We start from the raw sequence: 425,863 nt of genomic DNA on the forward strand, positions 1-425,863 counted from the left end.
CCGGCGACGCCAGCACTTTCTTGATGGCATCCTGCTGGGCTACTGCCGCCGCTGTCGAAAGCTGCGCTGACCAGCCGGCCAGATCGCCAGCGGCCAGAGCGTACTCAAACGCCGCCTTCGCGTAAGGCCTTGCCACTGTGCTCAGTTCAGCCATGGTTTACCTCGCTTACAGTTGGGCGGCCAGTTTATCGAGCATATCTTTGTGCTTGGCTTCGTCGACAGACGCTTCCAGCACTTTCTCTGCGCCAGCCAGGGCCAGTGTGGCCACCTGCGAACGCAGCTGCTCTTTGGCGCGATTGACCTCTTGCTCTACTTCCGCTTGTGCAGCGGTTTTGATGCGGTCAGCTTCCGTTCGCGCCTGCTCTTTGGCTTCATCGACAATCTGATTGGCGCGTTTATTCGCCGATTCGATGATGCCCGCAGCCTCAGCTTTGGCTTCCTTCAAATGCTTGGAGGCCTTTTCCTGAGCCAGCTCCAGATCACGACCGGCGCGATCCGCGGCTTCCAATCCGTCAGCTATCTGCTTCTCGCGCTCATCCATCGCGGCTCGGATCGCCTTCCAGACGAAGGCGTAGCTGAACCAGATGAAAAACAAGAAGGCGATGGACTGGCCAATTAGGGTGAGATTAATGTTCACGCCGACACCTCTGTTTGACGGTTAAATGTAAGTACTGTCAAAAAGGTGTGCTTACGCCATTCCTGGCACAAGTACGAACAGTACGTACATGGCGATACCAACACCGATCATGGGTACCGCATCAAGCAGACCGGCGATCAGGAACATTTTGGTTTGCAGCATGGGAGCCAGTTCGGGCTGACGCGCAGAACCTTCCAGCAGTTTACCGCCCAGCAGAGCGAAACCGATGGCGGTACCCAGAGCACCAAAACCGATCATCAAAGAAACAGCAATCAAAGCCAAGCCCATGGTATTTCTCCTAAGTTGTGTAATTTAAAGCTAAAGTTAAACGTAAAGTGAATTAATGAAACTGGTCTTCTTCTTCAACCTGATGCGCCATCGCCATATAGACGATAGTCAGTACCATGAAGACGAAGGCCTGCAACACGATAACCAGAATGTGGAACACCGCCCACGCCCACTGCAGTACACCCGCGAACAGACCGAGCACCAGACCGGCACTGAACATGGTGGCAATCAGGATGAAGATCATCTCGCCGGCGTACAGGTTTCCGAACAGTCGCAGACCGAGAGAGATCGGTTTGGAGATCCAGGAAATAGTCTCCAGTGCGAAGTTAATCGGAATCAGAATCAGGTTGATGTACCACTTCTCAGCGTGGAAGGGGTGCAGCGTCAGTTCTTTGACGAAACCCATAAAACCCTTCTTGGCGATGGTGAAGTAAATCATCAAACCAAACACGGTAAAGGCCATACCAAGGGTTACATTGGGGTCGGTGGTCGGAACGACTTTAAAGAAGAAGTGGGGGTCGCCACTGATAATGGTCGCCAGGTGCGGCAGCCAGTCGACCGGCACCAGGTCCATCGTGTTCATCAGCAGAATCCAGACGAAAATGGTCAGGGCCATCGGCGCGATCATGGCGTTCTTGTGATGAAAGCTATCCTTGACCTGCTTATCGATAAAGTCGACAGCCATTTCGACAAAGTTCTGCATGCCGCGCGGCACGCCAGTGTGAATACGCTTGGCGACGCGGGCAAAAATCATGACGAACACGGCGCCGAGAAAAATGGACCAGAACATGGAATCCAGGTGAATGGCCATAAAGCCCATATCACTTGCTTCCTGTGAGGTGTGTGCCAGTGTCCAGGTATCCTGCGATAACACTTCGACCGAACCGTCAGCCTGGTGACGTTCATAACCTTCCGGCAACTTGCCATAGGTCAGGTTGGTCAAGTGGTGCTGGATATAACTGGTAGCGGTTAAGGTTTCCCCTGCCATCTCTCGCTCTCAATCTCAAAAGGTATCTTGGAAAGCCTGCGCGTCATATCTGACGGCTTTTCAAGGCACCCTTTTTAAGGTTATTGGTTAAACGTTTCCGTAACTGCTGCTATTTTGCGATGCGCCGATTGCCGATCCGCCAGGCAAACACCAGGTTAACCAGCATCATGCCGATAAAGCCTGCAAACACAGCACCCGCATTCAATGACGGCACACTGCTGAACACCACCGCAAACAGGCACACCGTCAACACAAATTTACCCGCTTCACCCCGCTTGAAGGACTGGGACACTGCCCTGGCCGCGCGTGCGCCCCGATGACGAAACGCCATCCGGGCAAAATAGGCATTGGGTAATACTGAGATCAGGCCGCCTATCAGGATAGATTTGGCCAAAACCGCATCTACCAGTAAAACTGTGGCCGAAGCCAGAACGAGCAATCCAGTCTGGATACCGAATATTTTCAGCAGCGGGGGGCGCGAAATGATGGCAGCCGTCGGCGGCTTAGCCCCCTGCTGTGCCATAAGTCTCCCCAAAAGCGTGCTTTAATTCCGATTTCCGGTGAGTTGTCACTCGTCCAAAAAGCGGGGCGAATTATAGGGCCAATATGGTCAAGTATCAACCGATCCGCCTGTTCGAGGGTGGACAAATTGTCCCACCCCCTGATTAGCGCCCGCTGTGAATACCAAAATAAAATCAAACACTTACCATTTAGCACAACATAGTGTGGTTTTCATGGGGCACACTACTAGATGAAGTACCACAATTAAACAGCGCTGTTTATTAGCCCCGTCTGCATTTCCAGTCTTTGCAGGGCAAGTACTGGGTGAAGCCACAGCCGATGTCACTTCAACACAGACTCAGGTCATAAACCGTGCGCTAGCATCGTCTTTTAAAGACTCTACTGCAAGCACTGCCGCACAGATGGATGAGATCCCCGGCCATAGCAGGAGGTGTCGCTGGTGGTTGCTGTCATTAGTCAGTAATGTAAAGGGCAACAACAATACAAGGGGGTTCCATGGAGCAACTCAGCGGTCAGGATGCAATGTTTCTCAGTGCGGAGATGAAAGGTCTTCCGCAACACATAGGGGGGCTAAGTATCTACGATCAGTCCACCGCCGAAGGGGGTATCGTGCGCTTCAAGCAGATTCTCTCCATGCTGGAAAGCCGTGTTCACCTCTCGCCCATATTCACCCGCAAGCTGGCCCACGTGCCCATGAAGCTCGACCGCCCCTATTGGGTGGAAGACGAACATTTTGATCTTGAATACCACGTCCGCCACATCGCGCTGCCCGAACCCGGCGACTGGCGCCAGCTCTGTATTCTGGTATCGCGCATCCACGCCCGGCCGCTGGATATGAACAAGCCGCTGTGGGAGATGTACATCATTGAAGGGCTGGACAATATCGAGGGCCTACCGAAGAACTGCTTTGCCATGCTGTTGAAGGCCCACCACGCGGCGATGGACGGCGCCACCGGCGCGATGCTCTTCCCCATCATGCACGATCTGACACCCGAAGTTCAGCAGCCTACCGACATTCCGCCTCGCGTCATCAAAAAAGCCACCGACTGGCAGTTGCTGAGCAAAGCCTATGTGAACAACCTTAAACGGCCACGGCGCGCCTTGAAACTGATCGGCAACGTATTGCCCGCTTACCGGCGCATTCGGGCGGGCCGTCGCCAGGGCAATTTTCGCTCGCTGGAAGACAAACAGAAAACCCGTTTTCAGGGCCGGATATCGCCCTATCGGGTAGTGGATTCGGTCAAGTTTGATTTTGAAGACGTGCGCGCCATCAAGAATACGGTGAAGGGAGCGACCGTGAATGATGCAATGCTGACCATCGTCTCCGGCGCCCTGCGCAAGTATCTGGCCGCCAAAAACGAGCTCCCTGAAAAAACCCTTGTTACTGGCTGTCCAATTGATGTGCGCAGCGACGCTGAACGCGCCGCCGGTGGCAATATGGTCGGTTTTATGACCGTGTCACTGTGCACCGATATCGACGACCCGAAAGCGCGACTGGAAACCATCGCCTCTGAATCCAAACAGAGTAAGTCCTACGCCGAAGCCCTCGGCCCACGGATTGCAATGGACGTCACCGATGTCATGCCCGGCGGCATGATGGCGCTGGCCATGCGCGCTGCCGTTGGTACGGGTCTGACCGAACGTGCGGTCATATTCAATACCGTGGTAACCAATGTTCCCGGGCCGCCCGTGCAGCTGTATTTCTGCGGCGCCGAACTGGTGGATGGCTTGAGTCTCGGGCCGCTTCTGCCCGGTGTTGGCTTGTTTCACGTGGTTTACAGTTCAGTTCAGAACAAGAAGGGGTCGATCGCGATTTCCTTTAATGCCTGCCGCGAACAGATGCCGGATCCGTCCTTTTATGCCCAGTGCATCGAGGAGTCGTTTGACGAGCTGAAAGCAGCGACGCTGAAAAAGTAGGTGTTTACGCGGGGCCTAACCGGGCCCCGCTGCAAAGATTCAGGAGCTGATTTTGCTGATAATGCCGTCGAGCTGGTCGAGGTTGTTGTATTTGATCACCAGCTTGCCGGCGCCTTTGGCGCTGTGCTGTACCTGTACCGGGGAGCCCAACTGCTCGGACAGATCGTCCTGCAGCTTCTTGATATCCGGGTCGAGCTTTTTCGGAGCAGTCTGGCTTGGGTTCTTCTGCTCATCCACCAGGCGCCGAACCAGCGCTTCGGTCTGACGTACCGACAGGCCGCGACCAACAATTTGTGAGGCGGCAGAGGCCTGCATATCCGGATTCAGTGACAGTAGGGCACGGGCATGGCCCATTTCCAGATCGCCGTGTTCCAGCATGCGTTGCACTTCTTCGCGCAGGTTGGTCAAGCGCAGCAGATTGGTGATGGTGGTTCGCGATTTACCGACTGCTTCAGCAACCTGCGCATGGGTCAGCTCAAATTCGCGCTGCAGACGCTGCATCGCCAGCGCCTCTTCCATGGGATTGAGGTCTTCGCGCTGAATGTTTTCAATCAGCGCCATGGCGACGGCGGCTTCATCTGGCACATCGCGGATCAACGCAGGAATGGTATCCAGGCCGGCGAGCTGGGTCGCACGCCAGCGCCGTTCCCCGGCAATGATCTCAAAGCGCTTGTCGCTGATCGGGCGCACCACAATCGGCTGCATCACGCCCTGGGATTTAATACTCTCTGCCAGTTCTTCCAGCGCTTCGGGCTGCATGTCCCGGCGCGGCTGGTACTTGCCGCGCTGAATCAGGTCAACCGGCAAATCGCGCAGTTCCCCGTCGGCCGGACGGCCGGGACGGGTTTCGCCGGCCCCCTGCAGGGGAACGCTCTCCGGCGGAGTCGTAGTGGCAGCCGCCTGACTGCCCAGCAGGGCGTCAAGTCCGCGCCCCAAACCTCGTTTCTTTGCCATTTATCCTTCAGACCGAATCAATTGCAGATCGGGCGTTTCACGCGTCTGCGGTTTATCTGCACGTCGGAGCATTTCACCAGCCAGCGCAATATAGGCCATGGCTCCTTTCGAATCCTTATCGTAGTGAATCACCGGCATACCGTGGCTCGGGGCCTCGGCCAGGCGCACATTGCGCGGAATCACGGTGCGGTAGACCTTGTCGCCAAAATGATTGTAGAGCTGGGCGGAGACATCGTTGGTCAGGCTGTTGCGCGGGTCGTACATGGTGCGCAGCAGTCCTTCAATTTCCAGCTCCGGGTTGATCAGTTGCTTGACCCGATTCACGGTATTGATCAGCGCGCTGAGCCCTTCCAGCGCATAGTACTCGCATTGCATGGGAATGATTACCCCATGCGAGGCCGCCAGCGCGTTAACCGTCAGCATGTTCAATGAGGGCGGGCAATCGATCAGAATAAAATCGTAATCATCCAGTATCGGCGCCAACCCTTCTCGCAGGCGAAATTCACGGCCAATTTCATTGATCAATTCTACTTCAGCGGCGGTCAGATCCTGGTTGGCTCCGAGCAGGTCGTAGCCCGCATCCAGTTTGCTCTGAATCGCATCGCGAGCATTACTTTCACCGAGCAGCACATCATAGACACTGCGCTCGAGGGCGTTTTTATCGACACCACTGCCCATGCTCGCATTGCCCTGAGGGTCGAGATCGATCAACAGCACCCGTCGCCGGGTGGCGACCAGTGACGCAGCAAGATTGACGCTGGTGGTGGTTTTACCGACCCCGCCTTTCTGATTGGTGATTGCAAAAATTTTGGCCATGCTGTCCCCGTTCAGGGCATCCCGTGTTCGTTTGTTATGAACCGCCTCTTTCGGGGAGGCCAATCTTTATCAGGTGGCGCTCACCGGCCAGATTCGGTACCACCAGCGCGTGGGAACCCTTGACGATATAGGGTTTTGGTAACTGACTCAACTCCTGCTCCGGGTATTGACCCTTCATGGCCAGTAACTCGCCGCCCACAGCCAACAACGGCCCGCAGTCGCGGGTCATGTCCGCGAGCGAAGCAAAGGCCCGGGACAGGATGCCGTCATAGACCGGCGCCAGTTCGCCCGACTCGATGCGTTTATGGTGCACTGTCACATTTGGCAGGGCCAGATCCGCCACAACCTGCACCAGAAAACGGGTTTTCTTGCCGTTGCTGTCGAGCAGTTCAAATAACTTGTCCGGATAGACGATGGCCAGGGGGATGCCCGGCAAGCCCGCGCCGGTACCCACATCCAGCAGTCGCTCGCCGCTGACAAAGGGCACGACCGCCAGTGAGTCGAGCAAATGCTTGGTGACCATTTCTTCGGGGTCGCGGATGGCGGTCAGGTTATAGGCCCGGTTCCATTTCACCAGCAGCGCCAGATAACGCATCAGCCGATCGCGCTGCTGCTCGCTCAGCTCCAGTGCCAGTGCCCGCAGGCCCCGCTCGAGAATGTCGCGCTCGGCCATCAGGCCGTTTTGCTGCTGCGATCGAGCAGGCCTCGTTTTTTCAGGTAAATCAGCAAGAGTGAAACAGCTGCCGGCGTCACGCCGGGAATGCGCGAAGCCTGGGCCAGGGTTTCCGGTCGGGCGCTGGACAGCTTTTGTTTGATCTCGTTCGACAGACCTTCCACCGTCTGATAGTCGAAATCCAGCGGCAGGCTTGTGTGCTCAAAGCGCCGCAAGCGCTCAATTTCCTCGGTCTGACGGTCGATATAGCCGGCGTACTTCACACCGATCTCGATCTGTTCCGCAACCTGTAAGTTAGCACTCACTTCTCCTTTGAGTCCCGCCACATCTGAGTAGCTTAGCTCAGGACGCTTGAGAAGATCGAGCAGATTGTGTTCACGACTGATCGGCGTCGGGATTTTGCTGTTCAGAATGTCAGCTTCCGGGGTATTGGGCTGAATCCAGGTGCTGGCCATGCGCTGACGTTCCCGCTCCACCGTTTCGCGCTTGTCGCAGTAAGCTGCCCAGCGCGCATCATCCACCAGTCCCAGTTCGCGGCCCTTTTCGGTCAGTCGGGAATCGGCGTTGTCCTCGCGCAGCAGCAAGCGGTATTCGGCGCGGGAGGTAAACATCCGATAGGGCTCCAGCGTGCCCATGGTAATCAGATCGTCGACCAACACTCCGATGTAGGCTTGATCGCGCTTGGGACACCAGGTGTCTTTATCGGCCGCTTTCAGGGCGGCGTTGAGTCCAGCCAGCAGGCCCTGGGCGCCCGCTTCTTCGTAACCGGTGGTGCCGTTGATCTGCCCGGCGAAAAAGAGGTTTTCAATGACCTTGGTTTCAAGGGAAGTTTTCAGATCCCGAGGGTCGAAATAGTCGTATTCAATAGCGTAGCCCGGGCGGGTGATATGGGCATTTTCAAAGCCCTTGATCGAGCGCACCAATTGCATTTGCACATCAAAAGGCAAGCTGGTGGAGATGCCGTTGGGATAGAGCTCGTGGGTATTCAGCCCCTCCGGCTCGATAAAAATCTGGTGGCTGCTTTTGTCCGCAAAGCGGTGAACTTTGTCTTCGATGGACGGGCAATAACGCGGGCCGACGCCTTCGATCACGCCGGTGTACATGGGCGAGCGGTCCAGCCCGCCCTGAATGATTTCGTGGGTGCGCTCGTTGGTGTGGGTAATCCAGCAGCAGGTCTGACGCGGGTGCATCTCGAGACTGCCGAGATAGGACATCACCGGCTCGGGCTGATCGCCCCACTGCTCCTGCAGACCTTCGAAATTCACCGACTTGGCGTCAATGCGCGGCGGGGTGCCAGTTTTCAGGCGATCGACGCGCAGGGGCAGTTCCCGCAGACGCGCGGCCAGGGCGATCGCCGGTGGGTCGCCGGCTCGGCCGCCGCTGTGATTATCCAGACCGATATGGATTTTGCCGCCCAGGAAAGTCCCGGTTGTCAGCACGACCGTTTTCGCCCGAAAGCGAATACCGGTGTTGGTGATCGCACCGCAAACCCGCTCACCCTCGACGATCAAGTCGTCAACGGCTTGCTGGAAAATCGACAGATTGGGCTGATTTTCCAGTATTTCGCGAATCGCCGCCTTGTACAGCGCCCGGTCAGCCTGGGCCCGAGTCGCACGGACTGCCGGGCCTTTGCGAGCGTTCAAAACCCGAAACTGGATCCCGCCGCGGTCTGTGGCCAGGGCCATGGCGCCGCCGAGGGCATCGATTTCCTTGACCAGGTGGCTTTTGCCAATGCCGCCGATGGCCGGATTGCAGGACATTTGGCCCAGCGTTTCGATGTTGTGGGTCAGCAGCAGGGTTTTAGCACCCATGCGCGCCGCCGCCAGGCACGCTTCGGTACCAGCGTGGCCGCCGCCGATGACGATAACGTCGAATTGCTCGGGGTAATCCACGGGAAATCCTGCTCTGAGCTGAAAGGGAGTGTGATTATACGGGGCGAATTTCGCACTGCAATAAGCTGGTGAAAATTTAATCAGGGCTGGTTTTTAAAAAAGTTATTAAATAAAAATCTTATTTATAAGAGAAAGTAAGAGAGATTATTGTTGTTGTAATTATTAGTTGACGTAAAAATGTGGATAACCTTTGTAAGTTGCTGTTTTATAAATATTTAAAGTGCCTAATAAGTGGGCGTACAAACCCCTTGTAAAGCTGTTCCCCGGATGGTGACAAGCCTTGAACGGTTTGGGGGTAAGTATTTGTACTGATTTTCCGTCCACAGGCTTAAAACTTATCCCCCAAGTTATGCACAGTCTTTCCCCGCGCTATGCGCCCTCAATTCACAGCAAAAAAGTTGAAAGTTAAAGGGGTTGTGGTGACTATTTGATCAGATTTAGGGGTTAAGAATCGTGACTGACGCTGAAACTGAAGCTGGTGGGGATGCAAAAGCCTGCTTACCGAAGGAGTCCGGGGTTGCCGTAAAGGCCTTTGCGGGGATAGAGAAAGGCTATTTGCCGATACAGAAACTGGAAAAGATTTTTCCAAGCAGGTCGTCGGGGGTAAACTCGCCGGTAATGGTGCTCAGAGCATTCTGGCTGAGGCGTAATTCTTCAGCCAGTAGCTCACCGGCGCGGTAAACCATCAGTTGCTCTCTTCCCTGATCAAAATGCTGCTTGGCGTCGAGCAAGGCATCAATATGGCGCTGCCGGGCCGTGAACTGGCTGTCGCTACCACCGTGATAGCCCATGCAATCTTTCAGATGCTCGCGCAAGCGATCAATACCCGCTTGCGCCTTGGCTGAAAGGTTCAGCGCATGACCGTCGTCGCGTTCACCTATCGACAAGCCGGACAGATCCGCCTTGTTGTGTATAACGGTTAGCTTGTCGCGGTGGCTTTGGAATTGAGCAAGCAGATCGTCGGCGCTGTGGGGGTCGGTGGAATCGATCACCAGCAGAATGCGGTCGGCGTCGTCGATAACTTGCCAGGCGCGGCGAATGCCTTCCTGCTCTACCTGATCGACGCTGTCGCGCAAACCGGCGGTATCGATGACATGCAGTGGCATACCTTCGATCAGAATGGTCTCACGAAGCACGTCGCGGGTGGTGCCGGCGATATCGGTGACAATGGCGGACTCGCGTCCAGCCAGCGCGTTAAGCAGACTGGATTTTCCGGCATTGGGTTTGCCGGCAATGGCTACCGTCATGCCTTCGCGCAAAAGCGCCCCCTGTTTTGCGCTGCTTAATAATTTTGTTAGATCTCTATCAAGGTTTTCCAGTCCGAGTCGAACGGTTTCGTCGCTGAGAAAATCCACTTCTTCTTCGGGAAAATCGATTGCCGCTTCCACATACATACGCAGATGAATCAAGGCTTCGACCAGATCTTGAACGCGACGGCTGAACTCTCCTTCCAGCGACCGAACCGCATTTTTGGCCGCCTGTTCTGAGGCGCTGTCGATCAAGTCGGCGATGGCTTCAGCCTGGGCCAGATCAATTTTGTCGTTGAGAAAAGCCCGCTCGGAAAACTCGCCGGGCTTTGCCAGACGTGCACCTAGGCGGACTATTTCTCGCAACAGCAATTGTAAAACCACGGGGCCGCCATGGCCCTGCAGTTCCAATACGTCTTCACCGGTAAAGGAATTCGGTCCTGGAAAGTAAAGGGCGAGGCCGCTGTCTATCGCCTCAATTGAAGTGTTAGATGTGGCGTAGAACTGCGAGAAGTGTGCATACCGCGGCTTAAGCGTTTTGTTATTAAGAATAGCCTGGGCGATGGCCAGACACTTGGGGCCGGAAATACGAATGACGCCGACGCCACCCCGCCCGGCCGGGGTGGCGATGGCGGCGATGGTGTCGGTGTGAACGTTCATTCAGCTTTTGGCTGCGTTTTTCTCAATACTGCGGGTGATTATGTACTGCTGAGCGATGGACAGCAGGTTGTTGACTACCCAATACAGCACCAGACCAGCCGGGAAGAACAGGAAGAAGAAGGTAAAGATCACCGGCAGCCACTGCATGACTTTGGCCTGCATAGGATCGGGCGGCGGCGGGTTGAGTTTCTGCTGAACAAACATGGAAGCGCCCATGATAATCGGCAGAATGAAGTAAGGATCCATCGCCGACAGGTCATTGATCCAGCCGAAGAACGGTGCGTGGCGCAGCTCGACACTTTCCATCAACACCCAGTACAGCGCAATAAAAACGGGCATCTGTACAAGAATGGGCAGACAGCCGCCAAGCGGATTGATCTTCTCTTTTTTGTAGAGCTCCATCATTGCCTGAGACTGTTTCTGGCGGTCGTCGGCGTGTCGCTCGCGAATCTCAAGCAGCTTGGGTTGTACCCGGCGCATATTGGCCATGGAGCGGAAGGCGGTGGCATTGAGCTGGAAGAAGACAATCTTTACCAGCAAGGTGACGCCGATAATGGCCAGCCCCCAGTTACCCACCAGTTTATGAATCTGGGTCAAGAGCCAGAACAGCGGTTGGGCGATCCACCACAGCCAGCCGTAGTCGACGCTCAACTCCAGCCCCTCGGATATTTCCTGCAGGGCGTACTGATCTTTCGGTCCGATATACAGGCGGGCGGTCATATGGCCGGTTGATTTGGGTTCTACCACCTGAGGTGCTGAGGTATAGCGGGCAATATTGTCGCCACTGCGGGTGACCGAGGTGGAGAAAAAATTCTGTTGCTCCGCGGGTGGAACCCAGGCGCTGAGGAAGTAATGCTGGATTATAGCGATCCAACCGCCCTGCATTTCCAGCTTGAGGGGTTTGTCGCGCATTTTGTCGAAGGCGAGTTTTTCAAAGCGCTCTTCCGATGTGCGATAGCCCACACCAAGAAAGGGCTGCATGCCCATCATGCCGCTGTCCTGGGTTGCCGGGTCTTCACTGTTGTCGCGCTTGAGCTGGGTAAACAGCACGCCCTGCCATTGTTCATCACTGCGATTGTCGATTTCGTAGTCCATTTCGACAAGGTAGGAGCCGCGCTTAAAGCGATAGTGTTTATAGATGGTGATATCGCGACTTTGACCATAGGCCAGGGTCACGGTCAGTTCGTCCTGGCCCTCGCTGAGCTGGTAACTGGCGTTTTCAGTGACAAAGGTGGGGCGACCGTCGCGGGTATCGGTGCCGTTTTTACCGATCAGACCGCTTTGGGCGATATATTCGCGCCGGCGATTCTGCTCGAGAATGACGAAGGGCTGGTCGGGGGTGTCAATTTCTGCGTGATGTTTTGGCAGTGCGGCATAAATAATATCGCCGCCCGAGAGATCTATGGTCAGCTCTAACACATCGGTGCTGACGCTGACGGTATCGCTGCCGTGGCTGGATATGAGTTCTGCATCCTGTTCAGCTGGGGCTGAGCTAACTTCCGGAATATCTTCCCCAGAGGATTGAGCCGCTGCTCTGGCCGTGACTTGGGTGGAATCGGCCTGGGCGCTGACGGCGGCAGGTTCCTGCTGGCGGAATGCGGCCCATTCCACAACTAGCATAAACGACAATACCGCGATCGCGGCGATCAGCAAGGTGCGTTGTATATCCATTATGACTGAGATGCCTGCGTTGAAGGTTTGATTTGGTTTTTCCCGGCAGGCACAGGGTCGTAGCCGCCGGGGTTAAAGGGGTGGCAGCGACAGAGCCGGCGGGTGGCCAGCCAGCCGCCGCGAAGACTGCCGTGATGCTCTATGGCTTCAAGAGCGTATTGGGAACAGCTGGGGTGAAAGCGACAGTGACTGGCCATCATTGGGCTGATGGTATAGCGGTAAAGTCGAATCAGGGCTGTCAGTATCAGTCGCATGACTTGGCTTCATCTTCCTGCTGCTGCCGGCGCGCCTGCTTTTCGACGCGGCGTTGAAGTTGCTTCCACAGTTGGTTGCAACTGTCGTGAAGCTGAGGGTTGTCTAGTGTATCCAATCCTCTGCGCGCAAGCACTACGATATCCAGGCCGGTGATGACCTGTTGCTGGCGGAAGCTCTCACGGATGATGCGTTTGACCCGATTGCGTTGCACCGCAAGGCGGACGTTCTTCTTGGCAATAACAAGACCAAGGCGGGCATGGGGGAGTTGATTGGGTACAGCGAGAAACAGGAGTTCCGGGGAGGAAACCTTCAGGCGGGCATTATCAAAGACTGATTTGAAATCCCGTGCGTTCAGCAACCGTGACGCTTTTCCAAAACCTGCGTTCGTCACGGTGCTGGATGACCATCGCGAATGCCCGATCAGGCAGCGAGACGCTTGCGACCTTTGGCGCGACGACGGGCCAGAACCTGACGGCCGTTTTTGGTGGCCATGCGGGCACGGAAACCGTGGGTGCGCTTGCGTTTCAGAACGCTGGGTTGAAAAGTTCTTTTCATGATTCTGCTCCAAAGCCGCTTTCGTGGGCTTTCCTGCTTCCTATATAAGAAGGAAGACTTGTGCCGTGTTCTGTCGGAGTGAAAACAAAGACACCGACGCTAAAATTAAGGATCGCGAATTCTAGTGAATATTGTCAGTAAAGGCAATGAATTTTTCGAGGGCTTTGATCATAGGAAACCGTCGATAGGGGCGAACGCGAGTCTGTCCTTTTGGTGGTATGTAAGTGCTCACAAAAGCGGTGTTGAACAGCTTATCCACAGCTCTGTACCCGAGTTATACACATTTGTTTCCTGTGAAATAAATATAAAATTATTACTTTTTCAAAAATAAGATAACTATTTGAAAAATATTGTATAAATTAAAAGTCAATGGGAAAAATTTTTTTATTTCCCTGTGGATAAAGCCCAAAAACACGCGTTAAAATAGCGTCCTTCGATGGGAGGTCGTCCCGATTTTGGGGATAACTGCCCTCGTGCGACATTCACAGCAATAACAATTACAACGATAACAAGGCAGGAGAAGTTTCAGTGCCGGAAGCCGCTTGGGAACAGTGTCTCAATTACTTGCAGAGCGAGTTGCCATCCCAACAGTTTAACACCTGGATTCGACCTTTGCGGGCCGTTGCCAATGGCAGTCAGCTGCAACTGCTAGCGCCTAACCGTTTTATTAAAGACTGGGTTGTTGATCGTTATCTGGACCGGATTTCTCAGATTGTCAGCGAGGTCAGCACTCAGCCCGGTTGTGATGTGGTGGTGGATATTGGCGCGCGCGCACCGATTCGCCCCATAGGAAGTCCGGCACCCAGTGCCACGCAGAGCGCTCCACGGGTCGAGCCTGCGCCCCGACCCGCAGCAGAACCGTCACCGCAGGCCTCAAGACCGGCGCGGGTGCGGCGGGTTGAAGTGGAGGGTGGTATTCGGCACCAGAGTTCACTGATAGAAAATCACACCTTTGACACCTTCGTAGAGGGTAAATCCAATCAGCTGGCGCGGGCGGCTGCCATGCAGGTGGCGGAAAATCCGGGTCAGGCCTACAACCCGGTCTTTCTCTACGGTGGGGTCGGTCTGGGCAAGACCCACCTCATGCATGCCGTGGGCAACGCCATGCTTAAACAAAAGCCGGATGCGAAAATTGTCTACCTGCATTCCGAGCGTTTTGTTGCTGATATGGTCAAGGCCCTGTCGCTCAATGCGATTAATGAGTTCAAGCGCTATTACCGCAGCGTCGACGCGCTGCTGATTGACGATATTCAGTTTTTTGCGAACAAAGATCGCTCCCAGGAAGAGTTTTTTCATACCTTTAACGCCCTGCTTGAAGGTGGTCAGCAAATGATTCTGACCTGTGATCGCTACCCGAAAGAAATCAATGGTCTGGAAGAGCGATTAAAGTCACGTTTTGGTTGGGGTCTGACGGTTGCCGTCGAACCGCCGGAGCTGGAAACCCGGGTGGCTATTCTGATGAAGAAGGCGGAGCAGGAAAAAATTGATCTGCCCCAGGATGCGGCCTTTTTTATTGGTCAGCGGGTGCGCTCCAATGTGCGCGAGCTGGAAGGCGCACTGAAACGAGTGATCGCCAGCGCCCGCTTTATGGCGCGCACGATTGATATACCCCTGATTCGAGAATCCTTGAAGGATCTGCTGGCCTTGCAGGACAAGCAGGTCAGTGTCGATAATATTCAGCGCACGGTTGCCGAATACTACAAAATCAAGGTGGCCGACCTGACCTCCAAGCGGCGCAGTCGCTCCGTGGCCCGGCCCCGACAGTTGGCGATGGCCTTGGCGAAGGAACTGACTAACCAGAGTCTGCCGGAAATTGGCGACAGTTTCGGAGGTCGTGACCATACGACGGTCTTGCACGCCTGCCGAAAAATCAAAGAGTTGCGCGAGACCAGTGCTGACATTCGCGAAGACTATCAGAACCTGCTGCGCTCTCTGACCACCTGACGCTTGCAGGGTACTGCTTTTATTGCATTTTTTAACCTCCTGGCATAGGACTTTGCGGTTTTGTGCCGTATGATTACTGTTGAAAAATGAATCAATAATTCCAATTGGGATCGCCTGCCGACTATGAAATTTACCATTGCCCGCGAGGCCTTGCTGAAACCCCTGAATCTGGTAGCTGGTGTAGTGGAACGCCGCCAGACACTGGCTATTCTGGCGAATGTACAACTGGTGCTTGAAGGCCAGGAGTTGTCGCTCACCGGGACCGACCTTGAAGTTGAGTTGATTGGCCGGGTTGAACTGCCTTCGCCGCCCGCCTCCGAGGGCGAAATTACTGTACCGGCCCGCAAGCTGGTGGATATCTGTAAGTCTCTGCCAGAGGGTTCCGAGCTGGAATTCTCGCTTGACGAAAACCGCTTGATTCTGAAATCCGGTCGCAGCCGCTTTACCCTATCAACTCTACCGGCCTCGGACTTTCCGAGTGTGGATCAAACCGAATCCGGGCAGAGCTTTACGGTCAAGCAAGGTGACATCAAGCGCCTGATTGAAAAAACCTCCTTTGCCATGGCGCAGCAGGATGTTCGTTACTACCTCAATGGCATGCTGTGGGAGCTGGCGGCAACGCACCTGCGGACTGTAGCCACTGATGGCCACCGCCTGGCCATGTGCACCCTGACAGCGGAGCTGGGAATTAGTCAGAACGCTCAGGTAATTGTGCCCCGCAAAGGCGTCAATGAGCTGGTTCGTCTGTTGATGGATGATGACCAGGACGCGGATATTCAGTTAAGCAACAACCATCTACGGGTGGTAACCCCCGGCTTTACCTTCACTTCAAAACTGATTGACGGCAAATTTCCGGACTATGAGCGCGTGCTGCCACGCAGCAGTACGAAAGAAGTTCTCGGTGATCGCGGCGTTTTGCGGCAGGCTTTTGGTCGAACCTCCATCCTGTCGAATGAAAAGTATCGGGGCATTCGCTTGTTGCTGACCAGTGGTGAGCTCAAAATTCAGGCAAACAACCCGGAACAGGAAGAAGCGGAAGAGATTATTGCGGTCGACTACGAGGGGCCGGACCTCGAAATCGGCTTCAATGTCAGTTACTTGATGGACGTACTGGCGGTTATGACCAGTGATAATGTCAAAATACTGCTCTCGGATTCCAATAGCAGCGCCTTGCTTGAAGAACCCGAAGCCAGCGAATGCAGTTATGTTGTTATGCCGATGCGCCTGTAAGGCGGATTGGCGATGAGGAGGGGTGGCACAGGCCACCCTTTTTTTCGCTAGATTATGCTCCTGCAACAGCTCCAGCTGTCTAATTTTCGCATTATTGAGTCGGCGCGCTTAAGTGATCTGGCATCCGTCAATCTGATAAGCGGTCGCAACGGCTCCGGTAAGACTTCCCTTCTTGAAGCAATCCACGTCCTAGGTCATGGTCGCTCCTTTCGTACTCGTAAGTGGCAGCGACTGGTTCGCTATGAACAAGCTGGTTTTTTAATTACAGGCGTGGGCACCAACAACCGGGGCGAGCAGCGAATTGGTATAGAAAGACGATTGGCTGACTCCTCTCCTAGCGTGAGGCTGAACGGGGAAAGTCTTCGGGCGACCAGTGAGCTCGCCGCCCTGCTACCGATACAAATTCTGGATAGTGCCGGCTTCTCGCTGTTGGAAGGGCCGCCGGAATATCGCCGGCAGTTGTTGGATTGGGCAGTGTTTCACGTGGAACCTTTTCGTTTTCTGCAGGCCTGGCGTCGCTATCAGAAGGCCCTGAAACAGCGTAATGCCTTGCTTCGAAGCAATCGAGTCGACAAACAAGCGCTTTCACCCTGGACTGATGAACTGGCGGTACAGGGTGAATTGATACACGAACTGCGCACTGCACAGTTGGAACGGCTGCTACCCCTGCTGGTGGAGATGCACGCGGCACTAAATAGCGGTGTATCGGTGCCGGTGGAGGTGGCGGTAGATTATTATCCCGGCTGGAACCGGGAGCGCAATCCGCTTCGGGCGAAGCTCGATATGGAAATCGATCGGGATATTGAGCTGGGCTATACCCGAGATGGCCCTCATCGCGCCGATTTACGTGTTCGCAGCGCGGGACAGTCTGTGGTCGAGGTCTTCTCGCGGGGCCAGTTAAAGTCCCTTGTGGCGGCTTTTCGGCTGTCACAGGCGAAGTTATTGCGCCAATATGGTATAAAGAGTGTCTTTCTGGTTGATGATCTGGCCGCGGAGCTCGACAGTGATCGGCGCGCGCGTTTTATCGACGAATTATTAAAATTGGACTGTCAGAGCTTTTTTACCGCGATCAATGCGTCGGACCTTAGCGCTAGCTTTGGTTCAACAAAGATAAAAATGTTTCACGTGGAACATGGTCGCGTTACCCCCCTACCCTGACCTGCCCTCCGGCTGGTGTTACGAGGATTAGTATGAGCGAAGGTAAACAATACGATTCATCGAGTATCAAGGTGCTGAAAGGCCTGGATGCGGTGCGTAAGCGTCCGGGCATGTACATCGGGGATACCGACGACGGCACAGGCTTGCACCACATGGTGTTTGAGGTTGTCGACAACTCGATCGACGAGGCACTGGCTGGTTACTGCAGCAAGATCGAAGTGGTGATTCATCCCGATGAGTCCATCACCGTGCGCGATAACGGCCGGGGAATCCCCACCGAGATTCACGAGGAAGGGGTATCTGCCGCTGAAGTCATCATGACGGTGCTGCACGCCGGGGGTAAGTTCGACGACAATACCTATAAGGTATCCGGCGGCCTGCATGGGGTTGGGGTCTCAGTAGTTAATGCCCTGTCCAAGAAGCTGGTGATGACTATCCGTCGCGGTGGCAAGGTTCACGAGCAAACCTATACCCACGGTGTGCCGGATGCACCGCTGGCCGTGGTGGGTGATGCCGACACCACCGGCACGGAAATGCGCTTCCACCCGTCTGAAGACACCTTTACCAATATTGAATTTCACTTCGACATCCTCGCCAAACGCCTGCGGGAGCTGGCTTTCCTCAATTCAGGGGTTAATATCGACCTGATCGACGAGCGCAGCGGCGAGAAAGAGAACTTCTGCTATGAAGGCGGACTGAAAGCCTTTGTTGAGTTCCTTAACCAGAACAAAAGCCCGATTAACAATGTCTTCCATTTCACCACTGAGGGTGAAGGCGGCATCTCGGTGGAGGTGGCGCTACAGTGGAATGACGGCTTCCAGGAAAACCTCTACTGCTACACAAACAATATCCCCCAGCGTGACGGCGGCACACACCTGGCGGGTTTCCGGGCTGGTCTGACCCGCAACCTGAACAACTACATCGAACAGGAAGGCCTGGCCAAGAAAGCCAAAATCAGTACCACCGGTGACGATGCCCGGGAGGGTCTGACCGCCATTGTCTCGGTGAAGGTGCCCGATCCCAAATTCTCATCCCAGACCAAAGACAAGCTGGTATCCAGCGAAGTGAAAACCGTGGTTGAACAGGCCATGAGCGACAAGTTCGGTGATTTCCTGCTGGAAAACCCCAACGAAGCCAAGGTGGTTGTGCAGAAAATGCTGGATGCCGCCCGGGCCCGTGAAGCGGCCCGCAAGGCCCGTGAAATGACCCGCCGCAAGGGTGCGTTGGATATCGCGGGCTTGCCTGGCAAGCTGGCGGATTGCCAGGAAAAAGATCCAGCACTTTCAGAGATTTACCTAGTGGAGGGTGACTCGGCAGGCGGCAGTGCCAAACAGGGCCGCGATCGTCGCACACAGGCGATCTTGCCGCTCAAAGGTAAAATTCTGAACGTAGAAAAGGCGCGGTTCGATAAAATGCTGTCCTCAGCCGAGGTGGGCACCATTGTCACCGCACTGGGTTGTGGTATTGGCAAGTCCGAATTCAACGTTGAGAAACTGCGCTACCACTACATTATTATCATGACGGATGCGGACGTCGACGGCTCCCACATCCGTACCCTCCTCCTGACCTTTTTCTTCCGTCAGATGCCGGAACTGATTGAGCAGGGTCATATTTTTATCGCCCAGCCGCCGCTCTACAAAATCGGCCGGGGCAAATCGCACACCTATCTGAAAGATGATGACGCGCTCAACGAGTACCTGACCAATTCCGCACTGGAAGACGCCGCCCTGTTCGTTCATCCGGACGCGCCGGGCATCAGCGGTGAGGCCTTGGAGCAGCTGGTACGCGACTATCGGGGCGTAGAAAAAGTCATCGACCGACTCAGCCGTGTCTACCCAGATATTGCGCTGTGGCAAATGCTGGACGCCCCCACCCTGACCCAGGAAGGCATGCAGGATCGCAGTGTGGTTGAAGAATGGTGCGCTGATCTGGAGCGACGTTTGGGCGAGACGGTTCTGGCCAAACACAACCGATACGCGGTGGTTGTAGACGAAGACAAAGAGCGCCATGATTTCCGTCCCCGGATAACCATCATCGCTCACGGAGTAAGTACTGACTACCTGCTGACAAGAGAGTTTATAGGGTCTTCCGAGTACGCGAAGATAAAATCACTGGGCGAGAAACTGTCCGGGCTGCTTGAGGAAGGAGCCTATGTTCAACGCGGCGAGCGCAAAGAGCCGGTGGACAATTTTGGCGACGCCCTAACCTGGCTGATGAAGCAGGCGGAGCGCGGCTACAACATTCAGCGCTATAAAGGTCTTGGTGAAATGAACCCGGACCAGCTCTGGGAAACCACTATGGATCCACAGGGGCGCCGCATGCTGCGGGTCACGATCGAAGACGCCATTGCGGCGGATCAGATCTTTACCACCCTGATGGGCGATGTGGTCGAGCCGCGTCGGGCCTTTATTGAAACCAACGCCCTGAACGTCGCCAACCTGGACGTTTAAGATAAACGGCGCCGGCTATCCAGCCGGCGTCAGGCATTCTTTTTTGCCCAACCTTAAACACCTCCGCCCTTCTGTATGCGTAAAAGTACGTGTAGCTATCCGGTTTGCCATCCTCTAGCCTCAGCTCATTGTGGATAGAAACTGCGGTGGTACCCTATGCTTGAAGCTCCTGCTCCCAGAGATGATGATGAGCGCGTAGCGGCGCTGCGAGCGTTGAACATTCTCGATACCGCATCAGAAGAACGCTTTGACCGCCTGACACGCTTGGCGACAAGATTATTTGAAGTGCCAATCGCCCTGGTCAGCCTGATTGACCATAACCGACAGTGGTTCAAATCCGTTCAGGGGCTTTCGGTTACCGAAACGCCGAGAAATATTTCCTTCTGCGGTCATGTGGTTTTTTGCCATGAGACGCTGGTGATAAAAGACGCTTCCAGAGATGCGCGCTTTGCGGACAACCCTCTCGTCACCGGTGCGCCCCACATCAGGTTCTATGCGGGGTATCCCTTGAAGGATATGAACGGCTATGTCATGGGTACCTTATGTATTATTGATTCTTCACCTCGCTCATTTTCCAAAGACGACCTGCAAAACCTGACTGATCTTGGGCAAATGGCTGAAAGGGAACTGAATGCCATACAGCTGGCGACCCACGACACCCTGACCGGCTTGTCAAATCGTCGGGGGCTGGAGGTGTTGGCGGAAAAGGCACTGAAATATTGCGTCCGACACAATGCGCCCACCAGCCTGGCCTTTATCGACCTGAACAAGTTCAAAGCGATTAACGACCAGTACGGCCATGCGGCCGGCGACAATGTGTTGAAAACCTTCTCGGCAATGATGCTTGAAAGGTTTCGCGACTCCGATATCTGTGCGCGGCTGGGGGGTGATGAATTCGTCGTACTGATGCTGGATGCCACAGAGCAGCAGGCGGCGCAGGCCATTGAAAATTTCCGAGAAGCTATCGCTGAAGCCGGCGACAAGGGGGTGTGGCCTTGTCCCATCACCTTTTCCAGCGGCGTCGTCCTCTACAATCCCTTCAGACACGCCTCTTTGCATCAGCTTTTGCAGGAAAGCGACAAGCTGATGTACCAGCAAAAAGCGAGGTCGTAGACCTTAAAAGTCATAAAGCGGTGTAGACGCAGCGAGCGGGCCTGCGCTGCGCTTGCGTTCCAGTTCTGCTTCTCTAGGGGGTCGCGGGGTGCCATGCAATCACGGTGAAATGGCACTACAATGTTGTCACCAATAACACCAACGGATCCTGACCGTGCTTGCTTTTTTACCTCACTGGCTGCGGGGCAGTCTCAGCCTTTTTCTGATCGCCCTATCGACACTGTTCTGGTTTATACCGCTGATTCTGCTTGCCTTTATCAAGCTGCTGATCCCGATTCACGGGGTGAGAGCGCTTTGTACACGACTGCTTATTGAAATCGCCACCCTATGGATTGGATTCAATAACCGTCTGCTGGATACCATGAACCGCATTGACTGGGATGTATCCGGCCTCGACCAACTCAGGCCCGATGACTGGTATCTGGTCACCTGCAACCACCAATCCTGGGCGGATATTCTCGTGGTACAGAAGGTGCTGCACCGGCGCACACCGATGCTCAAGTTTTTTCTGAAGCAGCAGTTGATCTGGGTGCCGGTTATCGGTGTGGCCTGGTGGGCGCTGGATTTTCCCTTTATGAAGCGCTACACCGCCGAGCAGATCGCGAAAAACCCCAGCCTGAAGGGCAAGGACCTGGAAACCACCCGCCGCGCCTGTGAGAAGTTTCAGTACACCCCGGTGGCCGTTTTCAATTTCATGGAAGGCACGCGCTTTACTCCGCAAAAACACGAAGCCCAGGATTCGCCCTACCGTCACCTGCTTAAGCCCAAGGCCGGCGGCACCGGCTTTGTGCTGGGGGCGATGGGCAAACAGCTGCATACGCTGCTGAATATTACCCTCCACTACCCCGGTCCAAGCTTCGGTTTCTGGGATCTTATCAGTGGCCGCATCAACCGCATCGTTGTGCGCATTGAAGCCCTGCCCATTCCTGAAGAATTGCGTGGGCGGAACTATCAGGAAGACGATAGCTACCGCTTCCAGGTGCAACAATGGGTCGGTGAGCTATGGCAAGAAAAAGACGCTCTACTTCAAGATTTACGGAATAACAATTAGCCTGTCAGTGGTGTAGGTTGTTACCGTGTTTCATCAATACATTGAGCTTACAACTTAAGCAGAAATTGATGAGGTGGTACCACGATGAATCCTGCACCGATTCCAGGAAGCGATCGTGAACGCGTTGATGCCTTGCATCGATTGAAGGTTTTGGATACGCCGGCCGAGGAGCGGTTTGACCGGTTGACGCGTCTGGCAAAAAAACTGTTTGATGTGCCCATTGCCTTGGTAAGTCTGGTGGATGAAAATCGCCAGTGGTTCAAATCCAGGGATGGGCTGGATGCCCCTGAAACACCAAGAGACATATCATTCTGCGGCCATGCGGTCTATGAAGATGATCTTCTGGTTATCAACGACGCCAGCCTCGATGAGCGATTTTGTGACAACCCTCTGGTCGTGGGCGGGCCCAATATCAGGTTCTACGCCGGCTACCCGCTGCGGGATCAGGACGGCCACGCATTGGGTACGTTGTGCCTGATCGACAGGCAGCCGCGCTATCTGGATGAGTACGATATGGAATCTCTTCAGGATCTGGCGGTCATGGCTGAGAACGAGCTGATCGCCACAAAAATGGCGACCGTCGATGACCTGACCGGGCTGTCCAATCGGCGTGGATTTGTCATGCTGGCCGAAAAAAGCCTGAAACTGGCGGAGCGCCAACAATATCCCTTGAGTCTGCTATTTTTAGACCTGAATAAATTCAAGCCGATAAACGACAAATTCGGGCATGCCGAAGGAGATCGGGTACTAACAGATTTTGCCGATATGCTGAAAAGTGAATTTAGAAGCTCGGATATATTTGCCCGTCTTGGTGGTGATGAATTTGTGGTGTTGTTGTCGGATACGAGTAAAGCGGGTGCGCAAGCGGGCGTTGAAAAATTCTCCAGGGCGGTGGCCAAGTACAACCGCACTTCCAGTAAACCCTACGAGATAGCCTTTTCTGCCGGGGTTGTTCAATACAGCCGATTTCGCCATGACAGCCTCGAAGCCCTGCTCGCCGATGGTGATGAGATGATGTATGCCGCGAAGAAACAAGGGCAAGTCAGCCGTTGAAAGACAAGGCTTTTGTCCTTGTGACTTTACCAGATTTCTTTGCGAGCTTTACTTCCAAATTCGCTATCGTCTGTCGTGGTTTAACGCGTAGTGCTTTTATTTCTTAAGGTTTTCCACGAGTATATTTTCAATACCCAGGCCATCGACTTTAGTTCAACCTGAATACTTCTTAAAATACCGCGAGCTCGCTCGATATTGATTTTAAGACCGTGTTTTAATCGGTCCGCTATCACACAGGCGTGTATAGCTCTCATTTCGGCGTCGATGATAACGTCGGCTGCGACTCCTGAAATCGCGACACAGGTATTGAAGGGATCACCGATACCTTAGCAGACCAGCAAGAAACAGCCCTTCTGTGTCTCCGGCAGTCGTGCCTGTCCGGGCCCCAAGGGTATACTGCGCAATCCTTTTATAGAGAGTGATCATGCGCAGTCAGCAAACTCACGTTCACGCCCGCGATATCAACTGGCGCGTGTTGCGCCAGCTCTGGCCCTACCTGTTTGAATTTCGCTCCCGCATAGCACTGGCCTTGCTCTGTCTGGTGGGTGCCAAGCTCGCGAGTGTCGGCCTGCCTTTTATTCTTAAACACCTGGTGGATGATCTGGACCGGGCCAGTTCGATGCTGGTCGCCCTGCCGTTGGGACTGCTATTGGCCTACGGCACGGTGCGCTTTGCCAATGTGCTGTTCGGCGAGCTGCGCGATACGCTGTTCGGGCGCGTGACGGAACGGGCAATGCGACGTATTGGCCTGAAGGCCTTTCAGCATCTGCATGCGCTCGATCTGGAGTTTCACCTTAACCGCCGCACCGGTGGTCTGTCGCGGGATATTGAGCGCGGCACCAACGGCATCAGTTTCCTGCTGCGTTTTATGGTCTTCAATATAGTACCCACCTTTATCGAGATTGGTCTGGTGGTGGTTCTGTTGTGGGTTAATTACAACATCTGGTTTGCCCTGATCGTGTTGCTCGCGGTGAGCTGCTATGTGGCGTTTTCGGTTTTTGCTACCGAATGGCGTACCCGCTATGTGCGCGAAGCCAATGAGGCCGAGTCGCGCACCAGCACCCGCGCCGTGGACAGTCTGCTGAATTTCGAAACGGTGAAATACTTCGGTAATGAAGGCTTTGAAGCACGCCACTACGATTCGGAGCTGGCAAGTTGGGAAACGGCCCGCCGCCGTAACCGCCTGAGTCTGTTTGCCCTGAACGGCGGTCAGGCCCTGATCATCGCCGCCAGCATGACCGCAGCGATGGTCTTGGCGGCGCAGCAGGTGCTGGCCGAGCAGATGACGCTGGGCGACTTTGTGCTGATCAACGCCTTTATGATGCAGATTTTCATGCCGCTCAATTTCCTCGGTTTTGTCTACCGGGAAATGAAGGGCGCAATGGCCAATATCGAGGCCTTGTTTGCTTTGCTTGCCCAGGTGCCGGCGATAAAGGATGCAGACGACGCCGCTGACTTGGTGGTCAGCGAGGGGCGTATCGACTTTGAGCAGGTCAGCTTTCACTATGACTCGCAGCGCCCCATCATCGAAAACCTGAGCTTTTCCGTAGCACCACGTCGCAAGCTGGCGATTGTCGGCAGCAGTGGTGCGGGCAAGTCTACGCTGTTCAAATTGCTGTTTCGGTTTTACGAGGTTTGCGGCGGACGGATTCTGATCGACGGTCAGGATATTCGCTCAGTGAGTCAGGCCTCTTTGCGTGCCGCTATTGGGGTCGTGCCCCAGGACAGTGTGCTGTTCAATATGAGTATTGGCGAGAATATTCGCTACGGCCGCGTGGATGCGAGCGATGAAGACGTATGGGAAGCGGTGCGCACTGCCCACCTGGAAAGTTTTATCAACAGCCTGCCGCAAGGGCTGGATACCCGCGTCGGCGAGCGCGGCTTGAAACTGTCGGGGGGTGAAAGGCAGCGGGTTGCGATTGCCCGTACCATCCTCAAGCGCCCCCCTATTCTGGTGTTTGATGAGGCCACTTCGTCACTGGACAGTCGCTCGGAGCGCAGCATTGTTGACGCTATGCGCGACATTGCCAGCGACCACACCAGCCTGGTGATTGCTCACCGCTTGTCGACTATTGTCGATGCCGATGAAATCGTTGTGCTTGATAAAGGCAGGTTGGTAGAGCGCGGTACCCATACTGAGCTGCTGATGCAGGGAGGGCAATACGCAGCGCTGTGGGCCCTGCAGCAGTCAGAGCGGCGGGAGTTGGAATAAACCCGCCGCTACCGGCACTGTGTTTTGCTGAAAGGCAGTTCAGCCGTTGGCCGCAAGCGCGGTGACATTGCTGGGTTCGGCGCTGACTTCTTCCAGTGCTTCCACCTTGCCCTTGCAGGCTTGCACCAGTAGTTCCTTGTTGCGGGCCAGCAGGATACCGAATTCTTCGGCTTCTTTCTCGTTGGCGCTGGGCACGTGTTTGTGCAGCAGTTCGGTAAGGTTTTCCGCCAGCTCCAGCATTTTGTCGTAGGCATCGGCGTCTTTTTTGCTATCAAACATTGCGTTATCCCGGTCGCACATCCACTTGGCAACAACAGCCATGGTCCGTCCTCTTGTCGGTCAGTTTCCATAACTGTATTTATATACAGTTTTTGTTGCAAGTGTTTTTTACGGGTTTTTCAGTGGCAGGGTCAGGATAAAGCGACTGCCACCGCAAGGATTCTGTTCGCAGCTCAGGCTGCCGCCAAGGCGCGCTGCGTTTTTGGCGCAGATGGCAAGGCCGAGGCCGGTGCCGCTGTATTCGTCTTTGCTGTGCAGCCGGGTGAAGGGTTGGAAGATATGTTCTCGGTATTGTTCTTCAATACCGATACCGTTGTCGGAAACGATGATGGCCACGCCCGCGTCATCTAGTCTGGTTGTGACTTCAACAAGGGGGCGCTCGTTATTGTTGTATTTAAGCGCGTTGCTGAGCAGGTTTTGAAGAATCTGACGCAACAACACAGGTTGGCTGTGTAGAGCAGGTAGGTCCTGTACATCGACATGGAAGGCATTAAGGGCCTTGCCTTTCTGCTCGGCAAGCATTCGGCACAGCTCGTCCAAAACGGCGTGTAGGTCTACCGGCTCGCTGGTTAGCTCGATCTTATCTGCACGCAGAAAATCGGTCAGCATTCGAATCAGCGCGCTGGCGTCATTAGCGGCGCGACCGATAAAGTCTAGATAGGTTGCTACGTCATCCTGACGACCTTCCTGCAGATCTTCTTTCAGCAGCTCACTAAAACTGTTGATCTGGTTAAGCGGAGCTCGCAGGTCGTGAGACAGGACGTGGGCGAATTGTTCAAGCTCGCGACGGCTTTCGTCCAGAGCCTGACGATAGAGAGCCTTGTCGATAGCGTTCTGAATAGCGTGCTCCAATACGGGGGTATTGAGCTGGTCTTTGGGCAGGTATTCATCGGCGCCCGCATGGATAGCGCGTGCCGCAAGCAGTTCGTCGCCGTAACCGGTAGTCAGTATGATGGGCAGGAAGGGCTCAAGCTCGCGTATCTGATTCAGGCCTTCAAGCGCCTCAGTGCCCGGCATCTGGTAATCGAGCAGAACCAGATCGGGGATCTCATGACGAAGGCCATTCAGGGCCTCGTCGAGTGATGCGGCTTCGGTAAACGTGGCGCCGAGAGAGTATTTGCCGATGGCTCTTTTCAGCGTTGCGCGATCGCCGCTATCGTCGTCTATCAGCAGGATTTTCATTCCACACCTTTTATCGGCTCGGTCTTGGGAAAGCGCACGACTCGCCAGTAACAGTCGAGCAGTTCTATCAGGTTTAGGAAGTCCTTTCCTGCGTTGTCTTTCAGCACGTAGCCGGCCACATTCAAATCATAGGCGGCAATCACGTCTTCGTCACGCGATGAGGTGGTCAAGACAAAAGCGATTGCGCGCTTGAGTCGCGGTTGCTCGCGAATATGTCGCAGAAACTCGATACCATCCATGCGCGGCATATTGATATCAACCAGCATCATAAAGGGCTCGCTCAAGGGCTTCTCGCCGTCTTTACCATCGATCAACTCCAGAGCTTCGACGCCGTCGATGGCGCGCACGATGGGGTTGACGACTTTGGCTTTGCGCAGGGCGCGCTGAATGGCTTTGGCATCGCCGTCGTCATCTTCCAGCAAGAGGATGGTTACGGCGTCATCGGTATTCATAGTCGCGGAACTCCTTTGACAGTTTTGGGCCAGATGATTGTGAACCGGCAACCTTTTCCGACCTGTGAATGTAACTCAATACGACCGCCGTAGAGGTCCACGTATTTTTTGACTACCGACAGCCCGATACCACTCCCTTCGACTTGGTCCCTGGGTCTGAGCGTGCGAAAAATCTCAAACACTTTGTCGTGGTAGCGAGACTCTATCCCCGGCCCATCGTCTTCGATGCAGAACTCGTAGTCATTTTTTAGCGCACGGACACTGATATTGATGCTTCCCTGGGGTTTGTCGTGATGTTTGATGGCATTGCCAATCAGGTTGTAGAGAATCTGCTGCAGCGGCATGCGCGGTGTTTCAACTTCGCCAAAACCCTCTGAAACCGTCACCGTAATATGCTCTGGTGGTGACAGCAGCGCCAGGATATTGTCGATCATCGCCTTGCCGTTAATCTTTTCCTGAAAGCTGGCATCAGTAACCCGACCGATGCGCGAGTACAGCAGCAGGTCATCCAGCAGGCGCTCCATGCGCTTCACCCGGCTGCGCAACAGGTCCATGTTTTCGCGATCTTCATCGCAGAGGTGCTCTTCAAGATCCTCCGCAAGCCACTCCGCCGCATTGTTGATAACACGCAGTGGCGCTTTGAGGTCATGAGATGCCAGATAGGCAAAGGACTCCAACTCCTCGTTGGTTGCTTTGAGTTTATTTTCCATACGTTTGAGTTCGGATATATCCCGAAACACCACTACTGCGCCGTGTACACCGCCCTGCTCATCGGTCATGGCCGACACGGTGTATTCCACCGGAAAGCAGTAACCTTGCTTGTGCCAGAACACCTCGTCGCGTTCGAAATGGCTGCCGCCTTCCTGCAACACGTGATAGATCTTGCACGACGCCTGCGGGTAGGGGCGACCGTCGGCGTGGGAGTGATGAATGATGCTGTGCTGTTTGTAGCCCACCATTTCCTCGGCACTGAAGCCGGTAATGCGCTCGGCGGCCTTATTGAGAAAGGTCGTTCGCCCCTCACTGTCCAGCCCGTAGATTCCCTCTCCCGCATTTTCCAGCAGCAACCGCAACTGGTGCCGACTCTCGCTGAGGCGGCGAGCGCCGACGGCTGTGCGCTCCAACAATTGGGAGGCGTACATCAGTAGTGTGGCAATGATCAGCCCGGCTACCAGCACCACATCCTGACGGTCCGTGGGCAGGCTGGCGTAGTAAGGCCGGGTCGGCCATACGGTGAGTTGCCAGGGAGTGCCTACGATCTCCAGGGACTGGGTGACCGCCCAGTAGCGGTGAAATTCCGAGCGTTGCGATGTGCTTTCAAACAGGTGCTGGTTATCGACCTTTATCTCGAGGTGAAAATGTCGCAGGTATTCAGGTGAAATCACGCCGGTAAGCAGCTCAGTGCCCTGGAAAACGGCAACCACAAAGGCACCGGTCTGCCGGTTGACGGGTGTGGACAACAGAAAGTAGTTGTTGTTTTCTGCCTGACCATTGGGATAGGACAGAATAAATTCCCTATCGTTTTGGCGGATCTCTTGCAGCGCTGTATTCAGTTTGTCAGGTTCATCGAGAATTGGCGTGGGCTCTTCGTTCCCCACCCACTCCAGGATATTGTGGTTTTCGTCGATGTAGCCAATAGCGACCTTGCCTTGGTGGTCGTCCACGTACCACCGTGCGTCTTTGCGCCAGAGGTCTAAATCCGGCTCACTTGAGCGAGATAGACGCTGGGCCATGCGTCGCAGCGAATAGGCCTGAGAGCGTATCGAATGCTGCAGGCTGCTGCCGGTCATCGCGGTTTCCTGCACCATGATTTCGCGAATTTGGGCTGACTCGTTTTTGGCCAGCGCAGCCCAGAGAACGATAGTTCCCGCAATGACAAGGGGCACCAGCGCACGAGTGAGAATCTGCATCCCACCATCAATTTCATCCGCTTGGCGCTGCTGGGCGGCAAGGCTAAGGCCGCCCAGCCCAAGCAGACTGAAGCAGAGCAGGCTCAGGGGAGCCATTCGCGCCAGGTTGCCCCAGCCGTAACTGCCCTGCGCTTGGTCAAAAATAGCCCACAGGCCACAGGCGACGATGGCGAGAAGCGCAAGGCATGTGGCTTGCAGCAACTTCGGGCCAGCGAGGTGGGTTTGTGTGCGTGTCTGCAATAACACCAGGGTGACATTGAGAAAGAAAAGTGCCACAGCCACGGTCGGTGCCAGATTCAGCGTTTCAATACTGGGCGGAGCCGCAAACAGGGAGTGAAACCAGAAGTCGATATTCCAGCGCGCCTTCGCAAGATACTGCAGCAGATGCACGCTTCCGATCAAAAGAGCTATTGTGGACGCAAGCCGGGCGGCTTTAGCGCGCTGAAACAGAAAGCCGAGTAGCGCCAGCCCGCTGAAAATTACAGCCATTGCGTTGTTGTAGTGCATGGCTGTTGTGCCCAAACCGAGTGAAACCAGGCGTGGGCTGTCCACGTGCCAGCCGATAACTACCACTAAACCGATAACTACCGAAAGGCCGGCGAAAAACATTGTCAACAGGTAGGGAGGCGAAGCGCTTCGCATGCATGTCCTTGTTTATCGCTTTAACAGGGTGTTGATTGTGAGGGGGGGTCAGTGCCGCGACGTTGAGCCCGGGAAAATGTTCTTTCCTCCGCGTGACCAATAGTGTTCGATAAACTTCAATTGTTCAATCAAACCCGCCGGCCCAACGTTTTTATCGATAAAACCGTCTGCGCCGAGCTCGTAGGCCAGATTGACGTCTTCGGGCGCAGATGACGAAGAGATAACTACCAGTGGCAGTTGGCTGCAAGCCTCCTGTTGCGAAATCAGCTCCAACGCTTTAAAGCCGTCGAGTTTGGGCATGTTCAGATCTATCAACACCACATCCGGAAAGGGCAGGCTGTTCTGGCCGTCGAGCTCAAGGGCGTTCACCAGATAACTCAGCAATTCTTCGCCATCGCTAACGACGGTGAGTTCGAAGGGAATATTGATGGTTTGCAGGGCCTTGCGCACCAGGACAGCATCGCCCAGCGAATCCTCCGCCAGGAGGATTTGCACTGTGCGCTGTTCGCGCTCTGTCAGTTCAGAGTGTTTTAGTTTAGGAGCCATAGCCACTGCGCGGGTCAAAGCTGAAAATGTGTGCAACACCGTCGAGTCAGATTGTTGCGTCCTCAATTCAGTATAGTTCAGCTCAGAAAAACTGCGCTCTGGCCTTGATTTTCGCCCCTTGGCTAACAGCTTTTGCGGTTTAGCCGGCATGCGCGCCGGTATGGGTGAGAACGTGTTCTGCAAAACCGTGGCCTGCCTCGGCGTAGAGATTGAAGGTGATACAGCCCGCCTCGCGAATTTCCTTCTCTTCATCGGGGTAGCGGGACACCACCGCGAGATCTCCACTAAAATTCTGTGTTTTCAGAAACTTAACCACCGACATATTTTCCTTGTGGTTGGTCAGGCTGACAAGAATCAGCTTGCGCCCGGCCAGGTTGGCCTTTTCCCAGAAATCCCGATCGTTGCCGTCGCCGTGCACGCAGTTAATGCCCTCGGCCTGCAGGGTCTCGACCTTGTCGGCACGCTCCTCAATGCAGACGACGTTGCCGGGAAAGCGCTCTACCAGATAGCGGTAGGCCCCTACCCCAACCCGGCCGGCGCCGACGATGACGATATCCCCCTCGCCCAGGTTTGCAATGGCCGTGTCGGTACTGCCGGGGCCGCGCTCATTGGCCTGCAACAGCGGCGCGAAATACTCGTAAATCTCCCGGGCCCGGTTGTTGAGTGGTGTCGCGATGAAAAAAGAAAGCGCCAGCGCCAGGGCGATGGTGGTTACCCAGGGAGTCTCTATGGCACCGCTTTCGGCAGCAAGCTGGGCGACGATCAGGCCAAACTCGCTGTAGGTTGCCAGCGACAGGCCCACCAGCATCGCCGTCCGGGCCCGCTGCCTCAGCCACAGCAGCAACACCACATAGACCACCGGCCGGATTACAACTAGCGCCCCCAGCAACAGCGCCGCCACCAGCATGTCGCCGCCGGGAAGCCCGTTAAAGCCAATTTGCAAAAAGAAGCCAATAAGGAATATATCCTTGAATTGCAAAAGGTTTTTGTACAGCTCGGAGCTTTTGCTGTGGCTGTTCAGGAGCATGCCGACCAGCAGTGCGCCGAGATCGCCTTTCATGTTTACCGATTCAAACAGGCCGGCACCGCCAAGCGCGACCAGAAAGCCGAACAGCACCAGCAATTCGCCGTGTCCGACCCAGCTCAGAAGCAGACCCAGCAAGGGGCGCAGCAGTGGCAGCGCCAGCAGGCCGAGAGCGTAAACTGTGGGAAATTTGCCGGAGGCTACCGCCAGATAACCGACCGCAAACAGATCCTGCACCACCAGAATGCCGATGGCGATGGCCGCGTGCAGGGCAAGTGCCTCCCCGCGGTCCTCCAGTGTTTTGGTGGTAAAGACCGTGCTCGAAAAAGACAGCGCAAAGGCCAGAGTCAAGCCCGCTTCGGTTGACAGCGCAAGCCCTGGCAGCAGTACACCGAGCACACTGAGCATGCCCCAGGTCAGTGGTATCACCAGCAGGGCTTGCAGGCTTGCGGTGCCCCATACTTGGGGCGCAATCAGCTCGCGCAGGTTCAGCTTCAGGCCGATGGTGAAGAGCAGCAGCGTAATGCCCAGATCGGCGATGATGGCAACCGCCTCGCCTTGCCCCAAACCCCAGGCGTGGGCAATAAAGCCGGCCAGCAGATAACCCAGCAGGGGCGGATATCCAAGGGCCCGAAAACCGAGGCCGGTACAAAAGGCGAGCAGTATCACCAGGGGTTCCAAGGGAGGCTCCTTAAGCGAGAGTCTACAAACTGAAAATGGGCAGTATAGAGGATCAGGCCAGTACCGCAGATACCTGCTGACGAAACCAGCGATGCCCCGGATCTCTGTCGAGAACGCGCGGCCAGTACATATACAGGGGTATCGGCTCAATGGCCAGCGGGAAGGGGTGGCAACGCACCGGATAGGCTTGCTCGTAAAGTGCGCCAAGGCGCTCGGGTACGGTGGCCAGAAAGTGGGTTTGCGCCACCACTATGGGCATGGACGCAAAGCTCTGCACGCTGGCGCGGACCTGCCGCTCCATACTCGACTGGCCGATGGCGTATTCCAGCGAGGTCTGCTTGCCGTGGCGACGGGACAGAATAACGTGTGGTTCATCCAGATAGCCCTTCAAGGTCAGACCGGTTTTGGCGCGTGGATGATTAGCTGCGGCCAGCACCACCAGTTTTTCGGTGCCGACTGGTGCCTGTAGCAACTGGGGGTGATCGTAGTTGACGTAGTCGAGCAGCAGGTCGGCCGTCAGATCCACCAGGGTCTTGACGGACTCGTTCTGCTGAATCGGCAGGGAGTCGATGCGCAGGCCAGGCGCGCTGTCGGCGAGCTGGTTCAGGAGTTGACCCAGCACCATGCTTTCGAACATGACTTCGCCGATCAGGGTGAAATGACGGTCGGCGCTGGCGGGATCAAAGGTCGGGGCGGCGGTCACCGCGCGGCGCACCAGCTGCAGAGCCTCGTGGATATCTCCTTGCAGCTGCCGTGCCCGTGGCGTCGGCTGCATGCCGCTGCGCTGGCGAATAAACAACGCGTCGTCGAAGGTAAGGCGCAGCCGCTGCAGGGCGGCGCTGACCGCAGGCTGGCTCATGCCGAGGGCGACTGCGGTCGCCGACAGCTTGCCGGTGTCCATCAGGCTGTCAAACACGGTCAGCAGATTCAGGTCGATAGAGCGTAAATTCAGGTTCATGGATAATAAACATATAAAACATTCAATTTACAAATATCACGGCTGCGCTAGGCTGGCAACACTGCCACTGGAGGTGCGACATGCCCGATATAACCATCAAACCCGAACATCTGGTGATTGTTTTCATCCTGTTTGCCATGCTCTGGGAGGTGTTCGCGGGTCGAACCCGTGACGGCCGCAAGACCCGGGAAGACTGGAATATGGCGCTGTTGACCGGTGCCGCAATGGTGGCGGTGCAACGTCCGGCGCTGGTGTTGGCCACGGCCTTTATTGGCGGTTTGCTGGTACCCCAGTGGCAGGGTGCATTGAGCGAGTTTGCCGCGGCAAATTTCTGGTGGGTTTTGCTGGCCTACATAGCGCTGGAAGAGTTGCTACACGGCGTCGGGCACTGGTTTGCCCACGCTCGGCGACCCAAAAGCAAGAACGCGCAGCGCCTGCAGACCCTGTTCAAGATGGGCCATCGTCCCCACCATCTGTCAGGTGGCAATGACGGCAAGGGTCAGCTCACGGTGACCCAGACTTTCGTCGAGCACTGGCTGTGGTGGTTTATCATGCCCAACTACTGGTTTCAGTTTTTTTGTGTCTATTTGGGGCTGACCGAAGTCTTTCTGGTGGGCACGGTGTTCAAGGGACTGTGGGCCGCCCACAACCATGTGAACTGGAATTACGACCTCTATTTTCTCAACCATCGCTGGGCCTGGGTGCGCAAGACCATGTACGGGCTGTGCCACATTCTGACCTTCCCGACCCAGCATCATCACCATCATGCGCGGGGCAAAAATTCCGGCAGCAATCTGTGCAACCTGTTGGCCATCTATGACTGGTTGATCTTCGATTCGCTGGTGATCGAAAAGGAAAAGCCCGCGATTTATGGCTGGAAGCAGTCGCCGGAAGAAGAGCGCAGTATCTGGTACCGGTTTTTTGCGACGGACCTGAAAAAGCTGGCCTGAGCTGTTTAGGGTTTGGCGACCTGCTCAAGCCGCTCGGTTAACAAGAGTATTGTTGATTCGGTTGACTGGTTTACTCCAGCTCAAATTCCACAAACACGGTTGAGCTGATTTTCACCTTCGCAGGTTTGAAGTCGTGGCTGGGCGGTTCGGGGGCATCCCCGCCCTTGGCGGCGTGAGCCATCGTTTCCTGCATACCGAAGTGGCGCTGAATATCCTGGCGCCCGATCTGGTGAACCCGCGCCACTTCCGCATCAAACTGGGCGGCGAGAAAGTCGGCTTGCTCTCTCGCCTTGCGGGCGGCATCGGCCAGCGCCTTTTGCTTCAACTCGTCGAGGTTGGAGACCTCGGGCTGGATGCGGTTGATTTCGGAGACGCCGCTGTCCACCAGCACCTGGAGTGCTTTGTTGTAGAGGCTGGTGTCGCGCAGCACCGCTTCAACATTGCGCTGCACACGGTGGCGACGGGTGCGGCTGCCGTCGTTGCGGTTGTAGTCTTCCTGAATGCTGACATCGAGGGCCGAGGAGGTGATGTCCTCTTCTTTTACCCCGAGCTTCATCAGTGCGCGCACCGAGGCACTGGCGTATTTATCCACTTCGGCCTTGGCCGCGGCGGGGTCGCTGTCGTGGAGGCTGGAAACGTTGTAGTGCAGGCGAATAATGTCGGGCAGCACTTCAAATTCGCCCTGACCTTCTACCGCGATAACCCGTGGTTCCGGGGGCACCAGTGGCGAGTCGTTGAGCTGACTCCACAGTACCAGAGCCAGCAGAAGAACGGTGACGATCAGGACAAACTGTCGCATGGCAACCTCACGAGTTTTAAACAGTGCAAAGCCGCCATTATGCCAAAGGCTTGGGCGCTATAACGCTAACGCTGAGAGGAAATATTGCCGCCGTCGACCACCAGTTCGGTGGCGGTGATGTAGCTTGCTTCATCGGATAGGAGAAAGCGTACCGCCTTGCCGATCTCCATCGGGTCGCCAATGCGGCCCAGCAGAATGCGGCGCTCGAATTCCTCTTTCAGACCGGGAGCATTGTCCACTGCCTGCTGAATCATGGGCGTGAGAATCTGGCCGGGTGAAACGCTGTTGATGCGAATACCGTCGCGTCCCAGATCGTCAGCCAGCGCCCGGTTTAGGGCCAGCATGCCACCCTTGGAGGCGCTGTAGCTAGGGTTCATGGCATTGCCCAGCGTGGCGTTGATCGAGGCGATGCCAACAATCGCCGAGCCGGGCAGGCTTTTCATATCGCCTCGCAGCGCCTGAGCCAGAAACACCTCGGCGCGCAGATTGATATTGAGCACACTGTCCCACAGCGCCGGGTCAAGCTGGTCGAGCATGCCGACACCGGCCACGCCAGCGGCGTGCACCAGCGCGCCTATGGGTCCGAGAGCGGCGCGGCTTTGCTCGACACCTGCCTGCAAGGCCCCGACATCGGCCACATCCACAAGCAAGCCTAAACAGGAAACGCCAGTGGATTTTTGCAGTTGTTCTGCGATGACAACAACACCCTCGCTGATATCCCACAGTGCCACTGGGCGGCCCGCCTCAGCCAGCGCCTGGGCACAGGCTTGGCCAATGCCGGAGGCGGCGCCAGTGACGATAGCGGGCGTGATGGGGCTGGTTGAAACGCTCATGGAGAATCCTCTGCTGACGGGGTGTGTGTAATCGAGTTAGCGGGCCTTCGGCTCTATTCTGGCGGCCTCGGACGATGATGGCTTGCTACACTAGTTTAGCGGTATTTTCGCTGTATATCCGATATACAACCTACATGTAGGTAGGTTATAAACTGACCGTATACAAGGTCAAGGCTGCCAGCCTTCCCGGTCACTGGAGGCGCGTGAGGGCGGGACGTAAGAACAAGAATAACTGTTTGTATATCAGAGAATTACTGAAATTTCACACCGTTCCAGGCTGATTAGTTGATTTGGACTAGTCTGAATGCCAGTTACCTCCCGGCTTCTGTGGCGATAGCTTACCTACCAACTGGTAGATCAATCTTTTCGGGAGAAGTTTATGAAACCTGCCCTGTTGAAACGCGCCGGCATAGGGCTGGCCGGTGCTTGTCTGGTGTCGGGCTCGGTTATGGCCAACAGGGTCGCGCTGGAAGAAGTGGTGGTCACGGCTCAGCGCAAAGCCGAATCACTGCAGGACGCACCGATTTCCATTGCCGCTTTTTCGTCCGATGCACTGGAGAAAAAGGGGATTTCCAATCTGGTTGATTTGCGCGCCAATGTCCCCAATCTGCAGCTCACTCCCCACCCCAACAGTGCGACCACGGCGCGGGTCTATATGCGAGGCGTGGGTAATAACGACGATCAGGTCACTCAGGATCCGAGTGTCGCCGTGTACATGGATGGTGTCTATTTGGCGCGCAACCTGGGTCTGGCTCAGGAAGTGGCGGATATCGAACGCATCGAGGTTCTGCGCGGCCCTCAGGGCACGCTATACGGCCGCAACGCCACCGGCGGCGCGATCAATGTGATTACCAAAGCCCCGACTCCGGAAGCGATCGAATTCATCCAGAAGTTCAGCGCCGGCAACTTTGACTATTTTCGCAGCAAAACCAGCCTGAACCTGCCGCTGGGCGAGCGATTGGCCGCCAAGCTGGCATACATGACCATGCAGAAAGACGGTTTTGTCGACAACGCCGGCAGCGGCGTCGACCGCTTTGGTGATCGCGATCGCGAGGCCTTGCGACTGGACCTTCTGTGGGACGTAAGCGCTGCGCTTGAAGTGCGCTACGCCTACGATGCCTCCCGCATTGAAGACACGCCGATGTTTGTCGAGCGTGTGCCGTTGCACCCGAAAGAGGCTAATCGCCCCGAGCGCGGCTCGGAATCGGTTCGCGGGCTGAAAGCCAATGACGTTACTCCGTCCGGTCACAGCCTGACTGCAAAGTGGTTGCTCACCGATTCGCTGGAGCTGAAGTACATTGGCGCCTACCGCGAACTGGAAAACTTCACCCACCAGAACTACCACGCCGGTGAGCGCGGTGACCACGCGACCTTTATCACCGAGTTTGATATCGAGCAGGATCAGACAACCCACGAACTGCAGCTGCTGGGTAACGCCCTGGATGACCGTCTGGATTACGTGGTTGGCGTGTACGGCTTCGCCGAAAGCGCCGACAGTTTTGACCTGACCGTGGTGCCGGAATTTGATATCGACCTTACCGGCGATGGTATCAACGATGCCCGCGCCACCATCAATGCCAAGCGCGATGTCACCATCGACAACAAAGCCTCCGCGATTTTCGGTCAGGCGACCTATACCCCGGAGTGGCTGGAAAGCCGCCTCCACCTGACTGTGGGTTGGCGCAGTTCGCGCGACAGTCGCGAAGCCACCCTGAGAAACGTCAATCACCTGAGCAATATCCAGCCTGCCGGCGGCCTACCCTTCCCCACGCCCACCGAGCTTGTATTGGCTGATCCGGAAGGCCGGGGCGATCGCGACTTCCGCGACAGCAGCCCGTCCTTTGTGGTGGCCTACGACCTGGCGGAAACGACTAACGTATACGCCAAGTGGGTAAACGGCTACAAAACCGGTGGCTACAACGTACGCGCCAGTACCGTGGAACGCTTCAACGCCGGTTTTGATGCCGAACATCTGGTGTCCACCGAACTGGGTTTGAAGGGCGAGTACCTCAATCGTCGGTTGCGATTGAACATGGCGGTGTTTGCCGCCGACTACGACGATATTCAGGTTAACGTGCAGACCGATCCCAACGACCCTACGGTTACCGACGTGTTGAACGCGGGTGAAGCGACTATCGAAGGGCTTGAACTGGACCTGACAGCCCTACTGGGCGAGGCCACCACGTTGACCTTCAGTTACGGCTACCTCGATACCGATTACGAAGTAGTGCGCGATGCGGAAGGCAAGGATGTAACCCCTGAGTTTCGATTCGTCAATGCGCCTAGCCACAGCGCAACCCTGGGCGTGGACTACACCTTTACCGGGATTCAGTTCGCCGATACCCGGTTGTCGGTTGACTACAGCTGGCAGGACGACAAGTTCACTGGCAGCAATATCAAGGATGGTCGTTACATCGTTAATGCCTACGGTCTTTGGAACGCGCGCTTTTCCATGGCCGATATCCGCGCCCTCGGCGGCGGTATCGATGTCGCACTGTGGGCACGCAATATCACGGATGAGGAATACTATATCGCCCATTTTAACGCGTTGTTCCCCTCCGCCGTATTCGGTGATCCGAAAACGTACGGACTGGATATTACTTACAACTTTTAGATCTTTTTACAAACAAAAAAAATGCCGGACTGACGCCAGTCCGGCATTTTAATTTTTAAAAATTTTCGTTTTTCATTTACGGCATGGAGTGAACAAACTCCTTCCACTTGCGCTGGAACTGAATCACAAAGCTCGGTGTAGCGGACCCAGTACCCGCCGATTTCAGTCTCGGGTGGCGAGCGATAACACGCTGCAGTGCCGGTACCTGATTGGCTTCAATATCGACAAACAACACATGCTTGCCAGATTTTATTTCATCGCGAAAGCGTTTGAAGTCGTGGTGCATTTCCTGAATGCCGAACAGCCCGCCTTCCCAGGTGCAGAATCCGAGCGCGACAATGGCCAGAAAAATAAAGGGCACCCACGTGACGGTTTCGGGCAAACCGCTGAGCCAGGCAATGGCCAAGACCAGTGCGGCGGCGGCCACACCGATCACTGCGCCGAGCTCCGTGCCGTAGACCACGTCTTTTTTCAGTACGGCCTCCATATTGTGCAGGTGTTCGTGTGTTTCAACACCGGTATCATCTTCGCTGTAGACATGAATCTGGGGACGGTCCATGCCTTCTGATTCGAGTTCCGCTTCTACGCGATCAAGCTCGTCCAGATCGTCACTGATAAAGTAGTGGCGTTCCATACACACCCTCCATTTCTACTGAGTCTCAGAAAATTACGAGACAGATTGTCTGTTAGATCAGACCTTCATATAACTTTACAACAACTGAAGGCGCTGGCTATGAACGATTAAAACTATAGAAAGCTTTTCTTAGACGCTTTACTTATTAGCAGAGAAGGCTGTCGAATCGTCCTCTAAGGTTATAAAAGAATGTAAAAATAATTTTTTAGTCTGTTTTCTTATTAAAGGAATAAAACACTGAACCTTTTTGCCCGCCTTATAGGAAATCTGCACAAACACTCTGTGCAACCTTCGATTTTCGTCTATAGTGAACTGAAGCTGGTTCAGGGACAGATTGGCTGACTCCACACGCCTCAAGCGCAGTACTGATATCAATGCATTCTTAATGGAAACAAGCAGCATTGAAGGCAGAAATAACAAAAGAGGTGACTTAAACGCGGGCCGGTGTGGTAGCGCGTTTGATTCCGGTGGAGACGGTCCTACGATAAAAATGATACCTGTCAGCATACCTCGCGGTAGTCTGTAAACCGGTATGCGGCGGGCCCAACGCCATAGGGAAGCGACATGGTTATAGCGCTGATTATACTGGGGCTGGTTGTCGTTACGATTCTCTTCCACCTGTTCAGTCCGTGGTGGCTCACCCCCATTGCGTCTAACTGGCAGTCGATTGATACCACCATTGAAATCTCTTTCTGGATAACGGGCGCCGTGTTTATTGCGGTTAATGTTTTTCTGGCGTGGGTGGTGTGGCGCTATCGAAAACACGGTGATAACAAGGCTCATTACGAGCCGGAAAACAAATCCCTGGAAAGCTGGCTGACCATAATCACCACCATCGGTGTGGTCGCGATGCTGACCCCGGGCCTGATTGCCTGGGGGAAAATTATTAATGCGCCGGAGGACGCACAGATTGCCGAGGCCATTGGCCAGCAGTGGCAGTGGACATTTCGTTTTCCCGGCGACGACGGAAAACTTGGTGGCGCCGATGCGCGCTTTGTTACGCCGGACAATCCCTTTGGTCTCGACCCGCAAGACCCCGACGGTCAGGACGATGTTCTGGTTAACAGCCAGCGCCTGCATCTACCGCTGAATCAATCGGTAAAACTCTATCTTCGCTCCAACGACGTGTTGCACAATTTTGCGGTGCCTCAGTTTCGCGTGAAAATGGATCTGGTACCCGGCACCGAAACCTACCAGTGGTTTGAGCCCACCCGCGAAGGCGAGTTCGATATTCTCTGCGAAGAATTGTGTGGTCTGGCTCACTACACCATGCGCGGCACGGTGGTGGTTGAAGCCGAAGAAAAGTTTGCGCAGTGGCTGGAGGGCTTCCCCACCTTCACTGAGACCCAGCTGACCAATAACGCAGACCTGGCCGCGGGCAAAAAACTTTACGCCAACTGCGCTGCCTGCCACGGTGTCGATGCGGCGGGCAACCAGCAACTCAACGCGCCCAACCTCAGTATTTTGAGTGCCGATTATATGGCGCGGCAACTGCGCTACTATCGCGAGGGCATTCGCGGCGCTCACCCGCAGGATGCTATCGGCAAGCAGATGGTGGGTATGGCGAATACTGTCAGCAAGCCCGAGGACGAGCGCAACCTGCTGGCCTATATCCAGTCACTGCCAGCGATTGCGTCGAGTCCAACACGCGAGGGTGGCAATGCCAAAGCCGGGGGCGCCGTATTTGAGGTCTGCGTGGCCTGTCACGGCGCCGAGGGTCAGGGTAAAGGCTTGTTAAGTGCACCGCGTCTCGCCGGCCAGGCCGACTGGTATTTGCACAGACAGCTCAAACTCTACAGCCTGGGTTGGCGCGGCAAGCACACCCACGATCAGTTCGGCACCCAGATGCGCTTTATGACGCGCACGATCCAGAATCCCGAACGCCTGGAGGATCTGCTGGCCTACATCGCTACGCTGGCACCGCAACCGTCTGACACCCTTTCCGTTTCTTCAACCGGGGATGACCGCCCATGAGTCACGTCGCCATTGCCGATCAGGAACCCCATCTGCATCACCCGAAAACCTTTATCGGTAAATACATCTGGAGTCAGGATCACAAGGTCATCGCTATTCAGTACGGCTGCACCGCGATCTTTGTGGGCCTGATTGCGCTGGCGCTGTCAGTGCTTATGCGCCTGCAGCTGGGCTACCCGGATCAGTTTGATTTCATCAACCCCAACAGTTATCTGCAGTTTGTCACCATGCACGGCATGATCATGGTGATCTATCTGCTAACCGCCCTGCTGCTCGGCGGTTTCGGGAATTATCTGATTCCCTTGATGGTGGGCACACGGGATATGGTCTTTCCCTATCTCAATATGCTCAGTTACTGGTTTTATCTCTTGTCGGTGATTGTGCTGCTGGCCAGTTTTTTTGCGCCGGGCGGGCCGACCGGGGCCGGCTGGACCCTGTACCCGCCGCAGGCGATTCTCGAAGGCACACCCGGTGTCGGCAGCGGCATTGTATTGATGCTGTTGTCACTGGCCATTTTTATTGTCGCCTTCACCATGGGTGGTTTGAATTACGTGACGACCGTTTTGCAGGCCCGCACCCGGGGTATGACCCTGATGCGAATGCCGCTGACCATCTGGGGTATTTTCACCGCAACTATTCTCGGGTTGTTTGCCTTTCCTGCGCTGTTGGTCAGCGCCATCATGATGCTGTTTGATACCCTCGCCGGCACCAGCTTTTTTATGCCGGCGATTGTGTCACTGGGTGAGCCGCTGGAACATGAGGGCGGCAGTCCTATTCTGTTTCAGCACCTGTTCTGGTTTTTCGGTCACCCGGAAGTGTACATCGTCGCCCTGCCCGCCTTCGGCATGATCAGCGATGTACTAAGCGTGCATGCGCGCAAAAACATTTTCGGTTACCGCATGATGGTCTGGGCCATCGTCATTATTGGCGGTTTGAGTTTTATCGTCTGGGCTCACCATATGTATGTGAGTGGCATGAACCCCTACTTCGGGTTTTTCTTTGCCACAACCACACTGATTATTGCCGTGCCCACGGCGATAAAAGTGTACAACTGGGTGCTGACGCTATGGCGGGGCAATATCCATTTAACGGTACCGATGTTGTTTGCCATCGGTTTTATTTTCACCTTTACCCACGGCGGCCTCAGCGGTCTGTTTTTGGGGAATGTGGTTATCGACCTGCCACTGTCTGACACTTTCTTCGTGGTGGCCCACTTTCATATGGTCATGGGTGTGTCGCCGATCATGGTGCTGTTTGCCGCCATCTATCACTGGTTCCCACTGATCAGCGGCAAGCAGCTGCACACGGGCATGGGTAAGATTCATTTCTGGGGAACCTTCCTCGGCACTTACGCCATTTATCTGCCCATGCACTACCTCGGTTTTCTTGGCGTGCCGCGCCGCTATTACGCATTGGGCGATTCATCCTTTATGCCGGACTCGGTACATTCCATGAACGAGGACATCACCATTGCGGCGATTATTGTGGCGTTGTTCCAGCTGGTGTTTATTTACAACGTCATCTGGACCCTGCGCAAAGGGCCGCGCTCGGAGCGCAACCCTTGGGGCGCCGCGTCACTGGAGTGGCAGACACCGGATGTTCCCCCTGGCCACGGCAACTGGGGTGATAAATTGCCAACAGTGTATCGCTGGGCTTACGACTACAGCGTACCCGGCGCGCGCAAGGATTTTATCCCCCAATGCACGCCCGAGGAAGACGTGGACTACGAGCCCGGCGGGCGCAAGAGTCATGAAACCTGAGCGAAAAAGAGCGGGAGAACGGGATGGCTTGGACGCAGATTTTTACTGACAAACCCTGGCTGCCGGAACCGGCCGGCGAAGTACCGCTGACTGACACCGGTCGGCCACCGGGTCTGATTGCACTGCGCATGTTGCTCGGTGCTATCACTATTCTGTTTATGCTGTTTTTCGTCACCTTTATCGAGCGTTCCCAGTTTCAGGATTTTCACGCTCTCGCCGGCGAGCCCTGGCAACCCTTCACGGATTCGCTGCGGCTTTGGATTAATACCGGCGTGCTGTTGCTGGCCAGTGTGACCCTGCACGGCGCGGCGAAAACCACCAATCGCAATCTTGCCGTGGGTCTGCTAGGCGGCAGCGCTTTTTTCGCCCTGCTGTTTGTGTTGTTGCAGGTATCCGTGTGGCAGTTTTTGTTGAACCTCGGCTACGGTCTTTCGGCCAATCCGGCCAACAGCTATTTTTATATGCTGACCGGGGTTCACGCGCTGCATATCGTCGGTGGCCTGGTGGCGCTCGGCTGGGTTTGTCAGCGCCTGCTGGCCGGCGCTGATACAGAGGTTGCGCTGCGCGCCTGTGCTACCTACTGGCACTATCTGTTTGTGCTCTGGCTGGTGCTGTTTTTCATGCTCACGCGCACGCCGGAAACCTACGCAATGATTGCCGCTTTCTGCGGACTGGGGTAAGCCAATGGCAACGACATCCTCGCAGGACATCACCTACTGGAAGCAGATGGTCAACGACTGGTCCGCCGACAAGGAGACTTTCAAGCTCTCCTGGGGCAAGTTGATGATGTGGATCTTCCTGCTCAGCGACACCTTTATTTTCAGTATTTTCCTGATCAGTTACATGAATGCGCGCATGGCCAGTACCGATCAATGGCCCCTGGCGAGCGAGGTTTTCGCCCTGCACGTGGGTGGCACCAGTGTGCCGCTACTGCTGATCGCGATCATGACCTTTATCCTGATTACCAGCAGCGGCACCATGGCCATGGCGGTGAACTGCGCCTATCAGGGCAAAAAAGCAGCGACTTTTAAATTGATGCTGGCCACCGCGCTGCTGGGTGCGAGTTTTGTCGGCATGCAGGCCTTTGAGTGGACCAAATTGATTGAAGAAGGCGTGCGCCCCTGGGCCAACCCTATGGGCGCGGCCCAGTTCGGCTCGGTGTTTTTTATGGTGACCGGTTTCCACGGCTTGCACGTCACCGCAGGGGTTATATATCTGGCGATTGTGGCGACCAAGGTCAAGCGCGGCCACTATGACAAAAAGGGCTTTCAGATTGTCGAAATAACCGGGCTCTACTGGCACTTTGTGGATCTGGTGTGGGTCTTTATTTTCGCCTTTTTCTATCTCTGGTAAGGAGCAGACCATGAGTGATGCAACGCAAACGGCTTCGACAGAGAGTCACGAAGGACAAGAGCACCCGATTGGTCTTTACTTCAAAGTCTGGACCTTGTTGTTTGTACTCAGCGCCATGTCTTATATGGTGGATTACATGGAACTTCAGGGCCTGCTCCGCTGGTCGCTGATTCTGTTGTTTATGTTTCTAAAGGCTGGATTGATCATCGCGGTGTTTATGCACTTTGCGTGGGAGCCGGGCACGCTTAAGGTTGCCCTGTTGCTACCGACACTGGCGATTGTGGTTTTTATTATCTTTATCGCTATAGAAGCAGATTACATCTATCTCAATCGGCTGGAGTTTTTGGCTGGCGGTAAATGAATAAGCGTCATCAACAAGGGCTGCTGCTCGGCGCTCTGCTGCTGGCACTGTCACTGGCAGGGGGGTTCTATTGGCTGGCACCGCAGCCGGCGGCCGTGCCGCCGATACAGGGTGCGGTGCTGCCCACACCGAAACCCTTACCTGACTTTACTTTGCAAAATCATCGCGGTGAAACGGTGACGGCCAACAGCTTTGGTGATGGCTGGCATCTGGTGAGCTACGGTTTCACTCAATGCCCGGATGTCTGCCCCACGCTGCTTGCGGACCTGGACCGCTTCCATGCGCTGGTGGATGAAAGCGGCCATTTCAAGGACCTCACCATCTGGTTTTACAGCATTGACCCCGCCCGCGACAGCGTCGAGGCTCTGGCCAAGTACGTGCCGTGGTTTGATGCGCGTTTTATCGGCTTGCGGGCCGATGATGCCGCTCAGGCGCAGCGCTTTGAGCAGGCCCTGGGCATGACGGCGACCATTAGCGGCACACGGGGCGAAGAAGATTACCAGGTAGCCCACGGCTTTCGCCTTTACCTGCTCGATGCACGGGGGCAGCTGCGGGCCGCGCTGGCCCCGACCCGCAATCGTGCGGGCCAGCAGTTTTATGAACCTCCGGTTTTGCTGGAGGACTATCTCGCTCTGCGGCGCTGGGCGCAGGAACAGAGCTGATTAGTCGGGCTGTCGGTCGCTGGCCCAGCTTTGCAGGGCCAGTGTCTGAACTTCTTTCACGGCCTCTTCTGGAATGCCGTCGAGCCGTGGCAGGTTCAATGGCTCGTCGTGAAAAATATACAGCCGCGAGGCCAGTTGCGCGAAGGGCAGGGATGATTCGCCGAAACGCTCTCCGCAATGGCGGGTAGACACCTCGACACCGCCGCCCCAGTTCTGACCACTGTCGTTATTGGGGTTGTAGAAATAGACCCGCATTTCCCCGTTCTGATCGAGCGCCACCCGCAGCAGGGTGATGGCGTGCCAGCCGACAAAGCGGCCGCCGCTGTCGGTTATCGCCAGACCGGCCGGCTGGGGGTGGATCACGGGCTGATTGCCGTTATACAGCGGGTGGTAACTGGCAAAGAAATGGCGCACAAAGCGATCGTAGTCCTTGAGCTTACCGGTATTGATATCCACCGCGATGGCAAAGGCGCGCCCTACCCACCAGCCGTGAAATTCCGGGTTCACCCAGCAGTGAAAGTCTTCTTCGCGGTTGGCACAGCGCCGCCCCATTTCGTTATAAATACGGTCCAGATGGGGCACCAGTACGGTGGAGGCCGGATCGTTGTCTATCGGCGGTGCCAGTGCGATGGGTAGTTCGGCGGAGTCGAGGGCCTGCCCTTCGAAGGTCATGATGATGCGATCGAACTGGGCTGCCTGTGCTATCAGGTGAAGCAGATAGTCTGGGGCATTGATAGACCACATCGAGATGGCGCGGGCGGACTGGCAGGTCGGGTTGTTGCCCTGCCCCACACCCAGAGGCTGGCCGAGCACGGCAATGGTGCCCGCCAGCAGAAATACGCGCGGCGACTGGCGGGGGCCGAACAGTGCCGCCAGCTGTTGTTCGCATGTCGCTGACAGGGACATATTGATCTGCCGCCACAGGGCCGGTGCCAGCGGCGGCTGGAACAGTATGCCCCGCTCCAGAAGCATCGTGAGGCTGTAGATGCACTGTGCCGTTTCCGGGTAGATCGCCTCGCGCATCAGAGTGAGGGTAAGCTCGTTATAGCAGCGCAGGCTGTCGAGGCCAGTAGTACTCAGGCCGAGGCACTCCGGGATCAGTTCCTCCCGCTGACTGTCCAGCAGCCAGCGCAGAAACCCGGCGTGGTAATCTGACACCAGACCCACGTCGTGCATTGCCCGCGCAAAGCCGCCGGCCTCCTGCAGCAGGCTTTGACTGTCCATGGCCTCAAGCCGCTCCCGATAAACCGCAAGGCCGGGGTCGTCGCGGCAGCCCTGAGTGGGCCCAAACAGGGCTGAGATCAGACGGTCGGCGCCGAGCCGGGTATCTCCCAGCGGCTGATCGCTCTGGGCCAGGCTGATGGCAATCTGGGTGATCATGGATTTCGCGCCTTCGACCTGGATGGGTCGCTCGCCCAGCAGGCGCCAGATTTCATCGCAGAGGCTGCCGAGAATATCTTCGTAGCCGATGTGGGAGGCGACAAACTGAAGCAGGTCGTCGACCACGTTTCCCAGTGGCCCGCCGCGCTGTGCCTCAGTCTTGCCCAGATTGAACACCCGGCCCACGTTGTGGGCCAGCACCTGGGTCAGATAGTGGCGCGCCTGCTCGCTGGAGAATCCGGGTTTCCAGTTCACCTCATTGGCGATGGCGAGTATCCGCAGCTGGTTTATGCACTCCAGGGTCGCCGTTGCCTGGTCGGCCTGCTCAAGGGTGTTGCGTACCAGTGCGGTGATCAGGGTGGCGGGCTTGTCCCAGTCGCTGTTGTGGAAAATTCCCGCCCGGTCGAGCGTGGGTGCCCAGCGATAAAGGCATTCGATACCGCCCTCGCAGCGCAGCAGCCGACCTGCGATGTCCAGCACATAGACGCCGTATTCGGCTTTGGCGATGGGGTTCGCCTGCTCCAGTTGAGCGGCCGCGTCGGCCAGCGTCGCTTCCAGCGAGGCTAGTGAGTTGCTTGCATTTTCGATTTCAGACATGGGTCGCTTCAGACATAGAAGTCCAAGTCTTCCTTGTATGTTACAGATGCCGTCTACGATACGGGTAGTCGCCAAAGAAAGAAACCTGTACGGAAATTACGGCATGTGGTGATGCGGTTTGCCTGTGGACGCGAGTTGTTTGCAGCAGTCAGCGCAAACGCTCACGGACAAAAGGCAGGTTCCCGGTGGCTAAGGGCTCAGGCCGCGTTAGAAATATTAGAACCGGGCGTGGACGCCGCATTTTCCGCAAGCCGGGTATGGGCTTCTATCCAGTCGCGTACGCGTGTATTCAGCTCCTTGCTCGAGGTGCCGGTGGACGCAATAGGCTCGCCAATATACACCGTGATCAGGCCCGGGTACTTGAGGAATTTTTTCGATGGCCAGTACTGCCCGGCGTTGTGGGCAACCGGCACAATGGGCGTGTTTGTATTGATCGCCAGACCAGCGCCGCTGCGGGCGTAGTTGCCGGTCTGGCCGGGTGGTGTGCGGGTGCCTTCGGGAAAGATCAATACCCGCCGGCCGTCGTTCAGGCGGCGGGTACCTTCATCCATAATGTAGCGCAGGGCCAGCTTGGGGTTGCTGCGGTCAATGGCAATAGGATCCACCAGTTTCAGGCCCCAGCCAAAAAACGGCAGTTTCAGCAGTTCCTGTTTCAGCACGATACCAATGGGGAAAAAGGTGTACTGCAGGAAAAAGGTCTCCCACTGGCTCTGGTGCTTGGCCATTACCACGTAATGTCCGTCCGGGATGTCGCCGATGACCCGGAATCTGACGCCGCAGGTTAGTCGAAGCCAGAGTAATACCCAGCGGTTCCAGGTAATCAGGTAACGGCCTCTGATCGACAGTGGCGCAAAGCGGAAAAACAGGATGCCGGTGGTACTGAACCAGCCGGTCAGGAGGCTGTAGCCCGCGTAAAACAGCAGAGTTCTGATAAACAATACAGGCTTGCACCGGAACAGGCTCATGAGATTGGGGTTTGCCTCAACAGGTCATCAACAAAGTCGGCGAGCTTATCAAACACCCGGGTATGAGACAGTGATGCGTGTTGCGACAATTGTGCTGCGCTCTTTTCGCCTTTGCCGGTTTTTACCAGTATGGGCTGACAGTCGCGTGCAACGGCCGCCTGTAAGTCCTTGATGGAATCGCCGACAAAGGGCGCGTTTTTTACTGATGTATTAAAAGCGGCTGCGGCCTGGTCGATCAAACCCGGTCGCGGTTTGCGACAATCGCAGTTCGCGTCCGGCAAATGCGGACAAAAGAAGATGCCGTTGACGGTACCGCCGGCGGTGCCGACCAGTGCGCACATTTTGCGGTGCATGGCTGTCAGTTCTGCCTCCGAGAAGTAACCGCGTCCGAGGCCGGACTGATTGGTGCAGACGCCAACTGTGTAACCAGCCTGACTGAGACGGGCAATGGCGTCGATGCTGCCCGGAATGGGGAGCCATTCGTCGGCGCTGCGGATGTAGTTATCCGAGTCCTCGTTGATCACACCATCGCGGTCGAGCAGCACCAGGCGCATCAGTTTTTTCCGGGCACCAGCAGGGAAATGTCGGCCACCTGCAAAAACAGTTCGCGCAAGTGACTGAGCAGGCTGAGACGATTTTTTTTCAGTGACGGGTCGTCGGCATTGACCATCACGTCATCAAAGAAGCTGTCGACCGGTTCGCGCAGACTGGCCAGCGATTTCAGTGCCGCTTCAAAATCACCTTTTTCCAGCAGGGGCTGAAAGGCGCCGCTGGCGGCCTGCAGGGAGGCGGCCAGACGTTTCTCGGCCTCTTCCTGCAGCAGAGACTCGTTTATTTCACCCGTGCTGAAACCCTCGGCTTTGGCGAGTATATTGGATACCCGTTTGTTGGCCGCCGCCAGTGCTTCGGCCTCGCCCAGGGCGGTGAAACTGTTCACGGCCTTGATGCGGCGGTCGATATCCAGCGGTGCGCTCAGATTCTTGGCGGTGACCGCCATAAAGACTTCGGCGGGAATGCCCTGCTCGTCATAGACGGCACGCAGCCGCTCGATCATGTAGACGAGTACGGTTTCGGTCAGTGCGTCATCGGCTTTGATTGCGCTGTGCTGCTTGGCAGCCAGGGTGATAAGTTCGCGCAGATCCAGCTCCAGGTGCTGTTCCAAGATGATGCGCAATACGCCCAGACAGGCGCGGCGCAGTGCAAAGGGGTCCTTGGAGCCGCTCGGCGGCTGGCCGATACCGAAGATGCCGGTAATGGTATCGAGGCGGTCGGCCAGCGCAATCACGCTGCCGGCCTGGGTGGTGGGCAGAGTGTCGCCGGCAAAGCGCGGTAGGTATTGCTCATTCATTGCCTTGGCGACGTCGGCCGGTTCACCGTCGTTGCTGGCGTAGTAGTAACCGGCTATCCCCTGCATGTCGGCAAACTCGTAAACCATATCGGTTACGAGATCGCTTTTGCAGAGCTGGGCGGCACGCTCTGCAAGTGTCACGTCGGCGCCGATTTTTTCTGCCAGCACTCGGCTCAATGCAGCGATGCGCTCGGTCTTGTCAAAGACAGTGCCGAGCTTTTCCTGAAAGACGATGGTTTTCAGTTTTTCCCGTCGATCAAACAGCGTAGTTTTACAATCGGTTTCAAAGAAAAAAGCGGCGTCGCTCAGGCGCGGGCGGATGACCTTTTCATTGCCCGCGATGACCTGCGCCGGGTCCGCACTTTCAATATTGGCGACTGTAATAAAATGCGGCATAAGATTACCGTTAGTGTCGACCACGTGAAAGTATTTCTGGTGTTCTTTCATGGAAGAGATCAGCGCCTCGGCGGGCACTTTGAGAAATCGCTCTTCAAAGCTCCCGGCTAGGGCAACCGGCCACTCCACCAGCGCGGTGACTTCATCCAGCAGGTCATCGGAAATGACCGCCTCGCCGCCGAGCTTTTTACCTTCCGCCGCCACTTGCTCGCGGATCATCTCGCGGCGTTTTTCGAAACTGGCGACGACTTTGCCTTCATCGCGTAGCAGACTTTCGTAGTCGCCAGCGCTGGCGATCGTTAGTGCGCGATTGGCGTGAAAGCGGTGGCCGCGAGTTGTATTGCCGGCAGTGAGATTCAGCGCTTTGCCATCCAGCGTGTCGCTGCCGTAAAGCGAGGTAATCCAATGCACCGGGCGCACAAACTCAGCGCGGCTGGCGCCCCAGCGCATACGCTTGGGAATGGGCAGGGCCGCGAGTGCCCTTTCAATCATGTCGAAAATCACGTCGACGGTCTTCGCGCCGGCCTGCTCGTTTTTCACGAACAGTTTGTCCTGTTTGCCATCGTTGGCGATATGGTTTTTCAGATCCTCGATCGCGAGGCCGTTTTTCTGGGCAAAGGCTTCGGCGGCGCGGGTGGGATTGTCATCTTTATCAAAGGCGACTTTGGCGGGTGGCCCCCAGGCTTCGATAGCCTGGCTGGGCGCCTGCTCACTGAGGCCGCGCAGCAGCACTGCCAGACGGCGTGGGCTGGCAAAGCGTTCGGCGTTCTCAAAACTCAGGGCCGCGTCTTTTAGCTGACTTTCAATGCTGTCGGCAAAGGCATCGCTGAGCCCCTTCAGGGCGACTGGTGGCAGCTCTTCGGTGCCAATTTCGATTAACAGATCCCGTGTGCTCATGACTTGCCCTCCTCTGCGGCCAACACCTCGGTGCGCAGATGCTCCGGTGCCAGCGGGAAGCCCAGCGCCTTGCGGGCGTCGAAGTAAGCCTGAGCCACGGCGCGGGCCAGGGTGCGCACTCGCAGAATAAAGCGCTGGCGCTCGGTGACGGAGATGGCGTGGCGGGCGTCGAGCAGGTTAAAGGCGTGGGAGGCCTTCATCACCATTTCGTAGGCGGGCAGTGGCAGGCCCTTTTCGATCAGGCGCTGGCTCTGGGCTTCGCAGTGATCGAATTGTTTGAACAGTTCGGCCACATCGGCTTCTTCAAAGTTGAAGCGGGACATCTCCACTTCGTTCTGGTGAAACACGTCACCATAGCTTACCGCCCCGTCCGGGCCATTGGTCCAGACCAGATCATAAATGCTGTCCACGCCCTGCAGGTACATCGCGATACGCTCGAGGCCATAGGTGATCTCGCCGGTCACCGGATAGCACTCCAGTCCGCCCACTTGCTGAAAATAGGTAAACTGGGTAACTTCCATGCCGTTTAGCCAGACTTCCCAGCCCAGGCCCCAGGCGCCCAGGGTAGGTGATTCCCAGTTGTCTTCGACAAAACGGATATCGTGGATGGCGGGATCGAGGCCCAGATGGCGCAGGGAATCCAGATAAATTTCCTGAATTTCCAGTGGCGAGGGCTTCATCACCACCTGAAACTGGTAGTAGTGCTGCAAGCGGTTGGGGTTTTCACCGTAGCGACCGTCGGTGGGGCGGCGGCAGGGCTGCACGTAGGCGCTGTTCCAGGTCTCCGGGCCAATGGCGCGCAGGAAGGTGCCGGGGTGAAAGGTGCCGGCGCCCACTTCCATATCCAGCGGCTGCAGAATCACACAGCCGCGCTCCGCCCAGAAATGTTGAAGCGCGAGAATCAGCCCCTGAAATGTACTGACGTCTGCCTTGGTCACGTAAAACCCACCTGTCTTTGCAAAAAGGCGGGAATTATAACGTCTGCCGGGCGCTTACGCGAAGGTGTTCACTGCTAACCGGGCTTAAGAGCTGTGCAGGTGCTGGTATTGGTCGGCCCAGCGGGTAAAGTGCTCGGCGGATATGGCGGGGGTGAAGAGATAGCCCTGGGCCATGTCGCAATGCACTTCTTTCAACAGCCGGCGCTGCTCCATGTGCTCGACACCCTCGCCGACCACTTTCATGTTCAGAGAGTGGGCCATGGTGACGATGGCCTGAATGAGCTGCCGGCTTTGCTCCGAGTGCTGGCAGTCGACCACAAAACTGCGATCGATTTTGAGTACATCAAAGGGGTACTGTTTGAGGTAGCTGAGTGAGGCGTAGCCGGTGCCAAAATCATCGAGGGCGAGGCGCACATTCATGTCCTTGAGGCGATAGAGGATGCTTTTGGTAAGACGGTCGTTGCCCATCAGCAGACGCTCGGTCACTTCCAGTTCCAGACATTGTGGGGGCAGCCCGGTTTTCTCCAGTGCGCGCTCCACCGCCGTCAAAATGTGGCCGTTTTCGAACTGCCGGGCGCAGACATTCACCGCCACCACAAACTCGCTGTCATGCTCCTGCCAGCGCATCGCGTGCATGCAGGCCTGTTCCAGCGCCCAATCGCCAATGGGCAGAATAAGCCCGGTTTCCTCGGCGATCTGTATGAAGTTTTCCGGCGGCGGGTTGTTAAGTTTGGCGTTGTGCCAGCGCAGCAGGGCTTCGGCGCCTACTAGCCGGTTGCAGCTGATATCGATGACGGGCTGGAAGGCGAGCGACAGCTCGTCCCGGGCGATGGCGTGGCGCAGGTGGGATTCGATGGCCAGACGGTTGGCGGCCCCATTGCCGGGTTTGTGTCGGTAGCGATAGAAACCATTACCACCCTGCTCGCGGGCGTAATACATGGCGGATTCTGCGCAGTGCATCAGCTCCGGGCCGGAGCTGGCGTCGTCGGGGAAAATCGCCAGTCCGAAGCTCCCGGTCAGGGTGATTTCACTGTCATCAATCATCAGCGGTTCGCTGATAGCGGACTTCAGTGCCAGCACGGTGCGCATCGTATTCTCGTCGCGTTGGTTCTGCAGAAGAATGAGAAACTTGTCGCCGCCCAGATTGCCGATCATGTCGCCTTCATACAATGTTTCGCGCAGACGGCCGGCGATCTGTTTCAGCACTCTGTCGCCAAAGCCGTGGCCCCGCGAGTCGTTGAGCAGCTTGAATCGGTCCAGGTTGAGGTAGATCAGAGCCAGGCCGGTTTCGCGGGATTTCGCGGCCAGGCAGGCCTGCTCGAGCTTTTTCAGACTGTAGCTACGATTGGGCAGGCCGGTCACGCCATCAAAGTGAGCGCTCATATACAGCCGCTGGGCCATAACTTTTTCGTCGCTGGCATCATCGATCAGGGCCAGTATGTAGAGCAGCTCGCCGTCGTCATCGAAAATGGGGCGGCAGGTGGTAATGGTATTGCGCCCCGCAGTGCCCGCTTTCTCGAAAAACACCTCTCCGTACCATTCGTCGCGGCGGCCTACCGCATCGGCGACCTCGTGAAAGACTTCGGTCGGCACACCGATGTTGTCCAGCTCGAGAAGATTCTTGCCTTGCAGATCGCGGGAGGCTATGCCGACCAGCTCGCCAAAGTTGCTGTTGGCGAAGGCAACCACGCCAGCGCCGTCAACAAACAGAATGGACTGAGGGCTTTTTTCCAGCCCGAACAGCAATTTTTTCAGTTCTCGTTTCAGGTAGCGGGTATTGGACTGGGATTCCTTCAGCTTGCGCAGCAGGAGCATTGCGACGATAAAAAGAGGAATGACGCTGAGCAAAAAGGCCGTGGTTGCATTGGCAAGCCATAGGGCCAGCCCGCCGACCAGCAGGGGCGCAATTACAGCAATAAGCCACGGCTGCTGGGGACGCACGCGTTCACTCCCTTGGCTGGTCGGCGGTTTGTGGCAGGGCGAATGCTTTTCGTTGCCAAGTTCATTAGCCAATACAATAACTTAATTCTGGTAGACGACCGGGATGGAATCAAGCTTTGTATTGTCTGGATGGTATCCAGAGCGCATTCTTAATGTACGCTGAGGCTCCCACATGACCGGGATCAGAGGGGCTAATACTCGTTGTATTTTTTTGCGCTTCCCCTCACCTTGTCGGCGGGGTATTTGGCTTCGTTCTTTTTGAATTTTTCGCTTACCGCGCTGCGGATATCAACGTCCAACTTGTCCGCCAGGCGAATCAGATAGAGCTGAATATCGGCGATTTCGTCGGTAACCGCTGCGAGCTGCTGCGCAGACAGTGCGCGCGACTGCTCTTCAGTCAGCCACTGAAAGCACTCGACCAGTTCGCTGGCCTCAACGCTGAGCGCCATCGCCAGATTTTTCGGCGAGTGAAACTGATCCCAGTCGCGCTCGGCGGCAAATTCCCTGAGCTTTAAGCGAAGCTGTTCCAGTTCAGTCATGGGGTGCCTCTGAGTTATCGCGGAGCCTGCCCGACAAACAGGGTTTCGTGGCGGTTGCCGTATTGCTGGTCGCCGGTGCGCCCGTATTCCTGGTAAAAGCGAAGTTGAAGGCTGGAGAATACCGCAAGCAGTTCACCGGGCTCCAGCAGGAAGTCCGGGTTGCCGGGGCCGCCAGCGGGTTTGTCGCGGTTGAAGGTCTGATAGAACAGCAATCCCCCGGGCCGCAGAGCCTGTGCCAATGCGGGCAGGCTGGGCCGGTGCAGAAAGCGACTGACCACAATCACATCGAAACTTGAAGGTTCAGGCGGCTCGGTTTCGGCGTCGCGCTGCAGGGTCGAGAGCGCGGTGGCCAAATTGAGCTGGCTGGCCGCAGCCCCCAGTTTCTCCAGGGCGCTGTCGGCAAGGTCCCAGGCTTGTACCTCGAGGCCGTATTCCGCCAGCAACAGGGCGTTGGCACCCAAGCCACAGGCCAGATCCAGCGCTCTGCCCTGTTCCGGTAGCAGCCCGGTATTGCGCCTGAGAACCTCACAAGCCTGTTTTACCGTGGGCAATTCGGCGCTGGCGTAGCGCGCGTTCCATTTGGCGCGCTGGGACATCAATGCTTCCAGAATGCCGGGGTAAACAGCACCAGCAAGGTGAAGATCTCAAGGCGGCCCAGCAGCATGGCGTAGCACAGCACCCACTTGGCGGCCTGGCTTACATCGCCGTAGTGAGCCGAGACATCACCCAAGCCAGGGCCGAGATTGTTAAGAGTGGCGGAGGTGGCAGAAAAGGCGGTGGTGTAGTCCAGGTTGCTGGCCATCAGCGCCAGCAGAATCAGCAGAAAGGAAAACATATAGACCGCGAAAAAACTCCACACGGCGCTGACGGTTTTTGCATCCACCCGCTTGTTGCCGACTTTGAGGGGAATAATGGCGTGTGGGTGGATAAGTTGCTTCAGTTCGCGAATGCCCTGCTTGGTAATCAGCATGACCCGCACTACCTTCATGCCGCCTGCCGTGGAGCCACCGCAGCCGCCCATAAACGACAGCAGGATAAGCATCACCGGCACAAAGGCAGGCCAGACCGCAAAGTCGGCCGCCGCAAAACCGGTGGTGGTGGCGATGGAAATGGTGTGGAACACCCCGAGCAAGACGCTTTCCTGGACGCTGTAGGTTTTGGTGTAGGCCAGATAGCCGACGATGATGGCACAGGCCACGCTCACCGCCAGCAAATAAAAGCGGGTTTCCGAGTCGCGCAGGTAGTGATAAAAACGGCGGCTGCGCCAGGCGAAAAAATGCACCCCGAAGTTGATGCCGGCCAGCAGCATAAACACCGAGGCAATCAGCAGAATCATCGGGTTGTCGAAAAAGCCCAGACTGGCATCGTGGGTGGAAAAGCCGCCGATAGCGACCGTGGAAAAGGCGTGGCAGAGGGCATCAAAACCGCTCATTCCCGCCAGCCAGTAGGCGACGGTGCAGGCAATGGTGAGGTAGAGATAGATAAGAAACAGGGCCTTGGCAGTACCGGTAATACGCGGCGTCAGTTTGCTGTCCTTGACCGGGCCGGGGGTTTCGGCGCGATAGAGCTGCATACCCCCAATGCCCAGAATCGGCAGAATGGCCACGGCAATAACAATGATACCGATGCCGCCCAGCCATTGCAGGAACTGGCGGTAAAAGAGGATGGAAACCGGCAGTTCGTCGAGGCCGGTGATCACCGTCGCTCCGGTGGTGGTGAGGCCGGAGATGGATTCAAACACCGCGTCGCTCAGCGGCAGGTTCAGGCCGTCCGCCAACAGGAAGGGCAGCGAGCCAAAACAGCCCAGTACCGTCCAGAACAGGGACACCACCAGAAAACCGTCGCGAATGTTGAGTTCGCTGCGGGCGCGCCGTACAAACAACCAGACAATGCCGCCGCTACCGAAACACAGCACAAAGGCAGTCAGGAAGGCGCTTGCCGCGCCATCGCCGGTCAGCAGCGCAATCACTGCCGGTATCAGCATGGTGCCGCTGAAGATCATCAACAGAATGCCGACAATGCGGGCAATCACGGCGAAATGCATGCTGTGGGCTCCGCCCTAGAAGAAAGTGAAACCGACCTGAAACAGGCGTTCCACTTCCTTGATTTTGTGTTTGTCGACGAGGAACAGGATCAGGTGATCCTCGGGCTCCACCACAATGTGGCTGTGGGCGATCAGAACATCTTCGCCGCGGGTGAGCGCGCCGATGGTCACGCCCTCGGGCAAATCGATTTCATCGAGGCGGCGGCCGACCACTTTTGAGGAGCGGCTGTCGCCGTGGGCGATGACCTCTAACGCTTCGGCTGCGCCGCGGCGCAGGGAGTGTACATTGGTGATGTCGCCGCGCCGCACATGGGCCAGCAGGCTGCCGATGGTAATCTGCTGGGGCGACAGGGCGATGTCGATTTCAATACCCTGCACTAGGTCCACATAGGCGGGGTTGGTGATCAGGGTGATGACCTTTTTCGCACCCATGCGCTTGGCCAGCAGCGAACTCATGATGTTCGCTTCATCGTCATTGGTCAGCGCGCAGAACACATCGATGTTGTCGATATTTTCCGAGGTCAGCAGCTCGTGGTCGGAGGCCTCGCCGTGCAGCACCACCGCCTTGCTCAGTTCTTCCGACAGGGCGCGGCAGCGCTGGTAGCTCTGTTCAATGATTTTGACTGAATACTTGCTTTCAATGGCGCGGGCCAGCCGCTCGCCGATGTTGCCGCCGCCGGCGATCATGATGCGCTTGTAGGACTCATCGAGGCGGCGCATTTCCGACATCACCGGCAGGATGTGATCCTTAGCCGCGATAAAGAACACTTCGTCGCCGGCTTCCACCACCGTGTCGGCCTTGGGGAGGATGGCCTCACCGCGCCGGAAAATGGCAGCGACCCGGGTATCCACCTTGGGCATGTGCTTGCGGATTTCCTGCAGTTCAACGCCCACCATCGGCCCACCGTAATAGGCCTTCACCGCCACCAGCTGTACCTTGCCGTCGGCAAAGTCGAGCACCTGCAGGGAGCCGGGGTATTCCAGCAGCCGCATGATGTAGCGGGTGACCAATTGTTCGGGGCTGATGATCACGTCGATGGGAATCGAGGTGTCGGCAAACAAGCCATCGTGAAGCAGGTAGGCGCGGGAGCGAATGCGGGAAATCTTGGTGGGGGTGCGGAACATGGAATAGGCGATCTGGCACGCCACCATATTGATTTCATCGCTGCTGGTCACGGCGATCAGCATATCGGCGTCATCGGCGCCCGCCCGGCGCAGCACATCCGGGTGAGAGGCGAGACCGGTCACGGTGCCGATATCGAGTTTATCCTGCAGCTGCTGCAGGCGGTCGCCGTCGCGATCGACGATGGTGATGTCGTTGTGTTCACTGGCGAGGTTGGCTGCCAGTGTGCCGCCGACCTGCCCTGCCCCCAGAATGATGATTTTCATCAGGAATCCTGACTCAATTTAGCCGCGATTGTAGGCGCATTGCCTGAACTTGTTAACCCGTGTCTCTGATTCGACTCAGTTTTCCGTCCAGGCCTTCTCTAATACAGCGTAGTAGAAACCATCGTGGCCGTCTGCCTGGGGCAGTAGCTGGCGACCAAGGGGTTGTTCCAGGCCCCAGTCGGCGGTAATGGGGCAATGCTTCGCATTGGGCTCTTCGTCGAGGAAGGCTTCGACTACACCGGTGTTTTCGGGGGGCAGTATCGAGCAGGTGGCGTATAGCAGGCGGCCGCCGGGCTTCAGGGTGGGCCACAGGGCTTTCAATAGCCGCAATTGGGTGGCGGCCAATGTGGCGATATCGGTGCTCAGGCGGTGCAGTTTGATATCCGGGTTGCGTCGCACCACGCCGCTGGCGCTGCAGGGGGCGTCGAGCAGAATCTGGTCGAACGTTTCGTTATCCCACCACTGCTCCGGACGGGCGGCATCGCCAGCGATCAGTTCGGCGCTGAAGTCGAGCCGCTCCAGATTGTCCTGCACCCGAAGCAGGCGGCTGTCGTCAATATCCAGGCAGGTGAGCGACAGCTCGCCGCCGGTGGTTTCCAGCAAATGGCCGCTTTTGCCGCCGGGTGCGGCGCAGGCGTCGAGAATACGCATGCCGGCTTGGGGCTGCAGCAGTTCGGCGCAGAGCTGGGCAGACTCGTCCTGCACGCTCGCCGCGCCGTCTTCGAAACCGGGCAGTTTGCTGACGTCGACCGGTTTGGCGAGACGGATACCGTTGGCGGCAAAAGCGCAGGGGCTGGCGGCCAACTCGGCGGCCGTCAGCTGCTCCAGGTAAGCGTCGCGGGTCTGGCGTGTCGCGTTGTTGCGCAGACACAGGGGGGGATGGCTGTTGTTGGCGGCAATAATGGCCTCGGCCTGTTCGGGCCAGGCCTCAATAATGGCTTGATGCAACCACTCCGGGTGGGCGCAGGCTTCGGCTTCGCTCAGGTTGGCCAGCAGGGTGTCGCGTTCGCGCTGAAAGCGGCGCAGTACGGCATTGGTCAGGCCCTTGGCCCAGTCTTTTTTCAGTTTGCGCACCGCGTTGACGGTGGTGTTGATGCAGGCGTGATCGGCAATGCGCATGTAGTCGAGCTGATAGACCCCGAGGCAGAGCAGCATGTGCAGGTCGAGATCTTTATCCTTCATCGGCTTTTTGATGCACTGGTTTACCACGGCGTCGAGCAGCGGGTAAAAGCGCAGGGTGCCGTAGCACAGCTCGCGCAGCAGGGGGCGCTGTTCGAATTTGACCTTCTGCTCCCAGCGCGGCAGTTCCCGCGACAGGGATTGGCCGTTAGCGACGGCTTGCAGGCAGCGGGCGGCCGCGGCGCGGACTTCAGGCATGGGTGTCTCCCAGTTGGGTGCCGGGAGCGAAGCGTTCAGCCCGGGCGTTGAGCATGTCCTGGGCCGACATGGCGCGGGCGCCGGGCAGCTGCAGTTCGGTTAACAGCAGTGAGCCCTTGCCGCAGGCGACGTGGATGCCGTTTTTGTCCGCGCGAAGAATTTCGCCGGGGCTGCCCTCGCCGGTGGTGACGCTGGCGCGCTGTATTTTCAGGCGCTCGCCATTGAGCTGGGTATAGCTGATGGGAAAGGGGTTAAAGGCGCGGATTTTTCGGCACAGAACCTCCGCATCTTCCGCCCAGTTGATAGCCGCCTCCTCTTTGAGGATTTTCGGGGCGTAGCAGCTCAGCGCGTCGTTCTGTTTCTCGCCGGGCAATTTTCCCGCCGCCAGTCGGCTTACCGCTTCGATCAGCGCCGGGCCGCCCTGCTCCGCCAGTTTGTCGTGCAGGCTGGCGGCGGTGTCGGTATCGGCAATCGGGCAATGGGTTTTGAGCAGCATGTCACCGGTATCGAGGCCCGCATCCATCTGCATAATGGTAATGCCGGTTTCCGCATCGCCTGCCTCAATGGCGCGCTGAATGGGCGCCGCGCCGCGCCAGCGCGGCAGCAGCGAGGCGTGGACATTGATGCAGCCCAGACGCGGAGCATCCAGCACCGCCTGCGGCAAAATCAGGCCGTAGGCCACCACAATCATCAGGTCGGCGCGGTGGCTTTGCAGTTCGGTAAGGGCGTCATCGGTTTTGAAATTCAGCGGTTGAAACACCGGCAGCTGGTGGGCCTGAGCCAGCTGCTTGACCGGGCTGGCCTGCAGTTTCTTGCCGCGCCCGGCGGGGCGGTCCGGCTGGCTGTAGACGGCGACAATCTCGTGCTGGCCGCTGTCGATCAGCGCCTGCAGGTGGCTGGCGGCGAAATCGGGGGTGCCCGCAAAAATCAGGCGCAGTGGTCGGTTCACGGAGTGTCCTTAGCTGTGGGCTGCCTCAGGAGGCAGCCCGGCGATGCTGTTTTTCCAGCTTGCTGCGAATGCGGTTGCGTTTCAGTGGAGAGAGGTAATCCACAAAGAGCTTGCCTTTGAGGTGGTCCATCTCGTGCTGGATGCACACGGCAAGCAGACCTTGCGGCTCTTCTTCAAAGCGCTGGCCGTCGCGGCCCAGTGCGGTAACGCGGATATGGGCCGGACGCTCGACGGTCTCGTAAAAGCCGGGTACCGACAGACAGCCCTCGTCGTAACTGCCAAGATCTTGATCCAGAACGGTAATTTCCGGGTTGATATAGACCCTCGGCTCGCTGCGATCTTCGCTGACGTCAATCACGATGACCTGCTCATGGACATCCACCTGGGTGGCCGCCAGGCCGATGCCGGGGGCGTCGTACATGGTGTCGAACATATTGTCGACCAGGGTGCGTATGCGTTCATCGACCTCTGCCACCGGCTTGGCTTCGGTGCGCAGGCGGGGATCGGGGAATTCGAGTATTTCCAGTATCATGCTCTTTCCGTCAGGGCTCGCATTCTGCGGTTTACAAGGTGTTTGTGACCGAGTTGTCGTGAAATTTTAACTGGTACTGCTAAGATTATGATCAACAAGCATAATTGACCCAATCTGTGCTAACGTAACAGCTGCGGCCCATTATACCACAGCGAACCCTGCAGACAGTGTGCTCAGGCGTGGTAAAACGGCGCGTTCAACAGAGTGTGGCAAGGCTTTCGCCACTCGAGGATAACAAGATGAAACGACTGCTGCTTGGTCTGGCGCTCACGATAAGCTTTTCTGCGGCTGTGCTGGCTGATGTTCTGGCATTGAAGGAAGATCACCCGCAAACCTATGTGGTTAAGCGCGGCGATACCCTGTGGAGTATCTCCAATATCTTTCTGGAAGACCCATGGCTCTGGCCGGAGCTGTGGCATTACAACCAGCAGGTGGACGACCCGCACCTGATTTATCCCGGCGATATCCTGTATCTGGTCTGGGTGGACGGCAAACCGCGGCTGGTAAAAAACATCGTCAAAAAGACCACGGTAAACCGCGATGTCAAACTGACGCCGCAGATGCGCATTTCCGATCTTACGGCGGCGATCCCGGCCATTTCCCTGGATGTAATCGGCCCGTTCCTGACTAACAGCCGGGTGGTGGACAAGGCCCTGCTGGAAAAAGCGCCCTATGTGCTGAGCGGGCGTGAAGGCCACATCGTGACCGGGGCGGGCGACACGCTCTATGCCCGGGGCAAGTTTGACGACGAAAACGTATACGGCATCTACCGCCAGGCTCAGGTGTTTACCGACCCCGATACCGGCGAGTTTCTGGGTATTCAGGCGCGCGATATCGGCACCGGCAAGCGCTTGTCGGTGGACGGCGATATTGCCACCCTGCAGGTGAACCGCAGCAACGAAGAAATTCGCCGCGGTGATCGTCTCCTGCCCCAGGAAGATCGCACCCTGAAGCCCCGCTTTGAACCCCGTGCGCCGGAACAGCCGGTGGAAGGCGAGATCATTGCCGTCGATGGTGGTGTCAGTCAGGTGGGCAGCATGGATGTGGTCATCCTCAATCGCGGGGAGCGCGACGGGCTCAAGTCCGGCGACGTGATGGCGATCTACCAGCGCGGCGTGCTGGTGCGCGACGATATCGCCAAGGAAGTTGTGCGCGTGCCCGACGTAGAGGCTGGCCTGCTGATGGTATTTCGCAGCTACGAAAAGGTCTCCTTTGCGGTGGTGCTGACCGCAACCCAGGCCCTGCGCGTTGGCGATAAGGTTAAAAACCCCACTTAATTGAACGGTTAACGCAGGCACAGGACGTGCCTGGAGAATCACATGGATGTGAGCGATACCCAGTCTGACCGCCAATGGCTGCTGCTTTCCCAGTGGCCAGGCCTTTCCCGCAAAGCCCTGCTGCAGATGATGCAGCAGGCGCCCTCACTCCCTGAACTGCTGTCACTCAATGATGCAAACTGCCTGGCATGTGGCGTTAGACCGGCCTGGCTGGCGGCCCGCGCGGCTTATCTCGGGGGTGACTGGGCCGTGGACACGCAGGTGGAGCCCCAGTGGCAGGCGCTGCAGGCCATTGGCGGGCAGATCATTGCCTATACAGACGACCGCTATCCCGCCCTGTTGCGGGAAATCCCCGACCCGCCGCCGCTCTTGTATGTGGCTGGGCGAGTTGAGCTGTTGGCGCAGCCGCAGTTGGCGGTGGTGGGCAGCCGCAATGCTTCACGCGCTGGCTTGGCGCTGGCCGAGGCCTTTGCTCGGGATATGGCCGCTCGCGGTCTGTGTATTACCAGCGGTCTGGCCTGGGGCGTTGATTCCAGCAGTCACCTGGGCGCGCTCAAATCTGGCGGCGACACCATCGCCGTGCTCGGCACCGGCATCGACGTGCCCTATCCCCGCCGCAACCTGGCGCTTTATCAGGAGATTCGTGAGCGCGGCCTGCTGGTCTCCGAGTTTCCACCGGGCGCGCCGCCGCGGCGCGAGCAGTTTCCCCAGCGAAACCGTGTGATCAGCGGGCTCAGTCTGGGTGTGCTGGTGGTGGAAGCGGCCCTGCGCAGCGGCTCCCTGATTACCGCCCGCTTTGCGCTGGAGCAGGGGCGCGAGGTTTTTGCCATTCCGGGTTCTATCCACAACCCGCTGGCGCGGGGCTGTCACCGGCTGATTCGCGAGGGCGCGGTCTTGGTTGAGGCGGCGCAGGACATCCTTGATGCCTGGGTCGGCTGGTTGCCGCCGGCTCTGGCTGCGCCGGAGGATCATCACAGGGAAGAACCGGCTCTCGAACCGGCCCAGCAGCGCTTGCTGCAGGCACTGGGTTTCGACCCTCAGCCCCTGGACAAGCTGGCCGATCACTGTCGGGTGGCAGTCGATGACTTGCTGCCCGAGTTGCTGGCGCTGGAGCTGGAGGGCTGGGTTGAGCAGCAGGGCGCCTGCTGGGTGCGTTGCCGGTAGCACACAGTATTTGGTCGGCCGAATACTGTGCAGATTGCGCACTCGGCTTGCGCTCTTACTGCGATTTCGTTGTCCTTTTACCCAAGGAAATTCTCACATTCAGGAGGCGCAATGGATACCGCAGTCAAACAGACACATATCTATCGGAAAGCCACCTGCCCTTGGGGTAAGAAAGCGGTTGATCTGCTGGAGCAGGAGAAAATAGCTTACACCGACCACACCTTTGACAGTCGCAACCAGGAGGCGCGATTCAAGGAAGAGGAAGGCGTAGAGACAACGCCGCAGGTCTATATGCACGGCCGCAGGATCGGCGGTTACGATGAGTTGGCTGCACACCTCAACAGTCACTCCACAGAAGAAGAACATGAGAGTACTCTGAAAGCCTACGCCCCGGTCATTGCGGTGTTTTCCACGGCGCTGCTGATGAGTCTGGCCAGCGCCTTGGGTGTGATGGGCTTTATGGGCTTTTCCCTGTGCCTGCTGGCCTGCCTTAAGCTGATGGACCTGCCCAGCTTTGTGGAGGGCTTTATGCAATACGATCTGCTGGCGCCGCGCCTTCCGGCCTATGCCTGGGCCTACCCCTTTCTGGAGTTGGGCGTAGGGCTTGCCCTGCTGGGCAGCTTGGTGCTGACCCCGGTTGCCTTTGTGGCCATCGCGGTCGGTCTGACAGGCGGCGTGTCGATAATCAAGGCCGTTTACATCGACCGCCAGGATCTGGATTGCGCCTGTGTGGGTGGCAATTACGATGTGCCGCTTGGTTTCGTCAGCTTTTCCGAAAACGCGGTGATGGCCGGTATGGGGCTGGCGATTCTGCTCGGGTTTCGCTAGTCCCTCCCGGCGGAGGTCGGACCCGACAAACTTGCATTGCGATGGCGCCTCCGGTATTTTCCGCGCTTTCTGCGGCACCGGCACCTGCTGGCTTAACTGGAGCTTTGAAAATGAGAGGATCCCGTGTTGCCATTCGCAGGGGCTCAGATTTCGGTCTGCCAGCCTCGCCTGAACGGTTGATCCATGTCCTCAGCTAAGGCCTTTCGCATTCGCCGCGCCGCCGATATTCTGTTGGGCGGTGGGCTGATAACGCACCCCACGGAAGCGGTCTGGGGGTTGGCCTGCCTGCCGAATTTTCCCGCGGCTACGGCGCGCCTGCTCGACCTGAAACAGCGCCACCCCGCCAAGGGCTTGATCCTTGTCGCTCACGACGCCGACTGCTTTGCACCCCTTATCGACCCCCTGCCTGTGGACGTTCGCGAACGAATGCTGGCGGCCTGGCCGGCCCCGGTCACTTTTGTGGTGCCGGACCCGGATGGTTGGGCGCCGCCCTGGGTGCGTGGTAGCCATGATTCCGTGGCAATTAGGGTTAGCGGGCACTCGCTTACGGCTGCCTTGAGCCGCGCCGTCGGCGGCCCGCTGATCAGTACCTCGGCCAACCCCTCCGGCGCCAATCCGGCGCGCACGGCACTCAAAGCTCGACAGTATTTCGGGGAACAACTGGATTACTATCTGGTCGGAGAGACCGGCGGCGCCAGTCGGCCAAGCCGCATTCTCAATGCCCTTACCGGCGAAGCCTTTCGGGAGTAAGCGTGGATATCGAGGCCGTCAAAGACTACCTGCTCAAGCTGCAGGATCGCATCTGCCGCGAACTGGAGGCGGTCGACGGCAAAGGCGTCTTTGTGGAAGACGCTTGGGAGCGCGGCCGCAGCCGAATACTCACCGACGGTGCGGTGATCGAAAAAGGCGGGGTCAATTTCTCCCACGTCACCGGCGACAATATGCCCGCCACCGCCTCTGCCCGCCGCCCGGAGCTGGCGGGGCGCTCCTATCAGGCCATGGGCGTATCGCTGGTGATTCACCCGGAAAACCCCTATGTCCCCACCAGCCATGCCAACGTCCGATTTTTTGTCGCCGAAAAGCCCGGTGAAGAGCCAGTGTGGTGGTTCGGCGGTGGTTTTGATTTGACCCCCTACTACCCCTTTGAAGAAGACTGTGTGCACTGGCATCAGACCGCCTTTGAGGCCTGCCAGCCCTTCGGCGACGAGGTCTATCCACGCCTTAAGCAGTGGTGCGACGAATATTTTTACTTAAAACATCGCGACGAAACCCGCGGGGTCGGCGGCCTGTTCTTCGATGATCTCGACGAGGGTGGCTTTGAGCACAGCTTTGGCCTGATGCGCAGCGTGGGCGATGCCTTTCTCAAGGCCTACCTGCCGATTGTCGAGCGCCGCAAGGCTTTAGCTTGGGGTGAGCGCGAGCGCAGCTTCCAGCTTTACCGCCGTGGCCGCTATGTGGAATTCAATCTGGTTTTTGACCGGGGCACCCATTTTGGCCTGCAAAGCGGCGGGCGCACGGAATCCATCCTGATGTCGCTGCCCCCGCTGGCGAGATGGGAGTACAATTGGCACCCCGAAGAGGGCAGCCCGGAGGCCGACCTCTACGACAACTATCTAAAGCCACGGAATTGGTTATAGGTTATACATGTCCAGTTCTGATCAGTACGCGGTTTTCGGCAACCCGATCCGCCACAGCAAGTCCCCGGAAATTCATGCCGCCTTTGCCGCCCAGAGTGGCCAGGACATGGTCTACCGCACCCACATGGTAGAGGATGGTCTGTTCGCCGAAAGCGCGCGCCGTTTTTTTGATAACGGCGGCAAGGGCTTGAACATAACCGTGCCCTGCAAGGTCGATGCCTTTCAGTTTGCCGACAGTCTGAGCGATCGGGCGCGCCGGGCCGGCGCCGTGAACACCCTGGCCAAGCAGGAAGACGGCACCATCTACGGTGACAACACCGACGGTGCCGGCATTGTGCGCGATATGCTGGAAAATCTGGCCTGGGAGATGGCCGACCGCCGAGTACTGATACTGGGCGCTGGTGGGGCGGTACGCGGCATACTTGGGCCTTTGCTGGTCCGCAACCCTCGCCATATCGTGGTAGCCAATCGCACGGTGGAAAAAGCCCGCAATCTGGCCCGCGAATTCAGCGAGCTGGGCGAAGTGCGCGGCTGCAGCTACGAAGGGCTGGCCGGCAGTCAGTTTGATCTGGTTATCAACGGCACCAGCGCCAGCATGATGGGCGACCTGCCGCCGCTGCCGCCGGAACTGCTCAGTGAAACCGCTTGCTGCTACGACATGATGTACTCCGCAGCCCCGACACCGTTTATGCGCTGGGCTGCCAGTGAGGCGGCCTGGGCGGTATCGGACGGGCTGGGCATGCTGGTCGAGCAGGCGGCAGAATCCTTTTGCATCTGGCGCGGCATTCGCCCCAACACGGCGCCGGTTATCGAGCAAATTCGCGCGTCACTCAACAAATCCACAGAATAAAGGAAGCCGGTTTTGCTGTTACAGGTTATCGGACTGATCGTCGGTCTTGTTGCGCTGGTCTGGAGTGCCGACAAATTTGTGCTCGGCGCTTCTGCCACGGCGCGCATTCTGGGGGTCTCTACTCTCGTAATCGGCATTCTGGTGGTGGGCATCGGTACCTCGGCCCCGGAAATGCTGGTCTCCGCAATTGCCGCCTATCAGGGCCAGGCCGGCCTTTCGGTCGGTAACGCGCTGGGTTCCAATATCACCAATATCGGCTTGGTGTTGGGTATCACGGCGCTGGTGGCCCCCTTGCATGTGCGCTCCAAAATCCTGTTCCGGGAAATCCCTCTGCTGATTCTGGTGATGCTGGCGGGCTGGCTGCTGCTGCGCGACGGTGAACTGAACGTGCTCGACGGCGCCCTGCTATTGTGTGGTTTTGCGCTGGTGATTCTGCGGCAGTTGTGGGAAGCCAAACACGGCATTGACGACCCGCTGGTAGGCGAGTTCGACGAAGTCCTTGAAAAGGAAATGGGCCTCGGCATGGCCCTGTTCTGGTTGGCGCTTGGTTTCGCGGTACTGCTGCTGTCGGCGCGGCTAATGGTCTGGGCGGCGGTGGATATTGCCCAGGCATTGGGCGTGAGCGAGCTTGTTATCGGTCTGACCATCGTGGCTATCGGTACCAGTCTGCCGGAGCTGGCGGCCTCAGTCGCTGCGGTGCGCAAGGGTGAACACGATATTGCGCTGGGCAATGTACTGGGTTCCAACCTGTTTAACCTCTTGGGGGTTATGGCGCTGCCGGGGGTGATTTCACCGGGGAAAGTTGATCCCGCCGTTTTGAGTCGGGATTATCCGATTATGATCGGGTTATCGGTGATGTTGTTTTTGGTGGCTTACAGCTTTAAGGGCAGTCGGCGGATTGAGCGTTGGGAAGGGGGTTTATTGGCCGGTTTGTATTTCGCCTATCTTGGGTTGTTGGCGTATACGGCTTGATGCTTTGAGGCATAGCGGTTTAGCTCTGATCGTTATTGTCGGATTGTTCGGGCATTGGTTTCGCCCTGCTGGGCGAGTTACTTCTTTTTCCTCGTCGAAAAAGAAGTAACCAAGAAAAAGGACGCCCCGTTCCGCAGTCGGTTTCCGCTGCGCTCCAACCGATCCCCTGTGCGCTTCGCAGCCGGCGGCGCGAGCGGAAACTCGCCCTATCGGGCTCAAACACCCGCTCGCTTGTGTCCGCCGGCTGCTGCAGTGCTCGGCTGCTCCAAGGGGAAATAACAGCCGCGCTCCGTAGCCCATTTTCGAGAATTACTTTGAAAGTTCGGTTATATGCCGATCTTTCAGCTTCGCGTAATTATTCGCGCTATAAGTAAAATACTCCCGCTCTTTCTCGCTTAAATCCCGTACCGGTTTTGCCGGGCTCCCTACGTACAACTTTCCGGATTCCAGTCGCTTGCCCGGCGGCACCAGACTGTTGGCGCCGAGAACCACCTCGTCCTCAATCACAGCTCCGTCCATGACTATACAGCCCATACCAATCAGCACCCGACTGCCAATGTCACAGCCGTGCAGGGTGACGCTGTGGGCCACGGTGACATCGTCGCCGATGGTGAGTGGATAGCCATCCGGATTAAACGGTCCGGCATGGGTGATATGCAAAATCGAGTTGTCCTGAATGCTGGTACGCGCGCCGATGCGGATGCGGTGCATATCGCCACGAATGGTGGTGTTGGGCCATACCGAGCTGTCTTCGCCCAGCGTCACATCACCAATGACCACCGCGCTGGGATCGATAAACACGCCTTTGGCGAGTTTCGGTGTGTGACCTTCGAAGCTTCGAATGTAGTCATCTGCCTGATAGCTCATGGGGCTTCCTGTATTGCATGGGAATGCTGCCATCTTAAAGGAATTAACGTCGTCTCGCGTTACAATGGTTCTTTTACCCCAACCACGACGAGGGCTTTATGTCGCTGTGTGAACTGCCGGATTTTTCCACCCTGGAGCTGGACAAAGTGCCGGCCCAGCTCGACAACCTGCTCGACGAGGCGCGGGCCGACATCGCGGCGCTGGAGACAGGTCAGCCGGTGCAACTGCTGGTGGGTTTGGAGGCCATTGACGACCGGATTGAAAAATTCTGGTCGGTGATCAGTCACCTCAACGGCGTGATGAACAGCCCGGAGCTGCGGGAGATTTACGCCCAGTGTCAGCCCAAACTGACCGCCTACAGCAATGAGGTGGGACAGAACCGGGCGCTCTATGAGCAGGCTCAGGGACTGGCGGACAGCGATGTTGCCCTGTCGCCGGAACAGCGCAAGGCCTTGACCAACCTGCTGCGCGATTTCCGTCTGGCCGGGGTGGCGCTTGAGGGTGAGGCGAAAGAACGCTTCAAGGCCATCAAGTTGCGCCTGAGCGAACTCTCTACCGAATTTCAAAACCAGTTGCTGGACGCGACTCAGGGCTGGTTCAAACACGTAACCGACAAAAGCGAGCTGGCCGGTGTGCCGGACTCTGCCCTTGAGGGCTACGGGGATGCGGCTAAGGCAAGGGATCTGGACGGCTACTGCATTTCGCTCGACGTGCCGGCCTATCTGCCGATAATGCAGTACGCCGAAAACCGCGAGCTGCGCCGGGAAATGTACGAGGCCTATACCACCCGCGCCTCGGATCAGGGTCCCAAAGCCGGGGAATGGGACAATGGCCCGGTGATGGTGGAGATCCTGCAACTGCGCGCCGAGCTGGCCGACATTCTGGGCTACGCCAATTACGCGGAGGTTTCGCTGGCGCCGAAAATGGCGGAGAGCCCGGATCAGGTTATCGCGTTTCTGCGCGAGCTGGCGGAGAAAAGTTTGCCCCGTGCCCGCGCCGAATTCGATGAGCTGAAAAACTTCGCGGCAAGCAAGGGCTGCGACAATCTGCAGGCCTGGGATGTGCCCTTCTATAGCGAGCAATTGCGCACCGAGCGCTATGCCATTTCCCAGGAAGAGCTGAAGCCCTACTTTCCGGTGGATACGGTGCAGGACGGTCTGTTCAAGGTGGTCGGTCAATTGTTTGGCATTAGCTTTGAGCGCGACTCGACAGCAGCGTTATGGCATGAAGATGCCCGCTGCTATCGACTGCAGCGCGACGGCGAGCATATTGCGACTGTGTACACGGATCTGTTTGCCCGGGCCAACAAGCGCGGTGGTGCCTGGATGGCCGATTTTTGCGGGCGCCGCGAAGTCGAGGGTGAGGTGCGTTTGCCGGTGGCTTTTGTGACCTGCAATTTTCCGCCGCCCACCAGCAGCCGCCCTTCCCTGCTCACGCACAACGATGTGACCACCCTCTTCCACGAGTTCGGCCATGCTCTGCATCACATGCTGACCGAGGTCAACGTGCTGGCCGTATCGGGAATCAATGGCGTGGCCTGGGATGCGGTGGAGCTACCCAGTCAGCTCTTGGAAAACTGGTGCTGGCAACCCGAGGTGGTGCCAATGATTTCGAGTCACTACGAATCCGGTGAGGCTTTGCCCGAGGCCATGCTGCAGAAATTGCTGGCGGCAAAAAATTTCCAGTCGGGCATGCAAATGGTGCGTCAGATTGAATTTTCGCTGTTCGACATGCTGCTCCACGTCGAGGCTCCGCCGAAAGAGGTTGCTGATATTCAGTCGAAAATCGATGCGGTGCGCGCCGAGGTGGCGGTCTATCCGGTGCCCGCTATAAATCGCTTCCAGCACGGCTTTGCCCATATTTTTGGCGGCGGCTATGCGGCGGGCTATTACAGCTACAAGTGGGCCGAGCTTCTATCGGCGGATGTTTTTTCCCGCTTTGCCGAAGAAGGCGTCATGAGTCGTGAGCTGGGACAGGAGTTTGTCGACAAACTGTTGTCGCGTGGCGGCGCCGAAGATCCGATGACCCTGTTCCGGGATTTTCGCGGGCGCGAGCCCCAGCTGGAACCGCTGTTGCGCGATGCCGGAATACTGGAGGATGCCGCATGAGTAGCCAGTATGGGCCGCGCCGTTTTATCGCCGGCGCGGTTTGCCCGAAATGTGCAGAAATGGACAAGACCGTGATGTACCGGGTGAACGATAACGAACAGGTGCGCGAATGTGTGCGCTGCGGATTCAAGGAAACTATTCGCGATGAAATGACGGCGGAGGAAGTTCAGACCCGGGTCAATCAGCCGCGAGTGGGAGAAAAGCCGCTGCCGCACGAGGATGAGGTGCAAGTGGTGAATCTGCTCGACCCCAAAGACGGTCGTTCGAGGCGGGACCACTGAGCGATTGCAAGTGCGATGGACGGATGTACTACAGCGCCAGAAAACCCGTTATCAGCAAGCCAATTGTGGCGATTAAACCCACCCCAAAACTGATGCTGCGCGCCAGTCTCAGATCTGCGTAGTAGCACAGCATATGGCCGGCGCGGGCGGCGACAAAGACCACCATCAAAGGGTTCACCCAGTCCGGGTCGGCGTTGACCAGAAAGCAGAAGGCGACAATCAGCAACAGCGTGGGCAGGTTTTCATTGCTGTTGCCATGGGCGCGCGCCGCACGAAACAGGAAGTCCTCCGGGCCGCTGTTTATCGGCTGGCCCGGCGGGTGCCGCCGCCGTATACCGGTGAAATCCAGTACCAGCACTTGCATCAACATCAACAGTGCCAGTACCCCCAAAGAGCCGACTGCCAGAGCGTAATTGAACATCAGGTTTTCCATTGAGGTCTCCCTTGGGCCAGTGCGTATTTTAGTGTGTGCAGCATTCTGACATCGTCGGCGCGGGCTTTTCGAGGAGCGATGCTGCATTCATGGCCCGAGTCGCTATACTGAGAGTGGGCATGAATTTATGGCACAGTTGAGTGAGGTTGTCATGGTGCGCGGCGTATTGCTTGATATCAGTGGTGTGCTCTATCAGGACGACGAGCCATTGCCCGGCGCGGTGGCGGCTGTGCAGAAACTACAGCAGGCGGGTATCGATTTTCGGCTGTTGACCAACACCTCGCGACGCACCGCCGAAGCAATCTACTATGACCTCAAGCGTATGGGCTTTGCCATCAGCGAGCGGCAGCTCTACACCGCGCCGCGCGCCATGCTCGACTACCTGCAAAAGCACAACCTGCGCCCCTACTGTCTGATGCACCCCAACCTGGATCCGGAGTTTGCCCGTCTCAACCACACCAATCCCAACGCGGTGGTGGTATGCGATGCCGGGGAACGCTTTGATTATAAGGGGCTCAACAAGGCGTTTCAGGTGCTGATGAATGACGATGCCAAGCTGCTGGCGATTGGCGAGAACCGCTATTTTCGCAGCCGAAATCGTCTGCAGCTGGACGCCGGGCCCTTTGTCAAAGCGCTGGAATATGCCAGTGGCAAGCAGGCGGTGGTGCTCGGTAAGCCGGCCCCGGCCTTTTTCGACAGTGCGCTGGCTTCACTCGGTCTGCCGGCGGACGAGGTGTTGATGATTGGCGACGATGTAGAGGCCGATGTTAACGGCGCCCTGCAGGCGGGTCTGCGGGCCTGTCTGGTCAAGACCGGCAAATACCTCGAGGGTGACGAATCCCGGGCCCCGGATGGCCTGCTCGCCGATGACCTGCTGCAGGCTGTGGAAGAATTTACCGTGACCGCCTGACACCAGGGCCCTAACGACGACCTATTCGGTCATTGACCTGAACGGTGCCTGTCGCCCTATGATGGCCTCTGTTTTTACGAGGAACATCGAATGCACGAAGTCGGCTTTGGCAAACTGGGGCTGCGCGACGCCGCGCTGGCGGCGCTGGCGATACTGGGCTGGTGGCTGTTTTCCCACTATTCGGCAGGCGTCGGGCCGCTGGCCGACTTCAGCGGCGTGGTGCTGGGAGCCGGGCTGGTATTCTGCGCCCACACCGCCCATGAGTGGGGGCATATCCTGGGTGCCTGGCTCGGGCGCAGCGCCATGCGTTCGGGCAGCAGCCTCAGCTCCTTTTCCAATTTTATCTACGACTCAAAAAAGAATAATCGCGGCCAGTTCCTGCTGATGTCGATCATGGGCTTTATTCCAACCGGCATCGCGGTATGGCTCTACTACACCCAGTTGCCAGTCGGCGAACTTGCCACCGATGTGGCGCGCGGCGGGGTGCTGATTCTGGTAGCGCTGGGGGTATTTCTGGAGTTGCCGCTGGTGATCTGGGCGTTGGTGCGCAAGGACTTGCCGCCGGTGGATCGCGGCGCTCCGGCCTGAGCGTCGTTTTCAGTGCCCCTGCTCTGGCTTCAGCAGGGCGCCGGCGCTTAAGGCCTCGTCCGTTTGAGGTAGGTATCACACTGCGAAACCACACTTGCAGCAAACAGACGCAAAAAATGGCTCATCTACCGTCAACAGGGCGTTTCGGGCGATCTCGCGTTGATGGCAAGACGCTGTACAAATTTGAAATTACTGCCAAACTGGTTACAGGGTCATAGCCCAATCGATTCAGAATAAAATAATAAGTGAGGTCGAAATGAACAAGCCGCTCTCCCTGGTGGTCGGCGCCGTGCTGATGACACTGGCAGGTAGTCCGCTGTTGGCGCAGCAAACTAATCCTGAAACCGAAAAGGCCCCCGCCGCTCGGAAAGCACAGGCGACGGCGCTGGAAGAAGTGATCGTCACCGCCCGCCGGCGGGCCGAGAATATCCAGGAAACCCCGATTGCGGTGACCGCCATCAGTGGCGAATCGCTGCGTGAACAGGGCATCGTCAATACCAGCGAGCTGACCAAAAGCGTACCCAGCCTGCAGATCAATGAAGGCCAGTCGAATCAGATTTATATCCGGGGTATAGGTGAGCGCTCGGGCTTCGCCAGGGTTGATCCGACGGTGGGTGTGTATTTGGACGACCTCTTTCTGCCGCGCACCGACGGCCAACTGCTCGATACCGTGGATGTGCGCAGTATTCAGGTTCTGCGCGGTCCCCAAGGCACTCTATTTGGCAAAAACACCACCGGTGGCGCACTGGTTCTGACGCTGGAAAAGCCTAACGACACCTACGAAGGTTATTTGGAAGGCGCGTTGGGAAATTATGCATCGCGTTCCCTGCGGGCCGCCGTCAATGTCCCGATCACGGATAATTTTTACGTACGTACCGCGATAACTTACGACAAGGATGACGGCTTCTTCGAGGACAAGTTTCAGGACAAGACCTACTCCTCTACCGACCGCAAGGCGCTGGTACTGCAAACGCGCTATGAAAGCGACTCAAGCCTGACGGTGGATACGCTGGCCTACCTCGGCAAAATTGATGAAGCCTTTCCCGCCGTTAACTGTGATGTGGCCAGTGAAAACGGTTTGTTTGCCGAGGGCCTTTATGTGATGTGGGCGGGCGACACCGACCCCAGCAACCCCACCGCCTACAAGAAGAACTGCGAGGCTAACTCGCGCACAAAGGGCAACGTCGGCGACCTGGAAACCAATATGGGGGCCAACCCCAACCTCAAGAAAAAACTGGATACTATTTTGCTGGGCGCCACTTTCCAGTGGGACTACAACGATGATGTCGCTATGAAAGTCGTTGTCGGCGCGCGCAAGGAAACCGAAGGGCCTATTCAATCCAGCGATAACGATGGCGGCCCGGAAAACTGGTCAGAGGCGGTGAATACCGACGATGGTGATCGCGACTCTTTCAGCCTGGAATATCAGGTAAATGGTACGGCGTTGGACAGCCGCTTGAGTTATACCGGCGGTTTGTTTTACATGCGTGAAACCAACTTTGAACCCTTTGCCTTGATCAGCAACTTTTCCGGCCTCGACGCGTTAACTCTGGGTGAGCTCGCCGCCGGCCGACTGCCGACTCGGCCTACTCCGGGTGGCACCGTTCCTTTTGTTGGCATACTCAGTGGCCCGCTGTCCATTTCTGAGTTCGACCTAGAGAACAACACCTTCGCAGCCTTCTTTCAGGGTTCTTACGATGTCACTGATAATTTCCAGGTCACGGCAGGTATTCGCTATACGGCAGAAAAGCGTGCGTCTGAATTGGCGCTCTATCAGGCTGATGTAGGCGCGATCGAGGACCGTGTTACCGGCGGTGTGTTTTTCTCACCGGCGACCGGCAGGCCCATCACCTTTGGCCCCGAAGCGGGCGGCTTTTTCCCCTGTACGGGCCCGACCGGCTGTAACTGGGTAGACGATCCCGTGCGTGTCTTCCAGAACCAGTTCCTGGACAACAATGGCGATGGCATTCCGGATATCCCCATGAGGGCTGAGCCCACCTTTGTCGATAAAGAAGAAAAGACCTTTTCCAAAGTAACGCCCATGGTTTCCGTATCCTACAACCTGCCCGGCGACTGGCTGGAAGAAACACTGTTTGACTCGATGATGGTTTACGGCACGGTGAGCAGTGGCTTTAAATCCGGCTTTTTCGAGCCGCGTTTGCTTGATGGACTGCAGCAGGTAGATGCGGAAGAAGTGCTGAACCGGGAGGTGGGCATCAAGATTGACGCGTTTGATCGCACTCTGCGATTTAATGCGGCCCTGTATCACATGGATTTTGACAATATGCAGTTGATACAGGTATCAACTGACTCTGGCGGCAATATAGCGGTAATCTTCCGAAACGCCGGTGAGTCCACCATCACCGGTGTGGAGATGGAGCTGACCTGGATGCCCTCCCCGATCGTGATGTTCAACGCTTCCTTCAGTAATAACGACTACGAGTTTCAGGAGTTCAAGGATAACGACCTGCTCAATGCGGTGGCGGGAAACTTTATCCCCGAGGATCGCACTGATGAAACCTTCCCGGCGGCTCCGGAAACCTCCGCGTCGGTTGGCGCACAGCTGATGATCCCGACCGATTTTGGCCTGATCATTCCGCGTATCGATGTAAGCTACAAAAGCGAAATCTTTTTCGGCCTCGACGAAGGTTCCTACAATCTTTACGAGCGTGAAGGTATTGGCGGCTCAGACGCCTATGCCCTGATTGATGCCCGCCTGTCCTGGCAGAACAACGACGGCGATATGACGGTGGCGGCTTTTGTGAAGAACGTGACCGATGAACGTTACGTGATAGGTACAGCGTCCGTGGCTGATTCGGTGAGCACCTTCAATCAGACCTATGGCGATCCACGCCGCTTTGGTGTGATGATTCGACAAACCTTCTGAGGCCGTTGTGATTTCGGGCGAGGCGACACGCGCCTCGCTGCCCATTGTTTAGGTCAGGCTATTTTTCTCGACAGTGTGCCGACGACCCTAGCATGTTTTTCCCGCTGAAAAGCGGCGTTTTTCCTCAAGGTTTGCGGCCTCCGCAGTGGTTACTGCAAGGTGTAGCAGTCCCGTCCGTTTTGTTTACTTTTATAGAGAAGCTGGTCCGCTTCGTGCAGCAGGTCCCCGGCGGTCAGTTGGGCGTCTGGCACTTTGCGGCGAGCGCCGATGCTGGCGCTGACATAGCGCCTTGCGGTACCGGTGTGGTGGTGGGGAATCTTCAAATCGCGAATGGCGATCAAAAGACCTTCGATCATTCGGCGGCTATTGTCTTCATTGACCCCATACCAGATCAGGGCAAACTCCTCTCCGCCTATCCGCGCAATGATATCGCTGGGCCGGCGTGACTGGCTGCGTAGCGCCGAGGCTATCTGCTTGAGGCAATGATCGCCTGCAGGATGACCGTAGTGGTCGTTATAAGCCTTGAAATGATCCAGGTCGAGCATCACCACGGTGATGGGTCGATGTTCCCGGCTGGCGAGCTTGAACAGGCGGCGATATTCCCGCTGGAAGGCGCGCTTGTTGAGTAGCCCCGTGAGACTGTCATCGCGGGAGAGCTGGTGCAAATAGTCTCGCCGAATCCAGGTCAAGCGGTTGTGCACTTCCACGACCCAGGAGCCTGCGGCGATAACAATGGTCATTAGAGTGAATGAGTAAATTCGCCCCAGGGTAGGGATTTCCCCGCGAAAACCGTTGAGTTCTGCGGCAACGGCGATCAGACAGATACCCGCCAATTGAGGGGTTTGTACTCGCCACCGCACACGGCACAGCAGCAACCCGATAAAGGGAGGTAGGGCAATCAATGCCATCGGAATCTCCAACCCCACCTTTAATCCGCTGTAGCGTTGAAATACCAGTAACAGGGAAATCAAGGTCATTCCAGCCGCACAGGCAAACTCGGAGTAGCGGCGTAGTGAAGGGCGGAGTGCAATAGTCGCGGCAATTATCGCAACGGGGAGTACGCCGAAGAACACCTGCTTTTGGCGTAGCTCAATATGGGCCTCGGGTATCGCTGGAAGTAAATGGTCGATGCCGGTGAGTATAAGCGCCAGCAGCGCCCCCGCGAGCATCGCTGTTACTCTGAAGTAAACGCGTGACTGGTCGTTATGACGCAGGAACCTTGTCTCATCGACGCCGCGGAAGCGCATACCATAGACTTCGCTCATGCGGCGCCGGGTCATGCGATTCACCGGCAGGCTTTCGCGCCCGTCGAGTGCCAGCAGTAAATGGCTAGAGCGCAGGTCAGGCATACTGCTCACTTGTGGCAATCACTGTGTGATTGCGCCCACTGGCTTTGGCTTCATAAAGTTTTCGATCTGCCAATTTTAGAATGTCAAAGCGATTGCGGTTGTCATCCGGTATCAGGTGAATGGAGCCAATGCTCAATGTTACGTGTTGCAGCTGATCGGGTCGGGCCTGATGAGGAATGGCAAGGTTTTCGATACTCTGCCGCACTTGCTGCAGCACGCGGATGTTCTGCTCCTCCGACAGCCCGTAAAATAGTAGCGCGAATTCTTCACCGCCGATTCGAGCCACGAAGCCTTCGTGGTGGTCGGCGACTTCTCGAAGTGTGCGGCCCAGTCTGGCTAGACAATGGTCGCCTTGCGAGTGGCCATAGTTGTCGTTGTAAGGTTTGAAATAATCGACGTCGGCCAGCGCTATGCTGATCGGACGATGCTCGCGCTGAGCGAGTGAAAACAGGCGTCGATAGAGGTTGCGAAATTCTCGCCGGGTCAGCGCACCGGTCAGCCCGTCGTGTTGGATCTTGTTGCGCAGATCTCGTGACTCAAGCCAGTTCAGTCGATTATTGGCTTCTACAATGTAGCAGCCCACCGCGCCGAGAATGAACATGATCACTGACATTTCAATCTCATAAACGGTGTTGGCCAGGGCCAGCTTGTCGTCTATGCGCAGACCCACGTGAATTTCGGTGAGTATGTTCAGGGTCAGTATTGCCAGGCACAGAGGCACAATGCGTACGGTGGGAATACTGGCAAAGAAAAACGCCGAGAGCATGGTGATGTCGGCCCAGCTTTGGGCGGTGAAGTAGCCCATTTCGTGGCCTAGGATTCGCTGGTACATCGCACTCGCGGCAACGCAGAAAATGGCGATGAGGGTAAGGGGTGTGGACAGGGGCGATAATTTGCGGACTAGGGAGGCGGCAATAGTAAGCACCAGCAGCGGCACGATCAGATAAAATTGTATGCCCCGCGCAATTTCCACAAACTCAGTCGGTGGGTGGAATAGCAGATAGTCCAGTGCTGGATAACACAGATAGATAATCAGTAGCAGTGAGCTCAGCAGCAGCCGGGCGCGCAGGCTCAGCGTGAACAAATCAACCCGATAGGCCGCCTCGAGCTCAGGGGCAAAACGCAAGCGCAGGTAGTGGCGCTTGCGAATATGCTGGCGATAGGCTGAGTGCTCGTCGTAGCTCAGCAGTTGGGGTGATTCCGAGGCGTGTTTGATCGTTCCGACTCAGTCAGTGTTTTTTTATAGGTGAGCCTAGAATAACCGATGGGTTAAAAATCAACCATCAGGGAAGTTGCTACCACCAGCGCTGGCGGCGCTGCAGATGTCCGAATGCTAAACCTAGGGACAGGCCTCGGGCCAGATTGAACAGGGTAAAGGCCAGCCACAGGCCGTGGCTGCCCAGTCCTTGACTCAACTGCCAGACTGGCAGGTAGACGCCGAGTACGCACAGCAGCATGGTGTATTGCATCCAGCGGGTTTGCAGGGCGCCGATGAAAATACCGTCGAGCAGATAGCTGGCTACCGAGATCAGGGGCAGTGCCACCAGCCAGGCAAAGTGCTCGTGAGCACTGGCGCGAACCTCCGGCAGATCGGTCATCAGGGCGATAATGGGGGTTTGCGCGAGCAGCAGCGCCAGAGAAAGCAGTGCTCCGGTCGCCAGACTCCACTGACCACAGGCCTTGCACACGGCCGTAAACTCATCGGCCCGGCGCCGGCCGGCGCTCTCCCCGACCAGCGCCTCGGCGGCGTGGGCAAAGCCATCGAGGCCGTGGGAGGTAAACAAGAGAAGGTTGAGCAGGATGGTATTGGCGGCCAGCACACTGGCGCCAAAGCCCGCGCTCTGGGCGGTGAAAAAGGCAAAGGCAAACAGCAGCGCGGCGGTGCGAACAAACAGGGCGCTGTTAGTTTGCAGTAGCTGGCGATAGTTGGCGCTCGCCAACATACGGCCGAGCTGCCGCCGGGCCAATCCGCGCAGAGCTGGTGCTACCGCCCAGAGCGCAATACCCGCACCGCAGTATTCGCTGATCACGCTGGCGTAGGCAGCGCCGTCGCTGTTGAGGCCGGCGCCCATGATCAGCAGGTAGTCCAGAACTATATTGAGGCCGTTAGTGGCGACCATGACCACCAGCGCCCAGCGCGCCCGCTGCTGGCCGATCAGCCAGCCCACCGCCACATAGGTCAGCAAGACGGCCGGCGCACTGAGTAGCCGGATATCCAGATAGCTGATGGCCAGTTCCCGCGCGCTGGGCGGGGTTTGCATGGCGCTGACCGCCAGTGGCGCGAGCCAGGGCCCGATCAGCAGAACCGCCAGGCCGAGCCCCAGTGCCAGCGAGGCCGACTGCAGCAGCACTTCCACCTGACTGTCCCGGTCAGCCGCACCCCAGGCCTGAGCTGAGGCGCCAGTAGTGCCCATGCGCAGAAAACCAAAGCCCCAGTAGAAGAAGGCGAGAATACTGCTGCCCACGGCCACCGCCGCCAGATAGGTGGGGCTTTCCAGATGCCCGAGAATGGCGGTGTCTACCAATCCGAGCAGGGGAACCGACAGATTGGATAGAATCAGTGGACCGGCAATACGCCATATTTTGTGGTGAAGGCTCAATGCGACCTCATTCAATGGTGGTTGCTGCACCAATCGGGACCGGGCGATACATTTTAGTGGCAGCCAGTGTGGCGCTGTCGCGCGAGAACGGTTTATAATTGCGTCGTTTTGCCGCACCCAAAGTGAACTTTGGGCGGTGCGCAGGCATACCCATGGCAGGGGAAGACACTCTCACTGCTGCCCGTATTTTGCAGGTAGCAGGGCATTTTGTACTTTCGTTTTAACAATCCACAAGAGATTGCAGCGGCTCCAGGGCCGTGTATTGCCATTGTTTTGCGCGCCGTCTGCAAGCTAGCGACGGGGAAATTATAAACCCTCTGTACATGGAGACACGGGAGAATGTATTCACAAGCGAAACGGCTGTCTCAGCTGGCGCTTAGTCCTGTGCTGTTGGCGCTGACTATGCTCAGCTCCGGTGCGTGGGCCTCTAATGGCCAGCGCTGGGAAACCAACATGACGACCAGCGTGACCGAAGTTGGCCAGAAAATCTATGACCTGCACATGCTCGTATTCTGGATATGTGTGGCCGTAGGTGTTGTGGTCTTTGGCTTCCTTTTTTACTCCGTATTTGCGTTTCGCAAATCCAAAGGCGCCAAGGCCTCCAGTTTCCACGAAAACACCACCGTGGAAATTGCCTGGACGATTGTTCCTTTCCTGATTCTCGTCGTTATGGCGTGGCCGGCAACGACCACCCTGATCGAGATCTACGACACTGACGATGCCGATATCGATATTCTGGTAACCGGCTATCAGTGGAAGTGGAAGTACGAGTACATCCTCCCCGAGGGTGACAATATCTCTTTCTTCTCCAACCTGCTGACCGACAAGAGCGAAATCTACAACACCGCTGAAAAAGGCTCCAACTACCTGCTGGAAGTTGATGAGCCGATGGTGATTCCTGTCGACAAGAAGGTGCGCTTCCTGATCACAGCCAACGATGTGCTCCACGCCTGGTGGGTGCCCGCGCTGGCGGTCAAGAAGGACGCGATTCCCGGCTTTATCAATGAGTCCTGGACCCGTGCCGAGGAAACCGGGGTTTACCGCGGCCAGTGTGCCGAGCTCTGTGGTCGTGACCACGGCTATATGCCCATCGTCGTCAATGTGGTTGAGCAAGGCGAATACGATCAGTGGCTGGCCGGCAAGCAGGCCGAAGCCGCCGAGATCAAAGAGCTGATGGCTCAGACTTTCTCCATGGACGAATTGATGCAGCGCGGCAAGGGTGTCTATACCCGTTCCTGCGTAGCCTGTCACGGTGCCAATGGTGAAGGTGGCGTGGGTAAACCCATCGCCGACAGCCCGATTGCGACCGGTGAAGTCGCTCAGCATATCAACGTCATGGTGAACGGCGTTGCCGGCACGGCGATGCAGGCCTTTGGTGGTCAGCTGAACGATGTCGAATTGGCGGCCGTTGTGACCTACACCCGTAATGCCTTTGGCAACAATATGGGTGACAAGGTCCAGCCGATTGATATTTACAACTTCAAGAAAGGTCAGTAGGAGGATTCACCATGGGTGCTCACGGACCTGCTAAAGGTTTAACCCGGTGGTTATTTACCACCAACCACAAGGACATCGGCACGATGTACCTGTGGTTCAGCTTTGCGATGTTCCTGTTGGGCGGTTCGTTCGCCATGATCATTCGCGCCGAGCTGTTCCAGCCAGGCCTGCAGATTGTAGAGCCTGAATTTTTTAACCAGATGACCACCATGCACGGCCTCGTGATGGTATTCGGTGCCATCATGCCGGCGTTTGTTGGTCTGGCGAACTGGATGATTCCGCTGATGATCGGTGCGCCCGATATGGCACTGCCGCGGATGAACAACTGGTCATTCTGGATCCTGCCTCCGGCCTTCGCGCTGCTGGCTTCTACCCTGTTTATGGAAGGCGGCGGCCCCAACTTCGGTTGGACCTTCTACGCCCCGCTGTCGACAACCTATGCCCCGCCCTCGGTGACTTATTTCATCTTCGGCGTTCACATCATGGGTCTGTCTTCCATCATGGGTGCGATCAACATCATCGCCACCATCGTCAACATGCGTGCGCCGGGCATGACCTACATGAAAATGCCCCTGTTCGTATGGACCTGGCTGATCACCGCCTTCCTGCTGGTTGCGGTTATGCCGGTATTGGCCGGTGCGGTTACGATGATGCTGATGGATATCCACTTCGGCACCAGCTTCTTCTCCGCCGCTGGTGGCGGTGACCCGGTTCTGTTCCAGCACGTGTTCTGGTTCTTCGGTCACCCCGAGGTTTACATCATCATCCTGCCCGGTTTTGGTGTGGTCTCCCAGATCATCCCGACCTTCTCGCGCAAGCCTCTGTTCGGTTACGACTCCATGGTTTACGCGACTGCGTCTATCGCCTTCCTGTCGTTTATCGTGTGGGCTCACCACATGTACACGGTAGGTATGCCGATCGCCGGTGAGCTGTTCTTTATGTACGCCACCATGCTGATTGCGGTACCGACAGCGGCCAAGGTGTTTAACTGGATCACCACAATGTTCAAGGGTTCACTGACCTTTGAAACGCCGATGCTGTTCTCGATCGCGTTTGTGTTTCTGTTCACTGTGGGTGGTTTCTCCGGTCTGATGCTGGCGATTGCTCCGGCTGACTTCCAGTATCACGACACCTACTTCGTTGTGGCTCACTTCCACTACACCATGGTAGCGGGTGCGATCTTCTCCATGTCTGCGGCTGTGTACTACTGGCTGCCGAAGTGGACCGGCAAGATGTACAACGAAACCATGGGTAAAACCCATTTCTGGGTATCGTTTGTCGGCTTTAACCTGACCTTCTTCCCGCAGCACTTTGTGGGCCTGGCGGGTATGCCGCGTCGTATCCCCGACTACAACCTGATGTTTGCCGACTTCAACATGATGTCGTCAATTGGTGCCTTCATTTATGGCGCCAGTCAGTTGCTCTTCCTGTTCAACGTGGTTCGCACCATTACCCACGGCGAGAAGATCGACGATCCTAAGGTTTGGGACGGTGCTCACGGTCTCGAATGGACAGTGCCGACGCCGGCGCCCTATCACACTTTCACTACCCCGCCGGACGTGAAAGAGGTTGAGGCACATGGCTGAACGCACTGACAAAGGTATTTTCTACACAGCCGCTAAACTGATGGCGGTCTGTGTAGCGATGTTTGCCTTTGTTTTTGTGGTGATGGTGCCCCTGTACAACGTGTTGTGCGATGTATTGGGCATTAATGGCAAAACCGGCGGTCGGTATCAGGTGACAGAAAACGTCATCGATACCAGCCGTACTGTGAAAGTGCAGTTTGTGGCGAATTTCAACGAGCAGATGCCGTGGGAATTCAAGCCCAACGTGACGGTGGTAAAAGTGCATCCGGGTGAGGCGACTAACATCACCTACTTTGCACGCAATACCCAACCGCGGGATATGATCGCACAGGCCATTCCCAGTGTTGTGCCCTCGCGGGCGGCGCAGTACTTTCACAAGACGGAATGCTTTTGCTTCAATCACCAGCCTCTGGTGGCGGGTGGCGAAGCGGATCTGGGGCTGCAGTTTATTGTCGACCCGGATCTGCCCAAGGACATACACACCATCACCCTGTCCTATACGATTTTTGATGTAACAGAAATGGCGCAGCCACAGAGCGACTCTGTCGCGGCGCGTTAAAACGAGTTTTCTCAAAAGAGAACGGAGATACAAAATGGCAAGTCAAGGCAACACGGCGCACGAAGTTTACTACGTGCCCGAGAGCAGCAAACTCGCTGTGTGTGCGACTATTGGCCTGGTGCTGACTATCTTCGGTGCTGCCAGCGGCATCAATGACCGCACCTTTGGCGACCCGAACGAGTCCACCAATTCCTGGTTTATTTTCTGGGTCGGTCTGGCCTTCTTTGCAGCCACCCTGTTTGTCTGGTTCAGTACCGCCATCAAGGAAAACATCGCGGGCAAAAACAGCGCCCAGCTGAAGCGTTCCTATGCGATTGGCATGCAGTGGTTCATCTTTTCCGAGGTGATGTTCTTCTTCGCCTTCTTCCTGGCCCTGTTCTACATCCGCTGGTTTGCGGGTCCCTGGCTGGGCGGCGAAGGCGACGCCGGGCGCTCCAACTTTCTGCTGTGGGGTGACTTCCAGTACGCCTGGCCGATGATGGAAACACCGCAGGATGCCATCGGCGGTGTCGCCAATCAGGTAATGGCGAACAATGGTGTGTTCAGCGGTCCTGAGCGCAGCATGGCCTTCCCCGGCTTTGGTGAAATCTTCAAGTGGCTGCCCTTCTACAACACGGTGATTCTGCTGACCTCTTCGGTCACGGTACACTGGGCTCACCACGCCCTGCTGCACGACAACCGCAAGAAATTTCACCAGTGGCTGACCGTTACGGTTCTGCTGGGTGTGGTCTTCGTTGGCCTGCAGTTGCTGGAATACTACGAAGCCTACGCGCACTACGGGCTGACGCTGGAAACCGGTGCTTACGGCACGACCTTCTTCATGCTGACCGGCTTCCACGGCTTCCACGTGGCGATGGGTATGATCATGCTGCTGATCCAGTTGTTGCGCAGCTACACCAAAGGCCACTTTACCAAAGACGACCATTTCGGCTTTGCCGCTTCAAGCTGGTACTGGCACTTTGTTGATGTGGTGTGGATCTTCCTGATGCTGGTGGTTTACATCTTCTAAGGAAGTAACCGGCAGGTAGTTTCGAGAGGCCCGGGCACGGAAGTGCTTGGGCCTTTGTTTGTGCGGGAGAGCTCAGAGGTAATTAAGTACTCCTGTCATTGCGCACCCAAAGCACTTCGTGGGGCATGCTAAGCAAAGCGAAGCAAACTCTTGAATGCGCTAGAGTTATGGGAGGTTGCTTCGTCGTTGCTCTCCTCGCAATGACGGAGCGATGGCATTAGACAAGAGGTTTAGTCCTCTACCGGCACCAACTTGTGCTGGTCCCAGGGCGCGCCGAATTCCAGCTGGCCGCTTTGAATGCCATAGGCAATCAGCCCGAGTAAACTGCCGGCCAGCACCACGCGTATACCCAGGGCATACCACTGGCGCCGTTTGCCGTCACCTTGGTCTTTTACCAGGAAGGCGAGGCCTGAAAACAGGCTGATAACGACGCCGATAAACAGGATGGCAATGGCAATTTTGAGCCCCATGGTGATAATACCCCCAGTTGAAAGCGGGCAGTATACACAATCGACTTCGGCGCTCCTACGACGCGGCGGTGGCCGATGATGCGCGAACTCTGGTCGAGCAACTGGCCGCTGGCGCTGTTGGTGTCCGCGGTGCTGCCGGTGTTGCTGGTGCTCGGGTTTTGGCAGCTGGAGCGTGCCGACAACAAACGCGATGTACTTGCGCGTCAGCAGGCACAGCAGGCTTTGCCGCCACTGATATTGAACAGCATGCGTGGCGATCTGCCGGAATTTCGCGCGGTCAGTGTGCGCGGTCGTTATGACACAGAGCGTTACTGGCTGCTGGAAAACCGTATCCATCAGGGGCGCTACGGCTTTGAAGTGATCAGCCCTTTTGTGCTCGCCAATGGCGAGACGGTATTGGTCCATCGGGGCTGGGTGCCGGGTGATCGAGGTCGCCGGGCATTGCCCGAGATTGAAACGCCGTCCGGTGAGCTGTCCCTGAGCGGTAAGATCGACAGCGGCAGCGCCAGTGGTTTCAGTCTCGGTGAAGAAGCGGCAACCGATACCTGGCCCAAGCGCCTGCAGTGGCTGACGACAGAGCGGGCCGAGCGCGAACTGGGCGCTGCCCTGCCCGACTTGTTGCTGCGTTTGGAGCGCGGTGAGGCGGGCATGTTTGAGCCCACCTACAGCGCGGTGAACATGCCGCCGGAAAAACACACCGGCTATGCCGTGCAATGGTTTGGCATGGCCGCCATCATCGTTATGCTGTTTGGCTGGCGATTGTGGCACCAATACAGATCCCAAGGAGATCGCAGTGAGCAATCCTGAAAACAGTTCACCCAAGTTGGTTTTTTCCCTGATCGTAGGCATCCCCCTGCTGGTGATAGCCCTGTCTACCGTGGTTTACCAGCTGGCCAATCGCGACATGCTGGCGCTGGGCACGGTCAACAATGGCACCTTGATTCAGCCGCCGCTGGACATCCAAACGCTGGAGCCGCGCTATCGAAACGGTGAGACAGTAGCCTTTAATCAGCCGGACTCTCTGTGGCAGTTTGTGGTTGTGGGCGACGGCTATTGTGAAAGCACCTGTGAAGCCATGCTTTACCTGACCCGCCAAACCCACACCGCACTCGGCAAAAAAATGGGTCGCGTGTCGCGGATGTATTTGAATACGTCCTCAGAATTCAGCCCGGCCTTTGAAAAACTGCTGATCGACGAGCATGAAAAACTCAGTTCAGCCTTTATCGACGCCGAGGCCTATCGCCAGTCGAAGTTGCCACTGGAAGACGAGACACGCGGCTTTTACGTGGTTGATCCGAAGGGTTGGATCATGATGTTCTACCAGCTGCCGGATCTTGAGCAGGATACGCTGACCAGTACCGGCAAGTTGGTGATCAAGGATATGAAGCGCCTGTTGCGCTAGCGCGTTTGTTGGGGGAGACAAGCATGAATCAGTCAAAGCCGGGCTATCGCCTGACGCTGTTGGCCTGCGCCCTAGCGGTGCTTGTGGTGGGGCTGGGTGCCTTTACCCGTTTAGTGGATGCCGGCCTCGGCTGCCCGGACTGGCCCACCTGCTATGGGCATGTGTTGTGGCCTGCGAGCGACGATGAAATTGCGGCCGCCAATGCCCATCCGGATTTTGTCGACACGCCGGTCGAATCCCACAAGACCTGGCCTGAACAGGTGCACCGTCTGTTTGCCTCAAGCCTTGGCCTGTTGGGCATTATTATTTTTGCCTTGAGCCTTAAACACCGGCCCGAAGAGCAGCCCTGGAAAGGCACCGTTGCCTTGCTTGCGGTGCTGTTTCTGGGCACCGTGGCGCGCATTGTCTATGGCGACGGTCTGGACCCTTATCTGTGGAAAATGGTGGCGGCCTACTTTGGCTGGCTTGCCTGGCTGGCGATTAAAACCGGCACCTCGTCCGGTCAGCCAGTGAAGCTCCCGGCCTTTATAGCGGGCTTCCTGATTTTGCAGGGCCTGTTCGGAATGTGGACGGTAACACTCAAACTGTGGCCCCAGGTGGTAACGGCTCACCTGCTTGGCGGCTTTACCGTGTTTGCCCTGTTGTGGCTGCTTGCGCTGCGCTTGCGCAACTCGCACTGGCAAATTCCGGCAGCGCAATTTGGTGCAGTAAAGGCCCTGAAGCCCTTTGCCTTGATCGCTCTGTTTGTGGTGGTCGCGCAGGTGGCGCTGGGCGGCTGGACCACATCAAACTACGCGGCGGTGGCCTGCCCGGATTTGCCCACCTGCCAGAACGAATGGTTGCCTGAGATGAATTTCGCCGCCGGTTTTGATGTCTTCCAGCATATCGGCCCCAATTATCTCGGCGGCACCATGGACAACGCGGCGCGGGTCGCCATTCATTTTTCCCACCGCATCGGCGCGATCGTAACCACCATCGTGCTGCTGATGCTGGCCTGGCGCCTGCGGCGCAGCGGTCTCGTGCCGCTGCAGACCATGTCGCTGGTTGTGGTGGCGGCGCTCGCCCTTCAAGTCGCACTGGGCTTGGGTAACATTCTGCTAAAATTCCCCCTCTGGGTGACGGTGTCCCATAATCTTGGCGGCGCCCTGTTATTGCTGACCCTGGTCACCCTCAATTACGGCCTGCGAACCGCAGAGCCCATGGAGCACGCATCGTGACTGACACCCCGGGCAAAAGCCGCGCTATCTGGCGCGACTACTATGAAATGTGCAAGCCCAATGTGGTTTACCTGATGCTGGTGACCGCCATGATCGGCATGTTTATGGCGGTGCCAGGCATGGTGCCCTGGGATGTTCTGCTTTACGGCAACCTCGGCATCGGTCTGTGCGCGGCCTCGGCGGCGGCGGTGAACCATCTGGTCGATCGGCGTATCGATCTGGTGATGTCCCGGACCAAGAATCGGCCGATGGCCCAGGGTCGGATCAAAACGCTGCACGCCTCCCTGTTTGCGCTGGTGCTGGGGGCTGTTGGCATGGCCCTGCTGATTGTCAAAATCAATCAACTCACCGCCTGGCTGACACTGGCCTCCTTGTTGGGTTACGCGGTGGTCTACACCCTCTGGCTCAAGCGCGCGACACCGCAGAACATTGTGATCGGCGGTTTGGCTGGCGCTGCCCCGCCCCTGCTCGGCTGGACGGCGGTGACCGGTGAAATCCACGGTCACGCCCTGCTGCTGGTGTTGATTATTTTTGCCTGGACGCCGCCCCACTTCTGGGCCCTCGCCATTGCTCGCAAGGATGAATATGCCAAGGTCGATATTCCCATGCTGCCGGTGACCCACGGCGTGAAGTACACCGCCCTGCAGATCCTGCTCTATACCCTGATTCTGTTTGCGGTTTCACTGATGCCCTTTGCCACCGGCATGAGCGGCTCACTCTACCTGTTAGGCGCCGTGGTTTTGGGAGCCGGTTTTATCTACTGGGCCATTGTTCTGATGCGCGGCAAAAACCCCAATGCGCCGATGGAAACCTTCAAATATTCCCTGATTTATCTGCTGGCGATTTTCGTCATCATGCTGGTGGACCACTACATGCTGCCGGCCATGACTATCTATGAATTGGGAGGTGAGCGTGGCCTATCCTGAGCCCTTTGAAGAAGTGTGCGGCGAGCGCAAGCGCGGCATCCAGATCACGGTCGTTACCATTGTGGTACTGGCCACCCTGTTTGTTGGCGGGTTTTTCTGGGCCTTCACCCGCGAGCGGGTGTTAAGCCAGGAAGAGCTGCAGGCCAACGGCGCCCTGTTGTTTGAGACTGCGCGCAAACTGCCCGCCTTTTCACTGGCTAACGACAAGGGTGAGGCGGTCGACGCGACCTGGTTTGAGGGTCAGTGGGATATCGTATTCTTCGGCTTTACCTTCTGTCCGGATGTCTGCCCCACCACCCTGGCGCTGCTGAAGCAGTACTACGAGCAACTGACGCCGGAACAGCGTGCAGATACCCGCATCGTGCTGGCCAGTGTCGATCCGGCACGGGATACCGTGAGCCAGCTCAGTCAGTACCTGTCCTTCTTTCACGAGGATTTTCGCGGTGTGACCGGCGAGTTTCTGGACGTTCATCGCTTTGCCACCGGTCTCGGAGCGCCGTTCAACAAGGTGCCGGGCGGTGGTGAGAATTATCTGGTGGATCACAGTGGCAATGTGGCGCTGATCAACCCGAACGGGCACTTCGTCGGTATTCTAAAAGCCCCTATCAGTGTTGAGCAGATCAATCGGGTAATGCCGACCTTTCGCGCGCTGCGCTGATTAGGAAATCCGTTCGATGACCCACTGCGCGTCGCCGCTGCGTTGGTCGGCCTCGCGCAATAGCTCGGTGGGGTCGTTGGCAAAGGGCCGGTAGCGTTCCCGCAGCAAATTGGCGGCTACCGATTCGCTGAGCTCAATAGCGTAACGCTCGATTTCAAGACCCCGTTCGGCCGCCGTGCCCGGCGTCTGGGACAAGCGGTCGCGCAGTTCCCGCTCCTTCGACGCCACCGCACTGATGACCTGAAGGGAACCGAGTTCAATGCGGTCGCGCATTTCGGTTTCACCTAACTCTTCTTTCAAAAAGATGGCGACATCGGTATAGAAGGCTTTCATCTCGCCGGTCATGTTCCTGGCGGTCTGGCTGTCCACCGAAAACCAGTGCAATTTCTGCAAAAAGCCCGCGTGATAACAGTAGGGTACGGTTTGTTTGAGGATATAGCTCCAGGCGCCGAGCATGCCCAGGATCAAATGATTCAGCTGTACGTCGATATCAGCGAGGGTGGCGCGGAAATTCCCAGCCCAGTCGTTGAAGGCCTGGGCTCGATAGACAAAGGCCGCATCGATAAGCGAGTCCTTATCTCCGTAGTAGTGCTGAATGGCGGCGCCGTTGCGGGTGCCCGCATCTTTCAGGATGGCCGCAACTCGCGCGCCATCCTTGCCAAAAAGCGAGGTCTGGCGCTCTACCGCCAGGATCATTCGCTCGGAGATAGGCAGGTGCTTGTAGTGACTGACAAAGGCCGTGGAGTTGCTATCAAGTTTGTTCAAGAAACCACTCCGGAGAGATCGCAATCAGGTCGCTGAAAACGCTAGAAAAGTCCGTGTCTACCGGCTCGTAGTGCTCCCGTAACAGGCTGGCGCTGAGCGATTCGGCGACACCGCTGGCAAAGCGGCTCAGCTCGGCGGCGGCGTCGGCTCGATTGAGCTCGTCCCGTTCAAACGCTTCACGCAGTTTGCGTTCGCGCTGGGTGAGCATGCCGGCGGTCAGCGGCGCCACCAGTTGCAGCCTTTCAAGGGCGGCGTCGCCACCCAACTGTTTGCTGAGCAGCGAATACAGTCCGGCAAAGGCGTTGCGCAAGGGCGCAAACCAAGGGTAGCGATCCTGGCTATTGATGCGGTCCGGTTTAAGGATTTCCAGCTGCTCTGCGCAGGCACAGTAATAGGCTGCCGGCAGGGTGTGATAAATAATCAGACAGCGGGGTGCAAAGATGGCAAACACGTAGTGCTGCAGACGCATGTGCTCGCCAACTTCTGCCGACCAGCGCTGGCTGATGATGTCTGCGTAACGATTGATGGCTTTGTAGCGGTAGAAAAAAACCGCGTCCTGCAGCCGGGCCATATCACCGTAGTGGTAGCGAATAGCAGAAATATTGGCAGAGCCAGCGTCTTTGACCACGCGTTGTATACGTGATCCAGGCAAGCTATGCAGAGCGATGTCTCTCTCCGCAGAGATCAGCAGGCGCTCCTTCAGTGCCAATTCGGGAAAGAGGTGTGCAGTCCTCTTTGATGCCAAGTGTGTTTTCGCCTGAGCAACGGATTATGATTTTTTAAGAGTCGGGAAGTTAATACTTACTCGCGCCTATTTCAAGTCGTTTTAAACTCGCCTGCGACTTCTGCCCACCGGCAACAACAGGAAAAATAACGCAGCGGCAAACACCACGATGCTCGGCCCGGCAGGCGTATCCAGTTGCCAGGCGCTGTAGAGGCCACCAAACACCGCGAGACAACCACAAGCAATAGCGCCCAGTGCTACCTGCTCCGGTGTTCGGCTCAGTCGACCGGCGGTTGCGGCCGGGATGATCAGCAGTGCACTGATCAGCAGCACCCCAACAATTTTCATGCCGACTGCGACCAGCAGTGCAATCAATACCATCTGCAATATCTCCAGCCGGGCAACCGGCAGCCCTTCCACCTGTGCCAGATCGCGGTGGGTGGCAATGGCGACCAGTGCATTCCAGCGCCACAGTATCAAGCCGGTGCAGAGCAGGGAGATGGCAGCCAGCAGACCCAAATCGCTGGCGCGCACCGCCAGAATATCGCCAAACAGGTAGGCATTGAGGTCGATAGCGCCGCTCTGGAGCGAAACAGAAACCAGGCCGAGGGCCAGAGACGTGTGCGCCGCGATCCCCAGCAGGCTGTCCAGATTGTTGCCCGATATCCGGTGCAGCGGGCCCAGCACCAGCGCCAGCACAACACACACGGCGATAACGGTGAATTCAACCTGGGTGTCGAGCAGCAAACCCAGCGCGACCCCAAGCAGCGCCGAATGGGCAAGGGTGTCACCGTAGTAGGCCATGCGCTGCCACAGAATAATGCTGCCCAGCGGTCCGGCGGGAATCACCAGCAGCAGGCCGGCAGTCAAGGCGTAAAGTAGCAGGTCAGTCATGTTGGCAGCCTTCATCGACAACGTCGCCGTGCATGGAGTGATCGTGATCGTGTTCGTGAACATAGGGGGCGAGCACGGGGGCTTCCTTGTCACCGAACAGGGTCAGATAACCCGGGTCGCTGCTGATGGATTGGGGGTGGCCGTGACAGCAGATATGCCGGTTCAGGCAGATAACCGAATCGGTTTGCGCCATGACCCAGTGCAGGTCGTGAGATACCACCAGCACGGCGCAGCCGAGCTGGTTGCGCAGCTCGGAAATTTTGGCGTAGAGCTCCTGCTGGCCGCTGATGTCGACCCCCTGGGCGGGTTCGTCCAGTACCAGCAGTTGGGGCTTGGCCAGCAGGGCGCGGGCCAGCAGAACGCGCTGGGTTTCACCACCGGACAGGCCGTGCATGGAATGGCCAAAGAGCTGGCTGGCTCCCGCCAATTCCAGCGATTCCCGACGCGCCCGGCTGCCGGCACCGGTCAGGGCCAGAAAGCGGTCGACGCTCAGCGGCAGGCCGGCGTTGAGCGTCAGTTTTTGCGGCATATAGCCGATGCGCAGGCCGCGTCGGCGCTTGATTCGCCCGGAGCTGGGTTGGCTCAAACCGAGCAGCAGGCTGACCAGGGTGGTTTTGCCGGCGCCATTGGGGCCAATCAGGCTGGTGATTTCCCCTGCGGTCAGCGACAGCGAAATCTCGTCGAGAATGGGTCGCTCACCAACGCTATAGGTCACTTTGTCGAGGGTTACCAAGGCGCTCATAAGGCTTTTTTCTGGCAGTTGGGGCAGTCGCCGACAATCTCGACATTGCTGTGCTGAATATTGAAGTCCTTGGCCTCGGCGCAACGCGCAACCGCCTCGCTTACCTTGCGGGAGGCGACCTCAACGGTGACCTGGCAGTGCCGGCAAATCAAAAACTGACTGTCGTGGGGTTGGCCCGGACTGTCGCAGCCGATGTAGGCGTTCAGTGAGGACAGGCGGTGCACCAGGCCTTGCTCCTGCAGAAAGTCCAGTGCCCGGTACACCGTGGGCGGTGCCGGATGGCCCTCGCCGTCTTCGGCCAGCAGTTCCAGAATGGCGTAGGCGCCCAGCGGGCGATGGCTTTGCCAGACCTTTGCCAACACGCGCTCGCGCAGGGTGGTCAGGCGGGCGCCCTGAGTTTTGCAGATCCGGCGCGCCGCCAGCAGAGCATCGTCGATGCAGCGGTGGTGATCGTGGCGCGCGTAGGCTGTAGGACTGGCCATCCTTTAGCTCCGAAGTGAAATAAAATGTTATAATATTGCAATTTGCGCGGGAGTTCACGAATTGAAGCGGCTTAAGTTTTTCTGGCTGGCGGTTATTCTGGGGTTGGTGCAGCCGGCCCTGGCGCGTGAGCCCCTGCTGATCGTGAGCAGCATCAAGCCCCTGCAGCTGCTGGTAACGGCCATTGGTGGTCGCGAAGTGGACAGTCAACTGCTTCTGCCTCCGGGCTTTTCGCCCCACGATGCCAGGCTGAAGCCCTCCCACTGGCAGTTGCTGGAGCGCGCCGATGTGGTGGTATGGGTTGGCCCCGAGCTGGAACAGTTTCTGGCCTCGGCGCTTGAGCGAAACCGCAAGGCCCTGGCACTTGGCCGGGTGGCTAGTGAGACGGCGCTGGCGAAAGACCCCCATGTCTGGCTGAGCGTCGATTATCTGGCCGATATGGCGCGGCTGGTGAGTGAGACGCTGGCGCGAAAACGGCCTCGATCCGAGGCCTTTTTCTATGCTCAGGCGGCGCGCTTGGTATCTGCTTTGCGGCAGGAGCATTTATCGTTAAAGCAGGGCTTTACCGCCGTCAAACCGCGCTATTTGCTGCCTCATCTGGGCTATACGCATTTCGAGCAGCAGTACGGCCTGGCGCCGGCGGCAGTGCTTGCGCCCCACGCCGAAAAGATGCCGGGTGCGGCCCATGTGGTCGAGTTGCGCAGCCGCCTGCTGGCGGGGGAGTTTGACTGCGTGTTTCGCGAGGCCCAGCACGAGAGCAAAATGATGTCGCGCCTGCTCGATGGCGTGCAGACACTTCAGATCGCGCTGGATCCGATGGGGGTGGATATTGCCAATGGGGAGACCGGCTACGTGGCGTACTACCGGCAGCTCGGAGCGGCGTTTACACAGTGTCCGCGACAGGCTGAGTAAAAGCCTTTTAAATCATTAAGTTGAGCAAAAACAATGGCGGCCATGCGAAGTCGCACGACCGCAGTGCTTTTATTTACTCTGACGCAGTCATCAGGTCGGCAATGCGGGCATCCAGCTCAGCGCCCAGCGAGGCGGATACCTCGTTCAGCGTGCGGTGCATGACCTTGCTGCTTTCCTCGGCCGTTACGGTTGCTTCTTCCTGAGCAACGACCGCTGAAGTTGCGTTGGTGTTGTAGGCCAGTACCAGCGACTCGTCGATACGAGCTTGCGAATCGGCGGCAGTCGCCAGCGTGCTGACAATCATCAGTGAGATTGCACTTGCAAGTCTTTTCATCGCTTGGTTCCTCCGTACAGGGCCCTATGCCCTTTATCAAATGCCTTGTTACATTTGATGTTACGTAAGGTAACACAGCTTGGATCGACTGTCCTCGTTAAATCGGTGTAATTTTGCGTTAAGCCGGTGCTATTTTGCATAAAGTGTTACTAGCACGGCGTCAAAGGTAACACATTTGTAATAAACCGCCTCTTCCGGGAGAGTGGTTGGGGCGCAATTTGCCGTCGTGCTAAACTTTCGCGCTCCCCCAATAACAGGCTTTACGCATCCATGACCACCCTAGATCCCGCCCTGGTACTGGTAGACGGCTCCTCCTATCTCTACCGCGCGTTTCACGCCCTGCCCATGTTGACCACCTCTACCGGGCGCAATTCCGGTGCGGCCAAGGGGGTGATCAACATGATTCGCCGCCTGAAAAAGGACTATCCCAAGGCGACTATTGCGGTGGTATTTGATGCCAAGGGCAAAACCTTCCGCGATGAGATCTACCCCGAATACAAGGCCAATCGGCCACCTATGCCTGAGGAATTGCGTGAGCAGATTGAGCCCATCCACGCCATTATCAAGGCCATGGGTTTGCCGCTGCTGGCGATTGAGGGGGTTGAGGCCGACGATGTCATCGGCACCCTGTCTGCTCAGGCGAGCCGCGCAGGCAAGTCAGTGCTGGTGTCCACGGGCGACAAGGACATGGCCCAGCTGGTGAACGAGCATGTGACGCTGGTGAATACCATGACCGATACGGTGATGGATCCGGCAGGTGTAAACGAAAAATTTGGTTTGCCACCGGAGCTGATCATCGATTATCTCGCCCTGATGGGCGACAAAGTCGACAATATTCCGGGAGTTCCCGGTGTTGGCGAGAAAACTGCCCTGGCCCTGTTGCAGAATCTCGGTGGCCTGCAGGATATTTATCAGAAGCTGGATCAGATTCCGGAGCTGCCCATTCGCGGCGCCAAAAAACTGCCGGACAAGCTGGCGGCGGAGCGGGACAAGGCGGAGCTGTCCTACCAGCTCGCTACCATCAAGCTGGATGTTGAATTGCCGCTGGCCTTCGATGAAATCGAGCCGGGTGCGGAAAACCCTGATGAGCTGCTGCACTGGTACCGGGAGCTGGAGTTCAATACCTGGATTGACGAGGTACTGGCTGGCGGTGAAACCGCGCCGGCCGAGCAGTTGCCGGTGGAATACGATGTGGTGCTGGACAAGGCCCTGTTTGAGCGCTGGCTGAAGCGCCTTGAAGCGGCGCCGCTGTTTGCCTTCGACACGGAAACCACCAGTCTGGATTATATGGCGGCGCGGGTGGTTGGCGTGTCCTTTGCCGTCGAAGCGGGCAAGGCGGCCTATGTGCCTTTCGGTCACGATTATCTCGGTGCCCCCGAGCAGCTGAGTGAAGAAGAGGTGCTGGGTGCCCTGAAGCCCCTGCTGGAAAACCCGGATAAACCGAAGGTGGGGCAGAACCTCAAATACGATGCCAATGTGCTGGTCAACCACGACATTGCCCTGCGCGGTATTGCCGAAGACACCATGCTGCAGTCGTACATTCTCGATGCGGCGGGCAATCGGCACGATATGGATTCGCTGGCCCTGAAATATCTGGGGGCCTCCACGGTTCACTACGAAGATATCGCCGGCAAGGGCGCCAAACAGCTCACCTTCAATCAGATAAAAGTCGAAGAAGCGGGCTATTACGCCGCCGAAGATGCAGATATCACGCTTAAGCTCCATGAAGCCCTGCGGCCGCAGGTGGCGGCTGAAAAAGAGCTGGATGATGTCTACCGGGCGATTGAGATGCCGCTGGTGCCGGTGCTCTCGCGCATGGAACGCTTTGGTGCCAAGGTCGATCGCGCCCTTTTAGACAAGCAGAGCCAGGAGCTGGCGGGCAAAATCGAGGCGATTCAAAAGCAGGCCTACGACGAAGCTGGTGGCCCCTTCAATCTTTCTTCGCCCAAGCAGCTCGGCGAAATCCTGTTTGAAAAGCTGGAGCTGCCGGTAGTAAAGAAGACGCCGAAAGGCGCGCCCTCAACCGCTGAAGAGGTGCTGGTGGAGCTAGCCCACGACTACAAACTGCCCCAGCTGATTCTGGATTACCGGGGTATGGCGAAGCTTAAATCCACCTACACCGACAAGCTGCCGCAGATGATCAGCCCGGCCACAGGGCGTATTCATACCTCTTATCATCAGGCGGTGGCTGCCACAGGGCGGCTGTCGTCAACGGACCCGAACCTGCAGAATATCCCCATTAAAACCCCCGAAGGCCGGCGAATTCGCCAGGCCTTTGTGGCGGAAAAAGGCTACAAGCTGGTGGCTGCCGACTACTCCCAGATTGAACTGCGCATCATGGCCCACCTGTCGGGTGACGAAGGCTTGATCAAGGCCTTTGCCGAGGGCAAGGACATCCATCGCGCCACCGCAGCCGAGGTCTTTGGCGTGGCGCTGGAAGATGTGGCTGACGAGCAGCGCCGCAACGCCAAGGCCATCAATTTTGGCCTGATTTACGGCATGTCGGCCTTTGGGTTGGCGCGTCAGCTTCATATTCCGCGCGGCGAAGCTCAGGACTACATTGAGCGCTATTTTGATCGCTATCCCGGCGTGGCCAGGTTTATGGAGGAGATCAAGGCCAGCGCCAAGGAAAAGGGCTACGTGGAAACCCTGTTCGGCCGCCGCCTCTACCTGCCGGATATCAAGGCCAGCAACGGTATGCGCCGTCAGGCCGCCGAACGTATCGCCATTAACGCGCCGATGCAGGGCACCGCTGCGGATATCATCAAACGGGCCATGATCGAGGTGGATGGCTGGCTGCAATCCAGCGATGTGGATGCGGCCATGATCATGCAGGTGCACGATGAGCTGATACTGGAGGTGGCCGAAGCCGAAGTGGACGCTGTGTCGAAAAAACTCGAGCAGCTGATGGCTGGAGCCGCGGAGCTGGCGGTGCCGCTGGAGGTAGGTCTGGGGGTTGGCGACAATTGGGGTGAAGCCCATTAATCTTGGCTGAAATCACGCGCAAGCTGCTGATAGTGTACGGCTTTTGGGAATATTCCCATTTCTGGAATTTCGGGAACTAAAGGCCGGGGAAAGCTTCTAAACTTGTACAGCAGCGAAATGCTGTTGGCCGACTTTCTCCATGAGTCGGTTTTCCCCAGAGAAGCTGATTGCCCGGTGCCCCCCCATGCACCGGGCCTTTTTATGGGCGACTATCGCTAAGCGTGTCTGGAACAGCAAACCCCGCAGGGATTCACTCCTCGCTGTCCTCTTCAAATTCCTCGTCCGGTTCGGTCGCATCCAGCCAGATATCCAGTTGTTCCTTCAGATCTTCCAGCCCGGTGCCTTTCAGGGCGGAAAACAGCTGTGTCTGCACCAGTGCGCCGTAGGCTTGTAAGTCCTTCCTAACTTGCAGCAGAGTGTTTTTGGCCTGGCCATTGCTGAACTTGTCGGCCTTGGTCAGTAGTACACGCACCGGCATGTCACAGTTGGCAGCCCACTGGATCATGGTCAGGTCAAAGGTCTGCAGCGGGTGACGGATATCCATCATCAGCACCAGGCCTCGCAGGCAGCGGCGCTCCGCCAGATACTGCTCCAGATGGCGCTCCCACTTCTTTTTGACTTCCGGGGGTACTTTGGCAAAACCGTAGCCGGGCAAATCCACCAGTCGCTGGGTTTCGCTGAGGCTGAAAAAGTTGATCAGCTGGGTGCGGCCGGGGGTTTTGGAGGTTCGGCACAGCTTTTTGTTGTCGGTGAGCCGGTTGATAGCGCTGGATTTGCCCGCATTGGAGCGGCCGGCAAAGGCCACCTCGGCGCCAATATCGTCGGGGCATTGTTTCAGGCTGGGGGCGCTCTGCAGAAAGCGGGCGCTGCGGTAGCTGATGGCCGGGATATCGTCCATGGAGGTCTCTTGTTGGAACGTCACTGATGAAAGGGGTATAGTGCGGCCGGCGCAGGGATGGTCTCCCCCCGCTGGCTTTGTGTATAATGCCGCAGTTTTTTTTCGCGGTCATCCTGCCCGGGTTTACTCCGCATTACAATCGTGAGCGATGTTATGAAGAAATCACTTTTGGCCCTTTCCCTTTCCGTGGGCCTGATGAGTCTGGTGCAGGCAGATGCGCTGGAAGACCGCTACAATCGCACTTGTGCAGTGTGTCATGCTGCGGGTGCTGCCGGCGCACCGCGCACTGGTGATGTCGCCGAGTGGGACAAGCGCCTGCAAGAAAAAGGTATGGATGCACTGGTGGCCAATGCCAAAAACGGTATCAAGGCGATGCCGCCCAAGGGCATGTGTTTTGACTGTTCGGACGAGGATTTCAAGGCCTTGATCGAATACATGGCAAAGCCCAAGTCGTAAAATCCCGAAAGAATCTGGAAATTATTGAGTAGGTACGATGAAAAAATCACTTCTGGTAATGCTGTCCACCCTGCTGCTCGCGGCGCCCTCCTTTGCTGGCGACGCTGCGAAAGGCAAGGCCAAGTCACAGTCCTGTGCCGCCTGTCATGGCGCCGACGGTAACAGTGCCGCACCGACCTTTCCGAAACTGGCGGGCCAGAATGAGAAATACCTGCTCAAGCAGATGAAGGACATCAAGTCCGGCGCCCGCCCGGTGCCGACCATGGCCGGTCAGCTGGACGGCATGAGCGAACAGGATATGGCGGATATCGCTGCCTACTACGCGAAGCAGCAAGGCACGGTTGGTCAGGCGAGCGAGAAACTGGCCGCCAAGGGCGAAGCCATTTATCGCGGCGGTATCGTTGAACGCGGCATCCCGGCCTGCAGCGGCTGCCACAGCCCCTCGGGCAAGGGCAACGCCTCGGCGGGCTTCCCTGCCCTGTCCGGTCAGCACGCGGCCTACACAGAAGCCCAGCTGAAAGCCTTCCGCGCAGCGGCTGATGGCGATGAGAGTGGTCGCATGAACGACGGCGAAGAAACCAAAACCATGCGCACGGTAGCTTTCCAGCTTAGCGACAGTGAAATCAAGGCGCTGGCAAACTACATTCAGGGCCTCTACTGATTTAGAGGCGCTGCTGAACTGAAAAAAGGCGGCGGTTGCCGCCTTTTTTGTCGGCCAGGCCCATTTTGCCGGAACCCTGACCGGATAAAATAATCAGAACAGAACGATTACCCAGGAGACTGAGAATGCTGACACGCCGATGGCTGATCGCCAGCCTGTTGACCCTGCTGCTGCCCGCTGCGGCCTGCGCCGAAGACTCTGCGTCGACCTTTGTTGAGGGCGAGCACTACGTTCGTCTGGATAACGAAGTCCGCACCGTGAACCCGAATAAAATCGAAGTCACTGAAGTGTTCTGGTACGGCTGCAGCCACTGCTTCCACTTCGAGCCGATGGTGCACGCCTGGTCGAAGAAGCAAGCCGATGACGTGGTCTTTGTTCAGTCCCCTGCGATGTGGAATCGGGTGATGGAAACTCACGCCCGCGCGTTCTACACCGCCAAAGCGCTGGACGTGCTGGACAAGGTTCACCAGCCGATCTTCAATGCTATCAACATGGAGCGCAATATGCTGCGCGACGCGGATGCTTTGGCGGAGCTGTTTGCCCAGCACGGCGTTGATCGCGAGAAGTTCATGAAGGTGTTCAACTCATTCTCGATTGATAGTCAGGTGCGCCAGGCCGACGCCCGCGCCCGCGGCTACGGTATTCAGGGCACGCCGGAAATGGTCGTTAACGGCAAATTCCGGGTCAGCACCCGCACTGCCGGCAGTCAGCGCAATATGCTGAATGTGGTCGATTATCTTGTAGAGCAGGAGCGCAAAGCCGCTCAGTGAGCTCTTCTCTCCCAAGCGCACCGGCCTGGATGACCGATGCGCTGCGATATATCCCGGAGTCGCGCAGCGTTGATGTCGAAGGTTGCGCCATTCACTACCTGTGCTGGAACCCGAAGGCTACGGACAAACCGCCCCTGCTGCTGGCACATGGCTTTTGCGCCCACGCGCACTGGTGGGATGTCACCGTGCCGGCCCTGCTTGAGCATTATCGGGTGGTGGCGCTGGACTTCAGTGGCATGGGCGACAGTGGTCACCGCGAACACTACTCTCACCCCCAGTATTGTCGCGAGATCGTTGCGGTGATCGAGGCGGAAAACCTGACGCCAGTCAATCTGGTGGGGCACAGCTTTGGCGGTCTGGTAAGCATTCAGACCACCGCGCGCTTTCCGGACAAGGTCCAGAGCCTGACCGTTATTGATTCCCGCATCAGCCTGCCGCGAAACGGCGACGAGACGCCCTCGCGCGGTGCCTCGGAGCTGCGCTCAAAACGGGTCTACCCCACGCTTGAGCAGGCGATGGCGCGCTTTCGCCTGATTCCTGAGGAGAACTGCACCGATCCTGCCCTGTTCGCTCATGTGGCCCGTGGCTCGCTGCGCGAACAGGACGGCGGCTGGGTTTGGAAGTTTGACGACCGCATCACTCAGACCCTTGAGCCGGTGGAGGTGCCTGAAGCCGACTTGCTGCCGAAGATTACCTGCCCTACCGCGTTTATTTTTGGCGAGCACAGCATTGTCGCACCGCGTGAAATGGCCGAGAAAACCGTGGCCTACATGGCGAACGGCAGAGCCCCCATCGAAATTGCCGATGCCCACCACCACGTCCTGCTGGATCAGCCGCTGGTGATGCGGGAAGCCCTTGTTACGCTGCTGGCCGAGCTGCGCGCCGGGAAGTCGGGCAAGGACTGAATTTTTCGGGTTAAAATGGCGCTTTCAGCGTCAACAGGGAACCCGAGACCATGCAACAATGGATAGTCCGCAGCAGTTTTCTGCTCGTCTGCAGCCTGTTGGCCGCCTGTAACGATTCCAGTTCCTCGTCATCGCCCTCTTCTGTTCCCGCAACCGACTCGGCCGCGCCCCAGCTTATTCCTCTCGATCAGCAGCTCGCTGCCTGTACGCGCGACAACCCGGCGCTGATTCCACCGGACGCAACCCAGGGCACAGCGCCAGATGGCTATGTGGCCGATGTCAGTGGTGACTTTGCCCTGGATCTTGCGGGCGAAGGCATTACGGTCGCAGCCCCGGCGGGCCAGTGCGCGGACAATCAAGACTTCCGCTTTGGTACAGGCATCGGTGATATCACTGGGGTGATCGCCAATACCGGCGGCATGGGTTGGGAAGATCCGGAGCAGGTGCTGAGCGGTATACACCAGCGCCAGTACGCACGAGCTTACGCTATTGAAAGCCCCTGCAACGGCAAGCGCGTGCTGTTTGTTTCCACCGACACCGGCATGATCTTTGGCTCCGTGCGTCAGGGTGTGCTGGCGGAGATTGCCGCCGATACTGCGCTTAGCCAGCGCTACGGTGCAGACAATCTGATGCTGTCGGCCACCCATACCCATTCCGGCCCGGCGGGCTATTCCCACCACGAGGCCTTTAACCTGTTTCACTTTGGCTTCGATCAGGAAAGCCTCGATGTGATTGTGCGCGGGGTGGTGGATGCCATTCGCAAAGCCGACGCCAACCTGCAGGCCAATCCCGAGCCAGCGCCGATATCCTTGGCTAGCGGTGAACTGCTCAACACCAATATCAACCGCTCCCTGCCCGCCTTTGAACGCAACCCGGAAAGCGAACGGCTGGAATTTGTCGACGGTGCGGGCCAGCCGGTTGAGGTGGACAAGCGCGCGGTGCAGCTGAATTTTGTGCGCAAAAACGACCGTGCCGTGGGCCTGATTAACTGGTTTGGGGTGCACCCGACGGTGATTGGCTCCTACGAGCAATATGTCAGCCCGGATAACAAGGGCTTCGCCTCCCTCCTCCTTGAGCGCATGCTGGGAACTGATTATGCAGCGGCAGCCGGCAATGACACCTTTGTTGCCGCTTTCGCCCAGACTGACGAGGGCGATGCCTCGCCCAATATTTTCATCAAGCAATTGCCCCACCCCAACCCCTCGCGCGGTGGTGGCGAGGACGACTTTGATTCGGCGGCGATTTCCGGTCTGAAGCAGGCGGCGAAGGCGCTGGAGCTGGGGGCGAATGGTCGTATTCTTCGCGGCGGGGTCGATTACCGCTTCTTTCATGTGAAAATGGATGAGGTCATTGTCGAAACCTATGAAGGCCCTGCCCTGCCTGCGGCCTGGGATTCGGACGACAAGCGCACCTGTGATCCGGCCTTGGGCGTATCCTTTGGCGCAGGCGCCGAGGATGGGCCGGGGGTCACTGCTGAAGGTGCCAGCTGTGAAGACCCGGACGCGGCTCAGGCGGCGGCCGATGATTTTGTCGCGGGCAGTGACGGCAAAATTCCTCCCAACTTGTTGGCTACCACCGTGCTGTGTAATGTCGGCCAACTGCCTGGTGCAGACCTGTCCTGCCACGCGGAAAAGCCCATCCTGTTTGCCATTGGCGAGCCGCTTAATGCCGAACCGAGCATTCTCCCCTTTCAGTTATTCCGCATCGGCAACCTGGCTATTCTCGGCGTGCCCTTCGAAGTGACGACCATGGCAGCAAGGCGCCTGCAGAAAACCTTGCTGAAGGTGCTGGCGCAGGACGGTGTGGATACGCTGGTGGTGGCCGGTCTGGTGAATGACTATGTGCACTACCTCACGACCCGAGAAGAGTATTCAGCACAGCAGTATGAAGGTGCGTCGACAATATTTGGCGCCTGGCAACTGGCCGCTGTGCAGCAGGAAAGCAAGAAACTGGCGACGGCCATGGTGGCCGGGGTGGCGGTTGACTCTGGCCCGGCCTACGTGGACGGCACGCCAGTGGTGACGCGCTCGCCCTACTCGCCATCCGACGACAATGGCGGTGGTGCTTATGGTGATGTGATTACGGATGTGGCACCGAGCGTTGCACGCGGTCAAAGCGTAACGGCGGTTTTTCAGGCGGGTCATCCGCGCAATGTGACCATCGCAGGCTCGGTCTTGCCCTTTGCAGTAGTTGAGCAGCAACAGAGCGACGGCAGTTGGCAGGTGGTACGCGACGACAATGCGCCGGAACTGTTTTTTACCTGGCGCAGTGACAGTCAGCAAGCCGGAAACCCCAATGATGCGCCGGTAACCGGGCCCTCGGAGGGTGAAGTACGCTGGGAGGTGCCGTTGGATAGTGCGCCGGGCATGTATCGCCTGCGCCATAACGGTATTGCCAAGGAATCGGCGTCGGCGGATGAAATCCCCTACAGCGGTGTGTCATCGACCTTTGTCATTAGCGGGCCGGCCCAGAACTGTGCTTCGGTAACGCCCTATTCTGCGCCCTGAGCAACGGTCGGGCTCAGGCGGGTAAAGCTTGTGACGGAGCTGAGGTCTCCGCCAGTTCTATGGCTTTTGCGCAAACCTGATTGTTGAACAGACGCTCGCGCCAGCCGCGGGTGTTGAAGGCTTGCCAGCTTTCGGCTCGCTGTTGCAGACGGTCAGCCAACAGATACAGCACAGCCGGGTTGTGAGTCAGGCCTATATGGCTGCCGGGAACTCGAATATTTTCACTTTGCGAATGCTTTTGATCGACACAGTAGTGCCAGTGCACAATGCCGTCGCTCTCGGTGTAGATGCTAGTACAGGGCACAGCCGGAGTTTTCTGCCACAGAGCGGCTTTGGCCACCATCGGGTCTTCAGCGCCGCGATTTAGCAACTGAAAGGCCTGGCTGACCAGCCCTTGCACAGCGTCAGACCGGCGCTCCGATACCGGAATGCCGAAAGGTGAGCCCAAGGTGATTACCTGGCGAATGTGGTCACCGTTCTCGGCGGCCAGCGCCCGGGCGTAAATCCCCCCCAGACTCCAGCCAATGATCGTGATTTTCTGCTGACGCTGCAGCACAATCTCTTTCAGGTGGCGCCGCAGGAGCACAAGTTTGTTATGGTGCAATCCGGTATTGAGACCCTGCTGCCAGGCGTGAACATCGTAGCCGAGCCGGGACAGGGAATTGCGCAGGGAGGCGGTAAAGGCATCGCTGGTCAGGAAAGCGGGAATCACCAGTACCGGGTGGCCGTCACCGCGTGGCAGGAGACGTTCAAAAGGCTTGCTCGACACGTGGGCCAGAGCCTCAACAGCAAAACGGCTTTCCAGTATCGTATGCAGAGCCTTGGGCTTTTTCTCGAACATCGGTTTTCTCCCTGACGCTAATGTCAGTGATAAATACGCTTTGAAAATATCGAGTTACCGCGAATATTGCAAAAAGATTAACGCACAAAAGGCGTACGAAACTTAGTTTGGGGGTCGCACGGAGTGCTTTTACCTTTCTAAGTGATTGTTTTTAAATTAAATAAAAATAAAGTAGGTAGTTTCCGGGGGCGCCTCCGAGACAGCGAAAGGAGTATGTAATATTGAGCCAGCTTGAGGGGGTTATGGCCTCTGATTGGTCGTCTTGGCTGGAAGACGGCCAATCAACGGTGGTGCTGGTGGATCACGATGGTGAAGCCATCGATCTGAGACGGCGCATTGCCGAGGCTCAAGGGCGAGCCTGGCTGGAAAACCTGCGGGTACTGCCCAAGGCCCAGTGGTGGGTTGAGCTCTGGGACAGCAGCTTTCCCGAGCTGCAGGTGCTCAGGCCGGTGCAGGTGTTGGCCTTGGCCGAAGCCTGCATCGACGGCAGTGACTATCTGGCGGAGTCGGTGATTGGCGTGCAAGGTATTGCCCGCCAGTTTGTCGATGCCTTCGAGCTGGCCGAGCGCTATGGGCTGTCCACAGAAGCTAAGCCCTTTGCAACCAATGAGCAGCAGGCGTTCTGCGACTGGCGCGAGCGGCTGCGGCTGCGGCTGGTGGAGCAGGGCGCGCTGACCGGCGGGCAGCTGGTTGCTGCATTGGGTGAGCGCATCGACGAACTGGAGTTGCCGGCGCGGCTGGTGCTAAGCCACCAGCTGGAGTTGACTCCGACGGAGCAGACCTTACTGAACAATCTGCGGGAGGCGGGCGTCGCTACCTACCAGCTGCCACCCTTTGCCAGTTCCAAAGAGACTCTCAGCTGCCATCAGGCGAGCTTTGCCGGCTTGCAAGAGGAAGTGCAGGCTGCGGCTCAATGGGTGGCGAATCGACCAGCCGAGCAGGCGCAGCCCCGGCTGGCGCTGGTCGCCACCGATGTCAGTCGCTACGAAGCCCCCTTGCAGCGAGCCCTGGAGCGCTATGTCTATCCGGCCAGCCTGTTTCCGGCCGGCCACGATCAGGCCTTGAGCGAACCCTGGCGGGTGGGCACTGGCCGTCTGTCGGCCTACCCGATTATTGCCAGTGCGCTGGATGCTCTGCAGATCGCCCAGGGCGAAGTGCCACTGGAGCAGCTCAGCCGCTTGCTGCGCAGCCCCTTTGTGGTCCAAGCCGCTGAGCAGGCCGGAGCCAGGGCGGAGCTCGACTGGTGCTGGCGCGAATACCTTGGCAATCGCAGCACCCTGGTGCGGGCACTGGGCCTGGCTGCACAGCGCGGCTTTGATGCGGCCACCGAAGCCCTGCTGGGCCTGCAAAAGATGGCAGCCAGTCACACCGGCCGTGCCCAGCCCTCGGTCTGGGTGGCGCGTTTTGATGCGGAGCTGCTGGCCCTCGGCTGGCCGAACCGGGAAGCGGGCGACCCGGTGGTGGATCAGTGCCGACAGGGCTTTTCCCAGGTAATGGATACCCTGCGGGCCCTCGACCGGCAACTGGGGGCCATCAGCCGCAGCGATGCGCTGCGCTGGTTGCAACATGTACTGCAGGGCAAGCGCTTTGAGCTGCGACGCGACGAGGCGCCGCCCCTGCAGTTGCTGAGCCTGGAAGAGGCGAGTGGCCAGCAGTTTGACGCCATCTGGGTGCTGGGCTTGAGCGATTCGGCGCTGCCACAGGCGGTGCCGCCGTCACCCTTTCTGTCGCGCGAGGAGCTGGTCGCGGCGGGCGTACCGCGTGCCGATCACAGTGATGCCCTGAAGCGCGATATTGCCCTGCTGGAAACGGTGCTGGGCAGTGCACCGGAATGGGTGATTTCTTATCCGCGCCAGAGCGATGATGCGGTGGTGCAGACCCCCTGTACGCTGCTCGACTGGCATTATCCCGTACTGCCTGAATCCGACTTGGGCGAAGCCTTTACAGTAGCCGCCGAACTGGAGTTGCCAGCGGAGGAGCGCGTGCGGCCCGTCTCGCCGCGTGAAAGAACATCGCTGCGCGGCGGCACCGGCCTGTTCAAGGCCTATGCGATCAGTCCCTTTTTTGCCTTCCTGAAATACCGCCTCGGTTTGCAGGCCATGCCCGAGCCGGTGGAAGGGCTTGATCCCAAAACCCAGGGCAACTGGATCCACCGGGTTTTGGAATTATTCTGGCGCGATATCCGCGAGAGTGCCGCGTTGCATGCAATGACTAACGCGCAAATAGAGGCGCAATTGTCTGCAGCTATCGACCGTGCGATGAGCGAGCACAGTGGCCACGGTGAACAACTGCGGCGTATCGAAAAACGCCGCCTCCTGTCGCTGCTGCAGGAATGGCTGGCCTTTGAACAAAGTCGCAGTGAGGCATTTGCTGTCACCCATGTGGAGGCAGCGGGGCAGGTGGATGCCTTTGGCTTGCCCCTGCGGATGAAGATAGACCGGGTGGACAGTATTGACGGCAAGACCGTGGTGATGGATTACAAAACCGGTGCGCTGAGTGCCAATCAGCTCAATGCGGATAATTTACTGGAGCCGCAACTACCGCTTTATGCCTTGCTCGGCGAAGACATCGTCGGCGAAAAAATAGAGGGCGTGGTGCTGGCGCAAATTCACCCGAGTAGCGGTATGGCCGTGCATATGCGCTCGAGTTGGAGTGCCAATCTGGTGCCGCGCAATGTGCAAAATCCGGTCGACAGTCCGGAAAAATGGCAGGCCGAATGCGATGCCTGGCGGCGTGTGCTTAGCGAGTATGCCCGCGGTTTTCTGGCCGGCGAAGCGGGGCACAATGCCTTGTGCAAAGACAGCGACTTTGCCTACGATCCCTATGTTCCCGTGCTGGCGCGAGCTGGGGAGGTGAGCGATGACTGAGTTGCGTATACCCGACCAGGCGCACCGCGACCAGGCCATCGCCCCCAGCCAGTCCGTCTTGCTGCGGGCGCCGGCGGGTTCCGGCAAAACCGGCGTGTTGTTGCTGCGTTTTCTGAATTGTCTGCTGACGGCGGAGCAGCCGGAGGCGGTGGTGGCGATCACCTTCACCCGCAAAGCAGCCGCCGAAATTCGCGAGCGCATCGTACACGCGTTAAACCTGAGTGACAGCGGCAACGAGGGCTACGAGGGCCAGCTCGCCGCGCTGGCGGCCCGGGTGCGCGAGCGCGACCAGCAGCGCGGCTGGCAGTTATTACAGAATCCCTCGCGGCTGCGTATTTCTACCTTTGACAGTTTCTGTGCGCGCATCGCGCGCCGATTGCCGCTGCTGTCCGGGCTGGGACAGATTGCCACCACTGACGATCCGGAGGCCCTCTACCGGGAGGCCATATTCAACCTGTTTGGCCGCCTGGAAGGTGGCGACGCGGAGCTCAGCGAAGCGCTGGGCAATGTGCTCAATTACGCGAATAACCGTCTTGAACAGCTCTTGCCGCTCTTGTCGAACCTGCTGGCGAAGCGCGATCAGTGGGTCGAAGGTATCGTCGCCGGCCGCCTCGAGGCAATGGAAGAGGCCATCGCTGAGGTGGTCATGGGCGAATATCGCCGGCTTGCCAGCGCTCTGTCAGCCTACAATCTGCAGACTGTGATCGAGGCGCTGCGCGAGCATTCCGCGCTTGAGGAAAGCCTGGCCTGGGCGGCCGACCTGCAGGACCTGGCTGAGCCATTGCCCGAGCACCTCGAACTGCACAGCCAGCTGGCCAGCCTGTTGCTCACCGGCAGCGGCACACTGCGGAAAAAGGTCGATGCCAAACTCGGTTTCCCGCCAAAGCAGGCCGCAACCGAAACTCTGAAAGCCTGGCTCAAAGCGGCTCACGACAGCGGTGATGTCGATGATCTAACAGAAGCTTTATGTCGCTTGGCGGAGCTGCCTGCGCCGGGCCTGCCCGAGGCCTCGAAAGCGCTGATCGGCGATCTGGTGCTGGTGCTAAAAAATTTGCTGGCAGAACTGCATCTGGTGTTTAACAGCAAGGGCATGCTGGATTTTCCGGAAGTGGCCTTCCGCGCGATTGGTGCGCTGCGGCCGCTGCCGGAAACCGAGGGGGTCTACGGTGACGCCCTGTTACAGGAAGACCGCATTCAGCACATGCTGGTCGATGAGATGCAGGACACCTCGGTCAATCAGATCGTGTTGCTGCAGTACCTGATGCAGGGTTGGGAACCCGGCGATGGCCGCAGCCTGTTTCTGTGCGGTGATCTGCAGCAGTCCATCTATCTGTTTCGCGGTGCGCTGGTGGGAGAGTTTGAGCGTCTACTGGAGCTCGGCCACTTTAACGGCCACCCCCTGCGGCAACTCCAGTTGGAGGCCAATTTCCGCTCTGCACCGACCCTGGTCAATTGGGTGAACGCGGCATTCACAGCCGTGTTTGCCGGCGGCTATACCCCCGCCATTGCCCAGCGCGAGGAAAGGGGTGCAGTCGCGGTGCACCCGCAAATCGGTGACAGGAATGATGCGCGTCCAGCGGAAGCGGAGCAGGTGGTGGCGCTGGTGCAGCAGGTTCAGGCGGAGCGCCCCGAGGGCTCAATTGCCATACTGGTGCGCAGCCGCAGCCACCTGCAGGCGATCGTGCCCGCGCTCAAGGCGGCAGGCATTGCCTTTGCCGGTCAGGATATCGACAAACTCGCGAGTCAGCCGGCAGTGGCGGATTATCTGGCGTTGCTCAGAGCCTGGTGGCATCGAGCCGATAGGGCCAGCTGGGTAGGGTTACTGCGGGCTCCCTTTGTAGGTTTGAGCTGGGACGATTGCTGGGTGCTGGCCAATGCCGCGCCCGATCAGCTGCTCAGTGATCTGGTTACCGATTTCGAAGGCCATCAAGAGCTGTTTCAGGGCGAATTTTCACTCAGCGCCGATGCCCGGCAGCGCTTGCAGAGACTGGCCCAGGTGTGGTCTGACATTTCAGGTCAGGCGCGTTCGGTAGACTGCCGCTGGGCGGTGCCGGCCCTGTGGCACAGCCTGGGAGGACCCGCCTGTGTGGATGCCGTCGAGCGCCGCAATATCGATCGGGTGCAGGCCCTGCTGGTGGCGCAGGCTCCGGCCGGGGTGATCAACGACTGGCAGGAGTTTGCCCGGGCACTGGACAAACTCTACGCGGAGTCGGCGCCGGCGCGGCTCGAGATCATGACCATTCACAAATCAAAAGGCCTGGAATTCGATACCGTGATATTGCCCGGTCTCGGTGAAACCGGACGCAGCGGTGAAAGTCCACTGTTTCACTGGCGGCGCATGCAGGACGAGTTGGTGATCGCACCGCGAGCGCCGCGCGGCGGCGATGCCGGGGCCGAGCGGTTTTACAACTATCTGAAAGCGCAGCAGAAGCGCGACAGCGACCGGGAACTCGATCGCTTGCTCTACGTGGCCCTGACGCGGGCGCGTTGTCAGCTGCATTTGCTGGGCCGGGCGAAGGCCGACAGCAAAGGCAAGTTAAGTGTTTCTGACGGTTCGCTTTTGGCGCGATTGTGGCCGCAGGTGCAAACCCTGTTTGACGCGGCTGATCCCCTGCCGGAGCAAGTCAGTGAGGTGAGCCTGCAGGTACCACGGGCTCCGCGGCTGAGTGCTGCGCCCCAGCTGAGGATTCACCGGCAATGGCAGGGCCCGCAGGAATCTGAAACCCCCGTCGACCGACTGGCCCGGCAGGAGCGCCAGGCAGTACTGGAAGCCAATATTGAGGAACGCTGTGTCGGTCTGGTCTATCACGAACTGATGCGCCGACTGGCGGTGCGTAGCGAAGCACCGGAACGCCTGTACCGCGCGATCCCGACCCGCCTGCGCCACTACTGTCATCCGGAGAGCGGCCTGAGTGACAGTGTCGACACGGTGCGCCTGCTGGTAGACAACACGCTTTCCTGCGAGCGGGGCCGATGGATTCTGGCTCACTATAAAACCAGCGGCGCTGAGCAGGCGCTGCGCCGACAATTGGGGGAGGGCTGGCAGAAGCTGATTGTGGACCGCTTTTTCGTCGATGGCGAAACCTGCTGGATTATCGACTACAAAACCGCCCGCGGCAGCGGCGAGGCCTTCCTCGAGGCACAGCGTGAGCGTTATGGCGAAAAGATGCAGATTTATCGCCAAGTGCTGAGCGAAGCCCTGTCTATAGATACGGTAAGGGCGGGTCTCTATTTTCCGGCTTGCCAGGCTTTGGTGGAGTGTTAGCGACGCCAATAAAATTTATTAAAAGCAGGTAAAACAAGGTCTTGCTATTGTTTAGCCGGGATCTTTCAGAATGGCTGCGTGGACTTAACGCAAACCATCAATTATTCTGAAATGACTATCTAGGCCCAACGCTCTGGCGTGTTCTGTCCTTGGCAGAGACCGCGAATCAACCGTTAGGGCCTGCCATTAATTAAAAGATTCGCCTCTCGGGGATTCATCATGAAAAGTCGGATTAACCAACTGGTGCCAGCGATGTCGCTGGTGCTGGGGCTCTCCGTTCTCACCGCCTGCGCGCCCGCGCCGGTCGTTACCGTTACTGACGAACAGATCAACGCAGCCCAGGATGCGGGCGAACTGGAGCGGTTGTACCGCGACACGGCACAGCAGCTAGCGACCTTTGACCGACAGTCGCGGCCTCAGGATTTTGCCCGGCTTGACGCGATTGGCAAGCAGCTGGCGAGCGTCAAGGCCGCACAGGTACGAGCGCGTATGCAGCGGTTTGCGTTGTCAGAAGATTTGATTCCGATGAATATTTTGGCTGAGGCAGCGTCCGACGCAGAACAGATACGCGGCTGGAATGCAGCGATCGGTGACGCTCTGAGCGAGGAGATCAGCCTGGCACGGAAAGCATCGCAAGCGGCATTTGATGAGGCGCTGAATCGCCAGGCGGCTTTGCCCGACGATGCCCATCGCGAACGCCTTGCGGTGTTGCAACAGCTGGCCGCCGTGAGCGGCGATCCCAGCTATGAGAATCAGCGCATGGCACTGGTGCAGTCACTTGCCCAGCAGGCCGCCGCAGCTAAGGAAGCAGAAAATCTGGAACAGGCCAAGGAGCTGCTGGACGCCCTGCCCGATAGCGCCAATACCCGCCAACAGCGAGCCGAAGTGGATCGCCGTCTGTTTGAAAAACGCTTCAACAAGGCCTTGGCCGACAACCGTCCCGACGAGGCCTACCAGCATTTTGCGGCTCTGGCTGCCGCGCCAAACTGGAACGATATCAAGCCGGATATGCGCGAAATCGGGCAGGTGATGATCGACTATTTTTCGGCTCTCGGCAGTGATGCCACCGGTAAAGGGCAGCTGGCGGATGCCAAACGTTGGCTGCTGCAGGCCAGCCACATGGCTGGTGCGCTGGGACTGGACGCGCCGCGCGAAGCCTTCAAACCCTTTGTCGACAAGGTTAAGGCCTTGGCCGACAAGGCTCGGAAGAGCGGCAAGCGCCCGGCCCAGGAATTGGGTCTGTTGTATCTGGTGGACCAGCTGCAGCCGGGGCGGGGCGACGTGACCGGGCGTATCAATGAGCTGCAAAATGAGATTGCCGCGATCGCGCCCCGTGAGGTCAGTACTACCGCCTTTCGCGACCCCTCCGGTGATTACAAGTTTGGTGACAAGATTGCCGCGGGCATTACCCAGTACCTGTTCAAATCCATTCCCCAGGACGTGCGCATCATCGAGCGCGAGCAGTACGAGGCGATCAAGCGCGAGCAGGATCTGCGCGGTGCCAGCAGCCTGACCTCAGTGGATTACCTGATTACCGGCTCGGTGCTCGAAGCCAAAGTGGAAGATACTCAGCAGAAGAACCGGCGCACCATGCGGGTGGTTACCGAAACCGGCACCCGGCCCAACCCGGCCTATCTGGAATGGCTGAAGCTGACCGAATCACAGCAGGATCGGATCAAGGCACCTGCGGAAACTGAAAACTATGAAACCCGGGAAGATGTCAGCATCAATGTCACCATCCACCGCAAGGTGGGGATATTCTCGGTCAGCTATCGTCTCATTGACGCCCACTCGGGCAAGGTGATTTTCCCCGATTCGGTGACCGAGAGCATCGAGTTTTCCGATGAAAGTACCGAGGGTGTACAGCTGGGTGATTTCACACTGGATTTCAAACTGGCGGACCTGCCCTCGGATGTGGAAATCCTCAACGAACTGGCGGCCAAAATCAGTGAGGAGATTGGCGGCAAGCTGACAGAGCGCCTCAGTCGGCAGGAGGAGGCCTATGCTTCATTGGCTACGGCAGCAGCCAGCGAGGGTCACTATCTCAAGGCGACCGAGCTGATGGCGCGCGCCGAGGCGATTGCTCTGCGCAAGGGACTCGACGCCAGCGAACTGCGCGAACATCTGATTAATCACGCGGTGGCGGATTCACTGGGACTGCCGGCACCGCGTGAGCTGGTGGCACCAACGATTCCGGCCATAGAAAAACCGGTACTGAACACCCGCCCCGCTCAGCCTCAGCCCGCTGCGGAGTAGTCCTACTCAGCGGCGTCTGGCGACTCGTTTTTCCGGGCCACGGTCTGTGGCCCGCGCTCAATCCTGGCCAGGCCCTCGCGAGCCGCCCGGTTGCCTGCATCAAGGTCCAGGGCCTGTCGGTAGAGCCGGGCCGCTTCCAAGTGCTTACCTTCCTCCTCGGCCGTGCGTGCGCCTCCCAGCAGGCCGGTCACCCGTAATTGAGTTCCCAGATCCAGCAGTTTCTGCTCGCGCTGGATGTTGTCGGCCTCGGCCCGGGCCAGTTTTGTCTCGAGCTCGTTGAGGCCGGTGGCGCTCGGTGCCAGTTGCCGGGCGCGCTCAGCATAGAGGCGGGCGGAATCCGTGTCGCGTCGTTTCAGCTTTTGCTCGCCCAGCTCAACATAGCGTTCCGCGACGCGGTCGAGCCCGGCTCGGGCGGCGGGGTTATCGGGTCTAAGCTTGAGTACGCGCTGAAACCACAGTACGGCATTATCATTTTCCGGTGTCATCAACTGGTCGGCGGCTAGCGCTTCGCCGGCGCGCTGCAGCCAGCGGGCGACATCGCTGTCGGGGTCACTTTGCGGGGCCGGAGGCGCCGATGCTGTCACGGCCGGGCGGGATGTGTCGCCTGCCGGTTGCAGAAAATAGGCGCCGGCGGCCAGCGCCAGCGCAGCGAGACCGGCGCCGGCCCAGAGGAATTTCTTGCTGCTGTGGGCTGTATCCTGCTTGGGTATCGGAGCGGCGGTAGGTTGGGATTGGCCCAGATTGGCCGCGGGTGAGCGGGCGGGTTGAGGCGCACTGACCAGAGTGGCTTCGTCGGGGCTTTGAATGGGCGCGTGAAGCTGGCGGACTATGTGGCTTGAGGGCGGCAGGGTGCGTTCCATCTCGGCAATTTCCTGAGCCAGGCTATCGCCGCTGGTCGGTCGGTCGTGGGGTTCCTTGGCCAACAGTCTTTCCACCAGAGGCTGGTATTCGGCCAGGTCGTCGGGCAGGGGCGGCGGAGGTTCGCTGACGTGTTTGATGCCGAGGGCAATGGCATCTTCAGCCTGAAACGGCGGCACCCCAGCCAGCATTTCGTAGAGCACGATACCCAGGCTGTAGAGGTCGGAGGCGCCTTCCAGAGCCATGCCGCGCGCCTGCTCCGGGCTCATGTAACGCGGGGTGCCTACCATGGTACCGAGCTGGGTAAGTTGGGTTTCCGCGTCGTAATTGCGGGCAATGCCGAAGTCGGTGAGGATGGCGCGGCCGTCGCGGGCAAACAGAATATTGCCGGGTTTAATGTCCCGGTGGATGATGCCGCATTCATGGGCGCGGCCCAGCGCACTGGCCATTTCCCGGGTGATGCGTAGGGCGTCGGCCGGCGACAGTCCTTCGCGCAGCCGGTCTTTCAGGTCACCCCCGGTGTGAAATTCCATCGAAAAATAGTAGTTGCCTTCGTGCACATCCACGTCGTACACGGTGACAATGTTGGGGTGTGAGGTTCTTGCCAGGGTGCGCGCTTCGCGCAGAAAGCGGGTCTGAAAGGATTCGTCATCGCCGAGGGCGGCGGACATGACTTTCAGGGCGACTTCGCGGCCGAATTTTTCGTGCTCTGCCAGGTAGACGATGGCCATGCCACCGCGCCCCAGTTCCCTGATGATTTTATAGCCGGGGATATTCACTGCGCACCGCTGTCCTGCTGCCTGAACAGCCTTGAGTATAGCGGCAGAGGCTGGTGAGTCCTAGCGCGGCTAGCGGCGCCGGCCAATTGATTCGAGCAGGACCGTGAAGCGGCTGATGTCCCGGTCGAAGCGCTTGGAAGTCTGGGCTTTTTCGCGCTCGCGAATGGCAATCAGGTCTTCCACATCGGCGATCTGGGATTTGAGAGTAGCGATGGTGTCTTTCTGGGTCTGGCTGACGTCCTGATTGCGGCGCTCCATCTCCGCCGCCCGGGCTTCTTCGCGTTCAACCTGGGTTTTCAGGTAGTTCAGGTTGCCCTTGAGGATGGATATGCGGATCTGGATATCGCCGAGGGCGCGTTTTTTCGCGTCTTCAATATCGTCCACGCTGCTGTAGCGCAGCAGCAGCGACTCATCCCAGCGCTGCTGGGCCGCTTCTTCTTCCTGTCGCAGGCGTTCGGCTTCCACTTCGTCCGCGGGCAGGGCGGGATCAACGGATTTCACCAGACGGCCATCGGGGCGGATGATTTCATAACCGCGGCTGGCGGCAGAGGGGGGCAGGTTGTCGTTTAATACCACCTGGCCCTTGTCATCCAGATAGCGGTAGAGGACTCTTTCGGCCTGAACGCTGCCGGCTGCCAGCGTGGCAAGCAGCAGGATAGATGAGGCGCGGCGTAAACGGGGGCAAGTCAGCATGGTCTAGGGTCAGACACCGTATTGTTGGCGATAGCGCTCGATAGCAGTCAGGTTAGCAGCTCCCACCGGGTTTGTGCGCAGGTAGTCCACAATATCGGAAAGTTTCACAATGCTCAGTACGGGAAAACCGTAGGTCTGCTCCACCTCCTGAATGGCCGAGATCTCACCCTTGCCACGCTCCTGGCGATCGAGACCGACGATGACGCCGGCTACCTCGGCGCCGGCGCCGCGGATGATGTCGACGGATTCCCGAATCGCAGTGCCTGCGGTGATGACATCGTCAATGATGAGGACCTTTCCGCTCAGCGGGGCCCCGACCAGTACGCCACCCTCGCCGTGGTCTTTGGCTTCCTTGCGATTGTAGGCGTAGGGCAGGTCGCGGTCGTGCTGGTCGGCGAGGGCGCAGCTGGTGGCGGCGGCGAGCACGATACCCTTGTAGGCCGGACCGTAGAGCACCTGAAAGTCCGGGGCTTGGGCAGCGATGGCGGCAGCGTAGCAGCGCGACAGAGTGGCCAGTGCGGCACCCTGGTAAAACTTGCCTGCGTTGAAGAAATAGGGGCTGGTACGACCGGATTTGAGGGTAAACTCCCCGAAAGTAAGGGCCTTTGCAGCAATTGCCTGCTCAATAAATTGTTGTTGGTAAAGTTCCATAGTAACCTTTTGCCCGAAGTTCATAATCGCAGAAATGGCGGATTACCGGACAGACCGGCCAAGCTGCGCTAAACTGCATATTGTAGCAGCCTCCTGTAGGCAATAATAAATGGCTGCTTCTGACTCTGCTCCGCCGCAGCGCGAGCAATTTTTCTGACCGAGAGCTTTTTTGGATTATCAATGAGAATAATCAGCTTTTGTGCCAATGGCATTGAAGACGCCCTTGAACGCGGGTTTTTCGACTGGATTGCGGAACAGGATGCAGACATTGTCTGCATTCAGAATATAGGCATTCAGGAATACAAGCTCCGCGATCCAAAGTTCTTCCCCTCAGAATACAACGCTTATTTCTTCGATGCGGCTGAGCCCAATACCAACGGCGTGGCAATTTATACCCGGCGTCTGCCCAAGGCCATTATGTATGGGCTGGGTTTTACCGACTTTGATATGGAAGGCCGCTATATTCAGGCCGACTTTGAAGAGCTGAGTGTCGGCTGTCTGTTGGCTCCCTCGGCCTACCCCAAAGACGCCAAGGCGCAGGCGCGCAAGGGCGAATTTTTTGATCTTTTTTATAACCATCTGAACAAGATTCGCAACAAGCGGCGCGAGTTTGTGATCTGCGGTAACTGGAATATGGTGCACCGCAATATTGATGTGAAGAACCCCGAGGCGGCGCAGGGTTTGTCCGGTTTTCTCGGCGAAGAACAGCAGTGGATGGAACGCCTCTTCCACGAGTTGGGCTACATCGATGCCTTCCGCATGGTCAATCGCGATGCCGACGAGTTCACTTGGTGGCCGGACGGCGACCAGAGCGGTGATGGCTGGCGAGTGGATTACCAGATCGTCTCAAGCCGCTTCAAGCCCTACATCGAGTACGGGGTGGTTTACAAAAACCAGCAGTTTGGCGATCACGCGCCGCTGGTGATGGACTACGACTACGAGTTGCCGGAAGCGGAGTTCTAGATCCTACTAAGTGATAAGCAGGGCGCCATCAGGCGCCCTTTTTTGTGCTCGTTTGTGGGCTAATCAAAGCGCAAACTGCGCCGTGGTATAGCCTGCCATCAACTCGCCCACCACGGGGAAAATCACTTCCGCCTGCGCCGGGTGCACTGAGTAGGCTTTAAAGGCCTCCTCGCTTTCAAATTCCGCGACAATGCCAAAGTGGTAGTTGCCTTCCAGCAGCTGCAGATCCATGCCGCATTTGAAACTTTTGATGCCGGGAATCAATTCGGGCAGCTTGTTGTAGGCGTCTATCACCTTTTGCTGGGTTGTGGCATCCAGTTCGTTTTTAAAATTGATCAGGCACAGGTGCTGTATCATGGTGACTCCTTTGTCGTATTGGTCTTATTTGACGTAGATTGTGGCCTGGGTAATGCGATTGTCTTTGACGGTATAAATGCCGCACAACTTAAGTGTTAGCTTCTCGCCCTTCTTTAATGACGCGCCCATAAAATCGGGCACATCCTCGCGCGCTGTGAAGACATCTGTAATTTCGACAGCTGCGCGATTGCCGTCAATGAGAATGCTCTCCGCCGTCATCCGGTCTTCAAAGCTTGCGATAAGATAGCGATAGGTTTGCAGGATGGCGTCGCGGCCGTGGCTTGTTCCCTGCGCGCTGGTAAGTACCACATCATCGGCGTAGAACGCTGCAAGTGCTTCCGGGTTTTCGCTGTTGTAGGTGCGGTAGTAGTCTGCAAAAAATGCCTTGGTCAGGGCCATGTTAATCCTCCAATGCAAACGCGATCAGGGCATCGCCGGGTGCGGAGCCCAGCGGGCCGTGGCCGCCGGCAGCGATTACCACGTACTGTTTGCTGTCTTTGTTCAGGCGATAGGTCATGGGGGTGGCGTGGGCGGCGTAGGGCATTTCCTGTTCCCAAAGCAGCTCGCCGCTATCGCTGTCGAAAGCGCGGAAGTAGTGATCCAGCGTGGCGCCGATAAAGATCAAACCGCCCGCCGTTTGAATGGAGCCGCCGGTGTTGGGCGTGCCCCAGGGGAAGAACTTGCCTAAACCAAAGGGCGCCAGCTTGTTCAGGTTGCCGAGTGCCCGCTCCCAGATAATCTCGCCGCTATTCAGATCAATCGACACCAGCTTGCCCCAGGGTGGCTCAACGCAAGGCTTCATGTCTGGCCATTCAGTGGCAAACACGCTGCGCGTAACGGCATAAGGCGAGCCGCGCTGCGGTGCCAGGCCCACCAGATCGCCGCCAGAGACATCGGAGACTTCGTCCTGCGGCACCACCTTCATCGTAAAAGGCGCAATCTGCAGGTTGACGACCATGCGCTGCTTTACCGGATCGACGGAGACCGAGCCCCAGTTGGTACCACCGCCGAGGCCGGGGTAGGCGAGAGTGCCCTGAAAGGAGGGCGGCGTGAAGATGCCTTCGTAGCGCAGGCTGTTAAAAAACTCGCGGCAGTATTGTTTATCCCAGGGGGTGATGCCCCAGATTTCGTTTTCGCTCAAGCTGGCCGGATGCAGGGGTTTGGGTTTCACAGGAAAGGGCTGGGTTTTTGATGTGAATTCACCGGGTATGTCGGTCTGCGGCACCGGGCGTTCTTCGACCGGGAACAGGGGTTCGCCGGTTTCTCGGTTCAATAGAAAGATGTGGCCCATTTTGGTGGCGGCGATAACAGCCGGAGTCTGCCCGCGAAAATCAAAGGCAACTGGCTGGGCGGCCATGTCGTAGTCCCAGACGTCGTGATGCACGGTTTGGAAATTCCAGGCGGCCTTGCCGGTATCGGCATTCAAGGCAACTACCGAGCTGCCGTAGTAGTCGAGGTCACCGCGCTCTTCACCGGCGTAGTGATCCGGGGAGGGGTTGCCAGTGGGCACAAACACCAGATTGCGCGCTTCGTCGCCCGACAGTAGACCCCAGGCGTTGGGGGTGCCGCGGGTCAGGGTTTTACCCTGCTTGATGTCGGCGGCGGTGACGGAAGTCTGCGTGGGGGGGACCGGATCCCAGGCCCAGAGCAGCTCACCGGAGCGGGCGTCAAAGGCGCGAATAGCGCCGCTGGGGGCATCGACCCTCTGGCCGTCCTGCACGTAGGCCCCGGTAATCACCTTGTCACCCATAACCAGCGGCGGTGAGGTCAGGTAGTACTCGGCGGTAGTGAGGTCGCCCAAACCCTGCGTGAGATCGACAGCGCCGCTGTCACCAAAGTCTTCGCAGGGTTTGCCGGTGTCGGCGTCGAGGGCAATCAGGCGTGCGTCCAGCGTGCCCAGATAAATACGCTTCTGGCACTGTTCTGCTGGCTGCCCCTCCCAGTAGCTGACCCCTCGACAGGCCGGCGTGTAAACTCCGGTCAGATCCACCTCGGGGTCGTGCATCCAGTTTTCCTCCCCACTTTCCGGGTTGAGGGAGATCACCCGATTGAAGGGAGTGCACAAGTACATGGACTGGTTGACCACCAGTGGGGTCACCTGCAACGCAGTGGCGCCGTGGCTTTCGCCGCCGCTGGAAAAGTCCTTGAGGCGGTAAGTCCAGGCCGGCTTCAGGTGGGACACATTGTCGCGGTTAATCTGGGTGAGCGCCGAATAGCGCTGGCCGCTGTTGTTCTGACCAACCACGGGCCAGTCGGCGGTGGCGCCGGAAAAATCCACAGTGGGTTTAGAGCAGCCAATCAAAGCGAGCGCGGCTGCGCTCGCGAACACAATTTTTCGCATTGTTATTCTCGGTTTTTCAGATGCGGCATCACAACGCGGGAAAAGCTTTCCAGTTGCTGCCAGCCGTAGGTTGGATCTTGTCCGGCAATGAGCGGGTGCAGACAGAGCTGGGCGTTGTCGCCGAGCCTGTCGAGATAGTCTGCCACCTCATCGGGCTTGATGATCGGGTAAAGCCCGGTTTCCCGCAGCGGTGCGGCGTCAGTCATTTCCAGATACTGGCCCTGCATCGCCGACGAGGCCTGCCATTTACCGTAACTGTTGCACTCGAACAGGATGTGAGGTGCCATGCGCTTCCACTCCGCGTCCGGGTCGTCGCTCACCACAAAAAAGCCGCTGCCGAGTTCCATAAAAGGAATCGCCTCTTTGCCCAGACGTTCGCGCTCGGCATTGAATTCCTCAAACAGGGCGCGGTTTTCGGTATAGAAGTAGTCGACCATACGGGCGGCACGGCGCGCGGCCGGTTTGCTGGAGCCGCCCATCCACAGCGGCGGGTGGGGGCGTTGCACTGGGCGCGGTGTTACTTGTACCGGGCGACCTTCATAGGTGAACGGCTCGCCGGTCCAGGCCTGTTTGAGTGCGTTGATCTTGCTCTCCATCAACACGCCGCGATCTTTCAGCTCAACGCCAAACATCGCAAACTCTTCCGGCACATAGCCCGCGCCCACCACAACTTCAAGCCGGCCCTTGCTGATGATATCCAGCACTGCCAGATCTTCAGCGACGCGGATGGGGTCGTGAAAAGGAAGAATAATCAGCGCCATACGCAGCCGGATGCGTTTGGTGCGCGCTGCCATCGCCGAGGCTAACACGATAGGTGAGGGGAGATAGCCGTCTTCGCAACCGTGATGCTCGCTGATCTGAATGCAGTCAAAACCCTGCTCGTCGGCCCACTCGGCCATGTCGAGGGCGGCGTCATAAAGTGCGCGCTGATCGGCCCCGAAATCCGGATTGCGCATATCAAAACGGAGCAGAAGCTGAGGCATAAACTTTCCTTAAATGCTTACTCTTCAGTGACAGTGATGGCGGCATTCGGGCAGAACTTTTCAGCCTTTAATACCTTTTCACGCTCTTCAATGCTGATATCACTCTTGATGACGACCGCCTGCGGATAGGGCGCATCGCTTTCCTGTAGCTCGAATACCTCACCGGCCTCGGCCTGACAGACGCCGTGACCCTGACACAGATCCAGATCGATTTTGATACAAAGTTTGCCCATCGTGTTCTGTCCTTTTGCTTACACGTCCTTCCGTCGCTTGTAGCGCAGTGTACAGGGATCGCTCGGCCGCAGAATCAACGCCGGCATGATTTCCTGATACTGTTCCGGCGGCATCGTCAGCTCAAACTCAAAGTGGCGCAGCAGTTCGCAGAAAATCGCTTTGACCTGCAGCAGGGCAAAGGCATTGCCCACGCACTTGCGGCGACCACCGCCAAAGGGAATGGCAGCAAAAACATTTTTTGGCGCCGGGCGTTTCGGATCGAAGCGCTCGGGCTCGGGAAAATGTTCCGGCAGTTTGTGCGCCACCCAGGGGCAGAGCATCACGTTTTTGCCGGGCTCAATGACGTAGTCTTTATAGTGGAAGGGTTTCATCACCCGGCGGGAAATGGCATTGAGCGGCGGGTGCAGACGCAAGGCCTCGCGGATAAAACCTTCCAGCAGCGGGATTTCGCGCAAGGCGTTAAAGCTGAGCTCCTGGCCGCCCTCAAACAGTTTGTCGATTTCGCCCACCAGTTCCGCGTGATACTGAGGGTGGCGAACGATTTCCAGCAGGGTCCACGCCGAGGTATTCGAGCTGGTGTGGTGACCGGCAAACATAAACCAGATCACCAAGCCGGTAATTTCGTGCTCACTTAGTTTGCGACCGTCTTCATACTCGGCAGTCATGTAAATGTTGAGCATATCGTCCAGCGGCGCCTCGCCTTTGGCTTCGGCATCGCGGCGGCGGTGAATTTCTTCGGTGATCAGTTCCTGCAGCCGCTCGCGGGCCTGATCGCGTTTTTTAAAGGTATCTTTTTGCTGATTCGGATCGAGCAGGGCCGAGGGGTCGATACCATTTTCAAGATCGCGATAGAGATCGGCAAACTCGTCGGTCAAGCGGTAGCGAAACACCGAGCCCAGCAGGCAGTGGGTTGACGTGCGCAGGGTCAGATCGGTAAAGGCCTCGTAGAAATCCATCTCGCCTTCATCGCCCCAATCCTTGGTGAAGTCGATGACTTCCTGGGCGACGGTACCGGCGTAGCTGGCCATTTTGTCGTGCTTCAGGCCCTGATACTGAATTTTCAGTTGCTGTCGTTCAATGTGCGGTTCGGCGCCGTACTGTACGCCCTCGCCGAAGACCGGCACCATCATCTGATAGGCTTCCGAGGCACTGAGCTGATCGTCCGGCGCACGGAAAAAGGCTTCGTGGGCCTCCGGACCAATCATCAGTACCGTGGGCAGGCCGCCCATATCAAACTCGCCCACTTCGCCGCATTCCTCATGGACCCGTTTCATAAAATCCAACGGCGTGGTGATGAACTCCATGTAATGACCGCCCTCGGCGGCGGCACCGCTGGCCTGCGGAATGGCTTTACCTTCGGCTTGTGTTTGTGTGCTCATGATTCACCTCTTCAGGAGTTGCTGGCAGCTTTCTTTTGTTTATCTGCCATTTCCTGTTCGTGTTGGGCAATCGCGGTGTTGATGCCACCCACGTATTCTTCCATAAAGCGGTCGGCGTTTTCTGCCGCCCAATTGAGTGAGGCCGGGCGGTTGTCGTTGCTGTGCTGGAAGTGGGGCATGACTTCGCGGGCGAACAGTTCGTAGGATTTTTTGGTCGCGTCGAAGTCTGCGGCATTGTGTGCCAGCGCCAGAAAAGTTTCAAAGCCGCCGGACTGGTCCTGCAGTTTCTTGATGTGATTGACCAGTGTTTCGGGTGTGCCAACCACGCCAACGCCGAAGGCACCCAGACCACCGGTCGTCCAGATCTCAATCGCTTCTTCAAAGGATTTAGCTTCCGGGAAGGCGCTGCCGCCGAACTTTTTGAAGTAGCGCATCATGTCCATCAGGCCGTATTCCAGATCCTTGTAAGCCTGCTCTTCCGTTTCGGCGATATGGAAGGGCGTCACGATACGCCAGTTGCGGCGGTCAACCTGCTTGCCGTGTTCGGCGGCTTTTTCTTCACAGATATCCCAGTGATTGGCCAGCTGTTTGAAGCCCTCCGGGCTGGAGGCGGCCACCGAAATCATGCCGAGACCGTGTTCACCGGCGGTGCGCGCGCCGGTGGGGCTGATGGCTGAAGCCACGGCCATATCCAGGGGGGCCTGATAGGGCAGGATCTGACAGCGGGCTTCGTTCAGGGTGAACCAGTCGGTTTGCATGGTCACGGTTTCACCGTTGAGCAGTTTTACCAGTGCGGTCAGGGATTCATTCATGCGACGGCGCAGGTCTTTCGGGTTGATGCCCATCATATAGGCATCGGCTACCAGTTGGCCGGGGCCCACGCCAAAGGTCAGACGACCACGCACTTGATGGTCGAGCTGGCAAATACGATCGGCCAGTACCAGAGGATGGTGGTAGGACAGGGAGCTGACGCCGGTTGCTAAGCGGATATTGCGCGTGCGCTCGGCGACGGTGGCGATAAATACTTCTGGTGAGGCGATGCATTCATAGGCGCCGCTGTGGTGCTCACCAATCCAGGCTTCGTCGTAGGCGAGCTTGTCCAGCCATTGAATCAGCTCCATATCGCGCTCAATGGCGAGCGTCGGGTTGACAATGTCTTTGTGGAAAGGTGCGAAAAAGGCACCGAATTTCATGCGCTTGGGTTTATAAGTCATAACCTGGCCTCTGCTTTTCGATACGGGACGAGCCTTGATAATGAGCTCACTATAAAAACAAAACATTTCTATAGCAATGTTTTTGTGAGGAATAATTCTCGCTCAGTGAAAAGCTTGACGAGGACTCAGATCGTCGCTAGCCTGCAAAAACATTTCTGGTGAAATGTAATGGCATCAAATAAAAGCGCCGCACAATAATACAAAGGCACTATCAACAAGGCGCTATTGGAAGGGAGAATGGCGGCAACGCGCGACAGTCAGCGCGGGGGCTCGCCAATCACGACGGCGGATAAAACAATGGCTTATAAAAATAAGGCCTTGGGCTTTGCAGGGGGGCTGTGTCTGCTTCCTGTTGCTGTCTCGTTGCAGGCTCAGAGCGGGGAATCCGAGACAGCGGCTCAGTCGGCAGCAACCAAGGTTTCTCTGGAAGAAGTCTACGTGACCGCGCGGCGGCGCGAAGAGAGCCTGCAGGAGACACCGGTGGCAGTCAGCGCTCTCGGCGCCGATGCTCTGGCCGAGGCCGGGGTATCGTCCATTACCGACCTGCAGCAACTTGTACCGGGCCTGCAGTTTGGTGAGAGCGGTTCTAAAACCCCCGCGATTTTCATTCGCGGTATCGGCCAGCGCGAGGGTTCGGCCGTGCTTGACCCCGGTGTTGGGGTTTATCTGAACGGCATCTTTCTGGCGCGTCAGGATACCCAACTGCTCGATACCGTTGATACGCAGTCGATACAGGTATTGCGCGGCCCGCAGGGCACCCTGTTCGGCAAGAACAATACCGGTGGCGCGATGCTGGTAAGTACCCGAGCGGCCAACCTGTTTGAGCCTGAGTTCGGGGCAACCGTCAAGGCGGGCAATTTCGGTCGGCAGGATGTAAAGCTCTACGGCAATATTCCGCTGGTCGAAGACAAGATGGCGACCCGCTTTGGCATCAGCAGCAAGCGTTTTGACGGAGATATTGAAAATTTTGACGGCGAAACTTATGGCGACGAAGACCGCCTGGCGCTGTCGCTGCGCACGCAGTGGCAGGTGTCGGAGCAGTTCGGAATGGATCTGTTTGCCTACTGGAGCAAGCAGAGTGAGCGCAGTACCGCGCTCACCTGTATTCTGCAGAACCCGGAAGCCAATATCGTTCAGTTGATCTATCCCGCGCGGCCGGCCTTCAGCGATTCCTGCGCGGTGAGTGAGCGCGCCGCCGATGACCACGAGGTCACCATCAACAGCGGCGACAGTATTGTCGCGATGCAGAGCACGATGCTAGCCCTGACCCTGACCTGGGACTTTTTTGACTACGAAATAAAAAGTATCAGCGCCTGGAGTCATCAGGACGACATTGAACGCAATGACGATCAGGACGGAACCTCGACCCAGATTATCAACAACGGCACCCGGGCATTGAACAGTGTGCTGCGAGCCGATGGCAAAGAGACTCGCGACGAAACCCGCGACCAGTTCAGTCAGGAGCTGCAGATTGTCGGTTCGGCTTTCGACGATCGGGTGAGCTATACCGTGGGCGCTTTTGCTTCGCTTGAGCGAATTGACGACAACCCCTTTGCTCAGGTTATCGGGCCCAAGGGCCTGGCCGGTATCGATCCTTCAACTATCAGCGACGCAGTGTTTCCCGGGCTGCCTTCGCTGGGTGATGGTTTTGTTTTTCCGCTGACGACGCTGTTTGGCGGTTTCAGCTCGCTGGAAAACAAAAGTTGGGCGCTGTTTTCCCAGTTTACCTGGAGCATAACGGACACCGTGCAGCTCACCATGGGTGGGCGCTATACCTTTGAAGAGCGTGAGCGCGCCCTGACGTTGGTGGATATCGACGAGCAGACCTACGGCCAGCGCATCGGTGCCGCCTACATTGATCAGGCCGGCTTCTACAGCCCCATTACCCGGGCCCAGTTCGATCAGATCGGCCGCAATTTGCCGGATCTGCCGGTCGATGTGCGCGAAGATGCCGACGTGCGCAGTGAAGAGTGGACCAACTTTACTCCCGCCGTCACGCTCTCGGTGCAGGCCAGCGAAGACTGGCTGGATGCGATGAAGCTCGACAGCGCGCTCTGGTATGCCACCTACAGTGAAGGCTTCAAGGCCGGTGGTTTTGAACCGCGTGGTCCGGAGCTGGTGGCCTTTGACCCGGAGGAAGTGGTGAACTACGAGCTTGGCGTCAAGCTGGATAGTCTGGATTCCACCCTGCGTTTTAACGCGGCCGTGTATGCCATGGACTACACCGACATTCACGTGCGCGTGGCGGAGCAGGGCGAGCGCATCAGCGATATCTTCCTGTTTTTGACCAACGCCGGTGAGGCCACCATTCAGGGGGTGGAAATGGAAACCACCTTCCTGTTGGGCAATTGGGTGTTCAATGCCAGCGCCAACTATACCGATGCCAGCTATGACGAATACACCGCGACCATCGTGACCCCGGGTCAGGGCGAGTCGGTGGTGGATCGCAGTGCCGAGCCCTTTGCGCTGGTACCGGAAACCTCCTATTCGTTTACCGCGCAATACAACTGGATGTCGCCGGTCGGTCTGATCGTGCCGCGGCTGTCCCTCTACCACCGCGACGAACTGTTTACCGGGATTGATTATCTGGCGGTGGAATACGACTCATCGACGGTCGATGCCTTGACGCTGGTCAATGCGCGCCTGAACTACTTTCCGAGTGAAAAGCTGCGGGTGTCGGCCTATGTCGACAACCTGACCGATGAGGATTATTTCAAAAGCGGTTTTGCAGTCAGCGCCTTGCTCGGTGCGGCGACTCTGGTGCAGGGCACGGCCCGTACCTTTGGGATGGAGTTTTCCTACGACTTTTGAGTTTGGAGAGACTTCTGGATGCTGACCTGTGTCGGCGTGCTAGAGGACCGGCATCGCCCACCTTCCAGCGCGTGATGTCGGATAGCGGTTCCCTGCGTGCGGGCGGGGAACCGTTTTTTTTGGCTGTCGGTTTATTTAACCGCGCTTGGGACCGCCGTTGCTGCCAGGCCAGCGCGAACCGGAAATAGTGTCGGCAAAAGGCATAAAGCCTTCCGGATCGAGTTTGCCTGCCAGCTTGATTTCCCGGTCGAGGAAGATGGGCCACCACAGGTGGGCGGACACCTGCTCGCGCATGGGCAGACGGCTTGCCAGCGGATCCCAGGGGCTGTCCCGCAGTACCAGCTCACCCTCGACTTCTTCCTGCCAGGCGGTGCCGTATTTGCTGCGAACATGCACCACGTGGGGCGGGAAGTCGTAGCCAGCGGCAGGGTCGGTTGAGACACCCGTGGCGCGGGAATACTTGAGCCACCACTCGTGCTGCTCGAATTCATCCTTGGGTATGTTCTCGCCCTTCGATACGCCCTTGAACTCAACAAAGGTATAACCCTGGTGGATGCAGCGCGCACTTACGCTCGGGCCGAGGCGGAAGTATTCGGTGGTGCAGGGATACTTCGGCTGGCCGTTGGTTTCCTGGCTGATGAAAATGGCCGACTCCTGATCGATGCCATAGCCCAGCGTGTATTCGCCGGCCACGCCGTTGTAGTTGGCATTCACCGAGGTCACGATGCCGTACTCGGGCTCGTCGGGTACCGGAAAGTTGTAAATGGTCAGGTTAACGTGCGGGTCGGCGCCGGGCTCGATGCCGGGTGGCAGCAGTGCGGCGATCTTGTCGGGGTCGGTGCGGTAGACAATTTTCAGCATCGGCCAGTTGATGATATCGCCCGGATTGCCCTGGGGTTGGTTGCTCATCGGTGCTTCTCCACTGTTATGGTTGGAATGTCGGTTTGAAGGATTACGCCTCTGCGGCGACGGGATAAAACTGGCGAACCCACTTGCGGTAGGTCACCAGCGTGTGATCTTCCTTGCAGAACAGGGGCCGGCGGCGGTGAACCTTGTTGGCCCAGATCGGGTAGTCCTGCTTGATGCCATCGAGAATGCCGCGAATCACTTCGTCGCCGGCAAGGTCTTCGATTTCACGCCGCACCGACAGCGACCAGCGCAGCAGGGTGGTGTGTGCGTCAATTGGCTGGGCGCTGTTGTAGACGATCATTTCCGCTTCCGGTGCGTAGCTGGTGCGCACCAGTGCCAGCCCCGGTTGATGCAGGGTGACATTAAGCATGTGCGGGCGCGCGGTATGGCGGGCATCGGCGCGCAAGTAAAGGCGTCGGCCGTCGTCGTCGATAGTCACCTCCGAAGCAGGTGTCTCCAGCTGGCGGTGCACATACTGAAAATGCACCGGGTCGCAGGTGTTTTCAGCGATGTCCTGAATGTGGGCCGGTACCTCGAACTCGGCCATGCGCGCCGGCGTCCACTGCTCGTCGTCGAGCTCGCTGATGCGCGGCAATTCGTATTGGGGCGCGGTATTTTCCGGGTGATACCACATATAGATTTCGCCGTTGGCTTCGTCGGTTGGCCACATGCGAATCCGGGCCCGGTCCGGGATCTCGTCGCAGTAGGGAATTTCTACACACTTGCCGCTGTTATCAAAGCGCCAGCCGTGGAAGGGGCAGGCCAGGGTCTCGCCGACAACGCGTCCTTCCACGCCGAGGTGGGCGCCCAGGTGTGGGCAGAAAGCGTCCTGCACTACCGCGACGCCGGAGCGGCTGCGGTACAGGGCCAGCTCGCGCTCAAAGGCGTAAACCCGCTTGACCTCGCCCACTTGCAGTTCGTGGCTGCGCGCCACTGAATACCAACCCATGGGAAAGTCGTCCGGGGTTGTGGCGGTTTTGGATTCACAGACGGGAATGCGCTCTGCCATGCGGTAACCTCTTGGTGGCGAGTAATTTACGTTATTGAACTTACACACGTGTGTACAAATTAGTAAAGCGAATCCGTGGCCGCAAGACCGTTACGCAAATTTAACGAAGCGCTTGCAGGTTCATACGCCCGATAGCAATAGTTTGCTGCGCCGGGCTATCTCCGGGCGCCAGTTGTGGAATAATGGTCGACCAACAAAAACGACAATAGAGGTTGTACGATGGCTGTATCCCAAGAATTTTCTGCTGATGTCGATGCCCTCTATGGGCTGCTCACTGATCCTGACTTTCTGGTTGAGCGCAGTGTTGCGCTGGGCGAAGACTGCGATGCCGAGGTTGAGGAGTATGAGGACGAGACCGTAATCACTCTGAAGCGGAAAGTGACCCGGGAATTGCCCGCCTTTCTCGCCAAGATGTTCAATCCGGTGCAGACCATCACCATGACCGAAACCTGGCGCCCGGACGGCGATGCCTGGGAAGGGGATTTCGTGATGACGGTGGAAGGTCAGCCGGTCACTATTCGCGGTGAGTTCTCCCTCAAGCCATCGAAAAAGGGTTCGGTCTACACGGTCAGCCACAGCTGCAAGGCCAAGATCCCGCTGGTCGGCGGCAAGGTGGAGAAGTTTGTGCTTTCGCAAACCTCGGACGGGGCCAAGGATGAGCTGAACTTTGCCGCTGCCCGTCTCGGCTGATCGAGGAAAATAAACCAAACCGTCGGCGACTCCGTAAGGGCTGGTATTGACCTGTGGGTATTGCGGTCTATACTGGTTATGCATACAGTCAAGGAGTCGCCGTGCTGCTCAATCTACCCCTCGCACTATTGGATCTGGAAACCACCGGTGGAAATCCGGTGCGCGACCGGATCACCGAGGTTGGCCTGTGCCTCTGGCACGACGATGGCAGCGAGTGGTACTGGGAATCCCTGGTAAACCCCTACACGGCAATCCCCGAATTTATCCGTCAGATTACCGGTATTTCGCAAGGTATGGTGGCGGATGCCCCAGGCTTTGAAGATCTGTCCGCCGAACTGTTTCGCTACCTCGAGGACAGCGTGTTGGTGGCGCATAACGCCCGCTTCGACAGCGCTTTTTTGCGACGCGCCTTTGAGGCCTGCGGCTTCCGCTACCGACCTCGGGTACTGTGCACGCTGCGCCTGGCGCGCCGGCTTTATCCCGATTGGCCCAGTCATAGCCTCGATAATATCTGCCGTCAGATCGGCTACCGCCGCGACGTGAGTCACCGGGCCATGGCTGATGTGGTGGCCATGAAGGCCTTTCTTGAATACGCCATTGAGGATTGCGGCAAGGCGGCGGTCGAGGCCGCCGCCCGCCAACAGTGGCAACTGCCCTCCCTGCCGGTTCATCTGTCGCGAGCGGATATTGACCGCATTCCCGATGAGCCGGGTGTCTACCGCTTTTACGGTGAGAGCGACGGCCTGCTCTATGTCGGCAAGAGCACCAAACTGCGCTCGCGAGTGCTGTCGCACTTTAACGGCGATCACAGCAGTGCCAAGGAGATGAAGCTGGCCCAGCTGGTGCGCAGCATCGACTGGGAAACCACCGCCGGAGAGCTGGGAGCCCTGTTGCGCGAAAACGAGCAGATCAAGCAGCTGGGGCCGGTGTTCAATCGGCGCCAGCGGCGGCAGCGCTCGCTCTGGTATTTCCGGCTGGAGCCGGTTGAGGGCTATCTGCAGCCGGATCTATCCGAGCAGGCGCTGGAGGGCGGCTGGCGCGTCAGCGACACGGTGTACGGCTTGTACAAAACTCGCAAACAGGCTCGCGATGCCCTGCTCAAGCTGGCAACCGAACACCGTCTTTGCCAGCGCCGTCTGGGTCTGGAAAAAGGCCGCGGTGCTTGCTTCGGCTACCAGTTGAAGCGCTGCGCCGGCGCCTGTGTGGGCGAGGAGTCGCATACCACTTACAACTTGCGGTTGCAGGAAGCGCTTGCCAGAAAACGCCTGTTGCCCTGGCCCTATGGGGAGCCGGTTGTCGCCATTGAAGAGCGCGGTGAGCAGCGGGATTTTCACCTGATCGACTATTGGGCTTACCTCGGAACTGTGAATTTTGCCGAGCAGGTAGTACCAATTTTTACGGAGAAAGCCCGGCGCTTTGATTGGGACAGTTATAAACTGTTAATTCGCTACCTGCCTGCAACGCGGGTATTGCCGCTATCCAGCTTTGGGAGACTGAGTGATGAGTTTGCGTGAAAAAATGCTGTCGGATTCGGGTATTCCGGGCTTGCTGCCCAGGGTCGATGAAATCACAAACACTCTGTGTGAGTGGACGGGTTCGGAAGCCCAGGCGTATCAGTGGTATGTCGAGCACCCGATAGCGTCCCTCTGTAATAAAACCGCAGAACAGCTGGTTCAAGAAAAGGACCTGACCCTGGTGCTCGACTTTTTACGTCGCTCGGAGCAGACGACGCACTGACGCTATTCTCTTCAGCCGTCTTTCAGAAAGCGCAGCAGGGCATTCCAGCTGGCCTTGTCGGCCGCTGCATCATAGGCCACTGGCAGACCGGTTTCCTTGCCCTTGGCGGTGGCGCCGGGGTTGGTAAAGCTGTGCAGCACGCCGGGAAAACTCAGTAGTTCCAGTTGCGCGCCAGCCTGGCCCATCTCGGTGACAAAATCGCCCACCTGTTTCGGTGGAACCATCGGATCCGCGCCACCGGTGGCCACCAGTACCTTCGCTTTTATCGCGCCCTCTTCGGCGGGCTGTTCAGTGCCCAATGAGCCGTGAAAGCTGGCGACGCCGGCCAGATCATTGCCCATGCGCGCCTGATTCAGGACCACCGCACCGCCAAAGCAATAGCCGATGGCGAAGACCTGCTCAACCTTTTTCAGTTTCAGCAATTCTGCCTTGGCGGCATTAAAGCGGGCGTTCATTTTTTCCGGCTCAGCCAGTGCGGCCTGCATGAAGGCGGTAGCGTCCTCGGGATGGCTGGCCACCTTGCCGTGACCGTACATATCCACGGCGATTGCGGCGTAGCCTTCCTCCGCCAGCTGGCGCGCGCGGCCTCGGGCGTAGTCATTCAGCCCCCACCACTCGTGTATCACGATAACGCCGCTGCGAGCCTTGCTGCCTCGCGGGGTATAGAGCACGGCGCTGCCAAGACCGTTGGCAAATTCAATCGCCTGTTCTTTGGGGGCGGCATTCAGCGCGCTGGCACAGGCCGCGGCGAGAAGGACAAAGACAAAGCGCAAACGTTTCATGGTGGGAAGCTCCTGAAAAAACGGAAGCCCCATTCTAACCAGTGGGCTGATTAGTGCCAGTCTTGGGTGGTGCGCTTCTACTGGGCCTGTTCCAGTTCTTCCTGGGCCTGTAGCCAGGCCTCTTCACAGCGTTCCAGGGATTGGCGCAGGTCGCCCTGCTGCTTGAGCAGTTCCTGCAGGCGGCTCTTGCTGGCGGCTTCATAGAGACTGCTGTCGGCGAGGGTTTCTTCCAGTGTCGACAGCTGCTGCTGGGCTTTTTCCATATCCGCTTCCAGGGTTTTGATCTGCTTGCGCAGAGGAGCCTGCCGGGCGCGGGCGGCAGCGGCGTCCTGCCGGGCCTGCTTTTTGTCCTGCGCTTTGGCGGTCGAGGATGCCTCTTGGGTTTCGGTGCCGGTGTCGGCGGCGCGGCTCAGCAGCCAGTGACGATAGTCGTCCAGATCGCCGTCGTAGGGCATGGCGCGGCCGGCGTGGACCAGCAACAGGTCGTCTACCGTGTTGCGCAGCAGGTGGCGATCGTGCGACACCACGATCAGCGCGCCCTCAAAGCCCTGCAGGGCGACCGTCAGGGCCTGGCACATCTCCAGATCGAGGTGGTTGGTGGGTTCGTCGAGCAGTAAGAGGTTGGGTTTTTGCCAGACAATGATGGCCAGTGCCAGGCGCGCCTTTTCGCCGCCGGAAAAGTGTCGGCAGCTGCCGCTGGCCATGTCTCCGCGAATATTGAAACTGCCCAGAAAGTTGAGGATCTCCTGCTCCCGGGCCTTCGGTGCCAGCCGCTGCAGCTGGGTTGCCGGGCTGGCATCCAGATCCAGGCTTTCCAGTTGGTGCTGGCTGAAATAACCCAGCGCCAGATGTTCGCCGCAGGTGCGCTGGCCCGCCAGCAGGGGCTGCACTCCGCCGAGGGTTTTGAGCAGGGTCGATTTACCCGCGCCATTGGCCCCCAGCAAACCAATGCGGCTGCCGGGGTGAACACTCAGTTTGATGTCCCGCAGTATGGCTGTGTCGCCATAGCCCAGTGTCGCCTGGGTCAGGGTCAGCAGCGGGTCGGACATCTTTTCAGGCAGGGGAAACGTAAAGCTGAAGGGCGAGTCCACATGGGCCGGGGCAATCTGGGTCATGCGCTCCAGCGCCTTGATCCGGCTCTGGGCCTGACGCGCCTTGGTGGCCTTGGCCTTGAAGCGGCGAATGAAATTTTCCATATGGGCAATTTCGGCTTGCTGCTTCTCGTAGGCCGACTGCTGCTGGGCCAGTTTTTCCGCCCGCTGGCGCTCGAAGGCTGAGTAGTTACCGCGGTAGTGAGTAAGCGAGTGCTCGCTCAGGTGCGCGACCTGGTTGCAGGTGGCATCGATGAAATCCCGGTCGTGGGAGATCAGCAGCAGAGTGCCGCCGTAGGCCTGCAGCCACTGTTCCAGCCACAGGGTGGCGTCCATATCCAGGTGGTTGGTAGGCTCATCCAGCAGCAGCAGATCGGAGGGGCGCATCAGGGCCTGGGCCAGGTTCAGGCGAATCCGCCAGCCGCCGGAGAACTCGTGCACCGGGCTTTGCAGTTGTTCTGGTTTGAAACCCAAACCCAGCAGCAATTGCTCGGCCTGGCTGGGAATGGCGTAGGCGTTCAGGGCGTCGAGCTGGCCGTGCAGCTCCGCCAGTCGCATGTCGTCTTGGCAGGTTGCCAGCTCGGCTTCGACCTTGCGAAAGGCGTCGTGACCGTCAATTACATAGTCGACGGCGGCGCGGCTGCTGGCGGAGACTTCCTGAGCCATATGGGCGATGCGCCAGTTCGCGGGAATTCGTACACTGCCGTGATCCGGTTCAAGCTCGCCGCGCAGCAGAGCAAACAAACTCGACTTGCCGCTGCCATTGGCGCCGATCAGCGCGACGCGATCACCGTCATGCAGGCGTAAGTCGGCGTTTTCTAGTAAAGTTTTACCGCCGCGTAGTAAGCTTAACTGTTCGAATTCAATCATGGGCGGCGATTATAACGGAGGTGGTGTGACCGACAATGCCCTTTGGCAATTTAGCTTGCTGGTTTATTCCCAACCGCGAGTGCACAGGCTCTGTCAGCTTCTGCAGGACGAATACGGCGCGGATGTAAATCTGCTGCTGTCCGCCTGCTGGCTGGCCAAGCGAGGTATTGTCTGGACGCCGCAGCAAGTCGCCGACATGGTCGCGAAAAGCCGCGAATTCCGTGAAAACTACCTGTTTGAAGCGCGCGCACTGCGTCGCAAGCTCAAACACTCTGCACCGCCCAGCGTGTATCAGGAGGCGCAGCGCTTCGAAATGGCAGTGGAGCGCTGGCAGCAGGATGAAATCTACGATTACTGGCTGAAAGCCTCTGCAGCACCGAAGAAGCAGTCCTTTTCCCTCTGCGCACAAACGAACCTGCATCGCTACTTCGACCAGCTGGAGCTCGCCTGGAACGGGCAAATGAGTGAGCTGGTCGAGGCGGTGGCAGCGACGCCGCCCGCCGAGGGCGATTGATAAGGGCCTGCGTTACTCCACGTCGAAGATCGACGCCACCTTATCTGATTTGGCCTTGGGCTGACTGATGGTATCCGGCAGCACGGTCGCCTTGCGCCGGGGTGGCGGTGGTGGCGGCTCCGGCTCCCGGCGAACAGGCGCGGGTGCGGCTTTCTTGGTCTCGGCAGGCTTGGCTGTGGCCGCTTTCTTCTCCGCCGATTTTTTCTTGGCGGCAGCGGGTTTGGCGTCAGTTTGTGGTGCTGGCACTTCGGTTTTAGCCGCAAGAGCCGCTTTTTTGGCCTCAGCGGGCGCCGATTTTTTGCCTGCAGGCGCAGAGCTTTTCGTTTTGGCAGGCTGTTTTTTGACTGTTGGGGCTTTTTTGGCCGCCGGTGCACTCTTGGCTGCAGCCGCCTTTTTGGCCGCAGGCGCTTTCTTCGCAGCGGCTTTCCCGCTTGCCTTGGCGGGCGCTTTTTTGGCGGCTTTCGGTTTTGGCAGGTTTTTGAGTGCGGCCTGTTCCGCCGCTTTCGCCGCGTTTTCAGCGGCAATATCGGCTTTTACCTGCTCGACTGCGGTTTTTGCCGCTTCCAGTGCGCTTTCGGCCTCAGCCAGCGCCTTTTCGGCCCGCTTTACAGCTGCGCCGGCGCTTTTTTCCTGGGCCGGGGTTTTTGCGGCACGGAGCTTCTGATTGGCCGCTTTCAAGGCCTCTTTCTGCTTTTTAGCGGCAGTTGTCGCCTTTTCGGCGGCATCTTTAGCCTTTTTGAGCTGCTGTTCCTGTGTGTTGAGCAGCTTGTCGCGCAAAGCAGCCAGCTTGTTTTCCAGAGCTTCCACGCTGCCCGCCTTCTTATTATTGCCTGGCATGCTTCTTAACCTTTCGAAAATGTTCAAAAAAACACCAGTTCCATTATACAAACTTGAGACGCTATATCTATTGTCGGTTGCCTAAAGTGTGGCAGACTGTCGTTTTTGCAGCGCCCACTGCGGGTGCAAAATTCTGTTAAGAGTAGACGAGAAGGTACTGGAATGAAAAGAAAAGTCTTCGCCGTTATGTCAATGGCTGCAATTGTGGCCGCCTGTGACGGCGCCAAGAACCCCTCAGAAGCAAAGCTGGATTCAGAAATGGAGAAGGTCAGCTACAGTTTTGGGGTCGATCTCGGCAAGCGTATCGGTGAGAACATGGAGTTGGATGTGGCCGCCTTCAGCGCCGGTGTCAGTGACGGCATCGAGGGCGGTGAGCTGCAGATGTCCGAAGAGGACATGATGGCGACGCTGCAGGGTTATCAGCAGAAGAAAATGGCTGAGATGCAGGCGGAAGCTGAGCAGGAGGCCACCGAGAATCAACAGGCATCTGAGGCTTTTCTGGCGGCAAATGCCGAGAAGGACGGGGTTGTCGTTCTCGACAGCGGGCTGCAATACAAGGTGCTTGAAGCCGGTGAGGGCGCCAAGCCCACAGCTGATGATACGGTGGAAGTTCACTATCGCGGCACCCTGATCGACGGCACCGAGTTTGACAGCTCTTACGCCCGTGGCGAGAGCATCACCTTCCCGGTGGGCGGCGTTATCGCTGGCTGGACCGAAGCCCTGCAACTGATGCCGGTAGGCAGCAAGTGGGAGCTCTACATTCCCTCTGATCTGGCCTATGGCCCCGGCGGCACTCAGGGCGTGATTGGTCCCAATCAGGCTCTGGTGTTTGAAGTCGAACTGCTCGGCATTGAAGAAGACGGTGGCGAAGAAGGCTGATCGACTGCGTCAGGCGTCTGGAGCCAGACGTCTGACGCAAATCCTCAATTCGCTGTTCTGCGAATACTAAAGTTATACAGACTGAAGCTTCCATCATTTACTGCCAGCGTGGCGGTGACTGATGCCTCGCCGTTGTCAAAGCGCGCCGGAAAGCTGTAGCTGAGGCGCTGTTCCTCCCCAAATACCGACAGGGCCGCGGTCAGCGTAGAAAACTGTGGTGTATCCATCGACTTGAAGCGTCCTAGCGCCTTGTATTCATCGACTACCTGATACAGCTGCTCATTGCTGACAGCGGCTTGCGCGGCGGGCGTCAGGTGGCTGCGCAGGGCCTCGGGCTGCCAGCTGGATATGTCGGTGAGGGCATCTTCCAGATAAAGCCGCGCCGCAGCGGAGTGCTTTTCATCCTGCTCGCTGGCGTAGAAGTAGAGCGCGGCAAATACCAGCAGGCACAGGCCAACGAAGGCGTGTAGGGGTCTCAGCATGCTCAGATAACACCAATACTGTGCAGGAAGACGACCAGAATGCCCAGCGGGGCAATGTAGCGAAGGGCAAAGTGCCAGAGTGCGAAGTTGCGGTCGTTTTCAAAGCCCACCTCTGCCTTAACCCGGTCGCGGGACAGCACAAAGCCGACAAAAATCGCAATCATCAGGCCGCCCAGAGGCAGAATGTAATTGGCGGTGATGTGGTCGAGGGCATTGAAAAAATCGCCGGAGTAGATGCAGGCGATACCGCCCAGCCAGCCGATGCCGGCTGCCAGCATGGTGCCGACCTTGCGGTGCACGCCATGGCCTTCCAGCCAGGCGACGCCCGGCTCGATCAGGGAAATGGAGGAGCTGAGTGCGGCGATGCTGACCAATATGAAAAACACGCTGCCAAAAATAATGCCGCCTGGCATCTGGCCGAAGGCAATGGGTAGTGAGACAAACATCAGGCCGGGCCCGGAGCTGGGTTCCAGGCTGTTGGCGAACACCAGCGGAAAAATCGCCATACCGGCGACCAGCGCGATGCCGGTATCCAGCGCACCAATCAGCATGACGGTTTTGCCGATGGAGTGCTCCCCCGGCATATAGGCGCCGTAGGCCATGATGGCGCCCATGCCTAGGCTAAGGGTAAAAAAGGCATGACCCAGAGCCACCAATACCGCTTCGGTGGACAGTTTCGAGAAATCCGGCGTGAACATAAAGGACAGGCTGGCGTCGACCTCGCCCACCGACCAGCTGTAAATCAGCAGGCCTAGCAAAAACAGCATCAGCAACGGCATCAGGATTTCAACGGCGCGGCCGATACCGCGGGTAACCCCAGCGGCAATGACGCCGCCGGTAAACACCACAAACAGGCTCTGCCAGAACCACTGGCGGTTGAAGCTGTCGGTAAGCGCACCGAAGTTGGATTCAATGGTCTCGGCGCTCTGCCCTTGATAGACCCCGGACAGGCTCTGCCAGCTGTAATCCAGTGCCCAGCCGGCCACCACACTGTAAAACATCAGAATCATCAGGCCACCTACTACACCGCCGAGGCCGACAATCCCCCACGCTTTTGAGGCGCCCGCCTGCGCGCTAAGATCCAGCATGGCGTCCACGGGGTTGGCGCGGCCCGCCCGCCCGGCCATGATTTCGGCAATCATCACCGGAATGCCAACCGCCAGAATGCAGGCCAGGTAAACAATAACAAACGCGCCGCCGCCGTATTCGCCGGTGATGTAGGGGAACTTCCAGATATTGCCGAGGCCAACCGCAGAGCCGGTGGCGGCGAGAATAAAAGTCCAGCGTTTGGTCCAGTTGGCGGTGATGTTATGTGTCATAAAGGCGGCTTATTGTTAGATTGAGGAGATTGTAGCGGTATTGATGAGTGAAACCCAAGGCAGTTGAACGTTTTATAGGCTATAATGCGCGCCGCTCAAAACGGGCGGGCCGGTGACAACCCTCCGATGACCCCAATTTTTTAGCGAGGCCAAGACGGTCTCGTGCACTCCCAGAGAATCCCAATGATCGAAAAGTTACGCAATATCGCGATTATCGCCCACGTTGACCACGGCAAAACCACCCTGGTTGATAAACTCCTCAGCCAGTCCGGAACCCTGGATCGCCGCAGCGAAGGTGCCGAGCGCATCATGGACTCCAACGACCAGGAGCGCGAGCGCGGTATTACCATTCTCGCCAAAAACACTGCCATCAACTGGAACGGCTACCGGATCAATATCGTGGACACCCCTGGGCACGCCGACTTCGGCGGTGAAGTAGAGCGCGTACTGTCGATGGTCGACAGCGTACTGCTGCTGGTCGATGCGGTGGACGGCCCCATGCCACAAACCCGCTTTGTCACCCAGAAGGCCTTCGAGCGTGGTTTGAAGCCGATCGTCGTAGTCAACAAAATCGACCGCCCCGGCGCCCGCCCGCACTGGGTTATCGATCAGGTCTTTGATCTGTTTGATCGTCTCGGTGCTACTGACGAGCAGCTGGACTTCCCCATTGTCTACGCCTCCGCCCTGAACGGCTACGCTGGCCCTGAAGCCGACGAGCTGGCCGACGACATGACGCCTCTGTTCAAAATGATTGTCGACAAGGTGAGCCCGCCGGAAGTAGACGCCGACGCGCCGCTGCAAATGCAGATCTCGGCGCTGGATTACTCCAGCTATGTGGGCGTTATCGGTGTCGGCCGGATTACCCGCGGCACGCTCAAGCCGAGCCAGCCGCTGGTGGTCGTGGACAAGGACGGCAAAACTCGCAAGGGTCGCGTCCTTACCGTGATGGGCTACCTCGGCCTGGAGCGGGTGGAAGTGCAGGAAGCCAAGGCCGGCGAAATCGTCTGTATTACCGGTATTGAAGGCCTGAGTATTTCCGACACGCTGTGCGCGCCCGAGGCCGTCGAACCCCTGCCGGCACTGACCGTTGATGAGCCCACAGTAAGCATGACCTTCCAGGTCAACGACTCACCTTTTGCGGGCAAGGAAGGCAAGTACGTTACCTCGCGCAATATTGCCGAGCGTCTACAGCAGGAGCTGATCCACAACGTGGCCCTGCGCGTGCGTCAGGGTGACAGCCCGGACAAGTTTATCGTGTCCGGTCGCGGCGAGCTGCACTTGTCAGTGCTGATTGAAAACATGCGTCGCGAAGGCTTTGAGCTGGGCGTATCCCGTCCGGAAGTGGTGCAGCGCGAAGTGAACGGCGAAATTCAGGAGCCCTTCGAGCAGGTCGTGATTGACGTCGAAGAACAGCACCAGGGCGCGGTGATGGAAGAGCTCGGTCTGCGCAAGGCCGAACTCACCAATATGGAGCCGGACGGCAAGGGCCGGGTCAAGCTCGAATTTATTGCGCCTTCGCGCGGACTGATCGGCTTTCGCTCCCACTTTCTGACCCTGACCTCCGGTTCGGGCATTATGACCAGCATTTTCGACCACTACGGCCCGGTCAAAATGGGTGACGTTGGCAAGCGCATCAATGGTGTGCTGGTGTCGATGGTGCAGGGCAAAACCCTGAGCTACGGCCTGTTTAACCTGCAGGATCGAGGGCGCCTGTTCAAGGGCCACGGCGAAGAGGTCTATGAAGGGCAGATTATCGGCCTGCATTCGCGCGGCAACGACTTAGTGGTCAACCCCACCAAGGCCAAGCAGCTGACGAACGTCCGCGCCTCCGGTACCGACGACGCGCTGACCCTGTCACCGCCGGTGCGCCACACCCTGGAGCAGGCGCTGGAATTTATCGAAGACGATGAGCTGGTGGAAGTGACCCCGCTGAGCATTCGTCTGCGCAAGAAGCTCTTGAAAGAGCACGAGCGCAAGCGGGCTGGAAACGCGAAGGGCTAATAGGGTGAGCGTCGGACGTCGAAAGCCTGACGTCTGGCGCAAACCTTCGCCGTGTCAAACGCCCGGCCAGTGCGCAAAGCCCGCCTGCTTGAGCTAAGCTGTAAGCTGTGACTGCAGTGAGGTTGCCGTGCTCCCCCTATTTCCGGAAATCAAACCCTACAAGACCTCGCGCTTTGCGGTAACGCCACCGCACGAGTTGCATGTCGAAGAGTGCGGCAACCCGGACGGTGTGCCGGTACTGTTTCTGCACGGCGGCCCGGGCGCAGGCTGCGGCCACAACAGCCGTCGGTTTTACGATCCCAAGGCCTACCGCATCATCCTGTTTGATCAGCGCGGTGCGGGCCAGTCTGAGCCTCACGCCTGTACCGACGACAACACCCTCGCCGATCTTATCAGCGATATCGAGGCCCTGCTGGATAAGCTGGCAGTTGAGCGCTGCATTCTGTTCGGTGGTTCCTGGGGCGCGACGCTGGCGCTGGCCTTTGCCCAGGCCAAACCCGAGCGGGTGCGCGGCATGATTCTGCGTGGTGTGTTTCTCTGTCGCCAGCGCGATATTGACTGGTTCTATCGCGAAGGGGCCAGCCGGGTTTTTCCCGATGCCTGGCAGTTGCTGCTGCGGGTGGCGCCCGATCCGGACGACATCATTGGCGGCTTTCACAGTGCGCTTCAGTCCAGCAACGATATCCAACGTATGGCGGCGGCCCGTGCCTGGGCGGCCTGGGAGACCCACTGCTCGACCTTTCGGGTACACAAGCACGATACCCGTACGGATGTGGAAGAGCGCAATGCCTTGGCCATGGCGCGACTCGAAACTCACTACTTTATGCATCGGGGTTTTCTCGACGAGAACCAGTTGCTTGAACAGGCCGACAGGCTGCAGGGTATTCCCGGCATTATCGTCCACGGTCGCTACGATATGGTGTGCCCGCTGGATAACGCCACTGCCCTGCACGAGCGCTGGCCGGAAAGTGAATTGCGGATTATCCGCGAGGGCGGCCATTCACCCTTTGAGCCGGCCATGGCCGATGCGCTTGTTCACGCCACCAACGATATGCTGGAATGGCTGACCAACAAATCCGCCTGAGATAGAGTCCCCAGTGAAAGTTCTGATCCAGCGCGTGCAAAGCGCCAGTGTCACCGTGAATGACGACATCGTCGGCAGCATTGATCAGGGCATGTTGGTGTTCGTCGGTATTGAGCGCGACGACACCCCGGCCCTGCTCGAGAGAGTTGCCGAGCGCCTGCTTAATTACCGTCTGTTTGCCGATGCCGAAGGCCGCATGAACGCCTCCCTGCGCGATATCGACGGTGGCCTGCTGTTGGTGTCCCAGTTCACCCTTGCCGCTGATACCCGAAAAGGTCTGCGTCCGGGATTTTCCACTGCGGCCAAGCCAACCGATGCGCAGCTGCTTTACAACGCGCTGCTCGATACCCTTGGTAGCAAGCATCACACCGTGGCCGCCGGTCGTTTTGGGGCGGATATGCAGGTGGCGCTGGTGAATGACGGCCCGGTCACCTTTCTGCTGGAATTCCAGTGAATGGCTTGCGGCATCGCTCCGCGCTTGTGCTAGTCTAGATTCAGGCAATAGCCCGTTAAGTGGTTCGGGTTTTGTCGATCAATTATTCACTGGTGGAGACGAAAGATGAAAAAAATTCTAATGGCATCCGTACTGGCAACAGCGTCTGCGAGCAGCTTCGCGGTTGTGCCCGGCGGCGACAGCTGCGGCTGGGGCAATATGCTGTTTGAAGGGCAATCCGGGTTGCCGATTCATGTTGTGGCTTCAATCACCAATGGCACTTCCGGCAACAATACGCTGGGCATGACTTCCGGCACCAATGGCTGCTCGGCCGACGGTACGCTGACCTACGGCGGTAAGTCGATGATCAACCTCGGCGCGATTCTTGACGAATTCAGCGAAGACGTGGCGCGCGGTGACGGTGAAGCATTGACCGCCGTTGCGGTGTCGATGGGTGTTGAAGGCGGCGACCGCAGTCACTTCAAAACGCTGATGCACAATAACTTTGAAACCCTGTTTCCGAGCGATGTGGTAAACGCCGAACAGGTTATGGCCTCCATGCTTGAACTGATGCGCACCGACGCGCAGCTTGCCAAGTACGTCGCCTGATCCTACCGGGTGCAGCGCTGCTGCACCCCGCTTTCCCGATGAAGAACGAATCACGCCGGAGTGCACTCAGCGGTGACGGGTTTTCCTTGTGCCTGTTGCTTGCTTGGCTGTTGTGTCTGCCCGCCGGGCAGGTTCTAGCTAAGCCAGATTTGGATCTTGTGGCAGCTGACCCCCAGTGGCTGGCCTTGTTGCATTTCGGCCGCTCAGGCAGAGACTACAATCGCAGCAGTTACGTCGACGATCCGGCTTTTTTTCTCGCCGCAGACGGTGCCCGCAACCCCGCCGCTGAACTGACCGCCAGCCTGTCGGCACTGGCGGAGCAACCCGCGCTGCGCTGCCGTTTTATTGCGCGCTTTCAATGGCTGCGCGCACGGGGTTTGCTGAATGGTGCGAGCGCACAACACTGCACAGAGTATTGGCAGTGGCGCGAGCAGATTAATGCCGGACAGGCGGCGCTGGTATTTGCCTCCAGCTATCTGAACAGTCCCTCGTCCATGTACGGGCATACCTTCCTGCGGCTCGATCCGAAGGGCTATCGCGCGGATTCGGCGCTGCTGTCTTACGCCGTCAACTACGCGGCACTGGTGCCTGAGCAGGACGGCAGTCTCCTGTTCGCCTGGCGCGGCATGAGCGGCGGCTATCCGGGGCATTTCAGCCTCCAGCCCTATGTGGAAAAGCTGCAGGAATACTCGCGACTGGAAAACCGGGATGTGTGGGAGTACGAGCTGAATCTGAATGACGTCGAGCTGGATCGCCTGCTTGCCCACCTCTGGGAATTACAGAACATCAATTTTGATTACTACTTCATGGATGAAAACTGCTCGTTTCGCCTGCTGGAATTGCTGGAAGTTGCCCGACCGGGCCTGAATCTGACTGGTGACTTTCCCCTGCACGCGATTCCGGTGGATACGGTGCGCAGCGTGCGCGACGCCGGTTTGGTCGGCGATATCACCTACCGCCCCTCGCGCCAGCGCGAACTCGACAGTTTGCTGCAAGTCCTCAGCCCTGAGCAACGCAGCGTTGTGCTGCGGCTTGCGGATACGGCTGGCGCTGAGGATTCGGCCGTGTTTCAGCAGCGTCCTGAAGCCGAGCAATACCGGCTGTTGCTGGCGGCTTATCGACTGCTGCGCTACCGCCATGACCGGGAGGCGCGAGACAGTGGAGTCGCGCGCCGCAGTTTTGCCCTGCTGCGGGCAATCAACGCGCTGCCGCGAACGGCAAAGCCGGATACCGACACCCCGCGTCCGCCACAGCCGGATAAGGGGCACGGCACCGCATTGGCAGCATTGGCCTTCGGGCAGTGGGATAGTCGGCACTATGGTGAGCTGAATCTGAAGCTGACCTATCACGATCTGCTCGACCCGATTGCCGGCTATCCACCGGACGCTTCGCTGAACATGCTCAGCGCAACGCTGCGCCGGGCTGAGGGCGAATCGCTGCAGCTCCAGCGTCTGGCGCTGGTTGATATCCGATCGCTCGCACCCCGCAATCGTTTTTTCCGTCCGGTTAGCTGGCAGGCGCGAGGCGGGCTTGAACGCGACGAGTGGTCGGAGGCCTATCTGGCGCCCTTTGCCGAAGGTGGTGCCGGTGGTACCTGGCGTGTGCTGGGGGGGCGCGCCTCAGTGTTGGCGAGTCTGCGCGCCGAGTACAATGAAGACTTCGACCACAACTGGCAGCTGGCGCCGGGCCTGGGTTTGCGCTGGGGGCTTCAGCAGCGACGCTTTGCGCTTGAAGTGGATGCCAGTCACTACCGTTTTACGGATGGCATAGAGCGCAACCGTGTCAGTATTGGTGCACAGCTGCATGTCGGTAAACAGCAGGGTTTGCGGCTGGTGGCCGCGCGACTCGGTGAAGAAGGAGAGTGGGGTGAACAGTTCAGCCTGCAATGGCGTCGCTATTTCTAAGGGTTTACTTTCAGGGTTTGCTAAATCCCTGGTCCTGCTGGGGCTCTGCCTATGGCTGAGCGGCTGTGCGGCCCTGTTGTTTCACCCCATGAAAAAACTGGTGGCCACGCCCGCCGACGCGGGGGTGGCCTATGAAGATGTATGGCTTGTGGACGGCGGTCCCCGGCTGCACGGCTGGTGGCTGCCCGCGCAAGGTGGGGCGCGGGCGACAGTCTATTTCCTGCACGGCAACGCCGAAAATATCAGTACCCATATGCACAGCGTGCTGTGGTTGCCCGAGCAGGGCTACAACGTTTTCCTGCTGGACTATCGCGGCTACGGACGCTCGGAGGGGGCGCCGGAACTGCCCGGCGTGATTGCTGATGTCAGGCGCGGTTATCACTGGTTGCGCTCCCGGAGTGAGCTGCCGGTAGTCGTGCTCGGGCAGAGTATCGGCGGCGCCGTCGCCGGTTATGCCATGGCGACCGAGGCCGACAAACCCAATGCGCTGGTGCTCGATGCGGCCGTGGCCTCCTTCCCGCGCATTGCCCGTGAAGTTGCGCAGCGTCAGTGGCTGACCTGGCCCTTGGCCGGCCTGGCAGCGGCGTTGATGCCTTCGGACTACGATCTGGACGCGGTCATCGGCCAGCTGGCGGGCGTACCGCAGCTGTATTTGCACAGCCCCGACGATGGGGTGGTCCCGCCCAGCCACACGCAAACCCTCTATGCGCTCGCGGCTGAGCCCAAGCAGCAGCTCACCACTCACGGCCCGCATATTGCCACCTTCGCCTTTCCCGCCTACCGCCAAGCGCTGCTCGAGTTTATTGAAACGCTGGCCGTGCAGGTGAAATAGAATTGTTGTCCGGCGCACCTGCAGGGTGTGACCTGTCGCCGGTTTTAGACACTCAGCCAGGCAAAGTGTGAAAATGTCACAGCGCTGTTGGGGGCTGCGCGCCTATGCTCCGCCCGTTGTAGTGCGGGTGTGAATCATGACAATGCGAACACTTCTGAGAGATAAGCAGGCCTGCCTGGCCTGTGTTGAAGGCTCACCGGCTGCGGTTGCAGTTCACAATAAACCCGAATGGCTTTCGCTGTTTGCCGACTGTGCGGTGGTGGAAGATCCGGTGGGTTCCAGGCCACAAATCAACTTGGCTGACGACAGCGGTCAGAGCCCCTTGAGCCAGTTCTACGAAACCTTTATTGCTGCTAACGATATTCGCTTTGATGTCGATTACGACGTAGTTTGCGCCGGCGCCGTGGTGCGTGATCTCGACATCGAGATTCGCATGTCCGAAAAGGTAAAGGTGCGAGTGCCCATGCATCTGCTTTACGAACTGACCACCGAGAACGGTGAAGTGCGCATCAAGCGGTTGGCTGCCCACTGGGAACTGAAACCCATGCTGCGCCAGCAGATGCAGTACGGGCTCGCCAGCGCGGTGGCGGGGGTGTCATCTTTCTGGCGCATGTTGCGGCATATGGGGCTGTCGGGCCTGTCGGGTTTTCTGCAGGCGCGGGAAACCGTCGGCGAGGCCGGCAAGGCAAAGGTCGAGGCCTTTGTCAGCGCCTTTAATCAGAAGCAGAATCGCGCACTGGAGCGGCTTTTTACCGACGACGGTCTGCTGGCGTGGCCCTATGGCCACGATGCCCGGGTTGCATTTTGGGCGATGCCGCCGGGGACCCTGCGGGTTGAAAAGTTGCTGTCGGCGGGACGCGTCACCACAGCTACGGTTTACTACAAAGAGGGAGAGGTGGAGAAGCGCGGCGTCGCCATTTTCCACTTTGACCGCCGCAATCTGCTGATCCGCAATGCCCAGCTCTATATGGAACTGGGCGACTGAGCGCAGGATCTGCGTCAGTGCTGGTGACCGCCGGGGCCGTGGGCGTGGCCGTGAGACACTTCCTCGGCGCTGGCTTCGCGCACATCGACAATCTCGATATCAAAATGCAGGTTCTTGCCCGCCAAGGGATGGTTGGTATCGACGTCGACTGAAAACTTGCCCACCTTGATAACCCTTGCTTGACGCACGCCCTGATCATCGCGAAAGCGGACAATCTGCCCCGGCTTGATTTTGCCCTCGTGCTTCAGGTATTTCGCAGGGATGCGCTGCTCTTGACCTTCCTGTCGCTCGCCGTAGGCCTGGGCGGCGCTCAGATCCACCGATACCGTGTCGCCGACACTGTGACCGGCCAGCGCTTTTTCCAGTGCGGGCAGAATATTGCGGGCGCCGTGCAGGTAAAGAGAGGGCTCGCCCTGATAGCTGTTTTCCAGCTCAGCGCCGCCTTGCTCCGCGAGACGATAGTGGAACGAGACAACGCGGTGTTTTTCAATTTTCATGGTGCTTTCCTCAGCGCGGCAATGCCCATTACGGGCGGAGTGGCGAACAGGCGCGTATACTAATCGCGGCCTGCGCAAATTCCAATTTTTGATTGCCGGAGCCACTGGCAGAGGATGAAGGTATGGGAGAGGTGCTTGCGTTTCGTCCTGGCGGGAAAAAGCCGGGGACGGGTAAGTCAACGCTGTGTCGTGAAGGCCATCATCGCTGGAAAGTAGAAACCAAAAGTCGGTTTGATGTGAAGCAGGGCAAGCTGGTTACGGTGTATCGGTGTGAGCGCTGCGGCCGGAAGAAAACGACAGCGCATTGAATGCTTGCTGACTCGAGCGGCTCAGTCGTCCTTGATCTGTCGTGCGATGCTGTCGAGTACGTTGGTCACGGTTTCAGAGCCGTCTACGCTGTTTATTACCACGGCGATATCGCGCATGTGTTCAATCAGCACCTGCTTGATTGGCAGGCCGTGACTGCGGGCCGATTCTCGCAACAGCATAAAGGCTTCGCTGCTGATATCGTCAATGATTTCCTGGCGTGACACCTGACGGAACTCGTGTAGCTGCACAACATTGCTTGGCGTTGGCATTGCTGAACCCCTCTGGCTGGTTTAGTGGCCAATATTCTGAATGGGTACCAAGTCTATGGTGCTGAGGGGGCGTTGGAACTAAGGGGAAGTGCCTATCCGTACGCAGGGGCGCTGGTCTGACCAGCGCGACAGGCTAGGGTTGAGCGGCTAAGTAGTCGGGTCGCCGTTGATTTGCTTGGCGATTTCTTGCAGCACCCGAGCGGACTCATCCTGTCCTTCGACAGCCTTGATCACCAGCGCGATGCCCAGCAAATGTTCCAGCAATACATCGCGCATGGGCAGCTTGTTTTCCTGCGCCTGCTCGCGTAGAAACATAAAGGCCTGAGCGCTGATATCATCAAGCGCAGCCTGCCGAGATGCACTCTGGAAGTTTTTAAGGCTGACAATATTTCCATTTTTCTGCATCATCTGCACCCTCCGGGGGGTGAACTCGTCACTGTTAACTTGAAGACGCAGTATAGGAGTGAGGCTGTTGCTGGAAAGTAGGTAAATACCCGTAACTTAAGTGAAATCACTTATAAAACAGGCGCATAAGTACGCCGGGCAAAACCGATAATCTGGAAGTAATTAATGGAAAATCAAACAACTATCGCCGATGACGGCGTGGAACAGCTGCCGTTGAAGGCCTATACCGAGAAGGCCTACCTGGACTATTCCATGTACGTCATTCTCGATCGGGCTCTGCCCAATATTGCCGACGGCCTGAAACCGGTGCAGCGTCGTATCGTTTACGCCATGAGCGAGCTGGGCCTGAAAGCGACCGCCAAGTTCAAGAAATCGGCGCGTACCGTGGGTGATGTGATCGGTAAGTTTCATCCCCACGGTGATTCCGCCGCCTACGAAGCCATGGTGCTCATGGCCCAGAACTTTTCCTACCGCTATCCGCTGGTGGACGGCCAGGGCAACTGGGGTTCGCCGGACGATCCGAAGTCTTTTGCGGCGATGCGTTATACCGAATCGCGCTTGACCGCCTACGCCGATGTGCTGCTCTCGGAGCTTGGGCAGGGCACCGTCGACTGGACGCCGAATTTTGACGGCACCATGGATGAGCCTGCCGTGCTGCCGGCGCGAGTGCCCAATGTGCTGCTCAACGGCACCACGGGTATTGCGGTGGGCATGGCGACCGACATTCCGCCGCACAATCTTCTGGAGGTGGTGAACGCCACCATTGCCCTGCTCGACAACAGCAAGGCCAGCGTTGCCGATCTGTGCGAACACATTCAAGGGCCGGATTTCCCCACCGGCGCGGAGCTGATTACCCCGCGCAGTGATATCGTGAAGATGTATGAGACCGGGCGCGGCAGTCTGCGGATGCGCGCCACCTGGCAGCGTGAAGACGGTGATGTCATTGTTACCGCCCTGCCTTATCAGGCCTCGGGGTCGAAGGTGCTGGAGCAGATAGCCCAGCAGATGCAGGCGAAAAAACTGCCCATGGTGGCTGACCTGCGCGATGAGTCCGACCACGAGAACCCGACCCGGCTGGTAATTATTCCGCGCTCCAACCGGGTGGATGTGGAGGCGATGATGAACCACCTGTTCGCCACCACCGATCTGGAAAAGACCTACCGGGTAAACCTCAACGTGATCGGCATCGATGGCAGGCCACAGGTCAAGTCGCTGACCAAACTGCTGGGCGAATGGCTGGAGTTTCGCACTGAAACCACCCGTCGCCGACTGCAGTACCGCCTCGACAAGGTGCTGGCCCGGCTGCATATCCTGGACGGCTTGCTGACCGCCTACCTCAATATCGATGAGGTCATTGCGATTATCCGCACTGAGGACAAACCCAAGCCGGTGCTGATGGAGCGTTTCGGGCTGAGCGATACCCAGGCCGAAGCCATCCTTGAATTGAAGTTGCGCCATCTGGCCAAGCTCGAGGAAATGAAAATCCGTGGCGAGCAGGACGAGCTGGCGGCGGAGCGCGACAACCTCGAGGCGACCCTCGGTTCGCCGCGCAAACTGAAAAACCTGATTCGCAAAGAGCTGAAAGCCGTTGCCGAGCAATACGGTGACGAGCGCCGCTCACCGCTGGTGTCCCGCGAGGAAGCGCGGGCCTTCTCGGAAGAGGAACTGATGACGGTTGATCCGGTCACGGTGGTACTGTCAGAAAAAGGCTGGATTCGCGCGGCCAAGGGTCATGATGTCGACCCCGAGGGGCTGAGCTACAAATCTGGTGACAAGTTCAAGCTCGCCGCCAAGGGGCGCAGCAATCAGCCAGTGGTCATCTTTGACAACAGTGGCCGTGCCTACACCGTGGCTGCGCACACTCTGCCTTCGGCGCGGGGCCAGGGCGAGCCGGTAACCGGGCGCCTGAATGCGCCCTCCGGCGCGGTGTTTAACGGCATGCTGATGGGCAGCGCGGATCAGCGTGTGCTGCTGGCCTCTGATGCGGGCTATGGTTTTGTCGCCAAGTTGGGCGATTTGCAGAGCAAAAACAAGGCGGGCAAGGCGGTGCTGACCCTGCCCAAGGGCGCTCAGGTATTGAACCCCGCGCCTCTCGATGGCGAGCACGGCCATGTGGTCGCGGTCACGACCGAAGGCCGCATGCTGGTGTTCCCGCTCTCTGATTTGCCGGAAATGGCTCGCGGCAAGGGCAATAAAATGATCGGTATTCCCTCGGCGCGGGTGGCGGCGCGTGAGGAGTACATGGTGGCAGTGGCCGTGATTAACGAGTCAGATGTGCTGCGAGTGTTTTCCGGCAAGCGCTATCTCAACCTGAAGTTTTCTGAGCTGGAGCACTATCTCGGTGAGCGTGGCCGCCGCGGTCACAAACTGCCGCGCGGCTTTCAGAAAGTGGATGGCTTGTTGATTAACCCGGAGTAAGTCAGCACCTCGCTGCTCAATCGCCGTTTAGCTGGGCTTCCAGTTTGCGCTGCTGACTGTCGAGCAGGTTCTGGTAGCGCGCCTCGATTTTTATGCCCGAGCCGTCTTCGCTGGCCCAGCCGGGGAGCTGCTCTTTCAGATCAAGCGGCAGCTGATGGCGAATGCCCTTGCCGTCGACGGCGCTCAGGCTGTCCGCCAGAGCGGCTTCCGTGGCTTCGAGTTGCAGGCGGGTGCCGCGGCTGCGCACCACGCCAAGGGTCGGGCGGGCGCCGAGCTTGGCATCGAGCTGTTGGATCAAGTGAGCGCAGCACAGGGCGCGCAGCAGGGCGGAGTCACCCCCCTCCAGCGCTTCAAAACGCAGCGTCAGACCGTCGCGTCGATAAACTTTCAGCGCACCGTGGTAGAGATTGCACAGGGCCAGCGCCGCGCTGTGGCTGCGGGTGAGACGGCGTTCCAGTTCGGCGCGACCCCATTGTTGGGTCAGGCGCGAATAGCTGCTCCAGTAAACCTGTACCACAATCCACTCAACTTCCCGGCTTTCCATCGGCGGCACCCTCAGTGGCGGGTCGCTTAGGGTTGCCAGCAGATCACCCAGGCTATCGCGGCCAGCGTAGGGTAGTTTGCCGGGCTGTTCACTGGGCCATAACAGATGGCTTCTGGCGCGCTGCAGTAGCGCATCAATGTGTCGACCCAGCATCAAAATCAGCGCTGCCGCCAGGGCTGCCAGGATGGCGGCGAGAATCAGCAGTTGGGCGTTCAGGTTGAGTTGTTGCGAGCGAGTGGGCGTCGGGTCCAGCGCCAGGGTGACGCTGCCGGCGATATCGTTGCCGAGCAGCACCGGTGCTGAGTAGTGGCGCCAGTCGCTGCCATCGCGGCCGATTTCGACCAGTACGCTACCTTCGCTGTCGCTGATGCTGGCGTAGGCCAGCAGCGGGTTGTCGCGGTGCTGATTCAGCATGTTCAGCAGGGCAACCCGGTCGTTTCGCAGCAGCCCCGGCTGAGCCTGAAAGGCGACCTGACGCACCCACTGGTTGGCAAACAGCTGATACTGCTCGTTCATGACCTGGGCGTTACCGCGCGCGCTGGCCAGCAGTAGCAGGCTGCTGTGCAGGACAAGCACCAGGGTCAGCAGCAGCGCGCACTTGGCGGGCAGCGAAAGCCGCAGCAGGGCGTTGCAGGCTTGTCTTATAAGCTGTGGAATTTTGTCAGGCATGTTGTCGGCTGTTATTTGACTGGCGCCAGTATACCGGACTTGTCGGTCGATGGTGTGAACAGCCCGCTGCCGCTACAATAGCGGCCTTAAATGACTACTGTGCGTTGCCATGTCGGCGCACCAGAGCTGACAGGGGTTGTGGGTGAACGAAATCATTCTGATCAATATCGCCGGTGATGACCGCGCCGGGGTTACCAGTTCCATCACCAGCATTCTCGGTGCGCACAACGTCAATATTCTCGATATTGGTCAGGCGGTTATTCACGACACGCTGTCCCTGGGGCTGTTGATTGAAGTGCCTGACAGTGCCGAGTCGTCGTCGGTGCTCAAGGATATTCTGTTCCGCACGCACGAGCTGGGCTTTCAGGTGCGTTTCTCGCCGGTCACTGCTGAGAGTTACGAACAGTGGGTTGCCGGACAGGGTAAGCAGCGCCACATACTGACTCTATTGGCGCGCAAGATTACTGCCGACCACCTGGCCCGGGTAACGGCCATTGTCGCTGGCTATGGCTTGAATATAGACCGCATCGATCGCCTGTCCGGGCGGGTGCCACTGGACGGCGTCAGCGAGCAGAGCAAAGCCTCGGTGGAAATTTCGGTGCGCGGCAGTCTCGATGACAAATCCACCTTCCGTAATTCCATCATGCAGCTCGCCAGTGAGCTGGATATCGATATCGCCTACCAGGAAGACAATATGTACCGGCGCACGCGCCGGCTGGTGTGCTTCGATATGGATTCAACCCTGATAGAGGCGGAAGTGATTGACGAGCTGGCTGCGGCCGCCGGTGTTGGCGAGCAGGTGGCGGCGATAACCGAGTCGGCGATGCGCGGTGAAATTGAATTCGCTGAAAGTTTCCGCCGCCGGGTGGCGCTGCTCGAAGGGCTGGATGCCGGCGTGCTGGAGAGTATCGCTGCCCGCTTACCCCTGACCGAGGGCGCCGAGCGTCTGGTGACTACCTTGAAACAGCTCGGTTACAAAACCGCGATTCTGTCGGGTGGTTTCACCTACTTCGGCAATTATCTTAAACAGCAGCTCGGCATTGACTATGTCTATGCCAACGACCTGGAAATCGACAATGGTCGGGTTACGGGCAAGGTGTCGGGCCGGATAGTGGACGGCGAGCGCAAGGCGGAATTGCTGAAGGAGCTGGCCGACCGCGAAGGGATTAATCTGGAACAGGTGATTGCGGTGGGTGATGGCGCCAACGACTTGCCGATGCTCAGTATCGCCGGGCTGGGGATTGCCTTTCGCGCCAAGCCCATCGTGCGCGAAAACGCCAAGCAGTCCATCAGCACCCTCGGCCTTGACGGCATACTTTATCTGTTAGGCATCAGCGACCGGCACACGGAGCACTGAGGCCAGTCGTTCAGTCGTCGCCGAAATCGTAGTCCAGTTCGGTGCTCGGCGAGTGCACATAACTGCCCTGCACGTAGTCCGGTTTCAATTGCCACAGCGTGGCCAGGGTTGCCGCGCTGTCCACGTCCGGCACGATGACTTTGGTGCCCGCCTCGTGGAGGCTGGTAATCGCGCTTTCCAGTGTTTTGCTCTCTTTCGGGTTGACCGCCAGTTTGGTCAGCGCCGGCTGGAGAAGGCGAATGGTCTGCAGATCGTCGTTGGCGGCTGAGTCAGAGCGCAGCGCCAGGCCGGCACCCAGCTGGCGCAGTTTCTCACCGAAGGTCTGGGCGGGCTTTACAAGCTTAGCCGCCGCAGAGGCCTGAAACTGCATGACGAGAGTTGCTGGAGAGAGCTCGGCAGCTTTCATGGCCACGTTCAGCCAGCTGATCAGGTTGCGATCGCGAAACACGTTGCAGCTCAGGTTAATCACCAGACTGATCGGCTTGCCGGTCAGTTTGCTGCGGGTGAGCTGTTTGGTGGCCTCGACAATGATCCAGCGATCCAGTTCGGTACTCTTGGCCTGTTTTTCGAAGGCGCGGAGCAACTGTTCGCCGCTGATCTCGTCGGCCCCCTGATCTTTGAGCGACAGAGACACCTCGTAGTAATGGCGATCTTCGTCCGCCAGGCTGACCACAGGTTGGTAAAGGAGTTGCAGCCGGTTGTCGGCCTTGGCATCCTCGAACAGGGTTAGCGGGTCGCTCTTCTGGTCGAGCTGTTGTTTGGCGCGGACAAACATTGCCGCGCCATTGCCCATGCCATTGTCCCCGGTTTCCTCGCGGATTTGATCACAGACGCCGATCAGGTTGTCGAGCAGCTCGAGAGCGCCTGACATCCGGGTTTTGGTAATCGGCAGGACGCCGATGCTCAGGCTATAGCTGATGCTGAGCTTGTCTAGCGTCACCACGCGGTCAGTGGCGCGGGCGCAGACTTTTTGCGCCTGTTTGAGCGCGTCAGCGGCGCTGATATTGCTGAGAATAATAGCGATCAAGTCGCCATCTATGCGCCCGTAACTAGCTTTGGGAAAGTGAGATAGCAGCAGGTCGGCTATATCGCCGGCCAGTGTTACGCAGCCGCCAATGCCAATCTCGGTACGCAGCTGCATATAACGATCAATGCCGACCAGCAGCAGTGCGCCATCATTGCCACCGACCAAGCCGTGCGCCGCCACATCCTCCAGCTGCTGCACAAAACGAATGGAAGAGGCGAAGCCGGTTGAGTAATCAATGGTGCCAGCGCTGTTGGTTGTGCTCTCGCCTGCTTCGTCGCGCAGGGTGATCTGAATGCAATCTTCGCCGTCCAGTGTCGAGGGGGACAGCTTCATACCGGTTTCCGCTTCTTCACCGTTCTGCCGCTGTACGGTAACGCTGACCCGGGCACCTTCTTTTGCAGTGGTATTGCGCAGTGCGGCTTTGAGTCGGTCCTGGTCCTGCTCGGAAATCAGGTCGACAACGGGTTGGAAATCCAGCTCGTCGGGATCGTCGAAGCCAAAAAATTTCGCGAACAGGCGGTTGCTGCTGATCACCATGCCATCGGACACATAGGCGATGGCCTCGTCCGACTGGGACAGAATCTGTTCGCTGCGGGTTTCAGCGGCTTTGAGTTCTTCTTCGGTGGACTTCAGGTTGCGGCGGGTATACAGGGCCCAGAATTCGCGGAGGCAGCTGCGGCTAATGCGGTCAATTTTGTCAGGCGCCAGCACATCCGCAATCTGATGATCGGGCATCAGGGTTTCACTGTTGCTGAGCACGATCACAGGCAAGTCGAGCTGTTGGCTGGCTATAGCTTCAAGGCAGTGGCTGAGTTCAATCGCTGACTCCGCCTCGTCAAACAGAACGAGATCGGGTTTGTCGTCTCGAATCGCACTGCCCATACGGCCCATCTCGTCGACGGCGGTATGGCGGCAGATATAGCCCAGCCGGTGGAAGGCAGAGGTCAGCGCGGCGGCGCGGTTGGCATCGATACCGAAGTGCAGTGTCGTGAGCGTATTACTGTTCATTACTGCTGGTTGCTACTCCATACATCCGACCGCGGATTCGTACTCGTTGGCGCGCCGTGCACCGTACCGCTTGTCGAGGAACAAGCCCTAAAGACTAGCACCTTCCTGATGCCTTTATGCGGAACCCGGTCAAAAAGAGGTTGGTATGACTACAAATCTTTCCAGAGGGTGTCGAACTCCGGTTTGTTTTTATCCTGCCTGCGACGCGCTGCCGAATTACTGCTGTCGCCCACGGCGCTGAGCGAATCCGCATCGCTGCTGTCAGTTTTGGCCATGGTCGAGAACAGGTACGTTCCCAGTCCCAGAGTCTGCACGACACAAGCCTGTAGTTTGATCCGGTAGGTCTGCCCCGGCCGTTTCAGCTCGAGGGCGTCTCCTTCGCGGAAGGCCGACTTTTGTAACAGAATTCGCTCGGGTAAGCCAGTGTCCCGATCCGGCGGCAGCATCAGTGCGCGCTGGTATTCCCCGACCGCCAGGCCGGTGCGGACCAGCCGGGCGCTGTAGGTGTCGGCGACCCGGGCCAGCACTTCCACGCCGAGTTGGCTTTCAGAGTTGCCGACCTGTTTGACCCAGCGAATCACCCCAACGCTCCAATTCCGGTCGCTGCGCTCGCGAAGCCCAACCACATCGCCCGCGTAGATTTTGACCGCTTCATCGGCAGGCCAGTTAATGCAGTAGCCGCGTTCGCTGGCGTTGACCATTCGAGTTTTGTAGAAGCGATGGTTGCGGGTGCTGGGCGCAACCCCCTGCTTGCCGCCGACGGGTTCGAAATCGATGCTCTTTGCCAATATCGCCGGCGGTATATAGCCGCGCTGATCCTTGTCGACGATATCGTGCTGATCGGCGCTGGCCCAGGCGTCTCGGTCCGCGTCAAAACGCTTGCGCAGGCTGTAATCGCGCTCCTCCTCAAAGGCGGCATCGGGTGCCTGTTGCTGGCTCTCGTCCTTCATGAATTCACTGAAGGGTTCTTCGCCGGCAACGTAGAAGTGGGTAGAAAACAGGCCCAGCGATACCAGTAGATCGTCGTTGCGCTCCACCCGCACCGACTTGCGCTGCTGCATCATGCTCCAGGCCGTGTGCAGGTGTTGCAGCAGGGTTGGACTGAGCTCGTCGGCAGGCTTCTGTGCTTTCAGATCCTTCTGCGCTTTGCCGCGTTTTTCCGTGACATCATCCAGCTCCTGCTCCAGCTTTTTACACAGCGCCTGAGCGTCAATGCCCAGCCAGCCGCGGGTATCCTCGCAGAGTTCGCGATAGACTGGGGGGGCGTCGCGGGTGGGCTTGAACAGAAAGACGCATTGCTCAAACTGATCGCCTCGCACCCGTGCGTCGCGGCTCCAGCGGCTCAGGTGCGAAAATACCTGAGCCTGGCTGGCCTGACGCAGCTGGTGGGGCCTGGCGCTAAACAGCAGCATGGGGCGCAGGTAACACTGTTCCAGTGTACTGTCGCCCCACTGTTCGTCGTTGACGGACTCGCGCGACATCTTGTGCTTCAAGGCCTGATAAAACAGCTCGTGAATGGTTTTCCAGAAACCCGCTTCTTCGTTTCGGTACAGCTGGAAGTTGCGCAGCAAGACCAGACTGTGTTCCGTAATAGCGCGGTGAAAGGCCAACGCCAGCTGGTCTTTTGGTCGGCGCAGGCGGTGCATGGCGAGGAACTGATTGGCGCAAAGGCTGTAGCCGATTGCCATCTGCTTGTTCAGAGTGTCGGCGAGTTGCGCAACTTTACGGGCCCGCTTTGGCAGCACCACCGGTTGATTGAGGAAGTGCTTTTCGAGACCGCGATTAGCTACGTGGGTGGAGTGGCGTAGTTGCTCAAGAATCAACAGCCGCCCTTTGGGGCTGCAATTAACCCGGTTCAGTTCTACCAGTGCCAGGTAAAGCTGGCGCGTGGTTTCACCCAGATTGGCGGTGGGCAAGCTGCGCAGCCAGTCGGCAACTGCGTTCGGGCTGAGCTCGAACAAACTGTGTCGTTCCAGGTTCTGCCTCGGCAGGGGGACGTGTATCTCACTGTAATTTGCTGCGCTCATGGCATAGCCCTGCCCGAGTGCTGCCTCGGGTCTCGTTAGTTGCTCTCTCTACCGGGCCGTCGTGACAGGCTCAGGCAAGAGGTGCTTTGTATGGGATATCCGGGTCTTCGCGCACCAATCGTGGTACGAGATAGCCCGGTAATGTTTCCAGCAGCGCTTGATGCAGGTATCGCGCCTTGTCGTCGCCCAATTCAAAATGGGCAGCGCCCGCTACCCGGTCAAGTTGATGCAAATAGTAGGGTAACACGCCGGCGTAAAAAAGCCTCCTGCTGAGAGATTCCAGTATTCGGGTGTCGTCATTGACGCCCTTGAGCAGCACAGTTTGATTCAGCAGGGTGACGCCGGCTGAGCGCAGGTGACTCAAGGCGCCCTTCAGTTCATTGCCGATCTCGGCGGGGTGGTTGCTGTGAATAACAAACACCAGATTCTTATCGATGGCTTTAAGTGAGTCTATGAATGGGGGGCTGATGCGCGCCGGCAGCACCACCGGCAGACGGCTGTGAAAGCGCAGGGTGGTCACGTGATCGATGTCGTTGATGGCGCTCAGCAGACTGTCCAGTCGCCGGTCATTGAGTGCCAGCGGGTCGCCACCGCTGAGGATGACTTCCTGAATGTCGGAGCGTTGCCGTATGTAGTCCAGCGCCTGTTCCCAGTCGGCCTGGGAGGGGGTATTTTCGTCGTAGGGGAAATGGCGCCGGAAACAGTAGCGACAGTGTACCGCGCAGGCGGGGCTGGCAATCAGCAGTACCCGGCCGTGGTACTTGTGGATCAGGCCGGGCACCGGGTTGGTGTCGCGTTCGCGCAGCGGGTCTTCGCTGTAGCCGGGCGTCCTGTCACTCTCGATCGCCAGCGGCAGCACCTGCAGCAGCAGCGGGTCGAACCAGTCGCCGGGCTGCATCAGACTGGCAAAGGCCCGGGGAACCCGCAGCGGAAAAGGCGACCGGGGCTCCAGCAGGTAGGGCGCCTGCGCCGGGTCGAGGTCGAGGGCGGCAAGCAGGGCGGGTACATCGCGAAACGCGCCGGCAAGCTGTTCCTGCCAGGTTTCGGTCTGCCCCTTTTCTGACTGACATTGTGGCTGGCTAAGCGGTATCATTGGCGCCTTTCGAAAATATCGTGTTTTGAGGAAAGTTATGGCGACCTATTCTACCAACGAATTCCGTTCCGGGCTGAAAGTCATGTTGGAGGGCGACCCCTGCTCCATTCTGGATAACGAATTTGTCAAACCGGGGAAGGGTCAGGCCTTTAACCGGGTAAAACTGCGCAACCTGAAAACCGGTCGTGTCTGGGAGCGCACGTTCAAGTCCGGCGAGTCCCTGGAAGGCGCGGATGTGATGGACACTGAGATGGAGTATCTCTACAACGACGGTGAGTTCTTTCATTTCATGGAGCCGGAAACATTTGAACAGCACCAGGCCGACGCGGCGACCGTCGGTGATGCTGCGCAGTGGCTGAAAGAGCAGGACATCGCCACCGTGACCCTCTACAACGGCGCGCCGCTGGCTGTGGCCCCGCCCAACTTTGTCGAGTTGGAAATTGTCGAGACCGACCCGGGCCTCAAGGGCGATACCGCCCAGGGCGGCACCAAACCCGCCAAGTTGAGCACTGGTGCGGTGGTGAAAGTACCGCTGTTTCTGAGTGAAGGTGAAGTGGTTCGAGTGGATACCCGTACCGGCGAGTACCAGAACCGCGCCAAGTCTTGAGCGACTGGCAACCCAGTGCAGCGCTGACGGCGCTGCAAGCCCGTGCCGCCCTGTTAAAGGTGGTCCGGGGCTTTTTCAATCAGCGCGGCGTGATGGAAGTCGATACGCCGCTGCTGGCTTCGGCGCCCGTTACCGACCCCGCGATTGAGGCTTACTCCCTGCAGCAGGCCGAGCTCTATCTGCAAACCTCCCCCGAATACGCCATGAAGCGCTTGCTGGCAGCCGGCAGCGGTCCGATCTACCAGATCTGCAAGGCCTTTCGCCAGGGCGAAAGCGGTCGCCGGCACAACCCCGAATTCACCATGCTGGAGTGGTATCGGCCCGGTTTTGCGCTGGTGGACTTGATGGCGGAAGTGGGCGAGCTGCTGTGCCTGGTGTTGGGTGACCGGCCAGTGCGCAGTTACGGCTTTGCCGATCTGTTTGCCCGTGAGTTTGGGCTCGACCTTTTTAGCGCAGACAGCAGCGAGCTCTGCCAGCTGGCGGAAAAACGTCACGGCATTCCGGCTTCGTCACTGGATCGCGACGAGGCGATCAACCTGCTGTTCAGTCACGATATTGAACCGGCCCTGGGGCGGGGCGAGTACAGTCTGGTGCGAGATTTTCCTGCTTCGCAGGCGGCTCTGGCGCGGCTCGGGCGCGATCCACAGGGGCGTGAAGTGGCCCTGCGTTTTGAAGCCTTTGTGGACGGGGTGGAGCTGGCCAATGGCTACGATGAGCTGTTGGACGCCGATGAACAGCGGGCGCGTTTCAGTGCGGATCTTGAACAACGCCGCCAGCGCGGTCAGGTGACGCCGCCGGCAGACGAAAATCTGCTGGCGGCGCTGGCGCACGGCTTGCCGGAATGCGCGGGTGTGGCCCTGGGGCTGGACCGCCTGTTGATGCTGCAGCTGGGCACCAGCAGCATGTCGGAGGTGTTGGCTTTTCCGATTGATCGCGCCTGATGCTCGGGGCGCGCTCAGGACAGGGTAGCCAGTGCCTCTCCCATCCGGGTTTGGGTGCCCGCGTCAAAGCCCGGCAGCCATTCCATCACTTCATCGCCAAACAGCAGAATCACGGTTGAGCCCAGTTTGAAGCGGCCCAGCTCGTCGCCCTTTTTCAGCTCGACGGTCTGCTGCTGATCAAAGCGGCGGCTCTGCACCGTTTTCGGCGGCGGGGCTATTTGCCCGGCCCAGACCGTTTCAATGCCTGCCACGATCATGGCGCCCACCAGAATCACGGCCATGGGGCCGGCGGTTGTTTCAAATAAGCAGACCAGTCGCTCATTGCGGGCAAACAGCCGGTCCACGTTCTCGGCCGTAGTCTGATTGACCGAAAACAGTTGGCCGGGAATGTAGTGGGTGGCAATCAGCTTGCCGTCCATGGGCATGTGCACCCGGTGATAGTCCTTGGGTGACAGATAGACGGTGGCAAAGCGCCCGTTTTTGAAGGGCAGGGCGTCTTCGTTGTTGCCGCCGAGCAGGGTGTAGAGGCTGTAGTCGTGGCCTTTGGCCTGAAAAATACGGCCTTCCTCGATTTTGCCGAGCTGGCTGATGGCGCCATCGGCGGGGCAGGCGATTTCTTTTTCACCGCCGCAAATGCTGCGGGCGTCCGGCTTGAGGGCGCGGGTAAAAAATTCATTGAAACTGCGATAGACCCGCGGATCTTCTTCCTCGGCCTCGCTCATGTTTACGCCGTAGTGGCTGATAAAGCGCTCTATCAGCAGGTTTTTCAGCCAGAAGATACGCGCTTCGGCCAGCTGCCCCACCAGTCGTGAGATCAGGTGCTGGGGCAGCAGGTACTGCACAATAATGAACAGGGTTTTCAATGCTTTCATCCTTAATGTCAGGTCTCGCCTGGGTTGCGTGCTCAGGGATTGGCGCCGGTATTGATCGGGGTGTCTTCGCGATTGCCCCATTCTGACCAGGAACCGTGATAGCCCTTGATCTTGTCGTAACCCAGTATTTTCATCGCCAGATAACTCAAACCGGAGCGGTGATGGGTCTGACAGTGCGTAATCACGGTTTTATCCTTGCTCAGCCCCAGTTTGTCGAGTCGTTGCTGCAGATCCTGCAAATCGATCAGCCGCAATTGCCGCTCACGATCCATCAGTTCCAGCCAGTCGATGTTGATGGCACCGGGAATGTGGCCACCGCGCTGGGCAACGACTTTTTCGCCCCGGTATTCTTCGGGGGAGCGGGCGTCCCAGATGGCCTGATCGTCATCGTCGATGGCATCCAGCACGTCCACCGCCTCGGCAATAAAGTCCTCGTGCCATTCGCCAACAAACTCGCTGGGCGCGGTGGTCGGAAGCTCTGTAGTGACCGGCAGACCCGCCGCCAGCCAGGCGTGGAGGCCGCCGTTAACGCAGCTGTAATTGCGGTGTCCCAGCACGTCCAGCGTCCAGATCAGTCGTCCGGCCCAGCCGCCGCCCTCATCGTCGTAAACCACAACATGCTTGCTGGCATTGAGACCGGCCGCCGAGAACAAGGCATCGAGCCGTTTCTTTTCGGGGATCTTGCCCACCGCGGGCTTCGTGCCGGCCTGCAGCTCCGCCGGCGGAATGTGCACCGCGCCGGGGATGTGGTGGGTTTTGTAGCTGTCCGCAGAGCAGACATCAATGATCAGCAGCTCGTCGTTGCCGAGCTCGGCGGCCAGCGTTTCGGGTTCAATCAGCAGTTCCAGTTCTGCCATGCAAATTCTCCTGTGTGGACGGCGCATTCTACCGTTGTTGGATGCTCGCGTCAGGACACTGTAATGGCAAAGCGCCGGGGCTGTTCACCCCTCGATTTCGGCAATAATTTGGCGGTAGCTCTGCAGCCGCGCCGGGTTGATATCGCCGCGTTCCAGGGCGGCGCGCAATCCGCAGTCGGGCTCGCTTTCGTGGCGACAGTCGCGAAAACGGCACTGGTCTATAAACGGCTGGAATTCGCGAAAGCCTCGCTCTACTGCAGCGCGGTCGAGGTTTTGCACGCCGAATTCGCGAATGCCCGGCGAGTCGATCAGGTCGCCGCCGTCGGGAAAGTGGAACAGTCGAGCGGTGGTTGTGGTATGTCGGCCCTTGTCGGCGGCGTGGGACAGCTCGCCCACGGCCGTGTTGGCTTCCGGCAACAGAGCGTTCACCAGCGACGACTTGCCTACACCTGACTGGCCCACAAAGATGCTGATCGCATCGCGCAGTGCGGCCTTGAGCTCGGTCAGGCCCTCGGCGTTTTTGCTGGAGACTCGCAGCAAGCGATAGCCCGTCTGCTCATAGGTTTGCAGCATGGCTTGGGTGTCGGCATCGAGGGGGATATCGGCCTTGTTCTGCACGATCAGCGCGTCGAGCCCGTGGGCTTCGGCGGCAACAAGATAGCGGTCGATCAGGTTGGCGTACGCCGGCGGCTGGGCTGCGACCACTATCAGCATCTGGTCGATATTGGCGGCGATGGACTTGGGTTGACCGTTGAAATCCGGCCGGCTCAGCAGTGAGCGCCGCTCCTCGATGGCCACAATCACACCGGCTTCCGGGCCCTGTTGCCAGATTACCCTGTCGCCGGCCACCGGATTGTCGAGGTTGGCGCGCAGATGACAGCGGGTGATCAGTCCTTCGTCGTTTTCCACGTTGATCTGGCGGCCGAAGCTTTCAATGACCTGGCCGACCTGTTCCGGGCCGAGGGAATCGCTGTCTATGGTGTCGGCGTCGCGCGCGCGCTGGGAGCGCTGGCGATGCTGGGCCTGAATTCTGCGTTGCTGTTGTTTGTTGATTCTGCGCTTAGCCATGCATCCGCCGCATTGGTGATTGCGGCTATTATCGCGCAGGGCTTTTGCTACAATCCAGCTAATACGAAACTACGGTGATGTTATGGCGAATGAAAACAACCTGATTTGGATCGATCTGGAGATGACCGGGCTGGACACCCTGAACGATCACATCATAGAAATCGCCACCATTGTTACCGATGCCCAGCTCAATACCCTGGCCGAAGGGCCGGTGATGGCCATTCATCAGCCGGATTCCGTCATGAACGGCATGGACGAATGGAACACGCGGCAGCACGGCAAGTCCGGCCTGACCGAGCGGGTGCGCAACAGTCAGTACAGTGCGCGCGAGGCGGAAGAAATGACCATCGCCTTTCTGAAAAACTATGTGCCCGAAGGGGTATCCCCCATGTGCGGCAACAGCATCTGTCAGGACCGCCGGTTTATGGCGCGGGAAATGCCACGCCTGGAAGCCTACTTTCACTACCGCAATCTCGACGTCAGCACGGTCAAGGAATTGGCCCGCCGCTGGAAGCCGGAGGTTCTTGAGGGAGTGAAAAAGGATGGCTCCCACCTGGCGATGGATGATATTCGCGATTCCATCAATGAGCTCAAGCACTACCGCGAGCATTTTATCCGGCTCTAATCCCGACTGGCGAGGCGTCTGAGGTTTAGGCTATGGCAGTGCAGCGGTTCGTTTGCTGCGCTGCTGACTTATCGCCCAGCCAATATGTTCGTCGACCAGTTCGTTGATGCTGCCCAGTCTGCCATCTAACGCTTTGATTATGGTGTCATCATATGGCGCGTTTCCCAGCGCCACCGCGATATTGCGCAGCCACCGGGCATAGCCGATACGTCTGATCGCAGAGCCTTGCGTATTGCGATCAAACTCGGCTTCAGTCCAGGCAAACAGGGACAAGAGGTCAGCCTGATCCAGTTTGTGGCGGGGTGAGAAATCCACCTCTGCGGTCGGCTCGGCAAACTTGTTCCAGGGGCAGACCAGCTGGCAGTCGTCGCAACCGAAAATGCGGTTGCCCATCAGTGGTCGTAGCGCTTCCGGTATAGGGCCGTGCAATTCAATGGTGAGGTAGGAAATGCAGCGCCGCGCATCCACCTGAAAGGGCGCGACAATAGCGCCGGTGGGGCAGTCGTCGAGACAGGCGGTGCAGCTTCCGCAGTGCAGGCTTTCCTGCGGCGGGTCGGTGGGCAGCGGTAAATCCGTGTAAATCTCACCGAGAAAAAACCAGGAGCCGGCCTTGGGGTTGATCAGCATCGAGTTCTTGCCGATCCAGCCAAGGCCGGCTTTCTCGGCAAAACCGCGCTCCAGCACCGGCGCGCTGTCGACAAAGGCGCGGCAGTGTTCGCCGCCCGCTTCGCGCAAACGCTCTGCAATGGTGGCCAGACGCTTGCGAATCAGTTTGTGGTAATCGCGGCCTAGCGCATAGCGTGACACATAGGCCTGGTCCGGCTGCTGCAGTCGTTCGGCGGTGTGTTGCTCGTCGGGGAAATAGTCCATCCGAAAGCTGATCACCCGCACCGTGTCGGGCACCAGCTCATCGGGCTTGTTGCGCAGGCCTTCGCGTTCCGCCATGTACGCCATATCGCCGTGAAAGCCCTTGGCGAGCCACTGCTTTAATTTATCCGCATGCTGACTGATGTCGGCGTCGGTAATGCCCACCTGTTGAAAGCCCAGCTCAGCACCCCAGCGTTTGATGTCGCTGGCCAGTCGGCTCAAATCAGTTTGTGGAATCGTGGACATGGGGCTCGTTGCGGAAAAGGCGCATGCGTTAAGATAGCGCCTATTCTGCCAGATTGGGGTTCACCATGCTGCGTTGCACTGACAATTTGCCGCTGTCGCTTTATACCGCAGCGCAGACGCGGGCGCTTGATGCCCGCATTATCAATGATGGCGGTGTGCCCGGTATTCAGTTGATGCTGCGGGCAAGCCGCGCATTGTTCTCCACACTGGAAACGACCTGGCCGGACTGCGACAGGCTGCAGGTGTTTTGCGGCAAGGGTAACAACGCCGGCGATGCCTACCTGCTGGCGACGCTGGCGGTCGAGCGCGGCTATCAGGTGCAGTTGTGGCAGGTAGGAGAAGCTCCTGGTAGCGGGGATGCACTATTGGCCCGGCAGCGGGCCGAGGCCGCCGGCGTCGTAGCCCGGCCCTGGCAGGGCGAGCAGCCCACTGAAGGGGTTATTGTCGATGGCCTGCTGGGCACAGGTTTGCGCGGTGAAGTACGGCCGGGGTTTGCCGAGGCCGTTGATGCCATCAATGCCAGCGCTTTACCGGTGCTTTCGGTGGATGTGCCTTCCGGGCTTTGCTCGGACAGTGGCCGACGGCTGGGTGTTGCCGTGCGCGCAGCGGTCACCGTCAGTTTTATCGCCTTAAAGCGCGGCCTGTTTACGGCCGATGCGGCCGATCATGTGGGGCATCTCTATTTCAGTGATCTGGATGCACCGGATGTAAGCTTTAGCGAAAAACCTGAGGCGCAGCGGCTGGAGCTGGAGCGGGCGCTTGCGGCCTTGCCCGAGCGCGCCCGGAGCGCCCACAAGGGGCACTTCGGTCATGTGTTGGTGGTCGGTGGCGACGACGGCATGGCCGGCGCGGCAGTGCTTGCCGCCAGCGCCGCAGCGCGCAGCGGCGCGGGATTGATCAGCTGCGCCACCCGCAGTGCCCATTTGCCGGGCCTGTTGGCCTGTCGGCCAGAGGTTATGGGGCACGGTGTGGAGTCGGTCAGTGCGCTGGCACCTCTTTTGGAAAAAGCCTCGGTGGTGGTGATTGGCCCGGGCTTAGGGCGGCAGCGCTGGGGTCGCTCGTTACTCAAGGCAGTATTGGCGACTTCATTGCCGGCGGTGTTGGACGCCGATGCGCTTAACCTGCTCGGAAGCGCATCGGCGTTGCAACGCAGCGCGCCGACGCTACTTACGCCTCACCCGGGTGAGGCGTCTCGCCTGCTCGATTGCACGACCGGAGATATTTACGCAGACCGCTTCGCCGCTGCGCGCAAGTTGCGGGAGTTGACCGGGGCGACGATTCTACTGAAAGGCGCCGGCAGCATTATCGCCGATGAAGAAGGGCTGGCGGTCTGCAACTACGGCAATCCGGGTATGGCCAGCGGTGGTATGGGCGATGTGCTCAGCGGTGTACTCGGTGCTTTGTTGGCCCAGGGCTTGAGCGCCAGTGCGGCGATGCGATTGGGGGTGTGCGCCCACGGCGCGGCGGCGGACAGGGCCGCGCTAAAGAGTGAGCGTGGTTTGCTGGCGAGTGATGTGATTGAAGAATTGCGGAGTGTGTTGAACGGGTGAATCAGTTTCTTGAGGGAGAGGCGGCGACCGTTGCCGCCGGTGAGCAGTTGGGGGTAATTGCAGAACCCGGCAGCGTGTGGTTTCTGGAGGGCGATCTCGGTGCGGGAAAAACCACCTTCTGTCGCGGTTTTCTGCGGGCCTTTGGTTATTCAGGTGCGGTTAAAAGTCCGACCTATACGCTGGTGGAACCTTATGAGCTGGAGCGCGGTCTGATCTATCACTTTGACCTCTACCGCCTCGGTGATCCGGAAGAGTTGGAGTACATGGGAATACGCGATTATTTTTCGGCCGCCAGCATTTGTTTGATTGAGTGGCCGCAGCGCGGGCGCGGTTTTTTGCCAGCGCCTGATATAAGGGTTAGGATTGAAGCCAGCGGTGCTGGCCGCACGCTGCAACTGGCGTCGGCTACGGCACTGGGTGAGCAGATGATACAACGCGCTCAGGCGGACTGAAGTCATAATGAAAACAATGCACGGCCTGCTGGTTCTGTTGCTGACGCTGCTGATAAGTGCGGCGGGTTTCGCCGCCGAAGTCAAAGATGTCCGCCTGTGGCGGGCGCCGGATCACACCCGGGTGGTGTTTGATCTGAGTGGCCCAGCTGAATACCAGGTGTTTCAACTGAATAATCCCGAGCGGCTAGTGGTCGACATCAGCCGCACCCGTCTCAAGCAATTGCCCGCCGACCTCAAATTTGATGACAGCCCGATCAGTCGCATGCGCCACGGTGTGCGCGAAGGTAAAGATCTGCGGGTGGTGTTTGATCTCAGTCGCGAGGTGAAAATCGGCAGCTTTATGCTGGCGGCCAGCGGCGATCTGCACGACCGTCTGGTGATCGATTTTCACGACAAGCAAAGCGCCGCACGTACCGTTAAAAAGGCGGTGGATATCACCAGCGGCCGGCGGCCGGTGATCATCGCCATCGATGCCGGTCACGGCGGTGAAGACCCCGGTGCGATCGGTCCGGGCCGTCTCTACGAGAAAAAGGTGGTGCTGGAAATTTCGAAAGAGCTGCAGCGCCTGTTTAACAGCACCAAAGGATACAAGGCCGAGCTGGTGCGCACTGGCGACTACTACGTCGGTTTGCGTCAGCGCCGGGATATCGCCCGTAAAATGCAGGCCGATCTGTTTATCTCGGTGCACGCTGATGCCTTCAAAACGCCTCACGCTTCGGGCAGCTCGGTCTACGCTTTGTCCCAACGCGGTGCCACCAGTGCCTCGGCGGCATTTCTGGCCCAGCGCGAGAACGATTCGGATCTGGTGGGTGGTGTGAGCCTGTCGGACAAGGACGATATTCTCGCCGGTGTACTGACCGACCTGTCGATGACGGCGAGTATGGATGCCAGCCTGCGCATCGGCGCCAATGTACTTAATGGCATGGGCCGAATGACCAAGCTGCACAGCAAGCGGGTGGAGCAGGCCGCCTTTGCGGTGTTGAAATCGCCGGATATCCCCTCAATTCTGGTGGAAACGGGTTTTATCTCCAATCCGGGTGAAGCCCGCAAACTGGCCACAAGCAGTTACCGTAAGCAGATGGCGCAGGCTATTTTCAGCGGTGTGGACAGCCATTTTCGCCGCAGCCCACCGCCGGATACCTATCTGGCGGCGCTCAAGCGCGGCGAGGTGAAACCGCGTGAGTACACCATTGCCAGCGGTGATACACTGTCGGAAATTGCCGCCCGTTTTGATGTCTCGGTGGCGCAACTTCAACGCGAAAACAAACTGGCCAGCACCGGTATCCGGATCGGCCAGACACTGATTATTCCAGAATCCTGATGCCTCGAATTCAATTACTCAATCCCCGGCTCGCCAACCAGATCGCCGCCGGGGAGGTGGTCGAACGCCCCGCTTCTGTCGTCAAAGAACTGTTGGAAAACAGCCTGGACGCCGGTGCCACCCGGGTCGACCTCGATGTGGAAGCGGGCGGGGTCAAGCTGATCCGCATTCGCGACAACGGCAGCGGCATCGACAAGGACGACCTGCCACTGGCGATGAGCCGGCATGCCACCAGCAAGATCCGCGAGCTGGAAGATCTGGAAAAGGTGATCAGTCTCGGGTTTCGCGGCGAGGCGCTGGCCAGTATCAGCTCGGTGGCGCGCTTGACCCTGACCTCGGCCACGGACACTTCCAACAGCGGCTGGCAGGTGAGCTGTGAGGGGCGCGAAATGCAGGCCTCCCTCAAACCCGCGCCCCACCCCTGTGGTACCACGGTTGAAATGCGCGACCTGTTTTTCAATACGCCCGCCCGCCGCAAATTTCTGCGCACCGAAAAAACCGAATTCAATCATCTGGAAGAAGTGGTCAAGCGTCTGGCGCTCAGCCGCTACGATGTGGCCTTTCACCTGCGCCACAACAACCGGGTGGTGCACAGCCTGCCGCCTGCGGCCAATCAGCTGGAGCAGGAGCGCCGGCTCAGTCGGGTCTGTGGCCCCGCCTTTCTCGAAAACGCTCTGCATATCGAAACCGAAGCGGCCGGTCTCAAACTGTGGGGCTGGGTGGCGCTGCCCACTTTTTCCCGCAGCCAGGCGGATATGCAGCACTTTTTTGTCAACGGCCGCATGATTCGCGACAAGCTGATTGCCCACGCCATCCGTCAAGCCTATCGCGATGTACTGTTTCACGGTCGGCACCCGGCTTTTGTGCTTTATCTCGAGCTCGACCCGTCGATTGTGGATGTGAATGTTCACCCGACCAAGCACGAAGTGCGCTTCCGCGACGGTCGCACCGTGCACGATTTTATTTTCCGCAGCCTGCACCGTCTGCTGGCGGAGGTGCGCCCGGATGATCAGCTGAACAACGCGCGGCTGGAAAGCCAGTCGCAGCCCGCCGAGATTGCGCCGCAGCAGGCGCCGATGAGTTTTCGCCCCAGTCAGTTTGAGAGCCGGGTGAGTGAAACAGAAGTGCGCGAGCAGTTGCAGGGCTATACCGCCCTGCAGTCGCGACCCGCCACGCCTCCGGCCTTTCAGCCATCGGCGGCCGCCGATTTTGCCGCGCCCCAGCAGAATGGCGAGGCGGAGATTCCGCCGCTGGGTTATGCGCTGGCCCAGTTAAAGGGCGTTTATATTCTTGCGGAAAACGAGCACGGTCTGGTGCTGGTGGATATTCACGCGGCCCACGAACGCATCACCTACGAACGCATGAAAACTGCCCGTGACACTCAGGCGATTCGCAGTCAGCCCCTGCTGGTGCCGATGACGCTGGCGGTCAGTGAGCGTGAGGCGGCCTGCGCCGAACATTCCAGCGAGATGTTCGGCGAGCTGGGTATGCGGGTCGAGCGGGCGGGTGAGGAAAGTCTGGTGGTGCGCGAACTGCCGGTGTTGCTGGCCAACAGCGACGTCGAGCAGCTGGTGCGCGATGTGCTGTCGGATTTTATGGAATACGGCAGCTCCGATCGCATGCTGGCCCATATCGATGAGATTCTCGCCACCATGGCCTGCCACGGTTCGGTGCGCGCCAATCGCAGGCTCACCATTCCCGAAATGAACGCGCTGCTGCGGGACATGGAAGCCACCGAGCGCAGCGGTCAGTGCAATCATGGCCGCCCCACCTGGGTGCAGGTATCTCTGCCCGAGCTGGATAAGTGGTTCCTGCGTGGCCGCTGAGTCGGTAATTGCTAACGCGTTGCCACCAGCTATTTTTCTGATGGGCCCTACGGCCTCCGGCAAAACCCGGCTGGCCTTTGAGCTCTGTGAGCGGCTGAACGCCGAAATCATCAGCGTCGACTCGGCTTTGGTTTATCGCGGGCTGGACATCGGCAGCGCCAAGCCAACCGCCGAAGAGCTTGCCCGTTACCCCCATGCCTTAGTGGATATCCGCGATCCCGCAGCCCCCTATACCGCCGCCGACTTTCGCCGCGACGCGTTGGCGGCTATGGCCGACATCACCGCGCGCGGTAAGCTGCCCTTGTTGGTCGGCGGTACCATGCTCTATTTCAAGACCCTGCTGGAGGGTCTGGTGGAGCTGCCGCCGATTGACCCCGCTGTCAGAGCGGGCATCGAAAAGGAGGCGGAGCGCAAAGGCTGGCCGGCACTGCACGCGAAGCTGGCCGAGGGCGACCCCAAAGCGGCCGCCGCTGTTCACCCCAACCATTCGCAGCGCATCTGCCGGGCGCTGGAAGTGCTGCGCGGTACCGGTAAACCCATCAGCGCCTGGCGGGCGGAGCAGGGTGAAGCCGACCTGCCCTATCGGATTGCGCAGATCGCGATCGGGCCTGAGGATCGGGCCGTGCTGCATCGCCGTATAGAGCAGCGTCTGACGCAGATGTTTGCGGCGGGTTTTATCGACGAAGTGAAAAAACTGCACCGGCGCGGCGATCTTCACGGGAACCTTCCGGCTATTCGTGCGGTCGGATACCGGCAAGTTTGGGATTATCTGGAAGGTGAGCTCGACGAGGCGGAAATGCGAAGCCGCGCCCTGTTCGCCACCCGGCAGCTGGCCAAGCGCCAGTATACCTGGCTGCGCAAATGGCAGGATTTACACTGGATAGTGTGGAATGATGACAAAATCAGTCTCTTGCCCGACGTTTTGGCCCTGCTCGCTGATGTTGATTTCCCAGTGGATGGGCTATACTAGGGCCTAAACTTCAAGTAAAACCGCAGCCAGGTCTTATTTGATCACGCTTGCGGGAGGCGTGGGCGCCCGAGAACAGTTGTTCGGTCTCCATTCGGGTACGTCACCGCCTGTCGCTTTTACTGGCCATTGGCCAATCAAGGAGGCTACACCATGTCAAAAGGGCATAGCTTACAAGACCCTTACCTTAATATTCTGCGTAAGGAACGAGTGCCTGTATCCATTTATCTGGTTAACGGCATCAAACTTCAGGGCCAGATCGAGTCCTTCGACCAATTTGTCGTGTTGCTTAAAAACACGGTCAGCCAGATGGTGTACAAACACGCCATTTCTACCGTCGTGCCCTCGCGGGTCGTCCGGCTGCCCATGCAGCATCCGCCGGAAGACGATGAGACCTGAGTTCCTCTCGTTTCTCGGTTCTGACATTACATCACTGAACTCCTTTATCGGTCGCCGGTGCCTGCGGGTATCCGGCGGCTGTGTTGTGGGAGAACCCCTTGCTATTTGAGCGTCCCGATACCGGTGAGCGCGCGGTGCTGGTACACATCGATTTCAGCGGTGTGACCGAGCGCGAAGATCCGGGCGAATTTATGCAGCTGGTCACCTCGGCCGGCGGTGAGCCAGTTTATTTTGTGCGCGGTCAGCGTCCCATGCCGCACGCCAAGACCTTTGTCGGCTCCGGCAAGCTGGAGGAAATCCGCCAGCTGGTGGTGGAACATGAGGCGGAGCTGGTGCTGTTTAACCACTCGCTGAGCCCCAGTCAGGAGCGCAATATCGAGAAGGAATTGCAGTGCCGAGTGCTGGATCGCACCGGTCTGATTCTCGATATATTCGCCCAACGGGCCCGCACCCACGAGGGTAAGCTGCAGGTGGAGCTGGCTCAGCTGGAGCATATGTCGACTCGCCTGATTCGCGGCTGGACTCACCTGGAGCGGCAAAAAGGCGGTATCGGTCTGCGCGGCCCGGGTGAAACCCAGCTCGAGAGCGACCGCCGCCTGTTGCGTGGGCGCATCAAAAGTATTCAGGCGCGGCTGGAAAAGGTGCGCAAACAGCGCGACCAGTCCCGCCGGGCACGGAAGCGGGCCGAAATCCCTACGCTCTCCTTTGTTGGCTATACCAACGCCGGCAAGTCGACCCTGTTTAATTCCCTGACCGCGTCCCATGTGTACGCGGCGGACCAGCTGTTTGCGACTCTCGATCCGACTTTGCGCCGCCTGCAGGTGGCCGATGTGGGGCCGGTGGTGGTGGCGGACACGGTCGGATTTATCCGCCATTTGCCGCATAAGCTGGTAGAGTCCTTCCGCGCCACCCTGGAAGAGGCGGTCAGCTCGGATTTGCTGGTGCATGTGATTGACTGCGCCGACGAAGAGCGCGACGACCACAATCGCCAGGTACACGAAGTGCTGGCGGAAATCGGCGCCGATGAGCTGCCGATGCTGGAGGTCTACAACAAAATCGACCTTATCGGTCAGCCGCCGCGCATAGAGCGCGACAGCGAGGGTCGTCCGGTAAGGGTGTGGCTGTCAGCGCGGCGCGCCAAGGGGCTGGATTTGTTGATGGAGGCCCTCAGCGAGCGCCTGGCCGGCGATGTGGTGGATACCGATGTGGTGTTGCCGCCGGAAAAATCTCGGCTGCGCTCACGACTGTTCGCCTTGGGCGGTGTTCAGCAGGAAGAATACAACGAGCAGGGCTGCACGCTGCATATCCGTATGCCGAAGGCAGATTTGATGCGTTTGCTCGCACAGGAAGGCGAAAAACTGGAAAACCTGCGCGCGCACTGATAATCGCTCCGGTCGGAACCGACTTTGGTTAGACCGGGGCCCAAAGTTTGATAGACTTCGAGTCGCTTTTAGCGACGACAATAGGCTGGTTTAGGAGAATGGCATGGCCTGGAATGAACCGGGTGGCAATAACAACGACCCGTGGGGCGGTAACAATCAGGGGCCTCCGGACCTTGATGAAGCGCTGAAAAAATTCAAAGAACAACTCGGCGGCATTTTTGGCGGCAGCGGTGGTGGTCAGGGCGGTTCTCCGTCCGGCTTCGGCGCAGGTTCGGCCGGTGTCATTCTCGCCATCGCGGCCTTCATCTGGGCCGTCTTCGGCTTTTATCAGGTGGACGAGCAGGAAAAAGCCGTGGTCCTGCGTTTGGGTGTCTACCATGTGACCCATTCTGCCGGCCTGCACTGGAGCCCGCCGCTGATTGATGTTGTTGAAAAGGTCAATGTGACCAAGGTGCGTCAGGCTGAGCACCGCGCGTCCATGCTGACTGAAGACGAAAACATCGTCGACGTGCCCATGTCGGTGCAGTACACCGTATCTGACCCCGCACACTTCCTGCTGAAGGTTCGCAACCCCGAGCACAGCCTGGAGCAGGCGATGGAAAGTGCCCTGCGTCACGTGGTGGGCAGTTCATCGATGGATGACGTCATCACCGCCGGCCGTGAAAAAATGGCCGTGGACGTGAAGCAGCGTCTGCAGAATTATCTGGATAACTACCAGACCGGCATTCTGGTGTCGGAAGTGAACATCCGCGAGTCGCGGGCGCCTGCCCAGGTGCAGGATGCCTTTGACGACGTTACCCGCGCCAAGGAAGACAAGGCTCGCCTGAAAAACGAAGCGGAAGCCTATGCCAATACCATCATCCCGGAAGCCCGCGGTCAGGCTCAGCGCCAGCTGGAAGAAGCCAACGCCTACCGCGATCAGGTGGTCGCCCGGGCCGAGGGTGAAGCAGCCCGTTTTACCAAACTGCTGGCTGAGTACAAAAAGGCGCCGGACGTCACACGCCGCCGTCTGTATATCGAAGCCATGCAGGACGTGTACAGCAACAGCACCAAGGTGATGGTAGACGTGAAAGGCGGCAACAACATGCTCTATCTGCCGCTGGATCGTATCGTCAAAGGCGGTAGCGGGGGCAGTGTCAGCAACATAGACGAGCTCGATATCGAGGAGCTGACCAATCGTGTGGTCGAGCAGCTGCGTCGCGAAACCCAGTCACGCCGTCGGGAGGGCCGCTAATCATGAATAATCGTGGATTGGGTGTATTGATCCTGATTGGTCTGGCCATCATTCTCGGCTCCCAGACCCTCTATGTCATCAAGGAAACCGAGCGTGGTGTACTGCTCAAGTTCGGTGAAGTGGCTGTACCTGATATTGAGAAAGGTCTCCATTTCAAAGTGCCGCTGATGCATGCCGTGCGCAAGTTTGATCGGCGTATCCTGACCCTGGACTCCTCTCCGGAGCGATTCCTGACGGTTGAGAAAAAACCGCTGGACGTGGATTTCTACGCCAAGTGGCGGGTTATCGACACCTTCAAGTTCTACACCGCGACTAACGGTGAAGAGGCGCGCGCCCACCGCCTGCTGGCACAGCGTATCAACGACGGCCTGCGTAACCAGTTCGGTGAGCGCACCGTGCACGAAGTGGTGTCCGGTGAGCGAGACCTGCTGATGGTGGAGCTGACCCACAAGCTGAACCAGATTGCTACCACCGAGTTTGGTATCGAGGTGGTGGATATCCGGGTCAAGCGTATCGATCTGCCTGAGCAGGTGAGCCAGTCGGTGTTTGACCGGATGAAATCCGAGCGTGAACGTGAGGCCCGCGAGCACCGCTCCACCGGTCGCGAGCAGGCTGAATTCATTCGCGCCGCCGCCGATCGCGAGCGCACGGTTATCGCGGCTAACGCCTACCGGGATGCCGAGCGCATTCGCGGTGACGGTGATGCCCGCGCTGCCGAGATCTACGCTCAGGCCTATTCGCGCGATGCGGAGTTTTACAACTTCGTGCGCAGCCTCGCCGCCTATCGCGATTCCTTCAAGGGTAAGGACGATATTCTGGTGGTGGATTCCGAGGGTGAATTCTTCAAGTACCTGAAGGAAGACAAGGCTAGCCAGCGCTAACATCGGCGCTGGATCATGTTACAATCGCGCAACCGGGCAGTGCTTACCGTTTTACGGTGAAGGACTGCGCGGTTTTTTTGTGTGTGCGTGTTTGAGTGCGTACTTGAGTGAGTGGTACTGAGTCATGTGGCAGGAGCTGGCAGTCGCCCTGAGTCTGGTGATGATTATCGAAGGCCTGTTGCCTTTCATTGCCCCCGGCCGCTGGCGTGAAGTGATCCTCAATGTTGCACACAGCAATGACCGACAGATTCGCATCATAGGGCTGATCAGCATGCTTTCCGGGCTGGCCCTTTTGTACTGGGTAAGATAGGACAACTATGACCATTGCCGACCGCTGGTTGCTGCCCGATGGGGTAGAGGAATTGCTGCCGAAGGATGCGGCCAAGGTTGAGCACCTGCGGCGTCAGCTGCTCGATCTGTATCAGAGCTGGGGCTATGAGCTGGTGATCCCGCCGCTGCTCGAATACACCGAATCCCTGCTAGTGGGCCTGGGCAGCGATATTGACCTGCAAACCTTCCGGGTAACGGATCAACTGACGGGCCGCATGATGGGCCTGCGTGCCGACATCACACCCCAGGCTGCCCGCATCGACGCCCACAGCCTCGGTCGCGACGGCGTAACCCGCCTGTGCTATGCCGGCAGCGTACTGCACACCCGCCCAAAGTCTCCGCTGGCTTCGCGTTCTCCAATTCAGCTGGGCGCAGAGCTCTACGGTGACTCCAGTACCGACAGCGATCTGGAAATTGTCTGCCTGATGCTGCAGACCCTCACCGTGGCAGGTGTTCAGAATTTGACCCTCGACCTGGGGCATGTGGGTATCTACGAATCCGTGGTATCCGGCCTTGATGAGGCCACAGAGCAGCGCTACTTCTCCATTCTGCAGCGCAAGGCGGCGGCGGAGCTGAGCAGCCTGCTCAATGAGCTGCCGTTGGATGACAAGATCAAGCAGGCTCTGGCCGGTCTGGCGGAATTACACGGCAACGACGATGTGCTCGCTCGGGGCCGCGAATTGCTCAAGGCCTACCCGCGGGCGGTTGCCGCCATCGGCGCGCTGGAAGAGCTGGCGGCCCAGGTGCGCGAGCGCTTCCCGGGCGTTGCCCTGTATTTTGATCTGGCGGAACTGCGCGGATATCACTACCATACCGGCGCCGTGTTTTCGGCCCTGTCCAGCGACTGCGATCGGGCGCTGGCCTCCGGTGGGCGCTACGATGATATCGGCCGCGTTTTTGGCCGGGCTCGTCCGGCCACTGGCTTCAGCATTGACTTGAAAGCCCTGCTGGCGCTGCTGCCGGATTGCCGTGCCGCAGCGTCCATACTGGCGCCGAACAGCAAGGACGCCGACCTCTGGCACAAGGTGCAGTCGCTGCGCAGCAGCGGCGAGCAGGTGGTATTTGCCCTGCCGGGTGACACACAGGTACCGGTTTGCGATCGCGAGCTGGTGTTCAAAGACGGCGACTGGCACGTTGTGCCGCGCTGATGACTTAACTCCGTTATTTTCGAGATAGATTCAATGAACAAAAACGTCGTGGTGCTCGGTACCCAGTGGGGCGATGAGGGCAAGGGCAAGATTGTTGACCTGCTGACCGATCAGGCTGCTGTCGTAGTGCGCTTTCAGGGTGGTCACAACGCCGGCCACACACTGGTGATTGGCGGCGAGAAAACCGTTCTCCATTTGATCCCGTCCGGTGTGCTGCGCGAAGGTGTGATCTGCCTGATCGGCAACGGTGTGGTGTTGTCGCCCGAGGCCTTGCTGAAAGAGATTGGCGAGCTCGAAGCCAAAAACGTGCCGGTGCGCGAGCGCCTTCGGCTGAGCCCGGCCTGCCCGCTGATTCTGCCCTACCATGTGGCCCTGGATCAGGCCCGCGAAATCCGCAAGGGTGAGGCCAAAATCGGCACGACCGGTCGCGGCATCGGCCCGGCCTACGAAGACAAGGTGGCGCGTCGCGGCTTGCGGTTGGGCGACCTGATGCACCCGGAGCGTTTTGCCGTCAAGCTGAAAGAGGTTATGGATTACCATAACTTTGTGCTGACCAACTACTTTCAGGTTGAAGCGGTGGACTACCAGAAGACACTGGATGAAGCCCTGCAAATGGCCGAACAGTTGCTGCCGATGGTGGCCGATGTGACCAAGATGCTGCACGACTACCGCATCGCGGGTCGCAAGATCATGTTTGAAGGCGCCCAGGGTTCACTGCTGGATATCGACCACGGTACCTACCCCTTTGTGACCTCCTCCAACACGACAGCCGGCGGTACTGCCACGGGCAGTGGTTTTGGCCCCCTGTACCTGGACTATGTGCTGGGCATTACCAAGGCCTACACCACCCGCGTCGGTTCCGGCCCCTTCCCCACCGAACTGTTTGACGACGTCGGCAAGCATCTGGCGGCCAAGGGCCATGAGTTTGGCGCCACCACGGGTCGCGCCCGACGCTGTGGCTGGTTTGACGCGGTTGCCCTGCGCCAGTCGGTGCTGATCAACAGCATTTCCGGCATCTGTCTGACCAAGCTGGACGTGCTCGATGGGCTGGACAGCGTGCGGGTGTGCACCGGCTATCGCAATGCCGCCGGTGAAGCTATTCCTGCGCCGATCGACTGCGACGACTACGGTACGTTGGAGCCGATCTACGAAGACCTGCGCGGCTGGAGCGAGTCCACCCTCGGTGCCAAAACTCTGGATGAGCTGCCGCAGGCGGCGCGCGATTACATCACGCGCATTGAGGAGCTGGTTGGCGTGCCCATCGATATCATCTCCACCGGCCCTGACCGGGTGGAAACCATCGTCCTGCGCCACCCCTTCGGCTGATCTCACCCGGGCGTCAAGCTGGCGCCCAACCCCTCCATCTTTTCGCGCTATCTCTACGTACTATTGCCTACATTCAAAGACTTGCGGCAATAACACATCGCTGTTTAACTGAGCAATAGTAAGCTGCATTACCGCGCACCGGACTTGCGCGCCAGGAGTCGAGATGGAATTCATGCCCGACAACACCCGCCAATGGCTATACCGCTGCGCTGTGGTTGGCGGCGGCTATGTGGTGTTGTCCGTCCTCTGCGTGCTGATCGCCTGGCAGCTGCCCGAGGTCAATGTGCCAATCTGGGCCCCGGCGGGTTTTGCCTTCGCCGCGCTGCTGATCTGGGGCTACCGCTGTTGGCCGGGGGTGTGGCTCGGCGCCTGGTTGGCGGAACAGATATTCAATCAAAGCCTCAATCCCAGCGTCCTGGATATCTTGCTACCGACAGCGGCCACCCTCCAGGCCCTGCTCGGGGTATGGCTGGTCCGCCGGGTCAGCCGCAAAGTCGGTAGACCCCAAAGCGCGTGGCGTGTTGCTCTCTGGATAGCCTGCGCCGCACCTCTGCCCTGCGCCCTGTTTTCCGTGGCTGGCATTGTAACTGCCGGCGATTTCAGTACCTTTTCGGCGCAAACGGTCGGATCGGCCATGCTCGGCTGGTGGTCCGGCAACAGCCTGGGCGTTATGCTTGTGGCGCCACTGATCGTCTTTCTATGGCCGGGCCAGCCCTTCCAGCGTCTGGATATTGCCAAACCCGTTGTGCTGACACTCAGCTTTACCACACTTGCCATCCTGGGCAGCCACTACTGGCTCAGCACCGCCCAACTTCAATCCGCGCGTGCATTGGCCCGAGAGAAACTGAGTCATGTGCTGCCAGAGACTGGCGTCCTGTCGACCGATTGGAAGCATCAGCTCGCCTTTGTCGAGCGCTTTCTGGAATCTTCCGAACACGTTACCCATGATGAGCTGGTTGACTTCACCAGCATACTGCAAGGTTCATCGCTTTTATCCTACATCGATATTGTCGGCAACGTGCCGGCCCTCGATGAGCCGGATGGCCTGCGCCCGCTGACCCTAAGCGAAAGCGGTGATCTGGTCCCAATGGAAGGCGTGGCCCGTTACCCCATCCTGGCGTCTATAGCTCTGTCCGGCGACAGCGAAACCCTCGTCTACAGCCGGCAGCTTAGCCGCGAAGTGCTCGGCTTCGATCACTGGTCCCGTCCGGCCCGCCGGCGCGCGATGCAGCGTGTTAAAGAGACCGGCAGGCCCCAGTTGGCCCGCGACACCGTCTACCGTTTTCTGGCGGACGGCAGCTCCGGCAGCACCCAGGGCTATCTCGCTTTTCAGCCGGTCTACGGTCGAGGCGCTAGCGCCAACACCGTGGTGGGTTTTGTGGTGGGGGTTTCCACGCTAAGCGATTTTTTCAGCGCCATAACGGAGGCGGCCCGCCGAGAGGAAATCCATCTGCGAATTGTAGACAGTATCGGCGGTGATACCCTAATCGAGACCGCCCCCGCCGAGCGTTGGCCCGAGCATTTGTTGATTGAGCAGGTGCTCGATGTGGACGATCTCGGTTGGCTTGTCCAGGCGGCTCCGCTGAACTTTATCGCCTTTGACCGGGACGACAGCTATCGCCACGCGCTGATATTCACCTCCGTTGTTTTCGCTTTTATCATGCTTTTTTCTGTATTGACCACCAGCGGCGAGGCCCTGCGTCTGCGCGACGAGGTCAATCGCAAAACCGCCGCCCTGCGTCAGAAAGTAGGCCAATTGCGGCAGGCCCGGGACGATGCTGAGTCTGCCAATCAGGCCAAATCCCTGTTTCTGGCCACCGTCAGCCACGAAATTCGCACCCCCATGAACGGTGTGCTGGGCATGGTCGATGTGCTCAAGGGCACTGCCTTGAGTCGCTATCAGCGCGATATGCTGGCCACGGTCGAGCGTTCGGGCAAGCTGCTGCTCCGCCTGATTGACGATATTCTCGACTTCTCCAAAATCGAGGCGGATCGGCTGGAGCTGGAGTTGTCGCCCTTCGACCCGGCGCTGATGATCCAGGGGGTCGTGGATTCAATGACCGAAACCGCCTACCGCAAAAACGTGACGATACAGGTGCAGTGCGTCGATACCGCGTCGCACCAGATCATCGGTGATGAAACCCGCATCCGCCAAATCCTGTTCAATCTGCTGGGCAACGCCGTTAAATTCAGCCAGAAGCGTGGCGATGACCGCGGCAGGGTGGTGGTGCGCTACCGGGTGGCTGACGCGCCCTCGCCGACGCTTGAAATAACCGTTATTGACAACGGCATCGGGGTCCAGCCCGATGCCCGGGACAAGCTTTTCACTCCCTTTACCCAGGCTGAATCTTCGACCACTCGCCAGTTTGGTGGCACCGGTCTGGGCCTGGCCATCTGCAAACGCCTGGTCGATCTTATGGGCGGTGAGATTGGTTTTGACAGTGAACCTGGCCGGGGTAGCCGCTTTAAGGTCGCGATTCCCACCCGCATCGAGCAGGCGGTGCAGCGTTCCCTGGTGGTCAGCCGCTGGCGGCAGGCGGTGATTGTGGACAGCCCCGACATTCCGGCTGCGGTGTTGCACGCCTGGTTCAGAGAGGCCGGTCTGTCCGCTGAAATCCAGCCCGACCTCGCTGCTGCGGGGACTCGCATGGCGGGCCTGCGTGAGGCCTGCCTGGTCTACGATTGCGGCAACGAAGAACCGGACCTGCAGGCCTTTCGCCGCCATCTGCCCTCGGGACTGCTGCCCTGCACCATTGCCATTACCCGCGGCCGTCGGCGTTGGCCGCGCCGCCATCGCAGCGGTCTGATCACCCTAGACCAGCTGACTCGGGAAGCTTTTGTCGAGGCCCTGCGCCTGCTCGATATGGAAACCGGTGAGTTCTGCGCGATCGCTCACATAGAGGATTCACTACAGCCGCGGCGACCCGACCGGCCGCTGGACAACCCCCGTGACTACTACTGCCTGTTGATAGGGGAGCCCAGCGCCGCCTTGGCCAGCAGCCTAAATGCGCTACGAGAGAAGAAACAGCTCGAAGTGGTCACTGCAGCGGACTGGCCTCAGGCTCGGGATATACTGCAGCGCGACCGGCGCCGTGCGGTGGTGATCGAGGACTGTGGCGATGATGAGCTGTCGCTGGATGCTCTGCGCAGCCGCTATATCGAATTCGACCACGTCAAAAATCTGGTGATTACCCGCGGACGCCGCAAGCAGCCGCGCTACGACATGCAGGACGCCATCAGCATCGATCTGGAGGCTATCGGCCCCGAAACTCTGACTGAAGGTGTGAGGCTCGCATCGGCCATGCTCAGCGAGCGGCTCAACAATACGCTGAACCCGGACTCCGATGACCCAAAGGATAGCGAGACCGAAAATTGCCGGGTGCTGGTGGTGGAGGACGATGCTACCAATCGCCGGGTTATCCAGGCTCAGCTGACCCAGCACGGCATCTGCGCCCACTACTCCGAAAACGGTGCGGAGGGGCTTGCCCGCTGGCGCGTGCAGCGCTACCCACTGGTGATTACCGATATTCATATGCCGCAAATGGATGGCTACGAAATGGCCCGTCGCATTCGTGCAGAAGAGGATGCAGGGAAGCCTACTCGCATTATCGTGCTGTCCGCCAATGCCGCACGTGATGAAAAGGCTCGGGCAGCGGCTCAGGGTGTGGACGCCTATCTGGTCAAGCCCACCGCTGGGCAGCGCCTGCTGGACACTATTCGGCAGTTGGCGTCGGAGTTGGTGCCGGATACGCGTCCGCAGGCGCAACGCCGCCAGGCTGAGAATTCGGATGCGGGCAGCGAGATTGATCTGGCCGTTCAGCGGCAGGTGATAGGCGATGATCCTGAATTACTTCAGGAGCTGGCACTGGACTACCTGAGCTCGTCCCGAGCGCAGTTGGAAGAGCTCGGGCGGCTGATCGATCAGGGCGATCTGGCTACGGCGGCGGAGACCGCGCACAAGCTCAAGTCCTCCTCGCGAGCAATTGGAGCCAGCGGTCTCGGCGACCAGTTGGAACATTTTGAGCAGGCGGTGGCCGCAATGAGCGGCAGTGCTGCCGTTGCCGCCCTTGCGGAACTCAAGGCGCGCCACCAGCGGGTAGTAAATGCCCTGCTAAAGCAGCTGGGCCTGCCCCAAACCTGAGGTGACTATGAACGAAGTCTGGGTAATCGACGACGATCCATTTGCCGCCAAGCTGACCCAAAAACAGTTCGCCGCCTGCCTGCCGGATAGCCTCGTTTCGGCCCATACCGACCCCCTGGACAGTTCGCGGCGCCTTGCCAAGGATCGCGGCCGCAATATCGAGCTGGTGGTACTGGATCTGCGCATGCCGACAATGGACGGCATCACCTTTGTTCGCCACCTCGCCGATATCAGTTACCGGGGAAAAGTCATCTTCTGCAGTGGCCAAAATGACCAGATGCTGTCCGCCGCTCAACAGATCGCTGAAAACCAGGGTCTCTACGTGCTGGGCAGTCTGGCCAAGCCCGCTAGTCTGGAGGCCGTAAATGCCTTGCTGAAACGGGGACGACGCAAAGCGCCGCGCCCGACCGCCACTGTCAGTCGCGACGATATTGTTCAGGCGATTAGTCGCGGCGAGTTCGTCAACCACTACCAGCCCAAGGTGGCGCTGAGCGATGGCCGTTTTCACTCGGTGGAGGTGCTGGCGCGCTGGGCAAAAGGCACTAAAACCCTTGGCCCCGCCGCCTTTGTGCCGGTGGCTGAGCAGGAGGGGCTGATTGAATCGCTCACCCACGGCGTGATCGATCGGGCCTTTGCCGACTTGGCGCTCTGGTCCAGGCAGGGGCTCACCCCACAGCTGTCGATCAACTTTTCGACGGCGGGGCTCAATGACCTGAACCTGCCCGAACAGTTGCTGGGCTACTGCGAGCGAGCCGGCATAGAGCCGGAAAACATCACTCTGGAGCTGACCGAGAGCAAGATTCTCGATCCGGCATCGCGCGGCCTCGATATTCTCAGCCGGCTGCGCCTGCAGGGCTTTAACCTGTCCATCGACGATTTTGGTACCGGCTACTCGTCTCTGTCGCAGTTGCGCCAGATCCCCTTCAATGAACTCAAGATCGACCGTTCTTTTGTTACCGGCGTGAGCGAGCGCAGTTCCCTGCAGGCCATTGTTAACAGCAGTGTGCGCCTGGCCACCGAACTCGATATGACGATCGTTGCAGAGGGGGTGGAGAGCAAGGCCGACTGGGACTACGTGGCTAACGCCGGCTGTCACCTGGCCCAGGGTTTTTACATCGCCAAGCCCATGCCTGGTCAGGCGATACCGGTATGGGCTGAGCTGTGGCGGGAAAAAACACAAGGTTGAGCGCCGGCTTGCGTGGGCGCCGCGGCCGGCATAGGCTGGCTATACCGCAATAACAAAAAGGCAGTTTGTAATGATAAGCACTCTTGATCCCATACTCGGCCCCGTCATCGCGCTCGTCCTCTGGACCTGTTTCATGCAGACCTGGATGGCGCTCACCCGCCTTCCTTATATGGCTAAAAACCGTATTCACCCGCAGAAGGGGGAGCGCACGGCCGAACTCGGCAAGCTTTTGCCGAAAGAAATTCAGTGGAAGGCGGATAACTACAATCACCTGATGGAACACCCCACCATTTTTTATGCCACGGCGGTGGTCTGGGCGTTGATCGGAACAGCGGGCACGCTGATTGTTAGCGTCGCCTGGGTTTATGTGGGGCTGCGCGTGGCGCACAGCCTGGTTCAGGCAACGGTCAATCGGGTGATGCCGCGTCTGACCATATTCGCGATCAGCTCGCTGGCGGTGCTGTGGATGGCCGTTCACGCAGCGCTGGTGGTGCTTTGATAGCTCAGGGCAGGGGGGTAACACTGAGGCCGTACTGCCTCATGACGCCGTAGGCGGGCAGTTCGGTGTCGAGCACGATGTGCCCTTCGAGGTCCCGGGTTTTGACGTTGAAATCCTCTCCGTGGGCATCCGGGAAGTTGCACAGCACCGCGTCAAAGGCGGCACTGGCGAGGCAACTTTCCGGCGTATCCGTGCGCAGGGCAACGAGATATTCCCCTTCCGGTGAAGGTTGCGAGGACGGCGCGCCATGTTTGCGGCAGATTGTCAGACGAAGTTTTATGCTCATGGGAAGGTTCGTATGGCTGACCCCCGACAATAAACTTCAGTCGGAATAGCGCCATGCGTAGTTTCCACAATGGACTTACATTTCTGACAGTTCCAGCCAGCGCTCCATGGCCTCGTCGAGTTCCGCCTGCCGCGCAGAAACCTGTCCCCAGTGGGCGGTGATCTGTTCCGGCGACAGGTCGGCAAAGTCGCTCTGCTGAGAGCGTTCGCTCATCGCTTCAATCTCGGCTTCCAGTTCCGCTATTCGGTCCGGCAGGCTGTCGAGTTCGCGCTGCAGTTTGTAGCTCAGTTTCTTTTTGGCGGGCTTGTTGTCCGGCACCGCTGCCTGCGATGTGGGCTTGCTGGGCCCGCCGTTGCCGCCTGTGCCGGGAGTAAAGGCCGCTTTGAGGCGGGCCGGCGGGATGTCGCTGTAGCCGCCGACAAAATTGTCGATCCGGCCACTGCCTTCAAACCGTAGACAGGCGCTGGCGACATTGTCGACAAAGGCCCGGTCGTGACTGACCAGCAGTACGGTGCCGTCAAACTCGGTCAGCAGTTCTTCCAGCAGCTCCAGGGTTTCCATATCCAGGTCATTGGTCGGTTCATCCAAGACCAGAATATTGGCGGGCTGACTGAACAGCAGGGCGAGAATCACGCGGGCGCGTTCGCCCCCTGACAGCACCCGAATCTGGGAGCGGGCGCGCTCGGCGGTAAACAGGAAGTCGCCCAGGTAACTGATGATGTGTTTCTGCTTGCCGTTGATGATCAGACTTTCACGGCCCTGGCCGACCACGTCCACCACCGATTTGTTGTCGTCCAGCACCGAGCGCATCTGGTCGAAATAGGCGATCTGTTGCTTGCTGCCCTGGCGCACGCTGCCGGAATTGGGCTCCAGTTCGCCGACGATCAGGCGCAGCAGGGTCGTCTTGCCGACCCCGTTGGGACCGATCAGCGCCAGCTTGTCGCCGCGACTGACGGTCAGGTCGAGCCGGTCGATCAGCAGTTTGTCACCGTAACCGTGGCTGACAGACTTGAGCTCTGCCACCAGCTTGCCGCTGCGCTCGCCCTGATCCAGATTGAGGCGGGCATTGCCCTGCACATTGCGGCGCTGGGCGTATTCTTCACGCAGCCGTTTAAGCGCGCGAACGCGGCCTTCGTTGCGGGTGCGTCGGGCCTTGATGCCGGTGCGAATCCAGCGTTCTTCTTCGGCCAGGCGTTTGTCGAACAGGGCGTTCTGCTCCTGTTCGATGCGCAGATCTTCTTCGAGGCGGCGGCTGTACTCGTCGAAATTGCCCGGGTAACTGCGCAGGTGGCCGCGATCGAGCAGCACAATGCGGGTGGCGAGTTTGTTGATCAAGGCGCGGTCGTGGGTGATAAACAGCACGCAGCCCTCAAAGCCCAGTACCGCCTGTTCCAGCCATTCGATGGCGGCGATATCCAGATGGTTGGTGGGTTCGTCCAGCAGCAGAATGTCGGGTTGTGCGACCAGCGCGCGAGCGAGGGCGACCCGGCGACGCCAGCCGCCGGAGAGCTCGCTCAGGGTCTGCTGTCCATCCAGCTGCAGGCGGCTCAGGGTGTGCTCGATGCGCTGGTGGAACTCCCAGCCGCCTTCGGCTTCCAGTTGCTCCTGCACTTTGGCCAGTTCGGTCATATTGCCTTCTGCCGCCAGCGATTCGTAGCGCGCCAGCAGCTTTCCGGCGTTTTCCAGGCCTTCGGCGACCGCCTGAAACACGGTGGTGCCCGGCGTGGCGTCTATCGGCGCCTGGGGCATGCTGGCCACTTTAACCCCTTGATCCAGTTGGATTTCCCCGCCGTCAGGCAGCAGTTCGCCGGCGATGATTGAGAGCAGGGTGGACTTGCCGGAGCCGTTGCGACCGACCAGACAGACCCGCTCGCCTGGGTCCAGTTGCAGGTCGGCTTTGTCCAGCAGTATCTGCTGACCTATGGCAAATTCGAGGCTTTTGGCGCTGAGTAATGGCATATCACTTCGAGGTGGTGGTCTGGGCAGCGCGCAGTGTGCCTGTAAAGCGCCCGGCAATAAAGCCCGATAGAGGGTAAGTAGATACCGCGATAGTGGTATTGCTGCTATCGCGTAGACTGAAATCCTCAAAACTCCGAGGGTTCGCTGAAATTGATGGTCACTATCGCACGAGCATTGCTGCTGCTTGCTCTGGCTTCTGCGAGTCTGGCGAATGAGCGAGTCGTGCTGCAGCTTAAATGGGAGCCCCAATTCCAGTTTGCGGGCTATTACGCTGCGCTGTGGCAGGGCTATTACGCGGCCGCAGGACTGGAGGTAGAGATTGTCCCGGTGGTGGATGAGGCCGGTCGCTTTCGCAACGTCAAGCAGGAACTACTGGAAGGTCGCGCTGATTTTGCCATTGGTGGCAGCGATATTCTCGTGGGTCGCGATCAGGGTCATCCGCTGGTTGTTCTGGCACCTATTTTTCAGCGCAGCCCCGGCGCCCTGGTTACACTAGCGGATCTCCAGCTGCGCTCGTTGCGCGATCTCTCCGGACTGCGCATCGCAGTCAATCCCAACGATTTTATCGCCAGGGAACTGCAGGCGCTGATCGCGGCCCGGGTAAACCGGGCAGAGCCCCCCGTATTGGTTTCAGAACCGCTGACACTGAAAACCTTGCAGTCGGGCAAGGCCGATGTACTGCTGACCTACGGAATCTCTGCAGAGTATGAGGCGAAGGAGGCCGGTCTTGAGGTCCATAGCTTGGCTATCTCTGACATTGAGCCGGCGTTTTTTGGCGACACCCTGTATACCCACCAACGAGTGATCAACCGCTCGCCCGACCGGGTTCGCCGCTTTCTTGAGGCGAGTCTTCAGGGCTGGCACTACGCGATGACCCATAAGGAGGAAATGATTGAGCGCATTGCTGCTTTGCCGCGCCAATTCAATCCCTTTGAGTCGCTGGAGGGATACAACCGCTTTTTCGCCGATAACACCAACAGCCTGCTTTACTACCCCCATATCCCCCTGGGTTTTAATGAGCCGCAGCGCTGGCGGCAAATGCACCGGCTGCTGAGCGATGCGGGCCTGCTGCAAGCTGAATACCCCGGCAGCGAACTGCACTTCCGGATAGATCGGCCGGACACTGCGCCAAAGACCCCCTGGCTTGCGCTGGTTCTGCTTGGCGGCGGCCTTGTGCTGGCGGTATTGCTGATTCGTTTGCCAGGCCGTTATTCCCTTCCGCTCGCTGCGGCAGGCATCGTTATTGCCCTGGCTTACGCGCTGGAGGTGCAGTTAAAGGAGCGTCATCAAGACCTGCAACATAAAGATGTCTGGTCTCAGCTGGCCAGTATCCGGGTGCAGCTTGAGGGCAGGATCAACGGCCAGTTCGCCCTGCTTCGGGGTGTGGTCGGTTTGATTGCCTCAGAGCCCGACCTTGATCAGAAACGCTTTTCCGAATTTGTGGGTGGCCTGATTGATCAGGACCCGCTGCTGGTGAACGTTGCCGCAGCGCCGAATCTGGTGGTGCGTCATGTTTATCCACTGGCGGGGAATGAAAAAGCCGTCGGCCTGGACTATAGAACGAATGCCGAGCAACTGCCGATGGTTGAGCTGGCCCGGGATCTGCGACGCATGATCGTCGCTGGGCCACTAGAGCTGGTGCAGGGTGGACGGGCGATTATCGGAAGAGCGCCGGTTTACCTTTCGAAGCCTGGAGCAGACAGCTTCTGGGGCATTGTCTCGGCGCCGGTGGATTTTGACCGCTTGATCGATGATGTCGGCTTGAATGCCCCCAACCTGGGTTTGGAGATAGCCATACGTCACGGCCGCCTGGCCTGGGCTGTGAATAGCGAGCCGCTGATTTACGGTGATATTGATGTATTCGACCGTGAGCCAGTCAGTATGCAAGTCTCGCTGGGTGCGGTGGAGTGGGAAATTGCCGCACTGCCCAAGGGCGGGTGGCGTGACTTGCCGACCTCGCTGGCCTGGTACTGGCCGACGGCACTGGGTCTTGCTTTGACGCTGGGGCTGGCACTCTATCTCGCTCTGCGTCAGTTCAGCGCGCGACTACAGATAAGCAATGAGTTCAAGCGCAATGAAGGCTTACTGCGCAGGGTGAGTCAAAGCGCCGATGTCGGTGGCTGGGAAATCGATTTGCGCAGCGGTTGCGAATACGTGACCGACGAAGTGTACCTCTTGCACGGTACAACGCCCGACGCAGGCAAAGGCGCCTCTCCAACACGCTGGTTCAACTTTTACGATGATGCAAGCCGCAACCTGATCCGTGCCCGAATTCGCGAGGCGATCGATACCGGCGAAATTCAGGACTTTGAGGTCATGGTTGAGCGCGATGACGGCTCACCGGTATGGCTCCGCCATATTGTTGAACCCGCGCGCAGCGATGGTCGCATTACCCATTTGCATGGTGTGGTGCAGGATATCTCCCCGATCCGTCAGGCGGACAAAACCATTCAATACCATGCAACTACAGATCCGGTCACGGGTCTGCCCAATCGCCTCCAGTTCAGCCAGCGCCTTGCGGCGGCGCTGGCATCGCCGCGCGGTTATGCCTACAGGATTGCGGTGCTGTTTATTGACCTCGATCACTTTAAAGATATCAACGATTCGCTGGGGCACGGAGTGGGCGACCAGTTACTGAAGTCGCTGGGTCAGCGCTTCAGCGCCATGCTGCGCGACGAGGATGTCGTTGCTCGTTTAGGCGGTGATGAGTTTACCGTCATGTTACCCGGCATCACTGATGCAGACTCCTGTACCCGTGTCGCTCAGGAAATTATCGCCCTGGCTCAGGAACCGATCATCATTGATGAGCACGAGGTTCATATTACCGCCAGCGTTGGCATCAGCCTGTTTCCGCAGGACGCCAGCGATGTTGAAACGCTATTGCGACACGCAGACCAGGCGATGTACGCGGCGAAAGCGGCCGGGCGCAACACAGCACGTTATTTCACGGCCTCCATGCAGGAAGATGTAGATCGACGTCACAAGTTGCATATGCAGCTTGCCACTGCGCTGAAGGAGCGCGAGCTATCCGTTTTTTACCAGCCCATTGTCGATGTTCGCAGTGGTGAGATTGTGAAGTGCGAAGCGCTTGCGCGCTGGGGTGATATTTCGCCGCAGGAATTTATATCGCTGGCCGAGGATACCGGCCTGATTGGCGAGCTGGGTGAGTTCGTTATGCTGCGGGCCTGTGAAGACGTTGCCGCCATTAATGCGGAAACCGGCCGGACCATCAGCATGGCCTTCAACAAATCCACCCGGGAGTTTGTTGAAGAATCACGAACCCACAGCTCGGTGCTCGAGCAGCTCAGAGAGCAGGAACTGTTCCCGAATATCACGGTTGAAATAACCGAAAATCTTTTGATGCAGGAAAGCAGTGAGACAATTGATCATCTGATGGAATTGCGCAAAGCCGGTCTTAAAATTGCGATAGATGATTTCGGCACAGGCTATTCATCGCTCAGTTACCTGCAGAAATTCCCGGTCGATATTGTCAAGATCGATAAGTCCTTTATCTGTGACATTGAAGGCAACGGCGATGCCCGCTCGCTGGTTAGGGCCATTATCTCAATGGCGCAGAGTCTGCGACTTAATGTGGTGGCCGAAGGCGTGGAAACTGCCGGTCAGCTCGCGATACTGCGCCAACTTAACTGTGACTATGTGCAGGGTTATTACTACTCACCGCCGTTGCCCAGGGACAAATTCATTCAGTATCTCCGTAATTACAATCGCTTTTCTGCCTGAGGTTTTCTGGCCGATTGGGCGACCTCCTGACCATCAGTCAAACTAATAAGTACGAATAAATCTAATCAATTTAAGTAATAGTTCAAAAAGCCGTATGCTGTCCTCTCTATTCGTAGCGAGAGCTTTTCATGGCAGAAATTCTGATGGTGCGGCACGGTCAGGCGGCCTTTGGCACCGATAACTACGATCGGCTCACCGAGCTGGGCTGGGAGCAATCGCGTATTCTCGGCGAGCATTTTGCGGCGACCGAGCCGCAGTTCGATGCGGTGTATACCGGCACCCTGCGCCGTCACCGGGAAACTCTTGGAGGGATTCAGCAGGCCCTGCCGGCGCTGCCGTCGGCGGTGGAGCTTGCCGGGCTTAACGAGTTTGATTTTCACGCGCTGGTGGTGGCTTATCGCAGTCAGTGTCTTGGTGGAGAGGGTGAGCTGGATATTACCGACGCGCGAACCTTCTACGGCTGTCTGCGCGAGGCATTGCTGGCCTGGAATCGCAATGAATTGGATGGGCTGACCGAAGACTGGGGCGGTTTTGAAACGCGGGTGCGTGGTACGCTGGCAGAGATTGCCGCAACTCGCGGGCGGGTATTGGTGGTCAGTTCCGGTGGCCCGATCAGCGCCGTGGTGCGCGAGGTGCTGTCGCTGGGCGTGGAGCAGATGGTCAATCTCAATCTGCAGGCCATCAATACCGGTATCACCCGCTATTTCGGCAATCGCAAACACTGGCGGCTTAATATGTTTAACGCGGTGCCGCATCTGGAGCCCAGTGAGCTCCGTCATTTGATTACTTATACCTGAGGGGCTTTTGATTTTTTCATCGTTGCTATGCTGTGCAATGGCGTGGATGGTGAATCAATCAGCGCTTCTCCTATCTGATCGGGAACACGACCATGGATTTCACACCTTCAGCAAAGTCCCAGCAACTCCTGCAAACACTCGAACGGTTTTTTGACGAACACATTTACCCTAACGAGGCGGAGTACGCCCGCCAACTACACGACGCTGAGAATCGTTTTGCGGCCCTGCCGCTGATGGATGAGTTGAAAACTAAAGCGAGAGCAGCCGGCCTGTGGAATCTGTTTGTGCCGCCGTCGCACGCGGAGTATTGCGACCACGGTGGTCTCAGCTTCAGTGACTACGCGCCGCTGGCGGAAGTGATGGGCCGGGTGCAGTGGAGCCCTGAAGTGTTCAACTGCAACGCGCCCGATACCGGCAATATGGAAGTGCTGATGAATTTCGGCACAGAAGCCCAGAAAGACAGATGGCTGACACCGCTGCTCAATGGCGAGATTCGGTCGTCCTACGCGATGACTGAGCCGCAGGTGGCCTCCAGTGATGCAACCAACATTGAGCTGCGCATTGGGCGCGACGGTAACGAGTGGGTGCTGAACGGTCACAAGTGGTTTATCACCGGCGCCATGTACGAGCGCACAAAAATCTTTATTGTGATGGGTAAGTCCGATCCGGATAACCCCAACCGCCATCAGCAGCAAACTCAGGTACTGGTGCCCAAGGGCACAGCCGGCCTTGAGATTATCCGGCCGCTGACCACGCTGGGCTATGACGATGCACCGATTGGTCACGCAGAGCTGGTGTTCAACAATGTGCGGGTGCCGGAGGAAAATGTCCTGCTCGGTGAGGGGCGCGGTTTCGAAATCGCGCAAAGCCGTTTGGGTCCCGGTCGAATGCATCACTGCATGCGTCTGATCGGCGCCGCCCAGCGCGCGCTGGAGCTGGCCTGTCAGCGTGCGGTTTCCCGCACGACCTTTGGCCGGCCGTTGAGCAAGCATCAATCGGTGCGCGAAGATATTTCGAAAAGTTTTTCGGAAGTAGAGATGGCCCGCTTGCTGGTGCTGAAAACCTGCGACAAGATAGATCGGGAAGGGGTTGCCGATTCCATCGATATGATTGCTGCTACCAAAACCACCGTGCCGCTGTTGGTACAGAATCTGATCGATCGCTGCATGCAGCTGCACGGCGCCGGTGGCCTGACCGAGGATTATTTTATGGCCGAAGCGTTTAACTATGCGCGCTGGTGTCGACAGGCCGACGGCCCGGATCAGGTGCACCAGATGGCGCTGGGCAAGAAAATTATTGAACGTTACAGCGCATAGGACATCGTCATGACCAAGCTGGAACTCGATACCGCAAAACTTGAACACTACCTGACGGAGCATCTTCCCGAGTTTGAAGGCCCTTTAACGGCTGAAAAATTTTCCGGTGGTCAGTCCAACCCGACTTATCTGCTCACCAGTGCCAGTGGTCGCTATGTGCTGCGCCGCAAGCCGCCGGGTGAACTGCTGAAATCTGCCCACGCGGTCGACCGGGAGTTCAGGGTCATGAGCGCGCTGGCGTCTACGGCCGTTCCCGTGCCACACATGCGCGTGCTGTGCGAGGACGACAGTATTATCGGCTCCATGTTTTACGTGATGGATTTTGTCGAAGGGCGCATTTTCTGGAATGCGGCATTGCCGGAGCAGACTAACATTGAGCGCAGCGCCATTTACGATGCCATGAACCGGGTACTTGTAGATCTGCACACTGTGGATGTTGATTCGGTTGGGCTGTCTGACTACGGCAAACCCGGCAATTATTTTGAGCGCCAGATTTCGCGCTGGACCAAGCAGTACCGTGCCAGTGAAACCGAAACCATTCCCGCCATGGAAACACTGATGCAGTGGCTTGAGCAGAACAAGCCGGACGACGACGGTCTGGTGTGTATCAACCACGGTGACTTCCGTCTGGACAACATGATGTTTCACCCCTCAGAAAATCGGGTGGTGGCGCTGCTCGATTGGGAGCTCTCTACCCTCGGTCACCCCTATGCCGACCTTGCCTATCAATGTATGCAATGGCGCATTCCCACCGACGCCGCGATTCCGGGCTTGGGCGGCCTGGATCGTGAGGCACTGGGCCTACCGAGCGAGGCGGCTTATGTGCAGCGTTACTGTGAGCGTCGCGGTGTTAGCGGAATCGATAACTGGACCTTTTATATCGCCTTTGCCTTTTTCCGCTTGAGTGCCATTTTGCAGGGTATTCAAAAACGGGCGCTGGACGGCAACGCCTCCAGTGACAAGGCTCAGGCTTACGGGGCGCTGGCGCGACCGTTGGCCGAACTGGGTGTAGAGACCATCGAAAATGGCTAGGGCATCTCAATACCGGAGCGTTTTCGCGCGCCACCACGGCCCTTGTAGTAGGCTTTGGCTGTCTGACTGAGCAGAGGGCGTAAAGTGCAGCGCGGTTTTACCCTGATGGAAATGCTGGTGGTGCTGGCGATCATTGCCATACTGGCCACAATGATGGTGCCCAGTCAGGGGCATCGCAATATCCAGACGCAAGTGGTAGAAAGCGTTGAGCTGGTCGGTGGCTACAAGGCCGCCATTGAAGCCTACTTTCGCGCCGCGGGATCTTTTCCCGCAGACAATGAGCAGGCGGGCATGCCGGCGCCGGAACTGCTGATGGGCAATTACCTGCTGCGGGTAGAGGTGGTCGATGGTGCCATGCACCTGACGATGGGGAACAAATTTCCAAAGTCACTGCAGGGCAGCGTTGTCAGTTTGCGCCCCCTGCTTGTCGAGGGCTCGCCGTCGAGCCCGATCTCCTGGGTGTGCGGCTACGACGAAGTGCCGGAGGGCATGAAGGCGACGGCCGATAATCGCACCAATCTGGAAATCAAATACCTGCCGCTGCGTTGTCGCTGAAAGCAAAAGTTCAGCGCCCTATACGTGCGCAGGCTTAGTCGGTGTTCAGTGTAAAAGCGTCGGCATCCAGCATGGCGGGAAACTTCTCGCGAAACGCCATCAGCGCGTCTTTATCCAATGTCGCTCTCAGCGACTCCGGTTCATGGGGGCGGCCGCTGGCCAGGGGCTGACCCTTGAAATCGATAATGGCACTGTCGCCACTGTAGGGGATGCCGTTGCCGTCTTCGCCCACCCGGTTTACACCAATCACAAAACTCAGGTTTTCGATGGCGCGCGCGGTCAGCAGTGACGACCAGGCGTGTCGCCTGGGCTCCGGCCAGTTGGCCACATAGATCAATACATCGTAGTCGTCGCGGTTGCGGCTGAATACCGGAAAGCGCAGGTCGTAGCACACCTGCAGACAAAAGCGCAGGCCGCGAAACTCGACAATCTTTCTGCTTTTACCGGGGTGATAGTGGTTGTGCTCGCCGGCCATGCGAAACAGGTGGCGCTTGTCGTAATAAGTGTAGTCCTCGGGTGTTACCCAGTACATGCGGTTTACATACCGCGCACCGTCGTTGACGGCGACAGAGCCGGTAATGGCGCAGTCGTGCTTTTCCGCCAGTGCCTGCATCCATGGCAAGGTCGGCCCGTCGGCGGGTTCGGTAATGGCCTCGGCCTGCATGGAGAAACCCGAGGTAAACATTTCGGGCAGAACGATGAGATCGGCATCGCCGTTGTCGGCGATCAGGCCGCTGAAATAGTCGCGGTTCTTTTGGGCGTCCTGCCAGTACAGAACCGATTGCAGGGCGGCTACTTTCATAGGGCTTTCAACCTGTTGGCGGCGTCTATCAGGGTTTGTTCGCGCTTGGCAAAGCAGAAGCGCACGATGCGGCTCTCCGGCGGGGTTTCGTAAAACACCGACAGCGGGATTGCGGCTACGCCGTGTTCGCGGGTCAGGCGCTGGCAGTAATCCAGGTCGTTTTCATCGCTGAGTTCACTGTAGTCGGCCAGCACAAAATAAGTGCCCGCGCTGGACAGAAGCTTGAAGCGAGAGCCCTGCATGGCCTCTACAAAACAATCGCGTTTTTGCTGGTAAAAATCAGCCAGCTCGTGAACCGTGGCACGCTGCTCGACCAGCATATCAGCCACCGCATACTGGGCCGGCGTAAAGCTGGTAAAGGTGACGAACTGATGCACCTTGCGGAACTCTTCGCTGAGCGCAGCGGGGGCAACGCAGTAGCCCAGTTTCCAGCCGGTGACATGGAAGGTTTTGCCGAAGGATGACACCACAAAACTGCGCGCCGCCAGCGCCGGGTAACGGTGCGCGCTGTTGCGATCGCGCTCGAACACAATGTGCTCGTAGACTTCGTCGCTGATCACCAGCAGGTTGTGTTTTTCGGCAATGCGCTCCAGTTCGCGCCAGTCCTTGTCGGTAAACGCGGTGGCCGTCGGGTTGTGGGGGCTGTTGACCATGATCAGCCGGGTAGTGGGCTTGATGCTGTCTTCAATCTGTTGCCAGTCGGGCTGGTAATGCGGGGGCAGCAGTGCCAGTCGGGTGCAGTTACCCCCGGCCAGGGTAATGGCCGGCTCGTAGCTGTCGTAGGCCGGGTCCAGCAGGATCACATTGTCGCCGGGCCGGATTACGGCCTGCACGGCGACAAACAGCGCTTCGGTGGCGCCGGAGGTGAGAGTGACCTCCGAGTCGGGGTTGATCTGGCGGCCGTAGCATTCCCGTACAAGATCGCCGATGGCCTCGCGCAGCTCCGGAATGCCGTTCATGGGCGCATACTGATTGCGACCGCTGATGGCGTGATGATTCAGCCGTTCCAGCAGATACTTGCTGGCGGCAAAATCGGGGAAGCCCTGAGACAGGTTGATGGCGCCGTGCTCATTGGCCAGCGCCGACATGACGGAGAAAATGGTGGTGCCCACGTGGGGCAGTTTGCTGTTGATGGTCATAGCCTGTCGCTGATTCAGAGTCTGGGTGCATTTTGCGTGAGGCGGGATACATCGTCCAGTTCTGCTATAGTGGCTGAACGCCCCTTGACGGTGTCACAACAACCCCGCGAGCGCGGGAAAATAACAGCTAAAAACAAGGAGACGTGCATGCTTGCGCCCATGATGGAAAGTCCGTTACTGATTTCCGGTCTGCTGGAGTTTGGCGTAGTCAGCCATCCCGACGCGGAAATTGTCAGCCGCAAGGTTGAAGATGGCAGTATTCACCGAACCACCCAGAAAGAGGCGGCCAAGCGCACCCGCCAGCTCGCCAATGCCTTGCTGAACTGGGGGGTAAAACCCGGCGACCGAATCGCAACGCTGGCCTGGAATACCTGGCGTCACTACGAGGTGTATTACGCCACGGCGGGCATCGGCAGCATTTGCCACACCATTAACCCCCGACTGTTCCCGGAGCAGCTCGAGTATATTTTCAATCACGCCGAAGACCGCATGCTGTTTATCGACGTGAACCTGATGCCCATTATCGAGCCCTTGATCGATAAATTGCCTCATCTGCAGGCGGTTGTGGTGATGTGTGACAAGGCGCATATGCCGGACAGCAAGATCGACAAGCTGATCTGCTACGAAGACTTTATTGCGGCCCACAGCGAAGACTTTGCCTGGCCCCAGTTTGACGAGAGTACGCCCTGCTCGCTGTGTTACACCTCGGGTACCACCGGTAACCCGAAGGGTGTTCTGTACACCCACCGCTCCACGGTGTTGCACGCGATGGCCAGCCTGCACGCGCAGGTACTCGATATCAGCTCCGACAGCGTCATACTGCCGGTGGTGCCGATGTTCCACGTCAACGCCTGGGGCTTGCCTTACGCGGTGACCATCACCGGTGCCAAGCTCGTCTTTCCCGGCGCTGCAATGGACGGCGCCAGCCTGTGGGAGCTGATCGAAGCCGAATCGCCCACGCTGCTGGCGGGTGTGCCCACCATCTGGCTGGGGCTGCTGAACCACCTCGACAGCATCAACAAAACGCTGGATAGCGTCGAGCGGGTTATCGTTGGCGGCTCGGCCGCACCGCTGTCCATGATCAAGGCCTTTGATGAAAAACATGACGCCTTCCTGCTGCACGCCTGGGGCATGACAGAGATGTCGCCCATCGGCACGGTGAATGCGCCCACCAAAAAACTGCTGAGCCTGCCCAAAGAAGAGCGCTATAAAAAGCAGCTTAAACAGGGCAAGCCCGTCTACGGCGTTGAGATGAAAATTATCGACGACGAGGGCAATGAGCTGCCGCGCGATGGCAAGGCCTATGGTCGCCTGATGGTGCGTGGCCCCTGGATCGTTAACAGCTATTACAAAAGTGGCAAGCTGGCGACCGAAGACGGCTGGTTTGATACCGGCGACGTGGCCACCCTCGACGCCGACAACATGATGCAGATCGTTGACCGCAGCAAGGACGTGATCAAATCCGGCGGCGAATGGATCAGCTCCATTGATCTGGAAAACGTTGCCGTGGGTCATCCGGCTGTTGCGGAGGCCTGCGTTATCGGCATCCCCCATGAAAAGTGGCAGGAGCGGCCGCTGCTGCTGGTGGTGCTGAAAGACGGCGCCAGCGCAACCAAGGACGAGATTATCGACTTTCTCAAACCCCAGCTTGCCAGTTTCTGGGTGCCGGACGATGTGGTATTCCGCGGTGAACTGCCGCATACCGCTACCGGCAAATTGCTGAAAGTGCCGCTGCGTGAAGAATACGCAGAGCACTATACGAAGTCCTAGCACGGCAATGAGCGAGCGCAGCAACATCACCTTGATCGGCATGCCGGGGGCCGGGAAAAGCACCCTCGGCGTGTTGCTGGCCAAGGCGCTCGCCAAAGGCTTTGTCGACACGGATGTACTGATCCAGCAGCAGGAACACTGCACTCTGCAGGCCTATCAGGAGAGACACGGCCTCGACCGCTTCCAGGCACTGGAGGCCGAGGTTCTCATCAAGCTGGATGTAAGCAACTGCGTGATCGCCACCGGCGGCAGCGCGGTTTATTCGGAACAGGCCATGCGTGCTTTGGCCGCACACTCGCGGATCGTTTTTATTGATGTGCCGCTCGACGTACTGAATGCGCGCATCAACAATATGGAGAGTCGCGGCATTGTGCAAAAGCCCGGGCAGGATTTTGCCACGCTCTACCGCGAACGCTGGCCTCTGTATGAACAGGCGGCCGAGATTCGGATTGAAGCGGATCACCACGTCATGGATGCTGTACTTGCCCTGATACTCGACCGGCTTCAACGCGAACCAATTTGAGCTATCCTGACAAGGACGCCAACCGGATACCACCATGTCTGAAACGCCCTATGTACTCACCTTCAAATGCCCCGACCAGCTCGGCATACTCGCCCGCGTATCAAGCCTGATGTATCAACGCGGCGCCTTTATTACGGAGGTGGCGCAGTATTCAGACCCCTACACCAGCGCGTTTTTCTCCCGCATGGTGTTTGACGACCGCAGCCTGACCTGCGACATGCAGGACTTTGTCGACGAACTTAAAGCGCTGGCCCAAACCCTGGATATGGATTACCGGCTGCGCCCGATATCGCAAAAGCCGCGCATACTGCTGGCGGTGTCGAAAGACGATCACTGCCTGAACGTGCTGCTGACCAAGTGGCGTTCGGGCGCACTACCGGCCGACATTGTTGGCGTGTTTTCCAACCATCAAGACTGCAGAGGTCTGGTGGAGTGGTACGGCATACCGTTCCATCATCTGCCGGTAACGCCGGACACAAAGCCGGAGCAGGAGGCAAAAATTGTCGAGCTGATGGAAAAAGAAAACGTCGAGCTGCTGGTGCTGGCCCGCTACATGCAAATACTGTCAGACGACTTATGCGCCAAACTCGAAGGACGTGCGATTAATATCCATCACTCCTTTCTGCCCAGCTTCAAAGGCGCACGCCCCTACCACCAGGCCCACAGCCGCGGCGTAAAAGTGGTGGGCGCCACTGCACACTATGTAACGGCCAAACTGGATGAAGGTCCCATCATCGTTCAGGAAGTCAAACCGGTTAACCACACCTTTACCATCGAGCAGCTTGTCCATCTTGGGCACGACATCGAAGCGACCGCGCTGTCCCATGCAGTTCGTTTGCACTGTGAAGAGCGGGTTGTTTTGAATGGTGATAAGACTGTTATTCTCCAGTAGATAAGCATTGAGTATTCGTAACTAGTGGTGCTAGTTTGCAAATACTCGAACTGTGCTGGAGAGCGGGCTTGCGGGTACTTCCATTAAGCCGGCCGCCCGCTAATTATTATGAGGCCGCAGGCATCATCAAAAGGCTTTAATGGTCATATGAAAGAACTCATACAAATCATATATATAAGCTCATCAAAAGAACTTTTAGATGAAGGTCAACTTTGTGATTTTTCTTCTACTTTTAGTAGAAGCAATGAAGAGCATGGAATTACTGGCTTACTTTTATATAAAGACGGCAGTTTTATGCAAGTCATTGAAGGTGAAAAGCTAAACATCGAGCAACTGTATTTCAATATTGAAAAAGACACCAGGCATTCGGGCGTGGTGCAGCTTATTAAAGAATCAATTGCTCAGCGTCAGTTCCCTGAGTGGTCAATGGCAGTCAAGCATATACCACCAGAAAAAAACCCAGAGTTCTCTGATTTCTTTGTTTCAAATAGTCCTAGCGCCACTTTAGGTCATATGGCTAAAACTCTTCTGAAGAGCTTTAAAAGCTTATAAAAATACCCATTAACCAAGCGCTGCAACACGGACACTTGAGGCGAAAGGGAGCGGAGGGATTAAAAATCCACCAGTCGTATGAATTTGCAAGTGGGCAGAGCAACACGTAACTCACAAAGATGTCGATTGATTTATTACCCAAGCCCCTTCTGATATAAAACTAAAAAATCGAACCGGAAGTAAATCCCTGAGAGTGAGCCGAACGACAAGGAGACTGCTATGAGCATGCAAAACAATAACGAAGTTGTGATTAAGGATATAAAAATGCCTTTTATGTCTATGGTCGTTTTTATGGTCAAGTGGGTGATCGCGTCAATCCCCGCGATGCTCATCCTGTCTGTCATTGCCGGTATTTTCGCTACAGTTTTCGGCACCTTGGTGTCACCCTAGTACGAAGGGAAGAGGAGTCCGAGGAATGACGAATCCACCAAGGTCAATGTTTGAGACTCGAAAGGGGACGGAGGGATTAAAAAACCATCGAAATCCATGTTTGTGAGTTGTGTCCTCTCGGTTTCGCGCCCTGTTGTTTAAAATCCTTTTCGATAGCTTTTACCTGATCGAGTGCCGAGGCTAATAATAAACATACGCACTATGAGTCGACGGCATTTTACTTGCTGGTCAGTGACCAAAGGTCATTTTTATGCTTGCCGGCACGTCAGCGCGCTCGTTAAAGAACCTGAATCCATCAACTAGGAATAATAAGAATGAATAATATGCATGCGATCCGCTCGCTCATGGCCGGAGCCCTGTTTTCGCTCTGCAGCCTTTTTGCCAGCACAGCGCTGGCGCAGGATGCTGAGCCGGCGTTTGCCTCCGGCACCTTTCATTTCTTCGATATTATTGTGCCGCAGCCCAAAGAGGTTATTCAGAAACTGCTGCCGCCGGGCTATACCCTGGGGGATGCACCCAATGTCCTGACCAAGGGTGAAAAAAACCATGTGCTGTTGGTCTCTCTCGGTCAGGTGATTGAAAGCACGATGTACGACAGCGTGCCCCTTCCCAGTTTTTATGACGTGAAGCTATCCATCCCCTATGTGAAAGCAGAGGGCATTCAGGGCCTCGTTGTGTATGACATCGCCTATTTCTTTGAAAACCCGGCGATGTGCTTCGGTGTGTTCGCCGAGTGCCAGCCATCGACGGTCAGCATGTCCTACGGCGAAAGCGGTGAGTTTAGTGTGCGACGGCAGCTGCAGGACGTTTTTAGCTTGCCCGTTGTTCAAGGCAGCTACCAGCTTGATTCCGAAAACGCCTCTACGGCGCTGACCACGGCCGTAGACACCTACGTCAACACCCAGCTGATGCTGGGCTCTTCACCGCTGTCCTGCAATACCATACCTACCTCGGCTTACCCCTCTTGCCTGGCCCGTGAAGACCGCTTTAGCGAAGCCAGCACGGGGCCGCGCACCTACCGGGTCAACCTGAAGTTAAAGCTGGCCGAATTTGGCTGCCAAACCGAGGGATTGCCCGAGGTGTTGGAGGTGGGCAACGTGATCGCGCTGGAAGGCATCATGCCCTTTCGTGCAGGTACCCCTCAGACTTGCCCCCCAGAATAAATCCAATCCCTTTGGTCAGTCGTTAAACTATTGAACGCGTGGTGTCTGTTATGAATTTTATAAGCTGGGCCGACTTCGAAAAGGTGGAGCTAAGAGTCGGAACTATTCTGTCTGCCGAGGAGTTTCCGGAAGCCAGAAAGCCGGCCTATATCCTGAAGGTGGATTTCGGTGAAGCAATCGGTATCCGAAAATCGAGCGCCCAGATCACTGACCTCTACGGCGTGGAGGAGTTAATCGGCAAGCAGGTAGTTGCGGTTGTGAATTTTCCGCCAAAGCAGATAGGCCCCATTAGATCCGAGTGCCTGGTAACCGGCTTCTACAACAGTGATGGCAAGGTGGTTTTGGCTGTGCCCGATAGAGATATCGAGGATGGTGCGCGATTGGCGTGAGCACTTAAACCGGAAAAGCTATTGCATCTGCAATAGGTGTGGTCGGCCAGGAGTTGGTGTATGGCCCGGCGGCGACTGTCGGCTCCATGCTACCATGAGTCCATCAGTCACTTGGGGGGAGCGAGCATGAGCGAAGGTATTATCAAGGCAGCGGACGACTTCTGGAACATTCGCGGCGACTTCAAGATTGGCGGCATCCTCAATATCGGCACCCAATGCTCGCTGGTGCGTTTGCATAACGACCGCTTTGTGCTGCTCGACGCCTATGCCTTGAGCGGTGATATCAAGGCCGCCGTTGATGAAGCGACGGATAATGGCGCGTTGCTTGACGCGATTATCAATCTCCATCCCTTTCATACGGTGCACGTGGAAGCGGCCCACGCTATGTACCCGAAGGCTAAACTGTTTGGTACGCGGCGGCATGTGAATAAGTTTCCCAATCTGCCGTGGCAGAACATGCTGGTCGACTCTGAGGAATTTGCAGCCGCTTACGCGGAGGACTTCTCCTTTGCTATCCCCGCGGGTGTCGATTTCATCTCCAGTAACGAGAACCTGCATTTTTCCTCGGTGCTGGCCTATCACAAGGCATCAAGAACGATACATGTGGATGACACTTTGATGTACCTGCCCTTGCCGGGGCTGATCGGCAAGCTGCGAGCGCCGAAGCTGTCCTTTCACCCGACACTCTTTCTCACGCTTGAGGCGCGCAGCGGCGCGGCGGCTGAGTTTCGGGCCTGGGCGCAACAGCTGGCGCAGAGCTGCAGCGATGCGGAAAACCTGTGTGCGGCGCACTCTGCGGCTATCGTGCAGGGTAACAACTTGTCGCAACAGGTTCTGGACGCATTGGGCCGCGTTGAAAAGATTCTCCGTAAACACGAGAAGAAGTTTGGCTGAGTCGTGATCCCGCTGATTTTTGACCCGATCTACAGCCAGCTGGACTTGCCCGAGCGACACCGCTTTCCTATTGATAAATATCGCACCCTGCGCGATCTGCTGTTAAGTCTCGGCGCTGTGCCAACCCAGTTTCTGCGGCCCAAGGCTTTGCGGCCTGAGTCTCTCGAAGGCGCCTTGTGTGCCGATTACATTGGCCGCTTTGTCAGCGGTGAACTGGATCGGCAGGCCATGCGCCGCATAGGTTTCCCCTGGTCCGAGCAGCTGGTCAAGCGCACCTTTGCGGCGGTGGGGGGCACCATCCTCGCGGGTGTGTTGTCGCTGGAGCGCGGGCGGGCGATTAATCTGACCGGTGGTTATCACCACGCCTTTTATGACTACGGTGCCGGTTTTTGCATCGTGAATGATCTGTACCTGTCGGCCCTTAATCTGATTCAGAACCACGGCGTCGAGCGCGTTCTGATAGTTGATTGCGATGTGCATCAGGGCGACGGTACCGCCAGTCTGGCGAGTGGGCGGGACGATATTTTCACGGTCTCTCTGCACGGTGAAAAAAATTTCCCCTTTCGCAAACAACACTCGGATCTGGATGTGGCCCTGCCACAGGGTACAGGTGACGATGAATATCTCGGCGCGGTCGAAGCGGCTTTGGAGCAGGCCTTGTCTGTATTCCGGCCTGATGCCGTGATCTATGACGCCGGGGCCGATGTGCATGCGGACGATGACCTCGGCCATTTTGAGCTCAGCACACAGGGCATTTATCAGCGCGACCGGTTGGTGCTTGAGCGCTGCGCGTTGCTGGGTCTGCCGGTGTCGGCGGTCATCGGCGGGGGTTACCAGCGCGATATGGCCGCCTTGAGCAACGTGCACTTGCAGCTGTTTCGCGCCGCCGGCGTGGTGGGCTGACGCTCAGCGCAGTGTTTGTTTTGAGGCTGAAACGCCGACGCGAGCCTCGCGTCCCGGCGACCACCTCGGTATGATCCTCTCCTTTTAGTTATCGACCGACCCATGACCTCTTCCCGCCGTGAACTCAAAGCTCTGCTGGCGCTCGCCCTACCCATTCTCGGTGGGCAGCTGGCGCAGACCGCTAACGGGTTTGTGGATACGGTGATGGCGGGACGGGTCAGCGCCAATGACCTGGCCGCCGTGGCGGTGGGTGCCAGTGTCTGGGTGCCGCTGTATCTGTTTATGACCGGCGTGTTGATGAGCGTGACGCCGATTCTGTCGCGTCATCTGGGTGGTGAGCGACTGGAGCGCATCAATCCGCTGGCGCAGCAGGCCCTGTGGTTGTCGCTGGGGCTGGGTATGCTGGGTTTTCTGGTGCTGCGCAGCATGGGGCCGGTGCTTGTGGTGATGGAGGTGGATACCGCCATTCGCCCACTGGTGGATGACTACCTCAAAGCCCTTAGCTGGGGTATGCCCGGCGCGGCCCTGTGGCTGGCGCTGCGCAGTTACACCGAGGCCATGTCGCACACGCGTCCGGTGTTGTGGATCAGCGTGATCGGGCTGGCCGTGAACATTCCCTGCAATTACGTGCTGATCTACGGTAAGTTGGGTTTTCCGGAAATGGGCGGCGTCGGTTGCGGCTGGGCGACCTCGCTGGTGCTTTGGCTGATGGCATTGTTGATGGCCGGCTATGTGGCGGTACACCGGGTTTATCAGGGCGCGCGGCTGCAGCTGCGCGAGCGCCACCTGGAGTGGCGCAATCTGTTTTATATGCTGCGCCTCGGTTTGCCGGTGGGGTTGTCGATCTTTTTTGAAGTAAGCATCTTTTCAGTGATTGCTCTGCTGATCAGTCGCCTAGGTGCCGAGACGGTGGCGGGGCATCAGATTGCCCTGAATTTTACCGCGTTGATTTTCATGGTGCCTTTGAGTTTTGCACTGGCCACCACCGTGCGCGTGGGAAGGGCGAGGGGGCGGGAAGATCAGGCGGCGCTGCGTGAGGCGATTGGGACGTCCATGCGGGTGAGTCTTGGTATTGGATTGTTTGCGTCGATCGCGCTGCTATTGGGTCGCCATCATATCCCCCTGATCTATACCGATAACAGCGGCGTGCAGACCCTGGCGGCCTACCTGCTGATTTTTGCGGCGCTGTATCAGGTGTCGGATGCGATACAGGTGTGGGCCAGTGGCTGTCTGCGCGGATTTGAAGATACCGCCTGGCCGATGGTGCTGACGCTATTATCTTACTGGGGGCTGGGATTGCCACTGGGTTATGTGCTGGGCTTGACCGATCTGCTGGTGCCCGCCATGGGCCCCGCCGGATTCTGGATTGGTCTGGTGGCGGGCCTCAGTGGCGCGGCGCTATTGCTCGGCGTGCGCCTGATCTGGCGGATGCGACAACCCTTGAGTGTAAGAGCCTTGTGATACCCAATCAGGTCCCGCAAAAGGTTTGTGAGACCGCTTCGTCAGGCTGTGCCGGGCGCGCGTAGTCAAGGTGGTCGACGTTGTCTGCAAAGGGTTTTTGCAGCAGCGCATTCAGGCGGTGAAAGGGTGCAAAGTCGCCCTGATTGGCCGCGCGAATGGCTTCTTCTACCCGGTGGTTGCGGGGAATAAACAGGGGGTTGCTGCCTAGCATGGTATCGGCGCGCTCGGCTTTGTTCTGCTGGCTGCTGTCGATGCGCTGCTGCCAGCGCTCAAGCCAGTCGGAAAAGGCGGGCGTAAAATCCCACAGCGCTTTGACAGTGTCGGTGCCGGCGGCGCGTTCAGCAAGGCGCCGAAAGGCCAGGGTAAAGTCAGCGCGCTCTTGCTTCAGCAGGTCGAAAAAGTCGGTCGCCAGGGCTTCGTCTTCGTCGCGGTAATCTCCCAAGCCAAACTTGCGGACCAGAATGTTCTGGTAGGCCTGAACGTGCACATCGGGGTAGCGGTTCACTTCAGCCTGGGCAATTTTGACGGCTTCGTCTTCGTCATCGTGCAACAGGGGCAGCAACGCCTGCGCCAGGCCGGCAAGATTCCAGTGGCCGATGTGGGGCTGGTTGCCGTAGGCATAACGGCCGCCGTGATCGATGGAGCTGAACACGGTGGCGGGATCAAAGGCTTCCATAAAGGCGCAGGGACCGTAGTCGATAGTCTCACCGCAGAGCAACATGTTGTCGGTATTCATGACCCCGTGAATAAACCCGAGCCCTTGCCACTGGGCGATCAACTTCGCCTGCCGTTCGATAATGCAGCGCAACAACGCCTGAATTGGGGTGTCAGAGTCGCGGCAGTCGGGATAGTGGCGCTCGATAACGTGGTCGCAAAGGGCGCGCAGGCCATCGGTATCCTTGCGCGAGGCAAAGTACTGCGCAGTGCCGACGCGAATGTGGCTGCTGGCGACACGGGTGAGAATGGCGCCCGGCAAAGCTTCTTCCCGATAAACCGGTTCGCCGGTTGTGACGGCAGCGAGGGCGCGGGTGGTGGGCACGCCGAGAGCGTGCATGGCCTCGCTCAGAATATACTCACGCACCACCGGCCCAAGTGGCGATTTACCGTCGCCGCCGCGCGAATAGGGTGTACGACCTGAGCCCTTGAGTTGTATGTCGTAGCGCTGCTGGTTCTGCGCAATAACTTCGCCGATGAGCAGGGCGCGACCGTCGCCGAGTTGCGGGTTCCAGGAACCGAACTGAAAACCGGCGTAGACGGTGGCGATCGGGTCGGCAGAGTCGGGGAAAGCGCGACCGCTGAGCATGTCGAGTCCGGCGGGGGATTGCAGCCAGTCGCTGTCCAGATTCAGAAAACGCGCCAGCTCGGTGTTAACCGCAATCAACTCGGGTTGGGGCACGTGTTCAGCGCCCTGACGATGGTAAAAGTGCGCCGGGAGCGCGGCGTAGGTGTTCTGAAAAACGGGTGCGTTTGGCATAAGAATTCATGTAGCTGATTAAGGCTATCACTCTACCATCAGACGCGACTCCCTTGCGAAGCTGCAGAGCACACCGCAGAATGGGGCGCGCTTCTTTTCTCAAGAAATCACAAAAATTCTAAAAAACAGGCGATAAATTAATGACCTTGCTTTCTTCCGACCACCATATCGCGATTCTGGCCCTGTTGCTGGTGATTGTTGCGCTGGGCATGGCGATGGAAAAACGCCCTCGCATCGGCCAGTTCGGGGTGTTGTTTATCATTCTGTTTCCGGCGTTGCTCAGTGCGCTGAACGTGATGCCGCGGGCGGCGACGGTTTACAGCATTGTGGTGCAGGAATTTGTGCCCCTGTCGTTGCCGATGCTCCTGTTTCAGGCGGATTTGCGCCGTATCTGGCGTGAATCCGGGCGGGTAATCATCGCTTTTCTCGGTGCGGCGATGGCGACGGTCGTGGGCGCGTTGATTGCACTGCCGCTGGTGAATCTGGGGGCTGAAGAAGGTGTGTGGGCTGGCATTCTCACGGCCGGTTTTATTGGTGGCAGTGCCAACGCCGGCTCGGTGGCGGTGGCGATGAATAAAGCCAGCGACCCGATGATGGGCGTGGCGGTCGCCTCGGTGTTTGCGGTGGCGGTCCCCTTTCTGGCCTTGCTGCTGACCTTGCCCAACATGCCGAAGCTGTGGCGCTGGTTCAGTCCGGAGCCGCTGACGCATGTATCCCTGCCTGGAGCGACTGGCAGTGTCAGCAGTCGCGGTATCAGTGCGCTGAGTCTGGCAGCCTCGCTGGCCCTCAGTGCCGCCATTGTCGCGGCAAGTGATTACACTGCGCAGTGGTTGAATTACGGCCCGGCCAAGTTCCTGATGATTACCCTGCTGAGTGTGGTTTTTGCCACTCTGCTGCCACGACAGGCGGCGCGTTTGAATGGCCATTACGAGCTGGGCCAGATTCTGATTTACTGTTTTTTTGCGGTGATCGGGGTGCAGATCAATTTTGTGCTGGCGTTGACCGAGGGCCTGCAGATCATGCTGTTTACCGCCATTCTGCTGACGGTGCATCTGGTGTTACTGGCAGTGTTTGGGCGCCTGCTGAAACTGAACGGCGCAGAGCTGGCGGTGGCTTCAAACGCCTGTATTCTCAGCCCGCCGACCGCGGCGGCCATGGCCGTCGCGAGGGGCTGGCATGCTCTGGTCACGCCCGCGCTGCTGTGCGGGGTGTTTGGCTATGCCATTGCCAATTTGGTGGGCATTACGCTGGCTGAGCTGCTCTGATTTTTCGCCTTCTTCCTCCGGGAGAGGGCTTAGTCCTCCAGATCATCCCCGCCCATGCCCAGTTCCTTGATCTTGCGGGTCAGGGTGTTGCGGCCCCAGCCCAGCAGGTTTGACGCATCCCGGCGCCGGCCCTGGGTGTAGTTGAGGGCGGCTTCAATCATGATGCGTTCAAACTGAGGAACAGCGCGATCGAGCAGACGGTCGCGACCGAGCAGCAGTTCCTGATCGGCCCAGTGACGCAGATTGTCCTGCCAGTGGACGCTGGGAACACCGGGTGCGGTTTCGGCATCTTTTGCCGGTTGTTCCAGCATTTCTGGTGGCAGGTCATTGATATGAATGTCGCGACCGGAGGCCATGACGGTCAGCCAGCGACAGGTGTTTTCAAGCTGCCGCACGTTACCCGGCCAGGGCAGTTTGGTGATGTACTCTTCTGCTTCCGGGCGCAGCCGTTTCGGCTCTACATTCAGCTCGGTGGCGGCCTGCTTGAAGAAGTGCTTGGCGAGCATGTGAATATCTTCGCGGCGCTCGGCCAGGCGCGGAATGTGTATGCGGATAACGTTCAGGCGGTGAAATAAATCCTCGCGAAACTTGTGGGCCTGCACCAGTTTTTCCAGATCCTGGTGGGTGGCGGCAATGATGCGCACATCCACTTTTACCGAAGTGTGACCGCCTACCCGGTAAAATTCGCCGTCAGCTAACACGCGCAGTAAGCGGGTCTGGGTTTCGGCCGGCATGTCACCGATTTCATCGAGAAACAGGGTGCCGCCATTGGCCTGCTCAAAGCGGCCCCGGCGCTGGGAGCCGGCTCCCGTAAAGGCGCCTTTTTCATGGCCGAACAGTTCTGACTCCATCAGGTCGCGGGGAATGGCGGCCATATTCAGGGCGATAAAGGGTTTGTCGGCGCGAGGGCTGTGGCGATGCAGGGCGTGAGCCACCAGCTCCTTGCCGGTGCCGGATTCGCCGTTGATCAGCACGGTGATGTTGGAGTGAGCGAGGCGACCGATGGCGCGAAAGACTTCCTGCATGGCCGGCGCTTCGCCGATGATCTCCGGCGTTTCATAGTTGTCGGCGGCCGGTGCAGCGTTTTTGCGTTTGTTGGTGTGCTCCAGCGCACGCTGGATGGTTGCCACCACTTCGTCCACATCAAAGGGTTTGGGCAGGTATTCAAAGGCGCCGCCCTGGTAGGAGGCCACGGCGCTGTCCAGGTCCGAGTGGGCGGTGGTGATGATGACAGGCAGGCCGTGGTAGTTCTCGGTGATTTTGGTGAGCAGCCCCAGCCCGTCGATGCCGGGCATGCGGATGTCGCTGATGATGGCGTCAGGGGTGCCGGTATCCAGTTGGGTCAGCAGTTCGTCACCGCTCTCAAAGGACTGGGTGTCAATATTGGCCTGGTTCAAAGCTTTTTCCAGTACCCAGCGGATGGATCGGTCGTCGTCTGCTATCCAGACGGTGTGCGGCTTGCTCATGCGGCTAACTCCAGAGGTATGTTGAGCGTAAACACGGTATTGCCGGGTTCGCTCGAGCATTCAATCAGTCCACGGTGGCGGTTGATGATGGACTGGGAAATGGACAGGCCCAGGCCGGTGCCTTCGGGGCGACCACTGACCATGGGCAGGAAGATGGCTTCGCGCACGCTGTCGGCGATACCGGGGCCGTTGTCGATCACATCCACGCGGCAGACCAGCTTGTAACGGTGAGAGCCGATGGTGAACTGGCGCATGGTGCGGGTGCGCAATACGATGCGCGGATCTTCAATACTGAGGTTCTGCTGTTGCAGGGCCTGAACGGCATTGCGCACGATGTTCAGCGTCGCCTGGATCAGCTGTTCGCGATCGGCAATCAGCTCGGGAATACTGGGGTCATAGTCGCGCACGATCTTTACGCTAACGCCGCCTTCCGCCTCAACCAGATGGCGCACCCGCTCCAGCACTTCGTGAATGTTGGTGGGCTCCATTTTCAGACTTTGATTGGGGCCGAGCATGTTATCCACCAGATTGCGCAGGCGGTCCGCCTCTTCAATGATGATGTTGGTGTAGTCGTTAAGGCTGTCGTCGGGCAGCTCACGCGCCAGCAATTGCGCGGCACCGCGCAGGCCGCCGAGGGGATTTTTGATTTCATGGGCCAGGCCGCGAATCAATACCCGGGCGTGCTCCTGGCTGGAGAACAGACCTTCTTCACGGCTGATGCGCAGCAGTCTGTCCAGCGGCTGAAGTTCGATGATCAGGGATTTTCGCCCTGAGGTCTCGTAGACCGGGGTGACCGCAAAATCGACGGTGATTTTCTCGCCGGTCTGCAGGGACAGCTGGGCCTCGCGCTTGGTGTAAGCGTTAAAGTTATTGATCGCGTCGAGCAGGTTGATCATCGCATCTTCGGGTTCAAAGAACAGCTTGGTGACCGAGTGGCCTGTCATGCGCAGGCGTGACACTGCCAGCAGGGCTTCTGCCGCCGGGTTGAGGTAACTCACCGTCAGGTTCGGCTCCACCAGAATGATGGCCGTTTTCAGGTTGTCGAGAATGCGGTGGTGAAGATTATCCGGTGCCATGCGGGTGCTTGAACTCCTTTCTATCTTAGTCCTGAAAGCAATTTCCGGGCCATCGAGTCGAGGGTGAGCCCGGTGGGCAGCGCGCAGCAGCGTGGGTCTGCAGCGGCGGGTGACGATGGGGGGTCACTAAAACGAGGCGTTGCACTCTCCAGTATAGCGCAGGCGCACCTAAATGGTGCAAAGGGGTCGGCTTACCGGCTCCCGGGCCACTGGGCGGTGATGCTGGTGATGTCGGATTGCCCCAGAACCTTGCCGTCGCGATCCAGTACCCGGGCACTGATCTGGTGCCCGCCGGGAGTGAGGCGCTCTATCCGGGTTTGATAGCTGGAGCCTGCGCCGAGGCTTTCACCATTGTGCAGGAATTCCAGCTGATGCTTGGGCAGCAGCGGCGGGTTAACGGTTGCGCTGACATTGGTTCCGCGCAGGCCGTTGGCGATAAAGTCGCCGTCGGCAGGGTGGGTGATGGCCACTTCATAGCCGGAGCTGTAGGTGTCGGCTTTCTTCTTCTCGGGCCGGGCCGTGGGTTTTACGGCCGGTGCGCGGTTGGGCTCCTTCACCTCTACCTGCTCAGCGCCCCGGCTGGGCTGGTCGCTGAATACCGTCTGGCCCTGCTCATCGGTGGAGCGATAAATGACGGTGCCGCCGTTCTTCTTGTCCGCGTCGGCAAGGGCCGCGCCGGCTGCTATTGTCGCCAGCAGAATCAGGGCGGGCAGTCGGTTCTGGGTTCTGGCTGGCATGTGTGTTGGTGTCATTGTTTTATAGTCATCCGACAGTAGGTAGCCGTCAAGCGGAGATAGTGCAATTTGTGAGAGGCAAAAAAAAGCCCGGCACGAGGCCGGGCTTTCGGTGAGCGTTTGCGATTAAACGCTGTAGTACATGTCGAACTCGACCGGGTGAGTGGTCATGTTCAGGCGCTCGACTTCGCCAGCTTTCAGACCGATGTAGGCATCGATCATGTCGTCGTCGAATACGCCGCCGGCAGTCAGGAACTCGCGGTCTGCGTCCAGAGCCTGCAGAGCCTGTTCCAGTGAAGAGGCAACGGTCGGGATTTCCGCAGCTTCTTCGGCGGGCAGGTCGTACAGATCCTTGTCAGCAGCGTCGCCGGGGTGGATCTTGTTCTGGATGCCGTCCAGGCCAGCCATCAGGAAGGCAGCGAACATCAGGTACGGGTTGGCAGACGGATCGCCAAAGCGCACTTCGATGCGGCGTGCTTTCGGGTTGGCAACGTAAGGGATACGGATAGAAGCTGAGCGGTTGCGGGCAGAGTAGGCCAGCATGACCGGGGCTTCAAAGCCGGGTACCAGACGCTTGTAGGAGTTGGTAGATGAGTTGGCAAAGGCGTTCAGGGCACGAGCGTGCTTGATGATACCGCCGATGTAGTACAGGGCAGTTTCAGACAGGCCGCCGTAAGCGTCACCGGCAAACAGGTTCTTGCCGTCTTTGCTCAGAGACATGTGGCAGTGCATGCCGCTACCGTTGTCGCCAACCAGAGGCTTGGGCATGAAAGTCGCAGTTTTGCCGTAAGCGTGGGCTACGTTGTGTACGCAGTACTTCAGGATCTGTACTTCGTCAGCTTTCTTCACGGCAGAGTTGGGGCCAACACCGATTTCACACTGACCGGCTGTGCCGACTTCGTGGTGGTGTACTTCGATATCCAGACCCATGGCTTCCATTGCATCGCACATGGCGGCGCGCAGGTCATGCAGGCTGTCGACCGGTGGTACGGGGAAGTAACCGCCTTTAACGCCAGGACGGTGACCGAAGTTGCCGTCTTCAAATACCTTGTTGGAAGACCAGGCGGCTTCATCAGAGCTGATGGCGTAGCCTGCACCGCTGATGTCTGCGTGCCATTTAACGTCGTCAAATACGAAGAATTCGGGCTCCGGGCCAAACAGTGCGCCATCGGCGACGCCGGTAGACTTCAGGTACTCTTCGGCGCGGGCAGCGATGGAGCGCGGGTCGCGGTTGTAGCCCTGCATGGTTGAAGGCTCAACGATGTTACAGCGCACGATAACGGTGGGGTCATCGGTGAAGGGGTCGATAACAGAGGCAGAATCGTCCGGCATGAGGATCATGTCGGATTCATTGATGCCTTTCCAGCCAGAGATGGAGGAGCCGTCGAACATCTTGCCTTCTTCGAAGAAAGAGTCATCAATCTCCTTGACTGGCAGAGTTACGTGCTGCTCTTTACCTTTGGTGTCGGTAAAGCGCAGGTCGACCCATTTGGCTTCATTGTCTTTGATAAGTTTCAGAGTATGCTCTGACATTCGGGTAGTCCTCCAATAAAGAGTCTGGTTGTCTCGGCCGGGCCGAAAGTGGGCGATTATATGCCGTTCGTTCAGGGGCGCATAGCATCCCCGATTGTGGGTTCACTTAAAGCAAAAGCTGTGCCAGATGGTAATGGCCTGTCGTTGCCGAATTTTGGGAGCTTTTGCGGCTTTGCGCTTAAAAAAGGGGCGTTAGATGTTTGCTTTGCACTATAACGGTGCATGTTCGCCCTTATATGGTGCGCTTTGCGATCCTGTTTGGTGCGCCCACTGCGAGCCAATGTGGCTGTGTCGCTGGTGTATACTAGCGTCTTTTCCTCTGCATATCCGCCAAGTCTGGGCTGCCATGAAGTTTATCGTCAAGTTTTTCCCCGAAATCACTATCAAAAGCCGTCCGGTTCGCAAGCAGTTCGTCAAACAACTGCATACCAACCTCAAGCGCCTGCTGCAGCCCCTGGACCCTGAAGTGCAGATACTGCGGGAGTGGGACAAGATGGTGGTGAGTACCGCGAGGCAGGAGCCGGAAACACTGGCGGCCTTCGTGGAGGTGCTCCGCAATACGCCGGGCATTGCCTACTTTATGGATGTAGCGGAATACCCCCTGGTGGATATCGATGATATCTATCAGAAGACTCTGGCGCTCTGGGGTGACAGGCTGGCGGGCAGGCGCTTCAGCGTGCGCTGCAAGCGCGGCGGCAAGCACGAATTTCAGTCGCTGGATGTGGAGCGCTATGTCGGCGGCGGTTTGAATCAGAACACAGACGCGGCGGGAGTGGATCTCAGTAATCCAGAGGTCGTTGTGCGAATAGAGGTGCGCGACGACAAGGTGTTTGTGGTTAACCAGCGCTACCCCGGCCTGGGCGGTTTTCCGCTCGGCAGTCTCGATCCGGTGCTGTCGCTGATCTCCGGGGGCTTTGATTCTCCGGTGGCCAGCTACCTGATGATGAAGCGCGGTCTGCGCACGCATTTCTGTTTTTTCAATCTGGGCGGCCGTGATCACGAGATCGGGGTCAAGGAAGTGGCCCTCTATTTGTGGATGAAGTACGGTGCCTCGCATCGCGTTAAATTCGTCACCGTGCCCTTTGAGGGGGTGGTGGGTGAGATTCTGAAGAATGTCGATAACTCGCAGATGGGCGTGGTGCTCAAGCGCATGATGCTGCGCGCTGCGGAAAAGGTCGCGGATGAATTAAATGTGCAGGCGCTGGTCACCGGTGAAGCGATTGCCCAGGTGTCGAGCCAGACCCTGACCAACCTGTCGGTCATTGACGCGGTAACCGACAAGCTTGTGCTGCGACCCCTGATTGCCGCCGATAAGGGCGACATTATTCGCACCGCGGCTGAAATCGGCACCGAAGAATTCGCGGCTAATATGCCGGAGTACTGCGGCGTGATTTCGGTCAAGCCAACCACCAAGGCGCGGCCGGAGCGCATTGCTGCCCAGGAGGCCAACTTCGATTTTGCGGTGCTGGAAGCCGCACTGGAGAGCGCGAGCTACACCACTATCGACCAGTTGGCCAACGAGGAGCTGGAGCGCATCGATGTGGAGGTGCTGCCGGTGCCGCTGCCGGATGCGATTGTGCTGGATGTTCGTCATCCGGACGAGGTTGAGCGCTCACCGCTGAAACTGGCTGGTGTCAAAGTGCAAAACATGCCGTTTTACGAGCTGCACAGTCAGGCATCGACTCTGAATAATGAAAAGACCTACCTCTTGTATTGCGACAAGGGCGTAATGAGTCGCCTGCATGCGGCCCATCTGGTGGAGCAGGGCTTTGCCAATATCAAGGTTTATCGCCCTGCCGGCTGACCGGAATTTTTTGGTACTAATTTACAATTCTTGAGAAGGAGTCCGCTAACCACGGGCTTATTTCGCAGGGCTATCCTCTCCATTCACTCTGCCTATTGGTGACGGTGATCACATTGGGATTCACTTGCTGCACCAACATTGTGCGCACGATGTTCTGGTAAACCCGAAACATAATAAGTTCAAACAAAAAAAGAAGAGGGAATCATTATGCGATACCTGTCCGCGTTGCGCGGAGTGGTTGGGGCGGCGCTGTTTTCAGTGGCCTCTCAATCCTTCGCTGCCGACTGTCTGATCTTCGTGCACGGCAAACAGACCGACACCAACACCTACACCAGTTACAGTGCCGCCAGAAATTACTGGGTTAACGGCAGTGACGATTTTATTAAAACCGCGACTAAAAATTTCACCACCGACTATTACGTGGTTGGCTACAACGGCACTCGACCCTACTGGGAATCCCAGTCTGCCGGTGAGGTCGCCAACGAAATTGTAGCCGCCACCAACGGTACGCCTGATGCGGGCGGCAATGGCTGTAGTAAAACTTACGCGCAGGGCGGCACCTTCTGGATTGTGGCGCACAGCATGGGTAGCACCATCACCGATTACATCCTCGGCAACAATGACCCCTCTGACCCGAACTACAACTACAACGGTCCCTACGATACCGTGGCTCAGCGCGTCAGTCTGGCCATGACCCTTGGTGGTGCCCACCGGGGCTCCGAGGGTGCCGATGCGGTTTGTGGTCAGTCCAGCGGCGGCTGTAACTGGTTTGCGGGCTGGATTCAGGATTGTGACGATGCCACCTACTGGCTGCGCAGTTCTAACGATGTGCAAGTGCGCACCTACTCCAGCGCGCCCGCCAAAAACATATACCTGACCGGTGGCTACGAAGCGATCTTCGGTGCCAGTGCCTGCCTGACCGGTGAAGACGACGGCGTGGTGCAATATGCATCCATTTTTGCCTGCGACGGCAGCGCCAGCGCCAGCTACAACAATAGCAATGCGTGCGGCAACAGCTACAAGCAGGAAGTATCGGGTTTCCGCAATCTCGATGGTTCTCACGAAAACCACGGCGATGAGCGAGATGACAGCGACTCCGATACCCGTCGTCAGATCCCCGACGGTATCTGGACCTGCAGTGGCAGCCCCTGCTCGCCCAATACGGTGGTGCAGAGCTCCATGACCAGCGCCAAATTCATCAGCATTCTGTACTGATTCACTGCAAAGGAGACGTAAAATGAATAAGTTTTCAAAAATTGCAGTGCTGTCCGTGCTGCCCTTCATATCTTCGGTGGCCAGTGCCGCTGATGCGCCCAAGCTGGGGCAGCAGGCAGCTGCGGAATATCTGACCCTGTCCAAGTATCCCGAGTGGACACTGCCCGTGCCAGCCGGTGCCCCTAACCCGATTTTGTCCGAGCGCGAGCCCGATGTGGTGACTCGGCCCGGCCCGAACGGCGCAGGCCCGGCGCTGTCGGTGTGGGCGGGTGAGATTCGCTATCAGCGCGGAGACACTGTCGAATTGTTTGCTCAGCTGGAAAATCGTGCGAGCAACGATGCGGATATTCTGACCACGCCTTCAGCAAATGCAAAAGGCCCCTGGGCGGTAAGCGGCGAAGTGGTTAATCAGAGCGGCGATACCTTGGCTAGCCTGACTTTTGCAGACGACGGCAAGGGTTCTGACGAAACCGCCGGTGACGGTATTTACTCGGCGTCCTATACGCTGGGTGAGATCGGTCAGCCGGCGGTGGGTCAGGCTACCAGCCTGGGCTTTCGGGTAACGGCGGAAAACGATGCACAGGAACAGCGTATCGCCATGAACGGTTTCCAGTACAGCCACCCGGCAGCCACGTTGACGGGTAAGTTCACGGACCGCATTGTTGATGGCAACCTGGTGATCGCTGCGCAGGTGGATGTGGTAAAAGCCGGGCGTGTGCATCTGTCGGGCGTTATTAACAATCCGCTGGGTGAGTCGCTGGTGATAGCGCAGACCTCCGCGGTGCTGGGCGAGGGTGAGCAGTGGATTGAGCTGCCAGTTTATGGCTTGCCGCTGCGTGAAGCCGGTGTGGCGGGAGCGCTCTCCTTGGGAGCCGTTACCCTGACGACCACACACGGAATGCCAAATGCTCTGGGTGAAGTCTTGGTGGATGCGCATTCGACGAAGGCGGTCTTGCCTACGGCGTTTACGGATAAGCCGTTTGGACGCGAGGCTTTGCTGGAGGCTGCGGCAAGGTTGAATGCCATAGCGCAGTAAGTTCTAAACTTTTGCTGAATAGGCTCCCGTTTGGGGGCCTTTTTTTTGTTTATGGGTTCTACAGAGCGATGTTGGTGGTTCTCAATAAGTCACGTCTATAGTCAACGAAACCACTGCAGTGCTAGCGGAATAAACACAGCGCTGTAGCTGCCGGTCAGGCAGAGGGCGAGGCTGGAAAAGGCGCCGGCGACGGGGCTGCGCTCGAAAGCGCGGGCGGTGCCGATGGCGTGCGCGCTTAAGCCCAGACAAAAGCCCCAGATGCGGTCGTCGTCAATGCGACACAGCTTCATCGTTAGGTTGACGAACACGATACCGACGATGCCGGTGAGAATGACGGCGCTGGCGGTGATGGTGGCCAGCCCTCCCACGCTTTCGCTGATACCGATGGCAATGGGCGTGGTGACGGATTTTGCGCTCAGCGACAGCAATGTCGTTTCACTGCCACCGAGATACCAGGCGATGGCGACCGCAGACAGGCAGGCGAAGGCGGCGCCGGCTATCAGGGTGAGCAGCAATGGCCCGGCCATTTTGCGGATCAGGTGCCATTGCTGATAGAGCGGGATGGCAAGCGCGACGGTGGCGGGGCCTAGCCAGAAGGTCAGCCAGTAGGCGGCGTCGCTGAAGCGGTGGTAGTCAATGTCGAGCAGGACAAGCAGTGCGGCGACGAGCAGGGCGCCGCTGATGGTCGGGTGAAGCCACACCAGTCGGTTACTTTTTTCGTAGAGCCACAGCGCAAGCTGGTAGGCAGCGAGTACGGCAGTAATTGCAAACAGCGGTGAGGTAAGAAGCTCAGTCATGCTGCCTCACCATCAACTTCATCAGTAAGGCGCAGAAAACGAGTGTCAGTATCGTGCCTGCCACAATGGCACCGGCAAAGGCGAGCCATTGGTCGTTAAAATTTTCGCCGAGAAAGAAAATGCCGGCGGACGGTAAAATCAGTAGCAGGGGTAAAAAACCGATCAGGGTTTTGCTGGACTGTTCCAGCTCGCCGGAGAGCTGGCCGCGAATCAGCAATGTTATAAAAAGCAGCAGCAGTCCAACCACTGCGCCGGGAATAAACAGGCCGGTCAGCTGCACAATGGCCTCACCGAGCAGGTGAAACAGCAGCAGGGTGATCAGGCCGGAGAGTTTCATCGCGCGCGCAGGGAAGCCAGTGCGGTAAGGGTAAGAATCACAAACCAGATCAGTGACCAGGTCGGCATGCTTTGACCGAGAAAGGTCCACTGCACTTCGGCGCAGTTGCCGTCGCCCATCATCAGCGTGGTGAAGGCTTCACTCAATGGCAGGGTGTCGAGAATGTATTCTAGGCTCGGGCCGCAGGCCGGCACCTGATCTTCCGGCAGGTGCTGCAGCCAGACCTGGCGTCCGGCGACGCCGGCCCCGAGGGCGCTGGCCAGCGTCATCAGGCCAACGTAAATGCGGCGTCCGGTGGTGGCTGGATTATGCAGGGCGGCTAGCAGGGCAATAACGCCGGTACAGGCGAAGAAAAAACGCTGGGTCATACACAGGGCGCAGGGGATCAGCCCCTGGAAATGTTCGGTGTAGAGGGCGTAGCCCAGCAGGCCGGCGCAGGCCAGGGCGATAAAAAAGTAAAGCTGTCGGGCGCTGAAAGGCATTGTTTATCCCCGTCGCACAGTATCCATCAGTTCGGGATAAAGGCGCATAAAGTGTTGTTCTATAGCGGGCAAGTTGTCCGCCAGTATCTCGGCGCTGTGTTCGAGCGGGTTGCTGCGCTGCAGGCGCAGGCCGATGCGCGCCAGCATGTTGGTCACAGTCTGCCAGTGATGCATGCTACCCAGCACATCATAGCGTTGCAGGCGCTGGGCTTGCTGCTTTGCTTTGGGTGGCAATATCCCGGTTGAGTCAGTCAGTGTGGCGTAAACCTGCCCGGTAAAGTCCGGCAGCGGCTGTGTGCAAAAGTTCCCCCACTGCCGACTGAGGCAATAGTCGAAACAGACGTCCAGCATAATGCCGCCATAGCGCCGATAGTCTGCCGGAAGCTGTTCCAGCAGTGCAATGACTTCCGGGTGGCTATCGGTCAGGGCGTCTATGCGGCGATGCAGGGCGATGCCCGCTTCCAAGCCGTTTCGCCATTCGCCGCGCAATGGACCTTTTACAAAATCGCCGAGCAGGGCGCCGACCAGCAGCTCGTGTTCCGGGTGTTCGCTGGTTTCAGCGACGACGGCGGCCAAATGAAAATGGGCCAGATAGTTCACAGCGCCTCGTACTGGTCGTAGTAATTACTCAGATACTCATCGAAGCTGAGTGTGTCGCTCTGTTCTATTGCGCGCTGGTCTTCCACTGACGCGGCGCTGATGCGGGCGGCATCAGCACACTGCTGCTGGCTGAGTGCGGGTTCGGCAAAATAGGCCCGGTGCGCCTCGGCTTGTTCCATCATATAGGCGTAGTAGGACAGATTGCGGCTGCGCAAGGTATCCAGCATTTTTGCTGAGGGCGTACTGTCCGGCTGAGCAAGGCTTTTCCGCCAGTCGGCCAGCACCTGACGATAGTCAGAGCCCGTTTTATTCGAGATGCCCTTGTCGAAGGCGTTGGCGACCGTTTCCATGTCGTCAAAAATCTGTGCAGCCCAATCGTTGAGGGATATCGTCTCGCCGTTATTTTGCAGTGTCAGGCCCGGCTCACGGCCCCGTTCGACCACGCGCAGCAGGTTGGCGCCGATTTCGGTGTAGACCTGATCGTTGCAGGCGGGGCTGTCGCTGAGCAGGCAGTGCATCAGAAATACATCGAGGAACTGAATCTGCTCTCGGGTAATGCCGAAGGGGCTGTCCGGGTTTACATCCACACAGCGCACTTCGATGTACTCCACGCCGCCACGCTTGAGCGCGCCCAGCGGAATTTCACCTGACTCGGTAACCCGTTTGGGGCGAATGGGGCTGTAAAACTCGTTTTCAATCTGCAGCAGGCCGCCGGACAGTTGCTCGCTGCTGGGTATGCGGGCGTAGTCCGGGTGGGGTGTGCGAATGGCCTGCTTGAGCGTTTCGATATAGTTGTCTAGCGAGTTATAGCAAATGCGCAGTGAGCTCTGTGCCGCGCTCTGATAACCGAAGTCACCCATGCGCAGCGAGGTGCCGTAGGGATGATAGAGCGTGCCGCCATTGAGGGATTCAAGCTGGTGCTCCTTGCCGTCGAGAAAGCAGCGGCACACCGCCGGCGCGGCGCCAAACAAGTAGATCAGTAGCCAGGACAGGCGCCGAAAATTGCGAATCAGGCCAAAGTAGCGCTCGGTGATGAAATCCTGTGTCACTTCCTGGCCGTTGGCGTCAGCCAGCCACTGCCACAGCTCGTCAGGTACGGAAAAGTTGTAGTGAATGCCGGAGATGGTTTGCATGCGCCGCCCGTATCGCTGCCCCAGACCCAGTCGATACAGGGTTTTCATGCGCGCTACGTTGGAGCTGCCGTAGAGGGCCACCGGAATCTCGTCGTCGGGGCCCAGCAGACAGGGCATGCTGCCCGGCCACAGCATTTCGTCGCCCAGGTTGGCATAGGTCCAGCGGTGAATGCTGTCGAGCTGATTGAGGGTGGCGTCGATATCCGTGCTGACCGGGGTGATGAATTCCAGCAGAGCTTCAGAGAAATCGGTGGTGATCTCCGGGTGGGTAAGGGCCGAACCCAGTGCCGCCGGGTGCGGTGTCTTCGCCAGCTCACCGTCGGCATTGATGCGCAGGCTTTCCTTTTCAATGCCGCGTCGGATTCGACTCAGTGTGGTGGCATTGGCGTTCAATGCGGCCAGTATCTCTGGTGCTGTGCGGGTCAATGCAATGTCCTCGATGACGCGGCAGGCAAGTGTAATCGTCGCTTATCGGCGGGACAAGTTGCAAATCGGCAGAGCTTTTGTGCGGCGCGCTGCACTCAAAAGTTTGCTAGGGTAAGCCCTCGTTATTTTTAACCTGCAATTCAGCCGGAGGCGCGAACGCATGAGTGACCAGCCAAGTTATGTCCCCCCCCGTGTATGGACCTGGGATACCGAAAGCGGTGGCGCCTTCGCCAGCATCAATCGGCCAATCGCCGGACCAACCCACGACAAGGAGCTGCCGGTGGGCGAGCACCCACTGCAACTGTACTCGCTGGGCACACCCAACGGCGTCAAGGTCACCATCATGCTGGAAGAGCTGTTGGCACAGGGGCATGCGGGCGCGGAGTACGATGCCTGGCTGATCAATATTCTCGAGGGTGATCAGTTCGGCAGCGGCTTTACCGCTATTAATCCCAATTCAAAGATTCCGGCGCTGGAAGATCGCAGTGGCGCCGAGCCGGTAAGGGTGTTCGAGTCCGGCGCGATCCTGATGTACCTGGCGGAGAAGTTTGATGCCTTTTTGCCAGACTCACTGCCCCTGCGATCGGAGACACTGTCCTGGCTTTTCTGGCAGATGGGTTCAACACCCTTTCTCGGCGGTGGTTTTGGCCACTTTTACGCCTATGCGCCCGAGAAAATGGAGTATCCCATCAACCGCTTTGCCATGGAGGTCAAACGGCAGCTGGACGTGCTGGATCGGAATCTGGCGGAGCGTCCCTATCTGGCGGGCGAAGAGTACACCATCGCCGATATGGCAACCTACCCCTGGTACGGTGGGCTGGTGGAGGGCAAGCTCTACGAGGCGGGCGAATTTCTCGACGTTGAGTCCTATACCCATGTGCGACGCTGGTCAGCGGAGATTGGCGAGCGGCCGGCAGTCAAGCGCGGTCGCCGGGTAAACCGGGTTTGGGGTGATGAAGACCGGCAGGCAAAAGAACGCCACAGTGCGGCGGATCTGGATTGATGTGCGCAGGTGAATAAATGGTCATGGCGAGCGTCGGGAAATTCCCAATAATGCCGTGAGTGCTACTGCGCCGACAAAACAAAAACGCGTCTGTTAAACGGCTGGTCTTTTAAACAGAACGCGCCTATGGGATGAAATAATGCAACTCAGCGATATCGATATTTATAACCCCGATAACTATGTGGCGGCCGTGCCCCATGATCAGTTCAAACGGCTGCGCGATGAAGCGCCGGTGTACTGGCATGAACACCCGGATGGCGGCGGCTACTGGGTGATCAGCCGCTACGAGGATGTGCGCGCGGTCTCCCGCGATCACGCAACGTTTTCCGCCCAGCGCGGTTTTGTGATGGTGGACGAATTGCCGCCGGAGATTCTCCCTATGGCCCAGGGGCAGTTGCTGGGGATGGATCCGCCCAACCACGGGCCCATACGGCGGGCGGTGATAGAGCGCTTTACCTCAAAAATGCTTGCTCAGATGGAACCGATGGTGCGCGAAATTGCCCGCGAATCGCTGCTGGGCGCGCGTGAATTGTCCAAAGAGCAGGGCGAATGCAATTTCGTGTTTGATGCGGCGGGCAACCTGCCGACCGCGGTGATCTGCAGCCTGATGGGGGTGCCGAAGGATATGTGGGGGCAGATCCGTCACTGGTCCGACATGCAGACCTCGGCCGGTGATCCGGATCTGGGTGCCACGCCGGAAGAAACCCAGCAGATCAGCATGGAAATGGGCATGTACGGCTATCAGCTGGCCACCGAACGTCAGAACAGTGATGCTGACGATCTGATTTCACTGCTGATTAACGTCGAGGTAGATGGTCACAAGGTGACGGCGGAAGAATTTGCCTCGCTGTTTATCCAGATTACCGTGGCGGGCAATGAAACCACCCGCTCAATGATTGCCAGCGGTATGTACGAACTGCTCAAGCGCCCGGAGCTTTATCGCAAGCTGGAGGACAATCCGGAGCTGCTGCCCGGTGCGGTGGAGGAAATGCTGCGGTGGTCCACGCCCCTGCACTACTTTCGGCGCACGGCCACTCGCGATACCGAACTGCGCGGTCAGCAGATAAAGGAAAATGACCGGGTGGTGATGCTGTATTCCTCAGCCAATTTTGATGAGCGAGTGTTCGATAATCCGCTGGAGTTCAATATCGAGCGCAGCCCGAACCCGCATCTGGCCTTTGGCCACGGCATTCATCTGTGTCTGGGGGCGAACCTGGCACGTCTGGAGGCGAAAATTTTCTTTGAGGAGTTCTTCAAGCTGTTCGCGGGGGCAGAGTTGAGCGGTGAACCAAAGCGTATCCGCTCGAATCTTGTCAACGGCTTCAAGTTCCTGCCGGTCAAATTGCAGGCCCGTTAACCGACCTCTTGCAGTGGCTTGGCCCCGGCTTCCGGCAGGCCGAGCTTCTTGCGGATCTTTTCTGCCCACTGTTTCTGGGCCGTTTCGCGGGAGGGGTAGAGCTCGATGCCGGTAAGGTATTCCGCTCCTTCCTGGCGCGACCACTTCACCTCGCCGACCAGGGTCAGCGGGTATTCTTCGCCGTTGTCGACAAAGACGCGCAGGATGCGGTTGGGCTCCAGGGCCTCGCGGGTTGCAATCTGCATGCCCTTGGCAGAGATATCCAGAGTTCGCGCCAGCGCCAGTTTGGCAGGGGAGAGCGAACCGGGCTGTGCCGCCTCGGTTTCTACAAAAACCAGCGATTCGTCATTGATTCGCGCGTCCTGTCGCCGTTCAGAATCCATAATTATTTCCGCCCCGGATCGCGTTGCAAGCCGTTAACTATAACTTAGAAAAAGCCGGGTGTGAACTTATCCGGCTTTGGAGGGCTGGCTGTGATTTAGGGTGGTTGAGTGGCGAAGGGTGGTCGTTACAGATGTATTGAGGCGGCCGCACCGGCTGCCATTGTGGCCGGCTGCCGAGCTGCCTCAGTTTATCTGGAGCCCGCTCCGGGTGCGGTTCAGCAGCAATTTGCTTAAGCGGTTTTGCCAGAGGAGATAATCCGTCCCGAGCCGGTCTTCCAGATGCAGGCCAAAGAGGTAGTGACCGGATCCGTCAGGTACACGCCAGCGCACGTTGCCGAAGAGGGTCAAGTCATCGCCGGACTCAAGGTGAAAACGAAGGCGAAAGCGCTCAAAGTCTTCCAGGGGCGCATCGCACCGGATCATCAGCCCGTGCTTTGAGATATTGGTGATCTCGCAGGCTTCACGGCTGGCCAGGATTTTAAAGCCGCTGCCGTCCTGATAGATGTCCAGGCAATCGGCATCGCGCGTGGTGTAACGCGGTTCGCTGCGATTGTCCGATGTTTTGTGACCAGCACTTTCTGCCATTGTGTACGCTACAGTCTGCGGAGCTTACAGTTTAACTTGCGGCGCCGGGCCGTTAACCCGTACTTGTACTTAGGGAGTAGGGACGGGAGAGCATCACCGTAGAACCGTCAGCAAACGGTCCAGAAGCCGCTCGAGCTTGGCCAGAGAGGTGCACTCAGCGACAAAGTGGCAAGCGCTCTGGTAGCGGCGTATTTCCGAGTCGCCCGTATTCCAGTGCCCACGGGGCTCGGGGTTGAACCACAGCAAGTACTTACTTTTATTGTAGAGCTCGCGCAGCTCATTGAGGCCCGGGTCGGCGCTGTTGGCGCGGCCGTCACCCAGAATGATCAGGGTGGTGTTGCGGTCAATATTTGCGCCAAAATCGCTCACGAATTGCTTGAAGCTGTTGCCGTAGTCGCTGCTGCCCCGCCCCCATTTCTGGTTTACTATTTCAACCGCCTGCTCGGGCGGGTGGCGATCGAACAGCTCGGTCACCTCGTAAGTCTGGCTGGTGAATACAAAACTGCGAATGCGCGGCATGACATCGGTCAGGCTGTAGAGGAACAACAGCAGAAAGCGGGCATAGGTGGACACCGAGCCGCTGACGTCGCACAGCACGTAGAGCTTGGGTTGGTCTTTGCGTTTCTGCTTCCAGTAGGTGTGGAAGGGCACGCCGCCATAGGCCAGATTGCGGCGCAGGGTCTTGGCCATGTCGAGTTTGCCGCGCCGGTCTACCCGGCGGCGCTGGCGATGGCGGGTGGCGAGCTTCTTCGCCAGCGCCCGAATCAGGGTGGGCAGCTGTTTGAGATGGTAGCCTTCCAGCGCGGACAGTTTGGTGTTGCGCAGCATCTGCTGCTGGATGGCGCGGCCTGCGGCGTTGGCGTTGAGCAGCAGCTGATGCTCAACCGCATCCCGCGCCGCCATGTCCAGCTCGTGGCGCTGTTGTTCCAGCCATTCAATCGGGCCTTCCAGCTCATCGCTGTCGATGGCCTTCAGGGCCTCAATGGCCTTGTCGAACTGACCAGTGCCTGCGGCTTCGGCCAGCCGGCGCCGAAAAATACCTTTCTGGGTATTGAAGCGGATCGTTTCGAGACTCACGCCCTCGGCAGCTTCCTCGATGGCCATTGCCACAGCATCCGGAGTGCCTTCTATCGCGGCCTGTACCATCGGGGCGCTCAGTGCATTCTGCACCGCGGCCTCGCCCGCAACACTTTCCGGCAGTTCAAAACTCTGCGGGTGGCTGGATTCCTGCCCGCTCTGTTGCTGCTGGCTGTGGCGCTCGCCCTTGCTTAAAAAGTAGAGATCAAAACAACGGTGAAAGGTCGCTTTCTCGTCACGGGTTTTGGTCAGCGCTGCGGCCAGAGCATTGCGCAGCAGCTCCCGGTTGCTGTAACCAATCACATCGGCGGTGTGCAGGGCGTCCAGCGTTTCGCTGGTGGAGATGCGAACATCGTGCTGTCGCAGGGTATTGATAAAACCGAGCAGGGTCTGTTCCATCGGGCGCTACCTTTTCAGCAGCTCGCGGATTTCCGGCGTAACCAGCTGAATGTCTTCTTCAAATTTAAGAATGACATTCAAGGTGCTCTGTACCAGCTCCTGCGACAGGGAGGTGGCGTGCAGCAACAGCAGCGCTCTGGCCCAGTCCAGGGTTTCGCTCACGGCAGGGGCTTTTTTCAGATCCAGCTCGCGTACCTGCTGAATAAAGGCCACCAGTTGCTCGCTGAGTGATTCGGGAATGTCCGGCACCCGGGTCTGCACGATGCGGGTTTCCAGTGCGCGGCTGGGAAAATCGATGTACAGATGCAGGCAGCGGCGCTTGAGCGCGTCGCTGAGGTCGCGGGTGTTGTTGCTGGTCAGCACCACGATGGGTTTGGTGGTGGCCTGGATGGTGCCGATCTCGGGAATGGACACCTGAAAGTCGGACAGAATTTCCAGCAGCAATGACTCGAATTCGTAGTCGGCCTTGTCTATCTCGTCGATCAGGAGCACGGCGCCTTCTTTCTGGCGCAGGGCCTTGAGCAGGGGGCGGGGTTCCAGAAACTCGTCGGAATAGAAGATATCGCCGAAGCTTTTCAAGCGCTCGACGGATTCCGCTAGGCCCTTGGCGCCCTGCAGAATGTCGTGGAGCTGTTCTTTCAATACCTGGCTGTAGAGCAGCTGTTTGGAATACTTCCAGTCGTACAGTGCTTTGCTTTCATCCAGGCCTTCATAGCATTGCAGCCGCACCAGCGGCAGCATGCTGAAGGTGGCCGTGGCTTTGGCCAGCTCGGTTTTGCCGACCCCGGGTGGGCCTTCCACCAGAATGGGGCGTTGCAGTTGCTGGGCCAGAAAAACGGTGGTGGCGATCGCCTCGCTGGCAATATAGCCCGCGTCGGCAAAACCCTCGATAAGGGCCTTCACGGCCTGGCTGGCCGGAGAATCCTGCACGGTCGTGCTCCTTCTACTAAATCCTGTCGTTGAGGGGCTTACTGTTTACAGAGCTTTTCAAGCACGGCCCAGTGCTCGGGGTAGCGATTACGCATGCCCTCGGCATGGGCCATGTCGTGATCATCAAAGTCAAAGCCGGGGCTTACTGCTTCGGAGATCAGGCCGAAGTCGCCACAGAGTAATTGAGAGGCCTTCCAGAATCCACCGGGTACCGTGAGCTGGAGCTGTTGCCCTTCATCGAGCTTCGGCCCCAGCGTGATCTGCAGCAGTTTGCCTTCCGGGCTCAGCAGGGTGTAGCGCAGCGGGTCACCGGCCTGCCAATAGTGGATGATGTCGGAGCGGTTGCGGTGCAGATGGCCGATAGGCTGGTCGTCGGTGAGCAGGTAGAAAATGCTGCTCATCAGGCGCCGCCCCAGGTGCGTGTGCGAGCTCTCGTAGGTGCGGCGGTAATAGCCGCCCTCCGGGTGGGGCGCCAGCTGTAGTTTTTCGATAAGGCTGCGCTTATCCACCGGTCATATTCATAAAGCGGACGATCTGTGGTTCATCGTCGTTCAATTCGAAATAGTGCCGCTCGGGCTTGATGGCCATCGCGCCGCGAATGGTCTGCTGCAACCGTTCGGCGTCGCCCGGGTGCTGGTCGAGCACCTCTTTCAGGTCGACCGAATGCTCGTTGCCCAGGCACAGCAGCAGCCTGCCTTCCACGGTAACCCGAACGCGGTTGCAGAGGTGGCAGAAGTTGTGGCTGTGGGGAGAGATAAAGCCGACCCGGATAGGGCTGTCTACCATGCGGTAGTAGTCTGAGGGGCCGCCCGTGGATTCGTGGCTGTTGCTGAGCGGATAGCGGGTTTCGATGATCTCGCGCAGCTGGTCGCTGGAGCAGAAGCTCAGGGCGCGGCTGTGTTCGTCAATCAAGCCCAGCGGCATTTCTTCGATAAAAGAAATATCGACGCCCTTGCGGCGGGCGAAATCGACCAGATCCAGCACTTCGTCGTCATTGCGGCCTTTAAGAATGACCGCATTGAGTTTGATGCGCGAAAACCCCGCGTCGATGGCGGCGTCGATGCCGCGCAGCACCTTAGTCAGATCGCCGGTACGGGTGAGTTGGCGAAAGCGCTCTTCATTCAGGCTGTCGATGCTGATATTGACGCCGGTCAGGCCCGCAGCTTTCAGAGCTGGTGCGTATTTGTCCAGCTGGGCGCCATTGGTGGTGAGGTGAAGCTCCTTCAGGCCGTCAAGGGCGCCGAGGCGCTCCACCAGCGACAATACGTTATTGCGCACCAGCGGTTCGCCACCGGTCAGGCGGATTTTTTTGACGCCGAGATCGACAAAGGCCTTGCCCACATCAAACAGTTGTTCCAGAGAAAGAATCTGGTTGCGAGGCAGGAAGGTCATGTCTTCCGCCATACAGTATACGCAGCGAAAATCGCAGCGGTCGGTAACGGACAGCCGGACGTAGTCTATCTGGCGATCAAATCGATCAATTAGCGCGTGCGTAGTCATAATCCTTGAATACTACCATACCGGGTTAACGCTGCGGCTCCTGCGCTACCGCCAACAATGGCTCTGTCAGTGGCAGTTGGTCGGCGGGCACCGGCCTGCTGAACAGGTAGCCCTGAAAGTAATGGCAGCCCATGGCTTCCAGCTTTTGCCGCTGCTCGTCTTGCTCCACGCCTTCCGCCAGCACTTTCATGTCCAGTGAACGGCCAATGTCCAGCAGAACCTTGAGCAGATCGTCACCGCGAGCTGTGCCGACCTGATCGACAAAGGATTTGTCGATCTTGAGCGTATCGACCGGTAGCCGTCCGAGGTAGGACAGGGAAGAAAAACCGGTGCCGAAATCATCGATGGCGATGGTCACCCCGGCTTTTCGCAGCAGGGGTAGATCGACCAGCGCCGTATTGGCCTCCTCGATAATGCCGGATTCGGTCAGTTCCAGCGACAGGCTGGTGGGGGAAACGTCGAAGGCCCTGAGCGTGTCCAGTACGGACTGTGCGTAGCGGTAGGTCTGCAATTGCAAAGGGCTCACGTTGACAGAGACTCTGCCGATAAAGCTCCCGCGCTGCTGCCAACTTTTCAGGTCCCGGCAGGCCTGTTCCAGCACCCACTGGCCGATTGGTCTTATCAGGCCGCGCCGTTCTGCCAGCGGAATAAAGGTCGCCGGGGAAATCCAGCCGTGTTCAGGGTGCTGCCAGCGCAACAGGGCTTCGGCGCCAATCAGGTGGCCTGCACTGTCGACCTGTGGCTGGTAGTGCATTGTCAGCTGCCGGTCGGGCAAGGCCCTGTCAAGATCACGCTCCAGCGTCAGCCGGAAGCGGACCTCCTCGGCAAACTGGCGGTTGTAAGGCGCGATCTGGTTGCCGCCGCGGGAAACTGCCTGCTCGAGCGCCAGCTCGGCGTGATAAAGCGCGTCTTGCGCATTGCTCTCTTCCCGCAGCGGGACCAGCGCCATGCTGTAGGTCAGGTCCAATTTCTGCGGGCCGAGATAAAAGGGCCTGGTCAGCAGGTCAGAGGGGCTGAGTGACTCTGCGGAGTTATCAATATAGCGCTGAAGTTCGCGGGTCAGGACGGCAAACTGCGACTCGGAAATCCGGGCCGCGAGCTGGTCTGGCGCCTCTTTGTCCTGCAGGCGCTTGGCCACTTGCAGCAGCAGCTGGTCGCTGTGGGCTTCGCCGAAGGTTTGTTTCAACTCCCTGAAGTAATCAATCTGTATCAGCAGCAGTTGCCCGTCCGGATACTCTGTAGGGTACCACTCAAGCTGCTTTTTCAGGTTTCGGATATTGGCTAGTTTGGTCAGCTCGTCGTTGAGAGCCAGCATCCGCGCCTGTCGCTCTGCGGCGGTGCGCGAGGACATTTCCTGGCTTAGTGACTGGTTCTTCTCCACCAGTTCGGCCACGGTCTCTTCGTGGTCTCGGGCAAAAAGGATGGCCATTATTACGAACAGCCAGATAAAGGTAACGCCGCCTGGAAGTACGGGTACGCTCTGCAGGCCGAAAAAATAATGCAGTAGCTGGGAGATGCAGGAGTAGACCAGCAACAGCAAAAAGCTGCTGAACAGCTTTGCAGCCAGGGGATCGTGATGGCGCATGACGTTGACGCAGAAAAAGCACCAGGCTGCTCCGATAAGGCCAATCAGCTGAAAAACAGCCGACCCTGGCCGGTAATCAAAGCCATAGGGTATCGGTCCATCCGGACCCATTGGCCACAGGCGCGCGACGAAAAAACCAGCGTCCAGCGTCAGGCTGTACAAGCCGAGCAGGCCCGTAACGACGCAATAGAGCAGGATAAAGCGCAGTGCCAAGCCGCGGACGGGAATGTCGGCATAGCGCAGCATCAGCCAGCTAAGCGCTGCCAGATAAGCGAAAGCAGAGAGGCTCTGGAGACGAACACTGAGCTTTGCGGCTTCCAGGCTGGTGGCCATGGTGAAAATAGTGCTGCTGAGCAGAAAAGCACAGATGGCGACGCAGAGTGCCGCGTAGGCACCGTAGATATGCCGATTAGGGCCAAGCCTGCTCAGCCAGATTGACTGTATGGCGGTATACAGGGCGATAACGCTGGTAGAGAAGTACAGATACGGAAGAAACATTAGGGTATATAACGGCTTATCAGGCAATGTTTGATGTTTTAACAGAAGCGGGCTCCGTCCGACAGGGAATGTTGAGAAAAATCTGGATGCGACCTCTGGGCAGGCCTGTATTGATGGGCTCCATAGATTCCGCCGAACCATTGCCGAATGAATCAGTGCTGTCTTAAGCTGTCAGTCGCTAAATAAAAACACGCCCAATATGACTATTGCCGCCCTCGCCGCCTTGATTGTTATGGCCCAGCTAGCCCTGCTGGTGGCAATGCTGCTGATGATTGCCGAGCCCGCCATGCGCACCGCCAACCGCTTGCTGGCGCTGATTCTGCTGGTTATCGGCGGTAATCTGCTGCTTTTTTTCTGGAAGGAGACCGGCACCACACCGTTTCCTGGCTACTACCGCCGGGTGATATACACCGTGTGCTTTGCCATTGCGCCGCTGCTGCTGCTCTATACCCGGGCCATGGTGCAACCGGCTTTTCGCCTGTGCAGCCGCGACATGCTGCACTTTGTGCCGGTGGCCATTGTGCTGGGCTTGAGTTTGTCTCTGCTGCGCGACCCGGAAGCGGGGATGGCGATTGCCACAGACGACAGCCCTTATCTGGTCTGGCTGACCAGTGTGCTGACGGTGCTCGGCAGTGTTTGGGGGCTGGGCTATGTGCTGGCTAGTCTGCGAGAGGTGAAACACTATCAGCGCGGGCTGCGCGACCGCTTTGCCAGCCTGGAGGCGGTCAGCCTGCGCTGGCTGCGCCGGATCCTCTATCTGTTCGGCGCCATGAATCTGGTGCTCGCGCCTGTGGCCCTGCTGCGTGTGGAAGTGGGCGGCCAGTTGCACCCGGTGCTCTACGTCATCCTGCCAACCAGTATTATCCTGCTGAATTACGTGGCTATTGCCGGCTTTCGCCGCGCCCAGTTGTTTTATGCCCTGCCGGAATTGGCCTCCCTGCTCAATGAACAGCTGGATGCGGTCGAGCCGCCGGTTGACGAGCCCGACGCGGGCAGCCGCACCAAGTACGCTCGCTCGGGCCTGGACGAATCCGCCTGCCGGCAGTTGTGGGCTGAGGTCAGCCGCATTATGCGTGAGGACAAGCCCTACCTCGACGACAGCCTGCAGCTGGCAAAGCTGGCCAAGGCGGTGGGGATCAGCACCCAGGAGCTGTCACAGGTGCTTAGCACCTGCGCCGGGCAGAATTTCTACGACTACGTGAACGGTTACCGGGTGCGCGAAGTACAGGCGCTGATGGCGGATCCGGCTTACCGCGAAGCCTCGCTGCTGCATCTGGCGGAGGAGGCGGGTTTTCGCAGCAAATCCACCTTCAATAAATACTTCAAAGCCAGTGTCGGGATGACGCCGGGCGAATATCGCGCCCGCCTTGAGACCCCGAAAACAGCCTGAAAACCGTTGCGGTGAGGTCGGCCCGGTCGGCGAGGTCGCCTTGCGCACCAAGCCTGAGGCAGATTAGTGCTCAATCTGACACTGAGTGAGGAATAGACTGTGATCGAAAGTATTCTCGCCTGGGGCGCTGATTTCATCATCGCCCTCCAGCAATTCACCTTCTGGCCCTGGGATGGCCTGCTGCGCTTTTTCACCTGGCTCGGCGGTATGGGTTACCTGTTTACGGTGCCGCTGGTGCTGTGGTGTATCGACCGCAATCTGGGGCTCAAGCTACTGCTGATGGTGACGCTGACCATGTATCTGAATACGGTGGTCAAAGAGTGGTTCGCCCTGCCGCGCCCCTTCGAGGTGGATGCACGCATTGTGTCCGACGGCGAGATGGGTTTCAGTTTTCCCAGCGGGCACGCCCAGCTGGTGGCGGTGTTCTGGGGGCTGCTGGCAATGCACGTGGGCAAGCGCTGGTTCACCGGTGTCTGCCTGGCAGTGATTTTTCTGACCGGACTGTCGCGCTCGTATCTGGGGGTTCACTACCCGACCGATGTAGCCGTGGGCTGGCTGTTTGGCGGCCTGACCCTGTGGGCCTGGCATCTTTGGGGGCCTGCCCTGATGAGCTGGCCGGCACAGCGTAAAGCGATTGCCTTGCTGGTGGCAGTGTCGCTGATGACCGCATTGGCGCTGCTGCTCGGCTCAAGCGCAATGGTCTATGGCAGCCTCGGTATGGGACTGGTGGCGGGTTTCTGTGGGTTGAAAATTCAGGATAACCCGGCGGCGATGGGTCTGGTGAAGCGCGGCCTGCGCTACGCTGTCGGTACTGCCGTGATGTTTGTCCTGCTGGCGGTATTGCCGAAAGTGGCGGGGTGGGGTCAGTTGCCGTCCGCGGTTGACGGCTTTGTGCTGATGGCTGTTTTCGGGGCGGTGATTGCCGGTTTGCTACCGTGGTTTTTTCAGCGAATGCGTTTGTAGCTCAAAGCGCAGTTGTGCATCAGTAGCGGTATATCGCAGATTTGGGTGGAAGGCCGTACAGCCTGATTGTAACGGTGCTATTAACCCGGCCCAGCGGCCCCACACCGTCTCCGAGACCGGCCGCAAGCCTCTCCGTGAAAGGGGTGTCGCTGCGGAACTCGCACAGAGTGCTCAGACAGTCCTCGCGAAACACACCCCTTTCACGGAGAGGCTTAAGCGCGTCCTGAAGGGGCTCGGAGACGGTGTGGAACCACTAAGCCTGTTTCGGTGGACACTGAAAACCTGCTTACTTGGTACTAGCACCCAAGTAAGGGGGATGCCCGATTCACTGGCTCGACAGCCTAAATGCTTCAGGGCTCTTTAGTGACTCTGCGGTTTTATTGACAGTGAACGCCCTTCCACTCTATTTATTTGCTGAGAACTAAAAAGGCAGCTCTCTGAATGGAGCTGCCTTTTCTTTTTGTGTTTTCCCTTTTTTCAGTATTGGTAACCGAGGCTGACGCCCACCGTGCGCGGTGAGTTGGGCCCGAGACTGGTAATAACCCCGTCAACACCCAAGCCGAGCGGCACCGGCCGGAAGAACAGTTGGTCTTCATCTTCCAGGCTATCTACAAAGGCGTCCACCGTGAATGCGCCGCCGGGGCTGATCCAGCTCAGACGGATATCAGTGTTGGTGTAGCTGGCGAGTCGGTCCACATCGTCGCGGTTGTAGTGGCGCAGAAAGTAGTCGTCGGTCCAGGTGGTTTTCAGCACCGCTCGCAGCGAGCCCCATTCGCCGAGGGGGCGCTGGTAGTTCAACAGCAGCGAGGCCTTGTAACGCGGCGTGTCTTGCAGGTCATTGCCGGACAGATCCTGCTCGCCCTCGGGGCAGCCCGGGTCGGACAGGCTGGGAAAGGCCGGGTCTGAGGAACAGAAATCGTCAAAGGTACCTTTCAAATAGCCCAGTGAAATGATGCTGTAGAGGTTTTCGGTGGCGGCCACAGTCATGTCGACCTCCAGTCCTGACAAACTGGCGCTGGCGGCATTTTCGGTGACGGTGGTCGTGTCGCGCACCTGCTGTACCTGCAGGTTGCTGTAGTCGTAGGCAAAGGCGACGGCGTTGAACTGCAAACGACCCTCAAAGAAGCGGTTTTTGCTGCCCACTTCAAAGGCGTTGAGCTGTTCCGCCTCCACTTCGTTCAGACTGCCGTCATCCATGACTTCGCCAAAGCCGTTTTTGTAGCCGCGGGCCACTTTGGCGTAAACCATATGCTCGTCGCTCAGGAACCACTTGGCGCCGAACTCGCCGGTGGGCTCCTCAAATTCCACTTCAAAGCCCGTGCTGCCACCGGAAAGGCTGGCGGCTTGAGTGCGGTTGGCACGATTCGGCAGTACCAGGGCGACGTCGTTGACCTCGAACAGCTCCTGCCGGTCGCGGTTGCTGCGCAGGCCGCCGAAGATTTCGATATCCGGCAGGTCGCTCTGCCAATGTTTGAGTCGCAGGGTGCTGTTGACGTAGGCCGCTTCGCTGGTGACGGTCTCCTCGCCGTGGGGGGTGGAAACATCGAGATCAAAGATATTGCCGCCGGTGGGCAGGGGCAGACCTAGCACACTATCGGCCAGATCGATCTTGGCTTTTACGAAGTTAAGGGCGGTCAGACGGCTTTCCTGTCTGGCCCGGAACAGGCCGAAGATCCAGTTGACGGCGGAATCATTCTGGGAGGTAAAGCGCATTTCCTGAATCAAGGCGTCGTCACGCTCCCGGCGCAGTACGTCGACAATGGTGGCTTCCGTGCCGTCGACATCGAGGGGGCGGAAGGCGTGATCTGCGCTTTTGCCGAACAGCAGGGTTATGTCCACGTTGCCCAGCAGCGGCAAATCATCCAGCGCCCACACTACCTCGGCGTCGAGTCGTTCCACATCAATCTGGTAGTCGCGGTAATCGCGCTCGCCAAACAGCTGTCTGGCCTGCTCGCTGAAAATCATCCGGTGGGCGAGGGCTCTGACCAGGGTGCGATCCTGGGGCAGAGGCTCTGCCCCGAACTCCTCCAGTGACCCATTGTTGCGGGTCAGGGTGGTGGCGCTGGAGATGCGGTACTGGTCGCGTTGAAAGTATTTGTAACGCAGGTTGAGCTGCAGCGTTTCGGTGGGCTGGGACTGCAGCCACAGCCGCACCATCTGGTCGTCCTTGGTGTCGCCGTGGAAGCGATCCTTCTCGGCCAGCAGGTTGGTGACCAGGCCGTCGCGGCGGTGATCGCTCATAGCCAGGCGGGCGTTGAGCCAGTTGTTCGGCAGCAGGGGGGTATTGATGGCAGCGCGCAGCCGGCGTTCACTGAGGCTGGCGGCGCGGGTGTCGAGTTTGAATTCGACGGCGTCCACGGGTGGATTCCAGCGCAGGTTGAGGGCGCCGGCGGTGGCATTGCGGCCATACACGGTGCCGGAGGGGCCGCGCAGCAATTCAATGGCGGCCAGATCGTAGTAATTGCCGCCCACATTATTGTTGGGGATAAACAGACCATTCTCGTGGAAGGCCACCGGCGGCACACCGATCAGGTCGACGCCGATGCCGCGTATGGTCATGTTTTCGCGGCCGCGGGTCACTACGCCCGGGGTCATTTCGGCCAGGTTAAAGGGGTCCTCGATATTGGCCGCTTCGAGCATGTCGGCGTCAAGCGCGGTGACGGAAGCGCCCACATCCTGAAGTGATTCTTCGCGCTTGTTGACGGTGACCAGCACCTCTTCAATATACAGGCCGCCACGGGTCGTTTCGGCCAGCAGCGTGGGGCAGGAGGCGGTAAGGCAGAGCGCCGCCAGGGTGATCCTTTTCAGCATGGAATTCTCCCGGTTCTTGTTATTTGGGAGCTTCACACTAAGGCCGGGACTGGTGCACGGCGACCTTGCCGACCGGGACGCACTGGAAAACCGGTGAAGGACACCGTAAAAACCGTTAAGGTAGGCCCTTCTTTTCAGCGAGACCGGAGCGACATGTTAACCCTGCTGGTTGCCTATTTTTGCCTGGCCATTGGTTTTTCCTTTCTATGTTCCCTCTGGGAGGCGGTGCTGCTAAGCATTACCCCGGCCTACGCCCAGATCAAATTCCAGGAAGGGGCGGGCATCGGTCGCCAGCTCAAGAGTTTCAAGGACAATATCGACCGGCCCTTGGCGGCCATCTTGACCCTGAATACCGTGGCGCACACCGCTGGCGCCATCGGTGTTGGCCAGCAGGCGACTCTGCTGTGGGCCGAGACCAACCCGATGATAACCGGGGTGGTGATTCCGGTGGCGCTGACGCTGGCGATTCTGATCCTCTCGGAAATCATTCCCAAAACCCTCGGCGCCAATTACTGGAAAGAGCTGGCACCGTTTACCGTGTACTCCCTGAAGGTGGTGATCACGATACTGCTGCCGCTGGTCTGGCTAAGCCAGCAGCTCACCGGCATTCTGCGTAAGGATAAAAGCCGCAGTGTGTTTTCCCGGCGCGACTTTCTCATGCTGGCGGAGATCGGTGAAAAGGAAGGGGTCATCGAGAAGAACGAATCTGCCTTTATTGCCAACCTGCTGCGCTTCAAGAATATTCGCGCCAAGGATGTGATGACTCCGCGCACCGTGGTTAAAGTGGCTCCCATGAGCCTGACGCTGCAGGAATTCCACGAGCGGGAAGGCAATATTGTGTTTTCCCGGATTCCGATCCATGAGGAGGGAAACAAGGATAAGGTGGTTGGCTACTTCCTGAAAGACGAGCTGCTGGTGGAACTGGTGGACAGTCACGGCGACAAGCTGCTTAAGGATCTCAAGCGGGAGATCATCACCATTCACGAGTCCTGCCCGCTGCCGGATATATTCAGCCGTTTTCTGGAGCAGCAGGAGCATATCGCACTGGTGGTGGATGAGTACGGCGGCACCGCCGGCATTGTCACCATGGAGGATGTGATTGAAACGCTGATCGGCATGGAAATTGTTGATGAAATGGACAGTGTCGACGATATGCAGAAGCTGGCCCGTGAGCGCTGGATGCGCAGAGCCCGGCAGATGGGCCTCAATGTCGACCCGGAAGCGGCGGTCGAGCCCCCTAGCCCAGCGCCGCCCGAGTCAACCCAACCAGACTGATCAGCAGCAGGGCGCTGCCGAGAAAACGCATAAACACCGCCGCATCGGTTTGCAGCATGTGGCGGTGAAAACGCAGTCCGATCAAGTGGCCGATAAAGGCGCAGGGCAGCAACCACAGATGGTGGATGAGCTGCAGGTCGACCTCAAAATAAATAAAGGCCGCCATCTTGATCGCCACCAGCACCAGCCAGAGCGCAAACAGGGTGTCCCGCAGTTGTTCCCGGGCCACATGCTGAGCGGCCACCGCAATTATCAGGGGCGCGCCAATCAATGAGGTGCCACTGATATAGCCGCCGAGCAGCAGAAACGCCGTATCCACCACCTTGCTGTTGCTTTTGAAGGGACGGTTAAAGATATAGGACAGGGAATACACGGCCACGATGGTGAAAATCACCCCGCTCATCACGTTTGACGGCAGCGTCACCAGCCCAAGTACCCCGATCAGTTTCGGAATCAGCATGACCAACAATAGATAGCGCAAGTAGGGCCAGTTGACGGTGCCCCTACCGCTGTCGGGTTTGCGGTTGTTCTGAATGATGGTGATGGAGGCGAACACCAGCAGGTGCACGGAGATCAGCGGCAGAAACACCAGCGCGTCGTTATGCACCAACAACAGAAACGGCAGTGACAGCACGGCGCCACCAAAGCCGAGACCGGATCGGACAAAGCCGCTCCAGATAAAGATCAGGCCGATCAGAAGGTATTGGTAGGGGAGGAGATTTTCCATGGATTACGGTGACGGAGCGCCCTCACCCCGACCCTCTCCCAGAGGGAGAGGGGGCGCCCGGTTCAGGCTGGAGAGTTCCCTCTCCCCTAGGGAGAGGGCCAGGGTGAGGGTGCGGCAGCAAAAGCCTTAGCCCAACAGCGGCGGCAATTCCTTCTGCAGGGCCATTTTCTGCTTGATGCCGTCACCGGTCAGGGCAAAGCCCTGCAGCTGACCGCTCTTGTCGCGGAAGGTGGCGACTACGTTGTTGCCGTCTTCCTGAATGTCCCAGTCACCTTCCATATCGCGCGGCGGCGGATTTACCGTTACCGGGCAGGCTGGCGTCTTGATGGTTACCGGCATGGCGGGGTAGCTGACCTCGGTCGCGTCCCCGGCCAGGGTTTTACCCAGCGCACGGGCCTGGGCCATCAGTGGCGCTACGTACACCAGCACGTGGCCGTCCACTTCCACACAGTCGCCCATGGCGTAAACATTCTTGGCGCTGGTTTCCAGCAGGCGGTTGGTGGTGATACCGCGGTTGACCTGAATGCCGGCATCGGCGGCCAGCTGGGTGCGCGGGCGCACGCCAACGGCAGAAACGACTAGATCGCAGTCAATGGTGTCACCGGTGCTCAAGGTCACTTTCAAGCCGACATCGCCAGCCTTGTTCACTTCCGTGACCAGCGGGCCGAAGTGGAACCTGGCGCCTTTTTCTTCCAGCGCGCGCTGTACCGCGCGACCGGCGGGTTCCGGCAGCAGGGTAGGCAGACAGTAGGTCAGCGGGTCAACCGCTTCTACTGAAAAGCCGCCATTGAGCAGGTCGTTGGTGAACTCGCAGCCGATCAGGCCGGCGCCGATGATGCACACCTTCTTCACATCATTTTTCTTGATGGCGGTGCGGTAGTCGTCGTAGTCCAGCAGGTCGTTGACCGAGTAAACGTACTCCAGCGCGTCACCCTTGATCGGCGGGGTGATGGTGTCAGCGCCGAGGGCCAGCACCAGCTTGCCGTAGTGGATCTGGGTTTCGGCATCGCCCAGCTTGATGGTCTGGTTTTCGGTGTCGATGCTGGTGACGTGGGTCATGGTCCAGACGCTGGCTTTGAGCTGCTTGCCCATGGTGCCGGCATCGGCTTGGGCCAGATCGTCCGCGGTGGTGTCTTTTGTGTAGCCGGTGGACAGCATCGGCTTGGAGTAGGAGCGACCATCGTCTGCCGTGATCATGATCACGGGCGTATCCTGATCGTGCTTGCGGAATTCGCGCACCAGACCATAGCCTGCCAGGCCGGTTCCGAGTACAACGATAGGAGCTTTGGATTCGTCGGTGGTCTCTTCCTCGTGGTGAGGCGCGGCGGCCGGTTCACTGGTTTCGATCAGCTCGAAATCTTCCTTGCCGACACCGCAGTCGGGGCACAGCCAGTCATCGGGGATATCTTCCCATTTGGTGCCCGGTGCAATACCGGAATCCGGATCACCGGTCTCTTCGTCGTAGACCCAGCCGCAGACAATACATTCCCACTTACTCATTGCTTATCCTTCCTCGTCGTCAGTGTGTGGCCCTTGCAGTTTGTGAGGGAATCACGCATTCTGCCGCCACTTTTACAGGGCACTTCTTGTGCGTCCCGGCAAGGTTTATCGCCGGTCGTGAGTGCCTGATATCAGGGTTTTCAGTATTCAGGGAGCCGGTTATTGTACGCTGTTCGCCACTATCGATACCAGCCTGACGAGCCGCAGTGGCGGGATCACCGGCGGCTGACCAGTGTGCAGTTGCCCCAGCAAATCCGACCCTGGTTGTTGGACCGCGGCTCGCTGACCGCCCGGCTGGTAAGGGCTGGCGGCGGAGACTTCCGGGTGCAGGTGCTGGAACAGGCCTGGCAGCGGCCGCGTTTAACCGAGCGGCGCCTACTTGAAATGGGTGACCGTGAACAGGGGATTATCCGCGAGGTTTTGCTGCTCTGCCGCGGCGAACCCTGGGTTTATGCCCGCAGTGTGCTGCCCGCGCAAAGCCTGGAAGGGCGGCTTCGTCACCTGCGCAAGCTGCGCGACTCGGCGCTGGGGGCGCTGCTGTTCAGTGACCCGGGCATGCGCCGCGCGCCCTACGAGGTCGCCGCTATCGATGGCGACTCCGAACTTATTCCTTCAGCCCAGCGAGTCGATGCCACCCTGTGGGGGCGCCGCTCCTGCTTTTACCTCAGCGGTTTGCCGATTATGGTCAGCGAAATCTTCCTGCCGGCTTTTCGGCCGGACGCTTGAATCACGGAGGCCGGCTTTATATGGTGGTTCCGATGTTACAAGAGCCATTGCAATGCAGGTAGATATCGCCGCTCTGCGGCAACGTTTGTCCCCTTATGTTCGCCTGATGCGCTTCGATCGCCCGATTGGCACCTATCTGGTGCTGTGGCCGACCCTATGGGCCCTATGGCTGGCGGCCGAGGGTGTGCCGCCCCTGTCTACACTGGCCATTTTTGTGGCGGGCGTCGTGCTGATGCGAGCGGCGGGCTGTGTGATCAACGACTTTGCCGACCGGAAGATTGACGGTCATGTGGAGCGCACCAAGGCCCGGCCGCTGGCAACCGGTGAGTTGCAATCCCGCGAGGCATTGCAGCTTTTTATCGGCTTGTGCGCGCTCTCTTTTGTGCTGGTGCTGTTTACCAACCGGCTGACCGTCTATCTGTCGTTTGGCGCGGTGGCGCTGGCGGCGACCTATCCCTTTATGAAGCGTTACACGCATTTTCCCCAGGTGGTTTTGGGTGCCGCCTTCGCCTGGAGCGTACCGATGAGTTTTGCCGCGGTGCAGAACACGGTGCCCGCCGAGGCCTGGCTGGTCTATCTGGCCGTGGTGATCTGGACAGTGGCCTACGACACCTTTTACGCCATGGTGGATCGCGAGGACGATCTCAAGATCGGCGTAAAATCCACCGCCATCTACTTCGGGGATGAAGACCGGTTGATGACAGGCATGCTGCAGGCCAGCGTGGTGTTTATTCTGATCTTAATGGGGTCGCGCTTTGGTCTGGGCTTTATCTATTTTGTCGGCGTGGCGGTTGCGGCAGGTCTGTTTGTCTATCAGCAGAAGCTGATTCGCCACCGGCAGCGTGAGCAGTGCTTTCAGGCCTTTCTGAACAATAACTATGTGGGCATGGCGCTGTTTGCGGCCATTGCCGCCCACTATCTGTTAGCCAGGGTATGACCGGGTTTCGCTTTGTCGATTCCATTGAGGCGGTGGCGTCGGCGAACTGGGATGCGGCGCTCGCCAGCGATTACCCCTTTTTGAAGCATGCGTTTCTGGCGGCGCTGGAAAGCAGTGGTGCCGCTACCCGGGAAAGCGGTTGGCAACCCCGGCATCTGTTGATTGAGCGCGACGGCACTTTGATCGGGCACATGCCTCTCTATCTCAAGTACCACAGCTACGGCGAGTATGTGTTTGACTGGTCCTGGGCCGAAGCCTGGCACCGCAATGGTCTGGAGTACTACCCGAAGCTGCTGTCTGCGATACCCTTTACCCCGGCGACCGGGCCGCGTCTTTCGCTGCTGCCGGATTACGATACCGCTGAAGTGCGTGAGGCGGCAGGTCGCTTTCTGTGCGAACAGGCTGAAGAAAGCGCCTCATCCCTGCATGTGCTTTTTACCCGCAAGGATGAAGATGGCCATTGGCAGCGGGCGGGCTTGTCGCGCCGCCTCGCGCCGCAATATCACTGGTTCAATCGAGACTATCAAAGCTTTGATGATTTTCTCGCTACCTTCAGCTCGCGCAAGCGCAAAAGCCTGCGCCGGGAGCGCCGGCTGGTGGCTGAGGCCGGAGTCACCCTGCGCCGTATAGAAGGGCCGGACATTAGCGCCCGACACTGGCAACACTTTTACCACTGCTACCAGATGACCTACGCCAAACGCAGTGGTCATGGGGGCTACCTGAACCAGGCTTTTTTTGAGAGCCTGGGCCAAGCAATGCCGAACCATCTGATGATGGTACTGGCCGAGCGCGACGGCGAGCCCATCGCCTGCGCCCTGAACTTCCATGATGGCGAGACCCTCTACGGCCGCTACTGGGGCTGTCTTCGCGAGGTTGAATGCCTGCACTTTGAGGCCTGCTACTACCAGGGCATTGAATACTGCATTGAGCGGGGGCTGCGCCGCTTTGATCCCGGCGCTCAGGGTGAGCACAAAATTCAGCGCGGCTTCGAACCGATGGAAACCCGCTCGCGCCACTGGATTGTCGACCCGCGCTTTCGCGCGGCGGTGGACCGCTTTCTGCAGGACGAAACGCCCGCGATCGAGCGCTATCTGCACGACGCCCGCCAGCTGCTGCCCTTCAAAAAACAAATGCCGGATTGATTCAGAAGCTTGAACCGAGCGCCTTGCGCGGCCTGCAGTGCTGTGCCAGTTTGAAGGACATAGCCATTTTTATGGGAGCCAGGCATGAGCTGGATCGACAATAGCTGCAGTAGCTTTGAGGAGGTGTTCTCCCTGCGGGATAACCTGTACCGGGATTATCAGTCCTTCGCTCAGGTGTTTGTCAGCGAAGGCCTGCTGGACGGGCGGCTGATGCAGCTCTGCCAGCAGCGCTGTGAACAGCTGCACCGCAGCGGCCATAGTGTTAGCGGTTTGGACAAAGACCTGCTTGAGGCCTTGCCCCAGTGGTACAACAGCCCCCTGTTTTCGCCGCTGGAAAAGGCGGCTTTGCAGCTGGCCGAGTGCTTTTGTCTGGACCCGCACAGCATCAGCGACGCGATGACCGACGCGGTTATCGCCCACAGCAGCGACGCGGGGCTGGTGGCCCTGCTGGAGTATCTCGCCCTCTGCGACGGTTTTGCCCGCTTCCGGGTATTGCTGGTGACGGAGGAGGCAGCATGAGCCAGTCGCGTGTGCGCCTGCCAGAGGCCGCAGGTGATGACCCGATCAGTGGCAGTGCGCTGGCCTTACAGCCCGAAGCACTGGCAGCCTTTAACCGGCTTTACGGTACCCTGTGGAGTCGCGGGGTGCTGGATCATCCCAGCAAGGAAACCGCGCGCCTGCGCAATGCCCGCAAAACCAATTGCGTATTCTGCAAGAATGTCCGCTTCGCTAAAGCGAAAGAAGCGGGTTTGAGCGAGGAGCAGGTCGAACAAATACGGGACGACTACGCCAATAGTGATTTATCGCCCCGCCAGAAACTGATACTGCGCTACACCGATATTTTCCTCACCGACCCCCATGGGCTTGACGATAGCCTGAAAAAGGAACTGAAGGCTGAATTCAGCCCGCCGGAACTGGTTGAGCTGACCGCGGGGCTTGCCCTGTTTATGGGCTTTTCTAAAATCGCCGTGTCGCTCGGGGGGATGCCCGAGTCGCTGCCGACTTTTGAGATGCCGACACCGGAATAAGCTTTCAGGCGTCTTCCGCCTGTTCCGTTTGGGCCTGTTTAAGTATGCGTTCCGCTATCATCAGGCAGGCAATAGGGATCAGGAAGCTGACACTGAAGCGGATAAGCAATAGCCAGCCGCTGATCGACCATTCACCCTCGGTGGCTGACAGCGCAATCAGGATCAGCGGGCCGAACACGAATACTGCGGTGGGTACATAGCGCCACAGATAGTATTCGCGGCTGGCCGAGATTTTCTGGTCAGCGCGGCGGTAGCAATAAAGGGTGATCAGTACCGTGCCCACGCCTACGGCTATGCTGTAAAACGTGCTTAACATGCCGCTCATGACTGTCAGTACGGCCCCCAGCAGGAGGCTGAGCAGGGCGGTGTTGGTCAGTGCTCGCAGAATCCGGATTTGCCGTACTGTCATCAGAGATACCCCATGTTTGGCAGCGATTAGCTATAGAGTAGTCGATAAAAAGCGCCAAGGTGTGCGCTATATCCGCCCAAAGTGTGCGTTTTGCGGGGTCTGCAGAATTGAAAAAAATGATGGATAATGCGATGGTATGCGCAACAAAAACAACAGCTTCCTTAACTTAGGGGTTTCCAATGAATACGTCAACTCAGCGCATGCGCGCTTTGGTTGCAGGGGCAGTACTCGTCAGTACGGCGCTTCCGGCATTGGCCGAGAATAACTGGTACATCAGTGCCGAGTACAGCCAACAGCGCCTTTTTTCCGGTGACGACAAGGTTTATCAGTCTTCTGTGGACAGCTCGGGTCTATGCTTGGGTGCGTTTACGCCTCCCGAGCTTGGAAATTGCGGTGCGCCAAGTACCTTTGACGATCGGGAGCACAACTACGACGACGACAATGGTTATGCCTTGTCGGTGGGGTATGACTTTGCAGGGCCGATCAGGGTGGATGTAACCGCCAAGTACATGCGCAATGACGCGGATTATGTGCGGATCGAAGGTGGTCCCCGTCAGGATGTTAACTTCAGGCAGGCTGCCAACGCGTTGCTGACCAACCTGTGGTTTGACTTCAACCGGGACGGTATTGTTCAGCCCTATGTCGGCCTTGGGGTCGGTGCGGCAAAGATGAAGCTCAGTGGCGAGAACGTAAATGATCTCGATGACACCACCCTGTTTGCGCAGGCGGGTCTGGGTGCCAATTTCGCGGTAACCGACTCTTTCATGATCGACTTTGGGGCTCGTTACTTCGAGGCAGACAAGCCCGAGTACCGCAACTTTACGGCTGAATATCATGGCGCGAGCGTGGTACTCGGCGTTCGTTATAATTTTGCCGGCGAAGACAGCGCCAGTGGCGATTCTGACGGTGACGGCGTTATCAACAGTAAGGATCGTTGCCCAGGCACTCCCCGCGGTGAGTCGGTCAATGCATTTGGCTGTGCCGACGGTGATGGCGATGGTGTAGCTGATAATATGGATCGCTGCCCCGATACCCCGCCGGGCACGCCGGTTAATGAATCCGGTTGCTCTGATCTTGATGGTGACGGCGTCATTGATGAGCGCGATCTGTGTCCGGGTACGCCGGCAGGTACCGTGGTCGATGCCAATGGCTGCTCTGATAGCGACGGTGACGGCATCAGCGATCGCGTCGATGCCTGCCCCAATTCGGCGCCTGGCCGCCCCGTCATGTCAAACGGCTGCGGTATCGAGCAAAGTGTCACTCTGGAAGGCGTTAATTTTGGATTCAACAGTTCAGAACTGGAGCCCAATGCGCGACGCATTCTGGATTTGGTGGCCAAGTCGCTCAAGGAATCCCCCGGGTTTGTCGTAGAAATCCAGGGGCATACCGACAACAAGGGAAGTGATGCCTACAACCTGATTCTGTCGCAGGACCGCGCCAATGAGGTTAAAGCCTATCTGGTTAGCCTGGGTGTGGAACCCGATTCGGTAATTGCTCGCGGCTACGGTGAGCGCGAGCCGGTTGCCGATAATGGCAGCGCCGAAGGGCGTGAACTCAACCGCCGGGTCGAGATGAAGGTGATTAAAGAGGGCTAAGGTTTTAGTTAGTTCTTTCTGAGAAGGCCCTCTTTGGAGGGCCTTTTTTATGGGTGGTTGAAACTGGTTGTGCAGGTGGTTTTTGAGTGCGGGCCCAGCCCTGCTGGGCGAAACCGTGGCTAAAAATCACCGTCAGAAAAAATAGAGAGCTATCTACCTTTAACAAACTCCAACAAGCGATTATTCGCCGGCATTGTGTGATCCTCCCGCAAACGCATCCCCGCTCCATCAGCCAGGGACAAAATCGCCTCGATATCCCGAATACCACTGCCCGGATCACGCGCTTTCAACCATTGATCGAAACGCGCATTACTGTCACTGGTATAACGCCCCTCGTAATTAAAGGGACCGTAGAGACAAAACACGCCATCCTGCTCCAGCACCTTTCGCATGCCTGTAAACAGCGCCTCCACTCCAGACCAATGCATGATGTGTACAGTGTTGGCCGAGAACACAGCCGGCGTGCTGGTGATCGGCCACGGTTGGTAGACATCCAGCTCCAGCGGTCGCTTGAGGTTGCCAAGTCCGGCGTCCTCGCGCCAGGCGGAGATGCCATCCAGATACTCGCGTTGATCGCTCGGCTGCCACACCAGATGAGGCAGATTCGCGGCGAAGTGCGCCGCGTGCTGGCCGGTGCCGCTGCCGATTTCCAGAACCGATGACACCTCGGCAAAAGCCTCGCGCAATACCGTGAGAATCGGCTGTTTGTTGTTTTCGCAGGCCTGGGAAAAGGGTTTATTCAGAGGTGCCATAAATTAGTGCTTGCCAGTGATTGTCGGAACTGTCTATAAAGGAGCGATAATGGAATTTATCGCAAGAACCATAAAGCAAAGCCCAAGGATGTGTCACGTGTTAGTCAGTAATATCGAAATCATTCCCGGAAAACGCATTGCAAAGCACCTCGGTCTGGTGCAGGGCAATACCGTGCGTACCAAGCACGTCGGTCGCGATTTGATGGCGGGCCTGAAGAATATTTTTGGTGGTGAGCTCAAGGGTTACACCGAACTGCTCAACGATGCGCGGGAGGAGGCCATTCAGCGCATGACCCAGCAGGCGGAAGCGATGGGCGCCAATGCGGTGATCAATGTGCGCTTTTCAACGTCGTCCGTGGCGGCCGGGGCGGCGGAGCTCTTTGCCTATGGCACTGCAGTGATTCTGGAGTAAGCGCGTGATTGATCTGATCGTCTTTCTGACGCTGCTTGCGCTGGGCTATATTTTCGGCCGCATTGCTGAAACCCGTCACTTTAAATCCATCCAGCAGCGCGAGGCCGAGTTGGCTGATGTGCTGGCCTTCAGTGAGCGCCTGCCACCGCCCTCGGATGAGCCGCGCCGGATAGCGCTGGTGGGCGGCAATGTTGTGATCTCGGTAGACTATTTCAAAGTGATTGCGGCGGGCCTGCGCAGTATTTTTGGCGGCCGGGTGCGCGCCTTCGAAAGCCTTACCGAACGCGCCCGTCGTGAAGCACTGCTGCGAATGAAGCAGGAAGCGCGCAACCTGGGTGCCCAGATGGTGGTGAACGTGAAGCTGGAAACGGCTTCAATCTCAAAGGGCAACAAGGGCCAGGTGGGGGCCGTCGAAGTCTACGCCTACGGCACGGCTTTGATCGCATCGCCGCCTTGATGAGCCACTGTAGCCGTGACTGAATACGAAAATCGCCCGGTGCCGGAAGGCATCAATTACAGCCGGGAAAACCCGCTCAAGGAATTTTTGCTGCTCTGCGCGGCGCTTCTGGGTGCCTTGGCGGTGCTGTTGTTTTCGCTCTCGCTGGCGGCGCAGAAACTGGCGCCGCTGATTCCCTTCTCTATGGAAAATCGGCTGGTCGCGCAGTTTGCGTCGTCGTTGCCGGCACGCTCTGAAACTGAGCGCGCAGAGCGGATTGATGACTACCTGAATCAGCTCGCCGCTGCGTTGTTAGCGCAGCGGGAGCTGCCCGAAGGCCTGGAGCTCAAACTCTACTATTCTGACTCGCCCATGATTAACGCCTTCGCCACGCTGGGTGGTCGGGTCTATGTGATGAATGGCCTGCTGCGGGAAATGGATAGCGAGAACGCGCTGGCGATGGTGGTGGCGCACGAGCTGGCGCATATTCTCAATCGCGATCCCATCGTCGCCATGGGGCGGGGTGTCACCGTGTCGTTGGCGCTGGCGAGCCTGAGCGGGCTTGGCAACACCGGCGCCGCTGACTGGCTGATTCAGCAGTTGGGTATGGCGACGATCTCGGGTTTTACGCGTGAGCAGGAACGGGCTGCGGACGCAATGGCCCTTGAAATGCTGCAGGCTCACTACGGCAATGTGCAGGGGGCGGAGCGTATTTTTGCCCTGATGGACGGGCAGCGGGCTGAGCCGCCGGAGCTGTTCAGCACTCACCCGCTCAGTCGTAAGCGGATTGCGGTGGTGCGCGAGTTTGCAAGGCAGCACCCACAACACGGCGACCTGGTGCCGCTGCCGAATTTTATGGGAGAAGAGGTGGAATGAATTGCTGGTTGATGAAGTCGGAGCCTGACGCCTTCAGTATTGATGACCTGGCGGCGCGACCGGGCAAGCTTGAGCACTGGGACGGGGTCCGCAACTACCAGGCACGCAATTTCATGCGCGAGATGAAGAAGGGCGACAAGGTGCTGTTCTATCATTCCAGTTGTCCCGAGCCCGGCGTGGTGGGGGTGGCGAAGGTAGTGAAAGAAGCCTACCCGGATTTCACGGCCTTTGATCCTGAGTCGAAGTATTTCGATCCCAAATCATCGCCGGACAAGCCGCGCTGGTTTATGGTGGATATTCAGTTTCAGAAAAAACTGAAGCGGACCATCACTCTGGCCGAGTTAAAACAGAATCCGCGTTTGGAAGGAATGCAGTTACTCCGCAAGGGCAACCGCCTTTCGGTGATGCCCGTGGCGGAGTCGGAGTTTGACACTATTCTGGCGATGCTGTGATCAGCCGATCTCTTCGCGGGTGAAGACCAACTCGCTGGCGCTGGACAGTTCAGGCTGGTAGGCGTAGCCCTCTGCATCAAATCCCTTCAGCGCTTCCACCGATTTAACCCGGTTTTTAATGATGTAGGCACTCATCAGACCGCGCGCTTTTTTGGCGTAGAAGCTGATGATCTTGTACTGACCGTTTTTCTTATCCTTGAAGACCGGCGTGACTATCTCCGCGTCCAGCTGCTGCTTTTTGATCGCCTTGAAGTATTCATTAGAGGCGAGGTTGATCAGGGTGTCGGCTTTGACGGTCTTGAGCGATTGGTTCACCGCTTCGGTAATTTTAGTGTCCCAGAAGCTGTAGAGATCCTTGCCCTGACTGTTCGCAAAGCGGGTGCCCATTTCCAGGCGGTAGGGCTGGATCAGGTCGAGCGGGCGCAACAGACCATAGAGGCCCGAGAGGATGCGCAGGTGCTTCTGGGCAAAATCAAAGTCGCGCTTGCCAAAGTTCTCGGCGCTCAGTCCCTGATAAACGTCGCCTTTAAAGGCGAGCACAGCAGGGCGCGCATTGTCGGGCTTGAAGGGCGTTTTCCAGTTCATAAAGCGGTTGTGGTTGAGTTCGCCCAGAGCCGGGCTGATTTTCATCAGGCTGGAAATATCTTCTGGTGACAGCTCTCGCAGCTCCTTGATCAGCTGGCGCGACTCCTTCAGGAAATCGGGCTGGCTGAAGTCGTCAGTGACCAGTGGGGAGTCAAAATCCAGGGTTTTGGCGGGCGAAATAACCGTCAACATTGTCTGTGCCTGTGCAAGCCGTGTAGAAAATATTCACTACGCTATAATGCCCGGTCTCGATGTCAGCCGGTGCAGCGCATGCGAATAATAACAGCCCTGTCGTCAACTCTCGACGCCTACAGCGAATCCGTCGGCAAACTGCTGGCCTGGTTGTTGCCGCTGTTGATGATCAATACCTGTCTGGTGGTGTTTTTGCGCTATGGCCTTGAGCAGGGCTCCACCTACCTTCAAGAACTGTCCACCTACCTGCATGCGACCGTGTTCATGCTGGGGGCCGGGTACACGCTGAAACGCGATGCTCACGTCAGAGTGGATGTGCTCTACCGGCGTTTCAGTGCCCGCCGTCAGGCCTGGGTGAATGCCATGGGCACGTTGGTGTTTCTGTTACCGCTGTGTGGCTATGTATTGATCAGCAGCTGGGAGTTTGTGTATCACGCCTGGCTGATCCGCGAGGGCTCGGCCGAGCCCGGCGGGATCCCTGCCGTTTATCTGTTGAAAGCGCTGGTGCCACTGATGGCAGTCAATCTGGCGCTGCAGGGGGTTTCGGAGTTTTGCAAGTCACTCGCGACGCTGTTGGGAGACTCTGCTCATGCTTGAGGCGGTAATCGAGTGGATTCCCCTGATCATGTTCGCGGCGATCTGCCTGGTGCTGATGCTGGGCTACCCGGTGGCCTTCTCGCTGGCGGGCACCGCCATGCTGTTTGCAGGCGTCGGCATTATCGCCGGCTGGTTTGACCCCAACTATCTGTCGGCCCTGCCCTCGAGGCTGTTTGGCACCATCAACAATATAACGCTGATGGCGGTGCCGCTGTTTGTGTTGATGGGCGTATTGCTGGAGCGCAGCCGTATTGCCGAAGAGCTGTTGGATACCATGGCCAAACTGTTCGGGCGCATGCCCGGCGGGCTCGGGATCTCGGTCATTCTGGTGGGTGCGCTGCTGGCGGCAAGTACCGGCATTGTCGGCGCGACGGTGGTAACCATGGGCTTGCTATCCCTGCCCACCATGCTGCGTCGCGGTTACTCGCCCTCGATCGCCAGCGGCACGATCTGTGCCACCGGCACGCTGGGGCAGATTATTCCCCCTTCGATTGCGCTGGTGCTGCTGGGCGATACCTTGTCTACCGCCTACCAGCAGGCGCAGTTGCAGATGAATGTGATCAACCAGGAAACTGTGTCGGTGGGTGACCTGTTTATGGGGGCGCTGGTGCCGGGTGTGCTGCTGGTGCTGCTTTACCTGCTCTATATTATCTTCATTGCCCTGCGCGATCCGGACGGTGTACCGCCAGCAAAGGACATTGGTGAAGTCTCGACCGGACGCCTGCTCGCCAACCTGCTGCCCCCGGTGGGGCTGATTGTGACAGTGCTGGGCTCGATCCTTATTGGTGCGGCCACGCCCACCGAAGCGGCGGCAGTGGGTGCACTGGGCGCGGCGCTGTTGGCCAAACTGAAAGGCGAGTTGTCGCTGCGTCGCCTGCGTGAGGTGGGACAATCGACGCTGGAAGTCACCTGCATGGTGTTTATGATCCTGATTGGGGCGGCGGTGTTCTCGCTGGTGTTTCGGGGCTACGGCGGCGACGAGCTGATTCAGTCGCTGTTTGCACAGTTGGACGGCGGCGTCGGCACGGCGGTATTTGTGGTGATGCTGGCCATCTTCCTGTTGGGCTTTATTCTCGACTTTATCGAAATCACCTTTGTGGTGGTGCCTATTGTCGGCCCGATTCTGCTGGCCATGGGCGTAGATCCGGTATGGCTGGGTATCATGATTGCCCTGAACCTGCAGACCTCCTTTCTCACGCCGCCCTTCGGCTTTGCCTTGTTTTACCTGCGCGGCGTGGCGCCGGAGTCGGTGCGCACCACGGACCTCTATCGGGGCGTTGCCCCCTTTATTGTGCTGCAGCTGCTGATGCTGGGCATGCTCGCGCTGTGGCCTGAGCTGGCAACGGCCTTGCCGGAGTGGGTGCGCTCGCTGCGGTGATTGTCGACCTGTAGAAAAAGGCACAAGCTTTGCTTGCCGGTATAGGCAGGCCGCAATTGACAGGGGGCGGGGAAGCACATACCGTTCCCTCCAACCACAAGAAAGCACTCTGGACGGAAGGATGCACCGATGCGTGACATAGACGATACCCCATTGCCCAGCGGTGAGCTGGCGCTGCAAACGCTGGCGATGCCCGCTGATACCAATCCCAGTGGTGATATTTTTGGGGGGTGGCTCATGTCACAGATGGATCTGGCGGGCTCCATTACCGCCTCGCGTCGCGCCCAGGGACGAACAGCCACCGTCGCCGTGACCGGGATGGCTTTTCTGACGCCGGTCAAGGTGGGCTCGGTGGTGAGCTGCTACACCGACATCGTTGAAGTGGGGCGCAGCTCCATTCGCATCAATGTTGAAGTGTGGATCAACCCGCACAAGGAACCGGTAAAAGTCACCGAGGGCGAATTCGTGTTTGTGGCTATCGATGATCGGGGGCGCACCCGCGCGGTGCCCGACGAAGAGTAAGCGCCAAGCCCAGGGCCATGCGTAATTGCCCGGTAATGACACGGGCGGCCCGGGTGTAGTCTTATAGCGCTCTCGAATAGATAACAATAAGGAATCGCGATGAGTTTGAAAGGCAAGGTTGCTGTAGTTACCGGTGCCACCAGTGGTATAGGTTCGGCCACGGCCGAAGCGATGGCGGCTCAGGGCGCCGAACTGTTTATCGTTTGTCGCAGCGCCGATAAGGGCAAGGCGCTGCTCGACGCTATCCGGCAGAAAACCGGCAATAGCGATCTGCATATGATTGTCGCCGACCTCAGTGTGCAGGCGGATGTGCGTCGGGCGGCCGAAGAATTCCTGAACACCGGCAAGCCGCTACACCTGCTGATCAACAACGCCGGTGTCATTTACACCGAGCGCAAACTCACTGCCGATGGTCTGGAAGAGACTTTTGCGGTGAATCATCTGGCTTATTTTCTGTTCACCGAGCTGCTGCGTGAGCGCATTGTGGAAAGTGCGCCGGCGCGCATTGTCAGTGTGTCCTCCGGCGCCCATGCCTTCTGCAAAGAAATTTACTTCGACGATTTGAACTTCGAAAAACGGCCTTACAAAACCTTTGAGGTTTATGGCCACTCCAAGCTGGCAAATATTTTGTGGACCCGTGAGCTGGCCCGTCAGCTGGAAGGCACCGGGGTAACCGCAAATTGCGTTCACCCGGGAGCAGTGCGCTCCGGGCTGGGCAAGTCCAACGGGCTGCTGGGGAAGGTCATGACAGCGCTGGTTGCCCCGTTTTTCCAGTCGCCGGAAAAGGGCGCCTCGACCTCAATCTATCTGGCGACCTCGCCTGAGGTTGAAGGTGTCAGTGGAAAATACTTCGCCAAGTGCAAGCCGCTGGAGCCCAAGCCTTGGGCGAAGGATGATGCGGCAGCGAAGAAACTGTGGGATGTAAGTCGAGAGTTGGTTGGTCTCGACTAGTGTTCAAGATGTCGCGGGCCAAGCCCGCGCAACATCAGATTTCAATCTGCGCAATCGCCCAGCCTTCCAGAAACGGCCCAACAATTTTCTCCAGCAGCTCGGCGTGTGCCGGGCTGGCCACGTACTCGTCCAGATCTGCTTTATTGTCGAAGTCCAGCATCAGCACATAGTCGTAGTTGCCGGGATAAAACTGCTTGTCCGGGCCGTGGGCGATATTGCGAATGGTGTTGATTTGCTCGGGCAGCGCCGCGTAAGCCGCATTAAAGGTGGTCAGCTGGTCTTCGCTGAGGGTCTGGTTCCATTTCAGTAAAACAAAGTGACGAATCATAGTTATCCCTGTGATTACTCTTCAAGATCGCGGGTATTAATATACGCCTGCTCGGAAATGCGGTGGTAGTTAGCGGCGCCATCGAGAAACTTTTTCCAGCTCTGGTACACTTTTTTGGCCGTCGGATCGCTTTCCGTCACTTCCGCGTAATAGTCATAGGCCGCCTTGCGCAGATGCCGCAGCACATCGTCCGGCAGTTTTTTCACCTGAATGTTGTGCTTGTCCAGCAGGCGGTTCAGGGCAGCGTTGTTGCGCGCCGTGTACTCGTCCAGCATGTCCTGATTGGCGTAGCGCGCCGCCACCTCGACAATGCGCTGCAGATCTTTCGGCAGAGCCTCAAAGGCTTTTCTGTTGACGGTAATTTCCAGGGTCGGGCCGGGCTCGTGCCAGCCGGGATAGTAGTAGTAGCGTGCCACCTCGTGCAGGCCCAGCGCCATATCGTTGTAGGGCGCAACCCATTCGGTCGCGTCGATCACGCCGGTTTGCAGTGAGGTGTAGAGTTCGCCGCCGGGCAGGGTGACAGCGGTGCCGCCGGCGCGGGTGAAGACTTCGCCGCCCACACCGGGGATGCGCATCTTCAGGCCCTTGATGTCGTCGACCGAATTGATCTCCTTGTTAAACCAGCCCGCCATCTGCACGCCGGTGTTGCCACCGGCCAGGGGAATCACGTTGAAGGGGGCGTACACTTCGCGCCACAGTTCGAGGCCGCCGCCATAGTGCAGCCAGCCATTCATTTCCTGCGCTGTCATGCCGAAGGGAACGGAGGTAAAAAACGGCGCTGCCGGCATTTTGCCTTTCCAGTAATAGGCGGCGCTGTGTCCCATCTCCACATTGCCCAGCGATACCGCATCAAACACCCCCAGTGGCGGCACCAGCTCGCCGCCGCCGTAGACTTTGATCAGAAGGCGGCCGCCGCTCATTTCCTTCACTGCTTTAGCGAAATTTTCGGGCGCGGTGCCAAGGCCGGGATAATTTTTCGGCCAGCTGGTTACCAGCTTCCAGTGATAAACCTTCTGGTCCCCGGCCGCGGTAAGGGTATCGCTGCTGAAATCTTCCGCCTGCTCGCCAACGTAGAGCCAGAACAGGCTTACCAGAGCGGCGACAAGGATGAGGATGATAGCGGTCTGTTTATTATTGGAACTCATGGTCTCTCGCTTGCTGTTATGACGCTTAAGGATGCGGTGTCACATCAAAGGACTTCCAGTTTGGCATACTGCAGCACCAGCCATTTGCTGCCCTCGTTTTCAAAATTCACCTGTACCCGGGTGCTGGCACCCTGACCCTCAAAGTTGAGGATGGTGCCCTCACCGAAAATGCTGTGCAAGACACGCTGGCCCAGGGACAGGCCGCTGTCCTCGTCAGTGCTGTGCATGCTGGTGTTGCCAAAGCTGACCGGTCGGGAGATCTGGGTGTTACCGCGCACTTCGCTCATCAGGTCGCGCGGGATCTCTGCCAGAAAACAGGATGGCGAGTTGTAGTTGTCCTGACCGTGCAGGCGACGGGTTTCGGCGTAGGTGAGGTAGAGCTGTTGCTCCGCACGGGTAATGCCGACGTAGCACAGGCGGCGCTCTTCCTCGAGGCTCTGCTCTTCCATCGACATGCGGTGGGGAAAGAGATTCTGTTCCATGCCGGCAATAAACACCACCGGGAATTCCAGCCCCTTGGCGGAGTGCAGGGTCATCATCTGAACACTGTCTTCGTATTCGTCGGCCTGTTGTTCGCCGGCATCCAGCGCAGCCTGATCGAGAAAGGCGCGCAGCAGTGGCACATCTTCATCGTCGGTTTCAAAACCACGCGCGGCGCTGACCAGTTCCTGCAGGTTTTCTACTCGCGCCTGGCCTTTCTCACCTTTTTCTTTTTTGTGGAATTCAATCAGGCCGGAGGCTTCGATAGCGTGATCCACCTGTTCATCCAACGGCAGCTCGGCAATGCTCTGTTCGATATTGCCAATCAGGTCGACAAAGCCCTGCAGTGCGCCGCTGGCTCTTGCTGGCAGCACCTTTTCACGCAAACAGAACTGGGCGGCGGCCCACAGCGAGCAGCCTTGTTCGCGGGCGATCAGCCGCAATTGCTCAACCGTGCGCGCGCCAATACCGCGAGTCGGGGTATTGATGATGCGTTCCAGTGCGGCGTCGTCATCCCTGTGCATGCTCAGGCGAAGGTAGGCCAGAGCATTACGGATTTCCAGGCGGTCGTAAAAGCGCTGGCCACCGTAGATGCGGTAGGGCAATCCGGCGCGGATCAGGTTTTCTTCCAGCACCCGGGATTGGGCATTACTGCGGTAGAGAATGGCGGTGTCGCTACGGGCAAAATCGCCGCCACTGGTCAGGCTGTCGATGCGCTCTGTAATAAAGCGCGCCTCATCCTGCTCGTTAAAGCCGGCGTAGACCTGAATGGGGTCGCCTTCTTCGCCCTGGCTCCAGAGTTCCTTGCCGAGGCGGTCACGGTTGTTGGCGATCACAGCGTTGGCAGCTTTCAGAATGGTCTGGGTTGAACGGTAGTTCTGTTCCAGTCGGATGGTGTCGACGTCGGCAAAATCTTTGGAGAACTGCTGGATATTCTCAATGCGCGCGCCGCGCCAGCCGTAAATACTCTGGTCGTCATCGCCAACCGCCGTGATCGGCACCTGTTTGCCGGCCAGCACGCGCAGCCAGGCGTATTGAATGGTGTTGGTATCCTGAAACTCGTCCACCAGAATATGGCGGAAGCGGCTCTGGTAGTGGCCCAGCAGCGCCGGATGATTGAGCCAGATTTCGTGGGCGCGCAGCAGCAGCTCGGCGAAGTCGACGACGCCTTGCTGCTGGCAGATTTCCTCATAGCGGCGGTATACCCGCAGCATGGTGGTCACAAACAGGTCGTGGCCGAAGTCTTCAATGTGCCGGGAGCGTTTGCCTTCGTCTTTCTGGCCGTTGATAAACCACTGCGACTGGCGCGGTGGCCAGCGGCTTTCGTCCAGCTCCAGCTCCCGGTGGATGCGTTTGAGCAGACGCAGCTGATCGTCGCTGTCCAGAATTTGGAAGTTGTCCGGCAGGCCGGCATCCTTGGCGTGGGCTTTCAGCAAGCGATGGGCGAGCCCGTGGAAGGTACCCACCCACATGCCGGCGTGGCTGTAACCGAGCAGCTCTTCGATACGGCCGCGCATTTCCCGGGCTGCCTTGTTGGTAAAGGTGACCGCGAGAATACTGTGGGGTGAGTAGCCTTCGGCCTGAATCAGCCAGGCGATGCGGTGCACCAATACCCGGGTTTTACCACTGCCGGCGCCGGCCAGCACCAGAGCATTGCCCGGCGGTGCGGCGACAGCCTGGCGCTGGGCATCGTTGAGGTGATTGAGAATATGAGATACGTCCATGGGGCGGCATTCTAGCGTGAATTGAGGGCGCGCGCTCGGACGTCTCGATCCGAATAAGCTACAATCTGCCCGAAAAGGAGCCGCCTCGCATGAAGCCCCGCAATATCATTCGCGCCATCGAAAATGGCCGCCACGAGCTGCGCAAATCCGAGCGCAAGGTGGCGGACTTTGTGCTCGCTCGGGCCGAGGACGTGATTCATATGCGGATTGTGGATCTGGCGCAGGAATCCAATGTCAGTGAGCCGACGGTGGTGCGCTTCTGTCGCGCCATTGGCTGCGACGGTTTTCAGTCCTTCAAGCTGGCCCTGGCTCAGCACGTGGCTCACAGCCCGCGCTATCAGCACTATCGCTTCACCGAGCAGGACTCAGCCTTCGACTATACCTTTAAGGTCTTCGACGCGACCATGGAAACCCTCAAGCGGGTGCGCGACAACATCGATGTGAAGGCCATTGAGCAGGCAGTAGATGCGCTGTGTTCGGCTAATCGGGTGGAGTTTTACGGCTTTGGCGCGTCGAGCGCGGTTGCCACCGATGCCCAGCACAAGTTCTTCCGCCTGCAGATTTCGTCCAGCGCCTATTCTGACCCCCATCTGCAGGCCATGTCGGCCATGTCGCTGCGTCGTGGAGATGTGGTAGTGGCCATTTCCCAGTCCGGGCGGACTCAGGCGCTGATTGATGCCATTCATCTGGTGAGGGAAACCGGTGCCACGGTGATTGGGCTGGCGCCGAGTGCCACGCCGGTGGCGGATGCCTGTGATGTGGCCATTTTCATTGACGTGGAAGAGGACAATGAAAACTATACGCCGCTGCCCTCGCGCATTGCCCATATGGCGGTGATCGATATTCTGGCGGTGGGTGTGTCCCGGGCCAAGGGCCCGTCGGTGCGCGAGCACTTGGCCACCCTGAATCGCGGGCTGCAATCCTTGCGCGTATCCCGCGACTGAGGCGGCGTCGTCAGACAGTTGCAACTGTCTGGGGGCTGGGCTAACGTGCTTCGATATTTGACGATTTCCTGTTAAGGGGGAAACTGAATGAAACTGGTAACGGCGGTAATCAAGCCTTTTAAACTCGACGATGTGCGCGCGGCTCTGTCCGACGTGGGTGTCCAGGGCATCACTGCCACGGAAGTGAAAGGCTTTGGTCGACAGAAGGGGCATACCGAGCTCTATCGCGGCGCCGAGTACGTGGTGGACTTTCTGCCAAAGGTTAAACTCGAAATTGCGGTTTCTGACGGTGAAGTTGAGCGGGTTATCGAGGCGATTGCAAAATCCGCCAACACCGGAAAGATCGGCGACGGCAAAATTTTTGTCAGTGCGCTGGAGCAGGTCATTCGCATTCGGACCGGCGAAACCGGCGAAGAAGCTATCTAGTCTTTCCCCCTCGGCCTGTCTGTTCTGGCGGGCCGCATTGCACTCTCCTTGTTCAGCACTGTTTGTACCTTGATATAAGCACCTCCTCGAATAGAACAAAAAATACTAGCCGGCGCGCTATTTCCCTATTGTGTTTTGCGTTGTTAAAAGGCAATTTGCGCGGAAAAGCTTCATGTGGTGGTGTGGGCAATAAGAGAGGTTTGCATCATGGGTAGTAGCCGAAGAGACCGGTCGTTTGACGACGACTTTACCGACAGTGTTGAAGAGCCGTGGGATAGCACTGACGACAATCATACACTGACGGCGCGTGAGCGTATTCGTCGTCAGCTGGCCGCTGATGTTGAGGCGTTTTTATCTCAGGGCGGTCAGATACAGCGCCTGGATACAACGGCTCACGCCGAGAACTACGCGGAAAAAGTCGGCGATAACGATCTTTTTTAGGCGAAGGGGTTAGCGGCTTTGCTGATCCAGATTCTGGATCAGTTCCGGCACCGTGCGCCAGTCTGAAAAGGCTGGTCCGGTTGCCGAATGTTTTCCGGTAATACAGGCCTGCAGTGTCAGCATGCCCAGTGCCATCGCCGGTTCGATATCGTGGAACGGATCGTCGCCGATATGCAGGGCTTGTTCGGCGCTGACGCCGCCCTTCTCTAAGGCCGCTTCGAAAATCTCCGGAGCGGGTTTACTGATTTTTAAATCCTCTGCCCGAAACGCTGCCGAGAAATAGCGTCCAATCGGCATGCGTGTCACATCGGCATTGCCGTTGGTAACCGCGATCAGCTGATAGCGATCGGCCAATTGAGCGAGGGCCTGTTCGGCGTGGGGAAACAGATCGACATTCTGGCGGGCACTCAGAAAAACCTCGAAAGCCTGTTCCGCCAGTGAGCGCGCTCGCGCTTCATCAAAGCCTTCCTCCTGTAACTGACAGTGCAGGCTGTCGCGGCGCCAGCGGCTGATGTCGTGCTGCAGCTCCGGGTGGCGCTTAAGGTGTTCCAGCCGGTAAGCCCTGAGGTCTTCACTACCCAGTTTGGTAAACAGAGCGGGCTCCTGTTGCCGCAGGAAATTGTGGTACACCACTTCGGCGCGGCCAATCACGTCGTCCACTGGCCAGAGGGTATCGTCCAGATCGAAGGTAATCAGCTTGATGCTCATGTGGATTCTTTTTTGCGCCGGGCGGCCCGGGGGTGCGATTTGTCGTATACCTTGGACAGGTGTTGAAAATCCAGGTGGGTATAAACCTGGGTAGTGGAGAGGTTGGCGTGGCCGAGCAGCTCCTGCACTGCGCGCAGATCGCTGCTGGACTCCAGCAGGTGGCTGGCGAAGGAATGGCGCAGCATATGCGGATGTACCGGTTGGTAGAGCCCCTGTTTTTGACCGAGCAGCTTGAGTCGCGACTGAATGCTACGGGTGCTCAGACGCTGGCCGCGCTGGCTGAGAAACAGCGCGGTTTCGCCGCTGTCAGGGCAATGCAGGTGGCGGGCTTTCAGCCATTGCCGGAGGGCTTTCAGTGCCATGCGGCCAACTGGGACGGTGCGGGTCTTGCTGCCCTTACCGGTGACGGTGATCAGGGCTTCCTGAAAGCGGATGTCGTCGGTATTGAGGGTGGCGAGCTCGGTAAGTCGCAAGCCGGACGAGTAAAACAATTCGGCGATCGCCTGGTCGCGCAACCCCAGCCAGCTGTCTTCCGGGCTGGCGAGCATCTGCTCCATGTCCTCCGGGCTGAGTGCCTTGGGCAGACGTTTGGGTGACTTGGGGGCCTGAATGCCAACAGCAGGATTGTTTTCGCACGCGCCGATGCGTACCTGATAGTTGAAGTAGGTGCGCAGGGCGGAGAGCTGGCGCTGCAGGCTGCGGCCGCCGGTGCCGCCGGCGCGGCGCTGGCTGATAAAGTGACGGATGGCCGCCATGTCGATGTCGCCGGGGCGGGTGAAGCCCTGACTGTCACAAAAGCCCAGAAACTGTTCCAGGTCGCGACGGTAGCCGCTAAGGGTGTGCGGGCTCAAACGGCGGGCAGATTGCAGGTAGTCCAGAAACTCGCTGACACTCGTTGCTAGCGGCATGTCACGCTTTTAACAGCCGCGGCAGGCAGCGGTTGATCACTTCGGCTATGTAGCCTAAAAACAGGGTGTCCATGCTGCTCTGGAAGTGTTGCGGGTCGCGACTGCCAATGGCGATGACGCCCAGCGGTCGGTCCCGGTGCAGGGGGACAACGGCCGCGGAGCCCACTTTGTCGGCGTTGCGTTCACCGAACAGAAACTGGATTTCCGTATCGCGCAGATTGCCGCAGATGGCTTTGTTGTTTTTCAGAATGCTGCCGATGTAGTTGCTGGCTTCCGACTCGGTGGTAACCCGCAGTCGCGAATTGCTGACCACCGGGTTGCCGAACACGATCAGGCTGGCGGCATCGATCTGGAAGTTCTCGGTCAGATGCTGGCAGAAAACGTTGGAGAGTTCGTCGGCGCGGCGGGCGTCCACCAGCGCCAGAATCAGGGCTTTGGTCTTTTCAAACAGCACGTCGTTGCGCTGGGCATTTTCCAGCAGGTTGCTCAGCCGGGTGCGCATTTCCATATTGCGCTCGCGCAGCAGGCCCACCTGACGTTCGGTCAGCGACACCGCTTTGCCGCTGTCCTGAGAGAGCTTCAGCTCGGCCAGCAGGTCTTCGTGCTTCAGGAAAAAACCGGGGTGATTGCGCAGATAGCGTGCGACATCGTCTTCATTCAGGCTGTCTTTTTTCTTGTCGGTCGATGTATCCACGTCGCGAGTACCTGTCCCCTGGATGTTATAGATTATATGCGCACCTGGCCTTCAAAGACGGTGGTGGCTGGCCCGGTCATGATAACGGGATGCCCCTCCCCCTGCCAGCTCAGCGTCAGCTCGCCCCCTTTCAGTTCGGCGGTGGCAGTGTTGTCGAGCAGGCCGCGCTGTACGCCGGCGACCATGGCCGCGCAGGCGCCGCTGCCGCAGGCGAGGGTTTCACCGACCCCGCGCTCAAACACACGCAGGCGAAAACGCTGCCGGTCCAGCACCTGCATAAAACCGACATTTACCCTTTTAGGAAAGCGCGGGTGAGACTCCAGTTTCGGGCCCAGAGTTTCCACTGGCGCGCTATCCGTATCCTCCACCTGCAGCACCACGTGGGGATTGCCCATCGAGATGGCGCTGACGGTATAGGTCTGGCCGTCGGCCTCAAGCGCGTAGGTGCTAGCGCGCTGATCGGCATTGAAGGGAATATCGGCGGGCTCCAGAATGGGGGCCCCCATATCCACTTTTACCTGCTTGTGTTCGTCGATTTCGAGACTGATGACACCGTTGCAGGTTTCCACCCGGATCGGGTTATTGCCGGTAAGTTTTTTGTCGCGCACAAAGCGGGCAAAGCAGCGGGCGCCGTTGCCGCACTGCTCAACTTCACTGCCTTCGGCGTTGAAGATCCGGTAGCGAAAGTCCACGTCCGGGCGCTGGGGCGGCTCAACCACCAGCAGCTGATCGCAACCAACCCCAAAATGGCGATCGGCGATTTTGCGAACGTGGTGGGGTTTGAGATTGAAGCGCTGGGTGATCAGGTCGACGACGACAAAGTCGTTCCCGAGCCCATGCATTTTGGTAAATCTGAGCAGCATATCCGGCACCTGTGCGCCTCGCCGAAGGCGCGTCAAAGGGGTGATGCCGGCACTGCTGTCAGAGAGTGTCTCTCAGGGGAGCAGCTGTTCACCCAGCATCAGGTCGGCGAGTGATTCCCGCGCCCGGATCAGATGAACCTGGTCGTCATCGACCATGACCTCTGCGGCGCGTCCACGGCTATTGTAATTGGAACTCATGGTAAATCCATAGGCGCCGGCAGAAGCCAGGGCCAGCAGATCCCCTTCGGCCAGCGCCAGCTCGCGATCTTTGGCGAGGAAATCGCCGGTTTCGCATACAGGGCCAACCACGTCGTAGGCCTTGGTCTCGCCATTTCGCGTTTTGACTGGCAGCAGATCCATCCACGCGCTGTAGAGGGCGGGGCGCAGCATGTCGTTCATGGCGGCGTCGACAATGGCGAAGTTTTTATGCTCGTTGTGCTTAAGGTATTCCACTTTGGTCAGCAGCATACCGGCGTTGGCGACCAGTGAGCGGCCCGGCTCGAACAGCAACTTCAGTTTGCGATCGCCCAGGCGCTCGCGCACAGCCCCGATATAGGCGGCCGGGGTCGGTGGGGTTTCGTCGCGGTATTTCACGCCGAGGCCGCCTCCCAAATCGAGGTGGCTGATGGTGATACCCAGCTCCGCCAGTTCGTCGATCAGCAGCAGCACCCGGTCGAGTGCATCGAGAAAGGGGCTGACATCGGTAAGCTGGGAACCGATATGGCAATCCACACCAATCACGTTGATGTGCTCCAGATCGCGGGCGCGAGTGTAGACCTGCGGCGCCTCTTTGATATCAATGCCAAATTTGTTGTCGCGCAGCCCGGTGGAGATATAGGGGTGGGTCTGGGCGTCCACATCCGGATTAACCCGGATGGAGACCGGGGCCTGCATGTTCAGCTCGCCGGCGACGCGATCCAGGCGCTCAAGCTCGGAGGCGGATTCCACATTAAAGCAGCCGATACCGGCTTTGAGAGCTTCGGCCATTTCCTCGGCGGTTTTGCCTACGCCGGAAAACACCACCCGGCTGGCCTCGCCGCCGGCGGCCAGTACCCTTGCCAGCTCACCGGCAGAGACAATATCAAAGCCCGCACCGAGGCGGGCCAGCACATTCAGCACACCGATATTGGAATTGGCCTTGACCGCATAGCAGACCTGATGGGGTATACCCTCCAGTGCCTCGGTGTAATTGCGATAGGCGGTTTCGATATGCCCGCGCGAATAGACGTAGGTGGGGCTGCCATAGCGCTCGGCGATGGTACTCAGCGCCACATTTTCGGCAAACAGCTCGCCGCTTTGGTAGTGAAAGTCAGCGCTCATCGGGCCTGCTCCTGGGGGTTCTCGGCGGAGTTGGCAGCGGGTTCGTCGGGCAGACGCAGCGGGCCTTTCTGTCCGCAGCCTGCCAGCAGAAACAGGGCGAAAAAGAGACTCATTGTGCGCAGTGTCAGAGCATGTGCCATCGGGAAAGTCGCCGCCAAGGTGAAAAGGGCGGCATTATACCGGAAACGCCGGCAGTTGCCTGCCCGCGGCGATTGCTGAACAATAGCGACCTTTCGCGAATTTGGAGCAGGCATGAAGCGCATTCTGGTAACCGGCGGCGCCGGCTATATCGGCAGTCACACGGTCGTCGAGCTGCTAACCGCAGGCTGTGAGGTGACCATCGTTGACAACCTCAGCAACAGTCACCGGGTTGTGTTGGAGCGCATTGCGACCATCAGTGGTCAGGCGCCGGATTTTATCGAGGGTGATATTCGCGATCAGGCTTTGCTGGAGGGTGCCCTGAAACATTCCGCTGCCGAGGCCGTGATTCAATTTGCCGGTCTCAAGGCCGTGGGTGAAAGTGTCGAGCTGCCGCTGAAATACTACGACAATAACGTGAACGGCACCTTGGTGCTGTGCGCCGCCATGCAGGCGGTGGGCGTTAAAAACCTGATTTTCAGTTCGTCGGCCACCGTTTACGGCTCCGAGGCGGCAGTGCCCTATCGGGAGGACATGCCGCTGGGCCGGGCGACCAACCCTTACGGTGCCTCAAAGGCGATGATCGAGCGGGTGCTTGAAGATCAGTGCATAGCCGACGGTGAGTGGTCGGTGGCGGCGCTGCGTTATTTCAACCCCATCGGCGCCCACGTTTCTGGCTTGATCGGCGAAGACCCGCAGGGAATCCCGAACAATCTGATGCCCTTTATCAGTAAAGTGGCTGTGGGGCAGCTGCCGGAACTGGCGATTTTTGGCGATGACTACGATACCCCGGATGGCACCTGCATCCGCGATTACCTGCATGTGGCGGATCTGGCTGACGGCCACGTGAAGGCCTTGGGCGCACTGGCAAAACCGGGTTACCACGTGTTTAACCTCGGCACCGGTCGCGGCTACTCTGTGAAGGAAATGGTGGAGACCTTTCAGCGAGTGACGGGACAGGCTGTTCCGCACCGCTACGCACCGCGCCGGGAAGGGGATCTGGCCGCCGTGTGGGCCGACGCCGATAAGGCGAAGCGGGAGCTGGGCTGGTCGGCGGATACGCCGTTGGAGAAGATGATGGAAGATACCTGGCGCTGGCAGAGTGCTAATCCGCAGGGGTATTTAACGTCGGACGTTTAGCGTCCGACGCAACAGGCCTTACCCGCTCCCCCATCAGATAAATCCCTTTCAACAGGTTCAGCGCCTCAAACAGCTGGTTGTCGTCTTCCGCCAGCGAGTTGCCTTTACCGTTTTTCTTGCGGCTGCTGCTGGTGCTCTCTTTGCCGTCGTCACGGGTCAGGTGACCGTGCAAATCTGCTTCAGTCACTTCGCCGTTTTTCTCCAGCGTTTGAATGCGAGCTCGCTCCAAGACAATGTCAGGGGTTATGCCCTGGGCCTGGATGGAGCGTCCGCTGGGGGTGAAGTAACGAGCGGTGGTGATCTTGATCGCCCGGTCGCGACTCAGCGGCAGCACCGTTTGTACCGAACCTTTGCCAAAGCTCTGGGTGCCGACGATCAGGGCGCGTTTGTGATCCTGCAGGGCTCCGGCGACGATTTCCGAGGCGGAGGCAGAGCCGCCATTGATCAGTACGACCAGCGGGGTTTCATCCGCGGGCTCGGTGGCGCTGGCTTCAAAAATGGTTTTGGAGCTGGGGATGCGGCCTTCGGTGTAGACGATCGTTCCTTCGTTGAGAAAGATATCGGCCAACTCGATTGACGATTGCAGCAGACCACCGGGGTTGTTGCGCAAATCCAGCACGATGCCCTTGAGGGGTTGGTTGCTGCGCTTGAGTTTGTCCAGTTCGCGCCGGAAGTCGTTGGCGGTTTTGGTCTGGAACTGGGCAACGCGGATATAGCCGAAACCCGGTTCGAGGGTTTTCGAGCGGACACTGGCCACGGTGATAATGTCGCGGGTCAGGGTGATATCAAAGGGGGCGTTGATGCCTTCGCGCACAATGGTCAGGACAATTTTGGTGCCCTTGGGGCCGCGCATCGCATCCACCGCTTCCTGCAGGCTCATGCCTTTTACCGGTTTGTCATCCAGCTCGATAATCAGGTCGCCGCTGCGAATATCCGCTTTTTTGGCCGGGCTGTCGTCGATGGGGGCAATCACTTTGACAAAGCCGTTCTCCATGCCCACCTCCAAACCGAGGCCGCCAAACTCGCCGGTGGTGTTGGTCTGCAGGTGGTCGTAGGAGCTGGCGTCCAGGTAAGCGGAGTGCGGGTCGAGCCCGGCGAGCAGACCGCGAATGGCGTCTTCGAGCAGCTCGCGATCCTCAACTTCGTCCACGTAGGCGCTGCGCACCTGATTGAATACATCGGCAAACAGGCGCAGGTCTTCCAGCGGCAGTTCGCCCTGTTCGTCTGTGTTGTCGTTGGCGTAAACGGCACAGGATAGAAGGCAGGCGGCAAGGGCAGTCGAAATCAGTCGCTTCATCGGTTCGGTTTACTCTGAAACTTTGCAGGCATTGTACATAGATGTTGTGGGAGACCCTAGGGTAGAGGGTCTCCTAACCCCGGCACCACGCCGAGGGATTGGTCGGGCGCCCGTTCTTGCGAATTTCAAAATACAGGGCGGTTTCGCTGCGCCCGCCGCTGTTACCCACGGTGGCAATGGTGTCGCCGGCCTTGACCCAGTCGCCGGTATCGAACAACAGCGACTCGTTGTGGCCGTAGAGGCTCATGTAGCCGCCGCCGTGATCGACAATGATCAGCAGACCTGCGCCGCGCAGCCAATCGGAAAAGACCACCCGGCCGTGGTGAATGGCTTTGACCGGGCTGCCTTTGGCGGAGGCGATGACGACACCATTCCAGTTCATGCTGGAACCGTCGCGGCTGCTGCCGAAACGGTGCAGCTGTTTGCCGGCAGTCGGCCAGGCCATTTTGCCGCGCCGGGTATGAAAAGGGTTGTAGCTCTCCGGCAGGCTGATGTTGGTGACTTCTTCCTCAATGGCCTGCAGCAGTTTCAGCAGGTCGTCCTGCTCGGCGCGCATGGCATGCAGTTTCTGGTCGCGGCTGCTGATCTGTGCGTCGAGTGCGGCGACCGTCGCAGCCCGTTCGCGCTGTTTGTCAGCCAGTGCGTTGCGCTGGGCGGCCAGTTGCGCGCGGCTGTTTTCCAGGGCTTCGGTTTCCCGCTGGATTGCAGGCTCAAGGGCGCTGATCTCTTTCAGGGTGCTGCGATATGACTCGATTTCTTCGGCTCGGGCTTTGTTGAAGTAGTCGTAGTACACCAGCGCCCGGCTGAGGGTGTCCGGGGATTCCTGATTCAGCAGCATTTTCAGCTTTTTTTCCTGGCCGAGCTGATAGGCCGCCAGTATCTGCTGCTCGATCAGCTGCTCCTGTTGCTCGCGCTGGCGATTGAGGCTTCGTTTCCGGGTGTCCAGTTCGTCGAGTTTCTGCTTCTGGCGGTCGAGATCGCGCTGGGTGTTGCGCAGCTGGCGCTGCAGTTCTCCCAGTTTTGTTTCGATGGTGCGCAGTGCCTTTTGCTCGCTGCTGCGTTTTTCGCGCTGGCTGTTGAGTTCGCGTTGAACGGCCGTGATCCGGTTCTTCAGGTTCTTGAGCTGTTCGCGCTTGTCGGCGTCGGCGAATGCCTCCGACTGCCCGCCAAGGGCAATCAGCAGCGCGAGGGCGAGGCGTCGCGCCAGCACCGGATCAGGCTTCTTCGACGAGAGAGTGGCCGGTCATTTCGGGCGGCTGTTCCAGCCCCATGAGCGCCAGCATGGTCGGTGCCACGTCCGGCAGGCGGCCGGGTTTCAGCGACAGTTGGCGCGGACCGACATAGACAAAGGGCACCAGCTCGGTGGTGTGCTGGGTGTGGGGCTGTTTGGCCTTGTAGTCCAGCATCTGCTCGCAGTTGCCGTGATCGGCGGTAATCAGGCAATCCCCGCCCACTTCCAGCACGGCTTCGGTGACCCGGCGCAGGCTTTCGTCGATCGCCTCGGCGGCCTTGATGGCAGCGTCAAACACACCGGTGTGGCCGACCATGTCGCCGTTGGCGTAGTTCACAATGATCGCGTCGTAGTTGCCGCTTTTGATGGCCTCGACCAGTTTGTCAGTCACTTCCGGTGCGCTCATCTCGGGCTTGAGGTCGTAGGTGGCCACATCCGGTGAGGGCACCAGAATGCGCTCCTCCCCTTCGTACAACTCCTCGCGACCGCCGCTGAAGAAAAAGGTGACGTGTGCATATTTCTCGGTTTCGGCGATGCGCAGCTGGGTCTTACCCTGAGACGCCAACAGCTCGCCAAAGGTGTTGTGCAGGTCGTCATTGGGGAACGCTACGCGGGTGTTCAGGTTGGAGGAATACTCGGTGGTAGCCACAAAATCGGCCAGCTTCGGCGTTGCCTTGCGGGCAAAGCCGTCGAAGTCGGCGTCGGTAAAGGCGCGGGTAATCTCCCGGGCCCGGTCGGCGCGGAAGTTCATAAACAGAATGGCGTCACCGTCGTCGATTTTTACCGCTTGTTCACCCTCGGGCACGATCAGGGTGGGTTTGACGAATTCGTCGTCTTCATCGCGCTGATAAGCGGCCTGCAGGCCTTCTAGAGCAGAGTTGGCCCGGTAGGGCGCTTCGCCGAGCGTCAGCATGTCATAGGCGGCCTGTACCCGATCCCAGCGATTGTCGCGATCCATGGCGTAGTAACGACCTACCAGGCTGGCGATGCGGCCCTTGCCGAGTTCGGCAAACTTGGCGTCCAGGCGCTGGAGCGAGGCTTCGGCGCTGCGCGGCGGGGTGTCGCGACCGTCGAGAAAGGCGTGGACGTAAACCCTGGTGGCGCCCTGTGCGACCGCCAGCTCGGCGGCGGCGAGAATATGATTTTCGTGGCTGTGCACACCGCCCGGCGACAGCAGGCCAAAAATGTGCACGGCCTTGTCGTGGCTAACTGCCTGCTCGACAGCATTGACGTAGACATCGTTGCGAAAAAAGTCGCCGTCTTCGATGGCCTTGTCGATCTTGGTGATGTTCTGGTACATGATCCGACCTGCGCCGAGGCTCATGTGGCCCACTTCGGAATTGCCCATCTGACCATCGGGGAGGCCGACATCCAGACCGGAGCCGGAAATCAGATTGCGGGGCCGCTCCGCCCAGAGTTTGTCCCAGGTGGGCGTGTTGGCGTGGTAGATCGCGTTGTCTTCAGGCGCTTCGCGGTGGCCCCAGCCATCGAGAATAACCAGTACCATGGGCTTTTTTGCAGTCATGTAAGTCCAGTTTGTCACAGTGGTTGCAAGAGGGCGCTTATTGTAGCGGCTCTTCCGGGCGGTCGCTATGTAGCCAGGTCACGCCATAGCCGCCCGGCTTGTGTATAATCGCGGCTTTGCCGAATTTGAGGGTTTTACCGGGCATGGAGACTTTTATTCTCTTTCTGGGGCAGCAGTGGATGCTGGTGGGCGCACTGCTGGTGTGCGTAATGATGCTGGTGTTTCACGATTCCAAGCGCGCCGGGGCGAGCCTGAGTCCACAGGCGGCGGTCAAGCTGATCAATCAGGAAGACGCGCTGGTGGTGGATTTGCGCGAGGCCAAGGACTTCAAGGCCGGGCATATCGTCAACGCGATCAATATTCCCTACAACAGCTTCGACAAGCGCAAGGCCGAACTGGCCAAATACAAGGACAAACCCCTGATTCTGGTCTGCCGGCTGGGGCAGCACTCCGGCGCCATCGGCAAAAAGCTGGCCGCCGACGGCTTCAGCGGTGTGCGCAGGATGAAAGGCGGCATGATGGAATGGCAGGCCCAGCAGCTGCCGTTGGTTAAGGACTGAACAATGAGCCGTGCAAAGATATACACCACCCGGTTCTGCCCCTACTGTGTCCACGCCAAGCAGGTGTTGAAGAGCAAGGGCGCAGATTTCGAAGAAATTGCGGTGGATGGCGACCGCGCCATGCGCGCCCGGCTGGTTGAAATGAGCGGTGGCAGCACCACCGTGCCCCAGATCTGGATTGGCGAAACCTATGTTGGCGGCTGCGATGAGCTGGTGGCGCTAGATAGAAGTGGTCGGCTCGACGCGATGCTGGCTGGCTGAATTAAGACGTTTAACGAGAATACATAATAGGATTTTTCATGGCTGACACTCCCCAAACTTTTGCCCTGCAGCGCATTTACCTCAAAGACAGCTCGCTGGAATCACCGGCCAGCCCGATGGTGTTCACCAAGGCCTGGAAGCCCAAGTTCAAGGTCGACCTGAATACCCGCAGCCAGCATATTGCCGAAAAAAGTCATGAGGTTGTCCTTACGGTGACCCTGACCGCCGAGCTGGACGACGAAAAAGTCCTGTTGATTGAAGTGCAGCAGGCGGGCCTGTTTGCCATCGAAGGCATTGAAGGCGACAACCTGAAGCAGGTGCTGGGCATTGCCTGCCCCAATCTGCTCTTTCCCTATGCGCGCGAAGCGGTGGATTCTCTGGCCCTGAAAGGCGGCTTCCCGGCGGTGGGTCTGCAGCCGGTCAATTTTGAAGCCCTGTTCCGCGAGGCGCAGAAACAGGCCCAGGCTCAAGCCCAAACAGCGCCCGCTGCCTCAGACGCCAAGCACTGAAAAAGCGGCGCTGGCTTCACTCAGGCGCCGCCCTCGAAATCCAGCTGTCGCCAGGCTTCATAGATAAAGATGCTGACGGCGTTGGACAGATTCAGGCTGCGGCTATCACTGCGCATGGGTAGCCGCAGAATCTGCTGCGTATCAAGCGCCGCCAGAAAGTCAGGCGGCAGGCCCCGGCTTTCCGGGCCAAACACCAGACAATCCCCCTTTTTGAATGCGGCTTCGCTGTGAAATCGCTGGCCCTTGGTTGAGCAGGCGAACACCCGCTGCGGCCTTTCGCTTTGCAGATACTCCTCCCAGTCGGTGTGGGTTTTGACTTGCGCCCACTCGTGGTAATCCAGCCCGGCTCGGCGCAGGCGTTTGTCGTCGAGCACAAAACCCAGTGGCTTAATCAGATGCAGGCGCATGCCGGTGTTGGCGCAGAGGCGGATGATATTGCCGGTGTTGGGAGGTATTTCAGGCTGATACAGCACGATGTCGAGCATCAGTCGCGGGCTCCAAAGATCTCGGTACCGATGCGGACAATGGTTGCGCCTTCGGCGATGGCGGCTGGGAAATCCCGTGACATGCCCATCGACAGGGTATCCATTTCCGGGTATTTCGCTGCCAGCTGTTCAAAACAGGTGCGTACTCTGGCAAAGACGGCGCGCTGCTCACTGAAGTCGTCGCGCGGGGCGGGAATGGCCATCAGACCGCGCAACTCAATATTGGGCAGGGCGGCGACGGCGGCAGCCAGTGCCTCCAGTTGTTCAGGCTGTGCCCCGGCCTTTTGCGGCTCGCGATCAATGTTGACCTGCAGGCAGACGTTCAGCGGGGGCCGTTCGGCCGGCCGCTGACGACTGAGTCGTTGCGCAAGCTTTAAGCGATCCACGGTGTGCACCCAGTCAAACTGTTCGGCGACGGTGCGGCTTTTGTTGGACTGGATCGGGCCGATGCAATGCCAGCAGATGGGCTCGCCAGCCAGTTCACGCTGTTTGCTGTCCGCTTCCTGGATATAGTTTTCACCGATGTCAGTAATGCCACTCGCTAAAGCGGCGCGAATGGCGGCCGCCGGGCGGGTTTTGCTGACCGCCATCAGGCGCACAGACTGTGGGCTGCGTCCGCTTTCTTGTGCGCAGGTGCGGATACGCTGTAACAGCTCTGCTATATTGCCCTTAATGGAAGCTTCGTCGATCATTGGGTTCCGTTCTGTTAAGAGGGCTGGTGAACGTGGGTGAATAACAGCCGCGCCAGCCAATCACGATTCAGGTGTATAACAATAGCAGGCTAACAAGCCTGCGCTCTGCCGTAGGGAAAGTCATGGATATTACAGAATTACTGGCCTTCAGCGCCAAGCAAAACGCGTCGGACTTGCACCTTTCCGCTGGATTGCCCCCCATGATCCGGGTAGACGGAGATGTGCGCCGCATTAACTTGCCGCCGCTGGAGCACAAGGATGTTCACGGTCTGATCTACGAGATCATGAGTGACAAGCAGCGCCGTGACTTTGAGGAGTTTCTGGAGACCGACTTCTCCTTTGAGGTGCCGGGGGTTGCGCGCTTCCGGGTAAATGCCTTCAACCAGAATCGCGGTGCCGGCGCCGTATTTAGAACCATCCCCTCCAAAGTGCTGACCATGGACGAGCTGGGGATGGGCGATGTGTTCAAGAAAATCTCAAGCTATGCGCGCGGTATTGTGCTGGTGACGGGGCCGACCGGCTCCGGTAAGTCGACCACACTGGCGGCGATGATGGACTACATCAATGACAATCGTTTTGAGCACATTCTCACCATCGAAGACCCTATCGAATTTGTGCACGAGTCTAAAAAATGCCTGATCAACCAGCGTGAGGTACACCGCGACACCCACGGCTTCAACGAGGCGCTGCGCTCGGCCTTGCGGGAAGACCCGGACATCATCCTGGTGGGCGAGATGCGAGATCTGGAAACCATTCGTCTGGCCCTGACGGCGGCTGAAACCGGGCACCTTGTCTTTGGCACCCTGCACACCACCTCGGCGGCAAAAACCATTGACCGGGTGGTGGATGTATTCCCCGCCGAGGAAAAATCCATTGTGCGCTCCATGCTGTCGGAATCCCTGCAGGCGGTTATTTCCCAGACCCTGCTCAAGAAGCAGGGTGGCGGTCGGGTGGCGGCCCACGAAATTATGCTGGGTACCGCGGCGATTCGTAACCTGATTCGCGAAGACAAGGTGGCACAGATGTACTCGTCGATTCAGACCGGCGGTGATTTGGGTATGCAGACCATGGATCAGTGCCTGGAAGGCCTGCTGCAGCGCAAGATCATCACACGCGATGCGGCGAAATCGAAAGCGCGCTTCCCCGAAAACTTCTGATCTGATCGCTGAGGAACTACCGTGGCCATCGACAAAATGCTCAAGATCATGTCTGACAAAGGTGCGTCAGACCTGTTCATCACGGCGGGCGTGCCGCCGTCAATCAAACTGCACGGCAAAATGACGCCGATTTCTACCCAGTCGCTGTCGCCGGATCAGGCTCGGGAGCTCGTGCTAGGGGTGATGAATGAGGGGCAGCGGCGGGAGTTTTCCGAGCGCCGAGAGTGCAACTTTGCCATCAGCGCACGTGGCGTTGGTCGCTTTCGGGTGAGTGCCTTTCAGCAGCGCAACTTTGCCGGCATGGTGCTGCGACGGATCGAGACCAAAATTCCCGAGGTGGATGATTTGGGGCTGCCGGAAGTCGTCAAGGATCTGGCGATGACCAAGCGCGGCCTGATTATTTTTGTCGGCGCGACCGGTACCGGTAAGTCGACGTCGCTGGCGGCGATGATCGGCCACCGAAATCGCAATTCGAAGGGGCATATAATCTCGATTGAGGATCCGATCGAATTTATTCACAAGCACGAGGGCTGTATCGTCACCCAGCGCGAAGTGGGTATTGATACCGAGTCCTTTGAGGTGGCCTTGAAAAACACCTTAAGGCAGGCGCCGGATGTAATTCTGATTGGCGAGGTGCGCACCCGGGAAACCATGGAGCATGCGCTGGCCTTTGCCGAAACCGGCCATCTTTGTCTCTGCACCCTGCACGCCAACAATGCTAACCAGGCGCTGGACCGTATTCTGCACTTTTTCCCGGCCGAGCGGCATGGCCAGCTGTGGATGGACTTATCTCTTAACCTGAAGGCGATGATCGCCCAGCAGCTGATCCCGACACCGGATGGCGAAGGTCGTCGCGCCTGTATCGAGGTTTTGCTGAATACGCCGCTGGCGTCCGACCTGATTCGCAAGGGCGAAGTCCATGAGCTGAAGAGCCTGATGGCGCGCTCTACCGAGCAGGGGATGCAGACCTTCGATCAGGCCCTGTTTGAACTCTACAAGGAAGGGCAGATTACCTACCAGGATGCACTGGCCCACGCTGACTCACCCAATGACCTGCGTCTGATGATCAAGATGGGAGGGGCCGATGCCGAGGATCTCGATGAGATGTCGAACAAGCTGACCATGGTGGACGATGACGACGGCCCCGCTGGTCACGGCGGCATGCGTCGCCGCTAGATTCAGCCCTGACTGCGCAGCCAGGATTCCAGAATCAGTTGCGCGCTGAGGCTGTCGACGCCCTCGCGCTTGAACTGTTTGCTGTGGCGCTGTTCCAGAATTTCTCCCTTGGCTTCAAAGGAGCTCAGGCGCTCATCCCAGTGAACAACCGGCAGGCCAAAGCGGCCGTGAATGCGGTTGGCGAACTTGCGGGCGCGGGCGCTGAGCTCCGATTCGCTGTCATCCATGTTTAATGGCAGGCCGACCACCACGGTCGCCGGCTTCCATTCTTCCAGCAGCTTGCCCAGTTCGTCCCAGTCGGGAATGCCGTCGCGGGCCCGCAGTGCCGGCAGCGGCGTAGCGGTGCCGGTCAGGGTCTGGCCCGCGGCGCAGCCAATCCAGCGCGTGCCAAAATCAAAGGCGATTACCGTTTGAGTCTTCACGCGTGTCCGCTGTAGGGCGCCAGTTGGCCGAGATCGATACCCAGCTTCATCAGGGCTGCGTCCAGCTTTTTATGGTGGGGCGTGTCAAACAACAGGCCGGGGTCGGCGGGCACGGTGAGCCAGACATTCTCTTCCAGTTCGTCCTCCAGCTGGCCGGGGGCCCAGCCGGCATAACCCAGTGCAATCAGTACGCGGCTGGGGCCGCTGCCACCGGCAATGTCGGTGAGGATGTCGGCGGAGGTGGTCAGCAGAATATCGCTGCTGAGCTCGATGGAGTCCTGCCAGCGTCGCTGCGGGTCGTTGCCGTGCAGCACGAAGCCGCGCTCGGTGTGCAGTGGGCCGCCGGCCAATACCGGCTCTTTGCGCGGGTGGCTGCTGTTGGCCAGTGACAGTTGCGCCAGAATTTCGTCGACCCTTACGTCCATGGGGTGGTTGATTACCAGTCCCATGGCACCGTCGCAATCATGCTCACATATGTAGGTCACACTGCCGGCAAAAAAGCCGCCTACCAACTGCGGGGTGGCCAGCAGCAGGTGATTTTTGAGACTGTCGAGGTTTGGGCTCATAGTTGTGATTATGAGCCTGTGCTCGCGGAACACAAGGCTCATATTCTCACACACGCACCGATCAGCTCTCCGAGGTCAGTGTGCTCTGCTCAAAGCGCCAGGTGCGGATGATTTCCAGTACATCCACTTCCCTTCTCAGGTCGGCCGGGAAAGGAGCGAAGGGGGAGGCGAGGCGGACAATGCGCAGGGCAGCGCTGTCCAGCAGCGGGTGGCCGGATTTCTGCAGAATTTCAATTTCCTTCACGCTGCCGTCGGGGTAGAGGGAGACCATCAGGCGCAGCGAACCTTCGAGCCCGAGCCGTTTGGCCTGCTCGGGGTAGTTGTTGTTGCCGATGGTTTCCACCTCGGTGCGCCAGTTGTGCAGGTACTCGGCCTCAATTGCGCGCTTGGTCGAGGAGGAGGTCAGAGTGCGCACCCGGGGGCGTTTAGCGTAAGCCTGGCGCTGCAGGTCGAGTTTCGCCTGCAGGCTGGCGATCTCGCGGCTCAGCCGGGTGCTTTCGGCGGGGCCGTCGATAATTTCCGGTACCTGCTCCTTCTCTTTGTCGGCCTGGGCTGTCTGCTGCTCGGCCTGGGCGCTGGTGCTGAGCAGTTTCTGGTTGTCAGCTGCCAGTTTGCGCTTGGCCAGGGTTAGGGTTTCCGGCGAAGAGTGCAGGGTGTCGCGCATGGGCCGCTGCTTGTCGGTGGTGAGCAGGGCCTTCTCTTCCAGTGTGCCGCTGCCCTGCTGATCCTGCTGGGCGAGAAAGTCGGCGTCGGGGTTGGGCTCGGACTTGTGTTTGGCGAGGGTGATCTCCAGGCGCGGGGCCGAGCGCTGGCGCAGTTCCTCGGTGAAACCGACGCCGAGTATGACGGACGCATGCAGGGCGGCCGCCAGGCAGAAGAAAAACCCGAGCTTGTCAGTTGGGGTGGGGGCAGTTTCTGCCACGGCACTCATCTTATTGCTTTAATCTCGCTGCAGTCTTGCTTCAATGACATCCATCAGCCGGTCGGCTATGCCGGTATTATATGCCCGGTCGATTTCGCGGATACAAGTGGGGCTGGTCACATTAATTTCGGTGAGGTAGTCGCCGATGATATCGAGTCCCACAAAGATCAGCCCTTTCTCGCGCAGGGTGGGGGCGACCTGAGTAGCGATCCAGCGGTCTCGCTCGCTCAGGGGCTGGGCCCGCCCGGTGCCGCCGGCGGCCAGGTTGCCGCGGGTTTCGCCACTGGCTGGAATGCGCGCCAGACAGTAGTCGACGGGTTCGCCGTCGATCAGCAGTATCCGCTTGTCGCCGTCGCGAATTTCGGGGAGATAGCGCTGAGCCATGATCGTTTCCTGACCGTGGTGGGTCAGGGTTTCGATAATGACGCCCAGATTGGGGTCATTGGGTCCAATCCTGAAGATTGAGGCGCCGCCCATGCCGTCCAGCGGCTTGAAAATAACGTCACCGTGCTCGGCGTGAAAAGCGCGCAGGCGTTTGGCGTTGCGGGTAACCACCTGTGGCGGGATGCATTGGGGAAACTGGGCGGCAAACAGTTTTTCGTTGCAGTCGCGCAGGCTCTGGGGGCGGTTGACTACCAACGCGCCCTGTTTTTCCGCAATCTCCAGTATGTGGGTGGCGTAGAGGAATTCGTTGTCGAAGGGCGGGTCCTTGCGCATGAGAATGACGTCGAGTGAGCCCAGCAGGCAGTCTTCCGTCTCGCCCAGTTCGTAGTAATGATCAGGGTTTTCAAAGACTTGCAATTGCTTCGCCGATCCGTAGGCTTTGCCGTCGGCGACGTAGAGGGCGTCGGGGGTAAGGTAGTGCAATTGCCAGCCGCGGGCGCTGGCGGCCCAGAGCATGGCCAGGGTGGAATCTTTCTTGTAGTGGATGCGGTCGATGGGGTCCATCACCACGCCAAGTTTAATCGTCATTGTCTCAATCGCCTGCCGTCAGCAAGGGGTGTCGGGTCGGTGGGCTAACTTACGGCCTCCATGGCTGGCTGGCAAGTCATATTGCCGGGTGGCGGCTGACACAGGCCTGTAGCATACAAGCGATAAACTGTTGGCTGCCCTCAAGTTATGGATTAAAGCTGAAATCCGTGTTAAACAGGAAAGCTGGCTGGAACAATAATAAGGCTCGTCGCCCAATGCGGGCGCGGGGCCCTGTGTCAAGGTGACTCAATGGAAGCAAATTTCGAAAACCTGAAAGTTATGGTAATCGACGACAGTAAAACCATTCGTCGTACCGCGGAAACCTTGCTCAGCAAGGTCGGTTGTGCGGTAATTACTGCCACAGATGGATTTGATGCTTTGGCAAAGATTGCCGATTCAAAACCAGACATCATATTTGTTGATATCATGATGCCCCGGCTGGACGGTTACCAGACCTGTGCGCTGATCAAAAACAATACTGAGTTCAAGAAAACGCCGGTGATTATGCTGTCCAGTAAGGATGGTCTTTTCGACAAGGCGAAGGGGCGCATTGTCGGTTCTGATCAGTATCTGACCAAGCCTTTCAGCAAGAACGAATTGCTGGAAGCGATACAGTCCCACGTGGCTGCGGCATAAGAATAATAATTCTGTCTATGGAGAAGTAAAATGGCTCGAGTGTTGATTGTCGATGACTCGCCGACGGAGACCTACAAAATTTCCCAGATGCTCAGCAAGCACGGTTACGAAGTGCTGACGGCTGAATCGGGGGAGCAGGGCATTGAGCTGGCCCGCTCTGAAAAACCCGATGTTGTGCTGATGGATATTGTCATGCCCGGCATGAATGGTTTTCAGGCTACCCGTCAGCTGAGCAACGATGCTGCCACCAGCGCCATACCGGTGATTATTGTCACCACCAAGGATCAGGAAACCGATCGTTTGTGGGGTAAGCGCCAAGGCGCCAAAGGCTATCTGACCAAGCCGGTGGATGACAGCACACTGGTCAAGACTATCAAGTCGGTAATGACCGCCTGAGCGCTTGGATTTCAACATGCAGTTGCCTGAAGAACCCTTTGCCCAGCTAGTTGCCCTGGCCAACCACAGTGTTGCGGTAGCCCCTGGCCTGCCCCAGCAGTACGACATTGTACCGGAGTGGACGGGCATTTCCTTTGAGCTGGGCGGTGTCCGCCTGGTCGCCCCGATGGGGCAGGTCACCGAAATTCTCACTTTGCCACCTTATACCCGGCTGCCCTCCGTTCAGGACTGGGTACGCGGCGTTGCCAATGTTCGCGGCCGACTGCTGCCACTGATGGATATGGAGGCCTTTCTGGGTGGCGCGCTGGATCGCACCCGCAAGTCCCATCGCGTACTGGTGCTGGAAATGGGGGAGTTCTACAGCGGCCTGATCGTCAGCAGTGTTCGCGGTATGGAAACCTTTCCGGTTGATCAATACAGCCCCGATATGCCTGAGGGTATACCGGACGTGCTCAAACCCTACATCGACGGTGCCTACGCTCAGGAAGAGGGTTTGCGAGCGGTATTCAGTCCTGAAAAACTGATTCAGGACGACAGATTTTATAACGTGGCGGCCTGAGGGCCGTTGTTGGGGAAACATAAAAGCAACAAAGCTAGAGTCTATACGGCCTGGAGTCCGGATAATGAAATTAAGTAAAGACAGTGGCGTGTCGCGCTTGCGCGGGAATCGCTCCATCAGTCTGTTTATTGTGCTGATGCTGATCGGCTTTATCGGGGCGGGTGTCAATGCGTACTTCGTTCTGCGCGATGCCAGTTTTGATCAACGTTACCTGGAGCTGGCGGGTGATCTGCGATTGTATACCCAGCAGATTGAGACCAGCTCGCGGGAGGCCGCGGCCGGTGACGCAGAAGCTTTTGAGGCTTTGGCCGAAGCCCACGATCGTTTTGAGGCGGCACAGACGGTGCTTGAGCGTGGCAGTAACGACCTGCCTTCTCCGCGCGAACTGCTCAGTGGCGAGCTGGCGGCGGTGGACAGCGTCTGGGAGCGGGTCAGTGAGGCGGTCCAGACCATTGTTACCAACAAAGAGCGGATTATCTTTCTGCACGAAGTTGCCCTGACTCTGAACGAGTCGATTCCTGTACTCCAGCAGGAATACAACAACGTCGTGGAGATTCTGCTCGACCGCAATGCACCCGCTGACCAGGTGGCAGTAGCCCAGCGCCAGTCCTGGCTGGCAGAGCGGATTGCGCGGAACGTCGACCGCATGCTTGAAGGTGGTCAGGATGCACCGATCGCCGCCGACCAGTTTAATATCGATGCGAGTACCTTTGGTACAGTTCTGCGCGGCATGATTGAAGGCAACCCCGCGATGCAGGTCAGCCGGGTGCGCGACCCCGAAGCCCAGCAGAGTCTGCAGGAAATCAGCCAGCTATTTGAGTTTGTTGCCAGCTCGGTTGACGATATTTTCCAGGCTTCCCCCAGCTTGCTGGAAGCGACCACTGCGGCGGAGTCCATCATCGTGGATGCGCCGAAAGTGCAGGAAGCGACCAACCAGTTGTCCACGGCTATCGACAACCTCGAGGACAAGCGGCTGTGGTCGACGACCACCATTCTCGGCTTTGTGATTCTGATCCCCATCTCGCTGGCCCTGCTGGGTATCCAGTCGTTCCGCAACACCCAGGAGCGCCTGCAGGAAACAGCTCAGACCAACGAGCGAAACCAGAACGCGATCCTGCGTCTGCTCGATGAACTGGCCGACCTTGCGGACGGTGACCTGACGACCACGGCGACGGTATCGGAAGATTTTACCGGCGCCATCGCCGACTCTATCAACTACACCATCGACCAGCTGCGGGTGCTGGTTTCGCAGATTAACGACACGGCGCTGCGGGTATCCACCGCCGCCCAGAACTCTCAGCAGACAGCCCTGACCCTGGCCGAGGCCTCCGAGAACCAAGCGCAGGAAATTGCCGGTGCATCGGCGGCGGTGAACGAGATGGCGGTGACCATCGACCAGGTATCTTCAAACGCGGTTGAATCGGCGGCGGTTGCGAAGCGCTCGGTATCGATCGCGAATACCGGCGCGGAGATGGTACAGAACACCATCAAGGGCATGGACAATATCCGCGAGCAGATTCAGGAAACCTCGAAGCGGATCAAGCGACTGGGTGAATCGTCCCAGGAGATCGGGGATATCGTATCGTTGATTAACGACATCGCCGACCAGACCAACATCCTCGCACTGAATGCCGCGATCCAGGCCTCTATGGCTGGTGATGCGGGTCGAGGCTTCGCGGTTGTTGCGGACGAGGTACAGCGCCTTGCGGAACGTTCCTCTGGTGCAACCAAGCAGATTGAAGCACTGGTTAAAACCATCCAGTCGGATACCAACGAAGCGGTTATCTCGATGGAGCAGACCACCACGGAAGTGGTGCGCGGTGCTCGCCTGGCCCAGGACGCCGGTGCGGCGCTGGAAGAGATCGAGAAGGTATCCCAGGAACTGGCGGAATTGATCCAGAACATCTCGAACGCGGCGCGGCAGCAGGCGGCATCCGCCGGCCATATTTCCAACACGATGCATGTTATCCAGGAAATTACCTCGCAGACGTCGGCGGGCACCACAGAAACCGCGCGCTCGATTGGTAACCTCTCCGAGATGACCGACGAATTGCGCCGCTCGGTGGCGGGTTTCAAGCTGCCACAGCAGGAGTCTGCGCTATCTACTGAAGAAGAACAGGACGGTATTGCTGAGGAAGCCTGACACCAGATGCTGTCCGGGTGAGCGTAATGTGGTCGCAGAACAACATGGCTGAGGTGAGGCAGGAACAACTGGGGCGATGGCAGGCCGTGCTTGAGGCGCAGACTGGCATCAACCTCAAGCAACACCAGCATATTCTGACGAAAGGGCTCAAACCCTGGCTGCAGGACATGAGCGAGGCGGAGGCCGAGGACGCGCTTAAGCAGCTGGAAGAAAATCCCTGGCACGGCCTGGGAGGGTGGCTGATTGACCATCTTGCGGTTAAGGAAACACGGTTTTACCGCACGCCGTCAGCCTATCGGATTCTCGCCCGCTACCTGCAAAAGCGCTTGGATCTTGCCGCCAAAAATGGCGACAAACTGGTTCTGGATATGTGGAGTGCGGGCTGCTCCACGGGCGAAGAGGCCTATACCATGGCCATGATCGCAAGCAACCTGATAGAGACGGCGAGCCAGCAGGCCTATTTTGGTGTTATCGGCAGCGATGTCAGCAACGCCGCCGTGAAAGTTGCCCGGCAGGGAACCTACCATGTTCGGCGGGTGCAGGAACTGCCGGAAACACTGCGCGAGCGCTACATGCAGGTGGGGCAGGGGCTGAATTATCAGGTGGTGCCGAAACTGGCTTCCAGGGTGTGCTTTATCCAGTCCAACTTGCTGGACCCGAAAAGCACTCCGCGCTCTGCGATGGACGTCATTTTCTGTCAGAACGTAATGGTGTATTTCCGGTCCTGGCGTCAGCGTCAGGTGCTTGACAGTCTGGTTAGCCGGCTGAAGCCGGGAGGGATTCTGTTGATCGGGCCCAGTGAAGGGGCGGGTTGGAGTCATCCCGATCTGGTCCGCAGGGGGGGCGACAATGTGCAACTGTTTGAGCGCCGCCGCGACGGCAAAACATAAGATGAGAATACAATGACTGAACGTCGCGATTACGTAGGCCTGGATTGGGTCGCCGGTGAGATTGCGGAGTCGCTGCAGGCGGCCAAGACTGCCCTGCAGTCCTATATGGACGACCCCAATGACAGCACCCGGCTGCATTTCTGTCTGGCCCATATTCACCAGGTGCAGGGTAGCCTGCAGATGGTGGAGTTTTTCGGTATTGCCCTGCTGGCCGACGAAATGGAGCGGCTGGTCAATGCGGTGCTCGACCGCAAGATTCCCGATTCCCTGCTCAGTGATGCTCTGCAGGCGCTTAAACGCTCGCTGGATGAGATGCCCCGCTATCTTGAAAAAGTGCAGCAGGCGCACCGCGAGTTTCCGGCGGAACTGATTCTGGCATTGAATGAATTGCGCGCCGTGTGCGGCGAGCCGCTGATGTCTACCAGCCGCGTATTTTCGCCCGACCTGGCTAACGGTACTCGTCCCAGTGAGGAACCCTTGCAACTGGGCGAGGCGGAGTTCCTGGATGTGGCAAAAAAGCTGCGCCAGATGTATCAGGTTGCCCTGTTGGGCTACTACCGTGGGCACGAGCAGCGCAAGAACCTCAACTACATGGCCAAGGTTTGCGCAAGAGCGGCCAAAATCTGTCGCGGCTACCCCGTGCAGGACATGTGGGTTGTCTGCATTGCCCTGCTCGAAGGTCTGCTCAACAACTCCATCTACAGTGGTTTTGCCGTGCGCAGTCTGTTGCGTCGCATCGACCGGGAGATTCGGCTGTTTGTCGAGGCTGGCCCGGCGGTGCTGGGGCGACCGCTGCCTGAAGCGCTACTGCGTGACATGCTGTTCTATGTTGCCAACAGCAAGGCGACGTCGAACTATATCCGCGATGTCAAAAAGCGCTACAACACCAGCGCCAGCTTGCCTGCGCTCGACAGCGGTGACAGCCACGAGGCGCTTGCCGGTGTTCGCGGTGCCCTCGCCACGGAGCTAAACCAGATTGCTGGCCGCCTCGAGGGTGGTGACTTCACTGCAGATACCCGTCTGCAGCTCGGGCAGCTGGTTCAAACCTCGGCGGTGCTGGGCCTGACCCAGGAATACCAGAAACTAAACTCCCTGCTACAACGGACTCCGGACGATATTGGCGCAGATGCCGCACTGGCGACAGAGCTGCGTCAGGTGGCGGACGCCCTGGGGGAGAGTCCGTCACAGACAGGCGCTGTCGGGCTGTTCAACGACAGCGAAGAAGCCCAGCAGCAGCTGGACCGAGCCTATCTGGCGGTGGTGCGGGAGTCGCGCAATGGCCTGGAACTGGCCAAAGAGGCGGTCGTTAATTTTGTTGCCAACCAGTGGCAGGCCGACTACCTGAAAGAATTGCCCGAGCTGCTGGGCAGCATCAGTGGCAGTCTGCTGTTGGCGGAACTGCACCGTGCCGCACGCGTACTGGAGGCCTGTCGCGCCTTTGTCAGCGAGCAGTTGCTGGAAGATCCGCACACGCCGGATTGGCAGACTCTGGATGCACTGGCTGATGCCCTGACATCGGTGGACTATTATCTCGAGCGCTGCGCCAGCGATTTCAGTCACACCGACGCCGAGGTGCTGGTGCTTGCCGAGCGCTGTGTGGGGCAGCTGGGTTATCCGGTGGAAGGCGGGGGTGATAAAGCACCTGTTCAGGACGGCGAGAAAGATAGAGCGGAGCCGGCACCGGAACATGAGCCTTTCCCGGAGTCGTCAGCAGTCGCTGACAACGTAGTCGACATGGCTGCGGCGACTGAGCCAGAGCCAGACCCTGCCGCTGAATCGGCGCCGGCAGCTGACGGGCTTGGTGAAGAAGAGCAGCCTGCGGTCGACGACGAACTGGTGGAAATTTTTGTCGAGGAAGCCGAGGAGGTGCTGGACACCCTGCGTGAATTCCGCCCCGCCCTTGACGACACGCCCGAAGACGAAGAGGCGCTGGCCGAGCTTCGGCGTGGTTTCCACACCCTGAAAGGCAGCGGCCGCATGGTGCAGGCCACACAGATTGGTGAGCTGGCCTGGACCGTGGAGAATCTTCTGAATCGCGTGGTTGAAGGGCGTTTCAGTCTGGATGCGGCGCGACTGAATCTGATTGATCAGGTGATGGCGCTGCTGCCCTCCATGATTGACGCGTTCAAGGTCGGCAAGACAATCGACGCCGAGCAGGTCAAGCGTCTCGCCGGCCAGGCCGAAGCCCTGGCGGCGGAGCAATCACCCGACCTGTCGGCCTTTACCGAGGCCGAACCTGAGCTCGCATCCACTACCAGCCCCGACAGCGACGATACCCTGTCGGAGATTTTCGTGTCAGAGGCGCGCATTCACCTGCAGATGCTGGAAAACTTTCTGGCCCGCGCCGAAGCTCCGATTGAAGTGCCTGACGGCGTCCAACGTTCACTGCACACCCTTAAGGGTGCGGCCAATATGGCAGAGATGCAGGACATTGCCCGGCTGATCTCGCCATTGGAAAGCTACATCAAAGAGATGCGTGCCCTGCGCCATGTGGCTGATGTCGACGCCCTGATGCTGCTACGCGACGCCAGTGGTGCCGCCGCTGTGGCCATCGATCGCATTGAACTGGGCGAGCCCGAGCAGGTGTCCAATCTCGATGTGCTGCTGCAGCGTATCAGCAGTCTGCACCAGCGGCTCTTGCTCAATGCTCAGGACGATGAGAGCAAAGACAGCGAGCAGCAGCTGGCGCCGGGCGAGCTGGACGGTTTTCTCGTTTCCACCGGCGAAACCCTGGCTGCGGTCGAGCACACGCTGGCCAACTACGCCGACGCTGCCAGCCTGCACCGACTGGCGGAAACCTGTGGCCAGATTGCCCGGCGCGCCGAAAGTATTTCAAACCTGGACGCGATCGCCGAGCTGGCCGATGCCTTGGCCGAGGTGATGAAGGCCGCACGCGGACCGGTGCCTGAAGAGGCTATACAGCTCTGTCAGGCGGGCGCTGAAGCTCTGGACGGCATGCTTAATCAGCTGGCGGCGGAGCAGAAGCCTCAGGAAGATGCGGAGTTGTTGGAGCGCCTGCGCGCCTTTGATTACGACACCACCCTGGCTGCGGATGCCGAGCAGCTGGGTGCCAGTGATGACGATATTCCCCTGGTTGAAGATGCCATCGTCATTGATGAGCCGCCGCTACAGTCCGGCGAATCAAAGAACCAGGAACAAGCGGCGGCCGAAAACGCAGCGGCTGACGATGCGGTGGCGGAACAAAGCGCCGAGGGTGAAGCGAAGGCAGCGGTCGAGGAAATCACTCTGGCTGAACCCGCCTTTGAAGAAGATGATGTTGACCCGGAAGTGGCTGCAATCTTCCTGGAGGAGGCCGACGAGCTGCTGGAGGGGGTGGATGAGTCCATCAACGCCTGGTCGGAGAGCGACGGCAGTCAGAGCGATCTGAACAACCTGCTGCGGCACCTGCACACCATCAAGGGCGGCGCCCGTATGGCCGGGCTCAGTTCGCTGGGCACGTACACACACGAATTTGAAAGCTTTGTCGAAGCGGCGGTCGACAGCGGCGAATCCCACAGTGATCATTTTCTACCGCGTCTGCACGCCTTTCAGGATAATCTGGTGGCGGGGCTGGCTGCGGTACGCCGCGGTGAAGCCTTTAAGGCGGCAGTGCCTGGCCGGGGTGAGCCGCCGGTTCTGAAGCAGGCTTTGCCGCCATCTTCGGCCTCTCCGGAAGAGGCGTTGAAAGCCAGCCAGCTGGAAAACGAAGTGGTGTCAATCTTCCTCGAAGAGGCGGATGACCTGATTGAAGCAATTGATGACGCCATCCAGTATTGGACCGGCGATCGTGACAATGCCGAGTATCTGGAGTTGCTGCAACGCCATTTGCACAACTTCAAGGGGGGCGCGCGTCGTGCCGGGCTGGTCGGGCTTGGCGATATCAGTCACGAATTTGAAACCTATATCGCGCAGACCACCGAGCGCGATGATGGTTTCCTCGCCCAGATGCTGTCCTATCAGGACCGGATGGGCGAAGGGCTGGAAGCGGTGCGCAAAGGCAACCGCAACTGGGTCAGTGAGCCCCTGTTGCCGTCGTTGCCAATCGACAGCGAAGAGCCGCCCACGCAGGTAAAGGCAAACGACGAGCAGTCGCCCTTCAAATCATCGAGCGATCGAACCGCACCGGCGACCATGGAGGCCCAGGCACCTCAGGAAATGATCAAGGTCTCCGCCCAGTTGATGGAGAACCTGGTCAACCTGGCGGGTGAAACCTCTATCTCCCGGGGCCGAGCCGAGGAGCAGGTAGTCGAGCTGGCGGGCTCCCTGGATGAAATGGCGATGACAGTAGAGCGCCTGCAGGAACAGGTGCGGCGTCTCGATATTGAAACCGAGGCCCAGATTCTGTTCCGCCAGGAGCAGGTGGAAAGTGAAGGCCAGGACGGTTTCGACCCCCTCGAATTTGACCGCTACTCCCAATTGCAGCAACTGTCGCGCTCGCTGATGGAGTCGTCCTCGGATCTGCTGGATATCCGCAATACTTTAGGTGAGCGCACCCGGGATATGGAAACCCTGCTGCTGCAGCAGGGGCGCATCAACACTGAACTGCAGGAAGGGCTCATGCGTTCGCGCATGGTGCACTTTACCCGCATGATCCCGCGGCTGCGGCGCATTGTGCGCCAGGTCAGTCTTGAGGTCGGCAAGCGGGTTGAATTCAAAGTATTCAATGCGGAAGGCGAACTCGATCGCCAGGTGCTGGAGCGCATCATTCCGCCGCTTGAGCACATGCTGCGCAACGCGGTGGACCACGGTATTGAAAGCGCAGACCAACGTCGGGCGGCGGGCAAATCGCCGGTGGGCAATATCAGTATGCGTTTCGGCCGCGAAGGCGGCGATGTGCTGATCGTTTTGAACGACGATGGCGGCGGCATCAACTTTGAGGCGGTGCGGGCCAAGGCGGTCCAGCAGGGTTTGATCGGTGAAAACGATCCGGTCACCGAAGAGCAGTTAAGTGATTTCCTGTTTGAAGCAGGCTTTTCGACTGCCTCGGAGGTTACCCAGATTTCCGGGCGCGGCGTTGGTATGGACGTGGTCTACAGCGAGATCAAGCAGCTCGGCGGCAGTATTCAGGTTGAGTCGACGCGCGGACAGGGGACCCGTTTTACCATCCGTCTGCCCTTTACCGTTTCGGTTAACCGGGCCCTGATGGTGAGTGTCGGGGGCGATGTTTTTGCTATTCCAATCAATACCGTTGAAGGGGTGGTGCGGGTCAGCCCCTACGAACTGGAAGTGTATTACCAGGAAGATGCGCCGCCTTTCGAGTACGCAAAGCAGGATTATATGCTGCGCTATCTGGGCGGCCTGCTGCGCACCCAGATCACCCCGCACCTGGAAGGCCAGAGCGAGCCGCGACCAGTGCTGCTGGCGCGGGGTACCGACCGTCCGATCGCGGTGCAGGTCGACAGTATTCTGGGCTCGCGGGAGATCGTGGTGAAGGCGCTGGGGCCGCAATTCAGCCATGTGCACGGCCTGTCCGGTGCCACGGTGCTCGGTGACGGCAGCGTGGTTGTGATCGTCGATATTCCAGCACTGGTGCGGGCGGAAGTGCAGCGCGGTCGCGATGCGATGCTGGAACACAAACCGCAGCAAGCAGAGCAACGCAACCCGTTGGTGATGGTGGTGGATGACTCGGTGACCGTGCGCAAGGTAACTTCGCGCCTGCTGGAGCGGCAGGGTTTTGACGTACTGCTGGCCAAAGACGGTGTCGATGCGGTGACTCAGCTGCAAATCGCGGACGATCTGCCCGATGTTATTCTGCTGGATATCGAAATGCCGCGTATGGACGGTTTTGAGGTGGCGAGCCGCGTGCGTCACACCAGTCGGCTGCAGGATATTCCGATCGTGATGATTACCTCGCGCACCGGTGACAAGCACCGGGAGCGCGCTCACCAGCTGGGGGTCAATCGCTACCTCGGCAAACCCTTCCAGGAAATCACCCTGCTGCAGACCATTGGTGAGGTGCTGGGAGAGACTTCTCTATCTTGAGGTGCCCGGAGCTGATAGGCCAAGGAGGTAGCCGATGACCCAGCTGGCGCTGGTGGTCGACGATCCGAGGCAGCGGAGCTGGCTGGAAAATCAGTTGGTGAAGGCCTCGCACTATGTGCTGCTCAGCTGCGGCGCCGATGAGCTGGAGGTGCTGCACGGGCGTCTCGGCGAAAAGCCACAGATCTGGCTGGTACTGGTGGCCGAAGCCCAGATTGAACGGGCCTTGGATTACATCAGCGAGGTCTCGGAAGCGCCGACACTGGTGCTGGATGGCTGGCCCGATCAACGCGAACAGTTGGTTCACTGGCAAGCCCAGTTGCTGGGCAAACTTGATGCGGCACTGGTGCCGACGGTGAATCCGGCGGTGGTCGAATTGCGTCAGGTCTGGCTGCTGGGCGCCTCGCTGGGAGGCCCGCAGGCGGTGACTGAGTTTCTGTCCGCCGTGCCGGCGTCGCTTCCGGTCGGCTTTGTGTACGTGCAGCATATTGAAGAGGCCTTTGATAAGGCACTGTCGACTAATCTGTTGCGCAATACGCCGCACGATATCGCCATGTTTACCGGCGAGTCGCGCTTGCAGGCGGGTCGGGTTCTGATTATTGCGCCGGAAACCAAGCCCCGCTTTTTGCCCTTCGGGCGGGTGATCCCATCGTCGAAAGGTTGGCGCGGTAGTTACCGACCCTGCATCGACGAGGTGGCCGAGGGCCTGGCGCGACAGTATCGGCAGCAACTGGGCCTGATTGTGTTCAGTGGCACCTGCAACGATGGCGAACAGGCGGCCCGCCAAGTGCACGCCGTGGGCGGCCGGGTCTGGACGCAGGCAATATCGAGCTGTGCAAGTGATACTATGCCGGAGGCGGCGAATCGCACCGGGGTGGTCAGTGTCAGTGGCACGCCGGCAGAGCTTGCGGCAACCTTGACCAGCCGCCTGCGCAAAGAAAACGCTGAGCGGGGATAAGCGCTGCAGCGGCAATGAAATAAAAACCGACGAGGCGAGAAGGCTTAAACAATGGAACAGGACGTCAAGCAACTGCAGTTTACCGATACGGTGCCGGTGCTGATGTTGCCCTCGCAACGCAAACACCTGCTGCTGCCCAACGTTAACGTGGCGGAGTTTGTGCCGGCGTCGTTGCTGCAGCTGGTGGCCGACGGGCCGCCCTGGCTGCTGGGCATGATGGAGTGGCGCGGCCAGAGTATTCCGCTGATTTCCTTTGAGAAACTTAACGGTGATCCAGTGCAGGAGCAGGATGCAGGCAGTGGTCAGGTGGCCATACTTAACGGCATCAGTGGCCGGGCCGGACTACCTTTCTACGGGATTCGCTGCTACGGCATTCCTCGGCAGGCGCGTATTGCCAAGGAAGACCTCAGGACCGATGATCATGCCGAGCCCGGTCGCGTAGAGTTGTCGCAGGTGAAACTGGCGGGTGACGCCGCTGTCATTCCAGATCTGGAGATTATTGAAGCGCAGATTTCGCGGGTGCTTATGAATTGATGAATCACTGAGCGCGCAGCCGCGGCTCAGTCGCCAAAATCACCCCAGCAGTATTGCAGAATGCTGATCGCTGCCAGCGGCGCGGTTTCCGTGCGCAGAACGCGGGGCCCGAGTTGCAGGGCCTGAAAGCCTTGAGCCAAGGCCTGAGTAATTTCATCGTCTTCAAGTCCGCCCTCCGGACCGACCAGCAAAGCCGCGCTGCTGGCGCTCTGTCCCCGCTTCAATCCACCCTCATGGGCGGGCGACAGTACCCACTTCTGCTCGGTGTCCACCGACGTCAGCCAGTCTGAAAGGGCCTGCGGTTCTGCCAGTATTGGTAGGCGATTGCGGCCACACTGTTCGCAGGCACTGACAATAACCTGCTGCCAGTGCCGCTGTTTCTTCTGCGCCCGTTCGCGATTGAGTTTTACATCCACCCGCTGGGTCTGCAGGGGGGTGATGGCCGACACGCCCAATTCCGTCGCTTTCTGCAAAACCCAGTCGAAGCGATCGCCCTTTGACAGCGCGATACCGAGGTGAATGGCGAAGGGGGATTCGAGGGACTGCTTGTCGCAGCCATCGATCTGCACCCGCGCCTTTTTTTTGTCGGCGCTGACAATGTGGGCCGGGTAGCGACAGCCGTCGCCGTTGAACAGTACCAGTCTGTCGCCATCCCCAAGGCGCAAAACCTGACACACATGGCGCGAGGCGCTGTCGTCAAGCTGCAGTTCCAGGCCGATTGCCAGTGGCTGTTCGGTATGAATTCTCGGTATGCGCATCAGAGAGCTTTGGAAAACACCTTGGAGTTGCGCTGGAAATTGTAGAGCTGCTGTTTGCCGGGTGGCAGCGCATCAATGCTGCTCGGCACAAAGCCCTGCTCCTGAAACCAGTGTGCGGTGCGGGTGGTCAGCACAAATACAGAGCTCAGCCCCATCTGCCGAGCCTGCTTTTCCAGCGAGCGCAACAAGCGTTCGCCGCGATCACTGCGGCGGTAATCCGGGTGGGTGGCGACGCAGGCAATTTCGCCACTGCTCTGGTCCGGGTAGGGGTAGAGAGCGGCGCAGGCAATGACCACGCCGTCGCGTTTGATCACTCGAAAACAGTGAATCTCGGTTTCCAGTACCTCGCGGGAGCGCTTTACCAGAATTCCGTCCTGCTCCAGCGGTGCGATGATTTCGAGAATACCGCCAACATCGTCGATGGTGGCGGTGGCCAGTTCTTCGTAGTCGTCGCTGGAGATCAGCGTGCCGGCCCCGTCGCGGGTGTAGAGCTCTTCGAGCAGGGCACCGTCCTCGGTATAGCCGATCAGGTGGCAGCGGGGCACACCGCGTTCTGCTGCGCGCACCACCGTATGAAGACCGCAGGGGTTTTCCACCCTGCCCAGCAGGCTGCGCGCTTCGCTAAGCTCGCACTCGCGAATCAGTTCTCCGGCATCGATCGCGCCGGCCATGTCATCAAACACGATAAGTTTATCGGCGCGGATCGACGCGGCGGTTTCCACGACTACGTCTTCCAGCGTTACATTGAAAATCTCGCCGGTAGGTGAATAGCCGAGCGGTGAAATCAGCACTACATTGTCTTGGGCGAGCTGGCGCTGAATGGCTTCCACGTCGATTCGACGCACCTGACCCGTGTGCTCCAGATCGACCCCGTCGATCACGCCGATGGGGCGGGCCGTCACGTAATTACCGGACACAACCCGGATGGCGGCGCCATGCATGGGTGAGTTGGCTACCCCCATCGACAGCAGGGCTTCGATATGGGCGCGTACCGAACCGGCTGCATCGCAGACGCAGGCCAGCGTGCCCGAATCCGTAATGCGCAAATCCTGATGAAAGCGGCTTTCGATGCCGCGCTGCTGGACTCGCGCCTCTATTTGCGGACGGGCACCGTGAATCAGCACCAGATTGACGCCGAGACTGTTCAGCAGGGCTATATCGTGAATGATATTGTCAAAATTCGGATGCGCGATGGCCTCGCCACTAATCATCAGGACGAAGGTTTTGCCTCGGTGCGCGTTGATGTAAGGCGCTGAATTGCGGAACCACTTGATGTAGGGGGTATCGTCGGCCATAGCTATCCCTTGTTTCCAGCTATTTTGCGCACAGTAACAAGGGGATACAAGCGGTTTTTAAATGTCCTCTAGGAAGCTGCCAGGCTGAGTTGAACCGGCAGCGCATTCAGTGCGGCATTGCCGGACAGGGCATCGAGCGACTGCTCATCGGTCAGGTCATTGACGCTGACGCCGGCGTGCTCCTGCGCGACGCGAAGATGCACCCCTTCGCGCTGGTGTCCCCAGCCGTGGGGCATGCTGACCACGCCAGGCATGATTTGCTCGGTAATTTCGGCGGGCACTACTACGGAGCCGACCCGCGAAGTAATGCGCAGGTTCTGGCCATCGTTCAGTCCCATGCGGGCCGCATCGCGCGGATGGATCTGGGCGGTGCAGCGCGGTTTGCCCTTCACCAGACGCTGGCTGTTGTGCAGCCAAGAGTTGTTGCTGCGCACATGACGCCGCCCTATCAGTAGCATCTGCTCGCTGTCACCGCTGTCGGCTAACAGATTCTGCAGGCGTTTCAGGTCCTGCAGGAAGAAGTCGGTGTGCAGGTGAATGCGTTTGTCGCGATGGGCCAAACCTGCGGGAAGCTGGGGCTGAAGGGGGCCGAGGTCTATGCCGTGAGGTTTGGTCCGGAGTTGTTTCAGGCTGAGTTTATAAGGGCCGCGTTTAAGCAGCGCATTGAGCAGGCGCTTGGGCGTCAGAAAGCGGCGGCTGATCTGGTTGAATTTCTGCTTCAGATTGCGGGCCGGCGCCAGCCTATCCGCCAGCGCTAGAAAAATTTCCCAGTCGTGGTAGCTGCCTTCGGGTTTCTCAAACAGGGCGTCGGCATAACGCGTGCTGTTGCGCACCGCCAGCAGGTGGAAGATGACATCGTAGTGCTCGCGTTCCAATGGGCTTACCGGCGGCAGAATGATATCTGCGTGACGGGTGGTTTCATTCAAATAGAAGTCGATACAGACCATAAAGTCGAGCTGGTCAAAGGCCTTGTCGAGTTGCCGACCGTTGGGCGTCGACAGCACCGGGTTGCCGGCCACCGTCAGCAGGGCGCGAATCTGGCCCTCGCCTGGGGTAAGGATCTCCTCGGCCAAGGCAGCGACCGGGTACTCGCCAGAAAAGGAGGGCAACTGCCGGACCCGGCTGCGGCTGCGGTCAAAATTGCCGGGGCCGGTTACTGACAGAGTGTCCACGGCCGGGCGGGCAAACATCAGACCGCCGGTTTCGTCCAGTCGCCCGCAGAGCAGATTGAACAGCATGATCAAATACTGGCTCAGGGTGCCGAAGGGCTGCACCGAGACCCCCATGCGGCCGTAGGCGACCGCGTGTTTTGCGGCGCTGAACTCGCTGACCAGGCGGCGAATTTCCAGCGCGCTGATGCCGGTGGCCTGAGCGACGGCTTCGGGGCTGAAGGGTGCGAATTGCGCTTCCAGGCCGTCGAGACCGTCGGTCGATTCGTGCAGGCGGTGTGCCTCGACTTTACCGCTGGCGTAGAGTTCGTGAATCATTGCCGCAAGCAGCAGGGCGTCCGTGCCGGGCCGGATAAATAAATGCTCGCTGGCAACCTCGGCAGTTTCGCTGCGGCGCGGGTCGATGACAACAATTTTGCCGCCGCGCTCGCGAATGGCTTTCAATCGGTGGCGCACATCCGGCACGGTCATGATGCTGCCATTGGAGGCCATGGGGTTGGCGCCGAACACCAGAAAATAATCACAGTGATCGATATCGGGTACCGGGATTTTGAGCTGATGGCCGAACAGCTTGTGAGCGATCAGGTGGTGGGGCAGCTGATCGACCGAGGTTGCAGAAAATCGGTTGCGGGTTTTCAGGGCGTGCAGCAGATGGCGGCTGAACAGCATGGAGCCGGTGTTGTGCACGTTGGGGTTGCCCAGATAGACGCCGACGCTGTCATGGCCGTGGGCGTGTTGCACTGCACCAAGGCGTTGAGCCACTTCATCAAGGGCCTCATCCCAGTCAATGGGCTGCCAGTGGCCATCCACTTTTTTCAGGGGCTGGCGCAGGCGATCCGGGTCTTCATGGATGTCTTTGAGGGCGACCGCTTTGGGGCAGATATGGCCGCGACTGAAGGGATCCTTCTTGTCGCCCTTGATACTGAGAATCTGCACGCCGTCGTGTTCAATTTCGAGACCGCATATCGCTTCACACAGATTGCAGGTACGGTGGTGTATAGTAGAGGTCATCGAATGTTTTCCCTGAATATATGGGCTCAGTCTAGCCTGATCCCGCGCCGACCCGCAATTGAGAATGCCTGACGCCAGCCCCCCAAGCCTTTCGGCCAAGCCGACGACCGAGCAGTGGAATGCCCAGCTTAACAAGATGCTGGATACACACTTTGCTGCGGCCCGCGAGCGGGTGCCCGAGGTGTGCGCCCGGCATTTTCATTCTCTCGCCGGAGTGACCCGACGGCACTGGCAGCATCGCCGGGATATTCCCCGTGATCTGGCGACCATCCCGCGCTTTACCTGGCGCGCCCTGCGCCGGCTGGGTGGGCGCAGGGTGCTAGTCCAGCATCACTACAGCGCCAAGGAACTGGCGCTGGCGGGTGTGGTTGCCAATGAGCTGCTGCAGCTGGCGGTGCTGGAAGAGGTCTTGTTGCGCCATCTGGGGCAGCACCCGGAACTCGATCCCGGCAAGCAGCGGGAAGTGGAAGCCCTGCTGCAGCGCTATTCTCCTGCCGAGTTGGAGCTGCGGGTGCGCGAGGCGGTGGCAAGGCTGGCGATAGATCACGAAGGCAGTCGTGATGTGCTGCTGTTTATTACTCTCGGAGTGGCCGGGCGCCTGATCAGCGACAAGATCGCCTTCGGCAGTGCCGGGGTGCTCGGCGCGACTGCAGCCAGTTCGTTTTATCTATCCCAGCAGTCTTACCTGTCTGCCCTGTGGGCCAAGTGGTTCGGCTTGCCGGGTTGGGTTTCGATAACTGGCGGTGCGCTGGGCTTTGCCGCGCTGATTCTGTTGACGCCGGTAGTGGCTCCGCTGGTGGAGTGTGGCATCAACCGCTTTCGCGCCGAGCGAACCCTGCAGCGTCTGATTGATGAGGTCCAGCTGCAGCTTCAGTCACCGGGTACGGATGGCTATACCTTGGCGGCGTATGCGGGCACCTATGTGCAGTTGTTACCGGATCTGCTGCATATTCTGCGCAGCCTGCGCTAGTACTGGGTCAGGGTTGGTTGGTAAGGCCCTTTGCCGCCAGCGCTTCTCGCAGGGTTTCCACTCGTTCGCGATTGACCTCGAAATCGTAGTAGCCGATGCGAGCGGATGAGCGAACATCGACACGGCCACTGCCGGGGTCGAGCAGCATTTCCAGATCGTCGGTATAGACGCCCCAGGGGCTGGTGACTTCCGCGTGAACATAGCGCTCATCGCGGGTGACAATGCGGGTGCGCGGCATGGCGGCGAGCGTGGCGATTGCCTTGTTCCAGTGGGCGTCGAAAGGCTGTTGCAACTGGAAGGGCGCCACCTGACGCTCGGCATCGGCGCTTATGCTGCTGACACAGCGAGGCCAGCTCGGGCAGGGCGTCAGTTGGCCCATTACCAGCCCGGTGCTGTTCTCGCCGAACTGGGCACAGCCGGTGATGAAGCAGGCTAGGCTTAGCAGGATGGGACGTAGGATTGTGCGCACAGGAACTCTCCGTCGCGGTACAGGACTATGTCCTTAACGTACGCAGGCGTGAGGGGATCAGTTTATTTCCAGTTGCCGCAGTTTGTGCAGGGCCTCTTCCAGTTTGTCGTTGACGCGTTTGACGCTATCGCGGTCCGCCTTGCTGGCTTCACCGCCACCGTTAATCAATTCGTAGGTATTGTTGAGGGCGACCATAATGGCAATACGCTCCAGGCCAATCACCTTGCCGCTGGAGCGGATTTCGCGCATCTGCTTGTCGAGGCGGGCGGCGGCCTGATGCAAGCCTGCTTCCTGATCAGGTGGACAGGCAACCTGGAATTCCTTGTCCATAATGCGCACGATAACGGTGTTCTGGCTCATGATTCCTGCTCCAGGGCGCGCAAGCGCTGAATCATCGATTCAACCTTGCTGCGAGCGATATTGGTTTTTTCCAGCAGGGATTCGCGCTCGCGCTGCCAGGCCTCGGTATTGGCCTTGAGTGTCTGGTTTTCGCGGTTCAATTGCTCGCAGAGCTGAATCAGCTCGTCGATTTTTCGTTCAACCGACTTGATTGATAGATCTGGCATAAACTTCCCCTGCGAGCGTTCTGGCTGGTAAGCAAATACTTTCTAGTCTAGAGCCGTGAGCGGGGGTGGTCAATTGTCCAAATAGTGCAGTATTTCAAACGCCTGCATTTATCAGTTCACAAACTTCTGAAAATTTCGAAAAGCGCGCGAGCGGCCCAATGATCGATTTTACGGAAGGGGCCAGTTACTATGCGCTGCTATTTGGAAAAGCTCAGGGGGAGCATTGGCGCAATGGCTACCGCACTACCCAATCACGATGAAATTGCAGATGTATTCGTTCGTCTCGGCGCCTTGTACCCGCCCTCAGAGCTGCACGGCTTTTTTGTCGGGCAGCTGGTGGTTGGCGAGCGCATCGATGAAAGCCGACTGCGTGAGCAGGCGGCGCAGCTGCTGGACATCGAAGCCATCGCAGACCAGGACTGGGCCGAGTTGATGCGCCTGTATCAGGTGACCGTAGAGCAGCTCAATGCCGATATTGGTGCCCTGACTCTATTTCTGCCGGAAGAGGATATTGATCTTGATCAGCGGGTCAGTGCCGTGGGCAGCTGGTGTCAGGGCTTTTTGACCGGCTTTGCCATGGCCGGCAAGGAACGCGAAAAGAACCAGGGCGCACAGAACTACAGTGATGCGGTGGGCGAAATCCTCACCGATGTGGCCGCCATTTCCCAGGCAGGCCTTGAGAGTGAGCAGACCAATGAGGCGGAGAAGCAGTACAACGAGCTGGTGAAGTACCTGGAAATGGCAGCGGTTTCGGTATTTGTTGAATGCTGTACCCAGTCTCGCCGCCCCGGCGAGCACGCCGCGCCGAAGCAGTTGCACTGAGCGGTGCAATACGGAAGAGGGTGCAGAGGTGCCGGCTTCACTTTTTTGCTAACCTGCTTCACTTCGGCAGTCAGTAGTTCAGTACGAGAGATGGAATGAAGGTGACCAAGCAGGAGTTTGCCCGTCGTCGCAGCAATCTGATGGCGGTGATGGAACCGAACAGTATCGCGATTATTCCCGGCGCGGTGGAGAAAGTTCGCAGCCGCGATACCGAATATCCCTTCCGCCAGGACAGCGACTTTTACTATCTCAGCGGCTTTGTCGAGCCCGATGCGGTGATGGTGTTGCTACCTGGCCGCGAGCACGGTGAGTTTGTTATGTTCTGCCGCGACCGCGATCCTGCGATGGAGCTCTGGACCGGCTACCGTCAGGGGCCGGAAGGTGTCTGTGCCAACTTTGGCGCCGACGACGCCTTTCCGGTCGGCGATATCGATGACATCCTGCCGGGCCTGCTGGAAGGACGCGAGCGAGTCTACTATTCCATGGGGCGGCACGCGGATTTCGACGCCCACCTGATGCAGTGGGTCAATGCCATCCGCGCCAAGGCGCGCACCGGCGCCCATCCTCCGGGCGAATTCATCGACCTCGATCACTTCCTGCACGACATGCGCCTGTACAAAAGTGCTGCCGAGCAGCGGGTCATGAAAAAGGCCGGTGAGATCAGTGCCGGCGCCCATGTCCGCGCCATGCAAAGCTGCAAACCGGGCATGTTCGAATACCAGCTTGAGGCGGAAATCCTGCATGAATTTGCGATGCACGGCGCGCGCTTTCCCGCTTACAACACCATTGTCGGGTCAGGCAGTAATGGCTGCGTACTGCACTACGTGGAGAACGCCAGCCAGATTCGCGACGGTGACCTGATTCTGATTGACGCAGGCTGCGAGCTGGAGGGCTATGCGGCTGATATCACCCGCACCTTTCCCGCCAGCGGCCGCTTCAGCAAGGAACAGCGTCTGCTGTATGACGTGGTGCTCAACGCGCAAGAGGCCGCTATTGCGGCCGTCAAGCCCGATAATCACTGGAACCAGCCTCACGACGAAACGGTGCGGGTGATTACCGAAGGTCTGGTTGAGCTGGGTCTGCTCAAGGGTGAGGTCGACAGTCTCATTGAGAGCGAAGCCTACCGGGATTTTTATATGCATCGGGCGGGCCACTGGCTGGGGCTGGATGTTCACGATGTGGGTGACTACAAGGTGGGTGACGAGTGGCGCTTGCTGGAGCCAGGCATGGCTCTGACGGTCGAGCCCGGCATCTACGTGGCACCAAATAACGACAAGGTTGAGGCGCGCTGGCGCGGTATTGGTATTCGCATCGAAGACGACGTTGTGGTCACCAAAGACGGCTGTGAGGTACTGACCAGCGATGTGCCGAAAACCGCCGATGAGATCGAAGCCCTGATGGCCGAGGCAAGTTGAATGTCACCGCGCGCCGACTACGATGTGGTTATCGCCGGTGGCGGCATGGTCGGAGCCAGTCTCGCGCTGGCCCTGAGCGATTACAGTCAGGGCCGCTTGTCGGTGCTGCTGGTAGAGAGTTTTCCTTTCCCCAAGGCCGGAACGGCTCCGGTCTATAGGCCAAGTTTTGACGCCCGCTCCACCGCACTGTCCTTCGGCAGCCGGCAGATACTGGAGAGCATCGGCGTCTGGGATGACCTGGCTGAACACGTTACCGCCATTGACAGGATTCATGTGTCCGATCGCGGTCACATCGGCAGCAGTTTACTGACGGCCTCGGAGCAGGCTTGGCCGGCACTGGGTTATGTGGTGGAAAACGCCTGGCTAGGCAGCGTGCTGCTTAACCGGCTGCACACCGCTGACGGGGTGACCTGCCTGTCGCCGGCCAGTGTCAGCAAGGTGGAGCACAGTGGTGGTCAGGCCGAACTGACCGTTGAGCCTAAAAATGGGGAACCTCAGCGTATTCGCTGTGGTTTGCTGGCGGTTGCCGATGGTGCTCAATCGGGTTTGCGTGCGGCGCTGGGTATTGCGAGTCAGACGGTCGACTATAGTCAGTCGGCCTTGATCGCCAATGTCACCTTTGAAAACCCGCATCAGGGTATTGCCTACGAGCGCTTTACCGATCAGGGGCCGCTAGCTTTACTGCCTTTGTCAGACAGTGAAGATGGCCAGGCGCGCGCGGCGCTGGTCTGGACCCTTTCACCCGAGGATGCAGAGCGTTTGCAGGCAGCTCCGGAAACAGAATTTTTAGATCGCCTGCAGGAACGCTTTGGTTATCGTCAGGGGCGTTTTTTACGATGCGGCGAGAGAGTTTTGTTTCCGCTGCAGCTGGTTGAGGCCGAAGAGCAGGTGCGGCCGAATGTGGTGGTTGTCGGCAATGCGGCTCACGCCCTGCACCCGGTGGCCGGGCAAGGTTTCAATCTGGCGCTGCGGGATGTCGCGCGGTTGGCGGAACACTTGGTGGCGCTGGACACTGGTCAGCTCGGCGAGCTGAGTCAGTTGCGGGCTTACCTCGGTAGGCAAAAAGACGATCAGATCAGCACCGTTCAGTTTTCTCATCAACTGCCGCGGCTGTTTGCGCAAGCGAACCCGCTGTTCAGTCTGGGGCGAAATCTCGGGTTGCTGGCGCTGGATGTGCTGCCGGTATTCAAGCGTCGCTTTGTGGAACAGGCGGCGGGGCTGGCGCCCGGCAATGCCCGGGGAAGCCGACGTATACCAGGACAAAGTTTATGAGCCGTAGTCGACACTACGATATCGTGATTGTGGGCGGCGGGCTGGCGGGCCTGGCCATGGCTGCCGGTCTGGCGGATCTGCCATTGCGGGTCGCGCTGGTCGAAGCCGGCCCGGTCAGTGCCGAATGGCCTGAACCCGGCGAAGGCGTGGACAGCTACGACCCGCGAGTCAGTGCCATTACCCTGGCCAGTCAGCAGCTTCTTTCCCAGGTCGGGGCCTGGGAGGCAATCGTCAGTGCCAGAATTTGCCACTATACCGATATGCAGGTGTGGGATGCGGAAGGAACCGGCGAGGTGCACTTTCAAGCCGACGAGGTCAACGCGGACAATCTAGGTCATATTGTTGAAAACCGGCTGGTGCTGGCGGCGCTGGCCGATCAGGTACACAACGCCACCAATATCCGGCTGTACGACAACGCGCCGGTTGCCGGCATGAGCTACGGCGGCGCCCAGGCGACACTGACACTTGAAAGCGGCGACAGCCTGGAGGCGGACCTGCTGGTGGCCGCCGATGGCGCCAACTCGCGTGTGCGGCAGTGGGCGGATTTTGCAACGCGCGAGTGGAGCTACAAGCAAAAGGCACTGGTGACCACCGTAAAAATGTCGGCCAGCCATGCATACACCGCCTGGCAGCGGTTTTTACCAACCGGCCCGCTGGCTTTTCTGCCGCTGGGTGCCACGGACGCGCCGGATCGCTACTGCTCCATTGTCTGGTCCGCCGACACGGCTTATGCAGAGCAGCTGATGGCGCTGGATAACGAGGCCTTCAAAAAGGCCCTGTGCGAAGCCTTTGAAGGACGTCTGGGTGAGGTCGAGGCGGCCAGCCGCCGCTTCAGTTTTCCCCTGCAGCAGCGCCACGCGGTTGACTATGTAAAGCCCGGCATCGCGCTGGTCGGCGATGCGGCCCACAGCATTCATCCACTGGCGGGGCAGGGAATCAATCTCGGCTTCAAGGACGTGGCGGCCCTGCAGGAAGAGATCCGCCGGGCACTGGCGCGCGACGAAGCGCTGGGGTCGCTGGCGGTACTGCAGCGCTATCAGCGTCGCCGCAAGGGCGACAATCTGGCGGCCATGGCTGCGATGGATGGCTTCAAGCGACTGTTTGGTGAAACCGCGCTGCCGGTGCGCTGGCTGCGCAATACCGGCATGAAGCTAGTGAATCAGGCGGCACCGCTCAAGCGTCAGCTAATCCGCAAGGCGATGGGCTTCTAAGGCGGCATTCGTCGTCGCGAGGATCTTTTAGGCGCACTGCCATGCCAGAAAGGTTGCTTCGCTGTGCTCGCAATGACAGCGGTTCTGAATTAATTGCCTTCCCTGATTTTTGGGATTCATTTTAATTTTACTGCCAGGGGCGTGCCGGCCATTGTTATCTGAAATGATAATAATTATCATTCTGTGCATTCTTGATTCCCGTATCTTAATTCCAAGGAGATGTTCATGCGTTCCCTGCTAGTGTTTGGGTTGGTGTTGCTGCTGGCCGGCTGCGGCGAGGGCCCGGCGAGTCAAAAGGCCGATGAGGGGCTGGTGGTTTACACCGCGCGTAAGGAGCATCTGGTCAAACCGCTGTTTGATCGCTTTACCGCGCAGACCGGTATTCCCATTCGCTACGTTACCGATGCGGCCGGGCCCCTGCTGGCGCGTTTGCAGGCCGAGGGCGAGCGCAGCCGCGCGGATCTGCTGATTACGGTTGACGCGGGTAACCTGTGGCAGGCCGCCGAAGCCGGTGTGCTGCAACCCGTAGACTCGGAGGTGCTCGCAACCAATATCCCGGCAGCCCTGCGCGATGCGGACAATCGCTGGTTCGGGCTGAGCATCCGCGCCCGCACCATTATCTATTCCACCGAGCGGGTAAACCCCTTGGAGCTGAGTACCTATGCGGCGCTGGCGGACGACAAATGGGCGGGGCGGCTGTGCCTGCGCACCGCCAAGAAGGTCTACAACCAGTCGCTGGTTGCCACCATGATTGCCGCCCGGGGGCAGGACGAAACCGAGCAGGTGGTCAGCGGCTGGGTCAACAATCTGGCGGTGCCGCCCTTTTCCAACGACAACAAAGTGGTGGAGGCGATTGCCGCCGGACAGTGCGATGTGGGCATAGTGAACACCTACTATCTGGCGCGCATGGTCGCCGACGATCCCGACTTGCCGGTCACCATGTTCTGGCCCAACCAGCAGGGTGAGGGCGCTGACGGTCGCGGTGTGCACCTCAACATTTCCGGAGTAGGCATCACCCGGGCCAGCCAGCACGTCGCCGAGGCCAAACACTTGATTGAGTGGTTGTCTGGTGCCGACGCCCAGCTGCAGCTGGCGCTGCTCAACCAGGAGTATCCGGTCAATCCTTCGGTCAGCCTGCCCGAGCCGCTTATGCGCTGGGGCGAATTCAAGGGCGATGATATTCCAATAGCCGAAGCCGGGCGCCTGCAGGGCGAAGCCATTCGGTTGATGGATCGGGCCGGTTACCGCTAAACAATGTCCTCCGCCCAGGCCGCGAGCCTGATCAGCGCGGGCCAGAAGAGTCTGCGCCCGCTGTCCCGCATTGCGGCCTCCGCCGCCGTGCTGGCGGTACTCGCCCCGATTTTGGTGGTTGTGTTCAGTTGGGGCTCGGATCAGACTGAAATCTGGCAACACCTTATTGCCACCCAGCTTTCGGGGCTGCTGCGCAATACGCTGGTGCTGTCCCTTGGGGTCGGCCTGTGCGTGTCGCTGTTGGGTATCAGTCTGGCCTGGCTGGTGGTTATGTGCGATTTCCCCGGCCGCGCCAAATTTGAGTGGCTGCTGATGCTGCCGATGGCGGTGCCGGCTTACGTGCTCGCCTTTGTGGTGCTGGGGCTGTTTGATTTCAGCGGGCCATTGCAGGGCTTTTTATCCCGTGAGCTGGGTTTGCCGCTGGTGGATGTGCGCCATGAGGCAGTCGTTATTCTGGTGCTGTCGCTGGTGCTCTACCCCTACGTATACATGCTGGCGCGCAGTGCTTTTCTGTCCCAGAGCAGTGACACCATTGAAGCGGCGCGCAGTCTGGGCAGCGGTGCCTGGGGCGCGTTTTTCCGGGTGGCGTTGCCGATGGCGCGGCCGGCCATTATCGCCGGTGTTTCACTGGCGATTATGGAAACCCTGGCCGACTTTGGCACCGTCGCCGTCTTCAACTACGACACCTTTACCACCGCCATCTACAAAGCCTGGTTCGGTTTTTTCAGCTTGCAGGCGGCGGCGCAGCTGGCGTCCCTGCTGCTCTTGTTTGTCGCACTGACCTTGTTTGCGGAAAAGCGCCTGCGCGGTCGCCGTCGCTACGTGCAGGGTGGCAAGCTGCACCATCATTTTCGGCACCCCCTGTCACGCCCTCTCGGTTGGTGTGTCACCGCTTACTGTCTGTTGGTGCTGACGGTGGCGTTTTTCCTGCCGCTGGGGCAGATGCTGCTTTGGGCCTTTGAGCTCGGGCTTGAGCAGCTCGATGCGCGCTTTCTGGCTCTGCTCTGGCACTCCCTGTCACTGGCCTTGCAGGCGGCGGTGATTACCGTGGCCATTGCCGCCTTGCTGGCCTTCAGCCGCTGGCGGGCACCGCCAAGGCAGCGGGCCTTTTTCGACCTGGCCCAGCTCGGCTACGCGCTGCCCGGTTCGGTGCTGGCGGTGGGGGTGGTGATTTCTTTTACCGCTCTGGAGCAGCAGCTGCTGTTCCCGGTTCAGAGCTGGCTGGGGCTGGAAAATCGTTCGCTGCTGGTTGGTACCGTGTTGGCCCTGTTGGCGGCTTACGGGATTCGCTTTCTGGCAGTGGCCAGCGGCCCTATTGATGCCGCTCTGCTTCGCATCAAGCCCTCAATACCCGATGCGGCCCGCAACCTGGGCGCCCGGCCGACGGAAGTTTTGCGTCGGATCTACTTGCCGATGCTGCGCCCCGGTTTGCTGACCGCAGCGATTCTGGTGTTTGTGGATGTGATCAAGGAAATGCCAGCAACCCTGCTGCTGCGTCCCTATGGCTGGGATACTCTCGCCGTTCGCATCTATGAAATGACCTCGGAAGGTGAGTGGCAGCGCGCCGCCCTGCCGGCCCTGACCATCGTTCTGCTCGGTCTGATCCCGGTGATTATCAGTATCAAGCGCACCTTGAAATAGCGGGCATTCCAGCCGCTTGTTTGTATTTGGCGAAAGCGGCGTTAGAATGCGCTTTTTGCCAGCAGTGGGAAGATCACATGAGCAATTCGCCCAGCGAACTGAAATACGCCAGCAGCCATGAGTGGGCGCGGCTGGAAGCCGACGGCACCATTACCGTGGGGATTACTGATCACGCACAGGAAGCTTTGGGTGATGTGGTTTTTGTAGAGCTACCCGAGGTCGGTACCAGCTACAGCGCCGGTGAGGAAATCGGCGTGGTGGAATCCGTCAAGGCGGCGTCTGATATCTATGCGCCGGTCAGCGGCGAGGTTATTGCGATCAACGAAGCGCTGGAAGAATCCCCCGAGGTGATCAACGACTCGCCCTATGACGACGGCTGGTTTTTCAAACTGCAGCCCGCCGAGCTGGGCGAGCTGGATAACCTGATGGACGCAGAAGCCTACGACAACGAGTGCGAAGATTAAGTTGGGCAAGCAGTATGACGAAGCCGGCCACTGTGCCGGCTTTTTTATGCCCGCAATAAGCTGCCGGGCGGGGTTGACCAAAATGTGATGGTTGCAGTGAGCATTTGCGGCCACCCTGTTGTTAAAAAATGACAGCAAACAGGGCGAGAGGTAGGCGATGAAGCCGGAAAAGCGGTGTCTGCTGCTGGTTGTGTAAGCCGCCTGTACGCTCTCTTGCTGCTCCTCTTGGCCCTGTTTCGCGGAAGTTGTTTGTCTAGGCAGGTGCAGTTCGCTGGTTTAAGAGTCTAGTCCCGCAGTGAGATAACGCGCCAGTTCTGGCGCAGGGCTTCCTTGAGCAGGGTTTCGTCCGGGTCGACTGCTACCGGCTTGTCCACCAGGCGCAGCAGGGGCAGGTCATTGTGAGAGTCTGAATAAAATGTACTGCCCGCCAGCTTCAAGCCCTGTTCCTGCAGGCGCTGTTTCAGCAGTGTCACTTTGCCTTCCTGAAAACAGGGTGTTCCCACCACATTGCCGGTATAGCGCCCGTCGATGACTTCCGGCTCTGAGCCGATAATGTCGGGAATGCCGAGGCTTTCGGCGATGGGACGGGTGATAAAGGTATTGGTGGCGGTCATGATCATGCAGTGATCGCCGGCCGCTTTGTGTTCGGCGATCAGGGCATCCGCCTTGGGCAGGCGCATGGGGGCAATGTAGTTGGCCATGAAGTCGCGGTGCAGGGCTTCCAGCTCGTCGGGGCTGAAACGCGTCAGCGGCTCCAGCGCAAAGCGCAGGTAGGCGTGAATATCGAGGCCGCCATCCTGATACTGTTGATAGAAGCGATCGTTGGCCTCGCGAAAGGCGTCGCTATCCACCAGTTGGCGGTCTACCAGAAATTCCCCCCAAGCGTGATCGCTGTCGCCGCCGAGCAGGGTGTTGTCGAGATCAAAAATTGCTAATGCCACGTCGTGTCTGCCACGGTTTTTTGAGGAGGCGATAGCATAGCGATAGCTGGCGCGCATTTCACGGCCTTTGCGCCTGTGATTTCTGACGATTCCCAGCACCGGGGAATTGTGGAACAATGAATTGCGTGCGACAGTAACAAAAGTGTTTCACTAACAACATATTACGAAACAAACGGCGAGAGTAATGGAGTGATAGACGCGGAAGGATTCAGGCCCAATGTCGGCATGGTTCTGGCGAATGGCCAGGGCCAGGTGCTGTGGGCGCGTCGTGCCGGTCAGAATGCCTGGCAGTTTCCCCAGGGCGGGATCAAGCAGGGTGAGAGCCCTGAGCAGGCGCTGTATCGGGAATTGGCGGAGGAAGTTGGCCTCCAGCCGGAGCACGTCAGGGTCGTCGGTGCTACGCGCGGCTGGCTGCGTTATCGCCTGCCGCAACGCTTAGTGCGTCGTAACAGTAGTGGACCCGTGTGCATTGGCCAGAAGCAGAAGTGGTTCCTGCTCGAGTTTCTCGGCGCAGACGATGATGTGAATCTTGGCGGTGACCCTGCCCGACCGGAATTTGATGCCTGGGATTGGGTTAGTTACTGGTATCCGGTCAATCAGGTGGTGACCTTTAAGCGGGATGTCTATCGGCGCGCGATGAAAGAGCTTTGCGCGCGCCACAGTCGCCTTGTTAGTGAAGGCGAGCGGAGTGCGGGCAAATGATGCTTGATGCCCTGCGCCGAATTGTGCAGGCGGTCAACGCCGCCGACGACCTGCAATCTGCGCTGGATATCATGGTGCAGCGCATCGCTCAGGTGATGGGCGTTGAGGTGTGCACGGTCTACCTCAAGGATTTTGAATCCGGCCGTCTGGTGATGATGGCAAACCAAGGCTTTAACCCCAAACTGGTGGGCGTTGTCAGTCTCGCTGAAGACGAAGGCTTGGTAGGCGTTGTGGCTAGGCGTGAAGAGCCGCTGAATCTGGATAACGCGGAAAAACACCCCAGTTACTTTTATCTCGAAGGCATTGGCGAGGAGTTGTATCACTCCTTTCTGGGGGTGCCTATAATTCACCAGCGGCGCCTGCAGGGTGTGCTGGTTGTACAGCAGAAGGACAGTCGGCGCTTCGATGAGGACGAAGAGGCCTTTCTGGTCACCATGTCCGCCCAGCTCGCCGGGGTTATCGCCCACGCCAAGGCCACCGGCGCCATTGGCGGCAAGAATCGCCAGCGCGACCCCTCGCGCAGTGCGGAATTTACCGGTATTCCCGGTGCGCCTGGCATTGCCATGGGTACCGCAGTGCTGGTTATTCCGGAGGCGGATCTGTACGCCGTGCCGAGCCGCCCTTGCGAGGATATAGACACCGAAGTTGCCTTCTTTTTTCAATGCCTGCAGGCGGTGCGCGAAGACATCACCGCCATCAAAGACCGCCTGCAGGACAAGCTCGCGAAAGAAGAGCAGGCGCTGTTCGATGTCTATCTCAGCATGCTCGACGACCGCGCGCTGGGCCTGGAAATTGAAGGCCGTATCCGCGAAGGAGAGTGGGCGCAGGGCGCGCTAGCGCAAGTGGTGATCTCCCATATCCGCACCTTTGAAAGTATGGAAGATGCCTACCTCAAAGAGCGGGCCACCGACGTCAAGGATCTGGGGCGGCGGGTGCTGGCCTACCTGCAGACCGCCAATACCCGCGATATTGAATACCCCGAGCGCACCATTCTTGTCGGCGAGGAGTTGACCGCATCCATCATGGCCGAAGTGCCCCGGGAGAAACTGGCGGGGCTGGTCAGTGTTCGCGGGTCGAGCAACTCTCACGTGGCGATTCTGGCGCGAGCCATGGGAGTGCCCACCATTATGGGGGCGGTCGACCTGCCCTTTACCCAGGTGGAAGGCGCCCAGCTGGTGCTGGACGGCTACAACGGCATAGTTCACTACAATCCGGCGAAAGAACTCTATGCCCGCTTTGAGGCGATATACGCCGAACAGCAGGAGCTGAGCAAGGGACTGGAAAGCCTGCGCAACGAGCCCAGCGAAACTCTCGATGGGCGACGGCTGCCGCTGTGGGTGAACACCGGCTTGATGGCTGATGTGGCTCGCTCGATCGATCATGGCGCCGAAGGCGTCGGCCTGTATCGCACGGAGATACCCTTTCTGTTGCGCGAGCGTTTTCCCAGTGAAGAAGAGCAGCGGGTGATTTACCGCGAGCAGTTGCAGGCCTTTTCACCTCTGCCGGTCACCATGCGCACGCTGGATATCGGCGGTGACAAATCCCTGCCCTATTTCCCGATTGAAGAAGAAAACCCCTTTCTCGGCTGGCGCGGCATTCGCGTGACCCTCGACCACCCGGAGATTTTCCTGGTGCAGGTGCGGGCCATGCTGAAGGCCAGTGTGGGGATGGACAATCTGCGCATCATGCTGCCGATGATCAGCAACGTGCCCGAACTGGAAGAAGCGCTGGAGCTGATCTATCGCGCCCACGATGAGCTGGTTGATGAGGGTGTGAATGCCAAGTTGCCGCCGATCGGCGTCATGGTGGAAGTGCCGGCAGCGGTCTATCAGGCTCGCGAAATGGCGCGGCGGGTCGACTTTCTGTCAGTCGGTTCCAACGACCTTACACAGTATTTGCTGGCGGTAGATCGCAATAATGCTCGGGTGGCCGACCTTTACCATTCACTGCATCCGGCGGTTCTGAGGGCGCTTAATGATGTGGCCCAGGCTGCGCAGGCAGAAGGTAAACCGGTAGGGATTTGCGGCGAGCTCGCGGGTGACCCGGGGGCAGCGATTCTTCTGCTGGCGATGGGTTACGACATGCTGTCGATGAACGCGAGCAGCCTGCTCAAGGTGAAATCTGTCATTCGCAGTCAGACTTTGGCGGGGGCCAAAACGCTGTTAGAGCAGGCGCTGGCCCAGGAATCCTCTGTGGACGTTAAAGAGCTGGTCCGCGATGCCATGATTGCAGCCGGGGTAGACAAAATGCTGCAGCCGGCGATGGGCGAAAAACTGCGCCCGAAGCGTTAGTCGGCACAGCCACGCTGCGTGTTAACTGCTCTGTTTCTCCTGCGTTTCGAAGCGGTTGAAGACGTAGCTCAGCACTTTGCCGGGTTTGCCGGTTTCATCATAGGGCTGTTCGCAAAAGGTCACATTGCCGAGTGTGTCGATCAGTACAATTGTAGTGGTGCGGGTGCCGTAGCCGTGCTCGCCGAGGTCGACAAAAAACGCGGATAGTGCGCGATCGCGGTCACTGCCTGAGGCGAGTGTGGCCTCGCGATTTGCCAGAAGCTCGATCAGGCGCTCGGGTGTCGGTGTTGTGTGCAGGCACTTGGCCATTTCTGCGCGGGCAACCTCTACCTTGCGCTCGTCGGTATCCAAGCGCGAGTTGCCGATCACGTGAATGCCGGGCGACAGCGGTTTGTGGTCAGCGTGGTCGTCGGCGGTATAGGCCAGCGCGTCGCCGTCAAAAATCAGCAGATTGAAAGGGTTATAAAGGCTACGCTCGGGGTTGATCCGGGTGAGGAAACTTGCGCATGATTCATCGCTAAGCAGGTAGCGGGCGACCAGTTCGCCGCGGGAGCGGCCTTGGGCTGGCAGTTCACCACCGCGATAGTTGGTGACCGCGGCCAGATGCCCCTGGCGATTGACGCCGAGCCAGGTGCCTCCTTTTTCCATGTCGCGACCGCCGAGTACGCTTGGCGAATCTTTCCAGAAATGGGCGGCAATACTGGGCCGCTGAAAAAACTCATCGCGGTTGGCTGCAAAAATCAGCGGGAATTTGGGATGGCTTTTCCAGGCGGCAATAATCAGGCACATAGTCAAAAATTATTAGGCTGGGGGTGAAGGTATGATAGCAGGCTATTTGCGGCCGGGGACAAGCGCGGTTGTGTATTTACCTGTTTTTCCTGAAAGTTTGCGTACACCATGGTATTAGTCAGTTACCTGCTGGTAGGGGCTGTGGCGGGCCTGACAGCCGGTCTGTTCGGTGTCGGCGGCGGCCTGATCATCGTACCGGCGCTGATTTACAGTTTCACGCTGCTGGATTTTCCGGTGGCAACGCTGACCCAGTTGGCCATCGGTACCTCGCTGGCAACGATCGTGTTCACCTCCATCAGCTCGGTGCGGGCGCACCACCTCTACGGCAACGTTGACTGGCCCCTGTTCTGGAAGCTGGCACCGGCCATTGCCGTGGGCGTCGTGCTGGGGGTGCATACGGCTGCGGGGATGGCGGGCAAGCTGCTGCAAATCCTGTTTGGTGGTTTTGCCTTGCTGATAGCGCTGCAGATGGGCTTGAATTTCCGGCCGCCACCCGGTCGGATCGTACCCGGCAGGGTAGGCCTGTCGATCGCGGGTTCGGTGATCGGCTATGTGTCCGCGCTGTTCGGCATTGGCGGTGGCTCGCTCACCGTGCCCTATCTCAGCTGGTCTAATGTGCGCATGCAGAAAGCGGTCGGGGTATCGGCGGCCTGCGGGCTGCCCATTGCGCTGGTCGGCTTTGCCACTAACATCTGGGCGGGCTGGGGGCGTGACGGTCTGCCTGCCTACAGTACTGGTTTCGTTTACTGGCCGGCCTTTATCGGGATTGTATTTACCAGTACCCTGTTTGCCCGTGTCGGGGCGCGTCTCGCGCAGCGTTTGCCGGAGCGGTATTTGAAACGGGTCTTCGCCGTATTCCTCGGCATAATTGGCCTTCAGTTTATTCTCGGGAATTTGTAAATGCTCACTCACCCAGGTTTCGATCCGGTCGCGGTGCAACTCGGCCCGATTGCCATCCACTGGTATGGTCTGATGTATCTCGTCGGATTCGCGGCTGCCTGGTGGCTGGCCCGCCAGCGCAGTGCCCAGCCCTGGCGTCGGGTATCCCGCGAGCAGGTGGACGACATCATTTTTTACGGCGCGCTCGGAGTCGTGCTCGGCGGTCGCCTGGGCTATGTGCTGTTCTACGGCTTTGATCGCCTTCTGGCTGACCCACTGTGGCTGTTCCGGGTGAACGAGGGTGGCATGGCCTTTCACGGTGGCCTGATCGGGGTGATTGTGGCGCAGTGGTGGTATGCCCGCAGCCAGAAGCTGCGGTTTGGCGAGCTGATGGATTTTGTGGCGCCGCTGGTGCCGATCGGTCTTGGGCTGGGACGCTTGGGCAATTTCATCGGCCAGGAACTGTGGGGGCGCGTCAGCGACGTGCCCTGGGCGATGGTGTTTCCGCGTGACCCGTCGCAGTTGCCGCGGCATCCCTCCCAGCTTTATCAGTTTGCCCTCGAAGGCGTAATATTGTTCGCCATTGTATTCTGGTTCTCGCGCAAGCCCCGGCCCGAATGGTCTGTGGGGGCAGTCTTCGTCCTGTTCTATGGCCTGTTCCGTTTTCTGGTCGAATTTGTGCGCGAGCCGGACGCCCATCTCGGTTTTGTGGCCTTCGGCTGGCTCACCCGGGGGCAGGTATTGTCCCTGCCGATGATTCTGGTTGGCGCGGGTGTCCTGGTGTGGGCCTATCGCCACAACGGGGGCTCAGGGGCTCCGCAAGCAGCGACCGGCGCAAAAAAGCGCGCGGTAAAGAACAAGGGAAAAGCATGAAACAGTATCTGGATCTGATGCAGGATGTGATCGACAACGGCCTGGACAAGTCCGATCGCACCGGGGTCGGGACGCGTTCGGTGTTTGGTCGTCAGCTGCGCTTTGATCTGCAACAGGGGTTCCCCCTGCTGACCACCAAGAAAGTGCATCTGCGCAGTGTTATTTATGAATTGATCTGGTTTCTCAAGGGCAGCTGTGACAACAACTGGCTGAAAGAGCGCGGCGTGAGTATCTGGGACGAATGGGCGCTGGAAAACGGCGATCTCGGCCCGATTTACGGCAAGCAGTGGCGCAGCTGGGCCTGTCCCGATGGCTCAACGGTTGATCAGATCAGCGAACTGATCCGGATGATCAAGACCAAGCCCGATTCCCGGCGCCTGATTGTGAGCGGCTGGAATCCGGCGGATTTGCCCGATGAATCCCTGAGCCCTCAGGAGAATGCGCGCAACGGCAAGGCGGCCTTGCCCCCCTGCCACACCCTGTTTCAGTTCTACGTCGCCGAGGGGCGTCTGTCCTGTCAGCTTTACCAGCGCAGCGCGGATCTGTTTCTGGGCGTGCCCTTCAATATCGCGAGCTATTCCATGCTGACCCATATGGTGGCGCAGCAGTGTGATCTCGATGTCGGTGAGTTTGTCCACACCTTTGGCGATTGCCATCTCTACCTGAATCATTTGACCGACGATATTGTCTATGAGCAGCTGAGGCGCAAGCCAGGGCCTTTGCCCAGCCTGCGGTTCGCGCGCCGGCCGGATTCCATCTTTGACTACGAGTTTGAAGACTTTATTTTTGATAATTACCAGCCGCAGCCGGCCATCAAGGCACCGATCGCGATATGAGCAGTATTCGTCTGGCCATGATCGCCGCTATGTCCCGCAATCGGGTGATTGGCCGCGATAACGCCCTGCCTTGGCATATTTCTGCGGACCTCAAACATTTCAAACGTACCACCTTGGGCAAACCTGTGGTGATGGGGCGCAAGACCTTTGAATCCATTGGCCGTCCCCTGCCGGGGCGCACCAATATAGTCGTGACCCGGCAGAAGGATTACAGCCCGGATGGTGTTCGGGTGGCCACCAGCACGGCATCTGCGCTGTCGCTCGCCGATGAAGTAGCTGCTGCGGACGGCGCGGATGAGGTTATGGTCATTGGTGGTGAGCAGCTTTACCGCTCGCTGCTGCCACATGCGGAACGGCTCTACCTGACTGAGGTGGATGCCGAGGTTGAGGGGGACGCGTTCTTTCCCGAGCTGGATGCCTGTTGGGAGCTTGCTAGCGAGGAATCCGGAGAAGAAAATGACTGGCGCTTCCGCTTTGTGGAGTATCGGCGTCGCGTCTGAGTCGCAGGGAATTCGTTAGGCAATTGTTCACAAAAGCCTTGGAAAAGGTGTTACCGCGAAAAAACCTTTGGTTTTCCTCAACTAAAATCAGGGGGTAAAAGCACTTTCGCGTGAATTATTTGTGACCGGTGGCATCGGTACTTGGTTAATAAGTGAGCAAAAGCCGTGAGTTTTGCTCGAAAAATGGCCGCACTGTTACACAGATTAATGCAAGTGTTACCGAAAATAGGTCTTTTCGTAACCTGTTTACACGTTGAGAGGGTGGTGGTGAAACTCTCTGGCCGTTCCAGTTAGATCGTTGATTCTTAAGAAAGCTCGTGATTAAAATGTGGTCCGCTGTGACAAATTACAGGTTTGTAACTTGCAGCTCATTTGAGAATAAAACGGTCTGCTTTACACACATGTCCCTAATAGGAAAAGCAATCCCCATGAATATGCATCGATTGAAATCAGTCGCGCTGGCAGTGTCGCTATCCATGCTGACTCTGTCTGGCGCACAAGTTCATGCTGCATCGTCTGATGAAGAAACAGGCGAAGAGGCAGCGGCCGCGCCGCCAGCGCCGAAAACCACCGTCAAGGAGGTTCTTTCGGTAGGTCACGATAAAAATGAAGCGGCGCGCAAGTCTCAGGTTCGCATCGACAAGATCGCTGCCGAGACCCGTGACCTGCTCGCAGACTACAAGACCGTCATGAAGCAGGTAGATGGCCTCAAGGTCTACAACGCACGCCTTGAGAAGCAGATCACCAATCAGATCCGCCGCATCAAAGAGCTCGAGAAGTCCATCGAAGAGGCGACGGTTATCCAGCGCCAGATGATGCCAACCATCATCAAGATGATCGACGGTCTGGAAGAGTTCGTGCGTCTTGACGTGCCCTTTCACGCAGAAGAGCGCGAGCAGCGTATTGAATTCCTGCGCAACAACCTGGATCGCTCTGACGTCTCCATTGCGGAGAAATTCCGTCAGGTGCTCGAAGCTTACAAAATCGAAACCGAATACGGCCGCAAGATCGATACCTACGCCGGTAAGGCTCAGGTCGACGGTGTAGAGCGTGATGTTAATTTCCTGCGAATTGGTCGTATCGCGCTGCTGTATCAAACAACAGATACAGAGTCTTCCGGCATGTGGAATAACAACACACGCAAGTTTGAGCCTCTGGGCAACGAGTACAAAAGTGCCATCCTGAAAGGGCTGCGTATTGCTCGCAAACAGGCTTCTATCGATATCATGAAACTGCCGATTCCTGCTCCGGAGGATGTTCAGTAATGAAAAAGACAATGTTGAAATCTGCATTGATCGCTCTGGGCAGTGCGCTGGCAATCGTTTCCGCGCCTGTCGTTGCTCAGGAGGCGAAATCCCTTGACGAACTGCTGCGCTACGTTGAGCAGGGCCGCGTCAAGGAAGCTAAAGAAAACCGCGCTCGTGAAGAGCGATTCAAGGCTGCCCGCTACCAGCAGAAAGAAATGCTGGACGAAGCCCGCGACATGCTCAAGAAAGAAGAAGAGCGTTCGTCTGTGCTGGAAGGCAAGTTTGAAGAGCTGGAGCTGGTACTGACCGACAAACAGCGTCAATTGAAAGAGCGTCTGGGTACCTTGACCGAGCTGTTTGGTCACCTGACCTCTACTGCGGGCGATCTGCGCTCCAACTACCAGAACTCTCTGGTTAGCGTGCAATTCCCCGGTCGTGAAGAGTTTGTTAACAAGCTGATCGAAAAAATGTCTGGCGCCGAACAGCTGCCCAGCATCAGTGAAATCGAGAAAATGTGGCACGCTCTGATGGTTGAAATGACCGAGTCGGGCAAAGTGGTGCGTTTCGAAACTGATGTGACCAGCGCCTCCGGTGAAACCGAGAAGCAGAAAGTTACGCGCGTCGGCACCTTCAATATCGTCAACGGCGACGGTAAATACCTGAAGTACGAGCCGGAAAATGGCAGCCTGCAAGTTCTGCCGCGTCAGCCGAGCGGTCCCTATCTGGGTTGGGCGGAAGATCTGGCCAATGCCAGCGAAGGCTACCATGCCTTTGGTGTTGACCCGACTGGCCCGACTGGAGGTACCTTCCTGGCGGCTCTGATCGACAGCCCGACACTGCTGGAGCGTTGGGAGCAAGGTGGCGTGGTTGGTAAGATCATTACCGCAGTCGGTGTGATCGCCTTCATCATCGCAATTTGGCGCTTGATTGTTCTGAGTCTGACCAGCGCGAAAGTAAGCGCTCAGCTCAAATCCGGCAAGGCCAATGACAACAACCCGCTGGGCCGCGTTCTGAAAGTACACGAAGACAACCCGAACATGGATTCCGAAACACTGGAGCTCAAGTTGTCCGAGGCTGTGCTGAAAGAACTGCCGAACCTCGAGAAGTCTCTGAACCTGCTCAAGATCATCGCCGCGGTTGCACCGCTGCTGGGTCTGCTGGGTACGGTTACCGGTATGATCATTACCTTCCAGGCTATCACTATCTTCGGTGCAGGTGATCCGAAAGCCATGGCCGGTGGTATCTCCGGTGCACTGGTAACGACGGTTCTGGGTCTGTGTGTTGCGATTCCGACGGTTCTGCTGCACACCATCGTCAGCGGCCGATCCAAGAAGATTATCCACATCCTGGAAGAGCAGAGCACAGGTCTTGTTGCTCAGCACACCGAGGGTAAACAGGGAGCATAATCCATGTATCAGCTGTACGAATGGGCAGACATCATTCGGCGCTTCATGGATGCCGGTGGCGATGTACTTTGGTTGATCGCCGCCGTGACCTTCCTGATGTGGACCCTGCTTTTTGAGCGCTTCTGGTACTTCCGGTTCGGTCTGAAACAGGATGTTGATCAAGTCATGCAGGTTTGGGAATCCCGCAGTGAACGCAAGTCGTGGAACGCTCACGCCATTCGTGAACTGCTGATCTCCCAGGTGAGTATCAAGATCAGAGACTCACTGCCGTTGATTCAGACCCTGGTGGCCTTGTGTCCACTGCTGGGTCTGCTGGGAACGGTGACCGGGATGATCGAAGTATTCAACATCATGGCTGTAACCGGCGGTGGCGATGCCAAGTCCATGGCGGGTGGTGTTTCCAAGGCGACGATTCCGACAATGGCCGGAATGGTAGCAGCGCTGTCAGGTGTATTCGGTAATACCTATATAACCCGAATCGCCGAGCGCGAAAGTGAACTGCTGAAAGACCACCTGACCACAGATCATTAAGAGAATCCAACATGCGCAGAATGAGAAGAGCTGGAGCTGAAGAAAACGCTTCCGAAATTGACCTGACGCCAATGCTTGACGTGGTCTTTATCATGTTGATTTTCTTCATTGTAACCGCGTCCTTTATCAAGGAAGCGGGCATTGAGGTGAATCGGCCGGAAGCTTCGACAGCCAACAAGAAAGAAAACGTCAATATCCTGGTGGCGGTTAACGCGACTAACGAGATCTGGATTGACAAGCGACGCGTGGACAAGCGCTCCGTGCGTTCAGTGATCGAGCGTATGCACGCTGAAAACCCCAAGGGTGCGGTTGTCGTGCAGGCAGATAAAGCCTCTAACACTGAAACCGTGACTGCGGTAATTGACGCAGCGCGGGCAGCGGGTGTTTACGACGTATCACTGGCCACTGAAGATGATTAAAGGCTTATGAATAGACTCAGACTACTCATAGGCGCTGCGTTTGGTTTTGTCGTAACCGCTGCCTTGTTTGTGCTGATGCCGACACTGATCGAAACAGCCGACAAGAGTCTGGACGAAAAGCCAGCTCACCGCATCGCCGACATTGACATGCCGGATCGCGATATTGAAACCAATATCGATCGCAAGCCGGACAAGCCGCCGGAGCCCGAGCAGCCGCCGCCGGATATGGAACAGCCGGAAATGGAAGACGTGAATCCTGATGTGGAGGCGGTCAATATGACGCCGAGCCAGCAGATTTCACTGACCAATGCGGCGGGTGGCCTGTCGGCCTCTGACGGTGAGTACCTGCCGATCGTTAAGGTTGCGCCTATCTATCCCCGTCGGGCACAAAGCCGCGGTGTAGAAGGCTACTGTACCGTTGAGTACACCGTGACCAAGTCGGGTACTACACGAGATATCGTGCCGGTTGATTGTTCGCCGCCTGGCTATTTCGAGCGCGCCTCGGTGAAAGCTGCGGAGAAATTCAAGTACAAGCCGCGGGTTGTGGATGGCGATCCTATCGAAGTGCCCGGTATCCAGAACCGCTTTACCTACGAGTTGGACAAATGAAGACTGATAGCATGATACAGAGCAAACCTGGTAGCCCTGTTCAGTCTGTCGGTCGCTGGTTGACAGCGGCCGCACTGGGGGTGGCCGTCACTATGTCGGTGCCCCTGGTCACGACCACGGTTGCCCCAGTGCTGGGTGAAACCGCTCTGGGCAAGGTTCAGGCGCAGGAAAAGAAAAAACAGCAGACCCGGCGAACGCCAGCGATTCGAGCCAAGGTGTTCGAAAAACTGAATGAAGCCCAAGAGCTGGCGGAAGAGAAGAAGTACAACGAAGCCCTTGGTAAGTTGAATGAGCTTCGTGACAAGGAAGGCCGTGGCGCATTAAACAGCTACGAAATGGCTAACCTGTACAACTTGTATGCCTTCATCTACTTCACCAAGGAAGACTACGACAAGGCGCTGGGTGCCTACGAACAGGTCATCAAGCAGGAAGATATCCCCTATGCAATGGAGGTGAACACCAAGTTCACCATTGCTCAGCTGTACTTTGTTAAGGAAGACTGGAAGAAGGGTGTTAACACGCTGCTGGACTGGTTCAAACTGAAAGAAGAGCTGGGTGAGCCTGTGGGTGCGAATGCTCACGCACTGTTGAGTCAGGGCTATTACCAGTTGGGTGATCAGCGCAAGTCCCTGAAGCATGTAGAAATCGCAATTGATGACTACAAGCAGAAAGGCAAGGTGCCAAAGGAACAGTGGTGGGGCCTGCAGCGTTATCTGTATTTCGAGAAGAACGACATCAAAAAAGTAGTCGAGATTCTGGAAGAAACGCTGAAGTACTACCAGAAGAAGGCCTACTGGCAGCAGCTGGCAGCGATGTACGGTGAGCTCAAGCGTGAGAAAGACATGGTTTCAGCCATGGAAACAGCTTACGTGCAGGACCTGCTCGACAAAGAGAAAGAGCTGATCAACATGGCCTATCTCTTCCTGTCTATCGAAGTGCCGTATAAAGCGGGCAAGGTTATAGACAAGGGTATCAAGGCGAAGCAGATCGAAGCGACCTCCAAAAATCTGGAGTTGCTGGCTAACTCCTGGCGTCAGGCGCAGGAAATCAAACGCGCGATCCCGGAGATGCGCGAAGCCGCACGAAAGTCAGACGACGGCGAATTGTGGGCGCGTCTGGGCAATATCTACCTGGATAACGATGAGTTTGAAAAAGCGGCTGAAGCTGTGCGCAATGGCCTCAAAAAGGGCGGTGTTAAACGCCCGGACACGGCGCAACTGGTTTTGGGTATGGCAGAGTTCAATCTGAAAAACTACGAGGAAGCCCGCAAGGCCTTCCGCGAAGCCAAGAAAAACGAGCGCTCCAAGGTCTATGCCGAGCAGTGGATCCAGTTTATGGACCGCGAACTGGCTAGAGAAAAAGCGCTGGCCAAAGAAGCTTAATCTCTTTAGCCAAGCAATAAAAAAGGCGCCTGATGGCGCCTTTTTTATTGCTTGGCCTTTGTGATGCCTGCCGAGCAGGAGGCGCTAGCCTCCAACCTGCGACAGATCACGCACAGCGCCTCGGTCGGCGCTGGTGGCCATCAGCGCATAGGCCTTAAGCGCGGTAGAGACCTTGCGAGGGCGGGGTTTAACTGGCTTCCAGGCCGCGCCACCTTTTGCTTCCATGGCCTTGCGGCGCAGGGCGAGCTCTTCGTCACTTAGGGCGACATTGATGCTGCGATTGGGTATGTCGATCTTGATAATGTCACCCTGCTCCACCAGACCGATAGCGCCGCCCGACGCCGCCTCGGGCGAGACGTGGCCAATCGAAAGGCCAGAGGTGCCCCCGGAAAAACGACCGTCTGTCAGCAGGGCGCAAACCTTGCCGAGCCCTTTGGACTTGATGTAGCTGGTGGGATAGAGCATTTCCTGCATGCCGGGGCCGCCTTTTGGGCCTTCATAGCGGACAACAACAACATCGCCTGCTTTGACCCGGTCGTTGAGCACATCGTCCACGGCATCTTCCTGGCTCTCGCAGATGTGGGCTGGGCCTTCAAACACCAGAATGCTCTCGTCCACGCCCGAGGTCTTAACCACGCAGCCATTTTCCGCGATATTGCCGAACAGAACCGCAAGGCCGCCTTCAAGAGAAAAGGCGTTGTCGATGGAACGGATGCAGCCGTTGGCGCGATCGCGATCCAGGCTTGGCCAGCGAGTGCTCTGGCTGAAAGCCTCCTGGGTCGGAATGCCCGCAGGCCCGGCTTTGAAAAAGGTTTTTACGGCATCGTCCTGGGTGGTGACGATATCCCACTTAGCCAGGCCCTCGGCCATGGTCGGGCTGTGCACCGTAGGGCAGTCACCGTGCAGCAGGCCGGCACGGTGCAGTTCGGACAGGATGGCCGGTACGCCGCCTGCGCGGTGAACGTCTTCCATGTGATAGTTCTGGGTGTTCGGCGCTACTTTGCACAGCTGTGGGACTCTGCGGGAAAGGCGGTCAATATCCTGCATGGTAAATTCCAGCTCCGCCTCTTGAGCGGCAGCCAGCAAATGCAGGATGGTATTGGTCGAACCGCCCATGGCGATATCCAGACTCATCGCATTTTCGAAAGCTTTGTAGCCGCCAATGTTACGGGGCAGTACCGAAGCGTCGTTATCGCGATAGAAGCGCATGGCGAGATCTACGATTCGGCGGCCGGCCTCCAGGAACAGCTCCCGGCGATCGGCGTGGGTGGCCAGTAGCGAACCGTTGCCGGGCAGGGACAGGCCAAGCGCTTCGGTCAGACAGTTCATGGAGTTGGCGGTAAACATGCCCGAGCAGGAGCCGCACGTCGGGCAGGCGGAGCGCTCGTATTCTTCCACGACTTCATCACTGACACTGCTGTCGGCGGCGATGACCATGGCGTCTACCAGATCGAGACCGTGGTCGGCGAGTTTGGTTTTGCCCGCTTCCATCGGCCCGCCGGAGACAAAAATAGCAGGGATATTGAGGCGCATCGCTGCGTTGAGCATTCCGGGTGTGATCTTGTCGCAGTTGGAAATGCACACCAGCGCGTCGGCGCAGTGAGCGTTCACCATGTATTCCACAGAGTCGGCGATCAGATCACGGGAAGGCAGGCTGTAGAGCATGCCGTCGTGCCCCATGGCGATCCCGTCGTCTACGGCTATGGTGTTGAATTCCTTGGCGACGCCGCCGGCTCGCTCTATCTCGCGGGCGACCAGCTGGCCCATATCCTTGAGGTGAACATGGCCGGGTACAAACTGGGTGAAGGAATTGGCAACCGCGATAATCGGCTTTTTAAAATCTTCGTCTTTCATCCCTGTGGCACGCCAGAGTGCACGCGCGCCAGCCATATTGCGTCCAGCGGTAGAGGTTTTTGACCGGAAATCAGCCATGGGCTTACTACACCTGTGTTACGTGAAATTTAAGGGCGCACAGTTTAGCACAGCGCCCACATCAGGGTAGGAAGCGGGCAACCACATCGTCCAGATAGCGACGCCCGATATCGGAGCAGGTAAAGCGCTCTCCGCGCTCTTCTAACAGGCCGTCTTCGTAGAGGCCGTGCACCGTAGGCAGGATGTCGATGAAGGACAGGCCGGTGCGGGATTCGAACTGGGCGGGGCTGAAACCTTCGTGCAGACGCAGGGTGTTCATGGCGAACTCAAAGGCGCGATCCTCGCGCAGCACCTGATGCTGTTGGGCTGTGCGCGAACCCGTGCGCTGCAGATAGTGATCCGGCAGTCGGGTCTTCTGGTAGCGCAGAATTTCATTTCCCAGGGTGATTTTGCCGTGGGCACCGGCGCCAAGCGCAAGGTAATCGCCGAAGCGCCAGTAGTTAAGATTGTGGCGGCTTTCTTCGCCGGGCGCCGAGTAGGCTGAAACTTCGTAGGGGTTGAGTCCAGCGGCCGCAATGGTGGCCAGTCCCTGAGCCTGAATGTCTGCCAGAATCTCTTCCGACGGCAGCTCCGGCGGCGCTTTGTGAAAGTGAGTGTTGGGCTCGATGGTGAGCTGATACCAGGACAGGTGGCTGACTCCCAGTTTAAGGGCTGTTTTTATATCGCTGACCGCATCACTGGCGCTCTGGCCTGGAAGGCCGTGCATCAAATCGATATTGATACGGTCGAAGCCCGCGTCGCGGGCCGTGTGCAAGGCGGCCACGGCATTGGCGCTGTTGTGAATGCGCCCAAGCTTTTCCAGCTGACTATTTTGGAAGTTTTGTACACCGATCGACAGGCGGTTAATGCCCGCCGTGCGATAGCCTTTAAAGCGTTCCTGCTCCACCGTTCCGGGGTTGGCTTCTAGGGTGATCTCACAGTTGGGGCTAAAGTGGAGCTGCTTTCGCAGTGCGTCGAACAGCCTTTGATAGGCTTCGCCCGAGAACAGGCTGGGTGTTCCGCCGCCGATAAAAACAGACTCTATAGTGCGATCCTGGGCGAGATGCAGGTCGTGGCTCATGTCCTCCAGCAGCGCACTGATGTACGGGTCTTCGGGCAGCTCTTTGCTGCCCTCATGAGAATTGAAGTCACAGTAAGGACATTTGCGCACGCACCAGGGAACGTGGATGTAGAGAGATAGGGGCGGTGGTGCAAGCGTGGTTGTTGGGGCGGTCAGATGTCGGGCGCCTGATGTCTCACGCGGTCTGGAGCGAGACTGTTTTTCGGGCATATTTTCCATTGATATTGCCGCCTGCTTGCGAAGTGGGTGTGGGAGCTTTTACGTCCGACCAAGCCTAGTTTCACTCAAGCCCAAGGCCTCCCACATCTCATCAACTCGCTGCTTCACCGCGTCATCCATCACAATCGGTCGGCCCCATTCCCGGTCGGTTTCGCCGGGCCATTTGTTGGTGGCGTCCATACCCATTTTGGAGCCTAGGCCAGAAACCGGCGAGGCAAAATCCAGATAATCGATTGGCGTACTTTCTACCAGTACGGTGTCGCGAGCCGGATCCATGCGCGTGGTCATGGCCCAGATCACGTCCTTCCAGTCCCGGGCGTTAACGTCATCGTCGGTCACTATCACAAACTTGGTGTACATAAACTGGCGCAGAAAAGACCAGACACCGAACATCACTCGCTTGGCGTGGCCGGGGTATTGCTTCTTCATGGTGACCACGGCCATACGATAGGAACAGCCCTCCGGCGGCAGATAGAAATCCGTAATCTCGGGGAACTGCCGTTTGATGATGGGCACAAACACTTCGTTTAAGGCAAGCCCGAGCACCGCGGGTTCATCCGGCGGCCGGCCGGTGTAGGTGCTGTGATAAATGGGGTTGTTGCGATGGGTAATGTGCGTAACCGTGAACACCGGGAAGCGCTCGACTTCATTGTAGTAACCGGTGTGATCACCAAAGGGGCCTTCGTCGGCCATGTCATCGGGCGCGATATAGCCTTCCAGGATAATCTCCGCGCTGGCGGGAACCTGAAGGTCATTGCTCAGCGACTTTACGACCTCGGTCTTGCCGCCGCGCAGGAGTCCGGCAAAGCCGTATTCGCTGATGCTGTCCGGCACAGGGGTGACGGCGCCGAGCACGGTGGCGGGGTCAGCGCCGAGCGCGACCGAGACCGGATAGTTTTCGCCGGGGTGCAGGGCTTTGAACTCCTGAAAGTCCAGCGCACCGCCGCGATGAGACAACCAGCGCATGATCAGTCGGTTGCGACCGATAAGTTGCATGCGATAAATGCCGAGATTTTGCCGCTCTTTGTTGGGGCCGCGGGTAATAACCAGGGGCCAGGTCACCAGCGGGGCAGCATCTTCGGGCCAGCAGGTTTGAATCGGGATTTTATAAAGGTCGACCGCCTCGCCTTCGAGCACCACGTCCTGACAGGGCGCGCTGCGCAACTGCTTGGGCGCCATGTTCAACACCTGTTTGAAAATCGGTGCCTTGTTCCAGGCATCGCGCAGGCCTTTGGGCGGATCGGGCTGGCGCAGAAAGGCGAGTACTTCGCCGACTTCACTCAGCGCCTCAATAGACTCCTGTCCCATCCCGAGCGCCACGCGTTTCTCCGTACCGAACAGGTTGGCCAGCACCGGCATGTCGTAGCCAATCGGGTTTTCAAACAGGAGGGCGGGGCCGCCAGCGCGCAATACGCGGTCACAGATCTCCGTCATTTCCAGTTTTGGATCGACGGGGTGAGTGATGCGCTTCAGTTCGCCAACGGATTCGAGGTGCGTGATGAATTCTCTGAGATCGCTGTATTTCATAGGCGTCAGACGTCAGACGTCAGACGTCCGACGAAAACTGCATCAGACGCCTGCAACCCGACCTTACTTCCTCTTCATCGAGTCGAAGAACTCGCTATTGGTCTTGGTATCTTTCAGCTTGTCCAGCAGGAACTCCACCGCCGGGCTGTCTTCCATGCCGTGCAGCAGCTTGCGCAGAATCCACATGCGTTGCAGTTCATCTTCGCCGGTCAATAGCTCTTCGCGGCGGGTGCCGGAGCGGCGGATATTGATCGCCGGATAGACGCGTTTCTCGGCAATCTTGCGGTCCAGGTGGAGCTCCATGTTACCGGTGCCCTTGAACTCTTCGTAGATAACCTCGTCCATTTTCGAGCCGGTGTCGATCAGTGCGGTGGCGATAATTGAAAGGCTGCCACCTTCTTCGACATTACGGGCCGCACCGAAGAAGCGCTTGGGGCGTTCCAGTGCGTGGGCGTCAACACCGCCGGTCAGTACCTTGCCGGAGCTGGGCACGATGGTGTTGTAGGCGCGGGCAAGACGAGTGATGGAGTCGAGCAGAATGACCACGTCGCGCTTGTGCTCGACCAGTCGCTTGGCTTTCTCGATAACCATTTCCGCAACCTGCACGTGGCGCGAGGGCGGTTCGTCAAAGGTTGAGGCGACCACTTCAGCGCCCTTGATGCCCACAGAGCGTTGCATCTCGGTCACTTCTTCCGGGCGCTCGTCAATCAGCAGAACAATGACGTAGCACTCGGGATTATTGCGGATAATGGCATTGGCCATATTCTGCAGCATCAGCGTCTTACCGGCTTTCGGCGGTGCGACGATCAGGCCGCGCTGACCTTTACCGATCGGTGCGCATAAATCGATGATGCGGCCAGTCAAATCCTCGGTGGAGCCGTTGCCGGCCTCCAGAATCAGGCGCTCGTTCGGGAACAGCGGTGTCAGGTTTTCGAACAAGACCTTGTTTTTGGATTGCTCGGGGCCGGTGAAGTTAACATCGCTGACCTTGAGCAGGGCGAAGTAGCGCTCGCCTTCTTTTGGAGGGCGAATCTTGCCGGCGATGGTGTCGCCTGTGCGCAGATTGAAGCGACGAATCTGGCTGGGAGAGACATAGATGTCGTCGGGGCCAGCCAGATAGGAACAGTCTGCACTGCGCAGAAAGCCAAATCCGTCCTGGAGTATTTCCAGTACGCCGTCGCCGTAGATGTCCTCGCCACTTTTCGCGTGACGCTTCAGAATCGAGAAAATGATGTCTTGTTTGCGGGAGCGGGCGACATTATCCAGGCCAATCTCGTTGGCAATCTCTAATAGTTCTTGGGTGGATTTGGTCTTTAAATCGGTAAGGTTCATAAGTTGGTTTAGAAGTGATTATCGGGAATAGTTGGAATGATTGCGGAGCACACGCCGGGTGTGAACGCAGAGTTCGCTGATCTATAAAGAAGGATTTAGGGAAGCGTTACAGCAATCTAGCACTTGGGTGCCGGAGCGTCCAGCCCTGTCTGCACTATAACCCTGCCTGCCGGGGATGGCAAGCAGGGTTGTGCGGGGCAAAATTACAGTGCGGAGTCGATGAATTCCGCGAGTTGGCTTTTGGAGATGGCGCCAACCTTGGTGGCTTCGGCGTTACCGCCCTTGAATATCATCAGGGTGGGGATGCCGCGCACGCTGAATTTGGCAGGCGTGTCAGAGTTGGCATCTACGTCAATCTTGCACACTTTTACCTTGCCGGCGTATTCCGTGGCGATTTCATCAAGAATGGGGGCGATCATTTTGCAGGGGCCGCACCACTCTGCCCAGAAATCTACCAGCACGGGCAGATCGGCCGACAGGACTTCCGAATCGAAACTGCTGTCGGTGACGTGAGTAATATTGTCACTCATGAGAGTTCTCCAAAGGTGTCAAAGTTGAATGTCTGAAATTACAGGGTGGCGATAATAGCATAGACCCTTTTGCCGTGCGAAAGACGCAAATGCTCTATGCTTACAACCCGCGCTTACAAGCACAGAGGCCTAGCTCCCCAACGCCCGCAGGCAGGCGGCGGCGTTCTCGCGCAGATGGTCGGGGTTGATGGTGCCGACAATGGCGCTGGTGACGCCGGGGTGCGAAAGCGCGAAGCTCATGGCTGCCTGGGCCGGATCCTGTTCGCTGATCAGATGACCGCTGCCCAGAGCCTTCTTCAATATAGCCGCCTTGCCGTGGCGTGCACAGTAATCCAGCACCGGGGATTCCTCCTGATGCGCGGGGTTGTAAGTGACCATCACCGCATCGCACAGCTCGGCGGCCAGTAGGCCGCCGGTGACGGTTTTGGTCGACATGCCGATGGCGCGTATCAGGCCTTCCTGCTTGCACTGCTGCAATGCTTCCAGCGCCCCTTCGTGCTGCAGGATGTGCTCGTCACGGCCATCCGAATGGATCAGCACAATATCAATATAGTCTGTTTTCAAACGATCGAGGCTGCGCTCAATACTCTGGCGAGTGTGGCGGTGGCTGAAGTCAAAATGGGACTCGCCACTGAGATTGTCGAATTCCTCGCCGACCTTGGAGCAGATAACCCAGTGCTCGCGCTGGCCCTGCAGTAGAGTGCCCAGGCGCTGTTCGCTGTTGCCGTAGGCAGGGGCGGTATCGATCAGGTTGATGCCCAGATCGCGCGCCAGCGCAATCAGATTGGCGGCGGCCTTGTCGTCGGGGATCGTGAAATGTTCGGGGTATTTGACGCCCTTGTCCCGGCCCAATTTGACCGTGCCCAGCCCCAGCGGGCTGACCATCAGCTCGCTGCTGCCAAATCGGCGCTGGCTAAGAGTCTCCATGTCGGCTCCTTAAAACAGGGTGTCCCAGCAGGGTGTTGCAATAACCGGTTTTTCCAGCGACTGCAATGCAGCCGGCGCCTCGGTGCTGGCTCCGGCCGGCAGCGGCGCAAGCTGCTCGCAGGCCTGATTGGCCATATCCGGGGTCAGCGTGAGTTTGGTCGGCCAGCACACCAGCAGATTATCGCAGGCGCGCTCGGCGTAGGCCTTGTCGGGTTTGATCAACTGGCTCTGTTTGGGTTCGGCGCGATCGACTGGCAGCGTGGCCCATTCGGTCTGCCCAAAGTCTATCCACGGGAACAGTTCGAACAGCTCGCGTCGGGCCTTGTCGATCAATGCCTCGGCGCTCATGCCCACACCTTCGGTGGCCAGATCGCCGCCCATATACCAGCACATACGCCCGTCGCTGCAGCGGTGACTGGAGATGGTCAGGCGCGGTGAGGGGTTGCTGCCCATGCAGTGGGCATAGAGCGCAGAGTCAAAGTCGTGTTTGACCAGCACCTGCTGCAGCGGGCGGCGCTGCATGGCGGGTTGCTCGAGATCGAGCTGGGCTAACAGGGATTCATTGCCGGCGCCGGCGGCGAAAATGAAATTGTCGGCGGCAAGCTTCATCCCGTTGTCCCATTGCAGGTGGGTGACCTGCCGGTCATTGCGCTGCAATCTGGCCCGGGACCAGTCAATCTTGAAAATGCGGTCGCGGTGGGGGGCGGACAGGGTTTCTATCAGCGAGGGTACATCGAGTACCAGGTCCGCCAGACGGTAGAGCGAGCCTTTAAAGGCGGGGTTATCAAAGGCGGGCGGGCGATCGTCGGGTTTGACGTTATCCACGCGCCCGCGCAGCATTTTGCTGGCGAAAAAAGAGGACAGGCGAGAGGTCAGCGAACGGGTAGACCAGAGATAAAAATGCCGGCTTAGTACATTGCAGGCGCGGATATCCACATCGCCCTGGCCTTCCAGGCAGCGGGCCCAGTGCCCGGGCATGGCGGCAATGGCCTCCGACTCGCCGGTCAGGGCGCCGCCCAACGCGTATTTGATACCGCCGTGAATCATGCCTTGTGAGGCCATGGTCTGTGAGCTGCCCAGCGCACTTTGTTCAAAGAGCACCGCATTGCGGCCTTCGGCAACCAGGCGATTCAGCAGCCACAGGCCGGCGATGCCGCCGCCGACGATGATAGTGTCCACCTGTGGGTGAGAGTCTGTCATGGGTTCTCCTTCAAGAGCCGCAGTATAGCAAAGAGCTTCACATGTTTCGGGCTGCTCGCTATGCTTGGCCCCACAATTCCTGCCTGATTTCTGTGATGCCGCTGCTTCTTTATACCTGCCTGTTCTACCTCATCACGCCGCTGCTGGTGCTGCGACTGTGGCAGCGTTCGCTGAAGGCCCCGGCTTACCGGCACCGTATTGCCGAGCGCTTCGGTTTTTTTGCCGCGCCTGATCTGAGCGACAGTATCTGGGTACATGCGGTGTCGGTGGGGGAAGTGATTGCCGCTGTGCCGATGATACGCGAGCTGCAGCAGCGTTACCCCGAGCGGCCCCTGGTTGTTACCACCATGACTCCCACCGGCTCCGAGCGAGTGCAGGCCATGCTCGGAGACAGCGTTTTTCATGTGTATGCCCCCTACGATACGCCCGGCGCCATTAATCGGTTTTTGCGGCGAGTGTCGCCGGCCCTGCTGGTTATTATGGAAACCGAAATCTGGCCGAATATGGTGTGTTGTTCGCGTAAGGCGGGTGTGGACGTGGTGCTGGCGAATGCCCGCCTGTCAGAGAAATCCGCCCGCGGCTACGGCCGCCTGCCAGCATTGACGCGGCGGGTATTTTCATCAATTTCGCAGGTGGTGGCGCAGCACCGCAAGGATGCCGAGCGCTTTCAGGCGCTGGGGGTGCCATCGGCGCAGCTAAGCGTGTCGGGCAGTGTGAAGTTTGATGTCACGGTTTCTGAGGCGTTGCGCGAGCAGGCGCGGCAGGAACGGCAGAAACTGGGCTTGGCAGCGCGGCCGGTGTGGTTGTGTGCCAGCACCCATGAGGGCGAAGAAAGCCTGATCTTGCAGGCCTTTTCCGCGATTCAGAAAAGCTTGCCGGAGGCGGCTCTCTTGATCGCGCCGCGCCACCCGGAGCGCTTCGATCTGGTCGCAGAGCAGATTGCGGCAGATGGATGGACGCTGCGGCGACGCAGTGCCGGCGATACGGCCGCCGGCGCCGACGTGCTGCTGCTCGATACCATGGGTGAGTTGATGCTGCTGTTTGGTTGCGCCGATGTGGCCACCGTGGGCGGCAGTCTGATCGAGCGTGGAGGGCACAACAGCCTTGAACCGGCGGCCTGGGGTCTGCCACTAGTCAACGGTCCCAGCGATTACAATTTCGCGGCAATTTCTGAACTGCTGCAGGGCGCTGGTGCGTTGACCCTCGCCGACTCTGCGGAGGCGCTTGTCAACGAGGTGCAGCCGCTATTGACGGATGAAGCGCTGAGGCGGCAGCGCGGCACGCTGGCCAAGGCTGTCATCGACGAAAATCGCGGGGCGCTGGAACGCTTGCTCGCGGTAATCGACAAACAGCTGCCATAAAAAAAGCGCTGCCTAGACAGCGCTTTTCTACCTCTATAGTCTTTATATGTTCTGCTTTTTAGCCTCGTCGGCCACAAGCCACTTGTCCAGATTATAAATGTCCTGGGGGCTCAATGTGCCGGCCTGCTGCTTCAGTTTCAGCATGTTCAGCACATAGTCGAAGCGGGCATTGGCGTAATCGCGAATCGCCGCGTACAGCGAGCGCTGTGATTGCAGTACATCCACGATATTGCGTGTTCCCACCTCGTAGCCGGCCTTGGTTGCATCCAGTGCGCTCTGGGCTGACACGATATTCTGTTTGCGGGCCTTTATGCGTTGTACGTCGGTGCTGACGGTTAGGTGCAGGGAACGGGTTTGCTGGACTATCTGGCGCTGCGTGTTGATCTTTTGCTGCAGCGAGGCGTTGTACTGCTCGTAGGCCTGGCGGCGCGATGCGCTGACACCGCCGCCGGAGAATATGGGAATATTCAGGTCGAACTGGATGGCGCTGGTTTCCGTAGTGTCGTTGGTGGTGAAACTGCCGGCGGCTGCGCTGTACTCGTTGTCCGCATCGCTGTCCTGGTAGCTGAGGCTGCCCGTCACGGAAGGCAGGTGCTCCCACTTTTTCGATTCGGCCGTTTTATGGCTGGACTGCATGCGGTAAATGGCCGCCTTGAGTTTGTGATTGTTCTCAAGCGCAAAGTTTACCCACTCGGCGCGGTCTTCAGGCGTGGGGTTAGTCACCGGAAATTGCTCGCTAAGGCGCATGATTTCTGAGTGACTGCGGCCGGTCAGCACAGACATGGCTTCATAGGCGGTACCCAGATTGGCTTCAAAGGTCAGCCGCTGGGCGACAGTGTTATCGAAAACGGCGCGCGCTTCGTGAACGTCGGTAATGGCAATCAGGCCAACATCAAAGCGCTGCTGGGTCTGTTCCAGCTGGCGTTTGGCGGCGCGTTCTTCAGCGCGGGCGGCCTCCAGATTTTCGTAGGCGCGCAAAACGTTGAAGTAACTCTGAGCGACACGAATAACCAGATCCTGCTGGTCTGCCGCCAGCTGTGCCTCGGCCTGCTTGCTGACCAGCTTGCCCGCCTTGAATGAGAACCAGCTCGGCAGATCAAAAATATTCTGATTCAGTGACAAGGAGTAGGCCGTTGTATCGGTGTCGAGTTCCAGGTTTATGGGCGTTGTAGTGCCGCGCGTCGGATTGGGGCCCTGCTCGATCTCGCTGTCACTCTGGGTATAACGCGCATTGCCGCTGACTTGCGGCAAAAGGGCTGAGCGCGCAATTTTCTCGGTTTCCAGATTGGCCCGGTAGGTGGCTTCCGCCGCCTTAAGGGTGGCGTCGTTTTTCAGTGCGAGTTCGTAAATCTCGCTCAGGCTGCCGCCAAAACTGAAGGAGCTGCTAAGGCCGATCAGTCCGGCCAGCGCCAGTGGTAGTGCGCGTCGTGTCATGCGGAGATCCATCCCATCTACACTCAAATTTGGCAGCGAGTTTAGCAAATTGGCCCCGAAAGCCCCATCCGTATTCACATTAATTAAGTATTTTTAAGTATGGCTGCAGCGGGTATGATGAGCCTTTGACGGGCAATGCGGCCTGTCAGTAACGGCAGGAAATAGCGGTATTACACGTGGCAAAACCCGTTTATAACGTCGATCTTTCAGCGCATCTGGCTGAGTGCGAACTCAACTTTGTGCGTCTGTGCAGATTGCTTCCGCGCATGGAGGCGGGCGATGAGCGCGTGTTTGGTCTCGGTGAGGGGCTGCAGGTGCGCATTGCCGTCAGCGAGCGCACGCCCTATACCAGCCTGTTGCAGATCGGGCAGGAGCATGCGGCGCTGACTGATCTTAATAATGAAATGACCGTGCGTGTCTATCACGACGCGGGTGTGGCCGAAGTGGCCAGTTTTGCCGGTTGCTATCGAGTGCTGGGGAAAAACGACTACCCCAATCGCCGTATGCACCAGCGCGATGAAAAGCAGCAGTGGAACCGCTTTCTTGGTGAATGGCTGCAACATTGCCTGGAGCAAGGGCGAAGTTTGGGCAATCCTACCGCTCTGCTGACACTTTAAGCCCTCCGCCTTGTGAAAAATGCGACAAGGTAGCTGGTGCTCTTTCCTTGAGTATGTCTCAATCGCGATAATGTGTAACGCGACGCCGTGCCATTGTCAGGAGTGAAACTGAGCGGGCCTATGGAGCCAATTCGGATACTACAACTCAGTGATACCCATCTTGGTCAGACACCGGGCTATGAGCTGCTGGGCATGGATACCGATCACAGCATGATGCAGGTGCTGCGTCTGGCTGAAAGCCTGTCCGAGCCGGATATCTACCTCTTCAGTGGTGACATCTCCAACAACGGTTACGCCGAGGCCTATGAGCGTCTTTATTGGGTGATGGATGGGCGTAGCAATGCGGTCTGGCTGCCGGGTAACCATGACAGTGTGGAAGCGATGAAGGCCACCTGTGGCGGGGGTTGGTACCGGCCGCGGCTGGATCTGGGCGACTGGCAACTGATTTCCCTCGATTCTTCGGTGCCTCATACCCCGCGCGGCACGCTGGCGCAATCCCAGCTGGATTTTCTCCGCGAGCATCTGGACGCGAACCCGAACAAGCACACACTGGTCGCTTTGCACCACCACGTGCTGCCGGTCGGCTGTGATTGGCTGGACGAACAGCTGCTGAGTAATCAGGCCGAATTTCTGGAGCTGGTATCCGCCTACCCGCAGGTCAAGGCGGTGACCTCAGGACATGTGCATCAGGCGCGCGATGTGGAATATCTCGGCACGCGTTTTTTGACCTCGCCGTCCACCTGCATTCAGTTTGCTCAGCACAGCGCCGACTTTCTGGTCAGCAGTGAGGCGCCGGGGCTGCGCTGGCTGGAGCTCTACCCCGACGGGCGTATTGAGACCGGCATTCAGCGTGTCGCCGATGTGCATTTTCAAATTGATCTGGCCGCCAAGGGTTATTGATTGTCTTCAGCGATACTCTACATACACGGTTTTATCTCTTCTCCCCAATCCATTAAAGCGCAGCAGAGCCGGGCCTATGCCCAGGCGCTGGGCATTGAGTGCGCAGTGCCCGGTTTGCCAAATACCCCGGGGGCTACTCTTGCCTGTGTTGAGCGGGAGTTGCAGGGGCTCTTGGCCCGGCACACTCGGGTCGGACTGATTGGCAGTTCCCTGGGCGGTTTTTTCTCGACGGTGCTGGCAGAAAAATACGCCGTGCCGGCGGTACTGATTAATCCGGCGGTGCGCCCCCAGCATCTGATCGCTCACTACGTCGGTGATAATTTCAATCCCTATACCGAAGAGCATTTCCAGATTACACCCGCGCATACCCGCGAACTGGCCGATATGGAACCGCTCAGTGTGACGCCAGAGCGTTACTGGGTACTGCTGCAGAGCGGGGATGAGACGCTGGACTACCGGGACGCGCAAAGCTACTACAGTGCGTGTAGAATGACCGTCGAACAGGGTGGGGATCACTCGTTTACGACCTATGAATCCTATCTGCCCGATATCGTCACGTTTCTCCAATTGACGGAAAAATAACAGTTTATGAGCGACTATACCGCTGAATCCATTGAGGTTCTCACGGGGCTGGAGCCAGTGCGCAAACGCCCTGGCATGTACACCGACACCACCCGCCCCAACCACCTGGCTCAGGAAATCATCGATAACAGTGTCGATGAGGCGCTGGCTGGTCACGCCAGTGAAATCACCGTGACCCTGTATAAAGACGGCACCCTGAGCTGTGTCGACAACGGCCGGGGCATGCCGGTAGATATGCACAAGGTGCAGGGCAAATCGGGGGTGGAAGTCATCATGACCACCCTCCATGCAGGAGGTAAATTCTCTAACAAGAACTACCAGTTCTCTGGCGGTCTGCACGGTGTTGGCATATCGGTAGTGAATGCACTCTCGTCCTGGCTGGAAGTGACCATTCGTCGCGACGGGCAGGTTTACCGGATGGCCTTTGAAGACGGAGAAAAGGCCTCAGAGCTCGAAGTCATCGACACCTGCGGCAAGCGCAATACCGGCACCGAGGTGCGTTTCTCGCCGAACCCCAAGTATTTTGATTCCGCCAAGTTTTCTATTCCGCGCCTGAAACACGTGCTGCGGGCCAAGGCTGTGCTGTGTTCGGGCCTCAAAGTCATTTTCAAAGATGAAACCGGCGATGCCAGCGAAGAGTGGTATTACGAAGACGGTCTGACCGATTACCTGCTGAGCAGCACCCGCGGCTGGGAAACCTTGCCCCAGGAGCCTTTTGTCGGCTCCTTCACCAGTCACAACGAAGCGGTGGACTGGGCCGTGCAGTGGTTGCCGGAAGGCGGCGAGCCCACCACCGAGTCCTACGTCAACCTGATTCCCACGGCTCAGGGTGGCACCCACGTTAACGGTCTGCGCACGGGTCTGCTGGAGGCCATGCGCGAGTTCTGCGAATTTCGCAATTTGCTGCCACGCGGCGTCAAGCTGACCCCGGAAGATATTTGGGACCGCTGTTGCTATGTGCTGTCGTCCAAGCTGGAAGATCCGCAGTTCTCCGGCCAGACCAAGGAGCGGCTGAGCTCGCGTGAAGCGGCGCCCTTTGTATCGGGTGTGGCCAAAGACGCCTTCAGTTTGTGGCTGAACCAGCATACCGGCGAAGCGGAAAAACTGGCTGAGCTTTGCATCTCCAACGCACAGACCCGGATGCGCAAGGCCAAGAAGGTAGTGCGCAAGAAGGTCACCTCCGGCCCGGCGTTGCCCGGCAAGCTGGCGGACTGCTCCGGCGATGATCCGGCGCGCGGTGAATTGTTTCTGGTTGAGGGTGACTCGGCGGGGGGCAGCGCCAAGCAGGGTCGCAACCGGGAGTTTCAGGCGATACTGCCGCTGCGCGGTAAAATCCTGAACACTTGGGAAGTGGACTCCCAGGAAATTCTCGCTTCTCAAGAAGTGCACGATATTTCGGTTGCCATTGGGGTCGATCCCGCGTCCGACGATCTGACTGGGCTGCGCTATGGCAAGGTCTGTATTCTCGCGGATGCGGATTCCGACGGCGCCCATATTGCTACCCTGATCTGCGCCCTCTTTGTACGCCACTTCAAACCGCTGGTGCAGGCCGGTCATGTGTATATCGCCATGCCGCCGCTGTATCGGGTGGATATCGGCAAGGAAACACACTACGCCCTGGACAAGAGCGAACGTCAGGGTATCCTCGATCGGCTTGAGGCCGAAGGCAAGCGCGGCAAGATTCAGGTAACCCGCTTTAAAGGTTTGGGTGAGATGAACCCCCTGCAGCTGCGCGAAACCGTTATGGATCCGGATACCCGCCGCCTGGTTCGCCTGACCATTGAAGCCGGCGATGACACCGCGCCCCTGATGGATATGCTGCTGGCCAAGAAGCGTTCGCCGGATCGCAAGGCCTGGCTCGAATCCAAAGGTGATCTGGCGGAAGTGGTTGGCTAGACGATCCGCAATAAAAAACGCCCACCTAATGGTGGGCGTTTTTGTTTCTAGTACGATCTTTTAAGGTTTTCTCAGGGGTACTTGGCGGTAAACGTCAGGCCGACCAATTTGTCGGGGCCAGCGATAAAGGTCGGCAAGCCAAAGCTGTCGCCGGTATTACCCGCGTCGAGCAGGTAGTCCTTGTCTTCCAGGTTTTTGCCGTAGAGTTCGACCACATAGTTGCCGCCCATGGATTCATAGCGCAGGGACAGATCCCAGATGCCATAGCTCGGCTGGAATTCGTCCTGAGTGTCGTCAAATTCCTGCAGATCCGGGCGGTCGTTGTCGTCGTCAAAGAAGATTTCGGACTTGTAGGTATACGACGGCGTGACCGAAAACAGGCCAAAGTCCGTGGGGAAGCTCAGGGTGGCGCCGATCGCTACGCTGTGGTCCGGGCTCAAACGGAATTTGTTGCCACCAAATTTCTGAGGGTTGCCGTCTTCGTCGGTGCTTTTGAAGCGACCGAAATTGTAACCGTAACTGAAAAAGGTCTGCAGATTGTCGAGCGGCTGTGCGTCGACTTGCAGTTCCAGTCCGTGTGAGGTCGCCGAACCTGCGTTAAGCACGATAACGGCAGCTTCGCCGGGCGCGAACAGTGTGGTCTGGAAGTTGGTGTACTCGTAGTAAAACACCGAGCCGCTGATGTTGATGCGATTGTCCAGCAGGCTGTAAAAACCGCCGATTTCGTAGGAGTCCACTTCCTCTGCATCCAGCGTTTCCGCTTCAACAAAATCTTCGTCCTCGGGGGTATTGAAAGCTATAACTTCCGGGCGGCGACCGCGCGAGTAGCTCACCCAGGCATTCAGGTCTTCAGTGAAGTGGTAGGAGGCTACGGTGCGCCAGGACCAGCCTTCAAAGGTGTCGCTGGCACTGACCAGTTCGCCACCCGGTGAGGCGGCTATAAACAGGGTATTGCCGGGGTCGTTGGGTAGCGGAATGGGGCCAGGTGCCGGGCTGCCCAGAGTACGGCCAAAGTAGGAGGTTTTCTTATCGTCCTTGGTCCAGCGTACGCCGGCGGTCAGCTCGAGTTTTTCGGTTACGTGGAAGGTGGCGTCGGCAAACAGATCAACCGATTTTGTGTCGCTGCGGTTGGCGAACTCCTCTTCATACAGTTCACCTGAGGGCGGGAGCGTGGGTTCGCTGCCGCGGCCGGAGGCGAGGAATTCGAGAAAGAAGGGCAGACCCTGCTGTTTGTCCGTTGCGACTGGTGCGTACTGCTCACCTTCTTCCTCCAGGTAGTTGGCGCCGAAGAAGGCGGACAGCTGACCGCCTGCATCGTAGTTGAAGCGCAGTTCCTGGCTGAACTGTTCGCCCGTCGCCAGTTCTGAGGCAATAAGAATGTCGTATTGTGAGCCGTCGCCGTCGAAGACCTCGTCAGAATCAAATTCGCGCGTGCCGGAGATCGATGTGACCGACCAGTTGTCATTGATATCCCACACCAGAATGCTGGTCAGGCTATCGAGCTCGCGTTCCAAGCCTAGATCAACGCCACTCCGGTAGCCGCCAAAGCTCTTCAGTGCCGCACCGGTGAAGGGGCTGGTGTCACCCCCGGGAGGCGCAAAGCGGTTGTTCTTGAAACCGGTACCCGGCGGTGTGTCTTTTTGGTGGTTGGCAATCAGGTCAAGCCGCAGTGAATCCGTGATATCCGCGTGCAGTGAGACGCGGTAGGCGCGCACGTCGGCGCCATTAAAACCTTCACCGCCGAGCAGGTTTTCCACATAGGGGTCGCGTTTTTTATCGACAAAGGCAACGCGCCCGGCAAGACGATCATTAATGATCGCGCCACCCAGATGACCGCTGACTTCCTGATACTCAGTATCGCGAACACTTTCACCGTAACCGATCTTGATCTGCGCCTCGGTTTCGTAATCGGCTTTGCGCTGGATCACGTTGATGCCGCCAATCAGGGCGGCGCGGCCAAACAGGGTGCTCTGGGGGCCTTTGACAACCTCAACCCGTTCCAGATCATGCAATTCAAAAAACGAGCCGCGTGAGCGGGAAGAAGGAACGCCATCCTGAAACACGGCGATACGCGGCTCGATATTGGATTCACCGCTGTCGGAGGTAATGCCGCGAATGACGAAGGCCGGGTTGTTTGCGCTCTGTTCCTGAACTTCCAGACCGGGGATAAAGTTGGCCAGTTCATCAAACTGCTGGATATTGAGTTGGGCCAGTCGGTCGCCGCTCATGGCGTTGATGTTGATAGGCACATCCTTCAGCGATTGCTCCCGCTTCTGAGCAGTCACAATAACTTCTTCGATTTGGGCCTGCAGTGGCAGAATGGTAAGTCCCAGCAGTGCGGCTGCACCGCAGCGGCGCAGTGCGCAGGTGCGAGGTTTGGAGCTCTTCATATCCCGGATATCCCGTTATTGTTGTGGGCCGTCGCGGCCGGTTTATGTTTATAGCGCAGCTGACCCTTGCATGCTTCGGGGAGCTGGCGGATGAATCTGGGCGAGTGTAAGCAGTGAATATGACATTTCTGTAACGGCGCGACAAGCGCGAGGTCGTCCGGCGTGTGATGCTGGCTATAAATCCGGTGTATGGGGCTGTTTTGTAGGAAGGGAGGGTGTCCGCCAGTGATGCTGTCCCCGGATTTGTCGATTCAGTAAACTGTCGGCTTCTCTTTTTGAGGAATAAAACATGTCACTGGAAATATTGCAGGCAAAAGACGCTATTCGCGATCTCGTGCTGCGTTACTGCCGAGCCATTGACCGACGCGACTACGCGGCGCTGCCGGCCCTCTATCACGACGATGCGACTGATGATCATTCGCCCATGTATTGCGGCAGCGCTGCCGGTTATCTCGAGTGGCTGCCCTCAATGCTGGAGACCATGACAGTAACCTCGCATATGGTGCAGAACCACCTGATTGCGGTGGAGGGGGATCGTGCCGAGGGCGAGGTAGTGATGATTTCTTATCATCTGACCAAAGATGAAAGCGGACAGGATGTGGAAATCATTATTGGCGGGCGCTATCTGGATCGCTATGAGCGACGCGCTGGAGAATGGCGTTTTGCCCATCGCAAGATCGTGATGGACTGGAATCAGATTCAGCCATCAAGCTGCCAGTGGGATTCGCCGTTGGTGGCAGGAACACCGGTTGGCGCGCGCTGCAGTGAAGACCCCGCGGGCTTGTTTTTTGACTTGCTGCGTTTTACCGAGGAAAGCTGATGGTGGCAGAACTCTCAATTATCACCCTCGCTCAGGCCATACAACAGTCGGTTGCGCCGGTGTTTTTGTTGGCGGGCATTGGTGGCATTCTGAATGTGTTGACCGGTCGCCTGGCGAGAATCATCGATCGCAGCCGCTCACTGTATCAGCGTCTGGAACATGTGACCGATGAGCGCGAAGAAGGTATTCGCGAGGAACTGAGAACACTGACCCGGCGCGGTCGGGTGGTGCATCGAGCGATTGGTTTCAGTACCGGCAGTGCGTTGCTGGTCTGTCTGGTGATTGCGATGCTGTTTATCAATGCGGTGATGGGCTGGCACAGCGATACGCCCATCGCGGTACTGTTTATTCTGGCCATGGTGTTTCTGATTATCTCGCTGACCGGCTTTCTGCGTGAAATCCAGCTGGCCACACGAGTGATGTTGAATGGGCCTTAAGCGTGCCGATATCTTGCTTGTTGAGCTCGGTCTGGCTGAATCTCGGGCACAGGCCCAGCGCTGGATCGGCGAGGGCAAGGTCGAAGCCGGCGGGCAGCCGGTAGTGAAAGCCAGTCAGAAGTTTCCAGACGATACAGTATTCAGCGTGCGCCGCGATGAGCAAGACCGTTTTGTATCGCGCGGCGGACTGAAGCTGGCGGCGGCGCTGGAGCGCCAGCTATTTCCGATTCAGGGCGTTGCGCTGGACGTGGGTGCGTCTACTGGCGGTTTTACCGACTGCCTGTTGCAGGCGGGAATTGGTGAAGTGGTATGTGTCGATGTCGGGCACGACCAGCTCGCGGAGCGTATTCGCAGCGACGGGCGTGTGCATAACTACGAAGGAATAAACGCTCGCGAGTTACCGCAAGACTTGTTGCAGCATGCACCTGAGGGTTTTGATCTGGTGGTGATGGATGTGTCCTTTATTTCCCAGACCCTGATTCTTCCAGGCCTGCCGGCATTGATGAAGCCCGGCGGCTGGCTGGTCAGTCTGGTGAAACCCCAGTTTGAGGTTGGCCGTGAGTTTATCGGCAAGGGCGGGCTGGTGCGTGATACCTCCCGCTACGCGGTGGTGGAGCAAAACGTAAAAGGCTGTGCCAATGAATCCGGCCTTGAGGTGGCTGCCTTTTTTGACAGCCCGATCGAAGGTGGTGACGGCAACCGAGAGTTTATTATGGTTGCCACAAAACGTTAGGGTTTGATGTCGTCAGTATATCGGGGGCTCATCCACATCGCTCGGCGGATACTTTTCGGTATCCGGTTCGTGCTGCTCATGAAAGGCTTCCAGTCGCGAGTGAACCCGATCAATCTGCGTGCTGTAGCGCGCAATGTGAAACAACGCCTCACCCTCGTGTACCAGTGGCAGAAAGGTCCGGCCGATAATAATCCCCGCGCTGGGTGCCCGTATCTCATCGCTCTTGCTGCCGAAAGGATCAGAGACCAGCGCTATCACATCGCCTTTTTCTACTTTAGCGCCATTAGGGACTAACGCGCGCAAAATGCCGCTTTCAGAGGCCCGCACCCAGTAGGATTCTTCGGAAATAATCGGGAATGGCTTCATTCGCTTGCTGCGTGACGCAGGCAGCATGCCGATATGACGCATCACGTTGATTACACCGTTTACCCCGGCGCGAATGGCAACCTCATCGAAACGCAGGGCCTCCCCCGCCTCGTAAGTGATGACTGGAATATCTATATCCGCTGCTACCTCTCGCAATGAGCCGTCGCGAACCCGGGAGTGCAGCACGGCCGGCACACCAAAGATTTTTGCCATGCCGGCGGTGGCGGGGTTGTTCATATCCGCTCGAATCTGCGGCAAATTGCCCCGGTGTCTTGCGCCTGTATGCAGGTCGATGCCGTGAGTGCAGTGGGTGACAATCTCATTCATAAAGGTATGGGCAACGCGACCGGCCAGGGAGCCTTTGCTGGAGCCCGGGAAAGAGCGGTTCAGGTCGCGCCCGTCCGGCAGGTAGCGCGAGTTGTTCAGGAAACCGTGCACATTGACGATGGGAATAGCCAACAGAGTGCCGCGCAGGTTTTTCATCGCCGGGTGTTGCAGCAGGCGGCGCACAATTTCCACACCGTTGATTTCGTCGCCGTGAATGGCGGCGCTGACAAACAGCGTCGGGCCGCTGCGTTTGCCGCGAACGGCCTGCACTTCGATAGACAGGTCATTGTGGGTGTACAAGCGGGCAACGGGGAGGCGGATTAACTCGCCGCTGCCGGGAGTGATATCAAATTTGTCTGCCACTTTAGCCCTTTCCGCGGGTGCGGGTTTTCGAGGGACCGGCGTTGCTCTCGATAAAGCCGATTATCGCGCTGGCGACATCTTTGCCGGTAGCTGTCTCAATACCTTCAAGGCCGGGGGATGAATTCACTTCCATTACCAGTGGCCCGCGTGAAGATCGCAGCAGATCGACACCGGCCACATTCAGTCCCATAATTTTGGCTGCCTTGACGGCAGTGGCCCGCTCGGCGGGTGTCAGTTTGGTCAGCTGGGCAACGCCGCCGCGATGTAGGTTAGAACGGAAGTCGCCGTCCTGTGCGGTGCGCTGCATGGCCGCGACCACGCGGTTGCCGATGACCAGGCAGCGCACATCGGAGCCGCCAGCCTCCTTGATGAATTCCTGTACCAGAAAGTCGGCTTTCAGTTCGCGGAAGGCTTCAATCACCGATTCTGCCGCTTTCGCCGTTTCTGCCAGCACAACGCCTTTACCCTGAGTGCCCGACAACAGCTTGACCACAAGGGGCGTGCCGTTGACAAGTTTGATCAGCTCTTTGGTGTTGTGCACGTCGTGCGCAAAACTGGTTCGCGGCATGCCGACTTTTTTGCGCGACATCAGTTGCAGTGAGCGCAGCTTGTCGCGTGAGCGCACCAGCGCCACGGATTCCACCAGACTGTAGCAGCCGGTCATTTCGAACTGACGGATAACCGCCTGGCCGTACTGGGTGATGGAGGCGCCAATGCGCGGAATCACGGCGTCATAGCCCGAAATTTTTTCACCCTTGTACCAGATGGAAGGCTCGTCGGAACTGAGCTCCATATAACATTTCAGCGTATCGAGAACGTGCACCTCGTGGCCCCGCGCTTTGGCGGCCTCAACCAAGCGGCTGGTGGAATACAGCTTGCGGTTGCGCGACAGGATTCCTATTTTCATTGCAGCTCCTTATTCTTCGCTGGTGGTGACTTCGGGGGGCGTACTCAAGCAGTAGGAGCGGGCCGGGTCGACTACGTAGCGACCTTTTAACGCGGTGCGTCCAATCAGCATGCGAAACAACATAGACGAGCGATTGAAGAGCGACAACTCGGCCAGAAAAGAATCGTTGCCTATTCTAAACTCAGTTTCAACAATATACCGCATGCTTTTGTGGCCGCCGGAGTCGGTGATACTGCGGTAGTCCTTGACCCTGGCCTCGCAGCCGACCACGCGTTCATCGCTGTGCTGGTCGGGGTGAATGGTAAAGCGCACCCAAGTCTCATTGTTACGCGTAAACTCTTCGATATCGTAGGCGTGAATGGATGAGCTGCGCGCTCCGGTATCAATCTTTGCCTTGATCTTGCCGAGGCTGAGTTCGGGCAGTTCCACCCACTCGCGCCAGCCGATGATTTCCTTGTTCACACTTACCTCTGATTTGATACTGTTCGCTGAGGATAGCGGTAAGGCTCTGTAATTCAAAGGTATTTTGTTTTAAACGGGATATGAGCCCAAAGTGAAGGCAAAAAAAAGCACCCAAGAGGGTGCTAAAGGGGGTTCGCTTGTGCTTAAGACCGTGGATGGACTATGGGTATAGATTAGGCTGTGAACGGTTGGGCTTATATTCGTAGTTATACCTATTCGGGGAGATCGCCCTTGATTGGTCCTATTTGAAGGTTAACAGGGCCTCGCGTCTATCCGTAAAATCCCGTGTGGTGTCGGGCAGGCGGATGGCCTGCTGCACAGTGCCCTCGGTATAGGTGTGGCAGGCGCCGGGAATGTAGGGCAGTTCGTCGCCCCGTGTGCCAGCCATGGCGCGGGCGTCGTAGCGACGGGCCGACGATACAAAGTAGCCCTTGTGCAGGACAAACGCGGCTTCGCGCAGATCGCCGCTGAACAGCTCGTTGGCCCAAGCGGCAAAGCCTTTGAAGAAGGGGCGCCCGGCGTAGGGCTCCGGCCCCAGTATCTGCCACTCTTTTGTGATAAAACGCAGTTTTTCCTCGCCGTTACACCACACCACAGCCTCGGCGGGGGAACCGTCGATTTCGTCATCTACCTGCACGTCATACAGGCGCTCGGCGTCCTCCCGACCTGCATGGCTGATTGCCAGCACACTGAGGTCGAACAGGTGGGTGCAGTTGCTGAAGGGGCTGACCTGGCTGTTGATCTCTTTGGCGTCACTGCCCACCGCAATACCTTTCAGAGCCTTGATCGGCTCAGCGGCACCGGCGCAGGTGTTGTAGGGGATGCGCAGGGTTTCGGCTTCCACCTCCGTGACTGTGGCCCCATCGTGATGCAGGGTGACGCGAAAACCGTGGCAGTCATCTTCCAGCGCGGCGACAACGCGTCCGGGCTGGTTGCTCAAGTGGATCCGGCGTCGGAAGCAGCCTGAGCCGTAGTTGGGGTTGACGGGAAATTCTCCCGCCAGGCTGGTGTCATAGTGCTGGTCAGCCATGAAAACTCGCTGGTTGATTAGGTTGGCTGCATCCTAACACTGCCGGGGGTGGTGATTTGCTTACGCTGGGTTAAGATTCGCTCATATTAAAAACACGGAGCGTATCGGCATGGCAATTCGTATTTTACTCCTGGTTCTGGCGGTGGGCTGGACCCCTTACGGCATGTATTGCCTGGCCTTTCCCGAATTTCTCGGCCCCATCGCGGGGGTCGAGGCGACGACGGCAACCGCTGTCGCCGAGCTGCGTGCCATGTACGGGGGGTTGCAAATTGCCGTGGGTCTCTCTGCTCTCGTCGGATTTTTGCGCAGCGACTATATTGAAAAGGCCCTGTGGGTGCAGGTGGTCGCGGTGGGCGGTATCGGCAGCGGTCGTCTGGTCGGCGTGCTGGCCGGTGGCGATTTAAGCGGCTACACCCTTGGCGCCTTGATTTTCGAATGGGTGACCTTAGCCCTGTGCGTGGCGGCGCTGCGCACCCTGCCGCGAGCCGCTTAAGCGCGGTCGCCTTGAGAAAAAGGAGTTGTCGTGAGCGAATTTGAACAGGTTGCCGCACTGATCTCACTGAGTATGGGGGTAGCCTGGGCATCGGGCCTGAATCTCTATGCCGCCATGCTGGTGCTCGGCTTTGCCGGCAGTACCGGGAATATGGATCTGCCGCCAGGCTTGCAGGTGCTGCAGGACCCGATGGTCATGATGGCGGCGGGTCTGATGTACGGCGTGGAGTTTTTTGCTGATAAAACGCCGGGCGTGGATACTGCCTGGGATTCCCTGCATACCTTTATCCGCATTCCGGCCGGGGCCCTTCTGGCGGCGGGCAGCGTCGGCGATATAACGCCGGCCCTGCAGGTCGCGGCCGGTGTGCTCGGCGGTTCCCTGACCACGGTCACGCATGCGGCCAAGGCCAGCTCTCGGGTGCTTATCAACACGTCACCCGAGCCCTTTACCAACTGGGGAGCTTCGATTGGCGAGGATGTGGCCGTATTTGCAGGCCTGTGGACGGCGCTGAACCATCCGGTACTGTTTCTAGTGCTGCTGGCGCTATTTATTTTGCTGCTTATCTGGATGCTGCCGAAACTGTGGCGCGGCGCCATGCTGGTGCTGCGCAAGCTGGGGCAGTGGTTGGGGGTGGTCGACAAGTCGTCACCGGCAGCAGAGGTCGGTACCGATGACCCGGTCGCCAAGCTGCAGCGTCTGCAGGAGCTCAAGCAAAGCGGGGCGCTGACCGAGGAGGAGTTCGAGATCGCCAAGGCACGGGTGCTGGGTACCGGTGTCAAACCGGAAGCGGGGCCGGCGGAAGGCGGTTAAAGGGAGCGTCGCCGGTTAGATGGGAAAGAAGGCCGGCCAGATCAGCGCATCTAGCACGGCGGTCTGCAGGCAGAAAAACGCGTAGCCTGCCAGCGCAAGCTTGAACAGCGCCCCGCGCTGCACCGCGTGGCGATAGACCTGCAGGCCAATCAACAGGGATGAGATACCGGTCGTCAGCAGCACGGCGCGAATGCACCACCACAAGTCCTGATTCGGTGCCTCCAGCAGGGCAAAGCTCAGGGGCATCCACAGCGCCGAGCAGAACAACACCGCCCCAAAGAGCATATTAAGCTGCTCAAACAGCAGGCCGCCGTTACCCGTGCGCGTGTCTGCCGGTACCTGACTCAGCAGGTAGGCAAAGACGAGCAGGTAACCGCTCGCCGCCAGAAACATATTGCCGCTATACACGCCAATCAGACCTTCAGGAACCTCTCCCCAGAGCGCGCCGACTGCATCCGGGTAAGCGTTAAAACCGTAGACGTAGCTGCCCAGCACGGCGCTGCCGCCGAGTACGTTTATCAGAATAAAAAGCGCCTTGTGGCCCATGGGTCTCTCCCGTGATGTTGCGTTGTGATACGCGCCGAGCCCCCGGATCAGATCACTGGGGCAGGGTGTCCATCAGCAGGATCGAGCTGGCAATTGCCAGGGTCAGCCAGGTGCCGAGGGTGCCGATAAAGCGTGGCAGGGTGGCGCCGGCTGAGCTGGTCAGGCCAACCGCATGCAGTACCCGCGACAGAACCAGGGCAATGCCGAGCGCGTGCACCACTGTCGCGCTGTTGTCATTCAGTTCCACTAGCAAAATCAGCACCAGAATCATTGGCGTGTATTCGACAAAGTTGGCCTGAACCCGAATCAGTCGCTGTAATTCCTCGTTGCCGCCATCGCCGAGGCCGACCTTGTGAACGCGGCGGCCGTTAACCACGCGGGACGACAGAGCCAGTAGCAGAATGCCGCAGAGACCGGCGTAGAGGGGAGTAATCATGAGCAGTCCTTATTATTGAGAGTAGTAGTTTTGTGCCCGAGTTTACCCTTCCCGGCACAGGTCCAGCCAGCGCTGGATGCCGGCGCTGCGGTACTTCTGCTTGTGCAGCACAAAATAAAAGTGCCGCCGGAAATCCTTGGGCGCGGTGGTCAGTGGCACCAGGCGGCCCCGGCGGAAGGCGTCTTCCAGCGTGATGGCCGACAGGCAGCCCAGCCCCAGGTCGGCTTCCACGGCGCGCTTGATGGCTTCGGTGTGCTGCAGTTCCAGCGCGATCTGCATCTGCGGCAGCAGGCCGTGCATGGCCCGGTCAAAGGCCTGGCGGGTGCCTGAGCCGCGTTCGCGCAGAATCCAGGGCTGCGCCAGCAGTTCGGCGTCGCTGACCTGTGAGCGTTGTGCCAACGGGTTGTCGGGGCTGCAGAATACCACCAGCTCATCGTCCCGCCAGGGCATGATGTCCAGGTCCGGGTGGTGGTAATCCCCCTCGATCAGGCCTATATCCAGCTCAAAATCCAGCACCTTGCTGGTAATGGCTTCGGTGTTGGCCACCTCCAGATGGACCCGGGCGCCGGGCTGCTGGGCCATGTAGCGGGCGACGATACCCACCGCCAGATAGTTGCCGATGGTCAGGGTGGCGCCCACCTTGATCTGGCCGATATCCGTGTGCTGTGCCAGTGCCTGCTCAAAGGCCTTGGCCTGTTCCAGCAGGCTCTCGGCTTCGGGCCGCAGAGCTCTGCCCAACTCATTGATCTGCAAGCGCTTTCCCACCCGATCAAACAGTTGAACGTCAAATTGCTGCTCCAGCTCTTTGAGTGCGCCGCTGGCGGCAGACTGGCTCATGGCGAGGTGGCCCGCAGCCCGGGTGATGTTTTCGTAGTGGGCGGCGGCGAGAAAGACCTCCAGCTGGCGCAGGGTGTAACGCATAATCGGTTTTTCAGTTAAGTGATATATGAATAACCCATTTTACCGATGTTGGGTGGCGCGTCTATAGTGGCCTCCACATTTGGCGTATGAGAGACGGATCGCAATGACCAGCCTTGTAACAGAACGGGTAACCAATATTCATCACTGGAACGACACGCTGTTCAGCTTCAAGACCAGCCGTGACACCGGTCTGCGTTTTGAAAACGGGCACTTCGTCATGATTGGTCTGCCGGTGGAGGGCAAGCCCCTGCTGCGCGCCTACAGTATCGTCAGCGCCAATTACGATGAGGAGCTGGAGTTTCTCAGCATCAAGGTGCCGGATGGCCCGTTGACCTCGCGGCTGCAGAATATTCAGGTGGGTGACGAAATTTTCGTCAGCCGCAAACCCACCGGCACGCTGGTGGCCGACCATCTGTTGCCGGGTCGCAACCTGTATCTGTTTTCTACCGGCACCGGCCTGGCGCCCTTTATGAGTATCGTTAAAGACCCGGAGGTCTACGAGCGCTTTGACAAGATCATTCTGTGTCACGGGGTGCGCTACGCCAGCGAACTGGCCTATGCCGATTACCTGACCCATGAGTTGCCGGAAAATGAGTTTTTTGGTGATGAGGTAAAGCAGAAGCTTATCTACTACCCCACGGTAACGCGCGAGCGTTTTCGCAATCAGGGGCGGCTGACGGATCTGCTGCAAAGCGGGCGGCTGTTTGCCGACGTGGGCTTGCCGGAACCCGACCAGGAGAATGACCGTTTTATGCTCTGCGGCAGCCCGTCCATGTTGAAGGATATGACGGCCCTGCTCGACGAGCGCGGTTTTCGCGAGTCTCGCAACGGCTACCTCGGCCACTATGTGATTGAACGGGCCTTCGTAGAAAAGTAAGGGTAGAGAAGTAATTCGGATCTTGGGCGGTTACGGCGCGCGGCTGTAATCGCCCTTTTTTGTTTTGTCACACGCAAGTGGTAGGCTAGCCCCCCATTATTTATTCTTATTCATGTCCGGGCTTGGGAGAAGCGTGTGAAACGTCTGTTACTGATTGTGGTCCTGGTGATTGTCGTCGCTGGTCTGCTGCTCACTTTCACCAAGCGTCCGGAGCCGCTCGACGAATCGCTGGAAAGCGCCGGTCGCTTGCAGAACGGCCCCTACGCGGTCTCCAGCTTTGACGTAACGCTGGAAGACACTACTCGCCCCAGTCAGCCCCACGGGGAATTTGACGGCGCGGATTCACGCACCTTGAAAACCCGTATCTGGTATCCGAGCGATCTGTTGCGCGAAGGTCGTCCGGCCAGTGACCCGCTGCCGCTGCTGATATACAGCCACGGCTTTATGTCCATGCGGACCGGTGGTGCCTACATGGCCGAACACATGGCGAGCAAGGGCTATGTGGTGGCTTCAATGGATTACCCCTTAACCAACTTTGATGCGCCCGATGAACCCTATGTTGTGGACGTGGTCAATCAGCCGGGTGATATCACCTTTCTGCTGGATCAACTGATGAGCTGGCACAGTGACGCCGGCAATCTGTTTGAGGGCGCCATCGATGAGTCTCGCATTGGTCTGTTCGGGTTGTCCCTCGGTGGCATGACAACCACCATGACCGCCTTTCACCCGCGCCTGCACGACCCGCGCGTCGATGCCGCGGTATCCATTGCTGGACCGAGTTTCACCTTTACCGAGCGTTTTTACAGCCAGCGCCGTATGCCTTACATGATGATCGCTTCAGAGATCGACGCGCTGGTGGACTACAAGGCTAACGCTTTGCCCACGCTGCAGGTTCCGGGTGCCATTCTGGTGACGGTAGACGGCGCTTCGCATACCGGCTTTGCCGATATGGCGCGCTTTCTGCGCTGGATGAAAAACCCCGACAAGATCGGCTGTGATCAGGTGAAGTCCAATATCGAAAGCAGTAATGAAGAGACCTGGTTTGACAAGATCGGCTCGCCGGATGAGGGTGTAGAGCCACGTGAACCGCCGCCTCTGTGTGAAATGAACCCCCTCCCAAAAGCGATGAACCCAATACGCCAGCACTGGATTACCCAGTTGGCGGTGGCGAGCTTTTTTGAAGGTCACTTCTCAAATGACGCAAGTGTTCGTCGCGATAGTTTAAATTTCCTGACCCAAACCTTGCCAGCAGAGATTGCCGAGGTGAGTGTCGCGATCAATAATAACTGACTCCCGTATTGTCGGGTGCTTAATAACTAAAACGCCACAATAACAAGGAACCTGCTATGACTACTGCACTCTGGTGCTTGATGATTACTGCCCTGATCCCGACCGTACTCTCCTTCATTGGCGGCTATGCTCGCCACAAGGAGCTGGGCAGCGCCGACAACAAAAACCCGCGTCAGCAATATGCTCAGTCGACTGGTTTGGCCGCTCGTGTATTTGCCGCCCAACAGAATGCGTGGGAAGGCCTGATTCTGTTTACTGCTGCACTGGTCGCTGCGTTTGTCTCCGGTGTGCCGCAGGAGCAATTGGCCACTGTTTCCATTGCGTTTGTCGTTGCTCGTGTATTGCATGCGGTGTTCTATATGGCGGATCGTGACATCCTGCGCTCGCTGTCCTATCTGGTCGCACTTGGCAGTGTGATCTGCATTTTCATCATGGGTGCGTAACAAACTGCGGTGTTCAGCATGATAAAACAGTACGCAGCGTGGGGCCGGGCATTATTGCTCGGCTTCGTTTTTTCAGGGGCTGTTCAGGCTTCCACTTACACCGCCTTTCAGCTGGATGCGTCAAACGTGGACGCTGTGCCGCGAAGCGGTCCGGACGCTATTGCTGGGCGCGGCGACTGGTGGCTGAGCGACGGTCGCCTGTGTGCGGCGGTCAGTGATGTCGACCACGACAGTGGCATTGTTGCCGGCGGCGGTACCCTGATCGATTTTGGCTTTTGCGATCGCGCCGATGATCAGTGGTCCTATTCCAATCTGTTAACCGGTCTGGCCAAGGAAAAGGCAATCCGCGCGCAGCGGATTGAAAGCAGCGCGCGCAAGAGCCGCGCCGAGGTCGTTGTACGTGGCGAAGAGGCCGGCCTGCGCCAGACCATTCGCTATGTGCTGGACCGCAAGGATCTCGATGCGCTGTCCATGTGGATTGACGTGGAGCGGGTGGCGCCGGGGCGCCCGGTCAGGATGAGTGGCCTGCTGACTCTTTACCCCCACCGTTCGCTGTCCCCGTTTACCCTGTCGACCAGTAACTCCGCCTACAGCCTGGGTTTCGATCACCCCTACATCGATCGCCACAATGTATTTTCACTGGTGGCGGGCATGATGCCGGCAGACTGGAGTGTGCTGGTCGGGAGTCATGTTGCGAAAGAACCGCTGAGTTACGGCGTACAACTGGCCTCCGCCTACCTGACTGACACCGAAGGTGTTGATCACGCGCTGCCCACCTTCCTGATTGCTCTGCCGGAATACAGCATGCACGGCTGGATGACCCGTCCACTGTGGTGGGGCAGTGAAAAGCCCGGTATGTGGCAGATGATGCAAAGCCAGCTGATGGATTTGAAAGTCGGTGAGCGCATGGTGGTTCACTTTCGGGTGGTGCCGGGCAAACAGGCGGACGTCGCCGCCATTACGGACAAGCTTTATCAAGGGGCGGTACTGGAAGGCAGTGTGAACGCGGCGCCAGTGGCGCTGGCCCTGTTCAACGAGCAGGGCCACCCCGTCAGCCACCGTCGCATTACCGAGCCGGGGCGTTTTTCCCTGCGCCTGCCCAAGGGCTTGCAGCGTGTTTCGCTGACTGCGCGCAGCCCCTGGGGTGAAACACTGACCCAGACACACAACCTGAGTGACGGCCCGGACATGGGGGCGCTGCAGTTTACGCAACGCAGTGAGCTGCGTCTGCCGCGCGGCGAGACCATGAAGCTGACATTCCACGGTCTGGATGGCACACCGTCACCGCGCATTGGCGCCGGTCTGCTCGACTTTCGCGAAAATGGTCTGCCCGTGGCGCACTCGCTGGTGAGTCAGACGGTCTCACTGGCGGGTATCGATTCCGACCCTGAGTCGGTGTTTCTGCCGCCGGGCAAGTACGAGGTATTCGCCAGCCGGGGGTTGGAATACGACGTCAGTCGGACGCAAATCGTTGTGCGCCCCGGTGAGGTCTCCAGTCTGACAATCGAGCCCCCTGCGCGGGTGTACGAAAGCGAATGGGCGAGTGCGGACTTTCATGTGCACGCCGAAGGCAGTTTTGATTCCAGCTTGCCGCTGCTGGAACAGCTACGCAGCTTTGCCGCGCAGGATGCGGACATCATGGTGCTGACCGAGCACAACCGCATCGTCGATGGTCAGGCGGTGCTGGCCGATAGCGGTTTGCAGGAGCGAATACATCTGGTCACCGGTTCGGAGTTGACCGGCATGGCGCGCACGGAGACCGTGCCTACCTCTATCGGTCACAGCAATATCTTTCCGGTGGCTGAGCGCAGTGATCTCTTTGCCGGCGGGGTGCCGCGGGTTGAGGATCGCCGCCTGCACAGCCTGATTGCAGAAACACGATACCGCTATCCAGAAGCACTGTTTCAGCTGAATCATCCGCGCTCCACAGACAGCCTCGACGACGACCTGGCCTTCTTCGGTCACCTGTCGCAGGGCTCAGTCTTCGAGCCATCGCTGCCATTAAAGCACTCGCGTAACCGAAGCCTGCTGGAAACGGGCCCGGAGGGCTTTCGCGATATTGATTTCGATGCCATGGAGATCTTCAATGGCGACAAGGTCGTCGCCTATCGGGAGATCCGTCGTGACTGGCTGGCCCTGCTGAATCAGGGCTACCCCATTCGCGCCACCGGCAACAGCGACTCCCACGAGCTCGCCGAGCCGATAGGTATTCCGCGCAACTACCTCGACGTGCCCAAGCGCGGTCCCGGACGCAATGACAAGGCCGTGGTCGATGCCGTCAGGCGCGGTGCTCTTTATCTGACCAGTGGTCCCCTGCTCAGCATTACGCAGGATGGGGAATCCATTATTGGTGCCAATCTGCAAGGTGCGGAGCAGCAGATCACAATTCGTATCGATGCCGCGCCCTGGGTTGCGGTTGAAGATCTCAATATCTATGTAAACGGTCGCTTGCGGCACACCCGAAAAGTTAGTGCCGGTGACGTTTATTCAGAGACGATTCATCTTCGCCGTGATAGCGTGGTCGTTGTCGAAGTAATGGGGCCGGCGACACCGGTTTATGGCAAGCTGTTACCGGGGCTTGAGCCCATTGCACTGGCAAACCCGATTTATGTGGATGTCGACGGTGATGGCCGCTGGCAGCCACCCGGCATTTAGCCGGACGAGATCAGGAACAAGGCAAAAAATTCGGCAATAGTACGCAGAATGCGCAGGCGACAGTTTTTACACTCGCATTCTGTTCTCACTATCTGTGATTATTAACCACATTTATAAGTAAGGGGTGTTCTTCAATGAAATCTACATGGCTAGTACGCGTTGCAAGTATTGCACTGGCGTTGGTGGTGGCGGGCTGTACCATCGACCCGTATACCGGTGAAAAGAAAACCAGCAACACGGCTAAAGGTGCCGGTATTGGTGCCCTGGCAGGCGCTGCCATCGGTGCCGCTACGGCAGGTAAAGACAAGAACAAGGCCATCAAACAGGGCGCGCTGGCCGGTGCCGCCGTGGGCGCGGGTGCCGGTTACTACATGGACACTCAGGAAGCCAAGCTGCGTCAGCAGCTCGAAGCCACTGGCGTTCGGGTTGAGCGTATCGGTGATACCATCAAGCTGATCATGCCCGGCAACATCACCTTTGATACCAGCAGCTCTTCACTGAAACCCTCGTTTACCGATGTGCTGAACAGTGTGGTCGCTGTCGTCAAGGAATACGACAAAACGCTGCTGCAGATCAATGGTTACACCGACTCTACCGGCAGCTTCGAGTACAACCAGAACCTGTCTGAGCAGCGCGCGGAAAGTGTCGCCCGGTTCTTCCTGAACAGTGGCGTTGCCGCCAGTCGCGTGCGCACCGCCGGCATGGGCCCGCGTGATCCTATCGCCAGCAATGATACTGCTGCAGGTCGCGCCCAGAACCGCCGCGTTGAACTGAGCCTGATCCCGACCGGTCAGTAACATGCCCGTTGTGGATGTCATCAAACCGCTCGCCAAGGCGAGCGGTTTTTTTGTGCTCGCCTTTGCCCTGCTGGTAAGCGGTTGTGCCTGGATGCGCGATGCCGCCAAGCCGGAAGTCAGCCTGACCTCACTGTCGCTGGAACCGCGTCAGGGCTTTGCACAAACCCTTAACGTGGGCGTTCGGGTGCGCAACCCCAACCCCTTTGAACTCAACATGAAACGCTTGAACTACCGGATTTTTCTGGAGGACAGCGAGCTGGCCTTTGGGCGTCGGGATGAGAAGCTGACGGTGCCCGCCAACGACAGCGTCAACCTGATGGTGCCGGTGGAGCTGAACCTGCTCAGTGGTTTGAGCCTGGCGGAGAAATGGTTGCGCAATCCCAAAGACGCGCTCGACTACCGACTGGAAGTGGATGCGGATGTAGCCAACTTCGGACTGGGCCTGATGCAGATTCGCAAAGAGTCCAGCATCAGGCTGAGCCCTGAGCGCTAGTTTTAGCGCTCATCCTTCCTCAGGCCGTTTTGCGACGGCCTTTCTTTTTGCTGTTATTTTCCAGATCGCTATGAATGGCCAGCAGCTGTTGCGTCAGCTTGTGGGACTGGGCCATGTAGATCAGTGGCGTCTGGCGAGTGCGCGACTCTTTCATTTTGACCGAGGCACTGAGGAAGGTCTCAAACAGGGGCAGACCCTGATCCGTCAGTTCTTCGGTCAGTTGCTGGGGCAGTGAGGCCTGGGCTTGGAACTGATTGACCACAATGCCCTCCAGCTCCAGTTTGGGGTTGTGGTCTTCCTTGATCTCCGCCACGGTATCCAGCAGGCCCATCAGGGCGCCGGAAGAAAAACTGTCGCAGTCAAAGGGAATCAGCAGCGAATCACAGGCGATCAGCGCCGAACGGCTGTAGAAATTCAGCGCCGGAGGTGTGTCGATGTAGATGTGCTCGTATTCGTCGCAGAGATTATCCAGTGCGTCGCGCAGTTTGTAGATCTTGTGGCGCGATTCCAGATCCCGCTCGATGCTCGCCAACTCAGGGCTGGAGGGCATCAGAAACAGGTTTTCGAATTCGGTATTGTAGATGAAGTCGCGGGGCTCTTTGCCTTTGCCAAAGAAAGACAGCTTCTGCCGGAAAAAGTCTGCTGCATTGTCCTTCAGCTCGCGAAATTGCGTGCCTATCAGGTATTCGCTGCTGTTGCCCTGCACGTCCAGATCGACCACCAGGGTTTTGTAGCCCTTCCAGGCACTGATCGCAGCCAGGTTGCAGGTAATGCTGGTCTTGCCAACGCCACCCTTCTGGTTGAATACGACTCGCTTCATTGACGGCCTCAATACTTACTTGGTCAAAAGCGCAATCCTACCAGTGTGCGGTGGCGTTCTCCATCGCAGCGTGGGGCTCAGGCGGAGGATTTCTTCATCCACTGGCCACTGTGCAGTACACCAAACAGCAGTACCAGCAGGTAGCCCTGAGCGGCGGGCACCTTGGGGTCGGCCTGAATGTGTTTGCGAAACACGATGCATTCAATGGCGTGGGCCACCAGCAGGGCTATGGCGATACCGGTAATCCACGGCGCGGCGCTGCCAAAGGGGGTGATCAGATTAACAACGGCGGCAATCCAGAAGGCAAGGGTGCCGATTTTCCCGAGAGTATTTCCCATGTGTAAGTCCTTGTTATGTTTTTGATTGGCCCAAAACCGCGGGGCTGGCTTGTTATGCGGGGAGCCATGGTAAACAATAATGCGCCGCTGCCCAATACTGGAGGCACCATGTTGCTCGCATCAGTTCAAATACCCGCCCTCACCTGCCTGCTGAGTGTTGTCCTGCTGCTGGTATTTGAGCGCCAGGGCGTGCGCCGCGCCGAATGGTTGTTCAAACCGCTGGCGGCACTGGCCTTTATCTGGGCCGGGCTGGCCAGTGGGGCCCTCGATAGCGGTTACGGCCAATGGGTTCTGGCGGGGCTGGTATTGTGTATGGCAGGCGATGTTCTGCTGATACCGCCCGGCCAGGGGCCGGCTTTCCTGGCCGGTATGGTGGCCTTTCTGCTGGGCCATCTGGCTTACGCGATCGCCTTCCTTCAGCTGCCGCTCGATGGGCTGACGCTATTGGGTGCAGTGGTCGCGATGACGCTGGTGGCTGCGGTTGTGCTGCGCTGGCTGTGGCCCTACCTGAATCGCCAGTTTCAGGTGGCGGTGGTGGCTTACATTGTGGTGATCTCGGCCATGGTCTGTCTGGCCGTGGCGACCGGAGAAGGCTGGATCATTGTCGGGGCCGTCGCCTTTGCGGTGTCGGATCTGGCGGTAGCGCGCAATCGCTTTGTGGCCCCCGGCTTTATCAATCGTTTGTGGGGCCTGCCCCTGTATTTTGTTTCCCAGTTGCTGATCGCCGCCACCGTCACGCTGATCTGAGGTTTGGAGTTGTTATGTACACGGGTATTGTGGCCGGGGCTTTTCAACTGGTCGGGCTGGAGAAAAAGCCGGGGCTGAGTCAGCTCATTGTCGAACTCAATGACGCGCTGGTTGAGGGGCTGACCATCGGTGCCAGCGTCGGTTTGAATGGGGTGTGCATGACCGTCACGGTGATCGACGACGTTCGGGTGCATTTCGACGCCATGCAGGAAACCCTGTCATTGACCACCCTGGGAGACTTGCGAGAAGGCGATTGGCTGAATGTCGAGCGCTCGGCTACCCAGGGCGCGGAAATTGGCGGCCACCTGATTTCCGGGCATGTGGATGGCACCGCGGAACTGGTGGCGCTGGACCGGCCGGAGAACAACTGCACTATGACCTTCCGCTTACCGCCCGAGCTGCTGAAATACGTCTTTAAAAAAGGTTTTATCGGCTTGCACGGCTGCAGCCTGACGGTCGCGGATATCGATAAAAGCGCGGCGACTTTTTCGGTTTGTCTGATCCCGGAAACCCTGCGCGTGACCAACCTGTCGAACTTGAACGTGGGTGAGCGGGTGAATATCGAGGTGGATCGTCAGACTCAGGTAATTGTAGACACGGTAGAGCGGGTGCTGGCCGAGCGCGCCGCCTCTACGCTGGCTTAACGCCCCGATATTGTCCCTTCCCGCCGTGGGTCGGCGCCCCCTTCCAGACCTTTATCGCCAATCCAGATGGCGTGCAGGCCCGAGGTCTGATCGCGCAATCGGACACTGTGTCCCAGTGCTTCAAGCTTGCCGGGAATACTCGGATTGATCCGCCCCTTCTCCAGTTCGATACCGCGCCCCATGGCGATCACATGGGGCGCCGCAACCGCTTCAGCCACCGGCTGCCGGTTTTCCAGAATGTCCCAGATCGAGCGGGCCACATAATTGATAATGCGCGAGCCGCCGGGCGAGCCGATCACCAGTCGCGGCTGCTGCTGTTCGAACACGATGGTTGGCGCCATGGAAGAGCGCGGTCGCTTGCCACCCTGCGGGCGATTGGCAATCAGGCCCCGGGCATTTTCCGGCTCAAAGGAAAAGTCGGTGAGCTGGTTGTTGAGCAGAAAGCCACCGACAAAGACCCGCGAGCCAAAGGCGGTTTCAATGCTGCTGGTCATGCTGACGATATTGCCTTGGGCATCGACGATGGACAGGTGGGTGGTTGATGGCAGCTCTGGCGAGTGACTGCTGACGAGGCGAGTATTGCCAGCGCCCGGCGGTTTGCCGACAGGGGCGTCGCGCATGCGCGCACCCGGCTGAATCAGATTGCTGCGCTGTTTCAGGTAAGCGGCCTCAACCAGACCTTGCGTGGGCACGGCAACAAAATCCGGATCGGCGATATAGTGATTGCGATCGGCAAAAGCCAGCCGGGAGGCCTCGGCAAAGTGGTGCCATTGCTGGGCCTGGCTGTCAGATCTGCTGGTGACATGCTGCAGGGTGCCGAGAATCGCACCCACAGTGGTGCCGCCTGAAGAGGGCGGCGGCATGCCGCAGATCCTATACTGACGAAAGGGGCTGCACACCGCCTGTCTCTCAATGGCTCGGTAATCGGCCAGATCCTGCTCGCTTAGCAGTCCCGTGTGATTGGGATCGTTCTGCACCGCCGCCACCATGGCTTTGGCGAGTTTGCCCCGGTAGAAAGCCTCGCTACCCTGGCGCGCAATCAGACGCAGGCTGCCGGCATAGTCCGGGTTGCGCAGGCGGGTGCCTGCGGCTTTGGGTGTTTTGCCGTCCGCCTCAAAAAAGTAGGCGGTAATGGCCGGGTTAACCGCGACTTTGGGCATTTTTTCCAGCAGGGTATGAAGCCGGGGCGAAATCACAAAGCCGCTGTCGGCCAGTGCAATGGCCGGTTGAAACAGGGTTTTCCAGGGCAGCTTGCCGTGGCGCTGGTGCAGACTTTCAAGCAGCGCAATGACCCCGGGCGTGCCGACCGAATGGCCGCCAATAACGGCTTCGAAAAAGGACATCGCCTTGCCGTCCTTGAGAAAGTGCTCATCGCCCAAGGCGGCAGGCGCGGTTTCGCGGCCGTCCCAGGCGCTTAAGGTCTGCTGTTCGGCGTCCCAGTGCAGGGCAAAGGCGCCGCCGCCAATGCCCGAGGATTGAGGCTCCACGAGCCCCAGCACCAGCTGGGCGGCGATAGCCGCATCGACTGCGCTACCGCCTTTGGCGAGGATATCGCGGGCGGCATTGGTGGCGTAGGGGTTGGCAGTCACCGCCATAAACTCGGAGGCCGTCGCCTGCGTGACGCCGGAAAAGCCTGACGCGGCTTCCGGCACAATATCGGTTTTGGGTTCTGCTGTGTTATCGGGGAGTTTGGCCGAGCAGGCCAGTAGCAGGGAGGTGATAGCAATAAGCAGAATTCGCATGGCGCGGCTCCATTGGCAACGGCCCATTGGAAGAGGGGGCTACAACTGCTGAATAGCGATGTATTTGGCGTTTAGTTCTTCTTTGCTTTCCACGTGATTGGGGTCGACGGGGATGCAGTCCACCGGGCAGACGGTCACGCACTGTGGCTCATCAAAGTGGCCGACGCACTCAGTGCAAAAATCCGGATCAATCTCGTAGATTTCCTCGCCCATGTAAATGGCATTGTTCGGACACACCGGTTCGCATACGTCGCAGTTGATGCATTCGTCGGTGATAAGCAGGGCCATAATTAACCGAACTTGCCGTTCAGGGCGTCCAGCACATGAGGGGGAACAAAGCGCGACACATCGCCGCCCATGGCGGCGACCTCACGCAGCAGTGAGGACGAGACGTGAGACAGGCCTTCGCCAGGCGTCAGAAACAGCGTTTCTACCTGCGGGTTCATGGCTCGGTTCATGCGAGCGAGCTGCAGTTCGTACTCGTAGTCGGCAACCGCGCGCACGCCGCGCAGGAAGGTGTAGCACTCGAGCTTTTCGGCCAGATCGATGGTCAGTCCGGTAAAGCTTACGTATTCCATGCCAGGGATGTCAGCAAAACATTTGCGGCAAAGTTCAATGCGGTCTTCAAGCGAAAACAGGGGGTTTTTCTTCTCGCTCTGTGCCACCGCAATGATGATGCGATCGAACAGTTTGCTGGCACGGCGTACCAGATCAACGTGGCCCAAGGTAATCGGGTCGAAGGTACCAGGGTAGATAATTCCCGCCATAATTTGCGTGTCTGCTGCTCTATTCGAAGGCGGGCAATGGTAGCACGGGCGCGCGCCCAGCCAAAATCAGCGCTTCTGGCAGCTGGGGCAGAATACGGTAGCGCGCTGGCCCAGGCGGATTTCCTTGAGCAGGGTGTCGCAGCGCAGGCAGTGCAGGCCGCCGCGGCCGTAGACCGACAGCTCCTGTTTGAAATAGCCGGGTTTGCCGTCACCGCCGAGAAAGTCTTTCAGGGTGGTGCCACCCTGGGCGATGGCTTCGCTCAGCACCAGCTTGATTTCGGTGGCGAGCTTTTCATAGCGAGGGCGCGACACTTTGCCCGCGGCCAGCTTCGGGTGAATACCGGCGCGGAACAGGGCTTCGTTGGCGTAGATATTGCCCACGCCAACTACGATGCGCCCGTCCATAATGAAGGTTTTCACCGCACTGCTGCGCTTGCGTGAGCGCTGGTACAGCAGCTCGCCCGTGAAATCGTCAGACAGGGGCTCGGGGCCCAGATGATCGAGCAGGGCGTGGCCGCTGCTCTCGGGCAGCAGCCAGTGAACCGAGCCAAAGCGGCGCGGATCGGTGTAGCGCAGGGCCTGACCGTTGGTCAGCTCCCAGTCGATATGGTCATGCACCCCGGCGGGGGTTCCCGCCGGTACAAAGTAAAGCCGCCCCGACATGCCCAGATGCACCATCAGCCTGCCGCGATCGGTTTCCACCAGCAGGTATTTCGCGCGGCGACTCACACCGCTTACCGTGGCGGAGGCTATCTGCGCGGGCAGGGCATCATCCACCGGCCAGCGCAGACGCGGATCGCGAATGATCATGCGGCTGATCTGCTGGTTGCGCAGGGGGGCTTCAATCCCCCGGCGCACGGTTTCGACTTCGGGTAACTCGGGCATGGTGGTTTAGGACAGCAGTTTGGCCAGGCGCTCCACTTCCTTGATGTCGGCTGTGGCGGGCACCAGCTGGATTTCTTCGGCTCCCAATGCCTCGATGGCCTTGATGCCTTCGACAATTGCTTCGGGAGTGTGCATTTTCATAGTCTTGGCGACCGAGCGAGCCTCGTCTTCCCCGAAGATTTTCAGGTAGTCGAAGACATAGTTCTGCAGCGCCTGATCGGCACCGTCGGCCAGAGAATACCAGAAGCCGCCCATCAAATAAGGCTTTGTGCTGCGACCGGATTCGGCCCAGGCATCGGTGGCCGAGTCGAAGAAGTGCTTGATCAGATCGGCGTTGCCGTCCATTGCAAAGCCGTAGAGGCCGTCCGCCCACTTGGAGACTCGTTTGATGCTCTTCGGTCCCATCGAGCCGGCCAGGATCGGCGGGCCACCCGCTTGCACCGGTTCGGGGCCGACGATGTCCGCGCCTTCAAAGGGCGGCTCGCCCGACCAGATGCGCTTCATCTCGGCAATCTGGTCATCCATACGCTGAAAGCGGTTTTTAAAAGAGGCACCGACAGCCTTGTAATCGTCCTCGCGTCCGCCGACACCAACGGTAACGGTGACGCGGCCGTCGGAAATCACATCCAGGGTTGCAAGCTCCTTGGCCGCCCAGACCGCGTTGTGCATGGGCAGAACATAGAGCGAGGGCACGATGCGAACCCGTTCGGTAACCGCAGCGGCTGCGGCCAGAAAGTTGCGCATTTCATAGGTATAACCGGTAATGCGCTCGCCACAGGAAAGGCTGTCAAAGGGGCCATCGTCGATGGCGCGACACCAGTCCAGCAGGGTTTTGCGGTCAATGCCGCGCTTCATATAGGGAATGCAGATACCGATCTTCATGACTCACCTCACTTGCAAGAGAACGCGCATTGTAGGCAGGCTCGGCCCTTGGGCCAGCGTGTCAGACAAAAAGCTGTGAAAAAGTATGACTCATTGTACCCTGCCAGAGTGAATCATTGCTTCAGTCACTGTCCGGGGCTTTCTATACTCTCCGATACCTACAGTTCAGTGAGCTGACGCGGCACAAGGAGAACGTTGATGCTTGATGGATTGATCTACGCCTTTCTGTTCGACGGCGAGGGCGGTGCAAAAGAATTGCAGGCTGACGAGATTGCCAGCTGGCAGCCGGAGCAGGGCCTGATGTGGCTGCACTTCGACTACAGTAAACCCGATGTGCAGCGCTGGATCAGCGAAGAAAGCGGACTCGATCCGGTTACCGTCTCGGCACTGCTGGCCGAAGACACCCGGCCGCGTGCCTCGGTTACGGGTAAATCGCTGTTGATGTCATTGCGCGGCGTGAACCTGAACCCCGGCGCCGACCCCGAAGACATGGTCTCCATCCGCCTGTGGAGCGATGGTCAGCGCATCGTGTCCTCTCGCCGCCGGCGGCTCCTGTCGATGGACGATATCGTCGGCCAGATTCGCAGTGGTAACGGACCCCGCACGGCTGCTGAATTTATCACTGTGCTGGCCGCCCGACTGACCGCGCGGATGCACGATGCTATTGAAGAACTGGAAGATGATGTCGCCGAATTGGAAGAGGCGGTGCTCACTGAAAGCCGCCAGGCCATGCGCACAGAACTGTCGGCCATGCGGCGGGAGCTGATTGCGCTCAGACGTTATATCGCTCCCCAGCGAGAAGCGCTGAGCCGTATCCAGCTTGAAGCGCCCGGCTGGTTCGATGACCTGCAAAAACTTCGCATGCGCGAATTGGCTGACCGGCTGATGCTTTACGTTGAAATACTCGACAGCGTGCGCGAGCGCGCCGGGGTGGCGCAGGAAGAGCTGGTTAACCAGATGTCAGAAGAAGCCAACCGGCGCATGTATGTATTGTCGATTGTGGCAGCCATCTTTCTGCCACTGGGCTTCTTTACCGGTCTGCTGGGGATCAATGTCGGTGGGATGCCGGGTGCGGATAGCGGTTGGGCGTTTTGGGCAGTGTGTGCGATTTGTGTGACGGTGGTGGTGTGGGAGGTGTTGTTGTTTCGGAAGAAACGGTGGTTGTAGTTTCTTCGATTTAGCCGGGACTAACTACAGGGTGCCGTAATCTCCCCCTTGGAGCAGCCGAGCACTGCAGCATACGGCGGAAACAAGCGAGCGGGTGTCTGAGGCTGATAGGGCCCTGAAATTTTGAAAGTAAGCCGCTCGCGCCGCCGGCTGCGAAGCGCACAGGGGATCGGTTGGAGCGCAGCGGAAACCGACTGCGGAACGGGGTGTCCTTCTTTGGGTTACCTTTCTTGGACAAGCAAGACAAGTTGTTTACAACTTGGGCGCCGGTAGCGGCGACCCGAAGGGCTTTAGCAAAGGTAACTCGCCGATAGGCGAAACAATCTGGCACAGAATAATTTTTATCGATAAGGTTTAGCAATGGTTTCGCCCTGCTGGGCGAGTCACTTCTTTTGCTTGTCCAAAAGAAGTAACCAAGAAAAGGACACCCCCGTTCCGGCGCCCTTCGGGTTCCCTGCGATGCTCAGTTTGCATCGGTCGCTGCGCAACTCGACCTTCGCGGCTATCGCCGCTACGGGACTCGAACAGTGCTCGCTCTGGCCCGATGCAAACTTGCGCTTCTCGGCGCCTCCAAGGGGGAAGGTGTGTGCCACCCTGAGAGTATGACTAGAGCTAAGCGAAGCGTTTAAACCTTTGGATAAAGCGTTTCCACACCACTGGGCCTGCCCAGTAACAACACATCCGCCGCCCGCTTGGCAAAAATCCCGTTGGTTACCACACCCACAATATTGTTAATCGCTTCTTCAATTTTGCGCGGTGTTGCAATCGGGAAGTTGTACACATCAATAATGATATTACCGTTGTCGGTTACCACACCCTCGCGGTAAACCGGGTCGCCGCCCAGCTTCACAATTTCACGACCTACGTGGCTGCGCGCCATCGGCAGCACTTCAATCGGCAGGGGGAAGGCGCCGAGTTGATCTACCAGTTTGCTTTCGTCGGCGATGCAGATAAAACGCTGGGCCACGGCGGCGACAATTTTCTCGCGGGTGAGTGCGGCGCCACCGCCTTTGATCAGTTCCAGGGCGTGGTTGGATTCGTCCGCGCCATCGACATAAACCGCAATGCTGTCGACCGAGTTCAACTCGAAGACTTCAATGCCGTGTTTTTTCAGGCGCTCGGCGGAGGCTTCGGAGCTGGCGACGGTGCCTTTGATGTCATCGCGAAAGGCGGCCAGCTGGTCAATAAAACAGTTGGCGGTAGAGCCGGTGCCAATGCCGATGATTTCGCCGTCGAGAATGGCCTGCTTTACTTCTTCGATGGCAGCGGCGGCTACCGCTTGCTTGAGTTCGTCCTGGGTCATGGGGGCACCTGCGCGGGTAAAGCGCGCATTATAAAAGCTCAGGCCCCGGGTAGCGAGCCTGTTAGGGTTCACGGTAGACTGCGCCTTTCGTTATGCGCTTTAACAAGTAAGGAAACACTGTGCCCCAGCAATACATCAAAAAGATTCTCGAAGCCAAAGTCTACGACGTGGCGATCGAGACACCGATTGACGAGGCCCGGCAGCTGTCCGCGCGTATCGGCAACCGGGTATTGCTGAAGCGCGAAGATTTGCAGCCGGTGTTTTCCTTCAAATTGCGAGGCGCCTACAACAAGATGGCGAGCCTGTCTGAGGAAGAGCTGGCCCGAGGTGTGGTAGCTGCCTCGGCCGGCAATCACGCGCAGGGTCTGGCCTTGGCCGCGAGCAAAATGGGTGTGAAGGCGACCATCGTCATGCCCCGCACCACGCCCCTGATCAAGGTGAATGCGGTCAAATCACGCGGCGGCAAGGTGATTCTGCACGGTGACGCCTACGATGAAGCCTCTGCCTATGCCAAAAAGCTGACTGCGGAAAAGGGGATGACTTACGTTCACCCCTACGACGACCCGGAAGTGATTGCCGGGCAGGGCACCATCGGTATGGAAATCCTGCGTCAGCACACCGGCCCGCTGGATGCGGTGTTTGTGCCGGTCGGCGGCGGTGGTCTGGCGGCGGGTGTGGCTGCCTACATCAAATACGTGCGCCCGGATGTGAAAGTTATCGCCGTTGAGCCGGAAGACGCGGCCTGTTTGAAGGCGGCGCTGGAAGCCAACCGTCGGGTCACACTGAAAGAAGTCGGCCTGTTTGCCGACGGTGTGGCCGTGGCCCAGATCGGCAAGGAAACCTTCCGGGTGCTGAAGAAAACCATCGATGGCGTTATCACTGCCAGCACCGATGAAATCTGCGCCGCCATCAAGGACATCTTTGACGATACCCGCTCTATTGCCGAACCGGCCGGTGCGCTGGCACTGGCGGGGCTGAAAAAATACGTCGAGCAGAACAACTGCGAGGGGCAGACCCTGCTGGCCATCGACAGTGGTGCCAACACCAATTTTGACCGCTTGCGCTATATTTCCGAGCGCACCGAAATTGGCGAGCGCCGCGAAGCCATCCTCAGCGTTCAGATTCCGGAAAAGCCCGGCAGCTTCAAGCGCTTCTGTTCTGCGCTGGGCAAGCGCAATATCACCGAATTCAACTATCGCTACAGTGACAGCAAAGACGCCCAGATTTTTGTGGGGGTGCAGATTTCACCGGAAAATAATGACCGGGAAGATCTGGTGCGCGAGCTGAAAGACCTCGGTTACCCGGTGTGGGATATGACCGATAACGAGATGGCGAAGCTGCACATTCGTTATATGGTGGGTGGCCACGCGCCGGGCAGTGTAACCAATGAACGGCTGTATCGTTTTGAGTTTCCCGAGCGGCCTGGTGCGCTGATGAAGTTTCTCAAGAACCTGCCCCAGGACTGGAATATCTCACTGTTCCACTACCGAAACCACGGTTCGGCCTATGGTCGGGTGCTGGTGGGTATGCAGATAGACGACAAGGATCGGCGCAAGGTGGGTGAGTTTCTCGACCAGCTGCACTATCCGTATCAGGAAGAAACTGATAATCCGGCCTATTTGCAGTTTTTGAGCTAGCGCCAAATATTATGTCTAGTCATTTTGCCGGCTAGCAGCAAACCTCCCTCACCCTGACCGCTCTCCCAGCGGGAGAGGGGACCTGCCATCCAGCTTTATACGCCCCCTCTCCCTCTGGGAGAGGGCTGGGGTGAGGGAAAGCCGGCCAGGGAATCAGTGAATAAAATCCACTCACCTGAGTTTACCAAATGCCGGTATTACGGCTTGGCGGCCACCACCAGATCGCTTTGCTGCAGGCGCGCGCTGATCGAACGATAAACCCCTTCACCATCCAGCCCGCAGGCAGCCAGCATGGCACTGTGATTCCCGTGGTCGGTAAATTCATCGGGCAGGCCGAGGTTCAGCACCGGGTTGCTGCGTGAGGCGCTGTGCAGGAATTCGTTGACGGCACTGCCTGCACCGCCGGCAATGGCGTTTTCTTCCAGCGTAACAATCAGATCGTGACTGTCAGCCAGTTGCAGAATCAATTCTTCATCCAGGGGTTTCACAAAACGCATATCCGCCACACTGGCGTCCAGCTGCTCGGCGGCGTCCATCGCAGCCGGCAGCAGTGTGCCGAAGTTGAGAATGGCAACGCTTCGGCCGTCGCGCTTCATCACGCCTTTGCCAATTGGCAGTTCGCGCATTTCCCGCTCTATCAAAGCGCCGGGGCCGGTGCCGCGTGGATAGCGGATGGCCGCCGGGCCATTGTGGCAGTAGCCGGTGTAGAGCAGTTGGCGGGTTTCGTTTTCGTCCGACGGCGCCATGATCAGCATGTTCGGCACGCAGCGCAGAAAGCTCAGATCAAAGGCGCCGGCGTGGGTCGGGCCGTCTTCGCCGACCAGACCGGCGCGGTCAATGCCGAAGGTCACGTCGAGATTCTGCAGGGCAATGTCGTGAATCAGCTGATCGTAACCGCGTTGTAAAAACGTGGAGTAGATAGCGACTACCGGCTTGAGGCCTTCACAGGCCATGCCTGCCGCCAGCGTCAGGGCGTGTTGCTCGGCAATGGCGACGTCGTAATAGCGGTCGGTAAAGCGCTCGGAAAATTCCACCATGCCCGAGCCTTCGCACATGGCCGGGGTAATGCCCACCAGGCGCTGGTCGATGGTGGCGGTGTCGCACAGCCAGTCACCAAATACCGCCTGATATTTCGGGCCCTTGGGCTTGCTCACCGGTTTGGGCTGGGCGGGCTTGGGCTCGATCTTGGTAATGGCGTGGTAGCCGATAGGGTCTTTCTCGGCGGGCTCAAAGCCCTTGCCCTTGCGCGTAATGATGTGCAGCAGCTGCGGGCCATCGAGGTCGCGCATATTGCGAATGGTGGGCACCAGCACATCGAGGTCGTGGCCGTCGATGGGGCCGATATAGTTAAAGCCCAGCTCCTCAAACAGCGTGGCCGGGGCCACCATGCCCTTCATGTATTCTTCCAGCCGGGCCACCAGATCTTTCGGGTTGCCGGGCAGCTTGGCGAGAATTTCCTTACCGCCGTCGCGAATGTTGTTGTAAACCTTGGACGCCCAGATTTTCGAGAAGTAGGTGTTCAGCCCGCCCTCGTTTTTGGAAATGGACATCTGGTTGTCGTTCAGCACCACCAGCATATTGGCCCGGCAGTGGGCCGCGTGGTTTATGGCCTCAAAGGCCATGCCGGCGGTCATGGCGCCGTCGCCAATCACCGCAACCGTGCGCCGGTCTTCGCCCTTCTGGCGGGCGGCCAGCGCCATCCCCAGCGCGGCGCTGATGCTGGTGCTGGAATGGCCCACGCCAAAGGTGTCGTACTCACTTTCGGCCCGCTTGGGAAAGCCTGCCAGGCCATCGGCCATACGCATAGTGTGCATCTGCTCGCGGCGGCCGGTAATAATCTTGTGGGGGTAGCACTGGTGGCCCACATCCCACACCAAGCGGTCTTTGGGGGTGTTGTAGACATAGTGCAGGGCCAGTGTCAGCTCGACAACGCCCAGCCCGGCACCAAAATGACCGCCCGTGCGCCCTACGGTATACAGCAGGTACTCGCGCAGCTCCCGTGCCAGCGAGGTTAGGACTTCCTCGCTCTGTCCTCGCAGATCGGCAGGCGAAGTAATGCGATCCAGCAGGGGCGTGTTGGGGCGCTGTAGGGGAATTTCTTTAAACATGAGCACCGTTATGCGGTCTAGAATCGGGTCGTGAACGCGTAGAAAGCTGCGTGGCCGCTATTGTAACTGAAAGTTCATCTTGAGTGTCCCCGGCGGGCGTTCAATGCTCGCGCTGAACAATAAAGCGAGCCAGCTCGCGCAGCCGCAGGGCCTGCTCGTTAAAGCCCTCCAGGGCAGCCATGGCCTCCTCGTAAAGGGCCTGGGCGCGCTGCTTGGCGCCCTCCATACCCAGCAAGGCCGGGTAGGTGGGCTTGTTGCGGGCCAGATCAGAGCCCTGAGTTTTGCCGAGGGTCTCGGTGCTGGCCTCAATATCCAGAATATCGTCCTGCACCTGAAAGGCGAGGCCAATAGCGCGGCCATACTGGTCCAGTTTGCGCAGCCGCTCATCGTCGGCGCCAGCATACTGGGCCCCGAGCCGCACGGCGGCGCGCAGCAGGGCGCCGGTTTTGAGCTGATGCATGGCTTCCAGGGTTTCCAGCGTGGGCGACTGGTTCACGGCGCCCAGATCAATGGCCTGGCCGCCGACCATACCGCGAGGGCCGGCCGCCGCTACCAGCGTTTTAATCAGGGCCAGGCGCCGCTGGTCGGCCAAGTTAGGCACTGAAGTCAGCAATTCCACCGCAATACTCTGCAGTCCGTCACCGGCGAGAATGGCGGTGGCTTCATCAAAGGCAATATGGCAGGTGGGCTTGCCGCGGCGCAGGGCATCGTCGTCCATGGCGGGCAAGTCGTCGTGTACCAGCGAGTAGGCGTGAATGCATTCTACGGCGGCGGCTACGTGATCGAGCGCTTCGTCGTTTTCGAAACCGGGCTTGATGGCGTGGGTCGCGGCATACACCAGCACCGGGCGTACCCGTTTGCCACCGTTAAGAGTGCTGTAATGGATGGACTCAAACAGCTTGTGCAGATGCGGTGCGGCGTGCTCGGAATACTCGGAGGCCGCCTGGCCGATCAGCCGGGGCAGGGCATCGTCAATGCGCTGCTGGCACTCACGCAGGTAGTCGGGAAAGGGGCGGCTCATGTGTTGGCGTTACGCGTCGGTATCCATGTCGTCGAGGTGCAGTTCACCCTGTTGCTCGGTGAGTTTCTGAACCTTCAGTTCGGCGGCGCTCAGCGCGGATTGTGCTTCGCGGCTGAGTTTCATGCCGTTTTCAAAGGCTTCCAGCGAAGCTTCAAGGCTCAGTTCGCCGGACTCCATGCGTTCGACAATGGCCTCCAGTTCGGCGAGTGACTCTTCAAAACTCTGCTTTTTGGCTTTAGCCATTGGGCGCCTCATCGCGTAATTATTTGTCGCGAGTTTACCATAGCCAGCGGCGCTGCCGTGCAGAATCTGGCGAAGGGTGTAAACTGCCGCAATCACTTTACAAGGGGAGATTTCCAGTGGGAGATAAAGCTATTGCTCTGGTCACCGGGGCGTCATCAGGGCTTGGCGCCGAGTTTTGCCGTCAACTGGCACCGCGCTGCCGCAAGATGATTCTGGTAGGGCGTCGCGTTGAGCAGCTCAGCGAAGTGGCTGAGTCTCTGCAATCGCAAGGCCTTGAAACGGTGGTGATTGCCGAAGACCTCACTACCGAGCTGGGGCTGACCGAGGTTGTCGAGAAAATCCGCCAGCAGGGGCCGGTGACTATATTGGTTAACAATGCGGGCTTTGGTACCTATGGCTCCTTTGTCGATACCGACTTTGACCTGCAGCAGAAAATGGTGGATCTGCACATTTCGGCCACTCTGCGGCTGACACGCGCCGTCATCCCCTTTATGAAAGAAGCCGGCGGTGGCTCAATTATTAACCTGTCCTCGCTCGGCGCCTTCTTTCCGATGAAGGACTGCGGTGTATATGCTGCGAGTAAACTTTTCCTGAACAGTTTCTCAGAGTCGCTGCAGCAAGAGCTGGAGCCCGACAATATTCGCGTTCAGGCCTTGTGCCCCGGTTTTACTCATACCGACTTTCATGCCCGCGATGAATTTTCCGACTTTGACAAGTCGAAGACCCCTACCGAAATGTGGATGACGCCGGCAGAGGTGGTGAGTGAAAGCCTGGAGTCGCTTGATAAAGGCGGAGAAGTGGTTTTTGTGGCTGGCGAGCAGAATCGGGCGTTGGTTCAGTCGAAGTAAGCCGGTTAACTGAAGCGGGTGCTGTTGCGCCCGCTACAAATTGAACTTGTAGTCCGCCTTTACGGCAGTATCGATCGCCTTGGCTACCGCTGCCCGACTGAGCTTTCCGCTTGCAGCGTTTCTGGCAATTTGCTCCCCAAATTTTATTTTCTGCGGCTCCGGCCAGTGTGCCGGTTGCCAGGCCTTGCTGCGTTTGAAAGCTTTGGCGCAGTGAAAGAAACACTCCTTCACATCGACCTTTATCACCAGTAAGGCAGGCTTGCCGTTTGCAGACAGCTCGCCGCAAATATCTTTGTCTTCATACAAGGCCGCACTGCCATTCACGCGCAGGGTTTCTTCGGTGCCGGGCATAACAAACAGCAAGCCGATACGCCCCGTGTGCAGGATATTGCTGAGCCCGTGCAGCAGCTTGTTGCCGGGGCGCTCCGGAATCAGCAGGGTATTGTCGTCCACAATGCGCACAAAGCCGGGCTGGTCACCCTTGGGTGAGACGGTGACATCTTCATCGCCACCGGTCGCCATAAAGACTAAAGCACTTTGTTCAATAAAGCTGCGAGCCTCTGGCGTCAGTGCCGGTGAAATCTTTTGCTGTGTCAGAGAGTGGGGGTCTCCCAGCAGGTTGCGCAATTGCTCCAGCGATTCAATACGTTTCATGTTTTTAGCGTTGTCCGGATGTGTATTGGACACCTTACTGCACAACGACTTGCTGCGCTATTCACCCGGCGGGATCAAGCGCCGGGCACCACGAACATTTCGAACAAACAGACTTAGTTGAGCTGTTTGCGGATTTCGATGCCATACATGCGTGGTTCACCAATCGCCTGAGTGAACGTCCCTATAGAATCGCCGGTGGCTACGGCACCGATAAAGTAGCGTTCATCGGTCAGGTTTTTGATATAGGCCGCCACATTCAGGTCGCCCTCGTTATTCTGCCAATTCAGACGGAAATCGACCAGGGTACGGCTGGGCGCGTAAACAGCGTCGCGGTTGGTATCGCGCACTTCCCAGCTGCCATCGTCAAAGCCCAGGTAAACTTCGTCCTTATAGCTGAAGTCCAGTCTTGGTGAGAAAAGCCCCCACGTCGTCGGCAGCGTATACTGAATGCCGAAGGACGCAGAAACCTCCGGAGAGACCGGAAACGTTTCATCCGAACGATCTATCGAAACCTGCCTCCCCTCAATGGCGAGTGCCGCCAAATCCTGATCCATAAACTCTTCAAACTTGTAATTATTGTTGCTGTAGCTAAAGTTCAGCATCCAGTTGGGCGAGGGTAGCCAGGTAATTTCCAGCTCCCCGCCTTCGATCATGGATTCGCCTGCGTTATCCGTGGTCACGACCAGCGAGCTGGCCGAATCGACATCCACGGTAATCAGCTGCATATCCTCAAAAATCATGGAATACAGGGCGAGGTTGATTCGCAGCGAACGTTGCAAGGCATCTATTTTGAAACCGATCTCACGATTTTCCAGCAGCTCGGGTTTTACCGCGATCAGCCCGTCAACACCGCTGGGTTCCAGAAACCCGGATTTAAAACCATTGCTCCAGGTGCCATAAACCAACATGGAGTTGATGAAGCCATCGCCGAGCAACTCCGGCGGCACAAACCAGGACAGAGACGCCATCGGCGTGAACGCGCGAAAAGTTTCTTCGCGTTCGTCTTCCCGGCCCGGTAGCAGTGGGGTATTAATAAAACCATTGGCAGCGTTGCGGGAGCCGAGTATCCGGTTGGCAATGCCTACAGGGTCCTGCGCCCAAACACCGGAGAACTGCATAATGGCAAGGGAGTTTCTCGCCTGGTCGCCGCCTCCGGGCAATGTGCCCAGTATGGGCAGCGTTGCATTGTCCACCGGGGTAAAGCGCGGGTCGGCCATCTGAATCATGGCAGCGACTTTTGCGTTGTCGGCACTAAAGGTGGTCAGAGTAGAATCCCGTTCTTCCTCTGTGTAGCGGCCGCCAAAGCTGAACTCCAGATTCTCGGTAATATGCCAGGTGGCCTGGGCAAATATTGCCGCCGTTTGTCCGTCGATATCGAAATCCTGAACCGTGTTCAACGGCAGAATCGCGCCGAGGATCGGTCGGTTGGCATCCGAGCCCGGTGGTGGCCTGTTAGGTTGCTGCCCTGCCAGAATGGATGTGAGCACCGAAGCATCCAGCCCCACCAGCGCATCGCCAGTCATAAAGCGTTCGGATTTGTATTCGTCCTGCCAGAATAAACCTGCGGTGTACTCAATAGCTGCGTCAAACAACTCGCCATTGAGCTGGAACTCAAAGGTGTAGGAGTCCTGGTCGGCGCCACCGAGTGTATAGCCCACCTGAAATTCTCCCGGGCCACCTTCGTCACTCTGGGTTTGAGGGCCTCGCTTGTAGGCATTGCGCACGCCAAGGATGGTCTTCAGGCTGTGGGTTTCGTTTATCTCCCAGTTGAGTGTTGCGCCCATCATCAGGTTGTTGATGTACTTGTTGAACTGTGCGGTACTGCCTTGGTTGGTCGTCAGGTCTGGCAAATTGTCCGCGTTATTGGCCTCACAGTTGTCGCGATAAGCGGACAGGTTTTCGATACTGGTGTCACCGGGCCACGCCAGATAAAGACCTTCTATAAACAGTGCTTCCTCGTTAACAATATCGCAGTTATACGAAGGGTAGCGCTCCCGGATCTTCCCGAAAAAAGCAAAGGTATCCAGTGTCAGGCTGTCGCTCATCAGCCAGTTGGTTTGCAGAATGCCGGACATGCGATCCACAGACTGGTTGTCATTGCCGGACAAGTCTTCCAGATAGCCGTCGCGTTGATTGATGTTAAATGCTACCCGGGTGCTGAAGCGATCCGTCACCGGAAAACTGTAGCCAGCGCGAATCCGCTGGGCGTTGTAGTTGCCCAGTGCGCCTTCCACATAGCCGCCGCGCTCTTCTCCCGGTTTCTCCAGGGTAAATACCAGCGCACCGCCCGTATTGTTTTTGCCGAACAGCGTGCCCTGGGGGCCGCGCAATACTTGAACGCTCTCGATATCCACCGTATCCAGTAATTGCCCATCAGCGCGTGGGATAAAAATGCCGTCGAGATAAACACTCACCGAAGGATCCTGGCGCGCCAGCCCCGAACGCTGACCAATACCGCGGATAAAAATCTGCGCGGTGGTACCGTTGTTGATCTGCAGGCTGGGTACGGACTTGGCCAGCTCATCCGTATTGACGATGCCTCGATCGCGCAGATCGGCGCCTGTGATCGCCGTGACCGCAACCGGCGTTTCCTGAATGTTCTCCGCCCGCTTGCGAGCCGTCACCACCACTTCCTCCAGCATGCCTGATCCGGATTGGGCGAGGGCCGCAGGCGGTAGCAGGTTCAGCAGCGCGATGACCAGCGTTAGCTTTCTTGTCATGAGGAACTCCAATAGAACTTATTGTTATAGTAAAAATTGCAGTATTTGATTCCGGGCGCTGCAGCAGAGGCTTGTCGTCAGGCTGGACTGCTTCAGCCCTGCGCTTGAGATTTCGCTGGCACTGCAAAAAACGCCGGCCCCAGTATTCTGGGGCGAGGTAGAATGCCGTTTTCGAGTGCTTCGCCAGAGCGCTATTCGGGTCAGCGCCGGGAAGCCTGAGCAGGCTATTCTTTTGGTCTCGAATCCTGTTGTTGGTTATGGGTTATCGTGAAACGAGCCATTATTCGCTCAAACCCTACCAGAAAGAGACCAGCCGGTAAGCCATTCGCTCATTAATTATTATATATATTCAATTACCGCCTTCCGGCGAATACCAGATAGGAGACGTCCAGGCGCGCTCCTGAATCACCGGGCGATGCGTGTCAGCACAGCAGGCTTCCATACCTGCGGGTATAGAGGCCTTGCTGCTGCAATCTACCCGGTTCGCCACACAAATATACTGGCTCCAGCGACAGCTGGGGTTTTCAACGACGCGTGCGTAGTAGTAGGCCCGCTGGCTGGAGTCGAATTCCGGATCTTTCCAGACCTCGCACAGCTGTTTGTAGCCATCCCCCTCGCGCTTGCATGACTTGAGGTCGACACTCGCCCCATTGTCGGGGCTTCCAGCTACCACATGAACCTTCTGATGCTTGTTGCCGTCCTGATCGATCCAGCCCTTGATAATCTGAATCTGCTGTAAGGGTGTGCCGTGACTGACAGGCGTGCCGGAGTCCATGGCGGCAGAAACGAGAAAGGCCGGCTCGGTATCATCGCTCAGCGGGGGGATTACACTGCCCATGGGGACGCCATTTTCGTAGGCCTCGGCAACGTAGTTAGCAGAGTCGCAGAGGTTTTGATCGAGATTTTCCGCCGCAAAAAAGCGCACCACCATGCGCGGGCCACTGGTGCCGTAAGTCTCCCGGCGACGCATCGCAGAGAATATGGCATCCCTGGAATTCTCTTCTGCCCACACCACCGCAAGACCACCTGGGTTGTACTCAATGTCATCCGGCAGACCGCGCATGGTTGCTTCACTGGCCGGCGCGCCCGCGCCACCGTGGCCGAGGTAGTTGTCCTCGGCTACGCCACCGGCGGCTCCAATATGCGTATCCGTGCTGGCGATAAAGCCAAATTGAAAGGGGTTTATGCCGGCCTCCTGCTCTACTACCAGACCATCGTTAAGTACATCTCTTAGAAATCCATCCGTTGGTTTGGGTGGTCTCTGCAGTAAGCTGAAGAATTTACCGGCAAACCTGCTGTACGGCAGCTGCTCAAAGGCGCACAGCTCGTCTTCGGTTTGTCCCGCGTCAAAAAAGCATTCCGAGCTTCCTTTATGCTGCATAACTTCTACGATCGGCTCGTACTGCTGTCTTTTGCGGAGTATCTCCGGTTCTACGAGGTTCCCGTCCAAATCAGCGACAGAAAACATCTTTCCCGCGCTGAGATTGGAATTGTGGGGGATGATCAGGGCGTCACAGCCGTCTTGCCGCTCAAGGCATTCTTTGTCGAGCCCCGACCACAGCGCTTCGGCTGAGGGGTAATCGACAAAACTTAAGGGCTGGTCTGGAACAGACGCATTACGGAAAATCACATTGCGGTGAAGATTTGCCATATCGCCGGCCCCGAGCCCCGTCCACTCATAGCCGACAAAAGACGTAAACTCGCAGTTCTCTGAGCGGTCGTAGGCCTCCTCAGCCGCATTTTGCATTGCTTGCCAGGGGCCGCTCGCCGCGTCCCGGCACAGGCTGCCATCTTTGCCGCAAAAACCCAATCGCCCCGAGCGCGAACCGGCCTTGAAGTTAAACATAAAGAAAGCCGCGCGCGGGTACTTGCGGTACAGCTTGCATTGCCAGGCAGAGTACCCCTCCATGCCGGGGGAATTACAGATTGCCGTTTCGCCAAATAATTCAGCGTGGTCAGTGACGACGGCAAAGTCCAGCGGCCGATTGAGCTTCAGTTTCCGGAGCGGCTTGCCTGCTTCGTCCCAAGGCTGCACTCCCAGCGTTTTACCTTGGGCAAAGTCGTAGGCCTGTTTGGGGGTGGTGCGGGTATCCTGAGTGCTGGCGTCAAGGGAGTAGCGAGTATGAATATGCGTATCGCCAAATAACGGCATTTTAAGTGGGTTGTGATTCAGGCAGGGCGATCGGCTTTCGGTGTTTTCATACGGCGCATCGCCCAGAGATAGCTGAGGCAAAAACGCCATAGCTAATGACATACAAACCACCGCGAGCTTTATCCGCATACCGTATCACCACAACCAGAGCACATTGACGTTTCTTATTTGGATTAAAGGCCGTAATCAAGCTGGTCGGCCCTGCCAATATTGCCGCTAGTGTCTACCAATTGGGATTACACGGAGATGACGGATAGTTCACCAAGCGAGGATAGATAAAGCACGGTAGTGCCAGGGCCCTAGTCGCTCGGCACCGGAGAAACCACGGGAATCAGGATTTCATTGCGGCGGAGAAACCAGGGCATAAAAGGCGGGTCGTACCTCGCCCAATGTGGCTCTCCGGCAGGCGTCAGCCCCTGCGTAGCGATCCAATTTTGAAGTTGTTCGAGGTGCTTGCGATAGTTCTTCTCGCTCCAGAAGCCTGAATATCGCACCGCTGCCACATGCCTTGCGGGAACCTCACGAATACTGATGCGGGGATCAAGTGGAGCTGGTGTGTTTTCCAAAGTGAATGACGCAGGGAGCATAAAACTAACGACCCAGTTGCCGTCCTGCTCCTGCTGTCCTACCGGCGATGTCATTGCGATTTTCTGACCGGCGGGTTCTTGCCCAACAGGTGATGTCATCGACACTTCCTGTTCTTGCTTGTTGTTGCCTCGTATATATCTGAAAAGCCGCTGAAAGGCTGCATTTCCGGCCTCCTCAAATTGCTCGTCAACGATGGTTTCGGCAAGAATGTGAGGCTCGTACTTTCTCAGCTCGAATTTGCCATCCTCTCGAAGTACCGTGTACTTGGCCTCTTCAACCGCCATGGTGTTCCCCGACAAGAGCAGCGCACATAAAGTGAAGTAACTGACTAGCAACCGATGGGATAGCGTGATCTTGCCAGGCTTGAATTGCAACATGCCGATACCTTTTGGGGTGATCACCTTACGTTTTATGACACGCAGAACGAAAATGCGACAAAAATTTGCCAGGCGGCACTTTAGCTTGCCTGGAGCGGCGGGTCGATTCAGGATGTATAACAACAATAACTACAGGTAGACAGTCATGAAAAATACCGGCCAGTGCTTTGCAAAGCGTTTAGGTGTTTTACCGTTAATTTCCGCACTGCTGGTCCTTGCCGCGTGCTCGCCCGCGGGTATCGGAGAAAAGCCGGGGTCGCCCCGGGATGCGCTGCCGGCGCATATCACCGAGCTGACGGAACTGGGCGTCGGGGTGCGTCCGGCCTGGTCTGGCGATGGCAGCCGCTTTCTATACTTGGACGCGCTGGTCGGCGATGTCTACGAATACGATCTGGCGAGCGGCTCATCGCAGCGATTGACGGCGCACTTCAAACATCACGGCTTTGCCCGCGCGCATTACCTGGCCAACGGCGATCTACTGCTGTGCGGCCCGAGCAAGGTGGATCCGGAAGATCCTGAAGAAGGGCGCTGGGATACAGACTTCTGGTATCTGCACCGCAGTCTGGAAAAGCCCGCCGTGTCACTTGGCGAGCCTTGTTTCGAGGGCCCGGCGGTGGCGAGAGACAGTATGCACTTCGCCTGGACGCGCACCGACTATCCGGAAGTTTCCCCGCTGACCGCCAAATCTGAACTGTGGCTGGGCGAAATCGAACTCAGTGGCGAGCAGCCGCGCATCGTCAATGAGCGCAAACTGGTCGACCGCAGTGACTTTTACTACTTTGCGATGCTGGAACCGCAGGACTTCCGCGGCCCCGACGAGAGCGAACTGCTCTTCACGGCCTATGCCTATCGCGGTGGCGAGGTAATGGGTGTCGATCTTGAAAACGGCCAGCTCCGAAATTACTCGAATAGCTGGTGGTACGAAGAGGTAGAAGGGGTATCTCCCGGTGGGAGCTATACGACGGTCGAGCGCGAATTTACGCTCAGTCTGAAGCCCAAAGGTCTGATTGATATCTGGGCGCTGCGGCTGGATGGCAGCGGAGCATTTACCCGGCTGACCCACTTCAGCGACTTCAACGGCTTTGGCGCCAACAACCCCGTGATCAGCCCGGATTGCCGGCACATGCTATTTGCGATTCGCCAGGTCGGTGGCCCCGAGGGCAATAGCGATGGCCTGTTTCTATACGACCTGAAAGCCTCGCCCCTTACACCGGTGGATATGTGCGCTATGCAGGAGAAAGCGAAGTTGGTGCAAGAGTAGGGTCTCTTCACAATAGGGGGGGAGGGAATAAATTTCGTACAACATGGCTTTTGGTGGATTTTTAATCCCTCCGGCCCCTTTTACTCTGTCAATTGTGGGCTGCTCGTATCAAACCTACCAAGGTGGTAGTTAATTGTCGGGTAGCGTCTCCGGGCGAAGGAATGGGAGCATATGCGCTATATAGTCGGCCTTGCCAAGCTCAATCTTTTCCTTGCGCAATATGGCATAAGCTATCATTACGTGAAAATAAAACTGGGAGAGTGTCCAGTCTCGGGCATACTGCTCGGTTGTAAGATCGAGAATCATGCCATTGGGCAGCGCGTGGGTCAGTGGTTTCCCGCTATGGGCATCTAGCTCGTTAGGCGACAGGGCGTTGAGTAGCGACAGTGTTTCTTCAATGCGAGTCTGCGCGTCCGCCAGTGAACCGGGTTCATCGTTAGCGTTCCGACCCTCGTCGAGGAGCTGATTTATAGACTCGGGGAAATTCTCTCCCTTCAATCGGTAGACCGCTTCATAGGCTTGCACACAGGAAAAGCGTATTTGCGTTGCCAGCGGGTACATATCCTCAGCCAGTCGAGCGCTCAGCAACGTGTCGGCGTTCGGCGATTGCTTCTCCGCCTTCTTAAGCCAACCGGAAAGGGAGGTCAGAAGTTGTGTATATGTCGGTACAATAAGCTCAGTGGGCGTCATGAATTGTTGCCTTCTTTTGATTAAGGGGTTTTGGGATCAATGGGGTCAGAGTCATAGATCGCTGACCGATGATGTGCCGATCAAGCACACTGACCCCATTGATCTCTAATCCCGACTGCGGGCTACCATCTCGCTTATCATTTCACCAGAAAACAACGATTTAGAAAGGTACTGTTGCTGCCCCTGCTTGGCAACCAAAATAAGTCCCAGGTCGGTTTCAATCACTCGCTCGATATCTGCCCACAATAAGCTTGTTTGAGTGTAGGGGTTCTGAGTTTGGATGCCGCGTTCGTCAATGGTCAATTTAACTTGAGTGTTAAAGCTTCTTCCCCAGGCCTGCCTTGCCAGCCACCAGGCGCGTCGAAATCGAGTATGGAGCAGCTCCAGTAAAGCCAGGCCAATCAACATGACACCAAGATACTTGGGTTGCTCGGTATGGCCGAGTAAACCCACGCCAGCCGCTAACAATAAGGCCGGGAATAGATAATTTGGTTTGGCGTTCTTCCCATAGGGTAAAGACTGATCAAAACACTCGGCGAGGTAATCTCTAGATAAGGTAAACTGGGTGTTATAAGGCAACATTGAAACCATTTATTCTCTATTTGGTTCGTTCGGTGTGGCTCTTTAGTCGAGGTGGCACAAAAGGGGGCGCACAAAAGGGGACGGAGGGAATAAATTTTGTGCAGCATAGCTCTTGGTGGATTTTTAATCCCTCCGTCCCCTTTTAGGGTCGCAGCATCGCTTTTGGTTGATATTTAATCGCTCCGTCCCCATTCGCTCTTACTCAGTCGGGTCCACATCTGAATCATCTATTTCTTCTGGAGATACCTCTATTAGACCTTTCGAATTCACACCTGATAGATTTTCAGCAATTGCATGCAAATAGGTTGCTCTAGTAGATAAAAATGAATCGTAGTCATCATTAAGTGCGGCATCGAGAGCTGCTTCTGGTACTAAATTGCTTTCCAATCGTTCTACTAGCGCCTCTCTACCATCAGATTCGATTATCTTATTCAAGTAGTCACTGGGTGCGCTAGCAGAGATCGCGATATTAGATTTAGACGTTAAAAGTATAATATTACCTGGAACATTACTTCTCGATGCTTTAACACCATTTTTACTCAAATAAGCTTGCGGGAAAAAATGGTGGAACTCCTTATCATTTGACCAAGCTAAAGACTTGTCTATATCTATCCGCTGTCCGGTGACGATATCCAGCGGATTCTTCGTTGTAAACATTAAAGCAATCATTTTTGAGATCGCACTATTTGCACGAAACGGCTTCGCTGCCCATAAAGACGCAGTAGGTACTGACGCAGTTACATCAATTGACGTAGAAGAGCCAGCAGCAAAGTCCCTGATTGCTTTTGCATCAGTAGCCATTTGACCACTATCCCACCCACTAAAGTAACCAGATAAAGTGGTCAGCCAAAACCACCTTTTCAATTCAGCACGTTGACTAGCATCTGGATTAGGCAGGGCTCTAAAAAATTCGATTAAGACTGCAAACTGATTAGCATAGGGTAAAGCCTCAGCGCGAGGAGCCCCTACTTCTGTGCTCAAAAAATCTACGGCCAATTGTGCGGCGCTTTTTATCTGCTCTGCACAGGTATGAAGCGTGTCAGGTTCTAAATGCCTTAAAGAATCAATACTCCCGGAGGAAAAGTCACTTCCACTGGCAGCACCCAGACACCGTAAGAAAGTTTTATTTTCGAAAGAGTGAAACTTTTTTTCCTCAAGGGAGGTTTTAATGGACTCGATGGTTTTCCCTAGGTCAAACTCTGGGCTCCACGTTGCAGCTCGCATCAAATCATAAATGGTAAGCCTAGTACCGGTAGAGTTAATCCTCTCAAAAACCGGAGCAACGTCATTAATAGACATATCACCTAGAGTGACTAGAGGTAGCTGGTAATCTTTAAACCTATTAAATAATAAATCTGCAACGCTTCTTAGGTCTGAATCATCAATAACTGATATTTTTCGAAAATATTCAGCAGGATCGGATAGGCGGCGTATAGGTATTTGGTGGGCAGGAAGTTCATCAATGTGATCGATATGGCTGAATTTTTCGTTTCGCAAATCGAAAATGACATTCCAGATGCTTTTCGGGTCACCTGGTTCCCAATGCAAGCACCCGCAGATAGTTGATAACCTTTGCTGTCCATCAAGCAAATAATTAACTGGGTAATTCTGACTTCGCTCACCAACCTCTAGATCGGCGATTGACCGCTTACTTGCAAGTTCCTGCCTAGATTCCCATAAAAGAGCGCTGCCGATGGGGTAGTTTCTATATATTGAATCCAATAGCTCCAATATTTGCTTTCTCTTCCAGACAAATGGCCGCTGAAACTCTGGAAGAATAATATCTCCTACCAAAACTCTATTGGCCAGCTGTTCAATCCTTTCTGCCGTTGGCTTTGGATCTTTTGCAGTTATCTTTTTTGACATTTCTATTCCCTATTCGAAAGCCTTGATAATCTCGATTTCGTATAACGCCGCCAGCAGGGCAGGCAAACCCAGAGGGAGGCCGCGGGTTTGACTTCCCTCTGGCTGGCATTGTTATATTTTCCCCTTCGTGGGTGTTTTTTTACTGCCTGCACGTTTCTTTACCGATGCTTTTTTTGCTTTTCTCTTTTTTGTAGGCGCTTTCTTGGTAGGAGATCTCATTGTAGGTCGGCTAGCATCCGACTTTCCTTCGATCTTGGCCATAATCCTATCTAGAGCTGCTTGAGTGCTATATCGCACTCTTTTCCCGCCCCCACCTCTTGGGCCGTCATCGACTTTAATAAATGGGGAAAGGTCAATCGTAATCTTGTGAGTTTGTTGGGCTTTGGCCTTTGTCCCGATATCAAAGACAACAAACTTTGCGCCAGCCTTAGCTTCAACATCTAAACCAAAGCTTACCTCAAGGCTTACACCATCGAGATAGAAAAAGGGATCTTCGTCGTTAATTGCCTCTCGAAGGTCTTCTTTAACCTCATGTATGAAGTCCTTAAGGCTAATTTTACCCTTCATATATGAGCCCCTTTAAAAATCTAACGCCGCCAAAAAGCGTATATTTGTTGTAGAACCACGGGCGAAACGAAAAATACGTAGCAGTGCTTGGCCTTGTTAACTGCCATGCATACACCCGAAGCTATTCCAATATTTTGTAAGGTTAACTTCCTGGCCCTTGTTTTTGTATTTCCATGTTTTTTCAGATTCATCGGGGTAAATAAATATATTGAGGATATTCTCATTTCCCTGTTTGGACACAATGCTGCCGGATTCGATCATTGACTGCAGATCAAGAGAGGGTATTACTAGATAATTTTTTGCCTTTCCCATCATCTTTCTTCGAGGAAGAACGTAGAGCACAAAAACATAGTACGTATTTTCGTGGTAGATCATTTTCGACTTGTGCAGATCAAACCAGAAATAGCTTTCTTTTTGAAATTTAGACGTTTTTACTTGAATCTGGGTAGATCGATTATTCTTTACCGCGATGAAATCAATGCCTTTATCTTTCATTGGCAAGTAAATAGCATATCCGACCGACTCAAACTCTGATATTGCCTGCAACTCTCCGATGTGCCCTATGCCTGACATAATCTCCTCGAGCAGTTAACGGCCTGCTAATGAAGTCTGCGGCCTCATAATAATTAATAGCTGGCGGCCATTGTAATATCTTAGAGTGGTGTCCATTGCTCTGTTCAAGCCTTTGAAACCAATTGAGTTTTCTTATAATTGGGTTTTATAGCACAGAATAAGCTGGCGGCCACTATATGCGGCCTCTACTTTCCGGCTCTCAAAATTTCGTAAAGTAATCTGTTCTTGGCGAGGGGGGTGCATCCAGCTCACGGGGGAGCGGCTAAGCAGCTTCCGTTTCCGACGAAATCCATACTTCCTGATCCTGCGCGTCCAGCGTCAGCAGTTTGACCGGCCGCTTCCATACCAGTGCGATGTAGTGCAGCACCTTGCGTGCCCGTTCGATTTCCAAACCGCGCCCGTCAATGCCGCTTTCATGGCGCAGCAGCAGTGACCCGTCTTTTTGCAGTTCGTCGACGACAACACGTGGTGCGCCGAAGTTGAATTTGGGAGCGAGGATATTTTCGTGCAGATCGTCGAGGCTGTTTTCGCTGACTTTGATTTCGCCATTGCGTTTGGCGTTAAAGGAAAACAGATTCATATCATCGGCCAGTTCCTGGCTCAGGTGATTGCGGATAAAGCCGAAGTCGTCTTCCTGTTCCATGATGCGGCGTGCGGCTTCGACGCCTTGCTCTTTTATGATCTTTTCCCACATGACATAGCCCACATGATAAGGGTTCAGTTTGAGGGCGACCTGTTGGTCGCCGGCGTAGGGGCTGACCACGTCGGAGTGGGTTTTCATGCAATCTACATACATGGATGAGGGCAGAAAGTCGGCCTCGCGCAGCAGGCGAGAGTGCCAGTAGCTGGCCCAGCCCTCGTTCATGATCTGGCAGTTGAAGACCGGCTGGAAGTACCAGGCCTCCTTGCGCACGGCAAGAAAGATATCCCGCTCCCATTCTTCCATCTCCGGGGCGTACTGGGCGATAAACCAGAGCAGGTCTTTTTCCGGTTTGGGGGGTATGGGGGCTTGGCTGGTGCGCGGCTCCGTGGGCGGCGCTTCTTCTCCCGGCAGGCTGGCAAAGCGGCCCTGAAAGCCCTCGGCTTCGGGTTTGTTCTCCACCACATTCTTGCGCGGAAATTCTTTGCGGTTAAAGGGCTGTTGGGTGTCGATATGGGGCTCCAGCGAGAGGGCGCAGTCCAGCACCTGTTCTACACGCTGTTCGCCGAATTCCTTGATCACTTCTTCAATGCGGTGCGCGTGCGAAGCGGCCTGTTCGACAATATGGTAGCCCACCTGATCCTGGCTGCGGGCAAAGGCAATGTTGTTGCGGGAGAAGTCGGCGTGGCCGAGGACGTGGGCTACCACCAGCGTGTTTTCATGCAGGCTGTTGGTGTTCACCAGATAGGCGCGGTTGGGGTTGCCGGGAAACACCACCTCGAAAATCTTGGAGTGGCCCATGCGGTGCTGAATCATCTGGTAAATCCAGCGCAGCCCGAATGACCAGTGCGGCATGCGCACCGGCAGGCCGTACACGGCGACCTCCATCATAAAGCTGGGCGGTACCAGTTCGAAATCCACCGGGAAAAACTTCAGGCCCTGCGCTTCGGCGAGGGCTTCCATGCGGGGAATGGTTTCCGCCAGGCTTTCACTCATCCCGACCTTCATACATCCACCTGCTGCTGTTGCGCCTGATCGGTAAAGAAGGCTTTGATCGCCGGCCAGATATCATTGTCCTCAGACAGTGAGTAACTGCCGCAGGGGTGGCCGTCAGCGGCCAGTTGCTGCCATAGCCTCGCGACTTCGGTGTTCAGCCTGCGGGTGCTGCTGTGCGACACCTCGGCGTAACCGGCAAAGTTTAAAAGCGGTGCCAGTCGCGCCAGGCTGGCGGCGGACTGCTCCCGGTCGTTGCTGAAGTTCTCGCCGTCGGTGGCGTAAAACAGGTAGCTGTTGTACTGACTGCTGTCGAAGCGCTCCTGCAGAATGCTTTCTGCCAGCTCCAGTGCGGTTGACGATTTGGTGCCGCCCTGGCCGCTCACCTGAAAGAATTCTTCCTCTTCGAACTCAAAGGCCTCAACGCTGTGGGCGATAAACACCGTGTCGATATGGCTGAACTGACGACGAATGCCCTGCAGCGCCCAGAAGAAAAAGCTCTTGGCGAGTTTGCGGCAATGCTCGTCCATGCTCGATGACACATCCAGCAGGAAAATAACCACGGCATTGGTGGTGGGCTGGCGTTTGCGCGCCAGTTGCCGGAAGCGCAGATCGTCGTTGCTGATCGGCACCGGCGTATCGGGCAAGGCGGTGCGCCGTTTGATGGCTTCTTTCATAGTGCGGCGGCGATCGAGCCGCGAACGGGCGCCGCGTTTGTCCCAGCCTTCGCGCACGTATTCGTCGACATCGACGTTACTGCCTTCCTTGGGTTGCAGGTTGGGCAGTTTCAGTTCTTCCCAGAGCCAGTCCAGGATTTCATCGGTTTTGAATTCGAGTACAAATTCGAACTGGCCCTCGCCGTCGCCACCGCCAGAGTCATTGCCGCCGGGCTGGCCGGGCTGCGCCTCGCGCAGGGTGTCGCCTTCTTTGGCCTTGCCCTGACCGGCGCCGCTTTGCTCGTCGCTGTTGCGCAGGGTAAAACGGTAGTGCTCCAGAAATTTGACCGGCACCTGCACGGTGCGGTTTTCCGGTCGCGACAGTACGTCGGATTTCGCGATCATCTCGGGCAGATGTTCGCGCACGGCGTCGCGCACTTTCTCATTGTGGCGAAGCCAGTCGCGGGTGCCCCGCGAAAACAAATCGTACCAGTGTCTGTGGCTGTTTCCCTGACCACCATCCTGCAGAAACATGCCTCCTCCCAGCCCGGACTGCGGGCTTTTACGGTGCGGCCGGCGGGCCGCACGCTGCTCTCGCTATTCTTGCGAGAGCAGGGTTGTTACATAATTCAATGCTTCACGGGCGCTGTGCTTGTCGTAGCCATAATCCTGAATCAGGCGTTCTTCCACCGCGGCAATCTTGTCCTGGGTTTCGTCGTCCGGTCGCGAAATGGAGCTGACCAGTCGCAGCACATCGCGGCGTTCCTCGAACAGGTATTTCTCCATGGCCTCTTTCAGGCGGGCATGGGAGTCGAGGGTAAACTTCTCGCCGTTTTTGTAGGCCACCATGGCCTTGCGCACCACTTCCTGACGGAAGGTCTGTTTGCCCGCATCGGACACGTTGATCTTTTCTTCCACCGCGCGCAGAAAACGTTCGTCCGGGTCGCGGGTTTCGTTGGTGATCGGGTCTTTCACTTCGCGCTTGTCGAGGGCGGCTTCCACTTCGTCCAGATATTTCTCCAGCAGGTTTTCGCTCTCTTCTTCAAAGGACACAAACAGCGCTTTGTGAACGTCTTCTTTCACCCAGTGGTTGTAGAAGTCCTTGCGGGCGGTGACCAGAAAATCCACCCACTCGCGTTTTTGTTTGGCGTCCATGCGCGCGTCGTTCTCAATCGACTCTTTCAGGGTAACCAGCACTTCCATGCTGGTGAGGCTTTTTGCCTCAGAGCGCGAGATGGCATTGGACAGCGCGTTGACGACAAAGCGCGGCGACACACCGGCCAGGCCTTCGTCGGGGTATTCGTTGCGAATCTTGTCCACTTCATTGCGAGAGAATCCCTGCACGTCTTCACCGGCGTACAGCTTCACTTTTTTCGACAGATCCAGATCGTCACGCTCGGAGGGTTTCAGCCGCGAGAGTACGGCGAACAAAGCAGCTAACCGCAGGGCGTGCGGATCGAGGTGAACATCGCGGAAGGTTGGCGCCTGGGCAATCAGCTTGCGATAGATTTTCGCCTCGTCGCGGTAGTTCATGGTGTAGGGCACCTGCACAATCACCATCCGGTCGAGCAGGGCCTCGTTTTCTTTTTCCTGCAGGAATTTTTTAAATTCCGCCAGGTTGGTGTGGGCAACGATGGTTTCGTCCACGTGAATCAGCGGAAAGCGCGAGACTTTTACGTTCTTTTCCTGAGTGAGCGTAAGCAGCAGATACAGGAACTCGCGTTTAACCTTGAGAATCTCGATCATTTCCAGCAGGCCGCGGCTGGCGGAATACACCGCGCCTGACCAGGACCAGGCCTGCGGATCGCCCTCGTCACCAAATTCTGACACCTTGGCCAGATCCACCGAGCCGATCAGGTCTGCAATGTCAGCGGTGGTCGGGTCGTGCGGGGCGTAGGTACCGACGCCGACGCGTTTGGCTTCGGACAGGAAGATGCGCTCCACCGGGTACTGCATGAAGTCGCCTTCGTATTCTTTTTCCAGAATGGCCTGACAGTAGGGTGACAGCTCGCCCTGGATATCGACGCCGTAAGTTTCGCGAAATTCGGCGCGCAAGGTATGCGGTACCAGCGACAGCGGGTTTTCGTGCAGGGGTGAACCCTTGAGGCCGTAGAGCGCGCCGTCATCGGTATGGCTGTACTCTTCCATACCGCGCTTCATCAGAATCACCAGGCTGGATTTACCGCCTGAAGGCGGGCCCAGTAACAGCAGCAGACGGCGCCCGACTTCGGAGCCGGCGGCGGCCGCCTTGAAGTAGTCGACAATGCGACGCAGTGCCGGGTCAATGCCGTAGAGTTCGTGGGAAAAAAGTTTCAACGATTGGTCGTCAGTACTTTCATGACGGGCGTCTTCGCGTGCCTGCATCCAGCGGAGCATATCCCAGGTGTACTGGTGGCTGTTGCGAGTTGCCAGTGCCGGGTTCGGTTGGACGATTTGTTCAAGATATTCCGCAAAGGTACCCTCCCACTGCCGTGTGCGGTGTTGATGGGTAAAAGATTGCAGGGACTGAACAAATGCATCGTGCCCATTACTGCTAGCCATGAGAACCTCCATGCCAACGCCGGTGTGAGAGCGAACACGGAGCGGCGGCGTTCTGACTGTTGTGGCTCTTGAAAGCTTAGAGCGACGAAACCCTTCAGGGTTTCATGAAAACGTCGCAGTTTTCCGCATCCTTACTTTGTTCTAGCATAGTTTGTGTGTACGTGGGATAGGTAAATTCCGATTTTGATGTTTTTTCGGAAGATGTGAATAAAGCGCTTCACAGCGAGAATGAATGCGAACATAATGGTTTTCTGCTCGCATTTTTCGGCACGTCTTTTTGCGCACTTTGCTGCGGTATTTCCCTTTCGTTATTTTTGCAGATTCTCTAACTCAGCGTGGTTTTTCGTCGAGCTTTTCCAGCGCGCCGTCGTGGGTCAGCTGATAACTATCCAGATCCTTTGCCAATACGATATTGCCGCTGTAATGCTGCGCTGCTTCCGCGCGCAACTCATCGACGTGGCGCTTGCCGGGGGCCGGCATCTCGCGGTAGCGCTGGCTGAAGTGAGTCAGCGCCAGATGGGGCAGCGCGGCGCTGGCGGCGGTTTTGGCCAGCATGGCCGCTGTGCTGTGCATGTACTGGGGGCCGACCTGCGCCAGAATATCCTCGGTGAAGGTGGCCTCATGTACCAGAAGGTCAGTGTTTTTCAGGGCTGATAGCAGCAGATCAGGTTGATCATTGTCGCCGCCCACCATAATGGTGCGCGCTTTCCAGCTGGGTTCGCAAACCTGTTCCGGGTTGATGCTGCGCCCGTCATCGAGCGTTACGCTATGGCCGTGTTGCAGCTCGCCCCACAGAGGGCCGCGCGGCACTTGCAGTGCGTTCAGTGTTTCCTGATTCAGTGTGTGCGGCGGTTTTTCTTCAAACCGATAGGCAAAGCTCGGTACCCGGTGTGACAGGGCGTGGGCACTGACCCGAAGATGTTCATCCTCGTAAACCGCTGAGTGTTGATCTGAACGGACGAAGTGCAGGGGGTAGCGCAGGGTGTGCAGGTCGGTGTGCAGGCGTACCGCTTCGACAAATTGCTGGATGCCGTCGGGGGCGCAGATGGTCAGGGGCTGGGTGCGCCCGCTCATGTTGGCGCTGGCAATAATACCGGGCAGGCCGTAGCAGTGATCGCCGTGCACATGGCTGATGAATATAGCCCTTAGGCGCGCCAGGCTGTGCCGGCTCTGTAACAAACGGTGCTGGGTGCCCTCGCCGCAGTCCACCAGATACCAGTCTCGCTGATCGTCGATGGAGAGCGCGAAGCCGCTGACATTGCGTTGCCGGGTGGGTACGCCGGCGGAAGTGCCCAGGAATGTAAATCGCATGTCGGCAGTATACCGCTTAACGTAACGGCGCGAGGAGCTTGCGGGTGCGTTGCGAGGGCGCCAGCGACAGGACCGCGACAATGCTGTCGATAAGATTGCTGGTCATAAACTCGGTGTCTGTCGACAGGGCCTGATAGGCTTCTGTGTGGCGCACGCGGGCGTGATCAGACACGCCGTGATAGGCGAGCAGGTTCATGTGCAGGATGCGCTGTTCAACCACCGGTTGGGGCAGATGGCCCAGCTGTTTGGCGGTAAATTCGGCGATTTTGCTTTCGCGCACCAGTTGCAGGTGGTGTTTCTCCGGTGTCTGGTAGCCCAGCGTGTTGGCGGTGATTAACTCGGCGCTGATGTGGATATAGGCCTCACCCCCATCCGGATCGTCCAGTTTTTCGATCAGGGGTTGCACCATGGCGGTGGCAACGATGATCTCGGTCGGCTCGTCGCGCGCGGCGAGTTCGTCGATGATGGCGGCGCGGCGCTCGGCGACGCCGGTCGAGTGCTTGTCGAAGATCGCCTGCAACAGGCCGTTCTTGCCGCCAAAGTGGTATTGAATGGCATTGCGGTTGCTCTGGCGTGCGGCGCGGGTGATGGTGTTGAGTGATACGCCCTCAACGCCGTGACGGGCGAACAGGGTTTCGGCCGCGCGCACGATGGCCTGTTGGGTGCGTAAGCTGCGATTGTCGGGGGAACTTGTGGTCAAAGGTGTTTCTGCCTGAATTGTGGGTCGCCGTCGGTAGCCCTGTCGCATGGGCAGGAAAGCCAAGAGTGGTCCAGCAGTCTGAACCAGTGCTCCGGGCCGCGCCTGTCCGATTTAAGGTGATTGTATTAGTATCACTGGCATTGGCCGAGCTCAAGTTGCACCGTTGTCAGGCTCTGCCCTTCATACGGGTGAGGCGGTCAGCGCCCACATACGTAGTATGATCTGTTGCAGACTATAAGAACCGATATCCAATTATGGGCTGGGTTTCGTAAACACGGGGCGGTAGCGATCTGCGCCTCACTATTAGAATGATTGCTTGCTTGAAATTGACAGGAGCGTTCCATGAAATTTGCTTACCACCACAGCATGTGCCCGCCAGAACAGTACGTGCCGCTGACCAAGGCAGCGGAAGAAATCGGATTTGACACCGTGACCTTCCCGGACAGCATCTGCTACCCGAAAGAAGCCAGTTCCAAATACCCCTACAACGCCGATGGCAGCCGCGAGTTTCTGGATGGTGTTCCGTTTATCGAGCCCTTCCTGCTGATGTCACACCTGGCGGCGGTGACAACCAAGATCCGTTTTTCTACCTCGGTACACAAAACAGCCGTTCACGAACCGGCTCTGCTGGCGAAGATGATGTCCAGTCTGGCGGTGCTCAGTGGCAACCGCTTTATGTACGGCGCCGGTATCAGCCCCTGGGGTGAAGATTTTGATGTCACCAACACGCCCTGGGAAAAGCGCGGCAAGCGTCTGGATGAAATTATCGAGATTGTTAACGGCCTGATGAGCGGCGAGTATTTCGGTTATGAGGGTGAGATTTTTACCATGCCGGCAATCAAGCTGTGCCCGGTGCCCAGCGAGCGTCCCAAGATTCTGGTGGGTGGCCACTCCAAGCCGGCCCTGCGCCGCGCAGCTCGTCTGGGCGACGGCTGGATCGCCGCCGGTGGTGATGCCGAATCAATCAAGGTCATGGTGGATCAGATCAACGAGTTCCGTAAGGAATACGGTCGCGACCATCTGCCTTTCGAATTTCAGGCCATGACCCAGGACGCCTACAGCCCCGACGGTATCAAACGCCTGAAAGAAATCGGCATTGATGAAGTACTGGTTGCCTTCCGCAACGTCTACGAGGCGGAGCCGGACGACAAAACCGTAGAAGAAAAAATCGGCATGATGAAGTGGTTCGCCGATGAGGTAATTGCCAAGTCACGCTGATAAGCCCTTACAATGCCCGCATAGCTAAAACAATAAGAGGCGGGTTATGAAAAAGCGCTATTGGTTTGTGTTGGGTGTTGCGCTGCTGGCAGGGGTTCTGCTGGCAGCGCGCTCTTTCCTTCTCCCTTCTGTTATTCAGTTGCCGCAACTCAGTGGCGAGCTGACAGTTCTGACAACGACCCATAACGACCTGCAACGCCAGTACCGCGTATATACACCTGCGCAACTGCCGGAGGCGCCGGCAGCCTTGTTTGTGTTTCACGGTTCGGTGTCGACCGGCGCGTCCATGCGTGAGCTGACGGCGCGGCAATTCGACCGGCTGGCGGACGAGCAGGGGCTGGTGGTGGTCTATCCCGACGGTATAGAGCGCCACTGGAATGACTGCCGGGCCTCGGCCAGTTATCAGGCCAATGTGCGCAATATCGACGATGTGGGATTTGTCCGGCGCATGATTGAAGAGCTGAAAGCCAGTCACGGTATCGACGCCGACAGAGTCTATGCGACCGGGCTTTCCAATGGTGGCCATATGACCCTGCGATTGGCACTGGAGGCGCCGGAGTTGATGGCAGGCTACGCGCCGATTGCCGCCAATTTGCCGGTGGACGCCAATCTCGATTGCGACAAGCGCGGCGAGGCGGTGAATATTGCGTTGATCGAAGGCAGTGCTGATCCGGTAAACCCCTATGACGGGGGGCTGGTGAAGCTGCTGTGGGATGAGAGCCGGGGTGAGGTTCTGTCGGCGGCAGAGACGGCGGAGTATTTTGCGGGGCTGGCAGGCTACGACAAAGGGCCGCAGTATTTTGAACTGGCGGATACCGAGCAGGACGATGACGGCTATATCGATGCCCAGCTCTGGTATGGCAAGGCGGTCCGGGTGGGTTTGTTTACCATGCAGGGCGGCGGGCATGTGGTGCCCAGTGTCAACGCTCGTTTTGGTTTACTGGGTGGGGATATTCGCGATATCGACGCGGCCGATCTGATCTGGGCCTTTCTGACGGCCGCGCCCGCCGAGGCGGGCCTGCCGTGAGCGGGTTCAGGCTTCGGCCAGCTCCACCACCTGGGCTTTGACCGGGCGCAGTTTCTCGACAATATCGAACAGGTAAGCGGCGTGTTCGCGGCGCTTGGCCATGGGCACCATCAACAGGTTCTGGGCGGCGCCCATCACCATATCGAAGGCCATCTTGGTAATCAGTTCCGGGTCCAGGTCGCGGCGGACTTCGCCCTTCTTCTGCAGGGTGCGGATGAATTCGCCCATCAGAACGCGAAACTGACCGATTTTCTCGATCTGGCTCTGCAGGCCTTCGCCGCTGCGAGTCAGGCAGTAATGGTAGAGGTTGAAGCGCACCCGCCACTCCCGGTCTGACTCTTCGTCGAGGGGCAGGCCTGAGGTGATCATGGGGATAAAGTAGTCCAGCGAGATCTCTTCCAGATCGGCAATGGCGTCCTGCATGCGTTGATCAATGCGCTGGTCAGCCCACTGAAAGGCGGCCATCACGATCTCTTCCTTGCTGTTGAAGTAGTGTGACAAGACGCCAATCGAGCAGCCCAGCTCTTTGGCTAGCGCTCTGGTAGTAAGTGCTTCCAAACCCCGGTCGGCTATCAATCTGGACGCTACCGAGGCTACCTCTTCGCGACGGCTGTCGTGATCTACTTTCCGCACGCAGCGTACCCCACTTATTTTCAGGTTGTTTTTTAGTCGATTGTGACAGTATACCCGGATCGGGATATTTTTCATATCGAACGCTTGATATGTATAAAACTATTACATATCATCTGTTCAAAATAAACCGATTAACCTCGGCAACGACCGCAGGAGGAAGGGACCCATGACTGAAGCAGTCGCCAGCTACAAGCAGGCTAAAGACAATCACAAGCTCAACCACATTCCAGGCTCATTTGGCTTGCCGATTATCGGCCACACCATTTCGCTGGTAAAAGACCTGTACGGCACCATCGACAAGCAGTACACGCAGTTTGGACCGGTTTCCAAGTTTGGTCTGGCGGGCTTCAAAGGTGTGCTGCTGTGCGGCCCGGATCTGTATCAACAGGTCTATCTCGACAAGGAAAAGAACTTCTCTGCCGAGATGGGCTACATGGGCTCGCTGGGACGCTTTTATAAGGGCGCCCTGCTGCTGCGTGATCACGAAGAGCACCGTTTTCAGCGTCGCATGATGCAGACCGCCTTCAAAAACGACGCCATGAAAGGCTATATCGCCACCATGGCGCCGATGCTGCAGGAAGCGGTTGAGAGCTGGGATGGTCAGGAGAACTTCCACTTCTTCCCGGCGATCAAGCAGGCCCTGCTGGATGTGGCAGCGACTATCTTTGTCGGTCTGGAAAAAGATGATGAGCGTGCGGAAAAGCTGAACACTGCCTTCACCGACGTGGCCAACGGCCTGATGGGGCTGATCACCAAAGAGATCCCCGGCACCGCCTACGCCAAAGGCAAGAAAGGCGAGCGCTTCCTGCACGAGTTTTTCGGCAGCCTGATTGAAGAGCGCCGCAAAAACGAAGGTATCGACACCTTCAGCTACTTTGCCAAAGAGCTGAACGAAGACGGCGAGTATTTCAGCGATCAGGATATCGTCGCTCATATGAGCTTCCTGCTGTTTGCCGCCCACGACACCACGACTTCCGCGCTCAGCCACCTGCTGTTCCACCTGGGGCAGAACCCGGAGATGCGCCAGCGTCTGCGTGAAGAAGCCCAGGCCATTGGCAAGGACTATCTGGAATACGAAGACCTTGATCGCATGCCGCTGGCCGATGCCGCCGTGCGTGAAGCCCTGCGCCTGCACCCCTCGGTCATGATGATGCAGCGCCGTACCATCAACGACTGCGAGATTGGCGGCTACCACATCCCCGCCAACACCATTCTGTTTATTGCACCGCAGTATGTGCATCGCATGGGTGAGTACTGGGATGAGCCTGAAAAGTTTGATCCGGACCGCTGGCTGGAGCCGCGCAACGAGCACAAGCGCCATTCCTTCAGCTTTGTTGGTTTTGGCGGCGGTGCTCACAAGTGCATCGGTATGCACTTCGCGCTGATGCAGACCAAGAACTTCCTGCACCAGTTTTTGACCCGCTACGATTTCGAGCTGCCGGCCAATTTCGGCACAGCCATGCAGACGGTTCCACTACCCAAACCGTCAGACGATTTGCCTATGGTGTTGAAGCGTCTGAATGGGTAAACTTCCCTCCGCCAAATAACCCGGCACCTGCCGGGTTATTTGCTGTTTACCCGCATAAAACACTAAGAAAAGGCTATCTGCGGGTTGGCCTGATTGAACCTCGTCCTGTTTGGATTTTGACATGCTTGAATCCCATATGGCGCGCGCCGTATTGGCCGTGCTGACGCTCTCTGCCTGTCCGATGTCTTTTGCGGCTGTTGCCGGAGGCGAGCCCTCCGCACATATGCCGGGTGAATTCCGCGTGGATCGTAAGCCTTTTGCAGGCGCACAGTTTCACCCGGACGCCCGTATCACACTGGCCTCCACTGATGGCATGTCCCCGTTGCTCGCACCGATGCTGGCCCTCTACAGCCAATTGCTTTCGCTCGATGGCAATGGCAGTGGCGGCATTGCCCTGAAGCGTCTTGAGGCGAGGTTAGGCAGTCAGGTCGCGGACAAAACCGGCCTGCTGGATATCAATGATGTATTGGCAGCCGACCTGGAGTCGGTAGAGATGCTTGCGGTCGGCTCGGCTCAGCTCAAAGCGCTGGGGGTTGCTGCCCGTGATGTGGATAAACTGCCCGCGCTTGGCGCGCTGACAGATAAGGTTAAAAGCACCATGATGGAGCTGCCTGAGGGACTGGCCAGCTTCCCCTCGCAGGTGGCTCTGGCAGTCTGGGGCGAAGAGGCAGGTAAACCAAAACTTGTTACACTGGTTATTCGCGCAAACTGACACTTCTTTTAACAACACAGCTAATAAGCCAAGGGGGCATAATGTCGCTATCGCTATCGCCAACGACGCCGGTACTGGTCGGAATCGGGGTTATCAACCAGCGTGAAACAGACCTGTCAAAGGCTGATGAGGCTGTTGAACTGATGATTCGAGCGGCCCGTGCTGCCGGTGACGACTGCGGCGCTCCCGAGCTGCTGCAGGCGGTGCAGCGAATCAGTGTGCCCAAGGGTGTGTGGAGTTACCAGAATCCCGCCAAAGCGATTGGCGAGGCCCTTGGCGCCCCCGAGGCGACCACCGTGCTGGCGGAAATCGGCATCCTGCAACAGAGTCTGTTTGCTGATGCCTGTCGCCGTATCGACAGCGGTGAAATTGACGTGGCATTGGTTGCCGGTGGCGAGGCTAAATTCCGCGCCCTGCAGGCCACCATTCAAGGGCTTGAAGCGCCAGAAAGTGCGCAGAGCGCAGAGCCTGACGTGCATCTGGAGCCGGAGCAGGAAATCTGGTCTGAGGTCGAGTCTGAGGCCGGTCTGGGTATGCCCGTTGGTTTTTACGCCTTGATGGAAAGCGCCCTGCGTCAAGCGCAGGGTGAATCTCTCGATGCGCACCGCGATCGCGTTGCGGCCCTCTACGAAGGCATGGCGGAGGTGGCCAAAGACAATCCCCACGCCTGGAATCGCGACGGCATGAAAGCCGAGCAGATCCGCAATGCCTCACCCAAAAACAAGATGCTCGCCTTCCCCTATACCAAGTACCACAACAGTCAGTGGAACGTGGATCAGGCCGGCGCGCTGCTATTCTGCTCGGTGGCCAAAGCCGAAGAACTGGGTATTCCCCGCGACAAGTGGGTTTTCCCACAGACCAGTACCGAAAGCAATTTCATGGTGAATACTTCCCAGCGGGTTGATCTGGCCGGCTGCCCCGGCGCGCGACTGGCGGGTAAGAAAGCGCTGGAGCTGGCGGACATGACCGTCGACGAAATCGATCTGCTGGAGCTCTACAGCTGCTTCCCCTCTGCGGTGCAGATTTATGCGCGGGAGATCGGCATTTCGCTGGATCAGCAAATCACCGTTACCGGCGGCATGACCTTCGGTGGCGGCCCGCTCAACAACTACGTGCTGCAGTCCACTGCGCGTATGGCCGAACTGCTGCGTGAGCAGCCGGGCAAGAAAGGCTATGTCACCTCTGTCAGCGGCATGCTGACCAAACAGGGTTTTGGCGTGTGGTCGACTGAGCCCAATCCCAACGGCTTTGGCTTTGCTGACCTGACGGATGAGGCACGCGCCGAGGCGCCGCCGCTGGAATTGGTGAAAGTCGACAGCGGAGAGGGGAAAATTGTCGGTTGCACCGTGCTGTTTCAGGGCGACAATCCCTGGCGCGCGGTGGTGGTAGTGACCCTGCCGAACGGCAAGCGCACCATTGCCTACAATGAAAATCCTGAGCTGATGGCGGCAGCGATGGAAGAAGAATTTGTGGGGCGCACTGCCCAGCTGAAGGACGGGGTGTTTACGCTCTAATCAATCCAGCTGCGGGAAGGTAAGGCCTTCCCGTCGATTGCTCAGCGCTGGTGGTATTCCACACAGCTTTTCACCTCATTCGCAGAGCCCAGAATCACCGGCACCCGCTGGTGAATTTTCTCCGGTTGAATGTCTAGAATCTTGCCGCTGTCGGTCCACGCTTCCCCGCCAGCCTGCTCTACCAACAGCCCCATAGGATTGGCTTCGTACATCAGCCGCAGCTTGCCGGCCTGATCGGGTTTGCGTGCATCCCAGGGGTAGGTGAAGAGACCGCCGCGACACAGGATGCGGTGTACGTCCGCCACCATAGCCGCCACCCAGCGCATATTGAAATTCTTGCCGCGCGGGCCGTCACTGCCTTGAAGCAGGTCGTTAATGTAGTTGCGCATCGGCTCTGCCCAGAAGCGGTGGTTGGACATGTTGATGGCAAATTCTTTGGTGTCCGGGGCAAGTTCAACCCGCTCAACGGTTTGCAGCCAGGCGCCCTGCTCGGGGTCGAAGGTAAACATGGTGACGCCGTCGCCGGTGGAGAAGACCAGCATCATCGATGGGCCGTAGAGCACATAACCGGCCGCTTTCTGGGCGCGACCGGGCTGCAGGAATTCCGCTTCGCTCACGGCGGCGCCGCGCTCGCCGCTTTCCAGCACCGAGAAGATGGTGCCGACCATGCTGTTGATATCTATATTGGACGAGCCGTCGAGGGGGTCGTAGGTCACCAGGTAGCGGCCGTCCAGATTGGCGCCGACCACCTCATCCTCTTCTTCAGAGGCGATGCCGCGCACCTCGGGGCAGGCCTTCAGGGCATCCTTGAGCATGTCGTTGGCGATGACGTCCAGCTTCTTCTGGGTTTCGCCCTGCACATTATCCGCGCCGGCGCTGCCGAGAATGCCCGCCAGTTCACCGCGTTGCAACTGGTTGTTGATGGCTTCGCAACAGCTGGCCAGGCGAAGGATCACTTCGGCCAGGGGGGCGTCGATAGAGCTGTCGTCGAGGAACGCGTCCAGCGTTTTCATGCAGTGTCCTGTGGCTGTGTTGGGGAGGCGCGCATTATGCCATCAGCGGCCTGGGGTCTCCAGTTGGGGGCGGGCGGCTGCGGAAATTAAAAAAAGGTAACAAGTGTGTAAAATTTTGAAGGGCTGTAATAGAGTTCAGTTAAAGAGCATAACCATAACTGTCCAACGAGGTGTCATGTGAAGGATTTCAACAACAAGGTCGCGGTTATTACCGGTGGTGCCAGCGGTGTCGGTCGCGCGCTGGGTGAGGCGCTGGCGGCAGAGGGGGCGAAAATCGTTCTTGCCGATGTCGATACCAAGGCGCTGGATGTGGCGGTCGCTGCCCTCAAGGAGCGCGGTACTGAGGCGTTGGGTGTCAGGGCTGACGTGAGCAAGCAGGAAGACCTCGATGCCCTGGCGGATAAAGCCTTCGCTGAATTCGGTGCAGTGCATCTGATGTTTGCCAACGCGGGTATCGGCGCGGGTGAGGCCGGCGATATGTGGGACTACAACCTCAATGACTGGAAGTGGGCCTTCTCGGTCAATGTCTGGGGTGTGATTCACTCGATCAAGGCCTTTATGCCGAGGCTGGTAGAGCAAAATGAAGAGGCGCATTTTATAGTCACCGGTTCGGGCAATGGGGCCTTCCTGATGCTGCCGGATGCGCCAATTTACACCACCACCAAAGCCTCGGTGATGGCGATTACCGAAACCCTGTATTACCAGATGCTGGCCAAGCAGTCGCCAGTGAAAATCAATGCGCTGTTCCCTGGCCCCCATGTGGTGGATACCGGTCTGTTTAACTCCGAGCGGGTGCGGCCTGAAGACCTGCCCGGCAGCGGCGTCAAAGCTTCGGGGATCAGCTCGGTCGACGATATGAAGAAGATGATGGAACAGTTTGGCATGGAGCTGGAGACCACCTCGCCCCAGGAAGTCGCTGATTATGCACTCAAGGCGCTGAAAGAAGACAAGTTCTGGATTCGCCCTAGCACCGAAAAATCGGATACGGCCCTGCGCGAGCGTATCGAGGGTATAATCAATCAGGTTAACCCTGTACCCCCTAACGTTTTGTAATTGGAGCGCAATGACGACCGTTACTGTCATCAAATCGGCGGATGAGAGCAATCTCAGCCGCCGCGAGCAGCGCAAAATGGAAGTGCGCGGCCGTATTAACGAGGCCGCGCTGGCGCTGTTCAGCGCCAAGGGCGTTGAGTTGACCACCGTCGAGGAAATCTGTGAATCGGCGGAGGTGGCCCGCAAAACCTTCTACAACTACTACAGCTCGAAGCAGGATCTGATTCGCGCACTCAGCGACTCCATGCTCTACGATGAAACCTCAAATGTGATTGAGTTGGCGTTGGAGAAATACGACTCAACCCGCGAGCGGGTCGAATATATCTACGGTGTGATGATAGACAACCTGCAGCGTTATGAAGAGCTGGAGCGCTGCCTGGTGCATCAGGCGTTGCTGGACCTGTCCAGCGAGAACAGCCAGATCGGACAGCGCCTCGGCGATCTGAACGCGGCCTTCAGTGAGCTGGTCCGCGACGGCTTGCGGCTCGGCGATGTGTCTGAGAGCTATAGCGCAGAGTTTATCGGTGAAATGATCGTCGGTCTGATCAACGCCACCATCATCAACTGGGTTCACGACCCGGGCTATCCGGTGTTTGAACGCATAGAAGAAGTTAAGCGCCTGACTCTGGCGAGCTTTCTCAAACACTGAAACGGTTCAGTTAAGGTTCAGTTGAGCGGGCGCAGCATGTGATCAAGCCTTATGAGGGTAGGTCACATGAAAAAGCTATTTCTGGTCGGGGCGCAGGGCCTCTTGTTCACTTCACTTGCTCTGGCGGAGCACTATCCGTCTTCGTCACTGAATTTCCACGTTGACGTCGGGCAGGCCCGCCAGGACATCAATCCGGACGACTTTCCCCCAGGCACCGATATCGATGACGAGGATATCGCCTTTCGCGCCGGTATCGGTTTGCGCACCGGCCTGTTGGGGGGCAATATTTCCTATATTAATTTCGGGCAGTCCGCCGTCGCCACGCCAACAGCTTCTGCGGAAGCGGATACCTACGGTGTAGGCTTTGACCTGCAATTGGACTTGCCGCTCAGCGAGTACAGCAGCTTTTTTGTTAAGGGTGGCATTCTCAGCTGGGAGCAGGTGACTGATGAGCATCAGGCCGGTACTAATTTTGTTACCCGCTATTACGAAGATGGCGTTGATCCGTACTGGGGTGTCGGTTTTCGTTTCAGCGGCGCGCCGGGCATGAGTATCAAAATCGAATACGACCGTTTTGAGTTCAAGGACAACGGCTCTGATGTGGTGGCCGACTACGATCTGGTGACTGTTGGTCTGGAATTTTTCATGTAGACTGAAACTCATTGCAGACATGACAGGGAGGTCATTGTGAAGTCGTTAATTCTGTTTTTCTTCTTATCCTGTTGCGGCCTGATTCAGGCCGCTGACTGGTCCGATTGTCGTCGTACTAAACTGGAAGCCTTAAGCTTGGAGCAGGCCCTGCGCAAGGGTTACCTGTTGCGTCAGTATGCCAGCCGCAGTGCGATGCGGGAGCGGTTACGCGATCGCGAGCGTTGGCTGTGGCGCAATTGCCGCCGCTACAGCAGTGACCTGCGTGAATTGTCCGCCAGGCACTGACTGGCTATTAGTGACGAATCGCTTATACTCATTTTTATGTTCATAGCAGGGTATAAAGCGGGTGCCATGCTATTGCGTTGTAAAATCAATAACGACAGGTAAGCGCACGGCATGTTGAAATACGCAGCCCGATCAGATGTCGGTTGTTCTCGCAGCAACAATGAAGACAATTTTGCCGCGGCACCGGAGCACGATCTCTGGATTCTCGCCGATGGTGTTGGCGGCCACGATGCCGGTGAAATCGCCAGTGAAATTGCCTGTCAGGTAATCCGCGATGAAGTCGCTGCCGGCCGTGATATGAAGAGTGCTATCGAGGCGGCTCACCAGGCTATTCTGGCCGCACCGGAAAAAGGTCGGGGCCGCCCAGGCATGGCCTCCACGGTTGTCACATTGCAAGTTAAGGAAAACGGTTTTGAAATTGCCTGGGTGGGGGATTCCCGCTGCTATCTCTGGAGTGAGCAGCGCGGCCTGGAGCAGATTTCCCGGGATCACTCTCTGGTTCAGCGCCTGCTGGAAGAGCAGCACATCAACGAAGATGAGGCGGCCAGTCACCCGGGGCGCAATATCGTGCTGCAGGCGCTTGGGCAGGACAACCTCGAAAAGCTGCAGGTTGATACCATTCGCGATCAGTTTGAGCCGGGGCAGATTTTGCTCATGTGCAGCGACGGCCTCAACGATTACGTCCAGCACGAAGATATCGTCGCGAGCTTCCGCGAACTGGATGACCTGGATGCCATCGCCGACAGTCTGATAGAAAAAACCCTGGCCAATAACGGCGCCGACAATGTCACGGTGGTCCTGGTGCAGGCACCGTCGTCCGCCGAAGGACTCCGGGAGGCTGAAGCGGTATCTGCTGCGGAGGCGGGCAAGTTTTCGAGGCCGCTGTTGTGGCTGGGCGGCGCCTTGGCGCTAGCGGCGATTTATTTTCTACTGCAGGGTAGCTGATGAATTCTGGCGAGGTGGGGCAGTCAGTCTGGGCGCTGCGTCCCTGTGATGCTGATGCGGGTGACATCGTACTGGCGAACGAATTTACAGTGGGGCGCGAAGATGGTTGCGCGCTGGTACTGAGCGAGCCCCATGTCTCGCGCAGACACGCCGCCTTTCTGATCAAGGATGACAAGCTCTATCTGCAGGATACCGGGTCTGCCAATGGGACCTTCGTCAACGATCACCGCATCAATGTCGTCGTACTGAAGGCTGGCGATATCGTGCGTTTTGACGCGGCTAGGTACGAGGTCGTGCAGGCTGAAGCAGCGCCTGAATCCCAAACTGAAACCGCCGGACAGAAACCTGCCGAGCCTGAGGTCGCTGCCGGTACTCCAGCAGAGGCCGCGCCCTCGTCGAAAGCCGGCAGCGCCAAGTTTGATCCCGTTAAAGCGGCTGAGGCGTCGGAGGGGGTTGTTACCTTTGAGCGCAATGCCCGTGTCAGCAAGCCGGAACCTGCATCGCCATCTCCATCGGCATCCTTGCCCTTAGCCTCGCTGTTGGTTAGTGGAGGGGCGGTTGTCGGGCTGCGGTTTGCACTTGGTGAGGGCTTAAGTCGGATCGGTCGCGATCCCGGCTGTGAGATACGACTTGATGCTCGCGCGGTGTCGTCTCTGCACGCGGAATTGGAATGCGTGGACGGCCGCTGGTACCTGCGCGACTGCGACTCTTCCAATGGTGTCCTTCACAACGGACGCAAGGTAACCGAAGTTGAGCTGGTAGATGGCGATCAGCTGACCCTTGGAGATGTCGAGCTGATCTTCTCTTTCAAATCGTAAGCCCTGTTAACCTCAATATCGTGCCGCGTTCGCTTCGTTACGCAGATGTCGGAGCTGTGCCAGCAATTCCTGATCGTCGATATAAAACGTAATCTGAGAACCCTGATTCAGAAAGGCATCGGCGCGCCTGAGGTTGTTGCCCGCAATCGCCTGCTCTGCTTCAGTCAGGTAGGTGGAAAACAGTCGGGTAATAGCGGCCTTGGCGTCTGTTGAGTGCGGGTTGCGCGCCATCAGCGCCGTCAGATAAAACTGGGCATTGTTGCCGGGGGGGGAATAGTAGCGACCTTCTTCTGCGGCAAGTTCTGCCTGAGCCAGCAGTTGTTTTTCTTCCGCATTTAGTGGGCTGGTCAGCGACTGGAGCGTTCCGGATTTATTCTCGAGAAAATACCAGCCGCTGCCTGCCAGTAGCGCGAGGGCTGCCAGCCCCGCAGCAATCCATAGGGCGAGCGCGCGACTTGTGGTTTTCGCCCGTGGTTTTTTGCCCGGTCTGACAGCCGTCTGGTGGTTGCTGTCGTTGCGCTGGATGGTTGAAACTGTTTGCTCTGCATCGTTGCGGCTAAGTACCACCGTGGCAGCGTTGTCTTCGCTGAAGCCCTCAATCGCTTTCTCGAGCGCCTCGATCAATTCCGCACCGGTCTGAAAGCGTTCGTCGCGATCCTTGGCCAGAGCTTTATCAATAAAAGGTTGGAAGTGCGCCACAGTGGAAGGCAGCGGTGGCGGCGGTGTGGTGATGTGTTTTATGCCGATGGAAATGGCGGATTCCCCTTTGAAGGGAACGCGACCAGTCAGCATCTCGTAGAGAATGACACCAAGGCTGTAGAGATCAGTGCGGCTGTCCAGCTGCGCCGCTTCGGCCTGCTCCGGACTCATGTAGTGGGGCGAGCCGATTACCGTGCCGGTTTTGGTCATCTGGGATTGTGGGTCGGTATTGCGAGCGATGCCGAAGTCCGAGATGACCGGCGTGCCATCGTCGCGAAACAGAATATTTTCGGGTTTGATATCGCGATGAATAAAGTTCTTCTTGTGGGCATAGTCGAGGCCGGCAGCGATGCCGCGCACGATATCAATGCTGTCGCGAATGGGGAGGCCTTGTTTCATGCGGGTTTTCAGGTCGCCGCCTGACAGCACTTCCATAGCCATATAGCGATAGGACTCGTGCTGGCCCACATCGCGGATGGTGACAATGTTGGGATGTTTCAGCTCTGCGCAGATGCGTGCTTCGCGCAGAAATCGTTCACCGAAGCTGGGGTCGGCCTGCAGGTGTTTGGCCATTACCTTGAGCGCGACCTGGCGCCCGCTGCTGTCCTGTGTGGCCAGGTAGACCACGGCCATGCCACCCTTGCCCAAAGGTCGGCTGATGCTGTAACCGGGAATGGCTGGATGTTCCACGGAACGTTCCCCTTTGTTATTGGCCAAACTATACCATCGTTCGAGGCGGCTCTTCGACATTAAGCTCATGTTCAGCTCTATCCGTTAGACTGCCCACAAATGCTGGCGGAAGGCCGCCAGCACTCAAGAAAACGAAAGGAGGATATTGTGAAAACATGGCTTACAGGTTTGATTGTGCTTTCATCCGCACTGCTGGTGGCTTGCGCATCAGATACACCGTACAAGCCAGCAGAAGAACGTGGGGATTATGGTTATACCGAAACGCCTTTGGGCGACAACCGCTATCGCGTAACCTTTGAAGGTAACAGCGTGACGCCGGCGGAAACAGTGCAAGACTATGCCTTGTTGCGTGCGGCCGAGCTGACCCTGGCTAAGGGCTACGATTGGTTCGAAACGGCGGACCGCAATGAGGACAAGAAAACCCGCACAACGACCACCGATACCGGTTTTGGTGCGACTTATCAGCAGACCCAGACCTACTATCGCAACTGCGACCTGCTGGGTAACTGCGATACGGTAGTGAGTGGCGGTACGGTAGTGACACCGGGTTCTGGTATAACGACGTCAACCAGTCGTTCGTCCTACAAATACAGCCTGGAGGTAGTCATGCGCAAGAACCCGATGCCGGACAGCGCTGGCGCCTACGATGCACGCAAATTGGCTAACGCGCTGCGTCAACGTTTGCTCGATAACCAGTAAGGTCTGAAGCTAAAGACGTGAGAAGCCCCGCCTCGGCGGGGCTTTTTTTTGACTTAAAGAACGGGCAGTTGGACTCAGGCTTCGTCGCCGATCAGCTCCAGCAGTTTATGCTGAAAATCGAGTTGGGTTTGCACCAGATTATCGCTGAGTGGATCCAGGTCAAAGATCCGGGCGTGCAGAGGGGCCAGCGTGATATAACCCAGAATCATGCAGTGAAAGGTCATCACTGACGGGATGTTAATCCAACTCTTTTCTGTGGTTGCAGACAACTCGGAAATGTAAGAGAAGAAGGGTCGATACCACTTGTCAGCCAGGATTTTAAGTGTCTCATCGTTGGCCAGGGTGGCGTGTTGAATCAGCCTCGCCATATTCGGACGTTCGGCGTGGTTGGTCAGCACTACGCGCACTTGTCGCATCATGTCTTCCGGTGTGTCGCCGTGACTGAGTGATTCAATAACGTCGTGTAGAGGGTCGAACAGGCGCGCCAGTACGCATTCATAGATATGCAGCTTGTTGCGATAGTGTTTGTATACGCCGGGCCCGCGAATGCCCACCCGGTCGGCGATATCCGTGATGGAGGTGGCAGCGTAACCATAGCGGGCGAAAAGCTCTTCCGCTGTGTCGAGTATGCGTTCGCGTGTATCTGTTGTCCGTCCCATAGCCTGCTTTTCTTATCGTGTGTGCGGCGGATAACGGGGTAAGCGCAGGTTTGCTACAGCGCTATAACCAATTATTACCAAAATTGATTATAGCGGTTGCTGAAAAAATGATGTTGCCGACTGCTTCACTGTTTTGCACATGCGTGCCGGAAGCTACTGCCAATGCCAGGCCTGCCAGGCACCGGGCAGAAAGCCGATAAATATCAGTGTGCAGGCCACGCCCAGCGCGCCCAGGCCAATAAACTGCCAGCGGTAGCGGCGACTCAGGGCTTTGGGTTCGTGGGTAGAGATGAGAAAGGGCTGTCTGCGCACCGGGCTGTAGCTCATCACGTTGACCGGGGTGTGGTCGTAGTTGTCTTTGGCCGCCGCCCGCGCTTCTCTTTGGGCTTCCTGACGGACCGCTTCCCATTCCTGTATATCGATTTCGCCGTCGCCGTTGCGGTCAAAACGGGCTACCAGATTGTCGTAGTCGCGTTTCCAGGCGCTGATCAGGGCGTTGGTGTTGCGCTTGGCCTGGCTCTCCACAGAAGGAGGGTGGAGGGTTTCAAAGTGACCCAGTGCGTAAATCATCTGGCCTTCTTCGATGCGGTACTCGGTGTAGCGGTAGCGGCGACTGAACAGGCCGCCGCTCTGGGTTGAGCTGGGGTAGCGCGAGTTGCCGTGCCAGGTTTTGCTGATTCTGGGCGACACATCGGCGCCGTCGGGGTGAACAAAACAGCGGCCGGTCTGGTCGTTCAGGATGATCGGTGTCTTGCTCGACTGACTTTCCAGGGTGCGCCAGCGACTGGTCTTGCCGGTGGATTCATAGCGTTCAATTTTGTAGCGATACCAGACACAAGGCCTGCCGGTGAGCTTGGCCCGCAGTGGCCCATTTTCAGGGTGGGCTTCGCAAAGCCCGACGATTTCAACATAACCCTGAGGCGCCGATCGGATTTTCGAGGTGGGGGTGTCTTCAATCAGCCGCGCTTTCTTCAGCGCGCTGAAACTGGCGATCCAGCCAAACAAAGCTAGCCCGAGGGTAAAGAGCTCTACCCAGAAATAGTCACTGAAACTGTCCATGGAAGATTACTGAGGCTTTTATTTGAACAGGGCCTTCATATCGACGTCTTTTAATTCTTCTTCGCTGAATTCCAGCAGATCAAAGGCTTCGAAATTGAGAAAGCGGGCGATAATGACATCGGGGAACTGCTCAATGCGCACGTTGTTGTTATTTACCGCTTCATTGTAGGACTCGCGGCGATCGGCAATACCGTTCTCCAATGCAGTAATGCGCTGTTGCAGGTGCTGGAAGGATGAGTCCGCTTTCAGGTCCGGGTAGTTCTCGGCGAGAGCAAATAGATTGCCCAGCCCGGCGCGCAGTGTGGTTTCTGCCTCGCCGAGAGCTTTAACATCGCGCCTGGCCTGGGCCTTGGCCACCATGGAGCGGGCCTCGATCACATTCTCCAGTGTCTGCTGTTCGTACTGCATGTATTGACGGCAGGTTTCCACCAGCTTGGGCAGTTCGTCGTGACGCTGTTTAAGCAGCACATCGATATTGGAAAAGTGTTTGGAGACCGAATGTTTCAGCGCCACCAGATTGTTGTAGAGGGTGACGGCGTACATCAGCAGAAAAGCCGCAATGATCAGGGTGATGATGCTGGTCATATCCATGGTTATGCCTCTTTTTATTCTTGGTATTCGATGTCAGATGCGCAGCCAGTCCGGAACCGGCAGGTCTACCTGTTCCAGATAGACCGGATTGTAAAGTTTGCTTTTGTAGCGATCGCCATAATCGCAGAGGATGGTGACAATGGTGTGTCCTGGCCCCATGTCCTGTGCCATGCGCACGGCCCCGGCGATATTGATTGCCGAAGAACCGCCCAGACACAGGCCCTCGTGGCGAAGCATGTTGAAAATATGGGGCAGCGCCTCGGCGTCGGAAATCTGGTAGGGCATATCAATGTCGATGCCCTGCAGGTTACCCGTCACAAAACTGATGCCGATGCCTTCGGCGATGGAGCGGCCCTCGGCATTGAGCTCGCCATTGGTGTAATGGCTGAAGAGCGCCGAGCCCTGGGGGTCGGCCAGCCCGATCTTGACGGCAGCGTTGCGCTCACGCAGGGCCATGGCGGTGCCGGCCAACGTGCCGCCGGTACCCACCGCGCAGATAAAGCCGTCAACCTTACCGTCGGTCTGATCCCAGATTTCCGCACCGGTGGTCTGGTAATGAATGTCGCGGTTGGCTGTGTTGTCGAACTGTCGCGCCCATACCACGCCGTTAGGGTCCTTGGCGGAAAGCTCCTTGGCCAGGCGTTCGGCGGTGTGGATGTAATGATTCGGGTCATCGTAACTGGTGGCCTTGACCAGTCGCAGGTCGGCGCCGTACAGGTCGAGCAGTTCGATTTTTTCCTTGCTCAGTGACTGGGGCATCACCACGACTGATTTGTAGCCCAGTGAATTGGCCAGCAGGGTCAGGCCGATCCCGGTGTTGCCGGCGGTGCCTTCGACAATGGTGCCGCCCGCTTGCAGCTCGCCGCTGGCTTCGGCGGCGCGTACAATGCCGAGCGCGGTGCGGTCTTTGACACTGCCGCCGGGATTCAGGAATTCCGCCTTGCCGTAGATGTGGCAGCCGGTCAGCTCCGATGCGCCGCGCAGGTAAACCAGTGGAGTATTTCCAATCAGATCAGCAAATTGGCGAGTTTGGGCGGGCGATTGATGAGGCATGGATGTCTCCTGACAGCAGGCTTTCATGGTATCGCTGAGCGGAGGGTGAAGGCAACGCCCGCGCGGCCTGCACTGTGTCGTTGGGCTGCAGAATATGCTCTACTTGAGCATTGAAATTAAGTGATCCATTTCTCTGCCAGCCGCGTATGTGCAGATGTAAGGAGTAGGAATGACAGACAGCCTCGGCGAAGGTATCGATCCCAAGTACTGGATTGATTGCATGGCCAAGGTCGCTGAAGGGAGAGACAAGCAGAGCTTTATGGCCCTGTTTGACCACTTTTCACCGCGGGTAAATGCGTATCTGCTGGGACAGGGCGTTGAGGCCGGTATGGCCGAAGACCTGACGCAGGAGGCGCTGCTGACCCTCTGGAACAAAGCGCATCTTTATCAGCCCAAGAAGGCAGCGGTCAGCACCTGGTTATTCCGGGTGGCAAGAAACCTGTGGATTGACCGTCTGCGCAAGCAGCGGGCTAAGGTCTACGAGCTGGAAGATGAGTTCCTGGAGGCGGGCGTCGGTGCACTGGACCCGGAAGAAGATACCGGCGAACTCGACTCCGATCGAATACAGGAGGCCCTGGCCGCCCTGCCTCAGAATCAGGCGCAGGTGGTATACATGGCTTATTTTGAAGGCAAGAGCCACAGTGAGATTGCCGCTGATACCGGCATGCCGCTGGGCAGTGTGAAGTCAGGATTGCGTTTGGCGCTACAGAGCCTGCGCAAGAAGTACGGAGAGGAAACATGAACGTTGAGCACCATCTTCAGGCGGAAACGCTGGCAGCCTATGCGGCGGGCTCATTGCCCGCGGCTATGGCGCTGGTAGTCGCCTGTCACACCGAGGCGTGTGCGCACTGTCGCAAAGAATTGCGACATGCGGAAGCGCTGGGTGGCCAGATGCTCGAGCGTTTACCGGTTAAGCCGGTATCGACTTCAGCGCGTGAAGCGATGCTGTCGATGCTGGACAACCAGCCCGAGCCGGCGACATCGCCCCGGCCCGCCTCTGCAGCTCAGCAAGTGCCCCTTAATGAAGGTGTGTTGTTGCCCCGTGCGCTGAAAAACCTGCTGCAGATCGATCACTACAACCAGCTGAAGTGGCGCAAGCTGGCGCCGGGTATTGAAAAGGTGGAGTTGCCGCTGACCGAAGGCCGCTCCTTCATGCTCCGCATTGGCGCGGGGCTGGCCATGCCGGTTCATACCCATAAGGGCTCAGAGCTGACCCTGATCATGCAGGGCGGTTATCACGACGCCTTGGGTAGCTTTAACGTTGGCGATATTGCCGATCTCGACGGCAGCGTTGAGCACCAGCCGATGGCCTTTGAAGATGAACCCTGTATCTGTCTGGCGGGTATGGATGGCGGCCTGAAATTCCGCGGCCTGATTCCCACCCTGATGAAGCCCTTTATCGGCCTGTAAATGACTGGCGCGACTATACCGGTCGCGCGAGTTGTCGGCCAATCAGCCGGTACACCCTTGGATTGAGCGCAAAACCCATATGGCTGGAATTGACCGCCAGATGGTTGACGTTGGCGTGGCGTAAGGTTGCCACTTCCTGACTCACTATGCCGTCAGTGGGGCTGAAAATAACGGTCACGGGTACCGCGACGTTTTCCATATTGGTGCCCATCCAGCCTGAAATATCCTGCACCTCTTCCGGTACTTCGCTGTTGTAAAGGCGACGCATGATGTCCCAGGCAGCCGTGCCACGCGGGTCGCCATGCGGCGTTCCCAGCGTAATCACCTGTCGTACCCACTCCGGGTGTTTCTGACCCAGCTCGTGGGCGTACAGACCGCCCATGCTCCAGCCGATCAGGCTGACTTTGTCGCCGGTTTCAGCAAAGATTTTCTCAAGTTCCCTGGCCGCGCGCATCACCATTTTTTCGCGAAATTCCATCGCGGCGTCCAGCGAGGTCATGCGGTATTTCGGGAAATTGCGACCCAGATTCCAGGGTCGGGCATCGTAGCCCCAGCGGTTCAGCCAGCCGCGCAGCGGTGCCATGCAACCGTCCGCGCCACCGAATCCGGGCAAGGTCATTACCGGGTGACCATCGCCGCGCGGCATGCGTTGCAGCAGGGGGCGAGACAGAAGCAGCTGGTTAACTTCCAACAGGGCGCGGGCGCCCTCTGACAGGGAGTGCCACAACTCGGGCGGTTCCGGATGGGGTGACGACTGCACAGCTATTCCTCGTTGGGATCTGCCATTCAGTGTCGACGCGAGCCCCGCAGTCGGTCAAGGACAAAATAGGTCAGTACTTGCCGCAATCCGGGTCCTCAGGCGGACACGGTGCGGCCTTTGGCCCAGTCGCGCAGAGCCTGAATTTTCTCCGACATCACCACCGACAGCGGTCGTGTTCTGGCCAGGGCTTCCAGCAGAGTGTCTGTGGTGAGGTCACCACCCTGGGCGAGGGATGTATACAGGCCGGACACTACCGCCTGCTCGATTTCCGCCCCGGAAAAGCCGGCGCTAGCCTGCGCCAGCAGGGGCAGATCAAACAGGCCGGGGCTTTGATCGCGCTTTTGCAGGTGAATGGCAAATATGTCCTGGCGCACTGCCTCCTCGGGCAGGTCCACAAAGAATATCTCGTCGAGCCGGCCCTTGCGCACCAGCTCCGGCGGCAGGCCGCTGATATCGTTGGACGTGCAGCACACAAAGACCGGTTTGCTGCGCTCGGACAACCAGGTCAGCAGGGTCCCCTGAATGCGCCGGGAGGTGCCGTCGTCGCTGCTGCCGTTGGCGAGACCTTTCTCAATTTCGTCAATCCACAGTACGCAGGGAGACATCAGTTCGGCCAGTTGCAGGGCTTCGCGCAGATTCTTTTCGGTTTCCCCGATGTATTTGTTGTAGAGCGCGGCAAAATCGAGCCGCAGCAGGGGCAGACCCCAAACGCCGGCAATGGCTTTGGCGGCCAGGCTTTTACCGCCGCCCTGCACACCCAGCAGCATTACCCCTTTGGGGGTGTCACCTTTGAGTCCGCCATTGAGAAAGGCGCCTTTGCGCTGTTCCAGCCAGTGCTTCAGCCCCTTGAGGCCGCCCACACTGGAGAACTTTTCGGTCTGGTACTCAAAGCTGAGCACACCCTCCATGTCCATCAGCTGGAACTTGGCGCGATTGATTTCCGGCAGGTCGCTTTCGTCAATGGCGCCATCGTCCCGAATGGCGCTGCGAATCAGGCGGCGGCTGTCGTCAAAGCTGAGGCCCTTAAGGTTGGTCATCAATTGCGCCAGTGTCTGCTGATCGGTGCGCACTCGATGGCCCTTACCTTCGCTGGCCCAGAGTCTGGCCTCCTCGCGAATAATCGCTTCGAGCTGGGCCTCTGTTGGCAAGCGCAGGCGAAAGTAGGCGGTCAGGCGCGACAGTTCCGGCGGCATTTTCAGATTGTGGCTGATCAGTGCCAGTGTCGGGCGATTGCGGTCGTCGCGCAGAGCGATGTCTTTTAGCAGACGAATAATCAAGGGGTTGGTGAGGTAGGGGTGAAAGTCGCAGAGAGCAACCAGGGCCGGCTGTTGCAGCTGCTTTATGGCGCGAAGGGCTTGTTCAGGATCGTCGAGATCCGCGCCCCCTTCAATCTTCTGGCCGAAGCTCAGATGATTGATGCCTTCGGTCGCCGACCAGCAGTGCAGGGCGCAGGACCGTTTAATGGCCACTCGGGTCAGCAATTGCAGGGCGCGGTTTTCTTCATGGGTTTCCAGCACCACCAGCGGCGTGCGGGATTCGAGAATCAGGTTGAGATCGTGAGCGTCATTCATGGGCGATAAACATAAGCGTCGCCTCTCTGCCTGACAAGCAAAAAAAGGCGCCGGCTGTATGGAGCCAGCCGGCGCAAGGGGGGATCAGGCGTGGACGGGAACGGCGTCGTCATTGCCCGCGACAGCGAAGGCGCCATCGCCCTGCAGCGCCACGACGGCGGTGGCCACGGTCAGAAACAGAGGGTATTCCCAGCCGCCGCCGGCGGCACTAAATACCCAGCCGAAGCCGGCGTGGGCCCAGGTGGCGCCCAGTGCGATGGGAATCAGCGCGGTTGCGACCACACGGCTCTGGTAGCCAATCACCAAAGCGAAACCGCCAACGGCCTCGGCCAGAAACGTGGCGTAGGCGATGAACGGTGGCAGGCCCAGCGACTCAAAGAAGGCAACAGTGCCGGGCAGGGTAAACACAAACAGTTTCAGGTAGACGCTGTGCGCCAGGTAAATGACGCCGAGGCTGATACGAAGCAGGGCGGTACCGGCTTGTGCGGAGTTGATGCTGTGCATGATAGTTCTCCAATCTAGGGTTAGGGGTAACAACGCTGTGCATTTTTGCCTAGGCAGTATTGTTTTTAAATTGGCAAAATGTGCCTGTTGATATTGCATAAATGCAAAGATACTGTGGATCTGTACTGTGTTTCACTGCGTACCTGATTTAGCAGCAAGCTGACATCTGAAACGCGAACAGGAGTAGAGCATGGGTTTACTGGTAGAAGGTCAATGGCAGGACAAGTGGTACGACACCAGCAAGACGGGTGGCAAGTTCGAACGCTCCGAGAGTCAGTTTCGCGGGGTGATTGGTGATAGTGAGCACCCACCAGAGGAAGGCCGCTACCACCTCTATGTGTCACTGGCCTGCCCCTGGGCGCACCGCTGCCTGATTTTTCGCGAGCTCAAAGGGCTGGAGGATCTAATTGACGTGTCAGTGGTCAGCCCGCTGATGCTGGAACAGGGCTGGACCTTTGACCGGGCCAGTGGTTCCACCGGTGATGCCCTGTATCACAGCGAGGTGTTGCACCAGCTCTATACCCGACATCAGGCGGACTACACCGGGCGGGTCACCGTGCCGGTGCTGTGGGACAGCAAGCGCGAGCGCATCGTCAACAACGAATCCTCGGAAATCATTCGCCAGTTCAACGCCGCCTTTGATGACCTGACCGGCAGTCGCGACGATTACTATCCCGAAGCGCTGCGCGCCGAGATCGACGATATCAATGACTACGTCTATCACCGAATCAATAACGGCGTGTATAAGGCGGGCTTTGCCACGACCCAGTCGGCCTATGAAGAGGCCTATGAAAGTCTGTTCGAGGCGCTGGATTTTGTCGAAAGCAAACTGTCGCGGCACCGCTTTCTGGTGGGGGAGCGAATCACCGAAGCGGACTGGCGGCTGTTTACGACACTGATCCGGTTTGACGCGGTCTATCACGGCCACTTCAAATGCAACCGTCAGCGACTGGAGGAGTTTCCTGCACTGTCAGATTATGTGCGCGAGTTGTATCAGTGGCCGAAGGTCGAGATGACGGTGAATTTCAGTCATATCAAGCGCCACTACTACGGCAGTCACGCGACGATTAATCCGACGGCGATTGTGCCGGTGGGGCCGGACATCGATTATCAACGGCCCCATCACCGCCACGAATTTCCCGGCTACGACGCGGCAGGAAAGCGTCTGTGAAAGACTGGGACGACATGCGTTTTTTCCATGCGGTGGCCGAGGGCGGTTCACTCAGCGCCGCCAGCCGCTCGCTGGGGGTGAACCACTCAACCGTGTTCCGGCGCATCAATCAGCTGGAAGAGCGATTGCAGGCCCGTTTGTTTGATCGGCTCGACAACCGTTATCAGCTCACCGATCTCGGTCAGCAGTTGTATGCCCGGGTGCGCCAGGTCGCTGATGTTATGGACGATGTGGAGCGGCAGGTGGCCGGTCGCGATACCCTGCTTGAAGGTTCTATTCGCCTCACCTGTCCCGATACTTTCCTTGATTGGATTGTGCCCGGCTTGATTGCGGATTTCTGTCGTCAGTATCCGCAGATTACGGTGGAATTGCGGGCGGATCAGGAGCATCTGGATTTGGCGCGGCGCGAAGCGGATATTGCTCTCAGAGCAACCAATTCGCCGCCGGATTACCTGATTGGCAAGCGTCTGGGACAGATGGGTTGGGGCTTTTACGGCCTGTCGTCGCTGGGTGAGTTACCAGCAGTGCTGCCGGCGGCCACGGCGGCGCCGGTTATCGCGCCGGAGGGCAAGCTACTGCAAATCCCCGCTTGTCAGTGGCTGGATAAACAATTGCCGCGTTTTCAGGTGGTCGCCCGCGCCGGCTCTTTGCGCGCCGCTGCCGCACTGGCGCGGCAGGGTTTGGGTGTGGCGCTGTTGCCCAGCGAGTCTGCAGAAGGGCTTGTCGAGCTTGCCGCACCGGGCAAAAACTTTGATACCGGTATCTGGATTCTGCATCACCCGGATATGCGTCAGAACGCGCGCTTGAATTGTTTTGTCAGGTTTATGAGCGAGGCCTTTCAGCAGTGGTTTGAACAGCGATCGTCGGCGTGAAGCGGTGTCTGTGCAGGCAGTGCTAACGCTATTTTTTCGCCGATCGTTTCGCCAGCGACTGTGCACCTTCCATAATCATTTTGATCATGACCACGGTCTCGTCAATGATCTGCCCCCGTTCTTCAGGCGGCAGGTCGGCGGCGGCTGCGCCCATGGTAAACACCAGTCGGGTAATGGCTTTGGACGCCAGCGCCGGTTCGTAGGTGGCGTGGCCGGTGACCTTTGCCATACGCGTCAATTCCTCGCACAGCTCATCCTCAAAGTAACGCAGCTCCCGATCAACCGCCTGACGAAAGGCCGGTGAACCGATGGACATCTCGCGCAGCAGAATATGAAGGGTTTTCTGCTCCGCATCGAGCTGCTCCATAAAGGCTTCGACGGAGGTGCGAATCGCGCTGCGCTCCAGCGACAGCCGCTGCCGCGCCTCGCGTATAACCCCGCGCAGACTGCGCCCCGCCTGATCGATCAGGGCCACCGCCAGGTCGTCCACATCCCGAAAATGGCGATAGAAGGAATTGGGGGCAATGCCCGCCGCCCGGGCGATCTCCCGCAGGCTCAGGGAGGACACGCTGCGGTGGGAGTCCAGCAATTTGACGGCGGCGTTCATCAGATCCTGGGCGGTGATCGGTTTCTTGCGTTTGCCAGCGCTCGCGGCGGTCTCGATTTTTTTCTCGGAATTCATCAACGGCTTCCTGATGGCTACTGCTTGGAGCTAACTGGCTGACCAGACTCGCATTTCGCACAGCCTAGCGCAGCGCTCCCGCCGTGTATACACGGATGTAAAGACGGTTATATATACAAATGTATTGACGTATGTATATACAGGTGTATAGTGCAAAAAATGAACATTGATAGAGGCAAGCTTCATGTTGCGCGCACATACCGCTAAACGACTGCTGCAAAACGTTATTTCCCCCGACCAGTACGATTTCTGGGCTCGCGAGATGGGTTCCATTACCGCCTGGGAGCGATGCTTTGCGCGGGTAGTCAGCTGTAACGAGGAAGCGGAGGACACCATCAGTCTGACGCTGAGGCCGAACGGCAACTTCCCCGGCTACGACGCCGGCCAGCATATGAATCTGTCTGCGACCATCGGCGGGCGCCGCATTACTCGCAGTTACAGTTTTACCAGCAGCCCGGATCAGGCGGGGCTTGTCTCTGTAACCGTGCGCCGAGATCCGCAGGGTGTGATGAGCGACTGGCTCTGCCGCGAGGCCAGGCCCGGAATGGTGCTGGAAATTAATGGTGTATTTGGCGATATGACGCTGGCGCAGATTCAGCCGGAGCCCGAGGATCACATGGTTCTGCTGGCCGCCGGCAGCGGCATCACGCCTTTTATAAGCCTGATCCGGGCGCGGCTGGCCCAGAGCCCTGCGGCTAAAGTGACGCTGCTCTACTGGGAGCGCAGCCCTGCGTATTTCTGCTTTAACGCCGAGCTCGATGCGCTGGCCCAACAACATACCAATTTTGCACTTCACCGCGTGACCACCCAGAGCCCGCTGGACGGAAAAGCGGTATCCGGGCGCATTGGCGCCGAACAACTGAATGATCTGCTTGGTAGTGGGGTGAGTGAAAAAGCCGCTCAGCCCCTCATCTTTATTTGCGGCGGTTCCGGTTTTGTCCAAAGCGCGCGGGCGTTGATGGCTGATCGCGCCCGGCAAATTTTCGCGGAGGCTTTCAGCCCGCTGAAGGCAGCGCCAACGCTTGAAAAGGCGGAGACCCTTTCCGTCACGTTGCTGCAAAGCCAGCGAGTACTGCAGGTCTCCAATCAGGAAACGCTGCTCGACGCACTGGAGCGTCAGGGCGTTGCCGTTGAGTCGGGCTGCCGGATGGGTATCTGCAATACCTGCAGTTGCGCGACGGCCAGCGGCCGCACGCGGGATATCACTACCGGACAATTTCACAGCGGACAGGCTACCCGGCTTTGCGTAAGCCAGGCTGTCAGCGATCTGCAACTCGATCTTTAAAGGGAAATTCACTATGACTTCATCAACCAGCCGGGCGTTGGCGCCCGACGAACTGCAACAGTTTGGTGACGAACTGGATGCCCTGAAGAAACGGGCACTGGCCGACGTCGGCGAAGCCGATGCGCGCTATATCAAACGTATTCTGAAAACCGTGCGCTACACCGAGTTTCTCGGGCGGGCGCTGTTGTTTGTCGGGGTATTTCCACCGGCCTGGATACTGGGCACTCTACTCTTGGGCCTGTCCAAGATTCTGGAAAACATGGAGCTCGGCCACAACGTCATGCACGGTCAGTACGACTGGATGAACGAACCCGAACTCAGTGGCAAAACCTATGAGTGGGATATTGTCGGAACTGCCGATATGTGGCGCAAAACGCACAACTATGAGCACCATACCTACACCAATATCAAAGGCATGGACAACGATATCGGTTACGGCCTGCTGCGCCTGTTCCCCGAGCAGCGCTGGCGTCCCTTCTTCCTCCTGCAACCGCTTTGGGCAGCGCTGCTGGCGGTGCTGTTTCAGTGGGGGGTCGCGATTCAGGATCTTGAGCTGGGCAAGGTGGTGAGTGGTCGAAAATCCAAAGCTGAACTGAAAAAACAATGGCAGCCGCTGGCTAAAAAAATGCGGTTTCAGTTGCTGAAAGACTATCTGTTTTTTCCGCTGTTGGCGGGCCCGTTTTTCCTCACGGTGTTCAGCGGTAATCTGGTTGCCAATCTGATGCGCAACCTGTGGACGTTCATGATTATCTTCTGCGGTCACTTTACAGCCAAGGCAGAAGTTTTTCCCAAGTCTGTGGTAGAGAATGAAACGCAGGGGCACTGGTACCTGCGCCAGCTTCGCGGCTCATCCAATCTGAAAGGCGGCAAGATCTTTCATATTCTGTCCGGCAATTTGAGCCACCAGATCGAGCACCATCTGTTTCCGACCGTGCCCGCCCGTCGTTACGGCGAATTGTCCCGCGAGGTCAAAACCATCTGCGAAAAATACGGCCAGCACTACAATGTGGGCTCGCTGTCGTCACAGTTCGGTCAGGTGCTCTATCGCATCCTGCGGCATTCTCTGCCGTCGCAGCCTAAGCCCTTTGCCGCGATGACAACCGCCTGATCCGCACTATCAGCAGCACCGCCGCGGTCAGTAGCGCCGCGAGCGCGCCGTAGGCGGTGTTCTGGCTGACCGGGGGGAGCAGGGTGGAAGGTAGTGAGTCCGGTTTCAGTACCTGAATACCCGAGGGCAGCAGCCACATGCCGGGAGCATGGCGGGTCAGTACTGCCCGGTGCAGGCTGTCCTCGTTAAACAGGAGACGATAATCAAGCGTTGTCGGCTGGAAAATGCCCGCCTCTTGCGGGCACTGCCAGTGTACTTGCCAGACGCTGAAGCTTTCCTCGGCGTACTCGGTCAGTCCGCTCAACTCGGCTTCAAGCTCGCAAGCGGTCTGTCCCTTACGAATGACAATGTCGGTGACCACGTGTCGGGCAATGGCGTTAGCTTGATTTTCCAGTTCGCCCCAGATCAGTTTTGACGGAGTGTCTGGCGTCAGATGGAGCATGACATCGGTGAGGGCGAGATCCAGTCGGAGCGTATTGGGCTGCTCGCTGTGCCAATAGAGGTAGCTGGTGCTGGCTTCGTGGCTAAACGCGGTGTTAACGGCGAAGCCGTACAAGAGTATTGCGATCACTGCGCGCTTCATTGGCTCGCCTCCACGGCGCGGCGGGCGCGCTCCAGCAGGCGTTTGTCTGCCCGTTCTTTCTGAATCTCATAATTTTTCTTTGCCAGTTCCAGCGCGGCTTGGGGTTGCTGTTCAACATCCAGCAGAAACCGTGCGTGCTCGTGCAGATGAATGGCGCTGTCACGCTGGTCCGCGGAGCTGAACTGCTCGCGCATTGCACGGCGCAGACTTTCAGCCTCGGGTGAACCGACTTGGCGCAGGGCGATCAGTCGCAGAATGTCCAATCGGTCTGAGGCCGGGCGACCATTGAGTATGGCCAGTGCCGATTGCGCCTTGTCGTGTTGCAGATACCAGTCGGCGAGAGCGGCTGCGCTGTAGTGGTCTTCCGGTGCGAGCGCCAGTGTCTGATAGTAGAGGGCTGGCGTATCCGGGTGCTTGATGGCGGCGGCGAGCTCCGCGAGTGTCGCCTGGGCCCATGCCCGCTCTTGGGGGGTGTGGGGCGGCGGGTTTTTAAGCACCCGTTGCAGTCCGTCAAAAGCTTCCTGAGTCTGTCCCTTCAAGCCCATCAGGTTGTGTCGGCAGCTCTGTTCAATCAGCTTGTAGCCGATGCTGCCAAGTCGACGGCAGCCCTCGCCGGCCTGTTGGTAATCGCCTTGCACCACGGCCAAGCTGTAGGCGGTAAAGTTGGCCTGAGGGTGGCTGGGCTGGGCGGCCAGCACGCGGCTGAGGGTGGCGGCGGCCTTGTCGAACAGGTGTTTTCGCTGGTCAATAATGGCGCTTAATACGGCGGCATCCAGATCGCTTGCCGGTATTTGCTGGAGCAGGACTTCCGCCTTGCCCAGGGCGCGCAGATCACCGCTTTGCCGCGAGAGCTCGATCAGGCTGCGGACGAGGTCCAGTGTGTCAGTCTCGTTGACTTCGCTGCCGTTTGGCGGGTGATTGCTGTCGTTCTGCCAGATCACGGTCGTGGCTTGGGGGAGGGTAATGGGTGGTGCGCTCTGCACTTCAGCCGAAAGGCTGATCGGTGCGACCACCCCGAAAACGACAATGGCCAGCGACAGAGCGCTGGCCATTGTTCGGTGTTGCCAGCCATCAATCATTGAAGCTGATTGTCAAAGGCTGTCGGATTGGTGTTATCGAGAAAGGTGAAGTCGATATCGTTGATCTCGGTCGGCACAGCCGTCGCGGGATTGGCACCAAACAGATCTTTTACAAAGGTCGTAAAGTTGGTGGCGCTGGGTGTAAAGCGCGGGTCGAGACTGTCGCTGTCACTGGAGCAGGCGGTCAGCCCACCCAGTGCCAGAGCGAACAGCGACGCTTTCAATACAGTGTGTCGCATAGCTTTTTCCTCAGTTTGAGCCGGGTACGGGCGCTTTCAGGTAAGGGAAGGCCTGGTCAAAATCTGCCGCGCTGACGATAGCGCCGTCAGTATAGGGCAGCATGTTGTCGCCGGCGTCCGGGTTGGAGCCGAGCAAGACGCCCATGGCGGCGCGCAGCGCGATATCCACCACGTCATCTCCGGGGCGACGACCGTTGGGGAAGCCGGCATTGTCGCCGTCGAGCACGCCAAGGCTGGATTGGCTGGCCGCCGGTGTGACTGCAATGGTGGTGTTCAGGCGCAGCATCTCTGAGGCCGTTACGCTGGCAGGCTGGTTAAGGCTGGGAACGCCGGTCAGGAAAACCTGCACCAGATCATTTCGCGGAAACACGTTGGGTGCGGTAACACCGAACAGGATTTCCAGCAGCTCGGGCAGCACCGGATTGGTCACGTAAGTGCCGAACTGGCCATCACCGGAGGGGTGGCTGGCGTTAAAGCGGTCCTTGTCTTTCAGGCCGATAACCACTTCGTTTACCAGCGGCATGCCCAGTCGCGATACCTGAGTAAAGGCACCGCCCTGGACCGACGCTTTTTTGCCGTTGCTGCCACCGGTAAAGGCATCAGCGGTGGGCGATGGGTTAAGTATGCGGGCCTGTGGCAGTGATGCAGTAGTCCAGGCACCAATCACGGGCTCGTTGCCGTTGGTGACACAGCTGATGGGAATCTGAAGGGCCAGAGACGTTATGTTTTTGTCGGCGATGACGTTTGTTTCGCCATTGCGCGGGCCAACGGGGTCAGTCTTGACCAGGTCGAACACTTCGCCGAGGTTGACCGCAAAGCCTTCGCGGCGCTGACCAACAAACACCTTACCGGTATCAGCGCAGCCGGGAATGGCGACACTGTAGATGTGATCATTGGCATAGCTAGCATAATCACTGAAGGATTTGGTACCGATATTGTCCAGTGGCTTCAGGAAAGTAGACGAACCGTCAGCGCTGTTGGTGACGCTGCTGGTATTGCCTGAGCGGCGCTGGCCGTTGATGCGAGTCAGGGTGTAGGTCTGACGTGAAGTGACATTGCCGGTATCAGTGGCATTTGGCCCGATCCCGCCAATGTTTTTCAAGGGGACTGAAACCATCTCGCCATTGACGGGCACCTTCAGGTCATTGATGACGTCGTTGAAGTCGAACTGGAAGGTGATGTCTTCGATTGCATCACCGTCGTTGTCGATGTGAATCTCGTAAACGGCTTCCGTATCCAGGTCAAAATAGTTGGGGCCGCCGTAGGCATCCTGCAAGGGCTGGTAGTTGGCAATAAAGGTGACTGTGGTATCGCTCTCGCTGCCGTAGCTGCGGAACATGTAAAAATCGGTGCCGTCGACTTTTGGCAGGTTGGTGATAAAGGGAGCTTCCCGGTGACTGGATGCGTAGGCGGGATTGCCTGCGACGATGGCCAGGCTTAGCAGCGCGGCCGGAATTTTTATCAGTGTGTGCATAGGTTTCTACCCTTGGTATGTGGCTTTTTCGTTAGACTGTTTTCCGTAGGTACAAGTACGTACTCGCTGGCGAGCCCGATCAGGATCAGTAAAAGTAAATATTCACAACGCGCAGATGGTCAGGTTTTCTGCAAAGCCAAGGTGGGTGGAGTGCGTGTCGTTGCCGCGCTCTTGTCGAATATAGGCGGGAGGCGTAGACTTCCGTTCGAATAGTATTCGAATGAGTCTCAAAGATGTCTCCCGCACCCCGCTATTCCCCGGAAGAAGAGCAGGAGCTTGTGCTTGATGCTGCTGTTGCGTGTATTGAAGAAAGCTCGCTGCTGGGCTTTACCATCGGCGCCATCGCCAAGCGCGCGGGCCTCTCGGTCGGTTCCCTCTACAAGCATGTGCAGAGCAAGGAAGACCTTCTGGTTGCCCTCGCCACACGTCAGGCACGCCATACCCGCCAGCTTTACGGCGAAATTCTGGATGCCGATCTGAGCGCTCCGCAGCGCATCATCAGTCTCAGTCTGCTCGACCCCGCCAAGACCCGGCTGTTCAGCTTTGACGAACATCTCAACACCCTGGTGTCCAGCGAGGCGATTTTGCAACGCGCATCCCAGGGCTGGCTGGCGCAGATGCGCAGCGCCGCCGAGAGTATTGACCTGATGTTCCGGGACTTTTTTCAAGGCGCGGCCGACAGTGGTGAGCTCGATGTTGCCAACGAGGACGAACTGCATACCTTGAGCATGGGCTGCTGGTCGATGTGTGCCGGCTTTCAGCATATTGCGTTGATGCGCAATGTGCGCGGCAGTGAGCGGCAGGAGCATTTACTGAACTACCCGCTGCAGGCCAGTGACTACCCGATTGTCTGCACCCAGCGCCTGCTGAACACCTACCGCTGGCGCGAGCCTCTTAGCGCGGAGGCCATTGAAGCCGCTTGTGAACAACTGATTGCCATGGGGTATCGCTGATGACCATCAATACCAAACAGAGTCCTGCCAAACGCTGGCTGCTGGCCCTTGGCGCCATCGTGCTGGTCATTGCCGCGCTGGCAGCCTTCAAGGTTCAGGAAATCATGGGGGCCATTGCCTTTGCCCAATCTTTTCCCGAACCCTCTGAAACCGTTGAAGTGCATGTGGTCGAAGGCGCGCACTACCAGCCTGTGCAGAAGGTCTACGCCGAGGTGGTGGCACCGCGTCGGCTGGAGCTGCGCACCGAGCTGACCGGTGTGGTGGCGGAGGTGGGCTTTGCCGCCGGCGCCGCCGTTGAAAAAGGTCAGCTGCTGGTGCAGCAGGATGTGCGTGAAGAAAAAGCGCGCCTGCAGGCACTCAAGGCGCGCGAGCTGCTGGCAGCGCGCACCTTTTCCCGCAATCAGACGCTGCACCGGGAAAAGCGCCTCAGCGAGCAGGCGCTGGATGAGTCCCGCGCTGAACTGGATTCGGTGCGCGCAGAACTCACACAGGTTCAGGTGCAGATAGATAAAAAAACGCTGACTGCTCCGTTTGCCGCCAAGGCCGGTATCCACCATCTGGAGCCCGGGCAACTGTTGCCTGCGCAAACCCACATTACAACACTGATCGGTCTGGAGTCTTCCCTGTGGCTGGAGTTCGAACTGCCGCAAACGGCCCTGCAGCTCAAGCCCGGTGACGCTATCGGCGTGCACGCTGACAGCAGAGAGCTCAGGGCGACCATTGTTGCCCGCGACGCCGAACTGTCAGCCTCCGCGCGCAATCTGCGCTATCGCGCCGAGCTGGAGGACGGCGATCACGGTCTGCTGCCGCACGCGGTGGTAAAGGTTCTCGTACCCGCGAGCGAGCCCCGGCAGGTTGCCTTGATACCGGATACGGCGCTGCGAGTGGATCAGCTTGGCAGCTATGTTTATCTGTTAGGTGAAGACGAGCAGGGCGTTATCAGGGCCAATCGGCGACAGGTGGAGGTCGCCAGCCGTCGCAATAATGCTGTGGCCATTCTGTCGGGCTTGGAGCAGGGCGACAGAATCGCCGGTAAGGGAGCCTTCAAGCTGCGCGACAATATCAAGGTGTCGGTCAGTGACCCGGCTGCGGAGCCGCAGTCATGATTCCCGCTGACAAACCGTCGCCGATGGATGTCTTCGTCAAGCGGCCGATACTGGCGCTGGTGGTGTGCGCGGTGCTGGTTCTGGCCGGCCTGCGGGCAGCCCAGGGTATTGCTGTGCTGCAGTTTCCGCGCATCGAAAGTGCGACGCTGGTGATCAGCACAGTCTATACCGGTGCGTCCTCCGATGTGGTGCAGGGTTTTGTCACCGAGCCGATTGAACGGGTTGCCGCCAGTATTCCCGGTGTGGACTATGTTGACTCCAACACCACCGCCGGGGTGAGCACAGTGCGGGTGTGGTTGCAGTTGAATCACAGTACAACGGCGGCACTGGCGGAACTGTCTACACGGCTCAGCCAGATTCGCTTTGAGTTACCGCAGGGCGCGGAAGACCCGGCGGTGGAAGTGCAACGCGCCGATCGCCCGGCGGCCCTGTTTTATCTGGATGTGGTGGCCGACAATATTCCCCGCGCCCAGGTAACCGACTACCTCAAGCGCGAAGTCAATCCAATGATTGCTGCGATTGAAGGAGTGCAGCGGGTCGGTCTTGAAGGCGGGCGCGAACCGGCCATGCGGATCTGGCTGGACCCGGCGCGGCTGCGGGCCTTTGATCTGAGTTCGGCCGATGTGTTGGCCGCGCTGCGCGGCAACAATGTGATTGCTACCGTCGGTCACACCGAAAACGACTGGCAGCGGATCAACCTGCTCGCCAATACCACCCTGCAGAACGAGGAGGACTTTCGCCAGCTGGTACTGCGGGAAGATCGCGGTGCGCTGCTGCGGCTGGGTGATGTAGCGAAAGTCGAGTTGGGCGAAGAGGAAGGCGAGGTCAACGCCCGCTATAGTCAGCGCGATAACGTGTTTATTTCGGTGTGGCCGCTGCCCGGCGCCAACGAGATTGCCATCGGCGACGCGCTGTACCCTTTGCTGGAGGATCTAAACCGCAATATGCCGGCGGGCATCCGGATCGAAAGTGGTTACGACGGCACCATCTACATGCGTGACGCCCTGCGCGAAATTTTTACCACCCTGTCTGAAACTATTCTGTTGGTTGGGTTTGTAGTGCTGGCACTGATGGGCTCGTTCCGCACGGCGCTGGTGCCACTGCTGACCATCCCGATTTCCATCCTCGGCGCCATTGCCTGTATGTCGCTGATGGGCTTTTCACTGAATCTACTCACTACGCTGGCCATTGTGCTGTCGGTTGGGCTGGTGGTCGATGATGCCATTGTGGTGGTGGAAAATGTTGCCCGTCATATGCGTGAAGGACTGTCGCGCACCGAGGCAGCGCTGGTCAGTAGTCGAGAATTGCTGACGCCCATTATCACCATGACGCTGACCTTGGCTGCGGTGTATGCCCCCATTGGCTTCCTGTCCGGTCTGAGCGGTGTGCTGTTCAAGGAGTTTGCTTTTACCCTGGCGATTGCGGTTCTGATTTCCGGGGTGGTGGCTATTACCCTGGCGCCGATCATGAGCGCCAAAGTGGCACCCGAAGGTGGTCACGAAGGGCGGATCACGCACTGGGTGAACGATCGCTTTGACCGGCTGCATCGTGCCTATGCGAAGTGGCTCGACCATATTTTTGTCTGGCAAAAGCCGATCCTGGTGGTGGCCTTGGTCTTCAGCCTGCTGTCGCTGCCGTTTCTGATGTTTTCCCAGAAGGAGCTGGCGCCTATTGAAGATGAGGGCATGCTGAGTGTCGTCGTTGAAGCGCCTCCGGAAGCGTCACTGGCCTACACCACTCGCCAGATGAACGATGTGGTGGATTCGCTGCTGACACTGCCCGGCAGTACTCGCATGTGGCAGGTGGTGCGTTCCAGTGGTGGCTTTGGTGGTCTTGAATTCAGACCCTTTGAAGAGCGCGAGCAGACCGTCCAGGATCTGCTGCCCCAGGCGTTTGGTGCGCTTTCGGGTGTGGTGGGTGTTAAGGCTTTCCCCATTCTGCCGCCGTCCCTGCCCAGTGCCGGACAGTTTGATGTGGAGCTGATCGTGCAGTCTCCTGACAGCTACCGCGAAATGAAAGTCCATGCCGACAAACTGGTGCAGGCGGCCTACGCCAGCGGCAATTTTATGTTTGCGGAAACGGACTTGAAGATTGACCTGTCGCAGGTTCGGCTGACGATTGATCGCGATCGGGTGGCCGATTTGGAGATGACCATGGCCAGCGTCAACGATCAGATTGCGACGCTGTTGTCAGGCAACTACGCCAACCGATTTGATGCGAACGGTCGCGCCCACAGAGTGATTCCCATGGTGCAGGATGCCGATCGCTTTGATCCGGAAACCATGATGTCACTGTTGCTGCAGACACCGTCGGGTGACCGGGTGCCGGTGTCAGCCGTTGCAAGCTTGAGCTACGACGTGGCGCCGCGCGTGCTGGGCAAGTTTGATCAGAAGCGCTCCTTCCGCCTGTTTGGAGGCATTCTGCCCGGCACAACCAAGGAGCAGGCACTGAGTGCATTGGAGAAGGCGGCCGCCGAGATCCTGCCGCCACAGTATTCGGTGGACTATGCCGGTGAGTCACGGCAAATACGCAAGGAAGGCAATACGCTCATGGGCGTGCTCGGCATTGCGCTGGTGCTGGTTTACCTGATGCTGGCGGTACAGTTCAACAGTCTGCGCGACCCACTGGTAGTACTGCTCGGTTCGGTGCCGCTGGCGATTGCCGGCGCCTTGTTGTTCCCCTTTCTCAGCTGGACCAGCATCAATATCTATTCCCAGATTGGCTTTATCACCCTGGTCGGGCTGGTGGCGAAAAATGGCATTCTGATTGTGGAGTTTGCCAATCAGGCCCAGAAACAGGGCGCGCGTAAACTCGAAGCGATCCGGACAGCAGCAGAAACCCGGTTGCGGCCCGTACTGATGACCACTGCAGCCACCGTGCTGGGGCACTTCCCCCTGGTGCTGGTTACCGGTGCGGGCGCGGAAGCACGCAACAGCATCGGCATCATTCTGGTCGCCGGCATGATGATCGGCACACTGTTTACGCTGGTGGTTTTGCCCTGTGTCTATCTCTGGCTGGCAGAGGAGCATGAGCCGGAAGCTCTTGAATCGCCCCTCAAAATCGCGCCAGGCTAAGTGCTACAGATTGAAAAGTTTGCAGGAGAGTTTGTGATTCCCAAAAAGTACACGCCGTATGTGTTTTCCTTCTTTATGGCGCTGCTTATGTCCATGTTGATGTCGCTGGTGATATCGATATTCAACGTTGGGCTGGTGCCGAACATCGTAGAGATATGGTTGAAGGCCTGGGTGTTTGCCTTTGTGGTGGCCTTTCCCACCACCCTGTTGGTGACGCCTGTGGTCAGGCGCGTGGTAGATATTCTAGTAGCGGAGTCGTAGCCCCCTCTCCCCGAGGGAGAGGGCTGGGGTGAGGGGGCTGGGGTAAAGGGTTGGCGTCACACCTCAGAAACTGAACCTGACCCCGCTTTCAATATTCCGCCCCGCTTCCGGTGCAAAATTCTTCAGCAGTGAAGTATGGCTGCGCACTTCCTCGTCCAACAGATTGCGCGCTTTAACAAACAGGGTCATCTCGCTGTTGCCGATGGAGAAGTGATAGTCGCCGGCAAGTTCCACCAGCGTGTATCCATCAGTGGAGCTTTCGTTGTCGGCGGTATCGTTCTGCTCGCGAACCTGGGTCACGCGGAAGTGCGTTGACCAGTTGCCCGCGTGGTAGTGCAGGGCCGTGCCAAAGCGCTGCGCGGGGATGCGCGGCACATCGCCATTGCCTTCAGTAAATCGGGCGCGGACATAATCGCTGAAGAATTCCGCACTCAGATTTTTATGGATTAACGGCAGCGGCATGCCGACTTGAAATTCATAGCCGGTAAAGGTCGCATTACGCTGCTGGAAATTGGCGACTTTAACTTCATCGACCTCTGCACCGGTGTCCTGCAGGTAGGTGTAGTTCTGAATGTCGTTGTGATACAGGCTTAGCTCTGCGGTTACGGCGCCCAGGGTTTTGCGCAAACCGATTTCCAGGTTGTGTGACAGTTCCTTGTCCAGTTCCGGATCGCCAACTTCAATGCGTGCGGTAGCCGCGTGCTCGACTGCCTCGCTCAGGTTGGTGGCGCGAGCGCAGTTCTGGCTGTTGGAGTACAGCTCTTCGACGGTTGGCGCTCGCTCGGAGCGGTTGAGCGCAAACAGGGCGTTGCTGTCATCGCGGAAGTCCCACAATGCCGAGGCACTGGCGGAAAAGGTATTGCGCTCATCTTCGCAATTACTGCCGACATCAATACGTTGCTGTTCGCCACGCAGGCCAAACTCGTAAGTCCAGCGATTGATGCTGAGTTCCTCTACCAGAAACAGGGCGTGATTCTGGATGTCCGCAGGAGGAATAAAGGCTTCCTCGCCGACGGCGGAAAAATCCCGGTCGCCAAGCTGAAGGCCAATGGCGCCTTGCCACTGACCCATTTGCTTGTGTCGCAGTACCAGACGACCTTCACTGGCCTTGTTTTTGAAAACGGTGCCTACTTCAACACCTTCATCAGATTCTTCCAGCTCCTTGTGCTGGTAGTCGTTGCGGCTCAGACGCAGATCGAGCGATTCAAAAAAGCCTTGGAGGTCGTAGCCGGCTTTCAGGTCGATACGCTCCTGCTCCATGTCCAGTCGGATATCGGCTTCTTCGTGCCCGCCGCCCCCTGAGGCGTCGTGTTCTTCGTGGGCGCCGGGAGGCAGGCCATAGTTATTATTAGCGCGATTAACTGACAGGCCTATAAAGCCGCGCTCGGTAATCCAGGAGCCGCCTGCGGTCCAGGCATCCGAGCGTTTGTCGCTGTTGCCAATATAGCCGCGCGTGTTTTCTTCCGGCAGTTCCTCTCCCGCGGCGCTTAGTGCTGCCAAGTCGATGGCGTAGCCGGCTATATCGAGATTATTGCTTTCACGGTAGAGGCCGTCCAGGTGCCAGGCAAACTGGCCCAGGCCACCGTCCAGTCGGAAGACGCTGCTATCCTGATCGTTGGCGGTGGCGTGGCGAACTTCTACAGCGCCGCTAATGTTATCCGGCAGTGAATCGGGAATGCGATTGTCTACCACATTAATCACACCACCGATTGCGCCATTCCCGTAGAGCAGGGTGGCCGGACCGCGGATGATTTCAATACGCTCGGCAAGCAAAGGTTCGACTGTGTAGCTGTGGTCGGGGCTGATATCGGCGGCATCGAGGCTGCCGACACCGTCCTGCAGCACCCGCACCCGGTTGCCGCCCTGACCGCGAATAACCGGGTTGCCGACGCCGCTGCCAAAGCTGGCACTGTGCACGCCGATTTCATTGCTCAGGGTTTCACCCAGGCTGGCGGCGGCTTCCTGTCGCAGGGCCTCGCCGTTCAATACGCCGATCGGCAGCGCGGTATCGGAAGCAGCCTTGCCGAGTGGTGCCGATACGACAATTTCTTCAATATGCTTGTCGCCCGCCCATACCGGCAGGCTTGAGACGATCAGGGAAACCGCCCACAGAGATCTGGTTTTCATAATGCTCTCTCACTGTCGCGCACAAAGTGCGCGCGCTGTTTAAACGAATGTTGGAATTATCGGGAGAGGGCGAGCCGTGGGGGGGCACGGGCAGAAAATGGGAGAGTGGTGGCCGGTATCGCTGTGTGATCACCGGGTTCAGGCTGTGTTCGGTAGCGCGTGACGTGAAGCTCGTGGGGCTGGCTGTTAACCGCACCGGTTTGCGCTTGAATCTGTAGACAGTTTTCACAGTCGTTGTAATGCGCAAGACCGTCCTGATGCACATGCAAGGCCGCCGCATTGCCAGCAATCAGCAGTAAGCTGATCAGCAAGGCCAGAAGGGCAGGCTTGTAGGTGTGTCGATTAGTCACGGGTTGGCAAACTGACTGATGCGAGAAATGCAATAATATAACATTTTGCTCTGGGCGCAAGTGATATGCCCTAAGAAGGGCAGCTGTGTTGAAAAAAACTATGGTTTGGCGGCAGCTCGTGCTTGAAAGATGGTTTCGACACAAGGTTTGAGCACGGCTCAAAACTGTTGGCAAAAACCGACACTTATTGGGCATTGCCGGCGCCTAAAACGTAAAAAGTAGCGCGCCGCGGATGCACTGGTAGTTTTTCGCAGCCACTGTGGAGTCCTCCCTGATAAACCTGTTCGCGAATTCACGGCATACAGCAAAAGGAGGTTTTCATGCGTACTTTGAATTCAGCAGCACTGGTACTGGTAATGTCGATGGTGGCGGCGCCCGTCTTTGCGGTCGGCGGCCTTGACGGTTCGGGTTCTGGAGCTGCCTCGGGTGGCGTAAATCAGGACTCCATTGACGGTGCCCGCAATCAGGGCGGCAGCGACCCGCTGGCAGAAGAGCAGGATGAGCTGAAAAATGAAAAGCAGGAAGCTGAGAGCTCTATTGAGGACTCAGACCAAGCGGGCAACAGCCGCGATCGCCGTATGAAGGGCGATGGTAGTTTCTCTGCTGGCCAGGATGGCGTAAACGGTAGCGGTAGCGCCGACACCGAAGAAGCTGAGGAATAATTAGCGCTCCCCCCCAATCCCCGTCTTCGGGCGGGGTTTTCCTATTACGCTGCGGTCCTTCATCCGCTGTTTTTATGCAGCCCATCTCTCCCCTCGACAAAAAAACTGTCACAAGCGATCGCTACGATAGACGCTGAATTTCAAATAGCGGGAAAACACTGTGCTGGCTCGAATGACACTGATTTCAATCAGCCTGTGGGTGGCCGCATGCGCCACTCAACCGCAAACCGATCCTCCGCAAACGGGTTTGTATTGCGACAATTACCTTATCTACGAAATGTGCGTAAAGGATGTGGATCGTGATGGGCTTGCGGATTTGATGTACTTCGACGACACCCGGGAAATTTTTATGGTGTCGAATAACTATAAAGGTTATCGCGAGGCAGGTCTTAGTGATCACCGTTGCCAGCAGCTGATGGACCAGAAAATGCAGGCTATAAGCTCGGGCTTGCTTCGGATAAAGGAAGAGACCGGTTTCCTGCAGCGTATGAAAATCCAGAACAGCCTTCTAATGGCTTACGCGAGCTATCTGCCTGTTATCAATGAATGTATGGGCCAAGGGGACGTTGCCGCGAGCGGTGACAATGCAAAAAATGCCGAGCCTTTCGGAGAGGAGCCCTTTGGCGAAGAAGAATTTTACTGACGTGCGTCGAGTCTGCTCGTAAACGCCATACAACTGTAGCCTCACTGAAAGCAAACTGTCACAGCTTCACCCTACCGTTAACGCTTCTATCTAATGGCAACAAGCGAGGGTAGCTGCGATATGAATATTATTAAGTCGAGCTTTATTTGCACGGCGGTGCTGGCGATGGGAATGGGACTTGCCGGCTGTGAGGGTGATGATGGCAGCGCGGGTATACAGGGTCCTGCGGGTAAGGACGCAACAGCAAGCCGTATATCGCTGTCACTGTTAGGTCGATTCGAAACCAATCAGTTTGACGAGTCGGCCGCGGAAATCGTCGATTTTGATCCGACGACCAAGCGGGTTTTTGTGGTTAATGCTCAATCCGGTGCAGTCGACGTTCTGGATGCGACGCTGCCCGCGAATGCCACTCTGATCACTTCCCTGAATGTCGCCGCCGATGTTGCCGGAGCGGTTTCCGGTCTGTCCGCTTCTGATCTGGGAGCGGCAAACAGTGTGTCGGTAAATGGCAATCGCCTTGCGGTTGCGATTGAAGCCAATCCGAAACAGAACAACGGTTATATCGCCTTTTACCGTACTGACGGCACATTTGTCTCCGCAGTCGAGGCCGGTGCATTACCTGATATGGTGGTCTTTACTCCGGATGGCAACAAAGTGCTGGCAGCCAACGAGGGTGAGCCTAACGGTGATTATTCGAATGACCCCGACGGCAGTATCACCATAGTGGATGTCTCTGGCGGGATTGCCGGTCTAAGCGCGGCCAGTGTCACCAACCTTTCGCTTGATGGGGCTCTGACCGGACCGGTGCGGGTCTCGGCCAAGGCCACAAGCCAGGCTGCAGATATGGAGCCGGAGTACATCGTGGTGGCCGAAGATAGTCAGACCGCCTACGCCTTTCTTCAGGAAAACAATGCCGTTGCCGAAATCAACCTGAGCAACAACACGGTCGCTCGTATTGTCGGGCTTGGTTTCAAAGACTATTCCATCCCCGGGAACGAGTTGGATGCCAGCAACAGGGATGGCCTGATCAATATTCGCAACTGGCCCATCTTCGGTGTCTACATGCCTGATGGTGCGGACGTCTACACCGTCAGCGGTGTGAATTATCTGGTTACCGCGAATGAGGGCGATGGCCGCGAGTATCTGACGGATGCCGTCGATGCGGTAGATTGCACAGCCCAGGGTGGTTTCGATTTCGACGATGGTGATTGCTTCCACTATCTGGACGAGATCCGGATCAAGGATATTACCGACAACTCCGGTTTTACCGCAGACTTCCTGGCTCGCGTGCCCGCGGACTTCCAGGATGATGGGCAACTGGGTCGTCTTAAAGTTATTACTGATCTGGGTACCACCGGCACCTGTGCTTCAGTCGCGGTCACCGGCCAGCCTGGTGCGGATTGTGCCTACGATGCCTTGTACGCGTTTGGTGGTCGTTCATTCACTATCTGGAATGCGGACACCATGGAGCCCGTGTTTGATTCAGGTAATGCCTTTGAAGTTATCACCGCCAATCGCTATGGCCTGAATGGTTTCAATGCGAGCAATGACGACAATAAAGGCGACGACCGGTCAGACGACAAGGGGCCGGAACCGGAAGCGGTTGAGATCGGTAAAATCAATGGTACGACTTACGCCTTTATCGGTTTGGAGCGTGTCGGGGGCGTCATGGTTTACGATATCAGCAATCCGCAGGCACCAAACTTTGTGCAGTACATCAACACACGCGACTTTACTATTGCTGACGTAAAGGCTGACTTCGATCAGGTGGGAGACCTTGGCCCGGAGTCAATCAAGTTTATCGGAGTCAGTGACAGCCCGACAGGCAAGCCCCTGCTTATTGTGGCCAATGAAGTGAGCGGCACCACTGCGTTTTTCGAGATCAGTGTTATCCAATAATGAAAAAATAATAAGACGTTTTTTAAGCCCGCGTTCGCGGGCTTTTTTATGCTTCTTCGAGTATTCAGGTAGATGACAGTGCCAACAGGCCTTTGTATGAAGAGGGGCAAGCCTCAGGCGACACTCTTATACTTGACGCCTTTGACCGCAGGCGCCAGTCCCAGTCGTCGACCTTGTAAGTTGATCATTAAGTATTCTCTGGCGATAAGACCATTGATCTCAGTTTCGCGATAGCCACAGGTAGCGCTCTCAAGGGGATAGAAGTGATAGCCCTCGCTGAGTCTGGCGTTCACATCACACTCCCTGATCCAGGAGCAGCATCCGAGCGGGTAGCGGGTGGGTTTGAAATTGGCCGGCAGCAGGCGGTAGCTTGAAGGCTGGCCGATCAAACGCGTGGTGAGTTTCGACGGCGTGTGAAGTTTGAGTCGCCGATAGTGGTAATAGGCCACAGCGCTCGTCAGTAGACCACCGACGATGACACCGAGCAGCAGGCTTAGGGTATGCATAGTCATTCTCTCTCGATTACAGGTTGCATGGCCGACGTGGCGCGCAGGCTTAATGCACAGCGCTTGCTGTGCTCAGCCTAGTCTTTCTTTTTTGCAGTGATGTTGCAGAAATATGTCAGCCCGGCCCGTCTGCATAGTGGAGTGCAGGCCAGTTCCGTTGGCCCCCTGTCATATTCCAGACATCTTTATGCCCTAAGCTTGTGCCGGATTATTTTCGGGGAGATTCCGATGCAGTATTTTCCGATGGCCCGTATCGCAGTGCTGACTGGCGCAGCGTTTCTGGCTGCATGTAATTCCGGTGGCTCCTCATCCCCCGGCGCGGCATCCGCTCCGGGTGCACCGACAGTAGACGCGCGGCAGGGGCAGTTTATCGATGCGCCGGTGTCTGGAATCTCCTACTCCACCGACGGCGGAGTCACACATCAACTGACTGATGCAGAAGGTTTTTTCGAATATCAAGACGGTGACATCGTCTACTTTTCATTGGGGGGCATTGAGTTCGGCTCAGCAAGCGGTGCGGATATACTGCAGCCGATAGACCTTCAACAAGACAGTGCTCAGGCCGCCTCCAATATGGCGCGAGTGCTACTCACGCTGGATCGCGACGGCGCCCCGGCCAACGGCATTCAGATCTCAGACATTGTCCGGCAGCGAGCCCAATCGCTTTCTCTCCCGGCAACAGCATTTGATATCTCGCCCGAAGATCTCCCCGCCTCAGCCCTCGCCGATTTTGCGCGTTCGGCGAATCAAGACGGTGAGCGCACCTTGCGCAGCGTCGCGGACGCAGCTGCTGAACAGCATTGCACCGAGCAGGACTTGCAGGATGGTCAATACGATGGCGATTGCGAACGGGGCCTGCCTGTGGTCGATGCGGGTACTGAGCAATCAGCGCAGGAAGGGGGTGAGCTGTTTTTGACGGGCAGTGCGACGGCTGCCGGTGACCGCTCCGTGCAGCGGATGATCTGGCGCCAGACCAGTGGTCCCAGCGCCGCCATTCAGGGGGCGGTTGATCAGAACCAGCTGCATATCGTTCTGCCACAGGTGAACGGTGACAGCATTCTGGAATTTCGTTTGACGGCTGTTGATTCTGCGGGGCTCACCGGGACCGATTCGGTACTCGTCAGTGTCACCGACATTCTGCCCAATCGGGTGCCTGCGGTTGATGCCGGCAATGAACAGACGGTGACGTCCCGCGACAGCGTCGTTCTCTCCGGCGCGGCAGAAGATGCTGATGGCGATATTGTTGCCACCGCGTGGCGAGTGCTCTCCCAATCACCTGCGGTCAGCTTGCGGAAAATCGACAACAACAGTGTCAGTTTCACTGCGCCCAATGTCGCTGATACAACAACCTTGAGCTTTGAGTTTTCGGCAACCGATAACGAAGATGCTACTGCCGCCGACGTCGTGCAGGTGGTTGTTCAGCCTTCGCCCGACAACCAGGTTCCGTCGATCGATTCGATTCTGGCTGACCCGGGGGTGGCCAGTGTTGGAGAACAGGTTGGTCTCTTGTCTTCCGCCAGCGATGCCGACGATGATCCTCTCAGCTATATCTGGAAACAGGTAGCACCGGCGGAACCCTTACTCCACATTACTGATGCCGTACTTAACGACGCCGCTACCGAGATGCCTGAACTGGAGCAGGATACTGCCTTTGAATTCGAGTTGGCGGTTTCCGACGGCGCCACCTCGGTGGTGCGTAATCTGCAGCTTCTGGGTGTGCCGCCCTCGGCGCAGAAGCCTTCTCCGGAAGAGTGTTTGAGTAACCCTACGCAATGGGGCTGCCCCTTGTGGACGTATCGGGACATGCTCAGCCCGGAGGACTTCGCGAACTGCAACCCCGACCCCAGCGTCGAGTCCTGTCCGTTTTCGGTATTGGTCGATGCGGACCCTGGCTTGCTGAGTTGTCTGACGCTGCGGACTGAAGCTGCTTGCGCGGGAATTGCTGAAAACCTGTTCGATCCCAGTTATCTAACCGAAAAGATCCCGCCTGACCAAGCGGTGACCAGCTGTAACCCAGCCTACGACGCCGCGACCTACGAGCACTATATCGGTGCCTGGCACGAACATACCGGATACTCGGACGGCACCTGGGGGCAGCGGCCCATCGACATGATGGAGCAGGTCAAGGCGAGGGGTTTTGATTGGGCCGGTAGTTCAGAACACTCGGATACGCTCGATCCGGGCAATCCGGCAGCACTGCCGCGCGATTGCCCACTGCCCCCTCAAATCGGGGGCATCGGTGTTGATCCCCGTTGTTTGGTTGGCGATCAGGAGCAGCTCGAGAATAATGTCAGAAAGTGGGCCGCGATTAAGGAAATGGTCGACGCCGTCACTGACGACAGCTTTACCGGCTTGCGCGGTTTTGAATGGACGTCGGACCGCTTTGGACACATCAACGTGTTTTTCTCCGAGCACGTCATTAACGCGAAAACCGAAGCGGGCTATGCGGTCAGTATGACCCGTTTCTGGCAATGGTTTACCTACCCGTCGACCTTTGGCGGTGGCGATGACGCGATTCTCAGCTTTAACCATCCGGGGCGAGAAGACACGATTGAAGGTTTTTTGCATGAGGATGTTCAGGGCAATCTGGAAGACAACCTGGCCGAACTTCCGAAGGATTTGCATGACCCCACGTATACCTTTAACGATTTTCGCTTTGTGCCCGGAGCCGATTACCGCGCCGTCGCGCTTGAAGTGTTTGGCAAAGGCTCCGAATACGACTCCGGCGGCAGGGGTGGAAGCTGGCTGTCGTACGCGCTGGATAAGGGCTGGCATCTGGGGCCCATGGGCTCTGAAGACCACCACGGCACCGACTGGGGGGCGGGCTCACTACCCAAGACTGTAGCGATAGCCCGCAGCCGCGACGCCAATGATCTCCGTGAGGCCTTGCTCGCCCGTCGCTTTTACGCGGTTGCCCAGCACTATAACGACATCCGCATCAGTTATACCGTCGACGGCCAACCCATGGGTGCACGCATCCGGGCACCCGAGGGAACGCAGCTGAACGCGACTGTGTCGATTTCACGCGGCGGCATTCCCTTTTCGGCAGAGGTTGAATTTGTCACCGCCGGCAACACCATAGCCGAGTCACTCACCGGAGCCGACGTGGCGACCACCTTGCGCGTGGGTGCAGGGGAATCCTATTATTTTTTGCGAATTCGAGACCCGAAGACAAATCGCCCCATCGCCTTTGCGGCGCCGGTCTGGTTGATAGCCGGGGAATCGGCGCTCCCGGCCTGTCCCGTGGACGGCGGTGTGCCCCAATAGCGCTGTCAGAGCAGGGCGGCTTCCGCGGGCTCTAGCGCTGGAGGTGACAACATGCGCTTGACCAAAGTTATTGCCACCGTGCTGGCGGCCCTGGCATGTAGCCACTGTGCCATGCCTGATGCCGCACAGTCGCCTTTGGCACAAGTCGGCCCGAGGCCCTTCTATCTGGTCAGTGATATGGATTCGGGGCCGTTGAAGAAGCGGCTTCAGGCGTGCGGCAACCACACCTTCCGGCGTACTGAAATGTCTATCGGGCATCGCGGTGCACCATTGCAATTCCCTGAGCACACGCGCGAATCCTATGAGGCGGCCGTGGTCATGGGCGCCGGCATTGTGGAGTGCGATGTCACGTTTACGAAGGATCAGGTTCTGGTTTGCCGGCACAGCCAGTGCGACCTGCACACCACCACCGATATCCTCAGTCGCCCGAGCCTGGCCCGAAAATGCACGACACCCTTTACACCGGCCAATCCTGCTACGGGCGAACCGGTGAAGGTAAAGTGCTGTACATCGGATCTTACGGCGGCAGAATTCAAAACCCTCGTCGGCAAGATGGACAGCGCCAATCCAATGGCTACATCGGTCGACGAGTACATGAATGCCACACCTCGCTGGCAAACGGATCTCTATACACAGCGCGGCACGCTGATGACCCACGCTGAAAGTATCGCTTTGTTCCGATCACTTGGGGTGAAGATGACGCCGGAACTGAAGCAGCCAAGCGTGGCCATGCCATTCGATGGCTTCACTCAGGCGGACTACGCTCAGAAGCTTATTGATGAGTATGTGAATGCGGGCGTAGCTCCCGAGGATGTCTGGCCGCAATCCTTTAACCCGCAAGACATTGAGTACTGGCTGCGGCACACCCCGGCCTTTGGCGGTCAGGCCGTATTACTGGAAGGTCGCTATGCTGATCCGCGCTTTGCGGCGATTGCGCCTCATCAGTGGCAGCCGAGCATGGGGGCATTGCGTAAGCAGGGGGTGACGACCATTGCGCCACCTCTATGGCTGTTGCTCAGCACGAATGACGAGGGGGAATTGATTCCCTCACGCTACGCCCGGCAGGCACGACAGGCGGGGCTGGCTATTATTGCCTGAACGGTGGAGCGCTCCGGCCCTCTGGCCGAGGGCGGCGACTGGTACTTTCAGGGCCTTGACGCTGCCGTCGACAATGACGGCGATGTGATGAAGGTGATCGACGTACTGGTCCGGGATGTTGGAGTGATCGGCATCTTTTCCGACTGGCCTGCCACGGTAAGCTATTACGCTAACTGCATTAGCGGCTCAGATTAAAGTACCCCTTTGGTGAGTTCCTGATATCTAGCCTTACTTAACGCCATAGCGGCCATCGCATTCTATAGAGCGTGTCATCAGCTGGTCGTGCGCGTGAGCACCAGCACCTGCCGGCCGGATTATTGACGAGGCCAAGGATAAATCCAACAAATTCAATAAGGTATAGGGCTGGGTGGTGGGGTGTGTTTTCGCAAACGGTCTCGAATCTCAGTCTGGCAGGTCGGATGGCTTCGTTTGTGTGAAATATTTAATGGAAATGTTTGCCGATTTGCTGTTTGTGTCCTAGCTTTATAGTTACTGCCAATTAGCTGGCAGTAACCGAAGTAAGGGCAACCCTGCTGAAAGGCAGGTCCGCAAAGCCGCCGGTCTAAGGGTTCGGATTCCCGAGCCTACGATAGCGGGGCTGCCGGGAGAGGATATTTCGTTATGCAATTAGTAGCGAGCGACCCGACCGTCAATTCCCTCTGCTCGCCGAGCAGAACTTACTTTATGTACACGTGAGCCCGATACGATTCGGAAGTGCATTGCGCTTTACTTCCGGCAGTTTCGCGGTGATTCACACCATACAGTTGGCGCGGCTATTTTAAGTCGGTTCTTACAAGGTTGAGGTTTTCCCCGCATGTGGGCGGAGACTGCGAACCGTGCTGGAAATATTGTTGATGTATCGGGCATTTGGATATCTATGTGGTGTGGTATCCGTTTGAGCGCGTAACGATCCTCTGGCCTGAGGATCATTGAACGCAATTCATCAGGCTTTGGATTGCGTCGACTAGTGAAAAATATGCAAGTTCCGGGTGTTCCGGTAAGGAGTAAATAGCCTTTGGTGTGATGGCTGGCATCGCATCCATACAGGAGGGCCGCTGAAAGCGGCTGGGTGTATGCAAAGTAATAGAGGAAAACAATTAAACCTTTATCTTGCACAGGGAAGTGACAAAGCGGCGTGCTCTTCCTGCGCTCATTTGCAAGTTTGCCTGCCCGGATCTTTGGTTGGCAGCAAGCTGCTATCGGTTTTTGAAGACATGGTGGGGGGAAGTCAGGTTATCGAGCGGGGCCAGCCGTTGTTTATGGCCGGAGATGTATTTTCTGAACTGTATATAATCAAGTCAGGCACGTTCAAGGCCGTTGTCGACAAAAAGTCATCCGCTATTCTGGGGTTTAACTTTCCCGCCAACGTCGTCGGTCTCGAATCGGTTAGCACGGGCACTCATACCCACAGTCTGATTGCCTTGGAGCGCTCTGTGGTCTGCAATTTAAACTACCTTGAGGTGGCAGAGCAATTTCAACGCTTACCTGGAGTCGGTGTAAGCATCATCTACGCAATGAGCGCCCAGATCGCCAATACTCTGTCGCTCTTTTTGGTTATACAGGGCGGCACGGTATTACAGCGAGTGGCAACCTTCATACTTTATGTTGCCGAGCAGTACGACAGTCGTAATCTGGCCTCGGACGATATCACTCTGCCTATGGGGCGAACGGATATCAGCAAATTTCTTGGCATATCCGCCGAGTCTCTGAGTCGGAGCCTCAGCCATCTAACCAAGGCGGGGGTTCTGAAAGTCAAAAACCGCAGAATTACTCTGACTGATCGCGATGCTCTGGCCGGCTTAGCGCACTAATCCTCAAACAGCTAGTTAATTTTTCTTCCGATTTTTCTAAACCTTCCTTGCGTGAAGCCGGTGCATTAACGAACCGTCTGTGAGGCATATCAGAATACTCGAAGGTGGTTCGTTAAAAAATGATGAGCATGCCCCCCGGAATTTCAACGAGGCTTTTCGTCTTTGGCGAAGGGGTGGAGTTTCGGCGAGAGTTAAAAGCCCGAGCCCACAAGGTAGGCTCGGGAGTGCGCCAGGATTACATCACGAACTCACAAATAAATGTGGAGGATAGTCCGCAACGTATATGCACTTTCAAAAACACAATTACAGTATTGTCGGTTTGTATATTGCTTGGAATAGAGGATTACCCGTAGTGCGGAAAAATCTGCTTGGAGGTTATCGGGGGAAGTATCTTGCTGTCGTTTTCGAGATGGCGGTTATTCTTATTAAGCCTTCTCAGCTGACTGCGAAAAGACACAGAAATTGCAAACAGGTTGCATCGTGTTAATGAAATAATCCTTGGCCTGCAATATCCAATATCTCTGAGTGAAAGCCGAAAACCAGCGCTGAAATGGCAATCAGGCTTGCCGATTTAGCGCGCTCCTTTTTCACCGGTATCTTGTTAAGCCGATAAAAGTAGCCCGATCTTTGGAGTGTCGTCCATAGGGCGATCGCGATGATGGCTGTTAGTGAAAGTGCTATATAAGCGCTGCTGGTTGTAGTCATAATTCCCGCCCCTCTCGATAGTGCTTTCTACGTATTGTTCGCCTCGGTCTATTGATATGTCTTTTTTGTCTTTGCTTTTAACGGTAGACAACCATCGAGATATCGCAAGTTTTTAGTGGGAAAAGCAGTCTAATTATTGACGTCCGTCAAAAGTCGCGCTG

The 425,863-nt window shown here is 58.0% G+C and carries 397 protein-coding genes, 2 pseudogenes and 1 riboswitch (1 of these 400 only partly in view); of the genes and pseudogenes, 207 read left to right on the plus strand and 192 right to left on the minus strand.

What is annotated here, in order from left to right; translation table 11 throughout:
* The 5 genes from ABY734_RS00780 to ABY734_RS00800 all read right to left on the minus strand — a co-directional run.
* Positions 1-154, minus strand: the start of a protein-coding gene (locus ABY734_RS00780) for a F0F1 ATP synthase subunit delta (RefSeq protein ID WP_372777037.1). Its footprint begins 383 nt before the window's first position; 154 of the gene's 537 nt are visible here — the first part of the coding sequence; its start codon is at positions 152-154; its stop codon lies off the left edge, out of view.
* Positions 155-166: 12 nt separating this feature from the next.
* The gene (locus ABY734_RS00785; protein ID WP_372777038.1) at positions 167-637 is read right to left on the minus strand and encodes a F0F1 ATP synthase subunit B; all 471 of its coding nucleotides are present in this window, start codon (positions 635-637) and stop codon (positions 167-169) included.
* Positions 638-688: 51 nt separating this feature from the next.
* Positions 689-925 (minus strand): F0F1 ATP synthase subunit C, encoded by a 237-nt coding sequence (gene atpE, locus ABY734_RS00790; RefSeq protein WP_183411463.1) that lies wholly within the window; start codon positions 923-925, stop codon positions 689-691.
* A gap of 52 nt (positions 926-977) precedes the next feature.
* A complete protein-coding gene (atpB, locus tag ABY734_RS00795) occupies positions 978-1,913 on the minus strand; it encodes a F0F1 ATP synthase subunit A (RefSeq protein ID WP_372777039.1) in 936 nt (311 codons plus the stop codon).
* Between the two features lie 109 nt (positions 1,914-2,022).
* The gene (locus ABY734_RS00800) at positions 2,023-2,436 is read right to left on the minus strand and encodes an ATP synthase subunit I (protein WP_372777040.1); all 414 of its coding nucleotides are present in this window, start codon (positions 2,434-2,436) and stop codon (positions 2,023-2,025) included.
* A 494-nt stretch (positions 2,437-2,930) separates the two neighbouring features.
* Between ABY734_RS00800 and ABY734_RS00805 the strand changes: the two genes are divergently transcribed.
* Entirely contained in the window at positions 2,931-4,352 is a 1,422-nt protein-coding gene (locus tag ABY734_RS00805) for a wax ester/triacylglycerol synthase family O-acyltransferase (protein ID WP_372777042.1), read from the plus strand.
* Positions 4,353-4,391: 39 nt separating this feature from the next.
* Here ABY734_RS00805 and ABY734_RS00810 read toward each other — a convergent pair whose 3' ends face one another.
* From ABY734_RS00810 to rpmH, 9 genes are all read right to left on the minus strand, one after another.
* Positions 4,392-5,306 (minus strand): ParB/RepB/Spo0J family partition protein, encoded by a 915-nt coding sequence (locus ABY734_RS00810; protein ID WP_372777043.1) that lies wholly within the window; start codon positions 5,304-5,306, stop codon positions 4,392-4,394.
* Positions 5,307-6,122, minus strand: a complete 816-nt coding sequence (locus ABY734_RS00815) for a ParA family protein (RefSeq protein WP_372777044.1) — start codon at positions 6,120-6,122, stop codon at positions 5,307-5,309.
* A 34-nt stretch (positions 6,123-6,156) separates the two neighbouring features.
* A complete protein-coding gene (gene rsmG, locus ABY734_RS00820; RefSeq protein WP_372777045.1) occupies positions 6,157-6,795 on the minus strand; it encodes a 16S rRNA (guanine(527)-N(7))-methyltransferase RsmG in 639 nt (212 codons plus the stop codon).
* Entirely contained in the window at positions 6,795-8,687 is a 1,893-nt protein-coding gene (mnmG, locus tag ABY734_RS00825) for a tRNA uridine-5-carboxymethylaminomethyl(34) synthesis enzyme MnmG (protein ID WP_372777046.1), read from the minus strand. Before mnmG ends, rsmG begins: the two co-directional genes overlap by 1 nt.
* 551 nt (positions 8,688-9,238) lie before the next feature.
* On the minus strand, positions 9,239-10,594 hold the full coding sequence (mnmE, locus tag ABY734_RS00830; RefSeq protein ID WP_372777047.1) for a tRNA uridine-5-carboxymethylaminomethyl(34) synthesis GTPase MnmE: 1,356 nt from the start codon (positions 10,592-10,594) through the stop codon (positions 9,239-9,241).
* The gene (yidC, locus tag ABY734_RS00835) at positions 10,595-12,265 is read right to left on the minus strand and encodes a membrane protein insertase YidC (RefSeq protein ID WP_372777048.1); all 1,671 of its coding nucleotides are present in this window, start codon (positions 12,263-12,265) and stop codon (positions 10,595-10,597) included.
* Positions 12,265-12,519, minus strand: coding sequence for a membrane protein insertion efficiency factor YidD (gene yidD, locus ABY734_RS00840; protein WP_372777049.1), 255 nt, complete (start codon positions 12,517-12,519; stop codon positions 12,265-12,267). Before yidD ends, yidC begins: the two co-directional genes overlap by 1 nt.
* Complete coding sequence (rnpA, locus tag ABY734_RS00845) at positions 12,510-12,911, minus strand: ribonuclease P protein component (RefSeq protein WP_372777050.1); 402 nt, start codon at positions 12,909-12,911, stop codon at positions 12,510-12,512. The genes yidD and rnpA overlap by 10 nt, the downstream gene beginning before the upstream one ends.
* Before the next feature lie 29 nt (positions 12,912-12,940).
* Positions 12,941-13,075 (minus strand): 50S ribosomal protein L34, encoded by a 135-nt coding sequence (gene rpmH, locus ABY734_RS00850; RefSeq protein WP_143235735.1) that lies wholly within the window; start codon positions 13,073-13,075, stop codon positions 12,941-12,943.
* Positions 13,076-13,603: 528 nt separating this feature from the next.
* On the opposite strand from rpmH, the gene dnaA reads away from it, so the two are divergent.
* From dnaA to ABY734_RS00890, 8 genes are all read left to right on the plus strand, one after another.
* Positions 13,604-15,019 carry a chromosomal replication initiator protein DnaA gene (dnaA, locus tag ABY734_RS00855; RefSeq protein ID WP_372777051.1) on the plus strand — a complete coding sequence of 472 codons (1,416 nt, stop codon included), beginning with the start codon at positions 13,604-13,606 and terminating at the stop codon, positions 15,017-15,019.
* A 123-nt stretch (positions 15,020-15,142) separates the two neighbouring features.
* Entirely contained in the window at positions 15,143-16,249 is a 1,107-nt protein-coding gene (dnaN, locus tag ABY734_RS00860; RefSeq protein ID WP_372777052.1) for a DNA polymerase III subunit beta, read from the plus strand.
* Between the two features lie 54 nt (positions 16,250-16,303).
* Positions 16,304-17,407 (plus strand): DNA replication/repair protein RecF, encoded by a 1,104-nt coding sequence (gene recF / locus ABY734_RS00865; protein WP_372777053.1) that lies wholly within the window; start codon positions 16,304-16,306, stop codon positions 17,405-17,407.
* A gap of 32 nt (positions 17,408-17,439) precedes the next feature.
* Positions 17,440-19,857, plus strand: coding sequence for a DNA topoisomerase (ATP-hydrolyzing) subunit B (gyrB, locus tag ABY734_RS00870; protein WP_372777054.1), 2,418 nt, complete (start codon positions 17,440-17,442; stop codon positions 19,855-19,857).
* A gap of 156 nt (positions 19,858-20,013) precedes the next feature.
* On the plus strand, positions 20,014-20,970 hold the full coding sequence (locus ABY734_RS00875) for a diguanylate cyclase (RefSeq protein WP_372777055.1): 957 nt from the start codon (positions 20,014-20,016) through the stop codon (positions 20,968-20,970).
* A 154-nt stretch (positions 20,971-21,124) separates the two neighbouring features.
* Positions 21,125-22,021 carry an acyltransferase gene (locus ABY734_RS00880; RefSeq protein WP_372777056.1) on the plus strand — a complete coding sequence of 299 codons (897 nt, stop codon included), beginning with the start codon at positions 21,125-21,127 and terminating at the stop codon, positions 22,019-22,021.
* Positions 22,022-22,105: 84 nt separating this feature from the next.
* The gene (locus ABY734_RS00885; RefSeq protein ID WP_372777057.1) at positions 22,106-23,074 is read left to right on the plus strand and encodes a diguanylate cyclase domain-containing protein; all 969 of its coding nucleotides are present in this window, start codon (positions 22,106-22,108) and stop codon (positions 23,072-23,074) included.
* 424 nt (positions 23,075-23,498) lie between these two features.
* Complete coding sequence (locus ABY734_RS00890) at positions 23,499-25,286, plus strand: ABC transporter ATP-binding protein/permease (protein WP_372777058.1); 1,788 nt, start codon at positions 23,499-23,501, stop codon at positions 25,284-25,286.
* 39 nt (positions 25,287-25,325) lie between these two features.
* Here ABY734_RS00890 and ABY734_RS00895 read toward each other — a convergent pair whose 3' ends face one another.
* From ABY734_RS00895 to ABY734_RS00925, 7 genes are all read right to left on the minus strand, one after another.
* Positions 25,326-25,607, minus strand: a complete 282-nt coding sequence (locus ABY734_RS00895; protein WP_372777060.1) for a YebG family protein — start codon at positions 25,605-25,607, stop codon at positions 25,326-25,328.
* A gap of 66 nt (positions 25,608-25,673) precedes the next feature.
* A complete protein-coding gene (locus tag ABY734_RS00900) occupies positions 25,674-26,747 on the minus strand; it encodes an ATP-binding protein (RefSeq protein WP_372777061.1) in 1,074 nt (357 codons plus the stop codon).
* On the minus strand, positions 26,744-27,199 hold the full coding sequence (locus tag ABY734_RS00905; RefSeq protein ID WP_372777062.1) for a response regulator: 456 nt from the start codon (positions 27,197-27,199) through the stop codon (positions 26,744-26,746). Before ABY734_RS00905 ends, ABY734_RS00900 begins: the two co-directional genes overlap by 4 nt.
* On the minus strand, positions 27,196-29,751 hold the full coding sequence (locus tag ABY734_RS00910) for an ATP-binding protein (RefSeq protein ID WP_372777063.1): 2,556 nt from the start codon (positions 29,749-29,751) through the stop codon (positions 27,196-27,198). The genes ABY734_RS00905 and ABY734_RS00910 overlap by 4 nt, the downstream gene beginning before the upstream one ends.
* A gap of 48 nt (positions 29,752-29,799) precedes the next feature.
* Entirely contained in the window at positions 29,800-30,297 is a 498-nt protein-coding gene (locus ABY734_RS00915; protein WP_372777064.1) for a response regulator, read from the minus strand.
* A gap of 139 nt (positions 30,298-30,436) precedes the next feature.
* Positions 30,437-32,002 (minus strand): cation:proton antiporter, encoded by a 1,566-nt coding sequence (locus ABY734_RS00920; RefSeq protein ID WP_372777065.1) that lies wholly within the window; start codon positions 32,000-32,002, stop codon positions 30,437-30,439.
* Positions 32,003-32,054: 52 nt separating this feature from the next.
* A complete protein-coding gene (locus ABY734_RS00925; protein WP_372777066.1) occupies positions 32,055-32,960 on the minus strand; it encodes a LysR substrate-binding domain-containing protein in 906 nt (301 codons plus the stop codon).
* 80 nt (positions 32,961-33,040) lie between these two features.
* Between ABY734_RS00925 and ABY734_RS00930 the strand changes: the two genes are divergently transcribed.
* Positions 33,041-33,910, plus strand: a complete 870-nt coding sequence (locus ABY734_RS00930) for a sterol desaturase family protein (RefSeq protein ID WP_372777067.1) — start codon at positions 33,041-33,043, stop codon at positions 33,908-33,910.
* A 70-nt stretch (positions 33,911-33,980) separates the two neighbouring features.
* Here ABY734_RS00930 and ABY734_RS00935 read toward each other — a convergent pair whose 3' ends face one another.
* Positions 33,981-34,709 carry an SIMPL domain-containing protein gene (locus tag ABY734_RS00935; RefSeq protein WP_372777068.1) on the minus strand — a complete coding sequence of 243 codons (729 nt, stop codon included), beginning with the start codon at positions 34,707-34,709 and terminating at the stop codon, positions 33,981-33,983.
* 65 nt (positions 34,710-34,774) lie between these two features.
* Positions 34,775-35,542, minus strand: a complete 768-nt coding sequence (locus tag ABY734_RS00940) for an SDR family NAD(P)-dependent oxidoreductase (RefSeq protein ID WP_372777069.1) — start codon at positions 35,540-35,542, stop codon at positions 34,775-34,777.
* 379 nt (positions 35,543-35,921) lie between these two features.
* Here ABY734_RS00940 and ABY734_RS00945 point away from each other — a divergent pair, with 379 nt between their 5' ends.
* Positions 35,922-38,156: a TonB-dependent receptor gene (locus tag ABY734_RS00945; RefSeq protein ID WP_372777070.1), complete on the plus strand. Its 2,235-nt coding sequence runs from the start codon at positions 35,922-35,924 to the stop codon at positions 38,154-38,156.
* Positions 38,157-38,232: 76 nt separating this feature from the next.
* Here the strand turns inward: ABY734_RS00945 and ABY734_RS00950 are convergent, their stop codons facing one another.
* Positions 38,233-38,790, minus strand: coding sequence for an NAD/FAD-utilizing enzyme (locus ABY734_RS00950; protein WP_372777071.1), 558 nt, complete (start codon positions 38,788-38,790; stop codon positions 38,233-38,235).
* A 564-nt stretch (positions 38,791-39,354) separates the two neighbouring features.
* On the opposite strand from ABY734_RS00950, the gene ABY734_RS00955 reads away from it, so the two are divergent.
* The 6 genes from ABY734_RS00955 to ABY734_RS00980 are packed head-to-tail and all read left to right on the plus strand — an operon-like array spanning position 39,355 to position 44,900.
* Positions 39,355-40,764: a c-type cytochrome gene (locus ABY734_RS00955; RefSeq protein ID WP_372777072.1), complete on the plus strand. Its 1,410-nt coding sequence runs from the start codon at positions 39,355-39,357 to the stop codon at positions 40,762-40,764.
* Positions 40,761-42,524 carry a cbb3-type cytochrome c oxidase subunit I gene (locus tag ABY734_RS00960; protein WP_372777073.1) on the plus strand — a complete coding sequence of 588 codons (1,764 nt, stop codon included), beginning with the start codon at positions 40,761-40,763 and terminating at the stop codon, positions 42,522-42,524. The genes ABY734_RS00955 and ABY734_RS00960 overlap by 4 nt, the downstream gene beginning before the upstream one ends.
* A gap of 23 nt (positions 42,525-42,547) precedes the next feature.
* Complete coding sequence (locus tag ABY734_RS00965) at positions 42,548-43,204, plus strand: heme-copper oxidase subunit III (RefSeq protein WP_372777074.1); 657 nt, start codon at positions 42,548-42,550, stop codon at positions 43,202-43,204.
* A gap of 4 nt (positions 43,205-43,208) precedes the next feature.
* Positions 43,209-43,877 carry a heme-copper oxidase subunit III family protein gene (locus tag ABY734_RS00970; RefSeq protein WP_372777075.1) on the plus strand — a complete coding sequence of 223 codons (669 nt, stop codon included), beginning with the start codon at positions 43,209-43,211 and terminating at the stop codon, positions 43,875-43,877.
* Positions 43,878-43,887: 10 nt separating this feature from the next.
* On the plus strand, positions 43,888-44,238 hold the full coding sequence (locus ABY734_RS00975; protein ID WP_372777076.1) for a cytochrome C oxidase subunit IV family protein: 351 nt from the start codon (positions 43,888-43,890) through the stop codon (positions 44,236-44,238).
* Entirely contained in the window at positions 44,235-44,900 is a 666-nt protein-coding gene (locus ABY734_RS00980) for an SCO family protein (RefSeq protein ID WP_372777078.1), read from the plus strand. Before ABY734_RS00975 ends, ABY734_RS00980 begins: the two co-directional genes overlap by 4 nt.
* Here ABY734_RS00980 and ABY734_RS00985 read toward each other — a convergent pair whose 3' ends face one another.
* The 13 genes and pseudogenes from ABY734_RS00985 to def form a co-directional block, all read right to left on the minus strand.
* The gene (locus ABY734_RS00985; protein WP_372777079.1) at positions 44,901-46,877 is read right to left on the minus strand and encodes a hypothetical protein; all 1,977 of its coding nucleotides are present in this window, start codon (positions 46,875-46,877) and stop codon (positions 44,901-44,903) included. It lies immediately after the preceding gene.
* A 197-nt stretch (positions 46,878-47,074) separates the two neighbouring features.
* Positions 47,075-47,815, minus strand: a complete 741-nt coding sequence (locus ABY734_RS00990) for a lysophospholipid acyltransferase family protein (protein ID WP_372777080.1) — start codon at positions 47,813-47,815, stop codon at positions 47,075-47,077.
* A gap of 23 nt (positions 47,816-47,838) precedes the next feature.
* Positions 47,839-48,402 (minus strand): annotated as a pseudogene (gmhB, locus tag ABY734_RS00995) (D-glycero-beta-D-manno-heptose 1,7-bisphosphate 7-phosphatase); the annotation flags it as partial.
* Positions 48,396-50,483 (minus strand): glycine--tRNA ligase subunit beta, encoded by a 2,088-nt coding sequence (gene glyS / locus ABY734_RS01000; RefSeq protein ID WP_372777081.1) that lies wholly within the window; start codon positions 50,481-50,483, stop codon positions 48,396-48,398. The pseudogene gmhB and the gene glyS, both read right to left, overlap by 7 nt.
* A complete protein-coding gene (gene glyQ / locus ABY734_RS01005; protein WP_372777082.1) occupies positions 50,480-51,421 on the minus strand; it encodes a glycine--tRNA ligase subunit alpha in 942 nt (313 codons plus the stop codon). The genes glyS and glyQ overlap by 4 nt, the downstream gene beginning before the upstream one ends.
* 84 nt (positions 51,422-51,505) lie before the next feature.
* A complete protein-coding gene (locus ABY734_RS01010) occupies positions 51,506-53,362 on the minus strand; it encodes a putative bifunctional diguanylate cyclase/phosphodiesterase (protein ID WP_372777083.1) in 1,857 nt (618 codons plus the stop codon).
* A gap of 191 nt (positions 53,363-53,553) precedes the next feature.
* A complete protein-coding gene (locus ABY734_RS01015) occupies positions 53,554-53,901 on the minus strand; it encodes a nucleotide pyrophosphohydrolase (RefSeq protein ID WP_372777084.1) in 348 nt (115 codons plus the stop codon).
* Positions 53,902-53,915: 14 nt separating this feature from the next.
* Complete coding sequence (locus ABY734_RS01020) at positions 53,916-54,497, minus strand: class I SAM-dependent methyltransferase (protein WP_372777085.1); 582 nt, start codon at positions 54,495-54,497, stop codon at positions 53,916-53,918.
* A complete protein-coding gene (locus ABY734_RS01025; RefSeq protein WP_372777086.1) occupies positions 54,497-55,945 on the minus strand; it encodes a TrkH family potassium uptake protein in 1,449 nt (482 codons plus the stop codon). The genes ABY734_RS01020 and ABY734_RS01025 overlap by 1 nt, the downstream gene beginning before the upstream one ends.
* 15 nt (positions 55,946-55,960) lie before the next feature.
* On the minus strand, positions 55,961-57,334 hold the full coding sequence (trkA, locus tag ABY734_RS01030) for a Trk system potassium transporter TrkA (RefSeq protein ID WP_372777087.1): 1,374 nt from the start codon (positions 57,332-57,334) through the stop codon (positions 55,961-55,963).
* Between the two features lie 75 nt (positions 57,335-57,409).
* The gene (gene rsmB, locus ABY734_RS01035) at positions 57,410-58,711 is read right to left on the minus strand and encodes a 16S rRNA (cytosine(967)-C(5))-methyltransferase RsmB (RefSeq protein ID WP_372777088.1); all 1,302 of its coding nucleotides are present in this window, start codon (positions 58,709-58,711) and stop codon (positions 57,410-57,412) included.
* Complete coding sequence (fmt, locus tag ABY734_RS01040) at positions 58,704-59,660, minus strand: methionyl-tRNA formyltransferase (RefSeq protein WP_372777089.1); 957 nt, start codon at positions 59,658-59,660, stop codon at positions 58,704-58,706. The genes rsmB and fmt overlap by 8 nt, the downstream gene beginning before the upstream one ends.
* Before the next feature lie 25 nt (positions 59,661-59,685).
* Positions 59,686-60,192, minus strand: coding sequence for a peptide deformylase (def, locus tag ABY734_RS01045; protein WP_372777090.1), 507 nt, complete (start codon positions 60,190-60,192; stop codon positions 59,686-59,688).
* A gap of 239 nt (positions 60,193-60,431) precedes the next feature.
* Here def and ABY734_RS01050 point away from each other — a divergent pair, with 239 nt between their 5' ends.
* The 7 genes from ABY734_RS01050 to ABY734_RS01080 all read left to right on the plus strand — a co-directional run bounded on the left by ABY734_RS01050 (position 60,432) and on the right by ABY734_RS01080 (position 66,920).
* A complete protein-coding gene (locus tag ABY734_RS01050; protein WP_372777091.1) occupies positions 60,432-61,469 on the plus strand; it encodes a LysM peptidoglycan-binding domain-containing protein in 1,038 nt (345 codons plus the stop codon).
* A 42-nt stretch (positions 61,470-61,511) separates the two neighbouring features.
* Positions 61,512-62,633: a DNA-processing protein DprA gene (dprA, locus tag ABY734_RS01055; RefSeq protein ID WP_372777092.1), complete on the plus strand. Its 1,122-nt coding sequence runs from the start codon at positions 61,512-61,514 to the stop codon at positions 62,631-62,633.
* A 111-nt stretch (positions 62,634-62,744) separates the two neighbouring features.
* Positions 62,745-63,461 (plus strand): MauE/DoxX family redox-associated membrane protein, encoded by a 717-nt coding sequence (locus tag ABY734_RS01060; RefSeq protein ID WP_372777093.1) that lies wholly within the window; start codon positions 62,745-62,747, stop codon positions 63,459-63,461.
* 183 nt (positions 63,462-63,644) lie between these two features.
* On the plus strand, positions 63,645-64,211 hold the full coding sequence (locus ABY734_RS01065) for an L-threonylcarbamoyladenylate synthase (protein ID WP_372777094.1): 567 nt from the start codon (positions 63,645-63,647) through the stop codon (positions 64,209-64,211).
* A gap of 2 nt (positions 64,212-64,213) precedes the next feature.
* On the plus strand, positions 64,214-65,098 hold the full coding sequence (gene hemF, locus ABY734_RS01070; protein ID WP_372777095.1) for an oxygen-dependent coproporphyrinogen oxidase: 885 nt from the start codon (positions 64,214-64,216) through the stop codon (positions 65,096-65,098).
* A gap of 7 nt (positions 65,099-65,105) precedes the next feature.
* Entirely contained in the window at positions 65,106-65,948 is an 843-nt protein-coding gene (gene aroE, locus ABY734_RS01075; protein WP_372777097.1) for a shikimate dehydrogenase, read from the plus strand.
* 12 nt (positions 65,949-65,960) lie between these two features.
* On the plus strand, positions 65,961-66,920 hold the full coding sequence (locus tag ABY734_RS01080; protein ID WP_372777098.1) for a calcium/sodium antiporter: 960 nt from the start codon (positions 65,961-65,963) through the stop codon (positions 66,918-66,920).
* A 309-nt stretch (positions 66,921-67,229) separates the two neighbouring features.
* Here ABY734_RS01080 and ABY734_RS01085 read toward each other — a convergent pair whose 3' ends face one another.
* Positions 67,230-67,787 carry a gamma carbonic anhydrase family protein gene (locus tag ABY734_RS01085; protein ID WP_372777099.1) on the minus strand — a complete coding sequence of 186 codons (558 nt, stop codon included), beginning with the start codon at positions 67,785-67,787 and terminating at the stop codon, positions 67,230-67,232.
* A gap of 98 nt (positions 67,788-67,885) precedes the next feature.
* Here ABY734_RS01085 and ABY734_RS01090 point away from each other — a divergent pair, with 98 nt between their 5' ends.
* Both ABY734_RS01090 and ABY734_RS01095 read left to right on the plus strand, forming a co-directional pair.
* Positions 67,886-69,895, plus strand: a complete 2,010-nt coding sequence (locus ABY734_RS01090; RefSeq protein ID WP_372777100.1) for a M3 family metallopeptidase — start codon at positions 67,886-67,888, stop codon at positions 69,893-69,895.
* Entirely contained in the window at positions 69,892-70,176 is a 285-nt protein-coding gene (locus tag ABY734_RS01095; protein WP_372777101.1) for a YheV family putative zinc ribbon protein, read from the plus strand. The genes ABY734_RS01090 and ABY734_RS01095 overlap by 4 nt, the downstream gene beginning before the upstream one ends.
* 28 nt (positions 70,177-70,204) lie before the next feature.
* Here ABY734_RS01095 and ABY734_RS01100 read toward each other — a convergent pair whose 3' ends face one another.
* Entirely contained in the window at positions 70,205-70,609 is a 405-nt protein-coding gene (locus tag ABY734_RS01100; protein ID WP_372777102.1) for an MAPEG family protein, read from the minus strand.
* Positions 70,610-70,736: 127 nt separating this feature from the next.
* On the opposite strand from ABY734_RS01100, the gene ABY734_RS01105 reads away from it, so the two are divergent.
* From ABY734_RS01105 to ABY734_RS01115, 3 genes are all read left to right on the plus strand, one after another.
* Entirely contained in the window at positions 70,737-71,519 is a 783-nt protein-coding gene (locus ABY734_RS01105) for a TIGR01458 family HAD-type hydrolase (protein ID WP_372777103.1), read from the plus strand.
* 90 nt (positions 71,520-71,609) lie between these two features.
* On the plus strand, positions 71,610-72,107 hold the full coding sequence (locus ABY734_RS01110) for a hypothetical protein (RefSeq protein WP_372777104.1): 498 nt from the start codon (positions 71,610-71,612) through the stop codon (positions 72,105-72,107).
* A gap of 256 nt (positions 72,108-72,363) precedes the next feature.
* Positions 72,364-74,994: a TonB-dependent receptor gene (locus ABY734_RS01115; RefSeq protein ID WP_372777105.1), complete on the plus strand. Its 2,631-nt coding sequence runs from the start codon at positions 72,364-72,366 to the stop codon at positions 74,992-74,994.
* A gap of 149 nt (positions 74,995-75,143) precedes the next feature.
* On the opposite strand, the gene ABY734_RS01120 is transcribed toward ABY734_RS01115, so the two are convergent.
* From ABY734_RS01120 to ABY734_RS01130, 3 genes are all read right to left on the minus strand, one after another.
* Complete coding sequence (locus ABY734_RS01120) at positions 75,144-76,343, minus strand: diguanylate cyclase domain-containing protein (protein WP_372777106.1); 1,200 nt, start codon at positions 76,341-76,343, stop codon at positions 75,144-75,146.
* On the minus strand, positions 76,336-77,469 hold the full coding sequence (locus ABY734_RS01125; protein WP_372777107.1) for a diguanylate cyclase: 1,134 nt from the start codon (positions 77,467-77,469) through the stop codon (positions 76,336-76,338). Before ABY734_RS01125 ends, ABY734_RS01120 begins: the two co-directional genes overlap by 8 nt.
* 169 nt (positions 77,470-77,638) lie before the next feature.
* The gene (locus ABY734_RS01130; protein WP_372777108.1) at positions 77,639-78,943 is read right to left on the minus strand and encodes an MATE family efflux transporter; all 1,305 of its coding nucleotides are present in this window, start codon (positions 78,941-78,943) and stop codon (positions 77,639-77,641) included.
* Positions 78,944-79,282: 339 nt separating this feature from the next.
* On the opposite strand from ABY734_RS01130, the gene coxB reads away from it, so the two are divergent.
* Genes coxB through ABY734_RS01150 form a run of 4 tightly spaced genes read left to right on the plus strand, consistent with a single transcriptional unit; the run spans position 79,283 to position 83,594 of the window.
* Complete coding sequence (coxB, locus tag ABY734_RS01135) at positions 79,283-80,440, plus strand: cytochrome c oxidase subunit II (protein ID WP_372777109.1); 1,158 nt, start codon at positions 79,283-79,285, stop codon at positions 80,438-80,440.
* 11 nt (positions 80,441-80,451) lie between these two features.
* Complete coding sequence (ctaD, locus tag ABY734_RS01140; RefSeq protein WP_372777110.1) at positions 80,452-82,026, plus strand: cytochrome c oxidase subunit I; 1,575 nt, start codon at positions 80,452-80,454, stop codon at positions 82,024-82,026.
* Positions 82,019-82,585, plus strand: a complete 567-nt coding sequence (locus ABY734_RS01145) for a cytochrome c oxidase assembly protein (protein WP_372777111.1) — start codon at positions 82,019-82,021, stop codon at positions 82,583-82,585. The genes ctaD and ABY734_RS01145 overlap by 8 nt, the downstream gene beginning before the upstream one ends.
* Before the next feature lie 34 nt (positions 82,586-82,619).
* Complete coding sequence (locus ABY734_RS01150; protein WP_372777112.1) at positions 82,620-83,594, plus strand: cytochrome c oxidase subunit 3; 975 nt, start codon at positions 82,620-82,622, stop codon at positions 83,592-83,594.
* Positions 83,595-83,824: 230 nt separating this feature from the next.
* Here the strand turns inward: ABY734_RS01150 and ABY734_RS01155 are convergent, their stop codons facing one another.
* Positions 83,825-84,064: a DUF2909 domain-containing protein gene (locus tag ABY734_RS01155; RefSeq protein WP_372777113.1), complete on the minus strand. Its 240-nt coding sequence runs from the start codon at positions 84,062-84,064 to the stop codon at positions 83,825-83,827.
* Between the two features lie 75 nt (positions 84,065-84,139).
* Between ABY734_RS01155 and ABY734_RS01160 the strand changes: the two genes are divergently transcribed.
* The 5 genes from ABY734_RS01160 to ABY734_RS01180 are packed head-to-tail and all read left to right on the plus strand — an operon-like array spanning position 84,140 to position 88,267.
* A complete protein-coding gene (locus ABY734_RS01160; RefSeq protein ID WP_372777114.1) occupies positions 84,140-84,871 on the plus strand; it encodes an SURF1 family protein in 732 nt (243 codons plus the stop codon).
* A complete protein-coding gene (locus tag ABY734_RS01165; RefSeq protein ID WP_372777115.1) occupies positions 84,858-85,466 on the plus strand; it encodes a hypothetical protein in 609 nt (202 codons plus the stop codon). Before ABY734_RS01160 ends, ABY734_RS01165 begins: the two co-directional genes overlap by 14 nt.
* Positions 85,467-85,489: 23 nt before the next feature.
* Positions 85,490-86,683: a heme A synthase gene (locus ABY734_RS01170; RefSeq protein WP_372777116.1), complete on the plus strand. Its 1,194-nt coding sequence runs from the start codon at positions 85,490-85,492 to the stop codon at positions 86,681-86,683.
* Positions 86,680-87,609, plus strand: coding sequence for a heme o synthase (gene cyoE, locus ABY734_RS01175; protein ID WP_372777117.1), 930 nt, complete (start codon positions 86,680-86,682; stop codon positions 87,607-87,609). The genes ABY734_RS01170 and cyoE overlap by 4 nt, the downstream gene beginning before the upstream one ends.
* Positions 87,596-88,267 (plus strand): SCO family protein, encoded by a 672-nt coding sequence (locus tag ABY734_RS01180; RefSeq protein WP_372777118.1) that lies wholly within the window; start codon positions 87,596-87,598, stop codon positions 88,265-88,267. Before cyoE ends, ABY734_RS01180 begins: the two co-directional genes overlap by 14 nt.
* On the opposite strand, the gene ABY734_RS01185 is transcribed toward ABY734_RS01180, so the two are convergent.
* The 5 genes from ABY734_RS01185 to ABY734_RS01205 all read right to left on the minus strand — a co-directional run bounded on the left by ABY734_RS01185 (position 88,268) and on the right by ABY734_RS01205 (position 91,874).
* Complete coding sequence (locus tag ABY734_RS01185; RefSeq protein ID WP_372777119.1) at positions 88,268-89,032, minus strand: hypothetical protein; 765 nt, start codon at positions 89,030-89,032, stop codon at positions 88,268-88,270.
* Positions 89,019-89,777 (minus strand): hypothetical protein, encoded by a 759-nt coding sequence (locus ABY734_RS01190; protein WP_372777120.1) that lies wholly within the window; start codon positions 89,775-89,777, stop codon positions 89,019-89,021. Before ABY734_RS01190 ends, ABY734_RS01185 begins: the two co-directional genes overlap by 14 nt.
* A gap of 81 nt (positions 89,778-89,858) precedes the next feature.
* Positions 89,859-90,650: a metal ABC transporter permease gene (locus ABY734_RS01195; RefSeq protein WP_372777121.1), complete on the minus strand. Its 792-nt coding sequence runs from the start codon at positions 90,648-90,650 to the stop codon at positions 89,859-89,861.
* Positions 90,643-91,392 carry a zinc ABC transporter ATP-binding protein ZnuC gene (znuC, locus tag ABY734_RS01200; protein WP_372777122.1) on the minus strand — a complete coding sequence of 250 codons (750 nt, stop codon included), beginning with the start codon at positions 91,390-91,392 and terminating at the stop codon, positions 90,643-90,645. Before znuC ends, ABY734_RS01195 begins: the two co-directional genes overlap by 8 nt.
* On the minus strand, positions 91,389-91,874 hold the full coding sequence (locus tag ABY734_RS01205) for a Fur family transcriptional regulator (protein ID WP_372777123.1): 486 nt from the start codon (positions 91,872-91,874) through the stop codon (positions 91,389-91,391). Before ABY734_RS01205 ends, znuC begins: the two co-directional genes overlap by 4 nt.
* 61 nt (positions 91,875-91,935) lie before the next feature.
* Here ABY734_RS01205 and ABY734_RS01210 point away from each other — a divergent pair, with 61 nt between their 5' ends.
* Positions 91,936-92,784: a metal ABC transporter solute-binding protein, Zn/Mn family gene (locus tag ABY734_RS01210; protein WP_372777124.1), complete on the plus strand. Its 849-nt coding sequence runs from the start codon at positions 91,936-91,938 to the stop codon at positions 92,782-92,784.
* 73 nt (positions 92,785-92,857) lie between these two features.
* Here the strand turns inward: ABY734_RS01210 and ABY734_RS01215 are convergent, their stop codons facing one another.
* On the minus strand, positions 92,858-93,118 hold the full coding sequence (locus ABY734_RS01215; RefSeq protein ID WP_372777125.1) for a hypothetical protein: 261 nt from the start codon (positions 93,116-93,118) through the stop codon (positions 92,858-92,860).
* A 270-nt stretch (positions 93,119-93,388) separates the two neighbouring features.
* Here ABY734_RS01215 and polA point away from each other — a divergent pair, with 270 nt between their 5' ends.
* Positions 93,389-96,103, plus strand: a complete 2,715-nt coding sequence (polA, locus tag ABY734_RS01220; RefSeq protein ID WP_372777126.1) for a DNA polymerase I — start codon at positions 93,389-93,391, stop codon at positions 96,101-96,103.
* Between the two features lie 250 nt (positions 96,104-96,353).
* Here the strand turns inward: polA and yihA are convergent, their stop codons facing one another.
* Positions 96,354-97,001, minus strand: coding sequence for a ribosome biogenesis GTP-binding protein YihA/YsxC (gene yihA, locus ABY734_RS01225; protein WP_372777127.1), 648 nt, complete (start codon positions 96,999-97,001; stop codon positions 96,354-96,356).
* A 153-nt stretch (positions 97,002-97,154) separates the two neighbouring features.
* Between yihA and ABY734_RS01230 the strand changes: the two genes are divergently transcribed.
* The 5 genes from ABY734_RS01230 (at position 97,155) to ABY734_RS01250 (ending at position 102,300) form a co-directional block, all read left to right on the plus strand.
* Complete coding sequence (locus ABY734_RS01230; protein ID WP_372777128.1) at positions 97,155-97,457, plus strand: cytochrome c5 family protein; 303 nt, start codon at positions 97,155-97,157, stop codon at positions 97,455-97,457.
* Positions 97,458-97,494: 37 nt separating this feature from the next.
* Positions 97,495-98,118, plus strand: coding sequence for a cytochrome c (locus ABY734_RS01235; RefSeq protein WP_372777130.1), 624 nt, complete (start codon positions 97,495-97,497; stop codon positions 98,116-98,118).
* Between the two features lie 125 nt (positions 98,119-98,243).
* A complete protein-coding gene (locus tag ABY734_RS01240) occupies positions 98,244-98,888 on the plus strand; it encodes a thiol:disulfide interchange protein DsbA/DsbL (RefSeq protein ID WP_372777131.1) in 645 nt (214 codons plus the stop codon).
* A complete protein-coding gene (locus tag ABY734_RS01245) occupies positions 98,885-99,793 on the plus strand; it encodes an alpha/beta fold hydrolase (protein ID WP_372777132.1) in 909 nt (302 codons plus the stop codon). Before ABY734_RS01240 ends, ABY734_RS01245 begins: the two co-directional genes overlap by 4 nt.
* A gap of 50 nt (positions 99,794-99,843) precedes the next feature.
* A complete protein-coding gene (locus tag ABY734_RS01250; RefSeq protein ID WP_372777133.1) occupies positions 99,844-102,300 on the plus strand; it encodes a neutral/alkaline non-lysosomal ceramidase N-terminal domain-containing protein in 2,457 nt (818 codons plus the stop codon).
* Positions 102,301-102,313: 13 nt separating this feature from the next.
* On the opposite strand, the gene ABY734_RS01255 is transcribed toward ABY734_RS01250, so the two are convergent.
* The gene (locus tag ABY734_RS01255) at positions 102,314-103,141 is read right to left on the minus strand and encodes an esterase/lipase family protein (RefSeq protein WP_372777134.1); all 828 of its coding nucleotides are present in this window, start codon (positions 103,139-103,141) and stop codon (positions 102,314-102,316) included.
* A 221-nt stretch (positions 103,142-103,362) separates the two neighbouring features.
* Between ABY734_RS01255 and ABY734_RS01260 the strand changes: the two genes are divergently transcribed.
* The 3 genes from ABY734_RS01260 to ABY734_RS01270 all read left to right on the plus strand — a co-directional run bounded on the left by ABY734_RS01260 (position 103,363) and on the right by ABY734_RS01270 (position 111,529).
* Positions 103,363-106,008, plus strand: coding sequence for a PD-(D/E)XK nuclease family protein (locus ABY734_RS01260; protein WP_372777135.1), 2,646 nt, complete (start codon positions 103,363-103,365; stop codon positions 106,006-106,008).
* Positions 106,001-109,273 carry a UvrD-helicase domain-containing protein gene (locus ABY734_RS01265; protein WP_372777136.1) on the plus strand — a complete coding sequence of 1,091 codons (3,273 nt, stop codon included), beginning with the start codon at positions 106,001-106,003 and terminating at the stop codon, positions 109,271-109,273. Before ABY734_RS01260 ends, ABY734_RS01265 begins: the two co-directional genes overlap by 8 nt.
* A 219-nt stretch (positions 109,274-109,492) precedes the next feature.
* Entirely contained in the window at positions 109,493-111,529 is a 2,037-nt protein-coding gene (locus ABY734_RS01270) for a hypothetical protein (RefSeq protein WP_372777137.1), read from the plus strand.
* A 2-nt stretch (positions 111,530-111,531) separates the two neighbouring features.
* On the opposite strand, the gene ABY734_RS01275 is transcribed toward ABY734_RS01270, so the two are convergent.
* The 3 genes from ABY734_RS01275 to pyrE all read right to left on the minus strand — a co-directional run bounded on the left by ABY734_RS01275 (position 111,532) and on the right by pyrE (position 114,510).
* A complete protein-coding gene (locus ABY734_RS01275) occupies positions 111,532-113,166 on the minus strand; it encodes a protein kinase (RefSeq protein WP_372777138.1) in 1,635 nt (544 codons plus the stop codon).
* Positions 113,167-113,235: 69 nt separating this feature from the next.
* Positions 113,236-113,859 (minus strand): hypothetical protein, encoded by a 624-nt coding sequence (locus tag ABY734_RS01280; RefSeq protein ID WP_372777139.1) that lies wholly within the window; start codon positions 113,857-113,859, stop codon positions 113,236-113,238.
* Between the two features lie 9 nt (positions 113,860-113,868).
* Entirely contained in the window at positions 113,869-114,510 is a 642-nt protein-coding gene (gene pyrE / locus ABY734_RS01285; protein WP_372777140.1) for an orotate phosphoribosyltransferase, read from the minus strand.
* A 180-nt stretch (positions 114,511-114,690) separates the two neighbouring features.
* On the opposite strand from pyrE, the gene ABY734_RS01290 reads away from it, so the two are divergent.
* Positions 114,691-115,473 (plus strand): exodeoxyribonuclease III, encoded by a 783-nt coding sequence (locus tag ABY734_RS01290; RefSeq protein WP_372777141.1) that lies wholly within the window; start codon positions 114,691-114,693, stop codon positions 115,471-115,473.
* 63 nt (positions 115,474-115,536) lie between these two features.
* Here ABY734_RS01290 and ABY734_RS01295 read toward each other — a convergent pair whose 3' ends face one another.
* From ABY734_RS01295 to ABY734_RS01325, 7 genes are read right to left on the minus strand one after another with little or no spacing between them, the layout of a single operon-like run.
* Positions 115,537-115,830, minus strand: a complete 294-nt coding sequence (locus ABY734_RS01295) for a Dabb family protein (protein WP_372777142.1) — start codon at positions 115,828-115,830, stop codon at positions 115,537-115,539.
* A 24-nt stretch (positions 115,831-115,854) separates the two neighbouring features.
* Positions 115,855-116,229, minus strand: a complete 375-nt coding sequence (locus ABY734_RS01300) for a nuclear transport factor 2 family protein (RefSeq protein ID WP_372777143.1) — start codon at positions 116,227-116,229, stop codon at positions 115,855-115,857.
* Between the two features lies 1 nt (position 116,230).
* A complete protein-coding gene (locus ABY734_RS01305) occupies positions 116,231-118,171 on the minus strand; it encodes a pyrroloquinoline quinone-dependent dehydrogenase (RefSeq protein WP_372777145.1) in 1,941 nt (646 codons plus the stop codon).
* Positions 118,172-118,173: 2 nt separating this feature from the next.
* Entirely contained in the window at positions 118,174-119,154 is a 981-nt protein-coding gene (locus ABY734_RS01310) for an LLM class flavin-dependent oxidoreductase (protein WP_372777146.1), read from the minus strand.
* Between the two features lie 17 nt (positions 119,155-119,171).
* Positions 119,172-119,387: a ferredoxin gene (locus ABY734_RS01315; protein WP_372777148.1), complete on the minus strand. Its 216-nt coding sequence runs from the start codon at positions 119,385-119,387 to the stop codon at positions 119,172-119,174.
* Positions 119,388-119,405: 18 nt separating this feature from the next.
* Complete coding sequence (locus tag ABY734_RS01320; protein WP_372777149.1) at positions 119,406-120,767, minus strand: cytochrome P450; 1,362 nt, start codon at positions 120,765-120,767, stop codon at positions 119,406-119,408.
* An 11-nt stretch (positions 120,768-120,778) separates the two neighbouring features.
* Positions 120,779-121,981 (minus strand): LLM class flavin-dependent oxidoreductase, encoded by a 1,203-nt coding sequence (locus tag ABY734_RS01325; RefSeq protein ID WP_372777150.1) that lies wholly within the window; start codon positions 121,979-121,981, stop codon positions 120,779-120,781.
* Between the two features lie 297 nt (positions 121,982-122,278).
* Between ABY734_RS01325 and ABY734_RS01330 the strand changes: the two genes are divergently transcribed.
* Complete coding sequence (locus ABY734_RS01330) at positions 122,279-124,792, plus strand: TonB-dependent receptor (RefSeq protein ID WP_372777151.1); 2,514 nt, start codon at positions 122,279-122,281, stop codon at positions 124,790-124,792.
* 135 nt (positions 124,793-124,927) lie between these two features.
* Here the strand turns inward: ABY734_RS01330 and ABY734_RS01335 are convergent, their stop codons facing one another.
* Positions 124,928-125,701 carry an acetoacetate decarboxylase family protein gene (locus ABY734_RS01335; RefSeq protein WP_372777152.1) on the minus strand — a complete coding sequence of 258 codons (774 nt, stop codon included), beginning with the start codon at positions 125,699-125,701 and terminating at the stop codon, positions 124,928-124,930.
* A 43-nt stretch (positions 125,702-125,744) separates the two neighbouring features.
* Positions 125,745-126,710 carry a Rieske 2Fe-2S domain-containing protein gene (locus tag ABY734_RS01340; protein WP_372777153.1) on the minus strand — a complete coding sequence of 322 codons (966 nt, stop codon included), beginning with the start codon at positions 126,708-126,710 and terminating at the stop codon, positions 125,745-125,747.
* Between the two features lie 219 nt (positions 126,711-126,929).
* On the opposite strand from ABY734_RS01340, the gene ABY734_RS01345 reads away from it, so the two are divergent.
* The 3 genes from ABY734_RS01345 (at position 126,930) to ABY734_RS01355 (ending at position 129,137) form a co-directional block, all read left to right on the plus strand.
* The gene (locus tag ABY734_RS01345; protein WP_372777154.1) at positions 126,930-127,400 is read left to right on the plus strand and encodes a DUF2505 domain-containing protein; all 471 of its coding nucleotides are present in this window, start codon (positions 126,930-126,932) and stop codon (positions 127,398-127,400) included.
* Between the two features lie 101 nt (positions 127,401-127,501).
* Positions 127,502-128,914, plus strand: a complete 1,413-nt coding sequence (locus ABY734_RS01350; RefSeq protein WP_372777155.1) for an exonuclease domain-containing protein — start codon at positions 127,502-127,504, stop codon at positions 128,912-128,914.
* Complete coding sequence (locus tag ABY734_RS01355; protein WP_372777156.1) at positions 128,901-129,137, plus strand: hypothetical protein; 237 nt, start codon at positions 128,901-128,903, stop codon at positions 129,135-129,137. The genes ABY734_RS01350 and ABY734_RS01355 overlap by 14 nt, the downstream gene beginning before the upstream one ends.
* An 11-nt stretch (positions 129,138-129,148) precedes the next feature.
* On the opposite strand, the gene ABY734_RS01360 is transcribed toward ABY734_RS01355, so the two are convergent.
* Positions 129,149-129,919: a dienelactone hydrolase family protein gene (locus ABY734_RS01360; protein ID WP_372777157.1), complete on the minus strand. Its 771-nt coding sequence runs from the start codon at positions 129,917-129,919 to the stop codon at positions 129,149-129,151.
* Between the two features lie 77 nt (positions 129,920-129,996).
* On the minus strand, positions 129,997-131,880 hold the full coding sequence (locus ABY734_RS01365) for an ATP-binding cassette domain-containing protein (RefSeq protein ID WP_372777158.1): 1,884 nt from the start codon (positions 131,878-131,880) through the stop codon (positions 129,997-129,999).
* Between the two features lie 25 nt (positions 131,881-131,905).
* On the opposite strand from ABY734_RS01365, the gene ABY734_RS01370 reads away from it, so the two are divergent.
* Positions 131,906-132,394, plus strand: coding sequence for a TIGR02444 family protein (locus ABY734_RS01370; protein WP_372777159.1), 489 nt, complete (start codon positions 131,906-131,908; stop codon positions 132,392-132,394).
* Positions 132,395-132,406: 12 nt separating this feature from the next.
* Here the strand turns inward: ABY734_RS01370 and ABY734_RS01375 are convergent, their stop codons facing one another.
* The gene (locus ABY734_RS01375; protein WP_372777160.1) at positions 132,407-133,231 is read right to left on the minus strand and encodes a hypothetical protein; all 825 of its coding nucleotides are present in this window, start codon (positions 133,229-133,231) and stop codon (positions 132,407-132,409) included.
* 162 nt (positions 133,232-133,393) lie between these two features.
* Between ABY734_RS01375 and ABY734_RS01380 the strand changes: the two genes are divergently transcribed.
* Complete coding sequence (locus ABY734_RS01380) at positions 133,394-134,110, plus strand: FKBP-type peptidyl-prolyl cis-trans isomerase (RefSeq protein WP_372777161.1); 717 nt, start codon at positions 133,394-133,396, stop codon at positions 134,108-134,110.
* Between the two features lie 44 nt (positions 134,111-134,154).
* On the opposite strand, the gene ABY734_RS01385 is transcribed toward ABY734_RS01380, so the two are convergent.
* Positions 134,155-134,592: a hypothetical protein gene (locus ABY734_RS01385; protein ID WP_372777162.1), complete on the minus strand. Its 438-nt coding sequence runs from the start codon at positions 134,590-134,592 to the stop codon at positions 134,155-134,157.
* 2 nt (positions 134,593-134,594) lie between these two features.
* Positions 134,595-135,911, minus strand: coding sequence for a sodium-dependent transporter (locus tag ABY734_RS01390; RefSeq protein WP_372777163.1), 1,317 nt, complete (start codon positions 135,909-135,911; stop codon positions 134,595-134,597).
* A gap of 183 nt (positions 135,912-136,094) precedes the next feature.
* Between ABY734_RS01390 and typA the strand changes: the two genes are divergently transcribed.
* The 7 genes from typA to ABY734_RS01425 all read left to right on the plus strand — a co-directional run bounded on the left by typA (position 136,095) and on the right by ABY734_RS01425 (position 143,759).
* Positions 136,095-137,912: a translational GTPase TypA gene (gene typA, locus ABY734_RS01395; protein WP_372777164.1), complete on the plus strand. Its 1,818-nt coding sequence runs from the start codon at positions 136,095-136,097 to the stop codon at positions 137,910-137,912.
* Between the two features lie 127 nt (positions 137,913-138,039).
* Positions 138,040-138,996 (plus strand): prolyl aminopeptidase, encoded by a 957-nt coding sequence (pip, locus tag ABY734_RS01400; RefSeq protein ID WP_372777165.1) that lies wholly within the window; start codon positions 138,040-138,042, stop codon positions 138,994-138,996.
* Between the two features lie 13 nt (positions 138,997-139,009).
* Positions 139,010-139,450: a D-aminoacyl-tRNA deacylase gene (gene dtd / locus ABY734_RS01405; RefSeq protein WP_372777166.1), complete on the plus strand. Its 441-nt coding sequence runs from the start codon at positions 139,010-139,012 to the stop codon at positions 139,448-139,450.
* 105 nt (positions 139,451-139,555) lie between these two features.
* Positions 139,556-140,038, plus strand: coding sequence for a DUF3015 domain-containing protein (locus ABY734_RS01410; protein WP_372777167.1), 483 nt, complete (start codon positions 139,556-139,558; stop codon positions 140,036-140,038).
* 158 nt (positions 140,039-140,196) lie between these two features.
* A complete protein-coding gene (locus ABY734_RS01415) occupies positions 140,197-141,942 on the plus strand; it encodes a DUF4105 domain-containing protein (protein WP_372777168.1) in 1,746 nt (581 codons plus the stop codon).
* Entirely contained in the window at positions 141,905-142,774 is an 870-nt protein-coding gene (locus ABY734_RS01420; protein ID WP_372777169.1) for an alpha/beta hydrolase, read from the plus strand. The genes ABY734_RS01415 and ABY734_RS01420 overlap by 38 nt, the downstream gene beginning before the upstream one ends.
* A 136-nt stretch (positions 142,775-142,910) precedes the next feature.
* A complete protein-coding gene (locus tag ABY734_RS01425) occupies positions 142,911-143,759 on the plus strand; it encodes a nuclear transport factor 2 family protein (protein WP_372777170.1) in 849 nt (282 codons plus the stop codon).
* Positions 143,760-143,773: 14 nt separating this feature from the next.
* On the opposite strand, the gene ABY734_RS01430 is transcribed toward ABY734_RS01425, so the two are convergent.
* From ABY734_RS01430 to ABY734_RS01440, 3 genes are all read right to left on the minus strand, one after another.
* Positions 143,774-144,256, minus strand: a complete 483-nt coding sequence (locus tag ABY734_RS01430) for a peptidylprolyl isomerase (RefSeq protein WP_372777171.1) — start codon at positions 144,254-144,256, stop codon at positions 143,774-143,776.
* Positions 144,257-144,585: 329 nt separating this feature from the next.
* Positions 144,586-144,834, minus strand: coding sequence for a hypothetical protein (locus ABY734_RS01435; protein ID WP_372777172.1), 249 nt, complete (start codon positions 144,832-144,834; stop codon positions 144,586-144,588).
* 147 nt (positions 144,835-144,981) lie between these two features.
* Positions 144,982-145,242 carry a hypothetical protein gene (locus tag ABY734_RS01440; protein ID WP_372777173.1) on the minus strand — a complete coding sequence of 87 codons (261 nt, stop codon included), beginning with the start codon at positions 145,240-145,242 and terminating at the stop codon, positions 144,982-144,984.
* Positions 145,243-145,404: 162 nt separating this feature from the next.
* On the opposite strand from ABY734_RS01440, the gene parC reads away from it, so the two are divergent.
* Positions 145,405-147,657 (plus strand): DNA topoisomerase IV subunit A, encoded by a 2,253-nt coding sequence (gene parC, locus ABY734_RS01445; protein ID WP_372777174.1) that lies wholly within the window; start codon positions 145,405-145,407, stop codon positions 147,655-147,657.
* 16 nt (positions 147,658-147,673) lie between these two features.
* Here the strand turns inward: parC and ABY734_RS01450 are convergent, their stop codons facing one another.
* Positions 147,674-148,870 carry a hypothetical protein gene (locus tag ABY734_RS01450; RefSeq protein WP_372777175.1) on the minus strand — a complete coding sequence of 399 codons (1,197 nt, stop codon included), beginning with the start codon at positions 148,868-148,870 and terminating at the stop codon, positions 147,674-147,676.
* Positions 148,871-149,012: 142 nt separating this feature from the next.
* Here ABY734_RS01450 and serB point away from each other — a divergent pair, with 142 nt between their 5' ends.
* Positions 149,013-150,227: a phosphoserine phosphatase SerB gene (serB, locus tag ABY734_RS01455; protein WP_372777176.1), complete on the plus strand. Its 1,215-nt coding sequence runs from the start codon at positions 149,013-149,015 to the stop codon at positions 150,225-150,227.
* Between the two features lie 10 nt (positions 150,228-150,237).
* On the opposite strand, the gene ABY734_RS01460 is transcribed toward serB, so the two are convergent.
* The 3 genes from ABY734_RS01460 to epmB all read right to left on the minus strand — a co-directional run bounded on the left by ABY734_RS01460 (position 150,238) and on the right by epmB (position 155,382).
* Complete coding sequence (locus ABY734_RS01460) at positions 150,238-152,262, minus strand: EAL domain-containing protein (RefSeq protein WP_372777177.1); 2,025 nt, start codon at positions 152,260-152,262, stop codon at positions 150,238-150,240.
* 149 nt (positions 152,263-152,411) lie between these two features.
* Positions 152,412-154,289 carry a hypothetical protein gene (locus tag ABY734_RS01465; RefSeq protein ID WP_372777178.1) on the minus strand — a complete coding sequence of 626 codons (1,878 nt, stop codon included), beginning with the start codon at positions 154,287-154,289 and terminating at the stop codon, positions 152,412-152,414.
* Between the two features lie 70 nt (positions 154,290-154,359).
* A complete protein-coding gene (gene epmB, locus ABY734_RS01470; RefSeq protein ID WP_372777179.1) occupies positions 154,360-155,382 on the minus strand; it encodes an EF-P beta-lysylation protein EpmB in 1,023 nt (340 codons plus the stop codon).
* A 37-nt stretch (positions 155,383-155,419) separates the two neighbouring features.
* On the opposite strand from epmB, the gene efp reads away from it, so the two are divergent.
* Together efp and epmA are read left to right on the plus strand one after the other, a co-directional pair.
* Positions 155,420-155,989 carry an elongation factor P gene (gene efp / locus ABY734_RS01475; RefSeq protein ID WP_372777180.1) on the plus strand — a complete coding sequence of 190 codons (570 nt, stop codon included), beginning with the start codon at positions 155,420-155,422 and terminating at the stop codon, positions 155,987-155,989.
* Complete coding sequence (gene epmA, locus ABY734_RS01480) at positions 155,986-156,930, plus strand: EF-P lysine aminoacylase EpmA (protein ID WP_372777181.1); 945 nt, start codon at positions 155,986-155,988, stop codon at positions 156,928-156,930. Before efp ends, epmA begins: the two co-directional genes overlap by 4 nt.
* Before the next feature lie 14 nt (positions 156,931-156,944).
* Here the strand turns inward: epmA and asd are convergent, their stop codons facing one another.
* The 3 genes from asd to rsgA all read right to left on the minus strand — a co-directional run bounded on the left by asd (position 156,945) and on the right by rsgA (position 159,727).
* The gene (gene asd / locus ABY734_RS01485; RefSeq protein ID WP_372777182.1) at positions 156,945-157,802 is read right to left on the minus strand and encodes an archaetidylserine decarboxylase; all 858 of its coding nucleotides are present in this window, start codon (positions 157,800-157,802) and stop codon (positions 156,945-156,947) included.
* Positions 157,803-157,834: 32 nt separating this feature from the next.
* Positions 157,835-158,659, minus strand: a complete 825-nt coding sequence (locus tag ABY734_RS01490; protein WP_372777183.1) for a sulfurtransferase — start codon at positions 158,657-158,659, stop codon at positions 157,835-157,837.
* 84 nt (positions 158,660-158,743) lie between these two features.
* On the minus strand, positions 158,744-159,727 hold the full coding sequence (gene rsgA, locus ABY734_RS01495) for a small ribosomal subunit biogenesis GTPase RsgA (protein ID WP_372777184.1): 984 nt from the start codon (positions 159,725-159,727) through the stop codon (positions 158,744-158,746).
* A gap of 82 nt (positions 159,728-159,809) precedes the next feature.
* Here rsgA and orn point away from each other — a divergent pair, with 82 nt between their 5' ends.
* Positions 159,810-160,352 carry an oligoribonuclease gene (gene orn / locus ABY734_RS01500; protein ID WP_372777185.1) on the plus strand — a complete coding sequence of 181 codons (543 nt, stop codon included), beginning with the start codon at positions 159,810-159,812 and terminating at the stop codon, positions 160,350-160,352.
* Positions 160,353-160,382: 30 nt separating this feature from the next.
* Here the strand turns inward: orn and queG are convergent, their stop codons facing one another.
* The gene (gene queG / locus ABY734_RS01505; protein WP_372777186.1) at positions 160,383-161,465 is read right to left on the minus strand and encodes a tRNA epoxyqueuosine(34) reductase QueG; all 1,083 of its coding nucleotides are present in this window, start codon (positions 161,463-161,465) and stop codon (positions 160,383-160,385) included.
* A 65-nt stretch (positions 161,466-161,530) separates the two neighbouring features.
* Here queG and ABY734_RS01510 point away from each other — a divergent pair, with 65 nt between their 5' ends.
* The 15 genes from ABY734_RS01510 to ABY734_RS01580 all read left to right on the plus strand — a co-directional run bounded on the left by ABY734_RS01510 (position 161,531) and on the right by ABY734_RS01580 (position 180,107).
* Positions 161,531-163,015, plus strand: coding sequence for an NAD(P)H-hydrate dehydratase (locus tag ABY734_RS01510; protein WP_372777187.1), 1,485 nt, complete (start codon positions 161,531-161,533; stop codon positions 163,013-163,015).
* Positions 163,012-163,467 carry a tRNA (adenosine(37)-N6)-threonylcarbamoyltransferase complex ATPase subunit type 1 TsaE gene (gene tsaE, locus ABY734_RS01515; RefSeq protein WP_372777188.1) on the plus strand — a complete coding sequence of 152 codons (456 nt, stop codon included), beginning with the start codon at positions 163,012-163,014 and terminating at the stop codon, positions 163,465-163,467. Before ABY734_RS01510 ends, tsaE begins: the two co-directional genes overlap by 4 nt.
* Before the next feature lie 7 nt (positions 163,468-163,474).
* The gene (locus ABY734_RS01520; protein ID WP_372777190.1) at positions 163,475-164,788 is read left to right on the plus strand and encodes an N-acetylmuramoyl-L-alanine amidase; all 1,314 of its coding nucleotides are present in this window, start codon (positions 163,475-163,477) and stop codon (positions 164,786-164,788) included.
* Complete coding sequence (gene mutL, locus ABY734_RS01525; protein ID WP_372777191.1) at positions 164,788-166,614, plus strand: DNA mismatch repair endonuclease MutL; 1,827 nt, start codon at positions 164,788-164,790, stop codon at positions 166,612-166,614. Before ABY734_RS01520 ends, mutL begins: the two co-directional genes overlap by 1 nt.
* A gap of 40 nt (positions 166,615-166,654) precedes the next feature.
* Positions 166,655-167,584, plus strand: a complete 930-nt coding sequence (gene miaA / locus ABY734_RS01530; protein WP_372777445.1) for a tRNA (adenosine(37)-N6)-dimethylallyltransferase MiaA — start codon at positions 166,655-166,657, stop codon at positions 167,582-167,584.
* Positions 167,585-167,734: 150 nt separating this feature from the next.
* On the plus strand, positions 167,735-167,980 hold the full coding sequence (gene hfq, locus ABY734_RS01535) for an RNA chaperone Hfq (RefSeq protein ID WP_372777192.1): 246 nt from the start codon (positions 167,735-167,737) through the stop codon (positions 167,978-167,980).
* A gap of 98 nt (positions 167,981-168,078) precedes the next feature.
* The gene (hflX, locus tag ABY734_RS01540; protein ID WP_372777193.1) at positions 168,079-169,362 is read left to right on the plus strand and encodes a ribosome rescue GTPase HflX; all 1,284 of its coding nucleotides are present in this window, start codon (positions 168,079-168,081) and stop codon (positions 169,360-169,362) included.
* Between the two features lie 103 nt (positions 169,363-169,465).
* The gene (hflK, locus tag ABY734_RS01545) at positions 169,466-170,596 is read left to right on the plus strand and encodes an FtsH protease activity modulator HflK (RefSeq protein WP_372777194.1); all 1,131 of its coding nucleotides are present in this window, start codon (positions 169,466-169,468) and stop codon (positions 170,594-170,596) included.
* Between the two features lie 2 nt (positions 170,597-170,598).
* Positions 170,599-171,477 carry a protease modulator HflC gene (gene hflC / locus ABY734_RS01550; protein ID WP_372777195.1) on the plus strand — a complete coding sequence of 293 codons (879 nt, stop codon included), beginning with the start codon at positions 170,599-170,601 and terminating at the stop codon, positions 171,475-171,477.
* A 124-nt stretch (positions 171,478-171,601) separates the two neighbouring features.
* Positions 171,602-171,787 carry a DUF2065 domain-containing protein gene (locus ABY734_RS01555; RefSeq protein ID WP_372777196.1) on the plus strand — a complete coding sequence of 62 codons (186 nt, stop codon included), beginning with the start codon at positions 171,602-171,604 and terminating at the stop codon, positions 171,785-171,787.
* Positions 171,788-171,794: 7 nt separating this feature from the next.
* Positions 171,795-172,955, plus strand: coding sequence for an ATP phosphoribosyltransferase regulatory subunit (locus tag ABY734_RS01560; protein ID WP_372777197.1), 1,161 nt, complete (start codon positions 171,795-171,797; stop codon positions 172,953-172,955).
* 33 nt (positions 172,956-172,988) lie between these two features.
* Positions 172,989-174,281, plus strand: coding sequence for an adenylosuccinate synthase (locus ABY734_RS01565; protein ID WP_372777198.1), 1,293 nt, complete (start codon positions 172,989-172,991; stop codon positions 174,279-174,281).
* A 163-nt stretch (positions 174,282-174,444) separates the two neighbouring features.
* Positions 174,445-178,422 carry an ATP-binding protein gene (locus ABY734_RS01570; RefSeq protein WP_372777199.1) on the plus strand — a complete coding sequence of 1,326 codons (3,978 nt, stop codon included), beginning with the start codon at positions 174,445-174,447 and terminating at the stop codon, positions 178,420-178,422.
* A gap of 7 nt (positions 178,423-178,429) precedes the next feature.
* Positions 178,430-179,608, plus strand: coding sequence for an EAL domain-containing protein (locus tag ABY734_RS01575; protein ID WP_372777200.1), 1,179 nt, complete (start codon positions 178,430-178,432; stop codon positions 179,606-179,608).
* A 70-nt stretch (positions 179,609-179,678) separates the two neighbouring features.
* A complete protein-coding gene (locus tag ABY734_RS01580) occupies positions 179,679-180,107 on the plus strand; it encodes an MAPEG family protein (protein ID WP_372777201.1) in 429 nt (142 codons plus the stop codon).
* Positions 180,108-180,111: 4 nt separating this feature from the next.
* On the opposite strand, the gene ABY734_RS01585 is transcribed toward ABY734_RS01580, so the two are convergent.
* Both ABY734_RS01585 and ABY734_RS01590 read right to left on the minus strand, forming a co-directional pair.
* Positions 180,112-180,393 carry a hypothetical protein gene (locus tag ABY734_RS01585; protein ID WP_372777202.1) on the minus strand — a complete coding sequence of 94 codons (282 nt, stop codon included), beginning with the start codon at positions 180,391-180,393 and terminating at the stop codon, positions 180,112-180,114.
* A gap of 75 nt (positions 180,394-180,468) precedes the next feature.
* Positions 180,469-182,352, minus strand: a complete 1,884-nt coding sequence (locus ABY734_RS01590) for an ATP-binding cassette domain-containing protein (protein ID WP_372777203.1) — start codon at positions 182,350-182,352, stop codon at positions 180,469-180,471.
* Positions 182,353-182,505: 153 nt separating this feature from the next.
* On the opposite strand from ABY734_RS01590, the gene ABY734_RS01595 reads away from it, so the two are divergent.
* From ABY734_RS01595 to ABY734_RS01615, 5 genes are all read left to right on the plus strand, one after another.
* Positions 182,506-186,093: an EAL domain-containing protein gene (locus ABY734_RS01595; RefSeq protein ID WP_372777204.1), complete on the plus strand. Its 3,588-nt coding sequence runs from the start codon at positions 182,506-182,508 to the stop codon at positions 186,091-186,093.
* 128 nt (positions 186,094-186,221) lie between these two features.
* Complete coding sequence (locus ABY734_RS01600; RefSeq protein ID WP_372777205.1) at positions 186,222-186,890, plus strand: histidine phosphatase family protein; 669 nt, start codon at positions 186,222-186,224, stop codon at positions 186,888-186,890.
* Positions 186,891-186,982: 92 nt separating this feature from the next.
* Positions 186,983-188,206, plus strand: a complete 1,224-nt coding sequence (locus ABY734_RS01605; protein WP_372777206.1) for an acyl-CoA dehydrogenase family protein — start codon at positions 186,983-186,985, stop codon at positions 188,204-188,206.
* A 9-nt stretch (positions 188,207-188,215) separates the two neighbouring features.
* Entirely contained in the window at positions 188,216-189,238 is a 1,023-nt protein-coding gene (locus tag ABY734_RS01610; RefSeq protein ID WP_372777207.1) for a phosphotransferase family protein, read from the plus strand.
* A gap of 84 nt (positions 189,239-189,322) precedes the next feature.
* Positions 189,323-189,793 carry a pilin gene (locus tag ABY734_RS01615; RefSeq protein WP_372777208.1) on the plus strand — a complete coding sequence of 157 codons (471 nt, stop codon included), beginning with the start codon at positions 189,323-189,325 and terminating at the stop codon, positions 189,791-189,793.
* Between the two features lie 34 nt (positions 189,794-189,827).
* On the opposite strand, the gene ABY734_RS01620 is transcribed toward ABY734_RS01615, so the two are convergent.
* Complete coding sequence (locus tag ABY734_RS01620; RefSeq protein ID WP_372777209.1) at positions 189,828-190,595, minus strand: amidohydrolase; 768 nt, start codon at positions 190,593-190,595, stop codon at positions 189,828-189,830.
* On the minus strand, positions 190,592-191,734 hold the full coding sequence (locus ABY734_RS01625) for a methionine aminotransferase (protein WP_372777210.1): 1,143 nt from the start codon (positions 191,732-191,734) through the stop codon (positions 190,592-190,594). The genes ABY734_RS01620 and ABY734_RS01625 overlap by 4 nt, the downstream gene beginning before the upstream one ends.
* A 147-nt stretch (positions 191,735-191,881) precedes the next feature.
* Here ABY734_RS01625 and ABY734_RS01630 point away from each other — a divergent pair, with 147 nt between their 5' ends.
* The 10 genes from ABY734_RS01630 (at position 191,882) to ABY734_RS01675 (ending at position 200,671) form a co-directional block, all read left to right on the plus strand.
* Positions 191,882-193,504, plus strand: a complete 1,623-nt coding sequence (locus ABY734_RS01630) for a long-chain-fatty-acid--CoA ligase (protein ID WP_372777211.1) — start codon at positions 191,882-191,884, stop codon at positions 193,502-193,504.
* A 7-nt stretch (positions 193,505-193,511) separates the two neighbouring features.
* Positions 193,512-194,027 carry a shikimate kinase gene (locus tag ABY734_RS01635; protein WP_372777212.1) on the plus strand — a complete coding sequence of 172 codons (516 nt, stop codon included), beginning with the start codon at positions 193,512-193,514 and terminating at the stop codon, positions 194,025-194,027.
* Between the two features lie 34 nt (positions 194,028-194,061).
* Positions 194,062-194,919, plus strand: a complete 858-nt coding sequence (gene purU, locus ABY734_RS01640) for a formyltetrahydrofolate deformylase (protein WP_372777213.1) — start codon at positions 194,062-194,064, stop codon at positions 194,917-194,919.
* A gap of 147 nt (positions 194,920-195,066) precedes the next feature.
* Positions 195,067-195,471: a BLUF domain-containing protein gene (locus ABY734_RS01645; protein ID WP_372777214.1), complete on the plus strand. Its 405-nt coding sequence runs from the start codon at positions 195,067-195,069 to the stop codon at positions 195,469-195,471.
* A 219-nt stretch (positions 195,472-195,690) separates the two neighbouring features.
* A complete protein-coding gene (locus ABY734_RS01650; protein WP_372777215.1) occupies positions 195,691-195,861 on the plus strand; it encodes a hypothetical protein in 171 nt (56 codons plus the stop codon).
* A 314-nt stretch (positions 195,862-196,175) separates the two neighbouring features.
* A complete protein-coding gene (locus ABY734_RS01655) occupies positions 196,176-197,024 on the plus strand; it encodes a hypothetical protein (RefSeq protein ID WP_372777216.1) in 849 nt (282 codons plus the stop codon).
* Positions 197,025-197,074: 50 nt separating this feature from the next.
* Positions 197,075-197,413 carry a tRNA-binding protein gene (locus ABY734_RS01660; RefSeq protein WP_372777217.1) on the plus strand — a complete coding sequence of 113 codons (339 nt, stop codon included), beginning with the start codon at positions 197,075-197,077 and terminating at the stop codon, positions 197,411-197,413.
* A 126-nt stretch (positions 197,414-197,539) separates the two neighbouring features.
* The gene (locus ABY734_RS01665) at positions 197,540-198,307 is read left to right on the plus strand and encodes a hypothetical protein (protein ID WP_372777218.1); all 768 of its coding nucleotides are present in this window, start codon (positions 197,540-197,542) and stop codon (positions 198,305-198,307) included.
* A gap of 3 nt (positions 198,308-198,310) precedes the next feature.
* The gene (locus tag ABY734_RS01670; RefSeq protein WP_372777219.1) at positions 198,311-199,210 is read left to right on the plus strand and encodes a histone deacetylase; all 900 of its coding nucleotides are present in this window, start codon (positions 198,311-198,313) and stop codon (positions 199,208-199,210) included.
* 102 nt (positions 199,211-199,312) lie between these two features.
* A complete protein-coding gene (locus ABY734_RS01675; RefSeq protein ID WP_372777220.1) occupies positions 199,313-200,671 on the plus strand; it encodes an MATE family efflux transporter in 1,359 nt (452 codons plus the stop codon).
* Between the two features lie 7 nt (positions 200,672-200,678).
* On the opposite strand, the gene ABY734_RS01680 is transcribed toward ABY734_RS01675, so the two are convergent.
* Positions 200,679-202,145 carry a YdiU family protein gene (locus ABY734_RS01680; protein ID WP_372777221.1) on the minus strand — a complete coding sequence of 489 codons (1,467 nt, stop codon included), beginning with the start codon at positions 202,143-202,145 and terminating at the stop codon, positions 200,679-200,681.
* A 140-nt stretch (positions 202,146-202,285) separates the two neighbouring features.
* Between ABY734_RS01680 and ABY734_RS01685 the strand changes: the two genes are divergently transcribed.
* A complete protein-coding gene (locus tag ABY734_RS01685) occupies positions 202,286-203,410 on the plus strand; it encodes a DUF819 family protein (protein ID WP_372777222.1) in 1,125 nt (374 codons plus the stop codon).
* A 29-nt stretch (positions 203,411-203,439) separates the two neighbouring features.
* On the opposite strand, the gene ntrC is transcribed toward ABY734_RS01685, so the two are convergent.
* The 4 genes from ntrC to glnA all read right to left on the minus strand — a co-directional run bounded on the left by ntrC (position 203,440) and on the right by glnA (position 208,219).
* A complete protein-coding gene (gene ntrC / locus ABY734_RS01690) occupies positions 203,440-204,876 on the minus strand; it encodes a nitrogen regulation protein NR(I) (protein WP_372777223.1) in 1,437 nt (478 codons plus the stop codon).
* Positions 204,873-205,952 (minus strand): nitrogen regulation protein NR(II), encoded by a 1,080-nt coding sequence (gene glnL / locus ABY734_RS01695; protein WP_372777224.1) that lies wholly within the window; start codon positions 205,950-205,952, stop codon positions 204,873-204,875. Before glnL ends, ntrC begins: the two co-directional genes overlap by 4 nt.
* Before the next feature lie 191 nt (positions 205,953-206,143).
* On the minus strand, positions 206,144-206,689 hold the full coding sequence (locus tag ABY734_RS01700; RefSeq protein ID WP_372777225.1) for a DUF4124 domain-containing protein: 546 nt from the start codon (positions 206,687-206,689) through the stop codon (positions 206,144-206,146).
* Between the two features lie 123 nt (positions 206,690-206,812).
* Positions 206,813-208,219, minus strand: a complete 1,407-nt coding sequence (gene glnA / locus ABY734_RS01705; RefSeq protein ID WP_372777226.1) for a glutamate--ammonia ligase — start codon at positions 208,217-208,219, stop codon at positions 206,813-206,815.
* A 346-nt stretch (positions 208,220-208,565) separates the two neighbouring features.
* Here glnA and thiI point away from each other — a divergent pair, with 346 nt between their 5' ends.
* The 3 genes from thiI to ABY734_RS01720 all read left to right on the plus strand — a co-directional run bounded on the left by thiI (position 208,566) and on the right by ABY734_RS01720 (position 212,274).
* Positions 208,566-210,023: a tRNA uracil 4-sulfurtransferase ThiI gene (thiI, locus tag ABY734_RS01710; protein ID WP_372777227.1), complete on the plus strand. Its 1,458-nt coding sequence runs from the start codon at positions 208,566-208,568 to the stop codon at positions 210,021-210,023.
* Positions 210,024-210,230: 207 nt separating this feature from the next.
* Positions 210,231-211,238, plus strand: coding sequence for a hypothetical protein (locus ABY734_RS01715; RefSeq protein WP_372777228.1), 1,008 nt, complete (start codon positions 210,231-210,233; stop codon positions 211,236-211,238).
* A 22-nt stretch (positions 211,239-211,260) separates the two neighbouring features.
* Positions 211,261-212,274: a choice-of-anchor X domain-containing protein gene (locus ABY734_RS01720; protein WP_372777229.1), complete on the plus strand. Its 1,014-nt coding sequence runs from the start codon at positions 211,261-211,263 to the stop codon at positions 212,272-212,274.
* Between the two features lie 101 nt (positions 212,275-212,375).
* On the opposite strand, the gene ABY734_RS01725 is transcribed toward ABY734_RS01720, so the two are convergent.
* From ABY734_RS01725 to gshA, 5 genes are read right to left on the minus strand one after another with little or no spacing between them, the layout of a single operon-like run.
* Positions 212,376-213,071, minus strand: coding sequence for an LrgB family protein (locus ABY734_RS01725; protein ID WP_372777230.1), 696 nt, complete (start codon positions 213,069-213,071; stop codon positions 212,376-212,378).
* The gene (locus tag ABY734_RS01730; protein WP_372777231.1) at positions 213,064-213,408 is read right to left on the minus strand and encodes a CidA/LrgA family protein; all 345 of its coding nucleotides are present in this window, start codon (positions 213,406-213,408) and stop codon (positions 213,064-213,066) included. Before ABY734_RS01730 ends, ABY734_RS01725 begins: the two co-directional genes overlap by 8 nt.
* Entirely contained in the window at positions 213,405-213,890 is a 486-nt protein-coding gene (locus tag ABY734_RS01735) for a disulfide bond formation protein B (protein ID WP_372777232.1), read from the minus strand. Before ABY734_RS01735 ends, ABY734_RS01730 begins: the two co-directional genes overlap by 4 nt.
* Positions 213,891-213,893: 3 nt before the next feature.
* Positions 213,894-214,490: an ACP phosphodiesterase gene (locus ABY734_RS01740; RefSeq protein ID WP_372777233.1), complete on the minus strand. Its 597-nt coding sequence runs from the start codon at positions 214,488-214,490 to the stop codon at positions 213,894-213,896.
* Positions 214,487-216,049: a glutamate--cysteine ligase gene (gene gshA / locus ABY734_RS01745; protein ID WP_372777234.1), complete on the minus strand. Its 1,563-nt coding sequence runs from the start codon at positions 216,047-216,049 to the stop codon at positions 214,487-214,489. Before gshA ends, ABY734_RS01740 begins: the two co-directional genes overlap by 4 nt.
* 160 nt (positions 216,050-216,209) lie before the next feature.
* Here gshA and yghU point away from each other — a divergent pair, with 160 nt between their 5' ends.
* Complete coding sequence (gene yghU, locus ABY734_RS01750) at positions 216,210-217,052, plus strand: glutathione-dependent disulfide-bond oxidoreductase (RefSeq protein WP_372777235.1); 843 nt, start codon at positions 216,210-216,212, stop codon at positions 217,050-217,052.
* A 139-nt stretch (positions 217,053-217,191) separates the two neighbouring features.
* Entirely contained in the window at positions 217,192-218,409 is a 1,218-nt protein-coding gene (locus ABY734_RS01755; RefSeq protein WP_372777236.1) for a cytochrome P450, read from the plus strand.
* Here the strand turns inward: ABY734_RS01755 and ABY734_RS01760 are convergent.
* From ABY734_RS01760 to ABY734_RS01790, 7 genes are all read right to left on the minus strand, one after another.
* Positions 218,406-218,792: a PilZ domain-containing protein gene (locus ABY734_RS01760; RefSeq protein ID WP_372777237.1), complete on the minus strand. Its 387-nt coding sequence runs from the start codon at positions 218,790-218,792 to the stop codon at positions 218,406-218,408. The genes ABY734_RS01755 and ABY734_RS01760 overlap by 4 nt on opposite strands.
* A gap of 183 nt (positions 218,793-218,975) precedes the next feature.
* Positions 218,976-219,377 carry a PilZ domain-containing protein gene (locus ABY734_RS01765; protein WP_372777238.1) on the minus strand — a complete coding sequence of 134 codons (402 nt, stop codon included), beginning with the start codon at positions 219,375-219,377 and terminating at the stop codon, positions 218,976-218,978.
* A gap of 93 nt (positions 219,378-219,470) precedes the next feature.
* Entirely contained in the window at positions 219,471-220,853 is a 1,383-nt protein-coding gene (locus tag ABY734_RS01770) for a VWA domain-containing protein (RefSeq protein ID WP_372777239.1), read from the minus strand.
* A 6-nt stretch (positions 220,854-220,859) separates the two neighbouring features.
* Positions 220,860-221,783 (minus strand): AAA family ATPase, encoded by a 924-nt coding sequence (locus tag ABY734_RS01775; protein WP_372777240.1) that lies wholly within the window; start codon positions 221,781-221,783, stop codon positions 220,860-220,862.
* 38 nt (positions 221,784-221,821) lie between these two features.
* On the minus strand, positions 221,822-222,292 hold the full coding sequence (locus ABY734_RS01780; protein WP_372777241.1) for a cupin domain-containing protein: 471 nt from the start codon (positions 222,290-222,292) through the stop codon (positions 221,822-221,824).
* Positions 222,285-223,283 carry a GTP 3',8-cyclase MoaA gene (moaA, locus tag ABY734_RS01785; RefSeq protein WP_372777242.1) on the minus strand — a complete coding sequence of 333 codons (999 nt, stop codon included), beginning with the start codon at positions 223,281-223,283 and terminating at the stop codon, positions 222,285-222,287. The genes ABY734_RS01780 and moaA overlap by 8 nt, the downstream gene beginning before the upstream one ends.
* A 25-nt stretch (positions 223,284-223,308) precedes the next feature.
* A complete protein-coding gene (locus ABY734_RS01790) occupies positions 223,309-225,366 on the minus strand; it encodes a putative bifunctional diguanylate cyclase/phosphodiesterase (RefSeq protein ID WP_372777243.1) in 2,058 nt (685 codons plus the stop codon).
* Between the two features lie 199 nt (positions 225,367-225,565).
* Here ABY734_RS01790 and ABY734_RS01795 point away from each other — a divergent pair, with 199 nt between their 5' ends.
* Together ABY734_RS01795 and ABY734_RS01800 are read left to right on the plus strand one after the other, a co-directional pair.
* Positions 225,566-226,756 carry a helix-turn-helix domain-containing protein gene (locus tag ABY734_RS01795; RefSeq protein WP_372777244.1) on the plus strand — a complete coding sequence of 397 codons (1,191 nt, stop codon included), beginning with the start codon at positions 225,566-225,568 and terminating at the stop codon, positions 226,754-226,756.
* 99 nt (positions 226,757-226,855) lie between these two features.
* Positions 226,856-227,719, plus strand: a complete 864-nt coding sequence (locus ABY734_RS01800) for a phosphatase PAP2 family protein (RefSeq protein WP_372777245.1) — start codon at positions 226,856-226,858, stop codon at positions 227,717-227,719.
* Positions 227,720-228,196: 477 nt separating this feature from the next.
* Here the strand turns inward: ABY734_RS01800 and ABY734_RS01805 are convergent, their stop codons facing one another.
* The gene (locus ABY734_RS01805; RefSeq protein ID WP_372777246.1) at positions 228,197-230,530 is read right to left on the minus strand and encodes a TonB-dependent receptor; all 2,334 of its coding nucleotides are present in this window, start codon (positions 230,528-230,530) and stop codon (positions 228,197-228,199) included.
* A 93-nt stretch (positions 230,531-230,623) separates the two neighbouring features.
* On the opposite strand from ABY734_RS01805, the gene ABY734_RS01810 reads away from it, so the two are divergent.
* The gene (locus tag ABY734_RS01810; RefSeq protein ID WP_372777247.1) at positions 230,624-231,805 is read left to right on the plus strand and encodes a CNNM domain-containing protein; all 1,182 of its coding nucleotides are present in this window, start codon (positions 230,624-230,626) and stop codon (positions 231,803-231,805) included.
* On the opposite strand, the gene ABY734_RS01815 is transcribed toward ABY734_RS01810, so the two are convergent.
* On the minus strand, positions 231,768-232,532 hold the full coding sequence (locus tag ABY734_RS01815; RefSeq protein WP_372777248.1) for a TSUP family transporter: 765 nt from the start codon (positions 232,530-232,532) through the stop codon (positions 231,768-231,770). The genes ABY734_RS01810 and ABY734_RS01815 overlap by 38 nt on opposite strands.
* Positions 232,533-232,658: 126 nt before the next feature.
* Positions 232,659-234,032: an FAD-dependent oxidoreductase gene (locus ABY734_RS01820; protein WP_372777249.1), complete on the minus strand. Its 1,374-nt coding sequence runs from the start codon at positions 234,030-234,032 to the stop codon at positions 232,659-232,661.
* Positions 234,033-234,194: 162 nt separating this feature from the next.
* Between ABY734_RS01820 and ABY734_RS01825 the strand changes: the two genes are divergently transcribed.
* From ABY734_RS01825 to ABY734_RS01845, 5 genes are all read left to right on the plus strand, one after another.
* Positions 234,195-234,758, plus strand: coding sequence for a chorismate lyase (locus ABY734_RS01825; protein WP_372777250.1), 564 nt, complete (start codon positions 234,195-234,197; stop codon positions 234,756-234,758).
* Between the two features lie 52 nt (positions 234,759-234,810).
* The gene (gene ubiA, locus ABY734_RS01830) at positions 234,811-235,695 is read left to right on the plus strand and encodes a 4-hydroxybenzoate octaprenyltransferase (RefSeq protein WP_372777251.1); all 885 of its coding nucleotides are present in this window, start codon (positions 234,811-234,813) and stop codon (positions 235,693-235,695) included.
* The gene (locus ABY734_RS01835; RefSeq protein ID WP_372777252.1) at positions 235,692-236,837 is read left to right on the plus strand and encodes a GNAT family N-acetyltransferase; all 1,146 of its coding nucleotides are present in this window, start codon (positions 235,692-235,694) and stop codon (positions 236,835-236,837) included. The genes ubiA and ABY734_RS01835 overlap by 4 nt, the downstream gene beginning before the upstream one ends.
* Positions 236,838-236,921: 84 nt before the next feature.
* Positions 236,922-237,356: a carboxymuconolactone decarboxylase family protein gene (locus tag ABY734_RS01840; protein WP_372777254.1), complete on the plus strand. Its 435-nt coding sequence runs from the start codon at positions 236,922-236,924 to the stop codon at positions 237,354-237,356.
* Positions 237,353-237,865 carry a carboxymuconolactone decarboxylase family protein gene (locus tag ABY734_RS01845; protein WP_372777255.1) on the plus strand — a complete coding sequence of 171 codons (513 nt, stop codon included), beginning with the start codon at positions 237,353-237,355 and terminating at the stop codon, positions 237,863-237,865. The genes ABY734_RS01840 and ABY734_RS01845 overlap by 4 nt, the downstream gene beginning before the upstream one ends.
* Positions 237,866-237,869: 4 nt before the next feature.
* Here ABY734_RS01845 and ABY734_RS01850 read toward each other — a convergent pair whose 3' ends face one another.
* A complete protein-coding gene (locus ABY734_RS01850; protein WP_372777256.1) occupies positions 237,870-238,274 on the minus strand; it encodes a hypothetical protein in 405 nt (134 codons plus the stop codon).
* Between the two features lie 179 nt (positions 238,275-238,453).
* Between ABY734_RS01850 and ABY734_RS01855 the strand changes: the two genes are divergently transcribed.
* Entirely contained in the window at positions 238,454-239,869 is a 1,416-nt protein-coding gene (locus ABY734_RS01855; protein ID WP_372777257.1) for an OmpA family protein, read from the plus strand.
* 149 nt (positions 239,870-240,018) lie between these two features.
* Here the strand turns inward: ABY734_RS01855 and ABY734_RS01860 are convergent, their stop codons facing one another.
* Positions 240,019-240,621, minus strand: coding sequence for a DUF938 domain-containing protein (locus tag ABY734_RS01860; RefSeq protein WP_372777258.1), 603 nt, complete (start codon positions 240,619-240,621; stop codon positions 240,019-240,021).
* A gap of 97 nt (positions 240,622-240,718) precedes the next feature.
* Here ABY734_RS01860 and ABY734_RS01865 point away from each other — a divergent pair, with 97 nt between their 5' ends.
* Genes ABY734_RS01865 through ABY734_RS01880 form a run of 4 tightly spaced genes read left to right on the plus strand, consistent with a single transcriptional unit; the run spans position 240,719 to position 242,797 of the window.
* Positions 240,719-241,033, plus strand: coding sequence for a YbjQ family protein (locus ABY734_RS01865; protein ID WP_372777259.1), 315 nt, complete (start codon positions 240,719-240,721; stop codon positions 241,031-241,033).
* A gap of 4 nt (positions 241,034-241,037) precedes the next feature.
* Entirely contained in the window at positions 241,038-241,490 is a 453-nt protein-coding gene (locus tag ABY734_RS01870) for a YbjQ family protein (RefSeq protein WP_372777260.1), read from the plus strand.
* A gap of 15 nt (positions 241,491-241,505) precedes the next feature.
* Complete coding sequence (locus ABY734_RS01875) at positions 241,506-242,345, plus strand: M48 family metallopeptidase (protein WP_372777261.1); 840 nt, start codon at positions 241,506-241,508, stop codon at positions 242,343-242,345.
* Entirely contained in the window at positions 242,342-242,797 is a 456-nt protein-coding gene (locus tag ABY734_RS01880; protein WP_372777262.1) for an EVE domain-containing protein, read from the plus strand. The genes ABY734_RS01875 and ABY734_RS01880 overlap by 4 nt, the downstream gene beginning before the upstream one ends.
* On the opposite strand, the gene yaaA is transcribed toward ABY734_RS01880, so the two are convergent.
* Positions 242,798-243,574 (minus strand): peroxide stress protein YaaA, encoded by a 777-nt coding sequence (yaaA, locus tag ABY734_RS01885; RefSeq protein ID WP_372777263.1) that lies wholly within the window; start codon positions 243,572-243,574, stop codon positions 242,798-242,800.
* Between the two features lie 78 nt (positions 243,575-243,652).
* Here yaaA and ABY734_RS01890 point away from each other — a divergent pair, with 78 nt between their 5' ends.
* The 4 genes from ABY734_RS01890 (at position 243,653) to ABY734_RS01905 (ending at position 247,022) form a co-directional block, all read left to right on the plus strand.
* Complete coding sequence (locus ABY734_RS01890; protein ID WP_372777264.1) at positions 243,653-244,171, plus strand: TRAP transporter small permease subunit; 519 nt, start codon at positions 243,653-243,655, stop codon at positions 244,169-244,171.
* Positions 244,164-245,549, plus strand: a complete 1,386-nt coding sequence (locus tag ABY734_RS01895) for a TRAP transporter large permease subunit (RefSeq protein ID WP_372777265.1) — start codon at positions 244,164-244,166, stop codon at positions 245,547-245,549. The genes ABY734_RS01890 and ABY734_RS01895 overlap by 8 nt, the downstream gene beginning before the upstream one ends.
* 129 nt (positions 245,550-245,678) lie before the next feature.
* Complete coding sequence (locus ABY734_RS01900) at positions 245,679-246,071, plus strand: acyl-CoA thioesterase (protein WP_372777266.1); 393 nt, start codon at positions 245,679-245,681, stop codon at positions 246,069-246,071.
* A 99-nt stretch (positions 246,072-246,170) separates the two neighbouring features.
* On the plus strand, positions 246,171-247,022 hold the full coding sequence (locus tag ABY734_RS01905) for an SDR family oxidoreductase (protein WP_372777267.1): 852 nt from the start codon (positions 246,171-246,173) through the stop codon (positions 247,020-247,022).
* 34 nt (positions 247,023-247,056) lie between these two features.
* Here the strand turns inward: ABY734_RS01905 and ABY734_RS01910 are convergent, their stop codons facing one another.
* The 3 genes from ABY734_RS01910 to uvrD are packed head-to-tail and all read right to left on the minus strand — an operon-like array spanning position 247,057 to position 250,699.
* Positions 247,057-247,350, minus strand: a complete 294-nt coding sequence (locus ABY734_RS01910; protein WP_372777268.1) for a Dabb family protein — start codon at positions 247,348-247,350, stop codon at positions 247,057-247,059.
* Between the two features lie 14 nt (positions 247,351-247,364).
* Positions 247,365-248,495, minus strand: a complete 1,131-nt coding sequence (locus tag ABY734_RS01915) for a TRAP transporter substrate-binding protein (protein ID WP_372777269.1) — start codon at positions 248,493-248,495, stop codon at positions 247,365-247,367.
* 44 nt (positions 248,496-248,539) lie between these two features.
* Positions 248,540-250,699, minus strand: coding sequence for a DNA helicase II (gene uvrD, locus ABY734_RS01920; protein WP_372777270.1), 2,160 nt, complete (start codon positions 250,697-250,699; stop codon positions 248,540-248,542).
* A gap of 89 nt (positions 250,700-250,788) precedes the next feature.
* On the opposite strand from uvrD, the gene ABY734_RS01925 reads away from it, so the two are divergent.
* The 3 genes from ABY734_RS01925 to ABY734_RS01935 all read left to right on the plus strand — a co-directional run bounded on the left by ABY734_RS01925 (position 250,789) and on the right by ABY734_RS01935 (position 252,510).
* On the plus strand, positions 250,789-251,643 hold the full coding sequence (locus tag ABY734_RS01925; protein WP_372777271.1) for an SIS domain-containing protein: 855 nt from the start codon (positions 250,789-250,791) through the stop codon (positions 251,641-251,643).
* Positions 251,644-251,730: 87 nt separating this feature from the next.
* A complete protein-coding gene (glnK, locus tag ABY734_RS01930; protein ID WP_372777272.1) occupies positions 251,731-252,069 on the plus strand; it encodes a P-II family nitrogen regulator in 339 nt (112 codons plus the stop codon).
* A gap of 207 nt (positions 252,070-252,276) precedes the next feature.
* On the plus strand, positions 252,277-252,510 hold the full coding sequence (locus tag ABY734_RS01935) for a hypothetical protein (RefSeq protein ID WP_372777273.1): 234 nt from the start codon (positions 252,277-252,279) through the stop codon (positions 252,508-252,510).
* A 9-nt stretch (positions 252,511-252,519) separates the two neighbouring features.
* Here the strand turns inward: ABY734_RS01935 and ABY734_RS01940 are convergent, their stop codons facing one another.
* From ABY734_RS01940 to ABY734_RS01965, 6 genes are all read right to left on the minus strand, one after another.
* Positions 252,520-253,218 (minus strand): HAD family hydrolase, encoded by a 699-nt coding sequence (locus ABY734_RS01940; RefSeq protein ID WP_372777274.1) that lies wholly within the window; start codon positions 253,216-253,218, stop codon positions 252,520-252,522.
* On the minus strand, positions 253,215-254,126 hold the full coding sequence (xerC, locus tag ABY734_RS01945) for a tyrosine recombinase XerC (protein ID WP_372777276.1): 912 nt from the start codon (positions 254,124-254,126) through the stop codon (positions 253,215-253,217). Before xerC ends, ABY734_RS01940 begins: the two co-directional genes overlap by 4 nt.
* Before the next feature lies 1 nt (position 254,127).
* Positions 254,128-254,820: a DUF484 family protein gene (locus tag ABY734_RS01950; RefSeq protein ID WP_372777277.1), complete on the minus strand. Its 693-nt coding sequence runs from the start codon at positions 254,818-254,820 to the stop codon at positions 254,128-254,130.
* A gap of 32 nt (positions 254,821-254,852) precedes the next feature.
* Positions 254,853-255,683, minus strand: a complete 831-nt coding sequence (dapF, locus tag ABY734_RS01955; protein ID WP_372777278.1) for a diaminopimelate epimerase — start codon at positions 255,681-255,683, stop codon at positions 254,853-254,855.
* Between the two features lie 72 nt (positions 255,684-255,755).
* Entirely contained in the window at positions 255,756-257,003 is a 1,248-nt protein-coding gene (gene lysA, locus ABY734_RS01960) for a diaminopimelate decarboxylase (RefSeq protein ID WP_372777279.1), read from the minus strand.
* Positions 257,000-257,143: a lipoprotein gene (locus ABY734_RS01965; RefSeq protein WP_372777280.1), complete on the minus strand. Its 144-nt coding sequence runs from the start codon at positions 257,141-257,143 to the stop codon at positions 257,000-257,002. The genes lysA and ABY734_RS01965 overlap by 4 nt, the downstream gene beginning before the upstream one ends.
* 112 nt (positions 257,144-257,255) lie before the next feature.
* Between ABY734_RS01965 and galE the strand changes: the two genes are divergently transcribed.
* On the plus strand, positions 257,256-258,281 hold the full coding sequence (galE, locus tag ABY734_RS01970) for a UDP-glucose 4-epimerase GalE (RefSeq protein ID WP_372777281.1): 1,026 nt from the start codon (positions 257,256-257,258) through the stop codon (positions 258,279-258,281).
* Here galE and ABY734_RS01975 read toward each other — a convergent pair.
* The 3 genes from ABY734_RS01975 to gpmI form a co-directional block, all read right to left on the minus strand.
* Entirely contained in the window at positions 258,247-259,578 is a 1,332-nt protein-coding gene (locus ABY734_RS01975) for a S41 family peptidase (protein ID WP_372777282.1), read from the minus strand. The genes galE and ABY734_RS01975 overlap by 35 nt on opposite strands.
* Positions 259,579-259,651: 73 nt before the next feature.
* Complete coding sequence (locus ABY734_RS01980) at positions 259,652-260,788, minus strand: murein hydrolase activator EnvC (protein ID WP_372777283.1); 1,137 nt, start codon at positions 260,786-260,788, stop codon at positions 259,652-259,654.
* Between the two features lie 4 nt (positions 260,789-260,792).
* A complete protein-coding gene (gene gpmI, locus ABY734_RS01985) occupies positions 260,793-262,334 on the minus strand; it encodes a 2,3-bisphosphoglycerate-independent phosphoglycerate mutase (protein ID WP_372777284.1) in 1,542 nt (513 codons plus the stop codon).
* Between the two features lie 143 nt (positions 262,335-262,477).
* On the opposite strand from gpmI, the gene ABY734_RS01990 reads away from it, so the two are divergent.
* Genes ABY734_RS01990 through secB form a run of 3 tightly spaced genes read left to right on the plus strand, consistent with a single transcriptional unit; the run spans position 262,478 to position 263,664 of the window.
* The gene (locus tag ABY734_RS01990; protein ID WP_372777285.1) at positions 262,478-262,894 is read left to right on the plus strand and encodes a rhodanese-like domain-containing protein; all 417 of its coding nucleotides are present in this window, start codon (positions 262,478-262,480) and stop codon (positions 262,892-262,894) included.
* A gap of 3 nt (positions 262,895-262,897) precedes the next feature.
* A complete protein-coding gene (gene grxC / locus ABY734_RS01995) occupies positions 262,898-263,155 on the plus strand; it encodes a glutaredoxin 3 (RefSeq protein ID WP_372777286.1) in 258 nt (85 codons plus the stop codon).
* A 38-nt stretch (positions 263,156-263,193) separates the two neighbouring features.
* Complete coding sequence (gene secB / locus ABY734_RS02000) at positions 263,194-263,664, plus strand: protein-export chaperone SecB (RefSeq protein ID WP_372777287.1); 471 nt, start codon at positions 263,194-263,196, stop codon at positions 263,662-263,664.
* Between the two features lie 20 nt (positions 263,665-263,684).
* On the opposite strand, the gene trmL is transcribed toward secB, so the two are convergent.
* Together trmL and ABY734_RS02010 are read right to left on the minus strand one after the other, a co-directional pair.
* Positions 263,685-264,149 carry a tRNA (uridine(34)/cytosine(34)/5-carboxymethylaminomethyluridine(34)-2'-O)-methyltransferase TrmL gene (gene trmL / locus ABY734_RS02005; RefSeq protein ID WP_372777288.1) on the minus strand — a complete coding sequence of 155 codons (465 nt, stop codon included), beginning with the start codon at positions 264,147-264,149 and terminating at the stop codon, positions 263,685-263,687.
* Positions 264,149-264,841 carry a YggS family pyridoxal phosphate-dependent enzyme gene (locus ABY734_RS02010; RefSeq protein WP_372777289.1) on the minus strand — a complete coding sequence of 231 codons (693 nt, stop codon included), beginning with the start codon at positions 264,839-264,841 and terminating at the stop codon, positions 264,149-264,151. The genes trmL and ABY734_RS02010 overlap by 1 nt, the downstream gene beginning before the upstream one ends.
* 122 nt (positions 264,842-264,963) lie before the next feature.
* Here ABY734_RS02010 and ABY734_RS02015 point away from each other — a divergent pair, with 122 nt between their 5' ends.
* Positions 264,964-265,998 (plus strand): type IV pilus twitching motility protein PilT, encoded by a 1,035-nt coding sequence (locus ABY734_RS02015; protein WP_372777290.1) that lies wholly within the window; start codon positions 264,964-264,966, stop codon positions 265,996-265,998.
* A 21-nt stretch (positions 265,999-266,019) separates the two neighbouring features.
* Positions 266,020-267,174: a PilT/PilU family type 4a pilus ATPase gene (locus ABY734_RS02020; protein WP_372777291.1), complete on the plus strand. Its 1,155-nt coding sequence runs from the start codon at positions 266,020-266,022 to the stop codon at positions 267,172-267,174.
* Between the two features lie 2 nt (positions 267,175-267,176).
* On the opposite strand, the gene ruvX is transcribed toward ABY734_RS02020, so the two are convergent.
* The 4 genes from ruvX to gshB all read right to left on the minus strand — a co-directional run bounded on the left by ruvX (position 267,177) and on the right by gshB (position 270,056).
* Positions 267,177-267,596, minus strand: a complete 420-nt coding sequence (gene ruvX / locus ABY734_RS02025; protein ID WP_372777292.1) for a Holliday junction resolvase RuvX — start codon at positions 267,594-267,596, stop codon at positions 267,177-267,179.
* Positions 267,593-268,162, minus strand: coding sequence for a YqgE/AlgH family protein (locus tag ABY734_RS02030; RefSeq protein WP_372777293.1), 570 nt, complete (start codon positions 268,160-268,162; stop codon positions 267,593-267,595). The genes ruvX and ABY734_RS02030 overlap by 4 nt, the downstream gene beginning before the upstream one ends.
* 61 nt (positions 268,163-268,223) lie before the next feature.
* Entirely contained in the window at positions 268,224-269,084 is an 861-nt protein-coding gene (locus tag ABY734_RS02035; RefSeq protein ID WP_372777294.1) for an energy transducer TonB, read from the minus strand.
* Between the two features lie 18 nt (positions 269,085-269,102).
* Positions 269,103-270,056 carry a glutathione synthase gene (gene gshB, locus ABY734_RS02040; protein WP_372777295.1) on the minus strand — a complete coding sequence of 318 codons (954 nt, stop codon included), beginning with the start codon at positions 270,054-270,056 and terminating at the stop codon, positions 269,103-269,105.
* A gap of 249 nt (positions 270,057-270,305) precedes the next feature.
* Between gshB and pilG the strand changes: the two genes are divergently transcribed.
* The 8 genes from pilG (at position 270,306) to ABY734_RS02080 (ending at position 282,151) form a co-directional block, all read left to right on the plus strand.
* Positions 270,306-270,692 (plus strand): twitching motility response regulator PilG, encoded by a 387-nt coding sequence (gene pilG, locus ABY734_RS02045; protein WP_372777296.1) that lies wholly within the window; start codon positions 270,306-270,308, stop codon positions 270,690-270,692.
* 30 nt (positions 270,693-270,722) lie between these two features.
* Complete coding sequence (gene pilH, locus ABY734_RS02050) at positions 270,723-271,088, plus strand: twitching motility response regulator PilH (protein WP_372777297.1); 366 nt, start codon at positions 270,723-270,725, stop codon at positions 271,086-271,088.
* Between the two features lie 16 nt (positions 271,089-271,104).
* Positions 271,105-271,647, plus strand: coding sequence for a chemotaxis protein CheW (locus tag ABY734_RS02055; RefSeq protein WP_372777298.1), 543 nt, complete (start codon positions 271,105-271,107; stop codon positions 271,645-271,647).
* A 64-nt stretch (positions 271,648-271,711) separates the two neighbouring features.
* On the plus strand, positions 271,712-273,790 hold the full coding sequence (locus ABY734_RS02060) for a methyl-accepting chemotaxis protein (RefSeq protein WP_372777299.1): 2,079 nt from the start codon (positions 271,712-271,714) through the stop codon (positions 273,788-273,790).
* 44 nt (positions 273,791-273,834) lie between these two features.
* Positions 273,835-274,680 (plus strand): protein-glutamate O-methyltransferase CheR, encoded by an 846-nt coding sequence (locus tag ABY734_RS02065; protein WP_372777300.1) that lies wholly within the window; start codon positions 273,835-273,837, stop codon positions 274,678-274,680.
* 12 nt (positions 274,681-274,692) lie between these two features.
* Complete coding sequence (locus ABY734_RS02070; RefSeq protein WP_372777301.1) at positions 274,693-280,662, plus strand: Hpt domain-containing protein; 5,970 nt, start codon at positions 274,693-274,695, stop codon at positions 280,660-280,662.
* 34 nt (positions 280,663-280,696) lie between these two features.
* On the plus strand, positions 280,697-281,617 hold the full coding sequence (locus ABY734_RS02075) for a chemotaxis protein CheB (protein WP_372777302.1): 921 nt from the start codon (positions 280,697-280,699) through the stop codon (positions 281,615-281,617).
* 51 nt (positions 281,618-281,668) lie between these two features.
* Complete coding sequence (locus ABY734_RS02080; RefSeq protein WP_372777303.1) at positions 281,669-282,151, plus strand: chemotaxis protein CheW; 483 nt, start codon at positions 281,669-281,671, stop codon at positions 282,149-282,151.
* Between the two features lie 26 nt (positions 282,152-282,177).
* On the opposite strand, the gene ABY734_RS02085 is transcribed toward ABY734_RS02080, so the two are convergent.
* The 3 genes from ABY734_RS02085 to ABY734_RS02095 all read right to left on the minus strand — a co-directional run bounded on the left by ABY734_RS02085 (position 282,178) and on the right by ABY734_RS02095 (position 286,384).
* The gene (locus ABY734_RS02085) at positions 282,178-282,909 is read right to left on the minus strand and encodes a 16S rRNA (uracil(1498)-N(3))-methyltransferase (protein WP_372777304.1); all 732 of its coding nucleotides are present in this window, start codon (positions 282,907-282,909) and stop codon (positions 282,178-282,180) included.
* Positions 282,909-284,204, minus strand: a complete 1,296-nt coding sequence (gene argA, locus ABY734_RS02090) for an amino-acid N-acetyltransferase (RefSeq protein WP_372777305.1) — start codon at positions 284,202-284,204, stop codon at positions 282,909-282,911. Before argA ends, ABY734_RS02085 begins: the two co-directional genes overlap by 1 nt.
* 68 nt (positions 284,205-284,272) lie before the next feature.
* Positions 284,273-286,384: a molybdopterin oxidoreductase family protein gene (locus ABY734_RS02095; RefSeq protein WP_372777306.1), complete on the minus strand. Its 2,112-nt coding sequence runs from the start codon at positions 286,382-286,384 to the stop codon at positions 284,273-284,275.
* Between the two features lie 64 nt (positions 286,385-286,448).
* Here ABY734_RS02095 and ABY734_RS02100 point away from each other — a divergent pair, with 64 nt between their 5' ends.
* Positions 286,449-287,354, plus strand: coding sequence for a hypothetical protein (locus ABY734_RS02100; RefSeq protein WP_372777307.1), 906 nt, complete (start codon positions 286,449-286,451; stop codon positions 287,352-287,354).
* Positions 287,355-287,361: 7 nt separating this feature from the next.
* Here the strand turns inward: ABY734_RS02100 and ABY734_RS02105 are convergent, their stop codons facing one another.
* Genes ABY734_RS02105 through ABY734_RS02115 form a run of 3 tightly spaced genes read right to left on the minus strand, consistent with a single transcriptional unit; the run spans position 287,362 to position 288,389 of the window.
* The gene (locus tag ABY734_RS02105) at positions 287,362-287,823 is read right to left on the minus strand and encodes a DUF1499 domain-containing protein (RefSeq protein ID WP_372777308.1); all 462 of its coding nucleotides are present in this window, start codon (positions 287,821-287,823) and stop codon (positions 287,362-287,364) included.
* 57 nt (positions 287,824-287,880) lie between these two features.
* The gene (locus tag ABY734_RS02110; protein ID WP_372777309.1) at positions 287,881-288,183 is read right to left on the minus strand and encodes a cell division protein ZapA; all 303 of its coding nucleotides are present in this window, start codon (positions 288,181-288,183) and stop codon (positions 287,881-287,883) included.
* Entirely contained in the window at positions 288,180-288,389 is a 210-nt protein-coding gene (locus ABY734_RS02115; protein ID WP_372777310.1) for a TIGR02449 family protein, read from the minus strand. Before ABY734_RS02115 ends, ABY734_RS02110 begins: the two co-directional genes overlap by 4 nt.
* A 231-nt stretch (positions 288,390-288,620) precedes the next feature.
* Here ABY734_RS02115 and ABY734_RS02120 point away from each other — a divergent pair, with 231 nt between their 5' ends.
* The 7 genes from ABY734_RS02120 (at position 288,621) to gcvH (ending at position 296,465) form a co-directional block, all read left to right on the plus strand.
* The gene (locus ABY734_RS02120; protein WP_372777311.1) at positions 288,621-289,211 is read left to right on the plus strand and encodes a UPF0149 family protein; all 591 of its coding nucleotides are present in this window, start codon (positions 288,621-288,623) and stop codon (positions 289,209-289,211) included.
* A gap of 95 nt (positions 289,212-289,306) precedes the next feature.
* The gene (gene pepP, locus ABY734_RS02125; protein WP_372777312.1) at positions 289,307-290,626 is read left to right on the plus strand and encodes a Xaa-Pro aminopeptidase; all 1,320 of its coding nucleotides are present in this window, start codon (positions 289,307-289,309) and stop codon (positions 290,624-290,626) included.
* Positions 290,627-291,898, plus strand: coding sequence for a 2-octaprenyl-6-methoxyphenyl hydroxylase (gene ubiH, locus ABY734_RS02130; RefSeq protein WP_372777313.1), 1,272 nt, complete (start codon positions 290,627-290,629; stop codon positions 291,896-291,898). It begins immediately after the preceding gene.
* Entirely contained in the window at positions 291,895-293,109 is a 1,215-nt protein-coding gene (locus ABY734_RS02135; RefSeq protein WP_372777314.1) for a UbiH/UbiF/VisC/COQ6 family ubiquinone biosynthesis hydroxylase, read from the plus strand. Before ubiH ends, ABY734_RS02135 begins: the two co-directional genes overlap by 4 nt.
* 219 nt (positions 293,110-293,328) lie before the next feature.
* A complete protein-coding gene (locus ABY734_RS02140) occupies positions 293,329-294,360 on the plus strand; it encodes an extracellular solute-binding protein (RefSeq protein ID WP_372777315.1) in 1,032 nt (343 codons plus the stop codon).
* A 3-nt stretch (positions 294,361-294,363) separates the two neighbouring features.
* Positions 294,364-296,001 carry an ABC transporter permease gene (locus ABY734_RS02145; protein ID WP_372777316.1) on the plus strand — a complete coding sequence of 546 codons (1,638 nt, stop codon included), beginning with the start codon at positions 294,364-294,366 and terminating at the stop codon, positions 295,999-296,001.
* 77 nt (positions 296,002-296,078) lie between these two features.
* On the plus strand, positions 296,079-296,465 hold the full coding sequence (gcvH, locus tag ABY734_RS02150) for a glycine cleavage system protein GcvH (RefSeq protein ID WP_372777317.1): 387 nt from the start codon (positions 296,079-296,081) through the stop codon (positions 296,463-296,465).
* 284 nt (positions 296,466-296,749) lie between these two features.
* Here the strand turns inward: gcvH and ABY734_RS02155 are convergent, their stop codons facing one another.
* Positions 296,750-297,406 (minus strand): HAD family hydrolase, encoded by a 657-nt coding sequence (locus ABY734_RS02155; protein ID WP_372777318.1) that lies wholly within the window; start codon positions 297,404-297,406, stop codon positions 296,750-296,752.
* Positions 297,407-297,595: 189 nt separating this feature from the next.
* Here ABY734_RS02155 and ABY734_RS02160 point away from each other — a divergent pair, with 189 nt between their 5' ends.
* Positions 297,596-298,108, plus strand: coding sequence for an RNA pyrophosphohydrolase (locus ABY734_RS02160; protein WP_372777319.1), 513 nt, complete (start codon positions 297,596-297,598; stop codon positions 298,106-298,108).
* Positions 298,108-300,399, plus strand: coding sequence for a phosphoenolpyruvate--protein phosphotransferase (gene ptsP / locus ABY734_RS02165; RefSeq protein WP_372777446.1), 2,292 nt, complete (start codon positions 298,108-298,110; stop codon positions 300,397-300,399). Before ABY734_RS02160 ends, ptsP begins: the two co-directional genes overlap by 1 nt.
* A 21-nt stretch (positions 300,400-300,420) precedes the next feature.
* Here the strand turns inward: ptsP and ABY734_RS02170 are convergent, their stop codons facing one another.
* Positions 300,421-301,188 carry an NRDE family protein gene (locus ABY734_RS02170; protein ID WP_372777447.1) on the minus strand — a complete coding sequence of 256 codons (768 nt, stop codon included), beginning with the start codon at positions 301,186-301,188 and terminating at the stop codon, positions 300,421-300,423.
* Between the two features lie 108 nt (positions 301,189-301,296).
* On the opposite strand from ABY734_RS02170, the gene ABY734_RS02175 reads away from it, so the two are divergent.
* The 10 genes from ABY734_RS02175 to ABY734_RS02220 all read left to right on the plus strand — a co-directional run bounded on the left by ABY734_RS02175 (position 301,297) and on the right by ABY734_RS02220 (position 309,870).
* On the plus strand, positions 301,297-302,088 hold the full coding sequence (locus ABY734_RS02175) for a sulfite exporter TauE/SafE family protein (protein WP_372777320.1): 792 nt from the start codon (positions 301,297-301,299) through the stop codon (positions 302,086-302,088).
* Positions 302,089-302,940 (plus strand): prolipoprotein diacylglyceryl transferase, encoded by an 852-nt coding sequence (gene lgt, locus ABY734_RS02180; protein WP_372777321.1) that lies wholly within the window; start codon positions 302,089-302,091, stop codon positions 302,938-302,940.
* Positions 302,937-303,776, plus strand: coding sequence for a thymidylate synthase (locus tag ABY734_RS02185; RefSeq protein WP_372777322.1), 840 nt, complete (start codon positions 302,937-302,939; stop codon positions 303,774-303,776). Before lgt ends, ABY734_RS02185 begins: the two co-directional genes overlap by 4 nt.
* Entirely contained in the window at positions 303,773-304,276 is a 504-nt protein-coding gene (locus ABY734_RS02190) for a dihydrofolate reductase (RefSeq protein WP_372777323.1), read from the plus strand. Before ABY734_RS02185 ends, ABY734_RS02190 begins: the two co-directional genes overlap by 4 nt.
* A gap of 428 nt (positions 304,277-304,704) precedes the next feature.
* Complete coding sequence (locus ABY734_RS02195; RefSeq protein ID WP_372777324.1) at positions 304,705-305,541, plus strand: DUF3450 domain-containing protein; 837 nt, start codon at positions 304,705-304,707, stop codon at positions 305,539-305,541.
* On the plus strand, positions 305,541-306,929 hold the full coding sequence (locus tag ABY734_RS02200; RefSeq protein ID WP_372777325.1) for a MotA/TolQ/ExbB proton channel family protein: 1,389 nt from the start codon (positions 305,541-305,543) through the stop codon (positions 306,927-306,929). The genes ABY734_RS02195 and ABY734_RS02200 overlap by 1 nt, the downstream gene beginning before the upstream one ends.
* A gap of 3 nt (positions 306,930-306,932) precedes the next feature.
* Positions 306,933-307,460, plus strand: coding sequence for a MotA/TolQ/ExbB proton channel family protein (locus tag ABY734_RS02205; RefSeq protein WP_372777326.1), 528 nt, complete (start codon positions 306,933-306,935; stop codon positions 307,458-307,460).
* Positions 307,461-307,471: 11 nt separating this feature from the next.
* Positions 307,472-307,879 carry an ExbD/TolR family protein gene (locus ABY734_RS02210; protein WP_372777327.1) on the plus strand — a complete coding sequence of 136 codons (408 nt, stop codon included), beginning with the start codon at positions 307,472-307,474 and terminating at the stop codon, positions 307,877-307,879.
* 6 nt (positions 307,880-307,885) lie between these two features.
* Entirely contained in the window at positions 307,886-308,488 is a 603-nt protein-coding gene (locus ABY734_RS02215) for an energy transducer TonB (protein ID WP_372777328.1), read from the plus strand.
* Entirely contained in the window at positions 308,485-309,870 is a 1,386-nt protein-coding gene (locus ABY734_RS02220; RefSeq protein ID WP_372777329.1) for a tetratricopeptide repeat protein, read from the plus strand. Before ABY734_RS02215 ends, ABY734_RS02220 begins: the two co-directional genes overlap by 4 nt.
* 84 nt (positions 309,871-309,954) lie before the next feature.
* Here the strand turns inward: ABY734_RS02220 and ilvD are convergent, their stop codons facing one another.
* The 7 genes from ilvD to ABY734_RS02255 form a co-directional block, all read right to left on the minus strand.
* Positions 309,955-311,802 carry a dihydroxy-acid dehydratase gene (gene ilvD / locus ABY734_RS02225; protein ID WP_372777330.1) on the minus strand — a complete coding sequence of 616 codons (1,848 nt, stop codon included), beginning with the start codon at positions 311,800-311,802 and terminating at the stop codon, positions 309,955-309,957.
* A 61-nt stretch (positions 311,803-311,863) separates the two neighbouring features.
* Complete coding sequence (gene hemW, locus ABY734_RS02230) at positions 311,864-313,072, minus strand: radical SAM family heme chaperone HemW (RefSeq protein WP_372777448.1); 1,209 nt, start codon at positions 313,070-313,072, stop codon at positions 311,864-311,866.
* Positions 313,073-313,120: 48 nt separating this feature from the next.
* Complete coding sequence (gene ubiD / locus ABY734_RS02235; protein ID WP_372777331.1) at positions 313,121-314,608, minus strand: 4-hydroxy-3-polyprenylbenzoate decarboxylase; 1,488 nt, start codon at positions 314,606-314,608, stop codon at positions 313,121-313,123.
* Between the two features lie 63 nt (positions 314,609-314,671).
* Positions 314,672-315,940: a transcription termination factor Rho gene (rho, locus tag ABY734_RS02240; protein ID WP_372777332.1), complete on the minus strand. Its 1,269-nt coding sequence runs from the start codon at positions 315,938-315,940 to the stop codon at positions 314,672-314,674.
* Positions 315,941-316,143: 203 nt separating this feature from the next.
* Positions 316,144-316,470, minus strand: coding sequence for a thioredoxin TrxA (gene trxA / locus ABY734_RS02245; RefSeq protein WP_372777333.1), 327 nt, complete (start codon positions 316,468-316,470; stop codon positions 316,144-316,146).
* A 129-nt stretch (positions 316,471-316,599) separates the two neighbouring features.
* Positions 316,600-317,397, minus strand: coding sequence for an aldo/keto reductase (locus ABY734_RS02250; RefSeq protein ID WP_372777334.1), 798 nt, complete (start codon positions 317,395-317,397; stop codon positions 316,600-316,602).
* A gap of 9 nt (positions 317,398-317,406) precedes the next feature.
* Positions 317,407-318,597: an FAD-dependent oxidoreductase gene (locus ABY734_RS02255; protein WP_372777335.1), complete on the minus strand. Its 1,191-nt coding sequence runs from the start codon at positions 318,595-318,597 to the stop codon at positions 317,407-317,409.
* Between the two features lie 41 nt (positions 318,598-318,638).
* Here ABY734_RS02255 and waaA point away from each other — a divergent pair, with 41 nt between their 5' ends.
* A complete protein-coding gene (waaA, locus tag ABY734_RS02260) occupies positions 318,639-319,958 on the plus strand; it encodes a lipid IV(A) 3-deoxy-D-manno-octulosonic acid transferase (RefSeq protein WP_372777336.1) in 1,320 nt (439 codons plus the stop codon).
* 42 nt (positions 319,959-320,000) lie between these two features.
* Here the strand turns inward: waaA and ABY734_RS02265 are convergent, their stop codons facing one another.
* Positions 320,001-321,392 (minus strand): TolC family outer membrane protein, encoded by a 1,392-nt coding sequence (locus ABY734_RS02265; protein WP_372777337.1) that lies wholly within the window; start codon positions 321,390-321,392, stop codon positions 320,001-320,003.
* A 176-nt stretch (positions 321,393-321,568) separates the two neighbouring features.
* On the opposite strand from ABY734_RS02265, the gene ABY734_RS02270 reads away from it, so the two are divergent.
* The 4 genes from ABY734_RS02270 (at position 321,569) to parE (ending at position 325,387) form a co-directional block, all read left to right on the plus strand.
* Positions 321,569-322,009 carry a DUF1249 domain-containing protein gene (locus ABY734_RS02270; RefSeq protein WP_372777338.1) on the plus strand — a complete coding sequence of 147 codons (441 nt, stop codon included), beginning with the start codon at positions 321,569-321,571 and terminating at the stop codon, positions 322,007-322,009.
* 120 nt (positions 322,010-322,129) lie between these two features.
* Complete coding sequence (gene cpdA / locus ABY734_RS02275; RefSeq protein WP_372777339.1) at positions 322,130-322,909, plus strand: 3',5'-cyclic-AMP phosphodiesterase; 780 nt, start codon at positions 322,130-322,132, stop codon at positions 322,907-322,909.
* Positions 322,910-323,491, plus strand: coding sequence for a YqiA/YcfP family alpha/beta fold hydrolase (locus ABY734_RS02280; RefSeq protein WP_372777340.1), 582 nt, complete (start codon positions 322,910-322,912; stop codon positions 323,489-323,491).
* A 6-nt stretch (positions 323,492-323,497) separates the two neighbouring features.
* Positions 323,498-325,387: a DNA topoisomerase IV subunit B gene (gene parE / locus ABY734_RS02285; protein ID WP_372777341.1), complete on the plus strand. Its 1,890-nt coding sequence runs from the start codon at positions 323,498-323,500 to the stop codon at positions 325,385-325,387.
* Positions 325,388-325,458: 71 nt separating this feature from the next.
* Here the strand turns inward: parE and ABY734_RS02290 are convergent, their stop codons facing one another.
* A complete protein-coding gene (locus ABY734_RS02290) occupies positions 325,459-327,777 on the minus strand; it encodes a TonB-dependent receptor (RefSeq protein ID WP_372777342.1) in 2,319 nt (772 codons plus the stop codon).
* A gap of 289 nt (positions 327,778-328,066) precedes the next feature.
* On the opposite strand from ABY734_RS02290, the gene ABY734_RS02295 reads away from it, so the two are divergent.
* From ABY734_RS02295 to ABY734_RS02305, 3 genes are read left to right on the plus strand one after another with little or no spacing between them, the layout of a single operon-like run.
* Complete coding sequence (locus ABY734_RS02295) at positions 328,067-328,597, plus strand: nuclear transport factor 2 family protein (protein WP_372777343.1); 531 nt, start codon at positions 328,067-328,069, stop codon at positions 328,595-328,597.
* Complete coding sequence (locus ABY734_RS02300) at positions 328,597-329,034, plus strand: DUF2721 domain-containing protein (RefSeq protein WP_372777344.1); 438 nt, start codon at positions 328,597-328,599, stop codon at positions 329,032-329,034. Before ABY734_RS02295 ends, ABY734_RS02300 begins: the two co-directional genes overlap by 1 nt.
* A complete protein-coding gene (locus ABY734_RS02305) occupies positions 329,024-329,767 on the plus strand; it encodes a TlyA family RNA methyltransferase (RefSeq protein WP_372777345.1) in 744 nt (247 codons plus the stop codon). Before ABY734_RS02300 ends, ABY734_RS02305 begins: the two co-directional genes overlap by 11 nt.
* A 12-nt stretch (positions 329,768-329,779) precedes the next feature.
* Here ABY734_RS02305 and ABY734_RS02310 read toward each other — a convergent pair whose 3' ends face one another.
* From ABY734_RS02310 to ABY734_RS02325, 4 genes are all read right to left on the minus strand, one after another.
* Positions 329,780-330,823, minus strand: a complete 1,044-nt coding sequence (locus tag ABY734_RS02310; RefSeq protein WP_372777346.1) for a succinylglutamate desuccinylase/aspartoacylase family protein — start codon at positions 330,821-330,823, stop codon at positions 329,780-329,782.
* 1 nt (position 330,824) lies between these two features.
* Positions 330,825-331,730, minus strand: coding sequence for a 30S ribosomal protein S6--L-glutamate ligase (gene rimK / locus ABY734_RS02315; protein ID WP_372777347.1), 906 nt, complete (start codon positions 331,728-331,730; stop codon positions 330,825-330,827).
* A gap of 9 nt (positions 331,731-331,739) precedes the next feature.
* Positions 331,740-332,192, minus strand: coding sequence for an ATP-dependent zinc protease (locus ABY734_RS02320; protein WP_372777348.1), 453 nt, complete (start codon positions 332,190-332,192; stop codon positions 331,740-331,742).
* A gap of 241 nt (positions 332,193-332,433) precedes the next feature.
* Positions 332,434-333,222 (minus strand): DUF2889 domain-containing protein, encoded by a 789-nt coding sequence (locus ABY734_RS02325; RefSeq protein WP_372777349.1) that lies wholly within the window; start codon positions 333,220-333,222, stop codon positions 332,434-332,436.
* 109 nt (positions 333,223-333,331) lie between these two features.
* Between ABY734_RS02325 and ABY734_RS02330 the strand changes: the two genes are divergently transcribed.
* Positions 333,332-333,715: a DUF4345 family protein gene (locus ABY734_RS02330; protein WP_372777350.1), complete on the plus strand. Its 384-nt coding sequence runs from the start codon at positions 333,332-333,334 to the stop codon at positions 333,713-333,715.
* A 30-nt stretch (positions 333,716-333,745) separates the two neighbouring features.
* Positions 333,746-334,525, plus strand: coding sequence for a DUF4126 family protein (locus ABY734_RS02335; RefSeq protein ID WP_372777351.1), 780 nt, complete (start codon positions 333,746-333,748; stop codon positions 334,523-334,525).
* Between the two features lie 15 nt (positions 334,526-334,540).
* Here ABY734_RS02335 and ABY734_RS02340 read toward each other — a convergent pair whose 3' ends face one another.
* Genes ABY734_RS02340 through ABY734_RS02350 form a run of 3 tightly spaced genes read right to left on the minus strand, consistent with a single transcriptional unit; the run spans position 334,541 to position 336,428 of the window.
* Positions 334,541-335,071, minus strand: coding sequence for a hypothetical protein (locus ABY734_RS02340; protein ID WP_372777352.1), 531 nt, complete (start codon positions 335,069-335,071; stop codon positions 334,541-334,543).
* Between the two features lie 52 nt (positions 335,072-335,123).
* Positions 335,124-335,507, minus strand: a complete 384-nt coding sequence (locus ABY734_RS02345; protein ID WP_372777353.1) for an MAPEG family protein — start codon at positions 335,505-335,507, stop codon at positions 335,124-335,126.
* Positions 335,508-335,549: 42 nt separating this feature from the next.
* Positions 335,550-336,428 carry a LysR family transcriptional regulator gene (locus ABY734_RS02350; RefSeq protein WP_372777354.1) on the minus strand — a complete coding sequence of 293 codons (879 nt, stop codon included), beginning with the start codon at positions 336,426-336,428 and terminating at the stop codon, positions 335,550-335,552.
* 103 nt (positions 336,429-336,531) lie between these two features.
* On the opposite strand from ABY734_RS02350, the gene ABY734_RS02355 reads away from it, so the two are divergent.
* The 6 genes from ABY734_RS02355 to ABY734_RS02380 all read left to right on the plus strand — a co-directional run bounded on the left by ABY734_RS02355 (position 336,532) and on the right by ABY734_RS02380 (position 342,983).
* The gene (locus tag ABY734_RS02355) at positions 336,532-337,305 is read left to right on the plus strand and encodes a ferredoxin--NADP reductase (RefSeq protein WP_372777355.1); all 774 of its coding nucleotides are present in this window, start codon (positions 336,532-336,534) and stop codon (positions 337,303-337,305) included.
* Between the two features lie 135 nt (positions 337,306-337,440).
* Entirely contained in the window at positions 337,441-338,595 is a 1,155-nt protein-coding gene (locus ABY734_RS02360) for an alpha/beta hydrolase family protein (protein WP_372777356.1), read from the plus strand.
* Between the two features lie 56 nt (positions 338,596-338,651).
* Positions 338,652-339,038: an MAPEG family protein gene (locus ABY734_RS02365; protein WP_372777357.1), complete on the plus strand. Its 387-nt coding sequence runs from the start codon at positions 338,652-338,654 to the stop codon at positions 339,036-339,038.
* Positions 339,039-339,056: 18 nt separating this feature from the next.
* Positions 339,057-341,693 carry a CehA/McbA family metallohydrolase gene (locus ABY734_RS02370; protein WP_372777358.1) on the plus strand — a complete coding sequence of 879 codons (2,637 nt, stop codon included), beginning with the start codon at positions 339,057-339,059 and terminating at the stop codon, positions 341,691-341,693.
* A gap of 134 nt (positions 341,694-341,827) precedes the next feature.
* On the plus strand, positions 341,828-342,490 hold the full coding sequence (locus ABY734_RS02375) for an OmpA family protein (RefSeq protein WP_372777359.1): 663 nt from the start codon (positions 341,828-341,830) through the stop codon (positions 342,488-342,490).
* 1 nt (position 342,491) lies between these two features.
* Positions 342,492-342,983, plus strand: a complete 492-nt coding sequence (locus ABY734_RS02380; RefSeq protein ID WP_372777360.1) for an LEA type 2 family protein — start codon at positions 342,492-342,494, stop codon at positions 342,981-342,983.
* A gap of 19 nt (positions 342,984-343,002) precedes the next feature.
* Here ABY734_RS02380 and ABY734_RS02385 read toward each other — a convergent pair whose 3' ends face one another.
* Both ABY734_RS02385 and ABY734_RS02390 read right to left on the minus strand, forming a co-directional pair.
* Complete coding sequence (locus ABY734_RS02385) at positions 343,003-343,803, minus strand: ParA family protein (protein ID WP_372777361.1); 801 nt, start codon at positions 343,801-343,803, stop codon at positions 343,003-343,005.
* Between the two features lie 77 nt (positions 343,804-343,880).
* On the minus strand, positions 343,881-344,141 hold the full coding sequence (locus tag ABY734_RS02390) for a DUF1145 domain-containing protein (protein WP_372777362.1): 261 nt from the start codon (positions 344,139-344,141) through the stop codon (positions 343,881-343,883).
* A 108-nt stretch (positions 344,142-344,249) separates the two neighbouring features.
* Between ABY734_RS02390 and ABY734_RS02395 the strand changes: the two genes are divergently transcribed.
* Both ABY734_RS02395 and ABY734_RS02400 read left to right on the plus strand, forming a co-directional pair.
* Positions 344,250-344,888, plus strand: a complete 639-nt coding sequence (locus ABY734_RS02395; RefSeq protein ID WP_372777363.1) for a lysoplasmalogenase — start codon at positions 344,250-344,252, stop codon at positions 344,886-344,888.
* Between the two features lie 14 nt (positions 344,889-344,902).
* A complete protein-coding gene (locus ABY734_RS02400) occupies positions 344,903-345,532 on the plus strand; it encodes a riboflavin synthase subunit alpha (RefSeq protein ID WP_372777364.1) in 630 nt (209 codons plus the stop codon).
* Here the strand turns inward: ABY734_RS02400 and ggt are convergent.
* From ggt to ABY734_RS02425, 5 genes are all read right to left on the minus strand, one after another.
* Positions 345,529-347,274 carry a gamma-glutamyltransferase gene (gene ggt, locus ABY734_RS02405; protein WP_372777365.1) on the minus strand — a complete coding sequence of 582 codons (1,746 nt, stop codon included), beginning with the start codon at positions 347,272-347,274 and terminating at the stop codon, positions 345,529-345,531. The two genes, ABY734_RS02400 and ggt, sit on opposite strands and share 4 nt — an antisense overlap.
* A gap of 39 nt (positions 347,275-347,313) precedes the next feature.
* Complete coding sequence (locus ABY734_RS02410; protein WP_372777366.1) at positions 347,314-347,562, minus strand: YfhL family 4Fe-4S dicluster ferredoxin; 249 nt, start codon at positions 347,560-347,562, stop codon at positions 347,314-347,316.
* A 2-nt stretch (positions 347,563-347,564) separates the two neighbouring features.
* Positions 347,565-348,041: a pantetheine-phosphate adenylyltransferase gene (gene coaD, locus ABY734_RS02415; RefSeq protein WP_372777367.1), complete on the minus strand. Its 477-nt coding sequence runs from the start codon at positions 348,039-348,041 to the stop codon at positions 347,565-347,567.
* Positions 348,042-348,107: 66 nt separating this feature from the next.
* The gene (mutM, locus tag ABY734_RS02420; protein ID WP_372777369.1) at positions 348,108-348,926 is read right to left on the minus strand and encodes a bifunctional DNA-formamidopyrimidine glycosylase/DNA-(apurinic or apyrimidinic site) lyase; all 819 of its coding nucleotides are present in this window, start codon (positions 348,924-348,926) and stop codon (positions 348,108-348,110) included.
* A gap of 6 nt (positions 348,927-348,932) precedes the next feature.
* Positions 348,933-349,808, minus strand: a complete 876-nt coding sequence (locus ABY734_RS02425) for an LLM class flavin-dependent oxidoreductase (RefSeq protein ID WP_372777370.1) — start codon at positions 349,806-349,808, stop codon at positions 348,933-348,935.
* A 198-nt stretch (positions 349,809-350,006) separates the two neighbouring features.
* Here ABY734_RS02425 and ABY734_RS02430 point away from each other — a divergent pair, with 198 nt between their 5' ends.
* Positions 350,007-350,975, plus strand: a complete 969-nt coding sequence (locus ABY734_RS02430) for a zinc transporter ZntB (RefSeq protein ID WP_372777371.1) — start codon at positions 350,007-350,009, stop codon at positions 350,973-350,975.
* Positions 350,976-351,600: 625 nt separating this feature from the next.
* Here ABY734_RS02430 and rpiA read toward each other — a convergent pair.
* Positions 351,601-352,278: a ribose-5-phosphate isomerase RpiA gene (gene rpiA, locus ABY734_RS02435; protein ID WP_372777373.1), complete on the minus strand. Its 678-nt coding sequence runs from the start codon at positions 352,276-352,278 to the stop codon at positions 351,601-351,603.
* 119 nt (positions 352,279-352,397) lie between these two features.
* Between rpiA and ilvA the strand changes: the two genes are divergently transcribed.
* Positions 352,398-353,915 carry a threonine ammonia-lyase, biosynthetic gene (ilvA, locus tag ABY734_RS02440; RefSeq protein WP_372777374.1) on the plus strand — a complete coding sequence of 506 codons (1,518 nt, stop codon included), beginning with the start codon at positions 352,398-352,400 and terminating at the stop codon, positions 353,913-353,915.
* 197 nt (positions 353,916-354,112) lie between these two features.
* Here ilvA and dxs read toward each other — a convergent pair whose 3' ends face one another.
* From dxs to ABY734_RS02455, 3 genes are all read right to left on the minus strand, one after another.
* Positions 354,113-356,023: a 1-deoxy-D-xylulose-5-phosphate synthase gene (gene dxs, locus ABY734_RS02445; RefSeq protein ID WP_372777375.1), complete on the minus strand. Its 1,911-nt coding sequence runs from the start codon at positions 356,021-356,023 to the stop codon at positions 354,113-354,115.
* Between the two features lie 100 nt (positions 356,024-356,123).
* Positions 356,124-357,044: a polyprenyl synthetase family protein gene (locus ABY734_RS02450; RefSeq protein WP_372777376.1), complete on the minus strand. Its 921-nt coding sequence runs from the start codon at positions 357,042-357,044 to the stop codon at positions 356,124-356,126.
* A gap of 9 nt (positions 357,045-357,053) precedes the next feature.
* Entirely contained in the window at positions 357,054-357,287 is a 234-nt protein-coding gene (locus ABY734_RS02455) for an exodeoxyribonuclease VII small subunit (protein WP_372777377.1), read from the minus strand.
* 116 nt (positions 357,288-357,403) lie between these two features.
* On the opposite strand from ABY734_RS02455, the gene ABY734_RS02460 reads away from it, so the two are divergent.
* Positions 357,404-358,135: an SDR family NAD(P)-dependent oxidoreductase gene (locus tag ABY734_RS02460; protein ID WP_372777378.1), complete on the plus strand. Its 732-nt coding sequence runs from the start codon at positions 357,404-357,406 to the stop codon at positions 358,133-358,135.
* A gap of 33 nt (positions 358,136-358,168) precedes the next feature.
* On the opposite strand, the gene ABY734_RS02465 is transcribed toward ABY734_RS02460, so the two are convergent.
* The 4 genes from ABY734_RS02465 to ABY734_RS02480 all read right to left on the minus strand — a co-directional run bounded on the left by ABY734_RS02465 (position 358,169) and on the right by ABY734_RS02480 (position 364,626).
* Positions 358,169-358,789, minus strand: a complete 621-nt coding sequence (locus ABY734_RS02465) for an MSMEG_1061 family FMN-dependent PPOX-type flavoprotein (protein ID WP_372777379.1) — start codon at positions 358,787-358,789, stop codon at positions 358,169-358,171.
* Positions 358,790-358,902: 113 nt separating this feature from the next.
* Entirely contained in the window at positions 358,903-361,509 is a 2,607-nt protein-coding gene (locus tag ABY734_RS02470) for a TonB-dependent receptor (RefSeq protein ID WP_372777380.1), read from the minus strand.
* A 349-nt stretch (positions 361,510-361,858) separates the two neighbouring features.
* Positions 361,859-363,763, minus strand: coding sequence for a DUF3604 domain-containing protein (locus ABY734_RS02475; protein WP_372777381.1), 1,905 nt, complete (start codon positions 363,761-363,763; stop codon positions 361,859-361,861).
* 197 nt (positions 363,764-363,960) lie between these two features.
* Entirely contained in the window at positions 363,961-364,626 is a 666-nt protein-coding gene (locus tag ABY734_RS02480) for a heme-binding protein (protein ID WP_372777382.1), read from the minus strand.
* 145 nt (positions 364,627-364,771) lie between these two features.
* Here ABY734_RS02480 and ABY734_RS02485 point away from each other — a divergent pair, with 145 nt between their 5' ends.
* Positions 364,772-365,887, plus strand: coding sequence for a hypothetical protein (locus ABY734_RS02485; RefSeq protein ID WP_372777383.1), 1,116 nt, complete (start codon positions 364,772-364,774; stop codon positions 365,885-365,887).
* Positions 365,888-366,016: 129 nt separating this feature from the next.
* Here ABY734_RS02485 and ABY734_RS02490 read toward each other — a convergent pair whose 3' ends face one another.
* The 10 genes from ABY734_RS02490 to ABY734_RS02535 all read right to left on the minus strand — a co-directional run bounded on the left by ABY734_RS02490 (position 366,017) and on the right by ABY734_RS02535 (position 377,006).
* Entirely contained in the window at positions 366,017-366,577 is a 561-nt protein-coding gene (locus ABY734_RS02490) for a DUF1993 family protein (RefSeq protein ID WP_372777384.1), read from the minus strand.
* 105 nt (positions 366,578-366,682) lie between these two features.
* Positions 366,683-367,168: a YcxB family protein gene (locus ABY734_RS02495; RefSeq protein WP_372777385.1), complete on the minus strand. Its 486-nt coding sequence runs from the start codon at positions 367,166-367,168 to the stop codon at positions 366,683-366,685.
* 189 nt (positions 367,169-367,357) lie between these two features.
* A complete protein-coding gene (locus ABY734_RS02500) occupies positions 367,358-369,025 on the minus strand; it encodes a DUF262 domain-containing protein (protein ID WP_372777386.1) in 1,668 nt (555 codons plus the stop codon).
* 111 nt (positions 369,026-369,136) lie between these two features.
* Positions 369,137-369,592: a trypco2 family protein gene (locus ABY734_RS02505; RefSeq protein WP_372777387.1), complete on the minus strand. Its 456-nt coding sequence runs from the start codon at positions 369,590-369,592 to the stop codon at positions 369,137-369,139.
* Positions 369,593-369,688: 96 nt separating this feature from the next.
* Positions 369,689-370,165: a hypothetical protein gene (locus ABY734_RS02510; RefSeq protein ID WP_372777388.1), complete on the minus strand. Its 477-nt coding sequence runs from the start codon at positions 370,163-370,165 to the stop codon at positions 369,689-369,691.
* A gap of 262 nt (positions 370,166-370,427) precedes the next feature.
* Positions 370,428-371,801, minus strand: a complete 1,374-nt coding sequence (locus tag ABY734_RS02515; protein WP_372777389.1) for a SpoVR family protein — start codon at positions 371,799-371,801, stop codon at positions 370,428-370,430.
* An 8-nt stretch (positions 371,802-371,809) separates the two neighbouring features.
* Positions 371,810-372,988 (minus strand): DUF444 family protein, encoded by a 1,179-nt coding sequence (locus ABY734_RS02520; RefSeq protein ID WP_372777390.1) that lies wholly within the window; start codon positions 372,986-372,988, stop codon positions 371,810-371,812.
* 63 nt (positions 372,989-373,051) lie between these two features.
* Positions 373,052-374,995 carry a serine protein kinase gene (locus ABY734_RS02525; protein WP_372777391.1) on the minus strand — a complete coding sequence of 648 codons (1,944 nt, stop codon included), beginning with the start codon at positions 374,993-374,995 and terminating at the stop codon, positions 373,052-373,054.
* 330 nt (positions 374,996-375,325) lie between these two features.
* A complete protein-coding gene (locus ABY734_RS02530; RefSeq protein ID WP_372777392.1) occupies positions 375,326-376,306 on the minus strand; it encodes a ribonuclease Z in 981 nt (326 codons plus the stop codon).
* 16 nt (positions 376,307-376,322) lie between these two features.
* Positions 376,323-377,006, minus strand: a complete 684-nt coding sequence (locus tag ABY734_RS02535; protein ID WP_372777393.1) for a TetR/AcrR family transcriptional regulator — start codon at positions 377,004-377,006, stop codon at positions 376,323-376,325.
* A 342-nt stretch (positions 377,007-377,348) separates the two neighbouring features.
* Between ABY734_RS02535 and ABY734_RS02540 the strand changes: the two genes are divergently transcribed.
* Both ABY734_RS02540 and ABY734_RS02545 read left to right on the plus strand, forming a co-directional pair.
* A complete protein-coding gene (locus ABY734_RS02540; protein WP_372777394.1) occupies positions 377,349-378,224 on the plus strand; it encodes a TIGR03619 family F420-dependent LLM class oxidoreductase in 876 nt (291 codons plus the stop codon).
* A 46-nt stretch (positions 378,225-378,270) separates the two neighbouring features.
* Positions 378,271-379,251: a PHB depolymerase family esterase gene (locus ABY734_RS02545; protein WP_372777395.1), complete on the plus strand. Its 981-nt coding sequence runs from the start codon at positions 378,271-378,273 to the stop codon at positions 379,249-379,251.
* A 6-nt stretch (positions 379,252-379,257) separates the two neighbouring features.
* Here ABY734_RS02545 and ABY734_RS02550 read toward each other — a convergent pair whose 3' ends face one another.
* Positions 379,258-379,884 carry a TetR/AcrR family transcriptional regulator gene (locus tag ABY734_RS02550; protein ID WP_372777396.1) on the minus strand — a complete coding sequence of 209 codons (627 nt, stop codon included), beginning with the start codon at positions 379,882-379,884 and terminating at the stop codon, positions 379,258-379,260.
* 166 nt (positions 379,885-380,050) lie between these two features.
* Between ABY734_RS02550 and ABY734_RS02555 the strand changes: the two genes are divergently transcribed.
* The 3 genes from ABY734_RS02555 to ABY734_RS02565 all read left to right on the plus strand — a co-directional run bounded on the left by ABY734_RS02555 (position 380,051) and on the right by ABY734_RS02565 (position 383,638).
* Positions 380,051-381,412, plus strand: coding sequence for a cytochrome P450 (locus ABY734_RS02555; RefSeq protein ID WP_372777397.1), 1,362 nt, complete (start codon positions 380,051-380,053; stop codon positions 381,410-381,412).
* Between the two features lie 121 nt (positions 381,413-381,533).
* Positions 381,534-382,124, plus strand: a complete 591-nt coding sequence (locus ABY734_RS02560; protein WP_372777398.1) for a hypothetical protein — start codon at positions 381,534-381,536, stop codon at positions 382,122-382,124.
* Between the two features lie 41 nt (positions 382,125-382,165).
* On the plus strand, positions 382,166-383,638 hold the full coding sequence (locus ABY734_RS02565; RefSeq protein ID WP_372777399.1) for an acetyl-CoA acetyltransferase: 1,473 nt from the start codon (positions 382,166-382,168) through the stop codon (positions 383,636-383,638).
* A 41-nt stretch (positions 383,639-383,679) separates the two neighbouring features.
* On the opposite strand, the gene ABY734_RS02570 is transcribed toward ABY734_RS02565, so the two are convergent.
* On the minus strand, positions 383,680-384,651 hold the full coding sequence (locus tag ABY734_RS02570; protein WP_372777400.1) for a class 1 fructose-bisphosphatase: 972 nt from the start codon (positions 384,649-384,651) through the stop codon (positions 383,680-383,682).
* Between the two features lie 177 nt (positions 384,652-384,828).
* Between ABY734_RS02570 and ABY734_RS02575 the strand changes: the two genes are divergently transcribed.
* The 6 genes from ABY734_RS02575 (at position 384,829) to ABY734_RS02600 (ending at position 389,052) form a co-directional block, all read left to right on the plus strand.
* A complete protein-coding gene (locus tag ABY734_RS02575; RefSeq protein ID WP_372777401.1) occupies positions 384,829-385,704 on the plus strand; it encodes an SDR family NAD(P)-dependent oxidoreductase in 876 nt (291 codons plus the stop codon).
* 10 nt (positions 385,705-385,714) lie between these two features.
* Positions 385,715-386,353 (plus strand): TetR/AcrR family transcriptional regulator, encoded by a 639-nt coding sequence (locus ABY734_RS02580; RefSeq protein ID WP_372777402.1) that lies wholly within the window; start codon positions 385,715-385,717, stop codon positions 386,351-386,353.
* A 66-nt stretch (positions 386,354-386,419) separates the two neighbouring features.
* Positions 386,420-387,004 carry an outer membrane beta-barrel protein gene (locus ABY734_RS02585; protein WP_372777403.1) on the plus strand — a complete coding sequence of 195 codons (585 nt, stop codon included), beginning with the start codon at positions 386,420-386,422 and terminating at the stop codon, positions 387,002-387,004.
* A 36-nt stretch (positions 387,005-387,040) separates the two neighbouring features.
* On the plus strand, positions 387,041-387,289 hold the full coding sequence (locus tag ABY734_RS02590) for a hypothetical protein (RefSeq protein ID WP_372777404.1): 249 nt from the start codon (positions 387,041-387,043) through the stop codon (positions 387,287-387,289).
* A gap of 111 nt (positions 387,290-387,400) precedes the next feature.
* On the plus strand, positions 387,401-388,234 hold the full coding sequence (locus ABY734_RS02595; RefSeq protein WP_372777405.1) for a PP2C family serine/threonine-protein phosphatase: 834 nt from the start codon (positions 387,401-387,403) through the stop codon (positions 388,232-388,234).
* Positions 388,234-389,052, plus strand: a complete 819-nt coding sequence (locus ABY734_RS02600; protein WP_372777406.1) for an FHA domain-containing protein — start codon at positions 388,234-388,236, stop codon at positions 389,050-389,052. The genes ABY734_RS02595 and ABY734_RS02600 overlap by 1 nt, the downstream gene beginning before the upstream one ends.
* A 12-nt stretch (positions 389,053-389,064) precedes the next feature.
* On the opposite strand, the gene ABY734_RS02605 is transcribed toward ABY734_RS02600, so the two are convergent.
* Positions 389,065-390,441, minus strand: a complete 1,377-nt coding sequence (locus tag ABY734_RS02605; RefSeq protein ID WP_372777407.1) for a serine/threonine-protein kinase — start codon at positions 390,439-390,441, stop codon at positions 389,065-389,067.
* 147 nt (positions 390,442-390,588) lie between these two features.
* On the opposite strand from ABY734_RS02605, the gene ABY734_RS02610 reads away from it, so the two are divergent.
* The gene (locus ABY734_RS02610; RefSeq protein ID WP_372777408.1) at positions 390,589-391,140 is read left to right on the plus strand and encodes a hypothetical protein; all 552 of its coding nucleotides are present in this window, start codon (positions 390,589-390,591) and stop codon (positions 391,138-391,140) included.
* 74 nt (positions 391,141-391,214) lie between these two features.
* Here ABY734_RS02610 and ABY734_RS02615 read toward each other — a convergent pair whose 3' ends face one another.
* From ABY734_RS02615 to ABY734_RS02630, 4 genes are all read right to left on the minus strand, one after another.
* The gene (locus ABY734_RS02615; protein WP_372777409.1) at positions 391,215-391,799 is read right to left on the minus strand and encodes a TetR/AcrR family transcriptional regulator; all 585 of its coding nucleotides are present in this window, start codon (positions 391,797-391,799) and stop codon (positions 391,215-391,217) included.
* A gap of 153 nt (positions 391,800-391,952) precedes the next feature.
* Entirely contained in the window at positions 391,953-392,858 is a 906-nt protein-coding gene (locus ABY734_RS02620; protein WP_372777410.1) for a GIDE domain-containing protein, read from the minus strand.
* Positions 392,859-392,876: 18 nt separating this feature from the next.
* Positions 392,877-393,449, minus strand: coding sequence for a LemA family protein (locus ABY734_RS02625; protein ID WP_372777411.1), 573 nt, complete (start codon positions 393,447-393,449; stop codon positions 392,877-392,879).
* 33 nt (positions 393,450-393,482) lie between these two features.
* A complete protein-coding gene (locus ABY734_RS02630; protein ID WP_372777412.1) occupies positions 393,483-394,502 on the minus strand; it encodes a cysteine synthase A in 1,020 nt (339 codons plus the stop codon).
* A 169-nt stretch (positions 394,503-394,671) separates the two neighbouring features.
* Between ABY734_RS02630 and ABY734_RS02635 the strand changes: the two genes are divergently transcribed.
* Together ABY734_RS02635 and ABY734_RS02640 are read left to right on the plus strand one after the other, a co-directional pair.
* Positions 394,672-395,244 carry a sigma-70 family RNA polymerase sigma factor gene (locus tag ABY734_RS02635; RefSeq protein ID WP_372777413.1) on the plus strand — a complete coding sequence of 191 codons (573 nt, stop codon included), beginning with the start codon at positions 394,672-394,674 and terminating at the stop codon, positions 395,242-395,244.
* Positions 395,241-395,912 carry a ChrR family anti-sigma-E factor gene (locus ABY734_RS02640; RefSeq protein ID WP_372777414.1) on the plus strand — a complete coding sequence of 224 codons (672 nt, stop codon included), beginning with the start codon at positions 395,241-395,243 and terminating at the stop codon, positions 395,910-395,912. Before ABY734_RS02635 ends, ABY734_RS02640 begins: the two co-directional genes overlap by 4 nt.
* A 13-nt stretch (positions 395,913-395,925) precedes the next feature.
* Here the strand turns inward: ABY734_RS02640 and ABY734_RS02645 are convergent, their stop codons facing one another.
* The 3 genes from ABY734_RS02645 to ABY734_RS02655 form a co-directional block, all read right to left on the minus strand.
* On the minus strand, positions 395,926-396,672 hold the full coding sequence (locus ABY734_RS02645; RefSeq protein WP_372777415.1) for an alpha/beta hydrolase: 747 nt from the start codon (positions 396,670-396,672) through the stop codon (positions 395,926-395,928).
* Positions 396,673-396,767: 95 nt separating this feature from the next.
* Entirely contained in the window at positions 396,768-398,243 is a 1,476-nt protein-coding gene (locus ABY734_RS02650) for an AAA family ATPase (RefSeq protein WP_372777416.1), read from the minus strand.
* A gap of 84 nt (positions 398,244-398,327) precedes the next feature.
* Positions 398,328-398,747 (minus strand): DoxX family protein, encoded by a 420-nt coding sequence (locus ABY734_RS02655; protein ID WP_372777417.1) that lies wholly within the window; start codon positions 398,745-398,747, stop codon positions 398,328-398,330.
* A gap of 190 nt (positions 398,748-398,937) precedes the next feature.
* Between ABY734_RS02655 and ABY734_RS02660 the strand changes: the two genes are divergently transcribed.
* Positions 398,938-399,918: a glutathione S-transferase family protein gene (locus ABY734_RS02660; RefSeq protein ID WP_372777418.1), complete on the plus strand. Its 981-nt coding sequence runs from the start codon at positions 398,938-398,940 to the stop codon at positions 399,916-399,918.
* The gene (locus ABY734_RS02665) at positions 399,915-400,790 is read left to right on the plus strand and encodes a LysR family transcriptional regulator (RefSeq protein ID WP_372777419.1); all 876 of its coding nucleotides are present in this window, start codon (positions 399,915-399,917) and stop codon (positions 400,788-400,790) included. Before ABY734_RS02660 ends, ABY734_RS02665 begins: the two co-directional genes overlap by 4 nt.
* Positions 400,791-400,818: 28 nt before the next feature.
* On the opposite strand, the gene fabR is transcribed toward ABY734_RS02665, so the two are convergent.
* A complete protein-coding gene (gene fabR, locus ABY734_RS02670; protein WP_372777420.1) occupies positions 400,819-401,472 on the minus strand; it encodes an HTH-type transcriptional repressor FabR in 654 nt (217 codons plus the stop codon).
* A 184-nt stretch (positions 401,473-401,656) separates the two neighbouring features.
* Here fabR and ABY734_RS02675 point away from each other — a divergent pair, with 184 nt between their 5' ends.
* Complete coding sequence (locus ABY734_RS02675) at positions 401,657-402,757, plus strand: flavin reductase family protein (RefSeq protein WP_372777421.1); 1,101 nt, start codon at positions 401,657-401,659, stop codon at positions 402,755-402,757.
* A gap of 13 nt (positions 402,758-402,770) precedes the next feature.
* Positions 402,771-403,865, plus strand: coding sequence for a fatty acid desaturase (locus ABY734_RS02680; RefSeq protein ID WP_372777422.1), 1,095 nt, complete (start codon positions 402,771-402,773; stop codon positions 403,863-403,865).
* Here the strand turns inward: ABY734_RS02680 and ABY734_RS02685 are convergent.
* Genes ABY734_RS02685 through ABY734_RS02700 form a run of 4 tightly spaced genes read right to left on the minus strand, consistent with a single transcriptional unit; the run spans position 403,834 to position 407,240 of the window.
* Entirely contained in the window at positions 403,834-404,448 is a 615-nt protein-coding gene (locus ABY734_RS02685) for a hypothetical protein (protein ID WP_372777423.1), read from the minus strand. The two genes, ABY734_RS02680 and ABY734_RS02685, sit on opposite strands and share 32 nt — an antisense overlap.
* Positions 404,445-405,527, minus strand: a complete 1,083-nt coding sequence (locus tag ABY734_RS02690) for a hypothetical protein (RefSeq protein WP_372777424.1) — start codon at positions 405,525-405,527, stop codon at positions 404,445-404,447. The genes ABY734_RS02685 and ABY734_RS02690 overlap by 4 nt, the downstream gene beginning before the upstream one ends.
* A complete protein-coding gene (locus tag ABY734_RS02695) occupies positions 405,524-405,766 on the minus strand; it encodes a hypothetical protein (RefSeq protein WP_372777425.1) in 243 nt (80 codons plus the stop codon). The genes ABY734_RS02690 and ABY734_RS02695 overlap by 4 nt, the downstream gene beginning before the upstream one ends.
* A gap of 10 nt (positions 405,767-405,776) precedes the next feature.
* Positions 405,777-407,240 carry a DUF4331 domain-containing protein gene (locus tag ABY734_RS02700; protein ID WP_372777426.1) on the minus strand — a complete coding sequence of 488 codons (1,464 nt, stop codon included), beginning with the start codon at positions 407,238-407,240 and terminating at the stop codon, positions 405,777-405,779.
* 233 nt (positions 407,241-407,473) lie between these two features.
* On the opposite strand from ABY734_RS02700, the gene ABY734_RS02705 reads away from it, so the two are divergent.
* The 4 genes from ABY734_RS02705 to ABY734_RS02720 are packed head-to-tail and all read left to right on the plus strand — an operon-like array spanning position 407,474 to position 412,634.
* Complete coding sequence (locus ABY734_RS02705; protein WP_372777427.1) at positions 407,474-408,193, plus strand: TetR/AcrR family transcriptional regulator; 720 nt, start codon at positions 407,474-407,476, stop codon at positions 408,191-408,193.
* Entirely contained in the window at positions 408,193-409,299 is a 1,107-nt protein-coding gene (locus ABY734_RS02710) for an efflux RND transporter periplasmic adaptor subunit (RefSeq protein ID WP_372777428.1), read from the plus strand. Before ABY734_RS02705 ends, ABY734_RS02710 begins: the two co-directional genes overlap by 1 nt.
* Positions 409,296-412,373: an efflux RND transporter permease subunit gene (locus ABY734_RS02715; RefSeq protein ID WP_372777429.1), complete on the plus strand. Its 3,078-nt coding sequence runs from the start codon at positions 409,296-409,298 to the stop codon at positions 412,371-412,373. Before ABY734_RS02710 ends, ABY734_RS02715 begins: the two co-directional genes overlap by 4 nt.
* A 33-nt stretch (positions 412,374-412,406) precedes the next feature.
* Complete coding sequence (locus ABY734_RS02720) at positions 412,407-412,634, plus strand: DUF2798 domain-containing protein (RefSeq protein ID WP_372777430.1); 228 nt, start codon at positions 412,407-412,409, stop codon at positions 412,632-412,634.
* A gap of 63 nt (positions 412,635-412,697) precedes the next feature.
* Here ABY734_RS02720 and ABY734_RS02725 read toward each other — a convergent pair whose 3' ends face one another.
* Entirely contained in the window at positions 412,698-414,761 is a 2,064-nt protein-coding gene (locus ABY734_RS02725; RefSeq protein WP_372777431.1) for a TonB-dependent receptor, read from the minus strand.
* Between the two features lie 56 nt (positions 414,762-414,817).
* Entirely contained in the window at positions 414,818-415,111 is a 294-nt protein-coding gene (locus ABY734_RS02730) for a hypothetical protein (RefSeq protein ID WP_372777432.1), read from the minus strand.
* Positions 415,112-415,431: 320 nt separating this feature from the next.
* Here ABY734_RS02730 and ABY734_RS02735 point away from each other — a divergent pair, with 320 nt between their 5' ends.
* The 3 genes from ABY734_RS02735 to ABY734_RS02745 all read left to right on the plus strand — a co-directional run bounded on the left by ABY734_RS02735 (position 415,432) and on the right by ABY734_RS02745 (position 418,315).
* Entirely contained in the window at positions 415,432-415,773 is a 342-nt protein-coding gene (locus ABY734_RS02735; RefSeq protein ID WP_372777433.1) for a hypothetical protein, read from the plus strand.
* 160 nt (positions 415,774-415,933) lie between these two features.
* Positions 415,934-416,416, plus strand: coding sequence for a hypothetical protein (locus ABY734_RS02740; protein ID WP_372777434.1), 483 nt, complete (start codon positions 415,934-415,936; stop codon positions 416,414-416,416).
* Between the two features lie 120 nt (positions 416,417-416,536).
* The gene (locus ABY734_RS02745) at positions 416,537-418,315 is read left to right on the plus strand and encodes a choice-of-anchor I family protein (RefSeq protein WP_372777435.1); all 1,779 of its coding nucleotides are present in this window, start codon (positions 416,537-416,539) and stop codon (positions 418,313-418,315) included.
* A gap of 113 nt (positions 418,316-418,428) precedes the next feature.
* Here the strand turns inward: ABY734_RS02745 and ABY734_RS02750 are convergent, their stop codons facing one another.
* Complete coding sequence (locus ABY734_RS02750) at positions 418,429-418,827, minus strand: hypothetical protein (protein WP_372777436.1); 399 nt, start codon at positions 418,825-418,827, stop codon at positions 418,429-418,431.
* A gap of 222 nt (positions 418,828-419,049) precedes the next feature.
* On the opposite strand from ABY734_RS02750, the gene ABY734_RS02755 reads away from it, so the two are divergent.
* From ABY734_RS02755 to ABY734_RS02765, 3 genes and pseudogenes are all read left to right on the plus strand, one after another.
* Complete coding sequence (locus ABY734_RS02755; protein WP_372777437.1) at positions 419,050-422,088, plus strand: PKD domain-containing protein; 3,039 nt, start codon at positions 419,050-419,052, stop codon at positions 422,086-422,088.
* Between the two features lie 111 nt (positions 422,089-422,199).
* Positions 422,200-423,381: pseudogene (locus tag ABY734_RS02760) on the plus strand (glycerophosphodiester phosphodiesterase family protein).
* Between the two features lie 318 nt (positions 423,382-423,699).
* Positions 423,700-423,792, plus strand: a riboswitch (cyclic di-GMP riboswitch).
* Between the two features lie 467 nt (positions 423,793-424,259).
* Positions 424,260-424,997: a helix-turn-helix domain-containing protein gene (locus ABY734_RS02765; protein ID WP_372777438.1), complete on the plus strand. Its 738-nt coding sequence runs from the start codon at positions 424,260-424,262 to the stop codon at positions 424,995-424,997.
* A 483-nt stretch (positions 424,998-425,480) separates the two neighbouring features.
* Here the strand turns inward: ABY734_RS02765 and ABY734_RS02770 are convergent, their stop codons facing one another.
* Entirely contained in the window at positions 425,481-425,702 is a 222-nt protein-coding gene (locus ABY734_RS02770) for a hypothetical protein (protein ID WP_372750395.1), read from the minus strand.
* Between the last annotated feature and the right edge of the window lie 161 nt (positions 425,703-425,863).

It is taken from the genome of Litorivivens sp. (genome assembly GCF_041624475.1).
Lineage (GTDB): Bacteria > Pseudomonadota > Gammaproteobacteria > Pseudomonadales > Spongiibacteraceae > Litorivivens.

Bases quoted from the DNA above. Each gene is read 5' to 3' on its own strand.
- ABY734_RS00805 (WP_372777042.1), top strand. From the start codon at position 2,931: ATGGAGCAACTCAGCGGTCAGGATGCAATGTTTCTCAGTGCGGAGATG.
- mutL (WP_372777191.1), top strand. From the start codon at position 164,788: ATGCCTCGAATTCAATTACTCAATCCCCGGCTCGCCAACCAGATCGCC.
- ABY734_RS02755 (WP_372777437.1), top strand. From the start codon at position 419,050: ATGCAGTATTTTCCGATGGCCCGTATCGCAGTGCTGACTGGCGCAGCG.
- ABY734_RS02065 (WP_372777300.1), top strand. From the start codon at position 273,835: ATGGCTGAGGTGAGGCAGGAACAACTGGGGCGATGGCAGGCCGTGCTT.
- ABY734_RS02635 (WP_372777413.1), top strand. From the start codon at position 394,672: ATGACAGACAGCCTCGGCGAAGGTATCGATCCCAAGTACTGGATTGAT.
- glnA (WP_372777226.1), bottom strand. From the start codon at position 208,219: ATGTCAGAGCATACTCTGAAACTTATCAAAGACAATGAAGCCAAATGG.
- ABY734_RS02375 (WP_372777359.1), top strand. From the start codon at position 341,828: ATGAAATCTACATGGCTAGTACGCGTTGCAAGTATTGCACTGGCGTTG.
- ABY734_RS02265 (WP_372777337.1), bottom strand. From the start codon at position 321,392: ATGACACGACGCGCACTACCACTGGCGCTGGCCGGACTGATCGGCCTT.
- ntrC (WP_372777223.1), bottom strand. From the start codon at position 204,876: ATGAGCAAGCCGCACACCGTCTGGATAGCAGACGACGACCGATCCATC.
- thiI (WP_372777227.1), top strand. From the start codon at position 208,566: ATGAAGTTTATCGTCAAGTTTTTCCCCGAAATCACTATCAAAAGCCGT.
- ABY734_RS02140 (WP_372777315.1), top strand. From the start codon at position 293,329: ATGTTCATGCGTTCCCTGCTAGTGTTTGGGTTGGTGTTGCTGCTGGCC.
- ABY734_RS01815 (WP_372777248.1), bottom strand. From the start codon at position 232,532: ATGGAAAATCTCCTCCCCTACCAATACCTTCTGATCGGCCTGATCTTT.
- ABY734_RS02325 (WP_372777349.1), bottom strand. From the start codon at position 333,222: ATGGCTGACCAGCACTATGACACCAGCCTGGCGGGAGAATTTCCCGTC.
- typA (WP_372777164.1), top strand. From the start codon at position 136,095: ATGATCGAAAAGTTACGCAATATCGCGATTATCGCCCACGTTGACCAC.
- ABY734_RS01155 (WP_372777113.1), bottom strand. From the start codon at position 84,064: ATGGGGCTCAAAATTGCCATTGCCATCCTGTTTATCGGCGTCGTTATC.
- ABY734_RS01900 (WP_372777266.1), top strand. From the start codon at position 245,679: ATGCGTGACATAGACGATACCCCATTGCCCAGCGGTGAGCTGGCGCTG.
- ABY734_RS02305 (WP_372777345.1), top strand. From the start codon at position 329,024: ATGGGCCTTAAGCGTGCCGATATCTTGCTTGTTGAGCTCGGTCTGGCT.
- ABY734_RS01635 (WP_372777212.1), top strand. From the start codon at position 193,512: ATGAGCGAGCGCAGCAACATCACCTTGATCGGCATGCCGGGGGCCGGG.
- ABY734_RS01340 (WP_372777153.1), bottom strand. From the start codon at position 126,710: ATGGCAGAGCGCATTCCCGTCTGTGAATCCAAAACCGCCACAACCCCG.
- moaA (WP_372777242.1), bottom strand. From the start codon at position 223,283: ATGACTACGCACGCGCTAATTGATCGATTTGATCGCCAGATAGACTAC.
- ABY734_RS02530 (WP_372777392.1), bottom strand. From the start codon at position 376,306: ATGCGATTTACATTCCTGGGCACTTCCGCCGGCGTACCCACCCGGCAA.
- ABY734_RS01610 (WP_372777207.1), top strand. From the start codon at position 188,216: ATGACCAAGCTGGAACTCGATACCGCAAAACTTGAACACTACCTGACG.
- ABY734_RS01655 (WP_372777216.1), top strand. From the start codon at position 196,176: ATGAATAATATGCATGCGATCCGCTCGCTCATGGCCGGAGCCCTGTTT.
- ABY734_RS01755 (WP_372777236.1), top strand. From the start codon at position 217,192: ATGCAACTCAGCGATATCGATATTTATAACCCCGATAACTATGTGGCG.
- ABY734_RS02355 (WP_372777355.1), top strand. From the start codon at position 336,532: ATGACCAGCCTTGTAACAGAACGGGTAACCAATATTCATCACTGGAAC.
- ABY734_RS02510 (WP_372777388.1), bottom strand. From the start codon at position 370,165: ATGTCAGGCATAGGGCACATCGGAGAGTTGCAGGCAATATCAGAGTTT.
- yidC (WP_372777048.1), bottom strand. From the start codon at position 12,265: ATGGATATACAACGCACCTTGCTGATCGCCGCGATCGCGGTATTGTCG.
- ABY734_RS01845 (WP_372777255.1), top strand. From the start codon at position 237,353: ATGAGCCAGTCGCGTGTGCGCCTGCCAGAGGCCGCAGGTGATGACCCG.
- ABY734_RS01730 (WP_372777231.1), bottom strand. From the start codon at position 213,408: ATGAAACTCTCCGGCCTGATCACCCTGCTGCTGTTTCACCTGCTCGGT.
- ABY734_RS02220 (WP_372777329.1), top strand. From the start codon at position 308,485: ATGAAGACTGATAGCATGATACAGAGCAAACCTGGTAGCCCTGTTCAG.
- ABY734_RS02675 (WP_372777421.1), top strand. From the start codon at position 401,657: ATGTTGCGCGCACATACCGCTAAACGACTGCTGCAAAACGTTATTTCC.
- ABY734_RS01015 (WP_372777084.1), bottom strand. From the start codon at position 53,901: ATGACTGAACTGGAACAGCTTCGCTTAAAGCTCAGGGAATTTGCCGCC.
- uvrD (WP_372777270.1), bottom strand. From the start codon at position 250,699: ATGGACGTATCTCATATTCTCAATCACCTCAACGATGCCCAGCGCCAG.
- ABY734_RS01890 (WP_372777264.1), top strand. From the start codon at position 243,653: ATGCGAATAATAACAGCCCTGTCGTCAACTCTCGACGCCTACAGCGAA.
- glnK (WP_372777272.1), top strand. From the start codon at position 251,731: ATGAAACTGGTAACGGCGGTAATCAAGCCTTTTAAACTCGACGATGTG.
- ABY734_RS01255 (WP_372777134.1), bottom strand. From the start codon at position 103,141: ATGTTCGAGAAAAAGCCCAAGGCTCTGCATACGATACTGGAAAGCCGT.
- ABY734_RS02215 (WP_372777328.1), top strand. From the start codon at position 307,886: ATGAATAGACTCAGACTACTCATAGGCGCTGCGTTTGGTTTTGTCGTA.
- ABY734_RS01325 (WP_372777150.1), bottom strand. From the start codon at position 121,981: ATGACTTATAAACCCAAGCGCATGAAATTCGGTGCCTTTTTCGCACCT.
- ABY734_RS02015 (WP_372777290.1), top strand. From the start codon at position 264,964: ATGGATATTACAGAATTACTGGCCTTCAGCGCCAAGCAAAACGCGTCG.
- def (WP_372777090.1), bottom strand. From the start codon at position 60,192: ATGATACTGGAAATACTCGAATTCCCCGATCCCCGCCTGCGCACCGAA.
- ABY734_RS02700 (WP_372777426.1), bottom strand. From the start codon at position 407,240: ATGCACACACTGATAAAAATTCCGGCCGCGCTGCTAAGCCTGGCCATC.
- ABY734_RS02295 (WP_372777343.1), top strand. From the start codon at position 328,067: ATGTCACTGGAAATATTGCAGGCAAAAGACGCTATTCGCGATCTCGTG.
- ABY734_RS00945 (WP_372777070.1), top strand. From the start codon at position 35,922: ATGAAACCTGCCCTGTTGAAACGCGCCGGCATAGGGCTGGCCGGTGCT.
- ABY734_RS01465 (WP_372777178.1), bottom strand. From the start codon at position 154,289: ATGAGCGCAGCAAATTACAGTGAGATACACGTCCCCCTGCCGAGGCAG.
- ABY734_RS02600 (WP_372777406.1), top strand. From the start codon at position 388,234: ATGAATTCTGGCGAGGTGGGGCAGTCAGTCTGGGCGCTGCGTCCCTGT.
- ABY734_RS01335 (WP_372777152.1), bottom strand. From the start codon at position 125,701: ATGAGCAACCAACCCCAGGGCAATCCGGGCGATATCATCAACTGGCCG.
- ABY734_RS01975 (WP_372777282.1), bottom strand. From the start codon at position 259,578: ATGAAGCGACTGATTTCGACTGCCCTTGCCGCCTGCCTTCTATCCTGT.
- ABY734_RS01560 (WP_372777197.1), top strand. From the start codon at position 171,795: ATGACCATTGCCGACCGCTGGTTGCTGCCCGATGGGGTAGAGGAATTG.
- rsmG (WP_372777045.1), bottom strand. From the start codon at position 6,795: ATGGCCGAGCGCGACATTCTCGAGCGGGGCCTGCGGGCACTGGCACTG.
- ABY734_RS01835 (WP_372777252.1), top strand. From the start codon at position 235,692: ATGACCGGGTTTCGCTTTGTCGATTCCATTGAGGCGGTGGCGTCGGCG.
- ABY734_RS02145 (WP_372777316.1), top strand. From the start codon at position 294,364: ATGTCCTCCGCCCAGGCCGCGAGCCTGATCAGCGCGGGCCAGAAGAGT.
- ABY734_RS00955 (WP_372777072.1), top strand. From the start codon at position 39,355: ATGGTTATAGCGCTGATTATACTGGGGCTGGTTGTCGTTACGATTCTC.
- atpE (WP_183411463.1), bottom strand. From the start codon at position 925: ATGGGCTTGGCTTTGATTGCTGTTTCTTTGATGATCGGTTTTGGTGCT.
- hfq (WP_372777192.1), top strand. From the start codon at position 167,735: ATGTCAAAAGGGCATAGCTTACAAGACCCTTACCTTAATATTCTGCGT.
- ABY734_RS02095 (WP_372777306.1), bottom strand. From the start codon at position 286,384: ATGACCTCTACTATACACCACCGTACCTGCAATCTGTGTGAAGCGATA.
- aroE (WP_372777097.1), top strand. From the start codon at position 65,106: ATGTCCAGTTCTGATCAGTACGCGGTTTTCGGCAACCCGATCCGCCAC.
- ABY734_RS01910 (WP_372777268.1), bottom strand. From the start codon at position 247,350: ATGATTCGTCACTTTGTTTTACTGAAATGGAACCAGACCCTCAGCGAA.
- ABY734_RS01385 (WP_372777162.1), bottom strand. From the start codon at position 134,592: ATGCTGAGACCCCTACACGCCTTCGTTGGCCTGTGCCTGCTGGTATTT.
- ABY734_RS02205 (WP_372777326.1), top strand. From the start codon at position 306,933: ATGTATCAGCTGTACGAATGGGCAGACATCATTCGGCGCTTCATGGAT.
- ABY734_RS02620 (WP_372777410.1), bottom strand. From the start codon at position 392,858: ATGGACAGTTTCAGTGACTATTTCTGGGTAGAGCTCTTTACCCTCGGG.
- ABY734_RS00875 (WP_372777055.1), top strand. From the start codon at position 20,014: ATGCTTGAAGCTCCTGCTCCCAGAGATGATGATGAGCGCGTAGCGGCG.
- ABY734_RS02745 (WP_372777435.1), top strand. From the start codon at position 416,537: ATGAATATTATTAAGTCGAGCTTTATTTGCACGGCGGTGCTGGCGATG.
- coxB (WP_372777109.1), top strand. From the start codon at position 79,283: ATGTATTCACAAGCGAAACGGCTGTCTCAGCTGGCGCTTAGTCCTGTG.
- trxA (WP_372777333.1), bottom strand. From the start codon at position 316,470: ATGAGTGACAATATTACTCACGTCACCGACAGCAGTTTCGATTCGGAA.
- ABY734_RS02485 (WP_372777383.1), top strand. From the start codon at position 364,772: ATGAAAAATACCGGCCAGTGCTTTGCAAAGCGTTTAGGTGTTTTACCG.
- lgt (WP_372777321.1), top strand. From the start codon at position 302,089: ATGCTCACTCACCCAGGTTTCGATCCGGTCGCGGTGCAACTCGGCCCG.
- ABY734_RS01490 (WP_372777183.1), bottom strand. From the start codon at position 158,659: ATGGCAGAACTGGAACTGCTGATTGAACCCGAAACGCTGGCCGCCGAG.
- ABY734_RS01760 (WP_372777237.1), bottom strand. From the start codon at position 218,792: ATGGATTCTGAACGGCGACAGGACGCGCGAATCAATGACGAATCGCTG.
- ABY734_RS01205 (WP_372777123.1), bottom strand. From the start codon at position 91,874: ATGGCCAGTCCTACAGCCTACGCGCGCCACGATCACCACCGCTGCATC.
- ABY734_RS01115 (WP_372777105.1), top strand. From the start codon at position 72,364: ATGAACAAGCCGCTCTCCCTGGTGGTCGGCGCCGTGCTGATGACACTG.
- dapF (WP_372777278.1), bottom strand. From the start codon at position 255,683: ATGCTGCTCAGATTTACCAAAATGCATGGGCTCGGGAACGACTTTGTC.
- ABY734_RS01630 (WP_372777211.1), top strand. From the start codon at position 191,882: ATGCTTGCGCCCATGATGGAAAGTCCGTTACTGATTTCCGGTCTGCTG.
- ABY734_RS01715 (WP_372777228.1), top strand. From the start codon at position 210,231: ATGCGATACCTGTCCGCGTTGCGCGGAGTGGTTGGGGCGGCGCTGTTT.
- ABY734_RS01965 (WP_372777280.1), bottom strand. From the start codon at position 257,143: ATGGCACATGCTCTGACACTGCGCACAATGAGTCTCTTTTTCGCCCTG.
- ABY734_RS01235 (WP_372777130.1), top strand. From the start codon at position 97,495: ATGAAAAAATCACTTCTGGTAATGCTGTCCACCCTGCTGCTCGCGGCG.
- polA (WP_372777126.1), top strand. From the start codon at position 93,389: ATGACCACCCTAGATCCCGCCCTGGTACTGGTAGACGGCTCCTCCTAT.
- ABY734_RS02060 (WP_372777299.1), top strand. From the start codon at position 271,712: ATGAAATTAAGTAAAGACAGTGGCGTGTCGCGCTTGCGCGGGAATCGC.
- ABY734_RS00965 (WP_372777074.1), top strand. From the start codon at position 42,548: ATGGCTTGGACGCAGATTTTTACTGACAAACCCTGGCTGCCGGAACCG.
- ABY734_RS02465 (WP_372777379.1), bottom strand. From the start codon at position 358,789: ATGAAACGTATTGAATCGCTGGAGCAATTGCGCAACCTGCTGGGAGAC.
- ABY734_RS02365 (WP_372777357.1), top strand. From the start codon at position 338,652: ATGACTACTGCACTCTGGTGCTTGATGATTACTGCCCTGATCCCGACC.
- ABY734_RS02545 (WP_372777395.1), top strand. From the start codon at position 378,271: ATGAAAAAGCGCTATTGGTTTGTGTTGGGTGTTGCGCTGCTGGCAGGG.
- purU (WP_372777213.1), top strand. From the start codon at position 194,062: ATGTCTGAAACGCCCTATGTACTCACCTTCAAATGCCCCGACCAGCTC.
- ABY734_RS02085 (WP_372777304.1), bottom strand. From the start codon at position 282,909: ATGCGCATACCGAGAATTCATACCGAACAGCCACTGGCAATCGGCCTG.
- ABY734_RS00980 (WP_372777078.1), top strand. From the start codon at position 44,235: ATGAATAAGCGTCATCAACAAGGGCTGCTGCTCGGCGCTCTGCTGCTG.
- ABY734_RS01290 (WP_372777141.1), top strand. From the start codon at position 114,691: ATGAGAATAATCAGCTTTTGTGCCAATGGCATTGAAGACGCCCTTGAA.
- ABY734_RS00960 (WP_372777073.1), top strand. From the start codon at position 40,761: ATGAGTCACGTCGCCATTGCCGATCAGGAACCCCATCTGCATCACCCG.
- ABY734_RS01380 (WP_372777161.1), top strand. From the start codon at position 133,394: ATGAAAAGAAAAGTCTTCGCCGTTATGTCAATGGCTGCAATTGTGGCC.
- ubiA (WP_372777251.1), top strand. From the start codon at position 234,811: ATGCAGGTAGATATCGCCGCTCTGCGGCAACGTTTGTCCCCTTATGTT.
- ABY734_RS01145 (WP_372777111.1), top strand. From the start codon at position 82,019: ATGGCTGAACGCACTGACAAAGGTATTTTCTACACAGCCGCTAAACTG.
- ABY734_RS01430 (WP_372777171.1), bottom strand. From the start codon at position 144,256: ATGAAAATTGAAAAACACCGCGTTGTCTCGTTCCACTATCGTCTCGCG.
- trkA (WP_372777087.1), bottom strand. From the start codon at position 57,334: ATGAAAATCATCATTCTGGGGGCAGGGCAGGTCGGCGGCACACTGGCA.
- ABY734_RS01575 (WP_372777200.1), top strand. From the start codon at position 178,430: ATGAACGAAGTCTGGGTAATCGACGACGATCCATTTGCCGCCAAGCTG.
- ABY734_RS01805 (WP_372777246.1), bottom strand. From the start codon at position 230,530: ATGCTGAAAAGGATCACCCTGGCGGCGCTCTGCCTTACCGCCTCCTGC.
- ABY734_RS01590 (WP_372777203.1), bottom strand. From the start codon at position 182,352: ATGCCATTACTCAGCGCCAAAAGCCTCGAATTTGCCATAGGTCAGCAG.
- ABY734_RS01300 (WP_372777143.1), bottom strand. From the start codon at position 116,229: ATGGCCCTGACCAAGGCATTTTTTGCAGACTACTACCGCACCTACAAC.
- ABY734_RS02210 (WP_372777327.1), top strand. From the start codon at position 307,472: ATGCGCAGAATGAGAAGAGCTGGAGCTGAAGAAAACGCTTCCGAAATT.
- ABY734_RS02640 (WP_372777414.1), top strand. From the start codon at position 395,241: ATGAACGTTGAGCACCATCTTCAGGCGGAAACGCTGGCAGCCTATGCG.
- ABY734_RS02345 (WP_372777353.1), bottom strand. From the start codon at position 335,507: ATGATTACTCCCCTCTACGCCGGTCTCTGCGGCATTCTGCTACTGGCT.
- ABY734_RS02685 (WP_372777423.1), bottom strand. From the start codon at position 404,448: ATGAAGCGCGCAGTGATCGCAATACTCTTGTACGGCTTCGCCGTTAAC.
- ABY734_RS02735 (WP_372777433.1), top strand. From the start codon at position 415,432: ATGCGTACTTTGAATTCAGCAGCACTGGTACTGGTAATGTCGATGGTG.
- miaA (WP_372777445.1), top strand. From the start codon at position 166,655: ATGGGCCCTACGGCCTCCGGCAAAACCCGGCTGGCCTTTGAGCTCTGT.
- asd (WP_372777182.1), bottom strand. From the start codon at position 157,802: ATGAAAGCATTGAAAACCCTGTTCATTATTGTGCAGTACCTGCTGCCC.
- ABY734_RS01860 (WP_372777258.1), bottom strand. From the start codon at position 240,621: ATGGCACCTCTGAATAAACCCTTTTCCCAGGCCTGCGAAAACAACAAA.
- ABY734_RS01675 (WP_372777220.1), top strand. From the start codon at position 199,313: ATGACCTCTTCCCGCCGTGAACTCAAAGCTCTGCTGGCGCTCGCCCTA.
- ABY734_RS00915 (WP_372777064.1), bottom strand. From the start codon at position 30,297: ATGGCTCCTAAACTAAAACACTCTGAACTGACAGAGCGCGAACAGCGC.
- argA (WP_372777305.1), bottom strand. From the start codon at position 284,204: ATGGCCGACGATACCCCCTACATCAAGTGGTTCCGCAATTCAGCGCCT.
- dnaN (WP_372777052.1), top strand. From the start codon at position 15,143: ATGAAATTTACCATTGCCCGCGAGGCCTTGCTGAAACCCCTGAATCTG.
- dprA (WP_372777092.1), top strand. From the start codon at position 61,512: ATGGATGTGAGCGATACCCAGTCTGACCGCCAATGGCTGCTGCTTTCC.
- atpB (WP_372777039.1), bottom strand. From the start codon at position 1,913: ATGGCAGGGGAAACCTTAACCGCTACCAGTTATATCCAGCACCACTTG.
- glyS (WP_372777081.1), bottom strand. From the start codon at position 50,483: ATGAGCACACGGGATCTGTTAATCGAAATTGGCACCGAAGAGCTGCCA.
- efp (WP_372777180.1), top strand. From the start codon at position 155,420: ATGGCGACCTATTCTACCAACGAATTCCGTTCCGGGCTGAAAGTCATG.
- ABY734_RS01365 (WP_372777158.1), bottom strand. From the start codon at position 131,880: ATGATTGAATTCGAACAGTTAAGCTTACTACGCGGCGGTAAAACTTTA.
- ABY734_RS01250 (WP_372777133.1), top strand. From the start codon at position 99,844: ATGCAACAATGGATAGTCCGCAGCAGTTTTCTGCTCGTCTGCAGCCTG.
- ctaD (WP_372777110.1), top strand. From the start codon at position 80,452: ATGGGTGCTCACGGACCTGCTAAAGGTTTAACCCGGTGGTTATTTACC.
- ABY734_RS01310 (WP_372777146.1), bottom strand. From the start codon at position 119,154: ATGCCTCAGCTTCTGCTCCGTTTTGATATGCGCAATCCGGATTTCGGG.
- ABY734_RS02135 (WP_372777314.1), top strand. From the start codon at position 291,895: ATGAGCCGTAGTCGACACTACGATATCGTGATTGTGGGCGGCGGGCTG.
- fabR (WP_372777420.1), bottom strand. From the start codon at position 401,472: ATGAATTCCGAGAAAAAAATCGAGACCGCCGCGAGCGCTGGCAAACGC.
- trmL (WP_372777288.1), bottom strand. From the start codon at position 264,149: ATGCTCGACATCGTGCTGTATCAGCCTGAAATACCTCCCAACACCGGC.
- ABY734_RS01025 (WP_372777086.1), bottom strand. From the start codon at position 55,945: ATGCATTTCGCCGTGATTGCCCGCATTGTCGGCATTCTGTTGATGATC.
- ubiD (WP_372777331.1), bottom strand. From the start codon at position 314,608: ATGAAATACAGCGATCTCAGAGAATTCATCACGCACCTCGAATCCGTT.
- ABY734_RS01725 (WP_372777230.1), bottom strand. From the start codon at position 213,071: ATGACTGAGCTTCTTACCTCACCGCTGTTTGCAATTACTGCCGTACTC.
- ABY734_RS01095 (WP_372777101.1), top strand. From the start codon at position 69,892: ATGAGTAGCCAGTATGGGCCGCGCCGTTTTATCGCCGGCGCGGTTTGC.
- xerC (WP_372777276.1), bottom strand. From the start codon at position 254,126: ATGCCGCTAGCAACGAGTGTCAGCGAGTTTCTGGACTACCTGCAATCT.
- ABY734_RS01375 (WP_372777160.1), bottom strand. From the start codon at position 133,231: ATGCCAGGCAATAATAAGAAGGCGGGCAGCGTGGAAGCTCTGGAAAAC.
- ABY734_RS01625 (WP_372777210.1), bottom strand. From the start codon at position 191,734: ATGACCATCAACAGCAAACTGCCCCACGTGGGCACCACCATTTTCTCC.
- gshB (WP_372777295.1), bottom strand. From the start codon at position 270,056: ATGACGATTAAACTTGGCGTGGTGATGGACCCCATCGACCGCATCCAC.
- ABY734_RS02570 (WP_372777400.1), bottom strand. From the start codon at position 384,651: ATGAAAACGCTGGACGCGTTCCTCGACGACAGCTCTATCGACGCCCCC.
- ABY734_RS00975 (WP_372777076.1), top strand. From the start codon at position 43,888: ATGAGTGATGCAACGCAAACGGCTTCGACAGAGAGTCACGAAGGACAA.
- ABY734_RS01215 (WP_372777125.1), bottom strand. From the start codon at position 93,118: ATGAAAAGACTTGCAAGTGCAATCTCACTGATGATTGTCAGCACGCTG.
- ABY734_RS02395 (WP_372777363.1), top strand. From the start codon at position 344,250: ATGTTGCTCGCATCAGTTCAAATACCCGCCCTCACCTGCCTGCTGAGT.
- ABY734_RS02725 (WP_372777431.1), bottom strand. From the start codon at position 414,761: ATGAAAACCAGATCTCTGTGGGCGGTTTCCCTGATCGTCTCAAGCCTG.
- ABY734_RS00905 (WP_372777062.1), bottom strand. From the start codon at position 27,199: ATGAATACCGATGACGCCGTAACCATCCTCTTGCTGGAAGATGACGAC.
- ABY734_RS02055 (WP_372777298.1), top strand. From the start codon at position 271,105: ATGCAGTTGCCTGAAGAACCCTTTGCCCAGCTAGTTGCCCTGGCCAAC.
- ABY734_RS01090 (WP_372777100.1), top strand. From the start codon at position 67,886: ATGTCGCTGTGTGAACTGCCGGATTTTTCCACCCTGGAGCTGGACAAA.
- ABY734_RS00815 (WP_372777044.1), bottom strand. From the start codon at position 6,122: ATGGCCAAAATTTTTGCAATCACCAATCAGAAAGGCGGGGTCGGTAAA.
- mnmE (WP_372777047.1), bottom strand. From the start codon at position 10,594: ATGAACGTTCACACCGACACCATCGCCGCCATCGCCACCCCGGCCGGG.
- ABY734_RS02380 (WP_372777360.1), top strand. From the start codon at position 342,492: ATGCCCGTTGTGGATGTCATCAAACCGCTCGCCAAGGCGAGCGGTTTT.
- ABY734_RS01510 (WP_372777187.1), top strand. From the start codon at position 161,531: ATGCTGCGTTGCACTGACAATTTGCCGCTGTCGCTTTATACCGCAGCG.
- rsgA (WP_372777184.1), bottom strand. From the start codon at position 159,727: ATGGCTAAGCGCAGAATCAACAAACAACAGCAACGCAGAATTCAGGCC.
- ABY734_RS01085 (WP_372777099.1), bottom strand. From the start codon at position 67,787: ATGAGCTATCAGGCAGATGACTACATTCGAAGCTTCGAAGGTCACACA.
- ABY734_RS02385 (WP_372777361.1), bottom strand. From the start codon at position 343,803: ATGAAGCGAGTCGTATTCAACCAGAAGGGTGGCGTTGGCAAGACCAGC.
- ABY734_RS01100 (WP_372777102.1), bottom strand. From the start codon at position 70,609: ATGGAAAACCTGATGTTCAATTACGCTCTGGCAGTCGGCTCTTTGGGG.
- ABY734_RS02450 (WP_372777376.1), bottom strand. From the start codon at position 357,044: ATGAGCCGCCCCTTTCCCGACTACCTGCGTGAGTGCCAGCAGCGCATT.
- ABY734_RS01565 (WP_372777198.1), top strand. From the start codon at position 172,989: ATGAACAAAAACGTCGTGGTGCTCGGTACCCAGTGGGGCGATGAGGGC.
- ABY734_RS00900 (WP_372777061.1), bottom strand. From the start codon at position 26,747: ATGAAAATCCTGCTGATAGACGACGATAGCGGCGATCGCGCAACGCTG.
- ABY734_RS01360 (WP_372777157.1), bottom strand. From the start codon at position 129,919: ATGAAACGTTTGCGCTTTGTCTTTGTCCTTCTCGCCGCGGCCTGTGCC.
- ABY734_RS01880 (WP_372777262.1), top strand. From the start codon at position 242,342: ATGAATTGCTGGTTGATGAAGTCGGAGCCTGACGCCTTCAGTATTGAT.
- ABY734_RS02705 (WP_372777427.1), top strand. From the start codon at position 407,474: ATGTCTCCCGCACCCCGCTATTCCCCGGAAGAAGAGCAGGAGCTTGTG.
- ABY734_RS00935 (WP_372777068.1), bottom strand. From the start codon at position 34,709: ATGCGACAGTTTGTCCTGATCGTCACCGTTCTTCTGCTGGCTCTGGTA.
- ABY734_RS02475 (WP_372777381.1), bottom strand. From the start codon at position 363,763: ATGTCATTAGCTATGGCGTTTTTGCCTCAGCTATCTCTGGGCGATGCG.
- ABY734_RS01605 (WP_372777206.1), top strand. From the start codon at position 186,983: ATGGATTTCACACCTTCAGCAAAGTCCCAGCAACTCCTGCAAACACTC.
- ABY734_RS01280 (WP_372777139.1), bottom strand. From the start codon at position 113,859: ATGCTGACTTGCCCCCGTTTACGCCGCGCCTCATCTATCCTGCTGCTT.
- ABY734_RS01315 (WP_372777148.1), bottom strand. From the start codon at position 119,387: ATGGGCAAACTTTGTATCAAAATCGATCTGGATCTGTGTCAGGGTCAC.
- ABY734_RS02650 (WP_372777416.1), bottom strand. From the start codon at position 398,243: ATGAATGACGCTCACGATCTCAACCTGATTCTCGAATCCCGCACGCCG.
- ABY734_RS02430 (WP_372777371.1), top strand. From the start codon at position 350,007: ATGCTTGATGGATTGATCTACGCCTTTCTGTTCGACGGCGAGGGCGGT.
- ABY734_RS02120 (WP_372777311.1), top strand. From the start codon at position 288,621: ATGGCTACCGCACTACCCAATCACGATGAAATTGCAGATGTATTCGTT.
- ABY734_RS01410 (WP_372777167.1), top strand. From the start codon at position 139,556: ATGAAAAAAATTCTAATGGCATCCGTACTGGCAACAGCGTCTGCGAGC.
- ABY734_RS01230 (WP_372777128.1), top strand. From the start codon at position 97,155: ATGAAGAAATCACTTTTGGCCCTTTCCCTTTCCGTGGGCCTGATGAGT.
- ABY734_RS01110 (WP_372777104.1), top strand. From the start codon at position 71,610: ATGCACGAAGTCGGCTTTGGCAAACTGGGGCTGCGCGACGCCGCGCTG.
- ABY734_RS00890 (WP_372777058.1), top strand. From the start codon at position 23,499: ATGCGCAGTCAGCAAACTCACGTTCACGCCCGCGATATCAACTGGCGC.
- ABY734_RS00940 (WP_372777069.1), bottom strand. From the start codon at position 35,542: ATGAGCGTTTCAACCAGCCCCATCACGCCCGCTATCGTCACTGGCGCC.
- ABY734_RS02370 (WP_372777358.1), top strand. From the start codon at position 339,057: ATGATAAAACAGTACGCAGCGTGGGGCCGGGCATTATTGCTCGGCTTC.
- ABY734_RS02520 (WP_372777390.1), bottom strand. From the start codon at position 372,988: ATGTTTCTGCAGGATGGTGGTCAGGGAAACAGCCACAGACACTGGTAC.
- ABY734_RS01195 (WP_372777121.1), bottom strand. From the start codon at position 90,650: ATGACTGACCTGCTACTTTACGCCTTGACTGCCGGCCTGCTGCTGGTG.
- mutM (WP_372777369.1), bottom strand. From the start codon at position 348,926: ATGCCCGAGTTACCCGAAGTCGAAACCGTGCGCCGGGGGATTGAAGCC.
- ABY734_RS00800 (WP_372777040.1), bottom strand. From the start codon at position 2,436: ATGGCACAGCAGGGGGCTAAGCCGCCGACGGCTGCCATCATTTCGCGC.
- ABY734_RS02505 (WP_372777387.1), bottom strand. From the start codon at position 369,592: ATGAAGGGTAAAATTAGCCTTAAGGACTTCATACATGAGGTTAAAGAA.
- ABY734_RS02615 (WP_372777409.1), bottom strand. From the start codon at position 391,799: ATGGGACGGACAACAGATACACGCGAACGCATACTCGACACAGCGGAA.
- ABY734_RS02390 (WP_372777362.1), bottom strand. From the start codon at position 344,141: ATGGGAAATACTCTCGGGAAAATCGGCACCCTTGCCTTCTGGATTGCC.
- ABY734_RS02100 (WP_372777307.1), top strand. From the start codon at position 286,449: ATGCCTGACGCCAGCCCCCCAAGCCTTTCGGCCAAGCCGACGACCGAG.
- ABY734_RS01665 (WP_372777218.1), top strand. From the start codon at position 197,540: ATGAGCGAAGGTATTATCAAGGCAGCGGACGACTTCTGGAACATTCGC.
- ABY734_RS01925 (WP_372777271.1), top strand. From the start codon at position 250,789: ATGAAGCCCCGCAATATCATTCGCGCCATCGAAAATGGCCGCCACGAG.
- ABY734_RS02115 (WP_372777310.1), bottom strand. From the start codon at position 288,389: ATGCCAGATCTATCAATCAAGTCGGTTGAACGAAAAATCGACGAGCTG.
- ABY734_RS00970 (WP_372777075.1), top strand. From the start codon at position 43,209: ATGGCAACGACATCCTCGCAGGACATCACCTACTGGAAGCAGATGGTC.
- ABY734_RS01150 (WP_372777112.1), top strand. From the start codon at position 82,620: ATGGCAAGTCAAGGCAACACGGCGCACGAAGTTTACTACGTGCCCGAG.
- hflK (WP_372777194.1), top strand. From the start codon at position 169,466: ATGGCCTGGAATGAACCGGGTGGCAATAACAACGACCCGTGGGGCGGT.
- ABY734_RS01265 (WP_372777136.1), top strand. From the start codon at position 106,001: ATGACTGAGTTGCGTATACCCGACCAGGCGCACCGCGACCAGGCCATC.
- ABY734_RS00930 (WP_372777067.1), top strand. From the start codon at position 33,041: ATGCCCGATATAACCATCAAACCCGAACATCTGGTGATTGTTTTCATC.
- pilG (WP_372777296.1), top strand. From the start codon at position 270,306: ATGGAAGCAAATTTCGAAAACCTGAAAGTTATGGTAATCGACGACAGT.
- ABY734_RS02580 (WP_372777402.1), top strand. From the start codon at position 385,715: ATGACGACCGTTACTGTCATCAAATCGGCGGATGAGAGCAATCTCAGC.
- lysA (WP_372777279.1), bottom strand. From the start codon at position 257,003: ATGAGCGCTGACTTTCACTACCAAAGCGGCGAGCTGTTTGCCGAAAAT.
- ABY734_RS02255 (WP_372777335.1), bottom strand. From the start codon at position 318,597: ATGACAGACTCTCACCCACAGGTGGACACTATCATCGTCGGCGGCGGC.
- ABY734_RS01645 (WP_372777214.1), top strand. From the start codon at position 195,067: ATGAAAGAACTCATACAAATCATATATATAAGCTCATCAAAAGAACTT.
- ABY734_RS02565 (WP_372777399.1), top strand. From the start codon at position 382,166: ATGTCGCTATCGCTATCGCCAACGACGCCGGTACTGGTCGGAATCGGG.
- ABY734_RS01585 (WP_372777202.1), bottom strand. From the start codon at position 180,393: ATGAGCATAAAACTTCGTCTGACAATCTGCCGCAAACATGGCGCGCCG.
- rpmH (WP_143235735.1), bottom strand. From the start codon at position 13,075: ATGAAAAGAACTTTTCAACCCAGCGTTCTGAAACGCAAGCGCACCCAC.
- ABY734_RS01270 (WP_372777137.1), top strand. From the start codon at position 109,493: ATGAAAAGTCGGATTAACCAACTGGTGCCAGCGATGTCGCTGGTGCTG.
- gyrB (WP_372777054.1), top strand. From the start codon at position 17,440: ATGAGCGAAGGTAAACAATACGATTCATCGAGTATCAAGGTGCTGAAA.
- hflC (WP_372777195.1), top strand. From the start codon at position 170,599: ATGAATAATCGTGGATTGGGTGTATTGATCCTGATTGGTCTGGCCATC.
- rsmB (WP_372777088.1), bottom strand. From the start codon at position 58,711: ATGCCTGAAGTCCGCGCCGCGGCCGCCCGCTGCCTGCAAGCCGTCGCT.
- ABY734_RS01295 (WP_372777142.1), bottom strand. From the start codon at position 115,830: ATGATACAGCACCTGTGCCTGATCAATTTTAAAAACGAACTGGATGCC.
- ABY734_RS02330 (WP_372777350.1), top strand. From the start codon at position 333,332: ATGGCAATTCGTATTTTACTCCTGGTTCTGGCGGTGGGCTGGACCCCT.
- ABY734_RS01555 (WP_372777196.1), top strand. From the start codon at position 171,602: ATGTGGCAGGAGCTGGCAGTCGCCCTGAGTCTGGTGATGATTATCGAA.
- yaaA (WP_372777263.1), bottom strand. From the start codon at position 243,574: ATGTTGACGGTTATTTCGCCCGCCAAAACCCTGGATTTTGACTCCCCA.
- ABY734_RS01060 (WP_372777093.1), top strand. From the start codon at position 62,745: ATGGATACCGCAGTCAAACAGACACATATCTATCGGAAAGCCACCTGC.
- ABY734_RS02715 (WP_372777429.1), top strand. From the start codon at position 409,296: ATGATTCCCGCTGACAAACCGTCGCCGATGGATGTCTTCGTCAAGCGG.
- ABY734_RS02750 (WP_372777436.1), bottom strand. From the start codon at position 418,827: ATGACTATGCATACCCTAAGCCTGCTGCTCGGTGTCATCGTCGGTGGT.
- ABY734_RS01850 (WP_372777256.1), bottom strand. From the start codon at position 238,274: ATGACAGTACGGCAAATCCGGATTCTGCGAGCACTGACCAACACCGCC.
- ABY734_RS01905 (WP_372777267.1), top strand. From the start codon at position 246,171: ATGAGTTTGAAAGGCAAGGTTGCTGTAGTTACCGGTGCCACCAGTGGT.
- ABY734_RS01450 (WP_372777175.1), bottom strand. From the start codon at position 148,870: ATGCCTGACAAAATTCCACAGCTTATAAGACAAGCCTGCAACGCCCTG.
- parE (WP_372777341.1), top strand. From the start codon at position 323,498: ATGAGCGACTATACCGCTGAATCCATTGAGGTTCTCACGGGGCTGGAG.
- ABY734_RS01440 (WP_372777173.1), bottom strand. From the start codon at position 145,242: ATGATGCAGAAAAATGGAAATATTGTCAGCCTTAAAAACTTCCAGAGT.
- ABY734_RS02595 (WP_372777405.1), top strand. From the start codon at position 387,401: ATGTTGAAATACGCAGCCCGATCAGATGTCGGTTGTTCTCGCAGCAAC.
- ABY734_RS02400 (WP_372777364.1), top strand. From the start codon at position 344,903: ATGTACACGGGTATTGTGGCCGGGGCTTTTCAACTGGTCGGGCTGGAG.
- ABY734_RS02425 (WP_372777370.1), bottom strand. From the start codon at position 349,808: ATGAAGATCGGTATCTGCATTCCCTATATGAAGCGCGGCATTGACCGC.
- parC (WP_372777174.1), top strand. From the start codon at position 145,405: ATGGAAAATCAAACAACTATCGCCGATGACGGCGTGGAACAGCTGCCG.
- ABY734_RS02560 (WP_372777398.1), top strand. From the start codon at position 381,534: ATGCTTGAATCCCATATGGCGCGCGCCGTATTGGCCGTGCTGACGCTC.
- ABY734_RS02110 (WP_372777309.1), bottom strand. From the start codon at position 288,183: ATGAGCCAGAACACCGTTATCGTGCGCATTATGGACAAGGAATTCCAG.
- ABY734_RS01700 (WP_372777225.1), bottom strand. From the start codon at position 206,689: ATGCCAGCCAGAACCCAGAACCGACTGCCCGCCCTGATTCTGCTGGCG.
- ABY734_RS00925 (WP_372777066.1), bottom strand. From the start codon at position 32,960: ATGAACCTGAATTTACGCTCTATCGACCTGAATCTGCTGACCGTGTTT.
- ABY734_RS02695 (WP_372777425.1), bottom strand. From the start codon at position 405,766: ATGCGACACACTGTATTGAAAGCGTCGCTGTTCGCTCTGGCACTGGGT.
- ABY734_RS01105 (WP_372777103.1), top strand. From the start codon at position 70,737: ATGGCACAGTTGAGTGAGGTTGTCATGGTGCGCGGCGTATTGCTTGAT.
- ABY734_RS02080 (WP_372777303.1), top strand. From the start codon at position 281,669: ATGGAACAGGACGTCAAGCAACTGCAGTTTACCGATACGGTGCCGGTG.
- ABY734_RS02195 (WP_372777324.1), top strand. From the start codon at position 304,705: ATGAATATGCATCGATTGAAATCAGTCGCGCTGGCAGTGTCGCTATCC.
- ABY734_RS01685 (WP_372777222.1), top strand. From the start codon at position 202,286: ATGACCTTGCTTTCTTCCGACCACCATATCGCGATTCTGGCCCTGTTG.
- glnL (WP_372777224.1), bottom strand. From the start codon at position 205,952: ATGGCACCGGATAATCTTCACCACCGCATTCTCGACAACCTGAAAACG.
- dxs (WP_372777375.1), bottom strand. From the start codon at position 356,023: ATGTTTAAAGAAATTCCCCTACAGCGCCCCAACACGCCCCTGCTGGAT.
- ABY734_RS01770 (WP_372777239.1), bottom strand. From the start codon at position 220,853: ATGGAACAGACCCTGCTCGGTTTTATCAATACCCTGCGACAGCACGAT.
- ABY734_RS02490 (WP_372777384.1), bottom strand. From the start codon at position 366,577: ATGACGCCCACTGAGCTTATTGTACCGACATATACACAACTTCTGACC.
- ABY734_RS01305 (WP_372777145.1), bottom strand. From the start codon at position 118,171: ATGCGAAAAATTGTGTTCGCGAGCGCAGCCGCGCTCGCTTTGATTGGC.
- ABY734_RS02455 (WP_372777377.1), bottom strand. From the start codon at position 357,287: ATGGCTAAAGCCAAAAAGCAGAGTTTTGAAGAGTCACTCGCCGAACTG.
- ABY734_RS01355 (WP_372777156.1), top strand. From the start codon at position 128,901: ATGAGTTTGCGTGAAAAAATGCTGTCGGATTCGGGTATTCCGGGCTTG.
- ABY734_RS02630 (WP_372777412.1), bottom strand. From the start codon at position 394,502: ATGCCTCATCAATCGCCCGCCCAAACTCGCCAATTTGCTGATCTGATT.
- ABY734_RS01790 (WP_372777243.1), bottom strand. From the start codon at position 225,366: ATGTTTCTTCCGTATCTGTACTTCTCTACCAGCGTTATCGCCCTGTAT.
- ABY734_RS01390 (WP_372777163.1), bottom strand. From the start codon at position 135,911: ATGACACATAACATCACCGCCAACTGGACCAAACGCTGGACTTTTATT.
- ABY734_RS02585 (WP_372777403.1), top strand. From the start codon at position 386,420: ATGAAAAAGCTATTTCTGGTCGGGGCGCAGGGCCTCTTGTTCACTTCA.
- ABY734_RS01795 (WP_372777244.1), top strand. From the start codon at position 225,566: ATGACTATTGCCGCCCTCGCCGCCTTGATTGTTATGGCCCAGCTAGCC.
- ABY734_RS02655 (WP_372777417.1), bottom strand. From the start codon at position 398,747: ATGCACAGCATCAACTCCGCACAAGCCGGTACCGCCCTGCTTCGTATC.
- ABY734_RS01120 (WP_372777106.1), bottom strand. From the start codon at position 76,343: ATGCCTGACCTGCGCTCTAGCCATTTACTGCTGGCACTCGACGGGCGC.
- ABY734_RS00895 (WP_372777060.1), bottom strand. From the start codon at position 25,607: ATGGCTGTTGTTGCCAAGTGGATGTGCGACCGGGATAACGCAATGTTT.
- rho (WP_372777332.1), bottom strand. From the start codon at position 315,940: ATGAACCTTACCGATTTAAAGACCAAATCCACCCAAGAACTATTAGAG.
- pepP (WP_372777312.1), top strand. From the start codon at position 289,307: ATGAAGGTGACCAAGCAGGAGTTTGCCCGTCGTCGCAGCAATCTGATG.
- ABY734_RS02030 (WP_372777293.1), bottom strand. From the start codon at position 268,162: ATGAGCCCAAACCTCGACAGTCTCAAAAATCACCTGCTGCTGGCCACC.
- rpiA (WP_372777373.1), bottom strand. From the start codon at position 352,278: ATGACCCAGGACGAACTCAAGCAAGCGGTAGCCGCCGCTGCCATCGAA.
- ABY734_RS01650 (WP_372777215.1), top strand. From the start codon at position 195,691: ATGAGCATGCAAAACAATAACGAAGTTGTGATTAAGGATATAAAAATG.
- ABY734_RS01915 (WP_372777269.1), bottom strand. From the start codon at position 248,495: ATGAGTTCCAATAATAAACAGACCGCTATCATCCTCATCCTTGTCGCC.
- ABY734_RS01020 (WP_372777085.1), bottom strand. From the start codon at position 54,497: ATGTCCCAGCGCGCCAAATGGAACGCGCGCTACGCCAGCGCCGAATTG.
- ggt (WP_372777365.1), bottom strand. From the start codon at position 347,274: ATGCGAATTCTGCTTATTGCTATCACCTCCCTGCTACTGGCCTGCTCG.
- ABY734_RS01680 (WP_372777221.1), bottom strand. From the start codon at position 202,145: ATGCCAAACGCACCCGTTTTTCAGAACACCTACGCCGCGCTCCCGGCG.
- ABY734_RS02690 (WP_372777424.1), bottom strand. From the start codon at position 405,527: ATGATTGATGGCTGGCAACACCGAACAATGGCCAGCGCTCTGTCGCTG.
- ABY734_RS01160 (WP_372777114.1), top strand. From the start codon at position 84,140: ATGATGCGCGAACTCTGGTCGAGCAACTGGCCGCTGGCGCTGTTGGTG.
- ABY734_RS02340 (WP_372777352.1), bottom strand. From the start codon at position 335,071: ATGGGCCACAAGGCGCTTTTTATTCTGATAAACGTACTCGGCGGCAGC.
- ptsP (WP_372777446.1), top strand. From the start codon at position 298,108: ATGCTTGATGCCCTGCGCCGAATTGTGCAGGCGGTCAACGCCGCCGAC.
- ABY734_RS02300 (WP_372777344.1), top strand. From the start codon at position 328,597: ATGGTGGCAGAACTCTCAATTATCACCCTCGCTCAGGCCATACAACAG.
- ABY734_RS01620 (WP_372777209.1), bottom strand. From the start codon at position 190,595: ATGAAAGTAGCCGCCCTGCAATCGGTTCTGTACTGGCAGGACGCCCAA.
- ABY734_RS01580 (WP_372777201.1), top strand. From the start codon at position 179,679: ATGATAAGCACTCTTGATCCCATACTCGGCCCCGTCATCGCGCTCGTC.
- ABY734_RS01170 (WP_372777116.1), top strand. From the start codon at position 85,490: ATGAATCAGTCAAAGCCGGGCTATCGCCTGACGCTGTTGGCCTGCGCC.
- ABY734_RS02515 (WP_372777389.1), bottom strand. From the start codon at position 371,801: ATGAGTGAAAGCCTGGCGGAAACCATTCCCCGCATGGAAGCCCTCGCC.
- cpdA (WP_372777339.1), top strand. From the start codon at position 322,130: ATGGAGCCAATTCGGATACTACAACTCAGTGATACCCATCTTGGTCAG.
- pilH (WP_372777297.1), top strand. From the start codon at position 270,723: ATGGCTCGAGTGTTGATTGTCGATGACTCGCCGACGGAGACCTACAAA.
- ABY734_RS02770 (WP_372750395.1), bottom strand. From the start codon at position 425,702: ATGACTACAACCAGCAGCGCTTATATAGCACTTTCACTAACAGCCATC.
- ABY734_RS01330 (WP_372777151.1), top strand. From the start codon at position 122,279: ATGGCTTATAAAAATAAGGCCTTGGGCTTTGCAGGGGGGCTGTGTCTG.
- ABY734_RS02765 (WP_372777438.1), top strand. From the start codon at position 424,260: ATGCAAAGTAATAGAGGAAAACAATTAAACCTTTATCTTGCACAGGGA.
- ABY734_RS01425 (WP_372777170.1), top strand. From the start codon at position 142,911: ATGACAATGCGAACACTTCTGAGAGATAAGCAGGCCTGCCTGGCCTGT.
- coaD (WP_372777367.1), bottom strand. From the start codon at position 348,041: ATGGCGGGAATTATCTACCCTGGTACCTTCGACCCGATTACCTTGGGC.
- ABY734_RS01840 (WP_372777254.1), top strand. From the start codon at position 236,922: ATGAGCTGGATCGACAATAGCTGCAGTAGCTTTGAGGAGGTGTTCTCC.
- ABY734_RS01595 (WP_372777204.1), top strand. From the start codon at position 182,506: ATGGTCACTATCGCACGAGCATTGCTGCTGCTTGCTCTGGCTTCTGCG.
- ABY734_RS01735 (WP_372777232.1), bottom strand. From the start codon at position 213,890: ATGCCTTTCAGCGCCCGACAGCTTTACTTTTTTATCGCCCTGGCCTGC.
- ABY734_RS02175 (WP_372777320.1), top strand. From the start codon at position 301,297: ATGGTATTAGTCAGTTACCTGCTGGTAGGGGCTGTGGCGGGCCTGACA.
- ABY734_RS02350 (WP_372777354.1), bottom strand. From the start codon at position 336,428: ATGCGTTACACCCTGCGCCAGCTGGAGGTCTTTCTCGCCGCCGCCCAC.
- ABY734_RS02710 (WP_372777428.1), top strand. From the start codon at position 408,193: ATGACCATCAATACCAAACAGAGTCCTGCCAAACGCTGGCTGCTGGCC.
- ABY734_RS01600 (WP_372777205.1), top strand. From the start codon at position 186,222: ATGGCAGAAATTCTGATGGTGCGGCACGGTCAGGCGGCCTTTGGCACC.
- ilvD (WP_372777330.1), bottom strand. From the start codon at position 311,802: ATGGCTGATTTCCGGTCAAAAACCTCTACCGCTGGACGCAATATGGCT.
- gcvH (WP_372777317.1), top strand. From the start codon at position 296,079: ATGAGCAATTCGCCCAGCGAACTGAAATACGCCAGCAGCCATGAGTGG.
- ABY734_RS02555 (WP_372777397.1), top strand. From the start codon at position 380,051: ATGACTGAAGCAGTCGCCAGCTACAAGCAGGCTAAAGACAATCACAAG.
- ABY734_RS02680 (WP_372777422.1), top strand. From the start codon at position 402,771: ATGACTTCATCAACCAGCCGGGCGTTGGCGCCCGACGAACTGCAACAG.
- ABY734_RS00950 (WP_372777071.1), bottom strand. From the start codon at position 38,790: ATGGAACGCCACTACTTTATCAGTGACGATCTGGACGAGCTTGATCGC.
- ABY734_RS01660 (WP_372777217.1), top strand. From the start codon at position 197,075: ATGAATTTTATAAGCTGGGCCGACTTCGAAAAGGTGGAGCTAAGAGTC.
- waaA (WP_372777336.1), top strand. From the start codon at position 318,639: ATGTTTCGGGCTGCTCGCTATGCTTGGCCCCACAATTCCTGCCTGATT.
- ABY734_RS02250 (WP_372777334.1), bottom strand. From the start codon at position 317,397: ATGGAGACTCTTAGCCAGCGCCGATTTGGCAGCAGCGAGCTGATGGTC.
- grxC (WP_372777286.1), top strand. From the start codon at position 262,898: ATGAGCCGTGCAAAGATATACACCACCCGGTTCTGCCCCTACTGTGTC.
- ABY734_RS00885 (WP_372777057.1), top strand. From the start codon at position 22,106: ATGAATCCTGCACCGATTCCAGGAAGCGATCGTGAACGCGTTGATGCC.
- ABY734_RS00810 (WP_372777043.1), bottom strand. From the start codon at position 5,306: ATGGCAAAGAAACGAGGTTTGGGGCGCGGACTTGACGCCCTGCTGGGC.
- ABY734_RS01990 (WP_372777285.1), top strand. From the start codon at position 262,478: ATGGAGACTTTTATTCTCTTTCTGGGGCAGCAGTGGATGCTGGTGGGC.
- ABY734_RS02625 (WP_372777411.1), bottom strand. From the start codon at position 393,449: ATGGATATGACCAGCATCATCACCCTGATCATTGCGGCTTTTCTGCTG.
- ABY734_RS01935 (WP_372777273.1), top strand. From the start codon at position 252,277: ATGGGTAGTAGCCGAAGAGACCGGTCGTTTGACGACGACTTTACCGAC.
- rimK (WP_372777347.1), bottom strand. From the start codon at position 331,730: ATGAAAATAGGAATCCTGTCGCGCAACCGCAAGCTGTATTCCACCAGC.
- ABY734_RS02170 (WP_372777447.1), bottom strand. From the start codon at position 301,188: ATGTGCCTGATTATTGCCGCCTGGAAAAGCCATCCCAAATTCCCGCTG.
- ABY734_RS02075 (WP_372777302.1), top strand. From the start codon at position 280,697: ATGACCCAGCTGGCGCTGGTGGTCGACGATCCGAGGCAGCGGAGCTGG.
- ABY734_RS01570 (WP_372777199.1), top strand. From the start codon at position 174,445: ATGGAATTCATGCCCGACAACACCCGCCAATGGCTATACCGCTGCGCT.
- ABY734_RS00910 (WP_372777063.1), bottom strand. From the start codon at position 29,751: ATGCGAAGCGCTTCGCCTCCCTACCTGTTGACAATGTTTTTCGCCGGC.
- yidD (WP_372777049.1), bottom strand. From the start codon at position 12,519: ATGCGACTGATACTGACAGCCCTGATTCGACTTTACCGCTATACCATC.
- ABY734_RS02540 (WP_372777394.1), top strand. From the start codon at position 377,349: ATGAAATTTGCTTACCACCACAGCATGTGCCCGCCAGAACAGTACGTG.
- ubiH (WP_372777313.1), top strand. From the start codon at position 290,627: ATGTCACCGCGCGCCGACTACGATGTGGTTATCGCCGGTGGCGGCATG.
- ABY734_RS01765 (WP_372777238.1), bottom strand. From the start codon at position 219,377: ATGGCAGAAAGTGCTGGTCACAAAACATCGGACAATCGCAGCGAACCG.
- znuC (WP_372777122.1), bottom strand. From the start codon at position 91,392: ATGAGCGCCTTGGTAACCCTCGACAAAGTGACCTATAGCGTTGGTGAG.
- ABY734_RS02290 (WP_372777342.1), bottom strand. From the start codon at position 327,777: ATGAAGAGCTCCAAACCTCGCACCTGCGCACTGCGCCGCTGCGGTGCA.
- ABY734_RS01435 (WP_372777172.1), bottom strand. From the start codon at position 144,834: ATGCCAACGCCAAGCAATGTTGTGCAGCTACACGAGTTCCGTCAGGTG.
- ABY734_RS01895 (WP_372777265.1), top strand. From the start codon at position 244,164: ATGCTTGAGGCGGTAATCGAGTGGATTCCCCTGATCATGTTCGCGGCG.
- pyrE (WP_372777140.1), bottom strand. From the start codon at position 114,510: ATGGAACTTTACCAACAACAATTTATTGAGCAGGCAATTGCTGCAAAG.
- ABY734_RS01460 (WP_372777177.1), bottom strand. From the start codon at position 152,262: ATGAACAGTAATACGCTCACGACACTGCACTTCGGTATCGATGCCAAC.
- ABY734_RS02525 (WP_372777391.1), bottom strand. From the start codon at position 374,995: ATGGCTAGCAGTAATGGGCACGATGCATTTGTTCAGTCCCTGCAATCT.
- queG (WP_372777186.1), bottom strand. From the start codon at position 161,465: ATGTCCACGATTCCACAAACTGATTTGAGCCGACTGGCCAGCGACATC.
- ABY734_RS02010 (WP_372777289.1), bottom strand. From the start codon at position 264,841: ATGATCGACGAAGCTTCCATTAAGGGCAATATAGCAGAGCTGTTACAG.
- ABY734_RS01855 (WP_372777257.1), top strand. From the start codon at position 238,454: ATGAATACGTCAACTCAGCGCATGCGCGCTTTGGTTGCAGGGGCAGTA.
- ABY734_RS02200 (WP_372777325.1), top strand. From the start codon at position 305,541: ATGAAAAAGACAATGTTGAAATCTGCATTGATCGCTCTGGGCAGTGCG.
- ABY734_RS02480 (WP_372777382.1), bottom strand. From the start codon at position 364,626: ATGTTGCAATTCAAGCCTGGCAAGATCACGCTATCCCATCGGTTGCTA.
- ABY734_RS02185 (WP_372777322.1), top strand. From the start codon at position 302,937: ATGAAACAGTATCTGGATCTGATGCAGGATGTGATCGACAACGGCCTG.
- secB (WP_372777287.1), top strand. From the start codon at position 263,194: ATGGCTGACACTCCCCAAACTTTTGCCCTGCAGCGCATTTACCTCAAA.
- ABY734_RS01720 (WP_372777229.1), top strand. From the start codon at position 211,261: ATGAATAAGTTTTCAAAAATTGCAGTGCTGTCCGTGCTGCCCTTCATA.
- ABY734_RS00985 (WP_372777079.1), bottom strand. From the start codon at position 46,877: ATGTCTGAAATCGAAAATGCAAGCAACTCACTAGCCTCGCTGGAAGCG.
- yihA (WP_372777127.1), bottom strand. From the start codon at position 97,001: ATGGACGATATCCCGGCCATCAGCTACCGCAGCGCCCGCTTTCTGCAG.
- ABY734_RS01065 (WP_372777094.1), top strand. From the start codon at position 63,645: ATGTCCTCAGCTAAGGCCTTTCGCATTCGCCGCGCCGCCGATATTCTG.
- ABY734_RS01345 (WP_372777154.1), top strand. From the start codon at position 126,930: ATGGCTGTATCCCAAGAATTTTCTGCTGATGTCGATGCCCTCTATGGG.
- gpmI (WP_372777284.1), bottom strand. From the start codon at position 262,334: ATGACTGCAAAAAAGCCCATGGTACTGGTTATTCTCGATGGCTGGGGC.
- orn (WP_372777185.1), top strand. From the start codon at position 159,810: ATGGCGAATGAAAACAACCTGATTTGGATCGATCTGGAGATGACCGGG.
- ABY734_RS02190 (WP_372777323.1), top strand. From the start codon at position 303,773: ATGAGCAGTATTCGTCTGGCCATGATCGCCGCTATGTCCCGCAATCGG.
- ABY734_RS02470 (WP_372777380.1), bottom strand. From the start codon at position 361,509: ATGACAAGAAAGCTAACGCTGGTCATCGCGCTGCTGAACCTGCTACCG.
- ABY734_RS01820 (WP_372777249.1), bottom strand. From the start codon at position 234,032: ATGAGTAAGTGGGAATGTATTGTCTGCGGCTGGGTCTACGACGAAGAG.
- ABY734_RS01320 (WP_372777149.1), bottom strand. From the start codon at position 120,767: ATGAGCACACAAACACAAGCCGAAGGTAAAGCCATTCCGCAGGCCAGC.
- recF (WP_372777053.1), top strand. From the start codon at position 16,304: ATGCTCCTGCAACAGCTCCAGCTGTCTAATTTTCGCATTATTGAGTCG.
- ABY734_RS02660 (WP_372777418.1), top strand. From the start codon at position 398,938: ATGGGTTTACTGGTAGAAGGTCAATGGCAGGACAAGTGGTACGACACC.
- ABY734_RS01240 (WP_372777131.1), top strand. From the start codon at position 98,244: ATGCTGACACGCCGATGGCTGATCGCCAGCCTGTTGACCCTGCTGCTG.
- hemW (WP_372777448.1), bottom strand. From the start codon at position 313,072: ATGCCCGAAAAACAGTCTCGCTCCAGACCGCGTGAGACATCAGGCGCC.
- galE (WP_372777281.1), top strand. From the start codon at position 257,256: ATGAAGCGCATTCTGGTAACCGGCGGCGCCGGCTATATCGGCAGTCAC.
- ABY734_RS02495 (WP_372777385.1), bottom strand. From the start codon at position 367,168: ATGGTTTCAATGTTGCCTTATAACACCCAGTTTACCTTATCTAGAGAT.
- ABY734_RS02410 (WP_372777366.1), bottom strand. From the start codon at position 347,562: ATGGCCCTGCTTATCACCGACGAATGCATCAACTGCGACGTATGCGAA.
- ABY734_RS01940 (WP_372777274.1), bottom strand. From the start codon at position 253,218: ATGAGCATCAAGCTGATTACCTTCGATCTGGACGATACCCTCTGGCCA.
- yghU (WP_372777235.1), top strand. From the start codon at position 216,210: ATGAGTGACCAGCCAAGTTATGTCCCCCCCCGTGTATGGACCTGGGAT.
- ABY734_RS01520 (WP_372777190.1), top strand. From the start codon at position 163,475: ATGAAAACAATGCACGGCCTGCTGGTTCTGTTGCTGACGCTGCTGATA.
- epmB (WP_372777179.1), bottom strand. From the start codon at position 155,382: ATGATACCGCTTAGCCAGCCACAATGTCAGTCAGAAAAGGGGCAGACC.
- ABY734_RS02070 (WP_372777301.1), top strand. From the start codon at position 274,693: ATGACTGAACGTCGCGATTACGTAGGCCTGGATTGGGTCGCCGGTGAG.
- ABY734_RS01050 (WP_372777091.1), top strand. From the start codon at position 60,432: ATGAAACGACTGCTGCTTGGTCTGGCGCTCACGATAAGCTTTTCTGCG.
- ABY734_RS02500 (WP_372777386.1), bottom strand. From the start codon at position 369,025: ATGTCAAAAAAGATAACTGCAAAAGATCCAAAGCCAACGGCAGAAAGG.